Origin of the sequence: Streptomyces sp. NPDC057565, from assembly GCF_042801455.1 — a bacterium.
Lineage (GTDB): Bacteria > Actinomycetota > Actinomycetes > Streptomycetales > Streptomycetaceae > Streptomyces > Streptomyces yanii.
In genome coordinates, this window is record NZ_JBHVFU010000002.1 from 55,732 (window position 1) to 512,399 (window position 456,668).

Consider the following 456,668-nt stretch of genomic DNA (forward strand, 5'->3'; position numbering starts at 1 on the left):
CGACCAGGCTTCGCCCGCCATGCCGAGCAGGAAGACGACGTACGCGGAGACGCACGCCTGGCCGACCACGTACCCGGTGCGCATCAGCAGGTACATCAGCAGGGCGCAGACGATGGCGAGCGCGGCGGCGGGACCTGCACCGGGGTGGGTGGCCTGCACGATGGCGGTAGCGACGAAGACCCCGACGATCGTGCCGCCGAACCGGCCCGCGGCTCGGGCGTACGTCTGGGAGAACTCCGGCCGCATCACCATGACGGCGGCCATCGGCGCCCAGTAGCCGTGACCGAACGGCAGGGCGGCGCCGATGAGATAGCCGACGGCGACGACGACGGTGGCCCGGACGGCGTGCCGCAGGATCGGCGAACCGGGGCGCAGTTCGGCGCGCATCGCCCGCAGGACGACGGGCACCAGCCGCAACAGGGTGGGCCGGCGGCGGTGCGGGGCGATCGTGTCGGCCGCGTCATCGGCCTCCGCCCGGTCCTCCTTCGTCCCGTCGCCCTCGGCGGTCTCGATGACATCGGCGAGGAGCGCGCTGAGGCGGCGCGCCGCACGGCGCGCGGCTCCGGTGAGGATCGCCCCGGTGTCGGGGGTCCTCAGGGCGGCGACGGCGGGGGCGGGGAGGCGCACCGGGGCGCCGTGCCGGATGGCGCGGGCCGCGGCGTCCAGGACGGAGGCTGCGGCGGCGAGAAGCTCGCGGACCCGGTCGCGTTCCGGACCTTCGGCGGGGATGCCCACCGCCGGGTCCGCGAGCGAGGCGAGCACCGGCCTGATCCGTTCGGCGAGGCCGCGGGAGCCATGCAGTTCGGCGGGGCGGTGGCGGGCCTGGCGCGGGGTGACGGCGGCGGCGCTGCGGGCGGTCATCAGCGGAACCGGGTCGAACTCGGCGACCGGGTCGTGGCGCAGCCTGCGGGCGTAGTCGGCCTCCGCCGCCAGTGCGTCGGCGAGGGCGTCGCGCTGGGCGCCCCATCTGCGTATCGGAAACAGGACGATCAGCGCCGCCTGGACGACCCCGCCGAACGCGATCATCACGGCGTGTACGGCCGCCTGGGCGACGGAGGTGGGCAGGGTGATCGTGACCAGCATGATGCCGACGTTGGACGCGGCGATGATGCCGCCCGTCGGCCCGGCCGCCCAGGTCAGCCCGGCCAGGAACGTCCAGAGGACCAGCAGGGCCATGAACAGCGGAAGATGGGCGCCGGTGAGATAGCCGAGGAACGTCGATACCGCGAGACTCGCACCGGAGACCAGGGCCAGGACGGGCCGGGGGCGCCAGCTGCGCTGGAAGGTGGCGATGGCCGCCTGGAACGCGCCGAACGCGGAACTGGCGGCGACCACCGGCCCGAAGAAGGCGAGGCCGACCCCGATGACCAGGGCGAGTCCGGCCGCACCACGGATCGCGATGAGCGGTTCGAGGCGCCGTCGCTCGATCGTCAGCCCCGAGCGGGCGGTCTCTCTCAGTGCCCGGAGCCAGCTCATGGACCGAGCCTAGCCGGAATGCCCCTTATGGGGATTTACGGTCATCCGGTCGACAGAGGGGCGCCGCCGGTCGCGTACGCCTCGCTACCGGGGACCGTCGATGCCCGGCCGCCGCTCGCCCATCCGGGCCCGGTCGGCGGCGGCCGTGCCGTGCGCCCAGCCCTCGCCGTCCGTCACTCCGCGCACCCGGGTGCTGGTCGTCCGAGGGAACATCCGGTCCGCGGCGTCCGTGACCGCCACGTCCCGCGCCGCCAGGACCGGCAGCAGATCGCCGTCGGCGGCAACTCCCTCAGAGACCGAGGCCGCGGTCACCCGGGCGGTGTCGGACGCCAGGCGCGCACCCAGCCGCTGGACGTACGCCATCAGGAAGGACTGCCGGAACGTCTTGGTCCGCTTGCGTCCGCCGGCCCGCTGGCCCGCCTCGGCCTTCGTCATCGCCGCCGTGCCCTGGACCAGCAGGGAGGTGTACAACAGCTCCACCGCCTCCAGGTCCGGCTCGAAGCCGACGACCGTCGAGAAGCCGAACTCGCTGTTCCACACGGCACGGCAGCGGTTCGCGGAGGCGACGGCGTCGAGCAGGATCGCCTTCGCCGTCTCGTACGGGGCATCGACCCCGATCCGGCAGGCGCCCGGTGCCTCCTTGCTGTGCGTACGGGCGGCGAGGAGGGCCTCGTCGATGGAGTGCCGGGCCATCAGCTCCTGTGCCTTGGTGGTGAGGGCCTCCGCCTCCTCCGGGAACCCGGTCGCCTCCGCCTTCGCGAGCAGCGCGCGGATCCGGGTCAGCATGCGGGGTTCGTCGTGCGCGGGCGGCAGATCGAGCAGGCGGCCGGGGGCGCCGGGCGGCGGGCCGACCGGCTCGATCGAGGGGAGCCGGAGCAGCAGCCGGTAGAGACCGAGGAGGGCGGAGGCGTACGAGAACCGGTCGGGCCGGTTCCGCGGCGGCGGCGCGGGCAGCTCGGCCAGCTGGGACCGCCAGCGGGGCGGCAGCTGCTCGTACCGGCCGGTCTCCGAGGTGATCAGCCCGGCGGCGAGCCCGGCCCCGGTCTCGTCGAGTTCGCGGCGGACGATCCGCACGACATCGGCGGGCTGCCAGCCACGCTCCCAGGCCCGGCGGAGAAACTCCTCTCCGCGCCGGACCAGTTCCGCGTCGGCCGCCGGATCGGCGGCGAGGAGGGAGGCACCGGCGTCGAGACCGGCGTCGCCGTCCGAGTAGAGGGCTGCCGAAAATGCCTGGTCGATCACCGGTTCCATGAGGTCAGGGTAGGCAGGGCGGCGCGGCGGGGTAGGCCTGGCCCTACCGCGGATACGGGTTCTGGTGGTCGTGTCCGGAGGTTCCGCGCGCGGTTCGATCGAAGACATGACCTCCACTGCTGCCGCCGACGCGGTACGGCTCCGCTCCGTCCGACGCTCGTACGGGAACCTCGACGCCCTCGGCGGCGTCGACCTCACCGTCCGCCCCGGCACCTTCACCGCCGTCATGGGGCCCTCCGGCTCCGGCAAGTCGACGCTCCTGCACTGCGCGGCCGGGCTCGACCGGCCGACGTCCGGCACGGTCGAGGTCGGCGGAACGGCGCTGAATGGGCTCAGCGAGCGCCGGCTGACACTGCTGCGCCGGGACCGGATCGGTTTCGTCTTCCAGTCGTTCAACCTGGTCCCCTCGCTGACCGCCGCCCAGAACGTGGCGCTGCCGCTGCGGCTCGCGGGACGCCGGCCGTCCCGTACCGAGGTGCGCGCCTCACTCGCACGGGTCGGACTCGCCGACCGGGCGGACCACCGGCCCACCGAACTCTCCGGCGGCCAGCAGCAACGGGTGGCACTGGCGCGGGCCCTGATCACCCGGCCCGCGGTGCTCTTCGGGGACGAACCGACCGGCGCACTGGACACCGCGACGAGCCAGGAGGTGCTGGTGATGCTGCGGGAACTGGTGGACCGGGAGGGACAGACGATCGTGATGGTCACGCATGATCCGGTGGCGGCGGCGTACGCGGACCGGGTGGTCTTCCTGGTCGACGGACATGTCGCGGACGACCTGACCGGACTCTCCGTGGAACGGATCGCGGCCTGGACGGCCGCAGCGCGCCCGAGCGCGGCCCGTGCGGACACTGCGATCAGGGATCGCGCGGAGGTGGCATCGTGCTGACCCTCGCCCTGGCCGCGCTGCGGACCCGCTGGACCGCTCTCATCGGCACCTTCGTCGCGCTCGCGCTCGGCGTGGGGCTGACCGCGACCATGGGGCTGGGACTCGCCTCGACCTTCGACGCGCCGGACCGGAAGCCGCAGCGATTCGCCGCATCGCCGGTGGTGGTGAAGGGCATCGACACGCTGACCGTGCGGGTCCGACGCGGACCGTCCACCGCTCACGTCACCAGGAGACTCGCTCATCCACACCCTGTGGATATCAAACTCCTGCGCGACCTGGCGGCGCTCGGACCGGTGGCCCGCGACGGACAGGACGTCGGCGGCGGCCCGGACGCCGTGGGTGTGGACGCCCCCGTCGCCGAGGTCCGCCGCGTCGTGGGCGACCGCGCGGAGGTCCTCACCGGCGACGAACGCCGCCGCGCCGACCCGGTGACCGCGCGGGACGCCGAGGCCCTGTCGGCCGTGAACGCCCTGCTCGGCACGGCGGGCTCCGTCGCCGCGTTCGTCTCGGTCTTCGTCGTCGCGTCGACGTTCGCCTTCGCGGTGGCACTGCGCCGACGGGAGTTCGGTCTGCTGCGCACGGCGGGCGCCACCCCCGGCCAGCTGCGGCGACTGCTGCTGGTGGAGGCAGCCGTGGTCGGCACCCTCGCCTCGGCGGCCGGATGCGCACTGGGCGACCGGGGCGCACCGCACCTCGCCCGGCTCCTGGTCGACGGCGGGATGGCGCCCTCCTGGTTCACCATCCGCCCCACGGCCTGGCCGCTCCACGCGGCGTTCTGGACCGGCCTGACCGTGGCACTGACCGGCGTCTGGGCGGCGTCGCGACGAGCAGGCAGGACCGGTCCGGCCGAGGCGCTGCGCGAGGCCGACATCGATGCGGGCGTGCTGCCACCCGTGCGTCGGCTACTGGGCTTCGCGCTGCTCGCGGGGGCCGGGTTCCTGATGACGAAGTCGCTGGTCACAGACCCGTCCGGGCTCCTGAAGCGGAAGACGTACATGACACAGCCGATGGTGCTGATCACCGGTGTCGCCCTGCTCGCGCCACTGCTCGTACGCCCTGTGACCCGGCTGCTCCGGCTTCCCGGGGCGACCGGAATGCTCGTACGGGCCAATGCGGCGGCGTCCCTGCGCCGTACGGCCGCCGTGGCCGCTCCCGTACTGATCGCGGTGGCGCTGGCCGGCTCGGTGCCGGGTTCCGCGACGACGGTGGCCCGGGCGAGGGGCGCCGAGGCGCGCGAGCACACCCGGGCCGATCTGGTCGTGACGGGCGCGGACCTCGAGGTACGGCGGATCCCCGGGGCGATGCTGTCCGCGTCCGCGTCGACCGCGGTCTTCGTACGGGAGGAGGGCACCGCGCTCATCGAGGCGGAGGCGCGGGCCGTCGACGACGCGAAGACACTCGCGGCCGTCGAGCGGCTGCCGGTGGTGGCGGGCGATGTCCGTGACCTCGACGACCGTTCGATCGTCGTGAACGAGGAATGGGAACATCACACGGTGGGCGCGACGGTACGGGTATGGCTCGGCGACGGCCGCCCGGTGTCGCTGCGGATCGCGGCGGTGCTGGCCATCGGTACGGGGAACAACGGCGCGTACGTCACGGCGGCGAACGCACCGACGGCTCCGGTGGACCGCATCGACGTACGCCTCACCCCCGGCGCGGACAGGACGGCGGTCGCCGCCGCACTGCACGGCACCGGTGGCACAGTGCGGACGACGCAGCAGTGGCTGGCCGCCACACATCCGCGCTCCAGCCCGCAGACGCGGCTCGGCCTGCTGGTGGTGCTGGGCATCGCCCTCGTCTACACGGCGATCGCGCTCGCCAACACGCTGCTGATGGCGGGATCCGTACGGTCCGCGGAGCTGGGCGCACTGCGGCTGGCCGGGGCGACCCGCACGCGGGTCCTCGGGATCGTCGCCGGGGAGACGCTGCTCGCGGTGGCGCTGGGGGCGGCGCTCGGCATGGCCGTGACCGCGGTCAACCTGGCAGGACTGGGCGCCGCACTCGCCTCACTGTCCGCACCGGTGACGGTGTCGGTGGAGTGGCCGGTGGTGGGGGCTGCGGCCGGGGTGTGCACGGTGGTGGCGGTGGCGGCGGCGATGCTCCCACGGGCCGTACGGCGCCGGTGAACCGGAGCGCGGGTCGGCGCGGGCTGTGACTGCTGAACATCACGACCATCGCGATGATCACGACGATCGGCACGATCACGGTGAGCGCCGGTCCGACCGGGTTGCGGTGGCCGTACACAGCGGTCGGTGCCCCACCTGCTGGTGCCCCACCTGCTGTGGCCGAAGCGCCCCGACCTGCGAACCGCCTCTGTATCCGGGCGAGTTCGCGGGCAGCTCAGCGCAGAAGCACGAGATTCCCCCGTACGTGACCCGCCTCGCTCACCTCGTGGGCCCGGAAGACCTGCCCCATCCAGCCGTACCGGATCCTGCAGTCGACCGGGTCGACCCCGGCGGCACCGTGAACGAACCCGGCCATCGGAACCCGCCCTCCAGCCGGCCCCGCCCCGCTGTCAGTCCCACCTGCCAGACTCACGCACATGACCGAACGCTGGGCTCTGGCCACCACAGAGACCGGCGGCGCCCGCCTCACCCCTCTGACTGCCGGCGGCCTCCCCGCCGCCCCGGTCCTGACCGAACCCGACCTCGTGGAGGCAGTCCGTTCCCGTCCGGACGTCATCCGCTGGGTCTGGCGGTCGACCGCCGAGATCTATCCCCGTCTGCTCGACGCGGGCGTACGGATCGACCGCTGCTACGACATCGAGGCAGCCGAGTCCCTCCTCCTCGCACACGAGGGCCGGCTCGGCGAACCCCGCTCCGCCGCGGCCGCCCACGCCCGCCTCCGTAACGCCCCCGTACCCCCCGATCCCCCCTCCCGCGCCGCGGAGCCCGGTTCGCAGTCCTCCCTCTTCGAGCCGCAGTCCGGCATGGACATCCCCTTCGACGCGCTCCTCCAGGTGTACGCGGAGCAGCTCCGCCGCCACGACGCCACCGCCCACCCCGGCCGCATGCGTCTGCTGACGGCCGCCGAGTCGGCCGGAATGCTGGTCGCCGCCGAGATGAACCGGGCCGGCCTGCCCTGGCGGGCCGACGTGCACCGGGAGCTCCTGCACGACCTGCTGGGCGAGCGGTACGCCGGCGGCGGCGAACCCCGCCGACTCGCCGAGCTGGCCGAAGAGGTGTCCACGGCGTTCGGCCGTCGGGTCCGCCCGGACCTTCCCGCCGATGTGGTCAGGGCGTTCGCGCAGGCCGGGATCAAGGTGAAGTCGACCCGCCGCTGGGAGCTGCAGGAACTGGACCATCCGGCCGTGAAGCCGCTGATCGAGTACAAGAAGCTGTACCGGATCTGGACGGCGCACGGCTGGAGCTGGCTCCAGGACTGGGTGCGCGACGGCAGGTTCCGCCCCGAGTACCAGCCGGGCGGAACCGTCAGCGGCCGCTGGACCACCAACGGCGGCGGGGCGCTGCAGATCCCCAAGGTGATACGGCAGGCGGTCGTCGCCGACGAGGGCTGGCGGCTGGTCGTCGCCGACGCCGACCAGATGGAGCCGAGGGTTCTGGCCGCGATCTCCCGCGACCCCGGCCTGATGGAGGTCGCGGGCCATGACGGCGACCTCTACACGGCGCTGTCGGACCGCGCCTTCCACGGCGACCGCGACCACGCCAAGCTGGCGCTGCTGGGAGCGATCTACGGCCAGACCTCGGGCGACGGCCTGAAGAACCTCGCGGCGCTGCGACGACGCTTCCCGCTCGCCGTGGCGTATGTCGACGACGCGGCGAAGGCGGGCGAGGAGGGCCGTCTCGTACGGACCTGGCTGGGCCGGACCAGTCCGCCGGCGGCCGGGAGCGGCGACGACGACGAGGCCGGCATCCCGCAGGAGAGCGACGAGCAGCCTTCCGTGGAGGGCGAGTTCACGCCGGGCTACGCCTCGACGAACGCCAGGGCGCGCGGCCGCTTCACCCGTAACTTCGTGGTGCAGGGCAGCGCCGCCGACTGGGCGCTGCTGTTCCTGGCCGCACTGCGCCGGTCCCTGGCCGCCGCCGGTCTCCGGGCCGAACTGGTCTTCTTCCAGCACGACGAGGTGATGGTGCACTGCCCCGAGGAGGAGGCCGAGGCAGTCGTGAAGGCGATCCGGGCCGCCGGTGACCTGGCGGGGCGGACCGCCTTCGGCAGGACGCCGGTGCGCTTCCCTTTTACGACGGCGATCGTGGAACGCTACTCCGACGCCAAGTAGCAGAACTCAGCCGTCGGGGTGCTCGGCCTCCTCCGTCCCGGGCTCGCCCTTCCGCAAGGGGTTCGTGGGCTGCGTGGGCCGCGTCGGCTTCGTGGGCTGCACTGTCTCCACAGGCGGAACGACGCGCCCTGTACCCGCACCCGGCCCTCCGAACCCGCCGAACCCGGCCAGCCCGTGGTCGTAATGCACGGCCCGCAGATGCTGATGCCGGTGCCGGGCATTGAGCAGATGGATGACGTACGCCGCCAGCGCGATCATCGCCAGGACGACCGCCACGGTGATCAAGGTGTCCATGAGAGACGGCCCCCTTCGCGCGCGCAGGCCGAGACTTCTTCAGGCTACTCCGCGAGCCGTCCGCACAGGGCGCCGACCGAACGGGGGAAACGCCCCGGACCAGGAACGTTTCCCTTCCGGCCCGGACCGGGCGCGCCCCGCGCCCCAGTGCGTCGCCCGGGCACCGGGTGCATGCCCGCGCAGCGGTGGTGCGCGACCGATGCTCTGGTCGTGGCCGCCGGTGCCGTCCCCGGGGGTTCCGCAGGGCCCGGCGCCGACGAACCCGGACCGGCTGCTGCCGCGCCTGATGGGGAAGCCGATGAAGCAGCACCCGGAGCCGCTCGTGCGGTACGCGTAGCCGCCCCGCGGATCGGCGAACGTCCGCGTCTTCTCGCTCGCCCGACGGGTCTCTCCACGGAACTCTCCTCGTCTGCGGGGCAATTGCCGAAACCGTTGCCGCGCACATGTCACCTTCCGGAGATCCCGTCCCCTCCACTTCGCCTCATGGGCCCCTGTGACCGGCGGCGATAGGCTCCGCGCATGGCCACGACCGAGCGCGAGATCACCGAGCCCGTCGACCTCTGCCGCCCCGACGGGAGGCTGAACCCGGCGGCCGTCGGGTGGTCCCGGCGCCCCCTGCACCGGGCGAATCTGCGCGGCTGGGGCCGGACCAAGCGGTGGGAGTACTGGTGCGTGACCACGCCCACCCATCTCGTCGCGCTGACCGTGAGCAGTCTCGACTTCCTGGCGCTGAACACGGTGTACGTGCTCGAGTACGGGGCGGGCGGCCGCGAGACCGAACGCACCGCGATCGTCCCGGGAGGCCGCGGCGTCCACCTCCCGCAGACGATCGCCGGAGCTCCCGCACCCACCGGCGGAGGGACCACGGACACCGTGGTCGGCCCGGAACGCCCCACAGGCACCGCGGTCAGGATCGAGATCCGCGAGGAACCCGGCGGCACCCGCCTCCGGGCGCGCTGCCTGACCCCGCAGAAGGAACCCGTCGAGGTCGACCTCTTCGCCGCCCTGCCCACCGGCCACGAAACGCTCTCCGTCGTCGTGCCCTGGAGCGAGCGCCGCTTCCAGTACACGTCCAAGCACACCGCACGCCCCGCCTCCGGCACGGTCCGGATCGGCACACGGGTCCTGGAGTTCGGCGCCGACGGCGACGCCTGGGCCACCCTCGACCACGGCCGGGGCCGCTGGCCGCGCTCGGTCGACTGGAACTGGGGTGCCGCCTCGGGCCGTACGGACGGCCGGACCGTCGGCCTCCAGTTCGGCGGGCGCTGGACGCAGGGCACCGGTTCCACCGAGAACGCGCTCTGCGTGGACGGCCGGCTCAGCAAGATCGGCGAGGAGCTGGAATGGCGCTGGAGCCCCACGGACCACCTGGCCCCCTGGACGATCCGTACCCCCGGGAGCCCCCAGGTCGACCTGGCCTTCACCCCGTTCCACAACCGCTCCACCCGCACCGACGCCGGCCTGCTCGCCAACCGCACCGATCAGTGCTTCGGCCACTACAACGGCCGGATCAGGGACGACCGGGGCCAGGACATCGTCGTCGAGCAGCTCCTCGGCTGGGCGGAGGACGTCCATATGCGCTGGTGATCTCCCCGGCATCCGGCCACGGCAGTAGGTTCCCCTCATGCGAATAGGCCACCTGCTGGGCACGGGACGATCTGCCGATGTGTACGCGATGGACGAGGCATGGGTCCTGCGCCGCTACCGCGACAGCAGTGATGCCAGACCGGAGTTGGCCGTGATGTCCTACCTCTCGGCCTTCGGCTACCCGGTCCCCCGCCTCGGCCCGAGCCCGGCCGCCGCCACCCCCTCCGACCTCGTACTGCAACGCCTGACCGGCCCGACCATGCTCGAGTCCCTGCTCTCCGGCGCACTCACCGGGGACGAGGGAGCCGCGATCCTCGCCGGTCTCCTCACCGACCTGCACACGATCCCGGCCAGGCTCTCCCCGGAGCCCGAGGACCGGATCCTCCACCTGGACCTGCACCCGGACAACGTGATGCTGACGCCCGACGGCCCGGTGGTGATCGACTGGCGGACCGCCACGGAGGGGCCACCCGCCCTCGACCGGGCCATGTCGTCGCTGATCCTGGCCCAGGTGGCGGTCGACCGCACCTCCCCGCTGGCCACGGGCGCCCGCTCCCTGCTCACCGCACTGCTCCCCCACCTCGCCGACCAGGGCGGTATCCCGGACGCCCAGCTGGCCCAGGCGGTCTGCCGCCGCGCGGCGGACCCGAACCTGACGCAGGACGAACGGGAGTTCATCGACGAAGCGGCCGGCCTGATCAGCGAGTGGGCCGGATGAGGATCGGTCCGACGACGGGTCGCTGAGGGGCGACGGCGGCCTCGGTGTGCCGGACGACCCGGAATACCCAAGGGCTGCAGCAGGCCCTCCTCGTCCTACAGCGGCCGCGCGAATGTCTCCTCGAAGACCGCGGTGATCAGACTGCGGACGTCCTCACCGCTCATCCCCTCCTCGTGCGCCCGGCGCATCCAGTCCGAGAGCCCGGCACGCAGCGGGGAGTCGGCGCCGGTCAGGGGTTCGGCCAGGGAGTGCGTGATGAACGTCCCCGCGCCCTGGCGGACCTCGACGAGACCGGCCCGTTCCAGTTCCCGGTACGCCTTCAGCGTGGTGTTCGGGTTCACCTTGGTGGCCGCGGCCACCTGTGCCGCGGTGGGCAAGCGGTCGCCCACGGCCAACACGCCCATGCGCAAGGCCTGTTCGACCTGCCTGACGATCTGCAGGTAGGTGGGGACGCCGCAGCGGCGATCAATGCGGAACGCCATCACTTCGTTCACTTCGCTCCCCCCTTCCTGCCGTTCCTGTCCTCCCGCACCGCGGCGGTCGGCGTCCTCCGCGTGCAGCGCCCCTCCAGCCTATGCCGCCGCCCGGTACGGACGACGGTCCGCGAACCGGTGCCGGGAGAAGGCCCGACATGCCCTCTGCCTCGCGGTTCACAATGGACGTCGGCCGACCCGGACCACGATGAAGGCGATCAGCAGCGCGCTGAGGCCTCCCAGGATTCCGGCCCCGGTCCACTGCATGGCCGGCATCTGGTCGTAGCCGAAGTACTCGACCGTGGCGTTGACGATGCCCTTGTCGGCGAGGCACGCCTCGTACTTCTCCTCCTGGACACAGGTGCCGTAGCCGAAGAGCTCCCCGGAGGCGGTGCTGACCCAGTTGTCCATCTGGACCGCGTCCGAGAGCTTCGCCGGGAACTCGGCGTCGATCGGGTAGGAGATCCGGCGCGGGGTGGCCAGCTCGGGCCGGACGAACGACCAGGCGACCTGCGTCACGACGGCGAAGAGGAACGTGCCGACCATGGCGGCCAGGACCCGGCGTGCGATCAGTCCGATCGCGATGCCGCCGACGGCGGTGAACAGGGTGAGCGCGGCGAGCATCGGCCCGGTGTTGTCGAACACCGTGCCCTGCATCCAGTCCCCCTCGCCGAACACGCGGACCGCCCGCCACCACCACGTGAACAGGGAGCCGAGGACGATCGTGGGCAGCAGAACCAGAATCAGACCGGTGCCCAGCTTGTAGCTCAGCCACCGCTTGCGCGGCACGGACTGCGTGGTGGCCAGCTGCGCCGTGCCCTGCTCCTGGTCGGAGGCGATCAACGGGGCGCCGCAGAAGACCCCGAGGATCACGGGCAGCGCACTCAGAATGGGCACGGTCTTCTCAAGCTTCGAGTGGATCGCCAGGACCACGCCGCTGTCGACCTTGTCGGCAGACCTGCCCGGCCAGCCGGCGCCGCGCACGGCGTCCAGCGAGGCCGCACGCTGGTAGACGAGCCAGACGGCGCCCAGGACGGTGAGCGCCGCCACCATCAGGAACATGACGCGATGCTGACGGAACATCAACCAGGCCAGGCCGCGCATCCGCAGCAGGCCCCTCCGGCTGCCGGCGGTACCGGCCGGGGTGTGGGTGAGAGTGCTCATGCCGCACGCTCCGCTCGCCGGTCGGGCCGGGCGGTGGGGGTGAGCAACGGCGGCGCTTCGGGCGAACGGAGATAGGCGAGCAAGATCTCTTCCAGACTGGGTTCCATCGACCGCCAGTCGCCGTGCACGGGACCCTCGGTCCGTATCAGGGCGTTGAACTGGCGACCTGTCGTACGGGCCTCGACCACGGTGTGAAGCGCCAGCCCTGCGGGAAGCTCCCCGGACTCCCCCACCGCTCCGGTGACCAGCTTGTGGCGTGCCATCAGCTCGTCCGTCTCACCGGCCATCCGGATCCGCCCGCCGGAGACGACCAGCAGGTAGTCGCACATGTCCTCCACTTCGGTGAGCATGTGGGACGACATCAGTACGCTCGTGCCGCGCTCGGCGGCCTCGGCCATCAGCAACGCGCTCATCTCGTCCCGGGCGAGCGGATCGAGATCGGCCATCGGCTCATCCAGCAGCAGCAGGTCGGGCCGCTTGCCGAAGGCGAGCGCGAATGCCACCCGGGTGCGCTGCCCCCCGGACAGGGTGCCGATCCGGGCATGCAGCGGAACATCGCCGGCCCGCACGATCCGCTCGGCCGCCGCCTGGTCCCAGCGCGGGTTGAGTTCCTGCCCCGTCCTGAGCGTCTCGGCGACGGTGAAGCGCTTGAACAGCGCCTTCTCCTGGCCGAGGAAGGCGTATCGCGGCATGACGCCGGGAGAGTCCACCGGCACCCCGAACATGCGCAGTTCGCCCGTCGTGCCCTCCACCAGCCGGGTCGCGATGCCCAACAGGGTGCTCTTTCCCGCCCCGTTGGGCCCCACCAGTCCACAGATCCGCCCGGCGGGCAGCCTGAACGAACAGTCCTGAAGCGCCCATCCGCGCCGGTACTTCTTCCCCAGCCCCTGCGCCTCAAGGGCCCACGGGCTCCCGGCGGTGTCCGGAGTGGTCATGTCGGGTACACCCTCCTCAGATTCAACTAGTCAACTAGTGGAATCATGGTCTTGGCCGCTCGCGCCTGTCAACCGCCGCCGGGCCGGACCCCGCGCCCGACTCTGCGTGCGCCCGCGGCCACGGACGTCTCGGCCCCAGCGCCCGAGACGGGCACCGATCTCGTCCGGACATGAAAGAACCCCAGGTCACGTTGAGTGAGTCCTGGGGTTTCCCTGAGCCGCCTCCGGGATTCGAACCCGAGACCCTCCATATGACGAATTCGTCAGCGATCAGTCGCCACTAACCCTGAGAAGTACGCCCGGTCCGCCACCTCCGGATCGGAGACCTGCAAGAGGTTCTCCAGCAACCGGTTCAGGATGTCGCGCGGCGTTTCATCGGCTCGCACAGACCCGGAGCGCACATACGGTGGCTCCCGGTGCCCCATATCGACCCGTAAGCGCCAGTCGTCGCCGACGGCTCCGATTGTCGATACGTTGCTCTGCCGGGAGCCTAGCCAGTTGCCGAGATGGGTGTCACTCGGGTCGATGGACGTCTCCATCGGCGGTGTGGCTCTCACCGGTTGTCTGGTGTATTAGTTAGCTTCCTCCTTATTTGTCCGTAGTCAAGAGAAGAAGCAAAAAAGATTCACCACGGATGGGGCGGCCCGGACGCTGCATGGCGGGTGGTGGCCCGAAGGGCTCGCTGAACCGATGGCGGACAGGGCGGCACCGCCGCCGGGGAACGGACCCAGGACATGCACCAGCCAGTAGCCCGAAGGAAAAGCCCCAGGTCACGACGGGTGAGTCCTGGGGTCTCCCTGAGCCGCCTCCGGGACTCGAGCCCGATACCCATGGACGGGGCGGCGTACGCCGACGCGGTGTCGGAGCACGCCGCCCTGGAGTGGGACGAGCTGCGGGCTGCGGCCCGTGAGCTGCCGACCCCTACTTCGGGTCGCGGTTGAACAGCGACTTGGACCAGACGTGGCCGAGCACGGCCAGCCCCACGCACCAGGCCACGGCCAGCCACCCGTTGTAGCCGATCTCGGTACCGAGCAGCAGCCCGCGCAACGTCTCGATGGCCGGGGTGAACGGCTGGTACTCGGCGATCGGCTGGAACCAGCCCGGCATCGCGTCGACCGGCACGAACGCGCTGGAGATGAGCGGCAGGAAGATCAGCGGCAGGGCGTTGTTGCTGGCCGCCTCGGCGTTCGGGCTGGACAGACCCATCCCGACCGCGATCCAGGTGAGCGCCAGGGCGAACAGCGTGAGCAGTCCGACCGCCGCGATCCACTCCAGGACGGTGGCATTCGTGGACCGGAAGCCGATCGCCACGGCGACGGCTCCGACGAGTACCACGCTCATCACGCACTGCAGCACGCTGCCGACGACGTGCCCGATGAGCACCGACTCGCGGTGGATCGCCATCGTGCGGAAGCGGGCGATGATGCCCTCGGTCATATCGGTGGCGACGGACACCGCGCTGCCGATCGTGGTGCCGCCGATGGTCATCAGCAGGATGCCCGGGACGAGGTACGCGATGTACTCGGACCGGTCGGCACCGCCGTCGCCGATGCCCGCGCTCATCACATCGCCGAAGATGTAGACGAAGAGCAGCAGCAGCATGACCGGGGTGAGCAGCAGGTTCAGCGTCATGGACGGGTAGCGCCGTGCGTGCAGGAGGTTGCGGCGCAGCATCGTGGACGAGTCGCGTACGGCGAGGGAGAGGGAGCTCATCGGACATCCTCCTTGGGCTGGTTGGGGATGCCGGCGCCGCCGGTCAGAGCGAAGAACACGTCGTCGAGGTCGGGGGTGTGCACGGTCAGCTCGTCCGCCTCGATGCCGGCCGAGTCCAGCCAGTCGAGGATGGAGCGCAGCTCGCGCTGGCTGCCGTCGCTGGGGATCTGCAACGACAGCGCCTCGTCGTCCCGGGAGGCCTCGCGCAGGGCGACGGCGGCGCTCTGGTACGCGGCCGGGTCGGCGAAGCGCAGCCGCACGTGTCCGCCGGGGATCAGCCGCTTCAACTCCTCGGCGGTGCCCTCGGCGGCGATCTTCCCGTCGTTGAGCACGGCGATGCGGTCGGCGAGCTGGTCGGCCTCCTCCAGGTACTGGGTGGTGAGGAAGACGGTGACGCCGCCCGCGACGAGCTCGCGGATGATCTGCCACATGTTGTGGCGGGAGCGCGGGTCGAGGCCGGTGGTCGGCTCGTCGAGGAAGATGATCCGCGGGTTGCCGACCAGCGTCATGGCGATGTCGAGGCGGCGCTTCATGCCACCGGAGTAGCTCTGGGCGGGCTTCTTGGCGGCGTCGGTGAGGTCGAAGCGCTCCAGCAGCTCGGCGGTGACGCGCCGCCCCTCGCGCTTGGAGAGGTGGTGCAGGTCCGCCATGAGGAGCACGTTCTCCTCGCCGGTGATCAGCCCGTCGACGGCGGAGAACTGCCCGGTGACGCCGATCGCGGCACGCACCCCGTCCGGGGACGTCGCGATGTCGTCGCCCGCGACCTGGGCCTGCCCGCCGTCGGCGGTGATGAGCGTGGACAGGATCTTCACAGCGGTGGTCTTGCCGGCGCCGTTGGGTCCGAGCAGCGCGAACACGGACCCGGCCGGGATGTGCAGATCGATGCCGTCGAGGACGGTCTTGTCGCCGTACGACTTGCGCAGACCGACGGTGGAGACGGCGGCCGGCGACGGGTGACCGTCCCCCCGCCTGGACGTGGGCATGACAGGAGAAGGCATGGGGCCCTCCGCTCGAAGGCTGAAGTGGGTTGGGGATGGGGCCGGTTGTGGATGTGGCGCTCAGGACTTGGCGCGGCGGATGTCGATGTTGCCGTGCCGGGTGCGGGCGCGGACCTTGACGGCGCCCTCGGCCTTCTCGGGGGCCTCGGACGCGGCGAGCGTGTTGCGCACCTGGCCGGAGCCCGAGCTGACGTCGAGCCAGGCGGCCGTGCCCTCGCGTACGCCGACCTCGATGGCGCCGTAGGAGGTCTCCAACTGGACGGTGCCACCGGCCACTTCGCCCACACGCAGGGTGCCGTGGGCGGTGGTGGCGGTGACCGAGTCCTCGGCACGCCGGATCTCGATGTCGCCGTTGGCGCCGCTCACCCGCAGCTCGCCGGTCGCGGCGCCGACGGTCGTGGTGCCGTGCGAGTTCTTCAGGACGGCGGGGCCGTCGACGAGGCCGACGCGCAGGCTGCCGGAGCTGGTGGTGATCTCGGCCATGCCCTCGACCCGGTCCACGGTGATCGAGCCGTGCGACGCGGTCAGCTTCAGCGGGCCGGTCGCGTCGAGGCGGACGTCACCGGACGAGGTCTTCACGCGGACCTCGCCGAGCCGGCCCTCGCCGAGCACCTGGGCCCAGGCGCCGGTCATGTCGACGCGCGAGCCTGTGGGCAGTTCGACCGTCACGTCGACAGTGCCGGTGCGGCCGAACAGATTGGACTTGGGCGTCCTGACGGTCAGTACGCCACTCGCGTACGTGACCTCGGTCTGATCGGCCGCCCGTACGTCCTGGTCCCGCTTCGGGTCGCGGGGTTGCACCTCGACGACGGTGTCGAGGCGGTCGCCCGCGGTGAACTGGATGGAACCGGCCTCCACGTGAGCCGTGGCCGAGATCGGTGCGGGAGTGTCGAAAGAAGGCATGGCTGTCCCGTCCTCTTGAGTCTTTGGGTCGTCCCCACTGGTGGGACGTGGTGTGGGTGAAGGTGCGGGCAGGGGGCGCGGTCAGCGCACCCAGCCCGTGAAGCTCTGTCCGATGGTCCGGGTCTTCTCCGTCGTACGCGGCCGGGTGCCGCCGTCGACCGCGGCCGACACGGCGCGCACCAGCCACGCGTTGACCGACAGGCCCTCGCGGGCCGCGGCCTCCTCGGCGCGGGCCTTGAGGTGGGCCGGCAGACGCAGGTTGACGCGGGCGGTGCCGCCCTCATCGCCATCGGCCGGGGCCGGAGTCTTGAACGGCTCGACGGGCGCGACCGGCTCCGCGGGGGCGCCGCCGTCGGCGGGTGGCGGTGTCACCACGAAGTCGGGGTCGAGCCCGCGCAGCCGTACGTCGACCGAGCCGGGGGCGAGTTCGCGGGTGATCTCGTCCATCGCGGCGGAGAGCACGTTGAGCATGGTCAGCCGGGTTGCCGACTCCAGGGGAGCGGTGAGCCTCTCGGCCAGCTCGCGGGCTTCGTCGCCGCCGGCTTCGGCGGCCACCGCAAGTTCGCGGCGGAGGGTGTCGACATACGGGGTGAGGTCCATGACGCCATCATGGCACCACTATGGCGCCACACGCAAGCCGCGAGGCGACATCTCTGGGTCGGTCACCGGCAAAACTGCCCTGACCTGCGGAAACACACTGGCACCTACCTGAGCGATTGTGGCGCCATGCGTGCTCATGCGCTTCGGGGAGCGCGAAATGGCTCCACATGGCACCGGATGGCGCCACGTGGAGCCACCCGACGCCATGGGATGCCATGCGATGCCGCAAGAAGGCGACCCGCCCCCGCCACACGGTCCGCCGCGCAGACCCCGGTCGATCTGGTCGGGTGCCTGGCCCTGGGAGTCATCACCACAGCGGCCGGCGGACGGGCCACCGTGTGCGTGCGCGGGCACTGGTGCGAGCCGGTGAGCCCCTGCACCGCGGTCGCCTCGCCGCCCGGCAAACGCACATCCGCTGCATTCGCTTCATGACCGGCCCGCTGCTCGCCGTCGAGAGGGCGCTGGTGGAGTTCTCCGGCCCGGTACGGGTCGAGGCCGGGACCAACCGCCCGACTCGCGAAGGCAGCAGCCGACAAGGCCGCCCAGAAGGCCGCTGCCGCCGAACCCGAACCACGGGACCGACTCACCGCCGAAGCCGTCCGCCTCGCCCAACAGGTCGACGGAACTCGCCGCCCCGTTCAGACCTCACGCCGCGTCCGACAAAAGCAAAAGCCCCAGGTCACGGCGAGTGAGTCCTGAGGCTTCCACAGAGCCGCCTTCGGGATTCGAACCCGAGACCTACGCATTACGAGTGCGTTGCTCTGGCCAACTGAGCTAAGGCGGCACGCCCTGTCGCACTATGGTGCGAGCAGCAGCGTCGCTAAGTTTACACAGTTTCCAAGGGTGCTCCGCACCACCCGCCTCCGGAGCCGAATGCGCAGGTCAGGTGGGCGAAGGGAGCCGCGGCAGGTCAGGAGCACTTCGTACCCCCGGTCGGCGGGGTGCCGTCCAGGAGGTACGTGTTGATCGCCGTGTCGATGCAGTGGCTGCCGCGGCCGTACGCGGTGTGACCGTCGCCCTCGTACGTGAGGAGCCTGCCCGAGGAGAGCTGGGCGGCGAGGGACTGGGCCCACTTGTACGGGGTCGCCGGATCACGGGTGGTGCCGACCACGACGATCGGGGGCGCGCCCTTCGCCGTGATGCGGTGCGCGGTGCCGCTGGGCGCAACGGGCCAGTGGGCGCAGTTCAGGGCAGCCCAGGCGAAGGCCTTGCCGAAGACCGGGGAGGCCTTCTCGAAGCCGGGGATGGCCTGCTCGACGGCGTCCGGGCCGGTGAAGGCCGGGGGCGTGTCCAGACAGTTCACCGCGGCGTTGGCGAACATCAGGTTCGCGTACGTGCCGTTCGGCTTGCGCTCGTAGTAGCTGTCGGACAGGGCGAGCAGGCCGGACCCGTCGCCCGCCCGGGCGCCGGCGAGGGCGCTGCGGAGCTGGGGCCAGGTCCCCTCGTCGTACATGGCGGCGATGACACCGGTGGTGGCGAGGGACTCGCCGAGCTTGCGGGAGTCGCCGGCGGGGATGGGCTTGGCGTCGAGGTCGGCGAAGAGCTGCTTCAGGCGGGTCGCGGCGTCGGCGGTGGAGGTGGTGCCGAGCGGGCAGTCCGACTTCTTCACACAGTCCGCGGCGAAGGCCTGGAACGCGGTCTCGAAGCCCGCCGTCTGATCGCGGTTCATCTCCAGCGACGGAAGCGACGGGTCCATCGCACCGTCGAGGACGAGACGGCCGGTGCGGCCGGGGAAGAGTTCGGCGTACGTCGCACCGAGGAAGGTGCCGTACGACGCCCCGACGTACGTCAGCTTCTCGTCGCCGAGCAGGGCCCGCAGGATGTCCATGTCGCGGGCCGCCTCGACGGTGGAGACATGCGGGAGGATCGTGCCGGAGCGCTGCTCACAGCCATCTGCGAACTTCTCGAAGGCCGTGCCCAGCTCCGAGACCTCGGCGCTGTCGTCGGGGGTCTGGTCGACCTGGGTGTAGGCGTCCATCTGCGGGCCGGTGAGGCATTCGACGGGCTCGCTGCGGGCGACGCCGCGCGGGTCGATGGCGACCATGTCGTAGCGGGCGCGGACCGGGGCCGGGTAGCCGAGGGCCGCGTAGCTCTGGAGGTAGCCGATGGCCGAGCCGCCGGGGCCGCCCGGATTCACCAGCAAGGAGCCGATCCGCTTGCCCGGACCGGTGGCCTTCTTCCGGGAGACGGCCAGCTTGATGTCGCCGCCGTCCGGCTTCCGGTAGTCGAGGGGCGCCTTCATCGTGGCGCACTGGAAACCGGAGACGCCGCAGTCCCGCCAGTTCAGATGCTGCGCGTAGTACGGCTGGAGCGCCGCCGTCGGCGCGGCGGGCGTCGAGCCCGACGCGCTCGTCGTCGAACCGCCTTTGCTGCAGCCGGAGACGAGGAGGCCGGTCGTGCCGAGCACGGTGGCGAAGGTACGGAGCAGACGCCTGGTATCCATGCCCGGAGCGTAGCCTTCAGGGGGCGACCGGCCCGTTTCGTTACCCATTCGGATGAATCGGCGGTGCGCAACGAGGTGCGGACGGATCAGCCGGCGCGCAGAGCCACCGTCATCGCCTCCACCGCGAGCAGCGGCGCCACATTGCGGTCCAGCGCCCGGCGGCAGGCGATCACCGCCTCGATCCGGCGCAGGGTGCGCTCGGGCGTCGAGGACCCGGCGATGCGGTCGAGTGCGTCCCGTACATCGACATTGGCGAGGGCGATCTGCGAGCCCAGCTGCAGCGCCAGTACGTCGCGGTAGAAGCCGGTCAGATCGGTGAGAGCGAGGTCGAGGCTGTCGCGCTGGGTACGGGTCTTGCGGCGCTTCTGCTTGTCCTCCAGCTCTTTCATCACCCCGGCCGTGCCGCGCGGCATCCGGCCTCCGGCAGCCGCGCCGAGCGCGGCCTTCATGTCCTCCGTCTCCTTGGCGTCCACCTCCTCGGAAACCTGCTTCGCGTCCTCCGTGGCGGTGTCGATCAGCTCCTGGGCGGCCTTGAGGCAACCACCGATGTCCTCCACCCGGAGCGGAAGCTTGAGCACGGCAGCGCGTCGCGCACGGGCCTTCTCGTCGGTGGCCAGGCGTCGGGCCCGGCCGATGTGCCCCTGAGTGGCACGAGCAGCTGCCGCGGCCCGCTCCGGTTCGATTCCGTCACGCCGGATCAGCACATCGGCAACGGCGTCGACGGGGGGCGTGCGCAGGGTGAGGTGACGGCAGCGGGACCGGATGGTGGGCAGCACATCTTCGAGCGAGGGTGCGCAGAGCAGCCACACCGTACGGGGCGCGGGCTCCTCGACCGCCTTCAGGAGCACGTTTCCCGCGCCCTCGGTGAGACGGTCGGCGTCCTCCAGGATGATCACCTGCCAGCGGCCCACGGCCGGGGACAGCTGGGCGCGGCGGACCAGCTCACGGGTCTCCTTCACGCCGATGGAGAGCAGGTCCGTACGGACCACCTCGACGTCGGCATGCGTCCCGATGAGGCTGGTGTGGCAGCCGTCGCAGAAACCGCACCCCGGCGCGCCGCCCAGCGCACGGTCCGGGCTGGTGCACTGGAGGGCGGCGGCGAAGGCGCGGGCAGCGGTGGACCGCCCGGAACCCGGCGGTCCGGTGAACAGCCAGGCGTGGGTCATCTTCGACCCCAAAGGCACCTGATCCGCCGCGGAAATGGCGGTGACCAGCGCATCGGCGTCCCGGGCGGCCGCACCGAGCTGCTTCTGCACCCGGTCCTGGCCGACCAGGTCGTCCCATACGGTCATTGGTCACCGCCCTTCCGGTGGTGGTCTACGGCTCCGGCTTCCCATTGTGGGGGAAGGGTCTGACATTCCCGGCGATCCGGTCCGCCCCTCACCCCCGGGCCACCCGCCGCGGCCGCTCTCAGCGGCGCGGGCGACGGCCCCGTCCGGAGGTGCCACGGCCCTCGTCGTCCCGGTCGTGGTCGCCGAGCAGCTCGTCGGCCAGGGTCGGCAGATCGTCCAGCGGAGTCTCCTCGGCCCACTCCGGGCGACGGCGGCGGCCCCGGCCCGGGCGCCGGGCCTCGGCTGCCTCCGGGACGGCGTGCGGATCGCTGATCTGCGGCAGCTCCCGGGTGCGCTCGTTCTCGCCCTCCGGGCCGGCGTCCGTCGGACGCTCGTCGCGGAAAATGCCCCGCGGAACGCGGTCCGTCGGCTGCTCGTCACCTACGTCCCGCACCGGCGGGAGTACCGCGGTCTCGTCCGCGGAGCCCGTGGCGTCCCGTGCCGCAGGCCGCTCGGACGGATCGGTGATCCTCGGGATCATCGCCGTCTCGGCCTGGTCCGAAGGCGTGTCGACCGGTGACGGCACCGGCTGCGTCACCTCGTTCGGGCTGACGACCGGTGTCGGAACCGTCAGCTCGTTGTCCGGGACGGAAGCGGACGCCGCCGCCTCCGCGCGGGCGGCCTCCGCCGCCGCGGCCGCCTCGGCCTCGGCCTGCCGCCGGGCAGCCTCGGCCCGCAGCAGCGCCTCCTCCGCCTTGCGCTGCTTCTCCAGCCGCCGCGCCTCGGCCTCCTTGCGCAGCCGGGCCTCCTCCTGGGCCAGCTTGCGCAGCCGCTCCTGCTCGGCCTCGCGCGCCTGCTCCTCGGCCTCGCGCCGGACCCGCTCCGCCTCGGCGACCCGACGCGCTTCCTCGGCCCGCAGACGGGCCTCCTCCGCCTGCCGCTCGGCCTCGCGCTGCCGCGCCTCCTCCAGCTCGCGGCGCTTGCGTTCCTCCTCCTCGGCGCGGAGCTTGGCGAGCTGCTCCTGGCGCTCGCGCTCCAGCCGCTCCTCCTCCGCCTTGCGCGCCGCCTCTTCCTCGGCCTTGCGCCTGGCCTCTTCCTCAGCCGCCTTGCGCGCCTCCTCCTGGGCCTTGATCTCGGCCTCGGAGAGCGGCAGGAGCTGGTCGAGCCGGTGGCGCACGACGGTGGTGATCGATTCCGGTTCCTGGCCGGCGTCCACCACCAGGTAGCGGGTCGGGGCAGCGGCGGCCAGCGTGAGGAAACCGGACCGTACCCGGGCGTGGAACTCGGGCGGCTCGGACTCCAGCCGGTCGGGCGCCTCGGTGAACCGTTCCCGCGCGGTCTCCGGGTCGACGTCGAGAAGCACCGTCAGATGCGGTACGAGTCCGTTCGTCGCCCACCGCGAGATCCGGGCGATCTCGGTCGGGGAGAGGTCGCGGCCCGCGCCCTGGTAGGCGACGGACGAGTCGATGTAGCGGTCGGAGATGACGATCGCGCCGCGCTCCAGCGCCGGACGGACCACCGAGTCGATGTGCTCGGCGCGGTCGGCTGCGTAGAGCAGTGCCTCGGCCCGGTTCGAGAGCCCGGCCGACGACACGTCGAGCAGGATCGAGCGCAGCCGCTTGCCGACCGGCGTGGCGCCGGGCTCGCGGGTGACGACGACCTCGTGGCCCTTGGCCCGGATCCACTCGGCGAGCGCCTCGACCTGGGTGGACTTGCCGGCCCCGTCGCCGCCCTCCAGGGCGAGGAAGAAGCCGGTGGCGGCGGAGGCGACAGCCGGTTCGCCGCCGCGCAGGGCCTCGCGCAGGTCACGGCGCAGCGGCACTCCGGAACGGTCATCCGTCTTCGCGAGGACGATCGCGGCGACCGGCAGCAGCAGGGCACCGATGAGCATGAGGGCGAATGCGGCGCCGCCGTGCGCGAAGACGAAGTCGCCGACCGTCAGCCGGTGGGTGCCGATCGCTGCGGCCAGCAGCGGTCCCGCGACCGCGCCGAGCGCGACCAGGACCCGGACGACTGCCTGGAGGTGCTCGGTCGTCCTGGCCCGGCGGGACTCCTCGGTCTCCTGGTCGACGAGCGTGTGGCCGGTGTTGGCCGCGACACCCGCCGCGTAACCGGCGAGGACCGCGAGGAACACCACGGTCGCCGTGTCCGGCACCAGGCCCATCGCGAGGAGCGCGACCCCGGTGACAGCGGTGGCGAAGACGAGCAGCCGGCGCCGCGACAGGGTGGGCAGCACCTTCTCCGCCGTACGGATACCGGCGGCTGTGGCGCCCGTCAGGGTGAGGATCAGCAGGGCGAACGTGACCGGTCCGCCACCGAGGTCGTAGGCGTGCAGTGCGGCGACGGCGGCTGCGGCGGCGATCGCTCCGGCGACGGCCGCGCACGCGCCGACGATCAGCGGGACGGCGCCGGTGCGGCCCTTGTCCGGGCCGCTGCCGGTGGACGGCCGTCGCAGACCCTCCAGCGGCGAGCGCGGGCGGGGCGTCGGCGAACCGGGGAGTTCGAGGAAGTAGAGGGTCGAGATCGAGGCGGAGAACAGTCCGGCCGCGACGTACGAGCCGAGAGCCGCCTGGTGGAAGGAGAACCACTCAAGACCCGAGCCCAGCAGATTGCCGATCAGCGTGGCGATCAGCAGAACGGCCGCGGCGGCGGGGACGGCGGCGAAGTCCGTACGGAGGGAGAGCCTGCGCAGGGCGTCGAGGTGGTCCGGCAGCGGGCGTACCGCGGCGCCCTCGGGGGGCGGGGAGGGCAGCAGCGCGGGCGCGGCGCTCTCCTTCGCGACCGTCCACAGCCGTTCGCAGGCGCCGGTGACGAAGACGGTGATGAGGATCATCATGAGCGCCCTGCCGGGCGTCCAGTCGATCCACAACGGCGCGACGACGAGCAGCGCGAGCCGCAGGCCGTCCGCCCCGATCATCAGCCATCGCCGGTCCAGCGGTCCACCGGGCGCGGTGAGCGTCGTCAGCGGCCCGAGGAGTACGGCTCCGAAGAGGAGCGTGGCAAGGATTCGGGCACCGAACACGGCGGCGACGGCAAAGGCCGCCCCGCGGTATCCGGATCCGAATGAGCCCTCAAGGACCGCCGCTTGCAGAGACAGCAGCACCATCACGAGAAGGGCGAGTGCATCGCCGATACCGCCGACGAGCTGCGCGCTCCACAACCGCTTCAGCGGGGGAACACGCAACAGGGCTCGTACGGCGCGCTCGCGTGAGTCTGCGGCAAGAGTGTCGGAGGTGGGGCTCACGACCGTTGGCTGCTCGGCTCGCGTCATCCGCCCAGCCTATCCGGAGCGGTCCGGTCAGCGACGGCCCCATCCGAACATATGGGCGCCCGAGTGGGGTGAGGAGGTGCTCCCCCGCACGCCGGAGGGGCTGGAATGTCCAGCCCCTCCAGGTGTTCGGGAAGGTGCTGACCGCCGGTGCGGTCAGTCCTCCACGGACGACGCGGTCGCCTTCTTCGCCGCCGCGGTCGTCTTCTTCGCGGCCGTCGTCTTCTTCGCTGCGGTCGTCTTCTTGGCTGCCGCGGTCGTCTTCTTGGCTGCCGTCTTCTTGGCCGCCGTCGCCTTCTTCGCGGGCGCCTTCTTCGCCGGGGCCTTCTTCGCCGTCTTCTTCTTGGCGGGTCCCTTGGCGCGCTTCTCCGCAAGGAGCTCGTAGCCGCGCTCCGGCGTGATGTCCTCGACGCTGTCGCCGGTCCGCAGCGTCGCGTTCGTCTCGCCGTCGGTGACGTACGCGCCGAAGCGCCCGTCCTTGACGACGACCGGAGCACCGCTCACCGGGTCCGTGCCCAGCTCCTTCAGCGGCGGCTTGGCCGCGGCGCGGCCGCGCTGCTTGGGCTGGGCGTAGATCGCAAGGGCCTCTTCGAGCGTGATGTCGAAGAGCTGGTCCTCGGACGTCAGCGAACGTGAGTCCGTGCCCTTCTTCAGGTACGGGCCGTAGCGCCCGTTCTGCGCGGTGATCTCGACACCCTCGGCGTCCTCGCCGACGACCCTCGGCAGCGACATCAGCTTGAGCGCGTCCGCCAGCGTCACCGTGTCCAGCGACATCGACTTGAAGAGCGACGCGGTCCGCGGCTTCACCGCGTTCTTGCCGGTCTTCGGCGTGCCCTCGGGCAGCACCTCGGTGACGTACGGGCCGTAGCGCCCGTCCTTGGCGATGATCTGGTGCCCGGTGACCGGGTCCGCACCGAGCTCGTAGTCACCGCTCGGCTTGGCCAGCAGCTCCTCCGCGTACTCGACCGACAGCTCGTCGGGCGCCAGGTCCTCCGGCACGTCCGCGCGCTGGTGGCCCTCGGCGTCCTTCTCCCCGCGCTCGATGTACGGGCCGTAGCGCCCGACGCGGAGCTTGATGTCGTTGCCGACGGGGAAGGAGGAGATCTCCCGGGCGTCGATCGCGCCGAGGTCGGTGACGAGTTCCTTGAGACCGCCGAGGTGGTCGCCGTCGCCGTTGCCCGCGGCGGAGGCCGCGCCGCTGACGGCGTCGTCGCCCTCGCCGAAGTAGAAACGCCTCAGCCAGGGCACGGACTGGGCCTCGCCCCGCGCGATGCGGTCGAGGTCGTCCTCCATCCGGGCGGTGAAGTCGTAGTCGACGAGCCGGCCGAAGTGCTTCTCCAGCAGGTTGACCACGGCGAAGGAGAGGAAGGACGGGACGAGCGCCGTGCCCTTCTTGAAGACGTAGCCGCGGTCGAGGATCGTGCCGATGATCGAGGCGTACGTCGACGGGCGGCCGATCTCGCGTTCTTCCAGCTCCTTGACCAGCGAGGCCTCGGTGTAGCGGGCCGGGGGCTTGGTGGCGTGGCCGTCGACCGAGATCTCGTCGGCGGACAGCGCGTCGCCCTCGGCGACCTGCGGCAGCCGGCGCTCGCGGTCGTCGAGCTCGGCGTTCGGGTCGTCGGCGCCTTCGACGTACGCCTTCATGAAGCCGTGGAAGGTGATCGTCTTGCCGGACGCGGAGAACTCGGCGTCGCGTCCGTCGCTCGCCCGGCCGCCGATCTTCACGGTGACCGAGTTACCGACCGCGTCCTTCATCTGGGAGGCGACGGTCCGCTTCCAGATCAGCTCGTAGAGCCGGAACTGGTCGCCGGCCAGACCGGTCTCGGCGGGCGTGCGGAAGCGGTCGCCGGAGGGGCGGATCGCCTCGTGCGCCTCCTGCGCGTTCTTGACCTTCCCGGCGTACGTACGCGGCTTCTCCGGCAGGTAGTCGGCGCCGTACAACTGCGTGACCTGCGCCCTCGCCGCGGAGACCGCGGTGTCGGAGAGCGTCGTGGAGTCGGTACGCATGTAGGTGATGAAGCCGTTCTCGTACAGCTTCTGGGCGACCTGCATGGTGGCCTTCGCCCCGAAGCCCAGCTTCCGGCTCGCCTCCTGCTGGAGGGTCGTCGTACGGAACGGGGCGTACGGGGAACGGCGGTACGGCTTCGACTCGACGGACCGCACGGCGAACGCGGAGTCGGCGAGCGCGGCGGCAAGGGCCCGCGCGTTCGTCTCGTCCAGGTGCAGCACCTGGCCGGAGCCGGATTTCAGCAGTCCGTCCGGACCGAAGTCGCGGCCCTGGGCGATCCGGCGGCCGTCGACCGCGCTGAGGCGGGCGGTCAGCGTCGACGGATCGGAGGCGTCACCGGTACGGCCGGTGGCAAAGGCGCCGGTCAGGTCCCAGTACTCGGCGGAACGGAAGGCGATGCGCTCGCGCTCCCGCTCGACGACGAGGCGGGTGGCGACGGACTGGACCCGGCCCGCCGAGAGTCGCGGCATGACCTTCTTCCACAGGACCGGCGAGACCTCGTAGCCGTAGAGGCGGTCGAGGATACGGCGGGTCTCCTGGGCGTCGACCATGCGCTGGTTCAGCTCGCGCGGGTTGGCGACGGCGGCCTGGATCGCGTCCTTGGTGATCTCGTGGAAGACCATCCGGTGGACCGGGACCTTGGGCTTGAGTACTTCCTGCAGGTGCCACGCGATGGCTTCGCCCTCGCGGTCCTCATCGGTGGCGAGGAAGAGTTCGTCGGACTCGGCCAGCAGCTGCTTGAGCTTTCTGACCTGCGCTTTCTTGTCCGCGTTGACGACATAGATGGGCTGGAAGTCATGCTCGACGTCGACGCCGAGCCGACGGACCTCGCCGGTGTACTCGTCGGGAACCTCTGCGGCGCCGTTCGGCAGGTCGCGGATGTGCCCGACGCTCGCCTCGACGACGTATCCGGGGCCGAGGTAGCCCTTGATCGTCTTCGCCTTGGCAGGCGACTCGACGATGACGAGTCGGCGGCCGCCCTGTGCGGTCTCGCTGGTCGGGGACAACTTCGCTCTTCTCTCCGGTCGACACTCGATGGGCATCCGGGCAGCGCGATGACGCTGCCGACGGTGCTGTCGCTGCGGAGTGTGACGGTACAACCCGCCCCCGTGTCAAACGGCAAAAGCCCGCAACGGCCACTCGAACGGTAACCCGACTTCCGCCATTCCTGCCGCCCGGAGTGCCCGATACGCGGCGTGCGCGGTCGCTGCCTGCGGGTTTCGCGGCGCGGTGGCGGTGCTGCGGCCGCCGGGGGCGGGGGGGCGGGACAACCGGGCGTGTTCACGTCCCGGGCCGGGTGATCACACGGTGGCGACGCGGGTGGCGAGGCGGCAGCCGTGGATCAGATGCGGGTGAAGCACCCCACACCGAGGACGAGGAAAAGTACGCCGAACAGAGTGGCGAGTGTGGCGGAGAGGACGGGGCGCACCCTGTACGCCACCGGCGCGCGGTGCACGACGCACGCCCCCGTCCATACCAGCAGCGCGGTCCCGAACAGCGCGAACGTCGTTCCGGCGAATACCGCAGGTCCGCTCTCCATGCCCGTACGCCTCTCCGTGACCGCCCGGCCCGGGGCCGTCGCCCGCGTCGAGTCAGGGGGAGGCTGTCACTCGGGGGCGACACCGGTGCGAACCCCGGGTGAACTCCAGTGCCGCGGTCCGCCGGGTCGCGCTGCCGCCCGGTCCGCGCTCGTTGGCCGGATCACATCAGGTCGAAGGTCGCGCGACGCCGGCTGCCACGTTCGAACACCGCCAACAGGACCACAGCGAGCACCGCGTATCCGGCCCCCGTCGCCGGCTCGGCGCCGAGCCGTCCCCGGTCGAGGCCACCACCTGCGGACAACTCCCGCGCGGCCTCGGCGGCATGGGTCAGCGGGAGAACGTCCCCGACGGCCCGCATCCACTCCGGCAGTGCCTCGCGCGGCACATTCTCGCCGGTCAGCAGCAGGAGTACGGAAGCGGCCACATTCGACACCAGGAACACATCACGGAAACGCAGACCCAGCGCCCCGAGGGCGAGGCCGAACACGGAACACCCGCCCGAGGCGGCGAGCAGCACTGCGGCAAGACCGGGCAGCGCACCAACCGGAATCCGCAGACCCAGCAGGAGAGTGGCGGCGGTGAGCGTGAAGACGCTGATGAGGAGGCCGTTCAGTACGTACGGCAGGGCGCGCCCGAACCAGAGCGGAGCCCGGTGCCGAGGGCTCAGCAGCACCGCACCGAGCGTGCCGTAACGACGCTCGTTGGCGACGGCCATGGTGCCGCCGTAGACGCAGGCGGTAGAGGCGGAGACAACGGCGTTGCCCAGCAGGTGGAAGCGGTCGCCCCGCTCCGACGGCAGCCGTCAGCAGACGGTCGGGGTCGTCCGCGGCACGGAAGAGGTGGACGGCGAGGGTCGCGTACACGAGGGGAACGAGAACGGCGAAGGTGATTTCGAGCGGTGAGCGGCTCATGTACGAGACATGGGTACGCACGCCGACGAGGGTCAGGCGCAGAATCCGGGGCACGGTCGTCATCGTGGTCATGCCACGACCTCCTCGGACCGGTCGGCCGCCGCGGCCCCGGGCCCACCGTCCGCACCACTCTCCGACTCCTCGACGATCGCGATGTACGCGTCCTCCAGGGTGGGTTCGCGCGTGACGACGCGTCCGATCCGGATCCCGTCGAGCGCGGCCAGGACCCGCGAGTGCAGATCGGCGCCCCGCTCCGTCTGCACCATGACGGCCTGCCGGCTGCCGCGCTCCTCGGCAGCCACTCCGCGCACCCCGGGGAGTTCCCGGATGCGGTCGAGGTGCTCGTCGGCCGCTCCGTACGCCTCGATCTCCAGGATGTCGCGCTCCTGGACCCGGGACTTGAGCCGGTCCGGGGTGCCGAGAGCCTGGATCGTGCCACCCGCGATCACCGCGATCCGGTCGCACAACTCATCGGCCTCGGCCATGTAATGGGTGGTGAGCAGGACGGTGGTGCCACCGGTCCGCAGATCGGCGACGGTACGACGCAGATCGCGCGCCGCCACCGGGTCGACGCCGATGGACGGCTCGTCGAGGAAAAGGACATCGGGCTTGTGCAGCAGGCCACGGGCGATGTGCAGGCGTTGCCGCATCCCGCGCGAGTAGCCCTCGACGCGTTCCTTCTCCCGGCCGGCCAGGCCGACCAGATCGAGGAGTTCGGCGATCCTGCGCCTCTGGTCGCGCGGTTCGACCCCGTACAGCTCGGCGAAGTAGCGCAGGTTGTCGAGGGCGGAGAGCCGGTCGTACAGGCCCCGGTCGCCGCCGAAGACGTAACCGATCCTGCGGCGTACGGCGACCGGGTCCGACGCCACGTCGTGGCCGAGGACCCGGGCCGTGCCGGAGGTGGGCAGCAGCAGGGTGTTGAGCATCTTGATGGTGGTGGTCTTGCCCGCTCCGTTGGGGCCGAGCAGTCCGAACAGCTCGCCGCGCGCCACCTCGAAGCTGACGCCACGCACGGCTTCGGTCACGGTACGGCGGGGGCGCAGAAAGCCGGTGCGGCTGTTGTAGGTGCGGCGGAGATTCTTCGCCTCGATCGCAAGCATGGCGGGGACGCTAGGCCTGTCCCTACCGCACCGGCCATCAATTCGGGGGCGGCCGAATCGTCGCTCACGCCCCGGTCCCGATCAGGACACGGCGCGCAGCACGTCCTCGCCCAAGAGCAGCGCGAGCAGCGCCCGGCCGGTGTCCGGGAGCTGGTGGTAGACGCTGCGCCCGACCCGGTGGCGGGTGACGACGTCCGCGTCGGCGAGGACGGACAGGTGCTCGGAGACCGTGCTCGGCGCGAGCCCGAGCCGGTCGGCCATCCCTGCCGTGGTGAGCGGCCCGCCGAGCTGGCGCAGCACCGATGCCCGGCCCCGCCCGAGCAGCGCACCGAGCCGGTCGGTGGCTTCCGGTCCGGCCCCGGCGGGGTCGCGGAGCGCGCCCGCGCCGCGGGCCTGGAAGGAGACGGCGATGACCTCGGGATCGTCGGTGGAGTAGAGCCGGCAGCCCTCGGCGAAGACGAGCGGTACCAGCAGGAGCCTCCGCTCGCCCGCCCGGTACTCGGCGTCGATGTGCTTGGTCAGCTCAAGGACCGGCGGTGTCCACCGGGCCCGCGCCTCCAGCCCGGTGAAGAGCGCGTCGATGCCTTCGGTCGCGAACGTCCGGGCGCGGATCAGGACTTCGTCCTCGACGAGGCGCCGCACAGTCGGCCAGTGCGGCTCCATCGCCCCTTCCCAGTACGCGGCGTAGGAATCCGCGAGCGCGGCGCAGGCCGCCTCCGGATCCGCCAGGTAGGGCCGGATGCGCGGATGGTCCTCGAGTCCCGGATAGTGCTCCTCGACCCCGGCCCGTACGACCTCGGGCGGCGTGGCCCTGATGATGTCCAGCTCCGTCTCGACGGACGAGGCGCCGACCGGCCGGGGGAGCAGGAAGTCCGGGAAGCTCAGCGGGCCGTCGGTCAGCAGCCGCAGCGCCGCGGTCCGATCGTCCTCGCGCAGCACTTCACGGGCCCGCCCGACCCACTTCTCGTACGGCCAGGAGGGCGTACGGTGCGGCTTGGCCAGATGCAGGCTGCAGAAAGCGTCCCACAGCGGGCTGATGGCGATCCGGGCCGCGCCGAGCGCCGCCTCGTCCAGCTCGATCCGGATCACCCGGCGGTCACCGCCCGCTCCGTGCTCATCAGGCCTCCCCCACCGGCTCCAGGAACCCCTCCTCCACCAGCAGCCGGATCGCCTGCGGGGTACGGTCGCGCAGCAGTACCGGGTCCTCGTTCATCAACTGGGCGATCGCGTCCAGGATCCGGCCCGCGGGCAGCGTCCCGTCACAGACGCCCGCGAAACCGGCACCGACTGCGTCGACCTTCGTCGCGCGCCGCATGCCGCGGTTCTGACGCAGCACCACATGCTCGGGGTCCTCCGCACCCGGCAGTCCGACCTGCTCCTGCATCACTTCCGGAGCGAGCATGAAATGGTCGGCGAGCAGCGCCGCGTCATCGTGCGTCCGCAGATAGTCCTGGCGGGCGAAGTGGGCCTCCACGGCAGCGCCGAGCGGCTGTTCCACCGGATGCGGCCACTCCTCGATCACGACTGACGGATTCCCGTCGGCCGCGGCCGCGGACTTCCGGAGCGTGATCCAGCCGAAGCCGACGCCCTTCGTCTTGCGGGCCTCGAACTCGTCCAGCCAGGCGTCGTACCGTGCGGCGTACTCCGCGGGGTCCGTACGGTGGTCGCCGCTGTCGCGCAGCCACAGCTCGGCGTACTGCGTGATGTCCTGCACTTCGCGCTGGACGACCCAGGCATCGCAGTCACGTGGCACCCAGGAGCGCAGCCGGTCCTGCCACTCCTCGCCCTGGACGTGCTGCCAGTTGGCGAGGAAGTGCGCGTATCCCCCCTCGTTCAGCCGGTCGCCGGCCTGCTGCACCAGCGTCCGGCACAGGTCGTCGCCGCCCATGCCGCCGTCGCGGTACGTGAGACGGGCGCCCGGCGAGATGACGAACGGCGGATTCGACACGATGAGGTCGTACGTCTCGGTGCCGACCGGCTCGAAGAGCGAACCCTCGCGCAGATCGGCCGGGGCGGCACCGGACAGGGCAAGGGTCAGCCGGGCGAAGGCGAGGGCGCGGGGGTTGAGGTCCGTGGCCGTGACCCGGATGGCGTGCTGCGCGGCGTGCAGCGCCTGGATGCCGGAGCCCGTACCGAGATCGAGCGCGGAGGCGACCGGCGTACGGACGGTGATCCCGGCGAGTGTGGACGACGCCCCACCGACGCCGAGGACCACCCCCTCCTCGTGCGAACCGATGCCACCCGCGCCGCCGACCGCGCAGCCCAGGTCGGAGACGATGAACCAGTCCTGCCCCTCGGGCCCGCTGTACGGCCGCACATCGACGGCGGCCCGCACCTCCTCGCCCGCGCGGATCACCCAGCCGTCCTCGACGCACTCGTCCAGCGGGAGCGCGGCGCGGGCCCGCTCGTACGGGACGGGGCGCTGAAGCAGGAAGAGCCGCACCAGCGTGTCGAGCGGGGAGTCGCCACGGGTGGCCCGCAGTGCCGGAACCGTCTCGCTGCGGGCGAGCGCGGCATAGGCGGGCGCGCCGAGCAGGTCGAGGAGCCCGTCGGCGGTGAAGGCGGCAGCGAGCAGGGCTTCGCGGAGCCGGGGCGAACGGTCGGGCGCGGGGAGACTGGTCGTACTCACCCGCCCATTGTGGCCGCTCCCACCGACAACGGCAGCGGCCCGGCAGCATCGGAGCTGCCGGGCCGGTCGTACCGCCGCTGTCAGGGCTTCTTGCTGGGCGACGCGGAAGCCGACTTCTCGGGGGTCTTCGACGGCGTGGCGGCCGGCGGGACCGAAGCCGTCGGCTTCTGGCAACCCGGCTGCTTGGCCATCGCGATGCCGACCTTGCCGGACTGGAGCTTCTTCAGCGCCTGGTCACCATTGGTGCTGATCTTGTTCAGCTCGTCGGCGATGCCCTTCAGGCCGTCGGCGAACTTCGCCTGGTCCTTGATGTCGAGCGCGTCGACCTTCTTCTGCAGCTCCGCGTAAGCGGCCGAGGAGGCGTTGAGCTCCTTCACGGCCTCCTTGTGCGTGGTCTCGCCGTTGTCGACCGGCGGTGCACCCGCCGAGTCCACAGCTGTGCCCAGCGCCTTGTACGCCTGCGAGATCTGCTGGAAGGCGGCCGAGTCCGTCTTCTGGACATCGGCGGGCTTGCTGTTGTCTGCGGTCTGCTGCTGGATGGCGGCGTTGGCGTTCGCGATCTTCTGCAGCTGGGGTTTGACCTGGTCGCAAACCTTCTTGGCCCAGTCGTTGACCTTGTTGTCGCTGCCGCCGTCGTCGCTGCAGCCCGACAGCGTAAGTACCAGTACCGCACCGCCGGACAGTGCGGCTGCAAGCTTCTTGTTCACCGGATCGGTCCCTTCCAAGGCTCTCGGCCCCGGAACTTACACGCCAAATGACCTCCATCCGGGTGCCGGTCGTCCGATGGATGACCTTTTGTAGCCATTTGCACCAAGGGAAATGAGGGAGATACAACTCACGCGCGAACGGGTGAACGCGCGCGGCAGGCGAATGGCAAACGGGTGGACAGCGCATCAGGATGCACCGTCCACCCGTTCTTTGACCAGGTCATGCCCTTGCTGGATCAGGCGCTGCCCCGGGTTGATCGGGAACAGCCCGCGAGCTGTCGCCCCCTTCCCTGTACCCGCCTCATGAAACGGCAGCCGGATCGGTCGACTTGGCAGTCGCGCCGCCGTCGTCGTCGGAGTCGTCCTCGTCGCCCACGGCGATCCCGCGACGCTTGGAGACATAGACCGCGCCGACGATGACGGCGAGGGCGAGCACCGCCACCACCGCCCGCACGCCCGCGCTCGCGTCCGCCCCGTAGCTGAACTGCACCACCGCCGGCGCGATGAGCAGCGCCACCAGGTTCATCACCTTGATCAGCGGGTTGATCGCCGGTCCCGCCGTGTCCTTGAACGGATCGCCGACTGTGTCGCCGATCACGGTGGCGGCGTGGGCCTCGCTTCCCTTGCCGCCGTGATGACCGTCCTCGACGAGCTTCTTGGCGTTGTCCCACGCACCTCCGGAGTTGGCGAGGAAGACCGCCATCAGGGTCCCGGTACCGATCGCGCCCGCGAGGTACGAACCGAGCGCCCCGACACCGAGGGTGAAGCCCACCGCGATCGGCGCCAGCACCGCGAGCAGCCCGGGCGTGGCGAGCTCACGCAGGGCGTCCTTGGTGCAGATGTCGACGACGCGCCCGTACTCCGGCTTCTCGGTGTAGTCCATGATCCCGGGGCGCTCGCGGAACTGCCGTCGCACCTCGTAGACCACGGACCCGGCGGACCGGGACACCGCGTTGATGGCCAGGCCGGAGAACAGGAAGACGACCGCGGCCCCGAGGACCAGCCCCACCAGGTTGTTGGGCTGCGAGATGTCGAGGCTGAGGGTCATTTCCCCGGCCTTGGCACCCACTTTGTCGACCGCCGTGGCGATCGCGTCGCGGTACGAGCCGAAGAGCGCCGACGCCGCCAGCACGGCGGTGGCGATGGCGATGCCCTTGGTGATGGCCTTGGTGGTGTTGCCGACGGCGTCCAGATCGGTGAGGACCTGGGCACCGGCGCCCGTGACGTCGCCGGACATCTCGGCGATGCCCTGCGCGTTGTCGGAGACCGGTCCGAAGGTGTCCATGGCGACGATGACCCCGACGGTGGTGAGCAGCCCGGTCCCGGCGAGGGCCACCGCGAAGAGCGCCAGCATGATCGACGTACCGCCGAGCAGGAACGCCCCGTAGACGCCGAGTCCGATCAGCAGCGCGGTGTAGACGGCGGACTCCAGACCGATGGAGATCCCGGCGAGTACGACGGTGGCCGGGCCGGTCAGGGAGGACTTGCCGATGTCCTGGACGGGGCGCCGGCCGGTCTCGGTGAAGTAGCCGGTGAGCTGCTGGATCAGCGCGGCCAGCACGATACCGATGGCAACGGCGACCAGGGCGAAGACCCGTGGGTCACCGCTGTGCGTTGTGATCGCGCTGTCGGTGACGCCGTTCAGGTCGGCGTACGAGGACGGGAGGTAGACGAAGACGGCCACCCCCACCAGGACGAGCGAGATCACCGCGGAGATGAAGAAGCCTCGGTTGATGGCCGTCATCCCGCTTCGGTCGGCGCGCCGCGGGGCGACCGCGAAGATGCCGATCATCGCGGTGACCACGCCGATCGCCGGCACGATCAGGGGAAAGGCCAGTCCGGAGTCGCCGAAAGCGGCCTTGCCGAGGATGAGCGCGGCGACGAGCGTCACGGCGTACGACTCGAACAGGTCGGCCGCCATGCCCGCGCAGTCGCCGACGTTGTCGCCCACGTTGTCGGCGATGGTGGCTGCGTTGCGCGGGTCGTCCTCCGGGATGCCCTGCTCGACCTTGCCCACGAGGTCGGCGCCCACATCGGCGGCCTTGGTGAAGATGCCACCACCGACCCTCATGAACATGGCGATGAGCGCGGCGCCGAGCCCGAAGCCCTCGAGCACCTTGGGCGCGTCGGCGGCATAGACGAGAACCACGCACGAGGCGCCGAACAGCCCGAGTCCCACCGTGATCATGCCGACCACGCCGCCCGTACGGAAAGCAATCTTCATCGCCCGGTGCGATACGTCGGTGAGATCTTTTTCAGGTTCGCCTTCCGCCGGAGTCGCCTCACGCGCGGCGGCGGCCACCCGCACATTGCTGCGGACGGCCAGACGCATGCCGATGTATCCGGTGGTCGCCGAGAAAAGCGCACCCACCAGGAAGAACAGCGACCGGCCGGCGCGCTGCGACCAGTTGTCGGCCGGAAGCAGCAGAAGCAGGAAGAAGACCACGGCGGCAAAGACGCCGACAGTGCGCAGCTGCCGGGCCAGATAGGCGTTCGCACCTTCCTGGACGGCTGCCGCGATCTCCTTCATGCGGTCGGTGCCCTCGCCGGCCGCCAGCACCTGGCGGACCAGCAGTCGGGCGACGATCAGTGCGGCGACGGCGACGATCGCGATGACGATCACGATGACGCGGTTGTCATCGGTGAGTACCGCGGCCGCGAGAGAGGTGGGTCGGTCGGAAAGTGCGGAAACTTCGGGCAGTTCTGCCAGTGGTGTGTTGATGAAGCCCGCCATACGTCCTCCTTGACGCTCAGCGCTCAAGACGTGGACGGATTGTAGGGAGCAGAACCTGATCAAAACAGTCCGCAGTAAATGTAAATCGCCTTTACCCACCGATCGGTAAATGATCGCACCCTCGGATTGCTCCGAATGCAGTAATGGGGCAGAAGCATTGTCCGTAGATCGCTGATCAAGCAGGAATGGAAAAAGGCCCTGCTCGGCAGGGCCTCGGAGAGTGGATCAGGAGTTACGGATCGGGGCGGCGCCGCGACGGGCCGGCCCGCTGTGACGCCTCCGGCGCCTCAGGGATGCAGTGTTGCGGGCGTCTTCGGCCAGCTCATGCGGATCACTCCGCCATCGGTTCCCGATCTGACTTCCACATCGTCGACGAGGCCGCTGATGACCGCGAGCCCCATCTCGTCCTCGCTGTCGGCGTCGGTCTCGGTATCCGGTTGGCCGGGCCCCGCGCCGGACGCCTCGGCTGCTCCGGCCTCACCGCCGGGGACGGGCACCTCGTCGCCGACCTCGATGGAGAAGGACTTCTCCTCCTCGGTCAGGACGACCTTGACCGGAGCGGTGATGCCGTGGTTGCGGTGCAGCCCTACGGCGCGGCTGCAGGCCTCGCCGACGGCGAGTCGGACCTCGTCGAGCACTGCCTCGTCGACCCCGGCCCGGCGCGCCACAGCGGCCGCCACGAGGCGGGCCGTCCTGACGTGTTCGGGCTGGGCGCTGAAGCGGAGTTCAACGGTGGCCATGCGATCCCCCTCAGACGTACGGGCGTGCATCTCAGGGGCCCGGGCACAATGCCCGGTACCCCCGCTCTCTCTTCCTCCGGAAGCCGGAAGAGCCACCGGCCTCCGACAGCCGACATGCGACCGACGGCAGTCGGCCCACCGACCCACCGACGGGTCACCCCGTCGACACCCGGAAGCCGATCTCACCGATGGCCGACAGCCCGCTGCCGGGCGTGTCGCAGCCGACAGCCCGGCCCGGCTGCCGGAATGCCGGACCCGGCACCACGACTTCCACCGAACCAGCCGTCCGCCGAACGGGCCGCACCCCGGCCCGGCTGTGCCCCGGACCGACCGGCCGCCGGACCGACCGGCTGCCGGACCGACCGGCTGCCGGCCGATCCGAAAGCAGGCGGTCCGCCGTCAGTCGGTGGCCGCGACAGCCTCGTCGACCGTGGTGTGGATCGGGAACACCTTGGTCAGACCAGTAATCCGGAAGATCTTGAGAATGCGCTCCTGGTTGCAGACCAGGCGCAGTGAGCCCTCATGGGCCCGGACACGCTTCAGGCCGCCCACGAGCACGCCGAGGCCGGTGGAGTCGAGGAAGTCGACACCTTCCATGTCGACAACCAGGTGGTAGCTGCCGTCATTCACCAACTCGACCAACTGCTCGCGCAGCTTGGGCGCGGTATACACATCAATCTCGCCACCGACCTCGACGACCGTACGGTCGCCACCAGGGCCGGACACATTGCGAGTCGACAAGGACAGGTCCACGGATCCTCCAGCACCTTGCTATCGAGCGGTCGCCCCTCGGTCTCCCCGACGGAGCCAGGGGACGGATCGCCAGCCGCGATGGCATTCAATCACTTACCAGCAGCCATGCACGACGCCTTGGGACCATTGTCCGTCACGCCGGTGACACACTCGGTGCCGATGGCCAAGAATCACCGCCCCAGTCGACCACCCGAGAGCAGGGACTCCCGCCCCTCTCCCGCCATGGTCCTCGACCGACTCGCCACAGCGGCGGGCCGGTCCGCGCGCATCACTCATACGGAGCACTTGCCCCCGCGGACGGGTGCCCATGCCATCTGGCCCGATCGCATCCGGCCGGAAGTGATCGCCGCTGTCCAGAAAGCCGGTATCGACCATCCGTGGGCACACCAGGCGGCCGCCGCGGAACACGCCCTGGACGGCGAATCCGTCGTGATCGCCACCGGAACCGCCTCCGGCAAGTCGCTCGCCTATCTGGCCCCGGTCCTCAGCGCCCTGCTCGACGGCTCGGAGGCCCCCAACGGCCGTGGCGCGACCGCCCTGTACCTGGCCCCCACCAAGGCGCTCGCCGCCGATCAGCGGCGTTCGGTCAAGGACCTCTCGGCGCCGCTCGGCAACGCGGTCAGGCCCGCGGTCTACGACGGCGACACTCCGGTCGAGGAACGCGAATGGGTACGTCAGTACGCCAACTACGTCCTGACCAACCCCGACATGCTGCACCGCGGGATCCTCCCGTCCCATCCGCGCTGGTCCTCCTTCCTGCGCGCCCTGCGCTATGTCGTCATCGACGAGTGCCACACCTATCGCGGCGTCTTCGGCTCCCATGTCGCCCAGGTGGTGCGCCGACTCCGCCGCCTGTGCGCCCGATACGGAGCCGATCCGGTCTTCCTGCTCGCCTCGGCGACCGCCGCGCAGCCCTCGGTCGCCGCGGGCCGCCTCACCGGTCTCCCGGTCATAGAGGTCGCCGACGACGCCTCGCCCCGCGGCGAGATGGTCTTCGCCCTGTGGGAGCCACCGCTGACCGAGCTGCACGGCGAGAAGGGCGCCCCCGTACGCCGTACGGCCACCGCCGAGACCGCCGACCTCCTCACCGACCTGACTGTCCAGGGCGTCCGCTCGGTCGCCTTCGTGCGCTCCCGGCGCGGCGCCGAGCTCATCTCCGTCATCGCCAAGGAACGCCTCGCCGAGGTGGACCGCTCGCTGCCCGACCGGGTCGCCGCCTACCGCGGGGGCTACCTCCCCGAGGAACGCCGCGCCCTGGAGCGCGCCCTGCACTCCGGCCGGCTGCTCGGTCTCGCCGCCACCACGGCCCTCGAACTCGGTATCGACGTCTCGGGCCTCGATGCCGTCGTCATCGCCGGTTACCCCGGCACCAGGGCGTCGCTGTGGCAGCAGGCGGGCCGCGCCGGGCGCTCCGGCCAGGGCGCCCTGGCGATCCTGGTGGCCCGCGACGACCCGCTGGACACCTTCCTCGTCCACCACCCCGAGGCTCTGTTCCAGCAGCCCGTGGAGTCGACCGTTCTGGACCCGGACAACCCGTACGTCCTCGCCCCCCACCTGTGCGCTGCCGCCGCGGAGCTTCCGCTCACCGAGAGCGACCTGGAGCTGTTCGGGCCGGCCGTGGCCGAGCTGCTGCCGCAGCTGGAGGCCGCGAAGCTGCTGCGCAAGCGGGCGTCGGGCTGGCACTGGACCCGGCGCGAGCGGGCCGCCGATCTCACCGACATCCGTGGCGAGGGCGGCCGCCCGGTCCAGATCGTCGAGGAGGGTACCGGCCGGCTGCTGGGCACCGTCGACGAGTCGGCCGCGCACACCGCCGTCCACGAAGGGGCTGTCCACCTCCACCAGGGCCGCACCTATCTGGTCCGGAAACTGGATCTGGAGGACTCGGTGGCGCTGGTCGAGGAGGCTGGTCCGCCGTACTCGACGACCGCCCGTGACACCACCTCCATCACCGTCCTGGAGACCGATACGGAGATCCCCTGGGGTGACGGAAGGCTCTGCTACGGCTCCGTGGAGGTCACCAACCAGGTCGTCTCCTTCCTGCGTCGCAAACTGATCACCGGCGAGGTCCTCGGCGAGACCAAGCTCGATCTGCCACCCCGCACGCTGCGTACCCGCGCGGTGTGGTGGACGGTCACCCAGGACCAGCTGGACGCCGCCCGCATCAATCCGGAGATCCTCGGTGGCGCCCTGCATGCAGCCGAACACGCGTCGATCGGGCTGCTGCCCCTGTTCGCCACCTGCGACCGCTGGGACATCGGCGGCGTCTCCGTGCCCCTCCATCCGGACACCCTGCTGCCGACGGTCTTCGTGTACGACGGTCATCCGGGCGGTGCCGGATTCGCCGAGCGGGCCTTCCACACCGCCCGCAGCTGGCTCACCGCCACCCGCCGGGCCATCGCGTCCTGCGAGTGCGAGGCAGGCTGCCCGTCGTGCATCCAGTCCCCCAAGTGCGGCAACGGCAACGATCCGCTGCACAAGCGGGGGGCCGTACGCCTCCTCACCGAACTCCTCCGCTCCGCCCCGGCGGACCCGGAGCAGGCGGGGGAGCCGCCGAGCCCGGAGGCGGACCGGGACCGCCCGTCGGAGGGCCCGCCCGGGACCTGACCTCGGGTGCGTACGGCCCGAACCGCGCCCGGGCCGTCACATCGGCGATCTCCCCCCGCACGGCGCACCGCACCACCGCCGCACCCTGCGCCTCGGCCACCTCCGCGGCCGCCCTGCACGCCACCTCGGCCCCGCGCAGGGCCCGGTCGGCGGCTGCCAGGGCCGCCAGGTCCGCCGCCCCGCCGGCCCGGTGCCGAGCGACCACCACCTGGCCGAGCGCAAGCACGGCCGCGAACACCGCGCACAGCGCTGCCGTGGTCACCGCCGCCCACACCGTCGCCACCCCCCGATCACGCCTCTCCCCACACCCGCGCGAACCCACCACCCGCAACGCCCGTCGGACCCGCCTCACCCACGAGATCGGTCGCACCCGTCGCTTCCGTCGCAGGGGCACCGCCCCAATCGCCCCCGTCACGGCTCCGCCCCCAGCGTGTCCTCGGCCATCGCTGCCGCGTCCGCTCTCAGCGTCAGGGCCAGCGCACCCGGTCCGGGCGTCGGCGCCGCCACCCGCACCCGCCACAGCTCCCCGGCCCGTTCCACCTCCACACGCGCCCGGTCGGGTGCCACCGAACGGGCGACGGCCAGCACCTGCGCCTCGGGCTCCGACCGGGCCGCCGCCCGCGCCCCGGCCCTTGCCGCATCCACACACCGGATCTGGGCGGAGGCGGCCATCAGCGCCCAGAGGAGAGCCAGGGCGAACAACACCAGCACCGGGATCACCATGGCCGCCTCCGCCGTCACCGCACCCCGGTCTCCTCCTCCCCCTTCGCGGTCCCCGACTCCGCGCCCCGAACGCCTCTCAGACCTTGGCATCGAGGGCGTCCGTGAGAATCGACTGCAGTGCCGCCATGACCGGCGGACTCGTGACCACCTTGTAGAGCACCGCCGCCAGCGCGCAGGCGGCGATCGTCCCCACCGCGTACTCGGACGTCGTCATCCCACGGTCCGTCCGGACTCGGCGCGCCACACCCCGTGCCCAGCTCCTGACGCGCTTGATTTGCCCTGCCATGTCAACCCCCAGAAGTGTTCTTTTTCCGCTTGGTTACTCATTCAATGCTTTTGTTCATCGGCCTTGCAGGAGTCCGTTCGCCAGGCCGATGACCACCGGTGCCACACCGACCGCCAGGAAGGCGGGCAGAAAACAGAGCCCCACCGGAGCTGTGATCAGGACGCCGGCCCGCTGGGCGCGCGCCACGGCCTCGCTCGACCGCTGCGCCCGCATCGCCTCGGCCAGCCGGGCGACCGGTTCCGCTGCCGGAGCCCCGGTCGAACCCGCCCGGTCCAGACAGCGGGCCAGCGCGCCGGCGCCCGGTATCTCGCCGAACCTCCCCCAGGACACGGCGGGTTCGCTGCCCAACCGGATCTCCGCCGCCGTCCGTGCCAGTCGTTCCCCGACCGCACCGCCCAGCGACTCCCCCACCGCCTCGGCCGCTTCTCTCGGGCCGGCTCCGGCGGAGATGCACGCCGCCAACAGGTCGGCCGCCAACGGGAGCCGGCATTCGGTCTCCGCAGCTTCCGCAGAGGAAACAGCGGGTCTGCGCCGATGCCGCGTCTGCTGCCACCGCCATGTGCCGTACGCCGCCACCAGTCCGACCGCGCACCCCCACGGACCACCGACGAGGAACCAGCCCGTCACCGCGGCGCCCAGCAGCACGGCCCAGTTCTGCACCCGGGCCCCGGACACCGGCCGCTTGCGCCCTCGCCTCCGGGCGTCGACCGCCAGCAGCACCGCGCCCCGGCGGCGCACCACCCGACACCGCCTCCGCCCGGCCAGGCAGACGGCCAGGTATCCGACCGCGCCCAGGGCGACCGCCACCGGAACCGGCCCACGGACGATGTGCGCCAGCACGCCGGCCCCTTCGCTCATGGCCCCTCCCCCGCCCGCACGATCCGGCCGGCCCAGCAGAGACCGGCCGTCTCCAGCAGCCCGCCCGCCAACAGACAGACAAGCCCGGCCGGACTGTGCAGGAGCACCCCCAACGGGTCGGCCCCGAGCGCCGCCCCCAGCCCCAGACCGAGCACCGGCAGCAGCGCCAGCACGGCCACCGTCGACCAGGCCCCCGCCAGCTGCGCCCGCAATTCCTCCCGCCGACGCCGCTCGGCCCGCAGTGCGCCCTCCAGGCGGTCCAGACCGGCTGCCAGCCCCGCCCCGCCGTCGACCGCCACCCGCCAGCAGGCCGCCACGCCGGCGAGCCCCTCCAGTCCGGGTTCGCACGCCGCCCGTCCGAGCGCCCCCGGCACATCGCCACCGAACCGCGCCGCGGCCGACACCGCGGCCTCCGCCGCACCCATCGCCCCCGTGCCACGCACCGCCACCAGCAGTGCCTGCCCCGGCTCGTGCCCGGCCCGCAGTTCGCCCACCACCGCACCGCACAGCGCCACCACGGCATCCGCCCGGCGCTCCCGCTCCTGCCGCCCGGCCCGCTTCCGAAGCCATCGCCGCACCAGCGGTACCGCCAGCGCCCCCGCGACCACCGGCAGCACGGACTCGCCCAGCACAGCGAGAAGCAACGCCACCGGAAGACACAGCCACTCCCGCGGCTCCCGGAACATCCCCGCGCACCACAGCCGGACCCGGTCGCGGCCGATCAGCGGCTCCGGCTCCAGGACCGACCCGACGAACAACACCCGCGCCCGCCGCGTTCCTCGGCCCCGCCCCACCATCAGCCAGGCCGCGGCCCCCGCACACACGGCCGACGCATACGTCGCCCACTCCGGCGCCCCCACCGCCGTGCCACCGGTCACAGCACACCCCCGATCAGAGACCACAGCCGCTCCCGGCCCCGCTCGTGGACAAAGCCGTCGGCTCCCCACCGCAGCGCCGGGACGGTCACCACCAGCCCGGCCGCATCCCGCTCCAGCACATGCACCTCGGCGATCCGGCGTACCCCGGCCCGGTCCCGTACGAGATGGACCACCACCGACAGCGCCGCCGCCAGCTGACTGTGCAGCGCCACGCGGTCAAGACCGGCTGCTGTTCCCAACGCCTCCAGCCGCGCCGGGACATGCTCGGCAGCGTTGGCGTGAACCGTCCCGCAGCCACCCTCATGGCCGGTGTTCAGCGCAGCGAGCAGTTCGGTGACCTCGGCGCCCCGCACCTCCCCGACCACCAGGCGGTCGGGCCGTATCCGAAGCGCCTGCCGCACCAGGTCCCGCAGAGTCACCCGTCCGGCACCCTCCTGGTTGGCAGGGCGTGACTCCAGCCGCACCACATGTGGATGGTCCGGCCGCAGCTCCGCCGAGTCCTCGGCGAGCACGATCCGCTCCCGCTCCCCGACGGCACCCAGCAAACTCGACAGCAACGTGGTCTTCCCCGCCCCCGTCCCGCCACTGATCAGGTACGAGACCCGGGCCTCGACCAGCGCCCGCAGCACCCGGTCACCACCCGGCGGTACGGTGCCCGCCGCGACCAACTCCGCCAGCGAGAAGGCCTGGGGGCGCACCACCCGCAGCGACAGACAGGTGGAACCCACGGCCACCGGCGGCAGGACCGCATGCATCCGGGTCCCGTCCGGAAGCCGCGCGTCCACCCAGGGCCGCGCATCGTCCAGCCGCCGTCCCGCCACCGCCGCGAGCCGCTGCGCCAGCCTGCGCACCGCCGGAGCGTCGCGGAAGGTCACCCCGGTGAGTTCGAGCCCACTGCCCCGGTCCATCCACACCCGGTCCGGTGCGGAGACCAGCACATCCGTCACCGCCGGATCGGCGAGCAGCGGTTCCAGAACTCCCGTACCGACAAGTTCTCCGCGCAACTCCTCTGCCGCGCCGAGGACTTCGGCATCACCGAGAAGCCTTCCCTGGGCGCGCAGCGCGGCCGCCACTCCGGCCGGGGTCGGTGCGGCGCCGCTCTGCGCAAGCCGCTGCCGCACGGCATCGAGGAGCCCGTCGGTCATGACGCACCTTCCCCATCGGGGCCCGCGCCGACTCCACCGGCAAGCGCCCGCTCCCAGAACGCCGTACAGAATCTGGCGAGCGGCCCGCGGGCACTGGAGCCGGGCGGCGCTCCGTCGTCCTGAGCCGCCAGCAAGCCTGATTCCAGCGGGAGTTCACCGGCGAGCGGCAAGTCAAGCGCCTGCGCCACCCAGCGCTCGTCCAGCCCCGCCGCGTAGGGGCCGCGTGCCACCACCCGCAGGTCGCCCAGGACCATCCCGGCCATCGACGCCACGCGTTTTGCCGCCGCGACCGCCCGCAGTTCACCGGGGACCACGAGCAGCCCGAGGTCCAGCTGCGCCAGCGCCTTCGCCACCGACTCGTCGACCCGGCGCGGCAGATCGACGACCACCACCCCGCCGAGCCTGCGGGCGGCCGCCAGCACCGCCTCCATGGCCTGCGGTGGGATGACCACCCAGTCGTCACGCCCCCAGCTGAGCACCCGCAGCCCATGCAGTGCGGGCAGCGACTCCTCCAGGGCACCACCGCCAACCCGCCCTTTGGAATGGGCGAAATCCGGCCACCTCATTCCCTCGGCCCGCTCGCCGCCGAGCAGCACATCGATGCCACCGCCCAGCGGATCGCCGTCGATCAGCATCGTCCGCCGCCCGGCCCTGGCAGCGGTCACGGCGAGAGCACAAGCCAGCGTGGACGCGCCGGCGCCGCCCCGCCCGCCGATCACCCCGACGGTGAGAGCGGGCCGCCCCACCCCCTCCGCCGCATTGGCGATCTGATCGACGAGCCAGCTCTCCGCATCGGGCAGCCGCAGGACATATTCGGCCCCGATCTCGACGGCCTGCCGCCAGACATCCGGCGCGTCCTGGTCGTGCCCGACGAGCATCACGCCCTGCCTGCGCAGCGCTCCGCGGCATCGCGGAGCCGCATCGTCGCCCACCAGGACCATCGGAGCCTGCTCCCAGCCGCCTCTGCCTTCGGGCAGCGTGTGGTGCACCTCGGGCTCCGCGCCGGCGGCCGCGCACAGCCGCAGCAGATCGTCGAGCAGTTCCACATCCTCGGTCACGATCAACGGTCCGCCCCGGCGTTCTCCGACGAGCTGCAGACGATCCCGTGCGATGGATTCAGCCACGATCTCCGCCCCCTTCTCACTGCACCTTCACCGCGGTTTCGCAGCGATCTCGGAGCGTTCCGAGATCGGCGATATCCGGAACCCGCGGACTTCACGGGTGGAATCACCGTGCAGCGCTTCGGAAAATCGTGTGGATCTTGCTCTAAAACTGTGAACAACTCCACCGTTGTGAATATCTCGGTCACCCAAACCGGCGACTTCCGGAGAGCATCACTTCCGTTACACACTGTGACGACAGGCAGTCATGCAGGAGGGCCGAAAAGACAGGCCGCCGCGGCCGGTAAGGAGACAGGATGCTTGATTCCGAGCGATGGAAACGCGTCCGGACATGCGACGACCCCCGCCGGGGGGGAGAGCGGGGGTCGTCCCCACGGCCGACTCGGGGGGGGAGGAGTCGGACCGGGTTAGCACGGTCGCGAACGATCCGTGACTTCCATGGTGTACCCGAGAGCCTTCTCAGGCAAACCCATGCACCGGAGTTTACGCCGAATGGTGGGCCCCTATGCTCTGCCTTGTGGAAAACCACTCCTTGCCGCGCACAGCAGCCTTCTTCGACCTGGACAAGACGGTCATTGCGAAGTCATCGACTCTGACCTTCAGCAAGTCCTTCTACCAAGGCGGACTGATCAACCGCCGTGCCGTACTGCGCACCGCGTACGCACAGTTCGTGTTCCTCGCCGGGGGCGCAGATCACGACCAGATGGAGCGGATGCGCGAATATCTCTCCGCGCTCTGCAAGGGCTGGAACGTCCAGCAGGTGAAGGAAATCGTCGCCGAGACCCTGCACGATCTGATCGACCCGATCATCTACGACGAGGCGGCGACCCTCATCGAGGAGCACCACACCGCCGGACGCGACGTGGTCATCGTTTCCACCTCGGGCGCCGAGGTCGTCGAGCCGATCGGCGAGTTGCTGGGCGCCGACCGGGTCGTCGCCACCCGGATGGTCGTCGGCGACGACGGCTGTTTCACCGGTGAGGTGGAGTACTACGCATACGGGCCGACGAAGGCCGAGGCAGTCAAGGCGCTCGCCGTGTCCGAGGGGTACGACCTCTCGCGGTGCTACGCATACAGCGATTCCGCGACCGATGTACCGATGCTGGAGTCCGTGGGCCACCCGCACGCGGTCAATCCGGACCGCGCGCTGCGGCGTGAGGCGACGCTCCGGGAGTGGCCGATTCTCGTCTTCAATCGCCCGGTCCGACTCAAGCAGCGGCTGCCCGCCTTCTCCATGCCGGCGCGCCCGGCACTCGTCGCCGCGGCGGCGGTGGGCGCGGCGGCCGTCACAGCGGGGCTGGTCTGGTACACCTCGCGCCGGCGCACGACCACAGCATCCGGCTGACCTCCTGCACCCGACCCGGCCCCGAGTCAGGCCCACACCCGAGCGCGCCCTCGACCGCCGTTCCGGGACGTGGGCCGGGGTGCCGACCACTCACGTCCGACACACTCCGCCGGCGTGCGGATTCCGCCCCCGACCACCCACCCGGCTCGCCCGTATTTGAAGTATTTGAACGCAAAAGTAAAGAAGTAAGGCCAGCACTACCGCTTGCCCTGACTCTGGAGTACAAAGGACTCAACGGCCCGCGAGACCAAGGACATCCGAAAGGATTACCTGATAACGCAGAGAAGGCCCCACGGACCGAGCATGAATACCCAGCACCCACGCGACGTCGACCCGTCGATTACGGGCCAGCCGCACCAGGGAACGGGCTGAGTTCCCGACCTGATGGGCAATTTTCGAGGACGCATGGTAACTGGGTGGACGTGCCAGCGGCGGTACCGAGGACGGTACCGCCGCAACCCTTTTATCGGGCAGTGAAGCTGACGAAACGCAACAGGGTTGACGGGTCCGTCAGTTGAGGTGTGTGCCGACAGCCCCGTGGACCGTCACGCGGCTCCGCGCTGAAGCGCTTCGCAGACCGCCGTCGACTCCCTGACTCCCAGCTGCACCGCGCGCCCGCAGTGTGTGATCCAGGCGGACATCCCATCCGGCGTTCCCGACCGGTACCCCTCGAACGCCGCGACGTACGCCGCCCTCCCTTGCTCGGCGTGACCGACCTCGGCGGGGCAGATCGCTTTCGGGTCGAGCCCGCTCCCGATCAGGACGATCCGCTCGGCGGTCCGCGCGACAAGGCCGTTGTGCGAGCCGAAGGGACGCAGCGCCAGCAGTTCGCCGTGCACGACCGCGGCCGTCACCAGGGCGGGCGCCGCACTCCCCGAAAGAATCAATCCCGAGAGCCCTTCCAGCCGGCCGGCGACCTCGTCGGCATCGGGCAGCGGCGCTTCGATGAGCGGCTCGTCGACCGGTTCACCGGCCAGCCGCGGGCGGCCGACAGTGTCGTCGGGCGCGGCCCCGCCTGCCGCCACGAGGTGCAGCCGGGCAAGAACCCGCAGCGGCGACTGCCGCCAGATCGAGAGCAGTTGGCCCGCCTCCGCGGTCAGTCGCAGGGCGGCACCGATCACCTGCGACTCCTCGTCGCCACTGAAGTCGGTGCGCCGGCGCACCTCCTCCAGGTTCCAGTCGGCGCCGGAGAGTGCGGCGGAGCCACGGGCGCCACGGAGCGCCGCTTCCGCGGTGATCTCGCTGCTGCGGCGCCGCATGACGCGGTGGCCGTAGACCCGGTCGACGGCCTTGCGTACGGAGTCCACCGCATCGGAGACGCCCGGCAGGGCACCCAGGGCGGCGAGCGGATCTGAGGCAGTCGTACTCATAAGTAGCGAGGCTACGCGCCCCCTGCGCCCTTACCACCCCGGAGTGGCCTTCTTCACGAAGGGTGACTGCGCAGCGCGTTTGCACCGCTACCCTAGGTGAACATGAAGATCGCTTTCGTGGGGAAGGGCGGCAGCGGCAAGACCACGCTGTCCTCGCTCTTCATTCGCCACCTCGCCGCCAACGAAGCCCATGTCGTCGCGGTGGACGCCGACATCAACCAGCACCTCGGGGCCGCGCTCGGCCTCGACGAGGAGGAGGCCGCGGCACTGCCCGCCATGGGTGCGCACCTGCCCCTGATCAAGGAGTATCTGCGAGGCAGCAACCCCCGCATCGCCTCGGTGGAGACGATGATCAAGACGACTCCGCCCGGCGAGGGCTCGCGGCTGCTGCGGGTCCGCGAGGACAACCCGGTCTACGATGCGTGCGCCCGCACGGTCGGGCTCGACGACGGGGACATCCGACTGATGGCCACCGGACCGTTCACCGAGTCGGATCTCGGGGTGGCGTGCTACCACTCCAAGGTCGGCGCGGTCGAGCTCTGCCTCAACCACCTTGTCGACGGCCCCGACGACTACGTGGTCGTCGATATGACCGCGGGTTCGGATTCGTTCGCGTCCGGCATGTTCACCCGCTTCGACATGACGTTCCTGGTCGCCGAGCCGACCCGTAAGGGCGTCTCGGTCTACCGCCAGTACAAGGAGTACGCACGGGACTTCGGGGTCGCCCTGAAGGTCGTGGGCAACAAGGTGCAGGGCCAGGACGACCTGGACTTCCTGCAGGCCGAGGTCGGCGACGACCTGCTGGTCACGGTCGGCCACTCCGACTGGGTCCGTGCGATGGAGAAGGGACGTCCGGCCCGCTTCGAGCTTCTGGAGGCGGACAACCGGATGGCCCTGCAGGCTCTGCAGAACGCCGCGGAGGACTCGTACGAGCAGCGCGACTGGGAGCGCTACACGCGTCAGATGGTGCACTTCCACCTGAAGAACGCGGAGAGTTGGGGCAACGAGAAGACGGGCGCCGACCTGGCCGCCCAGGTCGACCCCGCCTTCGTGCTCGACGAGCGGAGCGCACAGGCAGCCGCCGTGCAGCCCGCGTGAGCCGGTCGTCCGAGGCCCCGTCCACCGACGACCCGGCGGGCGGCGGATCGACGGGCTTCAGTGCTCCACCGGCTTCGTGTCGGATTCACCGGGAGCCTTGACGGTTCCCGGAGTTCCGGCCGTTCCGGAGGCCTGGGCGGCGAGATGGGCCGCCCAGCCCTCCTTCGGCGCCTGGCCGACGTCGAGTGTGCGAAGTTTCGCCAGCGTCGCCGGGTCCTGGGCGTCCAGCCAATCGGCAAGCTGCCTGAAGGACACACAGCGCACGCCCTCCTTGGTGCAGACCGTCTCGATGGTCTCCTCGACGGCGCGCATGTACGTGCCACCGTTCCAGGACTCGAAGTCGTTGCCGATGATCAGCGGCGCCCGGTTCCCCTCGTACGCCCGGTCGAAGGCCTGGATCAGGCCGTCGCGCATCTGGTCGCCCCAGTACTCGTACTGGTCCGGGTCGCCCTGTACGGCCGTCCCGGACTGGTTGGACATGAAGTCGTAGTCCGTCGACAGCGCCTCGAACCCCCTCCCCGGCACCGGAACGCGTTGCAGGGAGAGGTCCCAGACGCCGTCCCTCTTCTTCGGCCAGACCTGTTCACCGACGCCGCTGGAGTCGTAGCGGAAGCCCATCGACCGCGCTGCGGCCACCATGTTCTTCCGCCCCTCCAGACAGGGGGTGCGGCCGCCGACCAGCTCCGTGTCGTAGTCGAAGGGCAGCGGCTTCTCGTCCGCGAGGTCCGGGACGTTCGTCCTCCACTTCTTCACGAAGGACTTGGCCTGGCTGATCTCGCGCTTCCACTCGGCGACCGACCAGGTGCCGACGCCGCCGTCCGGGCCGCAGAAGTGACCGTTGAAGTGGGTGCCGATCTCGTCGCCGTCCTGCCAGGCGCCCCGGATCTGGGTGATGGTGTCCCGGATCCCCTTGATGTCGCTGAAGCCGATGTCGGAGCTGCCCGCGTTGTGCTTCGGCGGGTCGTAGAGCTCCCGCTTCTCCTCCGGCAGCATGTACACGCCGCTGAGGAAGTAGGTCATGTTCGCGTGGTACTTCCTGCCGACCTCGCGAAAGTGGGAGAACAGCTCCCGGCTGTCCCCACCCACGCCGTCCCAGGAGAACACCACGAACTGCGGAGGCGTCTGACCGGGCGCCAGGCGCAGCGGCACGGGCTGCTTCGGCTGACTGCCGGTGAAGGAGGTCGAGCCGTCGCCGACGAGCCGGAAGGCCTTCTCGGGGGCGTTCCTCTCAGGTCCGGCAGCCCCCTTCTCCGCACCCGGACCCGCAGCCCCGAGAGCCGAACCGGAATCCGAGCCGGAACAGCCGGCGACTCCCGCAACGAGCGCGACGGCCATGACCCCCAGGGCGACCCTCTTCGTGGCGACCATCATCCGTCCACCCTCTTCCTTTTCAGGTAATTTGCGTGGAATGCGCCGACACGGTGCGGTCACACTCGCACACAGACCTGAGCGAATCGGCACGACATGCCGTACGAAAAGCTTCTTATTCACGTGAATGGGTGATTGAGTCGACTATTTGCCCTCAATAATGGACACGATTCTTTACTCTCCATTACGATCTATTTACCGAGAATTGAGAAATCCCGCCGCTGCACGCCGTGACCCACGGCCGCGTCCCCCACGTTCCGCGACCGCGCCGCCCCGGAGGAGACGGGAACATGTCTGCCTGCGTCCCCACTCGTGATGACCACACGTCCCGCAGTTGGCGCCAGTCCAACGGCCCGGGAATGAAGCGACCTCACAGCCCGCCACCGCCGCGTCGCGGCGGACGATTCCGTATCGCGGGCGCCGACCTGTCCGCATCGATCACTGTCTTTCTCATTGCCGTCCCCATGTCGCTCGGCCTCGCCGTGGCCATGGACGCCCCACTGGAGGCCGGACTCGTCTCCGCGGCCATCGGCGGCATCGTCGCCGGACTGCTCGGCGGCACCCCCCTTCAGGTCAGTGGCCCGTCCGCCGGACTGACCGTGGTCACAGCCGAGTTGATCCAGATCTACGGCTGGCGCACCACCTGCGCGATCACCATCGGCGCCGGGCTGCTGCAGATCCTGCTGGGGGCGGTGCGTGCGGCGCGCAGCGCTCTCGCCGTCAGTCCCGCCATCGTGCACGGCACCCTGGCGGGTATCGGCGTGGCCATCGCACTGGCCCAGCTGCATATCGTGCTCGGCGGCTCACCCCAGAGCTCAGCCGTCGACAATGCCCTCGCCCTGCCTGCCCAGTTGGACCGTCTCAGCCCGGCCGCTCCTCTCGTCGGCGGGCTGACCATCGCCATCCTGATGGCCTGGCCACGGCTCCCCGGGCGGATCGGACGGGCGGTCCGGAGAATTCCGGCGGCCCTCGCCTCGGTGGCGATCGCCACAGCGGTGGCGGCGGTGGCGGCTCCCGGCACCGCCCGGGTGGATCTGCCCTCCTGGCGGTCGCACGCCCTGCCCGAACTTCCGCAGGGCCCCGTACTGGCCCTCGCCACCGCCGTGTTCACCGTGACGCTGGTGGCCAGCCTCGAATCACTGCTCGCAGCGGTCGCGGTGGACAAGCTGACCACCGACCGCGCCGGGCGGCAGAGCACCGAGTCTCCCGCGTCGGCAGTCCCGACCGCCCCGCCGGTCAGGCGCGCCGACCTCGACCGCGAATTGCGCGGCCAGGGCATCTCCAATGTCCTGGCCGGCCTGCTGGGCGGGCTGCCGGTGTCAGGGGGCGCTGTGCGCAGTTCGGCGAATGTACGGGCCGGGGCCACCGGCCGCGCCTCCACCGTTCTGCACGGCGTCTGGGTCCTGCTCGCCGCCGGGTTGCTGGTCACGGCGCTGGAGTGGATCCCGCTGGCCGCGCTCGCCGCGCTGGTGATGATGGTCGGCATCCAGATGGTGAGCTACGCCCATATCCGCAATGTTCACAAGCACCGCGAATTCCCGGTCTACGGGGCGACGATCACCGGTGTGGTGCTCTTCGGTGTGCTGAAAGGTGTGGCGATCGGTATCGCGGTGGCCGTCGTCATCGCTCTGCACCGGCTGGCCCGGACACGGATCACGGTGACGGATCAGGGCGGACAGCATCTCGTGGTTGTGCGTGGGCAGTTGACGTTCCTCGCGGTTCCACGGCTCAGCCGAATGCTCGGCCGGCTTCCCCAAGGCGGGGATGCAGTCGTCGAGTTGGACGGCTTCTTCATGGACCATGCGGCATACGAGACGATCCAGGACTGGAGCGACGCGCAGACCGCCCAGGGCGGCCGGGTCGTCTTCACCGGCAGATCCGGGGGCCGGATCGCCGAGCCTGCCTCGGCGGCGCACTCCTGCTGCCGCCCCTGGACGCCGTGGCGCAATCACCACTGCCACGACCGGCCCGAACCGGACAGCGTCCACCGCGACCGCGGCACGCGAGCCGACGCCGGCAGTGAGCACCACGCCACCGCCACCCGCCCCAGCCCCGGAACAACCGACACCACGGCGGCCGACACCACGACCGACGTCACGAGCAACTCAACGCCCGCCACGAGCGCCGCGGCCCCAGCCGCCGAACCCGTTCCCGGCGCTCCTTCATCCACCGCACTCCCCGCCACCCCTCGTCGGACCGGCGCGCACCGGCTGGTCAGTGGTCTGAGTTCGTTCCAGCGCAACACGGCTCCGCTGGTGCGCGAGGAGCTGGCCCGGCTGGCCCGGGAGGGGCAGCGCCCCTCCCAGCTCTTCATCACCTGCGCGGACTCCCGGCTGGTCACCAGCATGATCACAGCCAGCGGTCCGGGAGACCTGTTCACCGTGCGGAACGTCGGCAATCTGGTGCCGCCACCGGGCGCGGAAGCAGGCGACGACTCGGTGGGCGCCGCGATCGAGTACGCGGTGGACGTGCTGCAGGTGGAGTCCATCACCGTCTGCGGCCACTCCGGCTGCGGCGCGATGCAGGCACTGCTGGGCGCCGAGCCGGACAACCCGCAGACGTCCCTGTGGCGGTGGCTGCGGCACGGTCTGCCGAGCCTGGAACGGATGGAGTCCCGGCATCGCGCCTGGGCGCGGATCTCCGGCCGGCTGCCCGCCGATGCCGTGGAGCAGCTCTGCCTCACCAACGTGGTCCAGCAGCTGGACCATCTGCGCGCCCACGAATCGGTATCGCGGCGACTCGCCGCGGGCACACTGCAGCTCCACGGGATGTACTTCCATGTCGGCGAGGCGCAGGCATACCTCCTGACCGAGGGCGCGAGCGCCGGTACATGTATCGACGAGGTCTTCGACCACGTGGGCCCCGGCGATCCTTCCGGTTCCGGTGAATTGGAACGTACAAGCGCCTGAACCGCACGCACCCCGGGTCCGTGAGACCTTGTGGTCCCGCTTCCGCATTGCACTGTGCTGCACCGCATCGCAGGTGGGGGGCGGGACCGTGCCCCATACACGAAAACACAGGTCTAAACCAATTCCTGGCAGACACTTGTCACCCGGCCCCTGGCCTGATGAGCTATGCCCCGGGACACAACGGACACCCTGGGAATGGGAGATGTCGTGAGCAACGAAAGCCTGGCCAATCTGCTCAAGGAGGAGCGGCGGTTCGCACCGCCCGCCGATCTGGCCGCGAACGCCAACGTCACAGCCGAGGCGTACGAGCAGGCCAAGGCGGACCGGCTGGGCTTCTGGGCCGAGCAGGCCCGGCGCCTGACCTGGGCCACGGAGCCGACCGAGACGCTCGACTGGAGCAATCCGCCCTTCGCGAAGTGGTTCGCGGACGGCAAGCTGAACGTCGCGTACAACTGTGTGGACCGCCACGTCGAGGCGGGCAACGGCGACCGGGTCGCCATCCATTTCGAGGGTGAGCCCGGCGACAGCCGCGCGATCACCTACGCGGAGCTGAAGGACGAGGTCTCCCGCGCCGCCAACGCCCTCACCGAGCTCGGTGTCGCCAAGGGCGACCGGGTCGCCGTCTACCTGCCGATGATCCCCGAGGCCGCCGTCGCGATGCTGGCCTGCGCCCGCATCGGCGCCACGCACTCGGTGGTCTTCGGCGGCTTCTCCGCCGACGCCATCGCCGCCCGCATCCAGGACGCGGACGCCAAGGTCGTCATCACCGCCGACGGCGGCTACCGCCGCGGCAAGCCGTCGGCACTGAAGCCCGCGGTCGACGACGCCGTATCCCGTATCGACAGCGTCGAACACGTCCTCGTGGTGCGGCGCACCGGCCAGGACACCGCGTGGACCGAGGGCCGCGACATCTGGTGGCACGAGATCACCGGCCGCCAGTCCGCCGAGCACACCCCCGAGGCCTTCGAGGCGGAGCAGCCGCTCTTCATCCTCTACACCTCGGGTACGACGGGTAAGCCGAAGGGCATCCTGCACACCTCCGGCGGCTACCTCACGCAGGCCGCGTACACCCACAACGCGGTCTTCGACCTCAAGCCGGAGACCGATGTCTACTGGTGCACGGCCGACATCGGCTGGGTGACCGGGCACTCGTACATCGTGTACGGGCCGCTGGCCAACGGCGCGACGCAGGTCATGTACGAGGGCACGCCCGACACCCCTCACCAGGGGCGTTTCTGGGAGATCGTGCAGAAGTACGGCGTCACGATCCTGTACACCGCGCCGACCGCCATCCGTACGTTCATGAAGTGGGGCGACGACATCCCCGCCAAGTTCGACCTGTCCTCGCTGCGGGTCCTCGGTTCGGTCGGTGAGCCGATCAATCCCGAGGCGTGGATGTGGTACCGCAAGCACATCGGCGCCGACAGGTGCCCGGTCGTGGACACCTGGTGGCAGACCGAGACCGGCGCGATGATGATCTCGCCGCTCCCCGGTGTCACGGCCACCAAGCCCGGTTCGGCGCAGCGCGCCCTGCCCGGCATCTCCGCCACCGTCGTCGACGACGAAGCCCACGAGGTGGAGAACGGCGGGGGCGGCTACCTCGTCCTCACCGAGCCGTGGCCGTCGATGCTCCGCACCATCTGGGGTGACGACCAGCGCTTCATCGACACGTACTGGTCGCGCTTCGAGGGCAAGTACTTCGCGGGCGACGGCGCCAAGAAGGACGAGGACGGCGACATCTGGCTGCTCGGCCGGGTCGACGACGTGATGCTCGTGTCCGGGCACAACATCTCGACGACCGAGGTCGAGTCGGCGCTCGTGTCGCACCCGTCCGTCGCCGAGGCGGCCGTGGTCGGCGCGGCCGACGAGACGACCGGTCAGGCCATCGTCGCGTTCGTGATACTCCGTGGCACGGCGTCCGCCTCCGACGAACTCGTCGCGGACCTGCGCAACCACGTCGGTGCCACGCTCGGCCCGATCGCCAAGCCGAAGCGGATCCTGCCGGTGGCCGAGCTGCCGAAGACCCGCTCCGGCAAGATCATGCGGCGTCTGCTGCGTGACGTCGCGGAGAACCGCGAGCTGGGCGACGTCACCACGCTCACCGACTCCTCGGTGATGGACCTCATCCAGACTCAGCTGCCGACGTCTTCGTCCGAGGACTGACAGAGGCACAGGCAGAAGGCCGGAGCACCGGCCGACGTAGGTGTACGAACCCGAGGGGCATCCGGCAACGCGCCGGGGGCCCCTCGGGCATTTAAGGTGAAGATCACTGGATACGCCCCCGCACACCCCGGGTACAGTGGCAGCAACGTCAACAACACATCAAGAAATCTCCACAGGGTGTGCCGGGAAGTCTGGTCGGCAAGTGCATCAGCCATGCCATCGCTGCCGTACCGACCCGGAGGTCTCCACTCGTGGCCGCGCCCACCCCCACACCCTCGCCGTCGCGCCGGACCTTCCTCGGGCGTCTCTCCCTCCCCGAGCGGAACTACCTCGCGGACGCCCTGCGTACCGAGACCGTCGGCGGAGTCATCCTGCTGGGTGCCGCCATCGCGGCGCTGGTCTGGGCGAACACCCTCGGCTCGAGTTACCGGGCCCTCAGCGACTTCCACTTCGGGCCGGAGTCCCTGGGCCTGAATCTCTCCGTGCAGCACTGGGCGGCCGACGGGCTGCTTGCGGTCTTCTTCTTCGTCGCGGGCGTCGAGCTCAAGCGCGAACTGGTCGCGGGTGAGCTGCGCGATCCCAAGGCGGCCGCGCTGCCGGTCATCGCCGCCGTGTCCGGAATGACCGCGCCGGCCGTCGTCTACACGCTGGTGACAGTGATCGGCGGCGGTTCGACCGCCGGATGGGCCGTCCCCACGGCCACCGATATCGCCTTCGCACTCGCTGTGCTCGCGGTCATCGGCACCTCGCTGCCGTCCGCGCTCCGCGCCTTCCTGCTCACGCTCGCCGTCGTCGACGACCTCCTCGCGATCCTGATCATCGCGGTCTTCTTCACCGACGACATCGACCTCGCCGCCCTCGTCGGCGCGTTCGTCGGCCTCGCCGTCTTCTACCTCCTGCTGCGCAAGAACGTGCGCGGCTGGTACGTCTACATCCCGCTCGCCCTGGTCATCTGGGGACTGATGTACAACAGCGGCATCCACGCCACCATCGCCGGTGTCGCCATGGGGCTGATGCTGCGCTGCACCCGGCGCGAGGGCGAGGAGCACTCCCCCGGCGAGCACATCGAGCACCTGATACGCCCGCTGTCGGCCGGCCTCGCCGTGCCGCTGTTCGCGCTGTTCTCGGCCGGGGTGTCACTCTCCGGTGACGCGATGGCGAGTGTCTTCACGCGGCCCGAGACGCTCGGTGTCGTGCTGGGGCTCGTCGTCGGCAAGACGGTCGGCATCTTCGGCGGTACGTGGCTGGCCGCCCGTTTCACCAAGGCGGAGCTGAACAAGGACCTGGCCTGGGCGGACGTCTTCGCGATCGCCTCACTCGCCGGGATCGGCTTCACCGTCTCGCTGCTCATCGGTGAGCTGGCGTTCGAGGGCGACGCGTTCATCGAGAACGAGATCAAGGCAGCCGTGCTGCTGGGGTCGCTGATGGCGGCCGTGTTCTCCGGTGTGCTGCTCAAACTCCGGGTACGTACCTACCGGGCGCTGTACGAGGCGGAGGAGCTCGACGAGGACGAGGACGGGGTACCCGACATCTACGAACAGGACGATCCGGCGTACCACCTCCGGATGGCCGCGATCTACGAGAAGAAGGCTGCAGAGCACCGGCGCCTTGCCCAAGTTGCGGGGGTGGCGAGCAGCAAGCCGGACAGTCCGGCATGATCTGACACCAGATGTGTTGAGCAGGAGAGCAGAAGAGGGAGTCAGGGATGAGCGACCCCGGCAACTACGCGGGCAGCACCGACCGCAGTCTCGGTCAGCTGGTCGCCTCGGCGACGGCCGAGATGTCCGCGCTGGTGCACGACGAGATCGCCCTGGCCAAGGCCGAGGTGCGGCAGGACGTCAAGCGGGGTGTGACCGGCAGTGTGGCGTTCATCGTCGCGGGAGTGCTGATCCTGTTCTCGTTGCCGGTGCTGAGCTTCGCGGCGGCGTACGGAATCCACAACCTGGGTCTCGGGCTCGCCTGGTCGTTCCTGATCGTGGGCGGTGCGTTCATTCTGCTGGCGATCGTGCTCGCGCTGATCGCCATGGCCAAGTTCAAGAAGGTCAAGCCGCCCGAGAAGTCGATCGCGTCGGCCAAGCTGTCGGCGGCCGTGCTGCAGGGCGCCAAGCCGCACCCGCGTCCGGCGATCACGGCGAGTGTCGGTCGCCCGGCCGTCACCGCCTCGGGCGGCACGCGGACGGAGAACGCCGGAGCGAAGTCCGCGGTCAAGGACAATGCGTCCGCTGTGGCACGCTCGTCCACATGACCGTCCCCGATTCCAGCGCATTCGGCCCCACAGGCCCCGGCCCGGGCTCCGGCTCGGCAGGCCCCGGCTCCGGCTCAACAGGCCCTGGCTCCGGCTCCGGCAGTCCCGTACGGATCGACGGTCCCTGGATCCACCGGGATGTGGCGGCCAACGGGGCACGCTTCCACATCGCCGAGTTGGGCGACGGCCCCCTGGTACTGCTGCTGCACGGTTTCCCGCAGTTCTGGTGGACCTGGCGCCATCAGCTGACCGCGCTCGCCGACGCCGGGTTCCGTGCCGTCGCGATGGATCTGCGCGGGGTGGGCGGCAGCGACCGTACGCCGCGGGGGTACGACCCCGCCAACCTGGCCCTCGACGTCACCGGCGTGATCCGGTCGCTCGGTGAGCCGGACGCGGCGCTGGTCGGTCATGACATGGGCGGATACCTCGCCTGGACGGCCGCGGTGATGCGGCCCAAGCTGGTGCGCCGGCTGGTGGTCTCCTCGATGCCGCATCCGCGCCGCTGGCGGTCCTCGATGCTCTCCGACTTCGCGCAGTCCCGGGCAGGCTCGTACATCTGGGGCTTCCAGCGCCCCTGGGTGCCTGAGCGTCAGCTCGTCGCGGACGACGGGGCCTTGGTGGGCCGGCTGATCCGTGACTGGTCGGGGCCGCGGGCGTCAGAGTTCCCCGACGACGCGGCAGTGGACGTCTACCGGCGTGCGATGTGCATCCCGTCGACGGCTCACTGCTCGATCGAGCCGTATCGCTGGATGGTGCGCTCCATGGCGCGCCCGGACGGCGTCCAGTTCAACCGCCGGATGAAACGACCGGTACGGGTGCCGACCCTGCATCTGCACGGTTCGCTCGATCCGGTGGCCCGTACGCGGAGTGCGGCGGGGTCCGGCGAGTACGTCGAAGCGCCGTACCGTTGGCGACTTTTCGATGGTCTGGGGCACTTCCCGCACGAGGAGGATCCAGCCGGTTTCTCGACCGAACTCATCAACTGGCTCAAGGATCCCGAGCCCGACCGGTAGCCCCGGGACGGGCCCTGAGGCCGGCCGAACAGGTAACCGGTCGCGACCAACCGGTGGCCGGAAGTGCACAGTTGTCCGACGAACAGCCAATTGCCCGGCGCATAGGCCGATTGGCTGGCGCCCGCACGATTACCGACCATGAGGCACGGGCAGACGTCGGGGTATGGGCTGGACGCACGACTTCGGTGACGCAGCACGCAATCGTCGCTCGACCGCTACGGCGGATCCGAGCATTCATGAGGGGGACGGTCCTCGAGGCCGGGTGCTCGGTGTGCATGACCTGCATGATCCCCAGCTGGGCATTCCGCATATTCTCCGCCGCCGGGCCCGCTGGGTCTCGGCGCGGCTGCGCCATCCCCGCGGATGACGCAGTCCTGACCTGATCACACAAATCGGACCCGGGCCGACCCCTGTCCGTTTCCCTACAGCGCACACGCCTGACTGTCGACCTGCTGGTTGGCGGTGCGGCCGTCGGCAATGTCCTGGCGGATCTCGTCGGCGGTCAGGGCGTAGCCCGTGTCGGGGTCGTCCAGCGACTTGGCGAAGACGACCCCGTACACCTTGCCGTCGGGGGTCAGCAGCGGTCCGCCGGAGTTTCCCTGGCGGACCGTCGCGAAGAGCGAGTACACATCGCGGCGGACGGTACCCCGGTGGTAGATGTCCGGGCCGTCGGCGTCGATGCGGCCGCGGACACGCGCGGAGCGTACGTCGTACGAGCCGTTCTCCGGGAAGCCCGCGACGATGGCGTCGTTCCCCGTCGCGGCGTCGCGGTCCGTAGCGGTGAACTTCAGCGGCTTCGCGTCGAGATCCGGGACGTCGAGTACAGCGATGTCGCGCTGCCAGTCGTAGAGGACGACCTTCGCGTCGTACAGCCGCCCCTGGCCGCCGATCTGGACGGTCGGCTCGTCGACGCCGCCCACGACATGGGCGTTGGTCATCACCCGACGGTCGGAGAAGACGAAGCCGGTGCCTTCGAGGACCTTGCCGCAGCTCGGGGCCGTACCGACGACCTTGACGATGGACTGCTTGGCGCGGGCCGCGACGGGGCTGCCGGCCAGGGCCGGATCCGGAGCCCTGACCTCGGTGATCGGCTCATTGACGAAGGGGCTGAAGACCTGCGGAAAGCCGTTCTGCGCGAGGACGGAGGAGAAGTCCGCGAACCAGGTGGAGGCCTGGGCGGGCATCACCCGGGAGATGCCGAGCAGCACCGAGGAGTTACGCACCTCCTTGCCCAGCGTCGGCAGCGACGTGCCCGCCAGCGCGGAACCGATCAGCCACGCCACCAGCAGCATCGCGACCACATTGACGAGTGCGCCGCCGGTGGCATCGAGGGCGCGGGCGGGCGACCACGTGATGTACCGCCGGAGTTTGTTGCCGAGGTGGGTGGTGAAAGCCTGGCCGACGGAGGCGCACACGATCACGATGATGACCGCGACCACGGCGGCCGTGGAGGAGACCTCGGAGCCGTCCGTCAACTGGTCCCACAGGACCGGCAGCAGATAGACGGCGACCAGGCCGCCGCCCAGGAAGCCGATGACCGACAGGATGCCGACGACGAAGCCCTGGCGGTAGCCGATCACTGCGAACCACACGGCGCCGGCCAGCAGCAGGATGTCCAGCACGTTCACCGTCTATTGCCTCGCAGATTCGTCACCGGACCCGTTCGTTCGGCTGGGACCGGGCAGGCCCGAACGGCCCAGCACGGAAGTCAGCCTGTCATGCGCGCCAGTCGAGCGGCACCTGCCTGGTACCGTCCCAGGGGCGCTCCCAACCCGCGAAGTGCAGAATGCGGTCGATCACCCCGGCGGTGAAACCCCAGACCAGTGCCGATTCGACCAGGAATGCCGGGCCTCGATGACCGCTGGGATGCACCGTCGTCACCCGATTGGCCGGATCAGTGAGATCCGCCACGGGAACCGTGAAGACCCGGGCAGTCTCGGCCGGATCGACGACCCCGACCGGGCTCGGCGCCCGCCACCAGCCAAGTACGGGCGTGACGACGAAACTGCTCACCGGGATGTAGAGCCGGGGCAGCACAGCAAAGAGCTGGACGCCGCGCGGATCGAGTCCGGTCTCCTCCTCGGCCTCCCGCAGAGCCGCCCTGAGCGGTCCTGCGGTCGCCTGGTCGCCGTCCTCGGGGTCCAGGGCTCCCCCGGGGAAGGAGGGCTGCCCGGCGTGGGAACGCAGTGACCCCGAGCGCTCCATCAGGAGCAGCTCGGGCCCGCGCTCGCCCTCACCGAACAGGACCAGGACGGCGGACTGGCGCCCGGCGCCGTTCTCGGGCGGCAGAAAGCGGCTGAGCTGCTGGGGCTCGATGGTCCGTGCGGCGCGGGCGACGGGCTCGAGCCACTCGGGCAGCCCGTCCGTCGAGACGGTGATCGCGCCGTCCCGGCCCACGCCCGCGGAGTGATCCTCCACGTGGCTCTGTTCGTGCGTCTTCATAGGCACCCCTCGTCTCACAACGCCTGCGGTCGCGCATTTCGTTCCGGAAGGGCGCTCCGTCACCCGGCGCCCAGCGCCGGCGCGGGCTTGCCCGGGTAGTCGGGCGGCGGGCTCAGCCGCTGGCCGGGCTGTCCGCCCATCTCGTACTTCAGGAGCTTCCGGGCCTTCTCCGGATCCGTCTCCCCCTCGCCGTACGAGGGGCAGAGCGGGGCGATCGGACAGGCGCCGCAGGCGGGCCTGCGGGCGTGGCAGATGCGGCGGCCGTGGAAGACGACGCGGTGCGAGAGCATCGTCCACTCGCTCTTGGGGAAGATCGCGGCGATCTCCGCCTCGACCTTCTCCGGGTCCTCCTGCTCCGTCCATTTCCAGCGGCGGACCAGTCGGCCGAAGTGGGTGTCGACCGTGATGCCGGGGACGCCGAAGGCATTGCCGAGGACGACATTGGCGGTCTTGCGGCCGACGCCGGGCAGCGTGACCAGGTCCGCGAGCCGCCCCGGGACCTCACCGCCGAAGTTGTCCCTGAGGGCCGCGGAGAGCCCTATCAGCGACCTGGCCTTGGCCCGGAAGAAGCCGGTCGGCCGGATGACCTCCTCCAGCTCCTCGGGGACGGCCGCGGCCATGTCCTCGGGGGTCGGGTAGGCGGCGAACAGCGCGGGAGTGGTCTGGTTGACCCTCAGATCGGTGGTCTGGGCGGAGAGGACCGTGGCGACCAGGAGCTCGAAGGGGTTCCGGAAGTCCAGCTCCGGATGGGCGTACGGATAGACCTCGGCGAGCTCGCGGTTGATCCGGCGGGCGCGGCGGACCATCGCGAGGTGTGACTCCGGCTTCCCGGACTTTCCCGGCCTCACCGCTGCCCCGGACTTCTTCGCCGATGCCGCGGCCTTCTTTGCGGACCCCTTGGACGCCTTCGCGGGCCCCCCGGACGTCACCGGCGTCACCGACTCCCGGGGTGGGCGTTTTGCGGCTTTTGTCGGTTGACTCGCAGACTGTTCGCCCACAGCGGAATTACGGTCTTCCGACACCTCATCAGCCCCCTTGGCCTGGGCTCTCACCGGCTTGTTGGACACCCGGCCAGCCTAGAGCCAGGCACTGACATCCGCTCCGGTCACTGTGGATCCGTCCCCAATCAGCCCCCTGCGGCACGATGGGGCGCGCCCGTGCGTCAAACTGGTTTGTGATTGATCGCACTGTTTTACCGTCCGGCATGATGGGGACCACGGTTCCCTGAACAGGCCGACAAGGAGAGAACTCGTGGACGACGTTCTGCGGCGCGCCCCGCTTTTCGCGGCGCTCGATGACGAGCAGGCCGCGGAGCTCCGCGCCTCGATGAGTGAGGTGACCCTCGCACGCGGCGACGCTCTCTTCCACGAGGGCGACCAGGGTGACCGCCTGTACGTGGTCACCGAGGGCAAGGTGAAGCTCCACCGCACGTCCCCCGACGGGCGCGAGAACATGCTGGCCGTCCTCGGCCCCGGCGAGCTGATCGGTGAGCTGTCGCTCTTCGACCCGGGCCCGCGCACCGCCACCGCCACCGCGCTGACCGAGGTCAAGCTCCTCGGCCTCGGCCACGGCGACCTGCAGCCCTGGCTGAACGCCCGCCCCGAGGTGGCTACGGCCCTGCTGCGCGCTGTCGCCCGTCGACTGCGCAAGACCAACGACCAGATGTCCGACCTGGTCTTCTCCGACGTACCGGGCCGTGTCGCCCGCGCCCTCCTCGACCTGTCGCGCCGGTTCGGCGTCCAGTCGGAGGAAGGCATCCACGTCGTCCACGACCTGACCCAGGAAGAGCTGGCCCAGCTGGTCGGCGCCTCCCGCGAGACGGTCAACAAGGCGCTTGCCGACTTCGCGGGCCGCGGCTGGCTCCGCCTGGAGGCACGCGCCGTGATCCTGCTGGATGTGGAGCGCCTGGCGAAGCGTTCGCGCTAGCCGGCCCCCCTCACGACGCGAGAGGCCCCGCCGTCCGGCGGGGCCTCTCGCGCGTCACGGCGCCTCGCAGCCCCGATATCAGCGCCACGGGCGTAACAGCGGCTCAGATCAGCCCGTGCTCGCCCAGATACTCCAGCTGCGCCCGCACCGACAGCTCCGCCGCGGGCCACAGCGACCGGTCCACGTCCGCGTACACGTACGCCACCACCTCCGTGGCCGAGCGGTGCCCGGCCTCCACCGCCGTCTCCACCTGGGCGAGCCGGTGCGCGCGGTGGGCGAGATAGAACTCGACCGCGCCCTGCGCGTCGTCCAGGACCGGACCGTGCCCCGGCAGCACCGTGTGCACCCCGTCGTCGACCGTCAGCGAGCGCAGCCGCCGCAGCGAGTCGAGGTAGTCGCCGAGCCGCCCGTCCGGGTGCGCGACGAGCGTGGTGCCACGCCCGAGGATCGTGTCGCCGGTCAGCACCGCCCGGTCGGCGGGCAGATGGAAGGAGAGCGAGTCAGAGGTGTGCCCCGGGGTCGGGACCACCCGCAGTTCGAGCCCTCCGGTGGTGATCACGTCGCCCGTCGTCAGCCCCTCCTCGCCGAGCCGCAGCGCCGGGTCCAGCGCCCTCACCGTCGTACGGGTCAGCTCGGCGAAGCGCGCCGCGCCCTCCGCGTGGTCGGGGTGACCGTGGGTGAGGAGCGTGAGGCCGATCCGCCGGCCGGCGCGCTCGGCGGTGTCGATGACGGCCTGCAGATGGCTGTCGTCGAGGGGGCCCGGGTCGATGACGACCGCGAGGTCGGAGTCGGGCTCGGCGACGATCCAGGTGTTGGTGCCGTCGAGCGTCATCGCCGAGGCGTTGGGGGCGAGAACGTTGACCGTACGGGCGGTCGCGGGGCCGGAGAGGACCCCTCCGCGCGGCTGCCCGGGCAGCGCTGCTGCGTCGCTCATGCGGAACCATCTCCGGTCGGGATGTGCTTGGTGAATTCGTCGTGCCCCGGCCAGCTCAGCACCAGTTCACCGTCCTCCAGCCGCGCCTGTGCGAGTACGGGGGTGAGGTCCTGGGAGGACGCGGCCTTCAGCGCCTCGGCAGCGGTGCCGTACGGGCGCAGCTGACGCAGCGTCGACACGGTCGGCGGCATCATGAGCAGCTCGCCCCGGTCGTATCCGTCGGTGGCTTCCGCCGGGGAGATCCATAGCGCGAGGTCGGCCTCGGTGGAGGCGGAGGGGGTACCTCCCATGCCTTCAGGGCCATGGGAGAGGGTGCGCTGGCCCTCGGGAAGCGCGGCGACGAAGAACCACGTGTCATAGCGCCGGGGTTCGAACTCGGGCGTGATCCAGCGCGCCCACGCCCCGAGCAGATCGGAGCGGAGCACGAGCCCGCGCCGGTCGAGGAACTCGGCGAAGGACAGCTCGCGGGCGACGAGGGCCTCGCGGTCCGCCTCCCAGTCGGCACCCGTGGTGTCGCTGACGACGGTGTCGGCGGTCGGCCCGGCGAGGAGGACACCCGACTCCTCGTACGTCTCGCGGACCGCCGCGCAGACGATGGCCTGCGCCTCGGTGACCGTACCGACGCCGAGCCGCTCGGCCCAGAGTTCCAGCGCGGGTCCGGCCCAGCCGACGAGCCGATCGTCGTCGCGCGGGTCGACGCCGCCACCCGGATAGGCGTACGCACCCCCGGCAAAAGCCATGGAGGTGCGGCGGCGCAGCATGTGGACGGCGGGCCCGCCCTCGGTGTCAGCGGGGTCCCGGAGCAGCATCACGGTGGCCGCGCGCCGGGGCGTCGCGGCCGTGAGCTCACCTGCGGCGAGTGCCCGGATCCGGTCGGGCCATTCCGGTGGGTACCACTGACCATTGGACATGGCCGGAGGCTATCCGGAACCGCGACGATGTTCGAGAGGCAGCAAGGGGCGCACGGGGCGCGACGGGCTTCAGGCGTGGACCCGGGCCGTGAAACGCGTGATCCCGTCCGGTCGCACGGACCGGACGGGATCACGGATCAGGGAGGTACCCGCCTCACTGCGGCAGCGGCTCAGGCCCCGTCCAGCTCGACCTGCACCTCGACCTCGACCGGCGCGTCCAGCGGCAGCACCGCGACGCCCACGGCGCTGCGCGCGTGCACGCCCTTGTCGCCGAGCGCCGCGCCCAGCAGCTCGCTCGCACCGTTGATCACGGCGGGCTGCCCGGTGAAGTCGGAGGCCGAGGCGACGAAGCCCACGACCTTCACGACCCGCTTGATCCGGTCCAGGTCGCCCGCGACCGACTTCACGGCGGCCAGCGCGTTGAGCGCGCAGGTCCTGGCCAGTTCCTTGGCCTCGTCCGGCGTGACCTCCGCACCGACCTTGCCGGTGACCGGAAGCTTGCCCTCCACCATGGGCAGCTGGCCCGATGTGTACACGTACACCCCGGACCGGACGGCCGGCTGATACGAGGCGAGCGGCGGTACGACGTCCGGCAGCGTCAGCCCGAGTTCGGCGAGCTTCGCCTCGACGGCGCCCGCCACTACGGCTTCTCCCGCTTCAGGTAGGCCACGAGCTGCTCGGGGTTGTTCGGGCCGGGAACGACCTGGACCAGCTCCCAGCCGTCCTCGCCCCAGGTGTCCAGAATCTGCTTCGTCGCGTGCACGAGAAGGGGCACGGTCGCGTATTCCCACTTGGTCATAGGCCGACTGTAATGCCTGGCACGTACGGGCTCGTGCGTAGCCCGGGGCCGTACTGGTTAGGCTCGAATACGTGAGCAGGTTCCAGGTCGTCAGCGGCAAGGGCGGTACCGGTAAGACCACGGTCGCCGCCGCCCTCGCGCTCGCCCTCGCGACCGAGGGCAAGCGCACCCTCCTCGTCGAGGTCGAGGGCAGGCAGGGCATCGCCCAGCTCTTCGAGGCGGATTCCCTTCCGTACGAGGAGCGCAAGATCGCCGTCGCGCCGGGCGGCGGCGAGGTGTACGCCCTCGCGATCGACGCGGAGCGTGCGCTCCTCGACTACCTCCAGATGTTCTACAAGCTCGGCAGCGCGGGCCGGGCGCTCAAGAAGCTCGGTGCGATCGACTTCGCCACGACGATCGCACCCGGTGTACGGGACGTGCTGCTGACGGGCAAGGCCTGCGAAGCCGTACGCCGCAAGGACAAGCAGGGCCGGTACAGCTACGACTACGTGATCATGGATGCGCCGCCCACCGGCCGCATCACGCGCTTCCTCAATGTGAACGACGAGGTGGCGGGGCTGGCCCGGATCGGCCCGATACACAATCAGGCGCAGGCCGTGATGCGGGTGCTGAAGTCCCCGGAGACAGCGGTCCACCTGGTGACGCTGCTGGAGGAGATGCCGGTCCAGGAGACCGCGGACGGCGTCGCGGAGCTGCGGGCGGCCGAACTGCCGGTGGGCCGGGTCATCGTGAACATGGTGCGGCCGCATCTGCTGGACGAGGACGCGCTGCGTACCGCCTCGGGGGGCCGCCGCAAGGAGATCGCCAAGACGCTCACCCGGGCGGGCGTGACCGGGTCCGCGGCGCTGGTACGTCCGCTGATCGAGCAGGCCTCCGAGCATGCCCAGCGGGTGGAGCTGGAGCGCGAGCAGCGCGCGGTCCTCGCGGATCTGGACCTGCCGACCAACGAACTTCCGCTGATCGGCGAAGGCGTGGACCTGCCCGGTCTGTACGACCTGGCGGTCGAACTCCGCAAGCAGGGCATGGGCGACGAGGCGGGCCAAGGGGTGGGTGCATGAGAGCGGGTACGGAACCGGGCACCGATGCGCGTACGGACGCCGGTACAGGCACAGCCACGGGCACCGCGCCCGTGCTGGACACCGACGCGCTGCTCGACGATCCGGACATCCGGATCATCGTGTGCTGCGGCTCGGGTGGTGTCGGCAAGACCACGACCGCGGCGGCGCTGGGCGTACGGGCCGCCGAGCGCGGCCGGAAGGTCGTCGTCCTCACCATCGACCCGGCCCGCAGGCTCGCCCAGTCGATGGGCATCCTCTCGCTGGACAACGTCCCGCGCCGGGTGCCGGGCATCGAGAGCGCCGGTGAGGGCGGCGGTGAACTGCACGCCATGATGCTCGACATGAAGCGGACCTTCGACGAGATCGTCGAGGCGCACGCGGAGGGCGAGCGGGCGCGCGCGATCCTGGAGAACCCCTTCTACCAGTCCCTGTCGGCCGGTTTCGCAGGCACGCAGGAGTACATGGCGATGGAGAAGCTGGGGCAGCTGCGGGCGCGCAACGAGTGGGACCTGATCGTCGTCGACACCCCGCCGTCGCGTTCCGCGCTGGACTTCCTGGACGCACCCAAGCGGCTCGGCTCGTTCCTGGACGGGAAGTTCATCAAGCTGCTGATGGCCCCGGCGAAGATGGGCGGCCGGGCCGGGATGAAGTTCCTCAACGTCGGCATGTCGATGATGACCGGGACGCTCGGCAAGCTGCTGGGTGGCCAGTTCCTGCGTGACGTACAGACGTTCGTCGCGGCGATGGACACCATGTTCGGTGGTTTCCGGACCCGGGCGGATGCCACGTACAGACTGCTGCAGGCGCCCGGCACGGCGTTCCTCGTCGTCGCGACACCGGAGCGGGACGCGCTGCGCGAGGCCGCCTACTTCGTGGAACGGCTGGCCGCGGAGGACATGCCCCTGGCCGGTCTGGTCCTCAACCGGGTCCACGGCAGTGACGCCGCCCGGCTCTCCGCCGAGCGCGCCCTGGCAGCCGCAGAAAATCTTGACGCCATCGGCATTGTGGATCAGAGCACAGGGAAGGCTGGACTTCGTGACCCGGCCGACTCGGCAGTCACCTCCCCCGAAGACCCCGAGTCGCCGCCCTCCCCCTCCCGTTCCGAGGACACCCAGGATGCTGACACCGAACCAGAGGCTGATGCCGTCTCCGTCGAGCAGCTGACCGCAGGCCTGCTGCGGCTGCACGCTGAACGCATGCAGGTGGTCGCGCGCGAACAGCGCACCCGCGACCGCTTCACCGCACTGCATCCCGAGGTCGCCGTGACCGAAGTCGCGGCGCTGCCCGGAGATGTGCACGACCTCGCAGGACTGCGGGCCGTCGGGGACCGGCTCGCGACCGATTCCGCTCCGGCCGGAGCTGCGTAACTCACCCGGACGGCCGGGTGGCCCCCCGGCGGTCTACCCCACGGCGGCGTAGGTCTCATGCAGTTCGTCGTCCAGACCGATGGCCACCGGCAGGATGCCCGTCGACCGCTCGTACTCACTGCGAGCGGTCTCCAACAGTCGGCGCCAGGACGTGACGGTGGGTCGCCTGCGCAGCAGCGCGCGACGCTCCCGTTCCGTCATTCCGCCCCAAACACCGAATTCGACGCGATTGTCCAGCGCATCGGCCAGGCACTCGGTCCGCACCGGGCAACCGGTGCACACCGCCTTGGCCCTGTTCTGCGCTGCCCCTTGTACGAACAGTTCATCCGGATCGGTAGTGCGGCAGGCTGCCTGCGCACTCCAGTCGGTTACCCAGCCCATCCCGGCGCCGTCCTCTCCCGAATCGAGGCTCCCCCACGGCGGTAGCGGCATATTCACCGCTGCCAGTTGAGGACGTTACGGAAGGTGGCGACAGCACAACACCCCCTTCGGGCCCAATCTTGAATGGCCCGAACGGACTATGCGTACGCGGCAGATCACCCAGGGGAGTGAGGTGAGGGCATACAAGAATATCCCTTCAAAATAGGGACAATTTACCTGAGTCACAACGGGCATTCGATGACACATGGGGCGAATTCGGGGCGCCCGAGGCGCTGGCCGAACCGAGACCGGGTCACGGCCGAGTGCTGCATGGGGGTTGATACGGAACCGGACTGCTGTGACAGTTGTGAGCAGCTTAGGCCAAGGCATATACGCGTGTCCGGCGAATGAGAACGTAGGCTGCCCCCATGCCAAAGAACCGCTCGGGCGGGGGTCTCACCGCGACCCAGCAGGCCGCCAAGTTCCTCGGTGTCGCCGCACTCTCCGGAGTCGTGCTCGCAGGCATCGCGCTGCCGGCCGCCGGAGCACTGGGGCTCGCCGCGAAGGGGACGGTCGAGGGATTCGACGAGATCCCGGCCAACCTCAAGACTCCGCCGCTGAGCCAGCGCACCAAGATCCTGGACAGCAAGGGCGGCATGCTTGCGACGGTCTACTCGCGTGACCGCACCGTCGTTCCGCTCAAGGACATCTCCCCGTACATGCAGAAGGCGATCATCGCGATCGAGGATGCCCGCTTCTACCAGCACGGGGCGGTCGACCTCAAGGGCATCCTGCGCGCGATGAACCGCAACGTGCAGGCGGGCGGCACCGCGCAGGGCGCGTCGACCCTCACCCAGCAGTACGTGAAGAACGTCTTCGTCGAGGAGGCGGGCGACGACCCGGACAAGGTCGCGCAGGCCACCCAGCAGACGATGGGCCGCAAGATCCAGGAACTGAAGTACGCGATCCAGGTCGAGGAGGAGCTCGGCAAGAAGAAGATCCTGGAGAACTACCTCAACATCACGTTCTTCGGGCAGCAGGCGTACGGCATCGAGGCGGCCTCCCAGCGCTACTTCTCCAAGTCGGCGAAGGACCTGAAGCTGGAGGAGGCCGCCCTGCTGGCCGGCATCGTCCAGTCGCCGAGCCGCTACGACCCCGTCAACGACGCACAGGAGGCGACCAAGCGTCGCAACACCGTGCTCCAGCGGATGGCGGCTGTCGGGGACATCACGCAGGCCGCGGCGAAGAAGGCACAGGCGACGCCGATCAAGCTGAGGGTCAGCAAGCCGAAGAACGGCTGCATCACGGCCGTCAGCGGGGCCGCCTTCTTCTGTGACTACGTCCGCAAGGTCTTCCTCGCCGACCCGGTCTTCGGCAAGACGAAGGAGGAGCGGGCCAAGGTCTGGAATCAGGGCGGACTCACGGTCCGCACGACGCTCGACCCGCAGGCCCAGGCGGGCGTGCAGTCCTCGATCAAGAGCCACGTCTACAAGACGGACAAGGTCGCCACCGCCGTGACGCTGGTCCAGCCCGGCACCGGCAAGATCATGGGCATGGGCCAGTCCAAGCCGTACGGTTTCGGACCGAACGAGACCCAGTACAACTACTCGGTCAACAAGGACAAGGGCGGCTCGAACTACGGCTTCCCGACCGGGTCGACGTTCAAGCCGTTCCTCGCCGCGGCAGCCATAGAGGGCGGCAAGCCGGCGACGCAGATGTACTCGGCGCCGTACGAGATGGACTACCCGGACACGGTTCAGACCTGCGGAAAGCCGTGGGTCAACGACGGCGTGCCGAAGTATCACCTGGAGAACGAGAGCGAGTCCGAGGAGGGGCCGTACGCCCTGACGGAAGCGATGGAGATGTCGGTCAACACCTACTTCGTCCAGATGCTCCAGGACATCGGCATGTGCCCGGTCTCCCAGATGACCGACAAGCTCGGTGTGGTGCAGGGTGACGGCACCAAGCTGCCGCAGAACCCGTCCACGCTGACCCTCGGCTCCAACGGCCTCTCGCCGCTCACGATGGCCAGCGCGTACGCCGCCTTCGCCAACCGGGGCACTTACTGCACGCCGATCGCCATCGAGGCGGTCAGGACGGCGGACGGCAAGTCGCTCCCGGTACCGAAGACCACCTGCTCGCAGGCAATGTCGCAGACGACGGCCGACACCGTCAACACCTTGCTGCGCGGCGTGGTCGACTCAGGTACCGGTCGGGAGGCCGGCCTGCAGAACCGCGACAACGCGGGCAAGACGGGTACGACCGACGCCCGTAAGAACGCCTGGTTCGTCGGCTACACGCCGAACATGTCCGGCGCGGTCTGGGTCGGGAGCCCGTCCCAGAGCGTCGAGATGGAGAACATCACCATCGGTGGCGTGTACCAGGACAAGGTGTACGGCGGTCAGGTCCCCGGACCGATCTGGCGCGACGCCATGACGAACGCCCTCAACGGGCTGCCCGCCCCGTCGTTCAACACCGTCAACATCCCGGCCCCGCGGGACAACTCGGACGAGGACCGGGGCAGGGGCCGGGACAGAAGGCGGGACAGGGGCGACGGCAACGACCCGTTCCCCGGCATCAGCGTCCCGCCGGACTTCCTCGGCGGGAACAACGGACCCCAGCGCCCGGGTCACGGCGGCACGAAGGGTCCCTGACCGGCCGCTCGGTCCATGAACGAGGAGGTGGGGTGACCCGGAACATTCCGGGTCACCCCACCTCCTCGTATGTACGGTCCGCTCAGCCCGCGAGGAGCTTCTTCACGGCGGCGGCCACCCGGCCGCCGTCCGCGCGCCCCGCGACCTTCGGGTTCACGATCTTCATGACGGCACCCATCGCCCGCGGTCCCTCGGCGCCGGCGGCCTTCGCCTCGTCGACCGCCGACGCGACGATCGCACCCAGCTCGTCGTCACTGAGCTGCTTCGGCAGGTACGCGTCGAGCAGCTCGCCCTCCGCCTTCTCGCGCTCGGCCTGCTCCGTCCGGCCGCCCTGGGCGAAGGCCTCGGCCGCCTCGCGGCGCTTCTTCGCCTCCTTGGCGATGACCTTCTGCACCTCGTCGTCGGAGAGCTCACGCGACGTCTTGCCGCTGACCTCCTCCTTGGTGATCGCGGTGAGGGTCAGCCGGAGCGTCGACGAGGTCAGCTCGTCGCGCGCCTTCATGGCCGTGGTGAGGTCTTCCTTGAGCTTGGACTTGAGCGTGGTCATGTGCTGATTGTGGCAGGTGCGAGGTGGCCACCGCCTGCCGGTTTCCCTGTCACCACATCGTGTCTGCGACGATGGGCACATGCGCGCACGCTACGGAGTACCCCTGAGAGTCACGGCAGTCGGCGCAGCGGTCGGCGCCGCCGGGCTCGCTTACGCGGCAGGTTTCGAAGCCCGCTCGTTCCGGCTCCGAAGGGTCGCCGTCCCCGTACTCCCGCACGGAGCACGCCCGTTGCGCGTGCTGCAGGTCTCCGACATCCACATGGTGACCGGCCAGCGCAAGAAGCGCGGCTGGCTGCAGTCGCTGGCCGGCCTGCGCCCGGACTTCGTCGTCAACACCGGCGACAACCTCTCCGACCCGGAGGCCGTACCGGAGCTGCTGGACGCGCTCGGTCCGCTGATGGAGTTCCCGGGTGTGTACGTCTTCGGCTCCAACGACTACTACGGCCCCAAGCTCCGCAACCCGGCCCGCTACCTCCTCGAGAAGGCCCAGGGCAAGCACGGCCTCAACGGCAACGCCCCCGCGGTCGGCGTCGTCCACAACCCGTGGGAGCCGATGCGCGATGCGTTCGACGAGGCGGGCTGGCTGAACCTGAGCAACACCCGGGGCCGACTCAAGCTCGACGGCCTGGAGCTCGCCTTCACCGGCCTCGACGACCCGCACATCAAGCGCGACAGGTACGCGGAGGTCTCGGGCGGCCCCGAGACGGGCGCCGATCTGTCCATCGGCGTGGTCCACGCCCCCTACCTGCGCACCCTCGACGCCTTCACGGCGGACGGCTACCCGCTGATCCTGGCGGGGCACACCCATGGCGGCCAGCTGTGCATCCCCTTCTACGGGGCCCTGGTCACCAACTGCGACCTGGACACGGACCGAGTCAGAGGGCTCTCCAGCCACACGGTCGGCGACCGGCGCGCCTACCTCCACGTCTCCGCAGGCTGCGGTACGAACCGCTACACCCCGGTCCGCTTCGCCTGCCCGCCCGAGGCGACCCTGCTGACGTTGACGCCCCGCGACTGAAACCCGGGGGTGCCTCGCCCACCGGGGCAGAAACCGGATTTCGTCTCCGGCCGCCGGTGGGCTAAAGTAATCGATGTCGCCGGGAGACCGGCGGCGATCGGGGTGTAGCGCAGCTTGGCAGCGCGCTTCGTTCGGGACGAAGAGGTCGTGGGTTCAAATCCCGCCACCCCGACAGCTGAAATACCAGGTCAGGGGCCTGATCCACTAAGTGGATCAGGCCCCTGAGTGGTTTCCGGGGCTCCTTGGGAATCCGTCCGGGAGAAGACCTTGGTCGACTTCTCGCACCCCGAGGTTGCCCGATGATCCCCCTGTGCGCGTCGGATTTCGCTGGGTGCGCGTCTCGACGCGGGGTACGGATCTCCATCGGTCCCCGAGCAACGCGCATCAGCAGGGGCGGTGGAGGAACCGGGATCCCGTCCGGGCTTCGCCGGTCCACGTTCCGGTGGCGTCGGCGCCTCCTTCTTCACCGAATTGCCCGCCCCTGAGGCAGATTTCGCCTCCGCGAGGCCGCTGCCGGTTCGCCCTCCCCCGGCCACGGCCTCGTCGGGCCCCGGCGAGCGGCACCTCGAGCGGGAGCTGGAGGTGCCGACCGGGGCGTCGGAAGCCGCCCGCCCCATCCGCGACGAGATCAGGGCGCCGGTAGGGGCCCTGATCGTCGAAATCGTCCCGCAGGACCGGCCCCCCTGAGCAGCGACGCACCGCGGTGGCCGGACTCGCACGATCGGACCGACCACACAGGCGGCGACCCAGCCCTCGCGACGCGCCGCACTCCCCCGGCCCCGGACGCCCGGAATGCGCGCTTCGTACTCACATGCGAATCTGAAAGTGGCCCCACGTCCGAGATCGGCTACAGGAGGCGTCATCGTGAGCAAGAAGCAGAGCCGACAGAATCGCGGTGCCCGCACAGGTGGCCACGAACGCAGCGCGCCCGCGGAGACCAAGGAACAGCCGCGGACGCATATTCCGGATGCACCTGGGCCGGTGCGCGCGATATCGGAGCAGGTCTCCCACCGGAAGCAGCGTAGGTTCGGGCACAACTGATCTTCGACGGCCGACCGTGACCAGAGCGCTGTGGTGGCACCCCGCGTGGGGGCCACCACAGAGTGCGTCTGCGCGTCGGCCTGAATCCGCACGGCCTCGGGCGCCATCTGCGGCGGCGCGCCGCAGGCGTGCCGCGGCCGGATGACGGAGTCGCGCGGTGTCGTGCGAGCAATCACCTGCCCTGTGCCATGAGCCACCCGCCGACGAGGACCGTGTGTCCCCTGTGCCCGGGTGCACGGTCGGCGCGAACGCTCCACAGCCGTCGGCATCGGCGCCGGGTTCAGGGTGCCTGGCGTGAGCGGGACCGGATCCGCCGCCCTGCCCGGCCACCGGGCCCGATGCCGTGCGCCCCTTCGGTGATTTCGCAGCACCTCCCGCGCGCCGAGTGCGGACTCCCCGTCCGGCGCGTTCGCCCGGCCGGTTGCGACCGCGAAGCGCATCGCAGTGAACAAACCGCCCGCTGCGGCGAGTTTCGATGTCGATACCGAGGCCGGCGGTGATCCGGCCGTCAGGATCCGTCGCGCCGCCGCCCGCGCCCCGAGCGCCGGCAGCGTCATCTCGGTCTCCGGGCAGCCCGCAACTGTGCGCCTTGTCGATGCCGCAGACGCCGGGGCCCGTCGCGGCCACGGTCGGAGCGACCGGTCCGCCGTCCGAACGGAGCAGTTTCCTGCGTACGCGGCGCAGCTCCGTCAGGCGGGGCGCCGAAATCCAGCTTGCCGGCGGCCGGCCGGCCGTTTCCGGACGCCGCTCGTAGTCCGGCGCCGGTGAGCGCCCGACGAGCCGACATCGGCGCGGCCGGGCGTGTTCATGACGTGTGTCCGCGTTTGAGCGGGCGTGATGATGTCCGCGTCCTGCGCCGACACGACGCTCAGCAGCGTCGCGGCACGGACGCCCTAGTGGCGCACCCCGCCGCCGGCCCTCCGTGGGTACTCCGGGATGCCCGCCGCGCGACAGCCCGGAGTGGGACTGACCGGGTGCCGCAGACCGGGCGTGCCGCGCGCTCCGGCCCGTCAGGCCAGGGCGAACGCCCCCTCCGCATCAGTCACTACGGCGCCCTCGGAGTCGGCCTGGGCATGTCCCCGTACTGTTGGGCGACTTGGCCGGGAGCGGCGCCCTCCGGCCGACGTCCTGTCGTAGCCCTGGGCAGACCGGACTCCTGGCCGCGCGGTACGAGGACGGCGAGTTGGTCCCTGCCGGACGGACGGGCCGGGCCCGTTCCTGTGTGTCGAGGCGCAGGGTCCCGCACACGTCTTCCGGGGCCTCGGGGGGCACCTTGATGTCGCGACCCCGCCTTCAGCGAGACGCGTGACTGTGCGGAAAGTTCATGACTCCTCGCGCCGCATGCGCGACGAGGCCCTCCCGGTCAACGCATTCCTTCTCCCGGCGCCCCATGGTGGACGGGCGGTTCAGCATGCCCGAACGAACGATCATTCGGGCATTTCAGACGAGTTCTGACGCAGCTATTACCGACGGGTATCAACAGCTGCTAGAAACGTCCTCGCTCACTCAACCCCCCACCCACCCCCCACACTTCGGAGGGCTGACAGGTATGTCAGTACGGAGATTCTGGGCGTCCGCGTCCACTCTGGTCCTCGCCGCCGTGGCCGCGCTGGGCATGGCCCAGCCGGCCTCGGCAACCTCCTCGGCCGCCGCCGGCGGGTATGTCGCCCTCGGCGACTCCTACTCGGCCGGCGTCGGTTCGGGAAGCTATCTCTCCGACTCCGGCGACTGCCGCCGGAGCACCAAGGCCTACCCCTACCTCTGGGCGGCGGCGAATTCGCCGGCCTCCTTCGCCTTCGTCGCATGCTCGGGTGCCACGACCGGCTCCGTCGCCGGCAGCCAGCTGAGTGTGCTGAGTTCGTCGACGACCCTGGTGAGCGTCACCGCGGGCGGAAACGACGTCGGTTTCGCCGACGTCATGCAGGACTGCGTCCTGTACAGCGAGTCCACCTGTGTGAGCAGCGTGAACACGGCTGTGTCGCAGATGCAGAACTCGCTTCCGTCCGGCCTTGGTTCGCTGTACAGCGCCATCCGTTCCCGTGCCCCGCAGGCCCATGTGGTGGTGCTGGGATATCCGCGGTTCTACCAGCTGAACGGGACGTGCGTCGCCGGGCTCACCGAGACCGAGCGCTCGGCCATCAACAATGCGTCCGACGTGCTGAACGGCGTCATCGCCAAACAGGCGGCCAATGCCGGATTCACGTTCTCCGGCGTGGTCGACGAGTTCACCGGGCATGAGCTGTGCTCCGGCGACGCCTGGCTCAACAGTGTGACGCTGCCGGTCTACAACTCGTACCACCCCAAGGCCGCGGGGCAGTCGGGCGGATATCTGCCCGCCTTCCGCTCGGTCGCGTAATACGCAACGGGTAACGCGTTCGCACGGTACGGAAAGGTGGCGGTCCGCCGGGAGGTCTCCGGTGGGCCGCCACACGTCTGCCGCCCCCTCAGGCGCGGCTCGCAGTGCCCGGCCGGGGCAGGGCGAGGGCCGTCACTGCGGCAAGTAGGGCGGTGGCGGCCGCGGCCCACCAGCCGTGCCGGAACGCGTCGAGTGCCGCGACCGGGGTCTCCGGGGTGGCGAGCAGAGTGACCATCAGGGCGACGCCGAGGACCGAACCGGTCTGGCGCGCCATCGTGGTGACGGCCGATCCGGTCGCGAACCGTGTCGGTGGCAGGGCCGCCGCAGCCGCACCGACGAGAGTGGGCAGGGCGAGACCGACGCCGATGCCAGTGATCAGCATGCCGGGCACGAACCCCGTCGCGTAGTGCGGGACCGTGTCGAGCGCGACCGCCCACCAGCCGAGACCGACAGCGAACAGCAGGCAGCCGAGCGCCGCCGTGCGGCCCGCGCCGAGGCGACGGACCACCGGGCCGGAGGTGACGGCGAGCGCCGGAACGACCAACGGGCCGGGTGCGATGGCCAGTCCGGTACGGATCGCCGAGTACCCCCACACCTGCTGGCACCAGAGCACCGAGGTCAGCAGCATCGCCGCGAACGCGACGGTGAAGAGAAGCGCGGCAAGGGTGGCGGCCGCGAAGGCCGGGGTGCGCAACATCGGCAGCTCGACGATCGGGGCGCTGTGCCGGGCGGAGCGCAGCCAGAACGCCCCGCCCAGCGCGACCGCGGCGACGAGCGAGCCGATCACCTCCGGCGAACCCCAGCCCCATGCATCGGCCTTGACCAGTCCGAGCGCGAGCGCACCGATGGCGAGCGTGAGCACGGCGGCGCCGACCAGGTCCGGGAAGCGGCCGTCGCGGTCCGGGCGGGCGTCGGGCAGCAGCCGGGCCCCGGCCACCAGTCCGACCGCACCGACCGGCACGTTGACGAGGAACACCCAGCGCCAGTCGGCCTCCACCAGCAGCCCACCGATGACGGGACCGAGACCGGCGGCGATCCCCCCGATCGCCGCCCAGCCGCGGATGGCCTGCGGTCGGCGCTCCGGCGGGGTGTTGACGAGCAGGAGCGCCAGCGATGTCGGCATCAGCGCGGCGGCTCCGGCGGCCTGCAGGGCGCGGGCGGCGACCAGCCAGCCGACGCCCGGGGCGACGGCACAGAGCGCGGAGGCGACGGTGAAGACCGCCAGCCCGAGGAGGAAGCCGCGCCGGTGCCCGTACCGGTCGGCCAGTCGGCCGGCGACGACGAGCAGGGCGGCGAAGACGATCGCGTACGCGTTGAGCACCCAGGACAGCGAGGCGAGGGAGCTGCCGTGGAAGGAGTCGCCGAGGGCGGGGACGGCGACGTTGACGATGAACAGGTCGAGGTTCACGACGAAGACACCGGCCGAAATGATCCAGGCGGTGACGCGGGAGCGCGCGGCCGAGCCCTTCGCCGCGGGCGGCGCGGGGTCAGCCGCATCCGTTAGCGAGTTTGATTCTCCAACTGTCATGGCCGCAAGGTAGCGCCAGTGAGTTTGAGATGGCAACCTTGTAGAGGTGAGTGCAATGAACGGTTCCGTGAGCCGGATCGACACAGGTGCCCTGCCCGGGCGGCCCTGTTCCGCCGCCGCCACGCTGCACGTGGTGGGCGAGAAGTGGGCCCTGCTCGCGGTGCGCGAGATCTTCTTCGGCAACCATCGGTTCGAGGCGATCGCCCGTAACACCGGGGCGCCGCGGGACCGCCTCGCGGCCCGGCTGCGCTCGCTGGAGCAGGCCGGGGTGGTCGAGCGACGCCCGTACAACGAGCGGCCGCCGCGCTACGAGTACCACCTGACCGAGGCGGGCCGGGACCTCGCTCCGGTGATCCGGGCCCTGCTGGACTGGGGCGACCGCTGGGTGCTCGACGAGCCGCCCGTCGTCATGGTCCATGAGCCGGGCAGCGTCCCCCAGCCGGGCAGTACGGATACCCGTGTCGAGGGCGGGCACGGGCACGACCTCGACGCCGCGTGGGTCTGCCGCACCTGCGGCGAGGAGGTCGTGATGAACACCCTCACCGTGGACGTCCGCGCCCCCGGCTGGGACCGGGCCGGCCCCACCCCCGTAGAGGCCGCCCCTGAAGCCGCGCCTCAGTAACGCTCGGCGAGGTGCTCCCGCCCTGCCGGAGGCTCGTACGGCTCCGGCCAGAAGTCCGTGATCTCCACGATCCGGCCCTGGTCGTCCCCCGTGAAGAAGTGGATGGCGTGCATCTCTTCCAGGCCTGCGGTGAACACCGTCCGTACGGCCACCTGTTCGCCTGTCCGGTCGGCCACGATCCGTTCAACGCGGACATGCCAGTCCCCCGGGTACTCCCGGTTGAATCGGAGATACCGCTCCTTGCCGCGGATGCGCTCGCGGGTCTGCGGCAGGTCGTAGAGCACCTCCTCGGCGAGCGTCGTCGCGAAGGTGTCCCAGTCACGTGTCTCGGCCGCGGTCCAGTACGTCTCCACCGTGGCGCGCAGATCGGCAGTCATGGTCCGAGTCTGAACCCCACCACTGACAACCGGCCTTCGCTCAACCCGTGGCCGGCCTCGACGCCTTGATCGAGTACATCAGTGGAATGCGGGGCCGGTCGGACGGGAAGCGATGGAACCCGTCGGCGTGCCGCTCCAGTGCCGCGAACCGCTGGAAGAGGGAGACGTCGTGCTCGTGCAGGAACTCGATCCGCAGTCCTGCGGCGGCCAGCGCAGACACCACGTCACCGACGGGGTGCTGCCACTCGACGCTCCGGTTGTGGACGGTCGGTGCGTCGAGGTCCGCGTACGTACCCGGTGTCTCGTCGACCCATGCGTCGCGGCTGAAGTAGTCGTACGTGATCGTCGAGCCGGTCGCGTCGTCGAGGCAGTCGGTCAGCGGATGGAACTCCGCGAGATAGAGGAATCCGCCGGGCGCGACGAGCGCGGCGGCGATCTCGGCCCAGCGGCGGGTGTCCGGCAGCCAGTTCAGCGCACCGATGCCGGTGTAGACGATGTCGTACGAGGAATCGGGGACGGCCTCCGCCGCGTCATGCACATCGGCGGCGACGAACGCCGCCCGGTCCGGGGTGAACCCGAGCTCCCGGGCCAGACCACGGGCGGCCTCGACGGCCGGCTCGGAGAAGTCGAGCCCGACGACGTGCGCGGCGCCGTGCCGGGCCCAGGAAAGAGTGTCGAGCCCGATGTGGCACTGCAGATGCAGCAGCGACTTTCCCGTGACGTCCCCGACCTCCGCGAGCTCGAACGCACGCAGCGCGTCCTTGCCCGCCCGGAAGGCGTCGAGGTCGTAGAAGTCGCTCGCCGTATGGATCGCCACGCGCTCATCCCAGCGCGCGCGGTTGGCCTCGCGCCAGTCGTCCGGAGTCGGGGAGTACATGTCGGGGAGGTTATCCACAGGCTGAGGACGATGCGAACGGATTTTTCGGGCCCGACGCAGAATGGGGGGCATGACTGAGATCACTGGCTCGACGACCGACTCCGCCCCGACGCGGGCGAACGGCTCCGTTCCGGCACAGACGACCGATTCCGTTCCGGTGTGGGAGCAGCGCTTCCGGGCGCCCCGGGTGTCGCTGCCCGACTGGGCGGAGGACGCGCCGGATCGTGCGCTGTTCGTCTCCAACGCGACGGGGACGTACGAGCTGTACGCATGGGACCGGGCGAGCGGGGATCAGCGACAGGTCACCGACCGGCCCAACGGGACGACGGACGGGGTGCTGACCCCGGACGGCGAGGCGATCTGGTGGTTCGACGACACCGACGGGGACGAGTTCGGAGTGTGGATGCGCCAGCCGTTCCACGGCGGTGGTGGTGAAGGAACGACGGACGTGCCGGCGGCTCCCGGTCTCGCCCCCTCCTACCCGGCGGGGCTCGCGATCGGACGGGACGGGACGGCGGTGATCGGCCGCTCCACCGACGAGGACGGGACGACGATCCATGTCGTACGGCCGGGGTCCGCGCCCGTCGAGATCTACCGGCACCGCGAGTCGGCGGGCGTCGGGGACCTGTCGCACGACGGGACGTTGATCGCCCTGGAGCACACCGAGCACGGCGACGCGATGCACTCGGCGCTCCGCGTGGTGCGGCCGGACGGGACGACGGTCGCCGAGCTCGACGACACCAAGGGCGGTACGGAGGAGCTGGGACTGACCGTGCTGGGCTTCGCGCCGGTGGCGGGAGACACCCGGCTGCTGATCGGGCATCAGCGGCGGGGACGCTGGGAGCCGATGATCTGGGACCCGGTGGCAGGGACGGAGACGGACCTCGCGATCGATCTGCCCGGTGACGTGGGCGCCGAGTGGTATCCGGACGGCTCCGCGCTGCTGATCGCGCACGGATTCGAGGCCCGCAGCGACCTGTGGCGGTTCGAGCCGGGCACAGATGCCGCTCCGGTCCGGGTGGAGACGCCGGCCGGATCGGTGTCGGGTGCCACGGCCCGGCCGGACGGCACGGTGGAGTATCTGTGGTCGTCGGCCGCGCAGCCGCCGGTCGTGCGGTCCACGACCGGCGCGGTGGTGCTCGATCCGCCGGGTGCGAAGGCTCCGGAGTCTGTTCCGGTGGAGGACGTGTGGGTGGACGGTCCGGGCGGCCGGATCCACGCACTCGTGCAGCGGCCCGCCAGTCCGGCGCAGGGACCGTTCCCGACCGTCTTCGAGATCCACGGCGGCCCCACCTGGCACGACAGTGACGAGTTCGCGTCCGGGCCCGCCGCCTGGGTGGACCACGGCTACGCAGTGGTCCGGGTCAACTACCGCGGCTCCACGGGCTACGGGCGGGCGTGGACGGACGCGCTCAAGCACCGGGTCGGCCTGATCGAGCTGGAGGACATCGCGGTGGTACGGCAGTGGGCGGTGGAGTCCGGGCTCGCGGACGCGGAGAAGCTGGTGCTGGCCGGGGGCTCGTGGGGCGGCTATCTGACCCTGCTCGGCCTGGGTACGCAGCCGGACGACTGGGCGCTGGGCCTGGCGGCGGTCCCGGTCGGCGACTACGTCACGGCGTACCACGACGAGATGGAGGCCCTGAAGGCGATGGACCGCACGCTGTTGGGCGGCACGCCGGAGGAGGTGCCCGAGCGGTTCGAGGCCTCGTCCCCGCTGACGTACGTCGACGCCGTGAAGGCACCGGTCTATATCTCGGCGGGAGTCAACGACCCGCGCTGCCCGATCCGCCAGGTCGAGAACTATGTGGACCGCCTGAAGGGCCGGGGCGCCCTGCACGAGGTGTACCGGTACGACGCGGGGCACGGCTCGCTCGTCGTCGAGGAGCGGATCAAGCAGGTGCGGCTGGAACTCGACTTCGCCCGACGGCACCTCGGGTAGTCGGCGGCCCGGCCCGCGCCGTGGCCGGCGACGGCGCGGGCCACGGCCACGCCCTGGTGGCGCCCGGGCCGGGCGGAGGCCCGCGCCACGCGCCGGCGCGGCGTCCCGCGCCGGCCTCCGCCCCGCCCGGCGGCATCCCGGGTGAACGGCGTCCTGGCCCGGGCGGATGGAGGTGCTTGCGGCACCCCGGTCCGGGATGCCGGATCGGGGACCGTACCGTGGAGGGGTGTATCGGTTCCTGCTGACCCCGCGATGGTGGGGGATCAACCTCTTCGCCGTTCTGGCCATCCCGTTCTGCGTCTTCATGGGCACCTGGCAGCTGGGGCGCTTCGAGGACCGCGTGCAGACACACGAACAGGCCCAGGAGCAGCCCGCCCCGGGCAGCAGGGCCGCCGAACCGCTCGACGATCTCCTGCCGGTCGACAAGGTGACGTCCGGGCGCCCCGCCACCGCGACCGGCCGGTACGCAGACCAGTTCCTGGTGCCCGGCCGGGAACTGGACGACAGGAGCGGCTTCTACGTCCTGAACATGCTGCGCACCGACGGCGGCAAGGCCCTTCCGGTGGTACGCGGCTGGCTGCCCGGCAAGGCCGGGCAGACCGCGGTTCCCGCCGCTCCGACCGGTGAAGTCACCGTGACCGGCGACCTCCAGGCGTCCGAGAACGCGGGGACTGCGGGCGTCGACCCGGCGGGCGGGCTCCCGGACGGCCAGCTCGGCATGATCAGCGCCGCATCGCTGGTCAACCTCGTCCCGTACGACGTGTACGACGCATGGGTGACGCTCCAGGACACCGACAGCGAGAGCACCGCCGCCAAGAACAGCGGGGCCACTGCCCTGCGCCCCGTACCCGCCGTCGCGCCGCAGGGCAGTGGACTCGACCTGAAGGCGTTCCAGAACCTCGGCTACACCGGCGAGTGGTTCGTCTTCGCCGCCTTCGTGCTCTTCATGTGGTTCCGGCTGGTCCGCCGCGAGGCGGAGGCCGCACGGGACGTGCGGCTCGGCCTCGCGGCCGAGAGGGACGCGGACAGCGCCTGAGGCGTGCTGACGTGAAGGGGGCCCGCCGGTTTCCACCGGCGGGCCCCCTTCACGTATGTGCCGTCGTTGCTACGCCGACGGGGCGATGACGCCCGTCCGGTAGATCGTGCCCGCGCAGGCATTGGGAATCCTCGCCGCCGCGACCGGCGCCCCGGGCTCCGGGGTGTGCGTCACTGCGACGCTGCCCTCCAGCGTTCCGCTGCCGTCCGCGCCACGGAGCTGCGGCTCCGTCTGCGACGTGCCGTCACTGGTGCCGCCGCTGGTACCCGCGGCACCGTCGGTCGGCGTCGGGGTCGGCGAGCTGCCGGCGGTCGGGCAGGTGTCCTTCGGTACCCAGGCGAACTGGACCTCGTACGTCATGGACGGCTTCAGCAGCACCGTGCCCGCCTCCTGCGACGGGTCGGGCAGTCCGGCCGCCGGGTCGCCCGCGGTGTGCTGGACGACAACGATCCTGGCCGGGTCGGCCGCGCCCGCCGTCTCGAAGCCCACGGTGCCGCTGCTGGTCACGGAGCAGTCCGTGCTGGAGGTGTTGGAGATACGGAACGTGCCGTACACCGTGCCGTCGGCACCGGCCGCGCCCGCCTGGGCGGAGGCGACGCCGAGCTGCCCCGGGTTGCAGACCGGCATCGAAGCCGCCGCGGTGTCGGCAGGGTCGGCACCTCCGCCCGTCGCACTGCCGTCAGTGCCCGTGCCGCCGCTGCCCGAGGGGCTGCTGGTGCTGTTGGGGTGGCCGTTGGATCCGCTGTTGTGTCCGTCGGTGCTGCCGCCGTGGCTCTTCTCGTCGGCCTCCGGACCGGAAACGCCGCCGTTGCCGCCCTGGGCCTGCTCGCCGTGTCCGGCGATGGCCGGGTTGGCGGTGTCCGAACTGGTGGAGCCGGCGACATGGACGAACGCGGGGACCGCGGTGCCGATGAGCAGCGCCGCGGCCGCCATGCCGACGATGCCCTGCCGCCGCCGGGCGCGCCGGGCGGGAACGGCACGCCGCAGGTGGTCGAGAGCGCCGTCGGTGGGTGTGAGGTTCTCGACGGCGCCGTGGAACATACGGCGCAGTGCGAGCTCGTCCAGTTCAGGGCCGGGGCCGCCGGCTGCGCCGGAACCGTCGTCGGAGTCCGCGCCGGCGAGCTCCGACAGACCTCCGAGCCGGGTCGTTTCGGCGGGGTCGTCGCCCCCGCCCTGCGCGCCTGCCGCGCCCGTCATGGATGCGGCAGTCTCCGTGGCGGCGTCCGCGTCCGACTGCGGGTTCCGAGGCCCGTCCGGCTGCGCGTTCGAGGTGTTCTCCGGCCCGTGGTTCACAATTCCGTTTCCAGTCCGGTCAATCCCACGCTCATGCGTGCGTCCCTGCCTGCGCTTGCGCCAGTTCATGCCTGGGCCTCCATCACGACGCGAAGCGCCGCGATACCGCGCGAGCCGTACGCCTTGACCGAACCCAGGGAGATGCCCAGCGTCTCGGCCACCTGGGCCTCGGTCATGTCCGCGAAGTAGCGCAGCACCAGTACCTCTCGCTGGCGCCGTTGCAGCCCCCGCATCGCTTTGATCAGCGCGTCCCGCTCCAGCTGGTCGTAGGCGCCCTCCTCGGCGCTCGCCATGTCGGGCATCGGCTTGGAGAGCAGCTTCAGCCCGAGGATGCGGCGGCGCAGTGCGGAGCGCGACAGGTTGACGACCGTCTGGCGCAGGTACGCGAGTGTCTTCTCCGGCTCGCGTACCCGGTTGCGCGCCGAGTGCACACGGATGAACGCCTCCTGCACCACGTCCTCACATGACGCGGTGTCGTCCAGCAGCAGGGCCGCGAGGCCGAGCAGCGAACGGTAGTGGGCGCGGTAGGTCTCGGTGAGGTGGTCAACGGTGGTTCCTGCGGCCACGCTGTGCTCAGCGCCCTCGCGCTGCGACGGGAGCTGAGCGGGGCGCGCAGCGGGCATGGGCGCAATCACCGGCATACCGCCGGGTGCGCGGGGCCTCCGGAGCGGACGCACTGAAGCGCCCCGCAACGGGCCCACCACTGTGATATCGAGAACCTCTGCCACGCCAGTTGGACACGTTTCCCCCCGTCAGGGTTGTACGCGTACGGCACCGCGTTTGGCGCTGTGCGATATGCCCTCATACGTACCTGCTCTTCCCCGAATGCCACGTTTTCGCGCCCCGCCGCGCAAGAAGTGACCGCATAGACGCACGTTCCCCGGCCACCGGTTCCAGCACGCCGAAGATCATCGTCGGACACCCCGACGTCCCAGCTCAAGAGGTTCAGACCAGCAACTTGCTCACAGGTGGTCCATAGAGCGTACAGAAACGATCGGATCAGGTCCGGGGAAATTCTGCGGCCACCGCTTCGGCGATCTGCGCCACGTTCAGCGCAGCTCCCTTGCGGAGGTTGTCGCCACAGACGAACAGCTCCAGGGCGCGCGGATCGTCCAGCGACCGCCGCACCCGCCCCACCCAGGTCGGGTCGGTGCCCACGACGTCGGACGGCGTCGGGAAGTCGCCGGATGCCGGGCTGTCGAAGAGGACGACGCCCGGCGCGGTCGCCAGGATCTCGTGCGCCCGGTCGACTGCGACCTCGTTCTCGAAGCGGGCGTGCACGGACATGGAGTGTGTCGCGATCACGGGTACGTACACACAGGTTGCCGAGACCCGCAGGCTCGGGAGATCCAGGATCTTGCGGCACTCGTCGCGGATCGCCAGTTCCTCGGACGACCAACCGTCCCCGGCGTCGACCCCGGCCCACGGCACGACGTTGAGTGCCACCGGCGCGGCGAACGGCGAGTCCTCGACGTCCCCGAGGGCGCGGCGTACATCCCCGGGCCTGGTGCCCAGTTCCGTGCCGGCGACTGTCGACAGCTGCTCGCGCAGCGCCGCGACGCCGTCGCGGCCCGCGCCGCTCACTGCCTGGTACGAGGAGACGACGAGCTCCCGCAGCCCGAACTCGGCGTGCAGGGCGCCGACGGCGACGATCAGCGACAACGTGGTGCAGTTGGGGCTCGCGACGATGCCGCGCGACCTGATCCGTACGGCATGGGGGTTGATCTCGGGCACGACCAGCGGCACATCCGTGTCCAGCCGGTACGCCGCCGAGTCGTCGATGACGACGGCGCCCTTGGAGGCGGCGATCGGTGCCCACCGTGCGGACACGTCGTCGGGCACCAGGAAGAGGGCCACGTCCACGCCGTCGAACACGTCCTCGGTGAGTTCGAGGACTTCGGTCTCCTCGCCGCGCACGACCAGCTTGCGGCCGGCCGAGCGCGGCGAGGCGATCAGCGTCACATCGCCCCAGACGTCCGCGTGCTGCGAAAGGATCTGGAGCATGACGCCGCCGATCGCCCCGGTCGCTCCGACGACCGCGAGCGAAGGGCGGCGAGGTGTCATCGGCCGGTGCCCCCGTAGACGACGGCCTCGTCGGAGTCGCTGTCGAGGCCGAAAGCGGTGTGCACGGCGCGCACCGCCTCGATGACGTCGTCGGCGCGGGTGACCACCGAGATGCGGATCTCGGACGTCGAGATCAGCTCGATGTTCACACCGGCGTCTGACAGCGCCTCGAAGAAGGCCGCGGTGACCCCGGGGTTCGTCTTCATACCCGCGCCGACCAGGGAGATCTTCGCGATCTGGTCGTCGTAGCGCAGCGACTCGAAGCCGATCGTGCCACGGTTGCGCTCCAGGGCGTCGATGGCCTTGCGGCCCTCGGCCTTCGGCAGCGTGAACGAGATGTCGGTCAGACCGGTCGACGCGGCGGAGACGTTCTGCACCACCATGTCGATGTTGATTTCGGCGTTCGCGATGGTGCGGAAGATCGCTGCGGCCTCGCCGGGCTTGTCGGGCACGCCGACGACCGTGATCTTGGCTTCGGAGACGTCATGGGCGACTCCGGAGATGATCGCGTGCTCCACCTTCTGGTCCCCTTGCGGCTCGTTGCTGACCCAGGTGCCGCGCAGTCCGGAGAAGGACGAGCGGACGTGGATCGGGATGTTGTAGCGGCGTGCGTACTCCACGCACCGGTGCAGCAGCACCTTGGAGCCGGACGCGGCCAGCTCCAGCATGTCCTCGAAGGAGATCCAGTCGATCTTCCGGGCCTTCTTCACAACCCGCGGGTCGGCGGTGAAGACACCGTCCACATCGGTGTAGATCTCACAGACCTCGGCGTCCAGCGCGGCCGCGAGTGCGACCGCGGTGGTGTCGGACCCGCCGCGGCCGAGGGTGGTGATGTTCTTGCCCTCCTGGCTCACCCCCTGGAACCCGGCGACGATGGCGATGTTGCCCTCGTCGATCGAGGTCCGGATACGGCCCGGCGTGACATCGATGATGCGCGCTTTGTTGTGGACCGAGTCGGTGATGACGCCGGCCTGGCTGCCCGTGAACGACTGGGCCTCGTGGCCCAGGTTTTTGATCGCCATCGCCAGCAGGGCCATGGAGATCCGCTCTCCGGCGGTCAGCAGCATGTCGAACTCACGCCCGGCAGGCATCGGTGATACCTGCTCGGCGAGATCGATCAACTCGTCCGTCGTGTCGCCCATCGCTGACACCACGACAACCACCTGGTTGCCGTTCCTCTTGGCATCGACGACTCGCTTGGCGACACGCTTGATGCCTTCGGCATCGGCTACGGAGGAGCCTCCGTACTTCTGCACGACAAGGCCCACGTGCGCTCCTCGCTCAATCCGTTACTGCGGTCGGCTCAGTTTAACGAGCAGTCCGGAATCGCCCCGTCGATATCACATCGTGAGATGTCCCGCTCACCACGTGATCATCGGCGTGTCGCCCGGACTGCTCGTACGGGTCTGCTGCCCGGTGATCCCGGTACCACGCCCGCATGTGGCTCAGCCCACACCGGCAGGTTCCACGATCTCCGGGTCCGTCCCCTCCAGCGTGAACCGGAACCGCCCGGACCGCCCCCGGAGCTCCTCCCCGTCGAAGACCGTGGAGGCTTCAGCAGGGACCGGGCAGGTGCAGGTGCCGACCGCTCCTCCGACAGCTGCCCGGAACCTCCGACCCGACCGGATCCGCACACCCTCCGACGCAAGGCGCGGTGCGTCGCGTGCGATCGAATCCGATGCGGCACCCGCCACCCGGAAATTCCCGGGGGATTCCCGTCGTAGTTCTTGATCGCGACTCGCAGCGCCGCACGCGGATGGGGGCGCCCAGGGACCGCGGCCCGAACCCGGCCGGACGGCTACTTCACCGGGCGCAGCCCCAGCGGTCCGGCGATCTCCTCGGCCATGACCCGGCCCGCCTCCTCGGCCAGGTCGTCGTCGATGGTCTCCGAGTCCGTGTCCAGCCCGTCCAGTTCCTGGAGGGGCTGGTTCAGACGGATGTGGGCGACCAGGGACTGGAGGGCGCGCAGGGTGGCGGAGGCGGTGGAGCCCCAGTTGGAGAAGTAGGAGAACTGCCACCACCACAGCGCCTCGGTGGTGCGGCCCTCTTCGTAGTGGGCCAGGCCGTGACGCAGGTCCGTGACCAGGTCGGCCAGGTCGTCGGAGATGCGGGCCGGGACCGGGGCCTTGCGGGGCTCGTAGGGGTCGAAGACCTCGGAGTAGACGTCGATCGGTTCGAGAAGGGCCGCGAACCGGTCGCGCAGGCCGTCGGCGTCCGGTTCGGCACCCAGGTCCGGCTCGTAGCGCTCGTCCGGGAGGACGTCCTCGTACGCGCCGAGCCGGCCGCCCGCGAGGAGCAGCTGGGAGACCTGGAGGAGCAGGGTCGGGACAGCCTGCTCCGGCTCGTCGACCTTGGAAACCTCGGCGACCGCGACGATGAACGTCTTGATCTGGTCCGCGATCTGGACGGCGAAGTCGTCCGGGTCCTGCGTGACGGAATTCAGCGTGGCGTCAGACATCGAGGGGACCTCCCGTGGGCACGGTCGCGAACGGTGAGTAGAACATAGCGCCGCTGAACGTAAAGCCGCCGTGAGACGTCAAGGTTTCGTCCGCGAGGATCCCAGCCGTGGTGCAGGTGTCGTGCGGGGCGGAGTCAGACATCCAGCAAGCGCCTCCCCTCGAAGGCGCGGCCCAGGGTGACCTCGTCCGCGTACTCCAGGTCGCCGCCCACCGGCAGCCCGCTGGCCAGCCGCGTCACCCGCAGCCCCATGGGCTTGATCATCCGCGCCAGGTACGTCGCGGTGGCCTCGCCCTCCAGGTTGGGGTCGGTGGCCAGGATCAGCTCCGTGATCGAGCCGTCGGCGAGCCTCGCCAGCAGCTCGCGGATGCGCAGATCGTCCGGGCCGACGCCCTCGATCGGGCTGATCGCCCCGCCGAGCACGTGGTAGCGGCCCCGGAACTCACGGGTCCGCTCGATCGCCACGACGTCCTTCGGCTCCTCGACCACACAGATCACCGTCTGGTCGCGGCGCGCGTCGCGGCAGATCCCGCACTGCTCCTCCTGCGCGACATTGCCGCACACCGAGCAGAACCGGACCTTGTCCTTGACCTCCAGGAGGGCACGGGCGAGACGGCGCACGTCGGTGGGCTCGGCCTGCAGGATGTGGAAAGCGATCCGCTGCGCGCTCTTGGGACCGACGCCGGGCAGCCTGCCCAGTTCGTCGATGAGGTCCTGAACCACGCCTTCGTACAACGGAACGCCTTCCTGAGCTGAGTGCCTCGACTGCTACTGCTGTTGTTGTCGTGGTACGTACGGTAGTTGTTGTGCCGACGGATCAGAAGGGAAGACCGGGCATACCGCCCAGCCCCTGGGCCAGCGGGCCCAGCTTCTGCTGCTGAAGCGCCTGCGCGTTCTCGTTCGCCGCCTGGACTGCGGCGACGACGAGGTCGGCGAGCGTCTCGGTGTCCTCGGGGTCGACCGCCCTGGGGTCGATCACGAGGCTGCGGAGCTCGCCGGAGCCGGTGACGGTCGCCTTCACGAGACCGCCACCCGCCTGACCATCGACCTCGGTCCCGGCCAGCTCCTCCTGGGCCTGGGCGAGGTCCTGCTGCATCTTCTGGGCCTGCTGCAGCAGCTGCTGCATATTGGGCTGGCCACCACCGGGAATCACGGTCACTCCTGGCATTTCGACGACAAATGTTTCGGTATGCCGAGCCTACGTGGTCACCGGGAACCGCGCCCCACCCACTGGCGAGCAACTCTTTCGGGTGAGATCCGGTCAACTGCGGCAAGACTCCTATACCTGATCACAGGCCATGCACACCCGGGAATACCGCGATTTCGGCCCCATGGCCCACCATTCGGCGGTAGGAAGGGCATGCATATCAATACGCACACGTGCGCCGTCCGTCACGCAGGGTTACGCAAGCGGGACGGGCGGCCGCGTCGAAGGTCCGCCCGTCGTGCGTGCACGCGTCCCATACGCACGTCCGAAACGTCGAAAACGCAGAGTGCAGAGGAGTGCCCCGGTGAGTCAGCCGGAGATGCAGCCCGAGAGGGCGCCCCGCAACGAGTCCGGCGCGCCCGGTTCGGCCGTTCCGCCGGGTTCGGACCCGGGCTCCGGGTCGGGCTCGGAGCCGGGCTCCGGGTCGGGCTCGGAGCCACGCCCCGGCTTCCGTGCACGGGGCCGGGATCTGACCGGCCAGCCGTTCCCGCTCGGCGACTGGGGCGAACCCGCGGAACGCCTCGACGAGCTGTACCGCTGGGTCGAGGCCGAGGCGCTGCGCACCGCCGGCTGGTATCTGAACGACCGGGTGTGGAAGCGGCGCGGCGCCAGGGTGCTGCGGATCGGCACGGCGGCCGGGGCGGTCGCGGGCGCGGCGCTGCCGCTGCTCGATCTGACGGGCGCACTGCACGGGGTGGCCGGCTGGGGCTATCTCTCGCTGCTGCTGGGTGCCGCCTGCATGGCCTGCGACCGGTACTTCGGCCTGACCTCCGGCTGGATAAGGAACCTGGCCACGGCGCAGGCCGTGCAGCGACGGCTTCAGGTGCTGCAGTTCGACTGGGCGTCGGAGTGCGTGCGGGAGGTGCTCGGACCGGCCGAGGGGACGGCGAGCGAGGCGGCCGAGCGGTGCCTGGGGGTGCTGCGGCGGTTCTCGGAGGACATCACGGATCTCGTACGGTTCGAGACCGCGGACTGGATGGTGGAATTCCGGGCCGGGCCTGCGCCGATGGGGATGCAGGCACTGGTCTCGGGGAGCGGGATCGGCGGGCGTGCGGAGCCGGGGGCGGCGCCGGGGCGGTTCCCGATGCAGTCGTTGACCCGACCGAACATGCCGAGGCAGCGCCCACCGGAGTCACCCCGGTGACGGTGGTCCGGTGGGCGGTGGCTCCGGTGGGCGATGGCCCCGGCGGTCCGGGCCGCCGCGTCAGCTGAAGACGATCATGGAGCCTTGGGCGAGGCTGCGGGTCGCCGCCGCGTGCAGGCCCAGCCAGACGTGCCGCTCCCGGGCGAACGGGCTGTCGTCGTACGGAATCGGGCTCGCCGGCTCCTCCAGCGAGGTCGGCGCGACGGGCGGCAGGGGGGCGGCCGGCGGGTTCGCCGGATCGATGCCGATGGACGGAGCGACGAACTCCAGCTCCCGCAGCAGCCCGTGCGCAGAGCCGAGCGGGCCGCCCCCCTCCAGCAGCTGGTCGTTGGAGAGCGGGGAGGGAAAGTCCACGGGGACGTACGCCCCCGCATGGTCGTAGTGCCAGACCAGGTGGGATTGCTTCGCGGTGGACTCGAACATTTCCAGCAGCTGCTCGTAGTCGCCGCCCAGTTCGTCGACCGGTGTGACGGCGAGACCGCTCAGCTGCAGCAGATAGGCGCGGCGCAGGAAGTGCAGTGCGTCGTAGTCGAAGCCCGCGACCGGGGCCACATCGCCGGTCAGACCCGGCATGTAGGCATAGACGGGTATGGCCGGGAGTCCGGCCTCGCCCAGCGCGTTGTCGTAGACGGCTATCTCTTCGGCGAACGGGTTGTCGGGGCTGTGGCACAGCACATCGACGAGGGGGACCAGCCACAGGTCACAGGCCACGAAGTCTCGCTCTCCCACGGGTTCTCGCGCGGTTCGCGCGATGGTCGGGACAGCGTAATGCGAGGGGGCCGTCGCGCACAGTGGTCCTTCATGTCCGGCTGTGGAACACCTCGCCGCCGGGCCGTCAGCCGCCGTGCCCCGGGTGCGGCGGGTTGCCGGCCGCGAGCCGCTCCGCCCAGCTGAGCGCGTGGGCGTTGTGGCCGTCGATCACCGCGCGCACCGCGTCGCGGTCCCCGAGTGTGATCGCCGCGACCAGGTCCTGGTGGCCGCTCCAGAGCCAGTCGCGCACATCCGCGTCGCTGCGGAGGTACGGCACGGCGAACACCCAGGCCTGGATGCGCAGCCGGTGAAGGAAGTCGGTGATGTACGTGTTGCCGACGAACGCGCCCAGCTCACGCCAGAAGCGCAGGTCGTAGCCGATGAGGATGTCGAGGTCTCCGCCCCGCGCCGCCCGTGCCGCCTCCTCGGCGCGACGGCGCACGGAGACCAGCGCGTCGCGGTACTTCGCCGCCTGCGCGCCCTTCGGGCGGACCGGCCCGTCGAAGATGCTGCGGATGACGCCGTCGATGACCAGGGTGCGGGCCTCGACGATCGCCCGGTAGTCGTCCACGGTGAACTCGTGCACGCGGAAGCCGCGGTGCTGGTCGGATTCGAGCAGGCCCTGCGCGGAGAGATCGAACAGCGCCTCGCGGACGGGCGTCGCGGAGACCCCGTACTGCTCGGCGATCTGCTTGACGGTGAACTCCCGTCCCTGCTGCAAACGCCCGGCAAGCACCTCGTCACGCAGCGCGTCCGCAATCTGCTGCCGCAGCGTACTGCGGGTCACAGTTCCGCTCGGGCACATGGCGGCCCTCCCTTTTCGGCTTCGGGTCACCTTAAGCCAGGGCCGGTGTGCCCGGATCCGGGCACGGGGGAGGGACGCCATGCAGATGGGCCCGCGAAATGCGGGTGGAGCGCGTCAGATGGTGTGCTCGTCCGCGACGGACAGGGCCACGTCCAGAGCCGCCAGACCCTCCTTGGCCTCGGCCTCCGTGACGTTGCAGGCCGGAACGGCGTGGGTGCGGTTCATGTTGATGAAGGGCCACAGGCCGTTCTTCTTGCAGGCCGCGCCGAACGCCGCCATCGGCGCATTGGCCTCGCCGGCGGCGTTGTACGGGACGAGCGGCTCCCGGGTCTCCTTGTTGCGGACCAGGTCCAGCGCCCAGAACGCGCCGAGACCGCGCACCTCACCGACCGACGGGTGGCGCTCGGCGAGCTCACGCAGGCCGGGGCCGAGGACGGTCTCGCCGATGTGAGCGGCGTTCTCGACGACCTTCTCGTCCTCCATGACGCCGATGGTGGCGACGGCCGCGGCGCAGGCCAGCGGGTGACCGGAGTACGTGAGTCCGCCCGGGTAGGGGCGGGTCTCGAAGGTGGCGGCGATCTCCGCGGAGATGGCGACACCGCCGAGGGGTACGTAACCGGAGTTGACGCCCTTGGCGAAGGTCATCAGGTCGGGTGTGACGTCGAAGTGCTCGGCGGCGAACCACGTGCCGGTGCGCCCGAAGCCGGCCATCACCTCGTCGAGGATGAAGACGATGCCGTAGCGGTCACAGATCTCACGGACGCCCGCGAGGTAGCCGGGCGGAGGCGTCATGATGCCCGCCGTGCCGGGGATCGTCTCCAGGATGATCGCGGCGATGGTGGCGGGTCCCTCGAAGGCGAGGGTGTCCTCCAGGTGCTGAAGGGCGCGGGCGCACTCCTCGGCCTCGGTCTCGGCGTGGAACGGCGAGCGGTAGAGGAACGGCGCCCAGAACCGTACGACACCCGCGGAGCCGTTGTCGGACGGCCAGCGGCGCGGGTCCCCGGTCAGGTTGATCGCGGTGGAGGTGGCGCCGTGGTACGAGCGGTAGGCGGAGAGCACCTTCGTACGGCCGGTGTGCAGCCGGGCCATCCGGACGGCGTTCTCGACGGCCTCGGCGCCGCCGTTGGTGAAGAAGATCTTGTCCAGGTCGCCGGGGGTCCGCTCGGCGATGAGGCGTGCGGCCTCGGAGCGGGCCTCGATCGCGAACGCGGGAGCGAAGGTGGCGAGCTTGCCCGCCTGCTCCTGGATCGCGGCGACGACGGTGGGGTGCTGGTAGCCGATGTTGGTGTAGACGAGGCCGCTGGTGAAGTCCAGGTAGCGGTTGCCGTCGTAGTCCCAGAAGTACGCCCCCTCGGCGCCGGCGACGGCGAGCGGGTCGATCAGGCCCTGGGCGGACCAGGAGTGGAACACGTGCGCACGGTCGGCGGCCTTCACGGCCGCACCGGCCGCGGAGTCGACCTGCGGAGCGTGGGAGGCATGGGAGGCATGAGGGGTCATGCGGCGAGCGTAGGTCGTGCGGTGAGCGGCTCGACATGGCCATCTTGTATGGCGTGGGGCGGTTTGGTGGGCAGGGTGTCGGGTCGGCGCGGGAGTGCTTGATTGACAGCATCCTGCCGTAATGACAGCATGCTGTCATCAGTCCCACTCATGACGCCCCACTCGTGACGCTCCATCCATGAGGTTTCGTCCATGAGGTTTCGTCCATGAGGTTCTCGCCCGGGAGGTCGTCATGACCCGCAAGACCGTGCACCTGGCCGTCTACGACTCCTACGCCGACTGGGAGACCGGCCACACCACCGCGTATCTCGCCCGCAACGGCTTCACCGTGCGGACGGTCGGCCCCACCGCCGGCCCCGTCACCACCCTCGGCGGCCTCCGCATCCAGCCGGACCTCGCCCTCGCCGACGTACGCCCCGAGGACAGCGCACTGCTGATCCTCACCGGTGCCGACCTGTGGGACAGCGGCGACGAGCTCGCCCCCTTCGCCCGTACCGCCCGCACCTTCCTGGACGCGGGCGTGCCGGTCGCCGCGATCTGCGGGGCGACGGCCGGACTGGCCCGCGAGGGACTGCTCGACGACCGCGCGCACACGAGTGCCGTCTCCTTCTATCTCGCCGCCACGGGGTACGCGGGCGGCGCCCGGTACGTCGAGGCGGACGCGGTGACCGACGGAGACCTCATCACGGCGGGACCGACCGAGCCGGTCGCGTTCGCCCGCGAGGTCTTCGCGCGCCTCGGGGTGTACGAGGGCAGGAAACTCGACGCCTGGTACCGGCTCTTCCACGACTCGGACGCGAGCGCGTACGAGGTGCTGGCGGGATGAGCCGCGAGCAGCAGGACGCGCTCAGCCGCACGGCGCTCGGCGTCTTCCGGCTGAACGGCCAGTTCCTCGCCGTTTCGGAGGAGCTGGCCGCACCTGCCGGGCTGACCGCGGCATGGTGGCAGGTGCTCGGAGCGGTGCTGGCCGAGCCGTTGCCCGTGTCCGGGATCGCCCGGGCCATGGGGATCACCCGGCAGAGCGTGCAGCGGATCGCGGATCTGCTGGTGGGCAAGGGCCTTGCGGAGTACGTACCGAATCCGGCCCACCGGCGCGCGAAGCTGCTGCGTCCCACCGAGCAGGGGCGGGCGGCGGTCTCCCGGATCGGCCCCGGCCACGCGGAGTTCGCCGCGCGACTGACGGAGGAGCTGGGAGCGGAGGGCTTCGCGGAGACGGTGCGGGTGCTGGAACGGCTGTCGGTTGCAGTCGACGCGGTGACCGGCGCGCAACCCACCCCGCCCAGCGCGTGAACCCCGTCCCGTCCAGCGGATGAACCCCGCCCGTCCGGCGCTCGAGGACAGAGCCGGCAGCGGACGGGACCGACGCCCGGCCGGACTGCTGGGGCGTGACGTGCGCCGCTATTCTCGACCCGTCGGCGTGTCACCGTACGGGGGAGGTCGCACACCATGGAAAAGCTCGGGTCCACCGACCCGCAACGCATCGGCGCGTACCGCCTGCTGGGGCGGCTCGGCGCGGGTGGCATGGGGCAGGTCTATCTGGCCCGGTCCGATCGGGGCCGTACCGTCGCGATCAAGCTCGTACGCCAGGAGCTCGCCGAGCAGCAGGAGTTCCGCGACCGGTTCCGCCAGGAGGTGCAGGCCGCACGCCAGGTCGGCTCGGCGTGGACGGCCCCCGTGCTGGACGCCGACACCGACGCCGCCGTGCCGTGGGTCGCGACCGGATACGTCGCCGGGCCGTCCCTCCAGGTCACCGTCTCCGGGCGCGCGGGCGCACCGGTGGGACCGGCCTCGGGGGCCTTCGGTCCGCTGCCCGAGCGCTCGGTCCACATCCTGGGTGCCGGGCTGACCCGCGCGCTCCAGGCCATCCACTCCGCCGGGCTCATCCACCGCGACCTCAAGCCGTCCAACATTCTGCTGACGATCGACGGTCCGCGGGTCATCGACTTCGGCATAGCCCGGGCACTGGACACCGTCACCGACGCTGGTCTCACCCGCACCGGGGCGCTGGTCGGTTCGCCCGGCTTCATGGCGCCGGAGCAGGTGCGGGGCGAGCGGGTGACCGCGGCGTGCGATGTGTTCTGCCTCGGCTCGGTGCTGGCGTACGCGGCGACGGGCAGGCTTCCGTTCGGCGGGGCGGACAACGAGGTCCATGCGCTGATGTTCCGGATCGCGCAGGAGGAACCGGACCTGGCCGGCGTCCCGGTGGATCTGGTCGACCTCGTCCGGGACTGCCTCCTCAAGGACCCGGCCGCCAGGCCGACGACGGACGCGATCCTGGAACGGCTGGCGGAGGACGAGCCCGCCGAACCGTGGCTGCCGGGCGCGCTCCTCGCCCAGCTGGGCCGTCACGCGGTGGAGTTGCTGGACTCGGAGGACCCGGAGGAGCCGGAACGGCCTGCGGAACCGGTCGCCCCGCCCGGTCCCGAGGACGCGGTGCCCCCGGCCGCGGAACAGCCCGCCCCGCAGCCTCCGGCCCCGCAACCGCCCGGCGGGGTCCATGCGATGCCCACGGCGATCGGCACCTCAACCCCCGTGCCGGGCCCTGCCCCCGCACACGGCTACCCGCAGTTGCCCGCCCAGCCGCACCCCGGTCAGGGACAGCCGTACGGCTACGGATATCCGCAGCAGCCACCGCAGCACCCCGGCTTCGGCTCCACGCCTCCGTACGGCCCGCTCTATTCCGCCTTGGCCCCACAGCCCGAACCCGCACGCCGCTCGGCGGGTTCGACCGTCGCTCTCATCGTGGTCGCCGTGCTCGTCGCCATCGGTGCGGGCGGTTCGGTGTACGCGCTCATGAGCGACGACGGCAGGACATCCGGCGTGTCCCACAGCAGTTCGCCCAGCCCGTCCGCGTCCGACGACCCGTCCGAGGAGCCGTCGGACGCCCCCTCCGACACTTCCCCGTCCCCCTCCGGCGCGGAGAAGAACGGCGACGGCTCCATCCCCGAGGGCTATCTCGGCACCTGGTCCGGCAGCATCGACAACTCCGCAGGTCACTCCACCCGCGAACTCGTCATCCAGCAGGGCAAGGTCGGCCAGACCGTCCTCACGCTCACCGCGGAGGGTCCGATCGACACCGGTGGCACCTACCGCTGCGTCTTCCAGGCGGATCTGACCGATGAACCGTCCCCCGACGGACCGATCCATATCGGACCCTCCACGATCACGCTCGGCGAACCCATGACGTCCTGCACCCCTGGCAAGGCCACCACGCTGGCTCTGTTGCCGGACGGCACTCTGCGCCGCGAGAACGCGGACACCGGCGAGAAGATCACGTACAGGAAGACCGGCTGAAGGGTTCAGCCGAGCAGCGCTCCGGCCGCGTCGAGCAGCGGCAGACCTGCCGGGCGTCGTCGGCGGAAGGTGCCACGCCGGCGGCCGGACCCGCCCGGTCTGCGTTGCGGCCGGTATGCAACTCACACGCACGGCAGGCGCGTTCAGCTGCGTCACCGCGTCCGGCCCACTCCAGGCTCCCCGACGGTCCCGTCTTCCCCGGTCGCCCCCGACACCTGGTCGACGTTCCTCACCCGGGCGGACTGAAGTCTCTCCGCGCGGGTTCGTACTTCCCGCCCCCGCCTCATTGCGTAGCTTGTCCGACTGTGGGTCAATGCGGCAACAGTCGGTTGTCCCGCCCCGTCGGGCGCGGGGCATGGGGTGGGGACAGAAGCATGAGTGGACGACGCACAGCCGGATACAGACGGGCGGCCCTGGTGGCCGCCATCGCCGCCGTTGCCGCGACGCTGTCCGGGGGGACAGCCTCCGCCGCACCGATGCCGGTTCCGCAGGACATCAACGGCGACGGCTACCGGGACCTCGTGGTCCCCGCGCCGGGAGCCTCGGTCGCGGGCCGCGAACGGGCCGGGAGCCTCGTCGTGCTGTACGGGTCCGCCAAGGGTGTGTCCGCCTCCAGGCGTGCGGTGATCACGCAGAATTCGGCCGGGGTGCCCGGCACGGCCGAGGCGGGCGACCTGTTCGGCGCCTCCAGCGCCCTCGCCGACCTCGACCACGACGGCTATGCGGACCTGGTGGTCGGGGCGCCCGGCGAGGATGTCGGCACCACACTGGACTCAGGGGCGGTGTACGTCCTGTGGGGCAGCGCGAAGGGCCTGGTCTCCGGTGCCTCACTGCCGACGCAGGTGCTGAGGCGCTGGGGCGCGGGCAAGGACGTGGCGGCGGTGTCCGGCCCGGGCGAGGCGCGGGTCCTGATCGCCAACTGGAACTTCACCACCGAGCTGACCGGACCGTTCACCCGGAGCGGCGGCGTCGGTTCGTCCGTGCCGAACGAGGACATCGGCTGGATGCGCGCCGTCGCGTACGGCGATGTCAACGGCGACAAGGTGGCCGAACAGCTCCAGGTCACCGGCCGGGCGAACGGAAGCAGTGGGGGCCGGGTGTTGGTGAATCCGGTCCCCGGGACGTACCCGCCTCCGCTCCTGGAGGGCGAGGGGCTCAACGTCGCGGTGGGGGACGTGAACGGGGACGGTTACGGGGACGTCGTCGCCGGCGACCCGGACGAACCGAGCGACGTGGGGCCGATCGGTCACGTGGGCGGGTCCGTCTCCGTGTGGTTCGGGTCGGCGAACGGAGTCCCGCTGGACAAAGCGCCCATGACGTTCCATCAGAACACCGTCGGGGTGCCCGGTTCGAGCGAGCGCCACGACGAATTCGGCGCCGCGGTGGCCGTGGCCGACCTGAACAAGGACGGGCTCGCCGACATCGTCGTGGGCGCGCCCGGCGAGGGGATCGGCACCAAGGGCGGTGCGGGCACGGTCACCGTCGTGCCCGGTCGCCGTACAGGGCAGCTGGGCGCCGGCTCGTACACCTTCAAGCAGGACACCCCGGGCGTGCCGGGCACCCCGGAGAAGAGCGACGCCTTCGGCTGCACGGTGGCGGCAGGGGACCTCACCCGTGACGGCAGGCCCGAGATCGCCGTGGGCGCGTGCGAGGAGGACGGGCGCGGCGCGGTCTGGGTGCTGCCGGGCGGGAAGACCCGGCCGGTGTACACGTCGGCGGTCTCCTTCGGCACGGGCTCGCTGGGACTGCCGGCAGTCGCTGGAACGCTTCTGGGCGGCGACTGGCAGCGGTGAGCACAGGCGTCGCGGGGGCGCCGGGTTCGCCGGCCCCCGCGACACCCCTGAACCCGTCCTCCTGCTTCGGGCCGACGACCATGGGTCCCGCAGTGAAACTCACACCGCGCCGGTGACACCCGCAACAGCCAACGCCCGGAAAGCCAGCCACAACTCGTAACGCGCACTGGGTGTTTGGAGCAGTGAGCGCTGGAGTGCCGCTTCGAGCCGGGTGAGGCGCTTGCGGGCGCCCGGCACGGAGATCCCCAACGCCTCTGCGGTCGGCGCCAGTTGAGCCTCGCAGTCCAGCCAGCACCGGACCGTCGCCTCGGCCGCCCCGCCGTTGCGGCGGAGCGGTTGCAGTTGCTGGGCCGCCCACTCCCGAACGTCGGGGCGGCGCAGGATCTCGTCCAGGGAGCGGACCCCCTTCCCGGGCTCGGCAGGACGGGGTGCGCGGGCGGGGGTGGCGCGGATCCGCAGTGCCAGGTCGAGTGCGGCCTGGTCGGCGAGCCGGTTGAGGTCGCGTCCGAGCAGCTCGCCGATCAACCGCAGCCGTGCGGACAGGGTGTTGCGGTGGATCTTCAGATGCTTGGTCGCATGGGACGAGAACGCGAGCCAGGAACCCAGCGTCGCCGCCAGTTCCTGACTGCCGGGGTCCTGGCTGCGCCGGGGCAGGTGGGTGAGGAGGGGCGTCAGCAGGTCGTCGGCCCACTGTGCGCCCTCGGCGCCGACGAGCAGAGCCGGTTCCGGTGCCGAGCCGAACCGGGCGTGCCGGACGGGCAGTCCGCGGGCGACCGCCAGGGCATGGAACGCCTGCCGGTATCCGGTCGCCGTGTCGCTGAGCGGAACCTCCTCGCTCACGCCGACCACGCAGTCGTCCACCACGTCGGCGACTTCACGACCGAGTCGCGGCTCGGTCCCGCCCGGGCCGGCGGGCACGACGAGGATCAAGTGGCGTGCGTACACCGGACACCGCACGATCCAGGACCGTCCGCCGGAGAGATCCGCGCAGACCTTCGCCACCTCGTCCCGCCGCCCGCCCGGGCACTCCACCACGCACACCTGGACGGGGTCCGGCAGCCTGGGCTTCAGAGCGCCCGCGACCTGGTGGGCAATGGAGAGCTGGCCGGTCATCAGCAGATGCAGCACCGCTTCCCGGCCGCGGGACTCCGCGAGGTCGACGCGGCGGCGTTTGCGTTCGACCGATTCGGCCGCCCAGCACATGGCCAGGGGCATCACCGCGTCGGCGAGGAGCGTGGCCAGCCCGTCCGGCAGCGGACGGCACGTGACGACGGCGAGGACCGGGACGCGGGCGTCACGGGCATCGGGCGGGCCGTCGAGCGGGAGCAGCAGAGCGGTGTCCTGGCCACGGTCGAGGGTGAAGGAGCGTGCGCCGAGGGCCGTCAGTTCCCTTGCGCCGTCGGAGGCGAGCGTGACGGCCGCGGCGCTCGTGCGGTCCGGGGTCCGTGCCACGGCGTGCAGGACGGTTCCGTCGTCGTGGAGCAGTCCGGCCCAGCCGTCGGCGCGCCCCGACAGCCAGCGCAGCAGTTCCTGCACGCCACCGACGCGGGCCAGGCGGTTCATCCGCAGTACGTCGTCGGCCCGTTCCTGCGCTCGCACAGGCCCTCCGCTCCGTACTCGTGCCCGTCTGTCCCTGCTTCTGCCCCCTGCTTCTGTCCCCGGCAGTGGAGATAACCGGAGTGCAGAGTACCGGTTTGGCTGTGCGGACTGTTACCCCCGAGGTGCCCACACCGTGCGAATTGAATCTTCCTGTCGGGTACCCGCCGACCTACAGTCCGAACGTGTTCCGCGGACGGCATGGATGTCGGGGGATGTCGGGTGCCGTCCGTGGACACAGGGGCGTCGGGGGACGGCGGGGTGGACGACGGCAGCGACCCACGGGGGTGGTCGCTGCCGTCGGCCGCGCGACGCCGGTCCGCGGTCGGTTGTCAGTGGCGCCCTCTAGCGTCGGACCCCGTTGGTCCGACGGAGAGAGGCCCCGCGCATGGAGTTCCGCATTGATCGCAACGCACTGACGGATGCCGTGGCCTGGGCGGCCCGGGTGCTGCCCGCCCGGTCGCCCGTACCCGTGCTCGGCGGGCTGCTGCTGGAGGCCGACGGCGAGGTGTTGCGGATCTCCGGCCTGGATTACGAGGCGTCCGCCCGCATCGAGGTGGGGGCGGAGACCGTACGGGCCGGGAAGGTCCTGGTCATGGGCCGACGGCTGCTCGATGTGTGCCGGGTGCTGCCCGAGGGTCCGGTGGTGTGCGCGGTGGAGGGTTCACGTTTCTCCGTGATCGGCGGCGGCGCCCGGTTCGGGCTGTCCGTGCTGCCGCTCGACGACTGTCCGGCGCTGCCGCCGCTGCCCGAGGTGCTGGGAGCGGTGGACTCCGAGGAGTTCGCCGCGGCCGTCGCCCATGTGACCGTGGCCGCGGGCCGGGACGACACGCTGCCGACCCTCACCGGGATCCGGCTGGGGCTCGACGGCGACACGATGACGCTGGCCGCCACGGACCGGTACCGCTTCGCGGTGCGCACGCTCGGATGGAAACCGGAGGCGGCGGATGTCACGGCCGATGTGGTGGTGTCGGCCCGGCGGCTGACCGAGATCGCCCGCTCCTTCGGCCGCTCCGGCATGGTCCGCGTCGCACTGGACGTCGGATCGGCCGGCTTCGAACTCGCCGGGATGCGGACCACGGTTCGCCTCCTGGACGGCCGACTCCCCCGCCACGACAAGCTGTTCGCGATGGCGGACCCGACGACGGCGGTCACGGACCGGGCGCCCCTGGTCGAGGCCGTCAAGCGCGTCGCGGTGGTCGCGGACGGCGACAGCCCGCTCCATCTGACCTTCTCCGACGGCTCGGTGCTGCTTCAGGCGGGGTACGAGGACGACGTCGCGTCCCAGCGGCTGCCCGCGGTCCTGGAGGGCGCCGACGAGCTGACGGTCGCCTTCAACCCCTCGTACCTGATGGACGCCCTGGCTTCGTTCGACGCGCCGGTCGTGCAGTTCCGCATGATGGGTCCCGGCCAGCGCGCCATGATCACCGGCCGGACGGCCGGGGACGAACCCGAGGGCGGCCCCACGCACCGGCATCTTCTGATGTCCGTGAAGCCACTGGTCTGACAGCTACCCGTACCGGGAGATCGCGTACGTCGACACCTGCGGCCGGCCGCAGGCCGACTCACCGGCCTCCGGCTTCCTGGGCTGTCTGAGCCGAGGCAGCGGCCAGGACGTCGTCCGTGCCCACGGTCGTCTGCCGTGCGCGACGCCGAAGGGGCTGCGGATCTGCGGGGAGGACTGAACGCGCGGAGGGGCCGGGACGCCTGCGTCCCGGCCCCTCCGCGTCGTGTCCGTCCTACAGGAAGGAGTTGATCTCGATGGTCTCGGTCCGGCCGGGGCCGACACCGATCGCGGAGATCGGGGCGCCGGACATGTCCTCCAGCGCCTTCACGTACGCCTGCGCGTTCTTCGGCAGGTCGGCGAAGGTCTTGGCCTTCGTGATGTCCTCGGACCAGCCCGGCAGCATCTCGTAGACCGGCTTCGCGTGGTGGAAGTCGGTCTGGCTGTACGGGAGCTCGTCGACGCGCTTGCCGTCGATCTCGTACGCGACACACACCGGGATCTGCTCCCAGCCGGTCAGCACGTCCAGCTTGGTGAGGAAGAAGTCGGTGAGACCGTTGACCCGGGTCGCGTACCGTGCGATCACCGCGTCGAACCAGCCGCAGCGGCGGTCGCGGCCGGTGGTGACACCGCGCTCGCCACCGATCCGGCGCAGCGCCTCGCCGTCCTCGTCGAGCAGTTCCGTCGGGAACGGACCGGCGCCGACGCGCGTGGTGTACGCCTTGAGGATGCCGATGACCCGGCTGATCTTCGTCGGACCCACGCCGGAACCGGTGCAGGCGCCGCCCGCGGTCGGGTTCGACGAGGTGACGAAGGGGTACGTGCCGTGGTCGACATCGAGCAGCGTGCCCTGACCGCCCTCGAAGAGGACGACCTTGCCCGCGTCGATGGCGTCGTTGAGGATCAGCGTCGTGTCCGCGACGTACGGCTTGATCTGCTCCGCGTACTGGAGCATCTCCTCGACGATCTTGCCGGACTCGATGGCGCGGCGGTTGAAGACCTTGGCGAGGAGCTGGTTCTTCTGCTCCAGGGCCGCCTCGACCTTCTGCTCCAGGATCGACTCGTCGTACAGGTCCTGGACCCGGATGCCCACACGGTTGATCTTGTCGGCGTACGTCGGGCCGATACCGCGGCCGGTCGTGCCGATCTTCCGCTTCCCGAGGAACCGTTCCGTCACCTTGTCGATGGTGACGTTGTACGGAGTGATCAAATGAGCGTTGCCGCTGATCAGCAGCTTGGACGTGTCCACGCCGCGCTCGTTGAGCCCACTCAGCTCGGAGAGCAGGACCGCCGGGTCGACGACGACACCGTTACCGATGACCGGGGTGCACCCCGGCGAAAGGATTCCGGAGGGGAGGAGATGAAGTGCGTACTTCTGGTCGCCGACGACCACCGTGTGGCCGGCATTGTTGCCGCCTTGGTAACGCACCACATAGTCCACGGAACCACCGAGGAGGTCGGTGGCCTTTCCCTTGCCCTCGTCACCCCACTGAGCACCGAGCAGCACAAGTGCGGGCACAGGCGTACACCCCTTCCGGGCGGGGCATGTCCAAGGTCAGGGGGCGTACGAAAGCGCCGTACATGCCGTACGACGATGTACGACGAAGCCTGAACCGTCGAACCGGGTGCCCCGGAATAGACGAAGCCCCTGGCGCAATAGCGCAAGGGGCTCTTGCACCAAGATGCTACCCGAGGAAGGACCGAGGTGTCGGCTGCCCAGCCCCCCGGCAACGGTACGGACCAATTGCTGGTGGTCATCGACCCGGTCGCCCGCCGGACCGACGGCGAGTCCGTCCGGATCGCGAAGGACGTGCTGAGCGCCGGTTCGCACGCCAAGATCTGCCTCCCGGACAGCCCGGAGGAGTTCGCGCGGGCCTTGTCCCGCCGGGGCGGCAGGCGGCCGGTGGTCGTCGGCGACGACCGGACGCTGCTGCGCGCCGTGACCCTCCTGCACCGGGAGCGGGAGCTGGCCGGCGCAGTGCTCTCGCTGGTCCCGGTGGGTGCCGCGGCCGCGCTGGAACTCGCGCATTCGCTCGGCGTGCCCCTCGGCGCGGTGGCCGCGGCGCGCGCGGCGCTGGACGGGGCGGTGCGCCGGCTCGACCTGCTGGTCGACGACAGCGACGGGGTCGTCCTGGGCGCCCTGCGCATCCCCGCCCTGTCCGCGGCACCGGGCGCGACGACGGCGCACACGGGTGTCACGGCGGTCTGGGACACCTGCCGCTCCCTCGTACGGACCCTGGTCCGCCCCGCCCCGTCGCCGGCCCCGCCCGTCCCGCCCCGCACCCATCGGCTGCGGGTCGAGGTGGACGGGGTGCTGCTGAACGATCTGGACCGCCCGGTCGAATCGGTGACGATGAGCGCGCAGGGCGGTGACAGGGGCCTGGCGGACGTGGTGGTCCGGACGACGACCGGCGAACCGGTGACCGCGGAGGCGAAGGCGGTCACGGTCTCCGGCGCGGACTTCCGCTACCGGGCGGACATACAGGTCGGCGGCCCGGTCCGGACGAGGACGTGGACGGTGCGGGCGGGTGCGTGGGGGCTGATGCTGCCGGTGACGGCGGAGAGTGGATGATCCCCGCGCCGGGGGCGCGCACGTGAGGGTTCAGGGGGCCTGTCGCACCTGCCGCGACCCGCGCGCGACCGGCCCCTGACATACCGAGCGCGGGCGCGCAAAGAGGCGCACCCTGGTAGCAGGTCCTGGAGGTGTTCGCCATGATGAAAACCGCTGTCGGATGGCACATCGAGCTGGAATTCGAGGAGGACAACCACCGCACCCGTGCCGCCGCCCTCGTACGGCTTCCCGACGGGAACGAGGTACGTGCGCACGGATACGCCAGCCGCCACCCCTCCGACTCCCAGCAGCCGAGGGTCGGCGAGGAGATCGCGGGTGCCAGAGCACTGAACGAACTCGCCATGAACCTGCTGACCAAGGCGCACGACGAGATCGACGAGGCGTCCGGCCGGACGTCGCACCCGCTGACCTGAGCCGTTCCGAGCCGAGGCCCAGGGCCCAGTGTCCCGGGCCTCTTGCCAGGCTCTTGCGCTTTGCCCAGTGCCCCTCACGGCACTAGTTCTTCCCTCCCGGAAGGTCGTACTTCTTGCGGTAGTCGCGCCAGCGGTCCATCATGCCGACCAGTTCCGACTGCAGGAACTCGAAGAACTCCGCGGTCTCCGCGAGCCGCGTACCGGCAGGGGTGTCCGGGCCGAGGGTCTGTGCACCCTCCTTGAGGGTGTGCTCCCAGCGGGTCAGGACCCGGTCGCGGCCGGCGAAGGTGGCGTACCAGATCTCGTTGTGCAGGCGGTAGCGGTCCCTGCGCGAGCCCGGGTCGCGTTCGCGGCCGACCATGCTGACCTGCGTGAGGTAGTTGATCGCGGCGGAGACCGCGGCCGGGCTGATCCGAAGCTGCTCGCTGAGCTCCGCCGAGGTCATGGAGCCGTCGTCGTCCGCGAGCAGTGCCGCGAAGACGCGCGACGCCATCCGCTGCATGCCCGCCTCGGTCATCTCGGCCGCGAAGCGCTCCACGAACCGCGACACGGCCTCCTCATCACGCGCGCGCTCGGGCTCCGGCTCGCGCTCACGCCCGTCCGCGCCGGTTTCGCTGCTCATCGCCCCATCGTCTCCCCTGAATTTCCTGCGGGTTCCCGACCCCGGGCTACACCCCGACTTTATACGCTTCCTTAACTTCACAAGTTTGTGAAAGTAGCGTACGTTCAGAAACATGACGACGGCAATCACCGTGGCCGGACTGCACAAGTCGTTCGGGCGGACACACGCGCTGGACGGCCTCGACCTCACGGTCGAGACCGGTGAGGTTCACGGCTTTCTCGGGCCCAACGGTTCCGGGAAGTCCACCACCATCCGGGTCCTGCTGGGCCTGCTGCGGGCCGACTCCGGCGCTGCCCAGTTGCTCGGCCGGGACCCCTGGAACGACGCGGTCGAGCTGCATCGGCGGGTGGCATACGTCCCCGGTGACGTCACTCTGTGGCGCAACCTCTCCGGCGGCGAGGTGATCGACCTGTACGGCCGGCTGCGCGGAGGACTCGACCCGGCCCGCCGTGCCGACCTCATCGAGCGGTACGAACTCGACCCCACCAAGAAGGGGCGTACGTACTCCAAGGGCAACCGGCAGAAGGTCGCCCTCGTCGCCGCGTTCGCCTCCGACGTGGATCTGCTGATCCTCGACGAGCCGACCAGCGGGCTCGACCCGCTCATGGAGGAGGTCTTCCAGAGCTGCGTCGCCGAGGAGCGCGAGCGTGGACGGACGATCCTGCTCTCCAGCCACATCCTCAGCGAGGTCGAGGCGCTCTGCGACCGGGTGAGCATCATCCGGCAGGGGCGCACGGTGGAGAGCGGCTCGCTGGCGGACATGCGGCATCTGACCCGTACGAGCATCACCGCCGAACTGGCAGGGCCGCCCAACGGGCTCGCGCACCTGCCCGGCGTGCACGACATCGACATCCAGGGCATGCGGGTCACGCTCCAGGTCGACACGGACAAGCTCGACGCCGTCCTCAGGTCGCTCACCGCGTCCGGCGTGCGGTCGCTGACCAGCACCCCGCCCACCCTGGAGGAGCTCTTCCTGCGGCACTACGCCGCGGACACCGACGAACGCGCGGGGGTGACGGCGCGATGACCGCCGTGACCGTGTCCGCGACCCGTGCCGGACGCTCCGCCCGGGGCGGGCAGCTCACCGGCACCGGAACCCTGCTCAGGCTCGCGCTGCGACGCGACCGGATCATGATGCCGATCTGGGTGATCGTGCTCGGCGGGTCGTTCTCCTCCGTCGGGAAGTCCTTCTCCTCGCTGTACGACACCGCGGCCCAGCGCGCCGAACTCGCCGCCTCGATGAACGGCAACAGTTCGCTGCGCGCGGTGTACGGACCCGTCTTCAACGACTCCGTCGGCGGTCTCGTCACCTGGCGCATGGTCGGCTTCGGCGCCGCGATGGCAGCCGTGATGAGCCTGATCATCGTCATCAGGCACACCCGCGAGGAGGAGGAGACCGGCCGCCAGGAAATGCTCTCCGCCGCCATGGTGGGGCGCCGCGCCCCGCTGACCTCCGCCCTCCTCGCCGCACTGATCGCCGACGCCGCGCTCGCCCTGACGATCGTCGCCGGGATGGCCGGGTCAGGGGCGGGCGGCGCCGGGGCGGTGGCGCTCGCCCTGACGGTCGCCGGAATCGGGGCGCTGTTCGCCTGCACCGCAGCGATCGCCGCCCAGCTCACGGAGAGCGCACGGCTCGCGAAGGGGCTGACGGCGGCGGTGATCGGCGCCGCGTTCGTCCTGAAGGCGGCGGGCGACTCGTCGACGGATGACGCCTCGTCCGTACTGAACTGGCTCTCGCCGATCGGCTGGGCGGAGAACGTCCGGGCCTACGCGGACGAACGGTGGTGGGTGCTGCTGGTGATCGGGGCCGCGGTGCTGATCCAGGGCGGGATCGCGTATGCCCTGGCCGGGCGGCGTGATGTCGGCATGAGCTTCCTGCCGACGCGTCCCGGACCCGCGACAGGGCGGATCTCCACGGCGTTCGGGCTGGCACTTCGGCTGCAGCGCGGTGCTCTGATCGGGTGGACGCTGTCGTTCGCCGCGGTCGGCGCCGTCTTCGGCGGGCTCACCGGCGGGGCGGCGGACCTCGTCGGCACCAACGAGAAGACGAAGGAAATCTTCGAACGGATGGGCGGACAGGCCGGTCTGACCGACGCGTTCCTCGCCGCGATGGTCGGGATGCTGGGGATGGTGGCCGCGCTGTACATCGTCGCGTCGGTGCTGCGGCTGCACGGCGAGGAAACCGCGGGGCGAGCCGAACCCGTGCTGGCAGGCGGGGTGAGCCGGATCGGCTGGGCGGCCGGACACCTGGTCATCGCCTTCGGCGGGGCGGCACTGATCATGGCGGTCGGAGGCCTCGGCCTGGCCGCCGGCTACGGCCACGAACTCCCGGCCGTGCTGGGCGCGTCGCTGGCGCAGCTGCCCGCCGTCTGGCTGCTCGGAGGTCTCACCGTCCTGCTGTACGGCGCGCTCCCGAAGGCGGCAGTGGCCTCGTGGGGAGTCGTCGGGATCTGCCTGGCCCTGGGATGGATCGGGCCGGCGGTGAACATGCCGCAGCCGGTGATGAACCTGTCACCGTTCAGCCACCTGCCGAAGCTGCCGGGCACGGAGATGCAGTGGCCGCCGGCGCTGTGGCTCACGGCGGGCGCGGCGGTCCTGGTGGCGGCGGGACTGGGAGCACTCCGGCGGCGGGACGTGCAGGGGTGAGCGGGTGACCGTTCCTGTCCTCGATCGCCGGACGGGCTCGAAGTGGGCGCCCTTTCGGGCCCGTCCGGCGATCGAGGGCGGTACCGGACCGGTTGGGCCCGAGGCGCGGGTGCCGGGAGGAACGCTTCCGGTCACAGCTCCACGCGCAACTCCTTCAGGCCCCTGATCACATAGCCCGGGTTCCACTCCGGCTCGGACGCCAGTCGCATCCGGGGCGCCCGGCGCAACAACTCACCGAAGGACGCGGCGAGTTCGACCCGAGCGAGTGGAGCGCCCAGGCAGAAGTGGATGCCCGCACCGAAGGTGATGTGCGGGTTCTCCCGCCGGGACAGGTCCAGCGTGTCCGGGTCCGCGAAGCGCGCCGGGTCGCGGTTGGCGGAGCCGAAGAGCAGGGCCACCTCGGAGCCACGCGGAATGACCGTGCCGTCGATCTCGATGTCGTCGAGGACCCAGCGCTCGAACATCTGCAACGGAGTGTCGTACCGCATCAACTCCTCCACGGCCGTGGGCAGCAACCCGTGGTCGGCGCGGAGGGCCGCCAGCTGCTCGGGATGACGCAGCAGCGTCCACCAGCCGTTCACGGTGGTGTTGACCGTCGCCTCGTGGCCCGCGTTCAGCAGCAGCACACACGTGGAGATCATCTCCTGCTCGCTGAGCCGCTCCCCTTCGTCGTGCGCGGCGATGAGCGCGGAGATCAGATCCGTACCGGGGTTCTTGCGGCGCTCCGCGATCAGCTCCCGCAGATACGCGGAGAAGTCCACCGAGGCGCGGACTGCGGCGCTCGCGGTCTCCTCGGACGGATTCAGCTCGAACATTCCGCAGATCGCCGCCGACCAGGGCCGCAACGCCCCGCGATCGGACTCGGGGATGCCGAGCATCTCGGCGATGACGGCGACGGGCAGCGGTTCCGCGACCGCGGCGAGCAGGTCGCCGCCGCCCGCACCCACAAAGCTGTCGACCAGCTCGGCGGCGAGCCGCTGCACCGTCGGGACGAGCTGCTCGACCGTGCGCGGCGTGAACGCCTTCGAGACCAGGCGCCGGATCCGGGTGTGGTCGGGGGCCTCCAGGTCGAGAATTCCCTGCCCGTTGAGGGTGGTGAAGGGCTCGTGCGCGGCCGGCGGGGGCGTACGGCCGAACTCCTCGTGCGTGAAGCGGTGCAGATACGTCCGGCCCAGGCGCCGGTCCCGCAGCAGCGCGGACACATCCGCGTAGTGCGGAACGAGCCACTGGTTCGTGGGCTCGAACCGGTGCACCCGGCCGGCGGCCCGCAGCGCGGTGTACGCGGGGTACGGGTCGGCGACGAACGCCGGTGACCAGGGGTCGAACGTAGCGGTGGCGGCGGGCTGCGGAGACGGGTGCATAAACTGACGCTAACCGGACCGGCCGGTTTAGTCACGGGCGGCCCTCAAGGGGAGCAGGAGGTCAGGAGGGGGTGACCAGGCGGGCCTCGTACGCGAACACCGCGGCCTGCGTGCGGTCCCGCAGCCCGAGCTTCACCAGGATCCGGCTCACATGCGTCTTGATGGTGGACTCGGCGACCACCAGATGCGAGGCGATCTCCGCGTTCGACAACCCCTGCGCGATGAGGACGAGCACCTCCGTCTCGCGCTCCGTCAGATCGCCGATCTGAGCCAGCGCGGGTGGCCGCGGGGCTCCGGCGAGCCGCGAGAACTCGGTGATCAGCCGCTTGGTGACGGTCGGCGCCAGCAGCGCTTCCCCGGCCGCCACCACTCGCACACCATCGGCGAGTTGACGCGCGGAGGCGTCCTTCAGCAGGAACCCGGACGCCCCGGCACGCAGCGCCTGGTACACGTACTCGTCGAGGTCGAACGTCGTCAGCACCAGCACCTTGGCGGCCGCGTCGTTGGCGACGATCTCGCGGGTCGCCTCGATGCCGCCCAGCTCCGGCATCCGGATGTCCATCAGGACCACGTCGGGCCGGAGCGCCGCCGCCTGGGCGATGGCCTGCCGGCCGTCGACCGCCTCACCGACGACCTCGATGCCCGGCATCGCACCCAGGAGCACCGAGAAGCCCTCGCGGACCATCATCTGGTCGTCGACGATCAGGACACGGATGTCGTTCATGAGGTCTCGCTCTGCGTCGGTTCCTGGGCCAGGGGTACGGGGATGAACGCGGTGATCTCGTAACCACCGTCCGCGGCCGGCTCGGCGGTCATCTCGCCGTTCAGCATCGCGACCCGTTCCCTCATCCCCGTGATCCCGTGCCCGGCACCCTGCGACGGTTTCACCGGACCGGTCGGCGGCCCGTTGACGACCCTCAGCCCCAGCCCGCCCAGCACATAACCGATCTCGACCTTGGCGGTGGCGCCCGGGGCGTGCCGCAACGTGTTGCTGAGGGCTTCCTGGATGATCCGGTACGCCGACAGCTCAACGCCCTGCGGCAGTTCACGTACCGCGCCGGTGATCGTCTTCTCGGCCACCAGTCCGGCGTCGGCCACGTTGGCGAGCAGTCCGTCGAGTGCGGCGAGGGTGGGCTGCGGTGCGTCCGGCGCCCGGTAGTCCTCGGCCCGTACGACGCCGAGCACCCGGCGCAGTTCGGTGAGGGCGGCGACGGCGTTCTCCCGGATGGTGACGAAGGCCTGCTCCAGCTCGGGGGGTGGGTTCTCCACCCGGTACGGCGCCGCCTCGGCCTGGATCGCGACGACCGACATGTGGTGGGCGACCACGTCGTGCAGCTCACGGGCGATGGTGGTGCGCTCCTCCAGCAGCGTGCGCCGGTCGCGTTCCACGGCGGTGACGGTGCGCTGCACGGTCACCTCACGCTCCGCTTCCCGGCGGGTCTGCACGACGGTCACCACGAGCAGAGCGAACGCCGAGGTCACGGCCATGGGCGCGGTGGTCGTGGAGTAATGCCAGCCGATGCTCTCCATGACGGTGCCGAGCAGCACGGTCAGGACCCACATCCAGGCTGCGGTACGGGGCCGGGTCCGGGCGGCGACCACGACGAGCACCACCAGATGAGCGAGGAACATGCTCGGCGCCCACGGCCAGTCATTGCCGCCGATGACGGCTGCCACCGGGGTGAGCCCCATCGACATCCAGAACGCGCCGACCGGCCGGACCAGGGTCATCACGACGGGTATCGCCGGGAGCAGCCCGATCACGATGATCTCGATCCCGGACCAGGCCCCGGAGCCGTCCGCCACGGTGAGGCCGACGAGGACCGTGATCAGCGCGGCCAGCCCGACCAGCGCGTGCGGCGCCCAGCCGGCCCGCGCGCGCATCCGCTCGGGCACCAGCCGGGTCAGCGCCCGGCCGGCCCGCATCGGCGCCAGCGGACGGTAGGCGAACGCATCATGGAAGAGGTCCTGCCGCAGGCCGCCTATCGCCCCTGCGGCCAGCCGGAACTCGGGACTTCTGGTCTTGGTGGTCTCGGTCACGCTCTCACGGTAGGTGGCGCGGCGCGCGACGTCGTCAGCAGTGATGTGGATCCTGCGGCATCCGTCGCAAGGACTACTCGGACCCACCCGGGCGGACCGGTCACGGCCGGGAGCGCCGCCACCGGACGACCCCGGGACCGCCTGTCACCACGCCAGCTGCGCAATCTCCTCCGCCACCACCGCACACGCATCCGCCGCCGGATCGATCAACGGAAAGTGCCCGACCTCCTCCAGCAGCGTCAGCCCCACCGTCTCCCCGGCCTTCGCCGCCGCGTCGACGAACGCCTCCGCGACCGCCTGCGGCACCGTGAGGTCGGTGCGTCCCTGCACCAGCACCGTGGCGATTCCCGTCGGCAGCAGGGCAGCCGGGTCGGCGTACGGGCTCCTGGCCGCGAAGTCCTCTTCCCTGCCGAGCAGTTGACCCACCGCACCGGAGCAGACATCCAGCTTCACCGCCGTGGTGAAGTCGGCGATCGGCGCCAGGGCGACAACGCCGCGCAGCGGCGGCGCCGCGGGAAGCCGCCACGGCGACCCTTCCGGGAGTACGTGCCGGGCCGCTGCCCACAACGCCAGGTGACCGCCCGCGGAGTGACCGGTGACGACGAGCCGCCGCGCATCGGCCTCCGGCAGTTCGCGGGCCAGCAGTGCGGGCAGCGCGTCCATCGCCGCGGCGACGTCGTCGAGGGTCTCGGGCCAACAGCCCGCCACCGCACCGGAACCGCGCTGCTGCGGGATCTCGCTGCCGCGCCGGTACTCGACATTGGCGACGGCGAACCCACGCCGGGCCAGGAAGTCCGCGAGCGGCGACACATGCTGCCGGTCGTACGGCGCCCGCCACGCACCGCCGTGCAGGACGACCACGACGGGCGCCCCGGCCCGCCCGTCGCGCGGGGCGTAGAAGTCGATCACCTGGTCGGGGTGGGTGCCGTAGGCGGCGGTGGTGTCGGGGGCGACAGCCGGATGCGAGAACGCCGACTCGGTCTCGACTGCGTCCCGATCACGCGCGGCGGAATCCGACATGCTGCTCCAACCATCCGACAGAGGTGCCCAACTGGCCTGACCAGCGGGGACGGTATCAGCACAGGGCACCGCGTCCCCACGGGGATTGACCGTGGGGACGCGGCAGGCGTCACGCCCCGCCGAGCGGCCCGCTCACCACCTCACCCAGCACCCGCGCAGCCCGCTCCACATCCGCGAACCCCACGTACAACGGCGTGAACCCGAACCGCAGCACATCCGGTCGCCGCAGATCCCCGACCACGCCCCGGGCGATGAGCGCACGCATCGCCGGCTCGGCGACCGCCGCGTCCACACACCGCAACGACACCTGGCTGCCGCGCTCCCCGTGCGCCCCCGGGGTGACCGAGACGACCACGCCCTCCGGCACATACGCCCCGACGCACTCCAGGAAGAAGTCCGTCAGCGCCAGCGACTTGGCCCGTACCGCCTCGACCGGCACCCCGTCCCACACGTCCAGCGCCGCTTCGAGCGCCAGCATGGACAGGATGTCGGGGGTTCCGACCCGGCCGCGGACGGAACCGTCCGCCGGAGCGTAGCCCGGCGCCATCGCGAACGGGTCGGCATGCGAGGTCCACCCCGGAAGCGGCGAGTCGAAGGCCGCCTGGTGCCGCTCGGCGACGTACAGATAGGCGGGCGAACCGGGCCCGCCGTTGAGGTACTTGTACGTGCAGCCGACTGCCAGGTCCACCCCGTGCGCGTCGAGCCCGACCGGCAGCGCGCCCGCGCTGTGGCACAGGTCCCAGACCGCGAGCCCGCCCGCCGCGTGCACGGCGGCGGTGAGACCGGGCAGGTCGTGCAGCCGGCCGGTGCGGAAGTCGACGTGGTTGAGCAGGACGACCGCGGTACGGGGGCCGACCGCACCCGGCACGTCCGCCGGGGCGACGGGGACGAGCCGGTGCCCGGTCATCCGGGCGGCGGACTCGGCGATGTAGCCGTCCGTGGGAAACGTCGTCGCGTCGACCAGGATCTCGTCGCGTCCCTCGGGCGCCAGCCTGCTCGCGGCGACGACGGCCTTGAAGACGTTCACGCTCGTCGAATCGCCCACCACGATCTGCCCGGCGGCGGCCCCGACGAGCGGGGCGATCCGGTCGCCGATCCGCTCGGGCGCGGTCCACCAGCCGCTCTCGTCCCACGACCGGATGCGCAGCTCACCCCACTCGCGGGTGAGGACCTCCTGCATCCGGGCGGGTACGTGCCGGGGCAGCGCCCCCAGCGAGTTGCCGTCGAGATACACGGTGTCGTCGAGGGTGAACAGCTTCCGCAGATCGCCGAGTTCGTCGGCGGCGTCAAGTGCCGCGGCCCGCGCGGCGAAGGTCTCAGACATGGCTGCGCGCCGTCCACAGCTCCGGGAACACGTTCTTCGTGGCACGTTTCTCCAGCCACGCGACCCCGGCGGATCCGCCGGTGCCGGTCTTCGAGCCCATCGCGCGCCGGGTGGCGACGAGATGGTCGTTGCGCCAGCGCCACACCAGCTCACCGACGTCGGTGAGCGCCTCGCCGAGCCGGACGAGCTCGTCGTGCCGCTCGGGGTCCGCGTAGATCTCCGCCCAGACGGCCTCGACCTCGGGGGACGGCTCGTACTTCTGCGTCAGGTCCCGGCCCAGCACGGCCTGCGGTACGGCGTGCCCGCGCCGGGCGAGCAGAGCGAGCACCTCGTCGTACAGACCCGGTTCGGCGAGCGCCTTCTCCAGTTCGGCGTGGACGCGGGGTGCACCCCGGTGCGGTACGAGCATGGACGCGGACTTGTCGCCGAGCAGGAACTCCATCCGCCGGTACATCGCCGACTGGAAGCCGGAGCCCTCGCCGAGTGCGCCACGGTAGGAGTTGAACTGGGCGGGGGTGAGCTGGGCGAGCGGCGTCCAGGACGCGTTGAGCGCCTCGAGTTCCCGCACCGACCGCTTCAGCGCATCGCGTGCGACCGGCAGCCGGTCCTCGCGGAGGGCGAGCGCCGCGGTCTCCCACTCATGGACGATGACCGTGAACCACAGCTCCATGACCTGAGTGGTGACCAGGAAGACCATCTCGCCCGGATCGTCGGAGCGGAGGTGCTGGAGGTGGGTCAGGACATCCGCCTGGACATAGTCCTCGTACGGAGTCGTTCCCGCGAAGTCCAGGTACGGGGTGTCCGCACCGGTGGCTTCGGGGTCGGGGTGGATCGTCGACATTGCTGTCTCCTCGACACGAGCTTCCGGGTAGCGGTCCGCCCCTTCCATGAGGTGATGGAGCTCCGGTCCCCTGTCCGCATCCTAAGCGGAGCCCCGCGAAAGGAGCAGGCCCCGCAGACAGCGAATACGTCTGCGGGACCGTGAACAGGGCGTATGCGCCCGCTATCCCAGGATCTCGGCGGCGGTCGGCGACGAGTCGCGGAGGAACGTCGAGCAGCGCTCGTACTCCTCCTGCTCACCGATCGACTGCGCGGCGCGCGCCAGGGCGTGCAGGGCGCGCAGGAAACCACGGTTCGGCTCGTGCTCGAACGGTACGGGCCCGTGGCCCTTCCAGCCGGCCCTGCGGAGCGCGTCGAGGCCGCGGTGGTAGCCGGTGCGGGCATAGGCGTACGACTCGATGACGCGGCCGCCCTCGAACGCCTCGTCGGCGAGCTGCGCCCAGGCCAGGGAGGAGGTCGGGTACTTCGCGGCGACATCGGCGGGGGCCGTGCCGTTCGCGAGCAGCTCGCGCGGCTCCGGGTCGTCGGGCAGGTGAGTCGGGGGAGGCCCCCCGAGCAGGTTCTCGTGGATGGACATGGGTTCAAGTGTGCCTGGCACATGCGCGTCGGGGGTAGCCGGGCGCCCCGAGCGGTCAGGTCCGGCCCGGCTCCCCGTTCTCGTCCCGCGCGGGCTCCAGGGGAGGTGCCACCACACCGCAGTGCACGGTGCATTCCGGACGCGCCCTGCCCTTCCGGGCCGCAGGCGGTGTCCGTACGGTCGCCCAGGCGATCGCCGCGCCCAGCACCATCAGCCCGGCACACATCGGCATGGCCCGCCGGAAGGTCGCGGCGAACTCACCGGCGTCGCGGTACGCCTCGGGCCCCATCCCGGCGAGCAGCGGCAGCGCGGCCACGGCGATCAGGCCGGCGGCGCGGGCGGCGGCGTTGTTGATCCCGCTGGCCAGCCCGGCGCGCGCGGTGTCGACGGAGGCCAGGACGGTCGCGGTGAGTGGCGCCACCAGGGTGACCAGGCCGAGGCCGAGCACGGCGACGGCGGGCAGCACGTGCTGGACGTACGCGGAGACGGAGGCGTCGCCGGGCCCCACCCGCAGCATGAGCAGCATCCCGGCGGCGGCCAGCAGCGGCCCGACGGTGAGCGGGATACGGGGGCCGATGCGCTGCGCCAGCTCGCCCGACGAGGCGGAGAAGAGCAGCATCAGCACCGTGCTCGGGAGGAGGGCGGTCCCGGCCCCGAGCGCGGAGTACCCGGCCACGACCTGGAGCTGAATGGCGGAGAGGAAGAAATAACCGCCGAGCGCCGCGTACACGCAGAGTGTGACGACATTGACGGCGGTGAACAGGCGGGACTCGAACACCGACGGCGGCAGCATGGGGTTCGCCCGCCGCCGCTCCACCTGCACGAACGCCACCCCGAGCAGCACTCCGCCCACGGCGGCCCCGATCACCGCAGCGGACGCCCCCTGCCGGGGAGCCTCGATCAACGCGTACGTCACGAGAGCCAGAGCCAGCGCGCCGAGCACGGCCCCCAGAACATCGAAGCGCCCGTGCGCGTGCGGGTCCCGCGACTCCGGTACGTGGCGCAGCGCGACCGGCACACAGATCACGGCGACCGGCACATTGATCAGAAACACCCACCGCCACCCCGGCCCGTCGACGAGCCACCCCCCGACGAACGGCCCGATCGCGGCCCCCACCCCACCGAAGCCGGACCACAGCCCGACCGCGCGCGCCCGGTCGTCCGGGTGAAAACTGGCCTGGATCAACGCCAGCGACCCGGGCGTGAGGAGCGCCCCGCCCACCCCCTGCAGGGCCCGGGCCCCAATCAGCACGCCGGCATTCGGCGCGACGCCGCACAGCAGCGAGGCGGCAGCGAACCACACCACCCCCACGACGAACACCCGCCGCCGCCCGTACCGGTCCCCGAGTGCCCCACCGAGCAGGATCAGCCCGGCAAGGGTCAGCATGTAGGCGTTGACGGTCCACTGGAGAGCGGCCAGATCGGTGCCGAGGTCCTTGCCGATACGGGGCAGGGCGACGTTGACCACGGTGGAGTCGAGCATGGCCATGGCGGACCCGAGGACGGTGGTCAGAACGACCCAGCGCCCGGGTGCGGAGGCGGCACGGATCTGACCGACGGGTGTCTCGACCATGCGAGCAGCATCCCCGGTCCGGCGGGAGGCGGCCAGTCCGGCACGGGCACCTGCCGGTCCCGGATCAGCCCCTCGACGCCCGCACCGACCCCACCGCCCGGATCAGCCCCTCGACGCCCGCACCGACCCCAGCGCCCGGATCAGCGCCTCGACGCCCGCCTCCACCTTGCTGCGCGGGCACCCGACGTTCAGACGCAGGAAGCCCTCCGCGCCGTACACCGCCCCCGGCATGATCGCGACCTTCTCGCGTTCGATCAGCACCCGCTGCAGCGCCTCGTCGTCCACACCCAGCGGGCGCAGGTCGATCCACGCCAGGTAGCCGGCCTGCGGCGGTTCCCAGGACAGCTCGGGAAAGGCCGTGTTCAGGCGTTCCGCGACCAGCGCCAGGTTGTCGGAGACGTACGCCCGGACCGCGTCCAGCCACTCCCCGCCCTCCCGGTACGCGGCTATGTGGGCGGTCAGCGACAGGACCGCCGGGGAGGCGAGCCCCTCGGCCGTCTCCATGCGCCGCAGGAACTCCGTCCGGTCCGCCGGGTCACCGATGATGCCGTACGAGCCGGTCAGCGCCGGGAAGTTGAAGGACTTCGAGGCGGACGAGATCACCGCCCACCGGCCCCCGCCCGCACCTGCCACGCGCGCCCACGGCACATGCCGATGGCCCTCGTGCACGAAGTCCGCGTGGATCTCGTCGCTGATCACCGCGACCCCGTGGCGCGCCGCCAGCGCCGCCGTCTCGACGAGCTCCGGCTCCGTCCACACCCGGCCGGTCGGGTTGTGCGGCGAGCACAGCACCAGCACCTTCGCGTCGGGGCGCGCCAGCTCCCGCTCCAGCGCCTCCGTGTCGCCCACCGGCACGCCTCGCAGCTCCCGGCCGAGACCGGTGATCGCCTTGCGGAAGCCGTCGTACGTGGGGGTGTGGACGACGACGCCGTCGCCCTGCGCCGTCCACATCTGGAGGAGCTGCGAAAGCTGGCTGAGCACCGACGGGGCGTAGACCAGCCGGCCGGTGTCCAGCTCGGTGCCGTACCGGGTCCCGTACCAGTGCGCTATCGCCGACCGGAAGTCGTCGTGCTGCCAGCTGGTGTAGCCGAGGACGCCGTGGTCGAGGCGGGTCCGCAGCGCGGTCAGCACCTCCGGCGCGGTCTCGAAGTCCATGTCGGAAATGGTGAACGGGAGGAGCCCGTCGACCCCGAACCGGTCGGCGACTCCGTCCCACTGGACACACCAGGTGCCCCTGCGGTCGACGACGGTGTCGAAGTCATAGCGTGCGCTCGCCTGCACCAGTGCTCCTTCTGCTCGTTCGCGGACGTGCCGTGGGCCCGGCACCCCCAAGGAGTACCGGGCCCACGGCCGCCGTTCGTACCTACTGCTACTTCAGCTTCGTGCCGGTGGACCGCAGGTTGGCGCAGGCCTCCGTGACACGCTTGGCCATGCCCGCCTCGGCGGACTTGCCCCAGCTGCGCGGGTCGTAGACCTTCTTGTTGCCGACCTCGCCGTCGACCTTCAGCACACCGTCGTAGTTGCGGAACACGTGGTCCACGATCGGGCGGGTGAAGGCGTACTGGGTGTCGGTGTCGAGGTTCATCTTCACGACGCCGTTCTCCAGCGCGGTGGCGATCTCCTGCTCGGTGGAGCCGGAGCCACCGTGGAAGACAAAATCGAAGGGCTGGCTACCAGCTGTCTTGCCGTACTTGGCGCTGACGCCCTCCTGGAGGTCCTTCAGCAGCTCGGGACGGAGCACGACGTTGCCCGGCTTGTAGACGCCGTGCACATTGCCGAAGGACGCGGCCAGCAGGTACCGGCCCTTCTCGCCCAGACCGAGCGCCTCGGCGGTACGCAGCGCGTCGTCGACAGTGGTGTACAGCTCGTCGTTGATCTCGTGCGTGACACCGTCCTCCTCGCCACCGGTCGGGGTGATCTCGACCTCAAGAATGATCTTGGCGGCGGCGGCCTTGGCCAGCAGCTCCTCGCCGATGGCCAGGTTGTCGGCGAGGGTCTCGGCCGAGCCGTCCCACATGTGGGACTGGAACAGCGGGTTCAGGCCCTTGGCGACGCGCTCGGCGGAGATGGCGAGCAGCGGACGTACGTAGCCGTCCAGCTTGTCCTTGGGGCAGTGGTCGGTGTGCAGCGCGACGTTGATGTCGTACTTGGCGGCGACGATGTGCGCGAACTCGGCGAGGGCAACGGCGCCCGTGACCATGTCCTTGTTGTGCTGGCCGCCCAGGAACTCCGCCCCACCGGTGGAGATCTGGACGATGCCGTCGCTCTCCGCCTCCGCGAAGCCGCGCAGTGCAGCGTGCAGGGTCTGGGTCGACGTCACATTGATGGCCGGGTAGGCGAACTTGCCTGCCTTCGCCCGGTCGAGCATCTCGGCGTAGACCTCGGGGGTTGCGATGGGCATCTGTCCGCTCCTTGGGATGTGCGGGTGTGCGTTGCTGGTTCCCTGACCTGGGGGCGACGTCATCGTCGCCCCCATCTTCCCAGACTCTCGCTTCGGCTCCACTCGGCGGACTCCCTCAACGTTCGGGCCGGGCCGCTGGAGGCATACGACGAGGGCGGACGGTTTCACGTGAAACCGTCCGCCCTCGAAGAAAACGCAGGTCAGGCCAGGTCGAGGTCCGACACCGTGTAGGCGTGGATGTACGGGAGACCCGCCTCGGCAATGGCCGGAGCCGCACCCCGCTCCACGATCGTGGCCACAGCGACGACCTCGCCACCGGCCTCGCGCACCGCCTCCACAGCCGTCAGCGGCGAACCGCCGGTCGTCGAGGTGTCCTCGACCACCAGGCAGCGGCGGCCCTTCACGTCCGTGCCCTCGATCCGGCGCTGCATCCCGTGCGCCTTCTGCGCCTTGCGGACGACGAACGCGTCCATCCGCCCCCCGCGCGCTGCGGCAGCGTGCAGCATCGATGTGGCGACCGGGTCGGCGCCCAGCGTCAGACCGCCCACGCAGTCGTAGTCGAGCTCGGCGGTCACGTCCAGCATGACCTGACCGACCATCGGAGCAGCCTCGCCGTCCAGCGTGATGCGGCGCAGGTCGATGTACCAGTCGGCCTCAAGACCCGAGGAGAGGGTCACCTTGCCGTGTACCACGGCCTTGTCCTTGATCTGCTGGAGCAGCTCAGCACGTACGTCAGTCATGGCTACGAGCTTAAGGCCGCCCGCCTCACAGCCTGCGCCAGCTCCAGGTCGTCACGATCTCCAGCGGGTCGATCGGGGTGACATAGTGCGGCGCGGTGTTCAGTCCGTTCGGCGGACCCGATTGCGGCTCCACACAGACCGCCTCGTCCTGCTCGTCGTAGACGACGACCCACTCGGTCCGGCTCTTCACCTTCAGTTCCAGTTGCTGCGGCCAGGTGAGCGTCACGTCGACCCCGTCGGGCATCCCGAAGCAGTCGTCCCACGGGCCGGGCAGCGGCGGGATCCGGCGGCCGGTCGGCAGATGGTTCTCGCCCCGCTCCTCCTGCCAGGCGGCGTCGAAGCCGATCTGCACATCGTCACCGCCGGTTCCGAGGTTGCGCAGGAACCAGGGATGCCAGCCGGCCTGTGCGGGGAACGAGTCCCCGTACGTCTCGATGCCGAACGCGAGCGTGAGCGAGTCCTCGGCCAGTTCGAAGGTCTGGGTGACGCGGCCCGGATACGGCCACGGCTCGGCCAGGTCGTAGTAGAACGCGGCGTCGGTCCCGCCCTCCTCCTTCGCCGTGAGCCACGTGGCGTCACGGCCGGTGCCGTGGATGGCGTGCGGCGGGGAGTTCAGCGGCAGCTGATGGAGCACATCGCCGTTGTGGAACCGGCCGTTCTCGGTCCGCCCGCACCACGGCACCATGGGGAAACAGCCGTACCGCTCCCCCTGCCGCAGCAGTTCGGTGCCCCCGATCCGGAGGCTGCTGATGCGGCAGCCATTGGCGGGATCCACGGTCAACTCGGCGTCGCCGACGGACAGCCGGACGTTCTTCTCACTACTGCTCACACGACGACACTACTGGCGCCGCTACCTCCGCCGCCGCAGCGCCCGGCCGATGACGACCGCGGAGGCGAGCGCGAGGGCGGCCGCCGGGGCCACCCAGCGCAGGGTGGCGCCGGCGGTGGTCGACTCGGGCGACGGCACGGGGGCGTACCGGCCGCGCGGCGGCGCGTGGTCGACCTCCTCCGCGCTGCGCCCGATCATGGTCCGGCGCGCGTGCGCGGCCTCGGCGGGCGGCCCCTCGGGGGCGGGGAACCCCACGTCCGCACGGGGGTCGAGCGAGGGCGGCGGGGGTGTCCGGTCGGAGGATGCCTCGGCAGGGGGCGTGCCGTCGGACGGCGCCTCGGCGGAGGGTGCCTCCTCGGACTGCGATTCGCCGGACGGCCCCTCGTCGGACGGTGCGGAGGCGGCGGGCACTCCGCCGGACGCCGCCCCCTCGGGCTGGTCGCCCCCGCCGTGCGTCGCCAATGTCTCGGTCACCAGCTGCTGCGTGAAGCGGTCCAGCAGTCGGTACGCCGCCGCCAGCGCCGTCTCCGGTTCCAGCTCCACGATGCGGCCCTCGCCGCCCGCCGTGCCCGTGAACGCGATCGTCGTACCGCCGTCCGTCTCCGTCAGGCGGATCGTCAGTCCGAGCTTCGCCGAGCCGGTGCCCCGCGCCTCCACACCCTCACCGGTGACGGAAACCCCTGCCCCGTCCGGCAGCGCGGTCGGTGTCAGCGTGCCGCGGTACGTGATCGTGTGGCCGCCGATCCGGACCTTGAGCCGGCCGGCCAGGGGGCCCGCGGACACGTCGGCGTCCTGCTGGAGGCCCGGCACGCAGCGGGCGACACGGGCGGAGTCGCCCAGCGTCCGCAGCAGGGACGGGACCGGAACCGGAACGAACACCTCATGCTCCATGGAAACCGAGCCTACTCAGGCACGGCCGCCCCGTCAGCGCTTCCGCACCCGGAAGAGACGGGATCTCCCCCGGAGCGACACACCTCCGATCCCCCGGACCAGGCGTGCCCTCTCGCGCCCTCACGGCTCCTCCCAGTACCGCGGATGCACGAGCGTCGACGGCACCTGGCCCCGCATCCGTCGGCTCTCCGCGTACCGGGCCGCCCGCGCCAGCTCCCTTTCCGAGAGGAACCGAAGTTTCGGCGGACGTGGAGGCAGGTGAAGGGCCGGAGGTCTCGCGCCCGGGCGGGCGAGGACGAAGCCCCAGTCGGGGCGGCCCTGCGCAGCGTCCGTCATGCGGTCCGGGCCCGCCGCGAAGCCGGACGGACGGCCGAGGATGCGGTACGGGCGGGTCCGCAGGCCCGCCGCTCTCATGGACGCCTCGACCGTCCAGAACGTCCGGGGCCGGACGACGGGCGGGCCCGCGTGCACCACCAGCCGCCCGCCCGGCGCGAGGGCTTCGGTGACCAGGCCGTAGAACTCCGCCGAGTACAGCTTCGTGCTCGCCGTGATCCCGGGGTCCGGCAGGTCGGAGATCACCACGTCGTAGCCGCCGTGCGACGCCTCCCGCAGCCAGTTGAACGCGTCCGCGGTGACGGCGGTCAGCCGTGGATCGCGGTACGCGTGCGCGTTCAGCGCGGAGAGGGCGGGGTCGGTACGGGCCAGTCGGGTGACGCCGCGGTCGAGCTCGACGACCGTGACGCTCCGCACGTCCGGGTAGCGCAGCACCTCGCGGGCGGCCAGGCCGTCGCCCCCACCCAGGATCAGCACCCGGGCATGGCGCCCGTTCATCGCCGGATGGACCAGCGCCTCGTGGTACCGGTACTCGTCGCGGGCGCTGACCCGCAGCCGCCCGTCCAGGAAGAGGTCCAGTGAACTGCGACCGGCCCCGGTGAGGACGACCTCCTGCACGTCGGTCCGTACGGCGACCCGCACCTGGTCCCCGTACACCGCACGCCGTGCCACCCGCTCGAAGTCGTCGACCAGCACCGTGGCGGCGGCCAGCAGGGCGATCACCGTCACGTCGGCGACGATCAGCAGCCACCGGGACCGCCGGGTCAGGTCCCGCCGGAACACCCACAGCACCAGCGCCCCGCCCGCCGCCGCGTTGACCATGCCGGTGAGCAGCGCCCCGGTGAGCTGGCCGAGGGCCGGCAGCAGGAGGAAGGGGAAGGCCAGTCCGCCGACCAGCGCACCCACGTAGTCGGCGGCGAACAGATCCGCGACCGTCCCGCCCGCGTCCTGCCGGTCGACGCGCTGGATCAGCGTCATCAGCAGCGGGATCTCCGCGCCGATCAGGATGCCTATGGCGAGCGAGAACCCGACCAGCGCGAAGCGTGACTCCCCCATCCACGCGAACGACGCGTAGAGCACGAGTGCCGAGCAGCCGCCGATCAGTGCGAGAGCCGCCTCGATCAGCCCGAAACCCACAGCGGCATGGCTGCGCAAACGTTTCGCGAGCAGCGAGCCGATCCCCATCGCGAAGACCATCACGGAGAGCACGACGGACGCCTGGGTGACGGAGTCGCCGGTCAAGTAGGAGGCGAGAGCGACCAGTTCGAGCTCGTAGACCAGTCCGCAGGCGGCGCAGACGAAGACCGCGACCAGCACGAGGAACCGACCGGTCCGCGGTCGCACGGGAAGACGCGGCGCACTCCCTCGCCACGACACCTGCACCTGCTGGTCGATCATGATGCGAACGCTACGTCACGAGGGCGTCGCTGCTTGTCACCCACAAGGGTGCAAGTGCCGTGCACGCAACCGCGTTGAGGCGATTCAGAGCGCAACCACCGGCGTCCGCACTCCCACCCTGGTGCGGGTCACCACCAACTGCCCCTCCTGCGGGTACGCGTGCCAGGTGCGCCATCCGACCTGGCCCTCCGACCGCTGCGCGAGCATGGCGGTGAAGGCGTGCGGGCTGCCGGGGAACGTACCCGCGAGGCCGTGCGGATGGTCGGTCACCAGCGCGAGGAGCTCCTGCGCACGCCCGGCGAAGGAGCCCGCGGAGAGCGTCTCGACGCGCGCCGCGAATTCGTACTCCCAGTCACCGAGCCGCTTGGCGACGCCGAGCGGCAGCGGCGTGGAGCTGCCGGGGATGCAGGCGACCGTTTCGGAACAGGTACCGCCGTCCTCTTCGAGAAGCACCTGGTGGGAGGCGCCGAGCAGGCGCAGCTGCAATTGGGCCCCGCCGAGCTCGAGGTCGAGCACGGCCAGGGCCGGGAGCGGTTCACGCCCCAGCGCCCAGGCCAAGTCGGCAGCACGGGTATCGGAATAGGACGTCTGGAGGGTCGTGAGCATGGGTCGGCTCCGCAAAACACGCATGGACACATGGACAGGGGACGCCCCCGTAACGACGCACGTGGGGGGTGGGGAACGCCCGATCAGGTCCAACTGGGGCCCGAGGGCTGAATGTTCTCTCCACCGAGGGAATCATGAAGTACGCCGCGTCCACAGCGTTTTTGCCCAACTTGACGTGGTTTCCATCCCCTCGGGGGCCCGACGGTTCAACTGTTCACCGCCAACGCGCCGCACGGCTCAACAAAAAGGTGCCCGGCGGGAGTTCACCCGCCGAGCACCTTCACCACGCGGACCAGCTGCCCCGTGTCAGCTGCCTCCGCCGCATCCGCCCCCGCCGCCGCACGAAGAACCGCCGCCGCACGAGGAGCCCCCGCCGCACGAGTGACCACCGGAGTGGCCGCCGCTTCCGCAGGACGAGCCGCCGCCGTCGCCGCCGCCGGCCCACCAGCCGCCACCGGCGGCCGCGCCACCGCCCGAGCCCCTGCCCGCGCGGCGCCGCCCGCTGCGCACCCGCCCCGACCTCCGGTTGGCCGCCGCCAGCAGCAGCACCACGACGAACCCGACGACCACGACCCCGATCAGCACACCAGGAAAGTTCTCCATCGACCTCACGTCCTTCCGTCCCCCGAAGCGAGGCCCCCCGCTTCACACCGCTTCTCGCGTGAGTGGGGGATGCCCTCGGCCCCCCGGAGCCAAAGCAGACTTGAGCAACTCCAGAGCTTCGGCCCAGGATGGCGGGCATGACACAGGGACGACCGCTGCTCAACCGCCGCCTCGCCGAGTTCGGCACGACGATCTTCGCGGAGATGTCGGCGCTGGCCGTACGGACCGGCTCCATCAACCTCGGCCAGGGCTTCCCCGACACCGACGGCCCCGAAGAGATCCGGGAGGCCGCGGTCCGCGCGCTGCGCGCCGGGCACGGCAACCAGTACCCGCCGGGCCCCGGCGTCCCGGAACTGCGCACCGCGATCGCCGACCACCAGCAGCGGAGGTACGGACTCGCGTACGACCCCGACTCCGAGGTCCTCGTCACGGCGGGCGCCACCGAGGCCATCGCCGCCGCCCTGCTCGCCCTGGTGGAACCCGGCGACGAGGTCATCGCCCTGGAGCCGTACTACGACTCCTACGCCGCGTGCATCGCCATGGCCGGCGGCACCCGCGTCCCGGTCACCCTGCACCCGGACGCGGACAGCGGTACGTACCGGCTCGACCTCGACGAGCTGCGCGCCGCCGTCACCTCCCGCACCCGGCTGATCCTCCTCAACACCCCGCACAATCCGACCGGCACCGTCCTGACCCGCGAGGAGCTGGCGGCGATCGCCGCACTCGCCTGCGAGCGGGACCTCCTCGTCGTCACCGACGAGGTGTACGAGCATCTGGTCTTCGAGGGCACCCACATGCCGGTCGCGGGCTTCCCGGGCATGCGGGAGCGGACCGTGACCATCGGCTCCGCGGGCAAGACCTTCTCCTTCACCGGGTGGAAGGTCGGCTGGGTGACCGCGGCCCCGGAGCTGGTGGCGGCGGTCCGCTCGGCGAAGCAGTTCCTGACCTACGTCTCCGCGGGCCCGTTCCAGTACGCGGTCGCCGAGGCGCTGCGCCTGCCCGACAGCTACTTCGACGGGCTGCGCGCGGATCTGCGGGCCAAGCGGGACCTGCTGAGCGCCGGGCTGACCGAGGCCGGATTCGAGGTCTACCGGCCTGCCGGGACGTACTTCGTCACCACCGACATCCGTCCGCTCGGCGGCGAGACCGACGGATTCGCGTTCTGCCGCGCGCTGCCCGAGCGGTGCGGGGTCGTCGCCATCCCCAACGCGGTCTTCTACGACCATCAGGAGGCGGGCCGCAGCAAGGTCCGGTTCGCCTTCTGCAAGCGGGAGGACGTGCTGCGCGAGGCCGTCGCGCGACTCAAGGGACTCTGAGCGACGGCCCGTCCTGCGCCGTCCGTCCGGCTCCGGCTTCTTCGGGTCCGAGCCGCGCTCCCTGCTGCCCGCGTTCCCGCTGCCACTGCCGTCGGCGCACACCCCGACAAAAAAGCCGGCCGAGGACGGCGGTCGTGGTGACCGCCGCCCCGGCCGGGCTGTCGTGCTACGGGACGTTTCTGCTGACGCCGTCCCGCCGGCGCCGTCAACGGCTGTGCGCTCAGGCGCTCGGCGCGTCCGAGGCGTCGCCCGGCTCCTTGTCGGCCGGCTCCAGCCCCAGACGCTCCCGCAGCCACTTGTCGAACTCGATCGAGGCCCGCACCCAGCTGACCGTCGACGAGACGAAGTGCTCCAGGCTGACGCCCGTACCGATGAGCATCTGCGCCTCACCGATCAGACGGACCGAGGTCTCGGTGTCCTCGGCGCCCTCCTCGGCCTCGTGGGTGTGGGTGTAGACCTTGGGCCACAGGGTGCGGCGGTTCCAGTCGTCGATCGCGTCGAGGAGGACCGGGCGCTGGTCGGCGGCGTGCGGGCGGTCGTAGAACGTACGGACCGAGAAGACCTGCTGCTCGTCCTCGCCACGGAACATGAAGTACGTGCGGAAGTCCTCCCACGGCGCCGCGAGGTCACCCTCGTCGTCGACGACGTACTTCAGCTCCATCTGGTCGAGAAGCTGCTTGACGAGGTCCTGGTCAGGGACGACGGGGCCCTCCGGTCCTGCCGCCTGCGGTTCGGGCTGGCCCCCGAAATTCGGAATCGAGGACGGGTCGATGCTCACCGTGAATTTCCCTTCGTACGGTTGGCGCCATCCTCTCCCATCGCAGGCGGGGAATGGCAACCCCCGACTGCTCCGATCAGCTACCGGCTGACATGATCCCGCCTCTCGGGGAGGGGGTCCGGGAGGGTCCGCGGGAGGCGATGTCATGGACGGAACACGCGGCAGAGCCGCCCGTTTCCGCTCCCCCTTGGCGCTCCTGGCACTGCCCGCGCTCGCCGTCGCCTGGATCGGGTGGTCCGCCATCGGCTTCCTGACGAGCGACAATTCCCTCGACAGCGCCTCGAAGGTCCCCTGCGACGAGGCGGTGGAATTCACCGGGGTCCCGTTGCCGGCCGGAGCGCGAGACCGGCGGTGCGGGACGCGCGTCCGGCTGGACACGGAGTACGACGTCCGCTTCCGGATCACCCGTAAGGAGTTGGACGCCTGGCCGGAATCGGAGTTCCCCGGCACCGAGCTCGACCCGGAGTTCTGCGCCGACAAGGTCGACACCTGCGCGCACATCGAGTTCGGCGACCGGAGGCCGAGCCAGGCGGTCGCGGCCGATGTGTCGGTCGTGTACGAGGGCGGCGGCACCGCCCTCGTACACTTCGAGCCTTTCGACGTCTGAGAACCACCCGGTCCGTTACCGCGCGGGCCCCACGATCAGACCGCTCCCCTCGCCGTCCCCGAACGTGTCCACCCGCACGGTGTCCCCGTCCCTGACCTCACCTGCGAGGATCTCCTTCGCGAGCCGGTCACCGATCGCGGTCTGGATGAGGCGACGCAGCGGCCGTGCCCCGTACGCCGGGTCGTTGCCCTCCTTCGCCAGCCAGGCCAGGGCGGCCGGGGTGACGTCGAGGGTGAGCCGCCGGTCGGCCAGCCGCTTCGCGAGCCGGTCGATCTGGAGCCCGGCGATGTGCGCGAGCTCGTCGCCGGAGAGGGCGGAGAAGACCACCAGGTCGTCGAGCCGGTTGAGGAACTCCGGCTTGAAGGACGCGCGCACGACCTCCAGGACCCGCTCCTTCTTCTCCTCCGGCTTGGTCAGCGGGTCGACCAGGAACTGGCTGCCCAGGTTCGACGTCAGGATCAGGATGGTGTTGCGGAAGTCCACCGTCCGCCCCTGGCCGTCGGTGAGCCGGCCGTCGTCGAGGACCTGCAGCAGGATGTCGAAGACCTCGGGGTGGGCCTTCTCCACCTCGTCCAGCAGGACGACGCTGTACGGGCGGCGGCGGACCGCCTCCGTGAGCTGGCCGCCCTCCTCGTAACCGACATAGCCGGGCGGCGCGCCGACGAGCCGGGCGACGCTGTGCTTCTCGCTGTACTCGCTCATGTCGATGCGGACCATGGCCCGCTCGTCGTCGAACAGGAAGTCCGCGAGGGCCTTCGCCAGTTCGGTCTTGCCGACACCCGTCGGGCCGAGGAAGAGGAACGATCCGGTGGGCCGGTCCGGGTCGGCGATACCGGCCCTGGTCCGGCGTACCGCGTCCGACACCGCCTGCACGGCCTCGGTCTGGCCGATCAGCCGCCTGCCCAGCTCCTCCTCCATGCGCAGGAGCTTCTGGGTCTCGCCCTCCAACAGGCGTCCGGCCGGGATACCGGTCCAGGCGCCGACGACATCGGCGATGTCGTCCGGGCCCACCTCGTCCTTGACCATCGTGTCCTTGGCGGCCTCCTGCTCCGCCTCGTCGGCCTCCGCGAGCTCCCGCTCCAGGCCCGGGATCTCCCCGTACAGCAGCTTGGAGGCGGTGTCGAAGTCGCCGTCGCGCTGGGCACGCTCGGCCTGTCCGCGCAGGTCGTCGAGGCGCTCCTTCAGCTCACCGACGCGGTTGAGGCTCTGCTTCTCCTTCTCCCAGCGGGCGGTGAGGCCGCGCAGTTCCTCCTCCTTGTCGGCGAGGTCGCGGCGGAGCTTCTCCAGACGCTGGACGGAAGCGGCATCGGTCTCGTTCTTCAGCGCCAGCTCCTCCATCCGCAGGCGGTCGACGGCGCGCTGCAGTTCGTCGATCTCGACGGGCGAGGAGTCGATCTCCATACGCAGCCGGGACGCCGCCTCGTCGACCAGGTCGATGGCCTTGTCGGGAAGGAAGCGGGAGGTGATGTAGCGGTCGGACAGGCTCGCGGCGGCGACCAGCGCCGAGTCCGCGATCTGCACCTTGTGGTGCGCCTCGTAACGGCCCTTGAGGCCGCGGAGGATCGCGATGGTGTCCTCCACGGTCGGCTCGGCGACCAGGACCTGCTGGAAGCGGCGCTCCAGGGCGGGGTCCTTCTCGATCCGCTCGCGGTACTCGTCGAGCGTCGTCGCACCCACCATCCGCAGCTCGCCGCGGGCCAGCATCGGCTTGAGCATGTTGCCCGCGTCCATGGCGGAGTCCCCGCCGGCGCCCGCGCCCACGACGGTGTGGAGCTCGTCGATGAACGTGATGATCTGGCCGTCGCTCTCCTTGATCTCGGAGAGGACGGTCTTCAGGCGCTCCTCGAACTCCCCGCGGTACTTGGCGCCCGCGACCATGGCTCCCAGGTCCAGCGAGACGAGCCGCTTGTTCCGCAGGCTCTCCGGCACATCGCCCTTGACGATGCGCTGGGCGAGCCCCTCGACGACGGCGGTCTTGCCGACGCCGGGCTCGCCGATGAGCACGGGGTTGTTCTTCGTACGCCGCGACAGGACCTGCACGACGCGCCGGATCTCCTGGTCACGTCCGATGACGGGGTCGAGCTTGCCCTCGCGCGCGGCGGCCGTGAAGTCGGTGCCGAACTTCTCCAGGGCCTTGTACTGGCCCTCCGGGTCGGGTGTGGTCACCCGGCGCCCTCCCCTGCTCTTCTCGAATGCGTCCAGCAGCTTCTTCGCGCCGGCGCCCTGCCCGGTGAGGATCTCACCGGCGCGGCCGCCCTCGGCCGCGACACCGATCAGCAGATGCTCGGTGGAGAGGTAGTCGTCGCCGAGCTCCTTCGCGCGCTGGGCGGCGTCGGAGATGACGGCGAGCAGCTCACGGTTGGGCTGCGGCGGAGCGACGGTCGACCCGGTGACGCTGGGCAGCGACGCGAGCAGTCGCTCGGTCTCGCTGCGCACGGCGGCCTGGTCGGCCTCGACGGCGGCCAGCAGGTCGATGATGTTCTCGTTGTCCTCGCCCTGGAGCAGGGCGAGCAGCAGATGCCCGGGGGTCAGATCGGGGTGTCCGTCCTTCACGGCCCTGCTGGTGGCCGCGTTGATGGCATCCCGGCTCTTGTTGGTCAGCTCGGCGTCCACGTGCGCTCTCTCCTCCTTGCGGTGACTGGCCTGTCCATAACTCTGACCAGATCAACGTCCACAAAGTTGAGTCTATTCCACTCAAGGTGCATCTGTCGGGTCGGTCCCACGCCAGTTCACCCAGGGCCGGAACCCGGAGAGGGAACAGCGCTCCCGGTCGAGTGAACCGGCCGGACGGCTCCTCCGCCACCGCACCGCATCGGGGCACGGGCCTGCGGATGCCTACCCTTTCCCCATGGCCGTAGACGTACGCAACCCCAGCCCCGAGTACCTCGCCTTCTGGCGCGAGTACCACGTGTGCACCCTGACCACCCACCGCCCCGACGGGAGCCCGCACGTGGTGCCGGTCGGCGTGACGTACGACCCCGAGGCCGGGCTCGCCCGCATCATCACCAACAAGAGCAGCAGAAAGGTCGCCAACGTCCTGGCCGCCGGTCCGGACGGGGCACGGGTGGCGGTCTGCCAGGTGGACCGGGGGCGCTGGGCGACGCTGGAGGGCCGCGCGACGGTCCGTACGGAGCAGGACGTGGTCGACGACGCGGTACTCCGCTACGCGGAACGCTACGGGCGCACGCCGGCACCCAACCCGAACCGGGTCGTCATCGAGATCGTCCTCGAACGAGCGCTGGGCCGCGGCGCACCGGTCCGCACGGCCTGACGGCCTGGGCCGTGAGCCCCGGCAGCTCTCCACCGTCCGCCCCGGGACAGCACAGCAGCGCCATCGTGTTCAGGTCACGATGGCGCCGCTGTGTGGGGGAGTGTCCGAGCGACATGGAACGACGGGGGATCGCTCAGGCACTGCGGGGGGTGGCGGAGATGGTTTCTGGTTCGATCAGCTGGTGGTCACGCTGATCAAGATTGACGAAGATCATTCCGTACCGGATCGCACACCGGACAGGCTGCGGCGCCCCGCGGGGGCGACGGAGGCACCGGTAGGCGCGGACCTCGTCGTCGTCCTCGAGGACGACGACGACAGGCTCTCCGAGCAGGGTGACCATCAACGAATCGCCATGGCGGGGGAGTGCCGTGAGCAGATCGATGAAGTGCCACCCTGAGCGGTAGGCCGAGGCCATCTCCCGCCGGAAGACCCGGTCGTCCGGCGGGATGGTCACGCCTCCGCCAGATCCGCAGGAATGCTGTCCCAAGCCAGGTCGGGCGGCGCTACGGCCTGAGCCTGCACGCCAGCCGTCTTGTTGGGCGCACTGTCCCAAGCCAGGTCGAGGGTACCGAGCACCCCCGCCGCCAGCGCGGCGGAGACGGCCGCAGCAAGCACCGAGCGAAGCATCTTCTTACCCATATTCGGCTTCGTCCTCACTTCCAAGGTTTCCTCTCCCCCGCAGAACAAGACGATTGCTCATCCAGGCACGTCAATGCCACAGAAGCGGTGCATCATGTTCCTGCTGATTCATATTCCTGGGGGGTGGAGAATTGACCACAAAAAACACAAAAGCGACACATCCCCACTCCATCAGCAGTCTGTGCGAGGAGGGAGCGCGGCTGTACGCGAGCGCACTGAGCGTGGGCAAGATAGCCCGCACCGAAGTGGAGCCGGCTCCCTGCTTGCTGGAATTCGCCCTGCTTCACCCCGACCCCGATGACGCCACGTGGCTCCGGCCGGTGCCGCCGGCCGCCGCGCTCACCCAGCGGCTCCACCCGCTCGAGCGTGAGATCCAGGACCGAAGACGGCTGTCGGTCGAACTGACCGAGACCTTCGAGCCATTCATGGCCATCAGCGCTCAGATCCCGCCGACGACGCACGCGATCACCGTCCTCGAAGGTATCGAGCGCATCAACGCTTCCATCGAACTCGCCCTGGCCGAGTGCCGGTCGGAGGTGCTCACCATCCAGCCGGGCGGCGGACGCAGCGAGGACGCCCTCAACATCGCTGTGGAGCGCGGCAACATGCTCACCGAGCGCGGCGTCGGCATGCGTTCCCTCTATCAGCACACCGTCCGGCACAGCCATGGAACGCTCACCTACGCGGCACGCATGGCGTCGGACAAGGTGGAGATCCGTACGCTCGAAGAACTCATCGAACGATTGATGATCTTCGACCACACCGTCGCGTTCATCCCGGCCACGGACGACCGGCAGGTGGCACTGGAGCTGAGGCACCCCGGGCTGGTGGAGTATCTCGTCAAGGTCTTCGAGCAGTTCTGGCGACGCGCGGTCCCGCTGCAGGAACAGGTCCCGTACGACCCGACACCCGAGGGCATCTCCGGCGTACGGCACTCGATCGCGAAGCTGCTGGTCGAAGGACATGTCGACGAGGCCATAGCACGCCGCCTCGGCATGAACGTACGCACCTGCCGCGCGCACATCGCCAAGCTCAGTTCCGCACTCGGCAGCGGCAGTCGAGCCCAACTCGGATATCTCATAGCGCAGTCAGGAATTCTGGACCAGGACCAGTGACCACGGCGTGCTCCGTTCATCCGGGCCGAAGTGGGGTGGTCGTGGCCGCGATACGAGGGTGAGCGGCCACGACCCCGTCGCCGGCCGCGGTGACGTCGTGCGCGGCGCCGGCTCTCTCGCTCCGGCAGTTCTCGGGGAAATGACCCGTGCGCACGGCGGAGGCCCGCCACCCATTCCCGGGTGACGGGCCTCTGCCGTCGTCCACGCGCCGTAACCGGACTATTCCTTGGGCTTCTTGGGCCGCCAGACCACCAACGCGCTGGTCTGCTGCACATCCGTGTACGGCACCAGATCGCGCCGGTACGACGCATGTACCTGCGCCTCGCGCTGCTGCATCGCCGCCGCAGCGGCATCCACCGCCGCGGAGAGTTCGGCGACGCGCTGCTGGAGCGCGGCCACCTGGTTCTCCAGTTCGATGATGCGCTTGATGCCCGCCAGGTTGATGCCCTCGTCCTGCGACAGTTGCTGCACCGTGCGCAGCAGCTCGATGTCGCGGGCCGAGTAACGCCTGCCTCGGCCGGCCGTGCGGTCCGGGGAGACCAGGCCGAGGCGGTCGTACTGGCGCAGTGTCTGCGGATGCAGGCCCGAGAGCTGGGCCGCGATCGAGATCACGTACACCGGGGAGTCATCGGTCAGTTCGTACGGATTACGTCGTCGGCCGTCCACCTCAAGCTCCCTTCGCCGCCTGGAACAGCTCCGCCCGCGGGTCCTCCCCCGCGGTCGCCTTCCGGTAGGCCTCCAGCGCGTCCTGGGCGTCGGGGGTGAGGTCCGTGGGGACCGCCACCTCGACGGTGACCAGGAGGTCGCCCCGGGTGCCGTCCTTGCGTACGGCACCCTTGCCGCGGGCGCGCATCGTGCGCCCGTTGGGGGTGCCGGCCGGAAGTTTCAGGGTGACGGGCGGTCCGCCGAGCGTCGGGACCTTCACCTCGCCGCCGAGCGCCGCCTCCGTGAAGGTGACGGGCACGGTGACCGTGAGGTTGTCGCCCTTGCGGCCGAAGACCGGGTGGGCGTCGACATGCACGACGACGTACAGGTCGCCGGCCGGTCCGCCGCGCTCGCCCGGTGCGCCCTTGCCGCGCAGCCGGATCCGCTGGCTGTCGGAGACACCCGCCGGGATCCTGACCTGCATGGTGCGCGACGAACGTGCCCGCCCGCTGCCCTTGCACACATCGCACGGGTCCTGGGCGATGAGGCCCCGGCCCTTGCAGTCCACGCAGGGATCGGTGAGCGAGAATCCGCCGCCGCTGCCGCGCGACACCTGTCCGGTGCCGACACAGGTCGGGCAGACCCTCGGGGTGCCGTTCTTGTCGCCGGTGCCCGAACACGCCTTGCAGGGCGCCTGGCTGGACATCCGCAGCGGAACCGTGGCCCCGTCGACCGCCTCGGTGAAGCTGAGCGTCACCTCGGACTCGATGTCCTGCCCGCGGCGCGGCTGCACGCGTGTCCCCGTACCGCCGCCCCGGTTGAACAGCCCGCCGAAGACATCGCCCAGACCGCCGCCGCCGAAGCCGCCGGGGCCGCCGGGACCTCCGCCCTGCGTGCCTCCGAAGAGGTCGCCCAGGTCGAAATTGAAGTTGCCTCCCGCGCCTCCGGGACCGGCCCGGAAGCCGCCGTTGCCGAAGAGGGCGCGTGCCTCGTCGTACTCCTTGCGCTTCTTGGCGTCGCCGAGGATGTCATTGGCCTCGGAGATCTCCTTGAAGCGCTCCTCCGCCTTGTTGTCGCCCTTGTTCGCGTCCGGGTGGAACTCGCGGGCGAGCTTCCGGTACGACTTCTTGATCTCGGCTTCGGTGGCGTCCTTGGGGACGCCGAGGACCTTGTAGTAGTCCTTCTCGACGAAGTCCTTCGTGCTCATCGACGTCCCTCCTTCCGGACGATCGGCCGGGCGACCGGCCCGCAGGCCGGTCGCCGGACCGGGCGGTGGTCCCCGCGGTGGTCGGACGAAATGTCAGACCTCCTCGGTGCCACCGCTCTCCTCGTCGTCTATTTTCTCCTCTTTGGCCGCCGCGGGGCTCGCGCCCGGCTGCGGCTCGGCCACTGCCACCCGCGCGGGGCGGATGGTGCGCTCGCCGATGCGATACCCCGGCTGCAGGATCGCCACGCAGGTCGTCTCGGTGACGTCCGGCGCGTACGAGTGCATCAGGGCTTCGTGGATCGTCGGGTCGAAGGGCTCGCCCTCCTTGCCGAACTGCTGCAGGCCCAGCTTGGCGACGACCGTCTCCAGCGATTCGGCCACCGACTTGAACCCGCCCACGAGCTCGCCGTGTTCCCTGGCGCGGCCGACGTCGTCGAGCACGGGCAGGAGCTCGCTCAGGAGACCCGCAACGGCGATCTCCTTGACCGTGACCCGGTCCCGCTCCACACGGCGGCGGTAGTTCTGGTACTCGGCCTGGAGCCGCTGGAGGTCGCCGGTGCGCTCGGTGAGCGCGCTGCGTGCCTGGTCCAGCTGTGCCGTCAGACCGGCGGTCTGGTTCACGTCCCCGGCCGGGGCCGCCCCCTCCTCCGTGGAGGGGGAGGCAGCCTTCGGGTCGGCGTCGTCAGGGGTGGCGCCGGAGGGAACGTCGGGCTTCTCCTCGAAGCCCGGAGTCTCCTCGGTCACGCCGCACCGCCCTTGGCGTCCTTCTCGTCGTCCACGATCTCGGCGTCGACGACGTCGTCATCGGCCCTGGCCTGCTCGGCGCCCGGCTGGCCGTCTGCCTGCGGGCCACCCTCGGCCTGGGCGTTGGCGTACATCGCCTGGCCCAGCTTCTGGGAGACGGCCGCGACCTTCTCGGTGGCAGTGCGGATCTCGGCGGTGTCCTCGCCCTTGAGCTTCTCCTTCAGCTCGGTGAGCGCGGTCTCCACCTCCGTCTTCACGTCGCCGGGAACCTTGTCCTCGTTGTCCTTGAGGAACTTCTCCGTCTGGTAGACGAGCTGCTCGCCCTGGTTGCGGGACTCGGCGGCCTCGCGGCGGCGGTGGTCCTCCTCCGCGTACTGCTCGGCCTCCTCGCGCATCCGGTTGACCTCGTCCTTCGGCAGCGAGGAGCCGCCGGTGACGGTCATCTTCTGCTCCTTGCCGGTGCCGAGGTCCTTGGCGGCGACGTGCATGATGCCGTTGGCGTCGATGTCGAACGCGACCTCGATCTGCGGGACACCACGCGGGGCCGGCGGCAGACCGGTCAGCTCGAACATGCCGAGCTTCTTGTTGTACGCCGCGATCTCGCGCTCGCCCTGGTAGACCTGGATCTGGACGGACGGCTGGTTGTCCTCGGCCGTCGTGAAGATCTCGGACCGCTTGGTCGGGATCGTCGTGTTGCGCTCGATGAGCTTCGTCATGATGCCGCCCTTGGTCTCGATACCGAGAGACAGGGGGGTGACATCGAGCAGCAGGACGTCCTTGACCTCGCCCTTGAGGACACCGGCCTGGAGCGAGGCGCCGATGGCGACGACCTCGTCCGGGTTCACGCCCTTGTTGGCCTCCTGGCCACCGGTGAGCTCCTTGACGAGCTCGGCGACGGCCGGCATACGGGTCGAGCCACCGACGAGAACGACGTGGTCGATCTCGGAGAGCTGGATGCCCGCGTCCTTGATGACGTTGTGGAACGGGTTCTTGCAGCGGTCCAGGAGGTCCGCGGTGAGCTGCTGGAACTGGGCGCGCGTGAGCTTCTCGTCCAGGTGCAGCGGGCCCTCGGCGGACGCCGTGATGTACGGCAGGTTGATCGTGGTCTCCGTCGAGGAGGACAGCTCGATCTTCGCCTTCTCCGCGGCTTCGCGGAGACGCTGGAGAGCCATCTTGTCCTTGGACAGGTCCACACCGTGACCGTTGGCGAACTGCTTCACCAGGTAGTCGACGACGCGCTGGTCCCAGTCGTCACCACCGAGGTGGTTGTCACCGTTGGTGGCCTTCACCTCGACGACGCCGTCGCCGATCTCCAGGAGGGACACGTCGAAGGTGCCGCCACCGAGGTCGAAGACGAGGATCGTCTGGTCGTCCTTGTCGAGCCCGTACGCCAGCGCGGCGGCGGTCGGCTCGTTGACGATACGCAGGACGTTCAGGCCCGCGATCTCGCCGGCCTCCTTCGTCGCCTGACGCTCGGAGTCGTTGAAGTACGCGGGAACGGTGATCACCGCGTCGGTGACCTTCTCGCCCAGGTACGCCTCGGCGTCGCGCTTCAGCTTCTGCAGGATGAAGGCGCTCATCTGCTGCGGGTTGAAGCTCTTGCCGTCGAGGTCGATCTTCCAGTCGGTGCCCATGTGGCGCTTGACCGACCGGATGGTCCTGTCGACGTTGGTCACCGCCTGGCGCTTGGCGACCTCGCCCACCAGAACCTCGCCGTTCTTCGCAAAGGCGACGACGGACGGCGTGGTCCTGGCGCCTTCGGCGTTGGTGATGACGGTGGGCTCGCCGCCTTCGAGAACGCTGACGACGGAGTTAGTCGTGCCCAGGTCGATGCCGACCGCACGTGCCATTTCAATTCCTCCAACTGACTACTTGAGTGGATCTGACTCAAGGATGCATGACAGCCGCCCCAGAGTCAACAGAGCTGAGTCGAGTCGACTCAACTATCGTGCACGCACCCCGCGCCACCTGCGCACCAACGGACGACACCCGACCGCCCGGCGGGCCACACACCCGGTCCATCATCGTCGCGTGGGATCGTTCTGTCACAAAAATGGCGAGAGCCGCATAAAACTGGCACTCGACCCGTCCGAACCAGGCAGGTGTGAACGATGCGGATGCGCATTCGGATGCGGATGCAGACACACGCGTGGACCAGACCGAGGTCGCACATGACAGCCAAGCGCGCACTGGATCTCGCCCTCGGCTCGGCCCTGCTGGCCCTGGCCGCCCCCCTGCTCGCCGCCGGAGCTCTCACCCTCGCCGCGCAGCGCCCCCCGGGCTGCGCACTGACCCGCTCCACCCGGATCGGACTGGCCGGCCATCCCTTCGTGCTGCGTTCCCTGGACACCCGCCGGCTATGCCTGGACGTACTGTCCCGGTTGCCCCACGTCCTGCGGGGAGATCTCTCGCTCGTCGGACCGGAGCCGCTCACCCCAGACCACGAGCGGGCGGGCACCCCGAACGAGGCCGGTGCGCGACACTGGCGGCAGGAACTGAGACCCGGCCTCACCGGCCTGGCCCAGGTCCGCTCCCGCTCCGGAATGCCGTGGGACGAACCCGCCCTGCTCGACCAGCACTACGCCGAGCAGCACTGGCTGGGACTCGACCTGGCCATCCTCGCGGAAGCCGTACACGCCCCACTCCGCGCCACCCTCCGCGGGCTCATCCACCGCGGGAAGGCACCCCTGAGCGACACAGATCACCGGCTGCGCGGCTACAGCGCGGCGGAATAAGTGGATAGTGTCAGCACAGACTGATTAAGTTACTGCTTAGTAAGTGCTGGATCCCACCCTCGCAGGCCCGAGGAGCCCCCAAATGCAACTCGCCGCGATCATCGTGTCGCTGGTGCTGACTGTGGTCGGCGTTGCGCTCATCGCCCGAGCCGTCGCGCAGATCTACCGGTTCGTCAAGCTCGGACAGCCGGTCCCGGCAGGCAGCCGCACCGACAACCCGAAACAGCGCACGATCACCCTGGTCAAGGAGTTCCTCGGCCACACCCGGATGAACCGGTGGGGGATCGTCGGCTTCGCGCACTGGTTCGTCGCCATCGGCTTCCTGACACTGCCGCCGACGCTGCTCCAGGCATACGGGCAGCTCTTCAAGGCCGACTGGGTCCTGCCGATCATCGGCAACTGGCCGCCGTTCGAGATGTACACCGAGTTCATCGGTCTGATGACGACGGTCGGCATCCTCGTGCTGATCGCCATCCGGCTGCTGAACCTCCCCTCCCGGGCCGGCCGCAAGTCGCGCTTCGCCGGCTCCAAGGCGTGGCAGGCGTACTTCGTCGAGTACGTCATCCTCACCATCGGTCTGGCGATCCTGACCCTGCGCGGCCTCGAGGGCGCGATCCACCACGTGGAGGGCTACGAGGCCTCGTACTTCATCTCGTACCCCCTGGTCCTCGCCTTCAAGGGCCTCGCGCTCGGCACGCTGCAGAACCTCATCTACTTCACCGCGATGGTCAAGATCGGCGTCTCGCTGATCTGGATGATCACGGTCTCGCTGAACACCAACATGGGTGTCGCCTGGCACCGCTTCCTCGGCTTCCCGAACATCTGGTTCAAGCGGAACGCCGACGGCGCGGTCGCGCTCGGCGCGCTGCAGCCGATGACGTCCGGCGGCAAGGAGATCGACTTCGAGGACCCGGGCGAGGACGACGTCTTCGGTGTCTCCCAGGTCGAGCAGTTCTCCTGGAAGGGCATCCTCGACTTCTCCACGTGCACCGAGTGCGGTCGCTGCCAGTCGCAGTGCCCGGCCTGGAACACGGGCAAGCCGCTCTCCCCGAAGCTCCTCATCATGTCGCTGCGCGACCACGCGCACGCCAAGGCCCCGTACCTGCTCGCCGGTGGCGGCAAGGACATGGAGGGCAACGAGAAGGCGACCGCGGAGCAGCTGAAGGACGTACCGGCGGCCGCTCTCGCGGAGGCCGAGCGCCCGCTGATCGGCACCGTCGAGGAGAACGGCGTCATCGACCCGGACGTGCTCTGGTCCTGCACCACCTGCGGTGCGTGCGTGGAGCAGTGCCCGGTCGACATCGAGCACATCGACCACATCGTCGACATGCGCCGCTACCAGGTGATGATCGAGTCCGCGTTCCCGTCCGAGGCGGGCACGATGCTCAAGAACCTGGAGAAGAAGGGAAACCCCTGGGGGCTCGCCAAGAAGCAGCGCGTCGAGTGGACGAAGGAGGTCGACTTCGAGGTCCCGATCGTCGGCAAGGACGTCGAGGACCTGTCGGAGATCGACTACCTCTACTGGGTCGGCTGTGCGGGCGCTCTCGAGGACCGTGCCAAGAAGACCACCAAGGCCTTCGCCGAGCTGCTCCACATCGCGGGCGTCAAGTTCGCGATCATGGGCGGCGACGAGAAGTGCACCGGTGACTCAGCCCGCCGCCTCGGCAACGAGCCGCTGTTCCAGCAGCTCGGCCAGGAGAACGTCGCGATGCTGAACATGGCGTTCGGCGAGGACGACGAGGACGAGGCGACGAAGAAGCCGAAGTCTTCGAAGAAGATCGTCGCGACCTGCCCGCACTGCTTCAACACCATCGCGAACGAGTACCCGCAGCTCGGCGGCGAGTACGAGGTCATCCACCACACGCAGCTGCTCCAGCACCTCATCGACGAGGGCAAGCTGATCCCGGTGACACCGGTCGAGGGCCTGATCACGTACCACGACCCCTGCTACCTGGGCCGTCACAACAAGATCTACACACCCCCGCGCGAGATCATCGCGAAGGTGCCGGGTCTGCGGAACGAGGAGATGCACCGCCACAAGGAGCGCGGCTTCTGCTGCGGCGCCGGTGGTGCCCGGATGTGGATGGAGGAGCGGATCGGCAAGCGCATCAACAACGAGCGCGTCGAGGAAGCCCTCTCCCTCAACCCGGACATCGTCTCCACCGCCTGCCCGTTCTGCCTCGTCATGCTGACCGACTCGGTCAACGGCAAGAAGAACGACGGCCAGGCCAAGGAGTCGATCCAGGTGGTCGACGTCTCGCAGCTGCTGCTGGACTCGGTGAAGACCCCGGCGGACCCGGCGGGCGAGCCGGAGACGGCGGACGCTCCGGAGCCCGAGCCGGTGAAGTAGCCGGTATCAGCGGTACAGAAGCGGTCGGACCTGCCTCGGGGGCAGGACCGGCCGCTTCTGCTGTTGGGCGGACGCGAGGAACCATGCGCCGCGGCCGCGAACCACTGAGTCGCACGCGACGGATGGTGCGCCCCGTGCGCAGAGGCAGTGCGACGGCGCGGACCGCGGCGGCAGTGGTCGGCGCGTCCACGCTCCTGCTGACGGCGGCGGCCTGCACAGGCTCTCCGCGGGCGTCCCCTCCCCCTCGTCCTCCCCGGCCGAGACGGCGCCCCCGACGCCCTCGCCGACGAGCACGGCTCGCACGCGACGACCCGGGCCTGTTTCCCGTACAACAGGCCCGGGTTTCGCGCCCACCGGCCTGCCCCCCAGGGTCCCCCTAGGGGATGTCACAGCTCGGCCGCAAAGGAGGCCGGGTTCCCCCGCTCTCCCACCGCACACACGCGGACCAGGTACGTTCGATTACGTGGCTGGATTCAGGATCGGACGCGGCCGGGACAACCGCACCCCTCAACAAGGGCACCAACAACCGCAGCAGCAGCCGTACGGCACGCAGGCACCACCGCCGCCGTACGGACAGCAGCCATGGCCCCCGGCGGGAGGCAGCGGCGTCCCGCACGGAGCCCGGCACCCCGGCGGGCACCGGGGCTACAGCGGCGCACACGGCGAACCCGAATACTTCGGCGACCCGTACCACCAGCCGCACCAGGGCGACCCGTACGCCAACAACCCGGGTCACACCCAGGCGTTCAGCATCAACGAGGACCCGTACGGCGACGGCAACACCTACCGCGCCGGCCAGGCCCCCGCCCAGCCCGCCGGCCCCCGCCTGCACTGGAAGCAGCTGCTGAGCGGCATCGTGCTGCGCCCCGGGCCGACGTTCTGGCAGATGCGCGACTACCCCGTCTGGGGCCCGGCGCTCATCGTCACGTTCCTCTACGGGCTGCTGGCGCTCTTCGGCTTCGACCAGGCCCGCGACGACGCCATCCACGCAACGATCTCCACCGCCGTCCCGTACGTCCTGCTGACGGGCCTCGGCTTCGTCATCGGCGGTCTGGTCCTCGGCGCGGTCACCCACACCCTCGCCCGCCAGCTCGGCGGCGACGGCGCCTGGCAGCCGACCGTGGGCCTCTCCATGCTGATCATGTCGATCACGGACGCCCCACGGCTGATCTTCGCGCTCTTCCTCGGCGGCGAGAACTCCCTGGTCCAGGTCCTCGGCTGGATAACCTGGCTGGCGTCGGCCGCACTGTTCACGTCCATGGTGAGCAAGTCGCACGACCTGCCGTGGCCCAAGGCACTGGGCGCGTCCGCGATCCAGCTCATCGCACTGCTGTCGATCATCAAGCTGGGCACGATCTGACGACCGCGTCCCACGACCATGAAGAAACCCCCGGCACAGAACACCGGGGGTTCTTTGCTGTCACGGACGGGACCGGACCTGACTCAGGCGTCGAGAACCTGCCCGCTGCGCCGCACACAGGCTTGTGGAACACAAGCAGCAAAGGCCAAGGGCAACACGGCAGATCTGACCGCCTGCCCTGCGTCGACGCAAGCGACCCCCGGCACCGACCGGGGCGGCGATCGCGTCGTGGGCCTGGCTTCGGGTGCCGCCCTGGTGCCGTGACCGGCAATGTTTGACCCGACGGGGCAAAGCTTGCCGGGAGGGGCACTAGCTGCCCTTGGCCTGCGTTCGTGGGAGAGCGACCGCCGCGGCCAGCCCGCCGAGGCCGATGACGGCCAGGGTGATCATGGCGGCTGCGTAGGCTCCGTGGGTGAGGCCGGAGACGAGGATGGTGCCGGCGACCGCGGTGCCCAGGGACGATCCGAGGTTCGACACGCTGCGGGACAGGCCGGAGATCTCGCCCTGCTGCTCCTCGGGGAAGCTCGACTGCACGACGTTCACCGAGGGCGTCAGCATCACGCCGAGGCCCAGTCCGATGAACAGGAGCCCGGGGGCGAGGGCCCACGGGTTCGTCGAGCCGCCGGCCAGCGCGACCAGGACGACGATGCCGGCGAGGGTGGTGACGAAGCCCGCGATGACGAGCGTCCGCTGGGGACGGCGCTCGGCGAGGCGTTCGGCGGCGAGCGACGACACGAGCAGACCGAGCGTCGCGGCCGTGAAGATGACGCCGGTCTCGATGGCGTCGTAGCCGCGGACGACCTGCAGGTAGGCGGCGACGGTGAACGACGAGCCCATCAGCAGCAGCCACTGGATGTTCTGGGTGATGAGCCCGAGGTTGGAGGTCCGGCTGCGGAACAGCGCCGTGGACAGCAGGGGTTCCTCCCCCGCCCGCTCCTTGGCCCGAATCGAGCGGAAGAACCCGTACAGGACGAGGAGGCCCAGGGCGAGCAGGCCGATCATGAGCCAGATGTTGTCGTCGGCCGCGAGGATGCCCATCACCACGAGGACGAGGCCGACGGCCGAGAGCACCGCTCCACGGGTGTCGAAGGGCCGGGCGGGGTCGGGCGGCAGGGGGTCCTCGATATGCCGGCTGAGCACGACGATCACGAGGACGACCAGGGCCTGGAACACGAAGGCCGCGCGCCAGCCGATCCCCGAGGTGATGAGTCCGCCGATCAGCGGCCCGGCGGCCGCACCGATGCCGCCCAGCGCCATGATGACGCCGAAGGCGCGGGCACGTGACGTCAGATCCGTGAACAGGAGCGTCGTGAGGATGTAGACGGGCGGGATGAGCAGGGCCGTGCCGATGCCCTCCAGGATCGAGTTGCCGAGGATCAGCACGCCCAGGCCGGGGGCGGCCGCGCTCAGCAGGGCGCCGACGCCGTAGACCGCGAGTCCCACGAGGAGGCAGCGCTTGCGGCCGTAGCGGTCGGTGAGCTTGCCGCCGGGGATCATCAGCGCGGCCATGACCAGCAGGAAGATCGTGATGGCGGTCTGCACGCCGTGGACGGTGGTGCCCAGGTCCTCGCTGATGTCGTTGATCATCACGTTCATGTTGGAGCCGGCGAAGCTGCAGATGAACTGCGCGAGCGCGAGCGGGGCGAGGACCCGTCGCTGCGCCTTCGACGCCTGGGGTGAGGTTCGTGCTCCGGACACCGTTGTCGCCTCCGCACGTCCGCCCGGGGGGCGTCACGCCCTGCCCGGGCCGCCGCCGGTCCCGGCCCCGGGTTCGGGCCGGGACTCGGCGCGGTCGAGCTGCTCGTCGAGAGCCATGGCCGCCGCGATCAGAGCGAGGTGGGTGAACGCCTGCGGGAAGTTGCCCAGTTGCTCGCCCGAGGGACCGATCTCCTCGGCGAAGAGCCCGACGTGGTTGGCGTACGTGAGCATCTTGTCGAAGGCGTACCGGGCCTGTTGCAGCCGACCGGAACGGGCGAGGGCCTCCACGTACAGGAAGCTGCACAGGTTGAACGTGCCCTCGAAGCCGCGCAGTCCGTCGGGGGACGCCGTCGGGTCGTACCGGTAGACCAGGCTGTCGCTGACCAGCTCGCGGTCCATGGCGTCGAGGGTGCTGAGCCAGGCGGGATCCCGCGGGTCGAGGAAGCCGACCCGCGGCATGAGCAACAGGGAGGCGTCGAGGACGTCGCTTTCGTAGTGCTGCACGAACGCCTGCCGCTCCTCGCTCCAGCCGCGCTCGATGATCTGCTCGAAGGCCGCGTCGCGGACCTTCGCCCAGCGGTCGACGTCGGCGGGGCGGGAGAAGGTGGTGGCCAGGCGGATGCCGCGGTCGAAGGCGACCCAGGTCATCAGCCGGCTGTAGGTGAAGTCCTTCTGGCCGCCGCGGGTCTCCCAGATTCCCTCGTCGGGCCGGTCCCAGTGGTCGGCGAGCCAGTCCAGGACGTCCCTGATCGCCTTCCAACCGCGGACCGCCCCCATGTCGTGCCCCTGTGCCAAGGCATCGGCGGCCTCGCCGTAGATGTCGAGCTGCACCTGGTCCGCCGCGGCGTTGCCGGCCCGCACCGGCGCCGAACCCATGTACCCCGCAAGATGGTCGAGGACCTGCTCGGTGAGGTGGGGGTCGCCGTCGACCCGGTACATGATCTGCAGCGGGTTCCCCGTCCCGGTCCCGCCGGCCTCGATGCGGTCGCGCAGCCAGCGGCGGAAGGCGTGGGCCTCCGCCTCGAAACCCAGGTCGATCAGGGCGCGCACGGACAGGGACGCGTCGCGGACCCAGGTGTAGCGGTAGTCCCAGTTGCGTTCGCCGCCGATCTGCTCGGGCAGTCCCATGGTCGCGGCGGCGATCGGTGCGCCGGTCGGGGCGTAGGTGAGCAGTTTGAGGGTGATCGCCGAGCGGTTCACCATGTCGCGCCACCGGCCGCGGTAGGTCGAGGAGCGCAGCCAGGAGAGCCAGAAGGCCCGGCAGGACTTCAGCTCCCGGGTGACGTCGTCCAGGGACGGCGGGCCGGCGGCGGGCTCGCCGCTCGGGACGCTCGTCAGCACCACGGCAGCCATCTGTCCCATGCCGAGCGTGAATCGGGCCGTGACGTCGTCACCGTCAGCGGTGAGGACGACGGGCGCGGTGGCCTGGACGTGGAGGTCCGTCCCGGGACCGTGGAGGACCGCCGACCGGTCATCGGACCGGGACAGGGTGTGCGGGGCTCGGCCGTAGTCGAAGCGCGGGCGGCAGCTGAACGTGAACGGCAGGCTGCCCCGGACGACGCGGGCGACCCGGACGATGCGGTGCCGGTCGACGGGCCCGGCGCCCTCGACCGGCGTCATGAAGTCGACGACCTCGCCGACACCGCTGGGTGCCAGGAACCGGTTGACCAGGACGGCCGTGTCCGAGAGGTAGAGCTGCCGCGTCGTCGCGCCGCTCTGTTCGGTGAGGTCGGCGGCGAATCGGCAGTGGCCGCCGCGTTCGGGGTCGAGGATCGACGCGAAGACGCTGGGCGAGTCGAAGCGGGGCGTGCACCACCAATCGATCGTGCCCTCCGACGTCACCAGCGCGGCAGTCTGAAGGTCACCGACCATGCCATGATCAGCGATTGCCGGATAACTGACCACACGTCCTCCTCCGGCCGAACCCGAGCGCCCAGACGTACCGATCACGGCCGTCAGGACCACAGCGGAAGCACAGCGCGGCGCCGTGTGCCTTCCTGTCCACGAACCCGGACCGGGGGCCAACGTCGGCAAGACGGTGCGCGCCTGGCGGCGCGTACCCGTTTCACAGTGTGCGCCACGTCGTAATTCAGCGCATGCCGAACCAGCACGCCGACGCCGGCCGCGGCGGCTGACCGAGGCTGCGGATTCCGGCAGGTGCAGAGGTCACAGACACAGCCCCGAAGCGGCGGGCTGAACGCAGCGTCATACCCATGTCTCACTCCCGATCCGGTTGAACCGCCCGGAGGAAGCGGGGTGCTCGACCTGCCGTCCAGGCAGGATGAACCGGAAGTGGAAGGCACGCGCACATAGGTCGACCGACCCTGTCGGCGGCTCCGGCACGGCAATGTCGGCACCTACCGTGCCCTCAGGGCTACAGCGCTTCCTTGTTCCCCTTGATCGGCTCGCCCGACTTACTTACCGGAGGCAGGACTGACCACGGGAAATTGATCCAGCGATCGGTCTTCTTCCACACGTACTCACACTTCACGAGCGAGTGCGGCTTCTCGTAGATGACCGCGCTGCGCACCTCGGCAACGTGCCCGATACAGAAATCGCGCACCAGCTTCAGCGTCTTCCCGGTGTCCGCCACGTCATCGGCGATCAGGACCTTCTTGTCCGAGAAATCAATGACGTTGGGAACGGGCGCCAGCATCACCGGCATTTCCAAAGTGGTGCCCACGCCGGTATAGAACTCGACATTCACCAGATGAATGTTCTTGCAGTCCAGTGCGTACGCCAGCCCGCCGGCGACAAAGACCCCGCCCCGCGCGATGCTCAGCACCACATCCGGCTCGTAGCCGTCGTCGGCCACGGCCTGCGCCAGCTCACGCACGGCATGACCGAATCCGTCGTACGTCAGATTCTCTCGTACGTCAGTCATGGTCCGGCATCACACCTGGGTCCGGTGGAAATTCATGAACGAACGCGAAGCCGTCGGCCCGCGCTGCCCCTGGTAGCGCGACCCGTACCGCTCGGAGCCGTACGGGAACTCCGACGGCGAACTCAGCCGGAACATGCACAGCTGGCCGATCTTCATGCCCGGCCACAGCTTTATCGGCAGCGTCGCAAGATTCGACAGCTCCAGCGTCACATGCCCGGAGAACCCGGGATCGATGAACCCGGCCGTCGAATGCGTCACGAGCCCGAGCCGCCCGAGCGAACTCTTGCCCTCCAGCCGCGACGCAAGATCGTCGGGCAGCGAAATGACCTCGTACGTCGAGGCAAGCACGAACTCGCCGGGGTGGAGGATGAACGCCTCATCCCCGTCCGGCTCGACCGTGCGCGTCAGATCCGCCTGCTCGACGGCTGGGTCAATATGCGGATAACGGTGGTTCTCGAACACCCGGAAGTAGCGGTCGAGCCGCACGTCGATGCTCGATGGCTGCACCATCGACGGGTCGTACGGATCAATGCGGACCCGCCCGGCGTCGATCTCGGCCCGGATGTCCTTATCTGAGAGAAGCACGCCCCGAGGATACGCAGAACGCGCGGGCCCGCCCCAACCGGACCGCCCCGCGCGTTCTGCGACGACCGTCCGCCGCCGCTCCTGCCCCCTGCTTCTACCGCCGCTCGAACTCCACCGGAACGGCCTGCCGCAACCGGGCACATCGCGGACAGCGGATAAGCCGCCCGGGGCCGATCCGGCCGGCCCCGAGCTGCTGCATCGGGAACGAAGCGGTAGCGAAAATGTGCCCTTCGGCACAGCGGACGACGGTGCGCTCCATGAAGTCCATCAAGTCCCTTCCCCAACGAGCCTTGGACGAGAAAGCCACATTAGGGGATGAACGGGACGCCACTCCAGGCGGCACTCCGACTATGCACGCTACGCCCCCAACTCCCGCCCGCAGCAACCGTATCCACTCTTGACGCATGACACACAGGCCCCCGGTTCGTACACCGGGGGCCTGCCATGGGGTAGAGTGTGCGACGATGCAGCTGATCATTCAGCGAGCTTCGCGGGTGTAGTTTAATGGTAGAACATGAGCTTCCCAAGCTCAGAGCGCGAGTTCGATTCTCGTCACCCGCTCCATGCAAAAGCCCCAGGCCATCGGCCCGGGGCTTCTTTGTTGTCCAGACCCGTCTCAACGTCTCGTGCCATATCCGTGCCAGATGCCGGGTCATCCGCCGCTTCGCGACCGGCCCGTGGTCGGCTCCGGGGCAGCCTGCCGGACCCGGACGGTCAGGTTGTCGAGGTCGACGTCCTTCCGACGCAGCTCGGCCTGTTCCTCCGGCCGGAGCGGTCCGTGGGCGAGGGAAACCATCAACCGCCGGCGAGGCCCGAGGGCGTCCGGACGAGTTCCGCATGTCGCGGCACGAGGGCGCCCAGCAGGCCACGCAGTAAGAGTTTCCCTACTTCATCAAGGCGCCGCTCCCGCCTCCGGCGGGGGATCGGCCGGCACCGGGGGGCGCCGCGGCCGGCTGCAGGCCCGTAGGTGGCGCGCGCGGGGAACTCCCATCCCGTCCACCGCCGACCGCGCGCTAGGCTCACCGCCCGTATAGGCAGGGCTCAGAGCGGTAAGGGGGAGGAGCCATGCAGTTCACAGTGCATTGGTCGGACCTATGGGTGCCCGCATCGTTGATCGTCCTGAGCGTCATCCTCAGCTTGTGGACTCGTCGGAGGCGGCACAGGCGGCAGACGGCACTCAGGCGGGGCTCACGGACTCACTGGGAATGGCTGCCGTTCATGTTCGGGCTGACCACAGCGCTCGGAGAGCTTTCGTTCCTTCTTGGCCTACCCGATTCCTGGACCACGATCATTGACGTGAGTGCCCGTGCGCTTGCCCTCACCACTGTGTTCATGGTCTTGCGGACGGTTTTCATCCTCTTCATGCGCGGCATCCGACGGGTGTTCCGGCGCCGAGGAGCGGACACCAGCAGCTGAGAGCAACTGCCGCAGATGCTGGAACGCCGGGGCACTTGGCACCCGTCGGATGACATCAGCGGCTGACACCAACAGCGGCGGACGAGCGCGTATAGAGGCGGACCCCGGTGACCACCGCAAACGCCGCTCGACTGCGTCTCCCAGCGCCAGCGGTCCACGATGATCGACCTGATGAGGATGAGGATCGACCTCAAAGCCTGTGCGCCGCGAAGGACCGTTGTTCTCGATCAGAAGACGTGCCGAGCCTCAGAAGACGACTCTGCGGCAGGCACCACGAGCGCATCGGAATCGACCTGGAGCTGCACTCAACGCGGCCGACGCGTAACTGGCGGAAGTCCCGCGCGACACTGCTGCAGAGCTCGTACAGGCATGCGTTGGCCGATGCGCTCGGCTCCCTCCGACTGCTTGGAGTGTCCGGGAGGCTTTCGTCGTCTCTACGGGCCTTCTAGCTCTTCGGCTCGGTAAGGGCGTAGTCGGTGAAGGTTCGTCGGTAGCGGTTGTGTCCGGTCGAGGCAGTGTGGTTGCTCATCCATCGAATGGCGGGGGTCTCCCCGGCCATCGGTCCCGAGGACGCTGCACAGTCGCTCTCGTCGCCGGATACGCACTCGACGGCCCAAGACAGTTCGCCGGTCGGGTCTTGGCAAGTCAGGTACTCGACGTACCGGAAGACGCGCCCAGGGGTCACTCCGCAACCTTCCCTTCGAGGACGGCGGCCAGGGCCTCGGCCACATCCGCCCGGCATTCCCCCAGCTCGACCATGGGGGTTCCGTTCACGGGCCACTCCCCGGACAGGGAAGGAAGGGTGATCCCGTGAGCTTCGAGAGCGCGCTTCAGTCGGACGGCCGTCCGTAGACCCTTGTCGTACGCGGCCCCGGTCGCTTCATCGATCTTCTCGGCAAGCATGCGACCTCCCCTCGTACTCTCCAGCGTTACTGATCTCTCCACTGTTACTGCACCAAACTTCTACATGCCGTGGAGCTGCATGCCGCTACCCCGAGCTGCGCAGGTGCTCATCCGTGAAGGCGAGTTGAGATAGATCAGATCGACGCCGGAAGCCCAGGCGCACTGTCCTCAGCGACAAACGGGTCTCAGACACAGACCCAGCAGTAGAGGCGTTCGCCACGTTCGGCGGCGCCGACCGAAGGGCCGGCTCCGACAGTTCACTCAACAGGTCACCGAGCGGTCCCGCATCTCCGAACCCATTGGTCTCGGCCCACTGCTCTGCCGCCGCCCGAAGCTCAATAACTCCGCTGCTGGCCAGGCAGGCCTGAAGCTCGTCGCTGATCGTGAGCACAAGCCTCTCGCCAATGGATTCACGGAATTGCCGTGTGGATCGGCGACGAGCTCTGCATAATCGCTGACGTCTATAGGGGGAAGGATTCGTATATGGATGGGCAAAGGTGTTCGAAGTGTTCCGCTGAACGGGCGGCGGGGGGCACTGACGCCTGTCAGTGCACTCAGCAGGTGGCCACCACGGACCGCCGCGCCGACCCGTCCGAAACGGCCGCGACGGAGGACTTCCACTCGCTGGGCGTCCGCCCCTACGTGTACGTCAAGCTGCCAGAACCGCCCGGCACGCATCGGCTCCCCTCCAACCCGCCTCCGGGCCAGAGCCCCACCGCTTTGGGACAGCACGGAACGCCGTCGGCCCCCGCCACTCCGCCTTCTGCGACCGTCCCGTCGGGTATGAGTCTGGTGGGCGGCCGTACGCTGGAGGTGCCCCACTCGCTCTTGGAGCTGTCGGCACCGCCGACGACCGGGCCGGGCGAGGCCGACACCCAGCCGCTCCAGAAGCCGCACGAACCGGTAGCGCCGAGTGCTCCACGCACACGGCGCACACCGAGTGCGTCACACGGGTCGGACAGGCCGCTGTCGCCGTCGCGCCCCCCTTCCCGCAAAAGTTCCCCCGGGAGGCGGCGGCGCCGACCGAAGGGCCGGCGCAGACAGGCCCTGATCCTCGCGGCGATCGTGGTCGCCGTCGCGGGCTTCACGAGCGGGCTGTTCATCCCGGACGAGCCAAGGCGCGACACCGCGCTGCAGGACGGACGCACCAGCGCGCCGGAAGAGTCCGGCCGCACCCCGGCCTCTTTGTCACCCTCCGCGTCGGCGTCCACCGAGCCGTCCGCTGCGAAGCGCGCGAGTTCCTCGGCGTCGAGGTCGGCGTCGGCCACTCCGGCAGCGCTTTCGGCGTCGACGTCGAGGTCGGCGTCGGCCACCCCGGCAGCGCCCTCGGCGTCGAGGTCGGCGTCGGCCACCCCGGCAGCCCCGCCGACGGCCCCTACCGCCAGCTCGGTCGGTTCAGCGCAGCCTAGCAACAGCCAGACCGTCACGGGACCGGTGCTGCACCGCGGCGACAAGGGCCCCGAGGTCGTGGAACTGCAGCAGCGCCTGCGCCAACTCTCGTTCTACACCTACGACATCACTGGTAACTTCAATATCCAGGTCGAGAACTCCGTGCGCCGCTACCAGAGCGCCCGCGGCATCTCCGCAGAGCCGGGCGTGTACGACGCGGCGACGCGCCGCAGTCTGGAGTCGGAGACCTCGGAGCCCGACTGAGCGTTTGGTCCGCTGATTCGCGTTTGGTCCCGAGTCAGGTTCCGCGCCGGTTCAGGGTGGCTTCGCCGGTGAGGCGGGACCGAGCTGGTCATTTCTGAGCACTCCCGCACGGCCCAGATCCTGCCCAGAACTCCCGGTCTCTGCCGCGCGGAACGGGCTCGGCTCATCGCCTGCGGGGGGTATCCAGGAGAGATCTCCTCCGCTGTTGCCCATGGAACCACGCTTCCAGGCACGCAGATCGCGCCTGGACTCCCACGCATCGAGCCACATGCTGTGGCTGTCTCGGTTCGTACCACCGCGGCGTCGTGTGCGTCGGTCGAGGAGCCGAGGCCACGACAGCAATCGACTGGCCAGAAAGTCTCGCGGCATCCACGATGGCCGCATGGACAGGTTGCAGGGCAGCGCTTGGCAGTACGTGGCGGAAGTACTCCACGCCGAGGATCTTCCGATGATCGCTGCGCATGCGCTCGTTGATGGCCACGACTCTCCCGCTCTCCGCGAGTTGGCCGGCCTGTCGCGCCGAAGCGATGCCGCCGAGATCCGCGAGGTGTACGTCCAAGCTCTGGATGAGCTGGACATACACCTTCCCGATGAGGAGACGGCCGGCCGACGCCTACTCGTGAGCCTTGCGTTCGGTCTCGTCCGCCGCGAGCTGAGCCCCAAGGAAGTGACCGACCGGCTCTCGACGGTCGCGGCTCACACCCAGGAGGAGACGCAGTTCCTCTCCATCGCAGCGGAGTACAGCGAATGGATCGGACCGGACGATCTCCCGGCATGGGAACACGATCTACAAGCTGCAGCCCGGTCGTTGGCAGTTTCTACCGACCTCGATCCCAGCATCCCCGTACAAGTTTCGCTGCCCGAATGATCCCTTTGCCTGGGGTACGAGCTCATGCCGGATCCGTGCCAGGTAGAGCGGAGTGTTTGGCCAACTGAAGCCTGTGCATCCATCACACTGCGGCCATGAGCGCGACGTGGTTCTTGCCGATCACTGGGGCGGGTCTGTCCAGCCGTCGGCGGGGCGTTCGCCGCTTCGACCGTTCCGCGTCGTAGCCGGTCGCCAGTACGGCGTGCACGAGCGCGAGTAGGGCGTACGTCTCTGTCTTGGCTCCCGGGCCGGTGACTCCCTGCGGGGTCCCTCGCCGGCACTCTGCGAAGTCCTTCGCCGGGCAGCCACACTCCGGCCCCCGAGATTTCCCCAATACAGAAGGGGGGCTGGCCCCACCATCGACCGCCCAGTTGCCCGGATGGTGCAGCAGGTTTCGGACAACGAGGCTGAATGCATACGGATCCACCAAGCAAAAGGGAACTCTCTGTGTTCAGCTTCAAGCCGCTGCGCCGCCGTACCGCCCGCACCGCTGCAGTCGGCGCTCTCGCGGCCGCGGCCTGCGTCACTGTCATGGCCGGCAGCGCCGGGGCCATCGTCAACGGGTCGGACTCCACCGAGAGCTACCCGTTCATGGCGACCATCCCGGAGTCGGCCCCGGACCAGGGTCTGATCGACGGGAACTGTGGGGCGTCACTGATCGATCAGCAGTGGGTGCTGACGGCGGCTCACTGCCTGAAGGTCGAGGGCATCAAGCTGGACGGCATCGTGCGGGTCGGCAGCGACCACCGCAAGTCCGGCGGCACCGTCCGGAAGATCGACCGGACCTTCGTCCACCCCGGCTATGTGAACGGCGACAACAAGGCCGCCAACAAGAACGACATCGCGCTGATACGCCTGGACCGCCCGGTCGCCCAGCAACCCATCAAGATCGCCGAGCAGGCAGGGCCGCCCGGCACACCGACCCGGCTCCTGGGCTTCGGCACCACCGTCGACACCGAGTTCAAGTTCCCGGACCGGCTGCAGGAGCTGAACACCCGCAGGGGCGCCGAGTCCGAGTGTGCGCCCGGCTACGCGGACCGGACCCGGCTGTGCACGATCACCACCGTGCCCAAGGCCATGGCGTGCTTCGGGGACTCCGGCGGACCTCAGGTCACAAAGGGCCGGGACGGCCGCTGGGAGCTGATCGGCGTCACCTCGGGGCCCGGCGCTCCGAAGGTGCCGTGCTCGCAGGGCCCCGGCCTCTACACCAGCGCGCCCGCCTACGCGGGCTGGATCGACAAGACCATGAAGACCAACAGCGCTCCGTCGACTGCGGCCAAGGGCTCCGACCTCGCCGAGACCGGCACGAACGACAACACCACGGCGATCGCCGGCCTGGCCGTCGCGCTGATCGCCGCCGGTGGCGGCACCGCCCTCGCAGTACGCCGCCGCAAGGCCCGCCACGCCGCCTGAGCGAAACCGCCGCAACCCAAAGGCGGCTCCCTCGCCAGGGGGCCGCCGCCCTGCTGCTGCCGGCGCAGCCGTTGACTTGACGCTCGGAGACGCCGACGGCCGTGAACTCGACATGGGCACCCCCATAGACGCGACTCCGGAAGAGAGTGCGGGCGCCTGTTACACCCAGGTCGACAACATCAGCGACGGGGCCCGCTCCCATCGAGACATCCTGGGCACGGCGCTCACCGCTGCCGGCCTGGTCAACTACCCGACAGAGTGGTGGCACTGGTCATACGGAGACCGCTACTGGGCCTTGCAGACCGGAGCGGCAGTCGCCCACTTCGGGCCCATGGAACTCGACTGAGCAGTTCAGCGCCTTGCCGGCTCAGCAGCCGTCCACGTACGCGATCTTCCAAACTGGTGCTCATGATGTCGAGCGGACCGCCGACTGTAGGCTGCGCCGGCAGACGCGACCACACGGGGAACCTCATGGAGCAATCGCCGGCCACGCCGAACCGTCTGGCCAACAGCGGCCTCGGAGCCGTTCCGGCGGTTGTCTGCCTTGCGTACGCGACGCAGGCCGATACCGCCATTGCACGGCTTGCGGCCGGTCTGGCCGTGATCGGGTTCGCTGTCCTGGCGGTGCGGGGCTATCGACTCGGCGTGACATACGAACACTCGCGGCTGGTGATCCATGGCTACCTGCGCACACGGGTAATCGACCGAGAGCGCATCATGGAGATCACGGACTTCCCCGCGGTGAGGTGGACGGCTCGCAACGGACGTAAGCGATGGACCCCTCTCACGGCGTTCATGACGAGCCCAGGCGAAATCTCGGCAACCCGTCTCCACAAGGACCGTGTCATCAGGAAGCTGCGACAGTGGGCGCGACATTAGCGCCCAAGGCCGCCTGCGGCAGCGCTCCGTTCCTGGGCCGTCCGTGGGCCGTCCGAGGGCGATCAACGACGACCTTCGCCACGTCGGAGGCCGGTGGTTCGCCGATCGACGTGGCTTCGGCCAGAGGCTGACGACGGCTGGTGCACCTGCCTCTGGGTTTCGCGACCGGAGCCCGTGTGGCCGCCATGGCTCATTCTTGCGCCGCCGATCGGCTATTGGAGGCGCAGCCGTACCACCAGGCCGGCGTGATCGGACGGCCACAGGCCCGTGGGGGTCCGATCCCTCACCTTGTCTCCGATCAGGCGGGCGGAGACAGCCGAAAGGTGTGTGGGCTGGTAGAAGACGTAGTCGATGCGCGAGTTGAGTTTGGACGGCAGGTTGCGCAGATCGGGGTCCTGAACGGCGGTGAATCCGTCCCTGGGGCCGTGGACGGTCCGCCAGGCGTCGTCGTAGCCGCCGGTGGTGAACGTGCCGTACGGTCCGGTCGCTTCGGTGGGCAGGGCGTTGAAGTCGCCAAGAGCGGTGACGGGATACGGCGACTGTGCCAGCGCGGCGTACAGCTCCTGCCCCTGGGCGTTTCGAATGGCCGGCACCCCTGGCTGCAGGTGTGTGGTGGCCACCCGCACCCGTGCCGGCTTGCCCTTGAGGGCGACGTCCACCGCGGACCAGCCTCTCGGGAAGGTGAAGGTGACTCCGAACGGGGTGGTGATGACGAGCTTCGCGGCATAGAGGTGCGACTGCGCGTTCCTCACCGGGAGTCCGTCCTGTACCAGGATCGCATCCCGGTTCGTGAAACTCGCCTGTTCGGTGGCGCTGATCGGCAGGGTGGTGGTGCCTGTGGTGTCGACCGCGGCGGCCCGATAGTGGAGACCAGCCCTGCGCAGCTCGCGGAGCAGGATGTCCAGGAAGTCGTAAGTGGTGTGGAGGGGACCGCCCAGCGGGCCCTTCTTCCACAGGGCCACCTCCTGCAGGCCGATGACCCCGGGGCGCTCGTTCCTGACCAGGCGCGAGATGGCCCGGGCGCGGGACGGGAAGTCGGTGGCGACCACCTGGTCGTAGGCGATCCCGGCTCGCGCGACGAGCTCCTGCGGAGTCTGTGCAAGGGCCAGAGGCGCGAGGTCGGCGCCCAGATAGATGTTGTACGTGGCGACTTTGAGCTGCCGAGTACCGGCCTCAGCCGGCGCCGCCAGGCCCAGTGCCGCGGCAACCAGCCCCACGACGGCCAGAAGTGCTGCCCATCTGCGTGCCATTCGCTTCTCCTCTCACCGCCCAGGTCAGATCACGCCGTCCGGAGCCTCACACCACCCCGGATCCGCTCATACTGTCCCGAACAGTCCAATAACGACCCGTACTCGCATGATTGCGCGGACGTGAGTGCGAGAGTCCGTCGGTGAGACAGCGCCGCTCAGAATCACTCGTTCTCGTGACAGCAACAGCAGCAACACCGAAGACCACCGCGACCGCAGGGAAAGAGGCCAGCCGGAATACGACCGGAACAGGCAAGAGCGCTGCGCCAGGTGCAGTCAGCAGCGGCGTCGGCGGTAGTGCTCGTCGTTCCCGCGACCTGTCCCGGAAGCAGACGCGGTAGCGGTCATGTTCCCGCTCCCAGGCAGTGTCCCGGGGATCGATGGCGCGGATGTCCCTGTGAGGAACCGGAGCAGGGAGGAGGCTGCTTCAGCTTGAGTCGGTCTGGCCTTTGACGAGATCGGTGTACTCGCCCGGAGTGGGGGCTTGCTCACCGCCGGCCCGCGGCGTGCAGAACGTGGCCGTCCAGCCGTTCTTGATCACCTGAGACTGGTCGGAAGTTGCGACGGCCAACTTGTTCACGCCTGCCTGCCGGTGCCGGGGGCGGGTCTTGATGTCCGTGCGGGCGAGCCGCACTCACCGCACGGGGAAGCCGAAGGAGTACCCCTGCTGCTTCAGCCAGGGCAGGATCTCGCGCAGTGCGGCCAAGGTCTGGGAGCGATCCCCTCCCGCGTCGTGGAAGAGGACGGTCGGCCCGTTGGAGATCTCGCTCTCGACGGTGGCGACCATGGTGTCCACACCGGGACGCTCGAAGTCTTTGGAGTCGACGTTCCAGCCCAACGGTCGCATCCCCCGGGACGCGGCGAGCTGCCGGCTGTACGGGGTGAAAGCACCGCCCGGGGCACGGTAATACTGCGGCCGGACGCCTCCGGACGCCTCGGTGATCATGCGTTCGGCATCCAGGATCTGCTGGGACTGGTACGCCTCGGACTTGGTGTCCATGGCGGTGTCGTGCGAGACCGTGTGGTTGCACAGGCGGTGCCCCGCCGCCACGACCTCCTTGACCAGGTCCGGGTGCGCCTGGGCCTGCGTGCCCACCATGCAGAACGTGGCCTTCACACCGTTGTCCTTCAGCAGTTGCAGCACCTGCGGCGTCCAGACCGGGTCCGGTCCGTCGTCGATGGTGATGTTGACGCCCCGGGCGCCGCGGTCCGAGGCGTGCGCGATGTCCGCCGCCACCTTGGCCACGGTCCGGTCCTGAGGCCGGGCGTCCGGCACCGAGACACGTGCTTGCGGCTGCCGCCCTCCGGCGGTGTCGGCCTGCGCGGTCCACATGGAGGTGGCAGCGGCCACCACTGTCACACCGAGCGCCGCCGCGAGAAGTCGGCCGTGCCATCCCCTTCCCTTGTGCCTTGCCATGTCCACCCGCCCCTTTGCTGTCTCCGCCGATGCCGTGCGCTCATGAAGACATACGAACGCCCTTACAAGATCCCTCTGTTACCGATCGCAGAAGAATCCGCAGAGAACCGGCGACAAACGTAGGAGCCCCGCGACAGATGCAGCGCGCAACGGCAACGAGGGCTGCAGGGCGGGCGGCACCCTCGCTCCGGCCCAGCTGCACGCGGCGGAGATCGCCGCCCTGAAGGAGGCCGTGCCGTCCCTGTTCGTCGACGCCCGCACCGGCTCCTACTGGCTCGGTGGTCATGGGGCAAAGACGCGGTACCGTCTCGCGTCCCGTCAACGAGCGGACTGCGACGGGGTGTTCGTACCGGGGTCATCACCCCGGCAGGAACCGCCGTACTCGACTGCGTACTTGAGAACCCCTGAACGTTCTGCACGTCCCCGACGGCCCCACTGCCACAGAGCCGGGAGCGTTGCGGGTACGGCGGGTGAGCGGGGAGGCTACGCGCATGCGGAAGTGCAGGCGCTCGCGGGGCGGGCGGCGCCGCGGGATGCGCAGAACACCACGCCCGGAGCCATGTGGCATTGATCACAGTGAAAGCGCGGGCAGGGAATACAACTGCACCCTTTCGCCATTTCTGTCGGTCACGGTGCTGTGGTATTGGCCGGAGCAGGTGAAGAACTCATGATGGTCGACCGTTGCCCCGGCCATACGATCACCTCAAGTCGCATCTGCGTGTCTCATTCCGCCGCGACCCCCTTCTTCTCTTTTTTCGGACACCGAAGGGCTCTTGTGAAGATTCGCCCGATTCTTGCCACAGCTGTTGCCGCCGCAGTGACCATGCCTGCTCTCCTGCTGTCGGTCACCCCCGCGTTCGCCGACGACAAGCCGGCAGCGCAGACGCAGGACAAGCCGTCCATCGCGGAGCTGGAAAAGGCCGCCGCCATCGCGAAGGCAGCGTACGAGGACGCCGTAGAGGCCGAGAATGCCGCCGAGGCGGCCTTGAAAGCGGTCCTTTCCGACACCAGTCCTCTGACCGTGGCCGCCAAGGCCGCCGAGGCCACGGCGGCGGAGGCCGCCACCGCGAAGATGGACGCCGACCAGGCGGTGCTCGACGCCCAGGCCGCGGTCGACGCCCTCCCGGAGACGGCCACCGAGGAGGAGAGGACCGCCGCCGCGACCAAGCTCACCGAAGCGAAGGCCGACGCCGAGACCGCCGACGAGGCCAAGGCCGCCGCCGACGCCGAGGTCGTAAAAGCCCTGGACGCGCGGGACGACGAGCGGGTCGCCGCGGCCCGGAAGCTGGACCAGGCGCAGAAGGCCACCAAGGCGGCGCTCGCCGACATGACCGCCGCCGACGAGGCGCTGGCCAAGGCGAAGGAGGAGGGCGGCGAGGACGGTGAGGCATGCGTCCCCGAGACCGAGCTCACCACGGTCGTCACGGGCCTGCCGTCCACCGTCGTCGCCGGCACGAAGGTCAACTTCAATCTCCGGGTGACCAACGGCACCGACAAGACGATGGACGAGGTGCTTCCGTTCGCCTACGTCCACGCGACCGACCGGAGCGGGCTCAACGACATCGACGACCTGGTGCACCTGCAGTGGTCCTCCGCCTCGTCCTCGAAGTGGAAGACCGTCGACAACGAGCACTACATGGACGCCATCAGCCCGCTGAAGGCCGGCGCCCACGCCGACATCAAGATGCGCCTCACGATCGACGCCTCGGCCCCCGCAGGCAACGGCGTCACCTTCGTCGCCGGTGACTACTTCAACGACAACGGCACCTGCGGCGGGAACCCGGACCTCGAGGGCTACGAGTTCCTGATCGCCGCCGCGGGCAGCAAGCCCGGCAAGGTCGACGACGCCAAGCCCAGCACGACCAAGCCGAACACCTCGGACCTCAAGGCGCAGAGCGGCACGTCGGCCCGTCCGGTGAGCGGCAGCCTCGCCGCCACGGGGTCGTCCTCCGCGACGTCGCAGCTTGCCCTCGCGAGCGGCGCGGCCGTAGCGCTCGGCGGGGGCGCGGTGTACCTCGTACGCCGTCGCAAGGCCGGCTCCCACGCCTGACGCATGAGGCGGGGTGCCGATCGGGCACCCCGCCCCACGCGCTGGCCACCCAACGGGCCCGACACCGAGCAGCGGAAGAGCCGCACCGGGAAAAGGGCCGTGACCGCGCTTCCGTGACAGCTGCGACCGTCGTGAGTCGGCGCACGGTGGCGCGGGTACCCCTGCCGGGAGGAGGCTGGGGTGTTGGGGGGTGCAGGCGCCCTCCGTGGGCTCGGGGCAGATCCTCCCGATCGAGGGGACGGCTGCCGGTCATGGGCTGACGTGCCACCTCCGCCACACCCCGGCATCCCAGCCTCACTCGGGTAGCGCTCAGCCCGCAACCTGGTGCAACTCGGTTCAAACCAGTCCGGGTTGTGGTTCCGGTTGCCGCGCCGGCGCGGTCCTCGGTTTCCACAGTGCGTTGGTCCTGACGTAGCCGTAGACCACTGAGGTCATCGCCAGCATGAGAAGTGGTCCGGACACCCATGGATGCCTCGCCATCTCCAGCGGTAGATAGCGATAGGACACCAGGAGCGCGGCGAAGACGGTTGCGCCGCAAGCGACCAGTTGGATCCCTGATCGATCCCAGCCGTGGTCGAGCGAGCGCAGAGCTGCCTCGATCGTGAGCGTGAACACCACGCCGGCAATGAGATCCGCGCCGTAGTGGTAGCCGAATCCCAGTGTTGCGCAGAGCGTAGCCATCAGCCAGAAGGTGCCTGCGAATCGCAGAAGCCGTGGGCCCGTCCGGGAATGGATGAAGATCGCGGTGGCCCACGCTGTGTGCAGGCTGGGCATGCAGTTCCGTGGGGTGATCCCGTCGAACGGCATGTGATGCGGGGTATTGATCGGCGGCGGCGTTTCCGGCCACAGGTTGGCCACCGCCCATTGCTCGCTGGACGGCGTTTCCGACCACAGGCTGACTGTCGCCCAGTGCTCGGCGCCGGTGCCGTAGGCGAAGATCGGTCCGACCACGGGGAAGATCATGTAGATGGCGGGCCCGAGGAGGCCGATCACCAGAAAAGTGCGCACCAGATGATGGCCCGGGAAGCGGCGCTCGACCGCCACGTTGCGCAGTTGATACAGCGCGACGGCGACCGCGGCCACCGCGAGCTGACCGTAGACGATGTCGAGAAAATTGAAGCCGATCGGGCCGGTGGCCGTGACGATCCGGCCCATCAGCCACGACGGGTTGCCCAGCGCGTGATCGGCGGTCGCCACGTACTGGTCGAGCACCGCCGGGCGGGTCTTTGAAGTGATGAGTAGCCAGGTGTCGCCGGTCTTGCGGCCGGCCACCAGCAGCAGGCCCAGCCCGACGCCCTTCAGCAGCAGGACACGTTCCCGGCCGGTACGGCGAGTGACAGCGATGACCGCATAGCCCAGAAGAACCCACAACGCACCGTTGCCGAAGGGGTGGCCGCCGGTCATCTCGGCGCCGACCGCCCACCGGACCACGAAGAAGGCGACGTCGATACCGATCGCGGCAGCAGCCGCGATGAACCGTTGCCGCCAGGTGAGCACCACCATCATCAACGCCATACCGGCGTACAACAGGAAGCCTGATTTGGGGGGGAATATCAGCTCTCGCGCCTGACTGGCGATCGGCCCCGGCAGGCCGTAGCGACGTGCGGCGATCTCCAACGCGATGAGGAATCCGAGGGTCGTGACACCCGCCACGACCCAGAGTCTTATTCGTGGTTGACGCCACACGGAGAACATGGTTCTCCTGTTTATTCGCGAAAAAGCCCGCGATGTTATATGTCTCAATTTTCAGCCGATTTTCTATATTTTGATATAAAGTCAGGGTGGGTTCGCTCGCTACTTTCCAGTCAAGGCTGCTTTCTCCCTCACCAAAAGCAGCCCGCCCGACGGGGGGAAGACGGAAAGATCACACTCCGGGTTCCGCCTCGTTCATGGTGCGGCATGGTATGCGTCGCCCGAACGCGATGAACGACATGCCCGTCGGAGACCTGGACTACGGCAGCGTGGCGTGGGACGCCGACCGTGTCCGCGCCATGGCCGGGGTGATCGCCGATCGCGGGCGCACGCGCGAGTTCCAGCTCGACGTGCCCGTGCTCACTCCCTCGACCGACAACGTCACCGTCTCCCCGAACGCCGCCATGACCGGCCTGGCGGCACCCAGCCGTGGCAGCGCGCCGAACTCGGCACCTGGACCGGCCTGAACGTCGTCGTGGTGGTCCCTGCCGCGGCGCGGGAGGGGAGACGCAGGTCACAGGCGTTCATGTCACATCCTGTCGAGCTGTGCCGTCGTAAGTGTGTAAGCACCGACAACGACAGAGGAGATCACCATGAGTGCCCGTTTGGACGCCTTCAGCAGTCCGACCATCGGCAAGGTCTTCAAGCACATCATTGCGGCAGGCAAGGTGCTCGCGGACTCGACGCTGCCGACCGCGACGCAGGAGCTGGTGAAGCTCCGCGCCAGTCAGATCAACGGGTGCGGCTTCTGCACCGACATGCACAGCAAGGACGCCGCCGCCGCCGGTGAGACCTCTGTACGTCTCAACCTGGTCGCGGCGTGGCGGGAGGCCACGGTCTTCACCGAGGCCGAGCGGGCCGCGCTGGAGCTGGCGGAACAGGGCACCCGCATCGCGGATGCGGCCGGCGGGGTCACGGACGAGGCATGGGCGAACGCTGCCAAGCACTACGACGAGGAGCAGCTGGCCGCGCTGGTGTGCGCGATCGCCCTCATCAACGCCTTCAACCGGGCGAACGTCATCATCCAGCAGCCCGCCGGCGACTACCGGCCCGGCCAGTTCGCATAACCAGGAGTGCCTGGCCACGGACTGCCGGTGCCACCGTGGCTGGGGCATCACACACCCCGGGCGCCCCTCGCCGGGCCCTGGGGTGTTGTTCTGGTCCGCCCGGCGGTCCTTCCGGATCCGTGCCGGATCGAGCAGTGAACGACTTCCTTTGATGGTGGGGCACGACACCCACGCCTGCTCGTCAGCTCCTGCCCCGTCGCCCGGGGCCCGCTCATCGGCCTGGGGCTACCGCGCTCCCCCGCAGCAGGGGCGGAAGCGGTGCCACAAACCTACGATGGCTCGAGAAGGCGCCATCAAGTCGAACCGGCATTCCAGAGGAGGCCGCGATGGTGGAGCACTTTGTCTGGGTGACGACACGCCGCATCAAGCCGGGCGCGTTGGAGGAGTTCGAGAGGGCCTGGCGCCCGGACCAGTACCCGCAGGCGCTGCACCGCGCCTACGCGTACTGGTCCGAGGACGGGCAAGAGATCACCGGGGTGTCGTTCTGGGATACCAAGGAAGCGTGCGACTCCTGGCGGGCCTCCGCGGCGGAGACACAGCGGCGTGCGGCCATGGCCCCTTACATCGTCGAGGAGCGGGAAGGCTTCTACCGCGGCCGCGAACTCGGGATCGGGCACGCCTGAAGCCGCCGCGGTCCTTGTACCCGCGTCCGGGAACGCCGAGCGAGGACGGACAGCACCGGCCCGCCGGCCCCGCGGACACCGACACCGGCCCCCATCGATCCTCCGGGGGCGACAATGGAGCCATGGCCCCATGAACGGTGAACCGAGTTTTGAGGTGGCCCATGAGCACTCTCGAAGAACAGATCGACGTTGATGTTCCGATCGCTGTGGCCTGGGAAAGCCTCCACCAGGTGGAGACCTATCCGAGATTCGTCGAAGGAGTACGCGAGGCTCGCTCGCAGGACGGGCACCGGGCGCACCTGGACGTCGACGCGGGCGGCCGAGCTCAGGAGTTCGAAGCCGAGATCACCGACCGCGGCAAGGAACACCTGATGGAGTGGCAGACCACGAGCGGTCCCGACCTGTCGGGAACCTTCTCACTGCTGCCCATCGACCGGGAGCACACCCGAGTCCAGGCCCGGATCGAGTACGACCCGGGCACCCTCAAGGAGGCGTTCGGCGGGCCGAAGGGATTCGCCCAGGCAACCGCGATCGAACGGCTTGTACGGGACGACCTCGAGCACTTCAAGGAGTTGGTGGAACGGGAACGGTGAGGCGCCCCCACCGATAGGGAATTGGCCTCACGCTTCGCGAGGGAGCAGGACGGCAGTGCGGTCCACGGCCCTCGTGGTATCCGTGCGCTCAGCGCGGCAAACAGCAGGGGGTGCGGTGCTCGCCGCGCCGGTCAGCGGACCGGCTCGGCCGGGTGCCACGGGGCGCCGGGCCGGGTGGGGCGCGCGTCCGCGGCGAGCCTGAGCGCGTACGTCGCCCGGTCGGCGCCGGACAGGGGGCCGAGGTACTCGTGCCCGACCATGTGGCACCAGGCCGGCAGGTCGAGCGGGGCGGCCGGGTCGGTGGCGACGACGTGGACGACCGTGCCCGGCTCGGCGTCTGCGATGCGGGACCGCAGGCGGAGCAGGAGAGTGACGCACAGCAGACCGGTGCCGTCGACGGTGATGTCGGCGGCCGGTACCGAGGAGGCGCTCATCGGGGCAGGGTCTGGGTGACACGCCACAGCCGGCGGGGCAGGTCGCCCTCCTCGAAGGGGTGAACTTCCTGCGACTGCCAGCCGTCGGCGAGGGCATCGACCAGATCGCGGGGGAAGAAGTGCACCGCGAATCCGCCGTGCTCCCAGATGTCATCGCCGTGCCCGGTACCGGCCCCGTAGTGGGCGTCCCCGGTATGGCGGACGGTGTAGACGAAGACGCCGCCCGACCGCAGCACCCGGCGCACCTCGCCGACCAGCGCCTGGATCTCCTTCGTGGACAGGGCCATGCACAGCAGCATGTGCGCGAACACCGCGTCCACCGAGCCGTCCGCCAGCGGCAGCGGCTCGCGTACGTCGTGCACCACGGTGGCGACCCGCTCGGCCACGCCCTGGGCGGCGGCCGCCTCGTGCAACTGCTCCAGGCCGACCGGGCTGAAGTCGGTCGCCTGGACGGTGAAGCCCTCACGGGCGAAGTAGACGGCGTCGCGGCCGTGCCCGGCCCCCAGCTCCAGAACCTTGCGTGCCCCGGCCGCCCGGAACACCCGGGCGGCGTGGACGGCCGGCTCGGACGGCTCCTCGCCGTACATGCCGGGGTGCTCGCCGTATGTCCGCTGCCAGTGCTCCCGCTGAGCTCCGGCGAGCTCCGGCTCGTGCTCCGACATTGCTGACGCCCTTCTCCACCACCCGGTCCCGTGTTGGCCAGCCTAGTCCCGTGACCGGCCATGTTTGCCCGTGCGGAGCGGCTTCCGGCCGACGCGGAAGGGGGTCCCCCCTGGCCCTTAAGGCTTTGGGGGGGGGAGGGCGTGCTGGGCGGTGCGACGGGGCAAAGCCTGCCGGGAGGAGCACTGGATCTGCGCTGAGCCGCCGCAGCGAGCGATCGTCGGGGGCGTAGCTGCCCTCGCGCCGGGGAGCTCGACCTGGCCCCCTGTGGCCGTTCTCCGGTACGTCGGTACGTCGCTCAGGACGCAGGCGGTCGAGGAGCCGACGAGGACGATCCATGGGGCGGTGTCCGCGCTGTCCGACTCGCGATGGCGCCGGATGTGCCGATGTCGAGTGCCTGCCGGGCGAACCGGAGGACGTACGGCAGTGCGGCCCGGGTGAGCGGGCCGGCACCGGCGGCGATGGCTGTGGCTGCGACTACGGGCTCTGCGTATGCGACGGCGCGCTGAAGGACGGCAGGAGTCCACAGTCGGCTCGCGTGCCGCAGGGCGGGCAGGTCGGGAAGCGCAAGGGTCAGGGTCCGGTCGTCGGCGTCGGGGCGCGGCCAGGTGAGTTCGATGCGCATGAAGCGGCCTCCACAGGAGGTTGGGCCCGTTGACTGCGGTGGGCGTTCGGGATGACGGCTCGGAACCGAGCCGGGCACTCATGCCGTCGCCTTCTCACGGCCCGGGACTCGCGCGGGGTGTCGGTCAGCGATCCGCAGCGGCCTCTGCCGGGACCGGGACGCCGGTCTTCTCGGACTTGTCCCAGCAGGGAATTCACAGCGCAGCGGACGTCACCGCCGACTACGCCGAACGGCGCAGTCGGACATGTCCAGAGTTGCCGAAGCAGCCCGGCCTGGTCAAGGTTGCCGGAAAGGTGAGAAATGCCACGGCATCCACGTGTATGCCTCACCTTCGCTACAGAGGGAGAGCGACCATGACTGACAGTTCCCATGCGCATGGCTCAGGGGACACGAAGGTGCAGCATCCCGTCCAGGAGACGCTGGCGCACCCCATGCAGACGGTGACGACGGCCATGGAGAAGGTCCCTGGCGCCGAGAGGGTCAAGGGGTTCGTCGACGGTGTCCTGGACTCCGTCGGGATCGTCTCGCCCCAGACACGACGTGTCGCGGCTTACACCGGTGCCGGGCTGCTCGGCGTGGCCGGTGTGGTCGAGTGGCCAGTGGTCGCGGCGGGCGCCGCCGTGGTGTGGCTCACGCAGCCGCGTCCCAAGGATGTCGCGGCGGCCCGGACAGCCGGCGAGGCCCGCGCCGAAGCATTGCAGGCGAAGCACGCCGCCGGGTCGGCCAAGGCGTCGACCGCCACCGGGAAGGCGAAATCCCGTCCGGGCAAGGCCACGTCGGGGACGGCGAAGACCCGTCCGGGCAAGGCCACGTCGGGAACGGCGAAAACCCGCGCGCCCAAGTCGACAAGCACCTCGGGCACGGCGAAGGCCCGCTCGTCCAAGGGCGCCGCCACGAGCACCTCGCGCACCAAGGCAGGTGGGCGGAAGAAGCCTTGACGCCGGCCTTCCATCCGCTCCGACAACCGTTCCGCCGCCGGCCCGTGCGGCAAGCCCGCGAAGGTGAGACATGCTGCTCCGCTTGCTGACCGGGCTGCCCGCCGTGGTCCTCCAGAACGCCTTGGCTGCCCCCGTCGAGGCCACGCGCCGGATCGCCCCGCCGACCACCGACACGGCCCGGATGGTGGCTGAGCTGGTGAGCGCCGGTGCGCGGGGCGCTGTGAGCGGCGCGGCGGCGGTGTCGGCGACCGCACTGCGGGTCGGCAGGGTCGCCCGCAACGCCGTGACCCCGCACGTCGGTTACTGGCGCGCCGGCTCCCGCATGCACCTCGCACTGCGGCAACATCCGGACTCGCAGGAACCCACCGCGGAGCGGCTCGAGGCCGCCGCCGAGAAAGTGGCCGTCGAGCTGGCCGAGCACCCTGACGTGCTGCTCGCTTACTGGGACGGCGGCCTGGGGCGGCTGGTCATGGAGACCACCGAGGATGCGATCGGCGAGCATGTGGTGGACTGTGTGTCCGAACTTGCCGCCGAACACGGGCTGGTGCACGTCGGTGACCAGACGCTGGAACACGCCCACCCGGGTGCAGCCGGGGGTGTGCGCGCCAATGCTGTCGCCGTTGCGTGCGATGCGGCGGGCATCGCCACCTCCCTCGTGGCACGGACGGTCTCTCTGAAGCCGGTGCCGGAGGTCGTCGTGGCCGCGGTCGTCGTGATGCGTGAGGACTCCCGGGTACGGACGGTGCTGAGCCGCGCGCTGGGCCCGGACATGGCCGATCTGGTGCTCGCCGCGGCCCATGCGGCTGTCTGTGGGGTCGGGCAGTCGCCGAGTCCGCTGCTGCTCGACGCGGCTTTGCGGACCGCGCAGTTGGTGGAATCCGTTGCCCAGCTCGCGACGTTCGACGCCCTGCACGACACGCTGTGCGCTCCGGGCAGGCTGACCGTGGCCGGAGACGACGTCGTACGTCCGCCGCTGCGTTCGTGCCCCGGCGAGCAGTACGCCGACGCCGCGATCAACGGGATGCTGGGCGGCGCCCTTGCCACGCTCCTGTTCACCCGCAACCTCGATGGGGCGGCCGAGACCGTGCTGGCCGGTTCACCCAAGGCTGCGCGCTACGGCCCGGCGGCCTTCACCGCGGCGCTCGGCAGTGCCCTGGCGCGCGAGGACGTGCTGGTCCGCAGCCCGGATCGGCTGCGCCGACTGGAGCTTGTGGACACTGTGGTCCTGCATCCTGAAGCGCTGCGCGGCACTCGGCGCGCGGTGCTCGATGTCCACCCCAGCACGGCGGGCTGGGATCACCGTCGGCTGTGGCGGGAGTCCACCGCAGCCCTGAGTGCGCTCGGGGACGGGGCAGTGCCGTCCGGGGAGGCGGGACTCGGCCTGCGACCGGTGCCCGACGAGTTGGCGTCGCACACGGGACGGTCGGACACGGGACTGATGATCGCGTCGGTGCGCGGCGAAGACGTCGGTACCGTCCTGGTCGGCTGGGAGGTCGACCCGATGGCCGAGGCCGCGTTGGACGCGGCGCGCCGGGCCGGCCTGCACGTTGTTGTGCTGGACGACCACTCGCTCGGCGAGTTCGGGACGCTGGCCGACCAACTCGTCCCTACCGGGATCCCGTTGGCCGAGGTGGTGGCCGGCCTGCAGAGCGACGGGCGGACGGTCCTCACGGTGGCGCGCGTGCCGGACGACCGAGCCGCAGCGGAACGGGCGTCGACCGCGGCCGCCCGCGACGTACTCGATGGGCTGCTCCGCAGTGACATCGCCGTCGCCTTCGCCGACGAGCGCAGCGCTGTCGTCTGGGGCGCGGACATTCTGCCGCTGCGCGGACTGGAGGGGACGTGGCGGTTGCTGTCCGCCGTGCCCGCTGCACGGGCGGCCGCCCGACGGTCCAAGTTCCTCGCCGAGGCGGGCGCCACGCTCTCCGAGCTCCTGGTACTCACCCGCGGAGCCCGGACACAACGCGTCCCCTTCCCCCTCGAACTGCGGATCAGCCCTGTCAACATCGCCACCGCCGTGTCTCTGGTGTCGGGCTGGTTCACCGCGCTGGGTGTCGCCGCCCGTACGGTCCCGCACCCCGGGCCGCGGGTGCCCTGGCACGCTCTGCATCCGGAGGAGGCCATGGCCCGGCTGGCGAGGGCGCCGCGGGCCGCGCCCACCGCATGGGGGGTGGTGCGGACCCGGGCCGGCCACGTCGTGGGCGCCGCAGCCACTCACCCGGCCTTCGCGCCGACGCGGGTCGGCGCACGTCTGGCAGGCGCCGTGTGGGCCGAACTCGACGACCCCTTCACCCCCATCCTGCTGGTCGGTGCCACCGCGTCGGCGCTGCTGGGGTCCGCTGTGGACGCAGTCCTCGTCATCGGCGCCGTCGCGGGGAACGCCTTGGTCGGCGGAGTGCAGAGGCTGCGCGCGGAGCAGGCGCTGTCCGAACTCGTCACCGGGCAACGGCGAACAGCCCGGCGCCTCCCCGACGTGTCAGCAGATGAGGCGTCCCTCGTGGAGGCCGAACGACTGGAGCCCGGCGAGGTGATCGAGCTGCGCACCAATGACGTCGTGCCGGCCGACGCGCGCCTGCTGGAAGTCAGCGGCTTCGAGGTCGACGAGTCCTCGTTGACCGGCGAGTCACTGCCCACCCGCAAACAGGTGGACGCCGTACCGCAGGCGCCCGTCGCCGACCGCAGTTGCATGGTGTTCGAGGGCACCACGGTGGTGGCCGGCCACGCCCGCGCCGTGGTCGTGGGCACCGGCGACCAGACCGAAGCCGGCCGCGCGGCGTCCCTCGCCGCCCGGGTCCCCACCTCGGCAGGAGTCCAGGCACGACTGCACCGGCTGACCCGCCGGGTCCTGCCCCTCACCCTCGCCGGCGGCGCCGCGGTGGCCGGTCTGTCCCTGCTGCGCGGCCGCCCGGTGCGCACCGCGCTCCAGGGCGGGCTGGCAGTCGCGGTGGCCGCCGTCCCCGAAGGCATGCCCTTGGTGGCGACGGTGGCGCAGATGTCCGCGGCGCGGCGGCTCAGCAGGCTGGGTGTCCTGGTCCGCACGCCGCGCAGCCTGGAGGCCCTGGGCCGTGTGGACACCATGTGCTTCGACAAGACCGGGACCCTCACCGAGAACCGGTTGCGGGTCGTCCGCCTGGTCACTGCCGCCGGCGCCGAGCACCCTGCGTCGGGCCCCGAAGCAGAACCGATCCTTCGCATCGCCGCCCGGGCCTGCCCGCGCGTCGCCGAGCAGCCGGGTGTCCACGCCCACGCCACCGACGAGGCCGTCGTGGCAGCCGCCCCGCGCGAGACCGGGTGGACCACCGTGCGGGCCCAGCCCTTCGAGGCGAGCCGGGGCTACGCGGCCGCCGTCGGAAGGGACGACGACGGCGAGGACATGCTGGTCGTCAAGGGGGCGCCTGAAGTCATGCTGCCCTGCTGCCCCGATGCGGATCCGACAGCCGTCGACACGGCGCATGCCCTTGCCGCCCAGGGCCTGCGGCTGCTGGCCGTCGCCCAGCGCCGCCTCTCGGCGGAAGAGGCGGCGGAGGCCCTGGACAAGCCCCTTGAACTGCTGGAACTCATCGGGTTCGTGGCACTGGCCGACACCCCTCGCGCCAGTTCGGCTCCGCTCGTGTCCGGTCTCGGCGAGGTCGGCGTACGACCCGTCATGCTCACCGGCGACCACCCTCAGACCGCCCGTTCCGTGGCGGTCGCTCTGGGCTGGCCATCGGATGTCACGGTCGTCACCGGTGACGAGCTGGCCGCACTCGACCGGGCGGGGCGGGCGCGCCTGCTCCGGGACTGCGGCGTGGTGGCTCGCGTCGCACCCGAGCAGAAGCTGCAGGTGGTCGAGGCGCTCCGGGAGGCGGGACGCGTCGTGGGCATGGTCGGGGACGGCGCCAACGACGCCGCCGCCATCCGAGCCGCCGATGTCGGGGTCGGCATCGCGGCGCGCGGATCGGCCGCCGCACGCAACGCCGCGGACCTCGTGATCACCAACGACGAACTGTCGGTTCTCATCGACGCCATCGGCGAGGGCCGCGCCCTGTGGCGAAGCGTGGCCGACGCGATCAGCATTCTGCTCGGAGGGAACGCCGGCGAGGTCGGCTTCTCCGTACTGGGCACCTTGCTGTCCGGCACGTCGCCGCTGACGACACGTCAACTGCTGCTGGTCAACCTGCTCACCGACATGTTCCCGGCGATGGCGGTCGCGGTCACCCCCCACGATCCGGAATCCACCGGTGAGCCCACCGCAGCCGACGACGCACCCGTGGGCCTGGCCGTCCTCGGCCGGCCACTGACCCGCCAGATCCGCCATCGTGGCCTGATCACCGGAATCGGCGCGGCCATCGCATGGCTGATCGGCAGCCTCACTCCGGGCTCGGCGCGGCGCACCAGCACGATGGCCCTGTGCGGTGTGGTCGGCGCCCAGCTCACCCAGACCGTCGTCGGACGCCGTCACAGCCCACTGGTCCTGGCGACCGTCCTCGGCACCGCTGCCGTGCTCATCGCCCTCGTCCAGACGCCCGTCGTCAGCCACTTCTTCGGGTGCACGCCGCTGGGCCCACTGGCGTGGGCCGGTGTGGCCGTGGCCGTCGGCGCCGCCGCCCTCGGACCCCGCGTACTGCCGCAGGCCGACCGGCTGCTGGCCGACCTCACCTCGCGAGTGCGTCCCGTGGTGCGCCTCGCCCACTGACGACCTGAAGGTGATTCAGCGCGGCGGCGGGAGTCGGCAGCGGCAGTCAGGAGCCACCTGACGACCCTCGCGGCCACGCTCCGGGTCCGCAACGGGTCGAGACCGCCGCCCGGGCCCGGGAGAGCCGGCTCAGGGAATCCGGCCAGTCACCCCGACCAGGAGACCGCTGCCCGGCCGTCGTTGCGGTGCTGACAGCGTTCAGCCCTGCCCGGGGCTGTCCGGGCGTCGGATCACGGGCAGCTCCGCCGCAGGTCAGGCGGGCTGCGTCCGCCCCCGGTCGGCCGGGTGGTCTCGACAGCTGAGCCCTCGCTCCTTCGGTGTTAGCGTCGCGCCCATGTCCAAGACCGAGATCGACGCACTGACCGCCGAGTTCTTCGGCGCCTTTGACAACCGGGGCGGCAAGGCTGCCGACGTGGACCGGATCCGGCGGCTGGTCCTTCCGAGCGGCGTGATCGTCACGACCGCCCCGAAGTTCACGGTCTACACCGTGGACGAGTTCATCGAGCCCCGCCGACGGCTGCTGTCCGACGGCCGACTGGTCGAGTTCTCCGAGTGGGAGACCTCCGAGCGAACCGAGATCGCGGGCGATATCGCGTCGCGGTTCGGCAAATACCGCAAGTCCGGGGTCTTGGACGGTGAGCCGTTCGAGGGTGTCGGGACCAAGACCATCCAGTTCGTCCGCACCGCGGACGGCTGGCGGATCACGGCATTCGCCTGGCACGACCGACCCTGATTCGTCGGGCATCCCGTCGGGGCGGGACGTCCGGCGGAGGGCTGCCCGTCTCCATGCGGTTCGCGGTCGCCAGATCACTCCTTCGAACCGCCGCCGCAACCGCATGAAGACGGGCCGAACCCTCCGAGCGGCAGGAACGGGCCGATCAACTCCCTTCTTTTGTACGGGAGTTCTGTACGCGTCACCTGAGGTCCTTCCGCCGGCCGGCAGACACCACAGGGAAGAGATGCCCCACCTCCTGCCCACAATCGAAGAGGTCCAGCCGACTGCCCTGGAGCTCCCCCTCGCCCGAGGTGCCGGAGGCCGAAGGTCTCACGCGCCGTTCCCCTGCCCGGATTACGGGGTCATCGTGTCCGGTAGGCGTCCATGACGGTTTGGGTGAGGGTGTTCCCGCCGGTGTCGGTCAGCTCCGCGCGCAACGAGACGCCGATCTCCGCGCGCGGGTTGTGGATCGTGACGGCGCCGCCCTCGACCGGGACCGGGGTCCACGAGGCGCCGCCGTCCACGGATACCGAGACGGCAAGCGAGCGCACACGTCCGTCCTCGGCGGCGCCCAGCACCGTGACGGGGATACGGAGTGTCGCGTCCGCCGCAGCGGTGCCGGTCGGGCTGAGCGCGGGCGAGAACCGCACGACGCTCACCGGCACCGGGGCCGGGCCGGTCGTGGTGAGCGAGGTGAAGGTCCACGACGCGGTCACACGCGTGGCGGTGCCGGGCGCACCCTTGCGATTCACCGTGCTGGTGAGCCGGTACTCCGCGCTGCCCGGCGGCACGGTGAACGCGGCTCGTCCGGGGGCGCCGGACTGGGTCCCGACGCGCACGCCGTTGCGGTGAAGAGTGGTCGAGGCCTTGTCGTACTGCGGTGACGACGGCACGTGGCCGTCGCCGTCGGCGAGCAGCGGGACATCGACGGTGACGCGGTCGCCGTCGCGTACGACGCCGGGGCGGCCGGTGAGGTCGGGGCCGAAGACGGCGTTGTCGAAGGTGTGCGTGGTCGTGCCCCCGGCCCGCACCGCGACGCCATTGGCGCTGTAGCGGTTCGGTGCCGCGCCGCGCGTACCGGGGGCTGTGTAGGTGATGTCCCAGGTGCCGCGTTCAGGCGTCACGAGGTAGGTCGCGGTGCCGGGGGTCGCCAGCATCCGGGCGACGCCGACGGTCGGTCCGGCACTCGGTTGCAGGTCGACGGACGCGGTCCCTGCGGTCCCCGGCCGGGCCGCGCCGCGTATCTGCACGGTGGCCAGGTCCTCCGGGGAGGGGTGCCGGGTGAGCCCTGTCAGGGCGCGGGGGCCGGTGAAGGTGTAGCCGAGCGCGTAGCCGACGGTCTCGGTCGTCCAGTACGCGTCGAACCACTGCTTCACCGATCCGGGTTCGCTGTCGGGGCCCAGGTGCGCGACGCGCAGGTTCGGGCTGGAGTTGACCAGGTTGGCGTCCCGGGTGGCGCCGTCGTGCGTGACCTGGACGAACATCGCGCTGTGCAGGAAGCCTGCGGAGCGGTCGGGCGGCCGTACGTCGACGGGGACGGTGGTCCGCGCATCGACGGTGATGGTGGTGTCGCGGTCGAGGTCGAGGCGCGGTTGGACGATCCAGTCCGTCCCGTCCGCTTCGTTACCGGTGGTCAGGGAACTGTCCAGGAGGTACCGGCCCCGGGGCAGGCGCACGGTGGTCGTGCCGGAGGCGTCGTACGGATGGACGGCCTCGTCGGCACCCGGGCCGGAGATTCCGGTGACGTTGGTGGCGTAGTCCCCCGTCCTGTGACCGGTGCGGTCGAGGTGAGTGATCGTCAGGGCGTATGTCGCCGGCTCCGCGGCGAAGGCGGTGGTGTCCCATGCGGGCGTCGCGCTGCCGACCAGGGCCACGGCGAGAGCCACAGTGCGGAGGACGCTCCGGCGGGGTACGGAAGAACTGTTCATGACCTGCACTGCGCTGCCGGGCGCCGGCGTTCCCGTGAGCTGTGTCACGTCGGGTGCAACGGCGCGGCCCAGGGCGGCACGTGTGGCGCACGTCACCGGAACCGGCGCAACGGACGTGGCAGAGCAGAGTGTGGAATCACTCATGAGGAATCGCTTCCGCCGCGGAGACCGCGACGCCTTGGGAGAGCTGTACGACGAGCACGCCCAGGTGCTGTACCGCTATGCCCTGCGGGTGACGGGCGACTGGGCGGAGGCCGAAGACGTCGTCTCGGCGACCTTCCTGGAGGCATGGCGCAGCCGGGAGAAGCTGCGCCCCGACGGGGACAGTCTGCGCCCGTGGCTGCTGGGAATCGCCACCAACATCATGCGCCGCAACGCACGCGCACGCCGACGCCGCGAGATCGCGCTCGCCCGCGTGCCGGAGCGCGGTTCGATTCCGGACTTCGTCGACGATCTCGTCACGCACCTCGCGGATGCCGAGCAACTGCGCGCCGCACACACCGCACTCGCCCGCCTGCGGCGCCGCGACCGAGAGGTCTTCACCCTCGTGGTGTGGGCCGGTCTGGACTACGCGGCCGCAGCCGACGCACTCGGTGTGCCGGTCGGCACCGTCCGGTCACGCCTGTCCCGCGCCCGTACCCGACTGCGTGAGCTCGCCGGCGCCGAAGCCCGCGCCGCGCGTTCGCAGGCCACGCCGGCCGGAGCCGATCGGCCGGCCGCGGCGGAAAGCAGGGAACACTCCGCCGGCCCCGCCAAGCCAGTACCGGGCCACACCCCCATGGCCCGGCCGTTGACCCAGGAGAACCACGGATGAACACCTCCCCCCGGCGCCGTACGCATCACCGGTCCGAGGAGACCGAACGCCTCGGACTCGCCGGCCTGCTGCCCCCGCCGCCGGTCCCCGGCCTGGATCCCGACCGTGAACTGCTGCTGAAGGAAGCACTGCTGCGCAAGGCTGCCCTCGCCGAACCGCCCGGCGTCCTCACCACCCGGGCCTCGCGCCCGCGCCGGCGCCTGATCCGGGTCCTGGCGCCGGCCGTCGCCTGCACCGTGGCGGTCTGCGGCGTCGTGGCCGTGAACCTCGCGGACAAGCCTGGGCGTGGCACCACCGCGGTCACACGTGGCGGCGCCCCCCGCGCACCCGAAGTGACACAACTCCTCGACCGCATCGCACTCGCCGCCGCCGGAAGGAAGCAACCGACGGTCCGTGCCGACCAGTTCGTGTACGTCGAGAGCAAGGTCGCCTACGCCGCGCAGAGCGCCGGAGGAGGCCCCGTGACCATGGCTCCCGTGCACACGCGGCAGGTGTGGTCGTCCGCCGACGGCAGCCGCCCCGGCCTGCTGCGCGAGGGGGGCGGGCCTGACACCCCGCTCGACGCGGACGCACCGGTCCACACCCTCGACGGCCCAGGAGCGACACCCCGGCCGAGCACCTTGGACGAGAGGGGCCCGTCGATCGGCAATCCGACCCACCAGTACGTCGCGTCGCTGCCCACCGACCCTGACGCCCTGCTGAAACTGATCCGGGACGAGACCCGCGGGCAGGGCCAGGACCCGGACCAGCGCGCATTCACCGCGATCGGCGAACTGCTGGCCGAGACCTGGGCACCCCCGCAGGTCAGCGCCGCGCTCTACAAGGCCGCTGCGCGGATCCCCGGGGTCACGGTGATCCATGCGGCCACCGACGCCACGGGACGCGAGGGCGTTGCCGTCGCCCGTACGGCGCACGGGCAGCAGACGCAGTGGGTCTTCGACCGGACCACGTACGCGTTCCTCGGTGAACGCACGGTCCTCACCGAAGCCGGCGACGCCGGCCCGGCCGGGACCGTTGTCGGCACCTCCGCGGTCCTCACCAAGGCCGCAGTCGACCGTGCCGGCGAGACTCCCGCGCCGATGACCGCATAGAGGGCCAGCCATACACATGGGCCGCGCCGGATCGCGGTTCCACCGGGTCCGGCGGCTACCGGCTCCCCTCCGTTCAGCAAGCCGCGAAGACCGCAATGGGCGATTGAGGCGGCCGATGACAGCGGTGCGGGACGGGGAGCCGGTCCCGGCCGGGACACGACCGTGGAATCAGATGGCACCGGCCCGTGTGCGGGCACGGACTGCGCCGTTCGGCGACCTCGTCCCCCAGCGGGTCCGGTCCCGGGCGCCGCCGGCCCCGGGACGACAACGCCCTGTGAGCAAACGCCTCCGAGCCGGGCGGGGCAAAGCTGCTCCGGTCGGCACCTGTGCCAGTGTGAGGTCATGCGTCGTGCGCTGGCCGCCCCTTTCGCGGTCGTGGCCCTGGCCGGTGTCATGCTCGTCCCTTCGTGTGGGGCGGGCAGCGGAGGCGAGGGCCCCGGCCGCCCCGGCATGCAGGGACGGGCGGCGGCAGGGGTCGAGCAATTGACCGTCAAGGTGGCGGAGATCCTGCCCCACGACCCGAAGTCCTTCACCCAGGGCCTGGAGATGACCGGCGGCATGCTCTACGAGAGCACGGGCTTGGCCGGACAGTCCTCGGCCCGGATGGGACCGCCGGGCAAGTCCCCAGTGGCCCGAGCCGAGTTGCCCCCGCCGCTCTTCGGTGAAGGAATCACCGTCATGGGGCCGACGCTGTTGCAGCTCACCTGGCAGAACGGCATCGCGGTCGAACGGGACGCAAGAACGCTGGCCGAGTTGCGCCGGGTCCCCTACCGGGACGAAGGCTGGGGCGTCTGCTACCAGCGCCGACGCGGGCGGCTGGTGACGAGCAACGGCTCCGCCCGACTCGCCTTCCGGGACCCCGGAACACTCCTCAAGACAGGGGAGATCACCGTCACCGCCGATGCGCGGCCTGTGGGACAGCTGAACGAGCTGGAATGCGTCGGCGACATCGTGTACGCCAACATCTGGCCCGAGGACCGGATCGTGCGTATCGACGCCACCACCGGCAGAGTGACCGGAGACATCCAGGTCCCGGCCCTGCTCAGCGCGGCCGAGAGGCGGCACGCAAACGTCCTGAACGGTATTGCTGCTGTTCCCGGAACCGATCAGTTCCTGCTCACCGGCAAGTGGTGGCCCAAGATGTTCCGGGTCGCCTTCGTTCCCAGGTGAACTGCCGCCCGTCATTCCGGCATCACGACGACTGCCGCGGTGAAACCCACACCGGGTACGACCCGGAGCGCGCCCGGGTGCGCACCTGTCCGGGGGCTTACGCGGCGTCGCCGCGCGGACACTTCGACTGAGCGGGCTGCGACGCTTGCGCGTTCCCCGCGCGCGAGACGCCGGACCGGCTGCCGGGGTGGACGGAGCGGGGGGCTGATGCGTGATGATGTTGCCCAGTTCAGTGGGTAGTTGGCCAGAAGAGCCGGTTGGGGGTCCTGCTTGTGAATGATGCGGTCGAGTTGGCGGACATGATCGCGCAGCTGCGCCAGGAGCTGAGCCGGGCGATGTCAGCCGGTGAGGACGCCGACCTGAGGTTCAAGGCGGAGCGGGTGGAGCTGGAGCTGACTGTGGGGGTGGAACGGACCCATGAGCCGGGGGTGAAGGTGAGGTTCTGGGTGTTCGACGCCAGCGCGACGGCGAAGCGGTCGGCCACGGTCACTCAGAAGCTCACGTTGACGTTGCAGCCGGTGCGCACGGACGCGCCGGACCAGATGGCGTTGATCTCCGGGGACGAGCTGCTCGGTGAGGACTGAGGGGGCGGCCGTGAGCGACGGACTGGACCCTCACCGCATCGCGGAGGTCATCGTCACCACCACCGCCGGCGGCGGACGGCGCGGGTCGGGGTACCGGGTCGGCGACACGGCAGTGCTGACCGCGTTCCATGTGGTGGCCGAGGCCGCAGACGTACAGGTGCGTTTCGACGCCGACCGACCGGGGCAGTGGGCCGCAGCCGCGGTGGTGGCCTGGTCGGACACCGGCACCGATGTGGCTGTGCTGACCTTCGCGCCCCAGCCGGGTGCCACTCCCGTGACACCCGCACGGTTCGGGCGTATCGGCGACGACCGTCATGCCGTCATCGGTGTGCATGCAGCGGGATTCCCGCTGTGGAAGCGTCGACGCAGCCCCGATGGGAGGCAGTTCCGGGAACTGCACCAGGCGGACGGAACCGTCGCGGCACTGTCCAACCTGAGGACCGGCACCTTGGAGATCACCGTTCCGGTGGCGGCTGCCGACCCCGACCCCCAGGTGTCGCCCTGGTCGGGGATGTCAGGCGCCGCCGTATGGGCCGGGAGCCACATAGTCGGGGTGGTCGCCGAACACCACCGGTGGGAAGGGATGGGCCGGCTGGCAGCAGCCCGCATCGACCACACCCTGCGCCGGGTCGGTGAGCCACATCGGAGTGAGCTGTCCGAGCTGTTGGTGATCGACGACCCGCAGGCGCTGCCTGACGTGGGTGCCGAGCCGCCCGCTTCGGGCTCTCCGCCGCCGCAGGCGGGCGCGAAGGTCATCGGGCTGCCCGTCACACATGGGCTCGAGTTGTTCAAGGACCGTGCCGAGGTACGCGAGATGATCGGCCGTCACCTCACGGATCCGGCCATCCGTATGGTGACCGTCACGGGCCGACGGGGCATGGGCAAGAGTGCGGTCGCCGCCAAGGTCATGGCGATGCTGGAGCAGGGCGAGTGGCCGGGCCACGCCCAGGCGCCGCTTCCGTCCGGACTCGTCCATCTGAGCACCCGCACGTCCGGTGTCTCCCTGGAACGCCTTTACCTCGACTGCGCCCGCGCGCTCGGCTCCGATCGCGAGACGCGTCTGCTGGGCATCTGGGCCACGAACCGCCCTGTACAGGACAAGATCAGTGAGCTGTTCGCCGCGATGGGGGACCAGCTCTTCATCATCCTGATCGACAATCTCGAGGACCGGCTTCAGGACGACGGCCGACTCGACGACGACGAACTCGCGATCTTCCTCGACTGCCTCTTCCGGGCACGGTCCACGCCACGGCTGCTGGTCACGTCGCAGATTCCGTTGCGGCTCGCACCCGAGTTGCGCCGTTTCGCCGCGGAGGTCGAGCTGTCCGACGGGTTGCCGCCCACCGAGTCCGTCGCGCTGCTGCGCGAACTCGACCACGACGGCAGCCTCGGCGTGGCGCAACTGTCCGACGATCAGCTGCTGCAGGCGGCGGTCCATGTCCACGGGGTTCCGCGCGCGCTGGAGCTGTTGGTGGGCGCCGTGGCCGACGACACGCTGACACTGCCGACGCTGCAGGACGTGCTGGTGGACTTCACCCTGCGCGGCGACGTGGTCGCCGGCCTCGCCGAGGACCGGTACCAGCGGCTCGGCCCTGAAAGCCGCACGGTGTTGAACGTCCTCGCGGTGCTGCGCACGCCCGTGCCACGGGAGGCGATCGAGTGGATCGTGGGCGGTCTCGATCCCGGCCTCGACGTCATGCCGGTCCTGTCCCACCTGCTCCGGATGCGCATGCTGTCGGTGGACCGGGCCAGCCGCACCTTGGCCCTGCACCCGATGGACGCCGACCTCGCGCACGGCGCCATGCCACGGGACGGCGCGCTGGGACGGCAGTCCATGGAGCGGCGGGCGGCCGACTGGTACGCGAGTATCGCCCCGCCCCGCGAGGACTGGCGCGGTCTGGACGACATACAGCCGTACCGACGCGAATTCGACCACCGGGTGCGCGCCGGGGACATGAACGGGGCCGCACTGGTCCTCGCCACCATCAGCGAATGGATGGTCTGGCACGGCTCGGTGCTTGCGGCGAACTCGATGCACCTGACACTGGAGGAACAGTTGACCGACGACCAAGCGCGTCTCGCCCATCTCATCAGCTTCGGGCACGTCCGGTTGGGCGGCGGCCCGTTGGCACACGCGACGGAACTCTTCACCGAGGCGGCCGACCTGGCCGAGCGCCTCGATGACCGCCATGCAATGCAGAACGCCATGTTCGGCCTGGGCGATGCCTACCGTCAGCTGGGCCGCCTCGACGCCGCCATCGGCCCGCTGGCCCGGGCCGGCGATCTGGCGCATGAGAACAACGACGCCGAAGCCGAGGTGCATGCCATCCTGAGCCTCAGCCTCGCCCACAGCACCCTGGGCGACGGGGCGGCGGCCCTTGCCGGTGCCGACCGGCTGCACGAACTCGCCCATACGTCGGGGGACCTGCTTACCGAGGCCCGTTCATGGAACGCCCGCTTCACCGCCCTGCTGACCATGGGCCGCTGGGAGGAGACCATCGCAGCGGGTGACAGGGCCGTGCGCGCCTACCAGGACGCGGGCATCCAGGAAGCCACGGACTACGCGCTGAACGCCAAGGGCGTGGCCATGCTCGCGACGGGGCGGGTGGCGGAAGCTCTGGCATCGCTGGAGGCTGCGCTCCAAGCGGCGTCGGCGATGGAGAATCCGCGCACCGAGGGTGTCTGCCTCTACAACATGGCATGGGCCCACTGGACCGACGGCGGGTACGGACAGGCCGCCGAGACAGCCGAGCGAGCAGCCGCCTCCCTGCAGCTCGCCGGGGCCACGGAAGCCGCCGCGGCGGAGGCGCTCGCCGAGGCGGCCCGCGCCCGGGCGGTGCCCGATCCGCAGGCGGCCGCCGCCGCGCTGGCCCGGGCCGCCGACGGCGTCGGAGGCAATGTCGAGATGGTCCGTCCGGCCTGGCTCATCGAGGAGGCAGGGCGGTTGCGCGGCGAAGCCTGACGCTCGGCCACCCGGGTGCCCTGGTGGTGACGGGTGCCGTGAGCGCCGTGCTCAGGTTCTTGCTCCCGATCGCTGCGGGTGTCATTGATTCCCGAGCTCGGAGCGGGGGACGCGTTCACCTCTCGTCGCCCGCTCCGCAACAGCCCGCTCGCCACTACTCACCGATGCGTACCATCGCGAGCGTGATGTTGTCGGGGCCTCCCGCCTCGATGGCGGCCTTCCACAGCTCGAAAGCGGCCCTGCCGTCGTTGTGCACGCGCAGCAGACTGTCGAGTGCGTCCTCCGTCACCGGGTCGGTCAGCCCGTCGGTGCAGACCAGGTAGCGATCACCTGTGGACAGCGGCGCCGTCGTCACGTGGGGCGTGATGGCGCTGAACCGGCGGGCGCCGCCGAGCGCCTGTGTGACAAGTGATGTGGTGCGCCGGCCCGGCGCCAACGGCGGGCTGTCGTCCACGCTCACCTGGCGGAGTCCGTCCCCGGTCGCGTCGAGCACCCTGCTGTCGCCGACGTTGAAGGCGAGCAGCGACTCCGCCAGCACGACGGCGCCCGCGACCGTGGTCCCCATGGCGACCAGTTCCGGATTGCCGTCGGCGGCTGCGTACACCGCATCATTGCAGGCGTTCAGAGCGTCACGAACGGCTTCCTCGCTGTCCAATGAAGGACCGAACGAAGCGAGTTGGCGGACGACCAGTGCACTGGCCACTTCGCCGGCGGGCTGCCCGCCGATCCCGTCGGCGACCGCGACGACGAGCGGGGTGCCGAGAGGGAACAACAGCGTCTGCGGATTCTCGGTCACGGTGCCGCACAGCGTCCACGGTCCGACAACGAGGCTGTCCTCGTTGTGATCGCGAATGAGCCCGGTGTGGCTCAATGCAGTGACGGCTATGTACGGCATCGAAGGCCCCGCTCTCCGCAACGGCAGGCGCGTCCCGCACCTCCATTGTGGCGCCGTGGGCACGCGGACGCCCGGACCACGCCTTCGCGGCGCCAGACTTACTAGCGGACGAGATAGTATCTTCCGCGATACTATCTCTTCGACTGGATGGTCAGGAGGGACCGCCGTGCACCGCTTCATCGGCCGGGCCCAGGAGCTGCGCATTCTGGAGCGGACGCTCGACGAGGTCCGGGCTGCCGCAGGGTCCGCGAAGCCTGGACAATGCACGCTTCTGCGCGGTCGGCGACGGGTCGGGAAGTCCAGCCTGGTCGAAGAGTTCCTGCAGCGTGCCGCGGTGCCGTATCTGTTCTTCACCGCGGCCGGCGGGTCGGCCGCGGACGAGCTCGCCGAGCTCGCCGATGCGGTGGCGACCTCCACCCTGCCGGAGCGCGGCCTGTACTCCGAAGAAGCACCGACCCAGTGGAACGCGGCCTTCAGACTGCTTGCGGAGATCCTGCCCGAGGACACTCCGAGCGTGATCGTCATCGACGAGGTTCCGTACCTCATGGACCGCGTCGACGCCTTCGAAGGCATGCTGCAGCGAACCTGGGACCGCCTGCTCAGCCGCAAGCCGGTGTTCCTGCTCCTGATCGGTTCCGATCTGTCGATGATGGAGGCGCTCAGCAGCTACGACCGCCCCTTCCATCAGCGCGGACGCGACATGGTGCTGGGGCCGCTCACCCCGGCCGACATCGCCGAGATGCTCGACCTGGACGCCGCCACCGCCTTCGACGCCACGCTGATCACCGGCGGACTCCCGCTGCTCTGCCGGGAGTGGCGCCCGGGGGCCTCCATGTGGGAGTTCCTGACCACCTCGCTGGAGAACCCGACCTCCGCCCTCCTGGTCTCCGCGGAACGCTCACTGGCCGCGGAGTTCCCGCCCCAGGCGATGGGCCGGGAAGTCCTGCGCGCCATCGGTACGGGGGAGCGGACCTTCAGCAACATCGCGCGGGCCGCCGGAGGCATCGCGCACAGCACCCTCAGCCGGGCCGCGGAACTGCTCATCGACAAGCGTGTGGTGGCTGCCGAGCTCCCGCTCTCCCTGCGCCCGTCCAAGGAACGCCGCTATCGGGTGGCGGACCCCTACATGCGGTTCTGGCTGGCCTTCGTCGAACCCCACATGGCGGAGATCGAGCGCCTGCGCGGGGACCTCACGCTCGCCCGGATCAGGGACCACTGGACCACCTGGCGCGGGCGCGCGGTCGAGCCGCTGATCCGCGAGTCGCTCGCACGCGCCCTGCCCGATGACCGGCTGCCCGCCGCACCGGCCATCGGCGGCTACTGGACGCGCAGCAACGACGTCGAGATCGACCTGGTGGGTGCCGACCGGCGGCCCGTCGCCAAACGGCTGCTGTTCCTCGGCTCGATCAAATGGCTGGAGACCTCGCCGTTCGACGGGCACGATCTCGCCGCCCTGCACAGACACCGGGCAGCCGTAACCGATGCTCCTGTGCCGCTCGTCGCGGTCTCGCGCTGCGGAGTCAGCTGTTCGGGGCTGCAGGCCGTCTACGGCCCCGAAGAACTGCTCGCCGCGTGGCGCACGCACCGATGAGCGACGGCGTGCGACCCGCACCCTTCGCGCCGCCCGTGCCCCTACGCGCCACTCAGGACGGTGCACAGCTGCCGCCAGGAGCGTCCTCGGACCGTCCGGAGCAATGCACGACGAGATCGCCCCGCAGAACCGGAGACGCACTGCCGGATACGCCGCGCCGCTGACGCCGGCCCTGCCCGCCCGTGCCTCCACCACGGCGCACTCGCCGGGTGAGGCGTTACGGCCCTCGGCCTCAGGGGCAGGGATCGGACCATGCCCATGCTCGTCGGAACCTCAGGGTGGCAGTACAAGGACTGGCGCGGCGTCCTCTATCCCCCCGGGCACCCGCAGCGGCTGTGGCTGGAGGAGTACGCCCGGCACTTCGCCACCGTGGAGAACAACAACGCCTTCTACCGGCTTCCCACGGCGGAGATCTTCGCCTCCTGGCGGGAGCGGACGCCGGAGGGGTTCGTCATGGCGGTCAAGGCCAGCCGCTACCTGACCCATCTGAAGCGACTGCACGATCCCGAGGAGCCGGTGCTCCGGCTCATGGATCACGCCGAGGGCCTCGGCGACCGCCTGGGACCCGTACTGCTCCAGTTGCCTTCGAACTTCCGTGAGGACATCGGGGCTCTGGACGCCTGCCTGAGCTGCTTTCCCGACCGGGTTCGGGTGGCCGTCGAACTGCGGCACACCTCGTGGTGGGAGGCGGAGCGGGAGCTCAGAGCGGTGCTGGAGCGGTATGGCAGCGCGCTGTGCTGGGCAGATCGTGGGTCCCGCCCGGTGACGCCGCTGTGGCGTACCGCGCCATGGGGGTACGTACGGTTTCACGGCGGCATCGCGGAGCCGCCGCCGCGCTACGGTCGCCAGGCGTTGACGTCCTGGGCCCGTCGCATCGTCGACGCCTGGCCCGACGAGGACGATGTGTATGTGTACTTCAACAACGACCTGGGTGGTGCGGCCGTCGTGGACGCCGTGAAATTCGCCCGCGCAGCGGCCGCGTTGGGCCGGACGGTGAGCCGCACGCCTCCCGGGGCCCTGCCGGAGCAGTCCACGTCCTGAGGGTTTTCCCGCCGGGCTCCGGTGGTTCCGGATGCGGGTCGCGAATTCCCGTACGCGGGGCGCGGCTTGAAGCAGCATGCACCTCGCCCGTCACGATGAGGCGGCCCGCACCGGTGGGACCTTCGCCCGGCGCCCCGGTGCGACCGCATGCCGTTGATTGGCGACCGTGCGGGACCTGGCTGATGATGGAAGTTCAAGGAGCGACGTCCGAAGGCTGGGCCATGGCGGTGTGGCACGTGCGGGACTTCACGCCGGACGATCTCGAATCGGTGGTGCGGCTCGACGCTGAGAGCGCCACGACCGACGAGCCCGCGGTGTTCCGCCTGTCCGAGGTCGTCGCCGCGGTGCAGGCGCAGAATCCCGGTGTCGTCGCGGTAGCGGACGGACATCTCGTGGGCGCGGCGGTGGGGCGGGTGGACGGCGACCGGGCCTGGGTGCTGCGTATCGCCCTGCACCCGGCCTGGCGGAACCTGGGGCTGGGCACGGCGCTGCTCTCCGCACTGGAGCAGCGCCTGCAGAGTGCCGGAGCCAAGATCGTCGCCGCGGTTCTGCCCGAGGAGGAGACGGGCGCCGCTGCGCTGGGCCATTCCGGGTTCCGACAGCATCGGGGGCTGACGTACTTCGAGAAGGTGCAGTCGGTGACCGCCCAGGACTCCGCGATCCTGTCCTCGCTCGGGGCGAAGGTGCCCGCTGCCGGGCTCTGGGAGAAGCTCTCGGGCATGGCGGACGAGAAACGGCTCGTCGAACGTCGACTGGTGCTTCCCCTGGCCAACCCGGAACTTGCTGACGCGCACGGCGTCGAACCACCCCAGGCCGTCGTGCTGTTCGGGCCCCCGGGTACGGGCAAGAGCACGTTCGCCAAGGCTGTGGCAAGTCGGCTCGGCTGGCCGTTCGTCGAGCTCTTCCCCTCCCGGCTCGCGCTGGAGGGCGGGCTCGCGAACGGACTCAGCCGCCGCTTCGAGGAGATCGCACAACTCGACCACGCGCTGGTCTTCATCGACGAGGTGGAGGAAGTCGCCGGCACCCGCAACCTCGCCGACCCCCCGTCCGTCGGCGTGGTCAATGAGCTCCTCAAATCGATCGTGCGGTTCCGCGACCGCGACGGCAGACTCCTCATCTGCGCCACCAATACGGTCGCCGCCCTGGATCCGGCCTTCCTGCGCCATGGCCGATTCGATTACGTCCTGCCCGTCGGGCCGCCCGACCACGAGGCCCGTAAGGCCCTGTGGACCAGCTATATCGCCAAGACCGGAGCCGAAGCCGACACGGCCGTGCTGGCCGAGGCCAGCGAGGGATTCACCCCCGCCGACATCAAGCAGGCCGCCCGCACGGTCGCCCAGGCCGTCTTCGAACGCACCCTCGACACCGGAGAGAGGGCCCAGCCCACCACCGAGGACTTTCTCCACACGATCAGACGCACACGTCCCACCGTCACCACCGACATGGCCCTGGAGTTCGCCGACCACACCATCCGCTACGGCCGCACCTGAAGGCCCGCGCCGGCGGTGATCCTCCTGGCGGGCCCACGGCTGGGCACGCTCTCCGAACGGCTCGGGCAGGGGCTTCCGGATGATCGCGGGAGGCGTACGAAACCGGGTGCCGCAGGAGAACACCCCGTGCTCGGCGAGCCCGGCCGCGGGACGGGTGCGCCCCGGTGTCCGTGGAGGTATACCTAAGGGCTGTCCCGTAATCCCTGGCGGAACAGCCCTTGGCCGCAGCCGAGGTGATCCCTTTTTGCCCGCCCGACCCAGGTGATCTTCTTTATTGCCTTTCGGACACCTTTCCATTCCGTGTGCCCTTATGAACGGCAAAGTTGCGCAGGGTGAAATGCAAAGAGATGGCGCATTCATTCGCCGGTGACATCTGCCACATCGATGTGCGGCAATAGGGTCTCCGAATAGTAGACATCACGGCGCCGACTTAATGAGATATGTCCGACTTGGCGTCACATGCCCCCCACAGGGTGGGCCGAAATCCGAACGACCGGGTGGCCTCGCCCGCTCATTCGGCGTGCAGGGAACCCTGACGACGCAACAGGACTTCTCACGGCCCCGGGAGCGGGACAAGCACGGCCGGACGACCGTGGCAAGGGCCGGACGCCCCTACGAAGCTCGATAGTAATTGGGCGTGTTGCCCCGCCTCGCGGCAGTTCCAAGAATGACGGCCGCACAGCATCTCCACAGCTCAAGCCCAGGACTGCGCCGAGCCTGCCCTACCGGGGGCTCTCCGCGATTACCGAGCGAGGTCACGCATGAGGAAGCACCGCAGGAAGACGTACTACCGGCCGATAGCCATCGCTGTCGTCGCAGCGGGAGCCGTGGGTATCCCCTCTGCGGCCATGGCCTGTCTGAGCTCTCCGGAGGACACAGGCAGCCGGCCCTCCGCCCACTGGACGACCGTGAGCTCCGCGCACCACTGGAAGGCCCCGAGCTCCGCGCACCACTGGACGCCTGGCCCCCGGGGGCAGAAGCCGACTGCGAGTGCGCCCACGAGCCCTGCGGCGTCTGCGAGCACACCGGCGGCACCTGCCCCGACCGCCACCCCCGCATCCGCGGACACGGCCCGCGTGCTGGCGCTCGTCAACAGCGAGCGCGGCAAGGTCGGATGCTCTCCCCTCACCGTCAATGCCAAGCTGACCAAGGCCGCGCAGGACCACAGCAAGGACATGGCCGACCACCGGAACATGTCCCACACGGGCTCCGACGGATCGTCGCCCGGCGACCGGATCACGCGAGCCGGTTACAAGTGGAGTGCCTACGGCGAGAACGTCGCCTACGGCTACTCCACCCCCGAGTCGGTGATGAACGCCTGGATGACCAGCCCGGGCCACAAGCGCAACATCCTCGACTGCACGTACAAGGAAATCGGCATCGGACTCGCGCAGCCCGGCCACTACTGGACGCAGGATTTCGGAACGGCCCGATAGCCGACCAGGAAATCCGGCCACGCCGTGCCCCGGATCTCACGTCCGTGGGGGCGGTGCGCACCCGCAGGTGGGACGGAGCGGCCAAGCTGCTGTTCCTGCCGGACGGGGTGTCCGCGCGTCGTCCGGGGCATCCACGCCGGCTAACGCCGCTGGAGCAGCCCGCTGTCCATCGCCACGACCACCGCGCGCGTGCGGTCGCTGACGTCGAGTTTCGCGAATATGCGCAGGAGATGGGTCTTCACCGTGGCCTCTCCGATGAACAGCCGCCGGCCGATCTCCGCGTTGGACAGTCCGTCGGCGACCGCGTTGAGCACCTCGGACTCGCGTGCAGTGAGTGCTACGGGCACGGGCTGCCGCATCCTGGCCACGAGGCGTTGCGCGACGCGCGGGGCGAGTACGGTCTCGCCCCGGGATGCCGCGTGGATGGCGTCGACGAGTTGTTCGCGCGTGGCGTCCTTGAGCAGATAGCCGGTCGCCCCCGCCTCGACGCCACGCTCGATGTCCGCATCGGTGTCGTACGTGGTCAGGATGAGTACCCGGGTCCGCGCGGAGCCGCCGACGATCTCGGCGGTGGCGCCCACCCCGTCGAGGACGGGCATCCGCAGGTCGAGCAGTGCCACATCCGGGCCGAGCCGCTCGACGAGCCGCACGGCCTCGCGGCCGTCTCCGGCCTCGCCGACGATGTCGATGGTGGGCTCGGAGGCCAGCAGCGCGGCAAGTCCGGCGCGCATCACCGTATGGTCGTCGGCCAGGATGATGCGCAGGGGGATTTCCGGCGTTGTCGCAGTCGTCATCTCACACCTGACCATTCATGGGAATCATCGCGAGGATTCGGGTTCCGTCACCGAGCGAACTGGTAACGGTGAGATCGCCGCCGAATTCGGCGAGGCGCTTGCGCATTCCGTCCAGCCCGAAGCCGTGGGACTCCTCGACCAGGAATCCACGTCCGTCGTCGGTGATCTCCAGCTCGACTCCGGCGGGGTGCCGCGCCAGGACGACGCCCACCGTGGAGGCGGCCGCGTGCTTGCGGATGTTGGCCAAGGACTCCTGGGTGCACCGCAGCAGTGCGACCCGAGTCGGTTGGTCGCACTCGATGTCGGACAGTTCCGCCGTGACGATGAGCCCGGTGTCCTCGGTGAACCGGTCCAAGGTGCGGCGGAGCGTCGCGGCGACCGATCCGTCGGCGATACCGCTGCGGGGGGCCGCGCCGACGAGGACGCGGGCCTCGGCGAGGTTCTCCCGGGCGGTCTGCTCGATGGACTGCAGCTGCTGGGCGCTCCGGTCGATGTCCACGGCGAGCCCGGACCGGGCCGCCTCGGCGAGCACAATGATGGAGGCGAAGCCCTGGGCGAGGGTGTCGTGGATCTCCCGGGCGAGGCGCTCGCGCTCCTCCGCGGCGCCCTGTTGCTGGTACACCTCGGCAAGCTTCAGCTGAGCGGTCTTCAATTCCGCCCTGAGTGCTGCCCGTTCATCCCGCAGTGCCAGGGCCCGTGGCGTCAGGACCGCGATCAGGATGCCCACCGCGTACACGGCGAGCGAGGAGATGGCGTTGGTGGTGAGAACATCGGTGCGCCACCCTTCCCGCAGGGTTCCGCCGACCGTGATCGCCACGGCGCCGAGGCCGGTGTAGACGACTGCGGACCTGAGACTGTCCACGAAGACGACGAACTGCGCGAGCGTCACGGTGTAGAACACCCCAAGGCCGTCGCCGAGGTAGGAGAGGCCGCCCAGTGCGACCACCAGGACGCACAGATAACCGTACGGGCGCAGTACGGGGTTGTCGGGGCGGCCGCGCACGAGCGCGTAGCAGAGGGCGAGGACGACCACCAGCGCGGGCATCCCGTACGTCGTCCTCGTGGGGGCGTCGCCCAGGACGGTGATCAAGGTGACGAGGGCGATGAGCGCCCAGGACAGACCCTCCCACCCATGGAGCGCCCATATCCAGAACGGGTCGCCGCGCTGCGGCCGTTGAAGCATGACCGTCAGACTATGTTCTGGAGCGGGAGGGTGGCGGGGGCCTCGGAGTCCGCGGTCCCGGTCCCCGGCCTGGGGCGCAGGGGCCACCAGGCTCGTTCACCGAGAAGCGTCAGGATCGACGGCAGGATCATCATCCTGATGATGATGGCGTCCAGCAGGACGGCCACTGCCAGGCAGAAGCCCATCTGCTTCATCTCGGTGAGGTGCAGGAAGACGAAGGCCGCGAACACCGTGACCATCACTATCGCCGCGCTGGTCACCACCTTGGCCGACCGGGCGATGCCGTCCAGTACCGCCGTACGGGCCGGCATCCCGTTCTCCCTGGCCTCCTTGATCCGGCTGACCACGAACACCTGGTAGTCCATCGACAGTCCGAAGAGGATCACGAAGAGGAAGAGCGGCACCCGCGAGGCGATCGCACCGAGGGAGTCGAAGTCGAGGAGGTTCTCCGCCCAGGTCCCCTGAAAGACCATGACCAGGGCCCCGAGCGCGGCCGCGGCGGACAGCAGGTTGAGGAAAACGCCGATCAGAGCGATCGTCACCGACCGGAAGGCCACCACGGTCATCACGAACGTCAGCAGCAGAAGGAAGCCGATGACCAGCGGCAGCTTGCTGTTCTCGTGTTTCACGTAGTCCTGGCCGCGGGCCACATCACCGCTCACCGCGGTCTCCGCGCCGGGCACACCGCCCACCGTGGCGGGCAGGTACACCTCGCGCAGGTGCTTGAGCGACTCGATCGCCCGGCCGGAGGGTGCGGGGTACGGGACGGCCAGTTCGAGCACGCTGATCCGGCCGTCGGTAGAGGTCCGGACCCTGGGGGGCTCGGCGTTCCGGGCGAACAGCGGGTCCGCCTGGGCCCGTCGCCCCAGTTCCACCAGGGCCTGCTCGACCTGCGGGGCCCGGTCGGGGGTGGAGCGGGTGACGACCTCGTGCCTGACGAGGAGCTCCGGGAACTTCGCGGTCAGCCGATCGTGGACCCGCATGGCGGGGATGTCGCGGGAGAAGGTGTCCTTGCCCGGGTCGATGAGTTTCAGCCCCAGCGCGGGCGCCGCTATGCCGAGCATGACCACTACGGAGACGCACAGGGTGATCGCAGGATGGAGACGCGCGGGGCGCAGCAGGGCGGCGAACACCTTGCCGTTCTCGGGCTTCACCTGCTCCGTACGAACCGGCTCGCCCCGGCTCGCCCGCCGCGCGGCTTTCTTGGCGGCCCGGCGTTCCGTACGGTGGCCGATCTTCACCAGCAGCGCGGGAAGCACGGTCAGGGAGCTGACCACGGCGACCGCCACGACCAGGATCGTGCCCGTCGCCAGCGAGGAGAAGATGACGTCCGTGGCCAGGTAGAGCGTCGCGGTGGAGACGATCACCGCGAGGCCGGAGACCACGATGGCCCGGCCCGCCGTCGCCGACGCGAGCTCCACCAGTGCTTCGGGGCTGAGCCGCCCGCCCGCGCGGGCCCGTTCCTCGCGTTCGCGCTTGAGGTAGAAGAGCGTGTAGTCGACGCCCACCGCGAGACCGAGGAGCAGGATCATGTTGGTCCCGACCCCGGGGTCGGGAAGGACGTGGGAGGCCACCATGGCCAGTCCCATGGTGGCGGCGATCGAGGAGAGCGCCAGCAGCAGTGGCACGCCGGCCATGACGACCGAGCCGAAGACGATCAGCAGGATGACGAGGGTGACCGGCAGCGTGATGCGTTCGGACAGTGCGAGGTCGTCGTCGCGCTGGTCGTTGACGCCCTTGCTGATGGCGGGCGATCCGGTCTCCTCCACGACCAGGTCCGGGTGATCCGCGGCCACCTCTGCCGTCTGTTCGAGGAGCGGGACGACGTTCTTCCTGCCGTCCAGCTCGGGGCCCTTCAGGACCACGGTCACGCGCAGGGCGCTGCCGTCCCTCGAGCGGACCGGAGCCGCCACGCTGTCCACCTCGGACAACTTATCCATCCGGACAGTGAGTTCACGGGCCGCGGAACCGGCCGCCGCCGCGTCCAGAGGGCCGGACCGTGCGCGGATCAGAACGTGCTCGGTGGGCCGGCGCTGGAGGCCGCCCTCGGTCGCCATTGCCTCGGCGCGCCCCGCCTCCCCGACCCGGAAATCCGCGGTGGTCGCCGCGTTGCTCCCCGTCGCGATGCCGGCGCCGAGGCACAGAATGACGAACAGCAACCAACCGGTGATGGCGCTCCACGGGTGCCGGGCGCTCCAAACGGCCATACGTACTGGGCGATTTCTCATACCTCGAATGCTGGTCCGCGGGACGGTGCTCCCGGCAGCCTCGACCGGTTGAACCTCGTGTCCACCAGGCGGTGGACACGAGGGGCCCATGCGTTGCCCGCCATGTCGTCCAGGACGTCGCCGTCGGGGCGTCACTGCGTGCGCGGCTCAGGAACTGCCGCTCGCGTTCTCCTGAAGGATCGCGACGATGTCGACCACGTCGTTCGCGATGGTCAGCACCCCGCTGATGTCGGGCGTCGAGGCGCCGTTCACCCCGATGAAGAACACGTCGTAGTGCCCCTGGCTCGTCTCCAGATACCCGGCCGTCGTCTCCGCGCCCACCGCCAGCCGGTCGTTGAGGAGGTCGCCACCGGCGACGGTGCCTGTCTTCGCGGAGACCTTGCCCCGGGCCGGGCAGTCGCGGCAGTTGTCCGCGAGGCTGCCGTCGACGCCCAGGGTGGGCAGAGCCTCCCGGAAGCGGTCCGCATCGGGAGTGCCCTGCCAGTACGTCAGGATCCGGGCGACGGCGCGGGGCGTGGTGCGGTCGGCCGGGTTGCCGCCACGGCCGTCGGCCAGCTGCACCGCCTTGCGGTCCACCTTCGCCTCGTCCAGGAACTTCGCCAGTGCCGGGAATCCGTCCGGGCACTGATGGCTTCCCGTACTGACGGCCATCAGGCAGATACCGAGGTTCGCCCCGAGGTTGTGACTCACCTTGAGGATGAGGCGGGCGTACTGCTCGAACGGCGGGGACGTGAACCGGGCCACCTCGGGCGCGCCCCGGTAGGAGTCGGGCAGCTTACCGGCCGGATTGGCTCCGACCGCGGCCGCGGTGACCTCGACCCCGGCCCGCTTCAGTGCCTCGATCAAGGCGGTGCGGCCGAAGGCGTTCGGGTCCCGGATCTCGGACACCCGCAGGACCGGGGCGGAACCGGCGGCGATGGTGCCGGAGAGCCGGATGCGGGTGCCGTCGGCGGAGGGCGTCACCGTGATGTCGGCGGGCTTGCCCGCCTCGACGGTTCGGACGGAGGACGTGACGCGGTACGGCGCCACCTTCGGGCGCCAGTCCAACTCGGCCGGCGCGCCCGGCCCTTCGCCGGGGATGGTGAGCAGGTCGATGAGATTGTCGTTGATGATCAACGGCGTCGGCGTCGGGTCGAGTTCCGGGTCGGGACGGAACAGCCGGGCGTCCACGACCACGTCGCCGTCCACCTTGGTGATCCCCGACGCGCGTACCTGCCGGGCCAGTTGGTCGATGCCGGCCAGCGGGTTCTGCGGGGTGAGGGTCGCTCCGGGGATGTCGTCGGCGTAGGTGTGGTCGATGGCGGTGAAGGCGACGGTGCCGTCCGCACGCGTACGGCCGCCGAGGGTCAGGTCGCCCTGCGCGACGAGGTCCAGGTCCCCGGTGAGGGTCGCGCCCCGGCGCTTTCCGACGGCATGGACCGGCGTGACGAAGCGGTGGTCGCTGCCGAGGGCGTGCCAGACGCCGCTGACACCGAACAGTTTGGCCACGGAACCGGGGATGAAGAACTGGTCCGCGTAGCGCGACTGCACCACCTCGCCGGTCTCCGGGTTCTGCTCGAACAGGCCCCACTGGGCGTGCGGGTAGTCGGGCTTGCGCATGATCGAGGAGATGCGCGGGTCGAGCTCGTCCGGGTCCTTCGACGGCATCACCCAGTCCATGCCGAACGCGGCGACGGTGGCGACCAGCAGGAGGCCGAGGAGCGTGAAGACGCGACGTTGCCTCTGGTTCCGGCGTCGATTTCCGGTGACGGCTGATGACATGCGGACTCCGCCGGTGTGTGTGCTGCACGGGGACCGGGAAAGGGGCGCTCTGAGGTTATGACTCGTGGGCGGCGCAGGCTGGTGGAGAGGCGCGGCACGGCGGGCACATCCCTCGGACGGTGGCGGGAGGCGGTGGAGCGGGTGTGTCCGGACGGTCGTGGCACGGAGCGTGTCCGTACCGTCACGGCGAGATGATGGGCGCATGACCAACGATCCGGTGGGGTTCCTGCGCGCCCGCCTCGACGAGGAGGCGGACCTGGCCCGCCGCTGCGACGGTGACGGCTGCGGCGAGTGGACCGCGCTCGGCGGCACCGTCGACTTCTGCCGGATGGATCTCTCCGGGTTCCCGCCCGTCATCGCCCGGCACATCGCCGTGCACGACCCGGCCCGCGTCCTGCGGGAGATCGAGGCCGAGCGGGGTGTCCTCGCCCGCCATGCGTTCAGTCCTGCCGGCGGCGACCCCGAGCTGCCGTGGGACGACCGGGACGACTGTCGGTACGACGGCGAGCTCCGGCCCTGCGACGACGTGCTGGACCTGGCGCTGCCCTACGCCCACCACGCCGACCACCGGCGGGAGTGGCTGCCGCGTCGCATGCGCGACAGCGGCTGAGGGCTGCCACGGGGCTCACCGGCCCAGGAGGGCCGGGAGGTCGGCGATGGAGTCGAGGACGTGGTCCGGGGTACCACTGGCGGAGCGGTGTGCCTCGGGCAGGTATTTGCCTGTTCTGACGAGGACGCCAGTGATGCCGCACCGCTGGGCCGCGAGTACGTCGGTCTCGATGTCGTCGCCCACCATCAGCGCGGCGGACGCGGTGGCCCCGAGGTGGGCCAGAGCGGTGGCGTAGAACGCCTCGGCGGGTTTGCCCGTGATTTCCGCCTCGATCCGGGCGGCCTGTTCCAGCCCCGGGAGGAAGGCCCCGGTGTCGAGAGCGAGACCTTCCGCCGTACGCCAGTACAGGTTGCGGTGCATGGCGATCAGCCGGGCACCGTGCTGGAGGTGGCGGAACGCGGCGTTGAGCGACGCGTAGTCGAACGCGTCGCCCGCGCCTCCCAGGACGACCACGTCCGCGGTGGCGCTCTCCCCCACGTCGACGAGGGTCACGCCCGTCAGGTCCTCGCTCACGTCGCCGCTGTTGAGCAGTGCGCACCGGGCACCCGGGCAGTGGGCGCGCAGGTACGCGGCGGTGACGGCGGGCGCGGTGAGGATGTCGTCCTCGCCGACGGGGAAGCCCGCCGCGGCCAGCTTCGCGGCGATCCGGGCGCGGGTGCGTGAGGTGGTATTGGTGACCAGGGCAAACGGAAGTCCGGCGGTACGCAGCCGCTCCAGGGCCGCCACCGCGCCGGGCAGCGGTTCCCAGTCGATGGTGAGGACCCCGTCGATGTCGATCAGTGCCGCTCCGATCCGTTCCATGGATCGACCGTCGCCGACTTGCGCAGGCGCCGCAAATGGGGTTGCTTCGAAGTAGGTGCGTACGTGCCTCTGTCTCCCCTGGGTCGGAGGTGAACCACCGTGTTGTTCACCGATCGCACGGATGCGGGCAAGCAGCTCGCCGAAGCGCTCCGGCATCTGCAGGGGGAGGAAGCGGGGGAGAGCCCCGTCATTCTGGGGCTGCCCCGGGGCGGGGTGCCGGTCGCCGCGGCGGTGGCGACGGCACTGGGCGCACCTCTCGATGTGATCGTGGTCCGCAAGCTCGGTGTTCCGTACCACCGTGAGCTGGCCTTCGGTGCCATCGGGGAGGGCGGGGTGCGGGTGATCAATGACGACGTCGTGCGCCGCGGAGGGATCAGCCGCGGGGACATCGCGTCGGTGGAGCGTGCCGAGAAGGCGGAGCTCACCCGGCAGGCACGGCAGTTCCGGGGCGACCGGCCGCGGTTGGAGCTGGCCGGCCGTACCGCGATCGTGGTCGACGACGGGGTGGCGACCGGCGCCACGGCCTCGGCCGCCTGCGAGGTCGTACGGGCGCAGGGCGCGGCCCGGGTGGTGCTGGCGGTCCCGGTGGCGCCCGCGGACACGGTCGCCTGGTTGCGTACGCAGGTGGACGAGGTGGTCTGTCTCTCCACGCCTGCGCTCTTCTCGGCCGTCGGCGAGTGGTACCGGGACTTCTCCCAGACGCCCGACGAGGAAGTTCTCGCCCTGTTGAAGGATTAAGGGCTGTCCCGTAATCCCTGGCGGGCGCACGACGACAGCTACGGCACCTCGCTGCGTTGTCGGAACGCCCGAATACGCCCGGTATGAGGACGCTCCTCCGCCTTGCGATGCACCGCATCTGACGCCGCGCGCTGTTCCGCCAGGGATTACGGGACAGCCCTTAGCGGGTGCCAGGCGGACCGGACGGGGCCCCGGGTCCGGGTCCGGTGTCCGGACCCGGCGCACTGCCGCAGTTGCTCAGCCCTGCTTGCCGAACCGCAGCTTCCACGGCGCCACCGCCGACTCGATCTGCACGCGCAGCCCGAGCTTCGACTCGCCGTTCACCCGCTCCTCGAACCGGATCGGGACCTCGACGATCCGCAATCCGCGCCTGACCGTCCGGTAGTTCATCTCCACCTGAAAGGAATATCCATTGCTGCGGACGGTCGGCAGATCGATCGATTTCAGGGTGTCCGCCCGCCATGCCTTGAACCCGGCGGTGGCGTCCTTCACGTGCAGCCGCAGAATCGCATTGACATAGAAATTGGCCCAGACGGAGAGCGCTTTGCGGTGCCATGGCCACTCGGTGGCGAGCGAACCGCCTTCCACATAGCGGGACCCAATGACGACGGCGGCATTCTCGGCGAACAGTTTCTCGACCATGACCGGAACCACCGACGCCGGATGGGAGAGGTCCGCATCCATCTGAATGACAACTTCCGCTTTCTCTGCCAGCGCACGCGTCATTCCGGCCACGTAGGCCCGCCCGAGCCCGTTCTTTTCGGTGCGGTGCAATACCCCGACCAGGCCCGAGGTCTCGGCCGCGAGCCGGTCCGCAACATCCCCCGTACCGTCGGGCGAATTGTCGTCGACCACCAGAATGTGCAGGTTCGGAAGGCGCAGATCCATGAGCAGATCGACGAGGATCGGCAGATTCGTCCGTTCGTTGTAGGTGGGGACGACCACCACAATCCTCGGGGAAGTCTTCTCCACGGCCATTCCCTTGCGCTCTCTCGTGTTCTCGGGGGTTCCCAGACGTTCTCAGACGTTCTCGGGGGTTCTCCGGTTTTCCGCGCCCGATCCGCGCGAGCCTAGCACCCGCCCCGAGTTCCTCTGAATGAGCGAAACAGAATTATCCGGATTTCCCTCCCTCCTTCGCGGCGCCGTGGGTACGCTGACGAGCGGAGCCCCGGAGCTCTATGGACCTCTTCCGTCACCGAATCGGAGTCGCGCCATCAACCACCCGCAGAGTCCGGTCACTTTGAGCGCGGCGGCAGATCCCGGGGACCGTTCCGCACCGGATCCGGGAGGCGGCGCCGGACAACGCATCTCATACCGCCACGGGTTATGGCCCGCGCTGCTGGCACTGGCGATGGGTCTCTGGGGGATTCGTCGCGAGAACACCATGTGGCGCGACGAGTCGGTGACGTACCAGGTCGCGCACCGGAGCCTCTCCGAGATCTGGCACCTGCTCGGCACCGCCGACGCCGTGCACGGCCTCTACTACTTCTTCATGCATGGGCTGTTCGCCCTGGGCGGCGACGGGCTGCTGCTGCTCCGGCTGCCCTCGGTGGTCGCGACGTCCGTGGCCACCCTGCTCGTGGCATCGACCGGGACCCGCCTGGCGGGTCCGCGTGCCGGACTTCTCGCCGGTCTCTCCTTCGCCCTGATCCCCGTCGTCCAGATGTATGCGCAGGAAGGCCGCTCGTACGCCATGGTGTGCGCGCTGGTCGCCCTCGCCACCTGGCTGCTCGTCGGCGCCGTCGACGATCCCTCGCGTCGGCGCCTGAGTGCGTACGGGGTCACCCTCGCCCTCGCCGGATGGCTCCACGAGTTCGCGATCCTGGCCCTGGTGGCACACGGCCTGACGCTGTATCTGTGGCGTCCGCCCCGCCGGGTGCTGCGGTCCTGGGCGGTGGCGGCCGTGCTTCCCGTGGCCGCGGTGGCTCCCCTGACCCTGTTCTCCCTGAGGCAGTCGGGACAGGTGTCCTGGATCGGGTGGCCGCATCCCGAGGAGTGGCTCGTGATCGCGGCCGTCACCCTCCTCGGTCTGCTCTGCGCGGTGTACGGGACGCGGCAGGCGGGCGTGACCGGCCGGCCGCGCGCTGTCCGCCTGGTGCGGCTGGCCCTCCCGTTGCTGATCCTGCCCACGGCCGCGCTGCTCGTCGCGTCCCTCCACGAGCCCATGTACGTGGACCGCTACGTCCTCTACTCCCAGCTCGCCCTGGGCCTGCTCATCGGATTCGCCGTGGACCGGCTGTGGGCCGCCGCCGGACGGACCGCCCGGCTGGCCGCGCCCCGGCCGCGTGCCGTGGTGTTCGGCATCGCGGCCGCCGGTGTGGCCGTCGCCCTCCTCCCCGTGACGCTTCAGATGCGCACCCCCGACAGCCGCAAGGACAACGTCACCGCCCTCGCCGCCCATGCACGGGCCCTGGCGCCGGACGGCGCCGGCGTGCTCTTCCTGCCGTCACGGCGAAGGGAATGGGCTCTCTCCTACCCGGACGACTTCCGGGGCCTGACCGATCTGGCACTTCTGCGGAGCCCCGGCGCCGACAACACCCTCGAGGGCACCGAGGATTCGGCCGACCGGATCCGGGCTCGCCTGCGCGGCTTCGACCGGGTCGTGGCGCTCAGCGACCCGCCGGGGCAGCCGGAGGACGCGCTGCCGGAGGAGGCGGTCAAGCGGGACGTGCTGCGGACGGAGTTCGTCGTATGCCGCCGGGTGCAGGACAAGGGGGGCCAGGTCACGCTGTATGCGCGGCCCGGCAACTGCTGACCTGCGGCGGCGAAGCGCTCGGCCGGGCGATAGTCTGGTGCGAGCAGGGACTGGTGACGGTTGCTGCGCGGCGGTGGGGCCCGCCGTACCCGAACCGCGGCAGCAGTGCCGCCAACGGTCCCTACTTGCGGTGGAACGTGCTCGTGTCCGGGCACCCAGCAGGTAGGAGACATGTGCCCATGGGAGCCCAGCAGCCCCGAGCGACACCCGTGACGGAGGGTCCCGACGGCACCGGGCGCGTCGCGCCCGTACCCGGGCAGCGCACCCGGCAGTCGAAGGGGCAGTGGCCCGTCCTCGGCGTCATCGCCCTCGGCGGCGCCGCCGGAGCGACCGCCCGTTACGGGGCATCGCTGATCTGGGTCACCCCGCCGGGCGGCTTCCCCTGGACGACGCTGGTCGTGAACGTCCTCGGGTGCGCGGTGATCGGCGTGTTCATGGTCCTGATCAGCGACGTATGGGCGGCGCACCGGCTGGTGCGCCCGTTCTTCGGCACGGGGGTGCTGGGCGGGTTCACCACGTTCTCCACGTACGCCGCGGACATCGAACGGCTGGTGGACGGCGGCCGGGCCCGTACCGGCATCGCGTATCTCGGGCTGACGCTGCTGGCGGCCCTCGCCGCGGTGTGGAGTGCGGTGTGGGTGACCCGACGCGTGCTGGCGTGGAGGCAGCCATGACGAGCGAGACGGAGCCGACCGGGGCGGCCGAGCGGGGGCTGCGCCTGACGATTCTGGTCGGGGAGTCCGACGTCTGGCACCACCGCCCCGTCTATGCGGAGATCGTGCATCGGGCGCACCGGGCCGGGCTGGCGGGTGCGAGTGCGTTCCGTGGCATCGAGGGGTTCGGCGCCTCGTCGCGGATCCACACCCAGCGACTGCTGTCGCTGAGCGAGGAGCTGCCGGTGGCGGTCGTGATCGTGGACACCGAGGACCGGATCCGCGCGTTCCTGCCGCTCATCGACGAACTGACCGGGGACGGCGTCGTCGTCCTCGACGCGTGCGAAGTCGTCCGCCGCGGCGACCGGGAGGAGGGCCGGTGACCTGGCTGCTCGTGATCGTCGGCGCTGCGATCGGCGCCCCGCTCCGCTATCTGACCGACCGTGCGGTCCAGGCCCGGCACGACACGGTCTTCCCGTGGGGGACGTTCGTGGTGAACGTGGCGGGATCCCTGCTGCTGGGGCTGCTGACCGGCGCGGTGGCGGCCGGTGCCGCCTCGTCGCAGGTGCAGCTGTTCGTCGGTACGGGGCTGTGCGGGGCGCTGACGACGTATTCGACGTTCGGTTACGAGACGCTGCGGCTGGCCGAGGACGGGGCGAAGTTCTACGCGGCGGCCAATGTCGCGGCGAGCGTGGTGGCGGCGCTGGGCGCGGTGTTCACCGGGGTCGCGGTCGCCGACGCACTCTGGCAGTGACACGCAATCACTCTTCCCGTGTACGCCAACGGGTGTGGCGTCGCCCGCATCCCCGCCACCCGCACCGCCGAGCGGCCACGCGTACGGGCGGTCGGCGCGATCCGCCGATGCACGACAGGGCCGGCGACACGCGGATCAGCGAACGAGCGCTGCGGGTGAGGGACTTCATGATTCCTTCGACCCGGCGATCTTCGGGCGGCGGCGAGCGCCGTCAGCGATATCCGGAACCGGAACGGCAGCCGGAACCAGAACGGCTCGGGACTCCGCCGTGGCTGCCGGAGCAGCGGTCGTTCGTGCGAGTTGAGCGGTTCGAGGAGAACCCTTTCTCGATATGGCGCTTATCGAGGAATTCCGCGCGGCAGCGAAGCGGCGCAGGAATCGCAAGAACGGGCCGATGAAATGCGTGGACGAAGAACTGTCCGGTAATCCCGGATACGAAAAGTGAGCCGTGTCCGACACGGTGGATGGTGAACCGTGTCCGTCACGGGGACCGGGCCGGCACACGGGTGCGGGCCCGGAAAAAGCAACGAGCTGGGGCCCGCACCCGAAGGTGCGGGCCCCAGCTGTGCAAGTGCGTCTCAGCGCGTCAGGCGCCGGAGCGTCTGCAGGATCACGCGGGGGTGATGTTCTCCGCCTGCGGGCCCTTCTGGCCCTGCGTGACGTCGAAGTTCACCTTCTGGCCCTCCTGCAGCTCACGGAAGCCACTCGCGACGATGTTCGAGTAGTGGGCGAAGACGTCAGCGCCGCCACCGTCCTGCTCGATGAAGCCGAAGCCCTTTTCCGCGTTGAACCACTTGACGGTGCCAGTAGCCATGTTTTATCTCCTTCTGGGGCAGTGCCCGGGGACCCGCACTGTGCCGGCCCCGCGTCGCCGCAATGATTACCCCGTCCGGAATGATGATGCCGGAAATACATAAGCGCGCCCATCAGCCGATGGTGGCGACAAGAGCACTTGGAGTTTCGGGAACCACAACTGCAACTGACATCCACGGTAGCACGGTGCAAGCGACCGCGCGCGGCGCGTAATTACACTCCGTCCGAAACGTCATAAACTCTCATCGCGCATTGCATAGAATTCTGTGCTTGCGACAACAGATATGGAGCCCGGCACGGAGCCCCGGCGCCGGGGCCCGGCCTCAGGACCCCGAACCCGCCACCGGCCGGCGCAGCTCCGCGTTGAGGCGCAGGGCCTCTTCGAGCTGGTCCTCCAGGATGACGATGCGACAGGCGGCCTCGATCGGCGTGCCACCGTCGACGAGTTCGCGGGCACGGGCGGCAATGCGCAACTGGTAGCGGGAGTAGCGGCGGTGGCCGCCCTCGGACCGCAGGGGCGTGATCAGGCGCGCTTCGCCGATCGCCCGGAGGAAACCGGGCGTGGCTCCGATCATCTCCGCAGCTCGGCCCATGGTGTACGCGGGGTAGTCGTCGTCATCGAGCCGGTCGGCAGCATGCGGAGGGGTTCCTGGGGGCACTTGCACCTCTTCCGGGCCCGCGACGAGAAGCGACCGAAGGTTTCTCTGACGTCGTTGACCGAAAAAGAAACTCTCATGGTGCGAGCCATCATCTCTATGGTAGCCGCGACAGATTTCCCGGACCGGACAGCGGAGATTACGCGTCGCACCCGAACATGGGTGCGATCCTGGCGCGCGCGGTGGACACACTGACCAGCCGGTCAGTTGATGACGGCGTGATCAATGGTCATAATGTACGAGTAGCCCTTCACGCATCCCCCGTCGTGAAGGGCTACGACTCGTTGCGGCCCCGAACGGGCGGACGCGCGGGCGCACGACGACTTCACGGGCAAGGGACTCCCCTCGTGGTCCCTTGCCCATGTTTTTTCGAGTTAACAGTGACGTAGAGTGTTTACGCAAGCCCACTCCTGACAGCGGAGCAGGATGTTCCGCTATGTCTCGGCCGCCTCCCCACGCCGCGGCCCCCTCATCCGGGTTGGTTACAGTACGAGCCCGTTGACCGGATCCAGGCAGGCGCAGCGTCTCAGGGGCGCGCGTACCGGCGGACGTGAACGTGGGGGCCCCGATGGACAACGGAGAAGAGAGCGCGCCGGAGCTGCGGACGCTGCAGCAGAAGGTCGAATACATGGTGGAGGAGACCTTCCCGGGCCAGAAGATCTCCGGGCGGGTCTTCGCGGACCTGGTCAGGGAACGCGGTGGCTCGCTGTCGCACAGCTACTTTTCCAACATCCTCGCCGGGAAGGTCACCCAGCCGTCCGAGGACATCCTCAAGGCCCTCGGACTGGGCTTCGGCGTCGACTGGCGCTTCTTCAAGGAGGAGTCCGAGGTCGTCGACGACGTCGTCGCCGGACTGCGGTTCCTCGCCAAGCGGCGTACCGGGGAGATCAGCGGGCTCGCCGGACGCGGCCTGGCCGACGACGGTCTGCCGCCGGAACTGCTGCAGTTCGCGCTCTCGCTCCTGGAGGACTCGAAGAACCGGCCCGGCGCCCCCGCCGACGGCGAGGGCAGCGGTTCCGCCACCGACGGCCCTTCGGCGCAGTAGGCCGCCGTGTCCCTGCGCAAGCTGCGGAAGGAGTGCGAGGCCGGGCTCGCCGACCTCCCCATCCCCGCACCGTTCTCGGTCGCCGGCCTGGTGGCCAACATGGAGGCGGCCCGCGGCCGCACCATCGTGCTGCACGAAATGCCCGACCGGCTGGCGCGCGTCAATGCCGCCTGCGGTCTGCGCCTCGCCTCCGGCTCGACCAGCTTCGTGCTCTACCGGCGGCGCCCGACCGCGTACCAGACCCAGCACGTCATCCTGCACGAGCTGTGCCACGAGTGGTTCGACCACGGCACCTCGCTCGACGCGAACCAGCTCCAGCGGCTGCTGCCCGTCTTCGACACGTCCCTGATCTCCCGGGTCGTGGACTCCGGCGTCGCCGACGCACTGCGCGCGGGCGACTCCACCGTCCAGGCCCGCGCCCAGTACGACACGCACGACGAGCGGATCGCCGAGTTCGGCGCCTCGCTCATCCCCCGCATGGCCAGGGACGTGACCAGCGACGACATGGTGGGACGCCTCGCCAATTCGCTGTCGCGCCCGGTCGCGCACCGCCGCCGCGGACTGTTCCGCCGTACGTGACCCCCCTTCCCCCCATCCAGAGGAATCCCGACGTGACCCCGCTCGACCTCGCCGGCTATCTCATAGCCGTCCTGATGACGGCTGTCGCCGTGTGGCGCATGCCGGCCGCCCTGTGGGGCGACGAGGAGGACAAGCGTCGCCGCGCCCTGTGGGGCTGCTACGCCGGATTCGCCGCCGCCCTGTGGACCAAGACCCAGGTGGTGCGGATCGGGCTCAACGACAGCCCGGTCACCGACCTCTCGGTTCTGATCAAGCACTACACGGCGACGATCGCGATCCTGGCGATCCTCAGCTACATCGTCGCCATCTACGGCCAGTACCCCGACGCCGGTGACATCCCGCGGCACGTCCGGTTCGCCCGGGCGGTCCAGCAGGTGGCGGCCAAGGCGTCCGTCGCCACGCTGATCCTGCTGACGGTGCTCTTCTTCACCGTCGTCGACCGTTCCGTGCCGTCGGACCGCTTCGTCGCCGACCATGCGGGCCAGTGGGGCGCCACGCTGTACATGAGCGTGTTCTACCTCTACCTCGGCGCCGCGTCCGCGGTCTGCGCCTACCAGTGGGCGCTGGCCACCGCCGGTGCCGGGCTGCGCCATCTGCGGGTGGGGCTCGCGATGATGACGTTCGCGATGTTCATCGGGGTCGCCTACACGGTCAGCCGCACCCTGTTCCTGTGGGTCAGCGTCGTCGACCAGCCGAGCGCCGCCTTCGCGCTGGAGTTCGACGAGGTCACCGAGGCCGCGCAGGTGGTGCTGTTCGCCTTCTTCGCGGTCGGCGCTTCCGTCCCCGCCCTCAGCAAGGGGCGGCGCCGGGCGAAGCTGTGGCGGGCCCAGACCCGGCTGCACGCGCTCTGGTACGAGTTGATGACGGCGTTCCCCGACCAGCCGTTCGAGCCCCCGGCCTCGCTGCGCCGCGAACTGACCCGGTTCGACACCCCCGCGGATCTCCGGATCGACCGGTGGGCCGCCGATATCGCGGACGCGGTCGAGAAGTTGCGCCACTACGTACCGGACAGCCTGCTCCCGGCCGCCGCGACAGCTGCCGCGGCCGACAGCCCTGCCCCCGAGAAGGCCGGTCCGCTCGCCGACGCGTACTGGATCAAGGCCGCCCTCACCGCGATGAACACCGGTGCTCCCGCCGGGAGCGCCGCGGCGGTCGGCACCCAGCACGCCACCGACCAGGACGGCGAGGTGGCGTGGCTGGTGCAGGTGGCGACGGCCTACCGGACCGTCACCGAGGACCGGGCCCGGGACATATTGGCGGCTTCGGCGGCCATGGAGAGGACGGCATGACGACGACCACCGGTTCGGCCACCGGCTCCGACACGACGACCTCGACCGCCCGCGCGGTCACGGACGCGCTGCAGCCCCGCAACCTCCTGCTGGCCGGCATGCTCGCCATCGGGCTGGCCGCCGCCGGCCACTGGACCGGTCTGCTGTGGGGCCTGCTCGGCGCCCTGTGCGCCGGGATCGTCCCGGCCGGATACATCGAGTGGGAGCGGGGGCGCGGCACCTGGGGCGACCGGCATGTCGTCGACCGTACGAAGCGCGCACCGATCTTCCTCGTCATCCTCGGCTCGATCGGTGCGGGCTCGGTCGTCATGGTCCTCGGGCACGCGCCCACCGGAATCCTGGTGGCGATGCTGGCACTGTGGGCGATGACGGTCGTGCTGCTGGCCGTCAACACCGTCTGGAAGATCTCGGTGGACGCGTCGGTCGCCTCGGCGGTCGTCGCGCTGCTGGCCGCGGTCCACTCGCCGTGGTGGCTGCTCGGGTACGCAATGACGGCCGCCGTGTGCTGGTCACGGGTGGCGCTCGGGTACCACAGCGTCGCCCAGACGGTGGCGGGCTCGGCGCTGGGTGCGGGGACGGCGGCCGCGTTCCTGCTCGTCTGACGGCCACTCGGTTCCGCCGCCGCGCACTGCGCCTGCACGACGCCGTCTCGCGTTTCCGGACCCCGACCCCGGTCCTGGACACCGACGCCCCGCGCTTCGCCACCGTGATGTCCCGGCCCGCCGCCGCCCGTTCGGTCTGACGATTCCGTGACGTGCCCGCACGGCGCCGGGCATGAGCCGGTGCCGCGACCTAGCGTGACGGACATGCGTGTACTGCTCACCGGCGGAGCCGGTTTCATCGGGGGACACATCGCCGGGGCACTGGCGGCGCGGAGACACGAGGTGGTGGTGTTCGACGCGCTGCTGGAATCGGCGCACGGCGTGGGCGCCGCAGGCGGCCGGGACGGGCTGATCCTTGCCGATGTCCGGGACCGGGCGGCGGTGGCCGATGCGCTGCGGGGCGTCGACGCGGTCTGCCATCAGGCCGCGATGGTCGGTCTGGGCAAGGACTTCGCGGACGCCCCGGAGTACGTCGGCTGCAACGACCTCGGGACCGCCGTCCTGCTGGCGGAGATGGCCGCGGCCGGTGTGCGGAATCTGGTGCTCGCCGGGTCGATGGTCGTCTACGGCGAGGGGCGGTACGACTGCCCCCGGCACGGGTGGATCCGGCCCGGGCCGCGGGCCGTGGACGATCTGGCGGCAGGCCGGTTCGAGCCGCGCTGCCCGGACTGCGGGGCGGAGCTGACGCCGGGGCTGGTGGGCGAGGACGCGCCCACCGACCCGCGCAATGTGTACGCGGCGACGAAGCTCGCCCAGGAACATCTGGCCGCCGCGTGGGCGCGGGCGACGGGCGGCCGGGCGGTGGCCCTGCGCTACCACAACGTGTACGGGCCGGGGATGCCGCGCGACACCCCGTACGCGGGGGTCGCCTCCTTCTTCCGCTCCTCGCTGGAGCGGGGCGAGGCGCCGCAGGTCTTCGAGGACGGCGGTCAGCGGCGGGACTTCGTCCATGTACGGGATGTGGCGGCCGCGAACGCGGTGGCGCTGGAGGCCGTGGGAGGACGCGGGGCGGGAAGTTTCGCCGCGTACAACACGGGGAGCGGGGAGCCGCACACGATCGGCGAGATGGCGGCGGCGCTGGCGTCCGCGCACGGTGGTCCGGCCCCGGAGATCACCGGCGGGTACCGGCTCGGCGACGTACGCCATGTGACGGCGGACTCGCGACGGCTGAGGGAGGAACTGGGCTGGCGCCCGGAGGTGGGGTTCGCGGAGGGGATGGAGGAGTTCGCCGGGGCGGCGTTGAGAGGGGCGGTCGCTACCGGTTGACCGGCGGCCGCTTCGGCTCCGGACGGCCCGGCCGGCGTGCCACCGGAAGCGTGACCTCGAAGCAGCAGCCGCCCCTCACATTACGGACCTCCGCCCGGCCCTCGTGCGCCTCCACGATCCCCCGCACGATGGCCAGCCCCAGCCCCGCCCCCGCCGGAGGCGTACGCGCGTGGCTGCCGCGCCAGCCCGTGTCGAAGACCCGCGGCAGATCCTCCTCGGGGATGCCTCCGCAGCCGTCCGTCACCGACAGCACCACCGTGCCGTCTGCGTGCTGCGCGGCCACCGCGACCGTGCCGTCGGCCGGGGTGCGGCGGATCGCGTTGATCAGAAGGTTGCCCAGGACCCGGCTCATCTCCTTGCTGTCGACCTCCACCGGCACCGGGTCGATCCGGTCGCCGACCAGCCGGACCCCGTGCTCCCGCGCCAGCGGGTCCGCCCCTGCGAGGGCGTCGCCGACCAGGTCGTACACGGAGATGCGGGCGGGGGTCAGGGTGAGCGATCCGGCGTGGATCCGGGAGAGTTCGAAGAGGTCGCCGACCATGTCGTTCATCCGCTCCACCTCGGTCCGTATCTGCCGCAGGTAGCGGCCGGAGTCGGCGGCCATGCCGTCCTCCAGCGCCTCGGACATGGCCCGCAGCCCGGCGAGCGGTGTCCTCAGATCGTGCGATATCCAGGCGACGAGTTCGCGACGCGAGGTCTCCAGTGCGCGTTCGCGCTCCCGGGAGCTGTCGAGCTTGGCGCTGGTGGCCGCCAGTTCCCTGGCCAGGGAGGCGAGTTCGGCGGTCGCCTGTTCCTCGGGGGCGGCGAACGTACCGCCGTCGCCGAACGAACGGGCCGCGAGCGTCAGATCCCTGCTTCTGGCCGCCACCCAGCGTCCCAGCAGCACCGCGGTGCCGAGGGACACCACGGCGGCCATCGCGACGACGGTCGTGACGACGGCCAGGTCGTGCGGCGACAGGAACATCGCCCAGGCGACCGCGAGGGTCCCGGCGAGCATCGCGGTCACTGCGACGGCGGCGACGACGGTCAGCGACACCACGAGCGAACGGTGCCGGAACAGCCGCAGGACCAGCGCGCCGAGCAGCCCGGCTGCCGCGGCGCCCAGGAAAGCGAGGAGGGTGATGAGGAGAAGGTCGGTCATGAGCCGTCCGCCGCGCCCCCGGCCGTCGTCCCTTCGGCCGCCGTCCCCCCGGTCAGGTCCAGGCGGTAGCCCACACCCCACACCGTCTGGATGAGCCTCGGACGGCCCGGATCCGTCTCGGCCTTGCCCCGCAGCCGCCGCACATGGACCGTCACCGTCGACAGGTCACCGAAGTCCCAGCCCCAGACCTCCCGCATCAGCTCCTCCCGGGTGAACACCTGGCCGGGGTGGCGCAGAAAGAACGCGAGCAGGTCGAACTCCCGCAAGGTCAGGGACAGTTCATGACCGTCACGGGTCGCGCGACGGGCCGCCGGGTCGAGACGGAGTCCGGCGCCCTCCAGCGGGGACCGGGCAGAGCCCGCGGCGGGCGGCGCGGACCGTCGCAGCACGGAGTCGACGCGCAGCACGAGCTCACGCGGACTGAACGGCTTGGTGACGTAGTCGTCCGCGCCCGTCTCCAGGCCCAGAATGCGGTCGTCCTCATCCCCGCGCGCCGTCAGCATGATGACCGGCACCGGTCCGTGCGCCCGCATCCGGCGGCAGACCTCGAAGCCGTCCATGCCGGGCAGCATCAGATCGAGGACGACCAGGTCGGGCCGGCGCCCGGCGAAGCACTCCAGCGCCGACGGACCGTCACCGGCCCGCCGGACGTCGTAACCCGCCCGGTCCAGATAGCCGACGACCACCTCGGCGACCGTCGGATCGTCGTCGACGACGAGGACATGGCCGCGCGGCCCGCCGGGGGCGGGTCCGGGACCCGGGGGGGCCGGGATGTTCTCCATACGGTCACCTTGGCATCCCGGCCACCGGGTCGGGCACTCGGCGGTCCGCCGAAGGGTCGACGTCCGTCTTCCGTAAGAACCTGAAGCCCGAAATGCCGGTTTTCGCTCCGTAGTGTGAGCGGGGTGACCGACTCCTACTCCGCCCGCTCCCCCCACGCCGACGTGGTCCTCCCCTGTCTGGACGAGGCCGCCGCGCTGCCCCGGGTGCTGGGCCGAATCCCGGACGGCTGGCGCGCCGTCGTCGTCGACAACGGCTCCACCGACGGATCGGCGGAGCTCGCCCGCTCGCTCGGGGCGACCGTCGTACATGAGCCGCGACGCGGCTTCGGCGCCGCGTGCCAAGCCGGACTGCTCGCCGCCGAGGCGGAGTTCGTCTGCTTCTGCGACTGCGACGGTTCCCTCGACCCGGGTCTGCTGCCCGGCTTCGTACGCCGGATCGCCGGCGGCGAGACCGATCTGCTGCTGGGGCGCCGCCGCCCCGAGGGCCGTGGCGCGTGGCCGCTGCACGCCCGTGCCGGGAATCTGGCGCTGGCCCGGATGGTGCGCCGCCGGACGGGGCTGCGCCTGCACGACCTCGGCCCGATGCGGGCGGGGCGCCGGGCGGACCTGCTGGCTCTGGAACTCACCGACCGGCGCAGCGGCTACCCGCTGGAGATGGTGGTGCGTGCGTCGGACGCCGGGCTGCGGGTCTCCGAGACCGATGTCCCGTACCTGCCGCGTACGGGCAGGTCCAAGGTGACCGGCACCTGGCGGGGGACCTGGCATGCGGTGAGGGACATGCGCGCGGTCCTGCACAGGCCGCCGGAACGGACGACCGCGGGGACGGCCCGGCGGGAGGCGTCCCGATGAGCGTGCCCGGACCGACCACCCTCCTCGTCATCGCCAAGGAACCGCTGCCGGGACTCGTCAAAACCCGGCTCACCCCGCCGTTCACCCCCGCCGAGGCGGCGCAGCTCGCCGAGGCAGCGCTCCGGGACACGCTGCGTACGATGCTCTCGCTGCCCGCCCGACGGCGCGTACTCGTGCTCGACGGGCGGCCGGGGCCCTGGCTGCCGGCCGGCGTCGACGTGGTGGCGCAGAGCTCCGGCGGACTCGACGAGCGGCTCGCGGCGGCGTTCGCCGGCTGTACCGGTCCGGCCCTGCTCATCGGCATGGACACTCCGCAGATCACCGCCGCCCATCTGGCCCCCGCGCTCTCCCCGGACGCCTGGGACGACTGCGACGCCTGGTTCGGCCCCGCCGACGACGGCGGTTTCTGGGCACTCGGCCTGGCCGCCCCCGACCCGGCCCTGGTGCGCGGCGTGCCCATGTCCGTCCCGCAGACCGGTGCGGTCCAGCGGCGGCGTCTCGTCGATGCCGGACTGACCGTGCGCGATCTGCCGCGGCTGCGGGACGTGGACACCGCGGCGGACGCCGCGCACGTCGTCGCCGCCGCACCGCAGGGTGAGTTCGCCGCTGCGCTGGCCCGGCTGACCGCGGCGGCGGCCCGATGAGCGGTACGGTTCCGGACCGCGGCGCCACGAGCACGGCAGGTTCCGAACAAGAGGGCCTCGCCCCGTGGTCCACCGGCCCCTACGCCGATGCGCTGCGCAACGGTCACGGCCCGCTCTTCCTCCGTCGTACGGACGGCTGGCTGCTGCCCCTGGACGTCGAGCGCTGGTGTGCGGAGGCCGACGCCGCCGACCTGTCGGCGCTGCGCCGCTGCGAAGGGCCGGTCCTCGACATCGGGTGCGGTCCCGGCCGCCTCGTCGCGGAACTGGCCTCCCGCGGCCATCGCGCTCTCGGCATCGACGTCAGCGCCGCCGCCGTCGCCCACACGCTCCGGATCGGCGGCTCGGCGCTGCACCGTTCCGTCTTCGACCCGCTTCCCGGCGAGGGCCGTTGGGGCACCGTGCTGCTGATCGACGGCAACATCGGCATCGGCGGCGACCCGCACGGTCTCCTGCTGCGCACCGCGGACCTCCTCGCCCCCGGCGGTCTCCTCATCGCGGAGACGTCGCCGCTGGACATCGACGAACGGGTCCAGGTCCGGTTGTACGACGGTCGCCTCGCACGGGAAGGGGCCGGCGAGGAGGACCGGGCCGCCCCCGGGGGCGAGCTCTTCCCCTGGGCCCGGATCGGCACCCCGGCCCTGCTCCGGTACGCGCAGCCGAACGCCTGGCGGGCCGTCGATCAGTGGGTGGCGGACGGCCGCCCCTTCCTCGCCCTGCGCCGCACCCGGAGGGTCCGGACGCCCAGCCAGAACGCCGACACCGCGAACAACGCCGCCGTGATCAGCAGCCAGTTCCCGAGGAACACATCGGGGGAGAGCCCGCTCGCCGGCTTGTAATGGGTCGCGTGCCTGCTGATCAGCGGGAACCACATCAGCAGGAGCAGCCCGGAGAGAAAGGCGGGCACGCGGACGAAGTTGACCAGCCCGGAGCCCGGTCCCAGCACGGCGCGTACGGCCCGGTCCGCAGTCGCGTACACCGGCAGCAGCACGAGGTCGTGCACCAGCGCCGAGCCGACGAACCACACCGCGACACCGAACGTGTCCCCCTCCAGCAGCCGCACACCCGCGTAGCCCGCGAGGGCGAACGTGGCGGCCAGGAGCAGGAGATGCAGCGGCCCTTCCCCGTACCAGCGCCTGAAGACCGCCGCGGACCGCGGGCCATTCGTCTTCCGCATCACAGCTCTCCGAACGTCAGCCGGGTCACCCATTTGGTGTTGAGCACGCCGGGTGCGGCCGGGACGATGATCCGCGCCGGGTAACCGTGGTCGGGCGACAGCGTCTCGCCGTTGACCTCCAGAGCCAGCAGCGAGCGCGGGTCGCGCACCTGGTTGTCGCGGAGCGCGGCCTTCCGGAACGGCCCGCTGCGCTGCACGGACTCCACGAACACCCCCGGCGGCCGGTCCGGATACCCGGCGAGCGCCGCCAGATCCCGCAGCCGCACCCCGCGCCACCACTGGTTCGCGGTCGACCAGCCCTCCACGCACGCGATCGGCAACGCGGCGCTGTACTGCTCCATGGCCAGAAGCTGTTCCCGGGTGAACGCGAGATCTCCGGCGGGTCCGCTGACGGTCAGCCGCCACCGCTCACCCGTGTCGGCCGGGGTGATCCGGACGGACGCGGCCGTCTTGTTGATCTGGAAGCCGTTGGGCCCCGTCCCGGGGTCGGCGACCCCGCGCGGGGTGAGGAGTGCGGTGCTGCGCAGCGCGTCGAAGCTCCGGCCCACCGAGGTGACCAGCAGGAGGAGCGACCCGGCGCCCACCATGGCGAAGGCGCCGCGCCGGGAAATGGTCGGCGTATGGGGGGCGGGGGACGCCAGCTCATCGGTCTCACCCCGCAGTTCACCGCTGCGCAGCACCCGTACGGCGCGCGGGAGCTTCAGCCCGACGTGGGCGACGAACCCGGCGAGGAACACCCACGCACCGTAGAAGTGCAGCGGATAGAACGACCCCGGGAACACGTACTCCAGCTGGATGTTGAGCAGCCCGGTGATGAACTCGAACAGCGCCCCGCCGACGAGCAGCAGCAGCGACACCCGCTCCAGGGCGTGCCCCACCGACCGGGCCGGCGGCAGCGCGAACAGCTTCGGGATCACCGACCACAGCTTCGCCAGCAGCACCGGTACGAGCACGATGCCGCCCGTGACGTGCAGCCCCTGTGTCAGCCGGTACAGCCAGTGCGGTCCGGTCGGCCAGGCGAACAGGTAGAACCCCAGCACCCCCTTGCCCGGCGTCTTGTCGTTGACCGGTGCAAGATCCGGGTTGTACGCGGCGTACGACAGCAGCCCCGTCACGAACACCAGCGTCAGCCCGACGAGGAGGACGAGCCCGAGCACCGCCGTGAACCGGACGCCGCGCACGGGGCTGCGCCAGAACCCGGAGGAGGAGGGCAGCCGGTCCGTGGTCCGGAGCCGGTCGAGAACGGCCGGGACCCGCCCCGTGGACGGTCCGTCGTCCGATGGTCCGGCACGGCCCGTCCCACCGAAGCGGAACAGGAACCGGAACGTCCTCTTGTGACGTCTGTCGCCCATGTCCCGACGCTAAGCCCGGGGCCTCGGGCAGGAGCGCGTACGACTTCTGACGGAACTCTGACGTCACTCCCCATGACCGCCAACCGGGCCAAGATCTGACAGTTCGATGACGCGCCCCGGTGGCACCGCCCGTCACCGCCCCGCCCTGCATAGCGTGCCTGTGTGAAGACCGAGGAGCACGTGAAACACGAGCAGCGCACCGTCGGCCGCAATCACCGCGCCATGGGCCGACGCCTCGACCTGATCGCCGCCACCGCCGGTGTCCTGCTGGTCACCGCCGCCGTGCTGATCGGCCGGGCCATCCAGGACGCCGACGGCAGCCTCTTCGTCCACTGGCCGCCCCTGTTGGCGTCCTGGTACCCGCACACCGGCCCCGGCACCCCGGCCGCCGTGGTCGTCGCCGCGGCCGTCGTCGCGTACGGGCCGGTCCTCGCCGACCGGCTGCCCTGGCGCGGTCTGCTCGCAACCGCGTGGGCCGCCTCCCTCGGCTGGATCTTCTCCCTGGCGATGATCGACGGCTGGGAGCGGGGCATCGCCGAGCGGCTCACCACGAAGCATGAATACCTGCGGGTCATCAGTCGCTTCGACGATATCGGCGCAGCGCTGCGCGGATTCGACACGCACATCCTGATCGGCCCCCCGGGCAACTGGCCCGCCCATGTCGCCGGTCATCCGCCGGGCGCCACGCTCACTTTCGTGCTGCTGGACCGGATCGGGCTGGGTGGTGGCGGCTGGGCCGGTGTCTGGTGCATCGTGCTCGGCGGTTCCGCGGTCGTCGCCGCCCTGATCACGGTGCGCGCCCTCGCCGACGAACGCCTCGCCCGCCGCGCCGCCCCGTTCCTCGTCCTCGCACCGATGGCGGTCTGGACCGGTGCCTCGGCGGACGCCTGGTTCTCCGCGGTCGCCGCGTGGTCGGTCGCCCTCCTCGCCCTGGCGGCAACCCGCCGGACCACCCGGCCGGGCCGTGCCGTCGCGGCCGCCCTCGCCTCCGGCCTCCTCTACGGCCTGACCTGCTATCTCTCGTACGGTCTGACGCTCATCGCGCTCCTGCTCCTCGCCGTCCTTCTCCTCGCCCGTACCGCGCGCCCCCTTCCGCTTCTCCTGCTCGGGGCGCTCGTCGTCCCGGTCGCGTTCACCCTGGCGGGCTTCAACTGGTGGGAGGCGTACCGGCTGTTGGTCGAGCGCTACTACCAGGGGGCCGGTGGGATCCGTCCGTACGCCTACTGGGTCTGGGGGAACCTCGCGGCCACCACGATCGCCGCCGGGCTCGCCACCGTCGCCGGTCTCCGCCGGGCCGCGGCCGGTGCCCCCTCCGCCGTCCGCGCCGTCCGCACCGGCACCACCTGCGCACCGCAGCGCCTGAGCCTCCTCGCCGTGGCCGCGTTCCTCGCCCTCCTCGTCGCGGATCTGTCCGGAATGAGCAAGGCCGAGACGGAACGCATCTGGCAGCCGTTCGTCCTCTGGCTGCTGCCCGCCGCCGCCCTGCTTCCCCCGTCCGCCCGCCGGGGCTGGCTGACCGCGCAGGCGGTCGTGGCCCTGCTCGTCAACCACCTGCTCTGGACCGGGTGGTGAAGCCGGGAGGGATGTTGAACCGATCGCGCGCGGGGGTACAGGTTGCCCCGTGCCGACATTCGAGATCACCACCGCAAGCGCCGCCGACATCGACATGCTGGGCGAGTGGGCCCACGCCGAGGGCTGGAATCCGGGCCGCACCGACAGCCACGCCTTCTTCGCCACCGACCCTCGCGGCTTTCTGATCGGCAGACTCGACGGCGAGCCCGTCTCCTCCGTCTCCGTGATCCGTTACGGCTCCGGCTTCGGCTTCCTGGGCTTCTATCTCACCCGCCCGGAACTGCGCGGCCAGGGTTACGGGACCCAGGTCTGGCACGCCGGAATGAACCGGCTCGCCGGGCGCAACGTCGGACTCGACGGCGTCGTCGCCCAGCAGTCCAACTACCGTAAATCCGGCTTCCGTCCGGCGTGGACGAACATGCGCTGGGTCGGGTTGCCGCCGGCGGACATCACCGCACCGCCCGGTGTCTCCCTCGTCGACGCCCGGTCGCTCCCCTTCGACCGGCTGGCCGTCTTCGACCGCCGCTACTTCCCCGCCGAGCGCGACAGTTTCCTGGCCCCGTGGATCGCCGCCCCCATGCGCACCGCTCTCGCCGCCGTGGCCGAAGGGGAGGTGCAGGGCTTCGCCGTGCTGCGCCCGTGCCGTACGTCGTCACGCATCGGCCCGCTGCACGCCACGTCGCCCGAGGTGGCCGCCGCCCTGGTGAGCGCCCTCTCGGCCACTGACCCTGAGACGGAGATCGCCGTCGACGTACCCGACATCAATCCGGCGGCGGTCCGGCTCGCCGAGCAGCTGGGTCTCACCCCGTCGTTCGAGACAGCCCGCATGTACACGGGTCCGTCCCCGGACGTCGACCACAGCGGACTGTTCGGCATCACCAGCCTGGAACTCGGCTGACCGACGGACGCGCCGACCGCCGCCCCCTGGCCCCGGTCCGCCCCCTACCGCCCGAGCCGGTCCAGCACCCGGCCGCGGAGCAGTTCGTACTCCTCGCGCAGCCGTACGATCTCCGCCGGCCGGGGTATCACCGTGCCACCGGTGACGATCTCCTCCGGCCCGAACTGCTCCCGCGTGAGGTCGATCTCCACACCCATGCCCAGCCGGTTCCACCAGTGGAAGTCGGTGCGCTCACCGTCGACCTGGACCTCGCCACGGATCAGCTCGCCGCCCAGCAGATCGTTGAGCACCAGGGCGGTGACCCCGCACTGGTCCCGGGCCGGGTTGTCCGGCGTCCAGTGCGGCCGGTGGTCGGGCGTGGAGGTGTCGGCACCCCAACCGGCGCGGACAGCAGCTTCGATATCGGCGAGCAGCAAGGGCTCCGAGGTCTCCATGACACCGATCCTCGCAGGCCCCACCGACAACGCGGCTGCTACCCGCTCTCCTTACCGATCCGGTTCCGGGTCCGTTTCCGCGAGGCAAGCACCGCGATGTCGTCCTCCGCGCCCGGACCGAACCTCTCCAGCACCTCGTCCAGCAGATCGTCGAGGCTTCCGCCCACCGGCAGGGTCAGTTGCTCCAGCCGGCGCACCGATACGTCGATGTCCTCGTCCCGCCGCTCCACGAGACCGTCGGTGTACATGAACAGCACCGTGTCCGGACCGACCTCCACGGCCGTCGTCGTGTACCCCCCGAACCCGGTGCCGAGCGGCGGCCCCGCCCGTACGTCGCCCACCCGGGTCCCCGCCTCGCCCGGGTCGATGAACACCGGTGGCAGATGCCCCGCACTCGCCACCTCGCACATCCCGCCGAACCGGTCGACGACCGCCAGCAGACATGTCGCCGCCCGGTCCAGGCCCGACCGCTCCACCATCCGGTCGAGGTGTTCCAGGATGCGGTGCGGCGGGAGTTCGTCGTCGGCAAGCAGCCGCAGCAGGGAGCGGTAGTGGCTCATCGCGACCGCCGCCTCCACCCCGTGCCCCATCACATCGCCGATCGCCTTCAGATGGCGTCCGTCCCGCAGCGGGATGACGTCGAACCAGTCACCGCCGACCATCACGCTCCGGTCGGCCGGCAGATAGCGGGTGGCGATCTCGATGTGCGGGTGCGGCGGGCGCGGCTCGGACAGCAGGGAGCGCTGGAGCTCCAGGGCGATGGTGTGTTCGTGGGCGTACCGGCGGGCATGGTCCAGACCGACGGCGGCCCGTCCGGCGAGTTCCCGGGCGACGACGACGTCCTCGTCCGAGAACGCCGGCGAGTCCCCCGCCCGGACCAGGCCGAGGACGCCGAGCGGCCGGCTGCGTACGGCGATCGGCACGATGACCGACGAGTGCATGCCGAGGGCGCGGTAGGCGGCGACCCGCCCCGGACTGGCTGCCGAGCGGCCGAGCAGATCGTCGCCGGTGAGGTTCTGGACGACGGGCTGGTTGGTCGCCAGACAGCGCTGTACGGCCGCGCCGTCCTGGTAGTCGATGTACTCGCCGGTCAGCCCGAACTCCGCCATCTCCTCCCGCAGCCCGGGGACCGCCGCCAGGGCGGCCCGGCGCAGCCGCAGCATGCCGGGGGGCGCGGGGCGTACGGGAGGTGCCACGTCGGGCGGGAAGACCTCGGCCGTCGCGATGTCGGCCAGCGCCGGGACGACGAGGTCGACGAGCTCCGCGCAGGTGGCGTCCATGTCGAGCGTGGTACCGATCCGGGTGACCGCGGAGTCGAGAAGGTTGAGGTGGCGTCGTGCCTGTTCCAGTTCGCGCTGCTCCTTGTCCGACGCCATCACCTCCAGCACGATCCCGGCGACACCCACCACCTGCCCTTCGACCTCCAGCCGGTGGTACGCGCCGTGCCAGTACCGCCGGGTAGTCCCGGACGCCGCGGGTGTGAAGCCGCTGGACGTGATCTCGCGGGGTTTCCCGTCGGCGAGGACCGCCCGCATCATGTCCTCCCGGGCGTCGACGTAGGGCAGGACGTCGGAGACGGTGCGGCCGAGGTGTTCGGCGGCGGGAATGCCGTTGAGCCGTTCGAGGGCCGGGTTCACGTACAGGTAGCGCAGCCGGGTGTCGAGGACGCCCACCCCTGCCACGGTGCCGTCGAGCAGCGCCGCCAGGACTGCGAGGTCGAGCGGTGGCGGGCTGTCGGCGTGCGCATCGGCCTGCAAGGAAACCTCCTGGGGGGGCGGGGCCCGGACCACCCGACTACCCGGTTTTCATCGTCGTCCGCCGTGCCCCGCCCCGCATCCGCACAGCGGCTTCAGTGCACGTGCGGCCCGCCCGTCGTCTCCGGCCTCCCCCGCGGCACCAGTCCCACCGCGACGACCGCACCGGCACCGGCCGCCGCCGCGCAGACCGTGAAGGCGTCGGCGAACCCGCCCACCGCACCCCTTTCGATCCCGGCTGCCGCGACCGTGGAGACGACTGCCACCCCGATCGCGCCGCCCACCTCGTGGAACGTGTTGACCACCCCGGACGCGAGCCCCGCTTCGTGGTGCGCGACCATGCCCAGCGCCGTCGTGGTCGCGGTGACGAAGACCGCGCCGAGCCCGAACGCGGCGACGCAGAGACCGGGCAGCAGCACCCCGTACACACTGCTGTCCGCTCCCAGCCGGGTCAGCGGTACGGAACCGGCGGCGGCGATCACCATCCCGGCGACCGCTGTCCCGCGGCTGCCGGCCGTCCCGACCAGCCGCGACCCCAGATGCGCGCCGAGCCCGACCGCGACGGCCACCGGCAGGAACACCAGCCCGGTCCGCATCGGGGTGAACCCTCGCGCATGCTGCAGATGGACCGACCCGAGGAAGAAGAAGGCGATCAGCAGCGCCGTCGCGACCAGCATCAGGAACGCGCCCGCGAGCACCGGCCGCCGGGTGAACATGCGCAGATCCATCAGCGGCTGCTTCGCCGCCCGCTCGACGCCCGCGAACGTCGCGTACAGGAGCACGGCCCCCGCGACCGGTACGAGAACGGCGGCCGATCCCCACCCGGCGTCCCCTGCCTCGACCAGTCCGTAGATGAGCGCTCCGGTCCCGGCCGTGACCAGGAGCGCGCCGGGCAGATCGAGCCGGGCGGAGGGCTGGGGGGCTCGCACCGGAACGAGTGCGGGTACGGCGGCGAGAAGGGCGATCCCGACGGGCACATTGATGTAGAAGACCCACTGCCACCCGGGACCGCCGGTCAGCGCACCGCCGAGCAGCACCCCGATCGCCGACCCGGTCCCGCCGATCGCCGCCCATACCCCGAGCGCCTTGTTGCGCTCCGCGCCGTGGAACGAGGTGGTGACGAGGGACAGGGCGGCGGGCGACAGCAGCGCCGCCCCCACTCCTTGGGCGACCCGGCCCCCGATCAGCACCGGGGCACCGTCGGCGAGCCCGGTGCCCAGCGAGGCGACGGTGAAGAGGGCCAGCCCCGCAAGGAGGGTGCGGCGCGCGCCGAGGGCGTCGGCAAGCCGGCCGCCGAGCAGCATCAGCCCGCCGAAGCAGAGGGTGTAGGCGGTGACGACCCAGGTCAGGGCGGTGCGGTCGAGGTGCAGGTCGGCGGCCATGTCGGGCAGTGCGACGTTCACGACGGTGACGTCGAGGACGAGCATGAACTGCGCGACGCAGACGAGGGCGAGCGTCGCCCAGCGACGCGGGTGGGCGGTCTGATGCTCGGGCGGATGCTGTACGTGCGTCTCAGGCGGACTCATGAACTGAACTGTACGGATCAGTTCACATGAACTCAACTGTTCAGTTCAGCTGACTGTTAGCCTTGCCTCATGACCACGCAGAGCAGCCGCCGGGGGAACGCGAAGCAGCCCCCCGGCGGACCGCGCGCCGAGGCCAAGCGGCGGGCCATCGTCGGGGCCGCCCGTGAGGCGTTCCTGCGGGAGGGGTTCGGCGTCGGGATGGACGCCATCGCCGCCGAGGCGGGCGTGTCGAAGGTGACCGTCTACAACCACTTCGGCAGCAAGGAAGCCCTGTTCACAGCCGTCATCGCGGGCGCACTGGACGAGCCCCTGGGCGGCCCTTCGGCCGCCGCACTGGCCGGACTCGCCGACGCCGACGACCTGCGCACCGCCTTCGTCGAGGCGGCCCGCACCTGGGTGGCCGCCGTCCGCGACAACGCCGACGTCATCGCCCTGCGCAACCTCGTCGCCGCCGAACTGCACCGCTTCCCGAAGCTGGCGGACGCCTGGCAGGGCCACGGCCCCGAGGGCCACCACCCCGCTGTGGCCGACGCCCTGCGCGCCCTCGCCGACCGCGGCCGCCTGACCATCCCGGACCTGGAGACGGCGATCATTCAGCTGTACGCGCTGCTGGTCTTCCCGCACCTGGTCTTCAGCTCGTACGGCACGGCCATCGACGACCGGGGCACGGACCGCCTGATCACCAGCGGCGTCGACATGTTCCTGGGCCACTACGCCCCGGCGGGGCCCACCGGCTGAATCTCCGCACTTCCGCGTGGACACGCGGCGCGGTCCCGTTCGCCGGCCGCGCGTTCCACAAGTGCGGCGGCGCACCGGGGCAGACGTGGAAGCCACAGGTCCGGTGCACCCGTTGCGTGTTGACCAGTGCACCCGGCCCGGGCCCGCGGCCGTACGTGTACGGGGTGAGGTCCACGCAGTACGTCACGACCGGCGCCCGGCGGTGGCGTCACCCCTGCCGAGCAGCCCGTCGTGGTCCAGCGTGCCGTCCGACGACGGTGCGACCGGCGGGAGGCGGAGGGCGGCATCGACCGGCGCCGGGAGCGCGGACAGGCCCAGCAGTCCCCTCACCAGGCCGGCCGTCATCGTGTGCCATGCCGATGCCCGGCGGAGCATCGCATGGTCGCCGGCGCGGATCGTCACCGGACAGGAGCGGGCGCCGGCCCGGCGGGCGCGGGTGGCGAGGGCCCGGGAGGCCTGGGGGCTCGTCACGCGGTCGCGGGTGCTGTGCAGCAACACGATGTCCCGGTCGGCGAGTTGGGTGACCGGATCACCGGGCGGACACCACGGCGCGAGGCCGACCACTCCTCGTACCAGGGGATGCCCGGCCGCACGAAGGGCGGCTCGGGCTCCCATCGAGTGCCCGACGAGCACGACCGGCACCTCGCCGAACTCGCGCCGCACGCCGTCCAGCGCTCGTACGGCATCGTGCAGGGCGTCCTCCCGGGACCCGTTCCACCCGAGGTGTCCGTACCGCACGCGCCGTACCGCCACATCGACGGGCTCGTCCCGGGTCGCCCGGATCACGGCCCGCGCGAACGGCCGCATGCGCAGGGCCGGGAGGTTCAACGGCCTTGGCGGGGGCGGCCCCAGACCCGTCTCCCGCCCGCCGTGCAGGAGGAGTACCGCAGCCGCCACAGGTGGTCGCCGATCCGCCATACCCACCTCCTGCTCGCGGAAGCCACCACCGTAGCGAGCATGCTGTACCGGAACATCGCCGAACGCCGCACATCCGTCGCACACAAGGGGACCGCCATGGGATCGTCACCACAAGTCGGCCAGCCCGTCCAGGACTTCACACTGCCGGGCGGAACGCTCGCCGGAGACACGTTCGAACGCCGCGACTACACGCTCTCGGACGCCCGGGGCCGTACCGTCGTCCTCGCCTTCTACCCCGGCGACAACACGACTGTCTGCACCAAGCAGCTCTGCTCGTACTCCTCCGGCATGGAGACCTTCACCGGTCTCGACGCGGAGGTCTGGGGAATCAGTCCACAGGGTGTGGACAGTCACGAGTCGTTCGCCCGCACCTACGGTCTGCGGATGCCGCTGCTCGCGGACACCGGGCGGGAGATCGCCCGGGCATACGGGATCACGGCGCCCGGGATCGGGGTGCGCCGAGCCGTGTTCCTGATCGGGCCGGACGGCGTGCTGCGGTGGAAGCACGTCGCGGTCCTCGGAGCCACCTTCCAGTCGCTGGACACGCTCGCCGACCACATCTCCGGCATCAAGAACGAGTAAAAGATTGCCGGACCCCGGCAATGTCACGGCCCGAGCGTGTATGGCATCATCCAGCCAGCTCGACGGACACATCCGGGGGATTTCCCAGATCGGGAAAGGGGATCACATGACCTTGTTTCTCGGTCTGGGCATTGCGGGGGTCGTGCTCCTCGCCCTCTCCCTGATCTTCGACGGAATCCTCGAAGGGCTCTTCGGGGGCGTACTCGACGGACTCTTCGACGGACTCCTGTCCCTCCCCGTCATTGCCGGATTCCTCTCGATGCTCGGCTTCGGCGGCGCGATCGTGCTCGGCACCACGGGTGCCGGTACGGTCGCCGCGACCGCGGCCGGGCTGTTCGCCGGACTGGTCGCGGCATGGCTGACCTGGAAGTTCAGCCGCGCCCTGATGCGCGACCAGACCGCCGCAACACCACGGGGCGACGATCTCGTCGGCACGTCCGGGTCCGTCGTCACGGCCATCCCGGCCGACGGGTACGGCGAGGTCCTGCTGCGGCTCGCGGGCCAGCCCGTGAAACTCGCGGCGAAGAGCCCGGTGCCGGTCGAGCGCGGCACCGAGATCTGGGTGGAGGCCGCACTCTCGACCACCTCGGTCGCGGTCCGCCCCGTCGAGCGCTGACCACCTACTGAACCAAGCTGCCGTCCCCGATCGGGAGGCAGGGGGGACCTCTTATGAGTCCAGTTGTGACCGCCGTCGTCGGAGTCGTCGTACTCCTCGTACTCCTCGGCCTCGTGGTGATCACCCGCTACAAGGTCGCCGGGCCCAGCGAGGCCTTCATCATCACGGGACGGCGCGGCAAGAAGTCGACCGACCCGGTGACCGGACGCACCAGCATCGACAACAGCGGGCAGAAGGTCGTCGTCGGCGGCGGCGTCTTCGTCGTCCCGTTCGTGCAGCAGAAGTTCACCCTGGACCTCTCCAGCCGGCACATCCCGGTCGCCGTGCGCGGGGCCGTCACCCTGCGCGGTGTGAAGTCCCACCTCGAAGGCGTCGCGATCGTCAAGGTCGGGGGCAACGAGGACGCGATCCGGGCCGCCGCCCAGCGGTTCCTGCAGCAGCAGGACGGCATCGTCGGCTTCACCCAGGAGGTGCTCTCGGGCGCCCTGCGCGCCATCGTCGGCCGGATGTCGGTCGAGGACATCATCCGCGACCGCGCCGCGTTCGCCGGCCAGGTCGCGGAGGAGGCCGAGGCCAGCCTCTCCGGCCAGGGCCTGATCCTGGACGCCTTCCAGATCCAGGACATCACCACCGAGGGCTCCTACCTCGAAGACCTCGGCCGCCCCGAAGCCGCCCGCGCCAAGCAGGAGGCGGACATCGCCGAGGCGATCGCCAAGCGCGCGTCCGAGCAGGCCCGTCTGAAGGCCGCCGAGGAAATCGCCATCGCCGAGCGGACGTTCTACCTCAAGCAGGCCGAGATCAAGGCCGAGACGGAAGCGGCGGCGGCCAAGGCCAACGCCGCCGGCCCGCTCGCCGAGGCCGCCCGTCAGCAGGAAGTCCTGGAGGAGCAGGAGAAGGTCGCCCAGCGCCAGGCGGCCCTGACCGACCGCGAACTCGACACCAAGGTCCGCAAGCCCGCCGACGCCGCCCGCTACCGGGCCGAGCAGGAGGCCGAGGCCCGCCGCATCGCCCAGGTCAAGGAAGCCGAGGCGGACGCGGAGCGCTCCCGTCTCACCGGTCAGGGCGAGAAGCTCCACCGCTCGGCACTCGCCGACGCCGTCCGCATCGAGGGCGAGGCGGAGGCCGCCGCCATCGCCGCGAAGGGCGCGGCCGAGGCCGAGGCCATGCGGAAGAAGGCGGACGCGTTCGCCCAGTACGGCGACGCGGCGGTGCTCCAGATGCTGGTCGAGGTGCTCCCGCACGTCGTCGCCAAGGCCGCCGAACCGCTCAGCGCCGTCGACAAGATGACGGTCATCTCGACGGACGGCGCGAGCCAGCTGTCACGCACGGTCGCGGACAACGTCGCGCAGGGCATGGAACTCCTCACCGCCACGACGGGCGTCGACCTGGCGGCACTGCTGAAGAACCTGAAGGGCGGGTCGACTTCGGACACCGCAGCGGAGATCCCGGCGCAGGCACCGGCCACGACACCGGCATCGGGCAACGGCAAGATCGAGATCACCGGCTGACGCCGTTCCGACCCACGTGCCCGGCGGTGAGCAGCGGACCGCCGGGCACAGCTGCGTCCGGCCCTCGGCCGCGCCCCGGCGGCCGCGCATCGATCACGCGATATCCGCAGGTGAGCAGGGTCTCCGTGCGCGCGAGCGCCAGACGGCGGAAGCCTCCGGTTAAGGTAATGGAAGGTTAAAGAGATTACCAAGTGCGTCGCCATGCCGCCGCACGCCTCGGGAGGAAGCCATGGGAACCCACCGGACCACGCTGCCCGGAGTCGGTGTGCAGTACGACTACATCACCGAGTCGGGACAGCACATCTCCGTCGTCGTCCACCACGACGGGCGCCGGTTCATCGGGTTCTACGAGCGCGACGATCCCGATTCATGTCAGCTCTCCGTGGCCCTGACTCCACAGGAGGCGACCGGACTTGCCCACCTCATCGACTCCGCGCCCATCGACGCCGTACGGACCGAGGGCATCGATCTCGTCACCGAGCACATACCGCTCGGGTCGCGCTCCCCGTACGGGGGCCGGCTGCTCGGGGACACCCGGGCCCGGACGCGGACCGGGGCGTCGATCGTGGCCGTGCTGCGGACGCACAGCGCGCATCCGTCGCCCGGGCCGGACTTCCGGCTGGCCATCGGGGACACGCTGGTCGTCGTCGGTACGCGTGAGGGCGTCGACGCGCTCTCCGAGATCATTGCGGAGGGCTGACAGTGCACGACACGACCGCACTGCTGGTGGAGCTCGGCTCCGTCATATTGGGGCTCGGGATCATCGGACGGTTCGCCGGGCGAATAGGGCTTTCGCCGATTCCGCTCTACCTGCTGGCCGGGCTGGCGTTCGGGGACGGGGGGCTGCTGCCCCTCGGCGCCAGTGAGGAGTTCACCGCCGTCGGCGCCGAGATCGGCGTCATTCTGCTGCTGCTCCTGCTGGGGCTGGAATACAGCGCGTCCGAGCTGGTGACCAGCCTGAAGACGCAATACCCGTCGGGGGCCGTCGACTTCGTACTCAATGCGACGCCCGGAGCGGTGGCCGCGCTGCTGCTCGGATGGGGGCCCGTGGGGGCCGTCGCGCTGGCCGGGGTCACCTGGATCTCCTCGTCGGGGGTCATCGCGAAAGTGCTCACCGATCTGGGGCGGCTCGGGAACCGGGAGACCCCTGTCGTTCTCGGGGTTCTCGTCATCGAGGACCTGTCGATGGCCGTCTATCTGCCGCTGCTCACCGCGATGGTCGCCGGTGCCGGTCTGGCCGGGGGCAGCATCGCCCTGCTGGTCGCCCTCGGTACCGTCGGCCTGGTTCTGTACGTGGCGCTGCGGCACGGCCGGCTCATCAGCCGGGCCGTGTCCTCCGACAATCCGGAGATGCTGCTCCTCGTCGTGCTCGGGCTGACCGTCCTGGTGGCCGGTGTGGCACAGCAGTTGCAGGTGTCCGCGGCGGTGGGCGCGTTCCTCGTCGGGATCGCCCTCTCGGGGGAGGTCGCGGAGGGGGCCCGTAAGCTGCTGACGCCGTTGCGCGATCTGTTCGCCGCCGTCTTCTTCGTCTTCTTCGGTCTCTCCACCGATCCGTCCGACATTCCGCCCGTGCTGCTGCCCGCGCTGCTGCTGGCCGTCGTCACCGTCTTCACCAAGATCGGCACCGGGTGGTACGCCGCCCGGCGCGCCGGGATCGGCTCACGTGGACGGTGGCGGGCGGGTGGGACGCTGGTCGCACGCGGCGAGTTCTCCATCGTCATCGCCGGTCTGGCCGTGGCGACCGAGCCCCGTATCGGGCCCATCGCCACCGCGTACGTCCTGATTCTCGTCATCATCGGTCCGCTCACCGCCCGTTGGACGCAGCCCGTCGTGGCCAGGATCCAGACGTGGCGGGACGGCGGGAGCGGGGACGGCGGGAGCGGGGGCGGCGCCTCCGGGGGCAGTGTGCCTGTCGCCCGCGAGGAGATGCCTGTCGTCGAGCACGCCTCGGCCGCCGACTGAGAGCTCCTCCGAACCGCTCTCAGAGCGGGGTCGCCTCGTGCAGGATCCGCACCAGCGTCACCGTCGCGTTCAGCGACGACAGCGCGGACACCGTGGTTCCGACGGTGGCCACCAGTCCCGCGAAGGCGACATGCGCGGACGAAGGGGGCCACAGCCGGGTCGGCGGGACCGGCTCCAGGAGCGCTGCGACCCGGCGCGGGATCGGGCCCACCGCCGCGAACGCGGCGAACGCGGGCGCGGCGGTCGGCGAACGGTGCGCGAAGAGCGCGGCCTTGCCGACCGCGCCCGCCACCGCCCGCCGGTCGCCGATCGACTGCGCCGCCTCCTCGTCCGCCCACCGTTCCGTGCTGTACGCCACCGCCGTACGCAGCGGCAGCAGGAACGGGTTGGCCCGCGCGGCAAGTTGGGTGGCCAGGAGGTAGCGGTGGTGGCGGGCGGTCAGATGGGCCTGCTCGTGGGCGACGAGCGCCCGGCGCTCACGCGCGGTCAGGCACTCCATCATCGCCGTCGACACGACCACCCGGCCGGGGGCGCCGGGCAGTGCGTACGCGTAGGGCTCCGGGTCCGGAAGCACGGCGACCGGCGACGGCTGCGACGGGAGGGACTGCAGGGCCCGGGTCGCCCGGATGCGTTGGCGTACATGGCGGTGGACGGTCGCCCCGCATGCCACGAAGACCGCGACCAGCACCCCGATGGCGACGACGCCCGCCCGTTCCTCGTACGGCACCGCCGCCCGCACCTCCGGGTCCGACCAGCCGTCCGGCAGCGGATTGCCCGGCAGTTGGGCCGTGCCCACCACCATCAGCAGCGCCAGGCACACCGTGCTGCACAGGGCGAGCGTCGTGCCGACGGCCGCGAGCAGGCGGGTGGCGCTGCGTGGATGCAGACGCTGTTCGGCGAGGCGCGCGATCGGCAGCGCGGTCAGGGGCAGTACGAGGGGCAGGTAGACAAAGACGCCCATCGGTCAGTCCTCGTCCTTCTCCGTCGTCTGCGCCAGCAGTGCGCGCAGGCGTTCCTCGTCGCCCGGGGACAGCGCCGAGACGAACCGGGCGAGTACGGCCTCGCGGTCCCGTTCGCCGTCCAGGACCCGACGCATCCGCAGCGCGGCGAGACCGGCCTCGTCGGAGGCGGACGTCCAGGTGTAGGAGCGGCCCTGGCGGGCACGGGTCACGCACTTCTTCGCGTACAGACGGGACAGGATCGTGATGACAGTGGTGTACGCGAGGTCGCCGTCGAGGTGTTCCTGCACCCAGCCCGCCGTCGCGGGGCCGTTCGCCGAGCGCAGAACGGCCAGGATCTGGGCCTCCAGCTCGCCCTGTCCGCGCTTGCGGGGGCGCCGGCCGTCGGAGGCGGGGCCCGTCGGGGGCACGTTGTCGTCGGGCAGTTCGTTGTGCGGGTGGTGGCTGGCCCCGGCCGTGTCCATCGTGGTGACTGCCCTTCGTGCGATGCCGCGTCGGCCACGGCGTCGCAGCATCGTACTGAAGGCCGGTTCCCGGACACAGCGGGCGATCATCCTGCTAACTTCTACACGCCTGTAGAGTTGGATCTCGTTCCGGCAACGCAACGCAACGTATGGAGACGTCATGGCACTGTGGGATCGGATCAAGGAATCCGCGACGACGATGCAGTCGCAGCTCGAGGCGAAGAAGAACGACCTGAAGAGCGGTGCGTTCCGCGACGCGAGCATGGCCATGTGCGCCCTGGTCGCCGCCGCCGACGGTTCCGTCGACCCGTCCGAGCGCCAGCGCGTCGCCTCGCTCATCGCTTCCAACGAGGTGCTGCAGAACTTCCCGGCGGACGACCTGCAGCGGCGCTTCAACGAGTACGTGAACAAGCTCACCGCCGACTTCGCTTTCGGCAAGGTCAGCGTGCTCCAGGAGATCGGCAAGGCGAAGAAGAAGCCGGCCGAGGCGCGTGCCGTCATCCAGATCGGCATCGTGATCGGCGGCGCCGACGGCGACTTCGACAAGTCGGAGCAGGCCGTCGTCCGGGAGGCGTGCTTCGCGCTCGACCTTCCGCCGCACGAGTTCGACCTCTAGTGCAGTGAGGGGCACCGGTGCCCCTCCCCACCAGCTTCGGACGCCCTCTCCGGGCCGGCCGGACGGCCCCCGAACCGCCGGGAACACACCGCGGTCCGACTGACCATCGGACCGCGCCCGGCCAGGCCGGGGACTCGCGACTCCCCCGAGCGAATCCCCGGCCACCCACCCCCAGGACCCCGCCTCCTTGCCGCGTATGCATCGCGTCACGGAGGCGGGGTCCTGCGTCAAGCCGACGTCAGGGGCGTATCCGTTCCCCTCAACTGCGGGCATAACGTCGTCAGTGCCACAGCACGCAGGCACATCGAGGAGGAACAACCATGTCCGACTGCGCCGAAACGGACGACCCCGAACCTCTTGAACCCGTCCCGGCCGGACTGCTCTTCGTCCCCGTCCGGCCGGGTCCCACCGGCGTTGCCGCCCGATGTACGGCACGGTTCTTCCGTACGCCCCTCGGCGGCCGCACCGCCGTCGGCTTCACCTCCGTGCGACAGCTCACCGCCACTCTCGGCGCCGGTCAGTCCTGGATCAGGCTCTCCGAACCGGCCCTGCGCGCCCTCGGGGCGCCTCTCGGCATCACCACCCTGACCATCGATCCACAGCTGACCGCCCAGCCGTCCCTGCCCGGTTCCCATGAGCTGTGCCGACACGACGCGTATCCACAGACCGGTCCAACTGCCGTGCTCGCGCGCCCGTGCCGACGAGCACGGGAGGGAGAGGTGTGGTGACCGTCGGCGGAGTGTCACCGGACGACATGCGGCGGCGGGACGTCGGGATGAAGGGCGAGGTCCGGGGGAGCAGGCCCGGTCGTCAGGCGCGGACCGGCGCCGACTCCTCCACCACCTGGGGCCGGGGTGCGCCCCTGGGGTACAGGACCGCCGTCACCACCAGCCCGACGAGGAAGAAGCCCGCCGACCACCAGTACGCGGTGGAGTAGCTCTGCAGTTGGGCCCGGGCGACATTGGCGGGGGTCACCATGCGGTCGGACAGATAGTTCATGGCGGCGCTGGTGGCGAGGGTGTTCAGCAGCGCCGTGCCGATCGAACCGCCCACCTGCTGGCTGGTGCTGACCATCGCCGAGGCCACACCCGCATCGCGGGCGGCCACCCCGTACGTGGCCAGGTTCATCACGGTGGCGAAGATCGCGCCGAGGCCCAGGCCGAGGACGAGCAGGGCGGGCAGCACATGGGTGAGGTATCTGCTCGTCAGGTCCAGGCTGGTCATCCACACCAGGGCGGCCGCGGCGATGCCCATGCCGAGCGGCACGATCGGTTTCGCGCCGAAGCGCGGCACCAGCACATTGGTCGTCGTCATCGACGTCACGATCATCAAGCAGACCATCGGGATGTAAGCGAGACCGGTGGTCACCGGCGAGTAGTGCAGAGTCCTCTGCAGGTAGTACGTGAGGAACAGGAAGACGCCGAACATGCCGCCGCCGGCGATGAACATCGCCAGGTACGACGCCCCGCGGTTCCTGTTCAGCACCACCCGCAGCGGCAGCAGTGGATGTGCGGCCCGCGTCAGCCACCAGGCGAACGCCGCCAGGAGCACACCGCCCGCCAGCAGGAAGCCCCAGGTCTCCGGTGAACCCCACGGGTGCGACTCGGCGTTGGAGAAGCCGTACACGATGCAGAAGAGTCCCGCCGAGACCAGGACGGTGCCCGGGACGTCGAGCTTGCGGCGGTCGGCAGGGGCACCGGCGGTGAGCAGCCGGATGCCGCCGAGGAAGGCGGCCAGGGCGAACAGCAGATTCACGTACAGGCACCAGCGCCAGTTCAGGTACTGGGTGAGGACCCCGCCGAGCAGCAGCCCCACCGCGCCGCCCGTCCCCGCGATCGCGCCGTAGATCCCGAACGCCTTGGCACGCTCCTGCGGGGCGGTGAACGTCGTGGTGAGGAGGGAGAGCGCGGCCGGGGCGAGGAGCGCGCCGAACATGCCCTGGAGTGCCCGGGCGAAGACCAGGACCTCGAAACTCGGGGCGGCGCCGCCGATCGCCGACGCGACCGCGAAGCCGACCAGACCGGTCAGGAAGGCGATCTTGCGGCCCACCAGGTCGGCCATCCGGCCGCCGAGCAGCAGCAGTGAGCCGAAGGCCAGGGCATACGCGGTCACGATCCATTGGCGGTTGCCGTCGGAGAAGCCGAGGTCCTGCTGGGCGGAGGGCAGGGCGATGTTCACGATGGTGGCGTCCAGCACCACCATCAGCTGGGCCAGACCGATCACCGCCAGCACCCACCAGTGGCGCGACGGGCCGCGCTCACGGTCGAGTGCGGGGCGGGACGGCGGGGAGGTGACGGTCTCTCTCGTGCCACTCACGGAGGGCTCCCCCTCGACAGGCTCCCGCGCATGACGTGAGTGACGAGCCATGGTCCGGGTCTCCCTCGGTGCGCACCCCCGAAATCCCCCGCACCCACGCTAAAGGCAGATCCGCATCCCCGCATGTGGGAGGGTTGCCGGGGCCAGGGTCTGTCCCGTCGTCCCTGCTGGGTCAGGGCGCGGCGCCGGATGCGGTGCATCGCAGGGCGGAAAGGCGTCCTCAACTGGGCGTATCCGGGCGCTCCGACAACGCGGCGAGGTGCGGCAGCGGTCGGCGTGCGCCCGCCAGGAATGGCAGGAACAACCCTGAGGAGCCGCCTGGTCCCGACTGGGCCGTCAGAGTTCCTTGGCGGGCCAGTCCAGGAGCCGGGCACCGATCACCGCGGTCTGCAGCGTGTAGCGGTGCATCGGATCGGACGGGTCGGAGCCGGTCAGCTGATGGATGCGCTCCAGCCGGTAGGTGAGCGCCCGCACGCTCAACGCCAGCCGGCGGGCCGTCTCTGCGGCGACACAGCCCGCGTCGAAGTAGGCGGCGAGCGTCTTCAGCAAGGGCTCCGCACCCCCTCGCGCCTCCTGGAGCGGGCCGAGCTCACTGCGCACCAGATCGGCCATCGCCTGCCGGTCCCGGGTCAGCACCGGATAGACCAGCAGGTCGGCGGCGTACAGCACCGGATCCTCCAGGTCCATCCGGTCCGCCAGGTCGAGCGCGTCGAGCGCCTCGTCGTACGACTGGACGACGCCGCCCGGGCCCCGGTGCGGGCGGCCGACCGCGACCGTGCCGCCCTCCGTCGCCGCATGCGCCTGCTTGGCGAAATAGCGCAGGACGTCCGGCTGGGCGCTCGGGGCAATGCAGACCAGGCGCCCGTCCTTGGTCGTGAGAAGGATCTTCCGGCCGTCGAAGCGGGCGAGCAGCGCCGCCTCCACCATGCGGGGCACCGCATCCGTCTCGGTGTACGCCGCCGGGCCCGTCGCCACCGCGACCGCGTGGGCGCGCGACAGCCGCAGCCCGAAGCGGGTGGCCCGCTCGGCGAGCCGGCCCAAATCGCTGCGCCCGTACAGCAGATCGTCGATGAACTCGCGGCGCGCCGCCTCTTCCCGTCGCACGGTGAGCCGCTGGGCGCGCTCGAACCCCTCGGCGATCGCATCGACGGCCTGCTCGACCGCGGCCAGCACGCAGTCGGTGGACGCGGGGTGCACGGCTGTGGCGCGCGGCCAGGCGGTGCGGGTCGCCGCCAGATGGAGACCGACCAGGGCGCGCAGCTGGAATCCCGCCTCGGCCGCCTGGCGGCCCAGGGCGCGGCGGGCGTCCAGCTCGTCACGGGTCAGTCGGCGGCCGGTCTCCGCGACCTCCTCCAGGATGTGGGCGTAATCCCCCAGATACTCGTCGGGAATCTCCGGCTCCGGCACGCCCATGCCTCCAGTTTTGATGCGTCACTGACACCTACTCAACGCATATGAGCAGGTGTCGGTGCCCGGCATCAAAAACGTACAAAGATTGCCGGATTCCGGCAGTGCGAGACGACGACGTCGGCTGTCATGATCAGGCCCAGCACCAACCGGGGGAACACGGGGGAACACGGGGGGATACGGGGACGGGGGACGACCCGGCAGCCGCGACGCCGCATATCGGCGGCGCCGCGGCCACCGGAGTCACCGCCGGACGGCCCATCCGCCGCACCCCCACCGACAGGCAGGGGGGAGTGGACCGATGCAGGAATTCCTGAGAGCCGCATCCTCCTTCCCTGCCGTCCTCTTCGGCGCCGCTCTGATCGTCGTCATCTGCTTCTGGCTGCTGGTCCTGGTGGGGGCGGCCGACCATCACTCCTTCGACACCGACCTCGACACCGACCTGGCCGGGATCGGCGGCGTGCCGGTCGCCGTCTCGGTGTCCGTGATGGTCGTCGTCGCCTGGTTCACCAGCCTGACCGGCTCCGTCCTGCTGCACCGCAGCGCGGTCACCGGCACCGCCCGGGCCGCACTCGCCTGCGCCGTGCTCGCCGGGGCGCTGCTGATCTCCTGGGCCGTGGTCCGATTCCTCGTCCACCGCTACCGGCGCCATTTCCCGCCCGAACTCCCGCCGTCCCGAAAGGACTTCCTCGGCCGGGTCTGCATCGTCCGTACCGGCTCCGTCAGCTCCGACTTCGGCCAGGCCGAGGTCGCGGCAGCGGACGGCTCGACCGCGATCGTGCAGGTCAGGCTGTTGCGGCAGACCGATGAGGCGGCGTTCACCGCAGGCAGTGCGGGGCTCCTGTACGCGTACGACGACGAGGGTGAGTTCTTCTGGGTCTCGCCGTACGACGTGACGCTCGACCCGGGCCCGCCGAAGCCCGCACGGCCGCTGCCGCGCACCCGACGCCGTACCCGCTGAGCCGCCGCCCCGCCTGCGGGGCACACGGCACACGACCGCTCGCTCCGGCGGGCGCCCCGCACTTCTCACCTTCCTCACCAGCCGTCAAGGACTGTCATGGATGCCATCTCCCTGGGCTTCGGTGTGCTCGTCGCCGTGGTCCTGCTCATCGCGATCGCCCTGCTCCTCGTCATCGGCCGGCTCTTCCGCAAGGTCGAACAGGGCAAGGCCCTGATCATCTCCAAGACCAAGAAGGTCGACGTGACCTTCACCGGAGCCGTCGTCCTGCCGGTCCTGCACAAGGCCGAGTACATGGACATCTCGGTGAAGACGATCGAGCTGCGCCGCACCGGGCGCGAAGGCCTGATCTGCCAGGACAACATCCGCGCCGACATCCACATCAACTTCTTCGTACGGGTGAACAAGACCGTCGAGGACGTCATCAAGGTCGCCCAGTCCATCGGCACCGAGCGGGCCAGCGACAAGGCCGCCATCCAGGAGTTCTTCGCCGCGAAGTTCGCCGAGGCACTCAAGACGGTCGGCAAGCAGCTGGACTTCGTCGATCTCTACACCAAGCGCGAGGAGTTCCGGGACCGCATCATCCGGGTCATCGGCACCGACCTGAACGGCTACCACCTCGACGACGCGGCGATCGACCACCTGGAGCAGACGCCGATGGCGCAGCTCGACGGCGCCAACATCCTCGACGCGCAGGGCATTCGTAAGATCACCGAGCTGACGGCGATCGAGCACGTGCGCACCAACGAGTACCAGCGCACCGAGCAGAAGGAGATCACCCGGCAGAACGTCGACGCCCGCGAGACCATCCTGGAGCTGGAGCGCCGGCAGGCCGAGGCCGAGATCAAGCAGCGGCGCGAGGTCGAGACGCTACGGGCCCGCGAGGAGGCGGCGACCGCCCGGGTCCAGGAGGAGGAACGGCTCGGCGCGCAGGCCGCGTTCATCCGCACCGAGGAGCAGCTCGGCATCCAGCGCGAAAACCAGGCGCGGGAGATCGCCGTTGCGCAGAAGAACCGCGAGCGGGTCATCGCCGTGGAGAACGAGCGCATCGAGAAGGACCGGCTGATCGAGGTCATCGGGCGCGAACGGCAGACCGAGCTGAACCGGATCGCCGCGACGAAGGAGGTCGAGGCCGAGCGCCGCGAGGTCGCCGATGTGATCCGGGAGCGGATCGCGGTGGACCGTACGGTCGCCGAGCAGGAGGAGTCCATCAAGACGCTGCGGGCGGTCGAGGAGTCGGAGCGCACCCGCAAGTCGGTGATCATCGCGGCCGAGGCGGAGGCCCAGGAGAAGCTGGTCAAGGACATCAAGGCGGCGGAGGCGGCCGAGGCGGCGGCCACGCACCGGGCGGCGGAGCAGTTGACGCTCGCCGAGGCCCGGCTGAAGAGCGCGGACCTCGACGCCCGGGCCAAGCTGCGGCTCGCCGAAGGCGTCCAGGCGGAGTCCGCGGCGCCCGGACTTGCCGAGGTGCAGGTACGGGAGGCGGCCGCCGATGTCATCGAGAAGACCGGTCTCGCCGAGGCCGGGGCCACGTCCGCCCGGCTCAAGGCCGAGGCCGACGGTGCGCGGCTGAAGGCTCTCGCCACAGCCGAGGGCACGCAGGCGCAGGCCACGGCGGACGCGGCGATGATCGGCGAGAAGCTGAAGGCGGAGGCGGCCGGGCTCACGGAGAAGGCGGCCGCGATGGCGGCGCTGGACGACGCGTCGCGCGGACACGAGGAGTACCGGCTGCGGCTCGCCGCCGAGAAGGAGATCCGGCTGGCCGGACTCGATGTGCAGCGGCAGGTCGCCGAGGCGCAGGCGACGGTCCTGGCCACCGGTCTGGAGAACGCGGACATCGACATCGTCGGCGGGGATTCGGTCTTCTTCGACCGGCTCGTCTCGTCGATCTCGCTCGGCAGGAGCGTGGACGGGTTCGTGGAGAACTCGGACACCGCGAAGGCACTCGCAGGCCCGTGGCTGAACGGGTCGTCGTCGTTCACGGACGACCTGACGCGGGTGCTCGGGTCGGTCTCGACGGGCGATGTGCAGAACCTGACGGTGTCGGCGCTGCTGATGCGGATGCTGGCGGCTCCGGGAGTGGGTGCGGATGCCGGACAGGTCCGCCAGCTCCTGGACTCGGCGCGAAAGCTCGGTCTGGCGGACCTGCCGGTCGGGGCACTGGCGGATACCCCAGATGTACCCGTGTCGCGCAATGGGACGCCGGTGGCGTAGGCGCGGCACGTCGAGCCCGGGCGCCGGGGTGGCCGCTTCGTCCTCGGAGGGCGGACGGGCTTGATGGGACGGCCATTTCCCAAAACCCACCCGCGCCTCGGGCCCAACCGGTCCGGTTCCGCCCTCGAACGCCGGACGGGCCCGAAAGGGCGACCACTTCGAGCCCGTCCGGCGTTCGAGGACAAAGCGCGGCCGGCGGCCGCGCCACCCGACCCACATCTCGCAGGGAGCCGTACGCATGGACACCGACCCCACCTCCACCGTGGACGCCGGCACCTACGACGTACTGCGGCGCCGCCTCACCGCACAGGCCACCGAGCTCACCCACCGCGCCGAAGCACTCAACACCCGTCGCACCGAGGAGTTCGGTTCGACGCGCCTCCGACTCCTGGCCACCGAGCGGATCCGTACGGAGCGCGCCTCCGTGCCCCGCGATCTCGTCGCCGTGGGCGGGCAGTTGCTGTTCGGCTTCGAGCGAGGACCGGGCGCACGCGGCGACGGAGAGGTCGGGGACGTACTCACCCTCCACGGACCCGATCTGTCACCGAGCCGGGACACTCTCCTCGCCGACGAAGCCTTCGTACGCGAATTCACCACCCTGCACCGCTACTACCGCGACGCCCGCCTGCTCCGTCTCCGCCGCGTCGACGGGCGGCTCCTCGCCGTGTTCCGTACCGGCGAGACCGCCGACGACATCCGCGTACTGCGCTGGACACTCGCCCCGGACGGGTCCCCCGGCGCGTTCCTCGACGCGCGCGGCGACCGCGACCACGTCTTCCCGCCCTCGCACGACTTCACCTGGACCGTGGCGGGCCGTGAGTCGCACATCCCCGGCCGCCACCCGCACATCGCGATCGGCGGCAGCGGCGCGCTCTTCGTCGACACCCTCGGCGGCACCCTGACCGTCAAGACGGCCGACGACACCGACACACCGCACGGGATCTACGAGGAGCCGGTCACCGAACCCCTCCAGTCCCTCGCCGACGCCGACGTCGAGTACGCCGAGGTCGGCCCCCTGATCCTGCTGCGGATCCGCCCGTACAACGAGGATGCCTGGCGTCACCTGGTCTTCAACACGCTGCTCTCCACCGTGCAGCGCCTCGACGCCGTCGGGCCCGCCTGCCACCGGCTGCCGGAGGACCAGGGGATCATCTTCCCCGGCGGCACGTACCTCACCACCGGCGCCGTCAAGACCTTCGATCTCGCCGAGCCGCTCGCCGACCCGGTCTTCGAGGGGGCCGTCCACTCCCCCAACGGCGAGGACGTCCTCTACCTCTTCCGCTCCCGGAACGGCGGCCGCGGCCTGCTCCTCCCCTACAACCTGATCCGCCAGGAGGTCGCCGCCCCGCTGCTCTGCCGCGGCCACGCGCTGCTCGACGACGGCACCCTCGTCCTCCTCAAGGACACCGCGTCGACCGAGCCGGCCCGTGTGCACGCGGTGCAGCGCTGGCAGACCCCGTACGTCTCCGACACCCATGCCGCCTCACGCCCGGCCGGGACGGGGCCGCTCGCCCGGGTCGGCAACGCCGATCTGGTACGCGGCATCTCCGACTGTCTCGCGCTGGCGAACAGCGCGACGCGGACCACGCCGACGACGGCCGTGTACGCCCGGCTGGTCGCCGACTGCATCCGCACCACCGACCGCTACCACTGGCTCACCGACCCCGAACTCGGCTCACTCAGCGGTCCGTTGACCGCCCTCCACGACACCGCGCAGCAGGTCCTCGCCGAGTTCGAGACGGTGCAGGAGCTGACCCGGCAGGCCGCCGAGGCACTCACCGGCGCGGCGGACCACCTCACCGCGCTCGTCCGCCGCATCCGCGGCGAGGCCCCGCGCTCGGCCGCCGCCTGGGTCTCCCAGCTCACCGAGCTGCGCCGCGCGCACGGCCGCTTGGCGACGCTCGGCGAGATGCGGTACGCGGACACCGACCGGATCGCCGAGCTGACGGCGGCCACCGCCGCCGATCTCACCTCCGCAGCCCAGCGCGCGGTCGCGTTCCTGAGCCGGGACGACGCGTTCACGGGCTACCACCACGACATCGAGCAGCTCACCGTCGACGCGTCGGCGCTCGCCACCGTCGCGGACGCGACCGCGCTCGGCGACCGGCTGACCGAGATGACCGACGGGCTCGCGACGGTCACCGATGTCGTCACCGGGCTCGACATCGGGGACGCGACCGTCCGCACATCGATCCTGGAACGGATCGCCGAGGTCCTCGGCGGTGTGAACCGGGCCCGGGCCACGCTCGACGCGCGCCGCCGTGAGCTCCTCGATCACGAGGGGCGGGCGGAGTTCGCCGCCGAGTTCGCCCTGCTCGGGCAGGCGGTCACGGGTGCGCTGGCCGTCACGGACTCCCCCGACGCGTGCGACGAACAACTGGCCCGGCTCCTGCTTCAGCTGGAGAACCTGGAGTCCCGGTTCGCCGAGTCCGACGGATTCCTCGCCGAGCTGGCCGAGCGGCGGACCGAGGTGTACGAGGCGTTCTCGGCCCGGAAGCAGACGTTGCAGGACGACCGCGCCCGCCGCGCCGAACGGCTGGCGGACTCGGCGGCCCGGGTCCTGGAGACCGTCTCCCGGCGGCTGTCCTCCCTCCCGGACCTGGACGCCGTCCACACGTACTTCGCCTCCGACCCGATGGTCGCCAAGGTCCGGCGCACGGCTGACGAACTGCGCGGGCTGGGCGACCCGGTGCGGGCCGAGGAGCTCGACGGACGGCTGAAGGCGGCCCGCCAGGAGGCGGGGCGGGCCCTGCGCGACCGCAGCGAGCTGTACGCGGACGGCGGGGCGACGATCCGGCTCGGCCGGCACCGGTTCGCCGTGAACACCCGTCCGTTCGACCTGACGCTCGTGCCCTCCGGGGACCGGCTCGCGTTCGCCGTCACCGGAACCGACTACCGGGCTCCGGTCACCGACCCGGCGTTCGAGGCGACCCGCCCGTACTGGGATCAGCTGCTGCCCTCGGAGTCCCCGTCCGTCTACCGCGCCGAACACCTCGCAGCCCGCCTCCTGGACGAGCACGGCGCGGATGCACTGGCCGCCCGCGAACCGGCCGACCTCACCCTGCTCGTACGGGAGTCGGCTGCGGCCGCGTACGACGAGGGATATCAGCGGAGCGTCCACGACGAGGACGCCGCCGCCATCCTGACCACGCTGCTGCGACTGCGGGCCGATGCCGGCCTGCTGCGTGTCCCGCCCTCCGTACGGGCGACGGCGCAGCTCTTCTGGACGTACGACACGGACGACGTCCTCCGCGCCTCCTGGACGCGCCGGGCCGCCTCCCTCGCCCGGGCCCGGGCGACGTTCGGCCCGGCGCCCGCGATCAACGCGCTCCAGGAGGAATGGGCAACCAGGATCGGGACCGATGACGCGCATGCCGTCGCCGCGTACCTCTTCGAGGAGCTGACCTCGGGCCCCGCCGGGTTCGTCACGAGCGCGACCGCCCGCACCTTCCTGGACAAGTTCCGCCGCACCACCGGCACTTCGGCTTACGACGAGGATCTGGACGCCCTCCGCGACGACCTCTCCGCGCGCCGCCAGCTCGTCGAGGGCTGGCTGACCTCGTACGCCTCCGCGAGCGGAACGGACCTCCCGAGCGGTGATCTCGCCGAGGCGGTCGCCGTCGAACTCTGTCCGGAACCGGAGCTCACCCGCTACGACTGCGAGGCACCGCTCTCGGCGACCGTGGACGGCCTGCTGGGCACCCATCCGCGCATCGACCGTGGCCGCCTGACCGTCCGCCTCGATGAACTTCTCGCCCGCACACAGCAGTTCCGTGCGAATACGGTCCCGGGCTTCCGTGCCTACCAGCGAACCCGCACCGCCCTCGTCACCGCCGAACGCGCCCGGCTGCGGCTCGACGACCACAGGCCGCGCGTGATGTCCGCGTTCGTCCGCAATCAACTCCTCGACGAGGTGTACCTGCCGCTGATCGGCGACAGCCTCGCCAAGCAGCTCGGCACGGCCGACGCCGACCGGCGCACCGACTCGCAGGGCCTCCTTCTGCTCGTCTCGCCGCCCGGCTACGGCAAGACGACACTCATGGAGTACGTCGCCGACCGGCTCGGCCTGGTCCTCGTCAAGATCAGCGGCCCGTCGCTCGGCCGCGACGTGACCTCCCTCGACCCCGCGCAGGCACGCAGCGCGACCGCCCGCCGGGAGATCGAAAAGATCAACTTCGCACTGGAGGCGGGCAACAACACACTCCTCTACCTGGACGACATCCAGCACACGTCACCCGAACTGCTCCAGAAGTTCATCCCCCTCTGTGACGCCACCCGCCGTATCGAGGGCGTCCGGGACGGCGAGCCGCGCAGCTACGACCTGCGGGGCAAGCGGTTCGCGGTGTGCATGGCGGGCAACCCGTACACCGAGTCCGGCGAACAGTTCCGGATCCCGGACATGCTCGCGAACCGCGCCGACGTGTGGAACCTGGGCGAGGTGCTGAGCGGCCGCGACGACATCTTCGCGCTGAGCTTCATCGAGAACGCGTTGACCGCCAACCCGGTGCTGGCTCCCCTCGCCGGCCGCTCCCGCGAGGACCTCGCGCTGCTCGTCCGCCTGGCCTCCGGCACGGCCCCTTCCACAAGCTCTCGACTCCGTCCGAGCGAGGAAGGCCCCCTCGCCCACGCGGACCGTCCCGACCACCCGTACACCCCCGCCGAGCTGGACAGGATCACCGCGGTCCTGCGCCACCTCGTGACCGCCCGCGAGACCGTTCTCGCCGTGAACGCCGCGTACATCGCCTCGGCCGCGCAGACCGACGCGACGCGCACCGAGCCGCCCTTCCGGCTGCAGGGCTCGTACCGCAACATGAACAAGATCGCCGAGCGGATCGTCCCCGTGATGAACGACGCCGAACTGGCCGCCGTCATCGACGACCACTACGCGGGCGAGGCCCAGACGCTCACCACGGGCGCCGAGTCCAACCTGCTGAAACTGGCGGCTCTGCGCGGCACCCTCACCGCCGAACAGGCGGACCGATGGGCGGCGATCACCGCCTCGTACGTACGCACCCAGGCACTCGGCGCCCCGGACGGCACCCCTTCCCCGAACCCTCGACCCCATCCGAGCAGCGCGGACACCGCCTCGCGGGCGGTCGCGGCACTGGGCCTGCTCTCCGACCGGATCGCGGCGGTCGAGGCCGCGATCGTCCGCGCATCGGACCCACGTCACCTGCTCGCGGGCCCGGAGCAGTCCGCCCGGCACGCGGCTCCACGCACCCCGACGGCACACGAAGATCACTGACGGGCCGGAATGAGTCGAACAACGGGAGGTGTGCAAGGCATGCTGGGATTCGTGTCCACACTTCCCCAGCAGCCCCAACGCTCCCCCCTCAGCGGCCACATGGTCATTTGCGGCGACGACGCACTGGCCCGGCGGCTGGCGGTGGAGCTGCGGTACGTCTACGGGGAGCGGGTCACACTCCTTCTCCCGCCGGGGCGCGATCCGCGCAGACCTGAGCTGCCACTGACCCAACGCGGCCGCGCGGCAACGCTGTTCGGACGGATGTCGGCGGCGATGAACCGCAACCTGGGCAACGGCGGCAACGGGGCGGCCGGCAGCTCCGGAAGCTCGGACAACGACACCGACGCCGGCGTCGAGGCAGTCCGCATCCTGGAGGCTGCGGAGCCGTCCGACGAGGCCTTCGAGGAAGCGGGCGTGGACACCGCCACCGCACTGGCACTCGTCTACGACGACGACGAGCGCAACATCCGCGCCGCGCTGACCGCCCGTCGCCTCAACCCCCGCGTCCGGCTGGTCATCCGGCTCTACAACCGCAAGCTCGGGCTGTACCTGGAGACCCTTCTCGACCAGGCCGCCGCGGTCGCCGTCCCCGGACTCGACCCGACGGCCCTGGACGCGTCCACCACCGTCCTCTCCGACGCGGACACCGCCGCCCCGGCACTCGCCGCGACCGCGCTCACCGGTTCCAGCAAGGTCGTCCAGGCGGAGGGCCTGCTCCTGCGGGCCGTCGAACGCACCCCGCCCCGGCAGGGCGAGGTCGCCGACCCCGGACTCTGCACGCTCGCCCTGCTCTCCTCCACCACCCACGACCCGGCGGGCGCCGAAGGATCCGACAGCAGCGGCGCCGAGGGACCCCAACTCCTTCCCGATCACGAACAGGTGGCTGCGGCGACCGGGCGCGGCACGGTGGTCCTGGAAGCCATCCGCGAGGCCGCACCGGATGGTCCGAAGCTGCGCATGGGGGGCCGCGGCGCCCCGCTGAGCCAGATCTTCTCGCGCCGTCTGCGCTGGTCGGCGCTGGGGGTCGGCTCGGCGGTCCTGGCCCTCGCCGTCGCCTCCACCCTCACCACAGGCGACCACCCCCTGCACGCCGCGTACCTGACCCTGCTCGACCTCTTCGCGATGGGTGACCCGGCGATCGGCGACCCCACCGCGCGACAGATCATCCAGCTGCTGTCCGGAATCGCCGGCCTGATGCTGCTGCCGCTGCTGGTGGCGGGCGTCCTCGAAGCGTTCGGCTCCCTGCGTACGGCGTCGTCCCTGCGCCGCCCTCCGCGAGGACTCTCCGGCCATGTGGTGCTGCTGGGGCTCGGCAAGATCGGTACGAGGGTACTGGTCCGGCTCCGCGAACTCGACATCCCCGTGGTGTGCGTGGAGGACGACCCGGACGCGCGCGGTATCCCGGTGGCCCGGCGGCTGCACGTACCCGTCGTCCTCGGGGATGTCACCCAGGAGGGCGTCCTGGAAGCCGCGAAGATCCAGCGGTCCCGCGCCCTTCTCGCCCTGACCAGCATCGACACCACCAACCTGGAGGCGGCGCTCTACGCGCGCTCGGTCAAGCCCGATCTGCGGGTGGCGCTGCGCCTCTTCGACGACGAGTTCGCCACCGCCGTCTACCGCACCCTGCGCACCGCCCACCCGCAGGCCCTGACCCGCTCCCGTTCCGTCTCCCATCTGGCCGCCCCGTCCTTCGCCGTCGCGATGATGGGACGGCAGATCCTGGGCGCGATCCCGGTCGAGCGGAAGGTGATGCTGTTCGCCGCGATCGAGGTGGCGGGCCACCCGCAGCTGGAGGGCCGGACGGTCGAGCAGGCGTTCCGGGCGGGGGCATGGAGAGTGCTGGCCCTGGACGCGACCCCGCGCGAGGACCGCCACCCCGACCTGACGACCGTCGCACCCGCCTCCCCGGACCGCCCGTCGGGCCTGATCTGGAACCTGCACCCGGGGTACGTGCTGCGCGCCGAGGACCGCGTGGTGATCGCGGCGACCCGGCGCGGGCTCGCGGAACTGCTCCGCAGGCGACCGGCAGTGACGCCACGTTGAAGGCTGTCGGGCTGCCTTCGATCGAAAAGCGGGCGAGGCCTGGTGAGCCCCGCACGTTCACCAGGTGCGTTGTCCGAGGCGTGACCGGCGGAGAGAGGAGTGCGCCTGACCTGCTTCGCCACCAGGAGAAGGCGCCGGGTGAACCCTCCAGACGCGGGCCGGGGGGATATTGGCCCAGACGGTGCGTCCGACCGCCCTGCCGCGCTGCCGGTACCCGGCCAGCACGGTCTCGACGGCCCGGTGACGGGCCGCTTCGCCCGCAGAGGCGACGAGTCTGCGGGCCGGGGCGGTACCCACGTACGCGAAGTACGTCAACGCCCCACCGGGACGCAGCAGTTCGATGTACCTGTCCATCAATGAAGTCACCGTGTCCGGGACGAAATTGGTGAAGGGAAGGCCGGAGACGATGACGTCGTAGGACTGCCCTGTGTTCAGGTACTCGATTCGCTTTTCGTGGATCCTGACCCGGACACCGCCCTCGCTCCGCGCCGGCGCGAACGCCTCGCCGGGTTGGTCGTCCCGCACCTTCGTATGCATCGTGCGGCAGTCCGGCATCTGCGCACGCGCCGCGTGTTCGTCCCGCCCCGGTCGGTATTCACGGACGACGTTCCGCAGGGCGGCGGCGAAGCGCGGGTTCGCCTCGACCACGTCCAGAGTGCTTCCCGGGGCGAGCAGCGGCAGCAGACAGCGGGTGACGGGGCCGGTTCCTGCGCCCACCTCCAGTACATCCAGGGGTTGTCCGGCCCGCTCGGTGACCGGTGCGGCGAGGGCGGCGGCGAGTCGGCGGCTGCTGGGTGCGACCGCGCCGGTGATACGGAAGCCACGGGCGGCCTCGGTGACGAAGAGCCTGGTGTCGGCGAAACGGGGCCATGAGGTCATACCACTGACGCTAGGTAGCGGGCGCTCTTCGGGAATCGGCCGTTGTGTTCGGGTGAACCGGTACGGACGGCGTCACCGAGGCGTACGCGACCCCGACGAAAGTAGGGGGTGGCAGCGACCCAAGACCGATGGGCCCCGACCCCCACAACTGCCTACAATCGGTCGGTGGAACACAAATACCCCCACCGGGGACCGGTGTGGACGGAGTGGTTACTGGGCGGCGGGGTGCTGCTACTCGTCGCGCAGGGGCTGGCCAAAGCCCGATTCGAGATGCAACTGCTTTCCGCAGGACCCATTTTGGCTGTCGCCGCCGCGCTGGCGCTGCCACTTCGCTGGCGCAGTCCGCTCGCTGTGGTCCTTCTCGCCGGGGCGGCACTGGGTGCGCAGGGCGCGTACGAACCCATGACGGTGATGGTTTTCCACCTGGCGGCACAGGGCCGGGTGCGGGTGGCGGTGGCGGCGGGTGTGATCACCGGTGCGCTGCCCTGGGTGTGCGCGCCGCCGCTCAGCGGAGGCATGACGCCGGCGTACGGCGCCGGGCTGCTGTTCGCTTTGGCGTTGACGGCCGGTTTGTGGTGGCACAGCCGTCGACGGCTCGTCGATTCGCTGAGCGAACAGGTCGAACTCCGTGCCGAGCAGGCCAGGTTGGCGGAGCGGGCCCGGATCGCGGCCGAGATGCACGATGTGCTGGCCCATCGGCTGAGCCTGTTGGCGCTGCACACCGGGGTACTCGCACTGCGTGCGGAATCGCTGCCGCCGCAGATCGGCGAGCGGATCGCACTGCTGCGCACCACCTCGTCCCAGGCGTTGGCCGATCTGCGGGACGTGCTGGGCGCCTTGCGTGCGGAGGACGATGCGGCGCGGGAGGACGGGAGGGATCCCGCGCAGAGAAAGGTGCCTGCTCCTGCGTTACGGAACCTGTCCGAACTGCTCGACGAGGTAAGGACCATCGGTCAGGATGTCGCGGCCGAACTGACGGGAGAACCCGGTGCCGCACCCGCGACCCACCTCCTCGCGGTGCACCGGCTCGTTCAGGAAGGTCTCACCAACGCTCGTAAACACGCACCGGGCACGGCGGTGCGACTGCGGGTGCACTACGGCGCGCCGGCCACCGAGGTGGAGTTGGTCAACTCGCCGCCCGCAGTGGCCGCTTCACGGGCCGATGGAGGCGTCGGCCGGGGCTTCGGCCTGATCGGGCTCGCCGAACGGGTGGCCGGGCTGCACGGCTCTCTCGCCCACGGCCCGGAGCCGGATGGGGGATGGCGGCTCGCGGCCCGTCTACCCATGAGCGCCCCGGACGGTGAGCCGACCCGAAGAGCCTTCGAGGAAGACAGCGCGACCCGCACGGCCGGGCCTGTCGGCGGACGAGCGGGCAGAACCTTCGGCAAAGGCGCGGCCACGGCCACGGCCACGCGCAAGGGTGCGGTGAAGAGGATCGGGAAGCGGTCCGTGAATCGGATCGGGCAGACATGAGCGAGGCTCGGATCATCAGCACGATGGTGGTGGACGACGACGCGTTGGTCCGATTGGCCCTGACCGACCTACTGGCGACCGACGCCGGCATCGAGGTCGTCGCCCAGGCGTCGGACGGCCTCCAGGCCGTGGAGGAGGCTGCTGCCCATCGGGTGGACGTCGCCCTGATGGATGTGAGGATGCCGAGGCTGGACGGCATCGCGGCAATCGCGCGACTGCGGACACTGCCACATGCCCCTCGCATCATCACTCTGACCACCTTCGACCTGGACGAGTATGTGTACGAGGCCTTGGCAGCGGGCGCCGACGGGTTTCTGCTCAAGGACTCGGACCCTGCGGAGATCCTGCGGGCCGTACATGTCGTGGCCGCCGGTTCGGCGATGCTGCATCCGTCCGCCGCACGTCGGCTGATCGACCGCTACCATCGCGACGCCCGGCCGGGGGCCTCAGCTGTGCGCGGACGGGTGGGCCGGCTGACACCACGCGAGCGCGATGTCCTGGCATTGCTCGCGGAGGGGGCAACCAACTCGGAGATCGCCGGGGGGCTGCGGATGAGCGAGAGTACGGTGAAAGCCCATGTCAGTCGCATCCTGACGACACTGGAAGTCGGAAATCGCGTCCAGGCGGCACTGGCCGCCCGGGACGCCGGTCTGATGCCTGACGCGTGAATCGCGAGGTTCGTCGCGTTGCGTGGCGAAGCGCAAGGGCAAGGACGCGATCGTGGCGGCCGTCGCCGTCGAGGGGTTCGGCGAGCCGGCCGACGCGCTGCGCGCGGCCCGCACCGCGCACTTCACGCCGCGCGCCTCCCTGCTCGCAGCGGCGCCGACAACGCCTGGAACATCGCGGCACTGTTCCTGCCCTGGACGTGTCGGCACGCAACGCCTGGCCCGGAGCCGACCCGGGTCCGGCCCGACCCGGCCGGAATTGCTACAGCAGGCCCCCCATCACCCCCCGCACCTCCGCCAGCGTGGCCTCGGCGACGGCATTGGCTCGCTCGTTGCCGGCCCGCAGGACCGACCGTACGTACGCCATGTCCTGCGCGTACTCCGCCCGCCGCGCCCGCACCGGCGCCAGCCGCTCGTTGACGGCGTCCGTCACGGTCCGCTTGAGCACGGCGCCACCGCCGTCTCCGATCTCCTCGGCGACCTCGTACGGGTCGCGGTCGAGGCAGAGCGCGGCGAGGAGTACGAGCCCCGACACTTCGGGCCGGGTCTCCGGTTCGTACGTGATGTGCCGGTCGGTGTCCGTCTTCGCCCCGCGGATCAGGCGGGCGGTCTCGTCGGCGGTGGCGCCGAGCGCGATGGAGTTGCCCCGGCTCTTGCTCATCTTGCCGCCGTCGGTGCCGAGCAGGAGGGGCGCGGCGGAGAGCAGGGCGTCCGGCTCCGGGAAGACCGTCCCGTACCGCTCGTTGAAGCGGCGGGCGATGCTCCGGGTCACTTCGAGGTGTGGCAGCTGGTCCTGTCCGACGGGGACGAGGTTGCCCTTGCAGAACAGGATGTCGGCGGCCTGATGCACGGGATACGTGAACATCAGCCCGCTGACGGCGGACTGCCGGGAGTGCGCGATCTCGTCCTTGACCGTGGGATTGCGGTTCAGCTCGGCAACGGAGACGAGGCTGAGGAACGGCAGCATCAGCTGGTTCAGCGCGGGCACGGCGCTGTGGTTGAAGATCGTGGTGCGGGCCGGGTCGATGCCGATGGCCAGGTAGTCCAGCAGCATCCCCTCCATGTGCTCGGTGAGCCGGTCGGCGACGTCCCGGTCGGTGAGCACCTGATAGTCGGCGATGATCACGAAGACGTCCACGCCGAGGTCCTGGAGCCGGACACGATTGTGGAGGGTCCCGAAGTAGTGCCCGAGGTGCAGTGCGCCGGTGGGCCGGTCCCCGGTCATCACCCGGAACCGCCCGGGATCCTGCTGGATCTGCTGCTCCAGCTCGGCACTGCGGCGCTGGGCGGGGGTGGTGACGGGTGCGGCGGCGGCGATGGCGGTGGTGGTCATGGTCTCTCCTCGCGGGTGCTGGTTGCGTGGAGGACGGCCCGCCGGGAGCGGCATCCGTACCCGTACGAGGGCAGAGAAGAGGGCCGTCCATATCGAACGGCCCTGGTTCCGTGCAGATGAGGCGGCCGCTCCTAAGTGGAGCGCCACCAGTTTCGGCACGGTACGGAGGTCATGCGCCGAGTGTAACGCGGTCAGGCTTCACCCACCCGGCCTTGGCGGGCCCGTACCGCTTCCGTACGGGACAGCCTCGAGCCGAACGCGGGACCCCGTCCCTGTGGACACAGGTCGATACACCTGGGCGGCATACGGTTGGTGATCGTGTGGTGCCGCCGGGCGGTGGCCAGTACCCGCTCCGGGAACCGGAGCCCCGCCGGCCGAGCAACAGGGCTGTCCTCTGCCGGGCTCACCACCCCGCGTGTCGCGAGGGGAACCGTCGAATTCCGAGCCCACGGCGGTGGGGGTTCCTGCCGCCGTCACGGCGAGGGCCCTCGCGGCCGTCGGCGTTCCGCCCGGCGGGCGACTCACTTGTGGGCGTGCTCGCCCACGTAGAACAGCAGGTAGACGAAGCCTGCGAAGAGATGGGTGGCGAAGACGTAGACGAAGACGCGCAGCGCGACACCGCGTTCCTTCCAGCTCTCGCTCTCGCTCACGGGCCCTGCCTCCTTCGTGCCGGCGCGTTGCCGGCCTGTCTCCCCGTCCAGAGTACGCACCGCCGGGAGCCCCGCTCCGGGCGGCGGAATAGGGAGAAGGGGTGCCCCGTTGTAGGGTGTGTCCAAGTAGTTCAAGGTTCAACCATCACCCCCACGGAGGCGGGCGCCATGGAGTTCGGGATCTTCACCGTCGGAGACGTCACCACCGACCCCACCACCGGCAGGACACCGACCGAGCACGAGCGGATCAAGGCGACCCTCGCGATCGCCCTGAAGGCCGAGGAAGTGGGCCTGGACGTCTTCGCGACCGGCGAGCACCACAACCCGCCGTTCGTCCCGTCCTCGCCGACGACCACGCTCGGCTACATCGCCGCCCGCACCGAGAACCTGATCCTCTCGACGTCCACGACGCTGATCACCACCAATGACCCGGTGAAGATCGCCGAGGACTACGCGACGCTGCAGCACCTCGCGGACGGCCGGGTCGACCTCATGATGGGGCGCGGGAACACCGGGCCGGTCTACCCGTGGTTCGGCAAGGACATCCGCCAGGGCATCCCGCTCGCCATCGAGAACTACGCCCTGCTGCACAAGCTGTGGCGGGAGGACGTCGTCGACTGGGAGGGCAAGTTCCGCACACCCCTGCAGTCCTTCACCGCGACTCCGCGCCCGCTGGACGGCGTCCCGCCGTTCGTCTGGCACGGTTCCATCCGCTCCCCGGAGATCGCGGAGCAGGCCGCGTACTACGGTGACGGGTTCTTCCACAACAACATCTTCTGGCCCATCGAGCACACCAAGAAGATGGTGAACCTCTACCGGCAGCGGTACGCGCACTACGGGCACGGCACCGCCGAGCAGGCCATCGTCGGCCTCGGCGGCCAGGTGTTCATGCGGAAGAACTCGCAGGACGCGGTACGGGAGTTCCGCCCGTACTTCGACAACGCGCCGGTCTACGGGCACGGGCCCTCCCTGGAGGACTTCTCGCAGCAGACACCGCTGACCGTCGGCTCCCCGCAGGAGGTCATCGAACGGACCCTGTCGTTCCGTGACGCCGTCGGCGACTACCAGCGCCAGCTGTTCCTGATGGACCACGCGGGGCTCCCCCTGAAGACGGTCCTGGAGCAGCTCGACATCCTCGGCGAGGAGGTCGTCCCGGTGCTGCGCAAGGAGTTCGCCAACATGCGACCGGCCGGAGTGCCGGAATCCGCCCCCGTCCACCCGGCCGTCGCCGCCCGCACGAAGGAGATCTGACCCACCATGCAGAACGAGGCTCTGAAGATCGTCGCGGTGTCCGCGGGGCTGAGCCAGCCGTCGTCGACCCGGCTGCTGGCCGACCGGCTGGCGGCCGCCGCCCGGGAGCGGCTGGCCGCCGAGCAGGACCGGCCGGTGGAGGTCCGGGTGATCGAGCTGCGCGATCTGGCCGTCGACATCGCGAACCACCTGGTGACGGGGTTCCCGCCGCGGGCACTGGGCGAGGCGATCGACGCGGTGACGGCGGCGGACGGCCTGATAGCCGTGTCGCCGGTCTTCACCGCCTCGTACAGCGGGCTGTTCAAGTCGTTCTTCGACCTGATCGACAACACGGCGCTGACCGGCAAGCCCGTCCTCGTCGCGGCGACCGGCGGCACCGGCCGGCACTCACTCGTCCTGGAGCACGCGATGCGGCCGCTCTTCGCCTACCTGCGAGCCACCGTCGTGCCGACGTCCGTGTACGCGGCGTCGGAGGACTGGGGCTCGTCCGGTGACGAGTACACCGAGGGGCTGCCGTCCCGGATCCGGCGCGCGGGCGGCGAACTCGCGGGGATGATCGCGGGCGGCCGGGCGGTCTCCGGGGCGTCCAGGGCACCGGGCCTCGACGACGAGGTGGTGCCGTTCGAGCAGCAACTCGCCGACCTGCGGCTGGACTGACCTGCCGCCGCCCGAGCGGGGTGGACCCACCCGGAGAACCCCTGTCCGGTTTGATTACAGTTACCCGTAAAGGTGCACCGTGAGGTGTATCACGCAGATGTGAGCTGAACCGAGCTGGAGGCAGAGATGGGCAGGATCGTGGTGGGCGTGGACGGCTCCGAGTCGTCGATCAAGGCGCTGCACTGGGCCGTACGCCAGGCCGAGCTGACCGGTGACTCGGTGGAGGCCGTCAACAGCTGGGAGTACCCCGCGACCAGCTGGGCGTCCATGATGCCGGGTATGCCGGAGGACTTCGATCCGCAGGCTCTGGCGACCGTCTCGCTCACCGAAGCGCTGGAGGAGGCCCTCGGCGCCGAGGGCGCGGCCGCGGTCAGCAAGATCGTGGTGATCGGCAACCCGGCGCAGGCCCTGCTGGACCGCGCGAAGGGCGCGAACCTGCTGGTCGTCGGGGCACGCGGATACAGCGGCTTCAAGGCGACCCTGCTCGGGTCGGTCAGCCTCCATGTCACCCAGCACGCGCCGTGCCCGGTGACGGTCGTCCGCGACTGACCGGGTGAACTCGAAGAACGAAAGGAGGGGCGGTCCCGTTCGGGGCCGCCCCTCCTTGAATCCTTCCTACAGCTCCACCACGTCCGCGACGACACACGTCACGTTGTCCGGGGCGCCCGCCACACCCGCCAGGGCGACCAGCTCCCGTACGGCCGTGTCGGGGCCGTCCGCCGCACCGAGCGCCCGGGCCAGATCCGCACCGTCGACCACCGCCGACAGGCCGTCCGAGCAGAGCAGATAGCGGTCGCCGGACCGGACTTCCCGCAGGTACACATCCGGGCGCACCGGGGCATGGTCCTGCGCGGTGCCGCCCATCAGGGCGCCCAGCAGCAGGGCGCGCTGCGGATGCGAGGCGGCTTCCTCCTCGGTGAGCGAACCGTCGTCGATCATCGACTGGACCAGGCTGTGGTCGTGCGTGATCCGGAACAGCTCGCCACCGCGCAGCAGATACGCCCGCGAGTCCCCTAATGTGCACCAGGCCCAGCTGCGAACCCGTCCAGACCATCGCGGTCAGCGTCGTCCCCGACTCCTCCGGCGCACCGCCCGTTCCGACCGCGTCCCGTACCGCCTGTGCGGCCAGGTCCGCCGCGTCCCCCAGCGCGTTCAGGAGCTCCCCGGCCGACCCCGCATCCCGTGCCGCCCCCTTCAGCGCGTCGATCGCTGCCGTGCTCGCCCCGGCGCCGCGTTCCCCGAACCCGTCGGCGACCGCGAGCAGCCGGGCCCCGGCGAACGCCGCGTCCTGGTTGGTCCCGCGCACCGCACCCCGGTCGGACAGGGCCGCATACCGGATTCCGAGCGTCCCCAGGGCCTCCTGGGCCGTGTACTCCTGCGTCATGGTGACTTCCTCCGCTGACAGCTGGTCGACGAGGAAGGTCACCAGGTCCCGCCGGGCCGCCGTCTCGGCCTCCACCCGTGCCCAGTACGCCCGGATCGCCGCTGCGGCCGCGCCCTCATCGAGCGCGACCACCTCCTTGATCCCGGCCAGTGGCATGCCGACCCGGCGAAGCCACGCCACCAGCCTGGCCGTCCGGAGCTGCGAACCGTCGTAGTACCGGTAGCCGTTCACCGGGTCGACCAGGGCCGGCCTGAGCAGTCCCAGTTCGTCGTAGCGGCGCAGAGCCTTCGCGGACAGCCGGGACGACCGGGCGAACTCCCCGATCGTCACCAGACCCGCGGCGTCATTCGTGCGCGCCTCGCGTTCCACCGCAGACCTCCTCGTACCGGACGGTCCCGCCCGGCCCCGCCGATGCTGGGGCTTCCCCCGTGGAGAAGGTCAAGGATGAAGGAGGAGACGGGGCGCGGAGTCAGTCCTCCGTCACGTGGAACGCGTAGAAGGCGCACACCCACATCGCGGCTCCGGTCACCAGGGCCAGGACGGAGGACGCGAGCACGCTCTTGTCGGACAGGCTGTACAGGAAACCGACCGTACCGCCGAACAGCACGCCGTACGCGGTGGCCTTGGTTCCCGTCGGCAGTCGCTTCTGTACCCGGCCGAGGCCGTAGCAGAGCGCCGCCAGCACGGCGCCGGTGATCAGACCGAGCGCGAGCTGCGTGCCGGTGAGCACACCGCCGCCGCGCACGATGGACGTCGCCCACCAGCCCCCGATCACACCGAGGGCGACGGGCATGGCCCAGCTGAGTGTGCTGGGGCGGTGGGGGCGCGCCCGCGTGCGCCGCCGCGTCGGCGTCGAAACGTGTGTCGTCATGGCCGAAAGCTCCTTCCTTCACCCCGTTCCCTCCAGGGCACACCCCGTCGTGGGGCCCGGCAACTCGAATGGCGCACCGCCCGGAGCGCACCGCTGCCGTCCGGGATTCCCTTGAGGGGTGCGGACCTCTCTCTCGGTGGCGTTGTCGACGGTGCTGCTCGTGCTGCTCGCCGTCCTCGTCCCGCTGAGTGCGCTGGCCGCCTGGGTCGATCTGGAGATCGACAACACGGACCGGTACGTCGCCGCGGTGGAACCGCTCGCCTCCGACCCCGATGTACAGGCCATCGTGGCCGGTCTGATCACCGACGAGGCGATGAAGCAGATCGACGCCGGGCCACTCCAGGACACCGTGCGGGGCTTCCTGTACGAGGCGGTGCAGTCGTTCGCCACCACCGATGCCTTCCGTACCGCTTGGAACGCCGCCAACCGCACCGCCCACCAGGCGGTCACCGCCGCGCTGAACGGAAACACCGGCGAGGCAGTGACCATCGATCTGGCGCCGGTGTCGGAGCAGGTCAAACATAATCTGCTGGACAGCGGGGTGCCGCTCGCCGACCGGATCCCGGTCCAGCACACCGAGATCACACTGATCTCCGCCGACCGCGCCGACCAGCTGCGCCACACCTTCCGCCTGCTCCGCGCCGGCAGCATCTGGCCCGCCGTCGGGACCGTGCTGTTCGCTCTCGCGTCCGTGGCCCTCGCGGCGGTGCGCGGCCTGCCGGGCCGCCGGGGCGCCGCCCTTTCCGCACTGACGGCCACGGCGCTCGTCGGGCTCGGATTCGCCCTCGGTGCGCTGGTGCTGCGCGCACTGATCGCGATCGCCCGGAACCGGGTGCTGGCCGGGGTGCCGGGCAGCGACCACGACGCGGCGGCGGCGGTCTACGACGCGCTGACGGCTTCGCTCCGTACGACGGTGTGGGTCATTCTCGGTGCGGGGCTGGCAGTGGCGCTGTGTGCGATGGTCGCGCGGGTGTGGGTGGGGCGGGGATCCGCCGTACGGGCTTGAGCCGCCCCGCCCCGCCCCACCCCACCCCGGAGAGGATGCGGGCAGCCCTCTGCCCGGTCCTTGCGAAAGGCCCCCTGTGAACAGCACCGAGCCCGCCGGTACGGCTACCCGCAGGCGACCCGCGCTCTGGGGTGCGGCTCTCACACTGGTGGTGGTGAGCGTCGTCGTAGGGTTCCGGGCAGTCGGCACCGACGGTATGACGCCCGTGCCGCAGGCCCTCGCCTTCCTGCCCTGGCTGCTGGTGCCGGGCGGGGTCGGCCTGGGGCTCGCCGCACTGGCCCGGTGGCGTACGGGAATGGCGTGGGCGGCCGTCGTGCTCGCCCTGACCGTGTGGTTCCTGCGCCCCTACGGGCCCGGTTCCACGGGCGCGCACGGTCCGGTCCTCGCCCGGCTGAGCGTGCTCACCTCCAATGTGGAGTTCGGTGGCGCCACCGACGCACTGATCACCGCGGTCCGCCGTGCGCGGCCCGACATCGTCTTCGTCGAGGAGTGCGACTTCCACTGCGCGGACGCCCTAGCCGCCCGGGTCCCGCACACCGCGTACCCGTACCGCAACGTCGTCCGGCTCGACGGCTCGCGCGGTTCGGCGATCCTCAGCCGTCATCCGCTGCGCCCGACGGGCGGGATCGACGGGGCGATGGCGATGCCGGGTTCGGTGGCCGTCGTGGCGGGCCAGGACGTCCGGCTGCAGCTCGCGCATCCGATGCCGCCGATCCCCGGCATGGTCGGCAGGTGGCGCACGGAGCTCGGCCGGGTCCGGGACTTCGCGGCAGGCTCGAAGGGGAGCCGCACCATCGTGGCGGGTGACTTCAACGCCTCCCAGGACCATGCCGCGTTCCGCGCCGTCCTCGACGCGGGCGGCCTCCACGACAGCGCCCGCGTCGCCGGCGCCTCCCGTACGTACTCCTGGCCCGCGGACCGCTCCACCCCCCTGCGCACCCAGATCGACCATGTGCTGGTCAGCGACGACTTCTCGGTACGGTCCGCCCGCTTCCTGCGCCTCGACGGCACCGACCACCGGGCGCTCCTCGTCGGACTCGACCTGCACGCCGGCTGAGCGCCGGGCGCCGCGGCCGGTTCGACGTGCGGCCGCGAGCGGGCCGGGCAAGAGTGGAGTCCAGGACTGCGTGACCTCGGGGTCGACTGAGAGGTCTTCCGTATGCGAGCCATAGCCGTCAGCGCGTTCCGGGCCGATCCTTCACTGATCGAGCTTCCCAAGCCGGATCCCCGGGCCGGCGAGGTGCGGGTGAAGGTCGTGTACGCCGCGCTCAACCCGTGCGACTGGCAGATCGCGGACAACGCCCCGGAAGGGGCTGCGGAGCCGGTGTTCCCGCTGGTCGTCGGCGTGGACTACGCGGGCCGGGTGGACATGATCGGCAGCGGCGAGAACCGCTTCCGGGTCGGCGACGAGGTCTTCGGCCGGGTGAGCGGATCACCGGCCGGCGTGGGCACGTACTGCGACTACGTGTCCGTCCCGCAGGACTCCACGATCACCCTGGTCCCGGACGGTCTCCCGCTCCGGACCGCTGCGGCGCTGCCGTCCGCCGGGATGGCCGCGGCGCAGCTCCTGGAGACCGCGGTGCTCCGCGGCCACGAGAGTCTGCTCGTCATCGGGGCGGCGGGCGGCGTCGGCAGCTTTCTGACCCAGCTCGCGTCCGCCCGGGACCTGCGCGTCCTCGCCGCCGTGCGCGGCGACGAGCGCGGGCGGATGAGGGCGCTCGGCGCCGCGGTCACGATCGACACGACGGCCCTTCCGCTCGAAGCGGCGGTACGGGAGGCGTGCCCGGAAGGCGTCGACGCGCTCGTCGACCTGGTGTCCACCACCCCGGACGGCTTCGTGGCGCATGCGGCACTGGTACGGGCCGGGGGTGTGGCCGTCTCCACACGGGGCGTCGCCTGGCGGGCCGCCCTTCCCGCCGGCGTCAGCGGTATCGACTTCCGCCTGGAGCCGACACCTGTGCTGCTCGACGTCCTGGCGACGGGGGCCCAGGAGGGCGTACTCAAGGTGCCCATCGACATCGAACTCCCGCTGGAGAAGGCCCCGCAGGCGCTCGACCGGAATCGCACGGGCGGCGCCCGTGGCAAGACCCTGTTCGCGCTCTGACCCGCGTTCAGAAATTCCGGGGAAGACGACAGGGACGAGCAGGAGATCATCGACAACATCGGCGGGCTGATCTCCGCGAAGCGGACCCTTCGCGAACGCTCCACCCGGAACGAGGGCCCCTGGGCCCACGAGAAGTCGCGCCTGCGTACGGTGGAGGTCCAACTCGATCAGTGCTGGGACCTGCTGCGGCAGCGTCGCGCCCTCAGCGAGTTCGGCGACGACCCGAACGCGGCAAGGATCCGTCCCGCCGACGAAGCAGAGGGCCACCAGAGCTGACCGTACGTCGTCGTAGGGGGAGCCCGTTGACAGAGGCCGAGGCGGAACGGAAGCGTGCCGCACCACCGAGCTGGCTGCTGAGCGGGCTCCGTCCGCTCTCCGCTCCCATCCCGTGGGCCGCCGCCGTCCGCGCCTCCATCGCCATGGCCGTACCGCTGGCCGTCGGCTTCGCGCTCGACCGGCCGGCCTACGGCGCGCTCGTCTCCATGGGCGCGCTCTCCGGTGTCATCGGCGACACCGCCGACGCGTACCGGATGCGAGTCCTGAACATCGCCGTGCCACAGCTGTTCGGAGCGGTCGGCATCATGCTCGGCACGCTGGTGTACGGGACCGGCTGGGCTGCCGTCGCCGTGCTGACCGCCGTCGGGCTGCTCTCCGGGATGATGTCGACGATCGGCGCGGTCGCGTCCGTGTCCGGGCTGCTGCTCCTGCTCAACTCGGTCGTCGGAGCCGGACTGCCCCTGCCGGCCCCCTGGTGGGTGGCGCCGCTGCTGCTGACGCTCGGTGGACTGTTCGTGCTCGCCCTGACGCTGCTGGCCTGGCCGATGCGGCGGAAACTGCCGGAGCGGGTCGCGGTCGCGGACACGTACCTCGCCGTCGCCGATCTGCTGGCCGCCGCGGGCACCGACGCGTACGAGAAGCGGCGGCAGGCGGTCACCCAGTCGCTGAACACCTCGTACGACCTGATCCTCGCCCGCCGGGCCCGCTACCACGGGCGCAGCGGCGCGATGGTGCGGCTGCTCGCCCAGCTCAATGTGGTCATCCCGCTCGTCGAGGCGGCGCCCGCGGTGCATGTGCGGCAGTCCCGGCTGCCCGAAGCGATCCCGGCGGCGGTGCGGGAACTGGCGGCGGCCGTCGAAGAGAGCCGCACCGGGGGTGCCGAACCGGAGCTGCCCGCGCCCGACTCGCCCGCCACCCGGGCCGTGGACAGCGCGCTGCGTCACGCGGCGGCCGTCGTGTACAACGCCGACGTCGACCCGTACAACGTCGACGACCGGCTCGGACGCCCCGCCGCGCTGGGGGTACGAATGCGGCGGGCGACCCGGGCCGTGCTGTTCTCCAGGACGTCCTGGCGGTACGGACTGCGACTGGCCCTCTGCATCGGCCTGGCCCAGGCGCTGACCTCGCTGGTCGCCGTGGACCGCTCCTACTGGGTGGCGCTGACCGTCACGTTCGTGCTGAAGCCGGACTTCGGCTCGGTCTTCTCGCGTGCGGTGCTGCGCGCCGTGGGCACGGCGGCCGGTCTCGTCATCGCCACGCCGATCCTCACCGCGGTACCGATCGGGTGGTGGGACGTACTCGTGATGGTGGTGCTGGCCGCGCTGATCCCGGCGTTCACGGCCAAGGGGTACGCATTCCAGACTGCGGCCATCACGCCGGTCATCCTGCTGCTGTCCGACGTGCTGAACCACCAGGGCGTCGCCCTGGTCGAGCCGCGCCTGGTGGACAGTCTCCTCGGCTGCGCGATCGTGCTCGTGGCGGGTTATCTGCTGTGGCCGGAGAGCTGGCACACCCGGATCGGACACCGACTCGCCAACGCGGTCGCGGACATCGCCGACTATGTGGCGTGCGCCTTCGACCCCGGCAGTGACGGTCGCGGGGGCGAGCGGACATCCCCCGTCGACCAGGCGGAACGGGTACGGGCGCGGCGCCGCATCTACCGCGATCTGTCCTCCGTACGGTGCGAGTTCCAGCGCGCCCTCACGGAACCGCCCCCGGTCGGCACCCGGGCCGCCGCCTGGTGGCCCCTGGTCGTCGCGGTCGAGCGGATCGTGGACGCGGCGACGGCGGCACGGGTCCGGGTCGACCACGGTGCACCGGAACCGGCACCGGAGGAAGTGGCCGGGATCCAGCAGCAGCTCCGCGAATTGGCGGAGGGGCTGCGGGCGAGCGAGGACCTGGTGAGCGTACGGACCGAGCTGCCGGGCGACGAGGAGGGAGTGCTTGCGCCGCTGCGCCAGGAGGTCGCGGCGGCGCGTGCGATCGCCTCACCGCAGCCGTAGACGCAGGCGGACGCGGGCTCGGACGAACGCGTCACGCCCGCCGTCCAGGGGACGGGAGGCTCAGGCCGGCCGGTCCCCGTGGCCGCGGCTCTGCAGGCGTTCCATCTCGCGGCGGTCGCGCTTGGTCGGACGGCCCGTCCCGCGGTCGCGGACCGGCACCTGGATGACCGCTTCGCGCGGCGGTGGGGGCGGGCTGTTGTCGACGAAGCACTCCGCCGCAACCGGCGGGCCGACCCGCTTCTTCACGATCCTGGACACGACGACGATCCGGTCGCGGCCGGCGTGTCGGAGCCGTACCTCGTCCCCCACATGCAGGGTCTGCGCCGGCTTGGCACGGTCCCCGTTGACCTTGACGTGCCCCGCGCGGCAGGCGGCAGCGGCCTGCGAGCGGGTCTTGGTCAGCCGTACCGACCAGATCCAGCTGTCGACGCGGACGCTTCCCTCCGCCTGCGGTGCCTCACCCGAAACCATGTCTCCGACTGTAGGCCTTCCGCCCGAACTGTGAACCTCGTACAGGAGTCACGTAACACTCGTACCGCCCAAGCCGACACAGCTGTAACCACGGGACTACGATGCGGACGATCTTCCCGAACAGACTGACCACATCCGTTCGGAGTTTCGGAGATCTGTTTCTGACATGCCGCCACATGTCGTGCCGCTGAAGGATGTACGGGGACTCCGCCGGGCACGCCGTACCTCCGGAAGCAGTTGAGACATCGATGCACAGCACGCCCGCCCGGCCCGGCCGTGGACTCCAGCCCAATGTCCTCGGCACGTTCAACACGATCGTGATGGCGGTCGCGGGCAGCGCCCCCGCCTATTCGCTGGCCGCCACCAGTGCCGTGCTCGTCGGTTCGGTCGGTCTCGGCGCGCCCGCCGCCCTGCTGTACTGCGCGATACCGATGCTCGGCATCGCCCTCGCCTACCGGCAGCTCGGCCGGATCGACGTCAACGCGGGCGCCGGCTACTCCTGGGTCGGCAGGACCCTGCACCCGTTCCTCGGTTTCCTCAGCGGCTGGGCGCTGGTCGTCGCGGCGACCCTGTTCATGGTCGCCGGATCGCTGCCCGCGGGGACGATGACGCTGACCGTCATCGACTCGCGCTTCGCCGACAACACGACACTCGCCACCCTCATCGGGGCGGGCTGGTTCCTGCTGATGCTGCTCGTCGTGCTCGGCGGTGCCCGGCTCAGCGCCCGGACGCAGCTGCTCATCTCCGGGGTCGAGCTGGTGATCCTGCTGCTCTTCGCGATCGTCGCGCTGGTCCGCGGCTCCTCGGGCACCGGAGCCGGTGCCGCACATACCTTCGAATGGTCCTGGCTCGGCTTCGGGCACTTCGACGGGGTCTCCGGCTTCGCCTCCGGCGCGCTGATCGCCGCGTTCTACTACTGGGGCTGGGACGTCACCGGCAACCTCAGCGAGGAGACCCGCGACAGCCGCCGCACCGCGGGGCTGGCCGGGATCATCGGCGTGCTCACCGTCTTCGCGCTCGTCGAAGTGTTCGCGATCGCGGTGAACGTGATCCTCTCCGTCGACGACATCCAGCAGCACAGCGCCAACGTACTGACCGTGCTCGGGGAGAAGGTGTGGCCCGGCGTCGGCGGAAAGCTTCTGGTGGTGGCGGTGATGCTGTCCACCGTCGCGACCCTGCAGACCACGCTCATCCAGGTCACGCGCTCCCTGTTCGCGATGGGCCGCGACCGCACGATGCCCGCCGCGTTCGGCCGGGTGCACCGCAGCTGGAACACGCCGTGGGTGGCTGTCGCGGCCGTCGGCGGAGTCGCCCTCGTCCTGATCCTCGCCTCGCTCGCCCTCGGCCGCGTGCAACGGATCCTGGGGGTGGCCGTGCAGGCCATCGGGCTGCAGATCGCCGTGTACTACGGGCTCGCGGGGCTGGCCGCCGTCGTCGCGTACCGCAAACTGCTCCTCCGCTCGGTCCCGGACTTCGTCCTCGGCGGGCTCTGGCCGCTGACCGGCTCGCTCTTCATGTTCTGGATCTTCTTCGAGGCGCTCGGCGACTTCAGCAGAACGGCGCTCACGCTCGGCCTCGGCGGTCTTGCCGTGGGTGTCGTCCCGATGCTCTGGTACCGGCGGCGCGGCAGTTCGTACTACCGTCCGGCGAAACTCGATGCCTCACGGACCGTGCAGGCCGAGGATTCGTCCGGCTACACCGATTCCGCCACGATCGTCACCGACTTCTGATCCCCGGCCCCTCTCCCCACCAGCCCCGAGAGGAGACGACCCTCCGAGCATGGCTGTACGCCGACGCCGCACCCCCCCACCCGTGCGCTTCGACCCGGATTTCGGCGACCGGTCGCTCACCGCGGCCCGCCAGGACATCGTCATCGGCCGCTGGCAGGGCGTACGCGATCTGCTGCAGGCCACCGGCAGCGCGTGGGCCCTGCGCACCCACCGGACCCGGCTGCTCGCCCACGCCGCCGCGGGCAGCTCCACCGTGGAGACCTGGCTCGCCGCCGAACCGAAGAACGCCGACGCGCACGTGCTGAAGGCGGCGACCGATGTCGTACGGCTCTTCGGGCGGGCCGTCATGGCGGGCCGCGGCATCGCCGTCGACCAGGACCGGGTGGACCGGGTCGTCCGGTGCTGCCTGCGGGCCGCCGAGGCCTGCCCGTCCGACCCGATGCCGTGGGCGTCACTGCTGACCGTGGCGCGACTGTACGAGGACGGGGCCCGGTGCCGGATCACTCAGTGGTGGGACGAACTGCTGAGCCGCGACCCCCACCACATGGAGGGGCATGCACAGCTGCTGCGCTACTACTCGGCGCGCTGGCACGGCACCCACGGCACCATGTACGACTTCGCGCGCGACGCGGCGGGCGCGGCGCCGCCCGGTTCGTCGCTTCCGGTGCTGGTGCAGGTCGCCAGGGTCGAGGAGTACCGGTACGTCTCCGATGCCACGCACGGGCGGCCCGTCGTGGCGCCGCGCACCGGGCAGCAGCACTGGGACCACGAGCTTGCGGTGACCGAGGTGTGCCGCACCTGGGAGCGGTGGCTCGGGATGCGCGCGGCGGGGCCGGTGCCCCCCGAGGAGGTCGGCGAGCTGAACTACCTCGCGCACGCGGCCTGTTACGCGGGGCGGCCCGCGGAGGCCGCGGACGCGTTCCGGCTGCTGGACGGGCGGGCGGTGCGGGTGCCGTGGTCCTACACGGGGGACGCGGAGGCGCAGTTCACGCGGTGGCGCCGCCAGGTCGCCACCGCGTGAACGCTTGCGCGGGTGGGGCTCAGACGCCGATGTCGCGTCCGTCCTTGCGCCAGACGGCGACGACCGACGGGCGCACGATCCTGCCCGGACCGTCCGGCCAGCTGCTCGCCGGCTTCTCGACGGACGCGCCGTCGATCTCGCCCGGGTGCTGCACCGCGACGAGCACGCGGCGGTCCTGGACCACCGGACCGCAGGTCTCGGCGCCGCTCGGCACGGTCAGGAACTGCTTGAGCTCACCGCGCCGCTCGCCCTGGGTGGCGACCCCGAACAGGCCGTCGTGCGAGCCGAGCTGGTTGCCGTCCGTGGAGATCCACAGGTTGCCGTGCGGGTCGAACGCCACGTTGTCCGGGCAGGAGATGGGGCTGACCTTCTCCTTGGGGAAGCCGGAGAAGTACGTCGCCGGGTCGTTCGGGTCGCCCGCGACGAGGAACAGCCGCCAGGCGAACCGGTCGCCCGCCGGGTCGTCCCCGTACTCCGCGAGTTCCAGGATCTGGCCGTGCTTGTTCAGGTTGCGCGGGTTCGCCTCGTCGACGCCCGCCTTGCCCGGCTTGCCGCGGTCGGTGTTGTTCGTCAGCACGACATAGACCCGGCCGGTGCGCGGCGACGGCTCGACGTCCTCGGGGCGGTCCATCTTCGTGGCGCCGACCTTGTCACCGGCCAGCCGCGTGAAGACGTACACCTCCTCGGCGGTCATCCCGGGCACGTGGGAGGTGTTGCCCGTCGCCAGTGGGATCCAGACGCCACTGCCGTCGAACTCACCGTCGGAGGGAAGCTTCCCGGTGCCGTCGAGCTCGGCGGCCGGGGAGTCGCCGGTCAACCTGGCGACGTACAGAGTCCCCTCGTCCAGGAGGGTGAGGTTGTGCTCGCGGGCGGCCCGCGAGTTCCCCTTCTTCATCTTCTTCGACGATACGAACTTGTAGAAGTAGTCGAAGCGTTCGTCGTCGCCCATGTAGACGACCGGCCGGCCGTCGGCGGTCAGGCGGGGCTGTGCGGCCTCGTGCTTGAAGCGGCCCAGCGCGGTGCGCTTGCGCGGCGTCGCGTCCGGGTCGTACGGGTCGAGCTCGACCACCCAGCCGAAGCGGTGCGCCTCGTTCGGCTCCTGCGCCAGGTCGAACCGCTTGTCGAAACGCTCCCACTTGCGCTCGGTGGCACCGGCCGCGATGCCGTACCGCTTGTCGGTGTCGCTGGAGCCGTTGGCGAAGTACTGGTTGAAGTTCTCCTCGCCGTGCAGCGTGGTGCCCCACGGGGTCGTGCCGCCCGCGCAGTTGTTGAGCGTGCCGAGCACCTTGCGGCCGGTGCGGTCGGCGGACGTACGGAGCAGGGAACCGCCCGCGGCCGGGCCGGTGACCTCGAACTCACTGGTCGCGGTGAGGCGGCGGTTCAGCGGGTGGCGGCTGACCGGCGACAGCTTGCCGGTGCGGCTCTCGTCCTGGACGACGACTACGGACAGTCCGTGCGCGGCCCAGGCGATCTCGACCTGCTCGCGGGTCGGGTTGGCCGGATCGTAGCCACGGAACATGAGGTTCTCGTCCGTGTACTCATGATTGGCGACCAGGACCTGGCGGCCGTGCTCACCGCGGAGCGGGAGCAGGGAGAGGAAGTCGTTGTTGTAACCGAACTGGCCCGCCTGCGCCTTCGCGGACTGCTTGTCCGGGTCGAAGGCGGGCGCACCGCGCAGAATCGGCTCGCCCCAGCGGATCACGACGTTCTGGCCGTAGCCGTCAGGGACGGTGACCTTGTCGTCCTTGTTCGGCGTGACGGGCGCGAAGCGCAGGCCACGGGCGCCGGAGGCGGGAGTCGTCGGCCCGTCCGGCGTGTGCCCGTGGCCCGCGAGCGCGGCGGCCTCGGCCTGCGGCGCGGCCGGGCCGGCCAGAACGGTCGTCCCGGCGGCCGCGGCAACGGTCACCACGGCCGCGGCACGCATCATCGAACGGCGCGAAAGGGCACCGGCGATGACATCGCCGACGTATTCGTTGTCGCTGGTGTTCGGAATCTCCTGGAAGCAGGCGTCGCCACAGCGGTAGCGGCAGGTCAGCGCAGAGCGCCCGCCCGGGTGCGAACTGATGAGCGGCAGCAGGTTGCGCACGTGTTTTCCCTCCATATGTGTGTCTCGCGTGACGGTAGGTGCGCAGTCACGCGGTACGAGGGACTCCTCATGAACGGGGAGTGAAGTCAGGGCCACCGCTGCCCGTTTGACACGGGCGCGGGCCGCGCCGACGAACGGCTGGATCCGGCCGCTAACCTTACGTATCCGCCCTGGCCAGGGATAAATTCCCGCAGTACGGACATTCATCGCACCCAACTCATGCGAAAGGCCTCGCCCATGGGCATTCGGAGCTTGCTGCGCAAGGTGTTCGGCCGCGACCGCGCGGAGCAGGACGAACCGACGACGGCCACGGTCCCGCCCCAGACGGAGCGCACCGGGCCGACGGAGTCGGAGCCCGTCGCGGTGACGGTGACGGCGGACGAGACGGTGGCGGCATCCGCCCCGCCCGCCAAGGCCTCGGTGCCCGCTCCCGCCTCGCGCCGGTCCACCTCGCCCGAGAGCGGACTGGCGGCGGACCTGGTGGCGGAGGCCTTCGACAAGGCATCGGCCCCCACCCCGAAGTCCACCCCCACCGTCCCGGCCCAGGGCTCGGCCCCGGAGCCGATCGCGGCCCCGGTGGAGCCGGTCGCGGAGGCGATCGCTGCGGAGCCGGAAGCGGAGCCGGTCACTGCGGTGCCCGAGGCCGAGGCGGAGCCGACTGCTGCCGAGGCCGAGGTCGAAGCCGAGCCGGTCACTGCCGCAGCGGAGCCGGCTGCTGCCGAGGCCGAGCCGGTCGCTGCCGAGGTCGAGGTCGAGGTCGAGCCGGCCGCCGCCGAGGCCATGCCGGGGGACGCCGCGGAGGCCGAGCCGGTCGCCGCCGAAGTTGAGCCGGAGGCTGCGGTGGAGCCGGAAGCGGAAGCGGTCACTGCGGTGCCCGAGGCCGAGCCTGTCGCCGCCAAGGCTGAGCCAGTCGCCGCCGAGGCCCAGGTTGAGGCCGAGCCGGCCGCCGCCGAACCGACCGCCGCCGAGACCGAGCCGGCCGCCGCCGAAGCCCAGCCCGAGGCCGAGCCTGCCGCGGCCGAGGTTGAGGCCGAGCCGGCCGCCGCCGAAGCCCAGCCCGAGGCCGCGCCTGCCGAAGCCGAGGCCCAGGTTGAGCCCGCGCCTGCCGAAGCCGAGATTGAGCCCGAGGCCGAGCCGGTCGCCGTGGCCGCCGCGTCGGAGACCCCCGCCGAGCCCGAGGCGACCGCACCGGAGACCCCGGCCGAGCCGGAGACGGTCGTCGTGGCGGCCGTGGCCGAGCCTGAGACGCCGGTCGAGAGCGAGCCGACCGCTCCCGCCTCCGCACCCGAGCCCGCACCGGTTGCCGCCGCGGTCGACCCCGAGCCCGCACCGGAACCGGCCGCAGAGGCCCCCGTCACCGACACGCCCGCCGAGGCCCCCGCACCCGCCTCCGACGGGCCCACCCCCGCCCTCCCCCTCGCCCGGGTCACGTCCAGTGCGCCTGCCCTCGCCGAGCCGTACAAGGCTGCCCAGGCCGCGCTGGAGGCGCATGGGCTGACCGGCCTCCGCGCCACCGTCTATCTGGTGCTCGACCGTTCCGGCTCCATGCGGCCGTTCTACAAGGACGGCAGCGCCCAGCACCTGGGCGACCGCACGCTCGCACTCGCCGCGCACCTGGACGAGAACGCGACCGTGCCCGTCGTCTTCTTCTCGACCGACATCGACGGCACAGGCACGGTCGATCTCACCGCTCACGAGGGCCGGATCGACGAGCTGCACGCGGGGCTCGGCCGCCTGGGCCGTACCAGCTACCACCGCGCCGTCGAGGAGGTCGTCGCGCACTACGAGAAGTCGGAGGCCACCGGCCCCGCCCTGGTGATCTTCCAGACGGACGGCCCGCCGGACACCAAGCAGCCCGCCAAGCAGGCGCTCGTCGAGGCCGCGCGGCTGCCGCTGTTCTTCCAGTTCGTCGCGTTCGGCGAGGAGGACTCGAAGGGCTTCGACTTCCTGCGGAAGCTGGACGCCCCGAACGCCGCGTTCTTCCACGCGGGCCCCGCCCCGCGCGAGGTGCCGGACGCCACGCTCTACGAGGAGCTGCTTGCCGCGCTCCCCGCCTGGCTCGCCTCCCGCGAGACCGCCGCCGACAAGGGCTGACCAGGCAGTTCGACCGGCAGACGTACGGTCACGGCGAGCCCGCCCCCGGGGCGCGGCACCGCCGTGACCGTGCCGTCGTGCGCCATCGCTATGGAACGCACGATCGAAAGACCGAGTCCGGAGCCCGGACCCATCCGGTCGCGGCCCTCGCCCCGCCGGAACGGCTCGAAGAACCCCGGGATGTCCGACTCCGCCACCACCGGCCCGCTGTTGCGCACCTCCAGGACCCCCTCACCGGCCCCGCCCCGCGTGAGGGACACCTCCACCGTCCCGTCGGGCACGTTGTACGTCACCGCGTTGGCCAGCAGGTTGGCCACCAGCTGGGCCAGCAGCAGCCGGTTCCCCCGTATCCCGCACGGCTGCGCGGAGACCCGCACACTCGGATACCGGGCCGCCTCCTCCGCCACCACCTGCGCGAGATCGACCGCGTCCCGCTCGCCCGCCGCGAGCCCCCGCTCGCTGCGCGCCAGCACCAGCAGCCCCTCGATGAGCCGCTCGCTGCGCCGGTTGTTGGCGAGGAGCGTTTCCCGGGTCCGTACAAGATCCTCAGGGGTCGGGTCGTCCAGTCCGATCTGGATCGCGGCCCGCTGGGTGGCCAGCGGTGTCCGCAGCTCGTGAGAGGCGTTGGCGATGAACCGCCGCTGGCTGTCGAAGGCCCTCTGCAGCCGGGCCAGCAGCGCGTCCAGCGTGTCGCCGAGCTCCTTCAGCTCGTCGTCGGGTCCGCTCGACGCGATCCGTTCGTGCAGCGTGTGCTCGGAGAGGCGGCGCGCCTTCGCGGTCATCGCGTGGACGGGCTGCAGCACCCGGCCCGCGGTCCACCAGCCCACCCCGACCGCGCACGCCGTCATCACGAGCAGCGCGGCCGCGGACCAGATCAGCAGCTGGTGGCCGGCCGCGTCGCTGACATGGTCGGTGAGGTCGTAGACGGTGGGCGGGCCGAGGCTCCGCCGGGTGATGAGCGGACCGTTCACCGCGTAACCCGGCTGAATGACGGCGGCGGTGGCGGCGATCGCGCGGGCCTGAGCGTCCGTACCGGCGCGGGAGGCAAGGTTGACGGTGACGAGCAGCGCGGTCCCGAGAACCAGGAACACCCCGCCGTACACGAGCGCGATCCGCGTCCGGATGGTGGCGTGCCGGACGGCCCACCGTCGCTTCACAGGGCGTACCCCACGCCCTGCACCGTACGGATCAGGGCGGGCTCCCCGAGCTTCCCGCGCAGCTTGCTCATGCAGACGCGGACGGCGCCGGTGAACGGGTCGGCATTGGCGTCCCAGGCGCGCTCCAGGAGCTCCTCCGCGCTGACCGTCCCGCCGTCCGCCTCCAGCAGCAGCTGCAGCACGGTGAACTCCTTCGGTGAGAGGTCCAGCTCCCGGCCGTCACGGGACGCGGTGCGCCGTACGGAGTCGAGCCGCACGCCGTTCCGCTGCAGCTGCGGCGGCACGGGCCGGGCACTGCGCCGCCGCAGCGCCCGTACCCGCGACACCAGCTCCGGGAACTCGAAGGGCTTGCCCAGATAGTCGTCCGCGCCGAGGTCGAGACCCGAGACGCGGTCCTCCATGGAACCGGCAGCGGTGAGCATCAGGATCCGGGTGCGCGAGCCGGAGGCGACGAGTCCGCGCGCCACGTCGTCACCGTGCACCCGGGGCAGATCACGGTCGAGCACGACGACGTCGTAGTCGTGGAGCCCCAGGTAGGCGACGGCCGCGTCCCCGCTGTAGACGGTGTCGACGGCGAACCCCGCCCGCCGCAGACCGGTGGCGACGAGCTCCGCAAGGATCTCCTCGTCCTCGGCGACCAGTACCCGCATCGTGATGTCCCCTGCCTCGTACATGCGTGTCCACTCCCTCCCAGGATGGGACATTGCTACCGGAAGGCATGTTTCGCAAAGGTCTCCACCGACCGGGCGCCCGTTATCGGTGTGAGTGGATCACCCTCGGGCCGTTAGGATTTCGACCATGGCGGCCACTGGATCCGAGAAGCAGGGGGCGACGGCGTACTACGTCTCGACCCCCATTTACTACGTCAACGACGCTCCTCACCTGGGCCACGCCTACACGACCGTCGCAGGCGACGTGCTCTCCCGCTGGCACCGCCAGCGCGGCGAGAAGGTGTGGTACCTCACCGGCACGGACGAGCACGGTCAGAAGATCATGCGCACTGCCGAGGCGAACAACGTCACCCCGCAGGAATGGTGCGACAAGCTTGTCGAGGAGGCCTGGAAGCCCCTCTGGGAGCACCTGAACATCGCGAACGACGACTTCATCCGGACGACGGAGAAGCGGCACACCGACCGGGTGCAGGAGTTCGTGCAGGACCTGTACGACAAGGACGAGATCTACAAGGGCGGGTACGAAGGCCCGTACTGCGTGGGCTGCGAGGAGTACAAGCTCCCCGGCGACCTCATCGAGGCGGAGGACGGCACGAAACTGTGCGCGGTCCACAAGAAGCCGGTGGAGATCCTCAAGGAGGAGAACTACTTCTTCAAGCTGAGCGAGTACGGTCCGAGGCTGCTGGAGTTCTACGCGAACAACCCCGGCTTCATCCAGCCCGAGTCGGCCCGCAACGAGGTCGTGAACTTCGTCAGGCAGGGGCTGCAGGACCTGTCGATCTCGCGCTCGACCTTCGACTGGGGCGTCCCGGTGCCGTGGGACGAGAAGCACGTCATCTACGTGTGGGTCGACGCGCTGCTCAACTACGCGACGGCGGTCGGCTACGGCGCCAACCAGGAGAAGTTCGACGAGACGTTCCCGGCCAATGTGCACCTGGTCGGCAAGGACATCCTCCGCTTCCACGCCGTCATCTGGCCCGCGATGCTGATGGCGCAGGGTCTGCCGCTGCCCGGCAGGGTCGCGGCCAACGGCTGGCTGATGGTCGGCGGCGAGAAGATGTCGAAGTCGAACCTGACCGGCATCAAGCCGCAGGACCTGACCTCGCACTTCGGTGTGGACGCGTACCGCTGGTACTTCCTGCGGGCGATCGCGTTCGGCAGCGACGGCTCGTTCTCCTGGGAGGACTTCACCGCCCGCTACACCTCGGAGCTCGCCAACGACTACGGCAACCTCGCCTCGCGCGTCGCCGCCATGGTCGGCAAGTACTTCGGCGGGGCGCTGCCGGAGGCCACGGCCACCGGTGAGGCCGAGAAGGCCGTCCAGGAGGGTCTCGCGAAGGCCGCCGCCACGGCCGACCGGAAGATCGGCGAGGAGCTGGACTTCCAGGCCGGCATCCTGGCGATCTTCGACTTCGTGAAGCAGGTCAACGGCTACATCACGGAGCAGGAGCCGTGGAAGGTCGCCAAGGACGAGTCCCCCGAGGGCCGGGCCCGCCTCGCGACGATCCTGTACACGGCCGCCGAGGCGCTGCGCGGTGTCGCGGTCCTGCTGAACGCGGTGATGCCGGAGACCTCGCAGAAGCTGTGGGAGTCCCTCGGCGCCGAGGCGTCCCTGGGCGCTCTGCCCGACCAGCTCGTACAGGACGCGGGCAACTGGGGTCAGCTGCCGGCGGGCGCGACGGTGACGAAGGGTGCGGTGCTGTTCCCGCGCCTGGAGGAGAAGCCCGCGTAGGTCTCGCGACGCAGCAGAGGGGCCCGGACCGGTGACGGTGCGGGCCCCTCGCACATGCGGGCTCCTCGGGTGCCCAGTGCCGTGACCGGCAATGTTTGCCCCATGAGGAGAGGGCGTGCCGGGCGGCACGACGGGGCAAAGCCTGCCGGGAGGGGCACGAGGTCATCAGCGGGCCAGGGCCGCGGCGTCGCCCATCACGACCACCGGCACCTTTGCCGGGTCGAGGGCGCGCAGCAGTTCTCTCATCCGGTCCGCGGGGAGCGAGATGCAGCCCTGGGTCGGTCCGCCGTGGTCGACATGGAGCCAGATGCCGCCTCCCCGCTCCTCGCCGAGCGGACGGGTCGGGTCCAGCGGGGAGGCGCCGGGAATGCGGTTGTAGTCGATGGCGATGACGTAGTCGAAGGACCCCTCCAGGGAGTCCCCCTGGAACCCTTCTCCGCTGACTTTGAAGAGCGGGTTCTGCTCGTACGGGAACGCGGTGCCCGGGGCGGCGCGCAGACCACCCGCGGCCGTCAGCCCGTAGACCCCGATGGGGGTCCGGAGGTCACCCGCCCGGTGCTCGTCGGTCCAGCCCTTCAGGGCGTTGTGGGCGGGCCACGGGCCCATGGCCTGCTGCCAGCCCGCCATGGAGTCCTCACGGGTGTAGAGGACGGCGGTGGCCAGGCTGGAGTCGGCCGAGTCCCCGGTGACGACCAGTGCCTGCAAGGAATCGGCCGGGATCGCCGCCCTGATCCCCTGCCCCAGCAACCGGATCCCGCGAGGACGCGTGGGGGCGGCCGGTCCACGGGCGGCGGCGACCGGGCCCGCCGCACCGGTGGTACCGGGGGACGCGGGGGCGCGGGAGCCGGCGCCGGGGACAGCGGCGGGTGCGGTGCCTGAGGCACCGCACCCGGTCAACACGAGGAACAGTGCGGCGCAGACGGCGTACGGCGGACGTCTGGACCTGCGTGGACGTGACACACGTTCGGACACGGGGGCTCCTAGGGGGCGGTGTCGAAGGCGGCGGAGGCGAGTCCCCGCGCCAAAGTCCCCGAGCCAGTCTTTGCCGACTCCGATCCCGACTAATCAGACAAAGCGGCCATCCGGCCGCACCCGATCAGGTTCTCTCTGTCGTCGCGGGCGTGTCCCGCTGTTCAGCTGCCGTCGCACAGGCACGGAAGGGCCCGGAACCGTGCCCTGTCGAACCGGTTGCGGGCCCTTCCACTCCGCGGAGGAACGGAGAGTCAGAGGTCTGTGCCGTCGTGCGTCTCGTCCGGGTCCACACCCATCGTGATCGAGCCGACGACGCCACGCGCCATGTGGTTCTTGCGGTACGAGAGCTTCATCAGCCCGCCCGTGACACCACTCTGGTCGTAGATCGTGTCCTCGGTGAGGGTCGTACGCGTGGTCGTGCTGGTCGAATACGGCGCGACCTTCGCCGAGTCGAGCACCGCGGACTCCGCGAAGAAGAACTGACCGGTATGACAGGTGCGCCCGCCCTCGTATCCGGCGTCGGTCATCTTGCCGCCGACGTGGACCTTGGTGTGGATGTGCACACAGCGGCCCTGGTACCAGCCCGGGAAGATCGTCTTGAATTCCACGTACCCGTGCTTGTCGGTGAGCTGAGCACCCCGCAGGTAGCGCTTGTCGTCGGTGGGCTCCGTGTGCCCGCCGCCACCGCCACCGGGACCTCCGGACGGGGGCGTGCCGGTCGGGGCGTCGGTGGGAACGCCGGTCGGGGCATCCGTCGGAGCACCGCTCGGCGGGGTGCCGCCCCCGCCGGGGCCGCCCGAGCTCATGGACTCGTAACCGGAGTAGATGCCCAGCGCGTCGCAGTGCCAGATGTCGACGGCCGCGTGCTTCAGCGGCTTGCAGGTGTCCGAGTCGATCACCTTGAGGCGGAGGGTCATCGGGATGCCCTCCTTGTCCTCGGTGATGTCCTTCCTGATCTTGTCGGCATCGATGTAGTACGGCCCCTCGGTGGTCTCCGAGGTCAGGCGGTAGCACTCCTCGCCCTGCCCGCCTGCGGACTTCTTCCCGGTGCCGCTGCTCGTTGTCTCGTCGGCCGAGGCGCTGGCGACGACGCCCGCCCCGACACCGGCGGCGATGATGGCCGCACCGCCGGCGAGGACCGCCCGGCGACGCGTCATGTCCTTCTTGTGTGCAGGTCCCTGAGTCTCTGTCATGGAGAGTGAGGCTAGGCAGGAGAGCTGGCAGGGGCGTGTGTGTGAGCTGTGCGTTGCTGTGCAGGACGGTCAACCAGGGGCAGAACGCGGCACAGCCCCCGGCCGGTGGCCGGGGGCTGTTTCACGTGGAACGGAAGCGGACCTCGGTGGTCCGGGACCGGTCTACTTCTCGGTCTTGTCCTTCGCCGCCGCGACGGGCTTGCGCAGCTGGATGTTCAGCTCACGCAGACGACCCTCGTCCAGCTCGGTGGGCGCGCCCATCATCAGGTCCTGCGCGTTGCCGTTGAGCGGGAAGGCGATCGTCTCGCGGATGTTCGGCTCGTCGGCCAGCAGCATCACGATGCGGTCGACGCCGGGGGCGATGCCACCGTGCGGCGGGGCGCCGAGACGGAACGCGCGGAGCATGCCCGCGAACTCGTGCTCGACGGTCTCGCGGTCGTAACCGGCGATCTCGAACGCCTTGAGCATCAGCTCGGGCTCGTGGTTACGGATGGCGCCGGAGGACAGCTCGATGCCGTTGCAGACGATGTCGTACTGCCAGGCGAGGATGTCCAGCGGGTCCTTCGTCTCCAGGTCCTCCAGGCCGCCCTGGGGCATGGAGAACGGGTTGTGCGAGAAGTCGATCTTGCCGGTCTCCTCGTCCTTCTCGTACATCGGGAAGTCGACGATCCAGCAGAACCGAAAGACGCCCTCCTCGAAGTGGCCGGCGCGCTTGGCGGCCTCGACACGGACGGCCGACATGATCTTGGAAACCTCGTCGAACTCGCCGGCGCCGAAGAAGACGGCGTGGCCCGGAACGAGCGACAGGCGCTCGGTGAGGGTCTTGATGTCCGCCTCGGTGAGGAACTTGGCGATCGGACCGGCGAGGGTGCCGTCCTCGCCGACGCGGACCCAGGCGAGACCCTTGGCACCGTGCTCGACGGCGTACTCACCCAGACCGTCGAAGAACTTGCGGGACTGGCCCGCGGTGTCCGGCACCGGAAGGGCGCGGACGTGCTTGCCGGCGAACGCCTTGAACTCCGAGTCCGCGAAGACGTCGGAGATGTCGACGAGCTCCAGCTTGGCGCGCAGGTCCGGCTTGTCGTTGCCGTACTTCAGCATCGACTCGCGGAACGGGATCCGCGGGAACGGCGACGTGACGTGGCGGCCGTTGCCGAACTCCTCGAAGAGCTCGGTCATCAGCTTCTCGATCGGCCGGAAGACGTCCTCCTGCTCGACGAACGACATCTCGACGTCGAGCTGGTAGAACTCGCCGGGGGAGCGGTCGGCACGGGCGTCCTCGTCGCGGAAGCACGGCGCGATCTGGAAGTAGCGGTCGAAGCCGGAGATCATCAGCAGCTGCTTGAACTGCTGCGGGGCCTGCGGCAGCGCGTAGAACTTGCCGGGGTTCAGCCGGGACGGGACGACGAAGTCACGGGCGCCCTCGGGGGAGGTCGCGGTGAGGATCGGGGTCGCCATCTCGTTGAAGCCGAGGGCCACCATCTTCGAGCGGATCGAGGCGATGACGGCGGAGCGCAGCATGATGTTGCGGTGCATGCGCTCGCGGCGCAGGTCGAGGAAGCGGTACTCCAGGCGCCGCTCCTCGTTGACCCCGTCCTCGGTGTTGATCGTGAAGGGCAGCGGGGCAGCCTCGCCGAGCACCTCGACCTCGGCGACCTCGATCTCGATCTCGCCGGTCGGGAGCTCCGGGTTGACGTTGTCGGCGCCGCGCGCGGAGACCTTGCCGTCGATCCGGACGACGGTCTCCTTGGTGAGCTTCGACAGGGCTTCGTTGCCGGGCGTGCCGGGACGGGCGACGAGCTGCACCAGACCGTAATGGTCGCGCAGATCGATGAAGAGGATGCCGCCCAGGTCTCGACGATTGTGCAGCCAGCCGCTCAGCCGGACGTCGGTGCCGACGTCAGAGGCGCGGAGCTCGCCGCAGGTGTGGGACCTGTACCGATGCATCGTCGTTCATCCAGTCTTCGCGGTTGGGGTGGATTCAGCCTCCCCAGGCTACCGCCCAAGCCCGCACCACTTCATTGCCATAACCCCAGGCAAAATCATCGGGTGCGGTCGGGCGCTGCGCGGGAGCCCGCCGGCGGCCGTCCTCGGTGGCGTCAGCCGAGTACATCTTCCTAAAGTAGGGCAATGCGCACCGAGGACGTCCTGGCCGCGACGGCGACCGGCCTGTGGCGCTGGGACAGCGGAGCCGGGACCGTCACGCTCGATGCGGAGGCGGCCCGGCTGCTGGAGCTGCCCGCCGAAGACGGTGTCTTCCGGGAGGCGGCGGTGCGCGCGCGTTTCCATCCGGTCGACTGGAACGAGATCTACGGGGTGGTGAACCTCGCGGTCCTCGAGGGCACCCTGGCCGAGGCTCGGCTGCGGATCGTGGACGACCGCGGGCGGGTGCTCCGTACCGTACGCAGCCGTTCCAAACCACTGCCGACAGGCAGCGAGGGCTACCTGCTGGTCGGCACGCTCCAGGAGGTAGCCGAGCCGCAGCCGGGCACCACCGGCGCGCACACCCCCATCACCGGGGACTGGCGCCGCTCCCGGGAGGCATTCCTCCTGGACGCGGGGAGGGCGCTGGCCGAGGCCCGGTCGACCGCCGAGGTGCTGCGGGTCGCCGCGTCGCTCTCCATGCCCGGGTTCTCGCCGGACGGGCTCGCCGTCTTCGGTGTCGCGGGCGACCGCCTGACGATCATCGGGCACCACGGGCACACCATGGGTGACGAGGACCCGTTCACCGACATGACGCTCGAGACGGACTATCCGGCCGCGGAGGTCGTACGGACGGGGCGGGCGATCTATCTCCCCTCACCGGAGGAGTACCACCGCCGCTTCCCGGCCACCTGGCCGCTCGCCAGCCGCTTCGGACGCCGCTCCTGGGCCTTTCTCCCGCTGATCGTGTCGGGCCGCACGATGGGCGCCTGGATGGCAGGGTTCCGGCACCCGGTGTCGTTCTCCCCGGACGAGCGGTCGGTGCTGACGACCGTCGCCAGGATGCTCGCCCAGGCCCTGGCACGGGCCGGGGTGGCCGAGACCGAGCGGGAGCTCTCGCAGGGGCTCCAGCGGTCGATGATGCCGTCTCTGGGCCCCGACATCCCCGGCATGACGGTCGCCGCCCGGTACGTACCGACCGGCGGCGGGCTCCAGGTGGGCGGCGACTGGTACGACATGATCCCGCTCCCCAACGGCCGTATCGCCCTGGTCATCGGCGACGTCCAGGGCCATGACGTGCGGGCGGCCGGGCTGATGGGGCAGTTGCGGATCGCTCTGCGCGCGTACGCCTCCGAAGGGCACCGCCCGGACGCGGTGCTCTCCCGCGCCTCCCGGTTCCTCTCCGGGCTCACCGACGCGTACGACGACGGGGAGGAGACCGGGCCGCGCTTCGCGACGTGCCTGTACGCGGAGGCCGATCCCGAGACCGGCACGCTCGACATCGCCCGGGCCGGACACCCAGACCCGGTGGTCATCAGCGCAGACGGGACCGCGGTGATCCGGCAGACCGGCGGCGGGCTGCCGCTCGGCGTCGAGACGGACGCCGACTATCCGACGACCCAGATCGTCCTGGAGACCGGCGAGACGATCATGTTGTGCACGGACGGGCTGATCGAGACCGGTGGCCACGACATGGCGACCGGCTGGGTGCGGCTCCGGCCGGTCCTGGAGGAGCAGACCGGCGACCTGGAGAAGCTCGCCGACGCGCTGGTGCAGGCGGTGCACGGGCCGGGCTCGCACTACACGACAGGTCCGCTCGTCGACCGCCGCGAGGACGACATCGCGGTGCTGCTGCTGCGGCGCGAGTCGGGTGCCCCGCGGCAGGCGGCGCCGCGCCGCGCCGCACTGACCGTCGCGCAGGCCGAGCCCGAGCGGATCGCGGCGGCCCGGCAGCAGCTGCGGGAGCTGCTGCACGACTGGTCGGACCCGGAGCAGGTCGATGCGGCGGTGCTGATGATCTCCGAGATGGCGACCAACGTGCTCCTCCACACGGACGGGGACGCGCTGGTGGTCGCCGAGGCGACCGGAGAACGGGGGAAACGGCGGCTGCGCGTGGATGTGGCGGACGGCAGCGACGAACTGCCGCACAAGCGGCAGCCCGGCGAGATGGCCTCCAGTGGGCGGGGGCTGGTGCTGATGGAGATGCTGGCCGACGCGTGGGGGGTGGATCCGCAGGGCGCCGGGAAGTCGATCTGGTTCGAGTTGTACGAGGCCGAGCCGGTGGATTCGGCCGGGGCCTAGGGCGTGTGTCGGAAGTCCCGCCGTCCGTCCGAAGGGTGGGCCCGGCGGCGTCCGGTGCGTGCGATCGCAAGGCGGAGGGTCGTCCTCGTACGGGACGTACTCGGGCGAGCCCGACAACGCAGCGAGCGTGCGTGCCGGGCGTCGCGGGGCAGGCGGGACTTCCGACACACGCCCCGGGTCCGTCCGGGTGCCGTTCCGTCCTCAGTCGCCGGACGGGTCCGGCGGGGCGGACGGGCTCGGTGGGGTGGATGGCGGTTCGTCCGGGGTGTGGCGCGTGCGGAGTTCGCCGAGGACGCCGAACGCCGCCGCGCACACCGGTACCGCCAGCAGCATGCCCAGCACGCCCGCCACACTCGCGCCCGCGGTCAGCGCGATCATGATCATGGCCGGGTGCATCTGGACCGTACGGCTCTGGATCAACGGCTGCAGCACGTGCCCCTCCAGCACCTGGACCGCGAGCACCACCCCGAGCGCCCAGAGCGCGATCACGACCCCCCGGTCGGCGAGCGCCACCAGAACGGCGACGGCACCCGAGATGAACGCCCCGAGGTACGGGATGTACGCGCCGACGAAGACCAGCGCCCCCAGCCCCACCGCCCCGGGCACTCGCAGGATCAGCAGACCCACGGTGATGCAGATGGCATCGATCAGCGCGATGAACGTCGTGCCGCGCATGAATCCCTCGACCGCTTCGAACGCCCGCCGGCCCATCGCCTCGACCAGGTCACCGGTGCCGCGCGGGGCGACGGAGTGCGCGAGGTTCGCGGCCCGGTCCGAGTCGCGCAGGAAGAAGAAGGTCAGCAACAGGGCGAGAACGCCGGTCGCGACGAGTGAGCCGATCAGGCTGATCCCGGTGAGTACTCCGCCCGCGGCGCTCGCGCCGAATTTCTCGACGAGCTTCCGGGCATTGGCGACGAGGTCGTTCACATTGGTGTTCCGGGCGATCCCGAAGTGGTCGACGACCCACTGCGCGGCGTCCTTCAGTGAATGGATGATCTGGTCGCCGGTGTCGATGAATGCGGTGACGACGATGTACCCGGCGCCGCCGCCGATCGCGACGAGCAGCGCGCAGGTGAGCCCGGCGGCCACCGACCGGTTCACCCCTCGGGCGGCCAGCCAGCGGTGGACGGGACCGAGCAGCGCCGTACCGAGCAGTGCGAGCAGCACCGGGGTGACGGCCGTCTTGAAGATGATGCACAGCCAGATGGCGACCGCGGCAACGCCGGTGACCAGCAGAAGCACTGCGCACCAGGCAGCTGTTCGCCGGGCAGTGTCGGGCAGGAGGGGTTTCCGGGTATCCACCCTCCCACCCGATCACGGTGCGGGAGCCATGTCCCGCTTGTACGACCGAACGGGTGACGGGCCGTCAGGGCGGCCCGTCACGCAGATCACTCACCCATACCGTGGACTGCGGGCACGGTGCCGAGGCGGCCGGCCTGGAAGTCCTCGAAGGCCTGCTTCAGTTCGGCCTGGCTGTTCATGACGAACGGCCCGTAGTGCGCCATCGGCTCCCGGATCGGGCGGCCGCCGAGCAGGACGACCTCCAGGTCCGGGGTGTGGCCGTCCTGCTTCTCGTCCGCACGGACGGTCAGCGAGGAGCCGGTGCCGAAGACGGCGGTCTGCCCCATGTGGACGGGACGGCGCTCCTGACCGACCGTGCCGCGACCGGCCAGCACGTACGCGAGTCCGTTGAAGTCCTCGCGCCACGGCAGGGTCACCTCGGCGCCGGGGCGCACGGTGGCGTGGACCATCGTGATCGGGGTGTGGGTGACGCCCGGGCCCTCGTGCCCGTCGAGCTCACCGGCGATGACGCGGAGCAGCGCGCCGCCGTCCGGGGAGGCGAGGAGCTGGACCTGGCCGCCGCGGATGTCCTGGTAGCGGGGGGCCATCATCTTGTCGGCCTTGGGCAGGTTCACCCAGAGCTGGAGACCGTGGAAGAGGCCGCCCGACATGACGAGGGACTCCGGCGGGGCCTCGATGTGGAGGAGGCCGGATCCGGCCGTCATCCACTGGGTGTCACCGTTGCGGATGGTGCCGCCGCCACCGTTGCTGTCCTGGTGGATGAAGGTGCCGTCGATGATGTACGTGACGGTCTCGAAGCCGCGGTGGGGGTGCCAGGGAGTGCCCTTGGGCTCGCCCGGCGCGTACTCCACCTCGCCCATCTGGTCCATCATGATGAACGGGTCGAGGTACTTGTAGTTGATCCCGGCGAACGCGCGGCGAACCGGGAAGCCTTCGCCCTCGAATCCGCTCGGCGCCGTCGTGACGGTGAGCACGGGACGGGCCGTGGCGTCGCCGGAGACGGCGACCTTGGGCAGGGTCAGCGGGTTTTCGACGGTCACTGCGGGCATGGGAGCCACCTCCGGGATTGTCCTGATCTCAATTTAGTTGAACACTGAACATCTTGCAAGGTCTGCGGCATTCCCGCACCGCGGCAGGCCCTCCCCGGACAACGAGAAGGGGTCCGCACCCGACAGGCACGGACCCCTTCTCGAAGGTCAGGAATCAGACATCTGCGAAGCAATGGCGTCTAGCCGTACATGCGACGCATCGCAAAGTCGACCATCTGCTCCACGGCCTTGGCATCGAAGACCATGCGGTGCTCACCCTCCATGTCGAGGACGAAGCCGTAGCCGGTCGGCAGCAGATCGATCACCTCGGCACCGGTGATCACGAAGTACTTGGACTCCTTGCCCGCGTAGAGCCGCAGCTCCTTGAGCGTGGTGAACATGGGGATCACCGGCTGCTGGGTGTTGTGCAGGGCGAGGAAGCCGGGGTTGTCGCCGCGCGGGCAGTAGACCTTCGACGACGCGAAGATCTGCTGGAAGTCCTCGGCGGACAGAGAACCCGTGGTGAAGGCCCGTACCGCGTCACCGAGGGAGGGCGGCGAGGGCTCGGGATACAGCGGCTGCCCGCCGTAGCCGCCACCCATCTGCTGCTGTGCGCCCTGGTTCTGGTCGTAGCCGTACATGCCGCAAAGAGTAATCGGACACATCAGGCCCTTGAGGGGTTGCGTCTTATTACTGACGGGTAGCATCATCGGGGAGGTCAGCTGATATACGGACCGCCAGCTCGTCGCCCGCCCGGCCCTCACCCCTCCCCGGGGCGCTGTGCGCCACTGCTATTGATTACGGAGCCTTCCCATGGGGCACTACAAGTCGAATCTCCGCGACATCGAGTTCAACCTCTTCGAGGTCCTCGGGCGCGACAAGCTGTACGGCACCGGACCGTTCGCGGAGATGGACGTCGAGACCGCGAAGAGCATCCTCGACGAGGTCAACCGCCTCGCGGAGAACGAGCTCGCCGACTCGTTCGCCGACGCCGACCGCAACCCGCCGGTCTTCGACCCGGAGACCAACACCGCACCGGTCCCGGCCTCCTTCAAGAGGTCCTACCAGGCCTTCATGGACTCCGAGTACTGGCGCCTGGGTCTGCCCGAGGAGATCGGCGGCACCACCTCGCCGCGCTCCCTGATCTGGTCGTACGCGGAGCTGCTCCTCGGCTCGAACCCGGCCGTGTGGATGTACTCCTCCGGCCCGGCGTTCGCCGGAATCCTCTTCGATGAGGGCAATGAGGCGCAGAAGAAGATCGCCGAGATCGCCGTCGAGAAGCAGTGGGGCTCGACGATGGTGCTGACCGAGCCGGACGCCGGTTCGGACGTCGGCGCCGGCCGCACGAAGGCCGTCGAGCAGGAGGACGGCTCCTGGCACATCGAGGGCGTGAAGCGCTTCATCACCTCGGGCGAGCACGACATGTCCGAGAACATCATTCACTACGTGCTGGCCCGCCCCGAGGGCGCAGGCCCCGGCACGAAGGGCCTGTCGCTCTTCATGGTCCCGAAGTTCCACTTCGACTGGACCACCGGCGAGTTGGGCGAGCGCAACGGCGTGTACGCGACGAACGTCGAGCACAAGATGGGCCTCAAGGCGTCCAACACGTGCGAGATGACGTTCGGCGACCAGCACCCCGCCAAGGGCTGGCTGATCGGTGACAAGCACGACGGCATCCGCCAGATGTTCCGCATCATCGAGTTCGCCCGGATGATGGTCGGCACGAAGGCCATCGCCACCCTCTCGACGGGTTACCTGAACGCGCTGGAGTACGCCAAGGAGCGCGTCCAGGGCACCGACCTGGCGAACTTCATGGACAAGACCGCACCCAAGGTCACCATCACGCACCACCCCGACGTGCGCCGTTCGCTGATGACGCAGAAGGCGTACGCGGAGGGCATGCGCTCCCTCGTCCTGTACACCGCCTCCGTCCAGGACGCGATCCAGGAGAAGGAGGCCGCGGGCGAGGACGCGAAGGCGCTGCACGGCCTCAACGACCTGCTGCTCCCGATCGTGAAGGGCTACGGCTCGGAGAAGTCGTACGAGCAGCTGGCGCAGTCGCTCCAGACGTTCGGCGGCTCCGGGTACCTCCAGGAGTACCCGATCGAGCAGTACATCCGGGACGCAAAGATCGACACCCTCTACGAGGGTACGACGGCCATCCAGGGCCAGGACTTCTTCTTCCGGAAGATCGTCCGTGACCAGGGTGCCTCGCTCAACGCGCTGTCCGAGGAGATCAAGAAGTTCCTCGCGGGCGCCCAGGGCAACGAGGAGCTGTCCGGCGCGCTGGACTCGCTCGCCAAGGCGGCCGTGGACCTGGAGGCGATAGTCGGCACGATGATCACGGACCTCACCGCGACCGGCGAGGACGTCAAGAACATCTACAAGGTGGGCCTCAACACCACCCGCCTGCTGCTGGCCTCCGGCGATGTCGTCGTCGGCTACCTGCTGCTGAAGGGCGCGGCCGTGGCGGCAGAGAAGCTGCCGACCGCCTCCGCGAAGGACGTCGCCTTCTACCAGGGCAAGATCGCCGCCGCGAAGTTCTTCGCCGCGAACGTCCTGCCGGGCGTCTCGGCCGAGCGGGCGCTCGCCGAGGCGGTCGACGGTTCGCTGATGGAGCTGGACGAGGCCGCGTTCTAGCCCTCGGCCCGCAGCACTGGTCGACGAGGCGCCGCCACTCGAATTCGTTCGGGTGGCGGCGCTGTCGTATCAGCGGCGAGGAGCCGACCGCCGTGTGGACGTCCGTACCGCCCGCGGGACAGCCACACGCCAGGGCGGCGGTACCCCGGTTTTCTACCGCGCCATCGTCGTTACAGTGAAGAACATGAGTTCTTCCCTCCGCTTCGACCGCGGTCACACCGACGACCTGATGGCCTTCCTGATGGCCAGCCCCTCCCCGTACCACGCCGTGGCCACCGCCGCGGCGCGGCTGGAGAAGGCCGGCTTCCGGCAGGTCCAGGAGACCGCGGCCTGGGACGCTTCCACCGGTGGGAAGTACGTGCTGCGCGGCGGGGCGATCGTCGCCTGGTACGTGCCGGAGGGCGCCGGGGCGCACACCCCGTTCCGGATCGCCGGGGCGCACACCGACTCGCCGAATCTGCGGGTGAAGCCACTGCCCGACACGGGCTCGTACGGCTGGCGGCAGATCGCCGTCGAGGTGTACGGCGGCACGCTGCTCAACACCTGGCTGGACCGGGACCTCGGTCTCGCGGGCCGGATCAGCCTGCGCGACGGCACGCACCGGCTGGTCAACATCGACCGGCCGCTGCTGCGCGTGCCTCAGCTGGCCGTGCATCTGGACCGGTCGGCCAACACCGACGGCCTCAAGCTCGACCGGCAGAAGCACATGCAGCCGATCTGGGGGCTCGGGGACGTCGAGGAGGGCGACCTGATCCGGTTCGTCGCCGAGGAGGCGGGCGTCGCCGCCGACGACGTGACCGGCTGGGACCTGATGCCGCACGCCGTGGAGCCGCCGGCCTACCTGGGCCGGGACCGCGAGCTGCTGGCCGGGCCGCGGATGGACAACCTGCTCTCCGTGCACGCGGCGACGGCCGCGCTCGCCGCCGTCGCCGGACAGCCGGACGACCAAATTCCGTACATCCCGGTGCTGGCCGCGTTCGACCACGAGGAGAACGGTTCGCAGTCCGACACCGGCGCCGACGGCCCGCTGCTCGGCACGGTGCTGGAGCGCTCCGTCTTCGCCCGCGGCGGTACGTACGAGGACCGCGCCCGGGCGTTCGCGGGGACCGTCTGCCTCTCCTCCGACACCGGTCACGCGATCCACCCCAACTACGGGGAGCGCCACGACCCGACGCACCACCCGGTGGCGAACGGCGGGCCGATCCTCAAGGTCAACGTCAATATGCGGTACGCGACGGACGGCAGCGGCCGGGCCGTGTTCGCGGCGGCGTGCGAGAAGGCGGGCGTGCCGTGGCAGACGTTCGTCTCCAACAACTCGATGCCGTGCGGCACGACGATCGGCCCGATCACCGCGGCACGGCACGGCATCCAGACCGTGGACGTCGGCGTCGCGATCCTGTCGATGCACAGTGCGCGTGAGCTGTGCGGCGCGGACGACCCGTATCTGCTGGCGAACGCGCTGGCATCGTTCCTGGCGGGCTGATCGGCCTCCACACATGGTTGTTGCCGGGCCGGGTACGCGATCCGTACACCGGCCCGGAGCCTCCGGGCCGCCGAGGAGGCGTGACCCATGGGACTCGGAGGATGCATCATCCTCGTCGCCGTCGGGGCGGTACTCACCTTCGCCACCGACTGGAAGATGGACACCGTCAATGTCGACATGGTCGGTTGGATCATGATGATCGTCGGCGTCATCGGCGTCATCGTCTACGCGAGCATCGCGCGGCGCCGCCGACTGGTCGTACCGCCCAGCACCACGGTCGTGTCCGACGACGACCGCCGCGGCCTCTGAACCGATCCGGCCTCTTTTCTGTTGCGGCGCAGCTCACAGCGGTTCCTCGTAACCCCGGGCGGTAATCTCGGTTCTTTGCCCGGGGAGGAGTATCAGTGGAGTTCCGCCTGCTCGGTGCGGTGTCCGTAGCCACCGAAACCGGAGATCTGCCGCTCGGCCCCGCCAAGCGCCGCAGTCTGCTCGCCACGCTGCTCCTGCACCCCAACACTCCCGTCCCCATGAGCCACTTGATGGACGCCCTGTGGGAGGACGAACCACCGGCACATGCCCGCACGGTCGTACAGGGGCATGTCTCGCGGCTGCGCGCCCTGCTCACCGGCAACCGTGCGGACGAGTACGGGGTCGTCCTGGACACCCACGGGTCCTCGTACGTCCTGCGGATGCCGGAAAGTCTGCTGGACGCCCACCGGTTCGAGGAACTGCTCATGCTGGCGCGGGAGCAGCGCAGACCCGCCGACGCCATAGTGATGCTGAAGGAGGCCCTGTCGCTGTGGCAGGGGCCCGCGCTCACCGGCGCATTCCCCAGTCCACCGCTGCAGGCGGCCGCGCAGGCGATGGAGGAGTCGCGGCTGGCGGCGGTCGAGCACATGGCGCGCGCGTACGCCACGCTGGGCGAACACCACCGGGCCGCCGCCGTGCTGAAGGCCCAGGCCGTCATGCATCCGATGCGGGAATCGTTGGCCGCGGCCCTGATGACGGCGCTGTACCGGGCGGGACGGCAGTCGGAGGCGCTGGACTGGTTCCACCGCACACGGCGGCTGCTCGCCGACGAGCTGGGGGTCGACCCGGGACGGGAACTGGCCGACGCGTACACGCTGATCCTGCAGGGCGAGATTCCTGCGGAGGATGTCGGGACGGATCGACCGACCGGCCGTGACAGGCCGCCGGCAGCCGGCACGGCCGGACGGCCGGCCCGGAACGGTGATCAGGCCCCCGCCCCGGTCCGGGACCCGGACCGTGCCGCCCCCAGCGGCGGGTCCGTCCCCGTCCCTGCGGTGGCCGAGACCCTGCACGGCACCGGCCGGACCGGCAGGCACCCCCTGACCGTGACGCACCACGCGGACCTGCTGCCCCGCGCGCCCCGCGGCTTCCACGGGCGCGTCGCCGAACTGGCCGCGCTCTCCCGGGCCACGGCGGGCGAGGCACCGGTCTGCCTGATCACCGGACCCGCCGGGGTGGGAAAGACCGCGCTGGCCCTGCAGTGGGCGCACCGCAGCCCCGGGGCCTTCACGGACGGACGGCTCTTCGCCGACCTGCGCGGGTTCAGCGACACCGGCGAGCCCACCCCCCTCGAAGTCCTCCGTGAGTTCCTGCTCACGCTCGGCGTCGCGCCACGCCGCATCCCCGAGTCCGTCGCGGCCGCCGCCGCGCTCTTCCGTTCCCTGACCGACCGGCGCCGTCTGCTCGTCATCCTCGACAACGTCCGTGAATCCGCCCAGATCCGGCCACTGCTGCCGGGCGGCACCGACTGCGTCACGGTCGTCACCAGCCGGAACAGACTGGAGGGCCTCATCGCCTCGGACGCGGCCCGTCCCGTCCCGCTGAACGTTCTCGGGTCCCCGGACAGCACGGCCCTGCTCGCCGGTGTTCTCGGGGAGGAGCGGGTTCTCGCGGAACCCGTGGCGGCCAAGCGGCTCGCCGAACTCTGCGGCGGACTGCCGCTCGCCCTGCGGGTCACGGCGGCCCGGCTGGCGGGGCGTCCGCAGTGGACGCTCGCCCGGATGGCCACCGAACTGGCCGACGAGCGCAGCAGGCTGAGCTACCTCGATGTGGAGGACACCGGGGTCTCGGCGGCGCTGCGGCTGACCGTGCAGCAACTGCCGCCCGACGCGGTCCACCAGTTCACCCGGCTCGGCCACCATCCCGGCAGCCACTTCGACCAGTACTCCGCGGCTGCTCTCGCCGGTACGGACCCGGTCACGGCCGCCGCCGCGCTGGAACGGCTCGCCGCCGCCCATCTCGTCACCGAAACGGCGCCCGGGCGCTGGGTGTTGCACGACCTGGTACGCCTCTACGCCCGCGGTCTCGATCCCGCGTCCGGAACCGAGGCCCTCGTCGGTGTGCTCGACCACTACATCGCCACCGCGCTCGCCGCCGCCGACACGGCCGAACCCGGCGGTGAGCCCTGCTTCGTCCTGCCGGACGACTACCACCACCCCGCCGCCGTAAGGGATTTCACCGACCGGGCGGCGGCGATGCACTGGCTGGCCACCGAACGCGACGATCTGGCGCAGGCGGCCGTCGCGGCCCGGACCGCCGGGCTCGACGACCGGGCCTGGCGGATCATCCTGCTCCAGTGGCCCCAAGTGGTCTGGCGGGTCCGGGACAGCTGGACACCGCTCCTGGAGCTCGCGCTGGACGCCGCTCGTACCCGCAGCGATCCGTACGCCGAGTCACGGGTGATCAATCTGCTGGGCTGGGTGCTGACCGAGGAGGGCAGGACCGCCGAGGCCCTCGCCCTGTTGGAACGCTCTCCCGGCCTCGCCAGGCACGCAGGTGACCGGCTCGGTGAGGCGACGGCACTGATCAACCTGGCCGTCGTCCAGGCCGAGCAAGGCGGACTCGAAGCGGCGTTGGAGGACTGCGAGAGGGCCGTCGGCCTGGCCCGTGAGGAGCGCGACGCGCACACCGAGATGCTCGCCCTGCAACACCTCGCCCGGATGCAGCTCGACGCGAACCGCCCGCAGGACGCCCTCGACTCCGCGCGGACGGCGCTCGACCTGGGGCCCGAGCACGAGGAGGCCGCACGCCGGGTACTGCTGCTGACCGTCAGCGGCCGGGCGCGCCTGGCCCTCGGCGAGGAGAGCGACGGCATCCGGCTGCTCGACCGGGCGGCCGACGAGGCGGAGCGCGCCGGTTACGACGAAGGCGCGGTACGGGCCCTCGAAGCGCTGCTGCGGGTGACGGCGGAGACGGAGTACCGCGAACGCCACGAGCGGGCGGTACAACGGCTGAGCGACGACGGGTGAGCCACGCGCCACGGGGGGCACGGCAGCGCGTTCCCGAGGCGGGCGGCGCACCCCGCGCCGGGGCAGGGCGCGGACGTCAGCGGGACGTTAGCGGCGCGGCAGCGGAACGTGAGCGCCAGGCGGAAGACTGAGGGATGTCAGCAGGTCAGGGGCGGTTTGCCGCAGGAATCCTGGCCTTCGCATCACTGTCATATTCGGGGGAATCTCCATGCGTACGTTCCACAGCCGCACCACGGTCCTCAGCGCCGCCGCCACCGCCGTGCTCGCCCTGGCACTCACCGCCTGCGGCGGGCAGGACACCGGCACGAAGTCCGCCGGCCCGGCGGACAACTCCGCACCGGCCGCGGAATCGGCGGGGTCCTCGCAGTCCACCGGCACCGCGAGGACCAGTGGTGCCGTGAAGGACACCGCCGCCGCGAAGGGAACCGGCAGCGCGAAGGGAAGTGCCGCGAAGGAATCCACCGGCACGTCCTCCTCGTCCGCCGCCACCTGCACCACCAAGGACGTGACCATCAGCGCCGCCTACCAGGGCGGCCCGCCCTACACGCACATCGTCCTGACCGCGAAGAACACCTCGGGTCACAGCTGCCGGCTGAACGGCTTCCCGGAGATCCAGTTCCTGGAGAGCCACAAGGAGAACGTGCCGGCGGTCGCCAAGAGCAAGCCGGCCGCGCCCGTCGTGCTCACCTCCGGCGCCCCCGCCTATGCGCTGGTGAAGCTGTCGGACGGCGGCGTCGACGAGGACAACGAGCCCGTGACCGCGTTCTCCGTCACGCTCACGGGAGGCGGCGGCATGGCCACCGTGAAGGCGCCCGGCAGCGAGGGCATCGCCGTCGACCCGTCGAAGTCGGCGACCGGCTACTGGACGTACGAGCTGCGCAACGGCGCGGACGACTTCTGAGCCCGTCAGCCCGTCAGGCCTGCTCGTCCATTCCGGCGAGCACCAGCGGCAGCCGCGGCGTTCCCTGCGCACTCACGCGGACGGGGACGCCCCAGTCCTGCTGGTGGACGTGGCAGGCCAGGTACTCGTTCTCCGGGTCGTCGTCGCAGGACGCCGCCATGGCGGACACATGCAGGACACCTTCGGTGACGCCGTCGGCCAGGACCAGGTCGCGGAAGAGATCGGTGCCGGGCCCCGCACCCTCCGCCAGCAGCTCGGGCGGGGTCGACGAGACCAGCAGCCGGGTCGAGGGACCGTACCGGGTGTCCAGCTTCTGCCCGGCGGGCGCCTGGAAGACCACGTCGAGCCGGAGCGTGCCGGGGGAGATCTCGGTGGCCGCGCGCTGGGTGCGGTGCGCCTGGTCGGCAACGCGCACGGCTTCCTCGGGCAGCCGCAGCCGGGTCAGCCGGTGCCGGGCGGATTCGACGACGACGAGATCGCCGTCGACCAGCACCGCGTCACTCGGCTCGCGCAGATCCGTGGCCAGCGTGGTGACCTCGCCACGGGCAGGGTCGTAACGGCGCAGGGCGTGGTTGTACGTGTCGCTGACGGCGACGGACCCGTCCGGCAGCGCGGTGACGCCCAGCGGGTGCTGGAAGAGCGCCTGGCCGGCGGCGCCGTCGCGGTGGCCGAAGTCGAAGAGTCCGGTGCCGACGGCGGTGTGCACGGTCCCGTCCCGGTCCACGTACCGCAGCGCGGACGTCTCCGAGTCGGCGACCCAGAGCCGGTCGCCGTCGGCCGAGGCGGCAAGTCCGGACGGCTGGGCGAACCAGGCCTCGTCGGCCGGACCGTCGACCAGTCCTTCGTTGGTCGTGCCCGCGGCGACCTGCACGGTTCCGGACTCGGGGTCGTACGACCACAGCTGGTGCACGCCCGCCATGGCGATCCACAGCCGGTCCGCGAACCAGGCGACGTCCCACGGGGAGGAGAGGTCGACCTCGCGGGCCGGGCCGGACGTCGGGGAGCCCTGCCACCACTGGCGGCCGGTGCCGGCGAGGGTCGTCGTCACCCCGGTCGTGAGGTCGAGGGCGCGGAGGGCGTGGTTGACGGTGTCGGCGACCGCGATCCGGCCGTCGGGCAGCACGGCCAGCCCCTGGGGCTCACTGAACCGGACCTCGTCGGGCCCGCCGTCCGCGAACCCGCGGTCCCCGGTGCCGAAGTGGCGGCGCACCGTTTCGCCGTCGGGGTCGAGCTCGACGAGGCGGTGCCGGGTGGTGTCGGAGACCAGGAAGCCGCCGTCGGCCAGCAGCAGGGCCTTGCCGGGGAAGCGCAGATGCGTGGCGACGGGCTCGGGCGCCACGTACGGGCCGTCGCCGCGGCGCAGCGTGCCCTTCGCGGCGTGCTCGGCCTCCAGCTCCTCGACGAGCTTCTCGATGGCGTGCGCATGGCCCTCGCCGGCGTGCTGGGCGACGACATAGCCCTCGGGATCGATGACGACGAGCGTCGGCCAGGCCCGTACGGCGTACTGCTTCCAGGTGGCGAGCTCGGGGTCGTCGAGGACGGGGTGGTGGACCTCGTACCGTTCGACGGCGTCGACGACGGCCTGGTGCTCGGCCTCGTGGACGAACTTCGGCGAGTGCACGCCGATGATCACCACGGTGTCGCGATGCTTCTCCTCCAGCTCGCGCAGCTCATCGAGGACATGCAGACAGTTCACACAGCAGAACGTCCAAAAATCCAGAATGACGATGCGCCCTCGCAGGTCAGCGAGGGTGTACTGCTGATCGCCGGTATTGAGCCAGCCGCCCTTGCCGACCAGTTCGGGGGCCCTGACGCGCGCACGTGTTGCCATGTGGACAGTCAACATCACCGTGGTGCGTCCGCATTCCGGAGGGTCGTGGGGGAATCTGTGGGTCATGAGATTCCTGGTGCGTGAGCGACTGTTCGCTGTCGGCGACGACTACTGGATCGAGGACGCGGACGGGCGCAAGGTCTTCCTCGTCGACGGCAAGGCGATGCGGGTGCGCGACACCTTCGAGTTGAAGGACGCGCAGGGCCGGACCCTGGTCGAGATCCGGCAGAAGCTGCTCAGCCTGCGCGACACGATGCTCATCGAGCGCGACGGCGAGCAACTCGCCCGGGTCAAGCGGAAGCGGCTCTCGCTGCTGCGCAACCACTACCGGGTGACGCTGGTCGACGGCACCGAGCTCGATGTCAGCGGCAAGATCCTGGACCGCGAGTTCGCCATCGACTACGACGGCGAACTCCTGGCCCGGATCTCACGGCGTTGGCTGACCGTACGGGACACGTACGGCATCGATGTCGTACGGGAGGACGCCGACGCGGCACTGCTCATCGCCGTCTCGGTGTGCGTCATCGTGCTCGCGGACAAGGAGCACGACGGCTGACCGGGACGTTTCACGTGAAACCGGACCGCGCCCGAAGGTGGGCGAGGCCCGGTCCGACGGATACGCCGACGGACGCCCGACGGTGGTGCGAAGTCCGGTCCGCCGATGCGTCAGCCGTCGCTCGACGGCGGGGCGAGACCGAGCCGCCGGTCCTTGAGCGCCGGGAACTGCTCGCGGGTGGCAATGACCTTCGCCGGGTCGAACTCCACGGTGAGCACCTCCTCGTCCGCGCCCGCCTCGGCGAGCACCTCGCCCCACGGGTCGACGGCGATGCTGTGCCCGGCCTGCTGGACCCCGGCGTGGGTGCCGGCGGTGCCGACGGCCAGGACATACGCCTGGTTCTCCACGGCACGCGCCTGGGCGAGCAGCGTCCAGTGGGCGCGGCGCCGCTCCGGCCAGCCCGCCGGGACGACGAGCGTCTGCGCACCGGCGTCGACAAGGCCGCGGAACAGTTCGGGGAAGCGCAGGTCGTAGCAGGTGGCGAGGCCGAGCGTGGTCTGCGGCAGGGCGACCGTGACCAGGTCCTCGCCGGCGCCCATCATCACCGCCTCGCCCTTGTCGAAGCCGAAGCGGTGGATCTTGCGGTACGCGGCAGCGCGCTCGCCCTCGGGCGTGAAGACCAGCGAGGTGTTGTAGAGCGTGCCGTCGTCGGCCCGCTCCACGAAGGAGCCCGCGTGCAGCCAGACCCCGGCGTCGGCCGCGGCCTTCGCCATCCGGTCATGGGTGGGCCCCTGGAGCGGTTCCGCCTCGTCGGCGAAGGCGGTGTACGCGAACGCGCCGACCGGCCAGAGCTCGGGAAGGACCACCAGATCGGCACCGCGCTGGCCCGCGACCAGGGAAGCGGCTCGGTCCCTGCGGGAATTGACGGATTCGTCCGGGTCTACTGCGATCTGGATGAGGGAGGCGCGCACACTACCACCGTCCTGGCATTCGAGCCGTCAACACGGGCCTACGATCGTCACACGAAAGCACTGCCGGGGTGCCTGCTCGCAGCGTAACTTAGCGACCGAACCTCCCACGCAGCCCGCAGCCGCCGCCCGCCGACCGCGCCAGCAGTCCAGCCCATGCACCGCAGAACCGCACGAGGGGTCCCGTGACCGTCCATCCCAGCCTCCAGACCTACGCCGATGCCTGGACCCACTCCATCGAGTCGATAGCCGAGCTGGTGACGCCGCTCGCCGAGGGGGAGTGGAATCGCCGTACACCGTGCCCCGGTTGGTCGGTGCGCGACATCGTCTCGCACATCATCGGCATGGAGTGCGAGCAGCTCGGCGATCCGCGCCCGATCCACACGCTGCCGCGCGATCTCTACCACGTACAGAACGACTTCACCCGTTACATGGAGATGCAGGTCGATGTGCGGCGCCACCACACCGCACCCGAGATGACCTCCGAGCTGGAGTACACGATCATCCGCCGCTCGCGTCAGCTGCGGAACGAGTCGCGTGCCCCGGAGACCATGACCCGCGCGCCGCTCGGCGCCGAGCAGACTCTCGAACTGGCACTGCGGATGCGGGCCGTCGACGTCTGGGTGCACGAGCAGGATCTGCGTACGGCGCTGGGCAGGCCCGGCAATCTCGACTCCCCCGGCGCCACCATCACCCGGGACACGCTCCTCGACGCCCTGCCGAAGGTGGTCGCCAAGGACGCGGGCGCACCGCCGAATTCTGCGGTCGTGCTCGATGTGCACGGCCCGATGGAGTTCCTGCGCACGGTCAGGGTCGACGCGGACGGCCGTGGTTCGGTGGACGGTTCGCCGTCGCTGGGGCCTGCGGTGACGCTGGCGATGGACTGGGAGACATACGTCCGGCTGGCCTGTGGGCGGGTCCGGGCGACGGCGGTCGAGGACCGGATCAAGGTCGAGGGCGACCAGGAGCTGGCGACGGCGATCCTGCAGAACTTCGCCGTCACGCCGTAACGGCACGGTTGGCGGCGCCCGTCCTCGTGGGATGAAGAGACGGGCGCGCCGCCGGGCCGGCCGCGGCAGGTGTCACGCGGGCACGTGCACGGCCTCCACGCGGCTGACCACATGGTGGTTCCGCTCGCGAAGCGTGGCGCGGGCATGCAGCCGCAGGATCTGCACGACCCCGAGCGCCTCCAGGACGAAGACCGAGGCGAACGCGATGCGGTAGTTGTCCCCCGTCGCGTCGAGCAGCACACCGACGGCGAACAATGTCGTCATCGAGGCGATGAAACCACCCATGTTGACGATCCCCGATGCGGTGCCCTGGCGCTGCGGCGGGTTGGCCGGGCGTGCGAAGTCGAAGCCGATCATCGAAGCGGGACCGCAGGCGCCGAGCACCGCGCAGAGCGTGATCAGCAGCCACATCGGCGCATGGTCGCCCGGGTACAGGATCGTCGACGCCCACACGACGGCCGTCACCGCGACCGTGCCGAGGGCGAGCGGGGCGCGCGCGGCATGGTGACGCGCGATGACCTGCCCGTAGACGAGGCCGACGGCCATGTTGGAGAGCACCACCAGGGTGAGCAGCTCCCCGGCGGTGGACCGGCTCAGCCCCTGTGCCTCCACCAGGAACGGCATCCCCCACAGCAGCAGGAACACCATCGCCGGGAACTGCGTGGTGAAGTGCACCCACATCCCGAGCCGGGTGCCGGGCTCCCGCCACGAGGCGGCGATCTGCTTGCGTACGTAGGCGGCGCCCGCGTGTTCGACGGGCGGCGGCTCGTGCCCTTCGGGGTGGTCCTTCAGGAAGAGGAGAAGCAGGACGAGGACCACGCCCCCGGCCGCCGCGCTGCCCGCGAACGTGGCGGTCCAACCGAAGCCGTGCAGGGCGCGGGCGATGAAGAGTGTGGAGACGAGGTTGCCCGCCATGCCGAAGAGCGCGGCGATCTGGCCGATCAGCGGTCCGCGCCGGGCCGGGAACCAGCGGGCGCCGAGTCGCAGCACGCTGATGAACGTCATCGCGTCGCCGCAGCCGAGCAGCGCCCGGGAGGCCAGCGCCATGCCGTACGACGGGGAGAGCGCGAAGCCGAGCTGCCCGACGGTGAACAGGACGGCCCCGAGGGTGAGGACCTTCTTGGTGCCGAGCCGGTCGACCATCAGGCCGACAGGTATCTGCATGCCCGCGTAGACGAGCAGCTGAAGGATGGAGAACGTCGACAGCGCGGAGGCGTTGACGTCGAACCGGTCGGCGGCGTCGAGACCGGCGACCCCGAGGCTCGTACGGAAGATGATGGCGACGAAGTAGACGGCGACGCCGATGCCCCAGACCCAGGCGGCCCGCCGGCCGCCGGGCGGGTCACCGGGCAGGGACAGGGTGGGAGCGGCAGCGGAACTCACCGGTCCTCACCCCGGACCAGCACCTTGACCCGGCTGACATGGCGTCGTACGACCTGCGCGGCACCGTCCGCGTCCCCGGCCCTGATGGCCTCCAGCAGTTCGGTGTGCTCGGTGATGTTGGCGGCGATCCTGCTGGGATGCGCCTCCATCACGGCGACGCCCATCCGCAACTGCCGGTCGCGCAGCTGGTCGTAGAGGCGCGACAGGATCTCGTTGCCCGCGTTGCGGACGATCTCGGCGTGGAAGCAGCGGTCCGCGACCGACACGGCGGCCAGATCCCCGGCCGCCACCTGCCGCCGCTGCTCGTCGAGCAGTTCCTCCAGGCGGGCGATCAGCTTCGCCGAGGCGGGCACTGCCTTGCGGGCGGCGAACTCCTCCACGAGCAGCCGGGTCTCCACCACGTCCGCGATCTCCTGCGCGGAGACGGCAAGCACCAGGGCCCCCTTCTTCGGATAGAGCTTGATCAGCCCTTCGACCTCCAGCCGCAGCAGCGCCTCGCGCACGGGTGTACGGGAGACGCCGACGGCCTCCGCGAGGTCGCCCTCGGTGAGGAGCGTGCCCCCCTCGTAACGGCGGTCGAGGACCGCCTGCTTGATGTGGGTGTAGACGCGTTCGGCGGCGGGCGGTTGCTTGGCGGGCGGGTGAGTCACGACAGGGGGTGCGGCAGGCATGCACACAGCATAGATACAACATGCACGCATGCGTGGCACCGTCCGGAATCTGGACGGTAAAACCCCGGAAATTACCGCGGGATTCGGCACATCCATTCATGCACCTCGTGAGTCTCACCACCGAGCGGCACCGTCATGCGGCCGCATTCCAGGGGCATTTGGAGCGTTCAAGTTGAAAATTGGCATTAAGGGCATAAACCGCGTTTCCGCCACTGCCACCGTGGCCCTCACCGCGGGTGCCGTCATTGCGGGCAGCGCCTTCGCTTCCACGGCGCAGGCTGCCACGCTGCCCGTCCCCACGATCGCCGCCAAGGGCGGCTACGTGATGAACAACGGAACCGCGAAGACCCTCTACTCGAAGGCTGCGGACACCCGTCGCGCCACCGGCTCGACCACCAAGATCATGACGGCCAAGGTGGTACTGGCTCAGACGAACCTCAACCTGGATTCCAAGGTCACGATCCAGAAGGCGTACAGCGACTACATCGTCGCCAAGGGCGCCTCGTCGGCACGCCTGATCGTCGGAGACAAGGTCACCGTCCGCCAGCTCCTCTACGGTCTGATGCTGCCGTCCGGCTGCGACGCCGCGTACGCGCTCGCCGACAAGTTCGGCACCGGCACCACCCGCGCGGCCCGTGTGAAGTCGTTCATCGGGAAGATGAACGCCTCCGCCAAGTCCCTCGGTCTGACGAACACCCACTTCGACTCGTTCGACGGCATCAGCAATGGCTCGAACTACTCGACGCCGCGCGACCTGACGAAGATCGCCAGCAGTGCGATGAAGAACTCCACGTTCCGCGCGGTCGTGAAGACCAAGTCGACCACGCAGAAGGTCACCACGAGCAGCGGTGGCTACCGCTACATGTCGTGGACCAACACCAACAAGCTGCTCGGCAGCTACACCGGTGCGATCGGCGTGAAGACCGGTTCCGGTCCGACGGCCGGGTACTGCCTGGTGTTCGCCGCGACCCGTGACGGCAAGACGGTCATCGGCACCGTCCTGGCGTCCACCTCCGAGACGACCCGGACGGCGGACGCGAAGAAGCTCATGGACTACGGCTTCTCGAAGTAGTTCCCCGCCCCGCTCCCGGGGCCACGAGGAGGGGTCCGCCGCACAGTACGGCGGGCCCCTTCCTGCGCCCGGCAGCGGATCCCCCCGCCACTCGGCCTGAAAGGGCAACGCACAGTTGAGCACTATGTCTCGTGGACGGCTCCGCTCCCTCGCCGCGCTGTCGGTCGCCGCGACCTCCTGCAGTCTGCTCACCGCCGTGAGTGCCACGCCCGCTGCTGCGGCGACCAGTTGCACCTCTCCGGTCTTCAAGCGGCAGTTCTTCGCGAACACGTCGTTCTCCGGTACGCCGAAGAAGACGGACTGCGACTCGGTCATCGACCAGAACTGGGGCACCGGCGCCCCCGCCTCCGGCCTGCCGAAGGACAACTTCGGTGTCCGCTGGTCCCTGACCCGGGACTTCGGCTCCGGCGGCCCCTTCACCTTCACCGCGGCAACCCGTGACGGCATTCGCGTGTACGTCGACGGGGTGCGCAAGGTCGACATCTGGAAGAACGTCTCCACCACCCAGAAGAAGACGGTCAACGTCACCGTCCCTGCCGGGAAGCACTCCCTGCGCATCGACTTCGTCAACTGGACGGGCTCGGCCGACGTCAAGTTCGGTTACGCACCGAGGACGTCGGCCACCGTCGACAAGGTCAAGCCGCTCAGCCCGGTCGGCGTGAAGGCGGTCCTCGACAACGCCACGGCGAACGCCAAGGTGACCTGGTCCGCGAACAAGGAGATGGACCTCGCGGGCTACCGCGTCTACCGCCGGCTCAAGGGATCCAGCACCTTCGCCCTCGTGAAGACGACCACCGCAACCTCGTACGCGGGGGTCCCGCCCGAGGGCGGGAAGACGTACTACTTCGAGGTCCGCGCCTATGACAAGGCCGGGAACGTCTCCACGGGGAGTACGGACATACCGCTGACCACCATCGCCGTCATCCCCCCGGCGGACTTCGCCGCGAAGGGCATCGACGCCGGGATCGCGCTGACCTGGAAGCCGGTCCCGGGCGCGGTCCGCTACAACCTGAAGCGCGACGACCAGCACGGTCACGTGTCGGTCCGTTCCGTCACCGCCACGGCCTTCACCGACACCACGGTGAAACGCTCCGAGAAGTGGACCTACCAGGTGGCAGCCGTGGACGGCGCCGGACGCGCCTCCGCGTACGGCCCCGCCGTCGCGGCCTACCGTCCGGTCGCGGCGCCGCGGGACATCGTCGCGACGCCGGGGATCAGCAGTGCGACCTTCACCTGGACCACCGATCACTCCGTCGACGGCGATGTGTACGACTTCCACGTCTACCGTTCCGAAACGCTCCCCGTGGACACCTCGGCCGCGCCGATCCGCTGCAGCACCACCTGGAAGACGCTCGGCGACGGGCGGCTCCAGTACACCTGCACCGACACCTCCCCGGCCGGCGGCCTCACCTACCACTACGTGATCAAGGCCTACGACAACTCGGGCAGGGAGTCGGTTCCTTCGGCCACGGTCGAGGTCACCACGCTCGCCCGGGACGTGACCCCGCCCGCGCCGGTCACCGGGCTCACCGCCCAGGCCACCGAGTACGGCATCGAGCTGCACTGGAACGCCAACACCGAGCCCGATCTCAAGCGGTACGTGGTGTACCGCGGAGAGCTGATCGACGGCGAGGACGAGCGGGTCTGCTACGGCACCTCGTCCGAGCACCTCGACGCGGCCACCACGTCCTACACCGACGAGCAGCTGCCCGACGGTGAGGAGCGGTGCTACTTCATCGACGTCGAGGACACCTCCGGCAACTCCAGCTTCCGGATGACGCACAGCGCCGAGATCGCCGTCGTCACCGAGCTGGACCTGACCCCGTCCGTCGAGACCCCGGCGGGCTCCCCGCTCACGCTCACCGCGACCCGGGGCGCCAGCGGCACCTCGGTGGACCTGTCCTGGAACACGGTCGCCGACGCGACGGGCTACCTGGTCGAACGGTGGAACCCGGCCACGGGCGGGTACGAGAAGCTGACCGCCGACCCCGTCACGGACGTGTCGTACACGGACGCCACCGCTCCGACCGGCACCACCCACTTCTACCGGGTGACCGCCGTGTACGCCGACGACACCCGGTCGGCGCCCGCCACGGACTGGGTGATCCTGGCCCCCGCCGAGTGACCTGACCCGACAGAAAGAAGCGGGCCTGCGCGGAAGGAATCTCCGCGCAGGCCCGCTTCTTCTCTCACACGGCCATCAGGCCCAGGTGATCAGCCTCTTGGGCTGTTCCAGGATCGCGGCGACATCCGCCAGGACCTTGGAACCGAGCTCGCCGTCGATCAGACGGTGGTCGAACGACAGCGCCAGCGTGGTGACCTGACGGGGCTTCACCTTGCCCTTGTGGACCCACGGCTGCAGCTTGATCGCACCGACCGCGAGGATCGCGGACTCGCCCGGGTTCAGGATCGGCGTACCCGTGTCGACGCCGAAGACGCCGACGTTGGTGATCGTCACCGTGCCGCCCGCCATGGCGGCGGGAGACGTCCTGCCGTCCCGGGCCGTGGCGACCAGCTCGCCCAGTGCGGCGGCGAGCTGCGGCAGGGTCTTGTCCTGCGCGTCCTTGATGTTCGGCACGATGAGACCGCGCGGCGTTGCGGCCGCGATGCCCAGGTTCACATAGTGCTTCTGCACGATCTCCTGGTTGGCCTCGTCCCAGGCAGCGTTGATCTCCGGGTTCCGCTTGATCGCGACGAGGAGCGCCTTGGCAATGATCAGGAGCGGGTTGACCCGGACCCCCGCCATGTCCTTGTCGTCCTTGAGCTCCGCCACGAGCTTCATCGTGCGCGTGACGTCGACCGTCACGAACTCGGTGACATGCGGTGCGGTGAACGCACTGCCGACCATGGCCTGCGCAATGGCCTTCCGCACACCCTTGACCGGGATACGGGTCTCCCGGGCACCCGGCACCGCGGCGGGCACGGTGGCGGTGACCGCCGGTTCCGGGACCGTGGCCGGAACCGGGGCGGGTACGGGCGCCTGCGCCGGTGCGGGCATGGCCGCCGCGTGCACGTCCTCGCGCGTGATGATCCCGCCCTCGCCGGTCGGGACGACCGTGGCCAGGTCGATGCCCAGGTCCTTGGCCAGCTTGCGCACCGGCGGCTTGGCGAGCGGGCGGCTCTCCGGGACGGCCGGTCCGCGGCCGTTCAGCTCGCCCTGGATCGCGGCGGCCGCGGCCGCCGGCCGCTCGGCGCCCTTACGGGCGCGGCGCTTCGTGGAGGACTCGGCCACGCCGTAGCCCACCAGCACCGGCTGGCGGCCCTTCGGCGCCTCCGGTTCCGCAGCCGGTTCCGGTTCGGCCGCGGCCGGAGCCGGAGCCGCCTGTGCAGCCGCGTCACCGCTGCCCGGCGCCACGTCCACCGCGATGATCACCTGGCCGACGTCGACGGTCGTGCCCTCGGCGAAGCACAGCTCGTGCACCACGCCGTCGAACGGGATCGGCAGCTCCACGGCCGCCTTCGCCGTCTCGACCTCGCAGACGACCTGGCCGTCGGTGACGGTGTCGCCCGGCTGTACGTACCACTTGAGGATCTCGGCCTCGGTCAGTCCCTCGCCCACGTCGGGCATCTTGAACTCACGGAAGCGAGCAGACGCTTCGGTCATCGTCGTCACGACCCCTCTCCTCAGTACGCCAGCGAGCGGTCGACGGCGTCGAGCACCCGGTCCAGGCCCGGCAGGTACTCGTCCTCGAGACGCGCCGGCGGATAGGGGACGTGGTAGCCGCCGACCCTGAGCACCGGTGCCTCCAGATGGTAGAAGCAGCGCTCGGTGATGCGGGCGGCGATCTCGGCACCGGAGCCGTAGAACACCGGCGCCTCGTGGACGACGACCAGCCGGCCGGTCTTCTCGACCGAGGCCTGGACGGAGTCGAAGTCGATCGGGGACATCGACCGCAGGTCCAGGACCTCGATCGACTTGCCCTCCTCCTGGGCGGCCGCGGCGGCCTCCAGGCAGACCTTCACCATCGGGCCGTACGCGGCGAGGGTGAGGTCCGAGCCCTCCCGTACCGTCGCGGCCTTGTGCAGCGGGCCGGGAATGAGGTCGGTCTCGACCTCGCCCTTGTCCCAGTAACGCCGCTTCGGCTCGAAGAAGATGATCGGGTCATCGCTCTGGACGGCCTGCTGCATCATCCAGTAGGCATCCGAGGCGTTGGACGGCGAAACCACCTTCAACCCAGCGACGTGAGCGAACAGCGCCTCCGGGGACTCGCTGTGGTGCTCGACGGCGCCGATGCCGCCGCCGTAAGGGATCCGGACGACGACCGGCAGCTTGATCTTGCCGAGCGCGCGGGCGTGCATCTTCGCGAGCTGCGTGACGATCTGGTCGTACGCGGGGAAGACGAAACCGTCGAACTGGATCTCCACGATCGGCCGGTAGCCGCGCAGGGCCAGGCCGATCGCGGTGCCGACGATGCCGGACTCGGCGAGCGGCGTGTCGATGACCCGGTCCTCGCCGAAGTCCTTCTGGAGCCCGTCGGTGATCCGGAAGACCCCGCCCAGCTTGCCGACGTCCTCACCCATGATGAGGACCTTGGGGTCGGTGTCGAGGGCCTTGCGCAGCGACTCGTTGAGCGCCTTCGCGATGGACATCTTTTCCAGGGCCATGACTAGTTGCCCTCCTCGGCGAACGAAGCCTGGTAGGCGGCGAACTGGGCGCGCTCCTCGTCGACGAGGGGGTTCCCGTCGGCGTACGCGTGGTCGAAGATCGCCATTCGGTCCGGGTCGGGCATGGCCCGTACCGCCTCGCGGACCCGCTTGCCGAGAGCCTCGCTCTCCTCGTCGAGCGCGGAGAAGTACGCCTCGTCGGCGAGTTCCTGCTTCTCCAGGTACGTACGGAGCCGCAGGATCGGGTCCTTGGCCTCCCAGGAGGCGCGCTCCTCGTCCGCCCGGTACTTCGTCGGGTCGTCGGAGGTGGTGTGCGCACCCATCCGGTAGGTGAACGCCTCGACGAGGGTGGGGCCCTCGCCCCGACGGGCCCGCTCCAGCGCCGACTTGGTGACGGCGAGGCAGGCGAGTACGTCGTTGCCGTCGACCCGGACGCCGGGGAAGCCGAAGCCCTGCGCGCGCTGGTAGAGCGGGACGCGGGTCTGCCTCTCGGTGGGCTCGGAGATCGCCCACTGGTTGTTCTGGCAGAAGAAGACGACCGGGGCGTTGTAGACCGCGGAGAAGGTGAACGACTCGGCGACGTCGCCCTGGCTGGAGGCGCCGTCCCCGAAGTACGCGATCACGGCGGAGTCCGCGCCGTCCTTGGCGACGCCCATGGCGTAGCCGGTGGCGTGCAGGGTCTGCGAGCCGATGACGATCGTGTACAGGTGGAAGTTGTTGCTGTTCGGGTCCCAGCCGCCGTGATTCACACCGCGGAACATCCCGAGCAGATTGGTCGGGTCGACCCCGCGGCACCAGGCGACACCGTGCTCACGGTAGGTCGGGAAGACGTAGTCGTCGTCCCTCAGCGCCCGGCCGGAGCCGATCTGTGCGGCCTCCTGACCGAGCAGCGAGGCCCACAGACCCAGTTCGCCCTGACGCTGCAGGGCAGTCGCCTCGGCGTCGAAGCGGCGGGTCAGGACCATGTCCCGGTACAGACCGCGCAACTCGTCCGCGGTCAGGTCGATGGTGTAGTCCGGGTGCTCCACGCGCTCGCCCTCGGGCGTCAGCAGCTGTACGAGCTCGGGCTCGGAACTCTGTGGCGTCTTCGCGGCGCTGGTCCGCTTGCTGCTGCGTCGCGGTTTGCGCGCGGCAGTGCTCTCCACGGTCACGTGCGTGCTCCTCCGTCGGTCCGGCCCCCGGGGTCTGCCGGGAGACCAGTGCGGCTCGCCTGTGTCCGTACCCGTGCACGGGGTGGGTGCCGCTCGGCCGGGAACAGGCGTGACAGGTGCCCCGGCGAGCGCCCTGTCAAAGGCACGTTACCCAGTGCATCGCGCAACTGCGAAACCCTATCTGACCTGCGATTTTGCTTGGATATCCAAGTAAATCGAGAAATTCGGGAACTCTCGCTGGTCACAGCACTGGCAACAGCCTTGCAGGCCGCCGGAACAACGGCACGTTATCCCGCCGTTCAGCGGCAGGGAAGAGGGGAGTGTGTGAGACTGCGATTGTGCGTGAAGAAGGAAAAATCACCGTATTTCTGTTGGACGACCATGAGGTCGTTCGACGCGGGGTCCATGAACTTCTCTCGGTCGAGGACGACATCGAAGTCGTCGGCGAAGCCGGTACGGCGGCGGACGCACTGGTGCGCATCCCCGCCACCCGGCCCGATGTGGCGGTGCTCGACGTACGGCTGCCGGACGGCAGCGGGGTGGAGGTCTGCCGGGAGATCCGTTCTCTGGACGACAGCATCCACTGCCTGATGCTGACCTCGTACGCCGATGACGAAGCCCTCTTCGACGCGATCATGGCGGGCGCGTCGGGATATGTGCTGAAGGCGATCCGCGGCAATGAGCTGCTGAATGCGGTACGGGATGTGGCGGCCGGAAAATCGCTGCTGGACCCGGTCGCGACCGCGCGTGTCCTGGAGCGGCTGCGGGAGGGAAAGAAGGGCCGGGACGACGACAAGCTCGCGAGCCTCACCGACCAGGAGCGCAAGATCCTCGATCTGATCGGCGAAGGGCTGACGAACCGGGTGATCGGCGAACGGCTCCATCTCGCCGAGAAGACGATCAAGAACTATGTCTCCAGCCTGCTCTCCAAGCTGGGCATGGAGCGCCGCTCGCAGGCCGCCGCCTATGTGGCGCGCCTCCAGGCCGAGCAGCGCTGAGCGGTACGGGGACGGAGCCGCGGGCGCCTTCGCCGCTCTCCGACGGGGCCGCGGCCCTCGGTGATTTTCAGGACTTTGGTCCCGGACCACCCGGGGCCGCGGCCTCTTACTGTGCCCGCCGCCGTATCGCAGAGTGGAGCGCATGTCCTCTGAGGAACTGCAAGCGATCGAGCTGCTCGCCCGGGTGCCGTACGGCCGGCTGGCGACGACCCGGCGGGCGCTCCCGTATCTGGCGGTGGCCCGTCACATCGTGATCGACGGCCACGTCGTCCTGCGGCTGCACAGCGGACTCGGATACCACGCCTCGTGCGACGGCACCGTCGTCGCGTACGGGGCGGACAATTTCAACGCGGCGGCCTCCGGCGACGGCGGCGACCTGTGGTCGGTCCAGTTCACCGGCCCTGCCGAGATCGTGCATCCGACCGAGGAGCAGCGCGAGCGCTTCGGTGCGGCACCTCGGGAGGTCAACGGCGAACCCTTCGAGCCGGTCTTTCTCCGCCTCGCTCCGCACTTCGTCACCGTGCACACTCTGGGCCTCCACGCAAGTCAGGCGAACCGACACGCAGCGTGATCTACCATCTGGCGAGTGCCGCGCTCATCTGTCACCCTCCCGCCTGTTCCTCCGGTCGGCGAGGTGCTGCGCCGCTACCCGGACACCGGTGAGCCGCTCAGCTGCAAGCCCCTCACCAAGGGCCTCCTCAACCACGGCTACCGCGTCTCCACCACCCGCGGCTCGTACTTCCTCAAGCACCACCTCGACGACTCCACCGGCGACCGCGCGACGATCGTCCGCCAGCACCGCGCCACCCAGCGGCTGCAGTCGCTGGGGGTTCCGGTCGCCCCGCCCGTCGAGGACACGGAGGGTGACACGGTCACGGAGATCGACGGCTGGTGCTACGCGCTGCACCCCTGGGTGGACGGACTGCACCGCGTCGGCGCCCAGCTGACCCTCGCACAGTCGGAACGGCTCGGGGCGCTCCTCGGAGCCGTACACACGGGGCTCGCGCAGGTGATGGAGACGGGGGCGACCGGGGGGCGCGGGCATGCCAGCCCGGACGCCGTCGACACATTCGCGCTGATCGACGACCTGCTGGCCGCGGCGCGGGACCGCCGCCCCCGGGATTCCTTCGACGAGCTGGCCGAGCACCGCCTCGTCGAGCGGCGTGCCCTGCTGGAGCGGCACGCCGACCGTCGGCCGCCCACCCCCGACCTCCCGGCGACCGGCTGGGTGCACGGCGACTTCCACCCGCTGAACGTGCTGTACCGGGACGCCGACCCGGTGGCGATCATCGACTGGGACCGGCTGGGGGTGCAGCCGCGCGCCGAGGAGGCGGTACGGGCCGCGGCGATCTTCTTCGTGCAGCCCGCCGGGAAGCTGGACCTGGAGAGGGTACGGGGCTACGCGCGGGCCTACCGGTGTGCGGTCGGGGCGGGCGCCTGCGAACTGGCCGCCGCGGTGCACCGGGTGTGGTGGGAGCGGCTCAACGACTTCTGGATACTGCGCTGGCGCTACCGCCTGGACGACCGAAGGGCCGACCCGCAGTTTCCTGCGGTGTCGGCCCTGGCGGTCTGGTGGACGCGGGAGTACGAGGCGGTGCGCGACGCCTTCACGGGGTGAGGGCGGCCGGCGCCACAGGGGCGCTACTGAGGCGTACCGCCGACCACGCTGTCACCGGTGCCGCCGCCTTCCGTACCGGCGACGTCGCCGCCGCCCGGGGTGCCCGGAGCGGTGGCCGTGTCACTCGGCGGGGGGGTCTCGCCTCCGGTCGCGCCCTCGTTCGTCGTGCCGTCGGACGTGCCGGTGTCCGGCGGTGTGGCCGTGTCGGACGGGGTCTCGGACGGCCTGCTCGGCGAGGGGGATCTGGAGAAGGACGGCGGTTTGCTCGACTGCTGCTCGCCACCGGTGGTGTCGGCCGGCGGCGGGACGATGTCCGTCTGCTCGTCGGTCGGCTCCGCCGAACTCTCCTTCGTGGCAGGGGAGCTGGAGGTCTTGGGGGCCGGTTGCCGGTGGTTGTTGTCGCTGTTGTTCGCGGCGTTCACCGCGATGGCGACGCCCGCCCCGATCGCGATCAGCGCGAGGACGACGAACAGCCAGAGCTTGCCGCGGCCGCCACCGCTGCGGTGTCCGCCGTCGTACCCGCCGTCGTCCGGATTCATCGGCGGCAGGATCGGACTCTGCGAGGTGTCCCCGTGCTGCGGATGCCCCATCGCCATCGTCCCGCCGGGCATGCCCATGGCGGGGGTGTTGCCGCGCTCGTGCGAGGTGACCGGTCCGGTGTTCCACGTGCCCGTGTGTCCGCCCTGCACCTGGAGCATCTGCAGGCCGTACTGGATCAGCCCGCGCATCTCCTCGGCGCTCTGGAACCGGTCGTCCGGGTCCTTCGCGAGCGACCGCATGACGAGCCCGTCCAGCTCGGGCGGCACCGCGTCCATGATCTCGGACGGCGGGACCGGAATGTCCTGAACATGCTGGTACACCACGGAGAGCGGTGTCTCACCCGTGAACGGGGGCCTCAGCGCGAGGAGTTCGTAGAGCAGACAGCCGGTGGCGTACAGGTCGGAGCGGTGGTCGACGGCCTTGCCCAGCGCCTGCTCGGGGGAGAGGTACTGCGGCGTGCCCATGACCATGCCGGTCTGGGTCATCGTCGACTGCGCGCCGTGCAGCGCACGGGCGATGCCGAAGTCCATCACCTTGACCGCGCCGGAGTTCGTGATGATCACGTTGGCCGGCTTGATGTCACGGTGCACGATTCCGTGCTGGTGCGAGTACGCGAGGGCCTCCAGCACCCCCGAAACGATGATCAACGCCTGCTCGGGCGGCGGCGCCTCGGCATTGAGCAGCAGATCGCGGATGGTGCGGCCCTCGACGAGCTCCATCACGATGTACGGGACGGTCTGGCCGCCCACGACGTCCTCACCGGAGTCGTACACGGCGACGATCGCATGGTGGTTGAGGCCCGCGACGGACTGTGCCTCACGCGTGAACCGGGCCTTGGAGACGGGGTCCTCGGCAAGATCGGAACGGAGCAGCTTCACCGCCACCGTACGTCCCAGCCGGACGTCCTCCGCGGCAAAGACCTCGGCCATGCCACCCCGGCCCAGCCGGTGCGTCATCCGGTAACGTCCGTCACCGACCACACCTCCTATGCCCCAGGAGTCGGCCGCATCCGAAACTCCGCCGCCGTTTGCTTCGGGTTCGGGTGCCATCAGTCCTCGCCGTCGTATCTGTCCGCACGTCCGCGGTTTCTCACGGTGTCTTGCATGCCTTGCTGCATCGCCACGTCACGCTACAGGCTCTGTCGGACACCCGGTCTTGAGAGGGACGGGCCATCAAACCGGCTGCCGCCCCGCTCACGCAAATTCCATGCTTTTCCTGTAACGCTTCCGAGACGCTTCTTGTGCGTAGGGTCACGGAACGGGCACCCGGCTTGACGTGTCGTACCCCTCGGGCAGACTTGGCCCGTCATACGGATCTTCGCGTGAGACGCGCGCCGAGGGGGAAGCAAGTCATGAGCCAGGACGGCGCACACGGCGCCCAGGGTCGCTACGCGGGTGGTTCGGTCGCCGGCGGCCGCTACCAGCTTCGCGACCTGCTCGGCGAAGGCGGGATGGCGTCCGTATATCTGGCGTACGACTCCGCGCTCGACCGCCAGGTGGCGATCAAGACCTTGCACACGGAGCTGGGGCGCGAGCAGTCCTTCCGTGAGCGGTTCCGTCGCGAGGCTCAGGCCGTGGCCAAGCTGCAGCACACCAACATCGTCTCGGTCTTCGACACCGGCGAGGACGAGCTCGGCGGCGCGCTGATGCCGTACATCGTCATGGAGTACGTCGAGGGGGAGCCCCTCGGCTCCGTACTCCAGGCGGACATCCGCAGTTACGGCGCGATGCCGGCCGACAAGGCACTCAAGGTCACCGGCGACGTGCTGGCCGCGCTGGACACCAGCCATGAAATGGGCCTGGTCCACCGCGACATCAAGCCCGGCAATGTGATGGTGACCAAGCGCGGCGTCGTGAAGGTCATGGACTTCGGCATCGCCCGCGCCATGCAGTCGGGCGTCACGTCGATGACGCAGACCGGCATGGTCGTCGGCACCCCGCAGTACCTCTCCCCCGAACAGGCCCTGGGCCGTGGGGTGGACGCGCGCTCCGACCTGTACTCGGTCGGCATCATGCTGTTCCAGCTGCTGACCGGACGGATCCCGTTCGACGCGGACTCGCCGCTCGCCATCGCGTACGCGCACGTCCAGGAGGAGCCGGTCGCGCCGTCCTCCATCAACCGGTCGATCACCCCGGCGATGGACGCACTGGTTGCCCGGGCACTGAAGAAGAACCCGAACGAGCGCTTCCCCAGCGCGGCGGCGATGCAGGACGAGATCACGCGCGTGCTGAACGCCGGCGGCCAGACGGGCGCCCCGGTGATCATCGGCGGCGCGGCCGGACCGGCGAACAGCGGCTCGGGCGTCGGCTCCGCGGTCTTCCCGCCGGTCGACCAGTCCACGCAGGCGCCGCAGGGCGTGCAGATGCCGTACCAGCCGCAGCAGTACCAGCAGCAGCCCGGCCCGTACGGCCCGCCGACCCCGGCGCCCACGCCGTCGCCGTCGCCGAGCTACGGCTACCCGCAGTCGAGCCCGGCGTACCGGACCCCGGCCCCGACGCCGTACACGATCTCGCCGCAGCCGGTGGGTGGCGGCGGTGGCACCGGTGGCGGCGACAAGCGGAACATGCCGGTGATCGTCGGTTCGATCGTGGTCGCGCTGATCGCGATAGGCGGCCTGATCACGGTGCTGTCGCTGAAGGGCGACCCGGGCTCGGACACCGGCAAGGACGGTGACCCGAGCAGCTCGGCGGTGGCGGGCGAGCACAAGGATCCGGAGCGGAACCGGACGATGAAGACGGAAGACTGCACCGACCCCTCCGAGGACGGCGACAACCCGAGCAAGATCGAGGCGCCGGACTTCACGTACAAGGACTACCTCTCCGCCAAGGCGTGTGCCACGGCCGCGGGCTGGACGATCAAGAAGATCAAGGTCCCCGGCAACACCTATGCCGAGGACCAGGTCCTGGAACAGTTTCCGTCCGCCGGTACCGCCATGGACGAGAAGGGCGCGCACTTCGAGCTGCGCGTCTCGACGGGCGACCCGGCCTGAGACGCACGCACAGGGAGAAGTGACGGTCCGGCACGCGTGAGGTGTGCCGGACCGTTCTGCCTTACGGGCGCCGGGATGCCGGCCAGGCATTTGAGATGCCGGACATATCGGCACATGTGACGCTGACCCCATGGCTTCAGCACTCCTCTCCATATGGTCGTCGAGGTGTGTGGCCTGTCTGGTGATAGCCGCGGGGGCGGCCTTGGGGCAGGCACAGGGACAGGCACACGCCGACCAGCGCACTTCCGGTGGTACGCCGGGGCTGACCCGGGCTCGGGCCGGCCAATCGGTGGCCGCTCCGCCGCCCCCCGAGCACTCCCCGCCCCCGAGCTCCGCCGCCCCGACCGGCACCGCCTCCTCCGATGCATCCGCCGGCCCGCCGGACGGCCCCTCCGTCACCCCTTCGGCCGATCACGCGACGCTTCCGCCCTCGCCCTCCCCGGCCGCGTCGAGCAGGCCGGCCACCCCCTCCGCCTCGGCTTCACGCTCGGCCACCCCCTCCGCCTCGGCTTCACGCTCGGCCTCACCCTCCGCCTCGGCTTCACGCTCCGCCTCGCCCTCCCGCTCGCCCTCACCCTCCCGTTCCCCGTCGTCGTCCATGAGCCCGCCCGCCAGACCGTCGGCCCGCCCCGAGGCGCAGCCACCACTCGCCGGGCGACAGGCCGGGGAGGGGCGCCTGCGGCCGGGCCGGCCGCTCTCATCGTCGGAGCTCGCCCATCGCGACACCCCCCACGGCCTGCCCGAGGTGCAGCCCGAGGTACAGCCCGTCATGACGCCCCCCGTCACGGTGCCCGCGGTCACGCCAGCGGTGAGCGGCCCCCCGCCCGAGGGCCGGCTCGCACCAGAGGCCCTCGACACTCCCGCCGCACGACGAGTGCAGACGGTGTCGCTGGGCGCCGGAATAGCCCTGGTCGGGCTGGGTCTCGGCTTCCTGGGGCTCCGGATGCGCCGCACCGGCTGAGGGACGTGAGCGCCCGGCAGAGGCTTGCACCGATCGACATACTCGGTATACATACTGAGTATGTCGATCCGTCATGGGCTCCTGGCCCTTCTGGAGCGCGGTCCCCGTTACGGCTCCCAGCTCCGCACCGAATTCGAGTCCCGCACCGGCTCCACCTGGCCCCTGAACGTCGGCCAGGTGTACACCACGCTGAGCCGGCTGGAGCGCGACGGCATGGTCGTCCAGGACGGTGAGGACGATCAGGGGCACGCCCTCTACTCGATCACCGACGGCGGACGTGCCGAACTGCGCAGCTGGTTCGAGACACCTGTCGACCGCAGCAACCCGCCCCGCGACGAGCTCGCGATCAAGCTCGCCATGGCGGTCGGCGCACCCGGCGTCGACATCCGGGCCGTCATCCAGTCGCAGCGCCACCACACCGTCAAGGCGATGCAGGACTACACCCGGCTGAAGGCGCAGGCGCTCGCCGACGTCCCGGCCAACCGTGACGAGGTGGCCTGGCTGCTCGTACTGGAACAGCTGATCTTCCAGGCGGAGGCCGAGGCCCGCTGGCTGGACCACTGTGAGTCGCGCCTGGTCCGCCTCGCCGAGGCCGCCGCCACGGATCCGGAGCCCGAGACGCGTACGACCAGCCGTGCCCCGGCACGCACCCCTGCGCGCCCGCGCCCACGGCGCTGACCGAAGAGCGAACCCGCGGTTCGCGGCGCCGACCACAGAACCGGTCCACGGTTCGCGGCGCCGACCACAGAACCGGTTCACGGTTCGCGACGCCGACCGCAGAACCGATCCCGAGGGGGGAACCAACCACCATGTCCTCGCACGTCCCGTCCGCATCGCCGTCACCGACACCCCGGCTCTCCGCCGCGCCCATGCCCGTCGACGCGCCCGTGCTCGAACTCCGCGATCTCACACGCACCCACGGCACCGGTATCGCCGAAGTGCATGCCCTGCGCGGCATCAACCTCTCCGTGCACACCGGTGAACTCGTCGCCGTGATGGGCCCGTCCGGCTCCGGCAAGTCCACTCTGCTGACGCTGGCCGGCGGTCTCGACACCGCGAGCAGCGGCCAGGTCGTCATCGAGGGGCAGGACATCTCCACGCTCGGCCGCAAGGGCGTCGCCGCCCTGCGCCGACGCAGCGTCGGCTATGTCTTCCAGGACTACAACCTGATCCCGGCGCTGACCGCCGCCGAGAACATCGCCCTGCCGCGCGAACTCGACGGCGTCTCCGTGCGCAAGGCGCGCAAGGAGGCGCGGGCAGCGCTGGAGGAGATGGACCTGCTGCAGATCGCCGACCGGTTCCCGGACGAGATGTCCGGGGGTCAGCAGCAGCGGGTCGCGATCGCGCGTGCGCTGGTCGGGGACCGGCGCCTGGTGCTCGCCGACGAGCCGACCGGGGCGCTCGACTCGGAGACCGGTGAGGCCGTCCTCGCTCTGCTGCGGAACCGGTGCGACCAGGGTGCGGCCGGGGTGATGGTGACGCACGAACCGCGGTACGCCGCCTGGGCGGACCGGGTGGTGTTCCTCCGGGACGGCTCGATCGTCGACCAGACGCTGTCCACCGGCGCCGACTCGCTGCTCGCCGTCGAGGGCGCCGAGTGAACATGTTCACGGGCTGGCGTGCCGCCCTCAGGATCGCCCGGCGCGACGCGATGCGGGCCAAGGGCCGCAGTGCCCTGGTCGTCGCGATGATCGCGCTGCCGGTACTCGGTGTGACAGCCGCAGATGTGACGTACCGCAGTGTGACGCCGACCCGGGCGGAGGAGCTGACCGCCGCGATGGGCTCCGCGGACGCGCTGTTCAGCGACCCGGGCATGGGGGCGGGTGCGATCGAGCAGATGCCGGACGGGAAGTCGTACGGCGTGGTGCCGGACGACACCTCACAGCCGGGCGGCACGTCCGGTCCGGGCATCGACATGACGACCGCGCTGCCCGAGGGCGCGCACGCGATCAGCATCGAGACCGTCCCGGCGGCGGCCACCACCGCCTACGGGACGGCCACCACCGACATCGTCGAGCTCCGGACCTCAGACCCCATGGTCCGCGGCAAGGTCGACCTCGTGCGGGGCTCCCTTCCGCGGCGCGACTCCGAAATGGCCGCCACCGAGCCGTTCCTGAAGAAGTCGGGTCTGCACGTCGGCTCACGCATCACCCTGCGCGGTCCCGAGCGCACTTACACCATCACCGGTGTCGTCGAGCGGCCGGACAACCTCAAGTCCGCGGCGCTGTACGCCGAACCCGGGGCGGTCATCGCCCCGTGGCGGACCCTGGCCGAGCACGACAAGAAGATACTCCCGCCGAACACAGGCTCGAAGGAGTGGCTGGTCGAGGGCGCCCATGGGGCGGGCGTGAGCTGGGCCGACGTGCTCGCGGCCAATGAGAAGGGCGCGCTTGTCGTGTCCCGTCAGGTCGTTCTCGACCCGCCGCCGGACTCCGAGGTCCCGCTGGCCCGGTCCATGAGCGGCAGCTCGTACGGCGGTTCCGAAGAACTGAGCGCGGCACTGATCACCGTGGTCGCCATGGCCGTCCTGGAGATCGTCCTGCTCGCCGGACCGGCCTTCGCGGTCGGTGCCCGCCGCTCCCGCCGCCAGCTGGGCCTTGTCGGTACCTGCGGCGGCGACCGGCGCCATGTGCGGGCCGTGGTCCTCTCCGGCGGGCTGGTGCTGGGCGGCGCCGGTGCCGTCGTCGGTGTCGTGGTCGGGTTCCTGCTCACCGTGGTGTTCCGCCCGATGATCGAGGGCTGGGCCGGACACCGCTTCGGCTCGCTCGCCGTGCACCCGTCCGAGCTGCTGACCATTGCCGTGATCGGCCTCGTCACCGGTCTGCTTGCGGCGCTCGCCCCCGCGATCGTGGCGAGCCGCCAGTCCGTACTGGAGTCGCTCAGCGGCCGTCGCGGCATACGCCGCAGCTCCCGGGCGCTTCCGCTGATCGGTGCAGCCGCCCTGCTGGGCGGCATCGCCATCGCCGTCCACGGCGGCACCAGTGGCGACTCGACGCCGGTCGCGGGCGGCTCGGTCCTCGCCGAACTCGGGCTCCTCTGCTGCATCCCGATGATCGTCGGCCTCCTGGGGAGGCTCGGCCGCAGGCTCCCGCTCGCCCCACGGATGGCGCTGCGCGACGCGGCCCGCAACCGGGGACGGACGGCACCGGCGGTCGCGGCCGTGATGGCGGCCGTGGCGGGGTCGGTGGCCATCGCCACCTATATGTCCAGCACGCTGGCCGAGTCGGACTTCGAGTACACGCCGTCGCTCACCCCCGGCACCGTCGCTCTCATCGCTTCCGACGGCGGGGCCACCCCGCAGCTCCCCCTGGCCCGCGCCGCCGTCGAACGGAACCTGGCCGTCAGCGGAGGACACGCCGACCTCGGCCGGGTCTGGGCGGGCAGCGACTGCGCCGTCTACTACGAGGAGGAGAACGGCTGCGGCTCGGTCGAGCTGATCAAGCCCACCGGCAAGGGCCACTCCTGCCCCCTCAAGGGCAAGGGCGCCAGGGCGCTCGCTGCGAGTCTCTCCGCCGAGGAGCACAAGAAGCTGATGCGGTCCCCCGCCTGTCTGGACGAGTTCATGTACACGACCTCGTTCCAGGGTGGGCCGGGCGGCATCGTCCTGGGCGACGCGAAGTTCCTCAAGACCTATGTGAAGCTCCGTGACCCCGCGGCCGCCAGGGCCCTGGCGGCCGGCACACCCGTGCTGCTCAATCCGGCCTACGCGACGAACGGCGAGGTCACCCTCAAGGCCGTCCACACGTACAACGACCGCGACAAGAAGAACCGGAAGCTGCACCCGGGCAAGGCTGAGATCCGTACCGACCGGCTGAAGGTCTATCAGGCGCCCGAGCAGTACGCCACCACCCCCGGGGTCCGCATGATCATGCCGCTGCGGACGACCGAGCGGCTCGGTCTGCACACCGAGGTGTACGGCAGTGTATACACGGTCGCGCACGCGCCGACCGACGCCGAGGACCAGCGGGTATCGGCCGCGATCGAACTGGCCGGCGGCGGGATGCACCTCCAGTCGGAGGGCGGGCGGGACGACAGGAACCTGCAGGAAGACACGATCCTGCTGATCCTCTCCTTGTTCGCGGGGGTGGTCACCCTGGGCGCGGCCGCGATCACGACCGGTCTCGCCAAGGCCGACGCGGAGGCAGACCTCACCACCCTCAGCGCGGTCGGGGCACCCCCGGGCGTGCGACGCACCCTCTCCGGTTTCCAGTGCCTGGTGGTCGCGCTCACCGGCGTCCTGCTCGGCACGGCGGCGGGTCTCGTACCTGCGGTGGCGCTCCGGCTCGTCGACCTGCGCCAGGCAGTGCAGGAGATGCGGGTGGAACCGATGAACTCCGCCTACACGCCGATCGTGCTGCCCTGGGCGACCATCGGTCTGCTTGCCGTGGTCGTCCCGCTGCTGGCCGGGCTGCTCGCCGCGGCGTTCACCCGCTCGCGGCTGGCACTGGCCAGGCGCGCCGGATGACGGCCGAACGATTGACCGTGATGGCCGGTTGATGCGCCGACCGGGCGGATAAGGTGCCCCCGAAAACGGTGGATCAACCGTATTCGGGGGCACCACCCTGTTGAGCAGGACGTGTGCGAGACAATGGGCGGCATGGAGATGCCGAGGAATGAACGGTCGCAGGAGCACCCCCAAGTCCTCGTAGTGGGACAGGACGGCATGGCGATCGGCGGCGGTGGTACTGACGACGAATCGCGTGAGGTCCCAGTGACAGAAATGGTCGAACAGCCCGCGAAGGTCATGCGCATCGGCAGCATGATCAAGCAGCTCCTGGAAGAGGTCAGGGCAGCTCCTCTCGACGAGGCGAGCCGGGTCCGGCTCAAGGAGATCCATGCAAGTTCCGTGAAGGAGCTGGAGGACGGCCTCGCCCCGGAGCTGGTGGAGGAGCTTGAGCGGCTCTCCCTGCCGTTCACCGAGGAGTCGGTGCCCTCCGAGGCGGAACTCCGAATTGCGCAGGCTCAGTTGGTCGGCTGGCTGGAAGGCCTCTTCCACGGCATCCAGACGGCACTGTTCGCCCAGCAGATGGCGGCCCGGGCGCAACTGGAGCAGATGCGTCGCGCCCTCCCGCCGGGCAGCGGCCACGAGGACGATGACGGCGCGTCGGACGCGCACGGGGCGATCCGCTCGGGGCCGTACCTGTAACGCGTACGCGTTCCCTCCACCTATCTACGCACGTACGGACAGCGGGGCCCGGCACACAGATTTGTGTGCCGGGCCCCGCTGTCCGTACGGCTCAGGCTGCCGGCGTCCGCAGAAGCACCTTTCCGATGTGCGCGCTGGACTCCAGCACCCGGTGGGCCTCCGCCGCGTCGGACATCGGCAGGGTACGGTCCACGACCGGCCGGACCACACCGCTGCCGATCAGCGGCCACACGTGCTCGCGCACGGCGGCGACGATGGCGGCCTTCTCCGCAAGGGGGCGTCCGCGCAGCGACGTCGCGGTGACGGCGGCCCGCTTGTTCAGCAGGACGCCGAGATTGAGCTCGCCCTTGACGCCGCCCTGAAGACCGATGATGGCGAGTCGGCCGCTGACGGCGAGCGCCTTCACATTCCGGTCCAGGTACTTCGCGCCGACGATGTCGAGGATGACGTCCGCACCGGCCCCGTCCGTCGCTTTGAGCAACTCCTCGACGAAGTCCTGCTCCCGGTAGTCGATCAGGATGTCGGCACCGAGCTCCGCGCAGCGCGCCAGCTTCTCGGGCCCGCCCGCCGTCACCGCGACCCGCGCGCCCACGGCCTTGGCGAGCTGGATCGCCATCGTGCCGATGCCACTGGAGCCGCCGTGCACCAACAGCGTCTCGCCGGGACGCAGATGGGCCACCATGAAGACGTTCGACCAGACGGTCGACGTCACCTCGGGCAGCGCCGCAGCCACCGTCAGGTCGATTCCGTCCGGTACGGGGAGCAGCTGTCCGACGGGTACGGCGACCTTCTCCGCGTATCCGCCGCCCGCCAGCAGCGCACACACCTCGTCGCCGACGGACCAGCCGGTGACACCGGGGCCGATCTCCGTGATCCGGCCGGAGCACTCCAGACCGGGGTAGGGGGATGCGCCGGGCGGCGGGTTGTAGAAGCCCTGCCGCTGGAGCACATCGGCGCGGTTGACCGCGCCGGCCACGACCTCGACGAGGACCTCGCCCTCGCCGGGTACGGGATCGGGGACCTCGGCCCATACGAGCGCGTCGGGGCCACCGGGTTCGGGGATCGTGATCGCATGCATGGCGGCGAGGCTACTCCGTGACGCCGTCGCGCCGAGCGAAGAGACACCCCGGACCTTCACACCCCTTGCTGGCGCGGCGTGTTCAGCGGCGGGGTTTCCGAGACACGCACGATGGTGATCAGCCGGTCCGTCAGCTGCAACGGGCTGGCCGCCGGATCGTCGTAACCGAGCAGCCGGTGGCCACGCAGCACGCTGACGACCAGGTCCTCGGTCTCCCGGACGCTCTTGCCGACCTCGGCCTTTATCACCGGCCGTTCGACGAGGTCGAGACCGCTGCCCTGCTGGATCAGGTCCTCCATCACCGTGCCCGCACTCGGGCTGAGGACGGAAAGACCCAACAGCCGGCCCGCGGCACTGGCGCTGGTGATCACGGCGTCGGCGCCGGACTGACGCAACAGCGGTGCGTTCTCCTCCTCGCGCACCGCCGCGACGATCTTCGCGCCACGGTTGAGCTGCCGCGCCGTCAGCGCGACCAGCACCGCCGTGTCGTCGCGCTGGGTGGCGATGATGATCTGACGCGCCTTCTGGAGCTCGGCTCGCAGCAGCACCTCGCTGCGGGTCGCATCCCCGACGACGCCCACGTAACCTTCGGCGTTCGCTGCCTCGATCACCTTGCTCGCCGGATCGACGATCACGATCTGTTCCTTCTTCAGACCTGTGGCGCAGAGCGTCTGGATCGCCGAGCGGCCCTTCGTGCCGAAGCCGACGACAACGGTGTGGTCACGCAAGTTGGTTCTCCAACGGTTCAGCCGGAAGTCCTCCCGGGTCCGCTCCGTCAGGACCTCCAGGGTGGTGCCGACCAGGATGATCAGGAAGAGCACGCGCAGCGGTGTCACGAGCACCACGTTGATCAGCCGTGCGGTGTCGCTGTACGGAGTGATGTCGCCGTACCCGGTGGTGGAGAGGGTGACCGTCGAGTAGTAGACGGCGTCGAGCAGGTCCACCGACTCATCTGCGTTGTCGTGGTAGCCGGAACGGTCGACCCAGACGATCAGCACCGTGGCGGCGAGGACTATCAACGCCATCAACAGCCGTTTGGCGACCTGTCGGAGCGGCCTGCCGACGACACGGCGCGGAAGCATGATCCGGGTGGGGACGAGATTCTCGTCGACCCGCCTGGCCATCGCATCGTGGCCGGGAAGTTTCACGTGAAACACCCTTCCGTCCACGGCGTCGCCGAGGCCCACGGTAGATCGAGGATCTCCACCTCGGTGCCGGACCGTACCCCGCCCGGCGGCACGACGGCCAGCCCGTCGGCGGCGGCGATCCCACGGAGCATGGCCGGACCGTTGTAGTGCAGCGGTACGACGTGCTCGGGGCCCGAGCCTGTACCGACCCGGTGTACGACAGGGACCAGGCGGGTGTCGTGCGGGTGCCCTTGCACCTCGTCGCGCACGACGACCCGATACGAATCCTCCACCGCCTGGCCGGCCAGCCCCCGCAGCAAGGGCTCCGCGAGCGTGAGGAGACCGGAGACGGCGGCGAGGGGGTTGCCGGGCAGCCCGACGAGATACGGGCCCCCGGAGGTCAGCCGTGTCAGCAGCATCGGGTGACCCGGGCGCACGGCGACGCCGTCGACCAACAGCTCCGCGCCGATCTCGGCGAGGACGGGATGGACGTGGTCGACAGGGCCTGCCGCGGTACCGCCGGTGGTGATGACGAGATCGGCGTCGGAGGTGGTGAGGGCATGCCGGAGGGCCTCACGGTCGTCGCCGAGGCGTCGCGGGGCGGAGACCTCGACACCCATCGCCCGGAGCCAGGGGCCGATCATGGGGCCCAGGGCGTCTCGGATCAGCCCGTCGTGCGGCAGACCGGTGGTGAGCAGTTCGTCCCCGAGGACGAGCACGTCGACGCGCGGGCGGGAAAACGTCAGCAGCTCGTCGTAACCGGCGGCGGCGGACAGCCCGAGGACGGCGGGCGTCACCACCGTTCCGGCGGGCAGAAGTTGATCGCCGGAACGGCACTCCTGGCCACGCGGCCGGATGTCCTGCCCGGGAACCACCTGGCGCTGCGCGTACAACAGCCCCTTGGCCTCGTCGACGTGAGCGTGTTCGCTCCGAATCACAGCGGTGCCATTGGCCGGGATGCGGGCGCCGGTGGCGATTCGTACGGCATCACCGTCGGGAAGCGGAGCAGGCGCACTGTGCCCGGCCAGAATGCCCAGCCCTTGGTCTCCGTCCTCGCCTCTTCGGAGAGTCCAGGGCCCGGGTCCGGCAACGACCCAGCCGTCCATGGCGGAAGTGTCGAAGGACGGCAGATCGGTGAGCGCGGTAAGCGGTTCGGCCAGCACGCGTCCGATGGCCCGGTCGAGAGTGAGCCGCAGAGTGCGGGGTGAGGCGGACCGCCCGGCCCGCGCGGCGAGAGCGCGGGCATCGCCCCAGGCGGTGGCATGGCCCCGCTGAGTGTCGGCGCGTCGGTCGCGGGTGCGCGGGTCGCGGGCGGAATCGGGGTCGGACTCGGGGTCGGAGGAGTGGCCGGAGGGCTGCCGGCCAGGGGCGCGGCCGGGGCTGTGGCCGACACCGTGGTCAGTGCCCTGGTGAACGCTTGAGCCGGGACCGGGACCAGGGCTCTGAACGGGGTCCGGGCCGGACCCCTGCCCGGGGCCTTGGCCAGGGACGTGGTCAGGGCTGTGGTCAGGACTCCGGTGCGGGGCCGAGCCGGAGTCCTGCCGGGGACTCTGCTCCGAGAACCCGGCCCCGGGCTGCGACTGAGCCACTGATCGGGGCTCCCGCGAGGGTTGGCGCCCGACCAGCGCGAGCGCCTGGTCGACAGCCCGGTCCTCCTCGGCGGCGCGAGCCTGCTCGGCCGCGCGGGCCTCTGCGCCTGCATGGGTCTCCTCGGCAACACGAGCCTCTGCGGTGACACGGGCGCCCTCGGCGTTCGGGACCTCATCCTCCGCTCGAGCCTGGCCGGCGGCCTGAGCTTCTCCTGCAACACCGGTACCCGTGGCGGCCCGGTCCTGATCCACTGCGGTGGCACGGCCGGCCGCCGGAGCCTCCGTGACGGCACCGACCTCCCCCGAGGTCAGGACGGCGGGCCGGTCCGCCCCCTGACCTCTGCTCCCCGGATCCGGATGGGGCCCAGGCGTCCAGTCGTCGGCCGCGCCCCTGTCGACCTTGCGTCGGGGCGTCGTCATGGCGTCTCGGCCTCGTCCGCCCAGCGAAGGGCGAGCGCTGCCGCCTTCCGGGCGGCTTCGGCCACGGCCTCGGCTCCGCCGCCGTCGCCGCTCGCCTTCGCCGCCGCGTACCCGACCAGGAAGGTCGTCAGGGGTGCGGCGGGCCGGGCCACACCGTGGGCGGCATCACGGGCGAGGTCGAGCAGGACATCGGTGTCGACGTCGAGTTCGATGCCCAGTTCGTTCTTGACTGCGGTGATCCATTCGTCCAGCACGGTCCCATGCTCTCTGATCCGGGCTCGGGCTGCGGCAATGTCTTCCCAGGTGTCGCAGTCGAAGGAGGCGAGCGAACCGGCCTCGACGCGGGCGAGGTCCAGTTCGTGCGTCAGCAGGCGCAGCGGGAGCCCGGCCAGACTGCCGTGCTCGGCGGCCAGCAGTGCCAGCTCGCGACGGAGCGGCTCGGAACGGTAGACGGCGACCAGCGGCTGGTCCCGCCCGTCCTGATCGACACACAGCGCCCCGTCACGCTCCCCGTGAGCAGCTGCGGCCAGCAGTTCCTTGACCGTGCTCTCCCCCAGGAACGGCAGATCGGCGGAGAGCACGAGCAGATGCCCGGCCGTCGTGAGCCGCACCCCGGCGCCGAGCGCCGCCAACGGCCCGCCGCCCTGCGGCTCTTCGTACGCCCAGGTCACTGGGCGTACGGTGGGCCGCCGACCGCCCACCACGACGGTGGCTGCGGCGTCGGCGCAGGCGGCGAGCACCCGGTCGAGCAGCGCCCGGCCCCCCACCCGCAGGGCTGGTTTGTCGGCACCCCCGAGGCGCTTGGCGGCCCCTCCGGCAAGGACGATGGCGTCATACACGGTCATGCCCCGAGTATGCGTGCCACACGCTCCCGTTGAACCTCCCCGTTCCCTTCCTCCTCGCCCTCCTCCGCTTCCTCTCCTCTTCTTCTACAACGTGCGCAACAGCAGCGCAGGCTGTTCCACGCAGTCGGCCACGTATCGCAGGAAGCCGCCTGCCGTGCCGCCGTCACAGACCCGGTGGTCGAAGGTCAGCGAGAGCTGAACGACCTGGCGCACGGCCAACTCACCCTGGTGCACCCACGGTTTGGCCACGATGCGACCGACCCCCAGCATGGCCGCCTCCGGATGGTTGATGATCGGCGTCGACCCGTCGACCCCGAACACCCCGTAGTTGTTCAGCGTGAACGTGCCGCCGCTCAAATCCGCCGGGGTCAGCTTCCCCGTCCGGGCAGCCTCGGTCAGTCGGCCGATCTCGGCACCGATCGACTCCGCGTTACGGTCCTGCGCATTCCGCACGACAGGGACGACCAGCCCCCGGTCGGTCTGGGCCGCGAACCCCAGATGGACGTCGCGCAGCCGCACGATCTCCCGCGCGTCCAGGTCCACCGTGGAATTGAGCTCGGGGAACCGGGCGAGCGCCGCCGTGCAGATACGGGCCAGCAGGGCAAGCACCGACACCTTCGGCCCCGCAGCCGGACCGCTGGCGCCGTTCATCGCGGCTCTCGCGGCCATCAGCTCGGTGGCGTCCGCGTCGACCCAGCACGTGGCGTCGGGTATCTCCCGCCGGCTGCGCGCCAACTTGTCGGCGACCGCGCCCCGTACACCGCGCAACGGAATCCGCTCCCCGGCGACCTCACGGCCGGCCGACGGGGCCATCGATGCAGGGGACGACGCCGAAGCCGGCGCCGGGACTGCGGACACGGGAGCCGACTCGGCTGTTGCGCTCGCCGCCGCCCTGATGGCGGATTCGACATCGGACCGAAGGATCAGACCGTCCGGCCCCGACCCCGTCAGCTGCCGCAGATCGAGATCATGCTGCCGCGCCAGTTTCCGCACCAAGGGCGAAATGACCGCCACCGGCCCCGGTTCCTCACCGGGAGCCGCCGCTGGGACCGCCCCTGCGACAGCCCCCGGGGCCGGCTCCGCCGCAGGCACGGTCACAGACCCCGCACCGGCGACCGCCTCGGGCCGAACCCGCCGACGACGCGCCGCCGGTGCTCCCGTCCCGTACCCCACCAGCACGTTGCCGGACGACTCGGCCTCCACAGCCCCATCAGCGGAGAGTTCTGCCGCAGTGGACCCGACCGCCACCGTCAACAACGGCGCCCCGACCGGAAGTTCCGCGCCCTCCGCGCCGAACCTTGCGGTCACCACGCCTCCGTAGGGGCACGGCACCTCCACCATCGCCTTGGCCGTCTCGACCTCGACGACCGGCTGGTCGATGGCGACCACATCGCCGACCTCCACCAGCCAGCGCACGATCTCCGCCTCGGTCAGTCCTTCGCCGAGGTCGGGCAGCTTGAATTCGAGCACCTGGGGCATCAGCTCTCTGCCTCCCACTGGAGTCGCGCGACCGCGTCGAGCACCCGGTCCACGCCCGGCAGATGGTGGCGCTCCAGCATCGGCGGCGGATAGGGGATGTCGAATCCGGCCACCCGCAGCACCGGCGCCTCCAGGTGGTGGAAGCAGCGCTCGGTGATCCGGGCGGCGATCTCCCCGCCGGGGCCACCAAACCCGGACGACTCATGGACGACGACCGCACGACCGGTGCGCCGCACCGAAGCGGCGACCGTCTCGTCGTCGAACGGGACCAGCGAGCGCAGATCGACCACTTCGAGGTCCCAGCCCTCCTCGACGGCCGCTTCCGCGGCCTCCAGGCAGACGGGCAGGGACGGTCCGTACGTGATCAGCGTCGCGCTGCGCCCGGGGCGGCGGACGACGGCCCGCCCGATCGGCTCGACGGCCACCGGTGCCTCCGGCGACCAGGCCGCCTTCGACCAGTACAGCCGCTTCGGCTCCAGGAAGACCACCGGGTCGTCGGAGGCGATCGAGGCCCGCAGCAGCCCGTACGCGTCGTCGACCGTGGCGGGTGTGACGACATGCAGGCCGGGCGTGGCCATGTAGTAAGCCTCGGACGAGTCGCTGTGGTGCTCGACCCCGCCGATCCCGCCGCCGTACGGCACCCGCACCGTGATCGGAAGCGGCATGGCACCACGGGTCCGGTTCCGCATCCTGGCGACGTGGCTGATGAGTTGCTCGAACGCCGGGTAGGCGAACGCGTCGAACTGCATCTCCACCACGGGCCGCAGCCCGTACATCGCCATGCCGACAGCCGTCCCGAGGATGCCCGCCTCGGCCAGCGGCGTGTCCGTACAGCGGTCCTCGCCGAATTCCTTCGCCAGTCCATCGGTGATCCGGAAGACCCCGCCGAGCGTGCCGACATCCTCACCGAGGACATGCACCGTCGGGTCCTCGGCCATCGAGTCGCGCAGCGCACGCCCCAGGGCCTGCGCCATGGTGGCCGGCTTGGCCCTCTCCGTCTGTTCGCCGGCCATGGCCGCCGCCGTGGTCATCGCCCTCCCTCCGCACCACGTGGGCCGCTCTGGCCGTGGTGGTCCTGCTCGGCGTCGAGCTCGACCCGCAACCGGGCCGCCTGCTCACGCAGTTGCGTGGTCTGTTCCGCATACACGTGGGTGAAGAGGTCCATCGGATCGAGCACCGGATCGGCATTCATCCGCTCGCGGAGCCCGGCGGCCATCCGCTCCGCGGCCGCGCGCGCCTCCTCGATGCCGTCTTCGGCGAGCAGCCCGCGTCCGGTCAGCTCCCGCTCCAGAAGCTGAATCGGGTCGTGCGCCCGCCACGCCTCCACCTCGCTGTCGACGCGGTAGCGCGTGGCGTCGTCGGCGTTCGTATGGGCGTCCATCCGGTACGTCACAGCCTCGACGAGCGTCGGACCGCCCCCGGCCCTCGCCCGGGCCACTGCCTCGCCGAGCACTTGGTGCACCGCGGCCGCGTCATTGCCGTCGACCAGCCGGCCCGGCATCCCGTAGCCCACCGCCTTGTGGGCCAGCGACGGCGCCGCCGTCTGCTTGGCCAGGGGCACGGAGATGGCAAAGCCGTTGTTCTGGACCAGGAAGACCACGGGGGCCCGCCAGACGGCCGCGAAATTCAGCGCCTCGTGGAAGTCACCCTCGCTGGTGCCGCCGTCGCCGACCATGGCGAGCGCGACCACGTCGTCGCCCGCCAGCCGCGCCGCGTGCGCCAGGCCCACGGCGTGCGGGAGCTGGGTGGCCAGGGGCGTGCAGAGCGGGGCGATGCGGTGCTCGCGCGGGTCGTAACCGGTGTGCCGGTCGCCGCGCAGCAGGGTCAGTGCCTCGACCGGATCGAGACCGCGCGCGACCGCCGCGAGGGTGTCGCGGTAGCTGGGAAAGAGCCAGTCACGCTCTTCCAGCACCAGCGCCGCGGCTATCTCGCAGGCCTCCTGCCCGGTGCTGGAGGGGTAGACGGCAAGTCGGCCCTGCTTGGTGAGGGCAGTCGCCTGTGCGTTGTACCGCCGGCCGCGCACCAGCTCGGCGTAGAGCCGCAGGAGCAGCTCGGGGTCTGCGTCGGCCGCGGCGTCCGTACCGAGCACCCGGTACGGCTCGGGGTCCGGGAGCAGCGGCGCGGGGTCGGTGAGCGGCTTCCAGGCCGGGGGCGGCGTGGGCCGGTAAGCGGCCGCGCCGGGCAGCTCTTGGACCGTCATGACAAGCACCTCCTGGCATCGAGGGGTATCGAGCGGCATCTGGCGATATCGAGGGATCACCCGATATCGAGGGGTGGCTGAATATGCCGAAATATCGAGCACGTACCGAGGCGCGGTGTGGTGTGCCTCACCTACCGATTGTTCGGTCGCGAACGCATTTTGGCTACAGGCACCGTCAGCCTGTGGACAAACGGTTCTCCACAGCCTGGGATAGGGGCAGGTCGTCCAGGGCAGGGAGGCACGGGGACATGGCAGCTGAACAAATGGCCGACGGAGCCGAGGACCCCGGCCGGGTTCCGCCCGCGCGGCCCCTCGACGCCATCGACCGCGACATCCTCCGACTGCTCCAGACGGACGGCCGCGCCTCGATACGGTCGGTGGCCGACCGCGTCCATGTCTCGCGCGCCAACGCCTACGCCCGGATCAACCGGCTCATCGACGACGGAGTGATCCGCGGCTTCAGCGCGCGGGTGGACCATGAGCGGGCGGGGCAGGGCGCCTCCGCGTACATCACGCTCAAGATCGTCCAGAACACCTGGCGAACAGTGCGCGAGCAGCTCCAGGCCCTGCCGGGGGCTACCCACATCGCACTGGTCAGCGGCGATTTCGACGTACTGCTCCTCGTGCACACGCCGGACAACCGGTCGCTGCGCGAACTCGTCCTGACCAGGATCCAGGCCATCCCCGAGGTGCTCTCCACCCGCACGCTGCTGGTGTTCGAGGAGACGGACCTGGCTCCGGGCCCCGAGCGCCCCACCGAGCTGACCTAAGACCTCTCACGAACCGTACTTCTTGAGGAACGCCTGCACCGCGGCCCAGTTCTCCTGGCTGTTGAGCAATGCCACTCCGTGCTCGCCGCCGCCCTTGACGTAGATCAGCTTGCGCTCCGCCGCCTTGGTGCTCGCCCGGTTCAGCGTCTTCGCGTCGTCCCCGAAGTAGTCGTCGTACTCGGCGGCCATGTAGAGCACCGGCGCGGTCAGCTTGGGCACGGCGCCCAGCGCGTTCATTCCGGAGTACAGCGTCGGCGCGGAGAGCGAGACCACCGCGTCCGGCTGGGGCTCCAGCTCCGGCGCCGCGGTGAGCACGGCGGTACCCCCCTTGGACGCCCCCATCAGCAGCAGCTTCTTCGCGCCCTTGCCGCGCAGATACCCGGCCGCTCCGACGATCTCGGAGACCTCCTGGCCCGCCGAATTGACCGCGAGCACCCGATAGCCGAGCCGGTGCAGCTCATCGGCCTTGTCCTTCCACTGGCAGGCGGTGCCGTCGGACTGGTGGGCCAGTACGATCCCCGCGCCTGTCCCGGCGCCGCTCGCACCGCCGGGCATATAGCCGCCGGTCCCGGTGGAGTCGGCGGACTTGAAGGTGATGGACGCCGCCTCGGCCTCGGCCGATGTCAGACAGCCGAAGTCGTCAGGCCGCCGGGCCTCCTCACTCGCGTCCGTCCCCTTCTCGGCACCGCTGACACCCTTGCCGCCGCTGCCGCCCCCTCCGCAGCCGGTCAGCGACACGGCGGCAAGCAACGTGACTGCGCACAGCAACCCGGGAACACGAAGGACGGCGGCCATGCCGAAGGATGGTGGTCTCGACCTGTCCTGCCGTCAACGGTTCAACGGTCGGACCGCATCCCCTCGAAGGCCAGCTGGACGACCGTGTCCGCCAGCTGCTCCCCCTCGGCGACGCCGCCCGGCTGCGGCCGGTACCACTCCACCAGAGAGTTGACCATTCCGAAGAGCAGCCTTGTCGCCAGCCGTATGTCCACGTCGGAGCGGAGATCGCCGTCCGCGACAGCCGCCTTCAGCAGTTCGGCCACCCGCTGGTCGAACTCACGCCGACGCTCCATGGCCCAGCGCTCGGCCTTCGTATTGCCCCGTACGCGCAGCAACAGCGTGACGTAGGGCAGCTCGGCTATCAGCACCTCGACGGTACGTCGCGTGACGTACTCGACCCGCTCGATCGCGCGCCCCCGCGTCGCACCCGGCTCGTCGAGAATCCCGAAGAGCCCGTCCAGTGCCCGGCTGACCGCGCGCCGCAGCAGCTCTTCCTTGCCCGCGACGTGGTGATAGATGGACGATTTGGAGATGCCCGCCGCCTTGGACAGGTGCTCCATGGACGTGCCGTCGTAACCGCGCTCGTTGAAGACACGGACGGCGACGGTGAGGAGAGTCTCCGGGGTGTACGTGTCCCGCTTGGCCGTGGTCATGTCCGCGATCCTCCCCTACGAGTTGTCCACAGGTTTCGTGGGGCCCCTTGTCCCGACCGATCGTTCGGTTACTCTAACTCTGTCCGCCCGTCCCTGCCCAGCTCGATGAGGAGTTGGTCTGTCATGGCCGCCGAGCTCTCCCCGCATCTGCTGTCCGAGAAGCACCGCCCCACGCTCGACCAGACCCTCGACGCGATCCACACACGCGCGTACTGGTCCCCGCACCCCGAGCACCCGAAGGCATACGGCGAGGGCGGCGCACCGGGCAGTCTGAGCGCCGCCGAGGGCAAGGCCGCCTTCGACGCCGTGCTGCACACGCGGCTCGACCTCGGCCAGCCGGGCACCGACGGCTGGACAGGCGGCGAGATCTCGCCCTACGGACCGGAGCTCGGCGTCGAGTACCCGCACGCCGACCTGGATGTACTGCTTCCGGCGATGCGCGCGGGAATGGCGGCGTGGCGCGAGGCGGGGCCCGAGACCAGGGCGCTGGTCTGTCTGGAGATCCTGGCGCGGATCAGCGCCCGCACCCATGAGTTCGGGCACGCCGTGATGCACACCAGCGGTCAGGCCTTCATGATGGCGTTCCAGGCGGGCGGCCCGCATGCCCAGGACCGCGGCCTGGAGGCAGTGGCGTACGCCTACGAGGAGCAGATCCGCACCCCGCGGACGGCGGACTGGTCCAAGCCGCAGGGAAAGCGCGATCCGCTGCAGCTGCACAAGACGTACATCGCGGCGGGCCGCGGCATCGCGCTGCTGATCGGCTGCAACACCTTCCCCACGTGGAACGGCTATCCGGGACTGTTCGCTTCTCTGGCCACCGGCAATCCCGTCCTGGTGAAGCCGCACCCGCGCGCCGTGCTCCCCCTGGCGCTCACGGTGCAGGTGGCCCGCGAGGTACTGGGCGAGGCCGGCTTCGACCCCAATCTCGTCTGTCTGACCGTCGAGCGACCGGGCGAGGGCATCGCCAAGGCCCTGGCGGTCCGCCCCGAGATCAAGATCATCGACTACACCGGATCCACCGCCTTCGGCGACTGGCTGGAGGCCAACGCCCGCCAGGCACAGGTCTACACGGAGAAGGCGGGGGTCAACACGATCGTCGTCGACTCCACCGACGACTACCGCGGCATGCTGTCCAACCTGGCGTTCTCCCTCTCCCTGTACAGCGGCCAGATGTGCACCACCCCGCAGAACCTGCTGATCCCCCGGGACGGCATCGCGACGGACACGGGCGACAAGACGTACGACGACGTGGTGAGCGACATCGCCGCCGCGGTCACCGGCCTGCTCGGCGACGACGCCCGGGCGAACGCGCTGCTCGGCGCGCTGGTCAACCCCGACGTGAAGGCCCGCCTGGAGGCCGCGGCAGGGCTGGGCGAAGTCGCCTTGGCCTCAAGGGAGGTGGCCAACCCGGAGTTCCCCGACGCGGTGGTCCGCACCCCGGTCGTCGTGAAGCTCGACGGCACGAAGCCGGACGACGAAGCGGCGTATCTGTCGGAGTGCTTCGGACCGGTGGCGTTCGCGGTCGCGGTCGACTCGACGGCGGACGCGGTGGAGCTGCTGCGCCGCACGATCCGCGACAAGGGCGCGATGACGGTCGGGGCGTACACGACATCGCCGGAGGTGGAGCGCGCGGTGGAAGACGTCTGCCTGGACGAGTCGGCTCAGCTCTCGCTGAATCTGACGGGCGGGGTGTACGTCAACCAGACTGCGGCGTTCTCCGACTTCCACGGCTCGGGCGGCAACCCTGCGGCCAACGCGGCCCTGTGCGACGGAGCGTTCGTATCAAATCGCTTCCGCATGCTGGAAGTCCGCCGCCAGGCCTGACACAGCACGCCCCGACCCGGCTCCAGCCCCTCGGTGCCTCTTCAGCTCCTCCGGCGCTCGAGGGGCAGGACCCGGGGGGCGGAGCCCCGGTCATGGGGAGGGACGCGAGAAACCCGCCGCAGGCGCCCTGCGCCGCCCTGCCCCCGCACAGTCGGTGCCCCTCGGCCTCAGCCCGCTCCCACGCCCCCCGAAATGTCCGCATACCGCTGCACCCACGCGTGCATGGCAATGGCCGCCGCAGCCCCCGCATTGATCGACCGCGTGGATCCGAACTGCGCAATCGAGCACACCATCGTCGCGTGCTTACGCGCCTCCTCGGTCAGCCCCGGCCCCTCCTGCCCGAAGAGCAGCACACACCGCCGCGGCAGCTCTGTCCGCTCCAGCGGCACCGCCCCCGGCAGATTGTCGATCCCGATGATCGGCAGCCCCTCAGCCGCCGCCCAGGCGGTCAGATCCGCCGTGTCCGGGTGATGCCGCACATGCTGGTACCGGTCGGTGACCATCGCACCGCGCCGATTCCACCGCCGCCGGCCCACAATGTGGATCTCCTTGGCGAGGAAGGCGTTCGCAGTCCGCACCACCGACCCGATATTGAAGTCGTGGCCCCAGTTCTCCACCGCTACATGGAAGTCGTGCCGCCGAAGATCCAGATCGGCGACGATTGCCTCCCGCGTCCAGTAGCGGTACTCGTCACCGACATTGCGCCGGTCGCCCTGGGCGAGCAGCTCGGGGTCGTACCGCTCGTCCTCGGGCCAGGGCAGCGGATGCGGCCCGACTCCGATCTCCGCCCCGAATCCGTCGTCGTACTGCAACGCCTCCGCGGACTGCTCGCCGACCCCGAGGCCATCGGCCGACGGGCTCTCACCGCTGCTGCTCCTGCTACTGCCGGTATCACTGCTCACCCGACGAGCGTATGGCCACCGCTTCCGCTGTGCTGCGGGACCTCCTGCTCGCCGCCCTGCTGCTGCTCGGGCACCTGGCCCGTGCGCGAGAACAGCAGCTGCCGCCCGAGCGTCACCCGGCCGCCCAGCCAGACCAGGAAGACCGTCGGCAGGAAGACGGAGTCGGCGGCGATCATCGCCATCGAGAAGAAGGGCAGTCCCAGCAGCAGGGCGATGCCCGCGTGCTCGCACATCATGGCGACGAGCAGGACGTTCTTGACGCGCCGGTTGAAGAGAGTGAAGGGGAAGGCGACCTGCACGATGACCGTGCCGTACGTCAGCACCATGACCATCACGCCATTGGACGCGAGGAGGTCCGACAGCGCGGGCCACGGGGTGAAGTAGTCGAGATTGAGCGGGTAGTACAGCGCCGTGCCATCCTGCCAACGCGATCCCTGGATCTTGTACCAGCCCGCGGTCGCGTAGATCAGACAGACCTCGGCCATGATCACGACAAGAGTGGCGTTGTGCGCGAGGTTGGCGAGGACATCGAGCAGCATGCGCGGTTCGCTCTGCGGCGCGTAACGGTTCACGGCCCACCAGACACCGTGCCCGATCCACAGCACCCAGAAGAGAGTCGGCAGCCACCAGGTGCCACCGAGGCCGTTTGTCACCGTTGCCACAACAAGGACCAGGCCGAGCACAAGCCACAGAATCGTCCCGGCGACATTCGAGGCCGGCCGGGCGACTCCCGCATCCTGCGACCGCGTCCCCGGCCCCTGCTCCGACTTCGGCTCGGCCTCCGCCCCTGACTCCGCGCGGCGTGCCCGCGCCGCACGTCGCGCATCCAGCGACCAGACCTGCCCGCAGCGCGTCAGCACAAGGTAGGTCGCCATCAGATGGACGACGTTGTCCCCGCCGTCGCCCAGGAAAATGCTGCGGTTCTGCAGCGAAAGCACACCGACCATGAACAGGACGGACATCGCGCGGGTGTGCCAGCCGACCATCAGCAGTGCGGCGGAAAGCAGGACGACCGCATAGACGGTCTCGAACCAGACCGTGCTGTCCGACCACATGAGCACCGAGAGGGACTCATTGCCCGATATGAGCTGCTTCGCCATGTCCCAGCGCCATGGGGCGTCGGGGCCGTACATCTCATGGCGGTGCGGCAGCTCGCGCAGCAGGAACAGCAGGTACGTGGCGGAGAAACCGATCCGTATCACGGCGCTCTGATACGGGCCGAGGGCCGAGGAGGTGATGCGCTGGACGCCGCGGGCGAGCTTGCGGCCGGGGGAAGCCGTACTCACTTCGCCGCCTCCTTGGTGTTCTCGGGGAGGTCGGCGGGGGTGACGGTCCACCACGGCAGCACCCGGTAATTCGGCTTGGTGCTGATCTTCTCCGTGCTCCACGGCGGCGCGGAGACGGAACGCACCTCGGAGCGGACCTGGATGCGCTCGACGGTGCCGCCGTAGTCGTGCTCGCCGAGGCGCAACATCACGATGCGGCGGATGTAGCGCTCGGAGAGATTGCCGCGCAGGCCGTTCGGGCGGTTCTGGACGTCGTGGGAGTTGAGATAGAAGTCCCAGGCGCGGCGGAGCTGGTTCTGGTGGATGTGGCTGGGGAGGAGATTGCCTCGTATCCCTCTGCTGTCCTCGACCGAGAGACTCATCCACCCAGTGGTGCGACGACCGTCGGGACCGGCTATCTCGGCCCGTACGTGCACGGCGACGTTCTGCTGGAGCGGATTGGGAGCGAAGAGCTTCCAGTTCTGCTCGAACTCGGGATAGACCCAGTCGTCGACCGCTTTGCCGTGCTGCTTGGTCAGAGTGTTGGACGGGGCGACGTGCAGAAACACCATGGCCAGATGGGTGCAGGTGATCATCCCGATGACCGACAGCGCGATCGCGGTGGCGATCTGGTAGGGAAGGGACAGGCCGGCGATACCGGAACGCACCGGTGCGGGAGCTCCGGCGAATTCAGCGGGCGGTGTCGTACGGAGGGGCTGGTCCGAACCCGGGTCCACCCCCGGACCACCGCTCCCGTTCCCGTCTCCGACGCCCCTGTCGTCGTACGAATCCATCCCGCCCCGATCCCCGTCGATCCCCGGTCAGTTATCCACAGGGTTGACACCCTACGGGCCACCGACTCACCATTGAAGTCATTGAACCGAACGATCGGTCGGTAGGGAGCCCGGGATGGCGGCAGTGGCTGCGGACCAGACAGCGCAGGGCCAGGCGCGAGGGACCGCGCAGGCGACAGCAGGCGGGCCCGACGGGCCGGCGGGGGCGGACGTGGCTCAGCAGGCGGCCTTCGACGCCGCGGTGGCGGCCGACGAGCGCATCGAGCCGCGCGACTGGATGCCGGACGCGTACCGGGCCTCGCTGGTCAGGCAAATGGCCCAGCACGCCCATTCCGAAATCATCGGGATGCAGCCCGAGGCCAACTGGATCAGCCGCGCACCCTCGCTGCGCCGCAAGGCGATCCTGATGGCCAAGGTGCAGGACGAGGCGGGGCACGGGCTGTACCTCTACAGCGCGGCGGAGACGCTGGGGACGAGCCGCGAGGAAATGCTCGACAAGCTCCACGCAGGCCGCCAGAGGTATTCGTCAATCTTCAATTACCCCACGCTGACCTGGGCGGATGTCGGCGCGATCGGCTGGCTGGTGGACGGCGCCGCGATCACCAACCAGGTGCCCCTCTGCCGCTGCTCGTACGGTCCGTACGCACGGGCCATGGTCCGCATCTGCAAGGAGGAGTCCTTCCACCAGCGCCAGGGGTACGAGCTGCTGCTCACCCTCGGCCGCGGGACGCCGGAGCAGCGCGCGATGGCACAGGATGCGGTGAACCGCTGGTGGTGGCCGTCCCTGATGATGTTCGGCCCGCCGGACGACGCATCGGCGCACTCGGCGCAGTCGATGACCTGGAAGATCAAGCGGCACTCCAACGACGAGCTGCGGCAGCGGTTCGTCGACATCTGTGTCCCGCAGGCCGAGGCACTGGGGCTCACCCTCCCGGACCCGGACCTCCGGTGGAATGAGGAGCGCGGACACCACGACTTCGGGGCGATCGACTGGACGGAGTTCCAGGAGGTCCTGAAGGGTAACGGCCCGTGCAACGAACAGCGCCTCACACAGCGGCGCCGGGCACACGAAGAGGGCGCCTGGGTACGGGACGCGGCGGCTTCGTACGCGCTCAAGCACCCCGCACCGACGCGCCACGCCTCCGCACCGACCCACATCACAGAAGCACCCCACACGGAAATGCCCCAGGCAGAAATGCACACCCCACCGAACGCGGAGGCGACGGCATGAGCAGCTCGACCGACTGGCCGCTCTGGGAGGTGTTCGTGCGCTCGCGGCGCGGTCTCTCCCACACCCACGCGGGCAGCCTGCACGCCCCGGACGCCGAGATGGCCCTGCGCAACGCCCGTGACCTGTACACACGCCGTTCCGAGGGCGTCTCCATCTGGGTGGTGCCATCCACGGAGATCACGGCCTCCTCGCCGGACGAGAAGGACTCGTTCTTCGAGCCGGCGGGCGACAAGCCCTACCGGCACCCCACGTTCTACGAGATCCCGGAAGGGGTGAAGCACCTGTGACCGCGGCCCTCGCCCTCGGCGACGACGCGCTGGTGCTGTCGCACCGGCTGGGGGAGTGGGCGGGCCACGCGCCCGTGCTGGAGGAGGAGGTGGCCCTCGCCAACATCGCCCTGGACCTCCTGGGACAGGCCCGGGTGCTGCTCTCGCTCGCCGGGGACGAGGACGAGCTGGCATTCCTGCGCGAGGAGCGCGCCTTCCGCAACGTCCAGCTGGTCGAACAGCCCAACGGCGACTTCGCCCACACCATCGCCCGCCAGCTGTACTTCTCCGTCTACCAGCGGGGGCTGTACGAGCAGCTGGCGGCCGGTGGGGGCGAGTTCGCCGGGCTGGCCGCGAAGGCCGTCAAGGAGGTCGCGTACCACCAGGACCACGCCACGCACTGGACGCTGCGGTTGGGCGACGGCACGGAGGAGAGCCACCAGCGGATGCAGCGCGGGGTGGATGCGCTGTGGCGGTTCACCGGTGAACTGTTCCAGCCGGTCGAGGGAGTGGAGATCGACTGGCCGTCGCTGCACACCGACTGGCTGGCCACTGTCACCGGCGTCCTGCAGCAGGCGACGCTGACGGTGCCGACCGGCCCGGGGTCCGGTGCCTGGACGGCCGGGGCAGGACGGCAGGGCATCCACACGGAACCTTTCGGGCGGATGCTCGCCGAGATGCAGCATCTGCACCGCAGCCACCCGGGGGCGTCATGGTGACCGGCACGCTGCTGGAAGAGGAGGTGCGCAGGCTCGCCGGGTCCGTGCCCGATCCCGAGCTGCCTGTGCTCACCCTGGAGGAGCTGGGCGTGCTCCGCGGAGTGGAGGTGCTCGCCCCGGGCAAGGTCACCGTCCGCCTCACCCCGACGTACACCGGCTGCCCGGCGATCGAGACCATGTCGGCCGATATCGAGCAGGTGCTCCACGACCACGGCATACCGGACGTCTCCGTGGTCACTGTGCTCGCACCGGCCTGGTCGACCGACGACATCAGCGCGGAGGGGCGGCGCAAGCTCGCCGAGTTCGGCATAGCACCCCCGCGCCCGCATGATGCCGCCACCAGGTCCGGCGGACCTGTGCCGCTCACCCTCTCGGTGCACTGCCCGCACTGCGGCTCCACGGACACGGAGCTGCTGAGCCGGTTCTCCTCCACCGCCTGCAAGGCGCTGCGCCGCTGCGCGAGCTGCCGTGAACCGTTCGACCACTTCAAGGAGTTGTAGATGTTCCATCCGCTCCGGGTCCGCGCGATCGAGCGGCTGACCGACGACTCGGTGGCCGTGACCTTCGCGGTTCCCCCCGAGCTGCGCGAGACCTTCCGCCACAAGCCCGGCCAGCACCTCAATGTGCGCTACACGGTTCAGGGCGAAGAGATACGGCGTTCGTACTCGATCTGCACTCCGGCCGCCGATGCCCCAGCCGATCCGGAGCTGCAGGTGGGCATCCGCCTGGTCGACGGCGGTGCGTTCTCCACATACGCCCTCAAGGAGCTCGCTGTCGGCGACCAGGTCGAGGCGATGCCCCCGATGGGACGCTTCGTGCTCACCCCCCGCGCCGGTCACTACGCGGCGATCGTCGGCGGCAGCGGCATCACCCCGGTGCTGTCGATCGCGTCGACTCTGCTGGCCCGTGAACCCGAGGCCCGGCTCTGTCTGATCCGGAGCGACCGGACGGCTGCCTCGACGATGTTCCTGGACGAGGTCGCCGACCTGAAGGACCGCTACCCGGACCGCTTCCAGCTGGTGACAGTACTCTCCCGCGAGGAGCAGCAGGCAGGTCTCCCGTCCGGCCGGCTCGACCGGGAGCGGCTGACCGGACTGCTGCCCGCGCTCCTGTCGGTGGAAGAGGTGGACGGCTGGTATCTCTGTGGGCCGTTCGGCCTGGTCCGGGCGGCAGAGGATGCGCTGCACGGCCTCGGCGTCGACCGGGCCCGCATCCACCAGGAGATCTTCCACGTCGACGACAGCCCGGCCGCTCCCGCCCGCACGCGGATCGAGGCGCCCGCACACAGCACGCTCACCGCGACACTGGACGGACGCTCGGGCAACTGGCCGGTCCAGGACGGCGAATCGCTGCTGGAAACGGTCTTGCGCAGCCGCTCCGACGCTCCGTACGCATGTAAGGGCGGGGTGTGTGGGACGTGCAGGGCGTTCCTGGTCTCGGGCGAGGTCCGGATGAACCGCAACTTCGCGCTGGAGCCGGAAGAGACGGGGGCTGGCTATGTGCTCGCCTGCCAGTCGCATCCGCTCACACCGGAGGTGGAACTCGACTTCGACCGCTGACCCCTCGGATCACTCGGATCCCATGGATTCGACCGGCTTCGGCCGGATCTCCTCGAAACTTCCCCGGCCCTCCTCGGATCTCCGGGATCCCGCGGACCGCCGCGCCCCTTCCCTGTTCCCTTCTCATAGAACCTGTTCTATCTTGACGACCCGTCAGGTGCGGGTACGAGCACAGCGGTTCGCGGGAGGTCAGTGCAGTGGACTTCACCTTCACCGAGGAGCAGCAGGCAGCCGTCGATGCCGCAAGGGCGCTCTTCTCGGGCGTCGAGCCCGACGGTGTGCCCAGCCCCGCGCTCACTCCGGGAGCGGTGGCCGAGGACATCGACCGGTCCGTGTGGACGGGGCTGGCCGCAGGCGACCTGCTGAGCCTGACGCTGGCACCGGAACACGGCGGGGCCGGGCTCGACGCGGTCGCACTCTGCCTGGTCCTGCGCGAATCGGCAAAGGTGCTTGCCCGGGTGCCGCTGCTGGAGACCTGCGCGGTCGCGATGACGATCCAGCAGCACGGTGACCCCGGCCTGGCAGCCGAGCTGCTGCCCCGCGTCGGCCGGGGCGAGCTGGTCCTCACCGTCGGGGCCAACGGCCGCACCGGCCACGATCCGGCCGAGCTCGCCGTCACCGCCCGCCGGGACCTTGCGGGAAAGGCCGGCCAGGACCATGACCGGCCCGGCAGCGAGGACGGCGGCGCGGGCTGGGTGCTCGACGGAGTGCAGTCGGGGGTGCCGTGGGCCCGGTCCGCGGACTGGATTGCGGTGCCCGCCCACACGGACGAGGGCCTGGCCGTGCTGGCGCTGGTCCGCCGCACGGACGAGGGCGTCGCACTCGCCGAACAGGTCTCCACGAGCGGCGAGTTGTTCGCCGAGGTCCGGCTGGACACGGTACGGGTCGAGGACAGCGCGCTGATCAGTACGCCGGGTGCCTGGGAGTGGCTGCGCACCCTGCTCACCACCGGAACCTGCGCACTCGCACTGGGTCTCGGCGAGGCCGTGCTCGCCATGACAAGTGAATACACCGGGAAGCGCGAGCAGTTCGGACATCCCGTCGCGACGTTTCAGTCCGTCGCCGTCCAGGCCGCGGACCGGTACATCGATCTGCGGGCCATGGAAGTGACCCTCTGGCAGGCGGCCTGGCGGATCTCCACCGGTGCGCCCGGAACGCTGCCCGTCGCGGGCGATGTCGCGGTGGCGAAGATCTGGGCGTCGGACGGGGTCCGTCGGATTACGCAGACCGCCCAGCACCTGCACGGCGGCTTCGGCGCGGACACCGACTACCCGCTGCACCGCTTCCACGCCTGGGCGAAGCAGATCGAGCTGTCGCTCGGCCCCGCAGCGATGCACGAGGAGGCCCTGGGCGACCTGCTGGCCGCCCATCCCCTCGGCTGAGACCCCCGGCGCTCTCCGGCGCCCACCGGAGCGCGGGAGGAATCCGGCCGGATCAGAGAACGAAGGCCGGGTTGCCGTTGTCCGTGACCATCGGGCGCCCGGCGCCGTCCCAGGCGAGCATCCCGCCGTCGACGTTCACGGCGTCGATGCCCTGCTGCACCAGGTACTGGGTGACCTGGGCGGACCGGCCACCGACCCGGCACATCACATGCACGCGTCGGCCGTCCTCCGCCGCCTCGGTCAGCTCACCGAAGCGGCCGACGAAGTCACTCATCGGAATGTGCAGGGCACCATCGACGTGCCCTGCCGCCCATTCGTCGTTCTCCCGGACGTCCAGCACAAGGCCGTCCGACGGCACCGCCGCGACATCCACCGAGGGCAGCGGGGCGAAATTCATGGGTCATGCCTTCTCTCGTACGTACGCTCAGGACTTACCAGAAACGCTACTGCACCAGGCCTGCCAGCTCCGCCTCTCGCTGCGCGACCTCACCCAGCAGCTGTTCGGCGATCTCGTCGAGCAGCCGGTCCGGGTCGTCGGGTGCCATCCGCAGCATGGCCCCGATCGCGCCCTCCTCCAGCTCCTGGGCGAGCACCGTCAGCAGTTCCTTGCGCTGAGTCAGCCAGTTCAGCCGGGCGTAGAGCTCCTCGCTCTCGCTGAGCTCCGCCTGCTGTGGAACGGGCCCCGCCGCCCACTCCTGCGCCAGCTCCTTCAGCAGGTCCTCGTCCCCACGCCCGTAAGCGGCGTTGACGCGGGTGATGAACTCGTCCCGGCGCGCCCGCTCCGTCTCGTCCTGGGCGAGATCCGGGTGGGCACTGCGTGCCAGCTCGCGGTAGAGCTTGCGCGCCTCCTCGGTCGGCCGGACCCGCTTGGGCGGCCGCACCGGCTGCTCGGTCAGCATCGCCGCCGCCTCGGGGGACAGCCCGTCGGAGTCGAGCCAGTCGTGGAAAAGCTCGTCGATGCCCGGCATCGGCATCACGAGCGCCCGAGCCTCCCGAGCCCTGCGCAGATCCTCGGGGTCACCGGTCCGGGCGGCCCGGGCCTCCGCGATCTGCGCGTCGAGCTCGTCGAGGCGGGCGTACATCGGGCCGAGCTTCTGGTGGTGCAGCCGGGAGAAGTTCTCCACCTCGACCCGGAAGGTCTCCACCGCGATCTCGAACTCGATCAGCGCCTGCTCCGCCGCCCGCACGGCCTTCGCCAGCCGCGCCTCGGGGCGCGCGGCATCAGCGGCACCGCCCGCGTCGGCGTCGCCCCGAGGGGCTTGCTGCTCGTGCTGTTCCTGCTGCCGGTCGTTGTCCTGCCGGTCATCGTCGTTCCGGGTGGTCGGCACCCCGGCGGCTTCGTGGGTCACCCGTCCAGCGTATGGCCCCGGCCCGCGCCCCGAGGACGCACGGTCGGCGGTGCGCCCCTCACACCCCGAGCTCAGCCGCTATTCGCCCCGAACCAACGGCCCGCACCAGCTCCGCGTGATCCGCCTCCGTACGGTCCGCATACGTCACGGCGAAGCTCGCCACCGCTTCGTCCAGCTCGTCGTTCTTGCCGCAGTAGCCCGCGATCAGCCGCGGGTCGGCGCTGTGGGCATGGGCCCTCGCCAGCAGTGCGCCCGTCATCCGCCCGTAGTCGTCGACCTGGTCGGCCGCCAGGGCAGCCGGGTCCACACTGCCCTTGCGGTTCCTGAATTGCCGCACCTGGAACGGCCGCCCCTGCACGGTCGCCCAGCCCAGCAGAATGTCGCTGACCACCTGCATCCGCTTCTGCCCGAGCACCACTCGGTGACCCTCGTGCGCCGCCTCGGGCACCTCGAAACCAACGGCGGGCAGATACGGCGCCAGCGCGGAGGGCCGCGCCTCCTTCACCTGCAGGACCAACGGCTCGCCGCGGTGATCGAGCAGCAGCACCACATACGACCGGGTTCCGACACTCCCCGTGCCGACCACCCGGAACGCCACGTCATGGATCGCGTAACGGGCGAGCAGCGGCACCCGGTCCTCCGAGATCGTGCCCACATAGTCGCCGAGCGCCGCCGCGACCGCCGCAGCCTCCGCATCCGGCACCCGCCGCAGCACCGGCGGTGCGTCGACGAAGCGGCGTCCGCCACCCTCGGCCTCCTCCGTGGACTTGGCGGCGAAGCGGGCGCTGGTGTTCTTTCGGGCCTTCTGCGAGACCCGTTCCAGCATGCCGACCAGATCCCGCGCGTCCGTGTGCGAGACGAGTTCCTCGTCGGCGATGGCATTCCAGGCGTCGAGCGCGGGCAGTCTGGCCAGCAATCGCATCGTCCGCCGGTACGCGCCCACCGTGTCGTACGCACCCCGCCGGCAGGTGTCCTCGTCCGCCCCGGCCTCACGCCCCGCGAGCACCAGCGAGGCGGCGAGCCGCTTGAGGTCCCACTCCCACGGGCCGAACACGGTCTCGTCGAAGTCGTTCAGATCGATGACCAGACTGCCTCGCGCATCGCCGTACAGCCCGAAATTGGCCGCATGCGCATCGCCGCAGAGCTGGGCGCCCACCCCGGTCACCGGTGTGCCCATCAGGTCATGGGCCATCAGCCCGGCCGAACCGCGCAGAAACGCGAACGGTGTGGCAGCCATCCGCCCCACCCGGATCGGCGCGAGGTCGGACACTCGGCCCCGGTTCGACTCCTCGACCGCCTGCACGGCGTCGGGCCGGCCCGAGGGAAGGACCAGGGCATCGTGCGAGGTCCTGGGCACCCGGTCGCGCAGCGCCTTGCCCGTCCCCCTCGGCGACTGCGGCGCGCTTCCCGCCGCAACAGCCGCGCGCCGGGCGAACCCGGGCACGACCGGTATGCGCGGCTCATCCGTCACAACCCGCTGCCCCGGCACTGCCACTTCGAACCCACCCATGGCGCGCAGCCTCCCCCACCCTCGACCGACGTCCTGTTCAACATCAACTGCCGACGACGGTACCGCCGTCCGCCAACAGCCGTCTGCCCCTGTGGAAAACCTGAACGAACGCCTGTGGCCAGCGCCTTGCCCTGGTCAGACGCCGACAGACTCCTCCAGCTCCTCCTCCAGCTCTTCCCTCGCCTCGGCCTCGGCCCGACGCTCCGCCGTCCCTCTGTTCTCCGTGCCCGTCCGGTTCTCCGTCCCGGCCGGGTGCCGGGACGAACCCATACCCTGAGCCTGCACAGCAGGCTTCCGCCGCCTCCCCTCGGCCAACCCGGCCGCTCCCATCGCGGCCAGCCCCACCACGAACCAGAGCGCGAGCACCAGCACGTGTCCGCCGAGTCCGTGCCCATCGAAGTACACATGGCTCCTCGCACCCTCGACGAAGCCCGCGCCGTTCCAGAACGCGTGCAGCGAACCGAAGAAGCCGGGCTGCAGTTCGGGCCGGAAGATGCCGCCGGAGCTGGTGAAGTTCAGCATCACGAACAGCACCATCACGCCGAGCGTCGTCCACCGCTTGAGGAATGTGTGCAGCCCCACACCGATCAGGAGAATGCCCGCCGAGTAGAGCCAGGCCATCGCCCAGAGTCCGCCCAGCCCGTGGTCCACCAGCCCGAACATGGGCCCCGCGAACACGGCCCCGATCACGCTCACCACGAGTGAGGCACCGAGGGCCAGCGCCGCCCTGATCCGCAACGCCAGCACCGCACCCGCGCCACCGATCACCGCGACCGACGCGTACGACCCGATACTCACCGCGACCAGCAGGAAGAAGATCCCCTGGCCGGTCGGATCGCCGTCCGCGGTCGGTGCGGTGTCCGTCACCTTCAGAGGGTCGCCCTGCGCGGCCGCCACCTTCGTGAAGACCTTCTCCACCACTGTGGCGCTGGTGTCGGACGAGGCGCTGGCCACAAGAAGCTCAGGGTGCTTCCCCGGCAGGTAGGCGCCGTAACTCGCTTGTGTCTTCAAGTGGTTCACCGCGGTGTCCCGGTCGGGGACGGTACGCACGCTGAGCGCACCGTCACCCTTGTCCTGCAGCGTCTGCGCGAGCACCTGTGCGCTCGGCCCCGATCCGACCACGTCCACCCGCAGGTCGTGCGGTTCCGGAGCATGGAACGCCCCCAGGTAGGCGAGCCCCATCCCGATACACATCAGCAGGGGTGTGACGAGATGGCTCAGCACATGGCGCAGGGCAGCGGCGGTCGTGCCGCCGACGGCACTCGGACCCGTGGACATCGGACTCCAATGGTTGGCTTTTACAACTCTTCTATCCGTTGTACTATACAACTGAATATTCGGGAAGGTGAGACCGTGCCAGACACCGCCGGGGAACGCGAAGAGTCGCTGGACGTCATCGAGCGCGAGCTGACGGCGTTCGCGCGCCGGGCGCGCGCCGCCGCGGCCCGCCTCCATCCGGAGCTACCGCTGGTCTCGTACACACTGCTGTCGCACATCGACGACCGGCAGGGCTGCCGCGCAACGGATCTGGCTGCGCACTACATGCTCGACAAGTCGACGGTCAGCCGACAGATCGCCACCCTGGAGAAGCTCGGCCTGGTCGAGCGCCACCCGGACCCCACGGACCACCGGATCCAGGTGCTGCACCCCACCAAGGCCGGAACCCAGGCCCTTGCCTCGACGCAGGCCAGCCGTCACGCCGCCTACCAGCAGCGTCTCGCGGAGTGGACCGCGGACGATCTCGCGCGGTTCGCCGAGTACCTGCTGCGCTACAACGCGTCGGGCGGGACGAGCACCCCGGGCACGGGCACGCCCCTGTAACCGCCGAGAGCCGTCAGCAGCCACCCTCGTCGACCACGAGGTACGTCTGCGCCCAGAGCGCCAGCTCCTTCAGAGCGGGCTCCATCGCGGCGCCGGCCCGCGTCAGCCGGTACGAGACCCGCAGCGGCGGACCCTCGTCGACCTCACGCACCACCAGCCCGGCCGCACCGAGTTCGGTCAGCCGGTCCGAGAGCATGCGCTCACTGATACCCGGAATCGCCCGCCGCAGATCCGCGAAGTGCACTGGCTGCTGCAGAAGCACGGAGACGATCGGGCCCGTCCAGCGCTTCCCGAACAGCTCGAAGACGCGCGTGATGCTCACGTCGACCCGTCGACACACCTGCTCACCGTGGTCCGCCATGCACCCAGGGTACTGCGTCGCAGTGAGGGGCTTATGATTAGTAAGCCCCTATGTTATTACTAGGTGCGTACGAAAAAGATGCCCTGCATCCCCGGCCGGGCACAGCCCCCTAGATATCCGTGGAGATCCCCCATGGCCACGCTTCTGCACCTCGACTCCGCCGTCTTCCCGCAGGGCTCCGCATCGCGCGAGGTCACCGCCACCTTCGTCAAGACCTGGCTCGAGCAGCACCCGGACGGACAGGTCGTCTACCGCGACCTTGCCGCGAACCCGCTGCCCCACCTGGACGCCACAGCGGCAGCCGCCGGCGCCGAGGACCCGCTGCGCAGCGAGCTCGCCGCCGAGCTGGAAGCCGCGGATGCCGTCCTGATCGGCGCCCCGATGTACAACTTCAGCATCCCGTCGACCCTGAAGGCCTGGCTCGACCAGGTGATCATCGTCGGCCGCAACGTGGGTCCCGACAGCCCGGTGGCGGGCACCCCGATCACCGTCGTCGCCAGCCGCGGCGGCTCGTACGCCCCCGGCACCCCGCGCGAGGACTCCGAGTTCGTCCAGAACTACCTGGAGAAGCTGCTGACGAGCATGTTCGGCGCCGAGGTCGACTTCATCGTCCCGGAGCTGACGCTGGCCCACTCCCAGCCCGCGATGGCCGAGCTCATCCCGCTCGCCGAGGCCTCCCGCGCCAGGGCGTTCACCGAGGCCACGGAGAAGGCCAAGGCTCTCGCCACGCGCCTCGCCGCCTGAGTCGCGGCACGACGGAAAACCGGCCGGGGCTCGCGGGAGTCGGACACTCCCGCGAGCCCCGGCCCGTCGTCGCATGGGGACACACAAGCACCCCGCCTCACAGAAACGCCCCGCTACACCGAACGCCCCGAATCGGACGTTTCACGTGAAACACATCCTGGCGTTCCAGAGCCTCCGAAACGCGCCCGCAGCACGCCTACAGCCCCGCATCCCTCGCCAACAGCGCAGCCTGCACCCGGTTCTCGCACCCCAGCTTCGCCACACCATGCCGCCGACCAGCCGGGCCCGCTCGTGCAGCCCGGGCAGCCCCTGCCCGCCGCTGACCGCCCCACCCACGGTCTGTGCGTGCCGCTGCGGACCACCGACGATCTCGACGACGAAGGAATCCGGCTCATAGCGCAGCTCGACCGTGATGGCCGCGCCCGGTGCGTGCTTGTACGCATTGGTCAGTGCCTCCTGGACGATGCGGTACGTCGCATGGTCCGAGGCAGCCGCTAGCGCCCGGCGCTCTCCCGCGCGACGGAGCTCCACAACGCTTCCAGCAGCCCGCGCCGCCTCCGTCAGCTCCTCGATGCCCGCGGTCCCCCGCGCCGCCCGCTGCCCGTCCTCGCCGCCGCGCCCGGGCCCCGCGATGTCGTCCCGGAGAATCCCGACAACTTCCCGCAACTCATGCATGGCATGGACCGAGGCACCGCGCAGCACACCGACCGCCTCGCGCTGCCGCACCGTCAACTCCGGGTCAACCTCCAGTGCCCCTGTATGGAGGGAGATCAGCGCCAGTTGGTGACCGAGGCTGTCGTGCATGTCCTGAGCGATCCGCTGGCGCTCCATGAGCCGCGCCTGCCCCACGATCATGGCCCGCTCCCGGATCAGCTGTGCTTGCGCTCCTGGAGGGCGTGCAGCAGGGTCCGGCGCTGCGTCCAGTACCGGCTGGCGAGACCGGGCACGAGCGTCGTCGCCAAAAAGTAGAGGGTGGTGAACAACACCTGGGTCAGCGGCCGAAGCCCGGACCAGGTCATCGCAACGGTCACACCCACGTAGAGGACGTACGAGGCGGTGAACGCCCCCAGCACCCGTCCTGCTCCGACGATCCGACGCCCGGAACTCCGCGCCACCACCATCAGCAGCAACGCGAATCCGCCGGAGAGCCCGGCCAGGGCGGACGTCACCACCAGCACGCTCACGGGCAGCCGGCGCCTGAGCAGCGACAGCACCACGACCATGGACGGCACCACCCACAGCCGCAGTTCCCCGCCACGCAGCAGCTCTTCCGTCCCCGCAAGCCAGCAGCCCGAGCACCACGGCCGGCACTGCCTCCCCGGCCGCCCTGCGGCGGGACCACAGCTCCGGCGCCGCACACCACTGCCACCCGGCCCGGAGTTTCGATATCGCGTACACGCCCCGCACCCTGGGCAGCCCTTCGCACACGCGACGCGTTTCTTTCGTTGCGACCGCGCACGACGAAAGTCGCCCCGCCGCCGATCCCCTCGTCAGGGAACGAAGAAGCCCCACAGACCGTTGGCCTGTGGGGCTTCTCTCTTGTGCGCGAGGGGGGATTTGAACCCCCACGTCCCTAAGGACACTGGCACCTGAAGCCAGCGCGTCTGCCGTTCCGCCACTCGCGCATGAGTGGTGCTTTCAGACTCTCTCACCTGTTGGTGCGAGCGCCTGGCGACATCCGGAAGATTAGCACGCTGGACAGGGTGGATTCACATCCGTTGTTTTGGCGGGCGGATGACGGGAAGCGGCAACGCGATGCGGTCACCCCCACTCCTCCTCAGCACACCGCAGGTGCGGGACACTGTGGGGAGTGGTCACCTCTACGATCCGTGTGAGGGGTGACACTCATCCACTGGGCAGACAAGGGGAACCAGCCGATTTCCCGACGCGTGGATACGATCAGTAAGCAGTACAGGGACGAGAACACCGGAGGAGGTGCCCCATGGGAGTCATGAAGCGTTTCGAGCAGCGTCTCGAAGGTCTGGTCAACGGCACCTTCGCCAAAGTGTTCAAGTCCGAGGTCCAGCCGGTCGAGATCGCGGGTGCCCTCCAGCGTGAGTGCGACAACAACGCAACAATCTGGAACCGCGAGCGGACCGTCGTCCCCAACGACTTCATCGTCGAGCTCAGCGCCCCGGACTACGAGCGCCTGAGCCCGTACTCCGGCCAGCTCGGCGACGAGCTCTCCGGTCTGGTCCGGGACTACGCCAAGCAGCAGCGCTACACCTTCATGGGACCGATCAAGGTTCATCTGGAGAAGGCGGAGGACCTCGACACCGGGCTCTACCGCGTGCGCAGCCGCACCCTTGCTTCGAGCTCCTCGCAGCAGGGCCAGCAGGCTCCTCAGGGCCACCCCGGACAGCCCGGCCACGGGCGCTCCGCCGCCCCGCAGCCCACCGGCGGCTACGGCTATCCGCCCAGCTCCGTCCCGCCCATGCCCGCGGCCCCGCCGCCGGGCAGCGGCCGTCCCGGAGCACCCACTGCCGACCGGCGCCCGCCGGCCGCGCCCGGCCCCATGCCGAGCGCGCAGGTACGGCGGTGGATCGAGATCAACGGCACCCGCCATCAGATCTCCCGCCCGACGCTGGTGCTGGGACGCAGCACCGACGCCGACGTGCGGATCGACGACCCCGGCGTATCGCGCCGGCACTGTGAGATCCGGACCGGAACGCCCTCGACGATCCAGGATCTCGGGTCTACCAACGGCATCGTGGTAGACGGGCAGCACACCACCCGCGCTACGCTCCGCGACGGCTCGCGGATCGTCGTGGGCAGCACCACCATCGTTTACCGGCAAGCCGAAGGGTGAAGCGGGGGCAATGTCAGAGCTGACCCTGACGGTCATGCGGCTAGGTTTCCTGGCTGTTCTGTGGCTGTTCGTCATCGTGGCCGTTCAGGTCATCCGCAGCGACCTGTTCGGAACGCGCGTCACGCAGCGCGGCTCACGCCGCAACGCGGGCGACACGCGACCGCAACAGGCACGCCAGACCGCAGCGGCACCGCCGCAGCAACGCCAGCAGCCCGGCCGCCAGCGCCGTGGGGCACCCACAAAGCTGGTCGTCTCCGAGGGCACCCTCACCGGCACCACGGTGGCGCTCCAGGGACAGACCATCACGCTGGGCCGTGCCCACGATTCAACGATCGTGCTGGACGACGACTACGCGTCCAGCAGGCATGCCAGGATCTACCCCGACCGTGACGGCCAGTGGATCGTCGAGGATCTCGGGTCCACCAATGGCACGTATCTCGACCGGACCCGCCTCACCACCCCGACGCCTGTTCCGCTGGGCGCGCCGATCCGGATCGGCAAGACCGTCATCGAGCTGCGGAAGTAGTACGACAATGAGCGAGCGGAGCGAGGGGGCCGTAGCGGTCCGGGCAACGGACCCGGTCCTGCTCCCGACCGGAGGGTGGGCAGTGTGGCGCGAGACCGGCTGTACCCCGAGCCGACGGGCGAGGTGCGCATGAGTCTGTCCCTGCGCTTCGCCGCCGGATCGCACAAGGGCATGATCCGGGAGGGAAACGAGGACTCCGGCTACGCCGGTCCGCGCCTTCTCGCCATCGCCGACGGCATGGGCGGCCAGGCGGCCGGTGAGGTCGCCAGCTCCGAGGTGATCTCGACGCTCGTTCAGCTCGACGACGACGTGCCCGGCTCGGACATCCTCACCTCGCTCGGCACGGCGGTCCAGCGGGCCAACGACCAACTGCGCATGATGGTCGAGGAGGACCCCCAGCTGGAGGGCATGGGCACCACGCTCACCGCTCTGCTCTGGACCGGCCAGCGCCTCGGCCTGGTCCACGTCGGCGACTCACGCGCGTACTTGCTGCGCGACGGCGTGCTGACTCAGATCACGCAGGACCACACCTGGGTCCAGCGTCTGGTCGACGAGGGCCGCATCACCGAGGAAGAAGCCACTACCCACCCGCAGCGCTCCCTGCTGATGCGCGCGCTGGGGAGCGGCGACCACGTCGAACCCGACCTCTCCATCCGTGAGGTCCGGGCCGGCGACCGCTATCTGATCTGCTCCGACGGGCTCTCCGGCGTCGTCTCGCACCAGACGATGGAGGAGACCCTCGCCAGCTACCAGGGCCCGCAGGAGACGATCCAGGAGCTCATCCAGCTCGCCCTGCGCGGCGGCGGCCCGGACAACATCACCTGCATCGTCGCCGACGTCCTCGACGTGGACAGCAACGACACCCTGGCCGGGCAGCTCAACGACACCCCGGTCGTCGTCGGCGCGGTCGCCGAGAACCAGTCCGCCCAGCTGAACGACGGCGCTGCCATGACCACCCCGGCCGGCCGCGCGGCCGGTCTCGGCCGCCCCGTCCCGCCACCCGCGGGCGGCTTCGGCCCGCCCGGCAGCGGCGACGGCGTCGGCTACGGCGGAATGCCGGACGGCTCCTTCGACGCGTACGCCGACGACGACTTCGTCAAGCCCGGCGGCGGCCGCAAGTGGCTGAAGCGGTCGTTCTACATCGTGCTCGCGCTGGCCGTCATCGGCGGTGGTGTGTACGGCGGTTACCGCTGGACCCAGAACCAGTTCTTCGTAGGCGCGAAGAACGACCACGTTGCGCTGTACCGCGGCATCAGCCAGGACCTCGCATGGGTCTCGCTCTCAAAGGTCGAGAAGGACCACCCCGAGATCGAACTCAAGTACCTCCCGTCCTACCAGCGCAAGCAGGTCGAGGCGACCATCGCCGAGGGCAACCTGGCCGACGCCCGCGAGAAGATCAGCGAGCTCTCGACCCAGGCGTCCGCCTGCAAGAAGGACGCGCAGCGCCGCGCGGCCGAGGCAGCAAGCAAGCCCCGCACCGACGAGGGTGAAGCCGGAGGCACGGGCTCGGATCTCTCGAAGACGTCCACCGAGTCCGGCTCCACGTCCACCGCCACCAAGACCAAGCCGACCACAGCGACTCCCACTCCCGGCCCCAGCCTCTCGGAGGAAGAGACGAAGCTGGTCCCGCAGTGCGGTAAGCAGTAAAGCCGTAGGGGGCCTTCAGCACCATGAGCGTTGTCACCAATACGACCACGATCGGCGCGATCGACGCACCGAGCCGTCGCAACACCGAGCTCGCCCTGATGGTCTTCGCCATCGCCATCTCGGTGTTCGCGTACGCCAATGTGGGCCTTGCCATGGACGGCACACTGCCTTCCGGCATGCTCGGATACGGGTTCGGCCTGATCCTGCTCGGCGGCGTCGCCCACTTCGTGGTGCGCAAGTTCGCTCCGTACGCCGATCCGCTGCTGCTGCCACTGGCGACTCTGCTCAACGGGCTGGGGCTGGTACTGATCTGGCGCTTGGACCAGTCGCCGAGGTTGATTCTGACAGCCAAGTCGGCGTACGGCGTCTTCACCCCCTCCGCCCCCAGACAGTTGCTGTACTCGGCGGTCGGCATCGCTCTGTTCGTCGCCGTTCTGTTCCTGCTCAAGGACCACCGCATCCTGCAGCGCTACACCTACATCTCCATGGTGGGGGCGCTGGTCCTGCTGATCCTGCCGATGTTCTTCCCCAGCAAGTTCGGCGCCAAGATCTGGATCACGATCGCCGGCTTCTCCATCCAGCCCGGCGAGTTCGCAAAGATCATCATCGCGATCTTCTTCGCCGGCTATCTGATGGTCAAACGCGATGCGCTGGCCCTCGCCAGCCGCCGCTTCATGGGCCTCTATCTGCCCCGTGGCCGTGACCTCGGACCGATCCTCGTCATCTGGGCGATGTCGATCCTGATCCTGGTCTTCGAGACCGACCTCGGTACATCGCTGCTGTTCTTCGGCCTCTTCGTGATCATGCTGTACGTCGCGACGGAGCGGACCAGCTGGATCGTCTTCGGTCTGCTGATGTCGGCGGTCGGCGCAGTCGGCGTCGCCACGTTCGAGCCGCATGTCCAGCAGCGGGTCGACGCCTGGCTGGACCCCTTCGGGGAAAAGACCATGGCCCATTCCGACCAGATCGCCCAGGCCCTGATGTCCTTCGGCTCCGGCGGCACCCTCGGCACCGGACTCGGTCAGGGCCACTCCGACCTGATCGGCTTCGCCGCCAACGCCGACTTCATCCTCTCCACCGTCGGTGAGGAGCTCGGTCTCGCCGGAATGATGGCCGTCCTGCTGATCTACGGTCTGATCGTCGAGCGCGGTGTCCGCACCGCGCTCGCCGCCCGCGACCCGTTCGGCAAGCTCCTCGCGATCGGTCTCTCCGGCGCCTTCGCGATCCAGGTCTTCGTCGTCGCCGGCGGTGTCATGGGTCTCATCCCGCTGACCGGTATGACCATGCCGTTCCTCGCGGCCGGTGGTTCGTCCGTGATCGCCAACTGGGCCCTGATCGGCATCCTGATCCGGATCAGCGACACCGCACGCCGCCCCGCACCGGCCCCCGCCCCGTCCTCCGACGCCGAGATGACCCAGGTGGTCCGACCGTGAACAAGCCCCTGCGCCGGATCGCGATCTTCTGCGGCGTCCTCATCCTCGCCCTGCTCGTGCGGACCAACTACCTCCAGTACGTCCGCGCCGACGAGCTGAACACCCGCGACGAGAACCGCCGCGTCCGCATCGAGCGGTACGCCCATGAACGCGGCAACATCATCGTCGACGGCAACCCCGTGACCACCTCGGTCGAGACCAAGGGCAGCGACTTCAAGTACAAGCGGGCCTGGAAGAACGGCCCCATGTGGGCGCCCGTCACCGGCTATTCGTCGCAGGCCTTCGACGCCTCGCAGCTCGAAAGCCTTGAGGACGGCATCCTCACCGGCAACGACGACCAGCTCTTCTTCGACCGCACCCTGTCGATGTTCACGGGCGAGAAGAAGCAGGGCGGCAACGTCGTCACCACCCTCAACGCCGCCGCTCAGAAGGCAGCCTTCCAGGGGCTGGGCGACAAGAAGGGTGCCGTCGCCGCGCTCGACCCGCAGACCGGCGCCATCCTGGCCCTCGCCAGCACCCCTTCGTACGACCCCTCGACCTTCGCGGGCAACTCCGACGCGGACACCAAGGCCTGGCAGAAGCTCCTGAAGGACAAGGACAAGCCGATGCTCAACCGGGCATTGCGCGAGACCTACCCGCCCGGCTCGACGTTCAAGGTCGTCACCGCCGCCGCGGCGCTGGAGAACGGCCTCTACACCGACATCGACGGCAAGACGGACTCCCCGCTGCCGTACAAGCTCCCGCAGACGACCACCGTCCTGCAGAACGAGGGCAACATCCCGTGCGAGAACGCCTCGCTCCGGGAAGCGCTGCGGATGTCCTGCAACACCGTGTTCGGCAAGATCAGCGACGACCTGGGCAACCAGAAGATGATGGACGAGGCCGCCAAGTTCGGCTTCAACAAGGAGATCTTCACCCCGGTCCGCGCCGACGCGAGCGTCTACCCGAAGGACAACCGGCCGCAGAACGCCATGGCGGGCATCGGCCAGGCCTCCAACCGCGCCACCCCGCTCCAGATGGCCATGGTCGCCGCCGCGGTCGCCAACGACGGCAAGCTCATGCAGCCGTACATGGTCGCCCAGCGGCAGGCGCCCAACCTCGACGTGATCTACACCCATGAGAAGGAGGAGCTCAGCCAGCCTCTCTCGGGTGAGAATGCGCAGAAGCTCCAGCAGATGATGGAGACCGTCGTCAAGAGCGGCACGGGAACCCGGGCCCTCATCGACGGCGTCACTGTCGGCGGCAAAACCGGTACCGCCCAGCACGGTCTGAACAACAGCGAGAAGCCGTATGCCTGGTTCATCTCGTACGCGAAGACCAGCAGCGGCTCGCCCGTCGCCGTGGCGGTCGTGGTCGAGGACAGCAGCGCCAACCGGGACGATGTCTCCGGCGGTGGTCTGGCCGCTCCGATCGCCAAGGCCGTGATGGAGGCGGTTATCAACAAGAGGTGACGCCCATCACATCGGGGGCCATACCTGCACATTGGGATACCGGTCAGATATCAGCTCACGGCTGTGGGCCGATCAGGTAGTGCGTGGCCGGTACCGTATGCGCGAGCAGCACACCGCCGGACCACACACCGGTGCGGTCGGGACTGACGGAGAGGGCTGGAACAGTTATGGAAGAGCCGCGTCGCCTCGGCGGCCGGTACGAGCTGGGCTCGGTGCTCGGCCGTGGTGGCATGGCCGAGGTCTACCTCGCGCACGACACCCGGCTCGGCCGCACCGTCGCTGTGAAGACGCTGCGGACCGATCTCGCCCGCGACCCGTCCTTCCAGGCCCGGTTCCGCCGTGAGGCCCAGTCCGCCGCCTCGCTCAACCACCCGGCGATCGTCGCTGTCTACGACACCGGCGAGGACTACGTCGACGGTGTCTCCATCCCGTACATCGTGATGGAGTACGTCGACGGGTCGACGCTCAGAGAACTTCTGCACTCCGGCCGTAAACTGCTGCCCGAGCGCACCCTCGAAATGACGGTCGGCATCCTCCAGGCGCTGGAGTACTCGCACCGCGCAGGCATCGTCCACCGCGACATCAAGCCCGCGAACGTCATGCTGACGCGCACCGGCCAGGTCAAGGTCATGGACTTCGGTATCGCCCGCGCCATGGGCGACTCCGGCATGACGATGACCCAGACCTCGGCCGTCATCGGCACCGCCCAGTACCTCTCCCCGGAGCAGGCCAAGGGCGAGCAGGTCGATGCGCGCTCCGACCTGTACTCGACCGGCTGTCTGCTCTATGAGCTGCTGACCGTCCGGCCGCCGTTCGTCGGCGACTCACCCGTGGCGGTCGCCTACCAGCACGTGCGGGAAGAGCCGCAGCCCCCCAGCAGCTTCGACCCCGAGATCACGCCCGAAATGGACGCGATCGTGTTGAAGGCCCTGGTCAAGGACCCGGACTACCGCTACCAGTCGGCCGACGAGATGCGTGCCGACATCGAGGCCTGCCTCGACGGCCAGCCGGTAGCCGCCACCGCGGCGATGGGCGCGGCCGGTTACGGGGGATACGACGGGTACGGCAACGACCAGCCCACCACCGCACTGCGCGCAGCCGACCCGAACGGCGCCCAGACCTCCATGCTGCCCCCGGTCAATCCGGACGACGGCGGCTACGGATACGACGAGCGCCCGGACCGCCGCCGCCAGAAGAAGAACAACACCTCGACGATCCTGCTGGTCGTCGCGGGCATCCTGGTGCTGATCGGCGCGATCCTGATCGGCAAGTCCGTCTTCGGCGGCGACAACAGCGACAACGGCAAGGTCGACGTGCCGAACATGGTCGGTTCGACCGTGGCAGAGGCGGAGGAGCTCGCGAGAAACGCCGTTGTCCACGTCAAGGTGGGCTCACGCGAACCCTGCGAGGACCAGGACAAGGGCAAGATCTGCAGCCAGACGCCCAAGGACGGCCAGATGGCGGAGAACGAGACCGTCACGGTCGTCGTCTCCACCGGTGCGCCGAAGGTCGAGGTCCCGGACGTCACGGAGAAGTCCGAGGAGAACGCCCGCAAGCTCCTGGAAGAAAAGGGCTTCTCGGTGAAGGTCGTCACGACCGAGTCCTCCACCGCGGATCCCGGCACCGTGCTCGACCAGAACCCCAAGGGCAACACGAAGGCCGAGCGGGAGTCCGAGGTCAAGATCACGGTCGCCAGGCAGTCCACCCAGAACGTCCCCGACGTCAGGGGCAAGCAGTACGACGCTGCGGTGGCCCAGCTCAACGGCGTCGGCTTCCAGAACGTCTCGCGAACCGACGTCGACTCGGACAAGCCGGCGGGTGAGGTCATTGATCAGACCCCGGCACCAGGCGGCAAGGAGCCGCAGGACACCCAGATCGTCCTGAAGGTCTCCAAGGGCCCGACGCAGCCGGCGACGGTCCCGGTCCCCGAAGTCAGGGGCAGCACGGTCGCCCAGGCCAAGCAGGCCCTGGCCGCGCAGGGCTTCACTCAAATCCAGTTCGCGCAGGGTAGCTCCGACGACGACAACGCCAGGGTCGCCAACATCGATCCGCAGCCGGGCACCCAAGCCGACCCCGCGACCACCGTCATCACCCTCACCACGGTGGGCGGCAAGGGCAACGGGGACGGCAATATCTTCGGCGGCCCATCGGGCTCACAGGACTGAGCCGCCCGCACACACGCGAAGGGCCCCGATCACCGCCTCGGTGATCGGGGCCCTTCGCTGTGCCTGCCACACCGCGTATCCCGCATACCGCACATGCGGCCATAAAACGATCGTGTCTTCATATGTGCCGACTCGTTGATCGAATGAGGTGACGTGGGGGGATCAAACCACCTCACTCGCGACGATTGTGGACGAGCCGAAAGGACATGAGCGTGATCAACGATGCAGTACTGCTGGAGTCGAGGTCTCTACGAGCAAGTGTCGTGGAGCAAACGGACGCGTTGGACAGGGTCAAGGTGCTGTCGCTTCTGCCGGACGGCATGCATGTGACAACGGCGATGGTGGCGGCGTACTTCCAAGTCGGGATCAAAGCCATCCGGTCGCTGGTACTGGACCATAGGGACGAGCTGGAGGCCAGCGGCTACCGCGTTCTGACAGGTACAGAACTGAGCTCCTTCAAGGAGCTCAGTGGGATCCAGTCGCGCACCCGCACCCTCGCGCTTTTCAGCCGCCGCACCGTCCTCAACGTCGCCATGCTCCTCCGGGACAGCGAAGTCGCACGTCAGGTGCGTACGTACTTGCTCGACAGGGAGTACGAGGCGCGGACTCAGCCTGTGGATAACTGTGTCCACAGTGAGCCCGAGTCCCTCGACGAGCGTATCGACCGACGCATCACCCACATTCTCGGCAAGACCGTCGTCCCCATGTTCAACGCCCTCATCGAGACCTCCGGTGAGCAGCACAAGGAGCTGATCTCCCTCCGGGACGACGTCAAAAGGATCGAGCGGAAGCTCCGCGACCACCACCACCGGCTCAGGCGCCTCGAACAGGCCTGGGGCCCACGCCCCTACACCGGAATCATGGCGTCGATCGACGCCATGAACTGGAGAGAGTTCGAGCACCACGTCGCCGTCCTGCTGCGCCGCGACGGCTGCACCGGCATCGTCGTCCACGGCGGTCCGGGCGACCGCGGAGTAGACGTCACCGCGCTGACCGCGGACGGTCGCAGTGTCGTCGTGCAGTGCAAGAGCTTCGCTCCTTACCGTCCGGTGTGGAGTGGCGAATTGCAGAAGTTCCTCGGAGCCGCCAAGGTCCAGCACCAGGCGGACGTGGCTCTCTTCGTAGCGACAACCTCCTTCACACCCGATGCACGCGCCATAGCCGAGACCCACGGCGTCACGGTCGTGGACCGAGGCCACCTCGAGAAGTGGAGCGCCGGGGTACCGCTCCCGATCCTGCAAGCCGACTGAGAGTCCACCGGACGCAGAAAGGCCCGAAGCCGCAAAAGCAAGTTGCGGCTTCGGGCCTTCGCCATCCTAGGGTCAGCTCAGCTCCGCCGGCTTCGTGCGGTCCTTGTCGACCTTCTCCGTACGCACCAGCTCACCCCACACGATGTAGCGGTACTTCGATGTGTAGACCGGCGTGCAGGTCGTCAGCGTGATGTAGCGGCCGGGCTTCTTCACGCCCGACTCCTTGGGGACCGGCTGGAGCACCTTGACGTTGTACTTCGACGTCTCGGGAAGCTCCTTGAAGACCTTGTAGACGTACCAGGTGTCCTTGGTCTCGAAGACGACGGCGTCGCCCGTCTTCACCTTGTCGATGTTGTGGAACTTCGCCCCGTGCCCGTCGCGATGCGCCGCCAGCGTGAAGTTGCCCTGCTTGTCCCAGGGGAGAGCCGACTTCACCGGGTCCGTGTAGTAGCCGGCGATGCCGTCGTTGAGGTTCTTGGTGTCGGTGCCTTTCTTGACGAGCACCTCGCCGTTCTTCATCGCGGGTACGTGCAGGAAGCCGATGCCGTCCTTGGTGTCGAGGGCCCCGGGTCCCTCGGCCCAGCGGTCGCGGACGGTGTGCCCCTGCTTCTCGGCCTCGCGGTCGGCGAGCACATTCGTCCACCACAGGGAGTAGACGACGAAGAGGCCCAGCACCAGGCCCGCGGTGATCAGCAGCTCGCCGAAGAGACTGACCGCGGTCGCGACGGGATGGCGGTCCCTGCTCCGCACCGGGGGCGCGGACTCGTCGGTCTGTTCTTCCTGCTGGGTCCTCGCTGCCACCGCACCCGTCCCTGTCGTGATGAAGTTCAGCCGACGAGCGCGTCGGGCTTCCCCTTGCTGCGCGGCCGTTCGTCGACCATCTTGCCCCAGACGATCAGCCGGTACGTACTTGTGAATTCAGGCGTACAGGTCGTCAGAGTGATGTAGCGGCCGGGCTTCGTGAAGCCCGAACCGGGCGGCACCGGGGTGATCACCGAGACATTGGACGGCGACGTCTGAGGAAGGACGCTGGTCATCTCGTACGTGTAGTACGCGTCCTGCGTCTCGACCACGATCGGGTCACCCTTGCGCAGCCGGTTGATGTAGCGGAACGGTTCGCCGTGGGTGTTCCGGTGGCCGGCCAACGCGAAGTTGCCCTGCACGGCCGACGGCATCGCCGTCTTGAGCGCGCCCTGCCCGTAGTGACCGACCATGCCGCGGTCCAGGACCTTCTCCTTGCTGATGCCCTCGGCGATCGGGGCGACCACATCCAGCTTCGGGATGTGGATGATGGCGAAACCCTGCCCCGGCTCGAACGCCCCGGGCTTGCGGCCCTTCGCCCAATCGTCCTGAATCTTGTGCGTCTCGCTCCCGGCGATCTGGTCGGCACGCACATTCGTCCACCACAGCTGGTACGTGACGAACAGCAGCATCAGCACGCCGAGCGAGATGAACAGTTCACCGACGACCCGGCTGGCGACGACGGCCGGGCTGTCCTTGGCCGCGCGGGCGGCCCGCCGCGCCTCGACACGGGAGAGCGGACGCCCCTCCGGCGTCGCCGCCGACCGGCTCTGCGGCTCGGCGCGACGGCGGCCGCGCCCCTTGGCGGCGCGCCGGCGCTCGGCCCGGCCCCCGGTGGGCGGTCCCGTACGCGGTTCGAGTGCTGTGGTCTCCGGTCCGGGATCCGGAGCCGGGGCAGGCTCCTCGTCGTACTCCGGCTCTGCTTGCGGTATCGGAGCTGTCACCGCCCGGTCGGCCGGGCGTCGGGTGTCCTCCGTCCGCAGACCGATCGTCTCGTCGCTGCGAGGGAGCGGCGGGGGCGAAGGCGCCACGACAGGCTCCTGGTGCCCGTACCAGTCCCGCTCGTACCCTTCCGGGTCGTACCACTCGCGCGGCGCCCCCTGGGGCCCCTGTGCCCCGTGTGGCGCCTGCAACTGGCCTTCCGACCGCCGGCCCTGCGCCGCCCCGGTCTCCGCCGTCTCCGCCGTCTCCGCCGGAATGCTCTCCGCCCGGAACCACGGCGAGGCATGCTGCCCCGGCAGCGGATCGTTCAGCGGGTCCGCCAGCTGGTCGACTGCCGCCTCGAACGCGCCCGTGGCCACGTACGCTCGTTGCTCGTACGGGCCTTCCTCACCGGTGTCGTGCTCGGGGCGGAGTGCGGTCACGCGACAGCCTTGCCCACCACCGGCGCGAGCCCCTCCGACCTCGCGACGGCTCCCGTGTCACCGCACCGCACCAGCCAGTTGGCCAGCATCAGATGGCCGTACTCGGTCAGGACCGACTCCGGATGGAACTGCACACCCTCCACCGGCAGTTCGCGGTGGCGCAGCCCCATGATGATGCCGTCGGCCGTGCGCGCCGTGACCTCCAACTCCTGCGGGATCGTCTCCGGTTCGGCGGCGAGCGAGTGGTAGCGGGTCGCGGTGAAGGGGGACGGCAGCCCGGCGAAAACTCCCTTGCCCTCGTGCGTCACCGGCGACGTCTTGCCGTGCAGCAGCTCGGGGGCGCGGTCCACCACCCCGCCGTACGCCACAGCCATCGACTGCATGCCGAGGCAGACGCCGAAGACCGGGACGCCGGTCGCCGCGCAGTGGCGCACCATGTCGACACAGACGCCCGCCTGCTCAGGAGTGCCGGGGCCGGGCGAGAGCAGAACGCCGTCGAAGCCGTCCTGGGCGTGTGCCGTGGTCACCTCGTCGTTGCGCAGGACCTCGCACTCGGCGCCGAGCTGGTAGAGGTACTGGACGAGGTTGAAGACGAAGCTGTCGTAGTTGTCGACGACAAGGATGCGGGCGCTCACTGGCCGGCCCCCGTTCCGCTCGTGCCGTCGACCGTCACGTCGCCGAACGGAAGCAGCGGCTCGGCCCACGGGAAGACGTACTGGAAAAGCACATAGACGACGGCGAGTGCCAGCACGAGCGAGATGAGCCCGCGCACCCACGCATTGCCCGGCAGATGCCGCCAGATCCAGCCGTACATGCTGTCCCCTTCATTCGGTACGGGACCAGACTAAAGGGCCGCGGCAGGGGCGTGGGTCAGCTGTGGAAAGCTGCCGGCTTGCCGTCGGTCACAGGCTGCGTCGCGTCGAGATGCGCCCAGGCGATGAGCCGGTGGCTGCTGCCCCATTCGGGATCGCAGGTGGTCAGCGTCAGGTAGCGGCCGGGTCCGTCGAAGCCGGACTCGCGGGGGACGGCGTCGATGACACCGGTGTCGCTCGGCACGGTGCGGTACGGCTTCTTCTCGATGCGGTATGTGAACCACGTCGTCCCGTCCGTCAGCACCACCGCGTCGCCGCGGCGCAGCGTCGGGAAGTCCTTGAAGGGATCCCCGTAGGTGCGACGGTGTCCGGCCACCGCGAAATTGCCGACGCCGCCGAGGGGGGCGGTTCCGCGGTAGTGGCCGAGCCCTTTCTTCAAGGTTCCGACCTCGGTGTTCTCCAGGACAGGCCACTCCCAGCTCTTGCCGAAGCGGGGGATGTACAGCATCGCGAACGGCTTCCCCTCGCGGTACGCGGCACGGGCGTGCGATGACGTGGGTGCGGACGTCGGCGTGGGTGCGGACGACGGCGAAGTCGAGGGCGCCGGCGTGCCTGCCGCGTTCGGCCCGGGTACGGACACTGCCCCCCGCGCCCACTGGTTCTGCAGGGTGTCGATCTGCCCCTCGGTGGCACCGGCGGCCTTCACCCCGGTCCAGAACAGCACGTACACCACAAAGAGGATGATCAAGGCGCCCGCGGTGATGCACAGTTCGCTGAAGGTCCTGACGATCAGTCGCACCGACACCGGTCGGCCTCCCCGGAACCGCTCGCTACTTCACCGGCTTCGCATAGTGGAGATCCACTGTGCCCGAGTAGCCGGGAAGAGTCACCGCCTCGTGCTCGTCGACTTTCCAGCCGAGCCCGTACGCCTTCACGTACAGCAGGTAGTTCCGGATCGAGGAGGAGTTGTCGAGGGCCTTCTTGAGCCGGTCGGGGTCGCCGACCGCGGTGATCTTGTACGGCGGCGAGTAGACCCGGCCCTGGAGAATCAGCGTGTTGCCGACGCAGCGCACCGCACTGGTGGAGATCAGCCGCTGGTCCATGACCTGGATGCCGCGGGCACCGCCCTGCCAGAGAGCGTTGACGACCGCCTGCAGGTCCTGCTGGTGGATGACCAGGTCGTTGGGTTGCGGGTCGGGGTAGCCGGGGTTCGCGGTGGCGTTCGGCGGGGCGTCGTCGAGCGTGACGGCGACGGACCGGCCGGAGAGCTTCTTGGTGCCCGCGGCCCGCTCCAGCGCCTTGAGCTTGACGTCCTCCGCCTTGGTGCTGCCGTCGTCGCGCTGGGCCAGGGCGTCGATGTCCTCGCGTACGGACGCGTTGGAGTCGTCGAGCCCCGCGTTCTTCTCGCTGCGCTGCTGAATGAGGTCGGAGAGCTTCAGCAGCGACGAGTCGGTGCGGATGTTGGTGCCCTTCGCCGTGTTGGCGCTGGTGACGAAGATCAGCCCGGCAAGGGCGAAAACGGCAGCGGTGAGCACGCGGACCGGGTGCCGGAAGGTGCGCCGGACCGGCCCTTGGGGAGAGTCGGCAGAATTGCTCAACGTACCCTTATCTCCTTCGGAGCCACGGAAGCACTACGCTAACGGACGCCCGGGGGAGTCAGTATTCCCCCTCGCGCCCCGCCCCAGCGCCAGCCACAGTTCCCTGCGCGGTCACGCAGCGCATCGACAGGAGAGTTCCTCGTGCCGAAGTCACGTATCCGCAAGAAGGCCGACTTCACGCCGCCTCCGGCGAAGCAGACGACCAACATAAAGCTGACCAACCGCAGTTGGGTGGCGCCGGTGATGCTGGCGTTCTTCCTGATCGGTCTGGCCTGGATCGTCGTGTTCTACGTGACCGACGGCGATCTGCCCATCAAGACGCTGGGAAACTGGAACATCGTCGTGGGCTTCGGCTTCATCGCCGGTGGCTTCGGCGTCTCCACGCAGTGGAAGTAGCCGGACAGCACCCGTAGGACCACAGCCGGTCCCGGTACCGCAACCCTTGCCCTGAGTTACCCACAGCGTTATCCACAGGCAGGGGAAAAGGTCGGACGATCTGTGGATAACTCCCCGGCTGTTGACGCCGGTGTGACTGCAGTCTCCCCCGTCGAGGGGTGGCACGCCCCTTGTCTCCGCTGGAAAAACCCAGCTCAGCGACAAGGGGCACAGTTGTACCCACAGAATGCACAAGATCGTGCACCCGCTGTGGACAACTGCCGGGAGAAGCCCTCTGGCGCCTGTGATCAGGTCAGTGCGGCTGTTCTGGCAACCACGATGAGGACCACCGCCGCCAGGACCAGCGCACAGGTGCCGTACTGCACCAGCGTCCGCCGTTCGCGCGGGGCGTGCACCATCGCGATGGCGATCAGCGTGCCCGCGACCAGACCGCCGACATGCGCCTGCCAGGCGATTCCGCCCCAGGGGTTGAACGTGAAGAGCAGGTTCAGCGCGAGAAGCACGAGAACCGGCCGCATGTCGTAGTTCAGCCGACGCATGAGCACGGCGGTGGCGCCCAGCAGACCGAAGATGGCGCCTGAGGCACCGAGCGAGCCCTGGTTCGGCGCGGCGAGCCAATAGGTGAGCGCGCTGCCCGCCAGGCCGGAGAGCAGGTAGAGCGCGAGGTAGCGGGCGCGGCCGAGCGCCGCCTCCAGGGGACCGCCGAGCCACCACAGTCCCAGCATGTTGAAGGCGATGTGCCACACCTCCTGGTGCAGGAACATCGACGTCACCAGCCGGTACCACTGGCCCTCCGCGACCCCTTCCACAGGACCGCCCTGGTAGTAGGTGGCCCGTCCCAGCAGTGTCAGGTCGTCGAGCAGTGACACCTTCACATGTACCGCGATGAACAGGACGACATTGATGGCGAGCAGGATCTTGGTGACCAGCCGCGGGTCGGCGGCGACGGTGCCGCCGGCCAGGGTGCGCGGCTGATTGGCAGCCGGGCCGTGCCCCGTACCTGAACCCTGGCGGACGCAGTCCGGGCACTGGAAGCCGACCGAGGCGCTGACCATGCACTCGGTGCAGATCGGACGCTCGCAGCGCGTGCAGCGGATCCCCGTCTCGCGGCCCGGGTGGCGGTAGCAGCTGAATGGGCTGCGGGCATCGGCGGACTGGTCCCGGGCGCCTGGCGGCTGCTCGTCCATCGGTCCCATCACTTGCTGGCCCCCTCGGGTCATGTCGTGGGCGTCAGCGCGCATGATGCCGCCCTGCTCGTCCGCTATGTAACCAAGTACGGACAAGCAGGGCGGTTGGTTCCCGAGACGGCCGATCAGAGAGTGATCACACCATGACCGCAGGCGATCATCGGGTCTCGACGACGACCGACTCGATCACCACGTCCTGCACCGGACGGTCGGTGCGTGCGTTGGTCTGGGTGCTCGCGATGGCGTCCACGACCTTCTTGCTGGCCTCGTCCGTCACCTCACCGAAGATGGTGTGCTTGCCGGTCAGCCACGCGGTGGGCGAGACGGTCACGAAGAACTGCGAGCCGTTGGTGCCCGGGCCGGCGTTGGCCATGGCCAGGAGATACGGCTTGTTGAAGCTGAGGTCCGGGTGGAACTCGTCACCGAACTCGTAGCCCGGGCCGCCGGTGCCGTTGCCCAGCGGGTCCCCGCCCTGGATCATGAAGCCGCTGATGACCCGGTGGAAGACGGTCCCGTCGTACAGCCTGTCCGTGGACTTCTTGCCGGTCGCGGGGTGGGTCCACTCCCGCTCGCCCGTGGCGAGCTCGACGAAGTTCTTGACCGTCTTGGGCGCGTGGTTCGGCAGAAGCCGGATCTCGATGTCGCCTTGGTTGGTCTTCAAGGTGGCGTAAAGCTGCTCGGCCACGATCTGCCTTCCGTAAGTCTTCGCTGACGTCCACCGATCCTCGCACGGACCATCCGTCGTACGGCCTTCCTGCGGCTCCCCGCAGGAACAAAAGAGGCCAAGTGCGTGACGAACCGGCGCGTGCTGAACCGAACCGTGGCATTGTCATCGGCAAGCTCCCCTTGCACCCCATTGCCCACAACATCGCTTATGGCTGTTTTGTACAGCCGTCTCTCTTGCCCCGGATGCCCGCCCCACATGCCGCACACGCCATCGCGGGGCATGATTTCGAAATGGGTGGAAAGGCGGAGTACCTACCCGCCACCAAGGAGGAGGATCCCGTGACCCGCATCGACAGCGTGCGCGCCGCAACCGACTCGGCGAAGGACAGCGTGCAGCACGCCGCGGAAGTGGTGGCGCCCTACGCCGACTCGGCCAAGGACCAGGCGGCACACTATGCGCACGAGGCCCGTACGCGGCTCGCGCCGAGGGTGTCGAAGGCAGCCCAGCAGGCCCGCGTCCAGTACGACGCGCATCTCGCACCACGTATCGAACTGGCTCGTGCGCATGTGCCCCCGAAGGTCGACGAGGCCGCCCAGCGCGCCGCGCTCCGTACCCGTCAGGCGGCCAGGAGCGCCGCGGAGTACACCGTGCCCCGCGTCGAGCAGGCGATGGCCGCCGCCCAGCCCGTCGCCGAGGAAGCCACGGCCCGCAGCGCCGCGGCACTGGCCGCACTGCGCGGACAGGTCACGGCGAAGGAGATCAGGAAGCTGGCCAGAAAACACGAGCGGCGGGCCAAGGCCGGACGCGTACTCAAGGTGGTGGCCGTGGTCTCCGTCCTGGCGGGCGGCGCCTACGCCGCGTGGCGGTGGTGGGACAAGCAGGCCAATCCGGACTGGCTGGTCGAGCCCCCCGCCCCCACGGAGGTCGCCGACCGTACGCCGTTGACCTCGGTCGACGGCAGCGGACCGACAGCTGTGGACCCCGAGGTCCGCGCCAAGCAGGCCGAGGCGGACAGGACGGACGAGGTGGACGGCACCGACCTCGACGACGGCCGCTGAGCCGCCACAGCCGCCCGGCCCACGGCAGACACACAAGAGAGCCCCTCTGACCTGCGTTTCCACAGGTCAGAGGGGCTCTTGACGTGGAGCCTAGGAGATTCGAACTCCTGACATCTGCCTTGCAAAGGCAGCGCTCTACCAACTGAGCTAAGGCCCCGGAAAAGAGGACAGCACCAGACACATCAGCGTCTTGGTCACCGCCGCAGACCAGACTACCGGGTGACCCCCTGAATCTTCCAAAAAGATTGGGACTCCCGGTCGGCAACCACTCTCCGTAAGATGCTGGACGAGGTTCGCAGCAGCGAAGCCTCAGCGAAGGGGAGACGCCATGGATGCAGTTCAGCAGGAAGCAACGGCAAGAGCCAGGGAACTTCAGCGCAGCTGGTACGGGGAACCGCTGGGCGCGCTGTTCCGCCGGCTCATCGACGATCTCGGTCTGAACCAGGCCCGGCTCGCCGCCGTACTCGGGCTGTCCGCACCCATGCTGTCCCAGCTGATGAGCGGTCAGCGGGCGAAGATCGGCAACCCCGCGGTCGTCCAGCGCGTCCAGGCTCTGCAGGAGCTGGCCAGCCAGGTCGCCGACGGCAGTGTCAGCGCGGGCGAGGCCACCGACCGCATGGAGGAGATCAAGAAGTCCCAGGGAGGTTCCGTCCTCACCGGCACCGGTCAGACCACGACCAGCGGTGGGGCACCCACCGTCCGTCGCGTGGTCCGTGAGATCCAGTCGCTGCTGCGGTCGGTCGCGGCCGCCGGTGACATCATCGATGCCGCCGACTCCCTCGCCCCGACCCACCCGGAACTGGCAGAGTTCCTCAGGGTGTACGGCGCCGGCCGCACCGCGGACGCGGTCGCGCACTACGAAGGACACCAGAGCTAAGACCTTTCTTTCGGTTCGGGCCGGATTCAGGGGGCGGGAGCTGGTACGTGCGGCTGCCAGGCGGAGGAGGGAAACAGCGCCGGGCGTTGTGGACCGCCGCCGACGCGGTGGGTGCGCGTACCGGACCCCACGGGCTCAGCCGAATGAAAGATCCTGGTGCACTACCCCCGAGAGCCGGGCACGAGCCGAAACAGGAACTGGGAGCGGGCACAGCGCAATGGGTGAGGTCTTCGCTGGTCGGTACGAGCTGATCGATCCGATCGGACGTGGTGGCGTCGGCGCCGTCTGGCGAGCCTGGGACCACCGTCGCCGCCGGTACGTGGCGGCCAAGGTGCTTCAGCAGAGCGACGCACACACGCTGCTGCGCTTCGTCCGCGAGCAGGCCCTGCGGATCGAGCATCCTCATGTGCTCGCCCCGGCCAGTTGGGCCGCGGACGACGACAAGGTCCTGTTCACCATGGATCTGGTGAGCGGCGGCTCGCTTGCGCATGTCATCGGCGACTACGGGCCGCTGCCCCCGCGCTTTGTCTGCACACTGCTCGACCAGTTGCTGTCCGGACTGTCGACGGTGCATGCGGAAGGTGTCGTGCACCGCGACATCAAGCCCGCCAACATCCTGATGGAGGCCACCGGGACCGGTCGGCCGCACCTGCGGCTCTCCGACTTCGGCATCTCCATGCGCAAGGGCGAGCCCCGCCTGACCGAGACCAACTATGTGGTGGGAACGCCGGGTTACTTCGCGCCCGAGCAGATGATGGGGGCGGAGCCCGACTTCCCCGCGGACCTCTTCGCCGTGGGGCTCGTCGCGCTCTATCTGCTGCAGGGGAAAAAGCCGGACGCCCGGGCCCTCGTCGAACACTTCGCCTCGCACGGCACCCCCAGCGCCCCGCAAGGCATCCCGGAGCCGCTGTGGCAGGTCCTCGCCGGTCTTCTGCAGCCGGATCCGCAGGCCCGGTTCCGCACGGCCACCGGCGCGCGCAAGGCGCTGACGGCCGCGGTCGAGATGCTGCCGGAGCCAGATATCGACGACGAACCGGTGGAGGTCTTCGACCAACTGGGCCCGCTGCCCGCCGGTTTCGGCCACGAAGGCCCGATCGCCACCCCCAGGCCGCCCTCCCCGACCGATCACGCCGCACACGCGGGCCAGGCCGCACAGCAGCCACACACCCCGCTGCCCTCCCCGATGTCGGAGACGGGCAGCTTCCATCTCGCCCCGCCTCCGCAGCAGCCGCCCACGCAGCTGCCCCAGTCGGCCCAGCCTGCCCCTGCCTCCATTCCGCTCCCGGCACATACGGGTTCCCCCTTCCCTGCCGCCCCACCGGATCTCTCCCAGGCTCCGACATCCGCGGTTCGGCACGAACCGTCTCCTACTCGTGCATACACCGCCGAGCGGCAGCAGGTTCCGCATCCCGGGGCGGGAATGTCCCCGAACTTCGCTCCGGCAGCACCTCCGGCCCACCCCATGGCCGCCGCTCCCGCACAGGCAGCGCAGAAGCGTCCGGGACCGCCCCCGAAGGTGGCGATCCCGGTCCTGCTGGTGGCGCTGATCTGTTTCGCTGTCGGAATCTGGGCACTCACCCAGGCCTGAGGTCCGGTGGCTGCAGCCGCTGTCACCAGGCCTGAGGCGGCCCTTCGTACGGCTGCTGCCCGCCCACACCACCGGCAGGACCGCCCGCGGCGGCGGCCGTGCGGCGACGCGCAAGCAGCGTCCACGCCCCGAGGCCGAGCACCAGCACGGCGCCTGCGCCGATCCCGGCCGCGCCCACCATCTTCATCGTGGTGCTCTTGTCTGCCTGGGGTGCGCTCTGGCCGCTCCTGGCCATGTCCTTGTCGTCCTGCGTCACACCGAAGATTCCGGGGGAACCCCCGTACGGCGACGTTCGCGCCGCGTTCTCGACCTGCACCTTGAGAGTCATCGGGATCGCCTTGTTCCCGTAGGCCTTCGCGACCTCCGGGCTGAGCGACACCGACAGGTAGTACCAGCCCGCGAACCGCATGGCGCTCTCGCCAGCACTGAACGTGAACCGGTTCTCGTACGCCACCGGGGGCAGCGGATCGAGCGACACCGAGGCAGGCTTGCCGGAGTACGACAGCGGCGAGGCGTCGTCGACATGGCCGTGCGCCGGATTGTCCAGGGAGAGTGCGAGCGCGTTGCCGACGTACTCGTCCGAGCCGCCGACACTGTTGCCGAGGTCGACGGTGGCGAAGATCTGCTGTCCCCAGTCCACCGGTACCCGGTAGAAGAGGGTCTGCCCCGGCTCGATGCCGTCCCTCCATGTGCCGGTCTCCAGGCTGGTGGCGTCGTAATAGCTGGTGCCGCCGGGCCGTTCCTCCTTCTTGGCCTGCGTGGGGGGTGTCGGCGACGCCGAAGACCAGTCCTCCGGCGCCTCGGTCGGTGCCGTACCGCCCTTCTTCAGCTTCGGCTCCGACTCGTAACGGAGCTCCAGGTCCCAGGCGTCGGGCGTCGAGGTGGCTTTGCTCTCCCGCTCGATCAGGACGTTGTACGTGCCGGCGTCCTGGCAGGTGTTGCTGTCCTTGTCCGTGACCCGGTAGGCGTATGCGGCGATCGGATGCGGGAACTCCGCCGCCTGGAAGCGGGCGTCCTCGGAACTGCACTGCAGGTCCGTGCTGTCCCTGACGCTGACCTTGATGCCGTCCCCGTACGCGACCTTGCCACCGGCCTTGGGTACGACCACCGCCGAGACGTACGCGTTCGTGGCGGCGTCGAGTTCGAGACGGTAGTAGAGCTTCTCGCCCGGCTTGATCGAGCTCCTGTAGACGGACCCGGGCTTCAGGGCCGACGCGTCGGTGCTGACCTCCGCGCCCCGGACCGTCTTCGCCGCGGGGTCGAAGGTGTACGCAGCAGGCTCACCGGCCGCGTACGCCTGCCCCGGCAGCGCCGCCACCGCGCACATCGCCGCGGTCGCGGCCAGCGTCGCCCGGCCCCTGTTGCGCTGCCTCATCACGCGCTTCCCCTCGTCGTCTGTGTGGCCGACCTGCGGCGGCTGCGTGCGAACACGAGCCCGACGATCACCACCACGGCGCCCGCCCCGGCAGCGGCCGCAACGCCGGTCCATCCTGCCCCGCCCGTACCTTCGCTGTCTCCGGCCGCAGCCGAATTGCCCTTCTTGTCGGTCCCCTTGCCCTCTCCCCTGTCCGGTTTCCCGGCGAAGACGGCGGCATGGTGCTCGGGGCCGGCCCGCTCGTCCTCGAGCACCGAACACCCGCAGGACCACACCGATCTGCGCGTTCTTTGCAATCTCGACAGCCTGCGCACCCAGCGTCACCGAGATGGAGAACTCGCCCCCGGCATGCACCGACTGGACCGTTGAGCGGTACTCGTAGCGGTTGGTCCAGGCGACCGGCATCGAACCCATCATGATCGCGGCCTGACGGCCGCTGTACAGGGCCGACGAGGTGAACTCGCCACCGCCGCCGACCGGGAAGCGGGCCGGGTCCGTGCAGCCCCGGGGCCGGTCGGCGACGTACACCCGCAGAGCGGTCGGACAGCCTCCGGGAAGACCGTCCACGACGGCGCCCACAGCGATACCTGAGAGGTCGTGGCGGGGCTGCAGATGCGCCGTCGGCAGCCGTGGCGGGCATCGCACCCGCGGCAGGGCGAGCAGCGCTCCGTCGATCCACGTCCCTGCTGCTGAAGTGCGGCGATGGTTCCGTGCTCTCACACGTGCCCCCCTCGACCGACCTACCAGCTCCTTTGCTCTCGCAATCTATTGATTTGCGTAGGTGAATTCAAGAGCACAGGTGTCACGGTCCCGCAACAGCACGAAGCCCCGGTCGCTCAGCGACCGGGGCCCGCACAAAGCTGTTCTGTCTCAGACACCCGAACCTGCGGGCACGGAGTCAGTCGCCTCCGTCCACAGATCCTGCTCGGCGCGATCCGCCTGGATCTGGCGGTACACGAGGAGCCCGCCGATGGCGGCCAGTGCGACCAGGAGAAGCTTCTTCACCGCGCGACCTCGTCTTTCCTTGACGTAGGGGACTTCTGCCGCCCGACTATACACACCGACCGATACCGATCGGTGACCTACCTGCGACCTGGCTGGTTCCCGGACAAAAGCGGCCATCCATCCCCGCTCCACACCGATCCGTCCAGCCCGGTTGCACCAGACGAGTGGTGTTCATCTGAAGATCGGCGGATCCACGGCGTCGGTCACCGAAATCGCGAGCCACATCCACATCATCAGAAAGGTAAGCAAACCGGACTACCCGAAAGCGAGGGGCCATGAGCACCTTCAAGGCCAAGAGCATCTGGACCGCCTTCATCACCGCCTTCTTCGCGCTTCTCGCGTCGATGGGGCTCATCAGCACCCCCGCCACGGCCACGCAGCCGAAGGCCACGAATCAGGAGCACACGGGTGCGACCGCGGCAACCGCGACCACCCCGTCGGTGCGATGGACCCTTCCGCGTGACAGGTCGCTGCCACCCACGATGAAGCAGCGCATCCGCGCCGAGGCACACGGCTCCTCACCGGCCACCAGGCACCTGCCGACGGACATGAGGGACACCATGGACGCCACAGACACCACCGGCGCCGCCCGCACCGCCCACGGGGCCCCGGCGGGGGACGCATCCCTCCTGCCACCGTGAGAGCGGTGCCACTGACGCACGGGGCCCCTGGTCCGGTTCACACCGGACGGGGGCCTTTTCGTGCGCCGGGCAACCAGGGGCCGGCTTCGTGCCCACCATGGCAGTGGCGGACGGACTCGCAGTTCGCGAAGCCCTGCTCCACGCTTCCCGATCACGCGATCGCCTGCGCCGGCAGAGGCGTTCCCGCGCCCCGCGCTCCGATGCCCGAGACCGTGCAGCCCTCGCCGCGGATCCCTGCACACCCCTGCGGCGCGCGCATCCCCGTACAACCACGCACAACCTCGGTGCAGGGCGGCATGATCGACCCTGTGGGCTTCTCCCGGAGATTCGAGCGGCACGTGACCAGATCGGCATGACCAGGACGCCTACGCACGTGGTCGGCTCCGACGATCGGGAAGCCGTCGCGATGCTCGCCGAGCTGCCGCAGGACCCACTACTCATCGGCCGATGTCAGCCTTAGATGCCAAAGACCCCCAACCATGATTGGTCGGGGGTCTTTGTACTGGTGGGGCTAACAGGATTTGAACCTGTGGCCTCATCCTTATCAGGGATGCGCTCTAACCAACTGAGCTATAGCCCCGCCGCGCTGCGCGCTGACTTCTGAAGATTAGCGCACGTCGGGGCCAGTCCCAAAATCGATACCCGCAGCCCTACTCGTCCTCGGCCAGCGTGAGCTCGACACCGCCCACGAAACCGGCCGACAAGTTGTAGATGAAGGCGCCCAGCGTCGCCAGTGCGGTCGCCAGCACGACGTCGATCACCGCGATGACCGACGTGAAGATGAGAACGCGCGGAAGCGACAGGAACGACTGCACATCGAAGCCGTTGCTGTCGTTGGAACCGGTCGCCTCGCTGATGGTGCCGCCCACGGTGGAGAAGACGCCCATGGCGTCCATCACCAGCCACAGGACCGCGGCCGCCACGACCGTGCAGATGCCGAGCGCGATGGAGAGCAGGAAGCTGACCTTCATCACCGACCACGGGTCGGCCTTCGCCACCCGCAGTCGCGCCTTGCGGGTGCGCGGAGTGGTCCGCGCCCCCGTCCGAGGGCGACGGGCCGCCTGCGCGGCACCGACGCCGTGCTGCGCGCCCTGGGGCGGGCCGCCCTGCGTCCCGCCCGCGGGCGAGGGGTACGCCTGCGGCGGGTGGTAAGGCCCACCTGCCTGCCCCGGCGCGGGCTCACGCTCACCGGGCAGTGGCCCGGTCGCGTATCCCTCGTACTGGGGCTGAGGCCCCCGGGTGTCCGTCACAGTGCCCCCTTGGGAGTCCGTGGCAGGGCCACGGGCACCGTTCGCTCCAGCTCCGGAAGCGGCCGAACCGGCGCCCGTGGCTCCACTCACGCTCTACTCCTCGTGCTCCCCGGCCGAAGGCGACGTGCCTTCGACAGTGCCCTCGACAGTGTTCTCTGCGGTCGCCTCGGCAGTCGCCTCGGCATCCGCATCTCCGTCGACCTCTTCGGCCTCGCGGCCGGCCTCGGCGTTACGTGCGATGCCGACGACCGCGTCACGCTTGCCCAGATTGATCAGTTGGACGCCCATGGTGTCACGGCCCGTCTCCCTGACTTCATTGACTCGCGTACGAATCACACCGCCGCCGAGCGTGATGGCGAGGATTTCGTCCGTCTCCTCGACCACCAGCGCGCCGACCAGCGAGCCCCGGTCCTCCACGATCTTGGCGGCCTTGATACCCAGGCCGCCACGACCCTGAACGCGGTACTCGTCGACGGGGGTCCGCTTCGCGTACCCACCATCGGTGGCTGTGAACACGAACGTACCCGGCCTGACGACATTCATCGAGAGCAGTTCGTCGCCTTCGCGGAAACTCATGCCCTTGACGCCCGAGGTCGCACGGCCCATCGGGCGCAGTGCATCGTCCGTCGCAGTGAACCTGATGGACTGGGCCTTCTTGCTGATGAGCAGCAGATCATCCTCGGCCGAGACCAGCTCCGCACCGATGAGCTCGTCGTCGCTGCCGTCCTCCGTCTCGCGGAGGTTGATCGCGATGACACCGCCGGAACGCGGGGAGTCGTAGTCCTTCAGCGCGGTCTTCTTCACCAGGCCACCCTTGGTGGCGAGGATCAGATAGGGCGCGGCCTCGTAGTCCCGGATCGCCAGGATCTCGGCGATCCGCTCGTCCGGCTGGAAGGCCAGCAGGTTGGCGACGTGCTGGCCGCGTGCGTCCCGGCCGGCGTCCGGAAGCTCGTACGCCTTGGCCCGGTAGACGCGACCCTTGTTGGTGAAGAACAGCAGCCAGTGGTGGGTCGTCGACACGAAGAAGTGGTCGACGATGTCGTCTTCCTTGAGCTTCGTGCCGCGGACGCCCTTGCCGCCGCGCTTCTGCGAGCGGTAGTCGTCCGTCTTCGTACGCTTCACATAGCCGCCGCGCGAGATGGTGACGACGATGTCCTCCTCGGCGATCAGGTCCTCGATGGACATGTCACCGTCGAAGGGCACCAGCTTGGAGCGCCGGTCGTCGCCGAACTTATCGACGATCGCCGCCAGCTCCTCGCTGACGATCTGCCGCTGCCGTGCCGGCGACGCCAGAATCTCGTTGTACTCGTTGATCTTCGCCTGGAGCTCGTCGTGCTCGGCCGTGATCTTCTGGTGCTCCAGCGCGGCCAGTCGGCGCAGCTGCATCTCCAGAATCGCGTTCGCCTGGATCTCGTCGATCTCCAGCAGGCCCATCAGGCCCTCACGCGCGATCTCGACCGTCTGACTGCGCCGGATGAGGGCGATGACCTCGTCGATCGCGTCGAGTGCCTTGAGCAGACCGCGCAGGATATGCGCCCGCTCCTCCGCCTTGCGCAGGCGGAACCTCGTACGCCGGACGATGACCTCGATCTGGTGCGTCACCCAGTGGCGGATGAACGCGTCGATCGACAGCGTGCGCGGCACCCCGTCGACCAGCGCCAGCATGTTCGCGCCGAAGTTCGTCTGGAGATCGGTGTGCTTGTACAGGTTGTTGAGTACGACCTTGGCGACCGCGTCCCGTTTCAGCACGACCACGAGGCGCTGGCCGGTGCGCGAGGACGTCTCGTCGCGGACGTCCGCGATGCCACCGACCTTGCCGTCCTTGACCAGGTCGGCGATCTTCTGCGCGAGGTTGTCGGGGTTGGTCTGGTACGGAAGCTCCGTGACGACCAGGCACTGCCGGTTCTGGATCTCCTCGACCGCCACGACCGCGCGCATCGTGATGGAGCCACGGCCCGTGCGGTACGCCTCCTCGATGCCCTTGCGGCCGACGACGAGCGCTCCGGTCGGGAAGTCCGGGCCCTTGATCCGCTCGATCAGGGCGTCCAGCAGCTCCTCGTGCGAGGCCTCCGGGTGCTCCAGGTACCACTGGGCACCGGCCGCGACCTCGCGCAGGTTGTGAGGCGGGATGTTGGTCGCCATGCCGACCGCGATGCCCGCGGAGCCGTTGACCAGCAGGTTCGGGAAGCGCGCCGGCAGAACCGTCGGCTCCTGGTTGCGGCCGTCATAGTTGTCCTGGAAGTCGACGGTCTCCTCGTCGATGTCCCGGACCATCTCCATGGACTGCGGCATCATCTTGCACTCGGTGTACCGCATGGCTGCGGCCGGGTCGTTGCCCGGAGAACCGAAGTTGCCGTTGGAGTCGACCAGCGGCATGCGCATCGACCAGGGCTGCGCCAGTCGCACGAGCGCGTCGTAGATCGAGGAGTCGCCGTGCGGGTGGTACGTACCCATGACGTCACCGACGACACGGGCGCACTTGTAGAAGCCCTTCTCGGGCCGGTACCCGCCGTCGTACATGGCGTACAGCACACGGCGGTGGACGGGCTTGAGGCCGTCCCGTACGTCCGGCAGCGCACGCGACACGATGACGGACATCGCGTAATCGAGGTAGGAGCGCTGCATCTCCGTCTCGAGCCCCACGGGCTCGACACGCATGCCCACACCCGCGACTACGGGTTCCTCTTCAGGGGTGACAGGGGTGTTCTCGTCGGCCATTGCTGGTCAAAGTCCTTTCGAGCTGCGGCTTGCTTGGTACGGCCGACTCAGATGTCGAGGAAGCGGACGTCCTTGGCGTTGCGCTGGATGAACGAGCGCCGTGCCTCGACGTCCTCACCCATCAGCACCGAGAAGAGGTCGTCGGCCTGCGCCGCGTCGTCCAGCGTGACCTGGCCGAGCACGCGGTGGTCGACGTCCATCGTCGTGATGCGCAGCTCCTCGGCGTTCATCTCGCCGAGACCCTTGAAGCGCTGGATCGAGTCTTCCTTGATCCGCTTGCCGTTCTGCTTGCCGAGCTCGACCAGGGCGTCACGCTCGCGGTCCGAGTACGCGTACTCGAAGTCGTCGCGGCCCCACTTGATCTTGTAGAGCGGCGGGCGGGAGAGGTAGACATGGCCGGCCTCGACCAGCGGCCGCATGAAGCGGAAGAGGAACGTCAGCAGCAGCGTGTTGATGTGCTGACCGTCGACGTCGGCGTCCGCCATCAGAATGATCTTGTGATAGCGGAGCTTCTCGATGTCGAAGTCCTCGTGGACTCCGGTACCGAAGGCCGAGATCAGCGCCTGGACCTCGGTGTTCTGCAGGATCTTGTCGACCCGGGCCTTCTCGACGTTCAGGATCTTGCCTCGGATCGGCAGGATGGCCTGGTACATCGGGTTACGGCCGGACTTCGCCGAACCACCGGCGGAGTCACCCTCGACGATGAAGATCTCGCACTTCGTCGGGTCGTTCGACTGGCAGTCGCTCAGCTTGCCCGGCAGCGAGGCGCTCTCCAGGAGCCCCTTGCGACGGGTCAGGTCGCGCGCCTTCCGGGCGGCGACGCGGGCCGTGGCCGCCGCGATGCCCTTGCGGATGATGTCCGCGGCCTCGTTCGGGTTCCGGTCGAACCAGTCCGTGAGGTGCTCGTGGACCACCTTCTGGACGAAGGTCTTCGCCTCCGTGTTGCCCAGCTTGGTCTTCGTCTGGCCCTCGAACTGCGGCTCGCCCAGCTTCACCGAGATGATCGCCGTCAGACCCTCACGGATGTCGTCACCGGTGAGGTTGTCGTCCTTCTCGCGCAGCAGCTTCTTGTCCCGCGCGTACTTGTTGACCAGCGTGGTCAGCGCCGCACGGAAGCCCTCCTCGTGCGTACCGCCCTCATGCGTGTGGATCGTGTTGGCGAAGGAGTAGACACCCTCGCTGTACTGCGTGTTCCACTGCATCGCGATCTCGGCCGAGAGGAGTCGCTCCTTGTCCTCGGCCTCGATGTCGATCACCGACTGGTGAATGACGTCGCCCTTGCGGGAGTTGAGGTACTTCACGAAGTCGACGATGCCGCCCTCGTAGTGGTACGTGACCGTCCGGGCCGCTTCCTCCTCGGCGACCTCGACCGCCTCCGCGACATCCGCGCCCGCCGTCGCCTTCGCCGACTCACGCTCGTCCGTGAGCCTGATCGTCAGGCCCTTGTTGAGGAACGCCATCTCCTGGAAGCGGCGCGACAGCGTCTCGAAGGAGTACTCGATGGTCTCGAAGATGTCGCCGTCGGCCCAGAAGGTGACGGTCGTACCGGTCGTGTCGGTGGCCTCGTTACGGGCCAGCGGCGCCGTGGGCACACCGAGCTTGTAGTCCTGGGTCCAGCGGTAGCCGTCCCTCCTGACCTCGACGGAGACGCGCGTCGACAGGGCGTTCACGACGGAGACACCGACACCGTGCAGACCGCCGGAGACGGCATATCCGCCGCCGCCGAACTTGCCGCCGGCGTGCAGCACCGTCAGCACGACCTCGACCGCGGGCTTCTTCTCCGACGGCACGATGTCGACGGGGATACCTCGACCGTTGTCGATCACTCGGACCCCGCCGTCGGCAAGGATCGTGACGTCGATGGTGTCCGCATGCCCGGCCAGGGCTTCATCGACCGAGTTGTCGACGACCTCTTGCACAAGGTGGTGAAGTCCACGCTCACCGGTCGAACCGATGTACATGCCAGGTCGCTTGCGGACCGCGTCCAGGCCCTCGAGGACGGTGATCGCGCTGGCGTCGTACGAGGCAGCCGCCTCGCCGCTCTCACCGGGTGTGGACGGAATGTTCTCGTTGGGGTTGCCGGAATCGGCCACGAAGCGCCCTTTCTGGCACAGCACAGGCCGTTCTCCGGGCAAGCGGGAGCGGCTGCGTCGTTCGGCTTGTATCGACGACTCCCGCAAGGATGCGGGATTATTCACCAGTCTACCGGTAGCGCCGACACGAATGGGGGTTTGCCGGTACCTGAGTCCGCATGTGCCGCCCTGAATGAGCGCCTGACGACTCCCCATATTCGGGATGGGGCTCCAAGAGGCTCAAGCGGGCATTGAGCGCTTCGGCCTGTCAACCTCTCGCTACGGTGAGGGACGCCCCTGCCACACCACAGGGTTTCAACCTGCACAGACCCGTACATCACGGAAGCAGCGGACAACACCGCAGAGAAGGCAGCACACCACCGCAGCCGAACTTCTCAGGACTGCTGAACGGCAGCTGCCGACATCGGGCACAGAGCCGCGCAGGGAGAGAAAAGCCCAGGTCAGCCGTATGTGTCGCCCGGGCCGGTGCTTCCCGGCGCACGCAGCGGACCGAATCTGCGCTGCGGACCACCCGGCCCCAAAACCTTGATCAACTTTACGGTTCCGTGCCCCAGATCCGCGTTCAGCCGGGCGACCAGTTGCGGCGCCAGCAGCCGCAGCTGCGTCGCCCAGGCCGTCGAATCGCACTGCACCGTGAGCACCCGCTCCTCGGGGGCCTCGTCGTACCGCAGCGGCACACAATGATTGGCCAGATCCTCACCGACGATCTGCGGCCAGCGGCCCATCACACCGCCCACCGCCGCGGGGGTCTCCCAGCCGCGCTCGGTGATCAGACGATTGATCGCGGCGCCCAGCGGCAACGGATCGCGCCCGTCCGCCCGCGCGCCGGAACGCAGCCCACCGCCCCGTCTGGCCTGTTTCTTCTGTTGCGCCGCGGCCCCGCGCGCCCGAGCCTGCTCCTTCGCGGCACGCAGGGCGACCCGCGCCAGATCGACACCGGACGCCTCCGGCTGCTTCGCCTCGCCCAACGGTTCCTGCGGGCCGCCGGCAGAGCCCTTCGCCGGATCGACGGAGCCGCTCATATCCGCTTCACCTCGCCCGCCGACACCGCATAACGCGTTCCCGCCAGCACACCCGGAACGTCATCGTCCACCGCCGCCGTCACCAGCACCTGCTCACCCGGAGCGACCAGCTCCGCCAGCCGCTCCCGGCGCCGCGCATCCAGCTCGGCGAAGACATCGTCCAGCACGAGCACCGGCTCATTGCCCTCGGTGCGCAGCAGGTCGTACGAGGCAAGCCGCAGCGCCAGCGCGTACGACCAGGACTCTCCATGGCTCGCGTACCCCTTGGCGGGCATCCCGCGCAGTCCCAACAGCAAATCGTCACGGTGCGGACCGACCAGCGTCACGCCCCGCTCGATCTCCTGCTTGCGGACCTCCGCGAGTGCAGCGAGCAGCTGCTCGTACAGCTCGTCACGGGTACGGGCGGGCTCCACGCCCGCACCGACCGAACTGCGGTACTCCAGCGTCACCGGGCCACCACCGGGCGCGACATCCGCGTACGCCTTGTCCGTCAGCGGCTGCAGGGTCGCGATCAGATCCAGCCGCTGCGCCAGCAGCTCCGCGCCCACCCGGCCCAGATGCTGGTCCCACACGTCGAGGGTGGACAGATCCATCGACCGGCCGCCGTGCCTGCGCGCCATCGCCGCGGACTTCAGCAGGGTGTTGCGCTGCTTCAGCACCCGCTCGTAGTCCGAACGGACCCCGGCCATCCGCGGCGAACGCGCAGTGATCAGCTCGTCGAGGAAGCGCCGACGCTCCCCGGGATCGCCCTTGACGAGCGCCAGATCCTCCGGCGCGAACAGCACAGTCCGTACGATCCCCAGCACGTCACGGGGCCTGACCTGCGACGATCGATTGATCCGGGCGCGATTGGCCCTGCCCGGATTGAGCTCCAGCTCGATCAGCTGCGCGCGCTCGCCCTGGGTGACGGCGGCCCGGATGACGGCCCGGTCCGCGCCCATCCGCACCAGCGGCGCATCGGAGGAGACACGATGGCTACCGAGCGTCGCGAGGTAACCGACGGCCTCGACCAGATTCGTCTTGCCCTGACCGTTCGCCCCCACGAACGCGGTGACGCCCGGGTCGAGAGGTACCTCGACCCGGGCGTACGAGCGGAAGTCGGCCAGCGAGAGATGCGTGACATGCATGGGTGTATGCCGACCTTCCCGGCTTCCTGCTCCGTGCTCCGCAGCGCGGGCCGGTGATGTGGGTCCGGCCCGCCCTCGGTGCGGTTACTTCTTGTTCTCGACCGCGTGGCCACCGAACTGGTTGCGCAGCGCGGCGATCATCTTCATCTGCGGGGAGTCGTCCTGGCGCGAGGCGAATCGCGCGAAGAGCGACGCGGTGATCGCGGGCAGCGGCACCGCGTTGTCGATCGCGGCCTCCACCGTCCACCGGCCCTCACCGGAGTCGGCGGCGAAGCCACGGAGCTTGTCGAGGTGCTCGTCGTCGTCCAGCGCGTTGACCGCCAGGTCGAGCAGCCAGGAACGGATGACCGTGCCCTCCTGCCAGGAGCGGAAGACCTCGCGCACATCGGTGACGGAGTCGACCTTCTCCAGCAGCTCCCAGCCCTCGGCGTAGGCCTGCATCATGGCGTACTCGATGCCGTTGTGGACCATCTTCGCGAAGTGGCCGGCGCCGACCTTGCCCGCATGGACGGACCCGAAGTCGCCCTCCGGCTTCAGCGCGTCGAAGACCGGCTGGACCTTCGCCACGTTCTCGGCGTCGCCGCCGTACATCAGCGCGTAGCCGTTCTCCAGGCCCCAGACTCCGCCCGAGACACCGCAGTCGACGAAGCCGATGCCCTTGATGCCCAGCTCGACCGCGTGCTTCTCGTCGTCCGTCCAGCGGGAGTTCCCGCCGTCCACGACGATGTCGCCGGGCGAGAGCAGCGCGGCCAGCTCGTCGATCGTGGACTGGGTCGCGGCACCGGCCGGGACCATCACCCAGATGACCCGTGAGCCCTTCAGCTTGCCCACAAGCTCTTCGAGGCTGTGGACATCGGAGACGTCCGGGTTGCGGTCGTAACCGATGACGGTGTGGCCTGCGCGGCGGATGCGCTCGCGCATGTTGCCGCCCATCTTGCCGAGGCCGACGAGACCGAGCTCCATCAGAGATTCCTTAAGCGTTGTGCCGATTCGTACCCAAGGCCGAGCCTACGCCCGGCCGGGGACAGACCGACGGGCATGCTCGGCTCTGAGCGTGCCCGTCGGAAGCTGCCGTGACAGGACCGGTGGCCGGATCAGCCGGAGAGGCGGACCGGCATGATCAGGTACTTGTACGCGTCATCCGCCTCGGCATCCACAGCCGGCCGGCCGCTGAGCAGCGCGGGCTTGGTGGACGTCGTGAAGGAGAGCTGGGCGACCGGGGAGTCGATCGCGCTGAGCCCGTCGAGCAGGAAGGTCGGGTTGAAGGCGATCGAGATGTCGTCACCGTCCAGCACGGCGTCGACGCGCTCCACAGCCTGTGCATCGTCGCTGGATCCGGCTTCGAGGATCAGCACACCCTGCTCGAAGCTGAGCCGCACCGGGGTGTTCCGCTCGGCGACGAGGGCCACACGCTTGACGGCCTCGACGAACGGGGCGGTCTCGATGACGGCGACCGAGTTGAACTCGGTGGGGAACAGCGTCCGGTACTTCGGCAGGTCGCCTTCGAGCAGTCGCGTGGTCGTACGCCGACCCGCGCCCTCGAAACCGATCAGACCTTCACCGGCACCGGAGCCGGACAGTGCCAGCGTCACCGTGTCACCGCTGGTCAGGGCCTTGGCCGTGTCCAGCAGCGTCTTGGCGGGCACCAGGGCGACGGCCGATGCGTCCGGGTTCTCCGGCTTCCACAGGAACTCGCGGACCGCGAAGCGGTAGCGGTCGGTGGACGCCAGGGTGACGGTGTCGCCCTCGATCTCGATCCGCACACCGGTCAGGACGGGCAGCGTGTCGTCGCGGCCCGCGGCGATGGCGACCTGGGCGGCGGCCGAGGCGAAGACCTCGCCGGGGACCGTGCCCGTCGCCGTCGGCATCTGCGGCAGCGCCGGGTACTCCTCCACAGGAAGGGTGTGGAGTGTGAATCGCGAGGAGCCGCAGACCACGGTGGCCCGTACACCGTCGGTGGAAATCTCCACCGGTCGGTTGGGGAGGGCGCGGCAGATGTCGGCGAGCAGCCGGCCGGAGACCAGCACCGTGCCGTCCTCCTCGACCTCGGCGTCCACCGAGACCCGGGCCGAGACCTCGTAGTCGAAGCTGGAGAAGCTGAGCGCGCCGTCCTCGGCCCTCAGAAGAAGGCCCGCAAGAACGGGCGCCGGCGGACGGGCCGGAAGGCTGCGGGCCACCCAGGCCACCGCCTCCGCGAGTACATCGCGCTCCACCCGGATCTTCACCGGAACCGCCTCCTGCTGTTGCTCGCTCGCCCTGCTGGCCTTCGTCGTCTGGTCGGGGTCGCTTCGCCGATGGCAGGCGGAGGACGTCCGGGGACCAGTCTGACGTACGGCACCGACACTCGGTGCTGCTCGGGGTCAAGTCGCGACAAGAGGTTCGGAGAGCTCCGGCGCCGAGTTGTGCACAGCACCCACTTCGAAGCGGAATCCGAGCTAACTCTATGTGGCAGTAGTAGTAGGTCCTGTGGAAACCGTGGATAACGTCGTTTTCGCAGGTCAGACCCGGTTTTTTATCCACTGGTCCTGTGGGTGGCATCGGTGGACAACCCGGCGTTTCTGTGGACACGCAAAAGTTCTGCACACCCGATGCACAGGACAGGGGTGGTTCTCCCCAGGGCTGTCCCCAGTTTTACCCAGGTTCCCCACAGCCCAACCGGGCTCCTTGGTGTGACGCCTTTCACTCCGCGCGGTGAAGGCGGGTGTTGTGTTGCCGAACAGTGGACAGGGGTGTGGAGAAGCTGGGGACAACGTAGCCCGGCCTGTGGGCCGCCGGTGGACAACATCGGAGGGCCTCTGTGGACGAATATTTTGTCCACAGGCTGTGGATCACTGTTGACCACAAATCCCCAGGCCCTTGACCTGGCCTGATGGAGTATCGGCAGTCGCCCCTGTGGAAGCAATATGGACAACTTCGCGATCCCCAGGCTGTGGAGAGGAAATTTTCCCCAGATCTGTGGAGAACCGCAGGTCGGCGGCATGTATTCGAACACCGGGGCCGGGGCGGAGGCGTGCGGATGGTGCCGGGACGGGCTCCGGGAGGTCTCTGGAAGCTCCGCCGAAGTGCCTTGGCAGCCCCGCGGAGGCGTTCCGGAGGCCGGCAGAAGTGCTGCCGGCGGTCGGCAGGAACGCTCCAGGACCACGCCGAGGCATGCTCCGGACCCGTGGATGCGGGCGGGAAACGCCGAGGGGCGCCCCTGCCGGACTTGTGTGGAAGCCAGGCAGGGGCGCCCCTCGGCGCCGTGCATGAAGTCGTGCCAGAAGCCGTACCGGCGCTCTGTCAGCCGTTCTTGATGCGGTTGGTCAGCTCGGTGACCTGGTTGTAGATGGAGCGTCGCTCCGCCATCAGCGCACGGATCTTGCGGTCCGCGTGCATCACCGTCGTGTGGTCGCGGCCGCCGAACTGCGCGCCGATCTTGGGCAGTGAGAGATCCGTCAGCTCACGGCAGAGATACATCGCGATCTGGCGAGCCGTCACCAGCACCCGGCTGCGTGAGGATCCACAGAGATCCTCCACGGTCAGACCGAAGTAGTCGGCGGTCGCCGCCATGATGGCCGTCGCCGTGATCTCCGGAGCCAAGTCCTCGCCACCCGGGATCAGGTCCTTCAGCACGATCTCGGTCAGCCCGAGATCCACCGGCTGGCGGTTGAGGCTGGCGAAGGCCGTCACCCGGATCAACGCTCCCTCAAGCTCCCGGATGTTGCGGGAGATGCGGGAGGCGATGAACTCCAGGACCTCCGGCGGGGCGTTGAGCTGCTCCTGCACCGCCTTCTTACGGAGGATCGCGATGCGCGTCTCCAGCTCCGGCGGCTGCACATCGGTGGTCAGACCCCACTCGAAACGGTTCCGCAGCCGGTCCTCCAGGGTGACCAGTTGCTTGGGCGGCCGGTCCGAGGACAGCACGATCTGCTTGTTGGCGTTGTGGAGCGTGTTGAAGGTGTGGAAGAACTCCTCCTGCGTCGACTCCTTGCTCGCCAGGAACTGGATGTCGTCGACCAGCAGGATGTCCACGTCGCGGTACCGCTTGCGGAAGGTGTCGCCCTTGCCGTCGCGGATCGAGTTGATGAACTCGTTGGTGAACTCCTCGGAGCTCACGTAGCGCACCCGGGTGCCCGGGTAGAGACTGCGCGCGTAGTGCCCGATGGCATGCAGCAGGTGGGTCTTGCCGAGCCCCGACTCCCCATAGATGAAGAGGGGGTTGTACGCCTTTGCGGGCGCCTCGGCGACGGCGACGGCGGCGGCGTGCGCGAACCGGTTGGACGCGCCGATGACAAAGGTGTCGAAGAGGTACTTCGGATTCAGCCGGGCATGGGGCTCGCCGGGACCGGGTGCGGGTGCGGGCTGGGCACCCATCGGTCCGGTGGCGCCGCCGGGGCGTCCGGTGCCGGGACCGCCCTGCCGGTGCTGGGGCTGGGGGTCCGGCATGTCATGGCGCTCGGGGCGCTGCTGCTCGTAACCCTGGCGCTCGGGGCGCTGCTGCTCGTAACCCTGGCGCTCGGGCGGCTGGGACCGGTAGTCGTGCTGCTGGGGGCGGTAGTCGTGCTGCGGCTCACGCCACTGCTCCGCGGACGCGTCGCGCTCCTGGAATCCGCCGAGCCGCGGCTGCTGCCAGGAGAGGTCCTCCTGGGTGCGCGGCCAGGCTCCGGGCTCGGGGCGCTGCTGCTGGTAGTCGGGGTAGGCGGGACGGGCCGTCGGCATGCCGTCGTCCGAGGGCCGGTGGCCGTATCCGTCGTAGGCGTCGCTGTGCTGCCGCTCGTCGTGCTGGGGTCCCTGGTAGCGGTGCTGCTGCGGCTGCTGGGACTGGTGCATCGGGGGTGCCGGCGGGGTCGGCGGCTCGCCCGCCGAATCGTCGACGGTGATCGCGATCCGGATCGGGCGTCCGCATTCGCGGCTCAGGGTCTCACTGATGAGCGGCGCAAGCCGTCCCTCGAGAACGCGCTTGCCCCATTCGTTGGGCACGGCGAGCAGCGCGGTGTCGGCGACCAGCGCGAGCGGCTGGCAGCGCTCGATCCACTGCTTGTCCTTCGACTCGATGCCCTGCTGGCCCTCCGCGAGGAGCTGCTCCAGCACTCGTGGCCACACTGCGGCAAGATCGGCAGGTACGTCAGCCACAAAGCACGCTCTCTCGCTGGTCCCACGAATGTGTGGTTCTCGGGACGGGATGGGTCGGGACGGGTGAGGCCCGGCAGGCGGGAAGAAAAAGAACCGCAGTCCAGCCACGGTAGTCAGGCCGACCCGCGAGGTTCAAGTCGTTGTCCACAGGCTGTGTACAGCGCGGGTCGTCGCGGGGCGGGTTTGACCGGATGGCGTAGCCGCGCGTACCGTGACCAGGTCGAGTTGTCGATGGCTGCTGCCGCCTGCCTCCGATGGGCAAAGATCACGATCTGTGATTGTGAAGCGGTGCACTAAGGCGTATACGCGAGTCTCTCGTGGGCGCACGGTGACAGCCAGGCGATGTCCCGCCAATACACAATCATTTCTGGAGCCCCCGAGTGAGCAAGCGCACCTTCCAGCCGAACAACCGTCGTCGCGCGAAGACCCACGGCTTCCGGCTGCGTATGCGCACCCGTGCCGGCCGCGCGATTCTCGCGTCCCGCCGTGGCAAGGGTCGCGCCAACCTGTCCGCCTGATCGCGTACAGGTCATGACGTGCTGCCTACCGAGAATCGGCTGAGGCGGCGCGAGGACTTCGCGACCGCAGTACGTCGAGGACGCCGGGCCGGACGCCCGCTACTCGTCGTCCATCTACGTAGCGGTGCAACGGACCCGCACGTGACTGGGGAGAGTGCTCCCCCGCCGCGTGCGGGTTTCGTTGTCAGCAAAGCCGTGGGTGGCGCGGTCGTACGCACAGCGGTGAAGCGGAGGCTTCGCCATCTGGTCCGCGATCGTCTGGCCATGCTGCCCCCCGGTAGCCTGGTTGTCGTACGAGCGCTGCCCGGATCGGGCGACGCCGACCATGAACAGCTGGCCCGAGACCTGGACGCCGCCCTTCAGCGGCTGCTGGGAGGGGGCGCGCGATGAAGTACCCGCTGCTGGCTCTGATCAAGCTGTACCAGTGGACGATCAGCCCACTCCTCGGGCCTGTCTGCCGTTACTACCCGTCGTGTTCCCACTATGGATATACGGCGATCGACCGGCACGGAGCGATCAAGGGAACCGCGCTGACCGCATGGCGCATCCTGCGGTGCAATCCGTGGTCACCCGGCGGCGTGGACCATGTTCCGCCACGCAAACGTCCGCGTTGGCACGAACTGCTGCGTAATGCACTGCGTGGCAGCAAGGGCGGGGACTCCGCCGCTGATGTGCCTCCCGGGGGGACGGCCTCCGAACCCCCGAGCCCGGCCGCAGAGACTTCGCCCAATGCTCAAGGAGCCTGATTAGTGGACACGATTGCCAGTCTGTTCAGCTTTATCACTTACCCCGTTTCGTGGGTCATCGTCCAGTTCCACACGCTGTACGGAGCGATCTTCGGCGATGACACGGGCTGGGCCTGGGGCCTGTCCATCGTGTCCCTTGTGGTGCTGATCCGGATCTGCCTGATCCCGCTTTTCGTTAAGCAGATCAAGTCGACCCGGAACATGCAGGTGCTCCAGCCGAAGATGAAGGCGATCCAGGAGCGCTACAAGAGCGACAAGCAGCGTCAGTCCGAAGAGATGATGAAGCTGTACAAGGAGACGGGTACCAACCCGCTCTCCTCGTGCCTTCCCATCCTGGCGCAGTCGCCGTTCTTCTTCGCCCTCTATCACGTGCTCTCGGCCATCGCCTCGGGCAAGACGATCGGTGTCATCGACCAGCCGCTGCTCGACAGCGCCCGGCAGGCGCACATCTTCGGTGCTCCGCTGGCCGCCAAGTTCATGGACAGCCCGGCCAAGGTCGAAGCGCTCGGTGCCTCGCTGACCGACGTCCGCGTCGTCACCGCGGTCATGATCGTCATGATGTCGGCGTCGCAGTTCTTCACGCAGCGCCAGCTCATGACGAAGAACGTCGACCTCACGGTCAAGACTCCGTACATGCAGCAGCAGAAGATGCTGATGTACATCTTCCCGCTGATCTTCGCCGTCATGGGCATCAACTTCCCCGTCGGTGTCCTCGTCTACTGGCTGACCACGAACGTCTGGACCATGGGTCAGCAGATGTACGTGATCAACCAGAACCCGACCCCGGGCAGCAAGGCGCAGAACCAGTACCTGGAACGTCTGCTGAAGAACGTCACCGCTCACGGGGAGGTGCGCGGCCGGACCAGGCGCAACACGGTCAAGCGGATCGTGGCCAAGGGCTCTGACCGCAACGACATCGAGCGGAAGTTCATCACCGGGCTGGCCAAACTCGGCCTTGCCGCCCAGGAGGACGGCACGGTGACGAAGAGCGACACCGCTCTTGCCGAGGCCGAGGGCGGATCCGCACAGAAGCGCCAGCAGCCCAAGCGTCAGACCAAGGCGAAGCGTCAGAGCGGTACGACTCAGACCGGTGCTGCTCAGCCCGGTGCGGCGAAGGAGACCGACTCCACCAAGTCGGAGGCCAAGACCTCGCTGCAGAAGCAGGACGACAAGCCGAAGCCGGCGGGCAAGCCCGCGTCCGGCTCCTCACGCCAAGCCAAGTCCGGACAGCGCAGGGGCCCGCAGCGGCCCAAGCACCCGTCCAAGAAGTAAGAAGGAGTCCATCCGTGACGGAAGGCACCACCTCCACGGCCGCTGAGGGCAGCGACACCTTGACCCGCCTTGAGCAGGAAGGGGAGATCGCAGCCGATTACCTCGAGGGCCTGCTCGACATCGCCGACCTCGACGGCGACATCGACATGGACGTCGAGGCGGACCGGGCCGCGGTTTCGATCATCAGCGACTCGGCACGTGAACTGCAGAAGCTCGTGGGCCGCGACGGTGAGGTGCTGGAGGCGCTCCAGGAGCTGACACGGCTGGCTGTGCACCGGGAGACCGGTGACCGCAGCCGTCTGATGCTGGACATCGCAGGCTTCCGGGCCAAGAAGCGCGCGGTCCTGGCCGAGCTGGGTGCCAAGGCCGCGGATGAGGTCAAGAAGACCGGTGAGCCGGTGAAGCTGGACCCGATGACGCCGTTCGAGCGCAAGGTTGTGCATGATGCGGTTGCGGCCGCAGGTCTGCGCAGCGAGTCGGAGGGCGAGGAGCCGCAGCGCTTCGTCGTCGTTCTCCCGGCCTGACCGGACCCTTGTTCCGACGGCCCCGTCTGTTCGCAGGCGGGGCCGATCTTTGTCAGCCTGATAGTCAGCCACCCACAGCGCGGTAGTGCGGTATGGAAGGACGGTTCCCGTGACGGCGGAAGTAGAGCTTCCCCAGGCGCCTGAAGAGGCGCGGGCGGTTTTCGGTGAGTTCTTCCCGGAGGCTGTCCGGTACGCGGAACTCCTTGCCGATGCCGGGGTCAAGCGCGGTCTGATCGGTCCCCGCGAAGTGCCCCGGCTGTGGGAACGGCATCTGCTGAACTGCGCGGTGCTCTCCGAAGTGGTGCCCGAAGGTGTCACCGTCTGCGACGTGGGCTCCGGTGCGGGTCTCCCGGGGATTCCACTGGCGTTGGTGCGTCCCGACTTGAAGATCACCTTGCTGGAGCCGTTGCTTCGAAGGACGAACTTTCTCCAGGAAGTCGTCGAGTTGCTCGGGCTGGACCATGTGACTGTGGTCCGTGGCCGGGCCGAGGAAGTCCTCGGGACGCTCCAGCCGGTGCATGTCGTCACAGCCCGTGCCGTGGCACCGCTCGATCGGCTCGCCGGCTGGGGTGTGCCGTTGCTGCGGCCCTACGGGGAGATGCTGGCGCTCAAGGGCGATACCGCCGAGGAGGAGATCAACGGTGCGCGGGCCGCTCTGAGCAAGCTCGGAGTGGTGGAGACCGAGGTGCTGCACGTCGGGGAGGGCGTGGTCGAGCCGATGTCCACCGTGGTACGCGTGGTGGTCGGTGAGAGCCCGGGCGGTGTGAGGTTCGCCGCAAAGAGGGCCAAGGCCGCAAGGGCGAGCCGCACGCGACGGCGGCGCTGAGTCCGGTTAGTTACGCTGCGGAATCGGCTATTACGTACGGTTTGTACCGCCTATCAGTAATGCTCCGCACAAGCAGCCATACGCACTCTGTGCGGAGTGTCGTGCCCCTGTAGCTAGGCTGCAGGGGCATCGTGTTTCACGTGAAACGTCGCTCTCTGCTGCATGGAATCATCGGCCGCGGCCGTAAGGCTGCCGCTCCACGCCATCGCAGGCCCGTAAGGGCTACGGAGTTGTCCACAGAAGTGGATTCATCCACAGAAGAGCGGGCCTCGCTGGTTCACGACCCCGAAAACATGGCAGGCTCTGCTCATTGCGAGCCTGAAGTCGAGGAGAGTGAATCCTTGCGGTCCGACGCCAACATCGCGGGACCGATGACCGATCCGGTCCCCGGTCCCCGAACCGAATCGGCGGGGGACGGTGTTTCACGTGAAACGCCGCCGCCGATGGATGACACACCCATCGGTCGTGCGGCCCAGCTGGCGGTCGAGGCCCTCGGCCGCGCCGGCGAGGGGCTGCCCCGCCCTGACCAGACACGCGTCATGGTGGTGGCCAACCAGAAAGGCGGAGTGGGCAAGACGACCACGACGGTGAACCTTGCCGCCTCGCTCGCACTCCACGGTGCACGTGTTCTGGTGGTCGACCTCGACCCGCAGGGAAACGCCTCCACGGCCCTGGGCATCGACCACCATGCCGAAGTTCCCTCTATCTATGACGTCCTGGTGGAGAGCAAGCCGCTCTCCGACGTGGTGCAGCCCGTACCGGACGTCGAAGGCCTCTTCTGCGCCCCCGCCACCATCGATCTCGCCGGTGCGGAGATCGAACTGGTGTCGCTGGTGGCGCGGGAGAGTCGACTGCAGCGAGCGATCCAGGCGTATGAGCAGCCGCTGGACTACATCCTTATTGACTGCCCGCCTTCGCTCGGTCTGCTGACGGTCAATGCCCTGGTCGCGGGCGCCGAGGTGCTGATCCCCATCCAGTGCGAGTACTACGCGCTGGAAGGACTGGGGCAGCTGCTGAGGAACGTCGATCTCGTCCGGGGACACCTGAACCCCGATCTGCATGTGTCGACGATCCTTCTCACCATGTACGACGGCAGGACCCGGCTCGCTTCCCAGGTGGCGGAGGAGGTGCGCAGCCACTTCGGCAAGGAGGTGCTGCGCACGAGCATCCCCCGGTCCGTGCGAATCTCGGAGGCGCCGAGTTACGGGCAGACCGTGCTGACCTACGACCCGGGTTCCAGCGGATCCTTGTCGTATCTCGAAGCAGCTCGTGAGATTGCCCTGCGAGGGGTCGGGGTGCACTACGAGGCCCAGCACGCCCACTCGGGCAGCCAGAACAGCCAGCAGAACATTTCGGAGGGGATCCAGTGAGTGAGCGTCGTAGAGGATTGGGGCGTGGGCTCGGCGCACTGATTCCCGCTGCCCCGCAGGAGCGTCAGGTACCGGCCTCCGAGCCGGGTGCGGCTTCACCGGGCGCGCTCCCGGTGATGACCGCCGAGCGAGGGGTGGCCGCGGCCAAGGTGGCCACCCTCGCGGCTACTCCCGCTGTACCGGGGCCGAGTGCGCCCGTCTCGCAGCCCGAAGCCTCCTCCGGGGCTACGGACGCTGCGGGAGCCTACTTCGCCGAGGTTCTTCTCGGCTCCATCACTCCGAACCCCCGGCAGCCTCGCGAGGTGTTCGACGAGGACGCGCTTGCCGAGCTGGTCACCTCCATCAAGGAGGTCGGTCTCCTCCAGCCTGTCGTCGTGCGGAAGCTGGGACCGGAGCGCTACGAGCTCATCATGGGCGAGCGGCGCTGGAGGGCCTGCCGTGAGGCGGGTCTGGAGCGCATCCCGGCCATCGTGCGGGCCACGGAAGACGAGAAGCTGCTCCTGGACGCACTCCTGGAGAACCTCCACCGGGCTCAGCTGAACCCGCTGGAGGAGGCAGCCGCGTACGACCAGCTGCTCAAGGACTTCAAGTGCACGCATGACCAGCTGGCCGACCGCATCGGGCGGTCGCGTCCGCAGGTGTCGAACACGCTGCGTCTGCTGCGTCTCTCTCCGCCTGTGCAGCGCAGGGTCGCTGCCGGGGTGCTCTCGGCCGGTCATGCGAGAGCGCTGTTGTCCGTGGACGACTCCGAGGAGCAGGATCGACTGGCCCATCGCATCGTGGCCGAAGGCCTCTCGGTGCGTGCGGTCGAGGAGATCGTGACCCTGATGGGTTCCCGGACCACTAGTACCCCGAAGGCCAAGGGGCCCCGGGCCGGCGGTCGGCTGTCTCCCGCCCTCTCCGATCTCGCTTCCCGGCTCTCGGACCGCTTCGAGACCAGGGTGAAGGTCGACCTCGGGCAGAAGAAGGGAAAGATCGTCGTCGAGTTCGCTTCGATGGAAGATCTGGACCGCATTCTCGGCAGTCTGGCGCCGGGTGAGGGTCGCGTGCTGGAGCAGAGTCTCTCCGAGGAGTCGGCCGAGGACGGCGACGACGGCGAGGGGACACCTGCCGAGTGAGCCGTGAGGCGGGCCGTGTTCGGGTGCTTACCGGAACACAGCCCGCCCTTTGCTTTCTCACGGTGTCGGCTTCATCTCCGGGTGGATACGATTCGTTCTGATATGGCACATCCAGCTTGATCCACCTCGGCGGAGGGAGGGCCATGCGATCAGTGAGCCGCAGCCGACTGGTGACAGTGGGGCTGGGCTTGGGAGCCGTCGGAGGGTTTGTCGGCGGCCTGCTCCGCGAACGGAGTGCACTGACCGCCGCACGTGATGCGGCGGGCGAAGGAAGCGAGGAACAGCCTTCATGGGACGGCGGCTCGTACCGCTCACACTGGATAACCTTCCCGATCTCCCCAAGCGGTGCCGCTCGTGTGTCTTCTGGGAGCTTGATCCGGTCAGTGGGGAAGCTGCGGTAAAGGCAGGCACTCCGGAGCTGGAAAAGGAAGCGTGGATCTCGGCTGTCCTACTGGAGTGGGGATCGTGCGGCCGGGTCGTCTATGTGGACGACGTACCGGTCGGCTTCGTTCTCTATGCGCCACCGGCGTATGTGCCGCGTTCGACGGCCTTTCCCACCAGTCCTGTGTCCCCGGATGCCGTGCAGTTGATGACCGCATGGATCATGCCCGGGTATCAGGGGCAGGGTCTGGGGCGGGTCATGGTGCAGACCGTCGCCAAGGACCTGCTGCGACGAGGATTCAAGGCGATCGAGGCGTTCGGTGATGCCCGGTGGAAGGAGCCGGCCTGTGTACTTCCGGCTGACCATCTGCTGGCGGTGGGCTTCAAGACCGTACGCCCGCACCCGGTGCATCCACGGCTGAGACTGGAGCTGCGCACGACGCTCTCGTGGAAGGAAGACGTCGAACTGGCACTGGACCGGCTGCTGGGTGTCGTGCAGAAGGAACCGGCACTGCGCCCGCTGTGATCCGAGAGCTCGGGAGAATGTGAAACGGGTCCATCCCCTCAAGGGATGGACCCGTTTCACGTGGAACAGTGCACCGTGGTTCTACTCGGCGATGAAGCCTTCGAGGTCGCGGAGGATCGCGGCCTTCGGCTTGGCGCCGACGATGGTCTTGGCGACCTCGCCGCCCTGGTACACGTTCAGCGTCGGGATCGACATCACGCCGTACTTGGCAGCGGTCGCCGGGTTCTCGTCGATGTTGAGCTTGACGATCTCGATCTTGTCGCCGTGCTCGGCTGCGATTGCCTCCAGGGAGGGAGCGATCTGGCGGCACGGGCCGCACCAGGCTGCCCAGAAGTCCACCAGTACGGGCTTCTCGCTCTTCAGGACGTCCTCGTCAAAGGAGTCATCAGTCACGTTCTTCAGGGCGCCGGCCACGGCGGCCTCCTTAACTTCGCGGGGGTGTGGGGTGAGAGGCGTGGATCAGACGGCTGCCGCAGCGGCCTTTTCTTCGTCGGCGAGCACGGCAAGGAAGCGCTCGGCGTCGAGGGCGGCGGAGCAGCCAGTGCCGGCAGCGGTGATGGCCTGCCGGTACGTGTGGTCGACGACATCGCCGGCGCCGAAGACGCCGGTCAGGTTGGTGCGCGTCGAGGGAGCGTCGACCTTGAGGTAGCCCTCGTCATCGAGGTCGAGCTGCCCCTTGAAGAGCTCGGTACGCGGGTCATGGCCGACGGCGATGAACAGACCGGTCACCGCAAGCTCGGACGTCTCGCCAGTCTTGGTGTTGCGCAGGGTCAGACCGGAGAGCTTCTGCTCGCCCTGTACCCCGGCGACTTCGCTGTCCCAGGCGAACTTGATCTTCGGGTCGGCGAAGGCACGCTCCTGCATGGCCTTGGAGGCGCGCAGCGAGTCGCGGCGGTGGACGATCGTGACCGACTTGGCGAAGCGGGACAGGAACGTCGCCTCTTCCATGGCCGTGTCGCCGCCGCCGACCACGGCGATGTCCTGGTCCTTGAAAAAGAAGCCGTCACAGGTGGCGCACCAGGAGACGCCGCGTCCGGAGAGCGCGTCCTCGTTGGGCAGACCGAGCTTGCGGTGCTGGGAGCCGGTGGTGACGATGACAGCCTTGGCGCGGTGCACTGTGCCGGCTGTGTCGGTGACGGTCTTGATGTCACCAGTGAGGTCGACGGCGATCACATCGTCGGGAATGAGCTCGGCGCCGAAGCGCTCCGCCTGGGCGCGCATGTTGTCCATGAGCTCGGGGCCCATGATCCCGTTCTGGAATCCGGGGAAGTTCTCCACGTCGGTGGTGTTCATCAGCGCGCCACCTGCGGTGACGGCGCCCTCGAAGACCAGGGGCTTCAGGGACGCGCGCGCGGTGTAAAGGGCGGCGGTGTAACCCGCGGGGCCGGAGCCGATGATGATCACATTACGGACGTCGCTCACGGGTTTCTTCCTCGTCTCTGCAGACTGCCTACTGTCCACGCCTACTGGGGTCGGTTCAACGACTCTCACCCCACCCAACGGATCCTACGGGGGATGCATTCCCGACGTGCCGGAGCGCCGTTCGGCGCCATTCTCAGGGGCGAGCGTAGGTGCGGGTCAGGAGAAGATCGCCCTTGCCTGCAGGGTCTGTGCGGACGCAGCTCGCATCGATGACATAGGCCTGGACGAGGGCGGCGTCGGTCTCGTGAGGCAGAACGACGAGGAAGGCTTTGGTGCCCTCGTAAGTGCCTTCCTCGACGGCGAGTGCGGCAGTCTTTCGTCCGGTGCTCAGCTGTACGCAGGCGGGGACGGACGCGACGGGAGCACGCAGCGGTGTGTCGGAGGCTGAGGCGGCAGGAGGCTCGCCCCCCGGGGTCGACTGGACATCGACGGACGGCGCCTGCTTCTCAGCGTTGGGACGCTTGGGAGGGGACGCCTCGACATTGCTCAGGAGGGTGTGTACGCGCTGGCTGAGCGGGGAGCCCGAAAACGCGCTCGCTTCCGCCTTCGAGGCACTGGCGCCCATGTCTGCCGCCTTGGACCCTGAGGAGTCCTGGGACGTCTGGACCATCTGGAGCATGAGGACGCTTATGCCCACCGCCGCAGCGCCGAGCGCTGTGCCGAGGACGATGCGGCGGCGCCGTGCCGACCGGCGGCCGGGGCCGCTGGCGGCCCTGGGGTGCCCTGAGGGACGGTCCGGAACGTTGGATTGAGTTTCCCTGTTCTCGGCTTCCAGGCCCCGCGCCCCTTGGTCTCCCGCTTCCTGACCCTGTTCTGCGGCGGCTTTTGTTTCACGTGAAACATCGGCCTCGGCGGCCAGCGCGGCATCGATACGGTCTGCGACATCATTGGGCATGCGCGCGGGAGCGCGCAGAGTGCCGAGCAGTCCGCGGATTTCTTCGAGAGCGGACCGGACGTCGCCACAGAGTGCGCAGTCATCCACGTGGCGGCTCACTTCCGCCGTGCGGGACGGCGAGAGTAGCCCTTCGGTGAGCTCGGAGATCTCCGAGACGTCCGGGTGCTGGGTCGTGTCGGTCGTTGATGTCATGTGCGCCCACCTCCGCCCTTCACTCCAGCAGGATCACTGGTCTCTGCGTCTCTTGGCCCCGATGCGGGTGGGACGGATGCCCTCTGCGTCCGGTTCCTTTCCGTGCCGAGTTCATCGCTCTCTCCGACTTCACCACGGAGGTGGGCAAGGAGGGGGGCCAGCCGAGCTCGGCCGCGTGCACAGCGGCTTTTCACAGTGCCGGTCGGCACCTCGAGGATGCGGGCGGCCTCCGCCACGGGATAGCCCTGCATGTCCACGAGAACCAGTGCGGCCCGTTGTTCGGCGGGAAGCGTGCCGAGCGCCGTCAGAAGTTCGCGCTGCAGATCCTGACGCTCGGCCGGCGCCTCGGCGGACTCGTGGGGCTCCAGGAGTTGTTCGAGCCGCTCGGTGTCGTCGACGGGTGAGGTCTTGCGTGACGCTGCCTTGCGAACCCGGTCGAGGCAGGCGTTGACCGTGATGCGATGCAGCCAGGTGGTGACGGCAGATTGGCCGCGGAAGGTATGAGCGGCTCGGAAGGCGGAGACCAGGGCGTCCTGAACCGCGTCGGCCGCTTCCTCGCGGTCTCCCAGAGTTCGCAGTGCCACGGCCCAAAGCCGGTCCCGGTGGCGCCGTACGAGCTCACCGAAGGCGTCCGGTTCACCGGCTACGTGACGAGCGAGGAGGTCTGAGTCGCTGAGTGGCTCTGAAGGCTCGGCGGCCACCTCCCCTCCCCTCCCTCTGTGTGTCAGGTCCGTCTGTCTATCACGATTCAGGCGAGCGGGGTCAGAGAGATGAGGAAGCTCGGTCCGATGAGTCCTGCAGTCATTCGTTTCTGCTCGCGCAGCAGGCCGACGGGCGGGATGCGTTCCCGTCGGCCTGTGCCGTCAGCCGAGAACGGAGATCTCCGAGATGCCGCCGCGGAAGAGGCTCGCTGACCCATCCGGCGGAAGTTCGGTGATGTGGATCAGGATGTAGCGGGTTCGCACCGGTTCATCGAGGTTCTTCTCCAGGCTGTTCCCGGCCGTAGCGAGATTCGTGAGGCGCTGCGAGAAGTCGGCGAGGGACGACGGCGCGGATGCGCTCTTGTCAGCGGCCAGCACTTCCGCCTTCTGACCGCTGCGGTACATCTCGATCTTGATGCCTCTCACGTCCTGCACACTGCCGAGGTCAACGACTATGCCGCTGCCCTGCTTGCGGTTCGCGAGGTTGCCGAAATTTGCGTAGCCCTTGTACTGAGGGGTGACCCAGGCGGTGTCCGACTTGCCGTCCACGGCATAGGGCACGTCTTCCTGCTTTATCCCCGAGCCGCCGGGCATGAACTCCGTCGCTTCGGCGATCCGCAGCGGCTTGGGCGGAGCGGGAGCGTGCTTGTCACCGTTCTCCGGGTTGGTCTGGGTGCTGCCGGGGTTCCCCGGGTCGTTGTCGCGGTCGAGGAGCGTCTCTGCGAGCTGCCAGCTGCCGAGGCCCAGGGCCGCGATCAGCAATGCGGACACGGCCCATTTGAGGACCTTGCCGGTGCGGCTCTGGAGCGGCGCCGGGGGTACGGCCATCACGGGCTGAGTCACGGGTGCGCCGGGACGGGCGGGTGTACGTCCGTAGGTGCCCTGCTGGTAGGTCGTCCGCTGGTACTCGGGCGGAGCCGTGAACGTGGGCTCGGGCGGGCGGACGCGCGGCATCGCTGCGACGGCCTTGGCGAGCTCGTCCGGGGTGGTGCACGGCTGTTCCTGCCGGGACGCGGTGGCGCCGTCGTTGGCCAGGGCGCGCATGGCGAGCTCGGAGAGACCGCGGTGTACGCCGGCCCGCACCTGGTCGGGGGCGATCAGCCCCACGCCCTTGGGCAGTCCGGAGAGACCGTACGCGTCGTTCTCGTACGGCCAGCGTTGTGTCAGCGCGGCGTAGAGCAGGGCGCCGATCGCCTCCGTGTCCGTGCGCTGCGGACGCTCTGCGGTGATGCCCCGCAGGGCGGAGTTAACGGCGAGGCCGCGGATCCGGTACTGACCGGTCGAGCTCCGCAGCACCGCTCCTGGGGTGAGCCTCAGATGCGCGAGGCCCTCGCGGTGCGCGGCCGCCATGGCCTGGGAGATCTGGCTGACCAGCTGGTACGCGTCGTGAGCCTCCATGGGGCCGGAGGCCAGCAGGGCCGTGAGCTCGGTGGCGTCGGGAAGCCATTCATGGACGACGTAGACAAGGTCGTCCTCCTCGACCGCGTCGAGGACCTGCACGAAGCGGGGGTCGCCGAGCAGGGCGGAGGACCGGGCCGCGGCCAGCACGGAGCGGGCTCGCGGGTGGTCCGCGGGGAGCAGATGGACACCCACCGCGCGGCGCAGTTTCTCGTCGACAGCACGCCAGCTGCTGAATCCGTCCAGTCGGGTGACGCACTCTTCCAGTCGGTAGCGCTGGGCAAGTCTGTGGCCGCTGTGCAGATCGGGGGTCGCCGAGGCGGCCTCCGATCTGCTTCGCTCATCGTCTGCGTCCTGGGGGCTGGTGCCCGCCGATTCCTGGGCTTCTGCCGTCCCGTCGGTCGTGGCCTCGTCCGCCTTGGCGGCCAGCGGCTCATCACCGCTGTTGTCGGCCACGTCGACGGCAGCCGTGCTACGTTCCGCCACCGTCGTTCCTGCCTCCCCATCCGTTGCGCGATGCCAGCCAGCTCTGCACAGTCACGCCAATTGTGCCCACACTCCAGCGCTATGCACGACACACGGAGGCCGACGATGGTTGTGCGGGCCGGTTGATCCTCAGCGTCCGAGCCGCCCCCGGACCATCCCGACCAGGCCGTTGATCTCCTCGATCCGCATGCGCTTCGCCGCGATGAAGAAGACTCCCATCAGCACGGTCCCACCGCAGAGCAGGGCGATCAGCGAACCGAAGGCACCCTCGCCCAGGCCCCGGAGCAGCGCGAAGCCCACGCCACCGCCGAGGATCGCCGCAGGGATCGCCGCGAGACACAGGCGGGCGTAGGTACGGACGACGTGTGCGCCGTCCAGGTCGCCGCCCAGCCGGTTGCGCAGTCGGCGCCAGGCGATGCCCACGCCGACGGCATAGGCCAGCCCGTACGAAGCCGCCATGCCGACGACCGCCCACTGGGCCGGAAGCACCACGTAGCAGAGAGCGGAAGCGGCGGCGTTGACCCCGGCGACGATGACCGTGTTGTAGAAGGGCGTGCGGGTGTCCTCATAGGCGTAGAAGCCACGGAGCACCACGTACTGCACGGAGTACGGGATGAGACCGAGGGCGAACGCCATCAGGATGAAGCCCATGGACCTGGCAGCCTCGGTGCCGCTGGAGGAGTACAGCAGCGTGCACATCGGCACGCCCAGCGCGAGGAACGCGAAGGCGACCGGCACGATTGCCACGGCGGAGTTGCGCAGCCCCTGAGAGATGTCGTCGCGGACCGCGCCGGGGTCGTCGTCGTGGGCGGCCCGGGAGATACGGGGCAGCAGGGCTGCCATGACCGAGACGGTGATGATCGCTTGAGGCATGCCCCAGATCAGCTGTGCATTGGAGTAGGCGAGAAATCCCGTGCCGTTCCTGTCGGAAGCCTTACCGGCGGCGGTTGCGAGCTGCGTGACGACCAGCACGCCGGCCTGGTTGGCGAAGACGAACAGAACGGTCCACTTGGCCAGCTTGACCGTCTTGCCGAGTCCGTGGCCCTTCCAGTCGAAGCGCGGACGGAAGCGGAAGCCGGCCTCGCGCAGATACGGAATCATCGCCAGGGCTTGGACGACAAGGCCGAGCAGTGTGCCGATACCCAGCAGCCGGACGCCCTCCGGCGGAATCGTCTGCACGCCCATGTGGGATTCGGCGGAGGTGCCGTAGACCCAGATGAACATGCCGAACGTGAAGATCATGACGATGTTGTTGAGGACCGGGGTCCACATCATCGCGCCGAACTTTCCACGGGCGTTGAGGATCTGGCCCATCACCACATGCACGCCCATGAAGAAGATGGTCGGCAGGCAGTACCGGGCGAAGGTGGTGGCCACATTGTCGGCCGCCGGATCGTTCGCGATCGTGCTCGACATCAGATGGATCAGCAGGGGAGCAGCGAAGACCGCGATCGCGACGATCACGCCGAGCGCGACCATGACGAGCGTGAGCAGGCGGTTGGCGTACGCCTCGCCGCCGTCCTCGTCATCCTTCATGGAACGGACGAGCTGAGGAACGAAGACCGAGTTGAGCCCGCCACCCACAGTGAGGATGTAGATCATCGTCGGCAGCGTGTAGGCGATGGTGAAGCTGTCACCGAGCAGCGCCGCACCCAGCGCGGCGGTGATCACCAGGCTGCGGACGAAGCCGGTAAGACGGGACACGAGTGTGCCGGCCGCCATCACCGCGCTGGACTTCAGCAGGCCCGAGGCGCGGCCGCCGGACTTCGGCGGGGCGGGCGCCGGGGCCGGTTCTGGCTCGGACGGAGCGGGGGACCCGGCCGGGCCCTCCTGGTCCCGGAACAGGTGAGCAAATGCGTCCGGTTGCTCGTGGTGCTCGGACGCCTGGGTGACGAGGTCGTCCACACCGACGAATTGCGTGGTCGCCGCGTCGTCCCCGTACGGCAGGTACCGGGAGGGGCCGTCGGGCTCGGGCGGCGGGGTCTGCGCCCAGATGCGTGGATCGGGGGCGTACTGCGCCGCAGGCGGCTGCTGGTAGAGCGGCTGCGGCGGCTGGTACGTGCCAGGGGGTGGCGGCGGGTGGGCGGCGCGGTCGTACAGTGCCTCGGTCACCGGGTCCTGGGCGGACAGATCCTGAGCGCGGTAAGGGTCGCGGTCGTACGCGTCCTGAAGGTACGGGTCGGGCGGCAGCGGCACCTGGCCCGGGCCAGGTGGCATCGGGGGGCCACCGGAAGAACCATCTCCGCCCGCACCCTGACCACGGTCACCGTCGTACGGCGCGTTCATCGAAACCCCACCTCATCGTCCCCGGCCGACCGGCCACGACAGACATCGCTCAACGGTCTACTTTCTCACCCGCGCCTGACGGCTCCCCGTTTTCCGGACCGGTGTCCGGCGTCGGGTCACTCGGCTGCTCGGGTTCACCGCCACCGTCTCCGGCCGGGTCGCTTGCGTTGGCACGCTTGCGATGGGTGTACATCCTGATGCCTGCGAGGACCAGCAGCAGAAGCCCGCCGGCGATCACCAGCAACACGGTCGGTGTGACCTCGGAGACCTTTACCGTGAAGGTCATCTCTTCGCCGTACGGCATGTCGTCCTCGGTGTACAGCTGTGCCACAACCTGTACCTGGCCGTTGGCATTCGCAGCTGCGTCGAACTTCACGGACTGGCTGTGGCCACCGGCGATTCGGATCGGCTGCTCGGCCACCGCGCCGCCGTTGTTCAGCCTGAGCCGCGTCGGATTCTCCGACTTCAGCCGGAGCTCCAGATGATCAACACCCTGCAAGAGCCTGTTCTGCACGGTCACCGGGATCGTGGCGCTGCGGCCGGACAACGTGACGTCCGACTTCGAAATGAGCTGCACTTCGTTGATGAGGCCCTGCAGATAGGTGCGCACCGAGTCCCGGTACTGCTGTGCCGCCAGCGGCCTGCCGCGCCACGACGTCGACACGGCCCGGTTGATCGCGTTGCCGAAGGGGGTCACCACCCGCTCCGGCTGAGTGAGGATGACCTGGAAGCTGCCCAGCGAGACCTGGGTGGACTTGATGTCCTGGAAGGCTTGGGTGGGCAGCTCCTGGCTACGAAGCCGCTTCGGGTACTGGGAGGTCCCGGGGACCCTCGTCGTCGCCCGGGCGTCGGGCTCGGCCTCGGCCGCGCTCACGAGGTCGAGAGGCTGCGTCCACCGTTCCCCGTCGAGGGCTTGCAGGGCGTGTGCCATCGACGACGCCTGAGCGGCGGTCGGCATCCGTTGTGGTGCGACGACGATGCTGCGCTCGGTGTCCGTGTCCTGCTCGGTCAGCGCGAGGGTTGTGGCGAGGAACTTCTGAACGGCGAGAGTGGAATCCTCCGCATGCGACATGTCTCCCTCGAAGGCCTTGGAGAGCCGGGAGTCGGCCACGACGGCGGTGGTACCGCCACCGATCGGCCGGGCCGCGGTCGGTGTGTACGGCAGTTTCCCTGTTTCCTGGAGGCTGTCGCTGCGGGCGATCACGTTGTGGGCACCGGCCGACGTGGCGACATCGACGATCGAAGGATCGATCGCGCCGTCTACCGGCCATGCGAAGTCGGTGGACGGTTTCACGTGCAGGATCGTCTCCACCGTCGTGCCGGCCACCTCGGTGGCGGTCTGCAGGTGGCTGAGGGTCCCCGAGACGTTCTTCCCGCGGTGCGCGATGGACGCAAGATCCGGATCGGCGAAAGGCAGCGCCACGACCTTGCCGTCCGCCACTGCCTTTTCCAGTGAGCTGAGCCACCGCTTGGCAACGGCCTGATTCTTCCCGGGCACGGTGGTGTCGCCGACCTTGACGCGGTAATTCCTCGCCATCGCATCGACGCCGGCCAGCAGATCCGGGTCGATCACCCAGGTGACGGGCAGCTGGCTGCCCAGCGAGACCATCTGGTCGAGGCGACCGCCCGGAGCGATCTCGGCCGCCAGGTCGTCATCGGCGAAGACCGGTGTCTGCTGCTCGTCCGAGCCGGTCTCGGCAGTGACATGGGCGGATGCGATCAGCGGCCAGAGATAGGTGAGATGGGTCTTGGAATCGCTCTCCTCCGCCTGCCAGGGAAGGAAGGTGCGCTGGATTCCGAGCACCTGCTCGTACGGGGCGCGGGCGGTCCGCCCGGACAGGGAGACACCGAATTGGTAGACACCTGCGTCGTCGAGCTCCAGCTTGTCGACGGGCACGGACAGCGTGAAGTCCTGGCTGATGCCTGAAGGGAGCTTCGCGAATTCCACCGTGTACTTACCGCCGATCGCTGCCGGATCGCTTCCGGGCACGTACCCGGTGCGCTCCGCGGCAGCGTCGATGGATGTCCTGCCGAAGAGCCTCGGCCCGACACGCAGATCGACCCGGGCGTCGGTGACCGATTCCTTGCTCCTGTTGGTCAGCGTGCCGGAGACGGTGAGCGTGTCCCCCTTGACCGGTGCGCTGGGAGCCAGGGTGTCCAGGGACACATCGACGGTGCTGGAGCCGGTGGGAGCCTTGCTCGCCACGTCGGCCTGCGCCGTGGGCGCGGCCGTGCCGGCCAGTAGCGCTGCCACGAGCGGCGCTGCGACCACCAAGGATGCTGCGCGCCGCAGCCACCGGCGGGCAGGAGAAGGACTGATCCCCTGGATGTCTGCCGCCTCGGCCACGCGCCTACCCGTCCCTCGTCGTCGTCAGCTGCTGTCGATGGTTGTCGGTTGCTGCGTCCCCGCATGGTAACGATGTGCGCGGGGGCTAAGTGCTCGGGTGTGCGCTACATGATCGGGAGAGTCTTGCAGGGCGAGGAGAAACGATGACGCCCGGGCCGGTCCGGGCACGTACCCTTTTCTGTTGTGCCGAACGCCAATGAAGAGAATTCCAGTGCCCTGACCCAGGTGCAGCATCGCGCAGTCAGTGAACTGCTGCGGGTCTCCCCGGTCGCCGACGACCTTGCCCGCCGATTCCAGGATGCCGGATTCAGTCTGGCCCTGGTCGGTGGCTCGGTCCGGGACGCGCTTCTCGGCAGGCTCGGGAACGACCTGGACTTCACCACAGACGCCCGGCCCGAGGACGTACTGAAGATCGTGCGTCCATGGGCCGACTCGGTGTGGGAGGTCGGTATCGCCTTCGGCACAGTGGGCTGCCAGAAGAACGGCTACCAGATCGAAGTCACCACGTACCGGTCGGAGGCGTACGACAGGACTTCGCGCAAGCCCGAGGTCTCCTACGGCGACTCCATCGAGGAGGACCTCGTACGCCGCGACTTCACGGTCAACGCCATGGCCGTCGCGCTGCCGGAGAAGGAATTCATCGACCCGCACGGCGGTCTGGAGGACCTGGCGGAGCGAGTGCTGCGCACCCCCGGGACACCCGAGGAGTCCTTCTCCGACGACCCCCTGCGCATGCTGCGTGCCGCGCGCTTCGCAGCGCAGCTGGACTTCGAGGTTGCTTCTGATGTCATCACTGCGATGACGGAGATGGCTGGCCGTATCGAGATTGTCTCCGCCGAGCGGGTCCGTGAGGAACTCAACAAGCTGCTGCTCTCCGCGCACGCCCGCAAGGGACTGGCACTCCTGGTCGATACGGGACTGGCGCAGCAGGTGCTGCCGGAGCTGCCCGCGCTGCGGCTGGAGAGTGACGAGCATCACCGCCACAAGGACGTCTACGAGCACTCGCTGACCGTGCTGGAGCAGGCGATCGACCTGGAGGAAGACGGCCCCGACCTGACTCTGCGGCTTGCCGCGCTGCTCCATGACATCGGTAAGCCGCGGACCCGGCGCTTTGAGAAGGACGGACGCGTCTCGTTCCATCACCACGAAGTGGTGGGCGCCAAGATGGTCAAGAAGCGCATGACGGAGCTCAAGTACTCCAATGACACGGTCAAGGACGTCGCGAAGCTGGTGGAGCTGCATCTGCGCTTCCACGGCTATGGCGACGGCGAGTGGACCGACTCCGCCGTCCGCCGGTATGTGCGGGATGCGGGCCCGCTGCTGGAGCGGCTGCACAAGCTGACGCGCTCGGACTGCACGACGCGGAACAAGCGCAAGGCCGGCGCACTCTCGCGCACCTATGACGCGCTTGAGGAGCGCATCGCACAGTTGAAGGAACAGGAGGAGCTGGACGCCATCCGGCCCGACCTGGACGGCAACGAGATCATGAAGACACTGGGCGTCGGCCCTGGACCGGTGATCGGCAAGGCGTACGCGTTCCTGCTGGAAATGCGACTGGAGAACGGTCCGATGGGGCATGACGTGGCCGTCTCGGAGCTCAAGAAGTGGTGGGCCGAGCAGAGCTGAGGGTGAACCGCGGTCATGTTTCACGTGAAACATGACCGCGACCGGATGTGTAGAGGGGCGTTGTTTCACGTGAAACAACGCCCCTCGGTGCGACTGTCGGTATCTGTCGCGGAAGAAGGTCAGCCCGTCGACTTCATCGGCGTCAGGCAGAGAACCACACTGGTCCGGCTCTTACGGCTGCCGGAGGTCTCGGTGTAGGCGACGTACTTCTTGGCGTCGCACAGGTCCGTCTCGGTGGTGTCGTCGTGCACCTCGGCCACCTTGTACTCGGCTGCCGACGAGCTGCAGTCGGTCGACGTCATGTCCGGGCTGATGTTGGAGCCCTTGTTCTGCAGGCAGTCTCCGACCGAGGCAGCCTTGGCGTCCGACTCGAATATCTTGTCCCAGCCGAACTTCAGACCCGCGAGGGCGCCGAGCGCCACCACGATGATGACGATGTTGCGCACCGCCAGGAAAGCCTTCTTGCCACCGGACATGTTCTGAGGCGGCGGGCCTTGTGGGGGCATGCCCTGGGCCGGGGGTCCACCGGGGTGGCCGCCGTACGGCGGCTGACCCTGATGCGGCGGATACGGCTGCTGTTGCGGATGGCCGTACGTGGGCTGTTGGGGTGGGAACGGCTGTTGAGGCTGTTGCCCGTATGGTCCAGGGCTTTGCTGAGGCGGATAGGTCATGCGGATACCCCCGTGGATCGTGCGCTCGCTTTTCTTTTGACGCGCGCACGCTATAGCACTTCACTGACACGGCTCCACCGGAACATCGTCACGGCGACGATCCCGTAGAGCAGCGCAAGCCCGATCACCACTGTGGCCGACTTCCCGTCAGGAGGCAGAGCCACAGCGGCTACCGCGGCAGCGCCCACAAAGGAGACGTTGAACAGCACGTCGTACAGGGAGAAGACGCGACCGCGGAATGAGTCGTCCACCGCGGTCTGCACCACCGTGTCCGTCGCGATCTTCGCTCCCTGAGTGACGGCTCCGAGGACGAACGCCGCGACCAGCATCGGTTGGGGGGTGAACCACAGCCCGAGCGCGGGTTCGAGGACGGCAGCCGCGGCGGCACACGTCGCTATCCAGCGGAACCGGCCGAGCCGTCCGACCGCCCAGGGCGTCAGCACGGCCGCCGCGAAGAATCCCGCCCCCGAGGCGCCCACGGCCAGTACGAGCAGGGCCAGACCGCCGGATTCGCTGTCGGACCAGGCATACCGGCACAGCATCAGCACCATCACGGTCAGAGCCCCGTAGCAGAACCGGATCACTGTCATGGCGGCCAGTGCCTTTGCCGCGTCAGTCCGTTTCGCCAGATGGTGCAGCCCGTCGACGAGCCCGTGCGCGGTGGTGGCCAGCGCGTCCCTCAGCCGGAGAGGGCTGCCGTTCCTGTCCGGTCCGAGGAGTTGGGTGGCGAGGCGCAGAGAGGCCAGTGCCGAGGCGAGGTAGAGCCCCGCGCCCAGCAACACCACTGCGGCATCCGAGTCCGCAGCCACGAGGCGTACGGCGAAGGCGAGGCCGCCGCCCGCCGTGGCGGCGAGCGTGCCCGCTGTCGGTGAGAGCGAGTTGGCCATGACCAGCCGGTCCCTGTCGACGACCCGCGGCAGCGCGGCCGAGAGTCCCGCCAGCACGAAGCGGTTCACTGCGGTGACGCACAGCGCGGAGGCGTAGAAGAGCCAGTCGGGTGCGGTGCCGAGGATCAGCAGGGCAGTGCAGCAGGCGAGGGCTGCGCGCAGCAGATTGCCGTACAGGAAGACCTGGCGGCGCGGCCAGCGGTCCAGCAGGACACCGGCGAAGGGGCCGATGAGCGAGTACGGCAGCAGCAGCACAGCCATCGCGGAGGCGATGGCCGCCGCTGATGTCTGCTTCTCCGGGGAGAAGACGACGTGCGCGGCGAGGGCGACCTGATAGACGCCGTCGGCGCACTGGGAGAGGAGCCGTACGGCCAGCAGGCGACGGAAGTTCCGAAGGCGCAGGAGTACGCGCAGATCACGTACGACGGGCATATGGGCAAGGGTCACATACGTTGAGGGTCCCCGGGCGGATTGCCCGGGGACCCTCAACGAGGCGGAAGAGCGGAAGAGGAGAAGCGTTGCCGCTCATCGCCCTGCCACGGTCACACGCCGTTGCCGGTCGTGTCAGCGCTCGACGTCGCCGTTGATGAACTTCTCGACGTTCTCGCGGGCCTCGTCGTCGAAGTACTGGACCGGCGGGGACTTCATGAAGTAGGAGGACGCGGAGAGGATCGGGCCACCGATGCCACGGTCCTTGGCAATCTTCGCGGCGCGCACGGCGTCGATGATGACACCGGCGGAGTTCGGGGAGTCCCAGACCTCGAGCTTGTACTCCAGGTTCAGCGGAACGTCACCGAAGGCGCGGCCCTCGAGGCGCACGTACGCCCACTTGCGGTCGTCCAGCCAGGCCACGTAGTCCGACGGACCGATGTGGACGTTGTCCGCACCGAGCTCGCGGTCACGGATCTGGGAGGTGACGGCCTGCGTCTTGGAGATCTTCTTGGACTCCAGGCGCTCACGCTCGAGCATGTTCTTGAAGTCCATGTTGCCGCCGACGTTCAGCTGCATCGTGCGGTCCAGGATGACGCCCCGGTCCTCGAAGAGCTTCGCCATCACGCGGTGCGTGATGGTGGCGCCGACCTGGGACTTGATGTCGTCGCCGACGATCGGGACACCGGCCTCGGTGAACTTGTCCGCCCACTCCTTGGTGCCGGCGATGAAGACCGGGAGGGCGTTGACGAACGCGACCTTGGCGTCGATGGCGCACTGCGCGTAGAACTTCGCAGCGACCTCGGAACCGACGGGCAGGTAGCAGACGAGGACGTCGACCTGCTTGTCCTTGAGGACCTGGACGACGTCGACCGGGGCCTCGGTGGACTCCTCGATGGTCTGGCGGTAGTACTTGCCCAGGCCGTCGTGGGTGTGGCCGCGCTGGACGGTCACGCCGGTGTTCGGAACGTCGGCGATCTTGATGGTGTTGTTCTCGCTGGCACCGATGGCGTCCGCGAGGTCGAGGCCGACCTTCTTCGCGTCGACATCGAAGGCGGCGACGAACTCGACGTCACGCACGTGGTAGTCGCCGAACTGGACGTGCATCAGACCGGGCACCTTGCCGGCCGGATCGGCGTCCTTGTAGTACTCGACGCCCTGCACCAGCGAGGCGGCGCAGTTGCCCACGCCGACGATGGCTACGCGAACCGAACCCATTCCGGTTGCTCCCTGTGTTGAGTGTTCTTGGTGATTCCTATGAAGGCCCTGCGGAAGTGCCGGGACCTCACTTGGCGGTGTCGTCGGACGGATCCGGCGGGGTATGACCCCGGTGCCGGGGCAGGCCGTCCGTCTCCCCTGCTGTGTTCTGCTGAGCGGAGCCCTCGGGCGAGGATCGTCGCTGATCCCGTCCCGACCGCTCGCTTTCGATGAGCTCGTTCAGCCAGCGCACTTCGCGCTCCACGGATTCCATGCCGTGTCGCTGCAGCTCAAGCGTGTAGTCGTCGAGTCGTTCGCGGGTGCGTGCCAGGGAGGCGCGCATCTTTTCCAGGCGCTCCTCCAGCCGGCTGCGGCGGCCTTCCAGGACGCGCATCCGCACCTCGTGCTCCGTCTGTCCGAAGAAGGCGAAGCGGGCTGCGAAGTGCTCGTCCTCCCAGGAGTCGGGGCCGGTGTGCGAGAGCAGCTCCTCGAAGTGCTCCTTACCTTCTGCCGTCAGCCGGTAGACGATCTTGGCGCGGCGTCCCGCCAATGAAGAGGCAGGGGCGACCGCCCGTCCGCCGGCGGGTGGAACCTCTGCCGGACCGTTTCCCGGTTCCTCGATCAACCAGCCGCTGGCTACCAGCGTCTTGAGGCAGGGGTAGAGGGTGCCGTAGCTGAAGGCGCGGAAGATCCCCAACGAGGTGTTGAGGCGTTTGCGCAGTTCGTACCCGTGCATGGGGGATTCGCGGAGCAGGCCGAGTACGGCGAATTCGAGGATGCCGGAGCGTCTGCTCAACTTCGCCTCCTCCTTCTCCGGATGCTCTCGCGGAGCCCTATGCCGGGCTGATGTATCGACTCGATACATCATGACGATAGATCGCTCACCGCGATGCGACAAGGGGGGTCATCGTGAACGGCGTCACATCACCAATTCGTAGGAAGCGACTTGCGTGATTTGGGGTGAACTCGGGCTCTAGGTGGGTTTTGACCGTGCGTAGTCTGTGCGGCATGCAGACCACCGGGAACCGCGCGACGCCCCCGAGCGTCAGTCGTCGCGGACTGACCGGACGCACTGCGGATGAGCCTGTCGCAGGGTCCGTCCGTAATTCGGGGGGACCGGATCTCAACTGCCGCTTCCAGGCGCTCTCGCCTGCCCGAGGAGTAGTCGTTCGATGAGCGAGCACCGTCGCAAGACGCAGCAACCGCAAGGTGGCGGGCGTGCCGCGGCCAGACGAGCCGCCCAGCAGTCCTCAGGACGCCGCGCAGCACCGTCACACGGAGTAAGTACTGAGTCACCTTCCGGTTCGTACGGCGACGAGAGTCCGTACGGCGGGCGTGCTGCGGCCAGACGAGCCGCCCAGCGTGGAAGCGGAAGCCGGCGTGCCGCCGAGGGAGGTGGCGCGGGTCATGGCGGCGGGGGTGGCCGACGCCGCGGCGGTGGTGGCGACGGGTACGAGGGCCCCGGCCGGGGCCGCGGGCGCGGCAGTCAGCGTCCTGTGAAGAAGCGCTTCATCGACTACCCGCGCGCCGGCAAGTACGGAGCGCGGCGCTGGGTGCCGTCCTGGAAGCTGGTCTCGAGCCTGTGTATCGGCTTCCTCGGCCTTCTCATGGGCGTTGCCGGGCTGGCATACGCGATGGTCGGGAAGCCCGACGTGAAGGCTGCCGCCAAGGCGGAGAACAACGTCTACTACTGGAAGAACGGCAAGCAGATGATTGCCACGGGTGGCGAGACCAACCGTCAGATCATCGACTACGAGCAGATTCCCGCAGCGATGCGCAACGCCGTCATCTCAGCGGAGAACAAGTCGTTCGAGACGGACAAGGGCATCGACCCCATGGGTATCGCCCGGGCCTTCTACAACATGGCCAAGGGCGGCGAGACCCAGGGTGGCTCGACGATCACCCAGCAGTACGTGAAGAACTCGCGCCTCAACCAGGAACAGACCCTGAGCCGGAAGTTCGAGGAACTCTTCATCACGCTCAAGGTCGGCAAGACGGAGTCCAAGCGCAAGATCATGGCCGGCTACCTCAACATCTCGTACTACGGGCGAGGTGCATCGGGGATTCAGGCCGCGGCGCGTACTTACTACGACAAGGACGCCAAGGATCTCGACCCGAGCCAGTGCGCCTTCCTGGCCACGCTGCTCAAGGGTGCGACCTACTACGACCCGGCGGGCGCGCCCGAGATCGATCGTGAGCAGGCCACTGCGGCGAAGAACCTGTACCGGGCGAAGAAGCGCTGGGCCTGGATCCTCGACGAAGAGGTGAAGGACGGTCGGATGACACAGGCGGAACGTGACAAGTACAGGACGTTCCCCATGCCGCAGAAGCCTCGGCTGAACGCGCAACTGGGTGGTCAGATCGGCTATCTCGTGGACCTCGCCAAGGCGAACTTCCTCAACAACAACACCCAGGGCGTCACGGCGGAGAAGCTCGCTCAGGGCGGCTACGAAATCCACACCACGTTCGACAAGAACAAGGTCGAGAAGCTCAACGCCGCGGTCAAGAAGGTCTACGACAAGAAGATCGATCCGAAGGCGCGTCCCAAGACGGACACGCACGTTCAGTTCGGTGGCGCGTCGGTGGATCCGGAGACCGGAGCCATCGCCGCGATCTACGGCGGTCAGGACGCGACGACTCACTACACCAACAACGCCGACACCACCGGTGCGCAGGTGGGTTCGACCTTCAAGCCGTTCGTGCTGGCGGCCGCCATGCAGTACGGCAAGCGGGACCCGTCGGGCCCGCCGGACCAGGACGAGTCCCAGCGCATGCTGGTCTCCCCGAAGAGCATCTACAACGCCGACGACCGACTGAAGATCAAGAAGTACAACGGTGAGACCTGGACCGACGAGAACGGCAAGGAGTGGCTGCAGAGCAACGACGGCCATGAGTCGAGGGGGAACATCACCCTTCGCGAGGCCATGCAATGGTCCGCCAACTCTCCGTACGTCCAACTCGGCATGGACGTCGGTACCGACAAGGTGAAGGACGTCGCCGTTGCCGCGGGTCTGCGTGACGACAGGTACATGGCGGACGCGACCGTTCCGTCGTTCTCCATCGGTACGTCCCAGCCGAGTGCGATCCGGATGGCGGGGGCGTACGGCACCTTCGCCACCAGCGGGATGCAGCACGACCCGTACTCGGTCACCGAGGTCAAGCACCGCGGTGAGGTCATCTACCAGCACAAGAAGGTCAACAAGCGCGCCTTCAGCAACATCATCGCCGACAACGTCACCGACGTCCTGAAGAACGTCGTCGAGCACGGGACCGGCACGCCTGCCAAGCTCCCCGGCCGTGATGTCGCGGGCAAGACGGGTACGACGGACGACAACAAGTCCGCCTGGTTCGTGGGGTACACCCCGCAGCTGTCGACCGCCATCAGCATGTACCGGCTGGACGACAACGAGAAGCACAAGAACCGTGAGTTCGAGAAGATGTACGGCACGGGTGGCGAGCAGACGATCCACGGTGCCTCGTTCCCGGCCCAGATCTGGCACGACTACATGGCCGACGCGCTGGAGGGGACGGACGTCCTGACCTTCCCGAAGCCGGAGCCGTGGGGCGAGACGCTCTACGGGGGCGGCGCGAAGAGCCCGTCGCCGACGCCGAGCATCGTGCCGTCGCAGACGCCCTCCGGTAGGCCGTCCAAGTCTCCTTCGATGACTCCCTCCTCCCCCACGCCCGACCCGAGCGGCAGCTGCGGGGCGTGGGACTGGAATTGCGGGAACGGCAACGGAGGCAACTCGGCCGGTGCCGGCGGAGGCGGAACTCCCACTCCGACCGACGGGACTACGTCTCCGGGGACCTCGACAGGTGGCGGGGGCAACGGGAACGGCAACGGGAACGGCAATGGCGGTTTCTTCGGAGGTACGACCGGATAGCGACCGAAGGGCCGGCCAATAGGCGCGGCCGGAAGAAAGCCACGAGGGCCGCCGCACCACTCGGTGCGGCGGCCCTCGCCGTTTCCACAGCCCCGTACGGCAGGATGTGCGGCATGCCAAGCGCAGAAGACACGAGCGTGCACCAGGAACGGCCCGTCGTTCGGCCCACGCACCAGGACGAGATCGCCGCGGCCGGCAGCGAGCTGATCGGCGGGCGGTCGGGACGCTGGGCGCGGCTCGGATCCGGCCCCCTCACGCCTGTGCGTGTCGTCGCCCTGGTGGCGATCGGCATGTTCGCGCTCGGCATGGTGCAGAAAGTGCCCTGTTACAACTGGGCGTGGTTCAGGGGCGCCAGCTCGCAGTACACGCATGCCTGCTACTCCGATATTCCGCACCTCTTCGTCGGACGTGGTTTCGCGGACGGTCTCGTGCCGTACTTCGACCGGCTGAGCGGTGACATGCAGTACCTGGAGTACCCCGTCCTGACCGGGTTGTTCATGCAGGTCGCGGCCTGGCTGACACCCGGTGGCTCCATCCAGTACCGCGAGCAGATGTACTGGATGGTCAACGCGGGCATGCTGTTGATCTGCACCGCGGTCATGGCGGTGTGTGTCGCCCGTACCCACCGGCGCCGTCCGTGGGACGGACTGCTGGTCGCCCTCGCGCCCGCCTTTGCGCTCACCGCGACGATCAACTGGGACCTGCTGGCCGTCGCGCTGACGGCCGCGGCGATGCTCATGTGGTCCCGGCAGCGGACGCTGGCGTTCGGCATCCTCATCGGCCTCGCCACGGCCGCGAAGCTCTATCCCATATTCCTGCTGGGGGCAGTCTTCGTGCTCAGCTGGCGGGCGGGCAAATGGCGGGAGTTCTTCGTGGCGACACTCGGCGCGGCCGCATCATGGCTGGTGGTGAACCTGCCGGTGATGGTGTTCGCGCCCGAGGGGTGGAAGAAGTTCTACACGTTCAGCCACGACCGGCCGCTCGACTTCGGGTCGTTCTGGCTGATCATCTCGCAGCGCACCGGCATTTCCATTCCGGTCGGCACGGTGAACACCGTATCGACGCTGCTGACGCTCTTCCTCTGCGCATGCATCCTGATGCTGACGCTGATGGCCCCGCGCCGGCCCCGCTTCGCCCAGCTGGTCCTTCTTGTCGTCGCGGCGTTCATTCTCACCAACAAGGTCTACTCGCCGCAGTACGTGCTGTGGCTGATCCCTCTTGCCGCGCTGGCCAGGCCGCGGTGGCGGGACTTCCTGATCTGGCAGGCGTGCGAGGTCATGTACTTCCTCGGGATCTGGATGTACCTCGCGTACACGACGAGCGGCGACAAGCACCAGGGACTGCCGACGGAGGGCTACCAGGTGGCGATCGCCCTGCATCTGCTGGGCACGCTCTACCTCTGCGCCGTCGTCGTACGGGACATTCTGATGCCGGAGCGGGACGTCGTACGCAGGGACGGTTCGGACGATCCGTCGGGAGGGGTGTTCGACGGCGCCGAGGACGTCTTCGTGCTCGGGCATGCGGCGGCGCATCCGCCGCGGCACGCGGCACCCGCGGTCGAGGGGCCGCGGGTGGAGTGGGGCGGGACGCACGGCCCGGTCACAGGCCGAACAGGGCCACCTGGACCGGCCGCGGACTGAACAGGGCCTCGTCAAGGGCGCGAAACCCTTGGCGAGGCCCTGGCCCCATCGGTCGTGGGGGCCGGTCGTCGTGCCGTCCGGCCCGGTGTCTCAGCGGTCGACGAGGCGGTCGAACTGGGTGGTCGTGTGGCGCAGATGGGCCACCAGTTCGTCGCCGACCTTCGGTTCCTGTGCGTCCGCGGGCACGAACAGGATCGACACCTGCATGTGGGGCGGCTCGGCGAACCAGCGCTGCTTGCCCGCCCAGACGAAGGGCGACAGATTCCGGTTGACGGTGGCCAGGCCCGCGCGGGCGACGCCCTTGGCACGCGGCATCACCCCGTGCAGCGCCTTCGGGGCCTCCAGGCCCACGCCGTGCGACGTGCCGCCGGCGACGACCACCAGCCAGCCGTCGGAGGCGGCCTTCTGCTGGCGGTAGCCGAAACGGTCACCCTTGGCGACGCGCGTGACGTCGAGGACGGCCCCCCGGTACTCCGTCGCGTCGTGGTCGCCGAGCCACAGCCGTGTGCCGATCCGGGCGCGGAAGCGGGTCTGCGGGAACTGCTGCTGCAGCCGGGCCTGTTCCTCGGCGCGCAGATGGCTGACGAACATGGTGTGCAGCGGCAGCCGGGCGGCGCGGAGGCGGTCCATCCAGCCGATGACCTCCTCGACCGCGTCCGAGCCGTCGGTGCGGTCCAGCGGCAGGTGCAGCGCGAAGCCTTCGAGACGCACGTCCTCGATGGCGGCGTGCAGCTGACCCAGCTCCTCCTCCTTGACGCCGTGACGCTTCATCGAGCTCATGCACTCGATGACGACCCGGGCGCCCACCAGCGCGTGCACGCCGTCCACGGAGGAGACCGACCGGATGACACGGTCGGGCAGCGGTACGGGCTCCTCACCCCGCCGGAACGGGGTGAGGACCAGCAGATCGCCGCTGAACCAGTCCTTTATGCGGGCTGCCTCGTAGGTGGTGCCGACGGCGAGTGTGTCGGAGCCGAAGCGGATCGCCTCGTCCGCGAGTCGCTCGTGACCGAAGCCGTATCCGTTGCCCTTGCAGACCGGGACGAGCCCGGGGAACTGGTCGAGGACGGATTTCTGGTGCGCCCGCCAGCGCGCGGTGTCGACGTAGAGGGAGAGCGCCATGGCCGGTCCGGAACCTTTCTGGTGGCTGCGGTGTATCAGAGTTATGCAGAGCTTGATGGAGTGCCTGAAGCACCCGGCGTGCTTATTGAAACGAATGAAGCCGGATTCGTCAGCGGCGCGACATGTACATGTCCAGCGCCTTGTGCAGCAGCTTGTTGAGCGGGAAGTCCCACTCGCCGACGTACTCGACGGCTTCGCCACCGGTACCGACCTTGAACTGGATCAGGCCGAAGAGGTGATCGGTCTCGTCGAGCGAGTCGCTGATGCCGCGCAGGTCGTAGACGGTGGCGCCCATCGCGTAGGAGTCGCGCAGCATCCGCCACTGCATGGCGTTCGAGGGCCGTACCTCGCGTCCGATGTTGTCGGACGCGCCGTAGGAGTACCAGACGTGCCCACCGACGACGAGCATTGTCGCCGCGGAGAGGTTCACCCCGTTGTGACGCGCGAAATACAGCCGCATGCGGTTGGGGTCCTCGGAGTTGAGGACGGTCCACATGCGCTGGAAGTAGGAGAGGGGACGCGGCCTGAAGCGGTCGCGCACGGCGGTGATCTCGTACAGCCGCTGCCATTCGGCGAGGTCCTCGTAACTGCCCTGGACCACCTCGACGCCGGCCTTCTCAGCCTTCTTGATGTTGCGCCGCCACAGCTGGTTGAAGCCCTTGAGGACGTCTTCGAGCGAGCGGTTCGCCAGCGGCACCTGGAAGACGTAGCGCGGCTGAACGTCGCCGAAGCCGGCGCCACCGTCCTCGCCCTGCTGCCAGCCCATCTTCCGCAGCCGGTCCGCGACTTCGAAGGCACGCGGCTCGATGTGCGTGGCCTCGACGTCGCGCAGGCGCTTCACATCAGGGTCCTGGATACCGGACTTGATGGCGGCTGCGTCCCAGCGGCGGATGACGACCGGCGGACCCATCTTCACCGAGAAGGCGCCCTGTTGCTTGAGATGCGCGAGCATCGGCTGCAGCCAGTCGTTGAGGTTCGGCGCATACCAGTTGATGACCGGGCCCTCGGGGAGGTACGCGAGATACCGCTTGATCTTCGGGAGCTGGCGGTACAGCACCAGGGCGGCGCCCACGATCTCGCCGCTCTTGTCGAACCAGCCAAGGTTCTCCGAGCGCCATTCGGTCTTCACATCCGCCCACGCCGGGACCTGGCAGTGACTGGCCGACGGCAGACTCTGGATGTACGCCAGATGCTGCTCTCGGCTGATGGTCCTCAGGGTCAGGGTCATGCGGGGCGCTCCTCGGCAGGTGTGTCCCCATCGGTCAGGGGCTCCGGCTCTCGCGCCGAAGCCTACTGCGACCGGGGAGCGCGTCGTCTGGCCCTGTCGGACCTTGTCGGCCAGGTGGGTCCCGGCTGTCCGCCCCCCGGGGGCCTGTACGACCCTCTGACGGGATGCGGGTGGACCGCCGGGACCGGTGGTCCGGAGGTGTCCGGGACAGGCGTGGCTACAGGCCGCCGAAGAGGCCCCCGTGGGCCATACCCAGGTAGAACCCGATGGCGGACGCGCCCATACCGAGGATCAGCGGGAACCTCTCACGCGTGGTCGCCGAGATGTACTGCCCGTATGCACCCGTGAGGATCCCGATCAGTCCGGTCCACGAGCTGATCAGATGCAGGCTGTGGAACATCGCCGTCACGAAGGCGATAAGACCGAGGACCACGGTTACCGCCACCAGAGCGTCCTGGAGCGGATGGGGCCTGCCGTCCGTGGCGAGAAGGGAAACGGCGGGGCGGCGGGTTTGCGTTGTCTGTGCCATGGAGTACCTCCTGGCCGAAAGGGGCGCCTCGTGGCGCCGCTCACACCCGATGTGTACAGATTGCGTCTCCTGAGCACCGGATTTCAACCGGAAGCCGGTGTGCGGGTACTCTGTACGGTCTGCACCGGTGTCTGCCCAGGCCAGCACGGCAGCCCTCTTCAGGAGGGGGCATTGTCAGTGGCGGCTGTTTTACTCGGAGACACTGTTGCTTACGCATCACGACCCTCCTGCCACGGAACGACCGTGGCCGCTGAGTCCAAAGGAGGTGGGTTCCACATGCGTCACTACGAGGTGATGGTCATCCTCGACCCCGATCTCGAGGAGCGCGCTGTCTCCCCGCTGATCGAGAACTTCCTCTCCGTCGTCCGTGAGGGCAACGGAAAGGTTGAGAAGGTCGACACCTGGGGCCGTCGTCGTCTCGCTTACGAGATCAAGAAGAAGCCCGAGGGCATCTACTCGGTCATCGACCTGCAGGCCGAGCCTGCGGTCGTCAAGGAGCTCGACCGCCAGATGAACCTGAACGAGTCGGTCCTCCGGACCAAGGTCCTCCGTCCCGAGATCCACTGAGCATCTAGCTCAGCGGTCATCGGGTTCGAGTAGCAGCAAGCAGCCAGAAGCAATCCCCGCCGAGAGGTTCACCCATGGCAGGCGAGACCGTCATCACGGTCGTCGGCAATCTCGTCGACGACCCCGAGCTGCGCTTCACCCCGTCCGGTGCGGCGGTCGCGAAGTTCCGTGTCGCGTCCACTCCCCGCATCTTCGACCGGCAGACCAATGAGTGGAAGGACGGCGAAGGCCTGTTCCTCACCTGCTCGGTCTGGCGGCAGGCGGCGGAGAACGTCGCCGAGTCGCTCCAGCGAGGCATGCGCGTTGTCGTGCAGGGCCGGCTGAAGCAGCGGTCGTACGAAGACCGTGAAGGCGTGAAGCGCACGGTCTATGAGCTGGATGTCGAGGAAGTCGGCCCCAGTCTCAAGAGCGCCACGGCCAAGGTCACCAAGACCACCGGTCGCGGTGGCCAGGGCGGCCAGGGTGGTTACGGCGGTGGCCAGCAGGGCGGCGGCAACTGGGGCGGCGGTCCCGGTGGCGGCGGCCAGCAGGGCGGCGGCGGTGCTCCCGCCGACGACCCGTGGGCCACCAGCGCGCCGGCCGGCGGCCAGCAAGGCGGGGGTCAGCAGAGCGGCGGAGGCGGTTGGGGCGGAAGCTCCGGCGGCTCCGGCGGCGGCTACTCGGACGAGCCTCCCTTCTAGGGCAGCTCGTACCCCCACTTCTTGATCACACAGGAGAAACACCATGGCGAAGCCGCCTGTGCGCAAGCCTAAGAAGAAGGTCTGCGCTTTCTGCAAGGACAAGACCCAGTACGTGGACTACAAGGACACGAACATGCTGCGGAAGTTCATTTCCGACCGCGGCAAGATCCGTGCCCGCCGCGTAACCGGCAACTGCACGCAGCACCAGCGTGACGTCGCCACGGCAGTCAAGAACAGCCGTGAGATGGCGCTGCTGCCCTACACGTCCACCGCGCGATAAGGGAAGGGTGACCGAATAATGAAGATCATCCTCACCCACGAGGTCTCCGGCCTCGGCGCTGCCGGCGACGTCGTCGACGTCAAGGACGGGTACGCCCGTAACTACCTGGTTCCGCGTGGCTTTGCCATCCGCTGGACCAAGGGTGGCGAGAAGGACGTGGCGCAGATCCGCCGCGCCCGCAAGATCCACGAGATCGCGACGATCGAGCAGGCCAACGAGGTCAAGGCCAAGCTTGAGGCCGTGAAGGTTCGTCTGGCCGTTCGCTCCGGCGACGCCGGCCGTCTCTTCGGCTCCGTCACCCCGGCCGACATCGCTTCGGCGATCAAGGCTGCCGGTGGCCCGGACGTCGACAAGCGTCGCGTCGAGCTCGGCTCGCCGATCAAGACGCTCGGCGGGCACCAGGTGTCCGTGCGTCTGCACCCCGAGGTTGCGGCGAAGCTCGGCATCGAGGTCGTTGCTGCCTAAGGGCACAGCTCACCAGAGCAGCTGAAGGGCCGCACCCCACGGGGTGCGGCCCTTTGTCGTTTCACGTGAAACAGGATCGACGGCCACTGCTCAGCGGGTGGCTCCGGTGACGATCCACCTGCCCGAGCGCGTACGCAGCCAGAGCGTCACCACGCGGACCGTCATCATCAGCGCCATCGCCCACCACAGAGCAGTCAGGCCCCCGCCGTACATGGGCACGAGCAGGGCGACCGGAGCGAAGGCGGCCAGGGTGATCAGCATGGCCCAGGCGAGGTACCGACCGTCTCCGGCGCCCATCAGCACGCCGTCCAGTACGAAGACCACACCGGCGATCGGCTGGCACACGGCCACCACCAGCAAGGCGGGGAGCAGGGTGTTCTGCACGCCCTGGTCGCCGGTGAACAAGGGGATGAACAGGGGACGCGCGAGCACGATCAGTGCCCCGAGCGCCACACCTGAGGCAATGCCCCACTGCACCATGCGGCGGCATGCCTCGCGTGCGCCCTCGGCGTCATTCGCGCCCAGATAGCGGCCGATGATTGCCTGCCCGGCGATCGCAATGGCGTCGAGAGCGAAGGCCATCAGGGTCCACAGGGAGAGGATGATCTGGTGGGCGGCGATATCGGTGTCGCCCAGGCGTGCAGCGACGGCGGTGGCGATCATCAGGACGGCGCGGAGCGACAGCGTACGAACCAGCAGGGGGACGCCAGCCTGGGCACTGGCTCTGATCCCTGCCACGTCGGGGCGCAGCGATGCGCCGTGTCGGCGTGCTCCCCGCACCACCACGATCAGATAGGCCGCGGCCATGCCGATTTGGGCGATCACTGTGCCCCAGGCCGATCCGGCGATACCGAGACCGGCGCCGTAGACAAGCCCCGCGTTGAGGGCTCCGTTGACCGCGAATCCGCCGATGGCGACATACAGCGGGGTCCTGGTGTCCTGCAGGCCGCGGAGCACGCCGGTGGCGGCCATGACTATGAGCATGGCGGGGATACCGAGGCTGGATATCCGTAGATAGGTGGTGGCGTACGGTGCGGCGGTGTCGGAGGCGCCGAAGACATCGACGAGCCAGGGGGCAGAGGGCAGCGCCACGGCGATGACGGCGATGCCGAGAAGCAGTGCCAGCCAGATGCCGTCCATGCCCTGCCGTATTGCAGAGGCGAGATCGCCCGCACCTACGCGTCGTGCGACCGCTGCCGTGGTGGCGTAGGCGAGGAAGACGAAAATGCTCACGGCGGTGGTCAGCAGAGCCGCGGCGACGCCCAGACCGGCTAGTTGCGGTGTGCCGAGATGGCCGACGATGGCGCTGTCGACCATGACGAAGAGCGGCTCGGCGACGAGCGCGCCGAAGGCGGGGACGGCGAGTGCGACGATCTCGCGATCGTGCCGTCGACGGCCGGAATGTGAGGTCGCGGTGGCCTGGGGCATGAGGGCTAATCTAATCTTCCACAGGTAACGGATGCAATGGCATAGCAGTCCTTACATTTACTGGCGCTGAGTGTTCCCCTGTGTGCGGTTTGCCGTGATCATGTGTCGGTTCGGAAAGTTTTTCTCCCCCACAGGCCGTGGATGGAGAAAGCCCAGGTCAGGGCCGCGTTCAGGGCGGCGCTATGAGTTTGTCCACAGTGCTGTCCCCCGCTCCGTGCACAGGTTCTGCGGAGTTCTCCACAGCATCTGGTCCGTCGTCCACATGCCCTGTGGATAACCAGATTGGCTGACGGTGCAGCGAGGCCTACCGTGGACCGGCGCCCACACCCCGTTTCAGCCCTGGAATCCCGCAGAACTCGACGTGCCGGAACCGGAGTCGAGCGTCTTGTTTGTCGGTGCTGTGCCGTAAGAAAGAGTGGCACGGCGAAGGTCCGCGGAGCGGACGGGAGGAGGTGGCACGGTGAGCATTCCCGAGCCTTTGGACGACCCCTGGGCCGACACCGGTCCCAGTGACCGTCTGCCCGTTACCCGCCAGCGTCGTGGCGAAGGCCGGGACCGCGGCGAGCAGCACGACCGCGGCAGGGAGAGCGGCGGCTGGGACGGCGGCTCGCCCGGATTCGAGCGCGTGCCCCCTCAGGACCTCGACGCCGAGCAGTCGGTCCTCGGCGGCATGCTCCTCTCCAAGGACGCCATTGCCGACGTCGTGGAGATCATCAAGGGGCACGACTTCTACCGCCCCGCCCACGAGACCGTCTTCCAGGCGATCCTCGACCTCTATGCCAAGGGCGAGCCCGCCGACCCGATCACGGTCGCGGCCGAGCTGGTCAAGCGCGGCGCGATCACCAAGGTGGGTGGCGCCCCCTATCTGCACACCCTCGTCCAGTCCGTGCCGACCGCGGCCAATGCCTCGTACTACGCGGAGATCGTCCACGAGCGGGCGGTCCTGCGACGGCTTGTCGAGGCGGGCACGAAGATCACGCAGATGGGATACGCGGCCGACGGTGACGTCGACGAGATCGTCAACTCGGCCCAGGCCGAGATCTACGCCGTCACGGAGCAGCGCACCAGCGAGGACTATCTGCCGCTGGGCGACATCATGGAGGGCGCGCTCGACGAGATCGAGGCGATCGGTTCGCGCTCCGGCGAGATGACCGGCGTACCGACCGGCTTCACCGACTTCGACGCCCTGACCAACGGCCTGCACCCGGGCCAGATGATCGTCATCGCGGCGCGTCCGGCCATGGGTAAGTCCACGCTGGCCCTGGACTTCGCACGGGCCGCGTCGATCAAGAACAACCTCCCGAGCGTGATCTTCTCCCTCGAAATGGGCCGCAACGAAATTGCGATGCGGTTGTTGTCCGCCGAGGCGCGGGTGGCTCTGCACCACATGCGCTCCGGCACGATGACCGACGAGGACTGGACGCGGCTGGCCCGCCGGATGCCGGACGTCTCGGCCGCGCCGCTCTACATCGACGATTCGCCGAACCTGTCGATGATGGAGATCCGGGCGAAGTGCCGTCGGCTGAAACAGCGGAACGACATCAAGCTGGTGATCATCGACTATCTGCAGCTGATGCAGTCCGGTGGCTCGAAGCGTGCCGAGAGCCGTCAGCAGGAGGTCTCGGACATGTCCCGAAACCTCAAGCTGCTGGCGAAGGAGCTGGAGCTCCCGGTCATCGCGCTGTCCCAGCTGAACCGTGGTCCGGAGCAGCGTACGGACAAGAAGCCGATGGTCTCCGACCTTCGTGAATCCGGCTCCATCGAGCAGGACGCCGACATGGTGATCCTGCTGCACCGCGAGGATGCGTACGAGAAGGAGTCACCGCGGGCGGGGGAGGCGGACCTGATGGTGGCCAAGCACCGTAATGGCCCGACGGCGACGATCACTGTGGCATTCCAGGGCCACTACTCACGCTTCGTGGACATGGCGCAGACCTAGGGGATGTCTCAAGGGTCTCCCGACTTCACGGCACAGTCGCAGCCTCGTGGGCATCACGGCGGCACCTGTGACGGCGTCGTCGCGAGACTCGCCGGCACGTCTCTCTTCTCCCCGCGGCGAATGCGGCAACCAGCCCCTGCGCGCGATCAACGGCGCGTCCGGATACCTGCCGACCCATAAATCGTTTCTCCACCAGCTCGATCTGTAGACGCGATGCCGCATGGCCGGGGTTGCTGCATCGCCCGGACAGGGTTGCCCCGGCCATGCGTTGCCCTGCCCCCGCGGGTCACCCCGCAGGGATGATGTGGGTGACGATCGTCTCCACAAGCCGGTTCAGGACGGCATCGGTGTGGGGAGCGCCGGCGGTGTCGCTCCCGGTGAGCACATCGGGCAGGGTGAAGTGCTCCAGCAGCAGGCCCGTCATGGCGAGATACAGCACGAGGAAGGCGTCGGCATCGCCGGGCAGCCCCGCTTCCCGGTGGAAGCGGGCGCTCTCGTCCAGGTTGGCGCGGAAGGTCCGGTTGAGCCGGTCGCGGAGGGCGGGCCGCCGGGTGGCCTCCAGCCGGAGTTCCAGCATGGCGAGGTAGCCGGTGCGATCGGCGGCCATGCGCTGCACCAGCCATCGCATCAGTTCGGTGACCAGTTCGCGCGAGGGGGCCGGGCGCATGGCCTCCTCGACTCCGACCGGGTCCGGTGTCATCCGGTCGGTGATCCGGGCGCCGGCTTGCATGAACAGGTCGTCCCGGTTGGCGAAGTAGTTGGACGCCGTCCCGACCGGTACGCCCGCCCGTGTGTCGACCGCGCGGAAGGTGAGCCCTCGCGCACCCTCGTGCGCCAGTACCTCGATGGCGGCATCGACGAGTGCGGTTCTGCGCTCCGGGTTCCTGACCATGTGTGTCTCCTCTTCCTTCGGTCCCTCTGCGGAAAGGGATTGCGCAACCACTACATATGAAGCACTATAAATGAAGTGGTTCATGCCCGAGCCGACGCCACATTGAACGGGGACCCTGTGCGAAAGCTGACCTACTTCATTGCCTGCTCCATCGACGGCTTCATCGGTGACCCGAGCGGTGATGCGTCGTCCATGTACCGGTTCGTGGACGAGGAGTTCCTCGACTACCTCAAGTCCCAGTATCCGGAGACGGTTTCGACCGCAGGACGCCTGCAGCTGGGAATTCACGGCGTCAGGAATCAGAAGTTCGACACCGTGATCCAGGGAAGGGCCAGCTACCAACTGGCGCTGGACGTCAACATCACCAGCCCCTATGCCCAACTGCGTGAGCTCGTGGCATCCCGGACCATGAAGGAGTCGCCGGACCCGAACGTCGAACTCGTCTCCGGCGACGTGGTCGGCAGGGTGCGGGAACTCAAGGCGGAGGAGAGCGGCCTCGGGATCTGGCTCTGCGGTGGCTCACAGCTCGCGGGGGAGTTGCTCGACGAGATCGACGAGCTCGTGATCAAGACGTATCCGCTGGTCTACGGCTCGGGTATGCCGATGTTCGGATCGGATTTTGCGGACACGGAGTTCATGTTGGATTCGGTGGCTGCCTTCGACAACGGAGTACTGGTCAGGACGTACAGCCGCAAGCGCTGACCCCCAGGACCGCGGGCGGCGAAATCGGGTCGCCGACGAGTCGATGTGCCGGTACTTGTTGACCATGACCTATTCCTCAGAAGAGTTGCTTCCCGGTACGCAGCGGGCGCTGCTGCACCGCATCGCCTCCGCGCAGGCCGAAGGCCGTACGCCCTCGCTCGTCGCTGCGGTGCAGCGGCAGGGCCGGATCGTCTGGAACGGCTCGCGCAGTTGCGTCGACGGTCACGCCCCCGACTCCGACACGCAGTTCAGGATCGGTTCCCTGACCAAGACCTTTACAGCTGTGCTGGTCCTGCGGCTGCGTGACGAGGGGTTGCTCGATCTCGACGACCCGCTGGAAAAGCACCTGCCAGGGACAGGCATCGGCGGGGTCACCGTCCTCCAACTACTGGGCCACAGTGCGGGGCTGAGCGCCGAATCGCCTGCGCCCTGGTGGGAGCGAACGCCGGGAACTCTGCGCCCCGGGCTTGCCGATGTCCTCGGCGAGCAGACCCGGATGCACCCTCCCGGCCGTCGTCACCATTACTCGAACCCCGGCTACTCGGTGCTCGGAGCGCTGATCGAGGCGGTGCGCGGCGCATCGTGGGCGGAGGTGCTGCAGCGCGAGATCCTGGAACCGTTGGGCATGCGTCGTACGAGCACGTGGCCACAGGCGCCGCACGCTGGTGGCTGGGCCGTCCACCCGTGGGCCGATGCAATGCTCCCCGAACCGGCGGAGGACCTCGGTCTCATGGCACCGGCCGGGCAGCTCTGGTCGACCACCGCCGACCTCCTCCGGTTCGCCGCCTTCCTCGTCGAGGGGGATGACCGTGTGCTCGGGGCCGCTTCGGTGGAGGAGATGCGTGCTCCGTCGGCGCCGTCCAAGTTCGGCCCCGGGGAAGGCGCTTACGGTCTCGGCCTGCAGGTCGTACAAAAGAGCGGCCGCACCCTGCTCGGGCACACCGGCTCGCTGCCCGGGTTCCTGGCCACGCTCTGGTTCAGCATCGAGGACGATGTGGCCGTCGTGGTGCTCACCAATGCCACTTCTGGGCCGCTCGTCGGTACGATCGCCGCGGACCTCGTGGAGATCGTCGCCGAGGCCGAGCCGCGCATCCCTGAGCCCTGGCGCCCGCTGCCCGAGGCCGACCCGGAACTCCTCGCGCTGACCGGACCCTGGTACTGGGGCACGCATCCGAATGTCCTGCGCCTGACTGCAGACCGGGGGCTGGAACTGGGGCCGCTGCGTGGCGACGGCCGCGGTGCTCGATTCGTCGCGCAGCCGGACGGCACCTGGACCGGCCTCGACGGTTATTACGCGGGGGAGACGCTCCGTGTCGTCCGGGACGTCGACGGAAGGGTGAGCCATCTCGACCTGGGGTCGTTCGTCTTTACACGTGAGCCGTATGATCCCGCGTCGGCCGTTCCCGGCGGGGTCGACGCCGAGGGCTGGCGGGGCCTCGGCGCCTGAGCGTCACGGTGTCACGTTTCACGTGAAACGTGACACCGGTACCCGCTCATGCTGTCAACTCCCTTTCCAGCGGCGTGCGGAAGCGTGGAGTGATCCGTGTTTCCCCCACCCACTCCGACAGCCGGGACGCCTCCGCCTCGATCGCGGTGGTGGCATCCCGGCCGACGTCGGACAGCAGCCGCCAGACCGGCTCGCCATCAGCGCGCTGTGCCCAGCCACCCACGATCTCGCCGTTCCACCACACTGTCGGACCGATGTTGCCGGCCCTGTCGAAAAGGGCCGCCCGGCGCTCGGCCGGAAGATGGAAACCGCGATCGGCCCAGCCCATCGCGCTCGGGTCGAGGGCGGGAAGCAGTGCCGCCCACGGCTCCAGGGCCGGTTCGGGCTCCGTGTCCCCCGGGGAGACCCAGCCCATCGCGCCGCTGTCGAGCTGCACCTCCTCGGCTGCGGTAACTGCCAGCGCAGTGCGTACCTGGCCGAGAGTCCAGCCCGTCCACCACTTCAGATCGGCCTCGGTTGCGGGGCCGTACGAGCGGAGATAGCGCAGGGCCACTTCCGCCTGTGCCTCTGCGAGCTCCCGGGCAGGCCATGACTCGGCTGCCGTCCAGCGGAACTGGCTGGAGGTCCAGGAGCCGCGCGGCCGGTCCCGGCGGATCAGGCCTTCGGCTGCCAGCACCCGCAGAACACGGGTGGCGACTCCCTGAACCGTTTCCTGCTTCTTGCCGGGGAAGATTGTGATCTTCGTACGAAGCGCCGGTACGGCGGCGGACAACTCGCTGCCGGTGGCGGAGCCGCGCGCAGTGAGGGCGGCCAAGGTCGCCTTTTCCGTCTCGATGAGCCAGTTCTCGCCCAGTCCGTTCCCGTCGTCGTGCAGGTGCGTGAGGAAGGTCCGGCGCTCCTTGGCTGCCACGGCACGGGCGTTCGAGGCGTTGACATACGGGGCGAGCCCGCTGGACACCGTGAAGAGGGTGTTGCGCATGGAAAGCAGCCGGACCAGAGAGACGTCCTCGTAGAGAGCACGCTCCACCGTGTCCACGCCGGCCTCGGCGAGCCGGGCGCAGGTGGAAACAAAGACAGTGGCCGCGTCGGTGGCGTGCAGGGCAACGACCGCGTCGGCCACAGACACCGCGGATGCGGCCCGTACGGAGGGCGCCAGTAGGTGACGTCGGCCGAGTCTGGTCCGGCGCTGTGTGTCGCTCATGGCGTGCATCGAGCGCTCCTTCGGTCCGTCGGATCCCGTGGATTCCGAGCTGCGGTCACAGAGCTAGCTTGAAACCTACGTGACTGGCGGTGAAACCGAGCCGCTCATAGAAGCGATGGGCATCGGTCCGGGTGGCATCGGACGTCAGCTGGACCAACTGGCAGTTCTGGCGCCGGGATTCGTCCACCGCCCACTGGATCAGCTGAGTGCCGAGGCCGCTGCCGCGCTCATCGGCATGGACGCGAACGCCCTCGATGATGGAGCGGGTCGAACCGCGCCGGGAGAGCCCGGGAATCACTGTCAGCTGCAGGGTCCCGACAACGCTGCCTTCTCGGACGGCGACGACCAGGTGCTGGTTCGGGTCGTCGGCGAGTCTCTGGAACGCGGCGCGGTAGGGGGCGAGATCGTCCGGCGACTCGCGCTGCGCGCCCAGCGGATCGTCCGCGAGCATGGCCACGACGGCCGGGATGTCAGTGGGGGCCGCGGGGCGTATTTCCAGATCGCTCATGATCGGCAGACTACGCAGTTCAGGCGGCCTACGCGGGGACCTTCAGCTCTTCGACCGCCGTGACGAGCGGGGCCAGCTCGGGGCTTCTGGCAGCCTCGTCGAGGGCGGTGCGCAGAGCGGCGTCGTTGGTCGGCCGGGCTTGGGCGAGCAATGTGAGGCCGGCATCGGTGACATCGGTGTAGATGCCGCGGCGGTCGGTGTCGCAGAGATACCGGGTCAGCAGCCCGCGGTCTTCGAGGCGGCTGACCAGACGGGTGGTGGCGCTCTGGCTGAGCACGACCGCGTCGGCGACCTGCTTCATCTGCAGATGGCCGCCCGGACCGTTGTGCTGTCGGCTCAGGACGTCGAGCAGGGAGTACTCCCGCACGCTGAGCCCGTGCCCGGACTGCAGGGCCCGCTCGATAAGGGACTCGATCTTGCCGTGGAGCAGGGAGAGGGCGCACCAGCCCTGCGAGAGGGCAGTCAGTGCAGGGTCCGTCGGTGTCATGGTCTTTCCTCCGTGCGGAGCCGCTTGCCTCCAGGGTAGAGGACGTCTGCAATAGCCCGTGCTTGCAATTAATCATCGTCTGCAATTATTCTGGACGCTCGTAAGGTGCAGGCGCAATCTCCCGGGAAGGTGAAACCCATGCCGCTCGCGCTCCTCGCCCTCGCTATTGGGGCATTCGGTATCGGAACCACCGAGTTCGTGATCATGGGGCTGCTTCCCGAGGTTGCTGCGGACTTCCAGGTTTCGATCCCCACCGCAGGATTCCTGGTCACCGGCTATGCACTCGGAGTCGTACTCGGCGCTCCGCTGATGACGGTCCTTGGCACACGGGTCACCCGCAAACGCATGCTCATGCTCCTGATGGGGCTGTTCGTCGCGGGCAACGTGGTGTCCGCCGTCGCCCCCGTCTTCGGCGTGATGCTCGCCGGGCGAGTGATCGCCTCTCTCGCCCACGGTGCCTTCTTCGGTATCGGATCGGTCGTCGCGGCCGATCTGGTCGCCCCGCAGAAGAGGGCCGGTGCGATCGCCATGATGTTCACCGGCCTCACTGTCGCCAACGTCGTCGGCGTACCGCTCGGCACCTACATCGGGCAGAGCGTGGGGTGGCGGACCACGTTCTTCGTCGTCGCGGCTCTCGGAGTCGTCGGCCTCCTGGGTGTGGCCAGGCTGGTGCCCGAGCAGCCGATGGCCGAAGGTGTACGGCTCCGTCATGAGCTGGCCGCGTTCGGCAATGTGCAGGTGCTGCTCGCCATGGCGATGACCGTCCTGGGCTTCGGCGGAGTCTTCGCCGCGATCACCTACATCACGCCGATGATGACCGAAATCGCCGGCTATTCGGCGTCCTCCGTCACCTGGCTGCTGGTCCTCTTCGGACTCGGCATGGTCGGGGGCAATCTTCTCGGCGGCAAGTTCGCCGACCGCCACCTGATGCCGATGCTGTACGTGTCGCTGGGCGCCCTGTCCGTGATCCTGGCACTCTTCACGCTGACCGCCCACAACAAGATCGCGGCAGCCGTCACCATCGTGCTGATCGGTGGCCTGGGCTTCGCGACCGTACCGCCGCTGCAGAAGCGGGTTCTCGACCAGGCGGCGGGGGCCCCGACCCTTGCCTCCGCCGTCAACATCGGCGCCTTCAACCTCGGCAACGCGCTGTCGGCGTGGCTCGGCGGCCTCGTCATTGCCGCCGGTCTCGGATACACCGCACCCAACTGGGTCGGCGCCGCACTGGCTGCTTCCGCTCTGGTCCTCGCCGTCCTCTCCAGCGCCCTGGAGCGCCGGACGGCCACCCGCAGCCGCCTTGTCGCCGCACACATTCCCGAGCCGGTCGAGGCATCCGTCGCCCGGCACTGACACCCCCCACGTCGCGCGCGCTCACCCCGGGGCGCGCACTCTCCACCGCACCAAGGAGCCATCCCCCATGAGTACCACCCTCCCCACCGCCGTTGCCCCGTTGACCATTCAGGACGCGGAATTGCTGGTCGCCGCAGCCCGCACTGCCGCCGAAGCCGCCGGTGTCACCGTCGCTGTGACGGTCCTCGACGCGGGCGGCCACCTGCTGGCCTTCCGTCGCGACGACCGGGCCGTTCTCATCGCGGGCGAGACCAGCACCCGCAAGGCGTACACAGCCCTTCAGCTGGGTGCCCCGACAGCCGACCTCGTCGACGCGGTCCAGCCGGGCGGGCCCTTCCACACCCTGCCGACCGCCCTCGACCGGCCACTGCTCTTCATCGCCGGCGGTGTTCCGGTCTTCCGCGACGGTCGGCTGATCGGAGCCGTCGGCGTGGGCGGCGGCGCGCCTGAGCAGGACCACGGCTTCGCCACGGCGGCTGTGACGGCTCTCGGCTGACTCGCCAACCGCTGTGAAGGAAGCCGAAATCCATTGGTGTCCGTTCCCATGTGCCAGCAGAGTCACGGCACATGGGGACGGACATCTACGGCTTCATCGAGTGCCGGGCCACGTGGTACGAAAAGGGCGAACCCTGGTCGGCCACAGTCGATCTCGATCTGCTCCACATGGGCCGGAGCTACGACACGTTCCGGAGGGCGTCTGCGACCGCGTCCGCCGGGAGTTCGGACAACGGGCCGGTGACAGGCATTTCCGGCCCGGCGCCGCTCAGCCCGGTCCGCGTCAGCCCGTCGCCACGGTCAGCGGTGCGAAGCGACGGGTCCAGTCGCCCGGCAGGTCCGGGGACCGGTAGGCCATCACTGTGGTTCCGGAGCCGGCCGGCTGCAGACCGCACTCCTTGAGCCGGTTCAACAGTTCTTCATGACGTGCGTCGATGTCCGCGCGCAGGGGACGGTCCGTCGCCTGCGCGAGGGAGTCGACAAGCGCCATCGCCGTGACGGTGTTCCGGGCGATCAGCGGACCGACCACATGGACACCGTCGCTCGGCCACAGCGCCGCGTAGCCGACAAGCCCGCCCTCGTCCTCCGCGACCCGGAGGTGATCTGCGAAGGCCGGCAGCCGGGCAAGGAGATGTGTCCGGTCCGCACCGAACACATCTGTGTCCAGACGGAGCATGGCACGCAGATCCTCGGCCGCCGCCGGGCGGACGGTCACGCCGGACGCTGCGAAAGCGCTGTCGCCCGACGCGCCGGTCGGCCGGAAACGACCACTGATCCGCGCGGCCCGGCCCACCGCTTCGAAACCGAGCTCTTCGTACAGCGGCTGCCCGGCCGGCGTCGCGTACAGGCTGAGTGACGTCTCCCCCGCCGTTTCGATCACCTGGTGCATCAGGCGTCGGGCGATCCCCTGGCGCGCGTACCGCTCGGCGACGAGGAGCATGCCGATGGCGGCGAGTCCCTGGCCGTATGAGGTCATCACACAGGAGGCCATCAGGCCTTTGCCCTCGGGATCATCGATGCCGTAGCCCGACCCTGCGGAGAGGAGCAGGGCCCAGCGATGCTCGTCACGCGGCCAGCCGCGGTCCTCGCAGAGATTGGCGCAGGGGACCAAGTCTCCCCGGGTGAGGCGCCGGATGGGCGTATCGGCGTGCGGGTGGGGCAGTGGGCTGGGCATGAGGGCCAGGCTGTCCGACGCAGTGATCGCTCGTCCACCGCTTTACCGGATCCGGTCGAGACTCATATGCGCCGACCGTGTCGATGATGCCCGCGCGGCCAGAGAGCCGAGTCCGCGGTGGGGGCCCGTCAGCGAGCTCCACGCGTGCGCAGTTTCACGTGAAACGCGCAGCTGAGCGACGGTCAGAGGCGGTTCGGCGCTGATACATGTTGCCCGCACTGTCTCCGGCTTCCCTGCCTGGCCATGGGGCAAAAGAGCGTAACGGGAGAACTGGTTCGGATACCCGGACTTCCCGCTATTTGTCCGACCTGTAGATGTCGCGTGCATGCTGGGGCGAGGGACCGCAGGCGCTGCGTGCGGTGTCGGCACGCTCATGCGACCAGAAGCTGCTCGAGGCGAGGCACACATATGGACGCTCCGACCACCATGTCGACCGTTGATGGAACACCGAGATCTCCCGATGCGACCCTGATCCATCGCACCCTGGCGGAGATCATTCCTGTCGCGAACCAGGCCACCTTGTACTTCTACGCCCTGCTCTTCGTGCGCCGCCCCGATCTGCGGGCCATGTTTCCGGTCGCGATGGACACCCGGCGCGACCGTCTCCTCCGGGCGATCCTCACGGCTGCCGACCGGATGGACGACCCCGAGGCGCTGGTCGAGTACCTCGGCGGACTGGCCCGCGGGCACCGTAAATACGGCGCACTGCCCGCGCACTATCCCGCATTCGGCGAGGCTCTCCTCGGCGCATTGAGCCGCTACGCCACCACATGGAACGGGGAGACCGAAGCGGCCTGGATCCGTGCCTACACGGCGATTTCGCAGATCATGATCGACGCGGCTGCCGAGGACGCGGAACGGGCTCCCGCCCGGTGGCTGGCGGAGGTTGTCTCCCACGACCTGAGAACGCCCGACACGGCGGTCCTCACCGTCCGTCCCGATCAGGCGTATCCCTTTCTCGCAGGCCAGTACGCCGCCATGGAAACCCCGTGGTGGCCACGGATCTGGCGGCACTACTCCTTCGCCTCGGCCCCTCGGCCCGACGGTCTGCTCACCTTCCATGTCAAGGCGGTTCCGGCGGGCTGGGTCTCCAATGCTCTGGTGCGCCGGGCCCGCCCCGGCGACGTGGTGCGTCTCGGCCCACCCACCGGCTCCATGATCATCGACCACACCACCCACAACGGTCTGCTCTGCCTGGGCGGCGGCACGGGCATCGCGCCCATCAAGGCGCTCGTCGAGGATGTCGCCGAGCACGGCGACCGGCGCCCCGTGCAGGTCTTCTACGGCGCACGCAGCGACCGCGACCTGTACGACATCGACACGATGCTGCGGCTCCAGAAGACCTTTCCCTGGCTCGCCGTGCGGCCTGTGGTCTCCCGCGATACGGGGAGCGGGCTGAAAGGCCTGCTGCCCGACGCGGTGCGCGAGGGCGGTCCGTGGCCCGAGTACGACGCCTATCTCTCGGGGCCACCGGGCATGATCCGCAGCGTCGTGGACGTTCTCAGAGGGATCGGTATGCCGTCCGAGCGCATCCGGCATGACTCCGTCGAGGAACTGGCGCCCCTGAGCCCGGGCTGACCACGACGGCCCATCCCATCGGCGCGGGTCTTCCGAGCTCGGGATCAGCCCAGGTCCGGCGCGTGCATCGCCCGGACGCCCTCGATGTTGCCGTCCAGGTAATGCCGCAGCGACAGCGGCACGAGATGGACGGCGGCGATCCCGATCCGGCTGAACGGCACCCGTACGACGTCGTACTCACCGCACGGATCGTCGATCTCGGGACCGTGCCGCCGGGACAGGTCCATCGAGTCCAGCCGGCAGACGAAGAAGTGCTGGACCTTGACACCCTTCACCCCACCGCCCTCGATGTGTTCCACGGTGTCGACGAAGCAGGGGACCACATCGGTGATCTTGGCGCCGAGCTCTTCGTCCACCTCGCGGTGGAGTGCGTCGACGACGGTTGCGTCCTCGGGCTCGACCCCGCCGCCCGGCGTGAGCCAGTACGGATCCACCCCCGGCTTGGTGCGCTTGATGAGGATGAGGTCGTTGCCGTCGAGCAGGATGGCGCGTGCGGTGCGCTTGACCACAGGACGTTCGGTCATGGCAAGAGAGTGGCCCACAGAACCCTTTCTGAAACACCCGCCCTGCCGTCGGGTCACCAATCGACGGCAGCACGCACCAGCCACTCGTGGGCCCGCGCGATATGCGGCAGTGCGAGCGTGCCGGTCCGTGCGGCCAGGAAGTAGGTGCGCAGCGGTGGCACGGGCGGGTCCAGGAGGGCCACCACCTCGCCGCGCTCCAGTGCGCCCTCGCACAGATAGCGCGGCAGTACAGCGAGTCCGGCGCCCGCCGCAGTGCACTCCAGGACCGCGCGAAGATCCGGCGCGATGACGGTGCCCGCTGCGGTCGGCCGGCCGTCGAAGACGGCGGCCCAGTAGCGGGAGACGAGCGGAAGGCTCTCATGCACCTCCACCACCGGCAGCTGCTGAAGCACCACGGGACCCTTGTGCCGCAGCGCTCCGGGACCGAGGCGTGCCGCCCAGTGCGGGGCGGCGACCAGCACATGCTCTTCGTCGCAGAGCGGAGTCGCGGTGAGCAGACCACCGCGCGGCCGGCCCGTCGCAATGGCCAGATCATGATGACCGGCGGCGAGGCCCTCCAGCGCCTCCTCGCAATTGGCGAGGAAGGTGCTGCGCAGGGCGAGGCCTTGGGAGAGGAGCGGGGTGAGCGCGGGCAGGGCCCGCAGCGAGGTGAATTCCGGCGGGCCGGCCAGATGCAGCGTCCGTACGACCGACTCCTCGTCGAGCCCCGTCTCGGCGATCTCGACCAGTGCGTCCAGATGGGGAGCCGCCCGGTGCGCGAGCTCGTCGCCCATGGTGGTCGGGGTGACGCCGCGGGCCCTGCGCAGGAAGAGCGGGCGGCCCAGCTGCCGTTCCAGCGTGCGTATCTGCGAGGTGACCGCGGGCTGGGAGAGACCGAGCAGCGCGGCGGCCCGGGTGAAGGAACCGGCCCGGTGCACCGTGACGAATGTGCGCAGCAGGGCCAGGTCCATGTCCGGTTCCCTCCCGCCTTTTCGACGCGTCCGACCCGAACAATCATAAATATGTCGATAGGTCGCTGTCGCTACTGTGATTGGACACTGACGCAGAGTCAATTAGCCTTGTCCAGGCGGTTCTTCGCGTGCGGAACCGGGACGGTCCGAGCCACGAGGGGGGAGGCTCGGACCGTCCGTACCGCTGGGTTCTCCTCTGCCCTGGTGTCCTGACCTGGCGTCTAGCCCATCGCCTCGTCCAGGGCCCGCTCCACGTCGGCGATCAGGTCGTCCGCGTCCTCGGCCCCGACCGAGAACCGGATGAAGCCCTCCGGTACGGCGTCGCCGCCCCAGCGCGCCCGCCGTTCGGCGGTGGAGCGCACGCCGCCGAAGCTGGTGGCGTCGTCTACCAGCCGCAACCCGGCAAGGAAGCGCTCCGCGATCTCGCGGTCGGGCAGCACGAACGACACCACGGAGCCGAAGCGCCGCATCTGCCGCACGGCGACCGGGTACGAGGGGTCGGTGGGCAGCCCGGGGTACCGCAACCCTGTCACCTCCTGCCGTTTGCCCAGCGCCTCGGCGAGAACCAGCGCGGTCGCGCACTGCCGGTCGATGCGCAGCTCCAGCGTGGCCAGCGAACGGTGCGCGAGCCAGGCTTCCATCGGGCCGGGGATCGCCCCGACGACCTTGCGCCAACGCCGTACACCCGCAGCCAGCCCCGGATCCCGGCAGGTCACATGGCCGAGCAGGATGTCGCCGTGCCCGGTCATGCCCTTGGTGTCACTGGCCACGGAGAAGTCGGCGCCCAGTTCCAGAGGGCGCTGGCCGAGCGGGGTGGCGAGCGTGTTGTCGACGGCCACCAGAGTGCCGCCCGCGTGCGCGGCGTCGATGACCCGCCGCAGGTCGCAGACATCGAGTCCCGGATTGGACGGCGTCTCGATCCACAGCAGCCGGGCCCCTTCCAGGACCGCAAGCTGTCCGTCGCCCCCGGTCGGCGCGGTCCGCACCTCGATCCCGTACGCCTCCAGCTGCTCACGCACCAGAGGCAGCGCCTGATAGCCGTCATCGGGCAGGACGACTGTGTCGCCGGTACGTGCCTGCGACAGCAGCACCGCTGATATCGCGGCCATTCCGGAGGCGAACACCGTGGTCTCGACGGCCTCTCCCGGCGCTTCGAGCTCGCCGATGGCTCGTTCCAGATGGGTCCAGGTCGGGTTGGTGTCCCGTCCGTAGGTGTACGGACCGGTCGGCTCGCCGGAGAGGTGGAAGTGTGCGGCGAAGACCGGACCGGGCAGGGTGGGTTCGTACTGCTCCGGTTCGGGAAGGCCTGCCCGTACCGCCCGGGTGCCGTCGCCCATGGTGCTCATGCTGTTCTCTCTGTTCTCTCTGGTATGTGCGGTGTCGGATCAGTCCTCGTCGGGCAGGACCACGTTCAGTGCCCAGGACACGATCGAGATGATGAGGCCGCCGAGCACGGCGGTCCAGAAGCCGTCGACGTGGAAGCTGAGATGGAACTGGCCCGCCAGCCAGGAGGTCAGCATCAGCATCAGCGCATTCACCACGAGGGTGATCAGCCCCAGCGTGAGGATGAACAGCGGCAGGGTGAGCACCTTCACGATCGGCTTGACCACGAAGTTCACCAGGCCGAAGAGCAGGGCGACCAGGATCAGGGTGAGCACCTTGCGACCGGTGCTGCCGCCCGACAGCGTGATGTCGTCCAGCAGCCAGATGGCCACGGCCAGCGCACCCGCGTTGGCGATCGTCTTGACTACAAAATTCTTCATGTGTCTGATCGTGGCAGACATGATCGGTGGCGGACACCGGCTGAACAGAGGCAAGGAGCGGACGGGCCATGAAGGCATTCAGGCTGGACGAACTGGAGGCGGAACGTGCCGCCAACGACGGCGCGTATCTGCAGTTCCTGCGGGAGCGGAACATGTCCGTCGGCCTGTACGCGCTGGATGCCGGCGAACTCGACCCGCAGCAGCCGCACCAGCAGGACGAGGTCTACTTCATCGTCAGCGGTCGTGCCTCGATCACCGTGGGCATGGAGACCACGCAGGTGGGCAGGGGAAGCGTGGTGTACGTACCGGCCGGGGTGGCCCACAAGTTTCACCACATCACCGAGGATCTCCGGGTCATGGTGGTCTTCTCTCCGCCCGAGAGCTGAGACCGTCTCTCAGGGATTCCTCGGGGTTCGGTCAGGGGAGATCAAGGGCTCCGGAGCCCCCGTCGGCGACCCCCGCGCCTCTAGCATCGAGTCAGGTACTCACAGGAATGAGGTAGGGACGATGGCTGTGCGGGAGATATTCGCGGGGATGCCCTGGTGGGTGAAGTGGGTCGCGGTGCCCGTCATCGCGATCGTGGTGTTCGGCGGTCTGATCGCCAGCGTGATCGGGTTCGTGATCGGTCTGCTCTTCAAGGTCCTGGTCTTCGTCATCCTGGTCGGTGGCCTCGTTTTCGTCGTACGGAAGTTCATGTCCTCCTCGTCCTCGCGCGGCGACTGGTAGGGGCGGACGGTCACCAGTCGGGCAATTAGCCCAGCTGGGCTAAGCGCAGAACGAAAAGACGCCCCCTGCTTACACGGCCGATACAGTGGCTGTCCGCTGCCGCCACCTGGGAATTAACTGTCCGTCACCACTGTGACCAGTGGATTGCGCGTACGTCCGGCCTCCGGACCTCAGGTTTGCGGTAGGACCGTGGGGGCGGCCCCCACGGACGGGCCGACCGCCCGTCGCCATGCCTGGGGGTGACTTTTGACCACGGCATCGAGCACCGCTGTTCCGACGTTGATCGGTTCGGTTCAGCGGGCGTTGAGGCTGTTGGAGGCTGTGGGCGCCCATCGGGACGGGGCGCCCGCGAAGCAGCTCGCACGGGAAGCAGGACTTCCTCTTCCTACCGCCTATCACCTGCTGCGCACCCTCACTCATGAGGGCTATCTGCGCCGCGAGAACGGCGTCTTCCTCTTCGGTACTGCGGCAGAGCGGCTCGTCGACGACGGCTGTCTGCAGAATCGTCGCAGCAGAATGACCCAGTCGCTGGCTCGCTGGCGCGACATCATCGGTGCGCCGGTCTACTGCGCCGTCTACCGCGAGGGTGAGATCGAACTCATTGCGGTCGCCGACGCCCCCGCGGCACCCACGGTGGACGAGTGGGCCTCGTTCCGGGAGACCGGGCATGCTCATGCGCTCGGTCAGTGTCTGCTCAGCCGGCTCGACGAGAAGGCCCGTGAGGACCATCTGGACCGTCACCCCGTGCAGCCGCTCACCCGCTACTCGTTGCGGGACCGACCGGCGCTTCTTGAGCGTTTGAGGTTGCTGGAGCGAATGGAACCTGTCATCGAACGACAGGAGTACGCCCTGGGGACGGTCTGCGCGGCCATCCCGATCACGGCCGGATTCACTGCAGCCGCCATGGCGATTTCCATGCCTGTCGACCAAGAAGATCGATTGCTCCCCGCAGTCGAACGACTACGAAGTGAAGTGGCGAGCCTCTTGCGTTCGTTCGTGTTCTCTATCAGTATCTGAAAAATCACTCCTTGTGATCTGCTATCGCGTGCACCACGATGGCGTCAATAGGGCCAAGGGGGATCGTTCCTGGCCAGATTCATCTACTGCGGGGTTGGACGATGCGCGAGTCGGTTCAAGCTGAGGTCATGATGAGTTTTCTCGTTTCGGAGGAGCTCTCATTCCGTATCCCGGTGGAACTCCGGTACGAGGTGGGCGATCCGTATGCGATCCGGATGACCTTCCACCTGCCCGGCGACGCCCCTGTCACCTGGGCTTTCGGCCGCGAGCTGCTGCTGGACGGCCTCAACAGCCCCAGCGGCGACGGCGATGTGCACATCAGTCCCACGGAGCCCGAGGGGCTCTCCGACGTCCACATCCGGCTGCAGGTCGGGACGGATCGCGCCCTGTTCAGGGCCGGTACAGCGCCACTCGTCGCGTTTCTCGACCGCACGGACAAGCTCGTGCCCCTCGGGCAGGAGTGCACGCTGAGTGACTTCGAGGGCAGCCTGGAAGAGGCGCTCGGCCGGATCCTGGCCAAGGAACAGAACGCCGGCTGAGGAGGACTGCGCGCACGGCCCACCGGCCGATCGAACGCCGTATCTGCCGAACGGGTGATATGTGCTCCGCGTCGAGGTGCTCAATGCCTCGCCCTGCGACGCCGGCCCCTCCCGCCCCGTACGGGTGCCGAAGCTCCTGCTTCCGCGCCGAGCCCTGTGCGGTCCGCGGAGACGACCAGTGCCGCGAGCACCGTCGTCACCGGCACCGAGGCGACCAGTCCGATCGAGCCGACCAGCGTCCGGACGATCTCCTCCGCCACCAGTTCGCTGTTGGCCACCGCCCCCACGCTGCTCTGCGCGATCGAGAACAGGAGCAGGAGGGGAAGCGCGGCGCCCGCGTAGGCGAGTACCAGCGTATTGACCACCGAGGCGATGTGGTCGCGACCGATCCTGATCCCTGCCCGGTACAGCTTTCGCGCACCCATGGCCGGGTCCGCCTGGTGCAGCTCCCAGACCGCCGACGTCTGGGTGACCGTCACGTCGTCGAGCACACCGAGCGAACCGATGATGACGCCGGCCAGCAGCAGGCCGCTCATGTCGATGTGCGGGTAGAGGCCGTGGATCAGACCGGTGTTGTCGTCGGTGTTCCCGGTCAGGCTCGCCCAGCCGATGAAGAGCGAACCGAGCAGCCCGATGAGCAGCAGTGAGATCAGCGTGCCGATGACGGCGACCGAGGTACGGGCGGTCAGACCGTGGCACATGTAGAGCGCGATGAGCATGATCGCGCTGGCCCCGATGACTGCGACGAGCAGCGGATTCGACCCTTGAAGGATGGCGGGGAGGATGAACAGGGTCAGTACGGCGAACGACACGGCGAGCGCGACCAGCGCCATCAACCCGCGCATTCTGCCGACGACGACCACTGCGAGAGCGAAGATCCCGGCCAGCAGTGCCATCGGGAACTTCCGGTTCACATCCGTCACGGAGTACTGCAGGTCATGGGGCGCGTCCGGGGCGTACGCCACGACCACCCCCTGACCCTCGCGCAACTGCCGGGGGGCGTCGGGCTGAACGATTTCGACGAACGTGCGCCCCTTGTCGTGCCCGGTCGTCACCTCGACCGTGGCCTTCTCGCACAGCCCTGGTTCCTGGCCGGCGCCCGCGCCCCCCGATGGCGTCGTGGTGCCGCCCGTGACCGGTGTCTGCGCGGCGTTCACGTCCTTGCAGTCGACCTTGTCGACGCTCACCACCTTGCCCTGCTGGGTCTGCCGGTCGAAACCGACACCGGTGCGCTCGTGCGCGGGTGCACCGCCCGGCCAGAGGACCATCAGGCCGACAACGACCGCCGTGGCGAAGGGGATCAGCACGGCCGCGATGACCTTGCGCAGATGTTTGGAGACCGGTGCAGCGGGGCCGTGGCTGTGCGAATGCCCGTGCTGATGGTCCTGCGTTTCGGGGGCGCTCTGGAGGGATGTCACCGGGCGATCATCGCAAGAAGGAACAGGCCCTCTGTCCAGCACGCCGGAACAGGCGCTAGCGTGGTGGCACCTTTGCACACGCGGGAGCTCGGAGCACCGGGCTGAGAGGGCGCTGATATCCGTACATCCGTACGGGACAGGCTGCGCCGACCGCCGAACCTGTTACCGGGTAATGCCGGCGTAGGGAGTAGGTCTCATGACCACATCGGACGCACGCACGCCTGCCTCGAACCAGAGCGACGAGGCCGGAAAGTCCATCGGCTGGCACAAGGGATACGTCCAGGGCCCGCGCCCGGACCTCCAGGTGCCGGTGCGAAAGGTGCACCTCACCAACGGCAAGGACGTGATGCTGTACGACACGTCGGGGCCGTACACGGATCCCGCCACCGAAACCGACGTACGGCGCGGTCTCGCACCCCTGCGGGAGAACTGGATCATTGCCCGTGGCGACACCGAGGAGTACGCGGGCCGCCCCGTCCGCCCCGAGGACGACGGGCTCAAGCACACCTCGCCGCGCGGCGGACTGCGTAACCTCGACGCCGTCTTTCCCGGCCGTCCGCGTCAGCCGCGCCGCAGCCGCGACGGGCAGCCCGTCACCCAGCTCGCGTATGCCCGCCGGGGAGAGATCACCCCGGAGATGGAGTACGTGGCGATCCGGGAGAACGTCGAACCCGAGGTCGTACGCGAGGAGATCGCGGCCGGCCGGGCGGTCCTGCCGGCCAACGTCAACCACCCGGAGATCGAGCCGATGATCATCGGCAAGCGGTTCCTGGTGAAGGTCAACGCCAACATCGGCAACTCCGCGGTCACTTCCTCCATCGAGGAGGAGGTCGAGAAGATGACCTGGGCGACGCGATGGGGCGCCGACACGGTCATGGACCTCTCCACCGGCCGCAATATTCACACCACCCGTGAGTGGGTGCTCCGCAACTCCCCCGTGCCCATCGGCACCGTGCCCCTCTACCAGGCCCTCGAAAAGGTCGACGGCAGGGCGGAGGAGCTGACCTGGGAGATCTACAAGGACACCGTGATCGAGCAGGCCGAGCAGGGCGTCGACTACATGACGGTCCACGCCGGCGTGCGGCTGCCGTATGTCCCGCTCACCGCCCGGCGCAAGACCGGGATCGTCTCCCGCGGCGGGTCGATCATGGCCGCGTGGTGCCTGGCGCACCACAAGGAATCGTTCCTGTACGAGAACTTCGAGGAGCTCTGCGAGATCCTCGCGACGTACGACGTGACGTACTCGCTGGGTGACGGACTGCGCCCCGGTTCGATCGCCGATGCCAACGACGAGGCACAGTTCGCGGAACTGCGCACGCTGGGCGAGCTCAACTCGGTCGCCAAGCGGTTCGGCGTCCAGACCATGATCGAGGGTCCGGGCCATGTCCCGATGCACAAGATCAAGGAGAACATCGACCTCCAGCAGGAGATCTGCGAGGAGGCGCCGTTCTACACGCTCGGCCCGCTGACCACCGATATCGCCCCGGCGTACGACCACATCACCTCGGGCATCGGCGCGGCGATGATCGCCTGGTGGGGGACGGCGATGCTCTGTTACGTCACGCCCAAGGAGCACCTGGGCCTGCCCAACCGGGACGACGTGAAGACAGGCGTCATCACCTACAAGATCGCGGCCCACGCCGCGGACCTCGCCAAGGGGCACCCGGGGGCGCAGGACTGGGACGACGCACTGTCGGACGCGCGGTTCGAGTTCCGCTGGGAGGACCAGTTCAACCTGGCACTCGACCCGGACACGGCGCGGGAGTTCCACGACGAGACGCTGCCGGCCGAGCCGGCGAAGACGGCCCACTTCTGTTCGATGTGCGGCCCGAAGTTCTGCTCGATGAAGATCAGCCGAAGCATCTCGGAGCAGTTCGGCGGCGACGAGCCCGCGGCGACCGAGGCCGAGATCGCCGAGGGCATGATGAAGAAGTCGGCGGAGTTCGCGGCCGCCGGTAACCGGGTGTACCTCCCGCTCACCGACTGAGTGGCCGTACCGGAACGGCCCGCGGCCCCCGGAAACCACCGGGGGAGCCGCGGGCCGCTCCACCGGCCACCCGCCGACTGTCGCTGGTAGCCGTTACGTTTCCCGCGTGTGCCGGGCCGGAAGGGGAGGCGCAGGGGTGAGTGACGCTCCTGTCATGTCCTGGGAGATGGCCCTGGGTACGGATGACGATGTCCCGGCTGCTCGGGGACGGCGAGGCGTATGGATTCAGCACGGACGGCGAGAACGGGGAGCCACACGGCTGGTGATCCACCACCACTCACGAGGCAGGACCGGGTCGCGGCGCCCGGTCAGTCCGGTTCGTGTTCCGGGCCGCCGAAGTCCGGGCTGGTGAAGTCCGGGCTGGTGAACGACGGGCGGGGGCCTGCCGCCGGCCCCTCGTCCGGCCCCGTGAAGTCCGGTCTGCTGTAGCCGATCTTCGGGATTCGGTTGGCCGACGGTTGCGGTGCGCGCGATGCGGCACGTGCGGTGGGATCGGCGAGTGCGTCGCGCAGGAACGGCAGGATGCCGCGCTCCAGCAGCGCATGACGCCAGGCCTCCCTGGCGCGCGCCACCTCCTCCGGCAGCTCGTCCTCGGCGTCCTCGGCGGGCAGCGCGGTCGATCCGTTGCGCAGCGCCGTGATGAGCAGTCCGACGGCGGCGGCCAGTATCGCGGCCGCAGTGACCGCCGCGAAGAACCACCCGGCGGCGACCATGGTGTCGGCGAACAAGGGGGGTCGGCTGAGCATCTTCAGCAGGTAGCCGACCAGCAGGAAGATCAGTGCGGCGGTGCCCGCGAGCATCGGCGCCAGGACCGTGACGACCGCCCCTATCCCGGCGCCCGGCCGGTCCGGATCGTCCACGTCGGAGCCGAGGCCAGAGCCCTGGGCGGAGTCGGCTGCCGGTCCGCGCAGCTCTTCGCGGGCCTTCACATAGTGGTCGTACTCGGTGGCCGCCGCCGTGGTGATCAGCGCCGTGGCGTTCAGTGCCATGGTGCGCAGCTGTTCCGCGTTGAGCCGTTCGCCGACTCCGGCGAGATCCGGTCGTTCGTGAGCGTGACGCAGCGCATCGCCGAGGATCCGCTCGTACTCGGGTCGGTCCTCGGCCAGCAGGTGCGGAGCGCTGTTCATGTGCATCCCCCGATGCTCCGTTGGGCCTGACTACCCGCTTTGGCCGGGCAGTTGGGCGGAAACGGAGGAGAGCCTGCTACTGATACGCCGATGGTAGAGCGCCCACGGCACGGGGTGACAGGGGGTTTCCGTAAATAGGCCCAGTGTTCGGCGTGGTCAGGTCGTGGATGCGTCTTCCCCGAAGACCGTCAGTCATGCAACGGCAGCTTGACGACCAGTAGCTTTCCGGCCATGGTCACGCCGCCGTCCATGGCGATCGCCAGCCCGTCCGCGTACACGTGCGGGCCCTCCACCACGGGTCCGGAGCTGTCCTCGCCATCCTCCGAGCCGACCTCGCCGAGGAGATACGGAATGGGGCTGTGACCATGGACGATGCGCTGTCCGCCATAGGCCGCCATCAGCTCCTGGACCGCCTGCGGACCCGACTCGTCGCGGAAGGCGAACCGCTTGGTGAGCTTGCGGAAGAGGTCCCAGCACTCGTCTGCGTCGTTACGCGTGAGAATGGCGTGCACGGTGTCATTGACGTCCTCGATGGTGGAGCCGTAGTCGAGGTACGCCGTCGTGTCGGAGTGCATCAGCAGATGCCCGTCCTCCTCGACGACCGCGTCGAGCCGGGACATCCACTGGAGGTGGTGGTCCTGGAGCCGCTCCATGTCGTTCTTCTGGCCGCCGTTGAGCAGCCAGGCGGCCTGGAACGTGGCGGTGCCGGCTCCGGAGTTCACCGGTGTGTCGCCGAACCGCTTGGCACCGATGAGCAGCAGTTCGTGGTTGCCCATCAGAGCTTTGCAGTAGCCGCCCGCGGCCGCGGCCTCGGCGGACAGGCGCATGACGAGTTCGATGACGCCGACGCCGTCCGGACCGCGGTCGGTGAAGTCGCCGAGGAACCAGAGCCGGGCGTTGCCCGCGGCCCACTGGCCCTCCGCGTCGATGAGCCCCTGTTCGACCAGGGCGGCGTGGAGCTCGTCCAGATAGCCGTGGACGTCGCCGACGACGTACAGCGGTCCGAGCCCCGGGTCCTGGGCGGGCCGAGGGTCGGGGACGGTCTGCACCTGGACGGTGTCACCGAGGTTGATCACGGGAAGATCGCGCGCGGTGGGGGTGTAGCCCTCCGGCTCGTCCGCCGGAACCGCACTGCCCGGATGCGGCGCCGTGGGTGGCACCGGAGTCTGCGCATAGGGCGGCACGCGGAAGTCACGCAACGTCGCCGTCCGCACCACGGGTTCCTGACCGGCCCCCTGTGTCATCGACCCCTCCACCACCGTCGCGCCGCCGTACACCTGACGGGCCCTGCTGGTCGGGGTGGTCCGCGGTGTCGTGCGCCCATCATAGGAATGCGGATCGTGCTGTGTGACGCACCAGGGGTGGTGAATCCGGGCGCACGCGAGGTTCACCAGTTGATTTGTCTCAATTGTGCTGATCAATCCCTTGAAGGGGCCCGCGGGGCGCTGACCGTGGTGCGGGGCGGACGGCGTTGCGAGGACGTCCGCACGATGAGCTCTGTCGGTATGACCTGTTCCACCGGGCCGTCCTGGTCGACGCCTTCGATGGCGTCGATGAGGAGCTGGACGACCGCCGTACCGATCCGGCGCGGTTTGAGCGAGAGCGTGGTGATGGGCGGCTCGGTCGTCGCGTACACGGTGGACTCGCTGCAGCAGACGAGCAGCAGGTCCTCGGGGACGCGCAGGCCGTACCGGCGGGCGGCCGCCAGCAGATCGGTGCCATTGGGATCGAAGAGCCCGTAGACGGCGTCGGGCCGGTCCGGGCGGGCGAGCAGACGGTCGGCGGCGACCGCTCCCGCGCACGGGTCGTGGGCGGGGTAGGACTCGTACACCGGGTCCTGGCCCACGCGCTCGCACCAGTGGAGGTACGCGGTGGTGGAGAGGCGGGTGTACGTGTCGGTGGTGGTGCCGGTGAGGAGGCCGATGCGGCGGGCCCCAGCGGCGGCGAGATGGTCGAGGAGGTCGAGCACGGCGGCCCGGTGGTCGTTGTCGACCCAGGCGGTGACCGGGAGGGTCCCGGCCGGGCGGCCGTCCGAGACGACGGGCAGCCCCTGCCGGACGAGCTCGGTGACGACCGGGTCCTGGTCGGAGGGGTCGATGACGACAGTGCCGTCGAGGGCGACGTTCGACCAGACGTCATGGCGTGAGGTGGCGGGGAGAATGACGAGGGCGTAGCCGCGGGCGAGAGCGGCTGAGGTGGCCGCCCTGGCCATCTCGGCGAAGTAGGCGAATTCGGTGAAGGTGAAAGGTTCATCCCCGTACGTCGTCACGGTCAGGCCAATGAGGCCGGACTTGCCGGTACGGAGGGTTCGGGCCGCGGCGGACGGGCGGTAGCCCAGACGCTCGGCGACTTCGCGGACATGGCGGCGGGTGGCGTCCGGGAGCCTGCCCTTGCCGTTGAGCGCGTCGGAGACGGTCGTGATGGAGACCCCGGCGGCGGCGGCCACATCCCGGATTCCCGCTCGTCCCTGCCGGCCGCCGCGCCGGGGGGTCTCCGTCCGGCTCACCTGGTGCTTCCCTGCTGCTGTCATGGCGAGCCGATAGTAGGGCTCGCGTGGACGGTTGGCCCGGCCGCATATTCACCCATCGACAGGCACGTTTCTGCATGGTCATGTGGCCACAAATGCCTTGCAAAACAAGGGTGTTGGCGGAGGGAACCGTAGTGTGTCATGAGCTGAGGAGGAAGGGCCTGCTAAATGGTCGATGTTTCGAAGAGGTCTCAACTCACCACTTCGGGGGATGCGCGCCACGGAGTGAGCCACCGGCGCGTGCCAGAACGAGGAATGCTCCCCCATACCCGGGCCCACCGGACGATTCCGCTGCTCTGCCATTCGCAGCGGCGCGCAATCCTCATAAGGTGAGCAGTATTGATGTGTGCGACGGTCGAGGAGGACCTGCGGTGAGCGAGACGAGCCCCAAGCTGCGCGCCGAGCTGGACGGCGTCCCTGCCTATGTGCCGGGCAGGCCGGCGGCGGCCGGCGGACCGGTCGCATTCAAGCTGTCCTCCAACGAGAACCCGTATCCGCCGCTGCCCGGGGTGATGGAGTCCGCCCTGGCCGCGGCCGCGAACTTCAACCGCTACCCGGACATGGCGTGCACCGGTCTGATGAACGAACTGGCCGACCGGTTCGGCGTGCCCGTCTCGCATCTCGCCACCGGCACCGGTTCCGTCGGGGTGGCGCAGCAACTGCTCCAGGCCACCTCGGGCCCGGGCGACGAGGTCATCTACGCCTGGCGCTCCTTCGAGGCGTACCCGATCATCACCCAGGTCAGCGGAGCGACCTCGGTGAAGGTTCCGCTCACCGACGGCGAGGTGCACGACCTCGACGCGATGGCGGACGCGATCACGGACCGCACCCGGATGATCTTCGTCTGCAACCCGAACAATCCGACCGGGACCGTGGTGCACAGGGCCGAGCTGGAGCGGTTCCTGGACCGGGTGCCGGGCGATGTGCTCGTGGTGCTGGACGAGGCGTACAAGGAGTTCATCCGCGACGTCGACGTGCCGGACGGCATCGAGATCTACCGGGACCGGCCCAATGTGGCGGTGTTGCGGACGTTCTCCAAGGCCTACGGTCTGGCCGGTCTGCGGGTCGGGTTCGCGGTGGCCCACGAGCCGGTGGCGGCGGCGCTGCGCAAGACGGCGGTGCCGTTCGGGGTCAGCCAGCTGGCACAGGACGCGGCGGTTGCCTCGCTGCGCGCCGAGGACGAACTTCTCGGCCGGGTCGGCTCCCTGGTCTGCGAGCGCGTCCGGGTGCACAAGGCTCTCGTGGACCAGGGCTGGACCGTTCCGGAGTCCCAGGCCAATTTCGTCTGGCTGCGGCTGGGCGACCGTACGGTCGACTTCGCCAGGTTCTGCGAGCGGGCCGGTGTCGTGGTCAGGCCGTTCGCAGGCGAGGGTGTGCGGGTCTCGATCGGTGAGGACGAGGCGAACGACGTGTTCCTGAGGGTGGCGGAGGCGTACCGCAAGGAGCTGTAGCGCGGCGCGTCCGGCTCCGGGTGTACCGGAAGGCCCCGTACCTCTCGTTTCTCGAGGTGCGGGGCCTTCGCGTGGAGCGTCCCGATAGGGACCCCCCCTCGAACATCCCGAAGGCCTGTGCGTCATAATGCTTGTGAATGTGAACGCGTTCACAAGCGTGTCCTGTTTCTCCAGTGATCAGTCGGATTGACAGGGCGAACTGCCGCTGCGGCTACGGCGACGTAAGGAGAGACGACGTGGAGCTGGCTCTGGCGCCCGAGACCCTCGCGCGATGGCAATTCGGTATCACCACCGTCTACCACTTCCTTTTCGTCCCTCTGACGATCTCGCTCGCCGCGCTCACCGCCGGCCTGCAGACCGCCTGGGTGAGGACGAACAATCAGAAGTACCTCAGGGCGACCAAGTTCTGGGGCAAGCTCTTCCTGATCAACATCGCCATGGGCGTCGTCACCGGCATCGTCCAGGAGTTCCAGTTCGGCATGAACTGGTCCGACTACTCACGATTCGTAGGCGACATCTTCGGCGCTCCGCTCGCCTTCGAGGCGCTGATCGCCTTCTTCTTCGAGTCCACCTTCATCGGGCTGTGGATCTTCGGCTGGGACAAGCTGCCGAAGAAGATCCACCTCGCCTGCATCTGGATGGTCTCGATCGGAACCATCCTCTCCGCGTACTTCATCCTCGCGGCCAACTCCTGGATGCAGCACCCGGTCGGCTACCGGATCAACAAGGAACGCGGCCGGGCCGAGCTCACCGACTTCTGGCATGTGCTCACCCAGAACACCGCTCTCGCCCAGTTCTTCCACACCATCACGGCGGCCTTCCTGGTCGGCGGCGCGTTCATGGTCGGCATCGCCGCCTTCCACCTGGCGCGCAAGAAGCACATCCCGGTGATGCGCACCTCGCTCCGGCTCGGACTGGTCACCGTCGTGATCGCCGGTCTGCTCACCGCTGTCAGCGGTGACATGCTCGGCAAGGTCATGTTCAAGCAGCAGCCGATGAAGATGGCTGCGGCCGAGGCGCTGTGGGAGGGCCAGCACTCGGCCCCCTTCTCGATCTTCGCGGTCGGAGACGTGGCCAAGGGGCACAACACCGTGGAGATCTCGATCCCGGGGGTGCTGTCCTTCCTCGCGGACGACAACTTCAATTCGTACGTCCCCGGCATCAACGACATCAACAAGGCCGAGCAGGAACGGTTCGGCCCCGGCGACTACCGGCCCAACATTCCAGTCGCTTTCTGGAGCTTCCGCTGGATGATCGGCTTCGGTATGGCGTCCTTCGCCCTCGGCCTGCTCGGACTGTGGCTGACGCGGAAGAAGTTCATGCTGCCGCCGGGGCTGCGGACCGGTGAGGACGAAGTGCCGCGCCTGGTCCTCTTCAAGAACAAGGCGCTCAGCCCGAAGCTGACCAGGCTCTACTGGATCGTCGCCCTGTGGACGCTCCTCTTCCCGCTGATCGCCAACTCCTGGGGCTGGATCTTCACCGAGATGGGTCGCCAGCCCTGGGTCGTCTACGGGGTGCTGCAGACGCGCAACGCAGTCTCCCCCGGCGTCTCGCAGGGCGAGGTACTCACCTCGATGATTCTCTTCACCCTGCTCTACGCGGTGCTCGCCGTGATCGAGGTCAAGCTGCTTGTGAAGTACATCAAGGCCGGACCGCCGGAACTCACGGAGTCCGACCTCAACCCGCCCACCAAGATCGGCGGCGACGACCACGACGACGCCGACCGGCCGATGGCCTTCTCCTACTGAGAGCAGAGGAGCTGAGAGATGGAACTTCACAACGTCTGGTTCGTGCTCATCGCCGTCCTCTGGATCGGCTACTTCTTCCTGGAGGGATTCGACTTCGGGATAGGTGTCCTTACCAAGCTGCTGGCCCGTGACCGCAAGGAACGGCGGGTCCTGATCAACACGATCGGGCCCGTCTGGGACGGCAACGAGGTGTGGCTGCTCAGCGCGGGCGGCGCGACGTTCGCCGCCTTCCCCGAGTGGTACGCCACGCTGTTCTCCGGGTTCTACCTGCCGTTGCTGATCATCCTGCTCTGCCTGATCGTGCGCGGCGTCGCCTTCGAGTACCGGGCGAAGCGGCCCGAGGAGCGGTGGCAGACCAACTGGGAGAACGCGATTTTCTGGACCTCGCTGATCCCCGCCCTGCTCTGGGGTGTGGCCTTCGGGAACATTGTCCGGGGCGTGAAGATCAACGCCGACATGGAGTACGTGGGCAACTTCGGGGACCTGCTCAACCCGTACGCGATCCTCGGCGGACTGGTCACGCTCTTCCTCTTCACCTTCCACGGTGCGGTGTTCGCGGGGCTCAAGACTGTCGGGGACATCCGGGAACGGGCGCGGAGGCTGGCACTCAAGCTGGGACTGGTCACCGCGGTGCTCTCCCTCGGCTTCCTGATCTGGACCCAGGTCGACCACGGAGACGGCTGGAGCCTGCTCGCGATGATCATCGCCGTGGTGGCGCTGGTCGGAGCGATCGGTGCCGTCGCGGCGGGGCGCGAGGGCTGGTCGTTCGCGCTCTCCGGTCTGACCATCACGGCCGCGGTCGCGATGCTCTTCCTGGCACTCTTCCCGAACGTCATGCCGTCCTCGCTGAACGACGCCTGGAGCCTCACGGTCACCAACGCCTCGTCCACCCCGTACACGCTGAAGATCATGACCTGGTGCGCGGGGATCGCTACTCCCGTGGTGATGATCTACCAGGGCTGGACGTACTGGGTGTTCCGCAAGCGGATCGGTACACAGCACATCGCTGAAGCGCACTGACGCGCCGGGGACGTGTTCCGGCGGCTCGCGGCCGAGCCCGATCCGCCGGACACGTCCTGGGGACGGTCCGATACGTCCCGCCTGGTCCACCGCCCGAGCTCATTGGGGATGTTTCACGTGAAACCGATCGACCCGCGCCTTCTCCACTACGCCCGTGCCACCCGCCTCTTCCTGGCGGCCGTGGTAGCACTCGGAGTGGTCGGGGCGGCGCTGGTCATCGCCCAGGCCATGCTCATCGCCGAAGTGGTGGTGGGCGGGTTCGAGGACGGGCTGACCGTTACCGAGCTGTGGACCCCGCTGGTGCTGCTGGCGGCTGTCGCGCTCGGCCGGGGGCTGGTCTCCTGGCTGACCGAGCTCGCCGCCTACCGGGCCAGCGCGGCGGTCAAGTCCGAGCTCCGCGGCCGGTTGCTCGACCGCGCCGCGGCGCTCGGACCGGACTGGCTGAGCGGGCAGCGCACCGGCTCTCTGGTGGCGCTTGCCACCCGCGGTGTCGACGCGCTGGACGACTACTTCGCGCGCTATCTGCCACAGCTCGGGCTCGCGGTCGTCGTGCCCGTGGCGGTCCTTGCCAGGATCGTCACCGAGGATTGGGTCTCGGCCGCGATCATCGTCATCACGCTGCCGCTCATCCCGCTCTTCATGATCCTGATCGGCTGGGCCACCCAGTCCCGGATGGACCGCCAGTGGCGGCTGCTCTCCCGGCTCTCCGGACACTTCCTCGACGTGGTCGCCGGACTGCCGACGCTGAAGGTCTTCGGCCGGGCCAAGGCCCAGGCAGAGTCCATCCGCACCATCACGTCGCAGTACCGCCGGGCCACCCTGCGGACTCTGCGGATCGCGTTCCTCTCCTCCTTCGCCCTGGAACTTCTCGCCACCCTGTCGGTGGCGCTGGTCGCCGTCACCATCGGCATGCGGCTCGTGCACGGCGAACTGGACCTCTACACCGGCCTGGTGGTGCTGATCCTCGCGCCCGAGGCATACCTGCCGATCCGGCAGGTCGGGGCGCAGTACCACGCCGCCGCCGAGGGGCTCTCGGCCGCGGAGGAGATCTTTGCGGTCCTGGAGACCGAGGTGCGGGCGGGCGGTACGGCGGACGTCCCGCAGTCGCTGAGGCTGGAGCTGGAAGGGGTGACGGTACGGCACGAGGGGCGTACCGCCCCGTCGCTGGACAGGGCTTCGCTGGTGGTCGAGGAGGGGGAGACCGTCGCCCTGGTCGGCCCGAGCGGAGTCGGGAAGTCCACCCTGCTCCATGTGGTGCTGGGGTTCGCGGAGCCCGACGAAGGGCGAGTGCGGGTCGGCGGCGCGGATCTGGCGGCACTTGCGCCCGAGCGCTGGCGGGAGCGGATCGCCTGGGTGCCGCAGCGCCCGCATCTCTTCGCGGGCACGATCGCGGAGAATGTACGGCTCGCCCGGCCGGACGCCGACGACGGTGCGGTGACGGCGGCGTTGCGGGACGCGGGGGCGTACGACTTCGTGGCGGACCTTCCCGACGGTGCGCAGACACTGCTCGGCGAGGACGGCGCGGGACTCTCCGCCGGCCAGCGGCAACGGCTCGCGCTTGCCCGGGCTTTCCTCGCCGACCGGCCGCTGCTGTTGCTCGACGAGCCGACCGCGAGCCTGGACGGCGAGACGGAGGCGGGGATCGTCGACGCGGTACGGAGGCTGGCAGCGGGCCGGACCGTGCTGCTCGTCGTGCACCGATCGGCGCTGCTCGCGGTCGCCGACCGGGTGGTGACACTGGAACCGGGCGTGGCACCGGAACGCACGGCGGCCACGGAGCCGGTCGGGGTGGACGGACCGGCGCGCGCCTCCGATGACGTACCCAACGGCATGCGGGAGCCCGAGGCGCTGCGGGAGACCACGGCACGGTCCGGCCAGGTGCTCGCCCGGGTCCGGGGTGCCGCAGGGGAACACCGCGGACAACTGGCGCTTGCGCTCCTGCTGGGCAGCCTCGCCCTGGGCTCGGCTGTCGGCCTCATGGCCGTCTCCGGCTGGCTGATCTCCCGCGCCTCCGAACAGCCTCCGGTGCTCTATCTGATGGTCGCCGTGACCGCGACCCGTGCTTTCGGGCTCGGTCGCGCCGTCTTCCGCTACGCCGAGCGTCTCGTCTCGCACGACGCGGTGCTCAAGATGCTCGCCGAGCTGCGCGTCGCCGTGTACCGCGGACTGGAACGCATCGCGCCGGCCGGGCTGGCCCGGACCCGGCGCGGAGACCTGCTGTCCCGGCTCGTCGCCGATGTGGACGCGCTGCAGGACTACTGGCTGCGGTGGCTGCTGCCCGCCGGGACCGCGGCGGTCGTGGGGGTGGCGGCCGCCGGGTTCACCGGCTGGCTGCTGCCCCAGGCGGGCCTCGTGCTCGCTGTCGGGCTACTGCTGGCCGGGGTCGGGGTGCCGCTGGTGACCGGCGCCTGCGCCCGCCGTGCGGAACGTCAACTGGCGCCCGCGCGAGCTGATCTGGCCACCCGGATCACCGATCTGCTCGGCGGGACGGCCGAACTGACCGTCGCGGGTGCCCTGCCCGCGCGTTCGGCGCGGACCCGCGAAGCCGACGGCGTCCTGACCCGGATCGCGGCCCGGGCGGCAACGGCCACCGCGCTCGGGGGCGGGCTCTCCGCAGTGATCTGCGGTCTGACGGTTGTCGCTGCCGCACTCGTCTCCGTGCCGGCCGTCCTCGACGGGCGGCTGGCGGGAGTGGAGCTCGCGGTGGTGGTACTCACTCCGCTCGCCGCGTTCGAGGCCGTGACCGGCCTGCCGCTCGCCGTGCAGTACCGGCAGCGGGTCAAGCGGAGTGCGGAGCGGGTGTACGAGGTGCTGGACGCCCCGGTACCGGTGCTCGAACCCGCCGCCCCGGCCGATGCACCCGCCTCTCCCTTCCCGCTGGAGGTAAGCGGGTTGGCGGCCCGGTACGCAGGAGCGTCGCGGGACGCCCTGAACTCCGTCGACCTGACTCTGACCGCCGGTCGGCGCATCGCCGTCGTCGGCCCTTCGGGCTCAGGGAAGACCACCCTCGCGCAGGTCCTGCTCCGCTTCCTGGACGCGCGGTCGGGGACGTACCGGATCGGTGGTGTGGAGGCCTCTGCGCTGGACGGCGACACTGTCCGGCGGTTCGTCGGGCTGTGCGCCCAGGACGCCCACGTCTTCGACAGTTCCATCCGGGAGAACCTGCGGCTGGCCCGTACCGGCGCGACGGACGACGAGCTGCGGGCCGCCCTCGCGCAGGCACGGCTGCTCGACTGGGTGCAGGCGCTGCCCGACGGGCTCGACACGCTCGTCGGCGAGCACGGAGCCCGCCTCTCCGGCGGCCAGCGCCAGCGGCTCGCGCTCGCCCGGGCGCTCCTCGCCGACTTCCCTGTGCTCGTCCTGGACGAGCCCGCAGAGCATCTCGACCTGGCGACGGCGGACGCCCTGACGGCGGATCTGCTGACCGCCACCCGGGGCCGCACAACGGTTCTGATCACCCATCGGCTGGCGGGGCTCGAGGCGGTCGACGAGGTCGTCGTGATGGACGCGGGCAGGATCGTGCAGCGCGGTCCGTACACCGATCTCGCGACGGTGGAGGGGCCGTTGAGCCGGATGCTGGAGCGCGAACAGGAGACTGTACGGATCCCGGCTCCCGCAGGGCGGGCGTAGGAGCACCCGGGCGGGCCCGTCGAGCAGGGGCCGGAGCGGTTTGCCGGGCCATTGGCCCACTTTCCTCCCCAAAAGGGACTAACTAGGCTCTGGGTATGCCAGAGCCGGACCCGAAGGACTCACTCGAAGCCGCGACGCAGGCGACCCGCAGTCTGCAGGGCCTGTCCACCGAGCTCACCGCCCGCGTCCCGCAGCTGCTGGAAGCCATGCGCTCCGTCGGCACCGGTCTCGAACTGCACTCCACCCTCGACCGGATCTGCGAGACCGCTGCCGAACTCGCCCATGCCCGCTACGCCGCCATCGGCGTCGTCGACACCAAGGGCAAGGGACTCTCCGACTTCCTCACATACGGGGTGTCGGAGGCGGTGGAAGCCGAGATCGGACACCGGCCCGACGGGCAGAGGGGACTGCTCGGCGCGCTCATCCACGACCCGGCACCGGTGCGGCTCGCAGATCTCACAGCTGATCCGAGGTTCGCCGGATTCCCCGCCGGCCATCCACCGATGCGGACCTTTCTCGGGGTCCCCATCCGCGTACAGGGAGAAATCTTCGGCAATCTCTATCTGGCCGAGAAGGAAGGCGGGGGCGAGTTCAACGACTACGACCTGCACATGGTGCGGGTGCTCGCCACGGAGGCGGGGATCGCCATCGGCAACGCCCGGCTCTACGAGGCGGCGCGCCAGCGCGAGCGGTGGATCGACGGATCGGTGGCCGTGACCACCGCGCTGCTCTCCGGCGGGGACGCGGACGAGGCGCTTGCCGTCGTCGCCGAACAGGCCCGCCATCTCGCCGCCTCCGCTGCCGGGATCGTGCTTCTGCCGACCGAGGAGGGCGGTCTGGAGATCGTCGCCGTCTCCGCCGACAGCCCGTCCGCCTCGCTCGGGGTGATCATCGGTCCGGAGAGCCCGGTGGTGGCGAAGCTGCTGGCCGGCGAGGCGGTCTTCATGGACGCCTCGGCCACCGAATCCCGCGTGATCAGCAGGCTGGCCCACCAGTTCGGCCCCACCATGCTGCTGCCGCTGCACAGCGGTGGGCGGGTGCTCGGCGCGCTCGCCACCCCGCGCGCCCGGGGCGACCGGCCCTTCACCGAGACAGAGCGGACGCTGGCCACACAGTTCGCCTCGCAGGCCGCGCTCGCGTTGATGATGGCCGAGGCGCAGCGGGACCGGGAGCGGCTCGCGGTCTACGAGGACCGCGACCGAATCGCCCGCGACCTGCACGACCTGGTCATCCAGCGGCTGTTCGCCACCGGGATGATGCTGGAGAGTGCCCAGCGCGGGTCGGTCGTGCCCGAGGTGCAGACCGGAGTGGGGCGAGCCGTGGACGAACTGGACGTGACGATCCAGGAGATCCGCACCGCGATCTTCGCGTTGCAACAGGAACCGGTTGAGGCGCCGTCCGGGCTGCGGACCCGCGTCCTGCGCGAGATCAACATGGCGGCCGTCCCGCTGGGCTTCAAGCCGTCGCACCGCTTCCTCGGCCCGGTCGACTCGCTGGTCGGCGAGCTGACCGGCAAGAACCTGATCGCGGCGCTGCGGGAGGCGCTCTCCAACGCCTTCCGGCATGCCGAGGCGTCCTTGATCGACGTGGTCGTCGATGCGACCGTCACGCTGCCCGACGGACGCGACGCGGTGCGGCTGTCGGTCGCCGACGACGGGGTGGGCATTCCGGAGGGCGGGCGGCGCAGCGGGTTGCGGAACCTGGCGCGCAGGGCGGAGTCGCTGGGCGGGTCGAGCTGGTTCGGGCCGGGCCTCGGGGAGGGCGGGGGCGGCACGACCATGGTGTGGGAGGCACCCCTCTGAGGTCTTCGTCGGCGTGCGGGCCCGGGCCCTTCAGCTCTGGCTGCGGTACTTCCGGCGCTCGGCCACGAGCCGCTCGATGACGATCGCGACGCCGTCCTCCTCGTTGGTGACGGTCCGCCCGGAGGCGGCGGCCACCGCGGCCGGGTGGGCGTTGCCCATCGCGTACGAGGTGCCCGCCCAGCTCAGCATCTCCACGTCGTTCGGCATGTCCCCGAAGGCGACGACCTCGGCGGGCGAGATGCCGCGCTCGGCGCAGCACAGCGCGAGGGTGCTGGCCTTGGAGACGCCGAGACCGCTGACCTCCAGCAGAGCTGCCGGGCTGGAGCGGGTGAAGGACGCCCGGTCACCGGCTGCCGTGTGCGCGATGGCGAGGAAGTCGTCCGGGGCCAGCTCGGCGTGGTGTGCGAGGAGCTTCAGTACAGGGGCTCCGGCGCCCGGCGTCTCTTCGTGGAGGAGCTTCTCGGCAGTGGCGACGGTGGCGCCCGGGTCGAGATGGAACGGCGGGTAGGCCGGTTCGTAGTTGATGCCGGTGGATAGCTCGACAGCGAACGAGGTGCCTGGAGCGGCCGCGCGCAGGGCGTGGACGACTTCGAGGGCGGCGGCGCGTTCCAGCGGGCGGACCTTGATCAGCCTGCCGCCCGCGTGCAGGTCGGCGATCGCGGCGCCATTCGCGCAGATCGCCAGGCCGTGGCCGTGGACGTGGTCGCTGACGACATCCATCCATCGGGCCGGGCGCCCGGTGACGAAGAAGACCTCGATCCCGGCCTCCTCGGCCGCGGCCAGCGCCGCGACCGTGCGGTCCGAGACGGTCTTGTCGTCGCGCAGCAGGGTGCCGTCCAGGTCGGTGGCGATCAGCCGGGGCGCGGGAGGCAGAGGCGAGTCGATAGCTGAGGTCACCCGGCCATTCTCCCGTACGGGCGTGCACGGGTGTGCGGAGGGGCGCGCATGTGAGGATGCGCCCCCCCTGACCAGGAGAACATGCCTGATGCATATGCCGGGGGTGGTGAGTGAGGTGGCCGGTGGTGTGTGTGCGGGGGTCAGCCGAGCTGGGACAGCCCTTCGGTGGCGATCCGCTCGAAGACCTTCTCATTCGCCGCGAAGTCGGAGTCCGCGATCGGCCAGTGGATGACGATCTCCGTGAAGCCCAGCTCGAAATGGGTGCCCGCGAAGTCCACGAACGCGTCGAAGGACTCCAGAGGGCGGTCCGGGGTGAAGCCGGTGAGGAGGATCTTGTCCAGCTCGGCGACATCCCGGCCGATGGCCTCGCAGGCCGTGCCGAGCTTGCTGACCTGCCCGCGGATGGCAGCCACGGACTGCTCCGGGGTGCCCGTCTCGAACAGCTTGGGGTCGCCGGTGGTGACCCAGGCCTGACCGTACTGCGCGGCGAGCTTCAGCCCGCGCGGACCGGTCGCGGCCACCGCGAACGGCAGCCGGGGCAGCTGCACACAGCCGGGTACGTTCCGGGCCTCGTTCGCCACGTACAAATCGCCCTCATAGGTGACGGACGGCTCCCGCAGCAGCTGGTCGAGGAGCGGTACGAACTCGGCGAAGTGGTCGGCCCGCTCGCGCGGCGTCCATGGTTCCTCGTCACTCCTGCGCAGCGTGGTGGCATCGAAACCGTTGCCGCCCGCGCCGATACCGAGGGTGATCCGTCCGTCGGAGACGTCGTCCAGCGTGATGAGGTCCTTGGCCAGGGTGACCGGGTGCCGGAAGTTGGGGGAGGTGACGAGGGTGCCCAGACGCAGCCGCTCGGTGGCGGCCGCCGCGGCGGTCAGGGTCGGCACCGCGCCGAACCACGGCCCGTCGCGGAAGCTCCGCCAGGCCAGATGGTCATACGTGTACGCGGCGTGGAATCCCAGTTCCTCGGCTCGCTGCCAGACCTTCCGGCCCTCGCTCCAGCGGTGAATCGGCAGAATTACAGTGCTCAGACGCATACATACGACCATACGGCGGGAGAGCTGCCGAGCAGAGACGCGTCAGCAGACGCTGCGGCCGAGCCACGGCGACCGTGTGCCGCGCGGGACGAGCTCCTTGTGCACTCGATGTCCTCGACGGTGATCTTCGCTTCGTCGTCCGGGAACACCTGAACCGTGATGGCCGGGGCCAATCAGTTCGACGAAGGACCTGTGCGGTCGGGACGGGGAGCCGACGCGGATCCGGGACCCCCGGGAGGGCGGGAGGGACAGGCAGACGGCGGCCGGGGAGGCGGCCGGGCCGGGTTCAGCCGGGGAAGCGGAGGAACTCCGGTGGTACGGAGTCGGTGAGCCGGACCCCGTTCGCGCTGACGTAGAAGAGGTGGCCGGCGCGGTGCATCGCGCCCGCGTCCACCGAGAGGATCACGGGCCTGCCGCGTCGGGCTCCGACGCGGGCAGCCGTCTCACGGTCGGCCGAGAGGTGGACGTGGAGCCGGTTCATGGGGCGGAGCCCCTCGGTGCGGATCGCGTCGAGGGCGCGGCCCACGGTGCCGTGGTAGAGGTACGCGGGCGGCTGGGACGGAGGCAGACCGAGGTCCACCGGGACGGTGTGGCCCTGGCTCGCCCGAATGCGGTCACCTTCGATCGCGTAGCGCTGTTTGTCATTGGCGGCCACGACATGGTCGAGCTCGGCACGGGTGATGGGGAAGCCGTGCCTGGCCGCCGCCCGGAGGAGCTCGTCGATCGTCACCCAGCCGTTCGGGTCGAGACGGATCCCGATCCGCTCGGGTTGGTGCCGCAGATGCTTTGCGAGGTACTTGGACACCTTGACGGTACGTCTCTCATCCATCCGGACAGAGTGCCCGTGGCGATCTCGTCGGCGCATCGGAATTTGCTCACGATTCGCACCAACGATTTTCGTCCACAGGTTTGATCCACAACCAACTGTAGTTATCCACAGGTGAATTGGCGATTCTGTGGACAAGTGGCGTCGCTATCAATCGTTTTGACAAATTCGCCCTGATTCGTGGTGCGATGTAGCAAGTGCGTCCAATGTTCTTGCATGTACCTCACGTTCAGTGGCAGCGGCGACAAAGGCTGCGACGTTCTGCGGACCAACCAGACGCTGTACGGCCTGCATTGTTTCCGGCGGCAGTGGCACAGAACGCGGCTCGCTCGTCGAGGGCCCCGGAGTGAGCGGTGTGTCCGCGCAGAGATGGTGCTGCAGATGACGTGTGGCGAACGTCCGCATGGCCCGAGCCAGTTCCGCGTCCACTGTCTGCTGGGCGAGCGGGCGGAGCCGACGGACCAGCGAGGCGGCCTCGGCCGCGTCCGCGTCCGTCGGTGGACGATGGCCGAGATAGCGCGCGAACACATGCTCGGTGGTGAACTCCAGGAAGCGGGAGGCGATGTGCTCGACCTGGCCGCGAAGTTCCCGCAGATGACCGGAGATTGCGATGAGAGGTACTCCTGCGGCATGCAACTCGACTGCTACCGAGAGCTCTTGTGGACTCGGTACCAGAAACTCGTCCTCCCGGCCCGGGATGCGCTCCAGCACGCCGAGCTCGACCGCCTCGGCCACCGCCTGGTCGCCCTGTACACCGCCGAACTTCGCATGCAGCTCGTCCAGGGTGATCCGGTCGGCCTGCTCGTCCGTCCACGGGCCGTGCACCTCGGCGACGAGCCCGAGCACTCCGCCCAGCCCGCGTCCCGCGTCCCACGCCTCCAGCAGTTCCTTGATACTGGCCAGCGTGTAACCGCGGTCCAGCAGGTCGGCGATCTGCCGGAGCCGGGCGAGATGCGTGTCCCGGTACACATTGGCCCGGCCGCGCCGCTCCGGCGTCGGCAGCAGACCCCGGTCCTGATAGGCCCGGATCGTGCGGACCGTGGCACCGCTCGCATGCGCCAGGTCCTCGATCCGGTACTCGGCAGCGGAACGCGTCGTTGCCGCGGACGGCCCGGCCCCGCTCACAGAGGCGGCTTCAGCCGGGCGATCCCGCGCAGCGCGCCGGGACTGAGCCGGGACAGGAAGCGGGAGGCCCGTGCCTCCGGTGTCACCGGCACCACGGCCCGGTTGTGCGCCACGGCCTCGAGGATCGCGTCGGCGACCTTCTCCGGCGGGTAGTTGCGGAGCCCGTACAGCCGGCTGGTCCTCTTCCGCAGCCGCGTCTCCTCATCGGCGTCGACCCCGGCGAAGTGCGAGGTCGCCGTGATGTTGGTGTTGACGATGCCGGGGCAGATGGCGCTGACCCCGATCGACCGCTCGGCCAGTTCGGCCCGCAGGCACTCACTGAGCATCAGCACGGCCGCCTTGGAGGTGCTGTACGCGGGCAGCGCCCGGGACGGCTGATACGCGGCGGCGGACGCGGTGTTGACGATATGACCGCCCTGGCCGCGCTCGGCCATCTGCCCGCCGAAGATCCGGCAACCGTGGATGACGCCCCACAGATTGACGTCCAGGACGTTCTTCCAGTCTTCGCTCGTGGTCTCCAGGAAGGAGCCGGACAGCCCGATCCCGGCGTTGTTGACCAGGACGTCGACGATGCCGTACTCGGCGGCGACCTTCGCGGCGAGCTTCTCCATCGCCTGCTCGTCGCTGACGTCCACCGCCTCGCCCCAGGCGGCGGGAGAGCCGATCAGGCGGGCCATCTCCGCCGTTCTGGCAGCCCCTTCCGCGTCACGGTCCACGGCCACCACCCGGGCACCCGCCTCCGCGAACGCGAACGCGGTGGCCCGCCCGATACCGCCCGCCGCGCCCGTCACCAGGACCAGCTGACCGCCGAACCGGTCGGCGTACGCCCCGGTCGGTGCGGTGTCCGGGGCCGGCCGTCCGGCTTCCAGCGCCGACTCGTTGGCGGCGACGAACTCGCTGATCCAGGAGACAAGCTGGTCCGGGCGGGTGCGCGGCACCCAGTGCTTGGCCGGCAGGGAGCGCCGTACCAAGTGCGGTACCCACCTCTCCAGTTGGTCGTACAGCTTCTCCGAAAGGAAGATGTCACCCGTCGGCGTGATCAGCTGGACCGGCACGTGCGCGTACGCGTCGGCGCGCGGTCTGCGCAGCCGGGCGCGGACGTTGTCCCGGTAGAGCCAGGCACCGTGCGCGGCGTCGTTCGGCAGGGACGGTGTCGGGTAGTCGCCCGCGGGCACCTTCTCCATCCGCTGGAGCATCCGCGGCCACTGCTTGCCGAGCGGACCGCGCCAGGCGAGCTCCGGCAGCACCGGCGTGTGCAGCATGTACACGTACCAGGATTTGGCCCCCTGGCCGAGCAGCTGACCGACCCGGCGCGGGGTGGGCCGCGTCATCCGCTGCTTGATCCAGTGACCGAAGTGGTCCAGGGAGGGACCCGACATCGATGTGAAGGAGGCGATCCGGCCTTCGGTGCGCATGACCGTCACGAACTCCCACGACTGGACCGAACCCCAGTCGTGCCCGACCAGGTGCACCGGCCGGTCCGGGCTCACCGCATCGACGACGGCCAGGAAGTCGTCGGTGAGCTTCTCCAGGGTGAATCCGCCACGCAGCGGCTCCGGAGCCGTCGACCGGCCGTGGCCGCGCACGTCGTACAGGACGACGTGCCACTGCTCGGCCAACTGCGCCGCGACCTGCGTCCAGACTTCCTTGCTGTCCGGATAGCCGTGCACCAGCACGACCGTCGGGCGCGTCTCGTCGCCCAGTTCGGCGACGCACAGCTCGATCCCGCCCGTACGTACCCGGCGTTCGCGGAACCCCGGAACATCCTGCAGACTCACGCCGCCACCCTCTCCTCGGCCCAGCGCCGCACATGCGGCAGATCGTCGTCCAGCCAGAAGGCGCTCTGCTCGGGGTCCTTGGAATCGGTGACGACCAGGATCTCCTCGAACTTCGCGCCCGTACCCCGGAATCCGAGATGGGGTTCGACCGCCCACAGCCCCGGCTGCGGCGGGTGGTCGGAGAAGCGGTACGGACTCCACAGCGGAGACCAGCCGTCCCTGTGCCCGTGCACCGCATCGCTGACGAGGCCCTTGAGCGACTGCGTACCGAACCCGAACAGCCGCGGTGACCAGCGGCGCTCAGCGACGCGGTCGACCTTGTGGGCGATGACGCCGAAGGGATAGGCGCGGTGCCTGTTGGCGTACCCCTGCCTGATCATCAGGCGCTCGACGTCCTCATAGATCTCGCGCAGCGAACGCCGCTCGCGCACCTCGTCCAGGATCAGCGCGCGGTGGACCTCGAGATCGGCAAGGAGCTTGTCGTGCAACGGGTTGAGCCCGAGACAGCCGGAATATCCGATGTCCGCCGTGAACCCCTTGTACACCGGAGCCATGTCGAGGATGAACGGCATCCCGGGCTCCAGCCTCCGGTTGGTCGGGAAGAACTGCAGCGGCACCTTGAAACCGGCGAAAGCCGTGCGGTCCCCGAACCAGGCGAACGGGAGATGGAACCAGTCACGGACCCCCCGCTCACGCAGCCACTCCCGCTGCATACGGGCCGCCTCGCGCTCCGTCACCCCCGGTTCGAGCCGTGCGGCGACCGCCTCCGCGCAGGTGTACGCGAGGCGTTGCACCTCTCTGAACCCCTGGAGCTCCTGGGGCAGTCCGTCCTTCACCGGTGAGGCCATGCCACCGTCCGTCCCATGCCGTGTGCGGTACGTGCTCGTAATGTGACACTGATGAATGTGACAATGTCCAGCGGCTGCGTCAAGGGGTGCGCAGAGACCTGTGGACAACTCCCCGAGCACTCCGCGCCGACCCTGCTCCCGGCCACCACCCTCACCTTCGTCGTCCTCCTTCGTGGGGTCCCCCTACGGGGCCGTACGACTGCAGGTTGACGCCGATGCAACCGCCTGGTCTGACGACTGGTGTGGCCCGCGCCACTACCGTTGAAGACGTGACTGTGATCGCGACCGAAAGCCTGAGCAAGCGGTTCCCCCGGGTGACCGCGCTTGACCGGCTCTCCCTGGACATCGGGCCTGGTGTAACCGGCCTGGTGGGCGCCAATGGAGCCGGCAAGTCCACACTGATCAAGATCCTGCTGGGTCTGTCCCCCGCCACCGAGGGCCGGGCCGCGGTGCTCGGGCTGGACGTCGCCACCAGTGGCGCGGCCATCCGGGAACGGGTCGGCTACATGCCCGAGCACGACTGCTTGCCGCCGGACGTCTCGGCCACCGAGTTCGTCGTCCACATGGCGCGGATGTCCGGACTGCCGCCGACGGCAGCGCGTGAGCGCACCGCCGACACGCTGCGCCACGTCGGGCTGTACGAGGAGCGCTACCGCCCCATCGGTGGCTACTCGACCGGCATGAAGCAGCGCGTGAAGCTGGCCCAGGCGCTGGTCCATGACCCGCAGCTGGTCCTCCTCGACGAGCCGACCAACGGCCTGGACCCGGTCGGCCGCGACGAGATGCTCGGTCTGATCCGCCGGGTCCACACCGAGTTCGGCATCTCGGTCCTGGTGACCTCCCACCTCCTCGGTGAACTGGAGCGCACCTGCGACCATGTCGTCGTCATCGACGGCGGCGCGCTGCTGCGCTCCAGCTCCACCAGCGACTTCACCCAGATCACCACGACCCTCGCGGTCGAGGTCACCGACAGCGACGCCCACCCCGACGGCACGGGCGCACTGCGCCGGGCGCTCACGGCAGCCGGTGTCGCTCTGCTGGGCAGCGACGGAATCGAGGCCGACGGTCTGCCCGGCGCCGGTCACATCCTGCTGATCGAGGCCACCGGCGAGGAGACGTACGACATCGTCCGCGACAGCGTCGCCGGACTCGGACTCGGTCTCGTACGGATGGAACAGCGGCGCCACCACATCGCCGAGGTCTTCCGTACCGAAGGCGCCGCAGAGATCGCGGAGACGGTCCTGACCGGAGCCGCACAGCAGAAGGGGAGCGGTCACGATGAGCACTGAGACCGGGGCCGTGACCGGGCGCGAGACCACCCGGATCCACAACATCGGGTACCGCTCCTACGACGGCCCGCGCCTGGGCCGCGGCTATGCCCGCCGCTCCCTCTACTCGCAGTCGCTGCGGGGCTCCTTCGGACTGGGGCGTTCCGCAAAGTCCAAGGTGCTCCCGATGCTGCTCTTCGGCGTGATGTGCCTGGTCGCGCTGATCACCGTGGCCGTCGCGATGGCTACGCCCAACGCGACCAAGCTCGTGATGAAGTACACGGACTTCGCGATCTATCTGCAGGCCGTCATCGGCCTCTTCATCGCCTCGCAGGCACCGCAGTCCGTCTCCCGGGATCTCCGCTTCAAGAGCGTTCCCCTGTATTTCTCACGGCCCATCGAGCGGGTCGACTACGTCGTCGCCAAGTACACCGCCATGGCATCGGCCCTGTTCATCCTCACCGTGACGCCGCTGCTGGTGATGTACGTGGGTGCCCTGCTGGCGAAGTTCGACTTCGCCGACCAGACCAAGTGGTTCGGGCAGGGGCTGGTGTCGGTGGCGCTGCTCTCCGTGCTCTTCGCCGGGCTCGGCCTGGTCATGGCCGCACTGACTCCGCGCCGCGGCTTCGGCGTCGCCGCGGTGATCGCCGTCCTGACCATCTCGTACGGAGCGGTCTCCACGGTCCAGGCCATCGCCTGGGAGACGGGCTCGGCGAGCGCCGTGCAGTGGCTGGGGCTCTTCTCCCCCATCACGCTGATCGGCGGCGTCCAGACCGCGTTCCTCGGTGCCACTTCCCACTTCCCCGGAGGGGAAGGACCGGACGCCGGGGCAGGTGTGGTGTATCTGATCGCTGTTCTCGCGCTCGTCGCCGGCTCGTACGCCGTACTGATGCGCCGCTACCGGAGGGTCGGGCTGTGACCACCATCGAGATCGACCACACCTCGCGCTGGTTCGGCAATGTGGTCGCCGTCAACGACGTGAGCATGACCGTGGGACCCGGCGTGACCGGACTGCTCGGCCCCAACGGTGCAGGGAAGTCCACGCTGATCAACATGATGGCCGGGTTCCTCGCACCGTCGACCGGCAAGGTCACCCTCGACGGCGCGCTGATCTGGCGCAACGAGGAGGTGTACCGGCAGATCGGCATCGTCCCGGAGCGGGAGGCGATGTACGACTTCCTCACCGGCCGCGAATTCGTCGTCGCCAACGCGGAACTGCAGGGACTCGACGAGGCTGCCGCGCAGAAGGCGCTGGCAACGGTGGAGATGGAGTACGCGCAGGATCGCAAGATCGCCACGTACAGCAAGGGCATGCGGCAGCGCGTGAAGATGGCGTCCGCGCTGGTCCACGAGCCGTCCGTGCTGCTCCTCGACGAGCCGTTCAACGGGATGGACCCGCGCCAGCGGATGCAGCTGATGGAGCTGCTGCGGCGGATGGGCGCCGAGGGCCGTACGGTCCTGTTCTCCTCCCACATTCTCGAAGAGGTCGAGCAACTCGCCTCCCACATCGAGGTGATCGTGGCCGGACGGCATGCCGCGTCCGGTGACTTCCGGAAGATCCGCCGCCTGATGACGGACCGTCCGCACCGCTATCTCGTACGGTCCAGCGACGACCGCGCCCTCGCCGCCGCGCTCATCGCCGACCCGTCGACGGCCGGGATCGAAGTGGACCTGAGCGAGCAGGCGCTGCGCATCCAGGCAGTCGACTTCGGACGGTTCACCACGCTGCTGCCGAAGGTCGCGCATGAACACGGCATCCGTCTGCTGACCGTCTCGCCGTCCGACGAGTCCCTCGAATCGGTCTTTTCCTATCTCGTAGCGGCCTGAGTAGCGGCCTGAAAGGAGCTGTGAAGCGTCATGTACAACCCCACAGTCGCCCGGCTCACCTACCGGGCCCTGCTCGGCCGGCGCAGGGCTGCGATCCTCTTCGTCCTGCCCGCGCTGCTGATCGTCATCGCCGTCGCGGTAAGGGCGTTCGCCGGGGCCGATGACCAGGTCGCCGCCAATGTGCTGGGCGGTTTCGCCATCGCCACGATGGTGCCGCTGATCGGTGTGATCGCCGGTACGGGGGCCATCGGCCCCGAGATCGACGACGGATCGATCGTCTATCTGCTGGCCAAGCCGGTGAAACGGCCGACGATCATCTTCACGAAGCTGATCGTGGCGATCGCGGTGACCATGGTCTTCTCCGCCCTGCCGACATTCGTCGCGGGCATGATCCTCAATGGCAACGGCCAGCAGATCGCGGTGGCGTACACCATCGCGGCGCTGGTCGCCTCCGTCGCGTACAGCGCGCTGTTCCTGCTGCTCGGCACGGTCAGCAGGCATGCGGTGGTCTTCGGCCTGGTCTACGCGTTGGTGTGGGAGGCGCTCTTCGGCAGCTTCGTGCCCGGGGCGCGCACGCTCAGCGTGCAGCAGTGGTCGCTCGCGCTTGCCGAAAAGGTCGGCGGGGAGGGCGCGATCACCTCAGAGGTCGGGCTGCCGCTCGCGACGGTTCTGCTGGCGGCTGTCACGGTGCTCGCCACGTGGTACGCGGGCCAGAAGCTGCGCACGCTGAAGCTCGCCGGCGAGGAGTGAGCCAAGGGCTCTGCCGCCCCTTTCGTCCGTCAACCCCTGCCCCTCGGGCGGGGGTTGACGCATGGACGGACAGTCGTACGCGTAACTGTGCGGTTATCGGTTCGTTGTTCAGGGGGCGTGGAGGCAATGAGAATCCGTGGCGTCGTAGCGTTCGTGAATTTGAGGATTGCCGACTCCGGCTCCGGCGAGAGGGTGCGGGCCGGGTCGGTCATTGGGTGAGTGGCAACCGTGAGCGTCCTCCGCCCCTGAAGCCCGGGGACAGGGCCGTCCATTGCCGATTTCTCGAACGGAAGGCATGCCCATGCCCACGGAAGTCGCCCTGCTCGAATCGCGTGCGCTGCGCTTCGAGCAGATGGGGCGCGTCGACGTCCTCGACAAGGTCAAGAGCCTTGTCATGCTCCCTGACGGAATTCACGTCCGCACAGAGGATGTGGCTCGTTACTTCGAAGTATCCACAGAGGTCGTCAAGAAGGTGATCCAGCGCCATCGTGGCGAGATGGAGGAGAACGGCCTCACACTACTGCGAGGCTCTGAGCTGCGAAACTTCCATAGGGACATGATGTCCCTATGGGGTGGTCGAGAGGGCGAAAGTTATCCACGGGCGGCCACTCGACTTACCCTCTTCACCCGCCGGACCGTGCTCAACGTCGCCATGCTTCTTCGCGACAGCGACATCGCTCGATGCGTCCGTACCTACCTCCTGGGTGCGGAGGAGGATCTGCGGACAGGGCTCGCCTCGCTCGACCGCCGGGTCACTCGCGTCGAGAGCTGCCTGGCCGGAGTCGATTCGGCGCTCCAGGAGCTCGGGCCGGTACTCAACCGGATGTCGCACCGGCTCGACAGCCTCGACCGCAGGCTGGAAACCACGAATCGGGTCGTTGGCGCGATGAGTGTCCGGCTCGGGGACATGTCCGAGGACATCGTCCGTATCGATGCGCGGATGGACGACTTCGTCCGTCAGCTCCAGGATCTGCGACGCCACCGTAGACGCCGCTGATCCCCATCCGACACCAGCTGTCCGCCCACGGCCAGGCATGCGAGGGCCGGGGGCGGACAGTGAGCACTCCCCGTCGGTCGTCGCCGCTCGAATAATGAGTGGCGGACAAGGACCCCGCCAGGCACAGTGGTTGAGGAATCAGGAAGGTACGCCACAGGACCGGGAGAGGAGCGCGACGATGACCGAGAGTACGAGTCCGTCGAGTTCTCACCAGGGCGGCCCGGAGCAGGCGCCGGAGTAACCATCACTTCACTCCGCTGAGCCGCTCCCAGCAGGACGCCCGGGGCGGCTATTTTGCGCGCATCGCGTGGCCGCCCACCCGGAGGATTGGCCGAGTGGTAAGGCAGCGGCTTGCTAAGCCGTGGTCGGGGCTGTTGACCTCGCGCGCGTTCGATCCGCGCATCCTCCGCACAGATATCGGCACGGACAACCCCGTGCCGAGGCCGTACAGGCTCACGGGCCGGGCGCATGCCTGCACCCGGCCCGTGATTCTCCGTGTTCGCGCGGACCCCGGAGCTGCCTAGAGCAGCTGCTCCAGCACCACAGCGATTCCGTCGTCCTCGTTCGAGGCGGTGATCTCGTGCGCGACGGCCTTCAGGTCGTCATGCGCGTTGGCCATCGCCACCCCGTGCTGCGCCCACGCGAACATCGGGATGTCATTCGGCATGTCACCGAAGGCGAGCGTGTCCGCCGCCTTCACACCCAGCCGGCGCGCCGCCAGCGAGAGCCCGGTCGCCTTGGTCAGCCCCAGCGGCAGGATCTCCACCACGCCCGGGCCTGCCATGACCACGTTCACCAGGTTGCCGACGGCCCCACGCGCTGCATTCGCCAGTGCGTCGTCGTCGAGTTCCGGGTGCTGGATGTAGACCTTGTTCAGGGGTGCGGACCACATCTCGACCGCGTCCTTCACGAAGACGGCAGGGAGGGGCCCTTCCTGTACGCGGTAGCCGGGACCGACCAGTACCTCACCGTCGAGCCCGTCGCGGCTCGCCGCCAGCGCCAGCGGCCCGACCTCCGCCTCGATCTTGGAGAGGGCGAGGCCGGCGAGCTGGCGGTCCAGCGTCAGCGACGTCAGCAGCTTGTGCTCGCCCGCGTGGTAGACCTGCGCGCCCTGGCCGCAGACCGCGATGCCCTGGTAGCCCAGGTCGTCCAGGATGTGCCGGGTCCACGGGACAGCCCGGCCGGTGACGATGATGTGCGCGGCGCCGGCCGCGGTGGCGGCGGCCAGTGCCGCGCGGGTGCGCTCGGAGACCGTGTCGTCGTTACGCAGCAGCGTCCCGTCGAGGTCGGTGGCAACGAGCTTGTACGGAAAGGTCACCTGGCAACCGGTTCCAGGACCTCGCGCCCGCCCAGGTACGGACGGAGCACCTCGGGCACGCGTACCGAACCGTCGGCCAACTGGTGGTTCTCCAGGATCGCCACGATCGTGCGAGGTACGGCGCAGAGCGTGCCGTTCAGCGTGGCGAGCGGCTGGAGGACCTTCTTGCCGTCGCGGGTGTCGCGCATCCGGACGGAGAGGCGGCGCGCCTGGAAACCGTCGCAGTTCGATGCGGACGTCAGCTCGCGGTACTTGCCCTGGGTCGGGATCCACGCCTCGCAGTCGAACTTCCGGGAGGCCGAGGCCCCCAGGTCGCCGGTGGCCACGTCGATCACCTGGAACGGCAGCTCGAGACCGGTCAGCCACTGCTTCTCCCAGTCCAGGAGACGCCGGTGCTCCGCCTCGGCGTCCGCCGGGTCGACGTACGAGAACATCTCGACCTTGTCGAACTGGTGGACGCGGAAGATGCCTCGGGTGTCCTTGCCGTACGTACCGGCCTCGCGGCGGAAGCACGGCGAGAAGCCCGCGTAGCGGAGCGGCAGTTTGTCCGCGTCGATGATCTCGTCCATGTGGTACGCGGCGAGCGGGACCTCGGAGGTGCCGACCAGGTAGTAGTCGTCCTTCTCCAGGTGGTACACGTTCTCCGCGGCCTGGCCGAGGAAGCCGGTGCCCTCCATGGCGCGCGGCCGGACCAGGGCGGGGGTCAGCATGGGGACGAACCCGGCCTCGGTGGCCTGCGCGATCGCGGCGTTGACGAGAGCGAGCTCCAGCAGCGCGCCGACACCCGTCAGATAGTAGAAACGTGAGCCGGACACCTTGGCGCCGCGCTCCATGTCGATCGCGCCGAGCGCCTCGCCGAGTTCCAGGTGGTCCTTGGGTTCGAAGCCCTCGGCACCGAAGTCGCGGATGGTGCCGTGCGTCTCCAGGACGACGAAGTCCTCCTCGCCGCCGACCGGCACGTCCTCGTGGACGATGTTGCCGAGCTGCAGCAGCAGGCTCTTGGCCTCCGCGTCGGCCTCGTCCTGCGCCGCGTCGGCCGCCTTGACATCGGCCTTCAACTGCTCGGCCCTCTTGAGCAGCTCGGTGCGCTCCTCGGGAGAAGCCTTGGGGATGAGCTTTCCGAGCGATTTCTGCTCGGAACGGAGTTCGTCGAAGCGGACACCGGACGACCTGCGCCGCTCGTCGGCGGAGAGAAGGGCGTCGACGAGCGCGACGTCCTCTCCACGGGCGCGCTGGGAGGCGCGAACACGGTCGGGGTCCTCACGGAGCAGGCGAAGGTCAATCACCCCTCCAGGCTACCGGTGTGCGCTTCCGTAGCTCGAACCGATATTGCCAAGCGTGTCACTATGCCCGAATTGCCAGAATTGATAAAAGAGAGGAAGATCATCGCCTGTGATTCGACACGGGTCGTCAATATGGAGCTCCTATTCCCCCAAATGGGGCAGAAAGGGCTTTCATCCTTGACGTGTCAGTCATGCGCGCAGGGGGAGTTGGGGTGCTTGTCCACAGGGGAGGGGGGTCCGCCAGGGTTATCCACAGGCTGTGGGGGAGATCTGTGGACGCAGGAAGAGATCATTCCGAAAGCCGCATGAGGGGTCATGGATTCCCCGTTCAAACTCGCTTCACACACTCATTCGGGTGAGAATTCCTCGCCCAAAGGAGTTGATCAATGGAATTAAGGTGACACGGGCGACCTGTAGTTCTGTGGGTGGATGTGGGCGAGTGGGGCGATTTGTCGACCATGTCGTGCTGTGGTGTCGACTTGTCCCCAGGCCGAGAACCGGCCCTGTGGATAACTCTTGTGGATTGTGAAAATCGGCAGGTAATACCGGCGATGTGTGCACGCAGCGGTTCCAAAAACGCCGACCCCGCTATCGGCCCAGGCGTTGGGACAGGTCGTCAGCCCCGGCCGTTACGCAAGGCCATCGGCCCGATCGTCCGGTTCCCGGTCAGGTGCGGCCGTCCTGGACCCGGGCCAGCCAGTCCGACGCGTCCGTGAACTCTCTGTCCGACGTCCCGTCGCGCAGCGGTCGCACGTCCTCCGGCGCCACCCCCGCACGCGGATACGAACCGAGGAACCGCACCTTCGGGCAGATCCGCTTCAGCCCCATCAGCGCCTCCCCCACGCGACGGTCCGCGATGTGGCCTTCGGCGTCGACCGCAAAGCAGTAGTTCCCGATGCCCGCGCCGGTCGGCCGCGACTGGATCAGCATCAGGTTCACCCCGCGCACCATGAATTCCTGGAGGAGTTCAAGCAGTGCGCCGGGGTGGTCGTCGCCCAGCCAGATGACCACCGACGTCTTGTCCGCACCGGTCGGCGCCGCGGGCCGGGCAGGGCGCCCCACCAGCACGAAGCGCGTCTGCGCGTTCTCGGCGTCGTGGATCTCCGTCACCAGCGGTTCGAGACCGTAGGTGGCCGCCGCGAACTCGCCGGCGAAGGCGGCGTCGTACCGCCCCTCCTGCACCAGGCGCGCACCATCCGCGTTGGACGCGGCCGACTCCCACACGGCCTCCGGCAGATGGGCCGCCATCCAGTTGCGTACCTGCGGCTGCGCGGCCGGGTGCGCGGTGACCGTCTTGACGTCGGACAGCTTGGTGCCGGGACGCACGAGCAGCGCAAAGGTGATGGAGAGCAGCACCTCGCGGTAGATCATCAGCGGTTCGCCGGTCGTCAGCTCGTCGAGGGTCGCGGTGATGCCGCCCTCGACGGAGTTCTCGATCGGTACGAGTGCGGCCGCGGCAGCCCCGCTCCGTACCGCGTCCAGAGCCGCCGGTACGGAGACCATCGGGACAAGCTCACGCGTGGCGGCTTCCGGGAGCGTACGGAGGGCGACCTCGGTGAAGGTGCCTTCGGGACCGAGATAGGCGTAGCGCGTGGCGGACATACCGTCACCCTAATGCGCCTTGCCCGCTCAGGACTCCAGGAGCCGCTGCCCCACGTATTCCCCTTTCGCCGCACCGCCCGGCACTGCGAAGAGGCCGCTTGCCTCGTGCCGGACGAATGGCGACAGCGCATCGCCCCGGTCGAGCTTGCGCTGCACCGGCACGAATCCCTTCAGCGGATCCGCCTGCCAGCAGATGAACAGCAGCCCGGCGTCGGGAGTTCCGTCGGCCGCGATGCCGTCGTGGTACGAGAAGGGGCGCCGCAGCATCGCAGCCCCACTGTTCCGCTCGGGGGAGGAGATCCGGGCGTGGGCGTTGTCCGGGATCAGCAGCTTGCCGTCGGGGCCCGCCTTGTCGAGGTCCATCGGGGTGGTCTCGGTGCCACCGCTCAGCGGCGCGCCATCCGACTTGCGCCGCCCTATGACCCGCTCCTGCTGCGCCGCCGGGAGTTTCTCCCAGTCGTCGAGCAGCATCCGGATCCGCCGTACGACCGCGTAGGAGCCACCGGCCAGCCAGGCGTACTTCGCCTCGTCGCCGGTCTTCGGCTGAGACGGTACGAAGATGCGCCGGTCGAAGTCGCTCTCCGTGGGTTTCGGGTTCCCGGTGCCGTCGATCTGTCCCATCAGATTGCGGGCGGTTGCCGGCGCGGCCGTGGCGCCGGGGGTCCGGTTGAAACCGTTCATCTGCCAGCGGACCCCGGCCGTCGTGGCGGCCTCCTTCTGGATGGCGCGCAGTGCGTGGAAGGCGACGAGAGCATCGTCGGCACCGATCTGCACCCACAGGTCCCCGTTCGAGCGCTTGGAGTCGAGCCGGTCGGAGGAGAACGGCGGCAGTGGGTCGAGCCCCGGCGGCCGATGAGCCACCAGGCCCGTGCGTTCGAAGAAGGTGCGTCCGAAGCCGAAGGTGACGGTCAGAGAGGACGGTCCGGCGTCCAGCGCGATCCCGGTGTCGTGTGTCGTGCCGTCCGCGCTGCCCCCACTGGTGGGTTCGCCGGCCATCAGGCGCTGGGCCACGGTCGACCAGCGGCGCATCAGGGCGGCGGCTTCCTTCCGCCCGGTGCCGGGTGCCAGGTCGAAGGCGATGAGATGGCCGCGTGCTTGAAGCGGAGTGGTGATCCCCGGTTGATGTTTCCCGTGGAACATTTCCTCGGTCGAGCCGACCGTCGTCAGTGCCGTCGGCTCGTCGGGGCGTGCCGTGGCATAGCCGATCGCACCACCCGTCGAGCCCAGCATCAGTCCGGTCGCACCGGCTGCACCCACGCTGCCGAGCAACCGCCGCCGCGAGAGCTCGCCGGTGGAGCTCTCCCCGTTGTTTCCGATCTTCTTGCTGTCTGTGCTCACGATCCCGCTCAGCCGATCTTGATGTTCTTGCCGATGGTGGTCTGATCGATGTCCGACGTACGGACCGTCACCGCGACCTTCCAGTCGCCCGCTATCGGTATCTGGATGCCGCTCGCCGTCCAGTGCCCCTCGGTGAGCCGGTCGGGAACGACGGGCAGTGGCCCGATGTCCTTGGACTTCAGGGTGAAGGCGAGTTTCACCTCGGGGACGTCCAGGGGCTGTCCGTCGGGTCCGTCGATCCAGAGGTGGAGCCCGTTGGCGCCGGTGCGGCCGGGGTCGATGTCCATCCGGACTGTGCCCTTGCCGTTCCGGCCTCCGGTGTCGAACGGCAGGCTCAGCGTGACGGGTCCTGCGGTCGCGGGCGCGGATGCGCCGGTCGAGGCGCGGGCCGCTTCCTCCTCGGTGCGTCCCGGTTCGGTGGAGGTCAGTACGGTCGTCACTGCCAACAGCGCCACCGCGACGCCCACTTCCGCCAGCACGGAGCGGCGGAGTCCGGACCGCTCGGGGTCGGCATCGCGGATCCGCTTCTTGGTGGCGGTGGCCACAGCGGCTTTCTGCCGGGCGAGCTGGGCGACCCGTGACGGGTCCTCGGACTCGTCCGCGGGTTCGCCCTCCACCTCGGCGGAGGCATCCGCGTCCATCTGGGGGTCCACTGCGGTCCCGGCCTCGGTCGGGACCTCGGTCAGCCGAGCCGTCCATCGCCGCGAGATCCATGCGACCCCGACCAGTACGGCGACGAGTCCCACCTTCACGAGCAGCAACTGTCCGTACCCCGTGCCCGTGAGCGCGGACCAGGAGCCCACCTGGCGCCAGGACTGGTAGAGCCCGGTCGCGGTGAGCACGAGCACGCTGCCGAACGCGATACGGGAGAAGCGCCGTACCGCCGTGGCTCCGATGTCCGGCGTCCGGTACAGCGCGACCAGGAGCGCCGCGAGTCCGCCCAGCCAGGCGGCGACAGCGAGCAGATGCAGCACGTCGACCGGCATGGCGATGCCGGGCTGGATCCCGGTCGAGGCGTGCTCGGCGAGCGCCCACGTCGCGGCGATCCCGGCGGCGATGACCG

General features: G+C 69.8%; 401 protein-coding genes, 7 tRNA genes, 4 pseudogenes and 1 riboswitch (2 of these 413 only partly in view). Of the genes and pseudogenes, 188 read left to right on the forward strand and 224 right to left on the reverse strand.

The features are described from left to right. Both ACFU8W_RS04290 and ACFU8W_RS04295 read right to left on the reverse strand, forming a co-directional pair. Positions 1-1,476 carry the 5' portion of an FUSC family protein gene (locus ACFU8W_RS04290; protein ID WP_384032157.1) on the reverse strand. The gene continues 657 nt to the left of window position 1, outside the view, so only the first 1,476 of its 2,133 coding nucleotides appear in the window; it begins with the start codon at positions 1,474-1,476; its stop codon lies beyond the left edge, outside the window. 84 nt (positions 1,477-1,560) lie between these two features. Further along, positions 1,561-2,727, reverse strand: a complete 1,167-nt coding sequence (locus ACFU8W_RS04295) for a DUF2786 domain-containing protein (RefSeq protein WP_384032158.1) — start codon at positions 2,725-2,727, stop codon at positions 1,561-1,563. Between the two features lie 106 nt (positions 2,728-2,833). On the opposite strand from ACFU8W_RS04295, the gene ACFU8W_RS04300 reads away from it, so the two are divergent. Further along, on the forward strand, positions 2,834-3,616 hold the full coding sequence (locus ACFU8W_RS04300; protein WP_384032160.1) for an ABC transporter ATP-binding protein: 783 nt from the start codon (positions 2,834-2,836) through the stop codon (positions 3,614-3,616). Next, positions 3,610-5,742, forward strand: a complete 2,133-nt coding sequence (locus tag ACFU8W_RS04305) for an FtsX-like permease family protein (protein WP_384032161.1) — start codon at positions 3,610-3,612, stop codon at positions 5,740-5,742. Before ACFU8W_RS04300 ends, ACFU8W_RS04305 begins: the two co-directional genes overlap by 7 nt. A gap of 214 nt (positions 5,743-5,956) precedes the next feature. On the opposite strand, the gene ACFU8W_RS04310 is transcribed toward ACFU8W_RS04305, so the two are convergent. Then, a complete protein-coding gene (locus tag ACFU8W_RS04310) occupies positions 5,957-6,097 on the reverse strand; it encodes a hypothetical protein (protein WP_345517452.1) in 141 nt (46 codons plus the stop codon). A gap of 61 nt (positions 6,098-6,158) precedes the next feature. On the opposite strand from ACFU8W_RS04310, the gene ACFU8W_RS04315 reads away from it, so the two are divergent. After that, entirely contained in the window at positions 6,159-7,853 is a 1,695-nt protein-coding gene (locus ACFU8W_RS04315; protein WP_384032163.1) for a bifunctional 3'-5' exonuclease/DNA polymerase, read from the forward strand. 6 nt (positions 7,854-7,859) lie between these two features. On the opposite strand, the gene ACFU8W_RS04320 is transcribed toward ACFU8W_RS04315, so the two are convergent. Beyond that, positions 7,860-8,147, reverse strand: a complete 288-nt coding sequence (locus ACFU8W_RS04320; RefSeq protein WP_384032165.1) for a hypothetical protein — start codon at positions 8,145-8,147, stop codon at positions 7,860-7,862. 199 nt (positions 8,148-8,346) lie between these two features. On the opposite strand from ACFU8W_RS04320, the gene ACFU8W_RS04325 reads away from it, so the two are divergent. The 3 genes from ACFU8W_RS04325 to ACFU8W_RS04335 all read left to right on the forward strand — a co-directional run bounded on the left by ACFU8W_RS04325 (position 8,347) and on the right by ACFU8W_RS04335 (position 10,452). After that, the gene (locus tag ACFU8W_RS04325) at positions 8,347-8,484 is read left to right on the forward strand and encodes a hypothetical protein (RefSeq protein ID WP_384032167.1); all 138 of its coding nucleotides are present in this window, start codon (positions 8,347-8,349) and stop codon (positions 8,482-8,484) included. A gap of 182 nt (positions 8,485-8,666) precedes the next feature. Continuing rightward, positions 8,667-9,734 carry a DUF2804 domain-containing protein gene (locus tag ACFU8W_RS04330; protein ID WP_384032169.1) on the forward strand — a complete coding sequence of 356 codons (1,068 nt, stop codon included), beginning with the start codon at positions 8,667-8,669 and terminating at the stop codon, positions 9,732-9,734. A 37-nt stretch (positions 9,735-9,771) separates the two neighbouring features. Then, positions 9,772-10,452 (forward strand): phosphotransferase, encoded by a 681-nt coding sequence (locus ACFU8W_RS04335; protein WP_345517447.1) that lies wholly within the window; start codon positions 9,772-9,774, stop codon positions 10,450-10,452. Positions 10,453-10,547: 95 nt separating this feature from the next. Here the strand turns inward: ACFU8W_RS04335 and ACFU8W_RS04340 are convergent, their stop codons facing one another. The 8 genes from ACFU8W_RS04340 to ACFU8W_RS04375 all read right to left on the reverse strand — a co-directional run bounded on the left by ACFU8W_RS04340 (position 10,548) and on the right by ACFU8W_RS04375 (position 17,238). Next, the gene (locus ACFU8W_RS04340; protein WP_384032970.1) at positions 10,548-10,934 is read right to left on the reverse strand and encodes a GntR family transcriptional regulator; all 387 of its coding nucleotides are present in this window, start codon (positions 10,932-10,934) and stop codon (positions 10,548-10,550) included. 168 nt (positions 10,935-11,102) lie between these two features. Further along, positions 11,103-12,089 (reverse strand): ABC transporter permease, encoded by a 987-nt coding sequence (locus ACFU8W_RS04345; protein ID WP_384032171.1) that lies wholly within the window; start codon positions 12,087-12,089, stop codon positions 11,103-11,105. After that, complete coding sequence (locus ACFU8W_RS04350; RefSeq protein WP_384032173.1) at positions 12,086-13,024, reverse strand: ABC transporter ATP-binding protein; 939 nt, start codon at positions 13,022-13,024, stop codon at positions 12,086-12,088. Before ACFU8W_RS04350 ends, ACFU8W_RS04345 begins: the two co-directional genes overlap by 4 nt. A 263-nt stretch (positions 13,025-13,287) precedes the next feature. Beyond that, positions 13,288-13,563: a hypothetical protein gene (locus ACFU8W_RS04355; RefSeq protein WP_384032174.1), complete on the reverse strand. Its 276-nt coding sequence runs from the start codon at positions 13,561-13,563 to the stop codon at positions 13,288-13,290. 382 nt (positions 13,564-13,945) lie between these two features. Then, positions 13,946-14,737, reverse strand: coding sequence for an ABC transporter permease (locus ACFU8W_RS04360; RefSeq protein WP_384032176.1), 792 nt, complete (start codon positions 14,735-14,737; stop codon positions 13,946-13,948). Then, positions 14,734-15,735 (reverse strand): ATP-binding cassette domain-containing protein, encoded by a 1,002-nt coding sequence (locus ACFU8W_RS04365; RefSeq protein ID WP_384032178.1) that lies wholly within the window; start codon positions 15,733-15,735, stop codon positions 14,734-14,736. The genes ACFU8W_RS04360 and ACFU8W_RS04365 overlap by 4 nt, the downstream gene beginning before the upstream one ends. 60 nt (positions 15,736-15,795) lie before the next feature. Further along, entirely contained in the window at positions 15,796-16,638 is an 843-nt protein-coding gene (locus ACFU8W_RS04370; RefSeq protein WP_384032180.1) for a DUF4097 domain-containing protein, read from the reverse strand. 81 nt (positions 16,639-16,719) lie between these two features. Further along, positions 16,720-17,238: a toxin-antitoxin system HicB family antitoxin gene (locus ACFU8W_RS04375; RefSeq protein WP_345517439.1), complete on the reverse strand. Its 519-nt coding sequence runs from the start codon at positions 17,236-17,238 to the stop codon at positions 16,720-16,722. A gap of 210 nt (positions 17,239-17,448) precedes the next feature. Between ACFU8W_RS04375 and ACFU8W_RS04380 the strand changes: the two genes are divergently transcribed. Beyond that, positions 17,449-17,670 carry a DUF3987 domain-containing protein gene (locus ACFU8W_RS04380; RefSeq protein ID WP_384032182.1) on the forward strand — a complete coding sequence of 74 codons (222 nt, stop codon included), beginning with the start codon at positions 17,449-17,451 and terminating at the stop codon, positions 17,668-17,670. Between the two features lie 278 nt (positions 17,671-17,948). Here the strand turns inward: ACFU8W_RS04380 and ACFU8W_RS04385 are convergent. From ACFU8W_RS04385 to ACFU8W_RS04450, 14 genes are all read right to left on the reverse strand, one after another. Next, positions 17,949-18,022: transfer RNA gene (locus tag ACFU8W_RS04385), tRNA-Thr, on the reverse strand. 126 nt (positions 18,023-18,148) lie between these two features. Beyond that, the gene (locus ACFU8W_RS04390) at positions 18,149-19,681 is read right to left on the reverse strand and encodes an alpha/beta hydrolase (protein ID WP_384032184.1); all 1,533 of its coding nucleotides are present in this window, start codon (positions 19,679-19,681) and stop codon (positions 18,149-18,151) included. A gap of 86 nt (positions 19,682-19,767) precedes the next feature. Further along, entirely contained in the window at positions 19,768-20,973 is a 1,206-nt protein-coding gene (locus ACFU8W_RS04395) for a DNA polymerase III subunit delta' (RefSeq protein WP_384032186.1), read from the reverse strand. A gap of 118 nt (positions 20,974-21,091) precedes the next feature. After that, a complete protein-coding gene (gene tmk / locus ACFU8W_RS04400; protein ID WP_384032188.1) occupies positions 21,092-24,223 on the reverse strand; it encodes a dTMP kinase in 3,132 nt (1,043 codons plus the stop codon). A 153-nt stretch (positions 24,224-24,376) separates the two neighbouring features. After that, entirely contained in the window at positions 24,377-27,235 is a 2,859-nt protein-coding gene (gene topA, locus ACFU8W_RS04405) for a type I DNA topoisomerase (protein WP_384032190.1), read from the reverse strand. Between the two features lie 335 nt (positions 27,236-27,570). Next, positions 27,571-27,768: a hypothetical protein gene (locus ACFU8W_RS04410; RefSeq protein ID WP_345517433.1), complete on the reverse strand. Its 198-nt coding sequence runs from the start codon at positions 27,766-27,768 to the stop codon at positions 27,571-27,573. 161 nt (positions 27,769-27,929) lie between these two features. Continuing rightward, on the reverse strand, positions 27,930-28,568 hold the full coding sequence (locus ACFU8W_RS04415; protein ID WP_384032974.1) for an ABC transporter permease: 639 nt from the start codon (positions 28,566-28,568) through the stop codon (positions 27,930-27,932). A 180-nt stretch (positions 28,569-28,748) separates the two neighbouring features. Further along, entirely contained in the window at positions 28,749-29,780 is a 1,032-nt protein-coding gene (locus tag ACFU8W_RS04420) for an ATP-binding cassette domain-containing protein (RefSeq protein WP_384032192.1), read from the reverse strand. A gap of 81 nt (positions 29,781-29,861) precedes the next feature. Next, complete coding sequence (locus ACFU8W_RS04425) at positions 29,862-30,869, reverse strand: ArsR/SmtB family transcription factor (RefSeq protein WP_384032194.1); 1,008 nt, start codon at positions 30,867-30,869, stop codon at positions 29,862-29,864. A 28-nt stretch (positions 30,870-30,897) separates the two neighbouring features. Further along, positions 30,898-32,409: a class I SAM-dependent methyltransferase gene (locus ACFU8W_RS04430; protein ID WP_345517428.1), complete on the reverse strand. Its 1,512-nt coding sequence runs from the start codon at positions 32,407-32,409 to the stop codon at positions 30,898-30,900. Between the two features lie 80 nt (positions 32,410-32,489). Further along, positions 32,490-33,116: a small secreted protein gene (locus ACFU8W_RS04435; RefSeq protein WP_384032197.1), complete on the reverse strand. Its 627-nt coding sequence runs from the start codon at positions 33,114-33,116 to the stop codon at positions 32,490-32,492. A gap of 301 nt (positions 33,117-33,417) precedes the next feature. Then, positions 33,418-35,850, reverse strand: a complete 2,433-nt coding sequence (locus tag ACFU8W_RS04440; protein WP_384032199.1) for a sodium-translocating pyrophosphatase — start codon at positions 35,848-35,850, stop codon at positions 33,418-33,420. A gap of 287 nt (positions 35,851-36,137) precedes the next feature. Next, positions 36,138-36,590, reverse strand: coding sequence for an ATP-binding protein (locus ACFU8W_RS04445; RefSeq protein WP_384032201.1), 453 nt, complete (start codon positions 36,588-36,590; stop codon positions 36,138-36,140). A 399-nt stretch (positions 36,591-36,989) separates the two neighbouring features. Next, on the reverse strand, positions 36,990-37,343 hold the full coding sequence (locus ACFU8W_RS04450; protein WP_003967428.1) for an STAS domain-containing protein: 354 nt from the start codon (positions 37,341-37,343) through the stop codon (positions 36,990-36,992). 78 nt (positions 37,344-37,421) lie between these two features. Between ACFU8W_RS04450 and ACFU8W_RS04455 the strand changes: the two genes are divergently transcribed. After that, positions 37,422-39,947, forward strand: coding sequence for a DEAD/DEAH box helicase (locus ACFU8W_RS04455; protein ID WP_384032203.1), 2,526 nt, complete (start codon positions 37,422-37,424; stop codon positions 39,945-39,947). On the opposite strand, the gene ACFU8W_RS04460 is transcribed toward ACFU8W_RS04455, so the two are convergent. From ACFU8W_RS04460 to ssd, 7 genes are read right to left on the reverse strand one after another with little or no spacing between them, the layout of a single operon-like run. After that, on the reverse strand, positions 39,841-40,467 hold the full coding sequence (locus ACFU8W_RS04460; protein ID WP_384032205.1) for an Rv3654c family TadE-like protein: 627 nt from the start codon (positions 40,465-40,467) through the stop codon (positions 39,841-39,843). The genes ACFU8W_RS04455 and ACFU8W_RS04460 overlap by 107 nt on opposite strands. Further along, positions 40,359-40,760 (reverse strand): TadE family type IV pilus minor pilin, encoded by a 402-nt coding sequence (locus tag ACFU8W_RS04465; protein WP_327245647.1) that lies wholly within the window; start codon positions 40,758-40,760, stop codon positions 40,359-40,361. Before ACFU8W_RS04465 ends, ACFU8W_RS04460 begins: the two co-directional genes overlap by 109 nt. Next, positions 40,747-40,956: a DUF4244 domain-containing protein gene (locus tag ACFU8W_RS04470; RefSeq protein ID WP_384032207.1), complete on the reverse strand. Its 210-nt coding sequence runs from the start codon at positions 40,954-40,956 to the stop codon at positions 40,747-40,749. The genes ACFU8W_RS04465 and ACFU8W_RS04470 overlap by 14 nt, the downstream gene beginning before the upstream one ends. Positions 40,957-41,010: 54 nt before the next feature. Beyond that, complete coding sequence (locus tag ACFU8W_RS04475; protein WP_384032209.1) at positions 41,011-41,814, reverse strand: type II secretion system F family protein; 804 nt, start codon at positions 41,812-41,814, stop codon at positions 41,011-41,013. After that, entirely contained in the window at positions 41,811-42,692 is an 882-nt protein-coding gene (locus ACFU8W_RS04480; RefSeq protein WP_384032211.1) for a type II secretion system F family protein, read from the reverse strand. Before ACFU8W_RS04480 ends, ACFU8W_RS04475 begins: the two co-directional genes overlap by 4 nt. Continuing rightward, positions 42,689-43,837: a TadA family conjugal transfer-associated ATPase gene (locus tag ACFU8W_RS04485; protein ID WP_345517421.1), complete on the reverse strand. Its 1,149-nt coding sequence runs from the start codon at positions 43,835-43,837 to the stop codon at positions 42,689-42,691. Before ACFU8W_RS04485 ends, ACFU8W_RS04480 begins: the two co-directional genes overlap by 4 nt. Then, on the reverse strand, positions 43,834-44,961 hold the full coding sequence (gene ssd, locus ACFU8W_RS04490) for a septum site-determining protein Ssd (RefSeq protein WP_384032214.1): 1,128 nt from the start codon (positions 44,959-44,961) through the stop codon (positions 43,834-43,836). The genes ACFU8W_RS04485 and ssd overlap by 4 nt, the downstream gene beginning before the upstream one ends. A 502-nt stretch (positions 44,962-45,463) precedes the next feature. Here ssd and ACFU8W_RS04495 point away from each other — a divergent pair. After that, on the forward strand, positions 45,464-46,303 hold the full coding sequence (locus tag ACFU8W_RS04495) for an HAD-IB family hydrolase (protein ID WP_345517420.1): 840 nt from the start codon (positions 45,464-45,466) through the stop codon (positions 46,301-46,303). Positions 46,304-46,848: 545 nt separating this feature from the next. Here ACFU8W_RS04495 and ACFU8W_RS04500 read toward each other — a convergent pair. Further along, positions 46,849-47,673: an oxidoreductase gene (locus ACFU8W_RS04500; RefSeq protein WP_384032216.1), complete on the reverse strand. Its 825-nt coding sequence runs from the start codon at positions 47,671-47,673 to the stop codon at positions 46,849-46,851. A 102-nt stretch (positions 47,674-47,775) separates the two neighbouring features. Here ACFU8W_RS04500 and ACFU8W_RS04505 point away from each other — a divergent pair, with 102 nt between their 5' ends. After that, complete coding sequence (locus ACFU8W_RS04505; RefSeq protein WP_384032218.1) at positions 47,776-48,771, forward strand: ATP-binding protein; 996 nt, start codon at positions 47,776-47,778, stop codon at positions 48,769-48,771. A gap of 57 nt (positions 48,772-48,828) precedes the next feature. Here the strand turns inward: ACFU8W_RS04505 and ACFU8W_RS04510 are convergent, their stop codons facing one another. Then, on the reverse strand, positions 48,829-50,142 hold the full coding sequence (locus ACFU8W_RS04510; RefSeq protein WP_384032220.1) for a hypothetical protein: 1,314 nt from the start codon (positions 50,140-50,142) through the stop codon (positions 48,829-48,831). Between the two features lie 287 nt (positions 50,143-50,429). Here ACFU8W_RS04510 and ACFU8W_RS04515 point away from each other — a divergent pair, with 287 nt between their 5' ends. The 6 genes from ACFU8W_RS04515 to ACFU8W_RS04540 all read left to right on the forward strand — a co-directional run bounded on the left by ACFU8W_RS04515 (position 50,430) and on the right by ACFU8W_RS04540 (position 58,836). After that, positions 50,430-53,048, forward strand: coding sequence for a bifunctional SulP family inorganic anion transporter/carbonic anhydrase (locus ACFU8W_RS04515; protein WP_384032222.1), 2,619 nt, complete (start codon positions 50,430-50,432; stop codon positions 53,046-53,048). Positions 53,049-53,213: 165 nt separating this feature from the next. Next, complete coding sequence (acs, locus tag ACFU8W_RS04520; protein ID WP_384032224.1) at positions 53,214-55,211, forward strand: acetate--CoA ligase; 1,998 nt, start codon at positions 53,214-53,216, stop codon at positions 55,209-55,211. Positions 55,212-55,462: 251 nt separating this feature from the next. Then, positions 55,463-56,869 (forward strand): Na+/H+ antiporter NhaA, encoded by a 1,407-nt coding sequence (gene nhaA, locus ACFU8W_RS04525; protein WP_384032226.1) that lies wholly within the window; start codon positions 55,463-55,465, stop codon positions 56,867-56,869. Between the two features lie 47 nt (positions 56,870-56,916). Continuing rightward, positions 56,917-57,456 (forward strand): phage holin family protein, encoded by a 540-nt coding sequence (locus ACFU8W_RS04530; protein ID WP_384032228.1) that lies wholly within the window; start codon positions 56,917-56,919, stop codon positions 57,454-57,456. After that, on the forward strand, positions 57,453-58,469 hold the full coding sequence (locus tag ACFU8W_RS04535) for an alpha/beta fold hydrolase (protein WP_384032230.1): 1,017 nt from the start codon (positions 57,453-57,455) through the stop codon (positions 58,467-58,469). The genes ACFU8W_RS04530 and ACFU8W_RS04535 overlap by 4 nt, the downstream gene beginning before the upstream one ends. Before the next feature lie 163 nt (positions 58,470-58,632). Then, positions 58,633-58,836, forward strand: a complete 204-nt coding sequence (locus ACFU8W_RS04540; RefSeq protein ID WP_266984224.1) for a hypothetical protein — start codon at positions 58,633-58,635, stop codon at positions 58,834-58,836. Between the two features lie 55 nt (positions 58,837-58,891). Here the strand turns inward: ACFU8W_RS04540 and ACFU8W_RS04545 are convergent, their stop codons facing one another. The 3 genes from ACFU8W_RS04545 to nth form a co-directional block, all read right to left on the reverse strand. Continuing rightward, positions 58,892-60,097, reverse strand: coding sequence for a MarP family serine protease (locus tag ACFU8W_RS04545; protein WP_345517411.1), 1,206 nt, complete (start codon positions 60,095-60,097; stop codon positions 58,892-58,894). 88 nt (positions 60,098-60,185) lie between these two features. After that, entirely contained in the window at positions 60,186-60,911 is a 726-nt protein-coding gene (locus tag ACFU8W_RS04550; RefSeq protein WP_345517410.1) for a CoA pyrophosphatase, read from the reverse strand. Positions 60,912-60,970: 59 nt separating this feature from the next. Further along, complete coding sequence (gene nth, locus ACFU8W_RS04555; RefSeq protein WP_384032235.1) at positions 60,971-61,849, reverse strand: endonuclease III; 879 nt, start codon at positions 61,847-61,849, stop codon at positions 60,971-60,973. 313 nt (positions 61,850-62,162) lie between these two features. On the opposite strand from nth, the gene ACFU8W_RS04560 reads away from it, so the two are divergent. After that, a complete protein-coding gene (locus tag ACFU8W_RS04560) occupies positions 62,163-62,837 on the forward strand; it encodes a Crp/Fnr family transcriptional regulator (protein ID WP_030925113.1) in 675 nt (224 codons plus the stop codon). Positions 62,838-62,940: 103 nt separating this feature from the next. Here the strand turns inward: ACFU8W_RS04560 and ACFU8W_RS04565 are convergent, their stop codons facing one another. From ACFU8W_RS04565 to ACFU8W_RS04580, 4 genes are all read right to left on the reverse strand, one after another. After that, positions 62,941-63,771 carry an MBL fold metallo-hydrolase gene (locus ACFU8W_RS04565; protein WP_266984220.1) on the reverse strand — a complete coding sequence of 277 codons (831 nt, stop codon included), beginning with the start codon at positions 63,769-63,771 and terminating at the stop codon, positions 62,941-62,943. Continuing rightward, positions 63,768-64,682 (reverse strand): NUDIX hydrolase, encoded by a 915-nt coding sequence (locus ACFU8W_RS04570; RefSeq protein WP_384032237.1) that lies wholly within the window; start codon positions 64,680-64,682, stop codon positions 63,768-63,770. Before ACFU8W_RS04570 ends, ACFU8W_RS04565 begins: the two co-directional genes overlap by 4 nt. A 170-nt stretch (positions 64,683-64,852) precedes the next feature. Continuing rightward, complete coding sequence (locus ACFU8W_RS04575) at positions 64,853-65,323, reverse strand: RidA family protein (RefSeq protein WP_384032239.1); 471 nt, start codon at positions 65,321-65,323, stop codon at positions 64,853-64,855. After that, positions 65,323-65,481 carry a DUF4177 domain-containing protein gene (locus ACFU8W_RS04580; RefSeq protein ID WP_019992579.1) on the reverse strand — a complete coding sequence of 53 codons (159 nt, stop codon included), beginning with the start codon at positions 65,479-65,481 and terminating at the stop codon, positions 65,323-65,325. The genes ACFU8W_RS04575 and ACFU8W_RS04580 overlap by 1 nt, the downstream gene beginning before the upstream one ends. A 71-nt stretch (positions 65,482-65,552) precedes the next feature. Here ACFU8W_RS04580 and ACFU8W_RS04585 point away from each other — a divergent pair, with 71 nt between their 5' ends. Next, positions 65,553-66,539, forward strand: a complete 987-nt coding sequence (locus tag ACFU8W_RS04585) for an ArsA family ATPase (protein ID WP_384032241.1) — start codon at positions 65,553-65,555, stop codon at positions 66,537-66,539. Beyond that, complete coding sequence (locus tag ACFU8W_RS04590; protein ID WP_384032243.1) at positions 66,536-67,906, forward strand: ArsA family ATPase; 1,371 nt, start codon at positions 66,536-66,538, stop codon at positions 67,904-67,906. The genes ACFU8W_RS04585 and ACFU8W_RS04590 overlap by 4 nt, the downstream gene beginning before the upstream one ends. Before the next feature lie 33 nt (positions 67,907-67,939). On the opposite strand, the gene ACFU8W_RS04595 is transcribed toward ACFU8W_RS04590, so the two are convergent. Further along, positions 67,940-68,287, reverse strand: coding sequence for a WhiB family transcriptional regulator (locus ACFU8W_RS04595; protein ID WP_037690812.1), 348 nt, complete (start codon positions 68,285-68,287; stop codon positions 67,940-67,942). A 407-nt stretch (positions 68,288-68,694) separates the two neighbouring features. Here ACFU8W_RS04595 and ACFU8W_RS04600 point away from each other — a divergent pair, with 407 nt between their 5' ends. Continuing rightward, positions 68,695-70,920 (forward strand): transglycosylase domain-containing protein, encoded by a 2,226-nt coding sequence (locus tag ACFU8W_RS04600; RefSeq protein ID WP_384032246.1) that lies wholly within the window; start codon positions 68,695-68,697, stop codon positions 70,918-70,920. Between the two features lie 82 nt (positions 70,921-71,002). Here ACFU8W_RS04600 and ACFU8W_RS04605 read toward each other — a convergent pair whose 3' ends face one another. Then, a complete protein-coding gene (locus ACFU8W_RS04605) occupies positions 71,003-71,467 on the reverse strand; it encodes a GatB/YqeY domain-containing protein (protein WP_266984209.1) in 465 nt (154 codons plus the stop codon). Between the two features lie 79 nt (positions 71,468-71,546). Between ACFU8W_RS04605 and ACFU8W_RS04610 the strand changes: the two genes are divergently transcribed. The 3 genes from ACFU8W_RS04610 (at position 71,547) to ACFU8W_RS04620 (ending at position 75,882) form a co-directional block, all read left to right on the forward strand. After that, positions 71,547-72,485, forward strand: coding sequence for a metallophosphoesterase (locus tag ACFU8W_RS04610; protein ID WP_384032248.1), 939 nt, complete (start codon positions 71,547-71,549; stop codon positions 72,483-72,485). A 98-nt stretch (positions 72,486-72,583) separates the two neighbouring features. Further along, positions 72,584-72,657, forward strand: a tRNA-Pro gene (locus ACFU8W_RS04615). A gap of 2,418 nt (positions 72,658-75,075) precedes the next feature. Continuing rightward, positions 75,076-75,882 (forward strand): SGNH/GDSL hydrolase family protein, encoded by an 807-nt coding sequence (locus ACFU8W_RS04620; RefSeq protein ID WP_384032250.1) that lies wholly within the window; start codon positions 75,076-75,078, stop codon positions 75,880-75,882. 88 nt (positions 75,883-75,970) lie between these two features. Here ACFU8W_RS04620 and ACFU8W_RS04625 read toward each other — a convergent pair whose 3' ends face one another. Continuing rightward, positions 75,971-77,410, reverse strand: a complete 1,440-nt coding sequence (locus ACFU8W_RS04625) for an MFS transporter (RefSeq protein WP_384032252.1) — start codon at positions 77,408-77,410, stop codon at positions 75,971-75,973. 55 nt (positions 77,411-77,465) lie between these two features. On the opposite strand from ACFU8W_RS04625, the gene ACFU8W_RS04630 reads away from it, so the two are divergent. Beyond that, on the forward strand, positions 77,466-78,032 hold the full coding sequence (locus ACFU8W_RS04630; RefSeq protein ID WP_384032254.1) for a winged helix-turn-helix transcriptional regulator: 567 nt from the start codon (positions 77,466-77,468) through the stop codon (positions 78,030-78,032). Here ACFU8W_RS04630 and ACFU8W_RS04635 read toward each other — a convergent pair. Continuing rightward, a complete protein-coding gene (locus tag ACFU8W_RS04635; RefSeq protein ID WP_384032256.1) occupies positions 78,026-78,409 on the reverse strand; it encodes a nuclear transport factor 2 family protein in 384 nt (127 codons plus the stop codon). The genes ACFU8W_RS04630 and ACFU8W_RS04635 overlap by 7 nt on opposite strands. Before the next feature lie 40 nt (positions 78,410-78,449). Further along, a complete protein-coding gene (locus ACFU8W_RS04640) occupies positions 78,450-79,286 on the reverse strand; it encodes a class I SAM-dependent methyltransferase (RefSeq protein ID WP_384032258.1) in 837 nt (278 codons plus the stop codon). 70 nt (positions 79,287-79,356) lie between these two features. Here ACFU8W_RS04640 and ACFU8W_RS04645 point away from each other — a divergent pair, with 70 nt between their 5' ends. Next, the gene (locus ACFU8W_RS04645; protein WP_384032261.1) at positions 79,357-81,225 is read left to right on the forward strand and encodes a S9 family peptidase; all 1,869 of its coding nucleotides are present in this window, start codon (positions 79,357-79,359) and stop codon (positions 81,223-81,225) included. A 226-nt stretch (positions 81,226-81,451) separates the two neighbouring features. After that, a complete protein-coding gene (locus ACFU8W_RS04650) occupies positions 81,452-82,261 on the forward strand; it encodes an SURF1 family protein (protein WP_384032263.1) in 810 nt (269 codons plus the stop codon). 69 nt (positions 82,262-82,330) lie between these two features. Here the strand turns inward: ACFU8W_RS04650 and ACFU8W_RS04655 are convergent, their stop codons facing one another. From ACFU8W_RS04655 to ACFU8W_RS04685, 7 genes are all read right to left on the reverse strand, one after another. Beyond that, the gene (locus tag ACFU8W_RS04655) at positions 82,331-83,554 is read right to left on the reverse strand and encodes a hypothetical protein (protein WP_384032265.1); all 1,224 of its coding nucleotides are present in this window, start codon (positions 83,552-83,554) and stop codon (positions 82,331-82,333) included. A 65-nt stretch (positions 83,555-83,619) separates the two neighbouring features. After that, complete coding sequence (locus tag ACFU8W_RS04660) at positions 83,620-84,195, reverse strand: SigE family RNA polymerase sigma factor (protein WP_266984182.1); 576 nt, start codon at positions 84,193-84,195, stop codon at positions 83,620-83,622. A 358-nt stretch (positions 84,196-84,553) separates the two neighbouring features. Beyond that, a complete protein-coding gene (locus tag ACFU8W_RS04665) occupies positions 84,554-85,618 on the reverse strand; it encodes an aspartate-semialdehyde dehydrogenase (RefSeq protein WP_345517395.1) in 1,065 nt (354 codons plus the stop codon). Further along, positions 85,615-86,886, reverse strand: coding sequence for an aspartate kinase (locus ACFU8W_RS04670; protein ID WP_345517394.1), 1,272 nt, complete (start codon positions 86,884-86,886; stop codon positions 85,615-85,617). The genes ACFU8W_RS04665 and ACFU8W_RS04670 overlap by 4 nt, the downstream gene beginning before the upstream one ends. A 530-nt stretch (positions 86,887-87,416) precedes the next feature. Further along, the gene (locus ACFU8W_RS04675; protein ID WP_266984178.1) at positions 87,417-88,076 is read right to left on the reverse strand and encodes a DUF5063 domain-containing protein; all 660 of its coding nucleotides are present in this window, start codon (positions 88,074-88,076) and stop codon (positions 87,417-87,419) included. A gap of 134 nt (positions 88,077-88,210) precedes the next feature. After that, positions 88,211-88,810: a recombination mediator RecR gene (gene recR, locus ACFU8W_RS04680; protein ID WP_384032269.1), complete on the reverse strand. Its 600-nt coding sequence runs from the start codon at positions 88,808-88,810 to the stop codon at positions 88,211-88,213. An 82-nt stretch (positions 88,811-88,892) separates the two neighbouring features. Beyond that, positions 88,893-89,228, reverse strand: a complete 336-nt coding sequence (locus tag ACFU8W_RS04685) for a YbaB/EbfC family nucleoid-associated protein (RefSeq protein ID WP_266984175.1) — start codon at positions 89,226-89,228, stop codon at positions 88,893-88,895. A 373-nt stretch (positions 89,229-89,601) separates the two neighbouring features. Between ACFU8W_RS04685 and ACFU8W_RS04690 the strand changes: the two genes are divergently transcribed. Further along, positions 89,602-90,426, forward strand: a complete 825-nt coding sequence (locus ACFU8W_RS04690) for an SLATT domain-containing protein (RefSeq protein WP_384032977.1) — start codon at positions 89,602-89,604, stop codon at positions 90,424-90,426. A 60-nt stretch (positions 90,427-90,486) separates the two neighbouring features. Here the strand turns inward: ACFU8W_RS04690 and ACFU8W_RS04695 are convergent, their stop codons facing one another. The 3 genes from ACFU8W_RS04695 to ACFU8W_RS04705 form a co-directional block, all read right to left on the reverse strand. Then, positions 90,487-91,137: a hypothetical protein gene (locus tag ACFU8W_RS04695; RefSeq protein WP_345518401.1), complete on the reverse strand. Its 651-nt coding sequence runs from the start codon at positions 91,135-91,137 to the stop codon at positions 90,487-90,489. A gap of 124 nt (positions 91,138-91,261) precedes the next feature. After that, entirely contained in the window at positions 91,262-91,981 is a 720-nt protein-coding gene (locus ACFU8W_RS04700; protein WP_384032271.1) for a GntR family transcriptional regulator, read from the reverse strand. Between the two features lie 114 nt (positions 91,982-92,095). After that, complete coding sequence (locus tag ACFU8W_RS04705; protein ID WP_384032273.1) at positions 92,096-93,478, reverse strand: aspartate aminotransferase family protein; 1,383 nt, start codon at positions 93,476-93,478, stop codon at positions 92,096-92,098. A 232-nt stretch (positions 93,479-93,710) separates the two neighbouring features. Here ACFU8W_RS04705 and ACFU8W_RS04710 point away from each other — a divergent pair, with 232 nt between their 5' ends. The 4 genes from ACFU8W_RS04710 to ACFU8W_RS04725 all read left to right on the forward strand — a co-directional run bounded on the left by ACFU8W_RS04710 (position 93,711) and on the right by ACFU8W_RS04725 (position 98,565). After that, positions 93,711-94,304, forward strand: coding sequence for a DJ-1/PfpI family protein (locus tag ACFU8W_RS04710; RefSeq protein WP_266984167.1), 594 nt, complete (start codon positions 93,711-93,713; stop codon positions 94,302-94,304). Next, positions 94,301-94,768, forward strand: coding sequence for a MarR family winged helix-turn-helix transcriptional regulator (locus tag ACFU8W_RS04715; protein ID WP_384032275.1), 468 nt, complete (start codon positions 94,301-94,303; stop codon positions 94,766-94,768). The genes ACFU8W_RS04710 and ACFU8W_RS04715 overlap by 4 nt, the downstream gene beginning before the upstream one ends. A gap of 156 nt (positions 94,769-94,924) precedes the next feature. Continuing rightward, positions 94,925-96,772, forward strand: coding sequence for a protein kinase (locus ACFU8W_RS04720; RefSeq protein ID WP_384032278.1), 1,848 nt, complete (start codon positions 94,925-94,927; stop codon positions 96,770-96,772). Positions 96,773-97,146: 374 nt separating this feature from the next. After that, the gene (locus ACFU8W_RS04725) at positions 97,147-98,565 is read left to right on the forward strand and encodes an FG-GAP repeat protein (protein WP_384032279.1); all 1,419 of its coding nucleotides are present in this window, start codon (positions 97,147-97,149) and stop codon (positions 98,563-98,565) included. A 99-nt stretch (positions 98,566-98,664) separates the two neighbouring features. On the opposite strand, the gene ACFU8W_RS04730 is transcribed toward ACFU8W_RS04725, so the two are convergent. Further along, complete coding sequence (locus ACFU8W_RS04730) at positions 98,665-100,128, reverse strand: helix-turn-helix domain-containing protein (protein WP_384032980.1); 1,464 nt, start codon at positions 100,126-100,128, stop codon at positions 98,665-98,667. A 421-nt stretch (positions 100,129-100,549) separates the two neighbouring features. On the opposite strand from ACFU8W_RS04730, the gene dnaN (ACFU8W_RS04735) reads away from it, so the two are divergent. Next, the gene (gene dnaN / locus ACFU8W_RS04735; RefSeq protein WP_384032281.1) at positions 100,550-101,668 is read left to right on the forward strand and encodes a DNA polymerase III subunit beta; all 1,119 of its coding nucleotides are present in this window, start codon (positions 100,550-100,552) and stop codon (positions 101,666-101,668) included. Positions 101,669-101,900: 232 nt separating this feature from the next. Here dnaN (ACFU8W_RS04735) and ACFU8W_RS04740 read toward each other — a convergent pair whose 3' ends face one another. Continuing rightward, positions 101,901-103,184, reverse strand: a complete 1,284-nt coding sequence (locus ACFU8W_RS04740) for an adenylosuccinate synthase (protein ID WP_327245599.1) — start codon at positions 103,182-103,184, stop codon at positions 101,901-101,903. A 186-nt stretch (positions 103,185-103,370) separates the two neighbouring features. On the opposite strand from ACFU8W_RS04740, the gene ACFU8W_RS04745 reads away from it, so the two are divergent. Further along, positions 103,371-104,237: a diacylglycerol kinase gene (locus tag ACFU8W_RS04745; RefSeq protein ID WP_384032284.1), complete on the forward strand. Its 867-nt coding sequence runs from the start codon at positions 103,371-103,373 to the stop codon at positions 104,235-104,237. A gap of 140 nt (positions 104,238-104,377) precedes the next feature. After that, positions 104,378-104,650, forward strand: a complete 273-nt coding sequence (locus tag ACFU8W_RS04750) for a DUF1876 domain-containing protein (protein WP_345517384.1) — start codon at positions 104,378-104,380, stop codon at positions 104,648-104,650. 82 nt (positions 104,651-104,732) lie between these two features. Here ACFU8W_RS04750 and ACFU8W_RS04755 read toward each other — a convergent pair whose 3' ends face one another. Further along, the gene (locus ACFU8W_RS04755; RefSeq protein WP_384032286.1) at positions 104,733-105,272 is read right to left on the reverse strand and encodes a GbsR/MarR family transcriptional regulator; all 540 of its coding nucleotides are present in this window, start codon (positions 105,270-105,272) and stop codon (positions 104,733-104,735) included. A gap of 112 nt (positions 105,273-105,384) precedes the next feature. Here ACFU8W_RS04755 and ACFU8W_RS04760 point away from each other — a divergent pair, with 112 nt between their 5' ends. Both ACFU8W_RS04760 and ACFU8W_RS04765 read left to right on the forward strand, forming a co-directional pair. Beyond that, positions 105,385-106,299, forward strand: coding sequence for an ATP-binding cassette domain-containing protein (locus ACFU8W_RS04760; RefSeq protein ID WP_384032288.1), 915 nt, complete (start codon positions 105,385-105,387; stop codon positions 106,297-106,299). Continuing rightward, positions 106,296-107,918: an ABC transporter permease gene (locus tag ACFU8W_RS04765; protein ID WP_384032290.1), complete on the forward strand. Its 1,623-nt coding sequence runs from the start codon at positions 106,296-106,298 to the stop codon at positions 107,916-107,918. Before ACFU8W_RS04760 ends, ACFU8W_RS04765 begins: the two co-directional genes overlap by 4 nt. 131 nt (positions 107,919-108,049) lie before the next feature. Here ACFU8W_RS04765 and ACFU8W_RS04770 read toward each other — a convergent pair whose 3' ends face one another. From ACFU8W_RS04770 to ACFU8W_RS04845, 16 genes are all read right to left on the reverse strand, one after another. After that, complete coding sequence (locus ACFU8W_RS04770) at positions 108,050-109,279, reverse strand: cytochrome P450 (protein ID WP_384032292.1); 1,230 nt, start codon at positions 109,277-109,279, stop codon at positions 108,050-108,052. A gap of 61 nt (positions 109,280-109,340) precedes the next feature. After that, a complete protein-coding gene (locus ACFU8W_RS04775) occupies positions 109,341-110,003 on the reverse strand; it encodes a response regulator transcription factor (protein ID WP_345517379.1) in 663 nt (220 codons plus the stop codon). Next, complete coding sequence (locus ACFU8W_RS04780; protein WP_384032294.1) at positions 110,000-111,319, reverse strand: sensor histidine kinase; 1,320 nt, start codon at positions 111,317-111,319, stop codon at positions 110,000-110,002. The genes ACFU8W_RS04775 and ACFU8W_RS04780 overlap by 4 nt, the downstream gene beginning before the upstream one ends. 144 nt (positions 111,320-111,463) lie before the next feature. Then, on the reverse strand, positions 111,464-112,339 hold the full coding sequence (locus tag ACFU8W_RS04785; RefSeq protein ID WP_384032296.1) for an alpha/beta hydrolase: 876 nt from the start codon (positions 112,337-112,339) through the stop codon (positions 111,464-111,466). Between the two features lie 109 nt (positions 112,340-112,448). Next, positions 112,449-113,663: a kynureninase gene (kynU, locus tag ACFU8W_RS04790; protein WP_345517377.1), complete on the reverse strand. Its 1,215-nt coding sequence runs from the start codon at positions 113,661-113,663 to the stop codon at positions 112,449-112,451. Continuing rightward, the gene (locus ACFU8W_RS04795; RefSeq protein WP_345517376.1) at positions 113,656-114,504 is read right to left on the reverse strand and encodes a tryptophan 2,3-dioxygenase family protein; all 849 of its coding nucleotides are present in this window, start codon (positions 114,502-114,504) and stop codon (positions 113,656-113,658) included. The genes kynU and ACFU8W_RS04795 overlap by 8 nt, the downstream gene beginning before the upstream one ends. A gap of 162 nt (positions 114,505-114,666) precedes the next feature. After that, on the reverse strand, positions 114,667-115,080 hold the full coding sequence (locus ACFU8W_RS04800) for a DUF3151 domain-containing protein (RefSeq protein ID WP_030977723.1): 414 nt from the start codon (positions 115,078-115,080) through the stop codon (positions 114,667-114,669). A 55-nt stretch (positions 115,081-115,135) separates the two neighbouring features. Continuing rightward, a complete protein-coding gene (locus ACFU8W_RS04805; RefSeq protein WP_384032299.1) occupies positions 115,136-116,653 on the reverse strand; it encodes an MFS transporter in 1,518 nt (505 codons plus the stop codon). 102 nt (positions 116,654-116,755) lie between these two features. Then, positions 116,756-117,934: a MalY/PatB family protein gene (locus tag ACFU8W_RS04810; RefSeq protein WP_384032301.1), complete on the reverse strand. Its 1,179-nt coding sequence runs from the start codon at positions 117,932-117,934 to the stop codon at positions 116,756-116,758. An 88-nt stretch (positions 117,935-118,022) separates the two neighbouring features. Continuing rightward, a complete protein-coding gene (gene fbaA / locus ACFU8W_RS04815; protein ID WP_345517372.1) occupies positions 118,023-119,054 on the reverse strand; it encodes a class II fructose-bisphosphate aldolase in 1,032 nt (343 codons plus the stop codon). A gap of 200 nt (positions 119,055-119,254) precedes the next feature. Continuing rightward, on the reverse strand, positions 119,255-119,794 hold the full coding sequence (pyrE, locus tag ACFU8W_RS04820; RefSeq protein WP_345517371.1) for an orotate phosphoribosyltransferase: 540 nt from the start codon (positions 119,792-119,794) through the stop codon (positions 119,255-119,257). Between the two features lie 25 nt (positions 119,795-119,819). Beyond that, positions 119,820-120,623 carry an aldose 1-epimerase gene (locus ACFU8W_RS04825; RefSeq protein WP_384032304.1) on the reverse strand — a complete coding sequence of 268 codons (804 nt, stop codon included), beginning with the start codon at positions 120,621-120,623 and terminating at the stop codon, positions 119,820-119,822. A 21-nt stretch (positions 120,624-120,644) separates the two neighbouring features. Next, positions 120,645-121,514, reverse strand: a complete 870-nt coding sequence (locus ACFU8W_RS04830; protein WP_384032307.1) for an SRPBCC domain-containing protein — start codon at positions 121,512-121,514, stop codon at positions 120,645-120,647. Positions 121,515-121,634: 120 nt separating this feature from the next. After that, positions 121,635-123,245, reverse strand: coding sequence for a polyamine aminopropyltransferase (locus ACFU8W_RS04835; RefSeq protein ID WP_384032309.1), 1,611 nt, complete (start codon positions 123,243-123,245; stop codon positions 121,635-121,637). Positions 123,246-123,329: 84 nt separating this feature from the next. Beyond that, the gene (locus ACFU8W_RS04840) at positions 123,330-123,851 is read right to left on the reverse strand and encodes a DUF2617 family protein (RefSeq protein ID WP_345517367.1); all 522 of its coding nucleotides are present in this window, start codon (positions 123,849-123,851) and stop codon (positions 123,330-123,332) included. Between the two features lie 306 nt (positions 123,852-124,157). Next, positions 124,158-124,454 (reverse strand): hypothetical protein, encoded by a 297-nt coding sequence (locus ACFU8W_RS04845; protein WP_384032311.1) that lies wholly within the window; start codon positions 124,452-124,454, stop codon positions 124,158-124,160. Between the two features lie 137 nt (positions 124,455-124,591). On the opposite strand from ACFU8W_RS04845, the gene ACFU8W_RS04850 reads away from it, so the two are divergent. Continuing rightward, positions 124,592-125,770 carry a pyridoxal phosphate-dependent aminotransferase gene (locus ACFU8W_RS04850; protein WP_384032313.1) on the forward strand — a complete coding sequence of 393 codons (1,179 nt, stop codon included), beginning with the start codon at positions 124,592-124,594 and terminating at the stop codon, positions 125,768-125,770. Between the two features lie 220 nt (positions 125,771-125,990). Here ACFU8W_RS04850 and ACFU8W_RS04855 read toward each other — a convergent pair whose 3' ends face one another. Then, the gene (locus ACFU8W_RS04855) at positions 125,991-126,548 is read right to left on the reverse strand and encodes a YbjN domain-containing protein (RefSeq protein ID WP_345517364.1); all 558 of its coding nucleotides are present in this window, start codon (positions 126,546-126,548) and stop codon (positions 125,991-125,993) included. A gap of 145 nt (positions 126,549-126,693) precedes the next feature. On the opposite strand from ACFU8W_RS04855, the gene ACFU8W_RS04860 reads away from it, so the two are divergent. Continuing rightward, complete coding sequence (locus tag ACFU8W_RS04860) at positions 126,694-127,155, forward strand: hypothetical protein (protein ID WP_384032315.1); 462 nt, start codon at positions 126,694-126,696, stop codon at positions 127,153-127,155. Positions 127,156-127,170: 15 nt separating this feature from the next. On the opposite strand, the gene clpB is transcribed toward ACFU8W_RS04860, so the two are convergent. After that, positions 127,171-129,768 (reverse strand): ATP-dependent chaperone ClpB, encoded by a 2,598-nt coding sequence (gene clpB / locus ACFU8W_RS04865; protein ID WP_384032317.1) that lies wholly within the window; start codon positions 129,766-129,768, stop codon positions 127,171-127,173. Positions 129,769-130,003: 235 nt separating this feature from the next. Between clpB and ACFU8W_RS04870 the strand changes: the two genes are divergently transcribed. Beyond that, entirely contained in the window at positions 130,004-130,426 is a 423-nt protein-coding gene (locus ACFU8W_RS04870) for a pyridoxamine 5'-phosphate oxidase family protein (RefSeq protein ID WP_384032319.1), read from the forward strand. 133 nt (positions 130,427-130,559) lie between these two features. On the opposite strand, the gene ACFU8W_RS04875 is transcribed toward ACFU8W_RS04870, so the two are convergent. Both ACFU8W_RS04875 and ACFU8W_RS04880 read right to left on the reverse strand, forming a co-directional pair. Next, positions 130,560-130,880, reverse strand: a complete 321-nt coding sequence (locus tag ACFU8W_RS04875; protein WP_266984108.1) for a (2Fe-2S)-binding protein — start codon at positions 130,878-130,880, stop codon at positions 130,560-130,562. Next, positions 130,877-131,065, reverse strand: coding sequence for a hypothetical protein (locus ACFU8W_RS04880; RefSeq protein ID WP_384032322.1), 189 nt, complete (start codon positions 131,063-131,065; stop codon positions 130,877-130,879). The genes ACFU8W_RS04875 and ACFU8W_RS04880 overlap by 4 nt, the downstream gene beginning before the upstream one ends. Before the next feature lie 170 nt (positions 131,066-131,235). Between ACFU8W_RS04880 and ACFU8W_RS04885 the strand changes: the two genes are divergently transcribed. Then, complete coding sequence (locus tag ACFU8W_RS04885; RefSeq protein ID WP_345518396.1) at positions 131,236-132,180, forward strand: helix-turn-helix transcriptional regulator; 945 nt, start codon at positions 131,236-131,238, stop codon at positions 132,178-132,180. Positions 132,181-132,399: 219 nt separating this feature from the next. On the opposite strand, the gene ACFU8W_RS04890 is transcribed toward ACFU8W_RS04885, so the two are convergent. The 4 genes from ACFU8W_RS04890 to dnaK all read right to left on the reverse strand — a co-directional run bounded on the left by ACFU8W_RS04890 (position 132,400) and on the right by dnaK (position 136,626). Next, entirely contained in the window at positions 132,400-132,846 is a 447-nt protein-coding gene (locus ACFU8W_RS04890) for a heat shock protein transcriptional repressor HspR (protein ID WP_384032324.1), read from the reverse strand. 1 nt (position 132,847) lies between these two features. Beyond that, positions 132,848-134,032 carry a molecular chaperone DnaJ gene (dnaJ, locus tag ACFU8W_RS04895; protein ID WP_384032326.1) on the reverse strand — a complete coding sequence of 395 codons (1,185 nt, stop codon included), beginning with the start codon at positions 134,030-134,032 and terminating at the stop codon, positions 132,848-132,850. Between the two features lie 93 nt (positions 134,033-134,125). Beyond that, on the reverse strand, positions 134,126-134,776 hold the full coding sequence (gene grpE / locus ACFU8W_RS04900) for a nucleotide exchange factor GrpE (protein ID WP_345517358.1): 651 nt from the start codon (positions 134,774-134,776) through the stop codon (positions 134,126-134,128). Continuing rightward, the gene (dnaK, locus tag ACFU8W_RS04905; RefSeq protein WP_266984092.1) at positions 134,773-136,626 is read right to left on the reverse strand and encodes a molecular chaperone DnaK; all 1,854 of its coding nucleotides are present in this window, start codon (positions 136,624-136,626) and stop codon (positions 134,773-134,775) included. The genes grpE and dnaK overlap by 4 nt, the downstream gene beginning before the upstream one ends. Positions 136,627-136,947: 321 nt before the next feature. On the opposite strand from dnaK, the gene ACFU8W_RS04910 reads away from it, so the two are divergent. The 3 genes from ACFU8W_RS04910 to ACFU8W_RS04920 all read left to right on the forward strand — a co-directional run bounded on the left by ACFU8W_RS04910 (position 136,948) and on the right by ACFU8W_RS04920 (position 141,221). Further along, a complete protein-coding gene (locus ACFU8W_RS04910; protein WP_384032329.1) occupies positions 136,948-137,511 on the forward strand; it encodes a sugar transferase in 564 nt (187 codons plus the stop codon). 82 nt (positions 137,512-137,593) lie between these two features. After that, positions 137,594-139,861: a (Fe-S)-binding protein gene (locus tag ACFU8W_RS04915; protein WP_384032331.1), complete on the forward strand. Its 2,268-nt coding sequence runs from the start codon at positions 137,594-137,596 to the stop codon at positions 139,859-139,861. A gap of 463 nt (positions 139,862-140,324) precedes the next feature. Continuing rightward, entirely contained in the window at positions 140,325-141,221 is an 897-nt protein-coding gene (locus ACFU8W_RS04920; RefSeq protein ID WP_384032333.1) for a Yip1 family protein, read from the forward strand. 309 nt (positions 141,222-141,530) lie between these two features. Here the strand turns inward: ACFU8W_RS04920 and ACFU8W_RS04925 are convergent, their stop codons facing one another. The 4 genes from ACFU8W_RS04925 to dcd form a co-directional block, all read right to left on the reverse strand. Continuing rightward, positions 141,531-142,919 (reverse strand): MFS transporter, encoded by a 1,389-nt coding sequence (locus ACFU8W_RS04925; protein WP_384032335.1) that lies wholly within the window; start codon positions 142,917-142,919, stop codon positions 141,531-141,533. A gap of 33 nt (positions 142,920-142,952) precedes the next feature. Further along, entirely contained in the window at positions 142,953-144,791 is a 1,839-nt protein-coding gene (locus ACFU8W_RS04930; RefSeq protein ID WP_384032337.1) for a glycoside hydrolase family 15 protein, read from the reverse strand. Positions 144,792-145,293: 502 nt separating this feature from the next. After that, positions 145,294-145,803 (reverse strand): phosphoribosyltransferase, encoded by a 510-nt coding sequence (locus ACFU8W_RS04935; protein ID WP_345517353.1) that lies wholly within the window; start codon positions 145,801-145,803, stop codon positions 145,294-145,296. Between the two features lie 9 nt (positions 145,804-145,812). After that, the gene (dcd, locus tag ACFU8W_RS04940; protein ID WP_037695496.1) at positions 145,813-146,388 is read right to left on the reverse strand and encodes a dCTP deaminase; all 576 of its coding nucleotides are present in this window, start codon (positions 146,386-146,388) and stop codon (positions 145,813-145,815) included. Between the two features lie 490 nt (positions 146,389-146,878). On the opposite strand from dcd, the gene ACFU8W_RS04945 reads away from it, so the two are divergent. Further along, positions 146,879-146,952: transfer RNA gene (locus ACFU8W_RS04945), tRNA-Gly, on the forward strand. A gap of 94 nt (positions 146,953-147,046) precedes the next feature. Here the strand turns inward: ACFU8W_RS04945 and ACFU8W_RS04950 are convergent. Next, positions 147,047-147,211: pseudogene (locus ACFU8W_RS04950) on the reverse strand (site-specific integrase); the annotation flags it as partial. A gap of 395 nt (positions 147,212-147,606) precedes the next feature. On the opposite strand from ACFU8W_RS04950, the gene ACFU8W_RS04955 reads away from it, so the two are divergent. Beyond that, positions 147,607-147,804: a hypothetical protein gene (locus tag ACFU8W_RS04955; RefSeq protein WP_384032340.1), complete on the forward strand. Its 198-nt coding sequence runs from the start codon at positions 147,607-147,609 to the stop codon at positions 147,802-147,804. 681 nt (positions 147,805-148,485) lie between these two features. On the opposite strand, the gene ACFU8W_RS04960 is transcribed toward ACFU8W_RS04955, so the two are convergent. Next, positions 148,486-148,707, reverse strand: coding sequence for a hypothetical protein (locus ACFU8W_RS04960; RefSeq protein WP_384032341.1), 222 nt, complete (start codon positions 148,705-148,707; stop codon positions 148,486-148,488). 638 nt (positions 148,708-149,345) lie between these two features. Then, on the reverse strand, positions 149,346-150,134 hold the full coding sequence (locus tag ACFU8W_RS04965) for a hypothetical protein (protein WP_384032342.1): 789 nt from the start codon (positions 150,132-150,134) through the stop codon (positions 149,346-149,348). A 7-nt stretch (positions 150,135-150,141) separates the two neighbouring features. Between ACFU8W_RS04965 and ACFU8W_RS04970 the strand changes: the two genes are divergently transcribed. Together ACFU8W_RS04970 and ACFU8W_RS04975 are read left to right on the forward strand one after the other, a co-directional pair. Further along, complete coding sequence (locus ACFU8W_RS04970) at positions 150,142-150,360, forward strand: peptidoglycan-binding protein (protein ID WP_384032344.1); 219 nt, start codon at positions 150,142-150,144, stop codon at positions 150,358-150,360. Between the two features lie 382 nt (positions 150,361-150,742). After that, positions 150,743-151,228, forward strand: coding sequence for a hypothetical protein (locus tag ACFU8W_RS04975; protein ID WP_384032346.1), 486 nt, complete (start codon positions 150,743-150,745; stop codon positions 151,226-151,228). A gap of 82 nt (positions 151,229-151,310) precedes the next feature. On the opposite strand, the gene ACFU8W_RS04980 is transcribed toward ACFU8W_RS04975, so the two are convergent. Further along, positions 151,311-151,436, reverse strand: a complete 126-nt coding sequence (locus tag ACFU8W_RS04980; RefSeq protein ID WP_384032348.1) for a hypothetical protein — start codon at positions 151,434-151,436, stop codon at positions 151,311-151,313. A gap of 239 nt (positions 151,437-151,675) precedes the next feature. Here ACFU8W_RS04980 and ACFU8W_RS04985 point away from each other — a divergent pair, with 239 nt between their 5' ends. Then, positions 151,676-152,641: a trypsin-like serine protease gene (locus ACFU8W_RS04985; RefSeq protein ID WP_384032350.1), complete on the forward strand. Its 966-nt coding sequence runs from the start codon at positions 151,676-151,678 to the stop codon at positions 152,639-152,641. Between the two features lie 49 nt (positions 152,642-152,690). Continuing rightward, positions 152,691-152,987: pseudogene (locus ACFU8W_RS04990) on the forward strand (M15 family metallopeptidase); the annotation flags it as partial. Between the two features lie 745 nt (positions 152,988-153,732). Here ACFU8W_RS04990 and ACFU8W_RS04995 read toward each other — a convergent pair. From ACFU8W_RS04995 to ACFU8W_RS05005, 3 genes are all read right to left on the reverse strand, one after another. Beyond that, on the reverse strand, positions 153,733-154,770 hold the full coding sequence (locus ACFU8W_RS04995) for an endonuclease/exonuclease/phosphatase family protein (protein WP_384032352.1): 1,038 nt from the start codon (positions 154,768-154,770) through the stop codon (positions 153,733-153,735). A gap of 424 nt (positions 154,771-155,194) precedes the next feature. Beyond that, positions 155,195-155,401 carry a hypothetical protein gene (locus ACFU8W_RS05000; RefSeq protein WP_384032354.1) on the reverse strand — a complete coding sequence of 69 codons (207 nt, stop codon included), beginning with the start codon at positions 155,399-155,401 and terminating at the stop codon, positions 155,195-155,197. Next, positions 155,402-156,184, reverse strand: a complete 783-nt coding sequence (locus tag ACFU8W_RS05005) for a polysaccharide deacetylase family protein (RefSeq protein ID WP_384032356.1) — start codon at positions 156,182-156,184, stop codon at positions 155,402-155,404. A 775-nt stretch (positions 156,185-156,959) separates the two neighbouring features. On the opposite strand from ACFU8W_RS05005, the gene ACFU8W_RS05010 reads away from it, so the two are divergent. Beyond that, positions 156,960-158,234, forward strand: a complete 1,275-nt coding sequence (locus ACFU8W_RS05010; protein ID WP_384032358.1) for an LAETG motif-containing sortase-dependent surface protein — start codon at positions 156,960-156,962, stop codon at positions 158,232-158,234. Positions 158,235-158,570: 336 nt separating this feature from the next. On the opposite strand, the gene ACFU8W_RS05015 is transcribed toward ACFU8W_RS05010, so the two are convergent. Next, a complete protein-coding gene (locus ACFU8W_RS05015) occupies positions 158,571-159,929 on the reverse strand; it encodes a phosphatase PAP2 family protein (protein WP_384032360.1) in 1,359 nt (452 codons plus the stop codon). 209 nt (positions 159,930-160,138) lie between these two features. Here ACFU8W_RS05015 and ACFU8W_RS05020 point away from each other — a divergent pair, with 209 nt between their 5' ends. From ACFU8W_RS05020 to ACFU8W_RS05035, 4 genes are all read left to right on the forward strand, one after another. Next, positions 160,139-160,393, forward strand: a complete 255-nt coding sequence (locus ACFU8W_RS05020; protein WP_384032361.1) for a hypothetical protein — start codon at positions 160,139-160,141, stop codon at positions 160,391-160,393. Between the two features lie 126 nt (positions 160,394-160,519). Beyond that, on the forward strand, positions 160,520-160,993 hold the full coding sequence (locus ACFU8W_RS05025) for a carboxymuconolactone decarboxylase family protein (RefSeq protein ID WP_345517341.1): 474 nt from the start codon (positions 160,520-160,522) through the stop codon (positions 160,991-160,993). Between the two features lie 326 nt (positions 160,994-161,319). Next, on the forward strand, positions 161,320-161,616 hold the full coding sequence (locus tag ACFU8W_RS05030; RefSeq protein ID WP_384032364.1) for a hypothetical protein: 297 nt from the start codon (positions 161,320-161,322) through the stop codon (positions 161,614-161,616). A gap of 161 nt (positions 161,617-161,777) precedes the next feature. After that, positions 161,778-162,209, forward strand: coding sequence for an SRPBCC family protein (locus tag ACFU8W_RS05035; RefSeq protein WP_345517339.1), 432 nt, complete (start codon positions 161,778-161,780; stop codon positions 162,207-162,209). A 131-nt stretch (positions 162,210-162,340) separates the two neighbouring features. Here ACFU8W_RS05035 and ACFU8W_RS05040 read toward each other — a convergent pair whose 3' ends face one another. From ACFU8W_RS05040 to ACFU8W_RS05050, 3 genes are all read right to left on the reverse strand, one after another. Further along, a complete protein-coding gene (locus tag ACFU8W_RS05040) occupies positions 162,341-162,643 on the reverse strand; it encodes a sulfurtransferase TusA family protein (protein WP_345517338.1) in 303 nt (100 codons plus the stop codon). After that, positions 162,640-163,305 (reverse strand): class I SAM-dependent methyltransferase, encoded by a 666-nt coding sequence (locus ACFU8W_RS05045; RefSeq protein WP_384032367.1) that lies wholly within the window; start codon positions 163,303-163,305, stop codon positions 162,640-162,642. The genes ACFU8W_RS05040 and ACFU8W_RS05045 overlap by 4 nt, the downstream gene beginning before the upstream one ends. 296 nt (positions 163,306-163,601) lie before the next feature. Further along, the gene (locus ACFU8W_RS05050; RefSeq protein ID WP_384032369.1) at positions 163,602-163,928 is read right to left on the reverse strand and encodes a hypothetical protein; all 327 of its coding nucleotides are present in this window, start codon (positions 163,926-163,928) and stop codon (positions 163,602-163,604) included. Positions 163,929-164,281: 353 nt separating this feature from the next. Here ACFU8W_RS05050 and ACFU8W_RS05055 point away from each other — a divergent pair, with 353 nt between their 5' ends. From ACFU8W_RS05055 to ACFU8W_RS05065, 3 genes are all read left to right on the forward strand, one after another. Continuing rightward, a complete protein-coding gene (locus ACFU8W_RS05055) occupies positions 164,282-164,866 on the forward strand; it encodes a hypothetical protein (protein ID WP_384032371.1) in 585 nt (194 codons plus the stop codon). 70 nt (positions 164,867-164,936) lie between these two features. After that, positions 164,937-169,541: an HAD-IC family P-type ATPase gene (locus ACFU8W_RS05060; protein WP_384032373.1), complete on the forward strand. Its 4,605-nt coding sequence runs from the start codon at positions 164,937-164,939 to the stop codon at positions 169,539-169,541. A 334-nt stretch (positions 169,542-169,875) separates the two neighbouring features. Then, positions 169,876-170,274 (forward strand): DUF4440 domain-containing protein, encoded by a 399-nt coding sequence (locus tag ACFU8W_RS05065; RefSeq protein WP_384032375.1) that lies wholly within the window; start codon positions 169,876-169,878, stop codon positions 170,272-170,274. A gap of 344 nt (positions 170,275-170,618) precedes the next feature. On the opposite strand, the gene ACFU8W_RS05070 is transcribed toward ACFU8W_RS05065, so the two are convergent. Then, complete coding sequence (locus ACFU8W_RS05070) at positions 170,619-172,184, reverse strand: serine protease (RefSeq protein WP_384032377.1); 1,566 nt, start codon at positions 172,182-172,184, stop codon at positions 170,619-170,621. A 142-nt stretch (positions 172,185-172,326) separates the two neighbouring features. Between ACFU8W_RS05070 and ACFU8W_RS05075 the strand changes: the two genes are divergently transcribed. The 5 genes from ACFU8W_RS05075 to ACFU8W_RS05095 all read left to right on the forward strand — a co-directional run bounded on the left by ACFU8W_RS05075 (position 172,327) and on the right by ACFU8W_RS05095 (position 178,805). Next, positions 172,327-172,998: an RNA polymerase sigma factor gene (locus ACFU8W_RS05075; protein ID WP_384032379.1), complete on the forward strand. Its 672-nt coding sequence runs from the start codon at positions 172,327-172,329 to the stop codon at positions 172,996-172,998. Further along, positions 172,995-174,089 carry a CU044_5270 family protein gene (locus ACFU8W_RS05080; RefSeq protein ID WP_384032381.1) on the forward strand — a complete coding sequence of 365 codons (1,095 nt, stop codon included), beginning with the start codon at positions 172,995-172,997 and terminating at the stop codon, positions 174,087-174,089. The genes ACFU8W_RS05075 and ACFU8W_RS05080 overlap by 4 nt, the downstream gene beginning before the upstream one ends. Positions 174,090-174,431: 342 nt before the next feature. After that, complete coding sequence (locus ACFU8W_RS05085) at positions 174,432-175,259, forward strand: glutaminyl-peptide cyclotransferase (RefSeq protein ID WP_384032383.1); 828 nt, start codon at positions 174,432-174,434, stop codon at positions 175,257-175,259. A gap of 272 nt (positions 175,260-175,531) precedes the next feature. Further along, positions 175,532-175,843 (forward strand): trypco2 family protein, encoded by a 312-nt coding sequence (locus ACFU8W_RS05090; protein WP_345517329.1) that lies wholly within the window; start codon positions 175,532-175,534, stop codon positions 175,841-175,843. 10 nt (positions 175,844-175,853) lie between these two features. Continuing rightward, complete coding sequence (locus tag ACFU8W_RS05095; protein ID WP_384032385.1) at positions 175,854-178,805, forward strand: trypsin-like peptidase domain-containing protein; 2,952 nt, start codon at positions 175,854-175,856, stop codon at positions 178,803-178,805. Positions 178,806-178,959: 154 nt separating this feature from the next. Here ACFU8W_RS05095 and ACFU8W_RS05100 read toward each other — a convergent pair whose 3' ends face one another. After that, positions 178,960-179,700 (reverse strand): PP2C family protein-serine/threonine phosphatase, encoded by a 741-nt coding sequence (locus ACFU8W_RS05100; protein WP_384032387.1) that lies wholly within the window; start codon positions 179,698-179,700, stop codon positions 178,960-178,962. 166 nt (positions 179,701-179,866) lie between these two features. On the opposite strand from ACFU8W_RS05100, the gene ACFU8W_RS05105 reads away from it, so the two are divergent. The 4 genes from ACFU8W_RS05105 (at position 179,867) to ACFU8W_RS05120 (ending at position 185,258) form a co-directional block, all read left to right on the forward strand. Next, on the forward strand, positions 179,867-181,291 hold the full coding sequence (locus ACFU8W_RS05105; protein WP_384032389.1) for an ATP-binding protein: 1,425 nt from the start codon (positions 179,867-179,869) through the stop codon (positions 181,289-181,291). Positions 181,292-181,543: 252 nt separating this feature from the next. Then, complete coding sequence (locus ACFU8W_RS05110; RefSeq protein WP_384032391.1) at positions 181,544-182,332, forward strand: DUF72 domain-containing protein; 789 nt, start codon at positions 181,544-181,546, stop codon at positions 182,330-182,332. A gap of 221 nt (positions 182,333-182,553) precedes the next feature. Beyond that, positions 182,554-183,822, forward strand: coding sequence for an ATP-binding protein (locus ACFU8W_RS05115; RefSeq protein WP_384032393.1), 1,269 nt, complete (start codon positions 182,554-182,556; stop codon positions 183,820-183,822). A 761-nt stretch (positions 183,823-184,583) separates the two neighbouring features. Then, on the forward strand, positions 184,584-185,258 hold the full coding sequence (locus tag ACFU8W_RS05120; RefSeq protein WP_384032395.1) for a CAP domain-containing protein: 675 nt from the start codon (positions 184,584-184,586) through the stop codon (positions 185,256-185,258). Positions 185,259-185,398: 140 nt separating this feature from the next. Here the strand turns inward: ACFU8W_RS05120 and ACFU8W_RS05125 are convergent, their stop codons facing one another. The 4 genes from ACFU8W_RS05125 to dacB all read right to left on the reverse strand — a co-directional run bounded on the left by ACFU8W_RS05125 (position 185,399) and on the right by dacB (position 191,224). Further along, a complete protein-coding gene (locus tag ACFU8W_RS05125; RefSeq protein ID WP_384032397.1) occupies positions 185,399-186,052 on the reverse strand; it encodes a response regulator in 654 nt (217 codons plus the stop codon). A gap of 1 nt (position 186,053) precedes the next feature. Beyond that, a complete protein-coding gene (locus tag ACFU8W_RS05130) occupies positions 186,054-187,235 on the reverse strand; it encodes a histidine kinase (protein ID WP_384032399.1) in 1,182 nt (393 codons plus the stop codon). 5 nt (positions 187,236-187,240) lie between these two features. Then, positions 187,241-189,463, reverse strand: a complete 2,223-nt coding sequence (locus ACFU8W_RS05135; RefSeq protein ID WP_384032401.1) for an MMPL family transporter — start codon at positions 189,461-189,463, stop codon at positions 187,241-187,243. A 147-nt stretch (positions 189,464-189,610) separates the two neighbouring features. Further along, complete coding sequence (dacB, locus tag ACFU8W_RS05140; RefSeq protein ID WP_384032403.1) at positions 189,611-191,224, reverse strand: D-alanyl-D-alanine carboxypeptidase/D-alanyl-D-alanine-endopeptidase; 1,614 nt, start codon at positions 191,222-191,224, stop codon at positions 189,611-189,613. Between the two features lie 202 nt (positions 191,225-191,426). On the opposite strand from dacB, the gene ACFU8W_RS05145 reads away from it, so the two are divergent. Then, complete coding sequence (locus ACFU8W_RS05145) at positions 191,427-191,834, forward strand: DUF6221 family protein (protein WP_384032405.1); 408 nt, start codon at positions 191,427-191,429, stop codon at positions 191,832-191,834. A 15-nt stretch (positions 191,835-191,849) separates the two neighbouring features. Here ACFU8W_RS05145 and ACFU8W_RS05150 read toward each other — a convergent pair whose 3' ends face one another. Further along, positions 191,850-192,635, reverse strand: coding sequence for an HAD-IIA family hydrolase (locus tag ACFU8W_RS05150; protein WP_384032407.1), 786 nt, complete (start codon positions 192,633-192,635; stop codon positions 191,850-191,852). A gap of 99 nt (positions 192,636-192,734) precedes the next feature. Here ACFU8W_RS05150 and ACFU8W_RS05155 point away from each other — a divergent pair. Then, positions 192,735-193,364 (forward strand): annotated as a pseudogene (locus tag ACFU8W_RS05155) (phosphoribosyltransferase); the annotation flags it as partial. Between the two features lie 246 nt (positions 193,365-193,610). On the opposite strand, the gene ACFU8W_RS05160 reads toward ACFU8W_RS05155, so the two are convergent. Next, positions 193,611-194,351, reverse strand: coding sequence for a polyprenol monophosphomannose synthase (locus tag ACFU8W_RS05160; RefSeq protein WP_345517318.1), 741 nt, complete (start codon positions 194,349-194,351; stop codon positions 193,611-193,613). A 373-nt stretch (positions 194,352-194,724) separates the two neighbouring features. Here ACFU8W_RS05160 and ACFU8W_RS05165 point away from each other — a divergent pair, with 373 nt between their 5' ends. From ACFU8W_RS05165 to crcB (ACFU8W_RS05180), 4 genes are all read left to right on the forward strand, one after another. Next, positions 194,725-196,128: a glycosyltransferase family 39 protein gene (locus tag ACFU8W_RS05165; protein WP_384032409.1), complete on the forward strand. Its 1,404-nt coding sequence runs from the start codon at positions 194,725-194,727 to the stop codon at positions 196,126-196,128. A gap of 179 nt (positions 196,129-196,307) precedes the next feature. Further along, positions 196,308-196,802, forward strand: coding sequence for a fluoride efflux transporter CrcB (crcB, locus tag ACFU8W_RS05170; RefSeq protein WP_384032411.1), 495 nt, complete (start codon positions 196,308-196,310; stop codon positions 196,800-196,802). Next, positions 196,799-197,164 (forward strand): DUF190 domain-containing protein, encoded by a 366-nt coding sequence (locus tag ACFU8W_RS05175; protein WP_345517315.1) that lies wholly within the window; start codon positions 196,799-196,801, stop codon positions 197,162-197,164. Before crcB (ACFU8W_RS05170) ends, ACFU8W_RS05175 begins: the two co-directional genes overlap by 4 nt. Further along, on the forward strand, positions 197,161-197,535 hold the full coding sequence (crcB, locus tag ACFU8W_RS05180; protein ID WP_384032413.1) for a fluoride efflux transporter CrcB: 375 nt from the start codon (positions 197,161-197,163) through the stop codon (positions 197,533-197,535). Before ACFU8W_RS05175 ends, crcB (ACFU8W_RS05180) begins: the two co-directional genes overlap by 4 nt. Positions 197,536-198,145: 610 nt before the next feature. On the opposite strand, the gene ACFU8W_RS05185 is transcribed toward crcB (ACFU8W_RS05180), so the two are convergent. Then, on the reverse strand, positions 198,146-198,349 hold the full coding sequence (locus ACFU8W_RS05185) for a cold-shock protein (RefSeq protein WP_345517313.1): 204 nt from the start codon (positions 198,347-198,349) through the stop codon (positions 198,146-198,148). A gap of 322 nt (positions 198,350-198,671) precedes the next feature. After that, positions 198,672-199,007, reverse strand: coding sequence for a MerR family transcriptional regulator (locus tag ACFU8W_RS05190; RefSeq protein ID WP_384032415.1), 336 nt, complete (start codon positions 199,005-199,007; stop codon positions 198,672-198,674). A gap of 565 nt (positions 199,008-199,572) precedes the next feature. On the opposite strand from ACFU8W_RS05190, the gene ACFU8W_RS05195 reads away from it, so the two are divergent. From ACFU8W_RS05195 to ACFU8W_RS05215, 5 genes are all read left to right on the forward strand, one after another. Then, the gene (locus ACFU8W_RS05195) at positions 199,573-200,049 is read left to right on the forward strand and encodes a hypothetical protein (protein WP_345517311.1); all 477 of its coding nucleotides are present in this window, start codon (positions 199,573-199,575) and stop codon (positions 200,047-200,049) included. Positions 200,050-200,055: 6 nt separating this feature from the next. After that, positions 200,056-200,628, forward strand: a complete 573-nt coding sequence (locus tag ACFU8W_RS05200; RefSeq protein ID WP_384032417.1) for a toxin — start codon at positions 200,056-200,058, stop codon at positions 200,626-200,628. 32 nt (positions 200,629-200,660) lie between these two features. Beyond that, positions 200,661-201,917, forward strand: a complete 1,257-nt coding sequence (locus ACFU8W_RS05205; RefSeq protein WP_384032419.1) for an MAB_1171c family putative transporter — start codon at positions 200,661-200,663, stop codon at positions 201,915-201,917. Continuing rightward, a complete protein-coding gene (locus ACFU8W_RS05210) occupies positions 201,914-202,519 on the forward strand; it encodes a hypothetical protein (RefSeq protein WP_384032421.1) in 606 nt (201 codons plus the stop codon). The genes ACFU8W_RS05205 and ACFU8W_RS05210 overlap by 4 nt, the downstream gene beginning before the upstream one ends. A 204-nt stretch (positions 202,520-202,723) precedes the next feature. Then, positions 202,724-203,785, forward strand: coding sequence for an NAD-dependent epimerase/dehydratase family protein (locus ACFU8W_RS05215; RefSeq protein ID WP_384032423.1), 1,062 nt, complete (start codon positions 202,724-202,726; stop codon positions 203,783-203,785). Here the strand turns inward: ACFU8W_RS05215 and ACFU8W_RS05220 are convergent. Then, the gene (locus ACFU8W_RS05220; RefSeq protein WP_384032425.1) at positions 203,775-204,926 is read right to left on the reverse strand and encodes a sensor histidine kinase; all 1,152 of its coding nucleotides are present in this window, start codon (positions 204,924-204,926) and stop codon (positions 203,775-203,777) included. The genes ACFU8W_RS05215 and ACFU8W_RS05220 overlap by 11 nt on opposite strands. Next, positions 204,923-205,708, reverse strand: coding sequence for a response regulator (locus tag ACFU8W_RS05225; RefSeq protein ID WP_384032427.1), 786 nt, complete (start codon positions 205,706-205,708; stop codon positions 204,923-204,925). Before ACFU8W_RS05225 ends, ACFU8W_RS05220 begins: the two co-directional genes overlap by 4 nt. 114 nt (positions 205,709-205,822) lie before the next feature. Here ACFU8W_RS05225 and ACFU8W_RS05230 point away from each other — a divergent pair, with 114 nt between their 5' ends. Genes ACFU8W_RS05230 through ACFU8W_RS05240 form a run of 3 tightly spaced genes read left to right on the forward strand, consistent with a single transcriptional unit; the run spans position 205,823 to position 208,037 of the window. Then, positions 205,823-206,557 carry a glycosyltransferase family 2 protein gene (locus tag ACFU8W_RS05230; protein WP_384032429.1) on the forward strand — a complete coding sequence of 245 codons (735 nt, stop codon included), beginning with the start codon at positions 205,823-205,825 and terminating at the stop codon, positions 206,555-206,557. After that, positions 206,554-207,201, forward strand: a complete 648-nt coding sequence (locus ACFU8W_RS05235; protein WP_384032431.1) for a DUF2064 domain-containing protein — start codon at positions 206,554-206,556, stop codon at positions 207,199-207,201. Before ACFU8W_RS05230 ends, ACFU8W_RS05235 begins: the two co-directional genes overlap by 4 nt. Further along, positions 207,198-208,037 carry a class I SAM-dependent methyltransferase gene (locus ACFU8W_RS05240; RefSeq protein WP_384032432.1) on the forward strand — a complete coding sequence of 280 codons (840 nt, stop codon included), beginning with the start codon at positions 207,198-207,200 and terminating at the stop codon, positions 208,035-208,037. The genes ACFU8W_RS05235 and ACFU8W_RS05240 overlap by 4 nt, the downstream gene beginning before the upstream one ends. Positions 208,038-208,374: 337 nt before the next feature. On the opposite strand, the gene ACFU8W_RS05245 is transcribed toward ACFU8W_RS05240, so the two are convergent. Next, positions 208,375-209,727, reverse strand: a complete 1,353-nt coding sequence (locus tag ACFU8W_RS05245) for a molybdopterin-dependent oxidoreductase (protein WP_384032434.1) — start codon at positions 209,725-209,727, stop codon at positions 208,375-208,377. Between the two features lie 222 nt (positions 209,728-209,949). Here ACFU8W_RS05245 and ACFU8W_RS05250 point away from each other — a divergent pair, with 222 nt between their 5' ends. Together ACFU8W_RS05250 and ACFU8W_RS05255 are read left to right on the forward strand one after the other, a co-directional pair. Beyond that, the gene (locus ACFU8W_RS05250) at positions 209,950-211,299 is read left to right on the forward strand and encodes a hypothetical protein (RefSeq protein WP_384032984.1); all 1,350 of its coding nucleotides are present in this window, start codon (positions 209,950-209,952) and stop codon (positions 211,297-211,299) included. A 49-nt stretch (positions 211,300-211,348) separates the two neighbouring features. Then, the gene (locus tag ACFU8W_RS05255; protein ID WP_384032436.1) at positions 211,349-212,197 is read left to right on the forward strand and encodes a GNAT family N-acetyltransferase; all 849 of its coding nucleotides are present in this window, start codon (positions 211,349-211,351) and stop codon (positions 212,195-212,197) included. A gap of 44 nt (positions 212,198-212,241) precedes the next feature. Here the strand turns inward: ACFU8W_RS05255 and ACFU8W_RS05260 are convergent, their stop codons facing one another. The 3 genes from ACFU8W_RS05260 to ACFU8W_RS05270 form a co-directional block, all read right to left on the reverse strand. Next, on the reverse strand, positions 212,242-212,631 hold the full coding sequence (locus tag ACFU8W_RS05260) for a hypothetical protein (protein ID WP_384032438.1): 390 nt from the start codon (positions 212,629-212,631) through the stop codon (positions 212,242-212,244). A 38-nt stretch (positions 212,632-212,669) separates the two neighbouring features. Beyond that, complete coding sequence (locus ACFU8W_RS05265; RefSeq protein ID WP_384032440.1) at positions 212,670-214,388, reverse strand: SpoIIE family protein phosphatase; 1,719 nt, start codon at positions 214,386-214,388, stop codon at positions 212,670-212,672. Positions 214,389-214,480: 92 nt separating this feature from the next. Further along, positions 214,481-215,911: a DHA2 family efflux MFS transporter permease subunit gene (locus ACFU8W_RS05270; protein WP_384032442.1), complete on the reverse strand. Its 1,431-nt coding sequence runs from the start codon at positions 215,909-215,911 to the stop codon at positions 214,481-214,483. Between the two features lie 69 nt (positions 215,912-215,980). Between ACFU8W_RS05270 and ACFU8W_RS05275 the strand changes: the two genes are divergently transcribed. Continuing rightward, on the forward strand, positions 215,981-216,649 hold the full coding sequence (locus ACFU8W_RS05275; protein WP_384032444.1) for a TetR/AcrR family transcriptional regulator: 669 nt from the start codon (positions 215,981-215,983) through the stop codon (positions 216,647-216,649). Positions 216,650-216,832: 183 nt separating this feature from the next. Here ACFU8W_RS05275 and ACFU8W_RS05280 read toward each other — a convergent pair whose 3' ends face one another. Next, the gene (locus tag ACFU8W_RS05280) at positions 216,833-217,567 is read right to left on the reverse strand and encodes an alpha/beta fold hydrolase (RefSeq protein WP_384032446.1); all 735 of its coding nucleotides are present in this window, start codon (positions 217,565-217,567) and stop codon (positions 216,833-216,835) included. A gap of 96 nt (positions 217,568-217,663) precedes the next feature. Here ACFU8W_RS05280 and ACFU8W_RS05285 point away from each other — a divergent pair, with 96 nt between their 5' ends. The 5 genes from ACFU8W_RS05285 to ACFU8W_RS05305 all read left to right on the forward strand — a co-directional run bounded on the left by ACFU8W_RS05285 (position 217,664) and on the right by ACFU8W_RS05305 (position 222,235). Beyond that, on the forward strand, positions 217,664-218,149 hold the full coding sequence (locus tag ACFU8W_RS05285; protein ID WP_345518388.1) for a peroxiredoxin: 486 nt from the start codon (positions 217,664-217,666) through the stop codon (positions 218,147-218,149). 106 nt (positions 218,150-218,255) lie between these two features. Continuing rightward, entirely contained in the window at positions 218,256-218,765 is a 510-nt protein-coding gene (locus tag ACFU8W_RS05290) for a hypothetical protein (RefSeq protein ID WP_345517294.1), read from the forward strand. 53 nt (positions 218,766-218,818) lie between these two features. Beyond that, positions 218,819-220,273: a flotillin family protein gene (locus ACFU8W_RS05295; RefSeq protein ID WP_384032449.1), complete on the forward strand. Its 1,455-nt coding sequence runs from the start codon at positions 218,819-218,821 to the stop codon at positions 220,271-220,273. 229 nt (positions 220,274-220,502) lie between these two features. Continuing rightward, entirely contained in the window at positions 220,503-220,973 is a 471-nt protein-coding gene (locus ACFU8W_RS05300; protein WP_345517292.1) for a TrkA C-terminal domain-containing protein, read from the forward strand. A gap of 2 nt (positions 220,974-220,975) precedes the next feature. After that, entirely contained in the window at positions 220,976-222,235 is a 1,260-nt protein-coding gene (locus ACFU8W_RS05305) for a cation:proton antiporter (protein ID WP_384032452.1), read from the forward strand. A gap of 19 nt (positions 222,236-222,254) precedes the next feature. Here the strand turns inward: ACFU8W_RS05305 and ACFU8W_RS05310 are convergent, their stop codons facing one another. After that, entirely contained in the window at positions 222,255-223,196 is a 942-nt protein-coding gene (locus tag ACFU8W_RS05310; protein ID WP_384032454.1) for a M48 family metalloprotease, read from the reverse strand. Positions 223,197-223,199: 3 nt separating this feature from the next. Next, positions 223,200-223,658: a BlaI/MecI/CopY family transcriptional regulator gene (locus tag ACFU8W_RS05315; protein ID WP_345517289.1), complete on the reverse strand. Its 459-nt coding sequence runs from the start codon at positions 223,656-223,658 to the stop codon at positions 223,200-223,202. A gap of 160 nt (positions 223,659-223,818) precedes the next feature. On the opposite strand from ACFU8W_RS05315, the gene ACFU8W_RS05320 reads away from it, so the two are divergent. Both ACFU8W_RS05320 and ACFU8W_RS05325 read left to right on the forward strand, forming a co-directional pair. Continuing rightward, positions 223,819-224,274, forward strand: coding sequence for a TerB family tellurite resistance protein (locus ACFU8W_RS05320; protein WP_345517288.1), 456 nt, complete (start codon positions 223,819-223,821; stop codon positions 224,272-224,274). Between the two features lie 320 nt (positions 224,275-224,594). Next, positions 224,595-225,002: an SAV_915 family protein gene (locus ACFU8W_RS05325; protein WP_384032457.1), complete on the forward strand. Its 408-nt coding sequence runs from the start codon at positions 224,595-224,597 to the stop codon at positions 225,000-225,002. 82 nt (positions 225,003-225,084) lie between these two features. Here the strand turns inward: ACFU8W_RS05325 and ACFU8W_RS05330 are convergent, their stop codons facing one another. Both ACFU8W_RS05330 and ACFU8W_RS05335 read right to left on the reverse strand, forming a co-directional pair. Further along, a complete protein-coding gene (locus ACFU8W_RS05330) occupies positions 225,085-226,641 on the reverse strand; it encodes an MFS transporter (protein ID WP_384032458.1) in 1,557 nt (518 codons plus the stop codon). A 285-nt stretch (positions 226,642-226,926) separates the two neighbouring features. Next, on the reverse strand, positions 226,927-227,997 hold the full coding sequence (locus tag ACFU8W_RS05335; RefSeq protein WP_384032988.1) for a PucR family transcriptional regulator: 1,071 nt from the start codon (positions 227,995-227,997) through the stop codon (positions 226,927-226,929). A 301-nt stretch (positions 227,998-228,298) separates the two neighbouring features. Here ACFU8W_RS05335 and ACFU8W_RS05340 point away from each other — a divergent pair, with 301 nt between their 5' ends. The 4 genes from ACFU8W_RS05340 to ACFU8W_RS05355 all read left to right on the forward strand — a co-directional run bounded on the left by ACFU8W_RS05340 (position 228,299) and on the right by ACFU8W_RS05355 (position 238,457). Next, a complete protein-coding gene (locus ACFU8W_RS05340; protein ID WP_384032460.1) occupies positions 228,299-228,958 on the forward strand; it encodes a hypothetical protein in 660 nt (219 codons plus the stop codon). Positions 228,959-229,054: 96 nt separating this feature from the next. Continuing rightward, positions 229,055-231,169 (forward strand): flotillin family protein, encoded by a 2,115-nt coding sequence (locus ACFU8W_RS05345; RefSeq protein ID WP_384032462.1) that lies wholly within the window; start codon positions 229,055-229,057, stop codon positions 231,167-231,169. A gap of 238 nt (positions 231,170-231,407) precedes the next feature. Further along, positions 231,408-236,414: a DNA repair ATPase gene (locus ACFU8W_RS05350; RefSeq protein WP_384032464.1), complete on the forward strand. Its 5,007-nt coding sequence runs from the start codon at positions 231,408-231,410 to the stop codon at positions 236,412-236,414. A 39-nt stretch (positions 236,415-236,453) separates the two neighbouring features. Further along, a complete protein-coding gene (locus ACFU8W_RS05355; RefSeq protein WP_384032466.1) occupies positions 236,454-238,457 on the forward strand; it encodes an NAD-binding protein in 2,004 nt (667 codons plus the stop codon). A 57-nt stretch (positions 238,458-238,514) separates the two neighbouring features. On the opposite strand, the gene ACFU8W_RS05360 is transcribed toward ACFU8W_RS05355, so the two are convergent. Continuing rightward, positions 238,515-239,336: a translation initiation factor IF-2 gene (locus tag ACFU8W_RS05360; RefSeq protein WP_384032468.1), complete on the reverse strand. Its 822-nt coding sequence runs from the start codon at positions 239,334-239,336 to the stop codon at positions 238,515-238,517. Positions 239,337-239,501: 165 nt separating this feature from the next. On the opposite strand from ACFU8W_RS05360, the gene ACFU8W_RS05365 reads away from it, so the two are divergent. Both ACFU8W_RS05365 and ACFU8W_RS05370 read left to right on the forward strand, forming a co-directional pair. Continuing rightward, positions 239,502-240,809, forward strand: a complete 1,308-nt coding sequence (locus tag ACFU8W_RS05365) for a sensor histidine kinase (protein WP_384032470.1) — start codon at positions 239,502-239,504, stop codon at positions 240,807-240,809. 11 nt (positions 240,810-240,820) lie between these two features. Next, a complete protein-coding gene (locus tag ACFU8W_RS05370; RefSeq protein ID WP_384032991.1) occupies positions 240,821-241,477 on the forward strand; it encodes a response regulator in 657 nt (218 codons plus the stop codon). A 259-nt stretch (positions 241,478-241,736) separates the two neighbouring features. Here the strand turns inward: ACFU8W_RS05370 and trpS are convergent, their stop codons facing one another. Then, complete coding sequence (gene trpS, locus ACFU8W_RS05375) at positions 241,737-242,807, reverse strand: tryptophan--tRNA ligase (protein WP_384032472.1); 1,071 nt, start codon at positions 242,805-242,807, stop codon at positions 241,737-241,739. Between the two features lie 521 nt (positions 242,808-243,328). Further along, entirely contained in the window at positions 243,329-243,457 is a 129-nt protein-coding gene (locus tag ACFU8W_RS05380) for a DUF6126 family protein (RefSeq protein ID WP_234432866.1), read from the reverse strand. Positions 243,458-243,625: 168 nt separating this feature from the next. On the opposite strand from ACFU8W_RS05380, the gene ACFU8W_RS05385 reads away from it, so the two are divergent. From ACFU8W_RS05385 to ACFU8W_RS05395, 3 genes are all read left to right on the forward strand, one after another. Next, a complete protein-coding gene (locus tag ACFU8W_RS05385) occupies positions 243,626-244,708 on the forward strand; it encodes an LLM class flavin-dependent oxidoreductase (protein ID WP_345517276.1) in 1,083 nt (360 codons plus the stop codon). A gap of 6 nt (positions 244,709-244,714) precedes the next feature. Next, entirely contained in the window at positions 244,715-245,365 is a 651-nt protein-coding gene (locus tag ACFU8W_RS05390) for an FMN reductase (protein WP_345517275.1), read from the forward strand. A 126-nt stretch (positions 245,366-245,491) separates the two neighbouring features. Then, entirely contained in the window at positions 245,492-245,914 is a 423-nt protein-coding gene (locus ACFU8W_RS05395) for a universal stress protein (protein ID WP_358860868.1), read from the forward strand. A gap of 66 nt (positions 245,915-245,980) precedes the next feature. Here ACFU8W_RS05395 and ACFU8W_RS05400 read toward each other — a convergent pair. Then, positions 245,981-247,118, reverse strand: a pseudogene (locus ACFU8W_RS05400) (MerR family transcriptional regulator). 100 nt (positions 247,119-247,218) lie between these two features. Beyond that, positions 247,219-247,620, reverse strand: coding sequence for a hypothetical protein (locus ACFU8W_RS05405; protein WP_345517272.1), 402 nt, complete (start codon positions 247,618-247,620; stop codon positions 247,219-247,221). A 118-nt stretch (positions 247,621-247,738) separates the two neighbouring features. On the opposite strand from ACFU8W_RS05405, the gene ACFU8W_RS05410 reads away from it, so the two are divergent. The 5 genes from ACFU8W_RS05410 to ACFU8W_RS05430 all read left to right on the forward strand — a co-directional run bounded on the left by ACFU8W_RS05410 (position 247,739) and on the right by ACFU8W_RS05430 (position 253,009). Further along, positions 247,739-248,626 carry a hypothetical protein gene (locus ACFU8W_RS05410; protein ID WP_384032476.1) on the forward strand — a complete coding sequence of 296 codons (888 nt, stop codon included), beginning with the start codon at positions 247,739-247,741 and terminating at the stop codon, positions 248,624-248,626. A 154-nt stretch (positions 248,627-248,780) separates the two neighbouring features. Next, positions 248,781-249,683 carry an endonuclease/exonuclease/phosphatase family protein gene (locus tag ACFU8W_RS05415; RefSeq protein ID WP_384032478.1) on the forward strand — a complete coding sequence of 301 codons (903 nt, stop codon included), beginning with the start codon at positions 248,781-248,783 and terminating at the stop codon, positions 249,681-249,683. 102 nt (positions 249,684-249,785) lie between these two features. Next, entirely contained in the window at positions 249,786-250,730 is a 945-nt protein-coding gene (locus ACFU8W_RS05420) for an NADP-dependent oxidoreductase (RefSeq protein WP_384032480.1), read from the forward strand. Between the two features lie 69 nt (positions 250,731-250,799). Continuing rightward, positions 250,800-251,006, forward strand: a complete 207-nt coding sequence (locus ACFU8W_RS05425) for a DUF2630 family protein (protein WP_384032994.1) — start codon at positions 250,800-250,802, stop codon at positions 251,004-251,006. A 26-nt stretch (positions 251,007-251,032) separates the two neighbouring features. Then, a complete protein-coding gene (locus ACFU8W_RS05430; protein WP_384032482.1) occupies positions 251,033-253,009 on the forward strand; it encodes an FUSC family protein in 1,977 nt (658 codons plus the stop codon). 60 nt (positions 253,010-253,069) lie between these two features. Here the strand turns inward: ACFU8W_RS05430 and ACFU8W_RS05435 are convergent, their stop codons facing one another. Next, positions 253,070-253,480 (reverse strand): RNA-binding S4 domain-containing protein, encoded by a 411-nt coding sequence (locus ACFU8W_RS05435; RefSeq protein ID WP_037701878.1) that lies wholly within the window; start codon positions 253,478-253,480, stop codon positions 253,070-253,072. Between the two features lie 248 nt (positions 253,481-253,728). On the opposite strand from ACFU8W_RS05435, the gene ACFU8W_RS05440 reads away from it, so the two are divergent. Then, entirely contained in the window at positions 253,729-255,210 is a 1,482-nt protein-coding gene (locus ACFU8W_RS05440; RefSeq protein ID WP_384032484.1) for an APC family permease, read from the forward strand. A 49-nt stretch (positions 255,211-255,259) separates the two neighbouring features. Further along, positions 255,260-256,231: a hypothetical protein gene (locus tag ACFU8W_RS05445; RefSeq protein ID WP_384032486.1), complete on the forward strand. Its 972-nt coding sequence runs from the start codon at positions 255,260-255,262 to the stop codon at positions 256,229-256,231. Positions 256,232-256,250: 19 nt separating this feature from the next. Here ACFU8W_RS05445 and ACFU8W_RS05450 read toward each other — a convergent pair whose 3' ends face one another. Continuing rightward, complete coding sequence (locus ACFU8W_RS05450) at positions 256,251-258,317, reverse strand: PhoX family protein (protein WP_384032488.1); 2,067 nt, start codon at positions 258,315-258,317, stop codon at positions 256,251-256,253. Between the two features lie 237 nt (positions 258,318-258,554). Between ACFU8W_RS05450 and ACFU8W_RS05455 the strand changes: the two genes are divergently transcribed. Next, entirely contained in the window at positions 258,555-260,411 is a 1,857-nt protein-coding gene (locus ACFU8W_RS05455; RefSeq protein WP_384032490.1) for a VWA domain-containing protein, read from the forward strand. Here ACFU8W_RS05455 and ACFU8W_RS05460 read toward each other — a convergent pair. Then, positions 260,342-261,568 carry a sensor histidine kinase gene (locus tag ACFU8W_RS05460; protein ID WP_384032492.1) on the reverse strand — a complete coding sequence of 409 codons (1,227 nt, stop codon included), beginning with the start codon at positions 261,566-261,568 and terminating at the stop codon, positions 260,342-260,344. The two genes, ACFU8W_RS05455 and ACFU8W_RS05460, sit on opposite strands and share 70 nt — an antisense overlap. Then, entirely contained in the window at positions 261,565-262,218 is a 654-nt protein-coding gene (locus tag ACFU8W_RS05465; protein WP_384032997.1) for a response regulator transcription factor, read from the reverse strand. The genes ACFU8W_RS05460 and ACFU8W_RS05465 overlap by 4 nt, the downstream gene beginning before the upstream one ends. 148 nt (positions 262,219-262,366) lie before the next feature. Here ACFU8W_RS05465 and metG point away from each other — a divergent pair, with 148 nt between their 5' ends. Further along, complete coding sequence (metG, locus tag ACFU8W_RS05470) at positions 262,367-263,971, forward strand: methionine--tRNA ligase (protein ID WP_345517262.1); 1,605 nt, start codon at positions 262,367-262,369, stop codon at positions 263,969-263,971. A gap of 165 nt (positions 263,972-264,136) precedes the next feature. On the opposite strand, the gene ACFU8W_RS05475 is transcribed toward metG, so the two are convergent. From ACFU8W_RS05475 to aspS, 3 genes are all read right to left on the reverse strand, one after another. Next, positions 264,137-264,943 carry a L,D-transpeptidase family protein gene (locus tag ACFU8W_RS05475; protein ID WP_384032494.1) on the reverse strand — a complete coding sequence of 269 codons (807 nt, stop codon included), beginning with the start codon at positions 264,941-264,943 and terminating at the stop codon, positions 264,137-264,139. A 251-nt stretch (positions 264,944-265,194) separates the two neighbouring features. Further along, a complete protein-coding gene (locus tag ACFU8W_RS05480) occupies positions 265,195-266,136 on the reverse strand; it encodes an intradiol ring-cleavage dioxygenase (protein WP_384032496.1) in 942 nt (313 codons plus the stop codon). A 162-nt stretch (positions 266,137-266,298) separates the two neighbouring features. Next, positions 266,299-268,083, reverse strand: a complete 1,785-nt coding sequence (aspS, locus tag ACFU8W_RS05485) for an aspartate--tRNA ligase (protein WP_345517259.1) — start codon at positions 268,081-268,083, stop codon at positions 266,299-266,301. Positions 268,084-268,266: 183 nt separating this feature from the next. Here aspS and ACFU8W_RS05490 point away from each other — a divergent pair, with 183 nt between their 5' ends. Continuing rightward, positions 268,267-270,360 carry a SpoIIE family protein phosphatase gene (locus tag ACFU8W_RS05490; protein WP_384032499.1) on the forward strand — a complete coding sequence of 698 codons (2,094 nt, stop codon included), beginning with the start codon at positions 268,267-268,269 and terminating at the stop codon, positions 270,358-270,360. Between the two features lie 201 nt (positions 270,361-270,561). Here the strand turns inward: ACFU8W_RS05490 and ACFU8W_RS05495 are convergent, their stop codons facing one another. The 3 genes from ACFU8W_RS05495 to ACFU8W_RS05505 form a co-directional block, all read right to left on the reverse strand. Continuing rightward, on the reverse strand, positions 270,562-271,662 hold the full coding sequence (locus ACFU8W_RS05495) for an AI-2E family transporter (RefSeq protein ID WP_384032501.1): 1,101 nt from the start codon (positions 271,660-271,662) through the stop codon (positions 270,562-270,564). Positions 271,663-271,748: 86 nt separating this feature from the next. Then, positions 271,749-272,711, reverse strand: coding sequence for a pirin family protein (locus ACFU8W_RS05500; RefSeq protein ID WP_327245476.1), 963 nt, complete (start codon positions 272,709-272,711; stop codon positions 271,749-271,751). Between the two features lie 179 nt (positions 272,712-272,890). After that, positions 272,891-273,331 (reverse strand): SseB family protein, encoded by a 441-nt coding sequence (locus ACFU8W_RS05505; protein ID WP_345517256.1) that lies wholly within the window; start codon positions 273,329-273,331, stop codon positions 272,891-272,893. Positions 273,332-273,503: 172 nt separating this feature from the next. On the opposite strand from ACFU8W_RS05505, the gene ACFU8W_RS05510 reads away from it, so the two are divergent. From ACFU8W_RS05510 to ACFU8W_RS05530, 5 genes are all read left to right on the forward strand, one after another. After that, on the forward strand, positions 273,504-275,330 hold the full coding sequence (locus ACFU8W_RS05510) for an acyl-CoA dehydrogenase (protein ID WP_384032504.1): 1,827 nt from the start codon (positions 273,504-273,506) through the stop codon (positions 275,328-275,330). Positions 275,331-275,514: 184 nt separating this feature from the next. Further along, complete coding sequence (locus ACFU8W_RS05515; protein WP_345517254.1) at positions 275,515-276,813, forward strand: M18 family aminopeptidase; 1,299 nt, start codon at positions 275,515-275,517, stop codon at positions 276,811-276,813. Between the two features lie 87 nt (positions 276,814-276,900). Next, on the forward strand, positions 276,901-277,122 hold the full coding sequence (locus tag ACFU8W_RS05520) for a DUF6458 family protein (protein ID WP_384032506.1): 222 nt from the start codon (positions 276,901-276,903) through the stop codon (positions 277,120-277,122). 95 nt (positions 277,123-277,217) lie between these two features. Further along, positions 277,218-280,091 carry a BTAD domain-containing putative transcriptional regulator gene (locus ACFU8W_RS05525; RefSeq protein WP_384032508.1) on the forward strand — a complete coding sequence of 958 codons (2,874 nt, stop codon included), beginning with the start codon at positions 277,218-277,220 and terminating at the stop codon, positions 280,089-280,091. 208 nt (positions 280,092-280,299) lie between these two features. Continuing rightward, the gene (locus tag ACFU8W_RS05530) at positions 280,300-280,992 is read left to right on the forward strand and encodes a DUF4232 domain-containing protein (protein ID WP_384032510.1); all 693 of its coding nucleotides are present in this window, start codon (positions 280,300-280,302) and stop codon (positions 280,990-280,992) included. Positions 280,993-281,005: 13 nt separating this feature from the next. Here the strand turns inward: ACFU8W_RS05530 and ACFU8W_RS05535 are convergent, their stop codons facing one another. After that, a complete protein-coding gene (locus ACFU8W_RS05535) occupies positions 281,006-282,823 on the reverse strand; it encodes an NHL domain-containing thioredoxin family protein (RefSeq protein ID WP_384032512.1) in 1,818 nt (605 codons plus the stop codon). A gap of 64 nt (positions 282,824-282,887) precedes the next feature. On the opposite strand from ACFU8W_RS05535, the gene ACFU8W_RS05540 reads away from it, so the two are divergent. Further along, positions 282,888-283,379 (forward strand): LURP-one-related/scramblase family protein, encoded by a 492-nt coding sequence (locus ACFU8W_RS05540; protein ID WP_384032514.1) that lies wholly within the window; start codon positions 282,888-282,890, stop codon positions 283,377-283,379. A 110-nt stretch (positions 283,380-283,489) separates the two neighbouring features. Here ACFU8W_RS05540 and ACFU8W_RS05545 read toward each other — a convergent pair whose 3' ends face one another. After that, positions 283,490-284,290, reverse strand: coding sequence for a carbon-nitrogen family hydrolase (locus ACFU8W_RS05545; RefSeq protein WP_384032516.1), 801 nt, complete (start codon positions 284,288-284,290; stop codon positions 283,490-283,492). Positions 284,291-284,472: 182 nt separating this feature from the next. Between ACFU8W_RS05545 and ACFU8W_RS05550 the strand changes: the two genes are divergently transcribed. Then, positions 284,473-285,297 carry a maleylpyruvate isomerase family mycothiol-dependent enzyme gene (locus ACFU8W_RS05550; protein ID WP_384032518.1) on the forward strand — a complete coding sequence of 275 codons (825 nt, stop codon included), beginning with the start codon at positions 284,473-284,475 and terminating at the stop codon, positions 285,295-285,297. A gap of 72 nt (positions 285,298-285,369) precedes the next feature. Here the strand turns inward: ACFU8W_RS05550 and ACFU8W_RS05555 are convergent, their stop codons facing one another. Both ACFU8W_RS05555 and ACFU8W_RS05560 read right to left on the reverse strand, forming a co-directional pair. Next, a complete protein-coding gene (locus tag ACFU8W_RS05555; RefSeq protein WP_384032520.1) occupies positions 285,370-286,680 on the reverse strand; it encodes a nitrate/nitrite transporter in 1,311 nt (436 codons plus the stop codon). Continuing rightward, a complete protein-coding gene (locus tag ACFU8W_RS05560) occupies positions 286,677-287,351 on the reverse strand; it encodes a GntR family transcriptional regulator (protein WP_345517247.1) in 675 nt (224 codons plus the stop codon). Before ACFU8W_RS05560 ends, ACFU8W_RS05555 begins: the two co-directional genes overlap by 4 nt. A 172-nt stretch (positions 287,352-287,523) precedes the next feature. On the opposite strand from ACFU8W_RS05560, the gene ACFU8W_RS05565 reads away from it, so the two are divergent. Together ACFU8W_RS05565 and ACFU8W_RS05570 are read left to right on the forward strand one after the other, a co-directional pair. Next, complete coding sequence (locus tag ACFU8W_RS05565) at positions 287,524-288,423, forward strand: D-alanyl-D-alanine carboxypeptidase family protein (protein ID WP_384032522.1); 900 nt, start codon at positions 287,524-287,526, stop codon at positions 288,421-288,423. 124 nt (positions 288,424-288,547) lie between these two features. Then, a complete protein-coding gene (locus ACFU8W_RS05570; protein WP_384032524.1) occupies positions 288,548-290,548 on the forward strand; it encodes a PA14 domain-containing protein in 2,001 nt (666 codons plus the stop codon). Between the two features lie 75 nt (positions 290,549-290,623). On the opposite strand, the gene ACFU8W_RS05575 is transcribed toward ACFU8W_RS05570, so the two are convergent. Genes ACFU8W_RS05575 through pdhA (ACFU8W_RS05585) form a run of 3 tightly spaced genes read right to left on the reverse strand, consistent with a single transcriptional unit; the run spans position 290,624 to position 294,179 of the window. Further along, positions 290,624-292,036 carry a dihydrolipoamide acetyltransferase family protein gene (locus ACFU8W_RS05575; RefSeq protein WP_384032526.1) on the reverse strand — a complete coding sequence of 471 codons (1,413 nt, stop codon included), beginning with the start codon at positions 292,034-292,036 and terminating at the stop codon, positions 290,624-290,626. Positions 292,037-292,047: 11 nt separating this feature from the next. Continuing rightward, positions 292,048-293,028 (reverse strand): alpha-ketoacid dehydrogenase subunit beta, encoded by a 981-nt coding sequence (locus ACFU8W_RS05580; protein WP_266983862.1) that lies wholly within the window; start codon positions 293,026-293,028, stop codon positions 292,048-292,050. Between the two features lie 2 nt (positions 293,029-293,030). Further along, positions 293,031-294,179, reverse strand: a complete 1,149-nt coding sequence (gene pdhA / locus ACFU8W_RS05585) for a pyruvate dehydrogenase (acetyl-transferring) E1 component subunit alpha (RefSeq protein WP_345517242.1) — start codon at positions 294,177-294,179, stop codon at positions 293,031-293,033. Positions 294,180-294,517: 338 nt separating this feature from the next. Here pdhA (ACFU8W_RS05585) and ACFU8W_RS05590 point away from each other — a divergent pair, with 338 nt between their 5' ends. From ACFU8W_RS05590 to ACFU8W_RS05600, 3 genes are all read left to right on the forward strand, one after another. Continuing rightward, positions 294,518-295,177 carry a response regulator transcription factor gene (locus ACFU8W_RS05590; RefSeq protein ID WP_345517241.1) on the forward strand — a complete coding sequence of 220 codons (660 nt, stop codon included), beginning with the start codon at positions 294,518-294,520 and terminating at the stop codon, positions 295,175-295,177. A 142-nt stretch (positions 295,178-295,319) separates the two neighbouring features. After that, positions 295,320-295,748 carry a pyridoxamine 5'-phosphate oxidase family protein gene (locus tag ACFU8W_RS05595; protein WP_384032529.1) on the forward strand — a complete coding sequence of 143 codons (429 nt, stop codon included), beginning with the start codon at positions 295,320-295,322 and terminating at the stop codon, positions 295,746-295,748. A 63-nt stretch (positions 295,749-295,811) separates the two neighbouring features. Continuing rightward, positions 295,812-296,795 (forward strand): phosphotransferase, encoded by a 984-nt coding sequence (locus tag ACFU8W_RS05600; RefSeq protein WP_384033000.1) that lies wholly within the window; start codon positions 295,812-295,814, stop codon positions 296,793-296,795. 23 nt (positions 296,796-296,818) lie between these two features. Here ACFU8W_RS05600 and ACFU8W_RS05605 read toward each other — a convergent pair whose 3' ends face one another. After that, the gene (locus tag ACFU8W_RS05605; protein WP_384032531.1) at positions 296,819-298,384 is read right to left on the reverse strand and encodes a protein kinase; all 1,566 of its coding nucleotides are present in this window, start codon (positions 298,382-298,384) and stop codon (positions 296,819-296,821) included. A 302-nt stretch (positions 298,385-298,686) separates the two neighbouring features. Between ACFU8W_RS05605 and ACFU8W_RS05610 the strand changes: the two genes are divergently transcribed. Continuing rightward, positions 298,687-300,324 (forward strand): protein kinase, encoded by a 1,638-nt coding sequence (locus tag ACFU8W_RS05610; protein WP_384032533.1) that lies wholly within the window; start codon positions 298,687-298,689, stop codon positions 300,322-300,324. A 411-nt stretch (positions 300,325-300,735) separates the two neighbouring features. Here the strand turns inward: ACFU8W_RS05610 and ACFU8W_RS05615 are convergent, their stop codons facing one another. Continuing rightward, complete coding sequence (locus tag ACFU8W_RS05615; protein WP_384032535.1) at positions 300,736-301,095, reverse strand: hypothetical protein; 360 nt, start codon at positions 301,093-301,095, stop codon at positions 300,736-300,738. Between ACFU8W_RS05615 and ACFU8W_RS05620 the strand changes: the two genes are divergently transcribed. The 5 genes from ACFU8W_RS05620 to ACFU8W_RS05640 all read left to right on the forward strand — a co-directional run bounded on the left by ACFU8W_RS05620 (position 301,094) and on the right by ACFU8W_RS05640 (position 306,431). Next, entirely contained in the window at positions 301,094-301,285 is a 192-nt protein-coding gene (locus ACFU8W_RS05620; RefSeq protein WP_384032537.1) for a hypothetical protein, read from the forward strand. The genes ACFU8W_RS05615 and ACFU8W_RS05620 overlap by 2 nt on opposite strands. Before the next feature lie 60 nt (positions 301,286-301,345). Next, the gene (locus ACFU8W_RS05625) at positions 301,346-301,963 is read left to right on the forward strand and encodes a PadR family transcriptional regulator (RefSeq protein ID WP_266983848.1); all 618 of its coding nucleotides are present in this window, start codon (positions 301,346-301,348) and stop codon (positions 301,961-301,963) included. Positions 301,964-302,154: 191 nt separating this feature from the next. After that, positions 302,155-302,886, forward strand: a complete 732-nt coding sequence (locus ACFU8W_RS05630; RefSeq protein WP_384033003.1) for an ABC transporter ATP-binding protein — start codon at positions 302,155-302,157, stop codon at positions 302,884-302,886. Further along, positions 302,883-305,750 carry an FtsX-like permease family protein gene (locus tag ACFU8W_RS05635; protein ID WP_384032539.1) on the forward strand — a complete coding sequence of 956 codons (2,868 nt, stop codon included), beginning with the start codon at positions 302,883-302,885 and terminating at the stop codon, positions 305,748-305,750. Before ACFU8W_RS05630 ends, ACFU8W_RS05635 begins: the two co-directional genes overlap by 4 nt. A 132-nt stretch (positions 305,751-305,882) precedes the next feature. Continuing rightward, entirely contained in the window at positions 305,883-306,431 is a 549-nt protein-coding gene (locus tag ACFU8W_RS05640; protein ID WP_327245455.1) for a bacterial proteasome activator family protein, read from the forward strand. A 91-nt stretch (positions 306,432-306,522) separates the two neighbouring features. Here the strand turns inward: ACFU8W_RS05640 and ACFU8W_RS05645 are convergent, their stop codons facing one another. The 7 genes from ACFU8W_RS05645 to pdhA (ACFU8W_RS05675) all read right to left on the reverse strand — a co-directional run bounded on the left by ACFU8W_RS05645 (position 306,523) and on the right by pdhA (ACFU8W_RS05675) (position 315,169). Continuing rightward, on the reverse strand, positions 306,523-307,509 hold the full coding sequence (locus ACFU8W_RS05645; RefSeq protein WP_266983842.1) for an NAD(P)H-quinone oxidoreductase: 987 nt from the start codon (positions 307,507-307,509) through the stop codon (positions 306,523-306,525). A 56-nt stretch (positions 307,510-307,565) separates the two neighbouring features. Beyond that, entirely contained in the window at positions 307,566-308,696 is a 1,131-nt protein-coding gene (locus tag ACFU8W_RS05650; protein WP_384032541.1) for a potassium channel family protein, read from the reverse strand. Continuing rightward, positions 308,654-310,645, reverse strand: coding sequence for a molybdopterin-binding protein (locus ACFU8W_RS05655; RefSeq protein WP_384032543.1), 1,992 nt, complete (start codon positions 310,643-310,645; stop codon positions 308,654-308,656). Before ACFU8W_RS05655 ends, ACFU8W_RS05650 begins: the two co-directional genes overlap by 43 nt. Next, complete coding sequence (locus ACFU8W_RS05660) at positions 310,642-311,490, reverse strand: NTP transferase domain-containing protein (RefSeq protein WP_384032545.1); 849 nt, start codon at positions 311,488-311,490, stop codon at positions 310,642-310,644. The genes ACFU8W_RS05655 and ACFU8W_RS05660 overlap by 4 nt, the downstream gene beginning before the upstream one ends. 84 nt (positions 311,491-311,574) lie before the next feature. Further along, positions 311,575-312,969 (reverse strand): dihydrolipoamide acetyltransferase family protein, encoded by a 1,395-nt coding sequence (locus ACFU8W_RS05665; RefSeq protein ID WP_384032547.1) that lies wholly within the window; start codon positions 312,967-312,969, stop codon positions 311,575-311,577. Further along, positions 312,969-314,000: an alpha-ketoacid dehydrogenase subunit beta gene (locus ACFU8W_RS05670; protein ID WP_384032549.1), complete on the reverse strand. Its 1,032-nt coding sequence runs from the start codon at positions 313,998-314,000 to the stop codon at positions 312,969-312,971. The genes ACFU8W_RS05665 and ACFU8W_RS05670 overlap by 1 nt, the downstream gene beginning before the upstream one ends. Next, entirely contained in the window at positions 313,997-315,169 is a 1,173-nt protein-coding gene (gene pdhA, locus ACFU8W_RS05675; RefSeq protein ID WP_345517227.1) for a pyruvate dehydrogenase (acetyl-transferring) E1 component subunit alpha, read from the reverse strand. Before pdhA (ACFU8W_RS05675) ends, ACFU8W_RS05670 begins: the two co-directional genes overlap by 4 nt. Positions 315,170-315,432: 263 nt before the next feature. Between pdhA (ACFU8W_RS05675) and ACFU8W_RS05680 the strand changes: the two genes are divergently transcribed. Beyond that, the gene (locus ACFU8W_RS05680; protein ID WP_384033006.1) at positions 315,433-315,939 is read left to right on the forward strand and encodes an Lrp/AsnC family transcriptional regulator; all 507 of its coding nucleotides are present in this window, start codon (positions 315,433-315,435) and stop codon (positions 315,937-315,939) included. A gap of 6 nt (positions 315,940-315,945) precedes the next feature. Here ACFU8W_RS05680 and ACFU8W_RS05685 read toward each other — a convergent pair whose 3' ends face one another. Both ACFU8W_RS05685 and ACFU8W_RS05690 read right to left on the reverse strand, forming a co-directional pair. Then, positions 315,946-316,734, reverse strand: coding sequence for an alpha/beta hydrolase family protein (locus ACFU8W_RS05685; protein WP_384032551.1), 789 nt, complete (start codon positions 316,732-316,734; stop codon positions 315,946-315,948). A 41-nt stretch (positions 316,735-316,775) separates the two neighbouring features. Next, complete coding sequence (locus ACFU8W_RS05690) at positions 316,776-317,369, reverse strand: TetR/AcrR family transcriptional regulator (protein WP_345517225.1); 594 nt, start codon at positions 317,367-317,369, stop codon at positions 316,776-316,778. Positions 317,370-317,492: 123 nt separating this feature from the next. Between ACFU8W_RS05690 and paaN the strand changes: the two genes are divergently transcribed. After that, positions 317,493-319,193, forward strand: coding sequence for a phenylacetic acid degradation protein PaaN (gene paaN / locus ACFU8W_RS05695; RefSeq protein ID WP_384032553.1), 1,701 nt, complete (start codon positions 317,493-317,495; stop codon positions 319,191-319,193). A 167-nt stretch (positions 319,194-319,360) separates the two neighbouring features. Here paaN and ACFU8W_RS05700 read toward each other — a convergent pair whose 3' ends face one another. Genes ACFU8W_RS05700 through ACFU8W_RS05710 form a run of 3 tightly spaced genes read right to left on the reverse strand, consistent with a single transcriptional unit; the run spans position 319,361 to position 322,154 of the window. Continuing rightward, the gene (locus ACFU8W_RS05700) at positions 319,361-320,095 is read right to left on the reverse strand and encodes a TrmH family RNA methyltransferase (protein ID WP_345517223.1); all 735 of its coding nucleotides are present in this window, start codon (positions 320,093-320,095) and stop codon (positions 319,361-319,363) included. Further along, on the reverse strand, positions 320,092-321,381 hold the full coding sequence (locus tag ACFU8W_RS05705; protein WP_384032555.1) for an HTTM domain-containing protein: 1,290 nt from the start codon (positions 321,379-321,381) through the stop codon (positions 320,092-320,094). The genes ACFU8W_RS05700 and ACFU8W_RS05705 overlap by 4 nt, the downstream gene beginning before the upstream one ends. After that, entirely contained in the window at positions 321,378-322,154 is a 777-nt protein-coding gene (locus tag ACFU8W_RS05710) for a DUF5819 family protein (protein WP_384032557.1), read from the reverse strand. Before ACFU8W_RS05710 ends, ACFU8W_RS05705 begins: the two co-directional genes overlap by 4 nt. A gap of 115 nt (positions 322,155-322,269) precedes the next feature. Between ACFU8W_RS05710 and paaA the strand changes: the two genes are divergently transcribed. From paaA to ACFU8W_RS05740, 6 genes are all read left to right on the forward strand, one after another. Continuing rightward, positions 322,270-323,385 (forward strand): 1,2-phenylacetyl-CoA epoxidase subunit PaaA, encoded by a 1,116-nt coding sequence (paaA, locus tag ACFU8W_RS05715; RefSeq protein WP_384032559.1) that lies wholly within the window; start codon positions 322,270-322,272, stop codon positions 323,383-323,385. Then, complete coding sequence (gene paaB / locus ACFU8W_RS05720; RefSeq protein WP_030972485.1) at positions 323,382-323,672, forward strand: 1,2-phenylacetyl-CoA epoxidase subunit PaaB; 291 nt, start codon at positions 323,382-323,384, stop codon at positions 323,670-323,672. The genes paaA and paaB overlap by 4 nt, the downstream gene beginning before the upstream one ends. Next, positions 323,669-324,370, forward strand: a complete 702-nt coding sequence (gene paaC, locus ACFU8W_RS05725) for a 1,2-phenylacetyl-CoA epoxidase subunit PaaC (protein WP_345517219.1) — start codon at positions 323,669-323,671, stop codon at positions 324,368-324,370. Before paaB ends, paaC begins: the two co-directional genes overlap by 4 nt. Further along, complete coding sequence (gene paaD, locus ACFU8W_RS05730) at positions 324,364-324,870, forward strand: 1,2-phenylacetyl-CoA epoxidase subunit PaaD (RefSeq protein WP_384032562.1); 507 nt, start codon at positions 324,364-324,366, stop codon at positions 324,868-324,870. Before paaC ends, paaD begins: the two co-directional genes overlap by 7 nt. Beyond that, positions 324,871-325,929 carry a 2Fe-2S iron-sulfur cluster-binding protein gene (locus tag ACFU8W_RS05735; RefSeq protein ID WP_384032564.1) on the forward strand — a complete coding sequence of 353 codons (1,059 nt, stop codon included), beginning with the start codon at positions 324,871-324,873 and terminating at the stop codon, positions 325,927-325,929. Positions 325,930-326,126: 197 nt separating this feature from the next. Then, a complete protein-coding gene (locus ACFU8W_RS05740; RefSeq protein WP_384032566.1) occupies positions 326,127-327,311 on the forward strand; it encodes an acyl-CoA dehydrogenase family protein in 1,185 nt (394 codons plus the stop codon). Between the two features lie 52 nt (positions 327,312-327,363). Here ACFU8W_RS05740 and ACFU8W_RS05745 read toward each other — a convergent pair whose 3' ends face one another. The 4 genes from ACFU8W_RS05745 to ACFU8W_RS05760 all read right to left on the reverse strand — a co-directional run bounded on the left by ACFU8W_RS05745 (position 327,364) and on the right by ACFU8W_RS05760 (position 331,448). Then, the gene (locus ACFU8W_RS05745) at positions 327,364-327,708 is read right to left on the reverse strand and encodes a rhodanese-like domain-containing protein (RefSeq protein ID WP_266983804.1); all 345 of its coding nucleotides are present in this window, start codon (positions 327,706-327,708) and stop codon (positions 327,364-327,366) included. Between the two features lie 46 nt (positions 327,709-327,754). Further along, positions 327,755-328,660 carry a hypothetical protein gene (locus ACFU8W_RS05750; protein WP_384032568.1) on the reverse strand — a complete coding sequence of 302 codons (906 nt, stop codon included), beginning with the start codon at positions 328,658-328,660 and terminating at the stop codon, positions 327,755-327,757. Positions 328,661-328,718: 58 nt separating this feature from the next. Continuing rightward, positions 328,719-330,170: a DUF2252 domain-containing protein gene (locus ACFU8W_RS05755; RefSeq protein ID WP_384032570.1), complete on the reverse strand. Its 1,452-nt coding sequence runs from the start codon at positions 330,168-330,170 to the stop codon at positions 328,719-328,721. Between the two features lie 135 nt (positions 330,171-330,305). Further along, complete coding sequence (locus ACFU8W_RS05760; protein WP_384032572.1) at positions 330,306-331,448, reverse strand: hypothetical protein; 1,143 nt, start codon at positions 331,446-331,448, stop codon at positions 330,306-330,308. 75 nt (positions 331,449-331,523) lie between these two features. Here ACFU8W_RS05760 and ACFU8W_RS05765 point away from each other — a divergent pair, with 75 nt between their 5' ends. Further along, complete coding sequence (locus ACFU8W_RS05765; protein ID WP_384032574.1) at positions 331,524-331,991, forward strand: MarR family winged helix-turn-helix transcriptional regulator; 468 nt, start codon at positions 331,524-331,526, stop codon at positions 331,989-331,991. 13 nt (positions 331,992-332,004) lie between these two features. Here ACFU8W_RS05765 and ACFU8W_RS05770 read toward each other — a convergent pair whose 3' ends face one another. Next, the gene (locus ACFU8W_RS05770; protein ID WP_345517212.1) at positions 332,005-332,352 is read right to left on the reverse strand and encodes a helix-turn-helix domain-containing protein; all 348 of its coding nucleotides are present in this window, start codon (positions 332,350-332,352) and stop codon (positions 332,005-332,007) included. A 132-nt stretch (positions 332,353-332,484) separates the two neighbouring features. Here ACFU8W_RS05770 and ACFU8W_RS05775 point away from each other — a divergent pair, with 132 nt between their 5' ends. Further along, the gene (locus tag ACFU8W_RS05775) at positions 332,485-333,096 is read left to right on the forward strand and encodes an FMN-dependent NADH-azoreductase (RefSeq protein WP_266983788.1); all 612 of its coding nucleotides are present in this window, start codon (positions 332,485-332,487) and stop codon (positions 333,094-333,096) included. Between the two features lie 141 nt (positions 333,097-333,237). On the opposite strand, the gene ACFU8W_RS05780 is transcribed toward ACFU8W_RS05775, so the two are convergent. The 3 genes from ACFU8W_RS05780 to ACFU8W_RS05790 form a co-directional block, all read right to left on the reverse strand. Then, entirely contained in the window at positions 333,238-333,951 is a 714-nt protein-coding gene (locus ACFU8W_RS05780; protein ID WP_384032576.1) for a sensor histidine kinase, read from the reverse strand. Between the two features lie 14 nt (positions 333,952-333,965). Continuing rightward, positions 333,966-334,319: a hypothetical protein gene (locus tag ACFU8W_RS05785; RefSeq protein ID WP_384032578.1), complete on the reverse strand. Its 354-nt coding sequence runs from the start codon at positions 334,317-334,319 to the stop codon at positions 333,966-333,968. Positions 334,320-334,638: 319 nt separating this feature from the next. After that, positions 334,639-334,721: transfer RNA gene (locus tag ACFU8W_RS05790), tRNA-Leu, on the reverse strand. 317 nt (positions 334,722-335,038) lie between these two features. On the opposite strand from ACFU8W_RS05790, the gene ACFU8W_RS05795 reads away from it, so the two are divergent. The 7 genes from ACFU8W_RS05795 (at position 335,039) to ACFU8W_RS05825 (ending at position 344,377) form a co-directional block, all read left to right on the forward strand. Further along, complete coding sequence (locus ACFU8W_RS05795; RefSeq protein WP_345517209.1) at positions 335,039-335,905, forward strand: FhaA domain-containing protein; 867 nt, start codon at positions 335,039-335,041, stop codon at positions 335,903-335,905. A 10-nt stretch (positions 335,906-335,915) separates the two neighbouring features. Then, on the forward strand, positions 335,916-336,431 hold the full coding sequence (locus ACFU8W_RS05800) for an FHA domain-containing protein (RefSeq protein WP_037702017.1): 516 nt from the start codon (positions 335,916-335,918) through the stop codon (positions 336,429-336,431). Between the two features lie 129 nt (positions 336,432-336,560). After that, positions 336,561-338,078 carry a Stp1/IreP family PP2C-type Ser/Thr phosphatase gene (locus ACFU8W_RS05805; RefSeq protein ID WP_384032581.1) on the forward strand — a complete coding sequence of 506 codons (1,518 nt, stop codon included), beginning with the start codon at positions 336,561-336,563 and terminating at the stop codon, positions 338,076-338,078. A 23-nt stretch (positions 338,079-338,101) separates the two neighbouring features. After that, a complete protein-coding gene (locus ACFU8W_RS05810) occupies positions 338,102-339,511 on the forward strand; it encodes an FtsW/RodA/SpoVE family cell cycle protein (protein ID WP_384032583.1) in 1,410 nt (469 codons plus the stop codon). Then, positions 339,508-340,962, forward strand: a complete 1,455-nt coding sequence (locus ACFU8W_RS05815) for a peptidoglycan D,D-transpeptidase FtsI family protein (protein WP_384032585.1) — start codon at positions 339,508-339,510, stop codon at positions 340,960-340,962. The genes ACFU8W_RS05810 and ACFU8W_RS05815 overlap by 4 nt, the downstream gene beginning before the upstream one ends. A gap of 167 nt (positions 340,963-341,129) precedes the next feature. Then, positions 341,130-343,127 (forward strand): Stk1 family PASTA domain-containing Ser/Thr kinase, encoded by a 1,998-nt coding sequence (pknB, locus tag ACFU8W_RS05820; RefSeq protein WP_384032587.1) that lies wholly within the window; start codon positions 341,130-341,132, stop codon positions 343,125-343,127. A gap of 206 nt (positions 343,128-343,333) precedes the next feature. Beyond that, positions 343,334-344,377: a restriction endonuclease gene (locus tag ACFU8W_RS05825; protein WP_384032589.1), complete on the forward strand. Its 1,044-nt coding sequence runs from the start codon at positions 343,334-343,336 to the stop codon at positions 344,375-344,377. Positions 344,378-344,449: 72 nt separating this feature from the next. On the opposite strand, the gene ACFU8W_RS05830 is transcribed toward ACFU8W_RS05825, so the two are convergent. Genes ACFU8W_RS05830 through ACFU8W_RS05855 form a run of 6 tightly spaced genes read right to left on the reverse strand, consistent with a single transcriptional unit; the run spans position 344,450 to position 348,952 of the window. Beyond that, complete coding sequence (locus ACFU8W_RS05830; RefSeq protein ID WP_384032591.1) at positions 344,450-345,178, reverse strand: class E sortase; 729 nt, start codon at positions 345,176-345,178, stop codon at positions 344,450-344,452. Positions 345,179-345,204: 26 nt separating this feature from the next. Beyond that, positions 345,205-346,542, reverse strand: a complete 1,338-nt coding sequence (locus ACFU8W_RS05835) for a class E sortase (RefSeq protein WP_384032593.1) — start codon at positions 346,540-346,542, stop codon at positions 345,205-345,207. Beyond that, a complete protein-coding gene (locus ACFU8W_RS05840) occupies positions 346,539-347,177 on the reverse strand; it encodes an aminodeoxychorismate/anthranilate synthase component II (RefSeq protein ID WP_345512726.1) in 639 nt (212 codons plus the stop codon). Before ACFU8W_RS05840 ends, ACFU8W_RS05835 begins: the two co-directional genes overlap by 4 nt. Next, the gene (locus ACFU8W_RS05845) at positions 347,174-347,356 is read right to left on the reverse strand and encodes a hypothetical protein (protein WP_037702041.1); all 183 of its coding nucleotides are present in this window, start codon (positions 347,354-347,356) and stop codon (positions 347,174-347,176) included. Before ACFU8W_RS05845 ends, ACFU8W_RS05840 begins: the two co-directional genes overlap by 4 nt. 56 nt (positions 347,357-347,412) lie before the next feature. Beyond that, positions 347,413-348,159, reverse strand: coding sequence for a class E sortase (locus tag ACFU8W_RS05850; protein ID WP_384032596.1), 747 nt, complete (start codon positions 348,157-348,159; stop codon positions 347,413-347,415). 25 nt (positions 348,160-348,184) lie between these two features. Then, the gene (locus tag ACFU8W_RS05855) at positions 348,185-348,952 is read right to left on the reverse strand and encodes a DUF881 domain-containing protein (protein ID WP_266983759.1); all 768 of its coding nucleotides are present in this window, start codon (positions 348,950-348,952) and stop codon (positions 348,185-348,187) included. 141 nt (positions 348,953-349,093) lie between these two features. On the opposite strand from ACFU8W_RS05855, the gene crgA reads away from it, so the two are divergent. Then, a complete protein-coding gene (gene crgA / locus ACFU8W_RS05860) occupies positions 349,094-349,348 on the forward strand; it encodes a cell division protein CrgA (RefSeq protein ID WP_266983757.1) in 255 nt (84 codons plus the stop codon). Positions 349,349-349,635: 287 nt separating this feature from the next. Here crgA and ACFU8W_RS05865 read toward each other — a convergent pair whose 3' ends face one another. After that, positions 349,636-350,535, reverse strand: a complete 900-nt coding sequence (locus ACFU8W_RS05865; protein ID WP_384033010.1) for a rhomboid family intramembrane serine protease — start codon at positions 350,533-350,535, stop codon at positions 349,636-349,638. Positions 350,536-350,692: 157 nt separating this feature from the next. Then, positions 350,693-351,220 (reverse strand): peptidylprolyl isomerase, encoded by a 528-nt coding sequence (locus ACFU8W_RS05870; RefSeq protein ID WP_266983755.1) that lies wholly within the window; start codon positions 351,218-351,220, stop codon positions 350,693-350,695. A gap of 320 nt (positions 351,221-351,540) precedes the next feature. On the opposite strand from ACFU8W_RS05870, the gene ACFU8W_RS05875 reads away from it, so the two are divergent. After that, on the forward strand, positions 351,541-352,260 hold the full coding sequence (locus tag ACFU8W_RS05875; RefSeq protein WP_345512723.1) for a DUF5324 family protein: 720 nt from the start codon (positions 351,541-351,543) through the stop codon (positions 352,258-352,260). Positions 352,261-352,344: 84 nt separating this feature from the next. On the opposite strand, the gene ACFU8W_RS05880 is transcribed toward ACFU8W_RS05875, so the two are convergent. Continuing rightward, positions 352,345-352,417 (reverse strand) — tRNA-Ala (locus ACFU8W_RS05880). A gap of 171 nt (positions 352,418-352,588) precedes the next feature. On the opposite strand from ACFU8W_RS05880, the gene ACFU8W_RS05885 reads away from it, so the two are divergent. Together ACFU8W_RS05885 and ACFU8W_RS05890 are read left to right on the forward strand one after the other, a co-directional pair. Next, on the forward strand, positions 352,589-353,137 hold the full coding sequence (locus ACFU8W_RS05885) for a DNA-binding protein (RefSeq protein WP_266983753.1): 549 nt from the start codon (positions 352,589-352,591) through the stop codon (positions 353,135-353,137). A 217-nt stretch (positions 353,138-353,354) separates the two neighbouring features. Then, positions 353,355-354,725, forward strand: a complete 1,371-nt coding sequence (locus ACFU8W_RS05890; RefSeq protein WP_384032599.1) for a serine/threonine protein kinase — start codon at positions 353,355-353,357, stop codon at positions 354,723-354,725. 22 nt (positions 354,726-354,747) lie between these two features. On the opposite strand, the gene ACFU8W_RS05895 is transcribed toward ACFU8W_RS05890, so the two are convergent. The 3 genes from ACFU8W_RS05895 to ACFU8W_RS05905 all read right to left on the reverse strand — a co-directional run bounded on the left by ACFU8W_RS05895 (position 354,748) and on the right by ACFU8W_RS05905 (position 357,105). Further along, complete coding sequence (locus tag ACFU8W_RS05895) at positions 354,748-356,100, reverse strand: hypothetical protein (protein WP_384032601.1); 1,353 nt, start codon at positions 356,098-356,100, stop codon at positions 354,748-354,750. Further along, a complete protein-coding gene (locus ACFU8W_RS05900; protein WP_384032603.1) occupies positions 356,100-356,354 on the reverse strand; it encodes a hypothetical protein in 255 nt (84 codons plus the stop codon). Before ACFU8W_RS05900 ends, ACFU8W_RS05895 begins: the two co-directional genes overlap by 1 nt. Positions 356,355-356,970: 616 nt before the next feature. Next, positions 356,971-357,105: a DLW-39 family protein gene (locus ACFU8W_RS05905; protein WP_003958712.1), complete on the reverse strand. Its 135-nt coding sequence runs from the start codon at positions 357,103-357,105 to the stop codon at positions 356,971-356,973. A gap of 275 nt (positions 357,106-357,380) precedes the next feature. On the opposite strand from ACFU8W_RS05905, the gene ACFU8W_RS05910 reads away from it, so the two are divergent. Next, a complete protein-coding gene (locus tag ACFU8W_RS05910) occupies positions 357,381-357,746 on the forward strand; it encodes a DUF6344 domain-containing protein (protein ID WP_384032605.1) in 366 nt (121 codons plus the stop codon). Positions 357,747-358,249: 503 nt separating this feature from the next. Here ACFU8W_RS05910 and ACFU8W_RS05915 read toward each other — a convergent pair. From ACFU8W_RS05915 to dnaA, 9 genes are all read right to left on the reverse strand, one after another. Beyond that, positions 358,250-358,326 (reverse strand) — tRNA-Ile (locus tag ACFU8W_RS05915). 70 nt (positions 358,327-358,396) lie between these two features. Further along, on the reverse strand, positions 358,397-358,996 hold the full coding sequence (locus ACFU8W_RS05920) for a DUF3566 domain-containing protein (protein ID WP_384032607.1): 600 nt from the start codon (positions 358,994-358,996) through the stop codon (positions 358,397-358,399). A 93-nt stretch (positions 358,997-359,089) separates the two neighbouring features. Next, complete coding sequence (gene gyrA / locus ACFU8W_RS05925) at positions 359,090-361,714, reverse strand: DNA gyrase subunit A (protein WP_384032609.1); 2,625 nt, start codon at positions 361,712-361,714, stop codon at positions 359,090-359,092. Positions 361,715-361,761: 47 nt separating this feature from the next. Then, a complete protein-coding gene (gyrB, locus tag ACFU8W_RS05930; RefSeq protein ID WP_345512714.1) occupies positions 361,762-363,831 on the reverse strand; it encodes a DNA topoisomerase (ATP-hydrolyzing) subunit B in 2,070 nt (689 codons plus the stop codon). Positions 363,832-364,247: 416 nt separating this feature from the next. Further along, positions 364,248-364,829: a DUF721 domain-containing protein gene (locus tag ACFU8W_RS05935; RefSeq protein WP_384032611.1), complete on the reverse strand. Its 582-nt coding sequence runs from the start codon at positions 364,827-364,829 to the stop codon at positions 364,248-364,250. Next, positions 364,826-365,956 carry a DNA replication/repair protein RecF gene (gene recF, locus ACFU8W_RS05940; protein WP_345512711.1) on the reverse strand — a complete coding sequence of 377 codons (1,131 nt, stop codon included), beginning with the start codon at positions 365,954-365,956 and terminating at the stop codon, positions 364,826-364,828. The genes ACFU8W_RS05935 and recF overlap by 4 nt, the downstream gene beginning before the upstream one ends. 84 nt (positions 365,957-366,040) lie before the next feature. Further along, positions 366,041-366,919 carry a phosphogluconate dehydrogenase (NAD(+)-dependent, decarboxylating) gene (gene gnd / locus ACFU8W_RS05945; RefSeq protein WP_384032614.1) on the reverse strand — a complete coding sequence of 293 codons (879 nt, stop codon included), beginning with the start codon at positions 366,917-366,919 and terminating at the stop codon, positions 366,041-366,043. A 131-nt stretch (positions 366,920-367,050) separates the two neighbouring features. Further along, positions 367,051-368,181, reverse strand: a complete 1,131-nt coding sequence (gene dnaN, locus ACFU8W_RS05950; RefSeq protein ID WP_266983733.1) for a DNA polymerase III subunit beta — start codon at positions 368,179-368,181, stop codon at positions 367,051-367,053. Between the two features lie 1,054 nt (positions 368,182-369,235). Further along, on the reverse strand, positions 369,236-371,068 hold the full coding sequence (gene dnaA, locus ACFU8W_RS05955; protein ID WP_384032616.1) for a chromosomal replication initiator protein DnaA: 1,833 nt from the start codon (positions 371,066-371,068) through the stop codon (positions 369,236-369,238). Positions 371,069-371,448: 380 nt separating this feature from the next. Here dnaA and rpmH point away from each other — a divergent pair, with 380 nt between their 5' ends. The 9 genes from rpmH to ACFU8W_RS06000 all read left to right on the forward strand — a co-directional run bounded on the left by rpmH (position 371,449) and on the right by ACFU8W_RS06000 (position 378,349). Further along, a complete protein-coding gene (gene rpmH, locus ACFU8W_RS05960; protein ID WP_030930485.1) occupies positions 371,449-371,586 on the forward strand; it encodes a 50S ribosomal protein L34 in 138 nt (45 codons plus the stop codon). An 18-nt stretch (positions 371,587-371,604) separates the two neighbouring features. Beyond that, on the forward strand, positions 371,605-371,976 hold the full coding sequence (gene rnpA, locus ACFU8W_RS05965; protein ID WP_078840444.1) for a ribonuclease P protein component: 372 nt from the start codon (positions 371,605-371,607) through the stop codon (positions 371,974-371,976). After that, positions 371,973-372,332 carry a membrane protein insertion efficiency factor YidD gene (gene yidD, locus ACFU8W_RS05970; protein ID WP_078840445.1) on the forward strand — a complete coding sequence of 120 codons (360 nt, stop codon included), beginning with the start codon at positions 371,973-371,975 and terminating at the stop codon, positions 372,330-372,332. Before rnpA ends, yidD begins: the two co-directional genes overlap by 4 nt. A 3-nt stretch (positions 372,333-372,335) precedes the next feature. After that, positions 372,336-373,604 (forward strand): membrane protein insertase YidC, encoded by a 1,269-nt coding sequence (gene yidC, locus ACFU8W_RS05975; RefSeq protein ID WP_345512706.1) that lies wholly within the window; start codon positions 372,336-372,338, stop codon positions 373,602-373,604. A 14-nt stretch (positions 373,605-373,618) separates the two neighbouring features. Then, positions 373,619-374,128: a R3H domain-containing nucleic acid-binding protein gene (locus ACFU8W_RS05980; protein WP_030930494.1), complete on the forward strand. Its 510-nt coding sequence runs from the start codon at positions 373,619-373,621 to the stop codon at positions 374,126-374,128. A gap of 109 nt (positions 374,129-374,237) precedes the next feature. After that, positions 374,238-374,954 (forward strand): 16S rRNA (guanine(527)-N(7))-methyltransferase RsmG, encoded by a 717-nt coding sequence (gene rsmG / locus ACFU8W_RS05985; RefSeq protein WP_266983725.1) that lies wholly within the window; start codon positions 374,238-374,240, stop codon positions 374,952-374,954. A 293-nt stretch (positions 374,955-375,247) separates the two neighbouring features. Further along, complete coding sequence (locus tag ACFU8W_RS05990; protein WP_078840446.1) at positions 375,248-376,324, forward strand: ParA family protein; 1,077 nt, start codon at positions 375,248-375,250, stop codon at positions 376,322-376,324. Then, positions 376,321-377,442 carry a ParB/RepB/Spo0J family partition protein gene (locus tag ACFU8W_RS05995; RefSeq protein WP_384032620.1) on the forward strand — a complete coding sequence of 374 codons (1,122 nt, stop codon included), beginning with the start codon at positions 376,321-376,323 and terminating at the stop codon, positions 377,440-377,442. Before ACFU8W_RS05990 ends, ACFU8W_RS05995 begins: the two co-directional genes overlap by 4 nt. A gap of 289 nt (positions 377,443-377,731) precedes the next feature. After that, complete coding sequence (locus tag ACFU8W_RS06000; protein WP_266983721.1) at positions 377,732-378,349, forward strand: GNAT family N-acetyltransferase; 618 nt, start codon at positions 377,732-377,734, stop codon at positions 378,347-378,349. Positions 378,350-378,430: 81 nt separating this feature from the next. Here the strand turns inward: ACFU8W_RS06000 and trxA are convergent, their stop codons facing one another. The 7 genes from trxA to ACFU8W_RS06035 all read right to left on the reverse strand — a co-directional run bounded on the left by trxA (position 378,431) and on the right by ACFU8W_RS06035 (position 388,076). Next, entirely contained in the window at positions 378,431-378,763 is a 333-nt protein-coding gene (gene trxA / locus ACFU8W_RS06005) for a thioredoxin (protein WP_030930508.1), read from the reverse strand. A gap of 45 nt (positions 378,764-378,808) precedes the next feature. Continuing rightward, on the reverse strand, positions 378,809-379,771 hold the full coding sequence (gene trxB / locus ACFU8W_RS06010) for a thioredoxin-disulfide reductase (protein WP_384032622.1): 963 nt from the start codon (positions 379,769-379,771) through the stop codon (positions 378,809-378,811). Positions 379,772-379,904: 133 nt separating this feature from the next. Next, on the reverse strand, positions 379,905-380,858 hold the full coding sequence (locus ACFU8W_RS06015) for a hypothetical protein (protein ID WP_384032623.1): 954 nt from the start codon (positions 380,856-380,858) through the stop codon (positions 379,905-379,907). Further along, complete coding sequence (gene sigM, locus ACFU8W_RS06020) at positions 380,855-381,559, reverse strand: RNA polymerase sigma factor SigM (protein ID WP_384032625.1); 705 nt, start codon at positions 381,557-381,559, stop codon at positions 380,855-380,857. Before sigM ends, ACFU8W_RS06015 begins: the two co-directional genes overlap by 4 nt. A gap of 162 nt (positions 381,560-381,721) precedes the next feature. After that, the gene (locus ACFU8W_RS06025; protein ID WP_384032627.1) at positions 381,722-383,443 is read right to left on the reverse strand and encodes a serine/threonine protein kinase; all 1,722 of its coding nucleotides are present in this window, start codon (positions 383,441-383,443) and stop codon (positions 381,722-381,724) included. Between the two features lie 129 nt (positions 383,444-383,572). Continuing rightward, positions 383,573-385,729: a murein biosynthesis integral membrane protein MurJ gene (gene murJ, locus ACFU8W_RS06030; RefSeq protein WP_384032629.1), complete on the reverse strand. Its 2,157-nt coding sequence runs from the start codon at positions 385,727-385,729 to the stop codon at positions 383,573-383,575. A 49-nt stretch (positions 385,730-385,778) separates the two neighbouring features. Then, on the reverse strand, positions 385,779-388,076 hold the full coding sequence (locus ACFU8W_RS06035) for a DUF6049 family protein (RefSeq protein WP_384032631.1): 2,298 nt from the start codon (positions 388,074-388,076) through the stop codon (positions 385,779-385,781). A 183-nt stretch (positions 388,077-388,259) separates the two neighbouring features. On the opposite strand from ACFU8W_RS06035, the gene ACFU8W_RS06040 reads away from it, so the two are divergent. Further along, complete coding sequence (locus tag ACFU8W_RS06040) at positions 388,260-389,702, forward strand: CCA tRNA nucleotidyltransferase (protein ID WP_384032633.1); 1,443 nt, start codon at positions 388,260-388,262, stop codon at positions 389,700-389,702. Positions 389,703-389,821: 119 nt separating this feature from the next. Here the strand turns inward: ACFU8W_RS06040 and ACFU8W_RS06045 are convergent, their stop codons facing one another. The 4 genes from ACFU8W_RS06045 to ACFU8W_RS06060 all read right to left on the reverse strand — a co-directional run bounded on the left by ACFU8W_RS06045 (position 389,822) and on the right by ACFU8W_RS06060 (position 393,682). Beyond that, positions 389,822-390,178, reverse strand: coding sequence for a hypothetical protein (locus ACFU8W_RS06045; protein WP_384032635.1), 357 nt, complete (start codon positions 390,176-390,178; stop codon positions 389,822-389,824). A gap of 245 nt (positions 390,179-390,423) precedes the next feature. After that, positions 390,424-391,692 carry an MFS transporter gene (locus ACFU8W_RS06050; RefSeq protein WP_384032636.1) on the reverse strand — a complete coding sequence of 423 codons (1,269 nt, stop codon included), beginning with the start codon at positions 391,690-391,692 and terminating at the stop codon, positions 390,424-390,426. A 132-nt stretch (positions 391,693-391,824) separates the two neighbouring features. Continuing rightward, positions 391,825-392,907 (reverse strand): inositol-3-phosphate synthase, encoded by a 1,083-nt coding sequence (locus ACFU8W_RS06055; protein WP_345512692.1) that lies wholly within the window; start codon positions 392,905-392,907, stop codon positions 391,825-391,827. A 67-nt stretch (positions 392,908-392,974) separates the two neighbouring features. Continuing rightward, positions 392,975-393,682, reverse strand: a complete 708-nt coding sequence (locus ACFU8W_RS06060) for a helix-turn-helix transcriptional regulator (protein WP_384032639.1) — start codon at positions 393,680-393,682, stop codon at positions 392,975-392,977. 566 nt (positions 393,683-394,248) lie between these two features. Between ACFU8W_RS06060 and ACFU8W_RS06065 the strand changes: the two genes are divergently transcribed. The 3 genes from ACFU8W_RS06065 (at position 394,249) to ACFU8W_RS06075 (ending at position 398,410) form a co-directional block, all read left to right on the forward strand. After that, positions 394,249-394,386, forward strand: a complete 138-nt coding sequence (locus ACFU8W_RS06065) for a hypothetical protein (protein WP_384032641.1) — start codon at positions 394,249-394,251, stop codon at positions 394,384-394,386. Positions 394,387-394,493: 107 nt separating this feature from the next. Then, entirely contained in the window at positions 394,494-396,770 is a 2,277-nt protein-coding gene (locus tag ACFU8W_RS06070; protein WP_384033013.1) for a transglycosylase domain-containing protein, read from the forward strand. 113 nt (positions 396,771-396,883) lie between these two features. Next, entirely contained in the window at positions 396,884-398,410 is a 1,527-nt protein-coding gene (locus tag ACFU8W_RS06075; RefSeq protein WP_384032643.1) for a glycosyltransferase family 87 protein, read from the forward strand. 90 nt (positions 398,411-398,500) lie between these two features. Here the strand turns inward: ACFU8W_RS06075 and ACFU8W_RS06080 are convergent, their stop codons facing one another. The 3 genes from ACFU8W_RS06080 to ACFU8W_RS06090 all read right to left on the reverse strand — a co-directional run bounded on the left by ACFU8W_RS06080 (position 398,501) and on the right by ACFU8W_RS06090 (position 401,289). Next, positions 398,501-399,532 (reverse strand): alanine racemase, encoded by a 1,032-nt coding sequence (locus ACFU8W_RS06080; protein ID WP_037702122.1) that lies wholly within the window; start codon positions 399,530-399,532, stop codon positions 398,501-398,503. A 109-nt stretch (positions 399,533-399,641) separates the two neighbouring features. Next, positions 399,642-400,760, reverse strand: a complete 1,119-nt coding sequence (locus ACFU8W_RS06085; RefSeq protein ID WP_384032645.1) for a lipid II:glycine glycyltransferase FemX — start codon at positions 400,758-400,760, stop codon at positions 399,642-399,644. A 217-nt stretch (positions 400,761-400,977) separates the two neighbouring features. After that, entirely contained in the window at positions 400,978-401,289 is a 312-nt protein-coding gene (locus tag ACFU8W_RS06090) for a hypothetical protein (protein WP_384032647.1), read from the reverse strand. 276 nt (positions 401,290-401,565) lie between these two features. On the opposite strand from ACFU8W_RS06090, the gene rpsF reads away from it, so the two are divergent. The 4 genes from rpsF to rplI all read left to right on the forward strand — a co-directional run bounded on the left by rpsF (position 401,566) and on the right by rplI (position 403,281). Then, on the forward strand, positions 401,566-401,856 hold the full coding sequence (rpsF, locus tag ACFU8W_RS06095) for a 30S ribosomal protein S6 (RefSeq protein ID WP_015609864.1): 291 nt from the start codon (positions 401,566-401,568) through the stop codon (positions 401,854-401,856). A 74-nt stretch (positions 401,857-401,930) separates the two neighbouring features. Further along, complete coding sequence (locus ACFU8W_RS06100) at positions 401,931-402,536, forward strand: single-stranded DNA-binding protein (protein ID WP_384032649.1); 606 nt, start codon at positions 401,931-401,933, stop codon at positions 402,534-402,536. Between the two features lie 43 nt (positions 402,537-402,579). Continuing rightward, complete coding sequence (gene rpsR, locus ACFU8W_RS06105) at positions 402,580-402,816, forward strand: 30S ribosomal protein S18 (protein ID WP_003967857.1); 237 nt, start codon at positions 402,580-402,582, stop codon at positions 402,814-402,816. 18 nt (positions 402,817-402,834) lie between these two features. Further along, positions 402,835-403,281 carry a 50S ribosomal protein L9 gene (gene rplI, locus ACFU8W_RS06110; RefSeq protein ID WP_037702131.1) on the forward strand — a complete coding sequence of 149 codons (447 nt, stop codon included), beginning with the start codon at positions 402,835-402,837 and terminating at the stop codon, positions 403,279-403,281. A gap of 90 nt (positions 403,282-403,371) precedes the next feature. On the opposite strand, the gene ACFU8W_RS06115 is transcribed toward rplI, so the two are convergent. Beyond that, positions 403,372-404,709 (reverse strand): MATE family efflux transporter, encoded by a 1,338-nt coding sequence (locus ACFU8W_RS06115; RefSeq protein WP_384032651.1) that lies wholly within the window; start codon positions 404,707-404,709, stop codon positions 403,372-403,374. 478 nt (positions 404,710-405,187) lie between these two features. On the opposite strand from ACFU8W_RS06115, the gene dnaB reads away from it, so the two are divergent. Next, complete coding sequence (dnaB, locus tag ACFU8W_RS06120) at positions 405,188-406,648, forward strand: replicative DNA helicase (RefSeq protein WP_327249482.1); 1,461 nt, start codon at positions 405,188-405,190, stop codon at positions 406,646-406,648. Positions 406,649-406,934: 286 nt separating this feature from the next. Here dnaB and ACFU8W_RS06125 read toward each other — a convergent pair whose 3' ends face one another. Further along, positions 406,935-407,540: a TetR/AcrR family transcriptional regulator gene (locus ACFU8W_RS06125; protein WP_384032653.1), complete on the reverse strand. Its 606-nt coding sequence runs from the start codon at positions 407,538-407,540 to the stop codon at positions 406,935-406,937. Between the two features lie 117 nt (positions 407,541-407,657). On the opposite strand from ACFU8W_RS06125, the gene ACFU8W_RS06130 reads away from it, so the two are divergent. After that, on the forward strand, positions 407,658-408,242 hold the full coding sequence (locus tag ACFU8W_RS06130; protein WP_384032655.1) for a dihydrofolate reductase family protein: 585 nt from the start codon (positions 407,658-407,660) through the stop codon (positions 408,240-408,242). Between the two features lie 64 nt (positions 408,243-408,306). Further along, positions 408,307-409,689, forward strand: a complete 1,383-nt coding sequence (locus ACFU8W_RS06135; RefSeq protein ID WP_384032657.1) for a serine hydrolase domain-containing protein — start codon at positions 408,307-408,309, stop codon at positions 409,687-409,689. A 46-nt stretch (positions 409,690-409,735) separates the two neighbouring features. Here the strand turns inward: ACFU8W_RS06135 and ACFU8W_RS06140 are convergent, their stop codons facing one another. Genes ACFU8W_RS06140 through ACFU8W_RS06150 form a run of 3 tightly spaced genes read right to left on the reverse strand, consistent with a single transcriptional unit; the run spans position 409,736 to position 411,885 of the window. Next, complete coding sequence (locus ACFU8W_RS06140; RefSeq protein ID WP_384032659.1) at positions 409,736-410,899, reverse strand: winged helix DNA-binding domain-containing protein; 1,164 nt, start codon at positions 410,897-410,899, stop codon at positions 409,736-409,738. Between the two features lie 46 nt (positions 410,900-410,945). Next, positions 410,946-411,398 (reverse strand): GNAT family N-acetyltransferase, encoded by a 453-nt coding sequence (locus ACFU8W_RS06145; RefSeq protein WP_384032661.1) that lies wholly within the window; start codon positions 411,396-411,398, stop codon positions 410,946-410,948. A 28-nt stretch (positions 411,399-411,426) separates the two neighbouring features. Then, positions 411,427-411,885: a MarR family winged helix-turn-helix transcriptional regulator gene (locus tag ACFU8W_RS06150; protein WP_384032663.1), complete on the reverse strand. Its 459-nt coding sequence runs from the start codon at positions 411,883-411,885 to the stop codon at positions 411,427-411,429. 138 nt (positions 411,886-412,023) lie between these two features. Between ACFU8W_RS06150 and ACFU8W_RS06155 the strand changes: the two genes are divergently transcribed. Both ACFU8W_RS06155 and ACFU8W_RS06160 read left to right on the forward strand, forming a co-directional pair. Beyond that, a complete protein-coding gene (locus tag ACFU8W_RS06155) occupies positions 412,024-413,235 on the forward strand; it encodes an MFS transporter (RefSeq protein WP_384032665.1) in 1,212 nt (403 codons plus the stop codon). Between the two features lie 67 nt (positions 413,236-413,302). Continuing rightward, positions 413,303-413,731 (forward strand): heme-binding protein, encoded by a 429-nt coding sequence (locus ACFU8W_RS06160; protein WP_384032667.1) that lies wholly within the window; start codon positions 413,303-413,305, stop codon positions 413,729-413,731. 282 nt (positions 413,732-414,013) lie between these two features. Here the strand turns inward: ACFU8W_RS06160 and ACFU8W_RS06165 are convergent, their stop codons facing one another. Then, entirely contained in the window at positions 414,014-414,904 is an 891-nt protein-coding gene (locus ACFU8W_RS06165) for a GNAT family N-acetyltransferase (RefSeq protein WP_384032669.1), read from the reverse strand. Positions 414,905-415,147: 243 nt separating this feature from the next. Here ACFU8W_RS06165 and ACFU8W_RS06170 point away from each other — a divergent pair, with 243 nt between their 5' ends. Then, positions 415,148-416,482 (forward strand): globin domain-containing protein, encoded by a 1,335-nt coding sequence (locus tag ACFU8W_RS06170; RefSeq protein WP_384032671.1) that lies wholly within the window; start codon positions 415,148-415,150, stop codon positions 416,480-416,482. A 44-nt stretch (positions 416,483-416,526) separates the two neighbouring features. On the opposite strand, the gene ACFU8W_RS06175 is transcribed toward ACFU8W_RS06170, so the two are convergent. The 4 genes from ACFU8W_RS06175 to ACFU8W_RS06190 all read right to left on the reverse strand — a co-directional run bounded on the left by ACFU8W_RS06175 (position 416,527) and on the right by ACFU8W_RS06190 (position 419,719). After that, on the reverse strand, positions 416,527-417,006 hold the full coding sequence (locus tag ACFU8W_RS06175) for an NUDIX domain-containing protein (RefSeq protein WP_037702185.1): 480 nt from the start codon (positions 417,004-417,006) through the stop codon (positions 416,527-416,529). A 53-nt stretch (positions 417,007-417,059) separates the two neighbouring features. Beyond that, positions 417,060-417,956 (reverse strand): LysR family transcriptional regulator, encoded by an 897-nt coding sequence (locus ACFU8W_RS06180; protein ID WP_384032673.1) that lies wholly within the window; start codon positions 417,954-417,956, stop codon positions 417,060-417,062. Positions 417,957-418,177: 221 nt separating this feature from the next. After that, the gene (locus ACFU8W_RS06185) at positions 418,178-419,302 is read right to left on the reverse strand and encodes a cystathionine gamma-lyase (RefSeq protein ID WP_345512670.1); all 1,125 of its coding nucleotides are present in this window, start codon (positions 419,300-419,302) and stop codon (positions 418,178-418,180) included. Positions 419,303-419,341: 39 nt separating this feature from the next. Further along, positions 419,342-419,719, reverse strand: a complete 378-nt coding sequence (locus tag ACFU8W_RS06190; RefSeq protein ID WP_345512669.1) for a phage holin family protein — start codon at positions 419,717-419,719, stop codon at positions 419,342-419,344. A gap of 68 nt (positions 419,720-419,787) precedes the next feature. On the opposite strand from ACFU8W_RS06190, the gene ACFU8W_RS06195 reads away from it, so the two are divergent. The 4 genes from ACFU8W_RS06195 to ACFU8W_RS06210 all read left to right on the forward strand — a co-directional run bounded on the left by ACFU8W_RS06195 (position 419,788) and on the right by ACFU8W_RS06210 (position 422,001). Then, entirely contained in the window at positions 419,788-420,105 is a 318-nt protein-coding gene (locus ACFU8W_RS06195; protein WP_037702197.1) for a cupin domain-containing protein, read from the forward strand. Between the two features lie 127 nt (positions 420,106-420,232). Beyond that, positions 420,233-420,445: a DUF5326 family protein gene (locus tag ACFU8W_RS06200; protein ID WP_345512737.1), complete on the forward strand. Its 213-nt coding sequence runs from the start codon at positions 420,233-420,235 to the stop codon at positions 420,443-420,445. A 246-nt stretch (positions 420,446-420,691) separates the two neighbouring features. Further along, complete coding sequence (locus ACFU8W_RS06205; protein ID WP_384032676.1) at positions 420,692-421,462, forward strand: IclR family transcriptional regulator; 771 nt, start codon at positions 420,692-420,694, stop codon at positions 421,460-421,462. 101 nt (positions 421,463-421,563) lie between these two features. Next, positions 421,564-422,001 carry an SsgA family sporulation/cell division regulator gene (locus ACFU8W_RS06210; RefSeq protein ID WP_266983651.1) on the forward strand — a complete coding sequence of 146 codons (438 nt, stop codon included), beginning with the start codon at positions 421,564-421,566 and terminating at the stop codon, positions 421,999-422,001. An 80-nt stretch (positions 422,002-422,081) separates the two neighbouring features. Here ACFU8W_RS06210 and ACFU8W_RS06215 read toward each other — a convergent pair whose 3' ends face one another. Further along, complete coding sequence (locus ACFU8W_RS06215; protein ID WP_345512666.1) at positions 422,082-423,419, reverse strand: YibE/F family protein; 1,338 nt, start codon at positions 423,417-423,419, stop codon at positions 422,082-422,084. A 70-nt stretch (positions 423,420-423,489) separates the two neighbouring features. After that, positions 423,490-423,623: riboswitch (TPP riboswitch) on the forward strand. Here ACFU8W_RS06215 and thiC point away from each other — a divergent pair. Next, complete coding sequence (thiC, locus tag ACFU8W_RS06220; protein WP_384032678.1) at positions 423,616-425,406, forward strand: phosphomethylpyrimidine synthase ThiC; 1,791 nt, start codon at positions 423,616-423,618, stop codon at positions 425,404-425,406. Its footprint overlaps the riboswitch before it by 8 nt. A gap of 308 nt (positions 425,407-425,714) precedes the next feature. Here the strand turns inward: thiC and ACFU8W_RS06225 are convergent, their stop codons facing one another. From ACFU8W_RS06225 to ACFU8W_RS06235, 3 genes are all read right to left on the reverse strand, one after another. Next, the gene (locus ACFU8W_RS06225) at positions 425,715-426,539 is read right to left on the reverse strand and encodes a hypothetical protein (protein WP_384032680.1); all 825 of its coding nucleotides are present in this window, start codon (positions 426,537-426,539) and stop codon (positions 425,715-425,717) included. A 182-nt stretch (positions 426,540-426,721) separates the two neighbouring features. Then, positions 426,722-427,777, reverse strand: coding sequence for a metallophosphoesterase (locus ACFU8W_RS06230; protein WP_345512662.1), 1,056 nt, complete (start codon positions 427,775-427,777; stop codon positions 426,722-426,724). A 173-nt stretch (positions 427,778-427,950) separates the two neighbouring features. Beyond that, a complete protein-coding gene (locus ACFU8W_RS06235; RefSeq protein WP_384032683.1) occupies positions 427,951-429,063 on the reverse strand; it encodes a LacI family DNA-binding transcriptional regulator in 1,113 nt (370 codons plus the stop codon). Positions 429,064-429,431: 368 nt separating this feature from the next. Between ACFU8W_RS06235 and hisC the strand changes: the two genes are divergently transcribed. From hisC to ACFU8W_RS06260, 5 genes are all read left to right on the forward strand, one after another. Further along, a complete protein-coding gene (hisC, locus tag ACFU8W_RS06240) occupies positions 429,432-430,511 on the forward strand; it encodes a histidinol-phosphate transaminase (RefSeq protein ID WP_384032685.1) in 1,080 nt (359 codons plus the stop codon). A 236-nt stretch (positions 430,512-430,747) separates the two neighbouring features. Next, positions 430,748-432,259: a cytochrome ubiquinol oxidase subunit I gene (locus ACFU8W_RS06245; protein ID WP_384032687.1), complete on the forward strand. Its 1,512-nt coding sequence runs from the start codon at positions 430,748-430,750 to the stop codon at positions 432,257-432,259. An 18-nt stretch (positions 432,260-432,277) separates the two neighbouring features. Further along, positions 432,278-433,279, forward strand: a complete 1,002-nt coding sequence (cydB, locus tag ACFU8W_RS06250; protein WP_384032689.1) for a cytochrome d ubiquinol oxidase subunit II — start codon at positions 432,278-432,280, stop codon at positions 433,277-433,279. Between the two features lie 117 nt (positions 433,280-433,396). Then, the gene (cydD, locus tag ACFU8W_RS06255; protein ID WP_384032691.1) at positions 433,397-436,909 is read left to right on the forward strand and encodes a thiol reductant ABC exporter subunit CydD; all 3,513 of its coding nucleotides are present in this window, start codon (positions 433,397-433,399) and stop codon (positions 436,907-436,909) included. A gap of 95 nt (positions 436,910-437,004) precedes the next feature. Further along, entirely contained in the window at positions 437,005-438,711 is a 1,707-nt protein-coding gene (locus tag ACFU8W_RS06260) for a GAF domain-containing sensor histidine kinase (protein WP_384032693.1), read from the forward strand. A gap of 30 nt (positions 438,712-438,741) precedes the next feature. Here ACFU8W_RS06260 and ACFU8W_RS06265 read toward each other — a convergent pair whose 3' ends face one another. The 6 genes from ACFU8W_RS06265 to ACFU8W_RS06290 all read right to left on the reverse strand — a co-directional run bounded on the left by ACFU8W_RS06265 (position 438,742) and on the right by ACFU8W_RS06290 (position 445,222). Then, complete coding sequence (locus tag ACFU8W_RS06265) at positions 438,742-439,608, reverse strand: Cof-type HAD-IIB family hydrolase (RefSeq protein ID WP_384032695.1); 867 nt, start codon at positions 439,606-439,608, stop codon at positions 438,742-438,744. Positions 439,609-439,748: 140 nt separating this feature from the next. After that, complete coding sequence (locus tag ACFU8W_RS06270; protein ID WP_384032697.1) at positions 439,749-440,645, reverse strand: LLM class flavin-dependent oxidoreductase; 897 nt, start codon at positions 440,643-440,645, stop codon at positions 439,749-439,751. A 286-nt stretch (positions 440,646-440,931) separates the two neighbouring features. After that, on the reverse strand, positions 440,932-441,474 hold the full coding sequence (locus tag ACFU8W_RS06275; RefSeq protein WP_384032699.1) for an RNA 2'-phosphotransferase: 543 nt from the start codon (positions 441,472-441,474) through the stop codon (positions 440,932-440,934). Positions 441,475-441,621: 147 nt separating this feature from the next. Next, positions 441,622-442,596 (reverse strand): MerR family transcriptional regulator, encoded by a 975-nt coding sequence (locus tag ACFU8W_RS06280; protein WP_384032701.1) that lies wholly within the window; start codon positions 442,594-442,596, stop codon positions 441,622-441,624. After that, the gene (locus ACFU8W_RS06285) at positions 442,593-444,374 is read right to left on the reverse strand and encodes an SDR family oxidoreductase (RefSeq protein ID WP_384032703.1); all 1,782 of its coding nucleotides are present in this window, start codon (positions 444,372-444,374) and stop codon (positions 442,593-442,595) included. The genes ACFU8W_RS06280 and ACFU8W_RS06285 overlap by 4 nt, the downstream gene beginning before the upstream one ends. Further along, on the reverse strand, positions 444,371-445,222 hold the full coding sequence (locus ACFU8W_RS06290; protein ID WP_345512646.1) for a M24 family metallopeptidase: 852 nt from the start codon (positions 445,220-445,222) through the stop codon (positions 444,371-444,373). The genes ACFU8W_RS06285 and ACFU8W_RS06290 overlap by 4 nt, the downstream gene beginning before the upstream one ends. A 215-nt stretch (positions 445,223-445,437) precedes the next feature. On the opposite strand from ACFU8W_RS06290, the gene ACFU8W_RS06295 reads away from it, so the two are divergent. From ACFU8W_RS06295 to ACFU8W_RS06320, 6 genes are all read left to right on the forward strand, one after another. Beyond that, on the forward strand, positions 445,438-446,511 hold the full coding sequence (locus ACFU8W_RS06295) for an ABC transporter ATP-binding protein (protein ID WP_384032705.1): 1,074 nt from the start codon (positions 445,438-445,440) through the stop codon (positions 446,509-446,511). Next, entirely contained in the window at positions 446,501-447,409 is a 909-nt protein-coding gene (locus ACFU8W_RS06300) for an ABC transporter permease (protein WP_384032707.1), read from the forward strand. The genes ACFU8W_RS06295 and ACFU8W_RS06300 overlap by 11 nt, the downstream gene beginning before the upstream one ends. Next, positions 447,406-448,317, forward strand: a complete 912-nt coding sequence (locus tag ACFU8W_RS06305; protein ID WP_384032709.1) for an ABC transporter ATP-binding protein — start codon at positions 447,406-447,408, stop codon at positions 448,315-448,317. Before ACFU8W_RS06300 ends, ACFU8W_RS06305 begins: the two co-directional genes overlap by 4 nt. A gap of 30 nt (positions 448,318-448,347) precedes the next feature. After that, the gene (locus ACFU8W_RS06310) at positions 448,348-449,067 is read left to right on the forward strand and encodes an ABC transporter permease (RefSeq protein ID WP_384032710.1); all 720 of its coding nucleotides are present in this window, start codon (positions 448,348-448,350) and stop codon (positions 449,065-449,067) included. Between the two features lie 301 nt (positions 449,068-449,368). Next, the gene (locus ACFU8W_RS06315; protein WP_384032712.1) at positions 449,369-450,064 is read left to right on the forward strand and encodes a hypothetical protein; all 696 of its coding nucleotides are present in this window, start codon (positions 449,369-449,371) and stop codon (positions 450,062-450,064) included. 321 nt (positions 450,065-450,385) lie between these two features. After that, a tRNA-Ser gene (locus ACFU8W_RS06320) sits at positions 450,386-450,473 on the forward strand. A gap of 111 nt (positions 450,474-450,584) precedes the next feature. Here the strand turns inward: ACFU8W_RS06320 and ACFU8W_RS06325 are convergent. The 5 genes from ACFU8W_RS06325 to ACFU8W_RS06345 form a co-directional block, all read right to left on the reverse strand. Next, entirely contained in the window at positions 450,585-451,382 is a 798-nt protein-coding gene (locus ACFU8W_RS06325) for an HAD family hydrolase (RefSeq protein WP_384032714.1), read from the reverse strand. After that, complete coding sequence (gene serS, locus ACFU8W_RS06330; protein ID WP_266983610.1) at positions 451,379-452,668, reverse strand: serine--tRNA ligase; 1,290 nt, start codon at positions 452,666-452,668, stop codon at positions 451,379-451,381. Before serS ends, ACFU8W_RS06325 begins: the two co-directional genes overlap by 4 nt. 663 nt (positions 452,669-453,331) lie before the next feature. After that, entirely contained in the window at positions 453,332-454,267 is a 936-nt protein-coding gene (gene pheA / locus ACFU8W_RS06335; protein WP_384032716.1) for a prephenate dehydratase, read from the reverse strand. A 27-nt stretch (positions 454,268-454,294) separates the two neighbouring features. Next, entirely contained in the window at positions 454,295-455,605 is a 1,311-nt protein-coding gene (gene efeB / locus ACFU8W_RS06340; protein WP_384032718.1) for an iron uptake transporter deferrochelatase/peroxidase subunit, read from the reverse strand. A gap of 8 nt (positions 455,606-455,613) precedes the next feature. Next, positions 455,614-456,668, reverse strand: partial view of a copper resistance protein CopC gene (locus ACFU8W_RS06345; protein WP_384032720.1) — the 3' portion only. The gene runs 892 nt beyond the window's last position; 1,055 of the gene's 1,947 nt are visible here — the last part of the coding sequence; its start codon lies beyond the right edge, outside the window; it ends in the stop codon at positions 455,614-455,616.

What these genes read in the sequence shown, in the direction of transcription:
- ACFU8W_RS04295 (WP_384032158.1), bottom strand. Translation starts at nt 2,727, where the DNA reads ATGGAACCGGTGATCGACCAGGCATTTTCGGCAGCCCTCTACTCGGAC.
- ACFU8W_RS04300 (WP_384032160.1), top strand. Translation starts at nt 2,834, where the DNA reads ATGACCTCCACTGCTGCCGCCGACGCGGTACGGCTCCGCTCCGTCCGA.
- ACFU8W_RS04310 (WP_345517452.1), bottom strand. Translation starts at nt 6,097, where the DNA reads ATGGCCGGGTTCGTTCACGGTGCCGCCGGGGTCGACCCGGTCGACTGC.
- ACFU8W_RS04315 (WP_384032163.1), top strand. Translation starts at nt 6,159, where the DNA reads ATGACCGAACGCTGGGCTCTGGCCACCACAGAGACCGGCGGCGCCCGC.
- ACFU8W_RS04320 (WP_384032165.1), bottom strand. Translation starts at nt 8,147, where the DNA reads ATGGACACCTTGATCACCGTGGCGGTCGTCCTGGCGATGATCGCGCTG.
- ACFU8W_RS04325 (WP_384032167.1), top strand. Translation starts at nt 8,347, where the DNA reads ATGCTCTGGTCGTGGCCGCCGGTGCCGTCCCCGGGGGTTCCGCAGGGC.
- ACFU8W_RS04330 (WP_384032169.1), top strand. Translation starts at nt 8,667, where the DNA reads ATGGCCACGACCGAGCGCGAGATCACCGAGCCCGTCGACCTCTGCCGC.
- ACFU8W_RS04335 (WP_345517447.1), top strand. Translation starts at nt 9,772, where the DNA reads ATGCGAATAGGCCACCTGCTGGGCACGGGACGATCTGCCGATGTGTAC.
- ACFU8W_RS04340 (WP_384032970.1), bottom strand. Translation starts at nt 10,934, where the DNA reads ATGGCGTTCCGCATTGATCGCCGCTGCGGCGTCCCCACCTACCTGCAG.
- ACFU8W_RS04345 (WP_384032171.1), bottom strand. Translation starts at nt 12,089, where the DNA reads ATGAGCACTCTCACCCACACCCCGGCCGGTACCGCCGGCAGCCGGAGG.
- ACFU8W_RS04350 (WP_384032173.1), bottom strand. Translation starts at nt 13,024, where the DNA reads ATGACCACTCCGGACACCGCCGGGAGCCCGTGGGCCCTTGAGGCGCAG.
- ACFU8W_RS04355 (WP_384032174.1), bottom strand. Translation starts at nt 13,563, where the DNA reads ATGGAGACGTCCATCGACCCGAGTGACACCCATCTCGGCAACTGGCTA.
- ACFU8W_RS04360 (WP_384032176.1), bottom strand. Translation starts at nt 14,737, where the DNA reads ATGAGCTCCCTCTCCCTCGCCGTACGCGACTCGTCCACGATGCTGCGC.
- ACFU8W_RS04365 (WP_384032178.1), bottom strand. Translation starts at nt 15,735, where the DNA reads ATGCCTTCTCCTGTCATGCCCACGTCCAGGCGGGGGGACGGTCACCCG.
- ACFU8W_RS04370 (WP_384032180.1), bottom strand. Translation starts at nt 16,638, where the DNA reads ATGCCTTCTTTCGACACTCCCGCACCGATCTCGGCCACGGCTCACGTG.
- ACFU8W_RS04375 (WP_345517439.1), bottom strand. Translation starts at nt 17,238, where the DNA reads ATGGACCTCACCCCGTATGTCGACACCCTCCGCCGCGAACTTGCGGTG.
- ACFU8W_RS04380 (WP_384032182.1), top strand. Translation starts at nt 17,449, where the DNA reads ATGCCATGCGATGCCGCAAGAAGGCGACCCGCCCCCGCCACACGGTCC.
- ACFU8W_RS04390 (WP_384032184.1), bottom strand. Translation starts at nt 19,681, where the DNA reads ATGGATACCAGGCGTCTGCTCCGTACCTTCGCCACCGTGCTCGGCACG.
- ACFU8W_RS04395 (WP_384032186.1), bottom strand. Translation starts at nt 20,973, where the DNA reads ATGACCGTATGGGACGACCTGGTCGGCCAGGACCGGGTGCAGAAGCAG.
- tmk (WP_384032188.1), bottom strand. Translation starts at nt 24,223, where the DNA reads ATGACGCGAGCCGAGCAGCCAACGGTCGTGAGCCCCACCTCCGACACT.
- ACFU8W_RS04410 (WP_345517433.1), bottom strand. Translation starts at nt 27,768, where the DNA reads ATGGAGAGCGGACCTGCGGTATTCGCCGGAACGACGTTCGCGCTGTTC.
- ACFU8W_RS04420 (WP_384032192.1), bottom strand. Translation starts at nt 29,780, where the DNA reads ATGCTTGCGATCGAGGCGAAGAATCTCCGCCGCACCTACAACAGCCGC.
- ACFU8W_RS04440 (WP_384032199.1), bottom strand. Translation starts at nt 35,850, where the DNA reads ATGGCGGGCTTCATCAACACACCACTGGCAGAACTGCCCGAAGTTTCC.
- ACFU8W_RS04445 (WP_384032201.1), bottom strand. Translation starts at nt 36,590, where the DNA reads ATGGCCACCGTTGAACTCCGCTTCAGCGCCCAGCCCGAACACGTCAGG.
- ACFU8W_RS04455 (WP_384032203.1), top strand. Translation starts at nt 37,422, where the DNA reads ATGGCATTCAATCACTTACCAGCAGCCATGCACGACGCCTTGGGACCA.
- ACFU8W_RS04465 (WP_327245647.1), bottom strand. Translation starts at nt 40,760, where the DNA reads ATGCCAAGGTCTGAGAGGCGTTCGGGGCGCGGAGTCGGGGACCGCGAA.
- ACFU8W_RS04470 (WP_384032207.1), bottom strand. Translation starts at nt 40,956, where the DNA reads ATGGCAGGGCAAATCAAGCGCGTCAGGAGCTGGGCACGGGGTGTGGCG.
- ACFU8W_RS04475 (WP_384032209.1), bottom strand. Translation starts at nt 41,814, where the DNA reads ATGAGCGAAGGGGCCGGCGTGCTGGCGCACATCGTCCGTGGGCCGGTT.
- ACFU8W_RS04485 (WP_345517421.1), bottom strand. Translation starts at nt 43,837, where the DNA reads ATGACCGACGGGCTCCTCGATGCCGTGCGGCAGCGGCTTGCGCAGAGC.
- ACFU8W_RS04495 (WP_345517420.1), top strand. Translation starts at nt 45,464, where the DNA reads ATGCTCTGCCTTGTGGAAAACCACTCCTTGCCGCGCACAGCAGCCTTC.
- ACFU8W_RS04500 (WP_384032216.1), bottom strand. Translation starts at nt 47,673, where the DNA reads ATGAGTACGACTGCCTCAGATCCGCTCGCCGCCCTGGGTGCCCTGCCG.
- ACFU8W_RS04505 (WP_384032218.1), top strand. Translation starts at nt 47,776, where the DNA reads ATGAAGATCGCTTTCGTGGGGAAGGGCGGCAGCGGCAAGACCACGCTG.
- ACFU8W_RS04510 (WP_384032220.1), bottom strand. Translation starts at nt 50,142, where the DNA reads ATGATGGTCGCCACGAAGAGGGTCGCCCTGGGGGTCATGGCCGTCGCG.
- ACFU8W_RS04515 (WP_384032222.1), top strand. Translation starts at nt 50,430, where the DNA reads ATGTCTGCCTGCGTCCCCACTCGTGATGACCACACGTCCCGCAGTTGG.
- acs (WP_384032224.1), top strand. Translation starts at nt 53,214, where the DNA reads ATGCCCCGGGACACAACGGACACCCTGGGAATGGGAGATGTCGTGAGC.
- ACFU8W_RS04530 (WP_384032228.1), top strand. Translation starts at nt 56,917, where the DNA reads ATGAGCGACCCCGGCAACTACGCGGGCAGCACCGACCGCAGTCTCGGT.
- ACFU8W_RS04535 (WP_384032230.1), top strand. Translation starts at nt 57,453, where the DNA reads ATGACCGTCCCCGATTCCAGCGCATTCGGCCCCACAGGCCCCGGCCCG.
- ACFU8W_RS04540 (WP_266984224.1), top strand. Translation starts at nt 58,633, where the DNA reads ATGGGCTGGACGCACGACTTCGGTGACGCAGCACGCAATCGTCGCTCG.
- ACFU8W_RS04550 (WP_345517410.1), bottom strand. Translation starts at nt 60,911, where the DNA reads ATGAAGACGCACGAACAGAGCCACGTGGAGGATCACTCCGCGGGCGTG.
- ACFU8W_RS04565 (WP_266984220.1), bottom strand. Translation starts at nt 63,771, where the DNA reads ATGAGCGACGCAGCAGCGCTGCCCGGGCAGCCGCGCGGAGGGGTCCTC.
- ACFU8W_RS04570 (WP_384032237.1), bottom strand. Translation starts at nt 64,682, where the DNA reads ATGTCCAATGGTCAGTGGTACCCACCGGAATGGCCCGACCGGATCCGG.
- ACFU8W_RS04580 (WP_019992579.1), bottom strand. Translation starts at nt 65,481, where the DNA reads ATGACCAAGTGGGAATACGCGACCGTGCCCCTTCTCGTGCACGCGACG.
- ACFU8W_RS04590 (WP_384032243.1), top strand. Translation starts at nt 66,536, where the DNA reads ATGAGAGCGGGTACGGAACCGGGCACCGATGCGCGTACGGACGCCGGT.
- ACFU8W_RS04595 (WP_037690812.1), bottom strand. Translation starts at nt 68,287, where the DNA reads ATGGGCTGGGTAACCGACTGGAGTGCGCAGGCAGCCTGCCGCACTACC.
- ACFU8W_RS04600 (WP_384032246.1), top strand. Translation starts at nt 68,695, where the DNA reads ATGCCAAAGAACCGCTCGGGCGGGGGTCTCACCGCGACCCAGCAGGCC.
- ACFU8W_RS04605 (WP_266984209.1), bottom strand. Translation starts at nt 71,467, where the DNA reads ATGACCACGCTCAAGTCCAAGCTCAAGGAAGACCTCACCACGGCCATG.
- ACFU8W_RS04610 (WP_384032248.1), top strand. Translation starts at nt 71,547, where the DNA reads ATGCGCGCACGCTACGGAGTACCCCTGAGAGTCACGGCAGTCGGCGCA.
- ACFU8W_RS04620 (WP_384032250.1), top strand. Translation starts at nt 75,076, where the DNA reads ATGTCAGTACGGAGATTCTGGGCGTCCGCGTCCACTCTGGTCCTCGCC.
- ACFU8W_RS04625 (WP_384032252.1), bottom strand. Translation starts at nt 77,410, where the DNA reads ATGACAGTTGGAGAATCAAACTCGCTAACGGATGCGGCTGACCCCGCG.
- ACFU8W_RS04630 (WP_384032254.1), top strand. Translation starts at nt 77,466, where the DNA reads ATGAACGGTTCCGTGAGCCGGATCGACACAGGTGCCCTGCCCGGGCGG.
- ACFU8W_RS04635 (WP_384032256.1), bottom strand. Translation starts at nt 78,409, where the DNA reads ATGACTGCCGATCTGCGCGCCACGGTGGAGACGTACTGGACCGCGGCC.
- ACFU8W_RS04640 (WP_384032258.1), bottom strand. Translation starts at nt 79,286, where the DNA reads ATGTACTCCCCGACTCCGGACGACTGGCGCGAGGCCAACCGCGCGCGC.
- ACFU8W_RS04645 (WP_384032261.1), top strand. Translation starts at nt 79,357, where the DNA reads ATGACTGAGATCACTGGCTCGACGACCGACTCCGCCCCGACGCGGGCG.
- ACFU8W_RS04660 (WP_266984182.1), bottom strand. Translation starts at nt 84,195, where the DNA reads ATGCCGGTGATTGCGCCCATGCCCGCTGCGCGCCCCGCTCAGCTCCCG.
- ACFU8W_RS04665 (WP_345517395.1), bottom strand. Translation starts at nt 85,618, where the DNA reads ATGACACCTCGCCGCCCTTCGCTCGCGGTCGTCGGAGCGACCGGGGCG.
- ACFU8W_RS04675 (WP_266984178.1), bottom strand. Translation starts at nt 88,076, where the DNA reads ATGTCTGACGCCACGCTGAATTCCGTCACGCAGGACCCGGACGACTTC.
- ACFU8W_RS04690 (WP_384032977.1), top strand. Translation starts at nt 89,602, where the DNA reads ATGCAGCCCGAGAGGGCGCCCCGCAACGAGTCCGGCGCGCCCGGTTCG.
- ACFU8W_RS04700 (WP_384032271.1), bottom strand. Translation starts at nt 91,981, where the DNA reads ATGTGCCCGAGCGGAACTGTGACCCGCAGTACGCTGCGGCAGCAGATT.
- ACFU8W_RS04705 (WP_384032273.1), bottom strand. Translation starts at nt 93,478, where the DNA reads ATGACCCCTCATGCCTCCCATGCCTCCCACGCTCCGCAGGTCGACTCC.
- ACFU8W_RS04710 (WP_266984167.1), top strand. Translation starts at nt 93,711, where the DNA reads ATGACCCGCAAGACCGTGCACCTGGCCGTCTACGACTCCTACGCCGAC.
- ACFU8W_RS04715 (WP_384032275.1), top strand. Translation starts at nt 94,301, where the DNA reads ATGAGCCGCGAGCAGCAGGACGCGCTCAGCCGCACGGCGCTCGGCGTC.
- ACFU8W_RS04720 (WP_384032278.1), top strand. Translation starts at nt 94,925, where the DNA reads ATGGAAAAGCTCGGGTCCACCGACCCGCAACGCATCGGCGCGTACCGC.
- ACFU8W_RS04725 (WP_384032279.1), top strand. Translation starts at nt 97,147, where the DNA reads ATGAGTGGACGACGCACAGCCGGATACAGACGGGCGGCCCTGGTGGCC.
- ACFU8W_RS04730 (WP_384032980.1), bottom strand. Translation starts at nt 100,128, where the DNA reads ATGAACCGCCTGGCCCGCGTCGGTGGCGTGCAGGAACTGCTGCGCTGG.
- dnaN (WP_384032281.1), top strand. Translation starts at nt 100,550, where the DNA reads ATGGAGTTCCGCATTGATCGCAACGCACTGACGGATGCCGTGGCCTGG.
- ACFU8W_RS04750 (WP_345517384.1), top strand. Translation starts at nt 104,378, where the DNA reads ATGATGAAAACCGCTGTCGGATGGCACATCGAGCTGGAATTCGAGGAG.
- ACFU8W_RS04755 (WP_384032286.1), bottom strand. Translation starts at nt 105,272, where the DNA reads ATGAGCAGCGAAACCGGCGCGGACGGGCGTGAGCGCGAGCCGGAGCCC.
- ACFU8W_RS04760 (WP_384032288.1), top strand. Translation starts at nt 105,385, where the DNA reads ATGACGACGGCAATCACCGTGGCCGGACTGCACAAGTCGTTCGGGCGG.
- ACFU8W_RS04765 (WP_384032290.1), top strand. Translation starts at nt 106,296, where the DNA reads ATGACCGCCGTGACCGTGTCCGCGACCCGTGCCGGACGCTCCGCCCGG.
- ACFU8W_RS04770 (WP_384032292.1), bottom strand. Translation starts at nt 109,279, where the DNA reads ATGCACCCGTCTCCGCAGCCCGCCGCCACCGCTACGTTCGACCCCTGG.
- ACFU8W_RS04775 (WP_345517379.1), bottom strand. Translation starts at nt 110,003, where the DNA reads ATGAACGACATCCGTGTCCTGATCGTCGACGACCAGATGATGGTCCGC.
- ACFU8W_RS04785 (WP_384032296.1), bottom strand. Translation starts at nt 112,339, where the DNA reads ATGTCGGATTCCGCCGCGCGTGATCGGGACGCAGTCGAGACCGAGTCG.
- kynU (WP_345517377.1), bottom strand. Translation starts at nt 113,663, where the DNA reads ATGTCTGAGACCTTCGCCGCGCGGGCCGCGGCACTTGACGCCGCCGAC.
- ACFU8W_RS04795 (WP_345517376.1), bottom strand. Translation starts at nt 114,504, where the DNA reads ATGTCGACGATCCACCCCGACCCCGAAGCCACCGGTGCGGACACCCCG.
- ACFU8W_RS04800 (WP_030977723.1), bottom strand. Translation starts at nt 115,080, where the DNA reads ATGTCCATCCACGAGAACCTGCTCGGGGGGCCTCCCCCGACTCACCTG.
- ACFU8W_RS04805 (WP_384032299.1), bottom strand. Translation starts at nt 116,653, where the DNA reads ATGGTCGAGACACCCGTCGGTCAGATCCGTGCCGCCTCCGCACCCGGG.
- fbaA (WP_345517372.1), bottom strand. Translation starts at nt 119,054, where the DNA reads ATGCCCATCGCAACCCCCGAGGTCTACGCCGAGATGCTCGACCGGGCG.
- pyrE (WP_345517371.1), bottom strand. Translation starts at nt 119,794, where the DNA reads ATGACTGACGTACGTGCTGAGCTGCTCCAGCAGATCAAGGACAAGGCC.
- ACFU8W_RS04830 (WP_384032307.1), bottom strand. Translation starts at nt 121,514, where the DNA reads ATGGAGCATGAGGTGTTCGTTCCGGTTCCGGTCCCGTCCCTGCTGCGG.
- ACFU8W_RS04835 (WP_384032309.1), bottom strand. Translation starts at nt 123,245, where the DNA reads ATGATCGACCAGCAGGTGCAGGTGTCGTGGCGAGGGAGTGCGCCGCGT.
- ACFU8W_RS04840 (WP_345517367.1), bottom strand. Translation starts at nt 123,851, where the DNA reads ATGCTCACGACCCTCCAGACGTCCTATTCCGATACCCGTGCTGCCGAC.
- ACFU8W_RS04845 (WP_384032311.1), bottom strand. Translation starts at nt 124,454, where the DNA reads ATGGAGAACTTTCCTGGTGTGCTGATCGGGGTCGTGGTCGTCGGGTTC.
- ACFU8W_RS04850 (WP_384032313.1), top strand. Translation starts at nt 124,592, where the DNA reads ATGACACAGGGACGACCGCTGCTCAACCGCCGCCTCGCCGAGTTCGGC.
- ACFU8W_RS04860 (WP_384032315.1), top strand. Translation starts at nt 126,694, where the DNA reads ATGGACGGAACACGCGGCAGAGCCGCCCGTTTCCGCTCCCCCTTGGCG.
- ACFU8W_RS04870 (WP_384032319.1), top strand. Translation starts at nt 130,004, where the DNA reads ATGGCCGTAGACGTACGCAACCCCAGCCCCGAGTACCTCGCCTTCTGG.
- ACFU8W_RS04880 (WP_384032322.1), bottom strand. Translation starts at nt 131,065, where the DNA reads ATGGGTAAGAAGATGCTTCGCTCGGTGCTTGCTGCGGCCGTCTCCGCC.
- dnaJ (WP_384032326.1), bottom strand. Translation starts at nt 134,032, where the DNA reads ATGAGCACGAAGGACTTCGTCGAGAAGGACTACTACAAGGTCCTCGGC.
- dnaK (WP_266984092.1), bottom strand. Translation starts at nt 136,626, where the DNA reads ATGGCACGTGCGGTCGGCATCGACCTGGGCACGACTAACTCCGTCGTC.
- ACFU8W_RS04910 (WP_384032329.1), top strand. Translation starts at nt 136,948, where the DNA reads ATGACAGCCAAGCGCGCACTGGATCTCGCCCTCGGCTCGGCCCTGCTG.
- ACFU8W_RS04915 (WP_384032331.1), top strand. Translation starts at nt 137,594, where the DNA reads ATGCAACTCGCCGCGATCATCGTGTCGCTGGTGCTGACTGTGGTCGGC.
- ACFU8W_RS04930 (WP_384032337.1), bottom strand. Translation starts at nt 144,791, where the DNA reads ATGGTCGGTGACCTTCAGACTGCCGCGCTGGTGACGTCGGAGGGCACG.
- ACFU8W_RS04935 (WP_345517353.1), bottom strand. Translation starts at nt 145,803, where the DNA reads ATGACTGACGTACGAGAGAATCTGACGTACGACGGATTCGGTCATGCC.
- ACFU8W_RS04955 (WP_384032340.1), top strand. Translation starts at nt 147,607, where the DNA reads ATGTTCGGGCTGACCACAGCGCTCGGAGAGCTTTCGTTCCTTCTTGGC.
- ACFU8W_RS04960 (WP_384032341.1), bottom strand. Translation starts at nt 148,707, where the DNA reads ATGCTTGCCGAGAAGATCGATGAAGCGACCGGGGCCGCGTACGACAAG.
- ACFU8W_RS04975 (WP_384032346.1), top strand. Translation starts at nt 150,743, where the DNA reads ATGGACAGGTTGCAGGGCAGCGCTTGGCAGTACGTGGCGGAAGTACTC.
- ACFU8W_RS04995 (WP_384032352.1), bottom strand. Translation starts at nt 154,770, where the DNA reads ATGGCACGCAGATGGGCAGCACTTCTGGCCGTCGTGGGGCTGGTTGCC.
- ACFU8W_RS05005 (WP_384032356.1), bottom strand. Translation starts at nt 156,184, where the DNA reads ATGGCAAGGCACAAGGGAAGGGGATGGCACGGCCGACTTCTCGCGGCG.
- ACFU8W_RS05015 (WP_384032360.1), bottom strand. Translation starts at nt 159,929, where the DNA reads ATGTTCTCCGTGTGGCGTCAACCACGAATAAGACTCTGGGTCGTGGCG.
- ACFU8W_RS05020 (WP_384032361.1), top strand. Translation starts at nt 160,139, where the DNA reads ATGCGTCGCCCGAACGCGATGAACGACATGCCCGTCGGAGACCTGGAC.
- ACFU8W_RS05025 (WP_345517341.1), top strand. Translation starts at nt 160,520, where the DNA reads ATGAGTGCCCGTTTGGACGCCTTCAGCAGTCCGACCATCGGCAAGGTC.
- ACFU8W_RS05030 (WP_384032364.1), top strand. Translation starts at nt 161,320, where the DNA reads ATGGTGGAGCACTTTGTCTGGGTGACGACACGCCGCATCAAGCCGGGC.
- ACFU8W_RS05035 (WP_345517339.1), top strand. Translation starts at nt 161,778, where the DNA reads ATGAGCACTCTCGAAGAACAGATCGACGTTGATGTTCCGATCGCTGTG.
- ACFU8W_RS05040 (WP_345517338.1), bottom strand. Translation starts at nt 162,643, where the DNA reads ATGAGCGCCTCCTCGGTACCGGCCGCCGACATCACCGTCGACGGCACC.
- ACFU8W_RS05045 (WP_384032367.1), bottom strand. Translation starts at nt 163,305, where the DNA reads ATGTCGGAGCACGAGCCGGAGCTCGCCGGAGCTCAGCGGGAGCACTGG.
- ACFU8W_RS05050 (WP_384032369.1), bottom strand. Translation starts at nt 163,928, where the DNA reads ATGCGCATCGAACTCACCTGGCCGCGCCCCGACGCCGACGACCGGACC.
- ACFU8W_RS05055 (WP_384032371.1), top strand. Translation starts at nt 164,282, where the DNA reads ATGACTGACAGTTCCCATGCGCATGGCTCAGGGGACACGAAGGTGCAG.
- ACFU8W_RS05060 (WP_384032373.1), top strand. Translation starts at nt 164,937, where the DNA reads ATGCTGCTCCGCTTGCTGACCGGGCTGCCCGCCGTGGTCCTCCAGAAC.
- ACFU8W_RS05065 (WP_384032375.1), top strand. Translation starts at nt 169,876, where the DNA reads ATGTCCAAGACCGAGATCGACGCACTGACCGCCGAGTTCTTCGGCGCC.
- ACFU8W_RS05070 (WP_384032377.1), bottom strand. Translation starts at nt 172,184, where the DNA reads ATGAACAGTTCTTCCGTACCCCGCCGGAGCGTCCTCCGCACTGTGGCT.
- ACFU8W_RS05075 (WP_384032379.1), top strand. Translation starts at nt 172,327, where the DNA reads ATGAGGAATCGCTTCCGCCGCGGAGACCGCGACGCCTTGGGAGAGCTG.
- ACFU8W_RS05080 (WP_384032381.1), top strand. Translation starts at nt 172,995, where the DNA reads ATGAACACCTCCCCCCGGCGCCGTACGCATCACCGGTCCGAGGAGACC.
- ACFU8W_RS05085 (WP_384032383.1), top strand. Translation starts at nt 174,432, where the DNA reads ATGCGTCGTGCGCTGGCCGCCCCTTTCGCGGTCGTGGCCCTGGCCGGT.
- ACFU8W_RS05100 (WP_384032387.1), bottom strand. Translation starts at nt 179,700, where the DNA reads ATGCCGTACATAGCCGTCACTGCATTGAGCCACACCGGGCTCATTCGC.
- ACFU8W_RS05110 (WP_384032391.1), top strand. Translation starts at nt 181,544, where the DNA reads ATGCCCATGCTCGTCGGAACCTCAGGGTGGCAGTACAAGGACTGGCGC.
- ACFU8W_RS05115 (WP_384032393.1), top strand. Translation starts at nt 182,554, where the DNA reads ATGGCGGTGTGGCACGTGCGGGACTTCACGCCGGACGATCTCGAATCG.
- ACFU8W_RS05120 (WP_384032395.1), top strand. Translation starts at nt 184,584, where the DNA reads ATGAGGAAGCACCGCAGGAAGACGTACTACCGGCCGATAGCCATCGCT.
- ACFU8W_RS05125 (WP_384032397.1), bottom strand. Translation starts at nt 186,052, where the DNA reads ATGACGACTGCGACAACGCCGGAAATCCCCCTGCGCATCATCCTGGCC.
- ACFU8W_RS05130 (WP_384032399.1), bottom strand. Translation starts at nt 187,235, where the DNA reads ATGCTTCAACGGCCGCAGCGCGGCGACCCGTTCTGGATATGGGCGCTC.
- ACFU8W_RS05135 (WP_384032401.1), bottom strand. Translation starts at nt 189,463, where the DNA reads ATGAGAAATCGCCCAGTACGTATGGCCGTTTGGAGCGCCCGGCACCCG.
- dacB (WP_384032403.1), bottom strand. Translation starts at nt 191,224, where the DNA reads ATGTCATCAGCCGTCACCGGAAATCGACGCCGGAACCAGAGGCAACGT.
- ACFU8W_RS05145 (WP_384032405.1), top strand. Translation starts at nt 191,427, where the DNA reads ATGACCAACGATCCGGTGGGGTTCCTGCGCGCCCGCCTCGACGAGGAG.
- ACFU8W_RS05150 (WP_384032407.1), bottom strand. Translation starts at nt 192,635, where the DNA reads ATGGAACGGATCGGAGCGGCACTGATCGACATCGACGGGGTCCTCACC.
- ACFU8W_RS05160 (WP_345517318.1), bottom strand. Translation starts at nt 194,351, where the DNA reads ATGGCCGTGGAGAAGACTTCCCCGAGGATTGTGGTGGTCGTCCCCACC.
- ACFU8W_RS05165 (WP_384032409.1), top strand. Translation starts at nt 194,725, where the DNA reads ATGGGTCTCTGGGGGATTCGTCGCGAGAACACCATGTGGCGCGACGAG.
- crcB (WP_384032411.1), top strand. Translation starts at nt 196,308, where the DNA reads ATGGGAGCCCAGCAGCCCCGAGCGACACCCGTGACGGAGGGTCCCGAC.
- ACFU8W_RS05175 (WP_345517315.1), top strand. Translation starts at nt 196,799, where the DNA reads ATGACGAGCGAGACGGAGCCGACCGGGGCGGCCGAGCGGGGGCTGCGC.
- ACFU8W_RS05185 (WP_345517313.1), bottom strand. Translation starts at nt 198,349, where the DNA reads ATGGCTACTGGCACCGTCAAGTGGTTCAACGCGGAAAAGGGCTTCGGC.
- ACFU8W_RS05195 (WP_345517311.1), top strand. Translation starts at nt 199,573, where the DNA reads ATGGACAACGGAGAAGAGAGCGCGCCGGAGCTGCGGACGCTGCAGCAG.
- ACFU8W_RS05210 (WP_384032421.1), top strand. Translation starts at nt 201,914, where the DNA reads ATGACGACGACCACCGGTTCGGCCACCGGCTCCGACACGACGACCTCG.
- ACFU8W_RS05215 (WP_384032423.1), top strand. Translation starts at nt 202,724, where the DNA reads ATGCGTGTACTGCTCACCGGCGGAGCCGGTTTCATCGGGGGACACATC.
- ACFU8W_RS05220 (WP_384032425.1), bottom strand. Translation starts at nt 204,926, where the DNA reads ATGACCGACCTTCTCCTCATCACCCTCCTCGCTTTCCTGGGCGCCGCG.
- ACFU8W_RS05225 (WP_384032427.1), bottom strand. Translation starts at nt 205,708, where the DNA reads ATGGAGAACATCCCGGCCCCCCCGGGTCCCGGACCCGCCCCCGGCGGG.
- ACFU8W_RS05235 (WP_384032431.1), top strand. Translation starts at nt 206,554, where the DNA reads ATGAGCGTGCCCGGACCGACCACCCTCCTCGTCATCGCCAAGGAACCG.
- ACFU8W_RS05240 (WP_384032432.1), top strand. Translation starts at nt 207,198, where the DNA reads ATGAGCGGTACGGTTCCGGACCGCGGCGCCACGAGCACGGCAGGTTCC.
- ACFU8W_RS05245 (WP_384032434.1), bottom strand. Translation starts at nt 209,727, where the DNA reads ATGGGCGACAGACGTCACAAGAGGACGTTCCGGTTCCTGTTCCGCTTC.
- ACFU8W_RS05250 (WP_384032984.1), top strand. Translation starts at nt 209,950, where the DNA reads ATGGGCCGACGCCTCGACCTGATCGCCGCCACCGCCGGTGTCCTGCTG.
- ACFU8W_RS05260 (WP_384032438.1), bottom strand. Translation starts at nt 212,631, where the DNA reads ATGGAGACCTCGGAGCCCTTGCTGCTCGCCGATATCGAAGCTGCTGTC.
- ACFU8W_RS05270 (WP_384032442.1), bottom strand. Translation starts at nt 215,911, where the DNA reads ATGAGTCCGCCTGAGACGCACGTACAGCATCCGCCCGAGCATCAGACC.
- ACFU8W_RS05275 (WP_384032444.1), top strand. Translation starts at nt 215,981, where the DNA reads ATGACCACGCAGAGCAGCCGCCGGGGGAACGCGAAGCAGCCCCCCGGC.
- ACFU8W_RS05280 (WP_384032446.1), bottom strand. Translation starts at nt 217,567, where the DNA reads ATGGCGGATCGGCGACCACCTGTGGCGGCTGCGGTACTCCTCCTGCAC.
- ACFU8W_RS05285 (WP_345518388.1), top strand. Translation starts at nt 217,664, where the DNA reads ATGGGATCGTCACCACAAGTCGGCCAGCCCGTCCAGGACTTCACACTG.
- ACFU8W_RS05290 (WP_345517294.1), top strand. Translation starts at nt 218,256, where the DNA reads ATGACCTTGTTTCTCGGTCTGGGCATTGCGGGGGTCGTGCTCCTCGCC.
- ACFU8W_RS05295 (WP_384032449.1), top strand. Translation starts at nt 218,819, where the DNA reads ATGAGTCCAGTTGTGACCGCCGTCGTCGGAGTCGTCGTACTCCTCGTA.
- ACFU8W_RS05300 (WP_345517292.1), top strand. Translation starts at nt 220,503, where the DNA reads ATGGGAACCCACCGGACCACGCTGCCCGGAGTCGGTGTGCAGTACGAC.
- ACFU8W_RS05310 (WP_384032454.1), bottom strand. Translation starts at nt 223,196, where the DNA reads ATGGGCGTCTTTGTCTACCTGCCCCTCGTACTGCCCCTGACCGCGCTG.
- ACFU8W_RS05315 (WP_345517289.1), bottom strand. Translation starts at nt 223,658, where the DNA reads ATGGACACGGCCGGGGCCAGCCACCACCCGCACAACGAACTGCCCGAC.
- ACFU8W_RS05320 (WP_345517288.1), top strand. Translation starts at nt 223,819, where the DNA reads ATGGCACTGTGGGATCGGATCAAGGAATCCGCGACGACGATGCAGTCG.
- ACFU8W_RS05325 (WP_384032457.1), top strand. Translation starts at nt 224,595, where the DNA reads ATGTCCGACTGCGCCGAAACGGACGACCCCGAACCTCTTGAACCCGTC.
- ACFU8W_RS05330 (WP_384032458.1), bottom strand. Translation starts at nt 226,641, where the DNA reads ATGGCTCGTCACTCACGTCATGCGCGGGAGCCTGTCGAGGGGGAGCCC.
- ACFU8W_RS05340 (WP_384032460.1), top strand. Translation starts at nt 228,299, where the DNA reads ATGCAGGAATTCCTGAGAGCCGCATCCTCCTTCCCTGCCGTCCTCTTC.
- ACFU8W_RS05345 (WP_384032462.1), top strand. Translation starts at nt 229,055, where the DNA reads ATGGATGCCATCTCCCTGGGCTTCGGTGTGCTCGTCGCCGTGGTCCTG.
- ACFU8W_RS05350 (WP_384032464.1), top strand. Translation starts at nt 231,408, where the DNA reads ATGGACACCGACCCCACCTCCACCGTGGACGCCGGCACCTACGACGTA.
- ACFU8W_RS05355 (WP_384032466.1), top strand. Translation starts at nt 236,454, where the DNA reads ATGCTGGGATTCGTGTCCACACTTCCCCAGCAGCCCCAACGCTCCCCC.
- ACFU8W_RS05360 (WP_384032468.1), bottom strand. Translation starts at nt 239,336, where the DNA reads ATGACCTCATGGCCCCGTTTCGCCGACACCAGGCTCTTCGTCACCGAG.
- trpS (WP_384032472.1), bottom strand. Translation starts at nt 242,807, where the DNA reads ATGACCACCACCGCCATCGCCGCCGCCGCACCCGTCACCACCCCCGCC.
- ACFU8W_RS05385 (WP_345517276.1), top strand. Translation starts at nt 243,626, where the DNA reads ATGGAGTTCGGGATCTTCACCGTCGGAGACGTCACCACCGACCCCACC.
- ACFU8W_RS05390 (WP_345517275.1), top strand. Translation starts at nt 244,715, where the DNA reads ATGCAGAACGAGGCTCTGAAGATCGTCGCGGTGTCCGCGGGGCTGAGC.
- ACFU8W_RS05395 (WP_358860868.1), top strand. Translation starts at nt 245,492, where the DNA reads ATGGGCAGGATCGTGGTGGGCGTGGACGGCTCCGAGTCGTCGATCAAG.
- ACFU8W_RS05405 (WP_345517272.1), bottom strand. Translation starts at nt 247,620, where the DNA reads ATGACGACACACGTTTCGACGCCGACGCGGCGGCGCACGCGGGCGCGC.
- ACFU8W_RS05420 (WP_384032480.1), top strand. Translation starts at nt 249,786, where the DNA reads ATGCGAGCCATAGCCGTCAGCGCGTTCCGGGCCGATCCTTCACTGATC.
- ACFU8W_RS05435 (WP_037701878.1), bottom strand. Translation starts at nt 253,480, where the DNA reads ATGGTTTCGGGTGAGGCACCGCAGGCGGAGGGAAGCGTCCGCGTCGAC.
- ACFU8W_RS05440 (WP_384032484.1), top strand. Translation starts at nt 253,729, where the DNA reads ATGCACAGCACGCCCGCCCGGCCCGGCCGTGGACTCCAGCCCAATGTC.
- ACFU8W_RS05445 (WP_384032486.1), top strand. Translation starts at nt 255,260, where the DNA reads ATGGCTGTACGCCGACGCCGCACCCCCCCACCCGTGCGCTTCGACCCG.
- ACFU8W_RS05455 (WP_384032490.1), top strand. Translation starts at nt 258,555, where the DNA reads ATGGGCATTCGGAGCTTGCTGCGCAAGGTGTTCGGCCGCGACCGCGCG.
- ACFU8W_RS05465 (WP_384032997.1), bottom strand. Translation starts at nt 262,218, where the DNA reads ATGCGGGTACTGGTCGCCGAGGACGAGGAGATCCTTGCGGAGCTCGTC.
- metG (WP_345517262.1), top strand. Translation starts at nt 262,367, where the DNA reads ATGGCGGCCACTGGATCCGAGAAGCAGGGGGCGACGGCGTACTACGTC.
- ACFU8W_RS05480 (WP_384032496.1), bottom strand. Translation starts at nt 266,136, where the DNA reads ATGACAGAGACTCAGGGACCTGCACACAAGAAGGACATGACGCGTCGC.
- aspS (WP_345517259.1), bottom strand. Translation starts at nt 268,083, where the DNA reads ATGCATCGGTACAGGTCCCACACCTGCGGCGAGCTCCGCGCCTCTGAC.
- ACFU8W_RS05490 (WP_384032499.1), top strand. Translation starts at nt 268,267, where the DNA reads ATGCGCACCGAGGACGTCCTGGCCGCGACGGCGACCGGCCTGTGGCGC.
- ACFU8W_RS05500 (WP_327245476.1), bottom strand. Translation starts at nt 272,711, where the DNA reads ATGCCCGCAGTGACCGTCGAAAACCCGCTGACCCTGCCCAAGGTCGCC.
- ACFU8W_RS05505 (WP_345517256.1), bottom strand. Translation starts at nt 273,331, where the DNA reads ATGTACGGCTACGACCAGAACCAGGGCGCACAGCAGCAGATGGGTGGC.
- ACFU8W_RS05510 (WP_384032504.1), top strand. Translation starts at nt 273,504, where the DNA reads ATGGGGCACTACAAGTCGAATCTCCGCGACATCGAGTTCAACCTCTTC.
- ACFU8W_RS05515 (WP_345517254.1), top strand. Translation starts at nt 275,515, where the DNA reads ATGAGTTCTTCCCTCCGCTTCGACCGCGGTCACACCGACGACCTGATG.
- ACFU8W_RS05520 (WP_384032506.1), top strand. Translation starts at nt 276,901, where the DNA reads ATGGGACTCGGAGGATGCATCATCCTCGTCGCCGTCGGGGCGGTACTC.
- ACFU8W_RS05530 (WP_384032510.1), top strand. Translation starts at nt 280,300, where the DNA reads ATGCGTACGTTCCACAGCCGCACCACGGTCCTCAGCGCCGCCGCCACC.
- ACFU8W_RS05535 (WP_384032512.1), bottom strand. Translation starts at nt 282,823, where the DNA reads ATGGCAACACGTGCGCGCGTCAGGGCCCCCGAACTGGTCGGCAAGGGC.
- ACFU8W_RS05540 (WP_384032514.1), top strand. Translation starts at nt 282,888, where the DNA reads ATGAGATTCCTGGTGCGTGAGCGACTGTTCGCTGTCGGCGACGACTAC.
- ACFU8W_RS05560 (WP_345517247.1), bottom strand. Translation starts at nt 287,351, where the DNA reads ATGCCTGCCGCACCCCCTGTCGTGACTCACCCGCCCGCCAAGCAACCG.
- ACFU8W_RS05570 (WP_384032524.1), top strand. Translation starts at nt 288,548, where the DNA reads ATGTCTCGTGGACGGCTCCGCTCCCTCGCCGCGCTGTCGGTCGCCGCG.
- ACFU8W_RS05580 (WP_266983862.1), bottom strand. Translation starts at nt 293,028, where the DNA reads ATGGCCCTGGAAAAGATGTCCATCGCGAAGGCGCTCAACGAGTCGCTG.
- ACFU8W_RS05595 (WP_384032529.1), top strand. Translation starts at nt 295,320, where the DNA reads ATGTCCTCTGAGGAACTGCAAGCGATCGAGCTGCTCGCCCGGGTGCCG.
- ACFU8W_RS05605 (WP_384032531.1), bottom strand. Translation starts at nt 298,384, where the DNA reads ATGGCACCCGAACCCGAAGCAAACGGCGGCGGAGTTTCGGATGCGGCC.
- ACFU8W_RS05610 (WP_384032533.1), top strand. Translation starts at nt 298,687, where the DNA reads ATGAGCCAGGACGGCGCACACGGCGCCCAGGGTCGCTACGCGGGTGGT.
- ACFU8W_RS05620 (WP_384032537.1), top strand. Translation starts at nt 301,094, where the DNA reads ATGACGCCCCCCGTCACGGTGCCCGCGGTCACGCCAGCGGTGAGCGGC.
- ACFU8W_RS05615 (WP_384032535.1), bottom strand. Translation starts at nt 301,095, where the DNA reads ATGACGGGCTGTACCTCGGGCTGCACCTCGGGCAGGCCGTGGGGGGTG.
- ACFU8W_RS05625 (WP_266983848.1), top strand. Translation starts at nt 301,346, where the DNA reads ATGTCGATCCGTCATGGGCTCCTGGCCCTTCTGGAGCGCGGTCCCCGT.
- ACFU8W_RS05630 (WP_384033003.1), top strand. Translation starts at nt 302,155, where the DNA reads ATGCCCGTCGACGCGCCCGTGCTCGAACTCCGCGATCTCACACGCACC.
- ACFU8W_RS05640 (WP_327245455.1), top strand. Translation starts at nt 305,883, where the DNA reads ATGGAGATGCCGAGGAATGAACGGTCGCAGGAGCACCCCCAAGTCCTC.
- ACFU8W_RS05645 (WP_266983842.1), bottom strand. Translation starts at nt 307,509, where the DNA reads ATGCATGCGATCACGATCCCCGAACCCGGTGGCCCCGACGCGCTCGTA.
- ACFU8W_RS05655 (WP_384032543.1), bottom strand. Translation starts at nt 310,645, where the DNA reads ATGACGACGCCCCGACGCAAGGTCGACAGGGGCGCGGCCGACGACTGG.
- ACFU8W_RS05660 (WP_384032545.1), bottom strand. Translation starts at nt 311,490, where the DNA reads ATGACCGTGTATGACGCCATCGTCCTTGCCGGAGGGGCCGCCAAGCGC.
- ACFU8W_RS05665 (WP_384032547.1), bottom strand. Translation starts at nt 312,969, where the DNA reads ATGCCCCAGGTGCTCGAATTCAAGCTGCCCGACCTCGGCGAAGGACTG.
- ACFU8W_RS05670 (WP_384032549.1), bottom strand. Translation starts at nt 314,000, where the DNA reads ATGACCACGGCGGCGGCCATGGCCGGCGAACAGACGGAGAGGGCCAAG.
- pdhA (WP_345517227.1), bottom strand. Translation starts at nt 315,169, where the DNA reads ATGACGGTCCAAGAGCTGCCCGGCGCGGCCGCTTACCGGCCCACGCCG.
- ACFU8W_RS05680 (WP_384033006.1), top strand. Translation starts at nt 315,433, where the DNA reads ATGGCCGACGGAGCCGAGGACCCCGGCCGGGTTCCGCCCGCGCGGCCC.
- ACFU8W_RS05685 (WP_384032551.1), bottom strand. Translation starts at nt 316,734, where the DNA reads ATGGCCGCCGTCCTTCGTGTTCCCGGGTTGCTGTGCGCAGTCACGTTG.
- ACFU8W_RS05690 (WP_345517225.1), bottom strand. Translation starts at nt 317,369, where the DNA reads ATGACCACGGCCAAGCGGGACACGTACACCCCGGAGACTCTCCTCACC.
- paaN (WP_384032553.1), top strand. Translation starts at nt 317,493, where the DNA reads ATGGCCGCCGAGCTCTCCCCGCATCTGCTGTCCGAGAAGCACCGCCCC.
- ACFU8W_RS05710 (WP_384032557.1), bottom strand. Translation starts at nt 322,154, where the DNA reads ATGGATTCGTACGACGACAGGGGCGTCGGAGACGGGAACGGGAGCGGT.
- paaA (WP_384032559.1), top strand. Translation starts at nt 322,270, where the DNA reads ATGGCGGCAGTGGCTGCGGACCAGACAGCGCAGGGCCAGGCGCGAGGG.
- paaB (WP_030972485.1), top strand. Translation starts at nt 323,382, where the DNA reads ATGAGCAGCTCGACCGACTGGCCGCTCTGGGAGGTGTTCGTGCGCTCG.
- paaD (WP_384032562.1), top strand. Translation starts at nt 324,364, where the DNA reads ATGGTGACCGGCACGCTGCTGGAAGAGGAGGTGCGCAGGCTCGCCGGG.
- ACFU8W_RS05735 (WP_384032564.1), top strand. Translation starts at nt 324,871, where the DNA reads ATGTTCCATCCGCTCCGGGTCCGCGCGATCGAGCGGCTGACCGACGAC.
- ACFU8W_RS05745 (WP_266983804.1), bottom strand. Translation starts at nt 327,708, where the DNA reads ATGAATTTCGCCCCGCTGCCCTCGGTGGATGTCGCGGCGGTGCCGTCG.
- ACFU8W_RS05755 (WP_384032570.1), bottom strand. Translation starts at nt 330,170, where the DNA reads ATGGGTGGGTTCGAAGTGGCAGTGCCGGGGCAGCGGGTTGTGACGGAT.
- ACFU8W_RS05760 (WP_384032572.1), bottom strand. Translation starts at nt 331,448, where the DNA reads ATGTCCACGGGTCCGAGTGCCGTCGGCGGCACGACCGCCGCTGCCCTG.
- ACFU8W_RS05770 (WP_345517212.1), bottom strand. Translation starts at nt 332,352, where the DNA reads ATGGCGGACCACGGTGAGCAGGTGTGTCGACGGGTCGACGTGAGCATC.
- ACFU8W_RS05775 (WP_266983788.1), top strand. Translation starts at nt 332,485, where the DNA reads ATGGCCACGCTTCTGCACCTCGACTCCGCCGTCTTCCCGCAGGGCTCC.
- ACFU8W_RS05780 (WP_384032576.1), bottom strand. Translation starts at nt 333,951, where the DNA reads ATGATCGTGGGGCAGGCGCGGCTCATGGAGCGCCAGCGGATCGCTCAG.
- ACFU8W_RS05785 (WP_384032578.1), bottom strand. Translation starts at nt 334,319, where the DNA reads ATGGTCGTGGTGCTGTCGCTGCTCAGGCGCCGGCTGCCCGTGAGCGTG.
- ACFU8W_RS05795 (WP_345517209.1), top strand. Translation starts at nt 335,039, where the DNA reads ATGGGAGTCATGAAGCGTTTCGAGCAGCGTCTCGAAGGTCTGGTCAAC.
- ACFU8W_RS05800 (WP_037702017.1), top strand. Translation starts at nt 335,916, where the DNA reads ATGTCAGAGCTGACCCTGACGGTCATGCGGCTAGGTTTCCTGGCTGTT.
- ACFU8W_RS05805 (WP_384032581.1), top strand. Translation starts at nt 336,561, where the DNA reads ATGAGTCTGTCCCTGCGCTTCGCCGCCGGATCGCACAAGGGCATGATC.
- ACFU8W_RS05810 (WP_384032583.1), top strand. Translation starts at nt 338,102, where the DNA reads ATGAGCGTTGTCACCAATACGACCACGATCGGCGCGATCGACGCACCG.
- pknB (WP_384032587.1), top strand. Translation starts at nt 341,130, where the DNA reads ATGGAAGAGCCGCGTCGCCTCGGCGGCCGGTACGAGCTGGGCTCGGTG.
- ACFU8W_RS05825 (WP_384032589.1), top strand. Translation starts at nt 343,334, where the DNA reads ATGAGCGTGATCAACGATGCAGTACTGCTGGAGTCGAGGTCTCTACGA.
- ACFU8W_RS05845 (WP_037702041.1), bottom strand. Translation starts at nt 347,356, where the DNA reads ATGTACGGCTGGATCTGGCGGCATCTGCCGGGCAATGCGTGGGTGCGC.
- ACFU8W_RS05865 (WP_384033010.1), bottom strand. Translation starts at nt 350,535, where the DNA reads ATGGACGAGCAGCCGCCAGGCGCCCGGGACCAGTCCGCCGATGCCCGC.
- ACFU8W_RS05885 (WP_266983753.1), top strand. Translation starts at nt 352,589, where the DNA reads ATGGATGCAGTTCAGCAGGAAGCAACGGCAAGAGCCAGGGAACTTCAG.
- ACFU8W_RS05890 (WP_384032599.1), top strand. Translation starts at nt 353,355, where the DNA reads ATGGGTGAGGTCTTCGCTGGTCGGTACGAGCTGATCGATCCGATCGGA.
- ACFU8W_RS05895 (WP_384032601.1), bottom strand. Translation starts at nt 356,100, where the DNA reads ATGAGGCAGCGCAACAGGGGCCGGGCGACGCTGGCCGCGACCGCGGCG.
- ACFU8W_RS05910 (WP_384032605.1), top strand. Translation starts at nt 357,381, where the DNA reads ATGAGCACCTTCAAGGCCAAGAGCATCTGGACCGCCTTCATCACCGCC.
- gyrA (WP_384032609.1), bottom strand. Translation starts at nt 361,714, where the DNA reads ATGGCCGACGAGAACACCCCTGTCACCCCTGAAGAGGAACCCGTAGTC.
- ACFU8W_RS05935 (WP_384032611.1), bottom strand. Translation starts at nt 364,829, where the DNA reads ATGAGCGGCTCCGTCGATCCGGCGAAGGGCTCTGCCGGCGGCCCGCAG.
- recF (WP_345512711.1), bottom strand. Translation starts at nt 365,956, where the DNA reads ATGCATGTCACGCATCTCTCGCTGGCCGACTTCCGCTCGTACGCCCGG.
- gnd (WP_384032614.1), bottom strand. Translation starts at nt 366,919, where the DNA reads ATGGAGCTCGGTCTCGTCGGCCTCGGCAAGATGGGCGGCAACATGCGC.
- yidD (WP_078840445.1), top strand. Translation starts at nt 371,973, where the DNA reads ATGAAGTACCCGCTGCTGGCTCTGATCAAGCTGTACCAGTGGACGATC.
- ACFU8W_RS05990 (WP_078840446.1), top strand. Translation starts at nt 375,248, where the DNA reads ATGGCAGGCTCTGCTCATTGCGAGCCTGAAGTCGAGGAGAGTGAATCC.
- ACFU8W_RS06000 (WP_266983721.1), top strand. Translation starts at nt 377,732, where the DNA reads ATGGGACGGCGGCTCGTACCGCTCACACTGGATAACCTTCCCGATCTC.
- ACFU8W_RS06015 (WP_384032623.1), bottom strand. Translation starts at nt 380,858, where the DNA reads ATGACATCAACGACCGACACGACCCAGCACCCGGACGTCTCGGAGATC.
- murJ (WP_384032629.1), bottom strand. Translation starts at nt 385,729, where the DNA reads ATGAACGCGCCGTACGACGGTGACCGTGGTCAGGGTGCGGGCGGAGAT.
- ACFU8W_RS06045 (WP_384032635.1), bottom strand. Translation starts at nt 390,178, where the DNA reads ATGTCCGGTGGCAAGAAGGCTTTCCTGGCGGTGCGCAACATCGTCATC.
- ACFU8W_RS06050 (WP_384032636.1), bottom strand. Translation starts at nt 391,692, where the DNA reads ATGCCCGTCGTACGTGATCTGCGCGTACTCCTGCGCCTTCGGAACTTC.
- ACFU8W_RS06055 (WP_345512692.1), bottom strand. Translation starts at nt 392,907, where the DNA reads ATGGGTTCGGTTCGCGTAGCCATCGTCGGCGTGGGCAACTGCGCCGCC.
- ACFU8W_RS06070 (WP_384033013.1), top strand. Translation starts at nt 394,494, where the DNA reads ATGGGCGTTGCCGGGCTGGCATACGCGATGGTCGGGAAGCCCGACGTG.
- ACFU8W_RS06075 (WP_384032643.1), top strand. Translation starts at nt 396,884, where the DNA reads ATGCCAAGCGCAGAAGACACGAGCGTGCACCAGGAACGGCCCGTCGTT.
- ACFU8W_RS06080 (WP_037702122.1), bottom strand. Translation starts at nt 399,532, where the DNA reads ATGGCGCTCTCCCTCTACGTCGACACCGCGCGCTGGCGGGCGCACCAG.
- ACFU8W_RS06085 (WP_384032645.1), bottom strand. Translation starts at nt 400,760, where the DNA reads ATGACCCTGACCCTGAGGACCATCAGCCGAGAGCAGCATCTGGCGTAC.
- ACFU8W_RS06090 (WP_384032647.1), bottom strand. Translation starts at nt 401,289, where the DNA reads ATGGCACAGACAACGCAAACCCGCCGCCCCGCCGTTTCCCTTCTCGCC.
- rpsF (WP_015609864.1), top strand. Translation starts at nt 401,566, where the DNA reads ATGCGTCACTACGAGGTGATGGTCATCCTCGACCCCGATCTCGAGGAG.
- ACFU8W_RS06100 (WP_384032649.1), top strand. Translation starts at nt 401,931, where the DNA reads ATGGCAGGCGAGACCGTCATCACGGTCGTCGGCAATCTCGTCGACGAC.
- rpsR (WP_003967857.1), top strand. Translation starts at nt 402,580, where the DNA reads ATGGCGAAGCCGCCTGTGCGCAAGCCTAAGAAGAAGGTCTGCGCTTTC.
- rplI (WP_037702131.1), top strand. Translation starts at nt 402,835, where the DNA reads ATGAAGATCATCCTCACCCACGAGGTCTCCGGCCTCGGCGCTGCCGGC.
- ACFU8W_RS06115 (WP_384032651.1), bottom strand. Translation starts at nt 404,709, where the DNA reads ATGCCCCAGGCCACCGCGACCTCACATTCCGGCCGTCGACGGCACGAT.
- ACFU8W_RS06125 (WP_384032653.1), bottom strand. Translation starts at nt 407,540, where the DNA reads ATGGTCAGGAACCCGGAGCGCAGAACCGCACTCGTCGATGCCGCCATC.
- ACFU8W_RS06135 (WP_384032657.1), top strand. Translation starts at nt 408,307, where the DNA reads ATGACCTATTCCTCAGAAGAGTTGCTTCCCGGTACGCAGCGGGCGCTG.
- ACFU8W_RS06140 (WP_384032659.1), bottom strand. Translation starts at nt 410,899, where the DNA reads ATGCACGCCATGAGCGACACACAGCGCCGGACCAGACTCGGCCGACGT.
- ACFU8W_RS06145 (WP_384032661.1), bottom strand. Translation starts at nt 411,398, where the DNA reads ATGAGCGATCTGGAAATACGCCCCGCGGCCCCCACTGACATCCCGGCC.
- ACFU8W_RS06150 (WP_384032663.1), bottom strand. Translation starts at nt 411,885, where the DNA reads ATGACACCGACGGACCCTGCACTGACTGCCCTCTCGCAGGGCTGGTGC.
- ACFU8W_RS06155 (WP_384032665.1), top strand. Translation starts at nt 412,024, where the DNA reads ATGCCGCTCGCGCTCCTCGCCCTCGCTATTGGGGCATTCGGTATCGGA.
- ACFU8W_RS06160 (WP_384032667.1), top strand. Translation starts at nt 413,303, where the DNA reads ATGAGTACCACCCTCCCCACCGCCGTTGCCCCGTTGACCATTCAGGAC.
- ACFU8W_RS06165 (WP_384032669.1), bottom strand. Translation starts at nt 414,904, where the DNA reads ATGCCCAGCCCACTGCCCCACCCGCACGCCGATACGCCCATCCGGCGC.
- ACFU8W_RS06170 (WP_384032671.1), top strand. Translation starts at nt 415,148, where the DNA reads ATGGGGCAAAAGAGCGTAACGGGAGAACTGGTTCGGATACCCGGACTT.
- ACFU8W_RS06175 (WP_037702185.1), bottom strand. Translation starts at nt 417,006, where the DNA reads ATGACCGAACGTCCTGTGGTCAAGCGCACCGCACGCGCCATCCTGCTC.
- ACFU8W_RS06180 (WP_384032673.1), bottom strand. Translation starts at nt 417,956, where the DNA reads ATGGACCTGGCCCTGCTGCGCACATTCGTCACGGTGCACCGGGCCGGT.
- ACFU8W_RS06185 (WP_345512670.1), bottom strand. Translation starts at nt 419,302, where the DNA reads ATGAGCACCATGGGCGACGGCACCCGGGCGGTACGGGCAGGCCTTCCC.
- ACFU8W_RS06190 (WP_345512669.1), bottom strand. Translation starts at nt 419,719, where the DNA reads ATGAAGAATTTTGTAGTCAAGACGATCGCCAACGCGGGTGCGCTGGCC.
- ACFU8W_RS06195 (WP_037702197.1), top strand. Translation starts at nt 419,788, where the DNA reads ATGAAGGCATTCAGGCTGGACGAACTGGAGGCGGAACGTGCCGCCAAC.
- ACFU8W_RS06210 (WP_266983651.1), top strand. Translation starts at nt 421,564, where the DNA reads ATGCGCGAGTCGGTTCAAGCTGAGGTCATGATGAGTTTTCTCGTTTCG.
- thiC (WP_384032678.1), top strand. Translation starts at nt 423,616, where the DNA reads ATGACCACATCGGACGCACGCACGCCTGCCTCGAACCAGAGCGACGAG.
- ACFU8W_RS06225 (WP_384032680.1), bottom strand. Translation starts at nt 426,539, where the DNA reads ATGCACATGAACAGCGCTCCGCACCTGCTGGCCGAGGACCGACCCGAG.
- ACFU8W_RS06230 (WP_345512662.1), bottom strand. Translation starts at nt 427,777, where the DNA reads ATGACACAGGGGGCCGGTCAGGAACCCGTGGTGCGGACGGCGACGTTG.
- ACFU8W_RS06235 (WP_384032683.1), bottom strand. Translation starts at nt 429,063, where the DNA reads ATGACAGCAGCAGGGAAGCACCAGGTGAGCCGGACGGAGACCCCCCGG.
- cydB (WP_384032689.1), top strand. Translation starts at nt 432,278, where the DNA reads ATGGAACTTCACAACGTCTGGTTCGTGCTCATCGCCGTCCTCTGGATC.
- ACFU8W_RS06260 (WP_384032693.1), top strand. Translation starts at nt 437,005, where the DNA reads ATGCCAGAGCCGGACCCGAAGGACTCACTCGAAGCCGCGACGCAGGCG.
- ACFU8W_RS06270 (WP_384032697.1), bottom strand. Translation starts at nt 440,645, where the DNA reads ATGCGTCTGAGCACTGTAATTCTGCCGATTCACCGCTGGAGCGAGGGC.
- ACFU8W_RS06275 (WP_384032699.1), bottom strand. Translation starts at nt 441,474, where the DNA reads ATGGATGAGAGACGTACCGTCAAGGTGTCCAAGTACCTCGCAAAGCAT.
- ACFU8W_RS06290 (WP_345512646.1), bottom strand. Translation starts at nt 445,222, where the DNA reads ATGGCCTCACCGGTGAAGGACGGACTGCCCCAGGAGCTCCAGGGGTTC.
- ACFU8W_RS06295 (WP_384032705.1), top strand. Translation starts at nt 445,438, where the DNA reads ATGCAACCGCCTGGTCTGACGACTGGTGTGGCCCGCGCCACTACCGTT.
- ACFU8W_RS06300 (WP_384032707.1), top strand. Translation starts at nt 446,501, where the DNA reads ATGAGCACTGAGACCGGGGCCGTGACCGGGCGCGAGACCACCCGGATC.
- ACFU8W_RS06310 (WP_384032710.1), top strand. Translation starts at nt 448,348, where the DNA reads ATGTACAACCCCACAGTCGCCCGGCTCACCTACCGGGCCCTGCTCGGC.
- ACFU8W_RS06315 (WP_384032712.1), top strand. Translation starts at nt 449,369, where the DNA reads ATGCCCACGGAAGTCGCCCTGCTCGAATCGCGTGCGCTGCGCTTCGAG.
- pheA (WP_384032716.1), bottom strand. Translation starts at nt 454,267, where the DNA reads ATGTCCGCCACGCGCTACGCCTATCTCGGTCCCGAAGGCACCTTCACC.